Genomic DNA, 373,778 nt, shown 5'->3' with positions numbered 1-373,778 from the left:
ATTTAGTTTTATCTTGACTCGCTATTACCGTCCAGTTAAAGTTTGTTAATAGTACTTACACTACATCCCTCATGACTGATGCTAATAAAAAATCAGTCTATATTAGCTTTGTTTTATATACGTCGTATTTAGAAGGTATTCACTGCTCTTAAGTTTCAAGTCAAAACTGACATGGAAGTCAAAAACCGACATCGTTCACTCTGATATTAGACAAAAGATACAGAGCGAACCACAGTCTACAAACCTTTAGGTGATTTGAATGCGTATAGACATACCTATTTACTATGATCGGCTGCTGCAGAAACTTTCGAAACTGATCGTTTCACCTCGTTTATGCTTTACATATTTCCTGTTCCTCATCATTCTTACCTCTCTATTCATCACCGGTTGTACACAACGAGTCTGGAACAAGCCCATTGAAGACAAATCCACTGCTCGTTATGATTTCAATAACAACCTCCCAAAAAACTCAGACGAAGTCTTTGTCGTACTTGCCTTTTCCGGCGGTGGTACGCGGGCAGCAGCACTCAGCTATGGAGTGTTAGAAAAATTACGTGATACACCTGTGACTATCAATGGCGTAGAGCGCCGACTATTAGATGAGGTCGATGTCATCTCTTCGGTATCTGGAGGAAGCTACACAGCTGCTTATTACGGATTATTCGGTGATGATATTTTTGAGAAATTTGCACCACAATTCTTGTATGAAGACTGGCAGTCACGACTGATTAGACTTGCGTTACGTCCGCAAAGCCTGATAGCGATGAGCAGTTCTGAATATAATCGCGGAGATTTGGTGGCTAATAATTTAAACAACAGTCTATTTCAACAAAAGACCTTTGGTGACATGAGTCGTGGAAAGTTGCCTTACGTTATCTTAAATGCAAGTGATCTGAACAATGCCATGACTTTTTCATTTACTCAGCAGCAGTTCGATTTTTTATGTTCAGATTTATCGAGTTACCCAGTTGCCAATGCGGTAATGGCCTCTTCCTCAGTACCTGGTATCTTTGCCCCTATCGCCTTACATAATTTTTCTGATTGCCCGCAGCGATCTCAGCCTTGGGTTAATCAAGCCCTAAATCAAGACAGTCATTTACCGCGTAGTTACGCGATAGCGCGCGCGCTAGATAGGTACTCACAGCCAGAGCGTATGCCAGTAGTACGCTTGGTAGATGGCGGGGTGACTGATAATTTAGGCGTCCGCGGATCAATGATGAGTCCTGTGACCCAGTATGGTGATGTGCCTAATATGGCTGGTGCCTTCAGTCCTGCTAAATTGCGTAAAGTTAAGCAAGTACTAGTCGTTGTAGCCAATGCGCAGACTTACTCAGAACATGAGTGGTCGGTGGAAAATAAAGAGCCAAGTTTTCTTGATACCATTTCAGCGTCGAGCGAAGTCGCACTAGGTACACTAAATAACGAAACTGTCTCATTGGCCAAAAAAGAATTTATGCAATGGGGAGAGCATGTAAATGCTCAGCGGCCTGAAAATGCGCCTCAAGTTGAAGTACACTTTTCTGTATTGACCTTCGATCAAGTCAAAGATAAAACAGAGCGTGCAAAGTTCGATGCCATGCCCACCACCTTTCATTTACAACCTGATCAAGTAGATGATCTACGATACTTGGGTAACAACTTACTTGAACAATCTAAAGAATTTCAAAATTTCCGTCATGCTCTCCAGTGACCGCATATGCGTGACTGGTAGCATGCCAGCCTATACTTACCACATTTATCTATGCTCATCTCTGCCTATTATACCCACCCTATTTTTTCGAACTGAGTATTCGTAGCATGTTTATGGTTACAAGTAAAATTGAACGATTACTCAAAATTACTTGAATGACTGCTTCAGACGTTTTACTGTAGAAACAGTACATACTATAGTTTTAATACTTGGTAGGTAGTATACGATAATCTTAAAGATTACCTACGCCTTTTAATATCTTTAACATACATATAATCAGGTATCTGTCTCCAATGTATTACGACTGGATAATAAATAGAATCAAAAACGTTCAAAAAATAATGATAATTAAAACCTGAAAAAGGAATAACTACTATGAACAAATATATGGCTGGAATAATCGCTGCTTTTGTCGCGACCATCATTATGTCCCTACTCCTAATGCTAAAAAGTGTGGTAGGCCTGATGCCTGATTTGGACATTATCGCGATGCTGGCATCGATGATGGGCGGTAGTCATGTAGTAGCATGGATTGCTCACTTTATGGTGGGATCGATCGGCTATGGTATCGTCATGGCATTGATGGCAGGTACGGATAGAAGTAAGAACTTTACTCTGATTGGTGCGTTGGTAGGAGCACTTGGTTGGTTCATGATGATGATTGCTATTATGCCTATGATGGGCAATGGGTTATTTGGTTTATCAATGCCAAGCGGCATCATGATTCCGATCGCTACTCTTATGCTACATCTGGTATTTGGCGTAGTATTGGGTAAAGTTTATACTAAGCTTGTTGGCGCACACTAAAAACTTAGAAACCAACTATCTACAATAATAACTGATTAAAGATCGCTATTAAAAATCAACATTAAAAGTATAGATTCAAGTACATTTGGAATTATTTAAAATAAGCTGCTAACGATGACTTTTACAAAACAGGCCATCATTAGCAGTTTTTTATTTTCTGCAGCTTTTTTTATAGCTCTCTTAAATCATCTACGACAGCCAGCATTGCTATCAGTGACGCTTCTCCTAATTTGATAGAGCGCTCTGGCGACCACCCCATCTCTTCATCAGGCAGGTTGTCATTATCTTTAAATGGCATCTCTAACGTATTAGCGAGGCAATCAAAATGCTCTGCCACCCAATTGGTAGCAACGGTCATATTGGCAGTACCCGGTGCATCAACGTCATAGCCAATCTCAGACTGGAAGTCGGCGCTGGCTAATTTTAATACCTCTGAAAATCTATCACGTAGACCAGCCAGACGATCACTATAGCTTGGCGTCCCTTGTGAGCCAGCGAGGAAGACGTATGGCAATGCTTCATCACCATGCACATCATAAAATAGATCCACGCCTGTCGCTTTCATTTTATTAATCACATGAAATACTTCAGGGCTTTTTTCTAAGCTTGGGTTTTGCCATTCACGGTTTAAATTGGTTCCAGCAGCGTTAGTACGCAAGTGACCACGTACACTGCCATCTGGGTTCATATTAGGGACCACATAAAAATTGGCTTTGTCTAATAGCTGTCTGCCTGTCGCATTATCACTATCTAACAAGCTATACAACAAACCCTCGATGAGCCATTCAGCCATCGTTTCACCTGGGTGCTGACGGGCAGTAATCCATATATTACGCTTGTGGGCAGCTCCATCACCAATTTTGACTAAAGTTAGGTCACGTTTATCAAGCGTTTCGCCCAAATGCTCTAATGTCACTAGCGGATGCACTTGCACAGCGGCCAATAAATCTTGGTGACGCTCATAGCTATAAGGCGCAAAATAAGCAATTTGCATGGTTTCGCATTCTAACTCTGCCACGATGGTCAATTTTCCATCTTTATAAGACGTTGGTAGACGGAACCAATGCTGACGATCACAAGAACCTACTGCTTGGTAATCTTCCCAACCTTCCAGATAAGACGACTCACCTGCGTTCAGAATATTGAGAACATGCTGCTCTCCTATTTGACCTGATAGACGAAAATTAAACCATTGAAAAAACTCTCCGCCAACATCTGGACGAATCGCTAGTTGAATATCTTTTTGATCATCTGCATTGATAACGTCAATGTTGCCTGCATCAAAATTCGCCGTGATATACATAGTTATTCCCTAATTGATTTTTATGATTCTGTTTTAAATATTATGTCCATAATAGACTTACCATTTTACCTACTGTTTTTTTGATAACTTTTACTTTTATCTAATAGAACAGACATACGTTTACTTGGTCATTGCAGACTAATTTTCAAGGTATTCACTTTATAATCTCTGTATCGCATATATTTAAGAAAACTACTGGTTAAAGACTTAAATAAAATTGCTAATAGCTTGAAACATAGAGACATAAAAAAGCCACGACACATCATATATCGCAGCTTTTGGCTCAAGAAAACGTAAGCGATCTGATTTGACGATTAAATCCAACCTTCTTCTAGCAGATGCTCAGTATTACTGACTTTAAATTCATTGCATAAATCATAGAACGCCATTGGATCTTCTACATTGTCGAGCAACTCTCGTTTATGCAGTGCTACAAACAATGCTAACGCATACGCCGCACTATGAATAGATTTTTTAGGATTAAAAGTAATATCAGTAAACCCTTGATATTGTATTACTTCCTCATGCAGCTGAGGGTTTTGCTTGAGCGCATTAACATATAGCCAGTCATAAAACGTCGTCAAAGGCTCTACGCCCCACTCCATACCAAAATAATTGTAGCCAATAAGCTCCCCTGACGTCGTTAATCGTTCATCTTTTCTGGCTTGTCTTGGCGCTACAGTTAACAAATCAAGATAAGGACCACCATCTTCAAAGACCATACTGGCTTGAAAGACATTTTCGACACTATATGAGTTGCCATCATGCTCATCGGTAATCTTTAAGCTAAACGGACTTAGCGGAAAGCTCAGCTTATTACCAGATTTGCTAGACAGCTCTAACACTTGCTTAAACCCATACTTTTTACGTATAACTTGATGTAAGTCATTGATGGTTTTTTTCTTTTGTTTGCTAGAAAATCCCACATGCCGTTCAACTCTAACCATGTCTGTTTTTACTAGATTGTCACTGTTGACTTTGGGCATGAATACAGGTTTATGCTCTACAGCGTTCTGTTCTTGTTCCATAGTAATGTGCCTTGATATCAATAGTTTTGTATAAAAAATTTGTTGTAACTGTGCTGACTTCACATGATTTTGACGACGTACTCTGTCATTGTTAGCGTTATTTATTATTGGTTTTTGTTCGCTAGCAGTCAAACACGGTGATTTCATCAAGAGTTATCAAACCCTATCAGCGCTCGCGAGGAAGTTTATCTTATTATCCGTCATTTATCCTGCCCTATTTTAGAATTAATGCATTCATACATCCAACAATAAACCATAATCGAGCTATTTTAGACTTAACGACAAGTATCAGACGCTACTATAAATATGTTTGTAAATATTAAAGAAAACCGCTTGACCTTACCATGATGTCAACCTATATGCTGTCGCTATAGATTTGAAAATAGAATTAAAAACGACAGAGGTTGTTATGAAAACAAAAAATACCGAAACCCCTACCCATCAAGAAGTTCTGAGCATTGAAGGCATGAGTTGTGCCTCTTGTGTCGGGCGCATCGAAAAACAATTAAAAAAGATTGAACACGTGGAAAACGCTGAGGTAAACCTTGCCACTGAACAGGCGACGGTATACGCCTCTCAGCCTTTAGATGTTACCCAGTTAAACACAGCGGTAGAACGCGCAGGCTATAAAGTAACGCCAATTAAACCGATTGAGCTATCAATAGAAGGCATGAGCTGTGCTTCTTGTGTTGGACGCGTTGAAAAATCTCTAAAGAAAATATCAGGCGTACAACAAGCCAGCGTCAATCTTGCGACCGAACGAGCCTTGGTACAAGCGAACACCCAAATCAACACAGATGATCTGATTGAAGCCGTTAAAAAGGCGGGCTATGAGGCCAAACTGGTAAAACCAGATCAAGGTGAGCAACAGGAAAAGAAAACCTCGGAGCAAAAGCAGCTCAAACGAGATTTAGGTCTGTCTGTCCTGTTGTCATTGCCCGTATTCATTTTATCAATGGGATCGCATATGATTCCCGTCTTTCATACATGGGTGGTGAATAACCTCGGTACTCAGCAAAGTTGGCTGATACAATTTGTATTAACCACACTAGTATTACTCTTTCCAGGGCGCCGCTTTTATCAAAAAGGCATGCCAGCCTTATTGCGTTTTGCCCCCGATATGAACTCGCTAGTGGCAATTGGTACCATCGCGGCTTATGGGTTCTCTCTCATAGCAACCTTTATGCCGCAAGTCCTACCTGACGGTACGGTACATGTCTATTACGAAGCCGCTGCTATGATTGTGAGTTTAATTTTATTGGGCCGTTATTTTGAGGCAAAAGCCAAAGGCCGCACTTCTGAAGCCATTCAACACTTGGTAGGTATGCAGGCAAAAACAGCTCGTGTACAGCAAGATGGTAAAGTCGTCGAAATCCCTGTCGAAGACATCACCGCACAAATGACAGTTGAGATTCGTCCAGGTGAGCGTGTCCCTATCGATGGCGAGGTGATTGATGGTCACAGTTATATCGATGAGTCTATGATTACGGGCGAGCCGGTTCCGGTAAAAAAACAAGCTGGCGATCAAGTGGTCGGCGGTACTATCAACCAAAATGGTACTGTGAATATCCACGCAACAGCCATCGGTGAAGACTCTGTGCTGGCGCAAATCATTCGTATGGTAGAACAAGCCCAAGGCTCTAAACTACCGATTCAAGCATTGGTGGATAAAGTCACCATGTGGTTTGTACCAACGGTGATGTTCTTGTCCGCGCTGACTTTTATCGTTTGGTTGATTTTCGGCCCTGATCCTGCATTAACCTTTAGTTTAATTAATGCCGTTGCGGTACTTATTGTTGCTTGCCCTTGTGCAATGGGATTGGCCACCCCTACCTCTATTATGGTGGGTACAGGGCGCGGTGCAGAGCTGGGTGTGTTATTCCGTAAAGGTGAAGCACTACAGTCACTACAAGAAGTGAGCGTGGTTGCCGTTGATAAAACAGGGACGTTGACCGAAGGCAAACCTACATTGACAGACTTTCAAGTTCAGCAAGGGTTTGAAAAAGAACAAGTCTTACGTGTGCTAGCGTCAGTTGAAGCAAAGTCTGAGCATCCAATTGCACTGGCTATTGTGCAAGCCGCAGAGCAACAAGACATTCAATTACTCCCTGTTACTAACTTTGAGGCGATGACAGGCTTAGGGATTCAAGCAAGCGTATCAGGACAAGTGATTCACATTGGTGCAGATCGTTACATGCAGCAACTGGGGCTTAATGTCGCACCTTTTGAGCAGGATGCGCTACGTTTGGGGCAAGAAGGTAAAACCCCTATTTATATCGCGATAGATGAGCAGTTGGCCGCTATTGTTGCCGTTGCCGATCCTATTAAGGAAACGACTCATACTGCCATCGCAGCATTACATCAGCTGGGCTTAAAAGTAGCCATGATTACCGGCGACAATCGCCATACCGCACAGGCTATTGCCAACAAATTAAATATCGATCAAGTAGTAGCAGAAGTATTACCCGAAGGGAAAGTAGATGCGATACGTAAGCTACAAGAACAATATGGCCAAGTAGCATTTGTGGGCGACGGTATCAATGATGCTCCTGCACTTGCCCAATCTGATGTTGGTTTAGCGATTGGCACAGGTACAGACGTGGCCATTGAAGCTGCTGAAGTTGTACTCATGTCAGGTAGCCTACAAGGTGTACCTACCGCGATTGCCTTAAGTAAGGCGACTATCAGCAACATCAGACAAAATCTGGCTTGGGCGTTTGTCTATAATGTCGCTTTGATTCCGATTGCGGCAGGCGTGTTATATCCCGCGTTTGGTATATTGCTATCGCCCATTTTTGCGGCTGCCGCCATGGCACTGTCTTCTGTATTCGTACTAGGTAATGCGCTACGCTTGAAGTATTTCAAAGCACCTACTATTACAGAGTAAATATAGAATCGTAAAGCATATACATATAGGGTTTAGATACACAGATTATTTAAACCCTTTTGTTATTTAAGTCCCTTTTCAAGTTAGAAGGATAGTTATGAATATTGGTCAAGCATCAAAGCAGTCAGGCATCTCCTCAAAAATGATTCGCTACTATGAGCAGATTGGTTTGTTAGAAACGGTGCATCGCTCGGATGCAGGTTATCGTTTGTACTCTAAAGAAGATATAGACGACTTATGCTTTTTAAGACATTCTCGTGACTTGGGGTTCTCATCCAAGCAAATGAAAGAGCTACTGTATCTGCGCAAAAACACCAATCGTCAGAGCGCGGATGTGAAGCAGTTAACACAAGAGCATATAGAAACATTAAATCAAAAAATTGCTCAATTGCAGGAGATGGTTGACGCTCTACAGAACTCTTTTGATAACTGTGCAGGCGATGATAATGCAGATTGCGCTATTTTGGAGGATCTTGGGCAAGCTAGATAGAGGGAATATATCAGCTATACCTTTGTATATCGCATCTCCGTATAGTTTTGAGAACATGACACTTGTATAAAGTAAGTCAATTAACTTACAATAGTATTGTTAATAAGTTTTGTTAAGTTAACTTATCATAACGTATCAATATCTGTTCGATTCAGATCAATACTCCCTGTGCAAGACTTATGTAATGAATCTACCATGACCTCAAAACACACTCACATCGTACGACGCCGCACCGCACTGTCGGCGAGGGTGATGTGGACGGGCATGTTGCTTGCTTGTTTTGCATGGTTGATACATGCGTCGCCATTTTTAGCCACGCTATGGGATAGCAGTATTGATGAAGTTGATAATCAACATCACCCTCATTTAAATCATGATTTTCATGTTGAGCTGGCGACAATCATCTCTGCGGTTGAACAGTATGAGCGAATCAAAGCCGATATTGCTCAAACCAATCGCACATCACCTCATGACAGTGCTGCCCACCAGTTATATTTTTATGATACATCTACTTCTGAATCGCCATCCACAGTAGCTGACGCAGAGTCGAGGGCTATCGACGTCACTGTTTCACCAGCGACAGCACCAAACTTACAGCATCACGTTAGCACTCAAAGCTCCGAGTCCAATAATGGACATCACAGTCGCTGTAACCTCTGTACAGCAGTGGCGCCAGCGCTCCTTCCCTCTCTTATTAAGTTAAACAAACCTTCTCTGATTGAGCCTATCACTACCATAATGGCCATAATATCCGATGAGGCGAGTTCCTGTGTCGCTAGCTTCGTTCGGCCATTATCACGTGCACCGCCTCCTATCCTGCAAACATAATCAGTCAATACTATAGGCATTCAACTTTTGATGTTTGATTGTCAGCTTCGTGCTGTCGATACTTTACCTCAGATATCAGACGCAGAAGCATCGAACATAAAAATGTTGAATCACCGCTATGACTGATAACCGAAAATACAATCCCTTTTATCACGTGTTTTTCAAAGTTTTCAGGACAGAATACTATGCAACATCTATCAAAAAGTACGGCACCTGCATTAAGACTTAGCGTTTTGGCAGTGGCGGTGTTTCAAATCAGTAGCGCATACGCGCACAATGGCGAAGATCATTCTAATGATGATATGCCAATGGCTTACCTGCCAGCTATTACCGTGGAGGCAAGCGCGTCAGGCGCCAATAGTCTAGGTACTTCTGCGACGCTTAATCAACATGATATCGACAATAAACAAGTAGCGACCAGCGATACTGCAACCATATTAACCAAAATCCCTGGTATTAATGTGCAAAGCGCAGGTGGCATCTCAAACCTACCAGTGATTAGAGGGCTGGCTGATAACCGTCTGCGCATCTTAGTAGATGGTGTCGACTCAATTGCCTCTTGTCCAAACAGCATGAACTCACCCCTATCCTACATCTCACCGAGTGCGGTCGAAGAAACCACTGTCTATGCAGGCGTCCCACCCGTGAGTGTCGGTGGTAATAGTATCGGCGGCACCATTGTCGTAGAGTCAGCAGAGCCAACATTCTCAGAAGACAGTACCATTGTGACCTCAGGTGAAGTTGGTGCGTTCTATCGCAGTAACGGCAATGGCTACGGCGCCAACGTTGAAACCACCATCGCTAATGACGCATTAAGCCTGTCGTATAAAGGCAGCTATGCAAAATCAGACAATTACGATGCTGGTGGTGACTTTAAAACTTATACTGATGCAAGTGGCAGCGGTCAAAGTTTGGCAAAAGATGAAGTTGGCTCGACTGCTTTTGAGAGCCAAACTCAGTCTGTCGATGTGGCTTATAAAAATGGGGATCATCTGCTACAAGGTACCTACCTATGGCAACACGTGCCAGAAGAGCTGTACCCAAACCAGCGTATGGACATGCTAGACAACCAGCTCGACAGAGTGAACCTGCGCTATAAAGGTGAGTTAAACTGGGGTCAGTTAGAAGCACAGGCTTATCACGAAGACGTCGAACACTATATGAACTTTGGTGAGGACAAACAGTTCTTATATGGCACCGCTGCTGGCATGCCGATGTATACCGACAGTGAAACCATCGGTGCTAACCTTAAGGGTATCGTTGATTTAACTGACCAAGGTACGGTAACCCTAGGCGCTGAGTATCAAGACTATACACTCGATGACTTATGGCCCGCCTCTGGTACTGGCATGATGGGGCCTAATGAGTTTCAAAATATCAATAATGGCGAACGCGAACGTATCGGTGTTTATGCTGAGTGGGAAAAACAAATAGCCCCAAAATGGACCACACAGCTAGGCGCTCGTTACGAAAACGTACGCACCAGTGCTGATGAGGTCAGTGGCTACAACTCAATGGTGATGACCAACCAAGGCCGCGATAGCGCCATCTTTAATGCCAGTGACCGTAGCACCACTGACAATAATGTCGACGCCACTGCCATTGCACGCTACGATATGAGCGACAACAGCTCTATCGAATTTGGGGCTTCGCACAAAGAGCGCACCCCTAGCCTATACGAGCGGTATACATGGTCGACATGGGGCATGGCCTCTATCATGAATAACACTGTGGGTGATGGTAATGGATATTTCGGTGATCCTGATCTAAAACCTGAAAAATCTAATACGCTATCCATGACATTTGACTGGCGTGGTGCTGATGATAACTGGGGCATAAAAGCAACGCCTTATTACTCGCACATCGATGATTACGTTGATGCCGTACAGTGGGATTCAGCAAACAACACTGCCGCAACCACTCAGACAGCCAATCAATATAACGTGATGCGTTATACTAACCAAGATGCCAGGATATACGGCATCGATATCACAGCGGACCGCGACTTAGTATCCAACGCTTGGGGTGATTGGGGACTGGCTGGATCACTGAGCTACACCAATGGCAAAAACAAAGATACAGGTTCTCATCTTTACAATATCATGCCACTCAACGCCAGTATTGCCCTCAATCATGAAAACAATAACTGGAAAAACCAAGTTGAAGTGATTGCTGTAGCCGCTAAAAATAAAGTATCAACGCCACGTAACGAGATTAAAACCGCAGGTTACGGTTTATTGAATCTGAGCACTGGCTACCAATGGGATGCGGTTAGCGTTGAGGCAGGTATTGATAATGTGTTGGACAAAAACTACGCATTGCCACTGGGCGGGTCTTATATGGGTCAAGGCAGCACTATGGGCATCAATAACGAGCTAACTACCGGCTCCAATTGGGGCACTGCCGTACCTGGCGCGGGTCGTTCGTTTTACGTGGGCGTCAACTATAAATTTTAATTAGAAACTCGCGTTTTATCATCAAATCACTACCTCTATAAAGAAGCCAAAATATAATGGGTTTGGCTTCTTTTTTAATATTAAGCGTAAAAAAACCCTTCAAGCATCAGTTGTCGCTTAAAGGGTTTTCTATTTCAATTTAGCTAAAACTACATTAATTACCTTTAACTGCGGGCCAACTCGAAGATAGGCTGTCCGTATTCAACATTCTGACCACTTTCAACTAAGACTGCCGTGACAATACCTTCTTTATTGCTAATCACTGGCTGCAAACGTGTCAATTCAACAATAAAGCAGATGGTTTGACCTTTTTGAATATGGTCGCCTTCTTTGACTAGGTTGTCTGTTGTGTCATCTTCACTTAAGTAGATCTGCCCTACATAGGTTGCAGATACTTGTACGGCATCACTACTTTGCTGTTCTGGCTCATGAGTAGCTGTAGTGTATATAGGATTGGCGCTGACATTACTCTGCTCGCCTAAACTATTCACCACCTTGATAGATTGACCATTATCTGCAATCGTGACTTCGTGCAACTGACTACTCTCAACCATTTTGACCACACGTGCTATTTGCTCTATATCCATCATAAACTCCTTAAATTAATAGTTAACTCATACCTAGATATTTAGCAATGGTCATGGCACTCAGAATACTCATAACGATGGCGATTAACCAGCCAAATGCTGCAATCCAAATCGGATGCTTATAATTGCCAACGATATTTTTTCTGTAGGCGGCAATCAGGATGATTATCATGGCGATAGGCAATACCAAGCCATTTAGTGTACCAACCAATACCAATACTTGGGCAGGTTTACCGATAGTCGCAAACACCAGTGTCGAGACAACAATAAAGCCAATAATGAAGTAGCGTTTGTGCTTCTCAATAAACGGATGAAAGTTGGTCATAAAGGACACAGAGGTATAAGCAGCACCAATAACTGAGGTCACAGAAGCTGCCCAAATTACCATACCAAAAATAACCTTACCAGCGTTTCCTAAGATATACTCAAAAGGCGACATCGCTGGGTTAGCAGGATCCAATGCAAAGCCTTGAGACACTACACCTAATACCGCAAGGAATAAAAATACGCGGATTACAGAAGCAATTAAGATACCCGAAACTGAGCTTCTGGTGACTGAGCCTAAATTTTCTTCTCCGCTCACACCCGCTTCTAATAAGCGATGCGCACCCGAGAAGGTAATATAACCCCCAACCGTACCACCTACTAGTGTCACGATAGCGACGGCATCAATCTTGTCCGGCATGATGGTCTTACTGGCGGCTTCTGCTAGTGGCGGATCAGACTTAAAGACCACATAAATAATCAACACAATCAGGATAAAGCCCATTAACTGAGCAAATTTATCCATCATAGGGCCCGTTTCTCGGCCCAAAAAGATAGCAACGGCAATCACACCACTGATCAGCGCACCCGTGATAGGTGATATGTTGAACATGGACTGCATACCAAGTCCAGCCCCGCCAATATTACCAATATTGAAAGCAAGACCACCCGCAATAATCAGGAAAGCGAGCAAATAACCGACACCAGGAAACACCAAGTTGGCGATTTCCTGTGCACGTTTTTTGGAGACAGCAACGATGCGCCAAACGTTTAGCTGAACGCCAATGTCCATGATAATAGATATTAAGATAACAAAACCGAAACTTGCCATGAGACTTTCGGTGAATGTGGCGGTTTGGGTCAAAAATCCTGGCCCTACCGCTGATGTCGCCATCAGAAAAGCCGCGCCTAAAATGGCGGTATTGTGTTTTTTTAGAGTACTCATAAATATCCTTGATCTGTATGAGGTTGTTTAATTGTTAGGGGGCGGATATTTATTTAGCAGATATAGTGATACCTTTGAGCTCTAGTTGTTTTTTGATTTCTTGTGCAAATAAAATAGCATGTTCGCCATCACCATGTAGGCAGATACTTTGTGCTTCTACTGGTACGGTTTGGCCACAAACACTGGTGACCGTCCCTTCAGTAATCATCTGCAACACATGCTTAACCGCATCATCTGTGTCGGTTATCAGGGCGTTGTCTTTGCTACGAGAGACCAGCGAGCCGTCTTTTTCATAGTTTCTATCGGCAAACACTTCTGATATGGCTTCTAAACCATGCTTCTTAGCTGATTTAACCAAATAGCCGCCGGACAAACCCATGACCTTTAGGCTTGGATCAAATCGTTTGATTTCACTTACCAAGATGTCTGATAAATCTTCATCAATAGCGGCTTGGTTGTATAGCGCACCATGCGGCTTTACGTAGTCCAAAGTCACACCGATCAAATCACAAAGCGCTTTGGTTGCACCCAGCTGGTATGCTAACAAGGCACGATATTCAGATTCGCTTAATGGCTCATGAATACGGCCAAAGTTTTCTCTATCGTTTAGACCAGGATGCGCGCCTACGCTCACGTTGTTTTCTTTGGCCAATTGCAACGTGGCTAGCATTTCGCTATAGGAACCTGCGTGAAGACCACAGCAGACGTTGGCTGAACTGACTATCTTTAGTAACTTATCATCTTGCCCGCAGCCTTCTGCCACATCAGCATTTAAATCAATTTTCATTGGCATACTCCTTTATTTGATCGATATAGTGTTGTCTTTTTTGCTGTTCCTTTAACGCTTGCTCTAATGACACAACGACGAACTGGCAAGCTTTGCCAAACCTAATCTGCGCCATCAGACCTATGTCAGCATTGATAACGGTTGCAATTTTTGGATAGCCGCCCGTCGTTTGCCCATCTGCCATCAAAATAATCGGTTGCCCTTGCGGTGGCACCTGAATCATACCCATATCGACACCATGTGAGCTCATTTCTACGGGCTTACTAAATTCAAGCGCTGTTGCCCCTTCTAAACGATAGCCCATACGGTTACTACTGGTTTGTAGTTTCCAAGGCTGGGCCTCAAACGCTTGTTGCGATGACTCAGTGAAGCAATCATATTCGCTACTCTTTATCACTCTAATGGCATCGGTTGGGACAATGCGGGCAACACCAATCACAGGCAGGTTTGATCCGGTTTTTACCGTTAAGCTGTCATCAGCTTTTAGATATCGGCCGTCGAATCCGCCAAATTCGGCTTTTAGATTGGTACTGACTGACTGTAATACTGGCTCAACATCAAAGCCACCATGCACACATAAATAGGTATACATACCTTGTAACGGACGCAAAAGCTTGAGCGTCTGCCCAGCGGTCGCATTGATACGCCAATAGCAAGGAACACGCTTGTCGTCTAAATACGCTTCATATAAAGCGCCTGTTAAACAAAAACTGACGCTTTCCTCAAACTGTATGCTTAGCTCACCGAGGGCTATTTCAATAGCAGGTTCGTTTGCCTCGTTTTTCATCAAAGCGTTACCAGCTTGTAGCGCCCAGTTGTCCATCACGCCATTTCTACCCACACCCATGCTTCGGTAACCCAGTCGTCCCGAATCTTGAATACTGGCAAGAGCATTTGCGGTTAAAATTTTCATCGATACCACCTGTTTATTTGTCTCTTTGATTGATGCATCTTTTATTTATCGCTTATTGATGAATATCAATCGCTTTAAATGTCAAAGTATCGCCTGCGTTTAGCAAGGTCGGTGAGTTCTTGGCTAAATCAAATAAAGCAATATCAGTCTGACCTAGTAGCTGCCAACCGCCTGGAGAATCAAAAGGATAAACCCCTGTCTGCTCGCCGCCGATACCCACTGAGCCTGCTGGCACTTGGGTTCTAGGAATGGCATGCCTTGGGAAGTATAATGACTCAGACAAGCCGCCAAGATAAGGAAATCCTGGCTGAAAACCGATGAAGTAAACGGTATAAGTGGCTTTAGTATGTAGATCGACGACGGCTTCAACTGAGAGGTTTAAATCATTCGCCATGGCCGCTAGATCGGGGCCATATTTGCCACCGTAATGCACGGGTATCTCGACGTGCTTACCTTGGATGGTTTTTGAAGGGATGTCATTGAGCAGTTCTGTAAGCTTATCTCTAAAAGCAGTTAGCTCAGCCCAAGTCAATGGCACGGTAAATACACTGAGCGTATTCATACCAATCACCACTTCGATGACTTCTGGCATTTTTTGGATACTGTCTGATAAAGCCCAGCATTTTTGTTGTTTTTCTAAGGTGGTCGGTTTAGGGAAAAACAACGCTAGATTGGTTTCACTGCATATTTGCCATTGTAGTTCCATTAGCACGCACTCCATTACTTTTTAACTAAATTTGGCTTTTATTTCGGTATAGATTAAAGACATAAGAAAGAGATTATTTATATATTGTCTTGTATCCACTCTTCTAAATAATGAATGCTCATTTGACCCTGACAAAACACTTCATCTTTAAACAGACGTTGATGCAAACCAATATTGGTATCAATGCCCGTAATTTGCGCCTCCGATAGTGCCGCACGCATTTTTTCTATCGCTTTTTCTCTTGAGCGATCTTGTACACAGATCTTGGCAATCAGACTGTCATAAGATGGCGGCACGGTATAGTTTGACTCAGCATGGCTATCTACTCTGATACCAAATCCTGCTGGCATATGGCAGTAGTCTATGCGTCCAGCATTTGGCAAAAACGTCTGCGCGTTTTCAGCATTAATACGGCATTCAAAGGCATGTCCGGTAATGGCGATATCGCTTTGCTTATATGCCAGTGCGAGCCCTGCCGCTACTCTTATTTGCTCCTGCACGATATCGACACCCGTCACCATCTCAGTAATGGTGTGTTCAACCTGCACACGGGTATTCATTTCGATAAAGAAGAACTCGCCATTTTCGTATAAAAACTCAAACGTACCTGCGCCTCTATATTGCATTTGCTCGCAAGCGGTGACACAGGCTTGACCAATTGTGCGGCGCTGCTCTTCGGTAATACCGGGTGCTGGGGCTTCTTCAATGACTTTTTGATGACGGCGCTGCATCGAGCAATCACGCTCACCTAAATAAATCGCATTACCATGGGTATCGGACATGACTTGTACTTCGACATGGCGAGGTGCTTGTAGATATTTTTCAAGATACACGATGTCGCTACCAAAATTGGCTTTGGCCTCTGTTTGCGTCATAGAGATAGCAGAGAGTAAATCGGCTTCTTTTTCGACCACGCGCATACCACGCCCGCCGCCGCCACTCGCGGCCTTAATAATGACTGGATAACCAACGTCACTCGCCATTTTGATAACTTGCTCTGAATCAGCAGGCAAAGCGCCATCAGAACCCGGCACACAGGGCACGCCCGCCATAGTCATTTGCTTTTTGGCTTCAACCTTGTCACCCATATTTCTGATGTTGTCAGCCGTTGGGCCGATAAACACGAGACCTGAGTCTTCAACCAAAGCGGCAAAATCAGCGTTTTCAGACAAAAAACCATAGCCCGGATGGATGGCCTGCGCATTGGTAATTTTTGCCGCAGAAACCAGCGCTCTTTGATTCAGGTAGCTGTGGGTGGCGTTGGCAGGTCCGATGCATACTGCTTCATCGGCTAGGCGTACGGGTAACGAGTCTTTATCAGACTCAGAGTGAGCAATGACAGATTGAATACCTAGCTGCTTACAAGCTCGGATGATACGTAGCGCAATCTCGCCACGATTGGCAATTAAGATTTTTGTGAACATGTTTATTCCCTTAAATATATAGTGTCAAATACAGTTTTTGTGCAGCGTCCATACAATATTGAGCAGCTTTAACTGCCTGGCGCTATAATAAATAAGGGCTGTGCATATTCTACGACATCACCTTCATCGATCAGAATCTCTTGAATCGTACCATCAGCTTCTGCCTTTACCTCATGCATCATCTTCATGGCTTCAATGATACATAGCGTCTGCCCTGCTGTTACCTGATCACCTACCTTAAAGAACACTTCAGCTGACGGCTCAGGACGAAGATAAAAAGTACCAAGCATAGGCGCCAATACTTGTAATGAAGCGCTAGAGGAATTGGCGACCTCTGTGGTCATTGTTTCATTAATAGAGTGGTTGTCTGCACTGCTATTATTAGCAATGTTATTATGGGATTCTGCCGTTTGTGAATCTGATTGAGAAATTTTCGAGTGGGAAGTATTGCCAATATGATTACTGCTTTCATTGCCATTGGCCTGACAAACGATAGAGATACGAGCATCACCATCAGTCACTTCTAGCGTTTGTATATCAGCATTTTCTGCGATCTTGATCAGCTTTTCTAAATCCGTAAAATTAATATTCATATGATTGGCTGTTCCATTAGAGTGAATAATTATGTTTTATAAGAACTTGTGCGATGTAAAAATAGATACTTAGATACTTGCAATGTAATTTATATAGCTAGAGTCTTACTTTTGAGCATTTTTTATTTAACGGTATGGGCATTAAAGTTATAAAACTGCCAAATCTTCATCCTTTGGGTCACAGATAAACATATGTCCTGGAGCATGTGTGATCATAAGTTCTGGCCTACTGGTCATTGCAATACTTTGAGGCGTTACGCCGCAAGCCCAAAACACAGGTACTTCACCCTCCTCTAGGCGTGATTCATCACCAAAATCAGGCGTATGAACGTCTGTTATGCCAATGACGCTAGGGTCTCCGATATGGACAGGCGCGCCATGTACTTGAGGGAATCGAGAAGTGGCTTGAACGGCTCGGGTGATTAATGGATAAGGTATCGGCCGCATGCTGACCACCATTTTTCCATGAAACTGTCCTGCAGGCTCGGTTTCTATGTTTGTGATATACATTGGCACATTGTGATTGTCTTCGATGTGCCTGATAGGAATAGACGCATTTAGCATGGCAGACTCAAAGGAAAAACTGCATCCTAAAAGAAAGCAGACCAAATCCTCTCGCCAATAGTCTTTTAAATCTGATACCTCAGCCACTAACTCGCCGTATTTATATACTCGATACTTTGGGACATCAGATCTCAAGTCTGCGCCTTTTGCCATGAGACGTGGCTCTGCGCTACCGACATCAGTAACATCCAAAACAGGACAAGATTTTGGGTTTCTTTGTGCAAACAATAAAAAATCATAGGCCAAATTTTTGGGCACTATGACTAGGTTTGCTTGTATATGACCTTTACACATGCCAGACGTCGACTTGTTAAGTTCATTGTTACTGATTAACGCTCTGACCTCCATCGGGGACATATTTGCTAAATCTAACATGATTACAACCTCTTACGTTTTATTATTTTTAGCAGATAAAAGTTTATAATCTGTTTTATATTAGTATAGTTATTTATGATTTTATTTCATATATCGAGAACTATAATTATCGTTATGTAACTTATCAGAACAATTTCGATATGACAAGATATGAATACAGAAAAATGCGATGAACATGATGATTGATCTTATTGAACACACAGTTAAGGATACAAATTAAACTATGAATAATGTCAAAAAAAAGGGCTCAAGCGTCGAGCGAGTTTTACAAATCGTAGAAGTATTGGCCAGATCTCCTAAGCCTATGGGAGTTATTGATTTAGCAGAAACATTGGACATCCCTGTACCTAGTATGTACCGATTGTTAAATCAGCTACAACCGCTTCAATTTGTCCAGTTAGATTTGCATGGAAAAGTAACCTGCGGAAAAAGAACACATGACCTAGCTTTAGACTTATGGAAAAACAGTCCTTTTAAAGCGGAAAGATTGGCGATATTACAACAGCTTTCCGTTAAAATTGGTGAGTCGGTAGGGATTGCGGTGTTGCAAGATTTAGAAGTGGTATATATCGATCGTGTGATATTTGACTGGCCTGTCCAAATACAATTACCTACTGGAACCAATGTACCTATCTGGGCCTGTGCCAGTGGTAAATTATTATTGACGCAGTTGGCTGATAATAAATGCGAGCGTATTGTAGAAAAACTATCGATACAGGCGCTCACGACTCGTACTCAGACTGACAAAAAACAATTAATGACGTCCATTGCTGAAGTACGTAATACACAGATAGGGACAGATAATGAAGAGTTTATTCCTGGTATGGTCGCCTGTGCTGTCCCAATTCCGAATGGTGACCAGCCCGCATTCGCCACGGTATTTACTCATAGTCCTACCGTCAGAAAATCTTTGGATGAGCTACTGAGTTATGTGCCTGTCATGCAAGAGGCGGCCAACGAGTTATCTGTTGTTTTCAATCATAAATATGATGAGTAGCATGTCATAATATGCTATGACTCTTGTATCTCAAGCCTCTTAGGCCTTGATGTGAATATGAATGTAATGCGATTGTAGATAGCACACTTCCATTACATCAACGCTCACTTCCTACTTTTATTTTCTCAACCAAAAAGTCGATAGCTGCTTTTACTTTTGGCACGAGATAGCGCTGCTTTTGATACAGCAGATACACGGCCATATCAGCATGTTGCGTAATCGCTAACGGATGCTCAAATTTAATCTCCTGTAATGCGCCTGACTCAAGATACGATGACAATGCCCAGTAGGTAGACATTAAGATACCTTCACCATTACAGGCTTTTTTTGCCAGCCATGGTCCGTTGTTTGAGATCGCAACTGCTGGCCCCGAAATATCATGCCATTGGTCATCCACATGGCATAGCCAAGGCGTTGGCCCGTTTGGCGCTTTAAAATACAGTCCTTTATGTTCTTTTAATTCCATCACGTGACTGGGTACACCATATACTTTCAGGTAACTGGGCGACGCGACTGGTATAAACCCATTGTCCATGAGCCTAATAGCAATCACTCGCTCATTTGGTGCGTAACCACCGCGAATCGCAATATCGACATCGTCACGCCCTAGTGCAGACAGCTCATCACTGAGACTGACATCCAATACAATCTCTGGGTACAACTTACCAAACTCATCTAACAATGGCAGTAGTATCTTTTCACCAAAACCCACCATCGAGCTGATTCGCAAGCGACCCATGGGCGTAGTCTGGTAACTGCGCACCGTTTCTTTGCTTTGCTCTAGCTGGTTCAATATGTGCTGCATATCATTGTAATAAACCTGCCCTACTTCAGTCAGCTTTACGACTCGGGTCGAACGCTTCAATAATGTCGCGCCCAAACTTTTTTCCAAATCAGATACTCGTCTAGATAATGATGATGGTGGCACTTTGAACGCACTTGCTGCCTTAGTAAAACTGCCTGTTTCAGCAACTTTGCTAAAATACCGTATGGCACGTAATTGATCCAACTGACCTCTCCATTAAGTAAATAGTTTAGTATTTTCGCCTTATTATTGTCTTAAAAGCAATAGTGATTCACGTTATTCCTTATATATAACCACATTAAAACCAGTAATAATGTGGTTAACTTGAACGTCGCAATTAAAATACGATTAAAAATAACTTTTATGTCAACAATGGAAGAATGACTTATGATTACTTTGCACGGTTTTGCAGCAAGCAACTATTACAACATCGTTAAACACGCTCTTTTATATAAAGGCATTCCGTTTCAAGAAGACCTTTTATACGCCGGTAGTGACGACCTATTAACCGTCAGCCCAGTCGGTAAAGTGCCTGCTATCACAATGCCTGATGGATTTAACCTGTCAGAATCGAGCGTGATTTGTGACTTCCTTGAGGAAACATATCCAGAAAAGCCGCTCTACCCGAACAATGCAGCAGAACGCGCGGCTGTACGTCAAATTATGAAAATAGCAGAGCTGTATTTTGAGCTACCAAGCCGCCGCCTGATTCCTTATGTATTTTCTGGTACTCAAGCACCAGACGCAATCAAAGACGAAGTACGCCAAGTATTAAGCCGCGGTATTGTTGCTATGAATCGCTTATGTAAATTTTCTCCTTGGATTGCAGGCGAGCACTTCACCATGGCTGACATCTATGTGCATTACGTCAATACTATTGTCAACGCTTTTGGATCAACTCAGCTGGAGTGGGATGTACTAGCAGAAGTAGACGGCATGAAAGAATGGAACAAAGCCATGGGTGAAACCGACATTGCAAAAAGTGTTCAGGCAGATAGCCAAGCAAACATGCCTGAATTTATGCAACACGTGACTGCTCAAATTAAAGCCGCAAACGCTAAATAAAATGTGAGCTAATAAAAATTAGCCACATTAAGAGAACTACCAAAACTCAATAATCTAAAAAACGACCAATACCGTCAAGGAATTGGTCTAAAAAATCTAACTATTCGCAGGAGCAAACCTTATGACTGATAAAAATATCCAACTGACCTCAACCATCAGTGAAGACAACAAACTAACATTGGCTTTACAAGACATTGATATGCCGCAGCCAGGTGCTGACGAAGTCGTGGTTCGTATTGAAGCCGCACCGTTGAACCCATCTGATTTAGCGGTTCTGTTTAGTGTCGCTGACATGTCGACTGCGGCGCAATCTGGTACAGACGAGAATCCAGTTATCACCGCTGACGTGCCAGCTAAGTTCATGCCATCTGTCAAGACTCGCGTTGGCAAAGACACACCAGTCGGTAACGAAGGCGCTGGTACAGTCGTCGCAGCAGGATCATCTGATGCTGCCCAAGCATTGATGGGTAAAACGGTTGCGGTCATCGGTGGTGGTACGTATCGTCAATATCATTGCGTCAATGTACAGAGCTGCTTGGAACTAAAAGAAGGTACCACAGCCAAAGAAGGCGCCTCTTCTTTTGTGAACCCGCTGACTGCTCTAGCTATGGTCGAAACTATGCGCGCTGAAGGTCACAAAGCCATCGTACATGCCGCAGCCGCTTCTAGTCTTGGTCAAATGCTAAACCGTATCTGTATGGCTGATGGCGTAGACCTAGTAAATATCGTCCGTAGAGACGAGCAAGAGACGCTATTGCGTGATATGGGCGCAAAATATGTGGTCAACTCAAGCAGCGAGACGTTCCTTGCTGACTTAACAACAGCGATTGCTGAAACAGGCGCGACAATTTCGTTTGACCCTATCGGTGGTGGTCAGCTAAGCAGTGATATTCTTAACTGTATGGAAGCCGCTATCACTCGTGATGTAGAAGAATACAGCGTCTATGGCTCTAACACATTTAAGCAAGCCTACATCTACGGCGCACTAAACCGTGGCCCTATTACCCTAAACCGTAACTTTGGTTTTGCTTGGGGCGTAAATGGCTTCCTACTGTTCAATGCGCTAGGCAAACTGGGCACTAAAACCGTCGTTAAGATGCGCCAACGTGTGGCTGATGAAATCACTACCACGTTTGCAAGCAGCTATACGCATGAAGTGACATTGGCTGAAGTACTACATTTACAGTCAATCGCTGCTTATGGTAAGCAAGCAACTGGCGAGAAGTATTTGATTACGCCTCAGGTTTAATAACACCTAGAAAGTTGTTGTAATTTAGGATGTAGCAACTTCTTCATAGACTGATTTTCGATATAGAAAAGCAGATACTGTTAACGGTATCTGCTTTTTTTGTACTTAATTATTATTAAGCCGTGTTAGTAAAAGGCGGTAGCTCAGCTTTTTTGAATACTGACTCTGTGAATATTGATACTTTTAATATAGCCTCTTTGAATACTTCTTATTTGAAAATTAAAGCATTCTTGTAGTTACATGGCTTCTTTGTGATAATTAGCATTCATGTACCCTAACTTTTAAATAAAAATATTAGACAATTAAACTATCTACTTTTTGAGAGATTACTATGAAAAACACAACAAAAATAATGATGGCATCCACGCTTGTGATGAGCGCACTTGCGACTGGCTGCCAAACGACGACTAACACTACCAAGCCAGCCGTACAACCAATCACAACAGAGACATTAGAGGCGAATAACTGGCGTCTTATAGATGCCAAGCTTAATAACGGAGACTTGGTTGAGGCGTTATTTTTTGATCCATCAAGACCATTAACGCTGGACTTTATGACTGTTGAAGGCCGCAATATGGTGAGCCTTATGAATACTTGCAACAACATGAGCGCGGGATACAGTTTGGCGAATGGCGAGGTAGAACTAAGCGCAATCAGAAGTACTCGAATGGCCTGCCCTGAACACTTAGCAAAGTTTGATAGTGCTGCCGTTACAACAATACAAGGCAAATACAGCTTTGGTGAAAACAGCGATAACATGCCTGTGTTAATCGTCACGAATGACAACCAAACAGCTCACTTTAAAGCAGTCCCTAAAACGAATACACCTTGAGTACTGCATATATAGCTCTACCTTAAAATTATGAAAAATGCCTCACTATAAATTAGCGAGGCATTATTTATATCAACAAACTGCTAGCCTCAACATCAGTAATAAAAACTGCTTTAAGCCATTTCATGAAGCATTAAAAACAAGTATCTAAATCAATCATAACAAGGATATATCATGTCGTTTATTAAATTTTGCACTTTGGCACTCATTGCCACATCTTCTCTAACTGCGTGTAGCAGTCATAACCAAACCAACTCGAATGATAAAACAAGTATTAGCCAGATTGAAGACAACAACTCGTTCATAAACACTCTAAAACCAAGCAGTACTGAAGCGATAATCGGTCAAGTAACGGGTGTTATTTCACAAGACAGAAATCAGCAAAAAGTTACTATCGTAGACCAAGATGGAAAGTCCTATACCGCATCTATTAGCAAAGCCAATTTTGGTCAGCAGAATGCTTATCAAATGCAAAAATTGGCGATAGGTGACTATATAGAAGTTAAAGGTGACATAGAAGTAACAGGCGAGCAGTCAAAGCCAGATGGTGAGCGTCAGCTAACTGTACATGCCATGCCATATGTATTACGCAAAATCATCGTCGCTGACCATCAAGTAGACTGTGTAGGCGTCGCGCCACAATCATGCCTCCTAACCAAGCCAGCTGACCAAGTGGGTAGTCAAACAGATTGGCAGTATAGATATAGTGGTATAAAAGGTTTTGATTATGAGCCTGATTATGAGTATACCTTGCTTATAAAAAACACAGCCGTTGCTATGCCGCCTGCTGATGCGTCATCAGTGCAGAGCAAGCTGATAAAAGTCATCGAAAAGAAAAGAACCCAGCCTTAGTAACTGAGGCATAACTCTTCTAAACAGACAAGCAGCCACACGATTAATTGTTATCATTGTTCAACCTATGGTTGCATCTCACGCTTATTCCGCCTAGTATTTCGCTCCTTTACATAACACTATTTTTAAAAATAGCACCTCAACAGGTTTGTCTACTCACAATAAAGAAGGATTCGTTATGTCAATAAATACAACCACAATTATTGATGGTGGCATGGGACGAGAACTGGCGAAGCGCGGTGCACCGTTTCGTCAACCTGAATGGTCAGCACTGGCAATGATAGAAGCGCCAGAAATCGTTCGTGATGTACACCGTGCGTATATTAAGAGCGGCGCAGCAGTTATTACGACCAACAGTTACGCGCTAGTACCTTTTCATATTGGCGAGGAACTTTTTGTGGCACAAGCACAAGATTTGGCAGCAACCTCAGGTGAAATGGCACGTGCAGCAGTGACACTAGAAGATGCAGCAACCAAAATTGCAGGCTCTATACCGCCACTGTTTGGCTCCTACCGTGCAGACTTGTTTGATGCTGACCACGTAGAAGATATCGCTACCCCACTGATCAAAGGTCTAAATCCGTATGTAGATTTTTGGCTCGCTGAGACTCAGAGTCTAATCGCCGAATCTATCGCTGTCCGTGAGCTACTTAATACGCTAGATACGGACAATAAACCGCTATGGGTAGCTTTTACTTTAGAAGACAGTATGGATATCGATGTACCACGTCTGCGCTCAGGAGAAACCGTCGAGGAAGCCGTGTCGACAATGGCTGCTCTCGATGTCGAGGCAATACTCTTTAACTGCTGCCAACCTGATGTTATCGAGCAAGCATTAGATGTTGCGCAGACTGTCTTGCAAGCAAAACAAGCGCAGCATATCAAACTTGGCGCTTATGCCAATGCTTTCCCGCCACAACCGAAAAATGCTGCGGCAAATGATACATTGAATGAAGTTCGTGATGATTTGACCCCGCCCGCCTATCTGCTCTGGGCACAAAAGTGGCAAGCACAAGGGGCCTCATTGATCGGCGGCTGCTGCGGTATTGGCCCTGAACATATTCAGGAATTAAGCCAACACTTCTCCGCTGGCTAGACATAGGCTAGTTTGAATATAGAAAAATATAAAACAGTTAGAACGTTGAGTTCATCATGTTAACGACCATCAAATTCACTTGTTGGTCGTTACAGTGCTAGTGCTGTAGCGTATCAAAAAATCTAGTATAAGCAGACAATTCAGACTAAGACGGAGCACAACCACTAAAGCCATGGTAAAACTGAATCTTGATCAGATAGTCTCGCGGTATACTTAACGCTCCTTTCTTCCCGCTCATTACATCATTCGATACTCAACTACCTTCAAAAGATGCCATCTAGAACTGGTGTGTCACCATTTAATGCTGACTTGACTTAATCAACCCTAGCTAAGCATCAAGATAAATAATCTAGCTTCAGACGTTATTAATATAGTTAGCTTCTGAGACTAACTATGATTCTAGCCGTGCTTTTTCCCCGTCTTAGTCGTGCGTCAACGTACTGATACAAACTTGCCCGCCTGATGTTTTCTTCTCATCGTCTTCTTCTTGTGCTGACTACCCTTACCCAAAGACAATGTCTAACCACATGTTTACTCATGATCCAAAAGCGTCCTATTTGTCTGTAAGTGAACCATAAAACTTTATGTCACATTACGTACAACTTACATAGTTAATTTATCACAAACAATTATCGACTAAACCATTACTTAATTTTGTATTAGTATTCATTGGTATTCCCCAAATAACTGAAGATACAAGTACTTACATTATGTCTAAACATACTCTCCTTTATATAACTCTAACTTGTCGTACATGCCTAAGGACTAGACATGACTGCTAATACATCAGAAACTTTGACTGACGAAGCACTCAGTTTTCAATTGATGACGCGAGCTGAACCTCCAGAGTTGGTTATTGCCACAATCAAGTCGTTATTAGCAGTAAAAGAAGCGCGTGATGAGATATTGATTATCGATAATAACAATAAAGAGACGTCATTGTATGAGCCTTTAGCTGCGTTTTGCAAAAGCTTAGACGCTAATTTGAACGTCCATTTTTATCATATTGATCATGTCGAAGGATTTAAGGCTGGGGCTTTGAATTTGGCACTTGGGCTAATGAGTCCAGACTGTAGCCGCATTGTGGTTGTCGATAGTGATTACCAAGCATTACCACATGCTAGAGCCTCTATTATGCAAGCTATCGCCCAGTACCCTGAGCATACCTTACTTCAGTTTCCACAGTTTTACCGTAATGAAGGACAGCTCGATGCGCATAATGAACTGAATCACTATTTTAATCATCATTTGCATCGTCCTTTTAATCGTAATCGCGCCTTATCTACAGGTACTTACGCTGTTATTCGACGCTCGGATCTTTTGAACATAGGTGGCTGGTCAGGTGCGTCTATCACTGAAGATGCTCAGATGGGTGTGCTTATGCATCGACAAGGTTTTCGCAGTCAGTTCATACCAGAAGTTATTGCCACGGGTTTACTACCTAGCACGCTAGATGACCTAATATGTCAACGTCGGCGCTGGATCTACGGCAACATGCAGGTACTCAAGGATTACCTATCAGCTCCGTACAACGCTTCAGTCCAACATATCCCGCAATACGAAGGTATTGGTGAACGTCTGGCATACATACGTGCTCATCTGTCTCAACTGAGTGCTTGGGTAAACTTCACAGGGTTCTTTATCCTTTTGCATATCTGCTCCTTACTGGTGATGGTTGATATGCTCTTAGTAAACAACTCTGACGTGTCGATGCTTACCCCTTTATATGTGGTTTATGCAAGCTATGCGTTTTTTGTCTTTAGACGTTTGTGGGCATATTGCCGTGATCAATCTCCTCTCAACAAACAAATAGATGACAGCCATCAGCCACGTTTTAGTAGAAAAATACAAACATGGTTGATGCACTTAAACTTTTGGGAGATTGGTGCATTGTCATGGCTTCCAGTGCTGTGGGGACGAAAGAAACCTTTTGTCTGTACACCAAAACAAAACTATATCCAAAGTCGTCATTCGTTATTCCTTAAGAATATAGTGGCTCTCCCAAAGCTGTTATTGGTGCTAAATATCGTTACAGCTCTAGTTGTAGCGCCGTTTTCACCGCTCTATTCACCAGTATTATTTGTGTGTGCAGCGACCGTTTGTATTCTAAAACTAAGCGCAGCCAAGGTAGCAATGGACAATTTCTCTGATGCTAGAGCAGACAAACCTAGTATAAGTAAGGCTCTAAAACAAACTTTAAAAGTAGCCCATAAAAAGAAGAAAACTATAACAACATCTTATGCGACGTCTTTATTGAAAAATAAAAAACCATCGATTCGTAAAAGCCGATACCTATAAAACTAGCACTCATAAAGCTAATAATTCGTAAAAATTTGCGATCTGCACCAGCCAATTTTTAACTAAGGTCATTCTATTGTCTTTTATCGTTTCTATACTAAGTTCCCTATACACCGCCCTACTAACTATAACGCTTGTAGCCATGATGCTTATAACTACAAAGGTCTTAAAAACATGATCAGGTCTTCGAACTCACCGCTACGCATTGCCATTATCGCGCACTCACTGTATCCCATTGCCCAGCCTTACGCGGGTGGTTTGGAAATGATTACCCAATTGATTTGTGATGAATTAGTGGCGCAAGGTCACAAGGTATTGCTTTACGCTCATAAAGATAGCGAGACAAGCGCGACGTTGGTTCCGTTATTGACTCGTCATGAGTTTAACAAGATGGTCTATGATAATGAGCATGAAACGGTATCCATGGGCCGCGAGGAGATGTACCAATATCTGACTTATCAGACAGCCCTACGAGATATTATCGAACGCGATGAGCGCGGTGAGATCGACATTGTCCATAACCACAGTTTGCATCACATTCCAATGATGACAGGCCAAGCGTTAGGCGAAAGGTTTTTCACCACTTTTCATACGCCTATATTTCCGCAGTTACGTTTGGCGCTTTTAACACTGCGCGCTGGTACAACCACTCAATTTACGGCGATTAGTAAGCATCAACAGCAGTTGTTCGCTGAGTTTGTTCCCTCACAAGTGGTATACAATGGTATCGATGTCGAGTCCTTTACGGCCAATACTGAATCCATTTGCGATACTGATACTAGCGATGATGAGGTATATTTTTGGTATGGGCGCATCTGCCCTGAAAAAGGCACTCACTTAGCCATGCAGTACTGTATAGAAGCTGGGAAAAAACTTATCATAGCAGGGCCTAAAAGCAACGAAGACTACTTCAATCAAAAAGTAGCCCCTTTATTATTTAAAGACAGTAAAAGTGGCGGTAACAAACTATTCAGTTATGTGGGTCATGTCACCAAGACCGAGATTAATAATTACTTGTGCCAAGCAACTGCCATGTTGTTTACCAGCACTTGGGATGAGCCGTATGGATTGACCTTGGCTGAGAGTTTGGCATGTGGCACGCCAGTTATTGGTTTCGATGCTGGAGCCAGTGCTGAGATTATTACTCCAGAGACAGGGGTCATCGTACCTAAGAAAGACAAAGCAGCCTTTATCTGTGGCTTTAATACGATTAAAAATATATCACGCCAAGCTTGCCGTGACCGCGCCTTACAGTTTTGTTCAGTTTCAGCTATGGTAGACGGCTATCTGGCAATATATAAAGCAGCGTTAAAAAATAGAACGGCGTTGATAGAAGACAATCCAGAAAGTTACGTCAATAGTATCAACAGTTATGAGCTGTCTGATTTGACAAAAGATTCCCTTCAGTTTTTTAATCAGGCCATTCAAGCGCCAGTTGAAACCGACAATGATTTTGTTAGCTTTTCTGAGGAATCATAATAATGCGTATCGGCTACTATGCTCATCATCACGGCTCAGGACATTGCCGACAGGCAGAAAAACTGGCTGCATTGCTACCTAATGATGCAAGAGCGCAACTAACGGTATTTACGAGCTTAGATGCAGATAATTATCGTTTTACCGCTATTGATGAACAACAAATCGTACGTTTAAATGCAGAAGACGAACTACCCAATGACGTACTGGCAGGGCGTGCAGGAGAATATTGGCAACCAGCCAGCCTACACTACTCGCCTGTAGGCAATACTGACATTCAAAAACGCAGTCACCAAATACTAGACACTATCTTTCAACGTAAGATTGATCTAATGATTATCGATGTCAGTGTTGAGGTGGCAATGCTTTGCCGGGCGGCAAGTATCCCTTACCTTTACGTTAGGCTTCCAGGTATTCGAGATGACGAGCCACATCTTGGTGCATTTGCTGGCGCGCTTGCCTTACTGGCGCCTTATTCTAAAGCGTTGGAGGCTGCTCAGACATTTAAGTGGGTCTGTGATAAAACGCTTTATCTCGATTTTATTTACTCTCAAAAAACTGAGTCATGTACTTATAAGAGCTTTATAGATATCTTGGCAAAATTAAGAGTTGATAACGAAACTTCTGATCTTAAATCTATAAGCCTTCAATCTATTAGGGCTCAACTATCATATAAGTCCGAAGCTACAACACCTATTATCACCGTCATTAAAGGCTACGGTGGACACAAAGCAATTGATGAAAAACTATCTGAGTTGCACTCACTTCTACCCAATGCATTAATCATCTCTCTCGGCCCTATAGAGCAAGACAAGCGATGTTATATCGATATCTCAGCTGAGGTAGATGACGTCACACCATTTATTTGTCATAGCGATTATTTGGTCATGGCCTGTGGCTTAAATGCTGTCGCGCAAGCATATCATTATGATACGCCGCTCATAGTAGTGCCTGATGACAGGCCACATAATGAACAAGCCGTCATGGCTGAAGCGTTAGTCGCTCAAAATAAAGCGCTAAATTGGCAGCAGTTTAAAACCTTAATGAGCGTCAATAATGGTCAACCTGAATCTTTTGATCAAGGGGTTAATGCTCGAAGCACACAGCACCCCACTATATCGGTTGATAGCATTGAAAAAAATAATATTGAGGAAGATAACAGCGAGGAAACTAACGCAGTTACGCCAATAGCCGCTCAAGCGTTCATGCATAGCACCACTGCTTACCCTACTACCAAGCGTTGGTTTGAAAACTGGTTACTCCCTCGACTCAACTTAACACCCGAATCAACAATTGAATTCTGACTTATTAAAAACAAAAGGCAACCTGATAGCGAGGTAAAGACAAGCGATGACCATTCAGCCGACGAGTAACACTAGCACGACTTCTAATACTGTATCAATGACAGTCATTACGACTTGCTATGGTCGTAATCGCCATCTCTACAACCTACTCAGCAGTCTAGAAAATAGCAGTGTGAAGCCAGCCGAAGTCATTATCGTCAACGACGACGCTGACCCCAATCGGTTAGCTGAGTTTTCATTAAATATCGTGAAGTTACCGACTACGGTTAAATCGACTGTGAATGATGGTTGTGATACTAATACTGCAGAGTTTGATATCGGACATAACCGTAATCTTGGGGCACTGCAGGCAACTCACAATATGCTGGTTTTTTTGGATGTTGATTGTATCGTAGCACCTACGTTTATTGAGCAAATGTATGAGAAGCTTCTGCAATACCCTAGTGCGCTTTTGATGGGTCAACCCCGCTATCTGACGCGACCTTTAACAGTAGAAGAAAGTGAGAAATTAAAAATTAATCATCTGCCTTTCTCTGTTTTATACGAGCTGTCTGTCTATAACCCTTATCGTTATAATTTTGATGAAGCTGATTCAAACCAAGCTGGAACAGAGCAAACAGCCATCAAACAGACTGATGATTACGGTGCATTCTGGAGTCTGTGCTTCGCTATCAAGCGACAGACTTTTGATGAAATTGGCGGTTTCGACACCCAATATACAGGTTATGGTGCAGAGGATACCGATTTTGCTTTTACAGCACGCCGATTAGATATCGATTTTTACCTCACTGCTGATATCGCTTATCATCAGCAGCACAGTGTCTACCGGCCACCTCTTAATCATTTGGACAGTATCATTGTCAATGCCAATCGCTTCTATCAAAAATGGCACTGTTGGCCCATGGCAGGGTGGCTGTCTCAATTTTCTGATATAGGGCTAATTGATTGGACAGAAGAACAGTCATCACTGATAGCCATACGACGAGAGCCTAGCGACAATGAGATAAAACTCGCTCATTGCCTAGATGCTCCTTATGTTTAACTACTTCTAGCAATTTCTAGCTAACGATAACTTAGTTAATCAATATTTTAGTACCGATGAACAATCACGCCTTTAGGTGGTCGACTCATTTCCTGACGTTCAAACGCCCAGTTATGACCATGCCAAAAATGAGCTGTTTCATCATTGTCATTGAAACCGATCATTACTATCTCTAACGGTCGTTCCGTTTTTTGAATATGGTATAAGTATGCTCGAGCTGCCAGTATTAGCCGATACAATAGAAAACCTGACGAGGGTGCTGACGAATGAATATCGTTAAAATATGGATAATCAGCAACAACTTCGTGTCGCTCTGATAGCACAATGTGGTAGATAGGGCTTGATAATAGTTTTTGCATACTTGAAGGAACATTTAAGATGCGCTGAGCAGTGATAGGATCGTCATCAGGATTTGGATCATCTGCTAGTGACGGGAACTGGTAAGATTGATTGCTCGTCAATATGCCTAATGGTGCGTTCTCTGCCATTTGTTCCATCACTGATACATGGTTGCTTCTGGGCGGTAGGCCAAAATGTAGATCACTATCACCAATCTGCCTAAAAAACAGCAATTTAGGCAACAAACTAGCTAACTGATGTCCAGCAAAAAAATCAGCGTGAATAAAGTGATTAAATAACACTAATACATCATCGGGCTGTAATAGCACCTCAAGCTGCGTTGTAGTCACAGCAGGATTATTAGCAATTAGAACAACCCGTTTGGCTTGCTCTAAGGCAGTCTGTATAACAGCTGGTAACATTAAAAAAGCAGACGTGGCTATGCTTATGTTATCAAATACGTATTCGCTATTCTCCGATAGCGAGACATTCTGTTTAAGTATTGGCTTTTCTGTATTAGACATAGCGACCTTAGTTAGTTTAAGCCTTTGATTGTTACTTTATAATTATTAGCAATTTTTATAGATAAAGCTTTACCTTTGTTATGCGCAGATAAAGCCTTATTTTAATAAAAGTCTGCTACTTCCTCTTTCTTACTTATTCAACTCAAAAATCATATTTTGCCATTATTTCAATTTGCTGACCTGCTAGAATGCGATATTCGCAACATTTCATAGTAGACAAGTACTAGCTAATAATTTGCTTAAGTAACTTCTAGGTAACGATCTGTGTATTTAGTAAATGATATATCACCAGCTAGCTATCTCAGCTTATTGCCATAACAACATCTTCTATTAATCTCACCATTGACCAGTAATGCAGAATAAGTTAACCGTCAGTAAGCAACATCTCTAGAATGTTGCTTATCTACCTACCCTTAGCAGAAAACTCTTACGATTGTATCAATGGTCAAATATCTATTAGAAAAAGTCACCTTTCTTTAACTTTCATAAAAGTACGTAACGCTGTAACTCGCTATCATCTAGTTATCCAATAGAGCAACGTACTACTCATCTACCTCTAACCACTAAATGACTGCTCTTACTTATAATCAGCTTAAAAGGACCTTACTATGAAAAACTTAAACATGAAAAAAATTGCTATTAGCTCACTATTGGCTGTATCCACTTGCTTTGCGATGATCGGTCCAGCGAATGCTGCCCAACAAGTTGTAGTAGTCAAAGATAAACATCAAGCCAAAAAAGTAGTAGTTAAAGCTAAACCTCAAGCTAAGAAGGTGGTAGTTGCAAAAGATAAGTCTCCTGCGAAAAAGGTGGTCGTCGTGAAATCAAGATAGACTGATACCATATATAGCTTATATAGATATAGAGCCCACTATATTAAGCAGGAAAAACCACTACCTCATCGCCTTCCTGCCATGGCTGAAACTTAGTCATGGCTTGTACAAATAATGGATGCTCTAACCAATGCTGTAGCCACAGCTGTAGCTTTGGATAAGGCAGGCCATAAAAAACATCACGATCGACATGAGCAAATTGGCGAACGAAAGGCATGATACCGATATCTGCAATAGTCACGCTATTGCCTAGTAGGTACGTATTCTTATTCAATAATGCTTCCAAATCTTGTAAGAACACTTCACCCTGTTGCCGATACTCTGTCTGTGTCATCTCAGGGTGACGATCGGCGTATTTGTAGCGATCAAGCCACTGCTTAAACTCATTATCATTTCGGGCAATCAGAGTATTAGCCTGAGATAAAACGCTTTCATCAAACAGTCCTTTCGGATCGTTTTGTTTAAGCGCCCACGACATAATTTCGGCACTTTCTTCAATCACTGAACCATCTAAAAGCTGTAACACGGGCACCGTACCTTTTGGACTAATTGCTAGCATCTGTTCTGGCTTATTCTTTAGCGTGATTTCTCGTAGCTCTACTGATAGCTCAGCAAACAATAAACCGAGACGAGCACGCATAGCATAGGGACAGCGACGAAAAGAGTATAAGCAAGGCAATGAAGTGTTCATAGATTCCTCCATAGTTGAATAGGAATTAATCAATAGATAAATGATAGGTAAAGAGCAAATAAAGAAAAACCAGCAGACGCAAACCTACTAACATCGACATTTATTCAGGCGCTGTTGAATACGTGACAGACTTATAATTGGCCATAGTTTCTACCAATGACTGTGGCAGATAAGCGTCTTTAAGATGCGCGTGCGGATAATACTGCTCAATCCACAATTGATAGTTATAGACAGTTAGCGTACCACAATATAATAAATATAAAACTTGCACGCCAATGCTACGCGACAACCCCATCACGCAATGGAAGTTAATAAGCGTAATAACACTATCTTCTTGCTGGTTCTCATTGTCAGCGTTTATCGCCCGCGGCTTCACTGATTGCGTCAAAAACTCAATCCGCTTAAATAAATCGATATAGTCTTGGAGCAATACGTCATTTAATGGCTGCAAATCCAATAAAGGCAAATACAAATAATGAACTGTTGTACTCATGATACTGTTAGCAGCTATTTCAAGGTAATGAGTATGACTAGATATCTCAGCGGCCAAATCAACAACAATTATCTGATAGCGAACTGAGGGCCGATTGCTTTCTAACGAACTCGGCCATTCTAATGAAGTATGGCCAAATAACCAATATGTTAAATGACTACTTACATCTGCCTGGGTCAATCTAGGTGAAGCAACAACATTGACCTTATCGTTAATAGCATAGGGTGTGAGTGGATATTTTTGTTCTTTGGCGAAAACTCTAAAATACCACTGACCCAAAAATGACATACCATTGTAAACAATAATAATCGGTGCAAACTTCATCCAAGTATATAAGGTTAATCGACCGCTATTGGACTTTTGAAACCAACGTGCATCCCGTATTGGTGTGACTTGTTGATAGGTACAAGCCAACATCGTAAAACTAACCAACCAATATAGCGCAATTATAATAGCTAAGGTTTCTATAGATTCAAACGCTATTACAGTAATATTATCAAGGTAAAACCCTCCTATCGCTAACAATAAGAACCCTACCATCCCCAGTGTCAGATGCTTGATTACTAGTGTATTTCGGCTCCGATTTGACAGTATAAGCACTGCAACAGCCAACACTGCTCCGCCCAACATATCTAACAAATGATGCTGATACGTCAGCACCGTCGACAGGGCTATCAATGTACATATACCTGTCAGCAACAATCGATAAGTGACTGAACTCCATTTGTTTTTAGACGCTACCACATCCCATAATGACACCCCAAGCAAGATGGCGTAACTGACATGCAGTGATGGCAGCTGATTGAATGGCTTGTCCACCAACTGTAAAAACTGATAACCAAACTGTGTCCAATCATCCGGTACAACTCGATGAAAAGAGAAACGAGCAGGATAAAGATAGAAAATCAAACAGGCAAAAACGGTTGCCAAAATTAAGCGACAGGTTAATAGAAATACCTGCGTAGAGGTCCTCACTAAGAAAAAACTAGCAACAAATAAAATCAGCGACCAGCTATAAGGAATAATCATAGCGGGAATAAAAGGAATGGTATTATCAAACGGCGTGGCGAGATTGTGAATTTGCGATGGATAGAGTGTATATAGAGATACGCTATAAAAAGTCGTCAAATTATAAAGCAAATAAAATATCAATAACGCAAGACATAGGTGTTTAAAGCGGTTCAAATTTGATGGGGTTTGCAACACCTAGTACCTCGTTTGACTGGTGAATAAAAATTTCAAAAAACTTTGGAACTATAATCATAGTTAAAGTTGTCATAATAGCAACTTATTGTTGGCTAAAAACTGCCCAAACCCATTGGAAATACAGTAGTTTTGAACTTATACTTGACTATTTTTTAGGCTTAGTTAGAAGGATTTGAGAAATGCAGTTTTTAAGGATGATAAGTCAGCAGTTAAGTCGATTTACGGCATTGGTTATTGTTTTGGCGGCCGCAGTGACATTTATAGAGCCTGCTACTTTTTCTTGGGTAACAGGTGATACCCAAGTCATCGTTCTGGGTGTCATTATGCTCGCAATGGGTATGACACTAGGTAAAGAAGACTATAAAGTATTGGCCCAGCGCCCGCTTGATATCTTTATTGGCTCAATTATCCAATATACCATTATGCCGATTTTGGCGATTAGCGTGGCTAGCCTGTTTGATTTATCGTCTGGATTGACATTGGGTCTAGTATTGGTTGGTACTTGTCCTGGCGGTGTGTCTTCAAACATTATGAGCTATCTTGCCAAAGGTGATGTGGCATTTTCAGTAGGTATGACCACCGTATCAACCATCATTGCGCCGTTAGTGACTCCACTTTGGCTCAATTATTTGGTTGGTCAATCTGTAGAGATGGATGGATGGGGAATGTTCCGCTTCATGCTCTTAGTGACGTTGTTGCCAGTCGCTATCGGCTCTATGCTCAACATTGTATTTCAAAATAAACACTGGTTTAATGATGTACGTGCAGTAATGCCAGGCGTTGCTGTATTGGCGTTTGCCGCTATCGTCGGTGGCGTTGCCGCCGTATTTGGCGATCAGTTCTTACAATCAGGACTAGTCGTGATTTTAGCGATTGCGGTACACAATATCGTCGGCTATATATTGGGCTACTACTCAGGTGCCTTATTTGGTATGAGCAAGCCCAAAAAGCGCACCATATCTATTGAGGTTGGTGTACAAAATGCAGGGTTAGCGACGGGCCTAAGCACGAAGTTTTTCCCTGGAAATGCAGAATCCGCCATCGCTGCCGCGGTTGCTTGTATTTGGCACTCTGTTTCTGGCTCTATCTTAGCCAATATCTTCGCTTGGTGGGATAAGCGTCAAGAAGCAAAAAATCCTACCGTCATCGAGACTGAAGAGTCCATAGAGCTTGGTAAACCAATCAGAAACAGTTAATACTGAAAAAATAATGCACTCGACATACTATGTTAGATAGCTATTTCCTAGAAAAGGCGCTACTTTTAAGATAATGTTTTTAAAATTAGCGTTTTTCAATACAGTAACTTTTAACATACTAACTTTCAATATAGCGTCTTATAGCATAGCGCTATCCGATCATTTGAATTAATGACTAGCCTCTCTTCTAAAGTCCTCATTCGCGAAAGCTACTGTAACTCCCCTATAAAACGCTTACGCACTTGACGCAAATATATAGCGGGAGCAACGCGCCATAATATACTGCCAAAACGTGACACAGGTTCAGGCAATATCCAGCGTTCACGCCGCTGCAAACCTTGATCGATTCGTTCAGCCATCCACTCCGCACTGCGCATATTCCCTATCATCGAGCGTGGGTGCTTTGCGATACTGCCATCACGGCCTAACGCGTGGTTTTCAATAGGCGTGTCAAGAAAACTCGGATAAACCATAAGGATATGAATATCTTCAGACTCTAACTCCAAGCGTAACACTTCAAAGAATTGTGTGAGCGCCCCCTTGGCGGCACAATAAGCTGCCCGCCCTGGTACGGGCATCCATCCAGCCATCGAGCCAATGCAAATAATTTGTCCTTTGGACTCACGTAGCATAGGTAACGCAGCCATGGTCAGCTCCACTGCACCCTGCCAATCTACCGCCATGACCTTTCGGAATACATTAGGATCAGTTTGATACGCGGGTGATCGATGGGTAATGCCTGCATTATTCACCAATAAGTCAAGACGGCCAAAATGGCTTTGTACTTGTTCGATAAGGACGGCAATATCATCACGTTGAGCGATATCAGTGACGACTGTTATGACTCTATCAATGTCACCTAACTCAGTGGCACGCGCGTTTAACGCTTGCTCATCTATATCAGCGAGTACTAGATGATGACCAGCGGCATACCAGTGCCGAGCCATTGCCCAACCAAGTCCTGAGGCAGCACCAGTGATTAAAGTGACATTCATTGAATGAGTATTAACGTTAGTTGACTTGGCAGCAGTAGATAGTGACATTGATGATTTTCTCCATATCAGGGCTTACGTAGTCCATTGCACTCGATGAAATACTCAAAGGTTTCGGCAGAGGTTTTTGCCAAAGAATAACCAAATTCTTCTTTTAGCCGTCTGTTACTCAGCACGGGGCGATAACGCAAAAAATTAACTTGCTCTGGACCTGTTGGTTTACCGCGCCATTTTGCAACCTGCAAACCAGCTTTGACTAAACCTACTGGCAAGATCAATAGCGGTTTGTTCAGCCGGTTCGCGATATCTTTCATGGTCAGCGCACCATCGCCTGCCATATTATAGATACCTACCTTGTCTCCACGAATACCCATTTCCATAGCACCGATCACGTCTTGATCCCAGATAAACACAAAAGGTGAATCGCTACCTTTGAGTGCAAGAATACGCGGCGCCATAAACAGACCAGTGATTTGATTGCGCGTATCAGCACCTAATACTGTGCCTGGTCGAAAGATGAGCTGCTGTAGCTGTGGGTGCTGCTCGCGGAAGCCTGCCAGCAGCTCCTCTACCTGCCTTTTATGATCTGAGTAAGCAAACTCCTTATTGCCGCGTAGCTCATCTTGCTCATCAATCCATTCAGGGTTGTCAGCATGATAACCGTAGGCCGCGCCCGAGCTGGTCAGTGTTATATGCGTGACATCTGCTTTGATGCAGCAATCAAGGACATTATGCGTACCATTGACATCGATATCATAATCACGAGCACGATCTTTTGATGCTTGTAGAATAGACGCAAGATGCACAACATGGGTGATATTTTGTTCTATTAGTAGCGTTGCCAAGCCCCTATCACGCACATCTAGTACATGGATTGGGAAGTCTAGATCGTTACGTTGTCGAACGTCGGTGCCAACCACATGGTGATGAGCAGCCAGACGATTGCCCAATTGATGACCGATATAGCCCGCGGCACCAGTAATTAATATGCGTTTATTGTTCATAGGGAATCCGTGCCCAAATTTGTGAAAGTGTGAGTCCTGAGACTAGGTGCCATACACCCCAAAATGCCGTAATGAGCATCATGCTGCCCGCCTCTGGAAAGAACGTAAACAAAATAACCAATCCCAATCCTGAGTTTTGTATGCCGACTTCTAAAGTCACTGCGCGTCGATCTGCGACTGGTAACTTGAGCATCAGTCCCATGCCGTAACCTAGCGAGAGTGCCAATAAGTTATGTCCAACAACCAGCCAAAAAAAGCTGTGAAAACGCTCTAAAAAAAGTGCGAAGTTACTGGAAAAAGCGATTGCGACAAAAGCCATTAGCACCAGTAATGAGAAAATACGTAGGGGTTTTTGGACACGTACGACAAGATCGGGCAATCGTCGTCCTGTCAACATACCAAGCACTAAAGGCAACGCCAATACCAGAAGCACCAGTATCAAGATACTGCTAGGCTCAATGGTTATTTTTGTCAGATACTCGCGTGTGTATGGGTTTAGCCAACCATAAAAGGCAAAATTAACTGGTGTTAATATTGCTGCAGTGAGGCTTGACACAGCCGTCATGCTGACTGACACTGCGACATTACCGCGTGCCAGCCAAGTCATAATATTAGAGAAGCTCCCTCCTGGGCAGGATGCGACTAAAATCATTCCTAGCGCCAACTCCGGATCGATATTCAATACCCAAGTAAATAAACACGTAGCGAGCGGCAATAATAAAAACTGAGCGAACAAACCTGCTATCGGTGCAATTGGAAATGAAAAGATACGCTTAAAATCTTCGAGACGTAGGCTTAACGAAACGCCGAACATCATGAATCCCAAGATAAGATTAAGCAGAATCAAGCTTCGTGGCTCAAACGCTACAGCCGCCATCATACTTCTGATACCAGTGTAGACTCTGTTGTTTCAAGCTCAGCGATATGTTTGGATAGCGTGTCTAAGTAATCATCTTTATTCACATAATATGCCATGCGTGCAAGCTTGATATAGTTATAGCCACCATCGAGCGTCTTGCCAGCACGCTTACGTTTCACCTTGTTGAACTGTTCGACGGCTGCTGTATTTTTCTGACGCTGCTGAATATATAGAGCAACAAGCCTAGCCTGTTGATTGCGCCCCTCCCAGCCCAAACCCGCAGCCTCCACCATACCCATCATAAATAAATTATCGTGTTTGGGATGAAACACATTCATATATAGCTGCGGCGCGTCATGACTGGTAGGCCAGTTGAGCTGCTCGCGATCAATGAATGGATAGTCAAGCAAATAACCTGTCGCCATCAAAATCAGATCATACTCGTGACTGTTGCCATCACTGAAGGTTACTGTATGACCGTCAACACTGCGTATGTTACGACGAGCCTTGATATCGCCATGACCTAAATGGTGCAGTACCAATGAATTAACCACCGGATGCGACTCATACATACGATAGTTTGGATTTGGCAATCCGTAATCAGAAGGTTTGCCTATTACCATACGAATCATCGCAGCATCCATACGCTGTTTGACTGGACGCGGGAGTTTTAGTTTGCCGCCTAGCGTATCAACTGGCTTACCTTTGATAAATTTGGGTAGGAAGTAATAACCACGTCGTAGGCTGATATCTACCGACTTTGCATGATGCACTGCATCAACGGCAATATCGGCCCCAGAGTTACCACATCCGACGATTAATACACGCTTGTCATTAAACACAGAAGGACTGCGGTATTCAGAAGAATGCATCAACGTGCCCGAAAACCTCCCTGGTAAGCTTGGCATATTTGGTGTGTGTAATGTTCCATTTGCAATGAGGACACCATCGAATAGCCGTGATTGTTTCTGTCCATTGCACTCGCTGATCAAGCACCAGCCATCTCCTTCGGGCATCATGCTGATCACGCGCGTAGAGAACTCATAGTGTGATTTGAGGTTGAAAGTATCTGAAAAGTCTCGGAAGTATTGACGAAGCTGGGTATGATGAGGATAAGCCGCGACTGAGTCCTTCATAGGAAACTCCTCGAACTCTGTCATGCGCTTAGATGAAATCAGATGTGCACTCTCATACATCGTGCTGTGCGGATTGTCGATATCCCATAGACCGCCTACATCTGTATGTAGCTCAAAACCTATAAAAGAAATATCCAGTTTTTGTAAATTTCGTGCTGTAGCTAGCCCCATAGGACCTGCTCCGATCACTGCATACATAAGCGTCACCGTAAAATCCATTTCAATTGTATAAATCAGTCAATTCCATTTGACTGCACCTCTGGTAGGCGAGACCAGCGTCCTCTGTGCCCATGATAAAACAATAGCATATATCGATAGAGGAGCCAGCTCAAGTAAATAAAAATACTGGTTATTTTTCAGCTTATTTGTAGATTAGTTTTAAAGCGCCTTCTCTGATATATCTTCAAAATTGCATCACTAAAGCATTGTAATAGAAACGATTATCATTATAATAACGATTTAACTTACACGCTGGAAATATTCATGCAACTGTCCCGCCTCTCTGCTGCTTTGTTTCGCCTTAATTCTTTGAATGTATCTGGCTCCTCTTCGCAATTAACATCCATACTCTCACGTTCTAGACTAAGAAAATCGCTACCTTTAAAAACATTATATTCAACTTGTTTGTCCACCTCAGTCATTATGCTAACGACCAGTCAAGTAGCATGGGCGCAAGTAGATAACAATGTAGAGGCACAGTCAGAGACACCTAATGTGGTACTCGACACTATCGTCGTGACCAGTAGTGCTGATGCATCAGCGGATGGCTTACCTAGCGCCTATGAAGGTGGCCAAGTAGCAACCGGTAGCCGCGTTGGTCTCTTAGGCAATCAAGATATTATGGATACGCCGTTCTCTACTACGTCATATACCAACGAATACATTGCCAATCAGCAAGCACAAAGTGTCGGCGACCTACTCACAAAAGATCCCACAGTACGTGTGGCTAGAGGTTTCGGTAACTTCCAAGAAGCGTATTTTATGCGCGGCTTTGTGACTACCTCAGATGACACCATGTTCAACGGTCTATACGGCATACTCCCTAGACAATATATCGCAACAGAATTGTTCGAACGTGTCGAAGTACAGCGTGGTGCGTCAGCCATGCTAAATGGTGCAGCACCTAGTGGCGGAAACTCAGGCGGTACAATCAACCTATTATCTAAACGGGCTGATAATGATCCATTACGTCAGCTAACAGTTGGCTATGGTCAAGGCGATCAAGGTAAGGTTGCGGTAGATGTTAGTGATCGTTTCGGTACTGATGATGCGATTGGTGTACGTTTCAATGCAGCTTATCAAGACGGTGACAGCGCTATCGATGATGAGTCATCAACCTTGGGTTTGGCCGCCCTTGGTTTGGATTATAGAGGTGATCAGTACCGCTTATCAGCAGATCTGGGCTGGCAAGATAACAAGCTGACAGAGACGCGCCCTAGTGTGACGCTTGCCGGTGTTTCTCATGTACCAAAAGCACCTGACGGCTCAAAAAACTGGGCACAACCTTGGACGTATTCAAACGAAGAAGATGTGTTTGGTACCATTCGAGGAGAATATGATTTTAATGACAGCATTACTGGCTATGGTGCCTACGGCGTTAGACGTGGTGACGAAGAAAACTCTTTAGCCAACCTTACCGTCTCTGACGCAGATGGTACTGGCTCGACCTACCGCTTTGATAATACTCGCGAAGATTTGGTACAAAGTGCCCAGCTTGGACTACGTGGACAATGGCAAACTGGCAAGATCAATCATGACTGGGTACTAGCAACAGATCTTTATGATCAAGAAGAAAAAGGCGCTTACGGTTTTGATTTTGGCAACCAGCTTGCGACCAATCTGTATAGCCCGACAGATTATAGTAATGAGTGGTCAGATACTGCTTTCTTTGGTGGTCGTCTTGATGACCCTAAGCTGACGAGCGAGACTCAGCTACAAAGCTTTGCACTTGCAGACACCATATCACTGTTTGATGACAAGCTAAAAACCACACTAGGCGTACGTCATCAAAACATCGAAACAACCAGCTATGATTACAACACTCAAGAAAAAACAGCTGAATATGATGAAAGCGCGTGGACGCCAAGTATAGGTGTCGTCTACCAGCCAACGCTGGACTGGTCTGTTTATGGCAACTATATCGAGAGTCTCGCTAAAGGTGATACTGCGCCACTGGTTGATAACTCTGGCAATGCACTAACTAATGCAGGACAAAACCTAGACCCTTATGTAAGTAAGCAAACTGAGCTGGGTGTAAAGTACGACAATGGCTTTATCGGTAGTAGTTTTGCTATATTCTATACTGATGAGCCACGTGCTTATATCAATGATGACAAAACCTTTACTACTGCTGGTGAAAACCGCCATCAAGGCGCTGAGCTGACTGTCTTTGGTAGTCCAAGTGAAAACATGCGTCTAAATGCCGGCGTAAGCTATTTAAGTGCCAAGCAAAAAGACACAGGCGATGCCGCGTTAGATGGTAATCGTGTCATTGGCGTCCCGACGCTCCAGAGCAACGTCAACCTAGAATATGATTTAGCAGCAGTCCAAGGACTGACGTTGACGGGTGATATTATCCATACAGGCGCGCGCTATGCCGATGCCGCTAATACCTTAAAAGTAGATGGTTATACTACCTTAGACCTTGGTGCACGCTATCGCACGCTATTGGCTGGTCAAGATGTAACTTTAAAAGGGGTCGTAACCAATGTGACTGGTGAGGATTACTGGCAATCTGTAGGTGGACTACCAGGCTATGGTTATTTAAATGCGGGTGAGCCAACTGCATTAAAGGTATCAGCAACGTTCGATTTTTAGACAGTATTGGATTTAATAAAAGGGATTGGGCGCGACCTACTCCCTTTTATACCATCAAAAATTTATTTTACTACTGAGTTATTATGTCTTCTCGTACTACAGCGTCCTCTCGCACGACCACTTCTTTGTACCATATGATCTGGGCACATTATCGCCTACCTTTTCTAAAAGTCATTCTGCTGAACTTGGTCAATGCCGCTGTCAGCGTCGGTATTATCGCTTACATCAATCACACTTTTATTAGTCAGCCTGTGTTTGATACCTTGTCTTGGCTAAGTTTGGCGCAGTTCTCGCTGCTAGTGATATTGTTACTAGTGACGACTTTTTTATCGCAGTATGCATTGACACGACTGGGACATCGGTTTGTTTATGAGCTCAGAACAAAACTGGTCAAACAAATTATCGATACCACCGTGCCACAGATAGACCATTTAGGTAGTGCGCGATTACTGGCCAGCCTATCATCTGATATCCAATCTATTACCGTAGCCTTCGTTCGTATGCCAGAACTGGTACAGGGCATTATATTGTCTGTTGGCGTGGGATTATATTTGGGCTGGCTGTCATTGCCATTACTGTTTATTGTTATGTTTTGGATTGTAATGACTATTTGGATAAGCACTATCTTAGTCAAGCATGTCTATACGCATTTAACAGAATTGAGAGAGATTAATGACGATTTATATCAAGACTATCAATCGATTATAGAGGGTCGTAAAGAGCTGGCTCTTAACCAGCATCGAGCAAAAAAACTGTATACAGATGATTTTTTAACCCATGCCAAATCGTATGAAAAGACCGTAACCAAGTCTGATACCTTTCATTTATCAGCGGTGAACTGGTCCAATATTATGATGTTCGCATCAATTGGTATCGTGTTTGCTGTGGCCAATTATCTTGATATATCGATGGGAGTTGCTACTACTTTTTCTTTGACCATTTTGTTTATGCAGTCACCGCTTTTACATGCTGTAGGTGCATATCCAACATTGCAGACTGCTCAAGTTGCACTAGAAAAGATACAGTCTTTAGAATTGTCCGAGCATCAGCCGAATTTCGCGACCGATGCGGTTGCTAAGAACTGGCAATCCATCTCATTAAATGATATCAGTTATCGCTATGTAGGCAGTAGTAATGCATCGGACACAGCGATTAATGATAATGATCAAAATAGTGATAACAATCAGAATCCTGTCAATAATATCTTAAAGTCTGTCAATTTAACCCTACAACGAGGCGACGTGGTTTTCTTAATCGGTGCGAATGGTAGCGGCAAATCCACTCTTGCCAAAATAATAACTGGTATCTTCACCCCTACCATAGGGACGGTACAAGTCGATGGACAAGTCGTCAATTCAGAAAACAATACCGACTTTAGACAGCTGTTTTCTGCAATTTTTAGCGACCAGCATTTATTTAAGCAATTGATTGGAGATCAAGGCAATGAGCCTGATGCGGCCCTAGTCTCTGACTGGCTACATAAGCTCAATCTACAAGAAAAAGTTAGTGTGGCTGACCATAAGCTCTCTACAGATAAGTTGTCACAAGGTCAGCGAAAACGCTTGGCAATGCTAATCGCCGTCGCTGAACAGAAGGACATATTACTACTCGATGAGTGGGCAGCTGACCAGGACCCTGCCTTTCGCCGCGTGTTTTACCAGACGCTCATTCCTGAGTTAAAAGCCATGGGTAAGACACTGTTTATCATCAGTCATGATGATGGTTACTTTGAGCATGCCGATCGATTATTACTGATGAAAGAAGGCCGTCTCATTGAGCTAAATGCTGAAGAGCGACAGCGTGCTAGTAAAGATGCCATTGCTATGCTCAAGTAAATAAAGCTATAACTGTATGTATTACTGACCGCTCAGCTTTAAGCCCATAAAACGTTTGATCAACTTTGAGCTAAATAGCAGTTAATCTGAGCACTTTTTGAAATAATCCGTTCTTAAAATCAGCAGTTTTTAAGCAAAAAAAAAGCGCCTTACTATAAGGCGCTCTTTTACTATATCGAGAACAACGATATCTTACCATTCGCTTATTTTAGCCATTTCTGTAAAAACCCAACTCGAGAAATTACTAAAAATTCTAGTAACGCGATAGCCACAATCGCGATAATAGCAGTCGGGAATATGACAGCCACAACTAATAAAGGAATGGCAAGCGGCCACCAAACGGAAACATCTGAGCTGCGAGCTGGCGGGTTTAATCCTACGCTATCGCTTGCATGACGAGGGCGACGCTGCCACCACATAATATAACCACTGATACAGATAGCGATGACTGACAGACAAAACAAGACGTTGGCCAACACACTCCACCATCCGAGCGTCCCCATATGCAGCGCGATACCAGCCGCCATGAATTTACCAAACGCGTTGTAATCATCGAAATGAATATCAGCCAAAACGTTACCCGAATAGCGGTCGATATGTACCGTACGATCTGCTGTCGGACTGCTCATATCATAGCTCATTGAATCTTGGCTAATGGTCCAGACGCCTGTATTACCTTGTGGTAGGTTAAGCTGATAACGCCCTACAAAACCGATTTCACGAGCGTAGCGATCCACCGTATCAATCATAATAGGTATGTTGGCGGCGATACCATCTTTACCCATCGTTGTGCCTGACACAGGCATCGGCGTCGACTCAAGTACCCAAGGAACTTCCTTAGTGTCGCCCGAGTTTAGGACGCTGCCATGCGTGGGTGCTTCAGTATGCGCTTCAGACGCTGCCGCGCCATGCACATGCGGCTCTGGTGTGGACTCTTGCATAGCAGCATGTTGACTGTGATCAATGGATACTGGAACAGGTGCAACGCCCCACTTACCCGCAGGAAACTGGCTCCATGATTGCACCACTCTTTCGCCCCATATACCTGCCCATGCCATGCCTGATATGCAGAAAAACAGTAGCAGCACAGAGATCCAGCTGCCCAATGTCGCATGAATAGTACGCATAAAAGAGCGTTTTTTCTTGTTGGTTACCCGCTCGTTAGGTATCAACATGGCTTTAACTGACTGACGTTTTTGCCACCACAGATACCAACCAGACAAAATCATCAAAATAGTCAATGATGCGGCCGTCTCCAACAAATAATCACCGATTTTACCAATTAACAAATCACTATGAATATTATTAAACGTATTATAAAGACCGCTACTAGTAGGCTCACTTTGGACGATGTCAGCTGTGTAAGGATTAACTGCCACCATATTGCTTTGGACGTCTGATTTTATCTGAAACAAAGCCACTGTATCGGTATCACGAGGAGCGATATATTTAACCAGTGTGCTATCAGGCAAGGTGCTCAGCGCGTTCTTTGCTTGAGTAGAGACAGGTGCCTGAACCGTAGACTCTAGCACAGCAATCGTTAATCGGTCATTGTCACGTCCTGCTGTGTTAGACATAAACAGCATACCGAGGGCTGTGACAGCTAAAACAATTAAAAAGGGCGCTACAAACATACCTGAATAAAAATGCCAACGCCATACTGTGAAATAGCGCTGGTTGCTGGTGGATTGGTTGGATGGTGTGTCCATAAATGTGACCTTAAACAATCTTTGGTTGCTCAATGAGCAACGTAAACCTATCGATAATAGTGATATATCTGCTTGCCAGACCAGTCTTAAGTAGTCTTAAAGCGAGCTAGAATGAAGCCATACAATGACATCGATACAGTGATATAAAATGCTACTGTAAATAACTGTGTTTGGAATCCTGCTGCATAATACGAGAAAAATCTGACAAAAACCATCGTTTAAAACGCATTGTTTAAAACAGTAAGTCTGCGTGACACCATTCGCAACACTTTATCTCTAGCCTTTTTTGAGCCCTACAAATACTTCTAAAAACTGTCCCGTTGTAATTTTTTAATGATAGTAATTATCGTTAGTGTTATCATTAGCGACGTTATAATATACTTCAACTGTTACACATAATATTTAATTATTTTAGTCCAAAAGGAAATCTGATGCGGTCTCAGCTAACTACCAACGTCATTCGCAAAAAATATCTCACCACCGCAGTACAAATTGGCTTAATCATGGGTATGAGTCATGCCGTTTACGCTGCAGAGACAACAAACAATATTGAAAACGATGAGGTTGCTACACCGTCAGCGACCTTAGACGCTATTACCGTCTACTCAGATGGCTATCGTAGTACTGGCACCAAGACTGCATTGGATCCAAACGATGCACCAATGAGTTATACCAGAATCGATCAAGAGCTATTACAAAAGCGTCAGGCAGACAGCGTCGATGCTGCACTACGTTATGAGCCGGGCGTAAGCTCTGAGAGCCGTGGCACAGTATCTGTCTTTGATGAGTACAATATCCGCGGGTTTAAAACTTATTCAAACTTCTATGACGGGCTAAGACTACCTTATGATGGTGCATGGAATCTAATGCCTCAAGTAGATATCTATGCGACTGAAGCAGTAGAAGTCGTGAAAGGCTCTGCCTCTTCCCTGTATGGCTATGCCGCACCAGGTGGTATGGTCAACCAAATAGCCAAAGCGCCTAAAAGCACTCAAGAGAATGAAGTACAGCTACGACTCGGTAATCAAAACCTAAAAGAAGTGGCTGTCGATAGTACAGGCCCAATCACAGATAATTTAGATTATCGATTTGTTGCGCTAACGCGCCAAAAAGATGGTCAGATGGAAACCACGGAAGAAGAGCGTTTATTGGTAAACCCATCGCTCAAATGGCAAGCGACAGATGATGTGTCCGTGCTTGCTAATCTTTATTATCAAGACGATCCTGATATGGTTCCCTCTACCCCCTTACCTGCTGTCGGCACTGTCTACAATGCAAGCTATGGCAAGCTCGATAGCGATGCCTATGCAGGCGATGAATGGAATAAATTTAGCAAAGAAGTATTTATGCCAAGCGTCACCGTAAACTGGGATATCAATGACCAATTAACTTTTAAACATATCACGCGCTATACCGATTCTGAAGCAGAGCAGCGTAATATGTATAACAGTGAAGGTTTTGTAGAGGGTAGTGATACGATTCTCAATCGCGTGGCATATACCACGGATGAGAGCATGAATAACTGGACTACTGATAACCAGCTTGCCTATAAATTTGATACCGCTAACACTTCGCATAACTTATTGTTCGGTGTTGAGTATCAAGAGACAGATAGCACTGCTGATTACTATGATGCTGGTGCAGATGGCACACCAAATCTTGATCTATCTAATCCAGATTTCTCACAAATCAACGCTAATACTCTGCCATTAGATGCTTATCGTCAAGAGGAAGATATCGAGCAAAGCCAGCTTGGATTTTATGTGCAAGATGAGATGAAGTGGAAAGATCTAACAGTCGTAGCAGGTCTACGTCATGACAATTTTGACAGTAATACTGATCAAACCAAAGCTACTGAAGGCGTCATCTATAGCGACAAAACGATTGACAATGATGCGTCAGAAACCAGTGGTCGCTTCGCTGCCATTTATGATTTTGATAATGGTCTATCGCCGTTTGCAAGCTATTCTCAGTCGTTCCAGCCAGTGGTCGGTAGTAACTTTATTACTGATGAGCCGTTTGAGCCAACCACAGCCGATCAATTAGAAGCTGGTGTTAAATATTTGTCTCCAGATCGTGCCACTCAAGGAACGCTTGCGATATTTGATATCACACAGAAAAATGTTGTGGTATCAGATTACGTCAACTATAGAGATCAGACCCAAACTGGTGAAATTGAATCGAAAGGCTTTGAGATATCAGGTAGTCGCATGCTCAATGACTGGGTAGACGTGGCCGCAAGCTATAGCTACACCGATGCTGAAATTACAGAAGATGAATTCAATCCTGATGTGGTCGGCAATACTCCTGCTCAAACCGCCAAGCACAAAGCCACGCTATGGGCAGACTACTATGCGACAGACAAACTCACGCTCAACGCTGGTGTTCGCTATGAAGACGGTATGCAGATTGATAAACAAAATACAGGTGAGCTACCAAGTGTGACCTTGGTCGATATCGGCGGCAGTTATCAAATCAACCCTATGCTGGCGGTAGGAGCTAGTGTCAACAACCTGTTTGACAAAACCTATGTCGGTGCGTGTTACGACATCAATAACTGCTGGATGGGACCTGAGCGCCAAATGTCAGTCAGTCTAAAAGCAAGCTTCTAATAAATTTTACAAACAGTGGGTTGGTTATAGTATTAGCAGGCCAATCCGCTGTTCGAAGGAAAGCACAATATGGCAAAACCTACTCCAAGAGTACTAGAGGTTATCGACACTAAATACATTACGCCAAATATGTGCCGTATCACATTTGGTGGTGCTGGTATGGTTGATTTTCCGACTGATCAAGAAAGCGCTTATATCAAACTGATATTTCCTCAAGGTGACGATATCAAGCCATTGATGCGTACTTATACCATCATTGCCCAACGTGATACTGAGATTGATGTTGATTTTGCTTTACATGAGACAGAAGGACCTGCATCGGTATGGGCACGAAATGCGCAAGTCGGTGATCAGATTCTGATAGGTGGCCCAGGACCAAAGAAACTCATCAACAATGAAGCAGATTGGTTTTTGTTAGTCGGCGATATGACCGCGCTACCGGCAATCACCGTCAACTTAGCTCAGTTGCCTATGGATGCTCGCGGTTATGCAGTACTTGAAGTGACGACTGAGGCAGATCGTCAAACGCTCAAAAAACCAGAGAACGTCAAGGTACATTGGGTGATTAATGCTCACCCAAATGCAGACGATAGTCCTTTACTGAATTGCGTCAAATCATTGAGCTGGCTTGAAGGGCAACCTGCCGTTTGGGCGGCGTGCGAATTTCATAGTATGCGTGCACTGCGTCAGTACTTCAAAGTTGAGCGCGCAATACCAAAGACGCATTTATATGTGTCTAGCTACTGGAAAGTCGATAGCACAGAGGATCAACATAAAGTCGTCAAAAGTCAGGATGCGCAAACGGAAGAACAGTAAATACGTATTTCGCAACAAAAAAAGGTGGAGCGAATCTTAGCCCCACCTTTTTTATCAACCATCATCTATCATGCTTCGTTGACCTTCCCCTCTTTAACCCGACTAATTGTCAGTCCCGTAAACCCGAATAGCAGCGTCAGCAATAATGACAAATAACAGAAGAACGCATAAGGCAAGTAATCTAATACTGGCACCCCTAATGCCTGACTGATAAACACCCCGCACACACTCCACGGTACTAATGGATTAATCACCGTCCCTGCATCCTCAATCGTCCGTGACAAATTCTTTGGATGTAAGTGTAAACGCTCAAACGTTGAACGAAATGCCGTACCTGATAATAGAATACTCAAGTACTGTTCACCAATCAGCACGTTAATGCTTAGTGCCGACATCGCTGCGGCAAATATCGCTCTTCCTGATGTCGTGAGTGCATCCTTAATACCAGACAGCAGTGCTGGTAGAATCCCTAGTGCCGTTAATAGACCACCTAAGCTTAATGCCAGTATCACAATCGCCTGGGTAAAGAACATACTCTGTACACCGCCGCGTGACAGCATACCACCTACCTCACCCAGCTCTAATGACTCAGCAGGAGAATAGCCTGCAAACAGATAGCCGCCCAATTGTCCAAAGCTTGGTGAGCTATGTATATAAGTAATGACAAGTGCCGCGGCAATCGTACAGATAATCGTATAAATCGCATTAATTCGAAACAGTGCCAACCCTACCAACACGACAAAGGGTAATACCGAATACCCATGTACCAACCCACTGTCTATCAGCTGACCTTGTAGTATGGTTACTTGACCAAGATCAGAGCCTGACGTCTGTCCTGAGAACATCCAAAACAATATCACCGTCAGTATCCATGCAGGTACTGTCGTATACATCATATTGCGAATGTGTTCAAACAGATCAATACCGACTACAGAGGAAGCAATGGTACAAGTATCAGACAAGGGAGACATCTTATCGCCGAAGAACGCGCCTGATACTACTGCCCCAGCTGCGATTGCCACATTGGCATCAAAGGCATTACTCATCCCAATAAAGGCCACACCAAGCGTTGCAGCAGTGGTCAGACTACTGCCTAGGGCAATACCAATAATAGAGGTCAAGATAAAGGCGGAGATATAGTAGTACTCAGGTGAGATCAGCTGGAAGCCTACATACATAAGCGTAGGGATAGCGCCAGACATCATGAGAGCGGCTACCATAAGACCAATAAAGAAGAACAAATAGATAGCACCAATACCGCGCATGACACCTGATGCCATTTGCGATTGCATGTCATCAAAGCTAAGTCCTTTAACCATACCTATAGCGAGTAGCACACAGATAGCAAGAATAAGAGACAGATGCGGTACCCAGCCAAAGCCGATCATGGTGATACCCATGATACCGATGACGATGGTGGATATGATAAAGGCGAGCTTGGCGCTGATTATGGTAAGGGGGGTTGGTGGCATGACACATCCTTAAAATGCCAGTAGACACTGGCACTATATTGGGTTTAATTTTCATGTTGAAAGTATGAATAAATTGGTTTGCTAACCAAAAACCGACTACTTACCCAGTAAGTCATCGGTCTTAGCTGCCATGATAAAATCATTGCGATGCAAACCTTTGATACTATGCGACCACCAAGTGACCGTAGCCTTGCCCCACTCTACTAATATACCCGGATGATGCCCTTCTGCTTCAGCGATGTCTGCCAATTGATTAGCAAATGCCATCGCTGAGACGAAGTTTTTAAATTTATACTGACGCTGCAATTGTTGAATGCCATCTACCTCAATCAATGACCAATCAGGAATTTGCGATAAGAGTTCTTGTGCCTCGGCTTCATCAACTTTCGGTGCGCCAATGCGGCAGGCTTCACAGCTGTTTTGTGATAGTGCTGTCATAATAAGTTCCTTTTAAGTTGTTTGTTTTTGATAGCTGTTTTTTTAATACTCGTACATCCATGTTGAAATATCTGTACCGCTATTTTAATACTCCGTACTGAAGTGATTGTATTTACGTTTACATTTAAATTTTAACGGGTTTTTTCTGGATAGGTTGGCTCAAACAGTCCAAGCGACATAGCCTGCTTGACCGTCCCCATGATGTCACTATTGACGATATCAAATAAGGTATCTAGTTCATCTATAACATAGTAAATTGGTTGTATCTGATCGATACGATAAGGCGTACGCAATACATCGAGCAAATCAAACACTCGATGTTCTGGTTGGCGCTCTACTTGATGTGGGCTTTCACCTTGCTGATCAGAATGCTCTTTAAGCGCGTAGACCGTTTCAGAAGGTGAGCTTAATATACCGCCGCCATAGATTCTACGATCTTCCACGCGACTGCCGACCAATCCAAACTCGATGGTAAACCAATAAAGCCTTGCTAAAAACCAGCGCTCCTCTTTGGTTGCGCTAAGACCAAGCTTGCCATACGTTTCATTGAAAGCTGCAAACGCTGGATGAGTCAATAGTGGACAATGCCCAACGATTTCATGAAAAATATCGGGCTCTTCGATATAGTCCATGTCATCGAATCGACGAATAAAGGTCGCCACAGGAAAGGATTTATTGGCAAGCAATTTAAAAAACTTACCAAAACTGATGAGTGCAGGTACAGCTGCGGTCTGCCAACCTGTGGTCGCTTGTAATATCTCATCGATATCATACAACTGTGGAATATGCGTCGTCGGTAGGTTTAACTTGGTCAACCCTTCTAGATATGCTGGGCAAGCGCGATTGGGCGTTTGTGCCGCTTGGCGTGCCAGCAGCGCTTGCCACATCGCATGCTGATCCTCACTATAGTGAATATGACCATGACTATCTGGCTGGTGCGAGATATAGGGCTGTTTTTTATTTGTCGCGTTAGAATGACTGGACGCATCATCGCTTTGTTTATTAGTAGTAACGCTATTGGCACCGATGGCGGTATTGAGAGAATCTATCTGTGATAGGCGTTCCATGCCTGTATTCCTTTTATCGCAATGAGGGCATTACCTTGTATTCGTGCTTGTAGGTAATGCACTTATTAAGGACAACACAAACTCCTTTTGTCTTGTCCATTGATGAAACGTGGTCTAAGCGTTAGACAATATTATAGGGTTTCAGTCTCTGACTGCCCGACTGTACCGCGACGTACTTGGTCACGTTCTATCGACTCAAATAATGCCTTAAAGTTGCCTTCACCAAAGCCATCCGCATAATCGCCTTTACGCTGAATGAACTCAAAGAACACTGGGCTACCCAAAATAGTTTCAGAGAAAATCTGTAGTAGCAGACGCGGTGCACCGCCTTCTGTCGTACCATCTAACAAAATACCGCGCGTTTGCAAGTCGGCGACATTTTCACCATGATTTGGCAAACGCTCGCTGAGCATTTCATAATAGGCAGCATTTGGTGCAGTCATTAGCGGAATGCCAGCCGCTTTTAGCTTATCGATACTGGCAAACAAATCATCACTGGCTAGAGCAATATGCTGAATACCTTCACCATTGAAGTGCATTAGATACTCTTCGATTTGACCACCACCCTGCTTGGCTTCTTCATTTAACGGAATGCGGATTTTGCCATCAGGTGCGGTCATGGCTTTACTGGTCAATCCTGTGTACTCACCTTTGATATCAAAGTAACGAATCTCGCGGAAATTAAAGATACGCTCATAGAATTTTGCCCAGTACGCCATGCGTCCACGATAGACGTTGTGGGTTAAATGGTCGATCACTTTGAAACCATAGCCGACAGGGTTTCTGTCGATATCTGCAAAGAACTCGAAATCGACATCATAGATAGATTCGCCATCTTTATAACGGTCAATCAAATAGATCAATGAGCCACCGATACCTTTGATAGCGGGCAATCTAAGCTCCATTACACCAGTTGGTACATCTACTGGCTGCGCACCCATTTCCACGGCACGCTCGTACGCTTTTTTGGCATCTTTTACCCGAAAGCCCATGCTACAAGCACCAGCACCATGCTCTTCAACGAAGTAACTGGCTTGGCTTTTTGGCTCACGGTTTAGAATAAGGTTGATATCACCTTGGCGATATAGAGCAACATCTTTTGAGCGATGATTGGCGACATGAGCAAAACCAAGCTGCTTAAACAATGCGTCGACCGCATCAGGTTGTGGAGAGGCGAACTCGACAAAATCAAATCCATTTAGTCCCATTGGGTTGTCAAATAAATCTGCCATTGTAATTATCCTTAATTTCAATTGGTAATAGAAAGTCGATGAGTAGTAAAAGTCGATAAAACGATTGGTAATCAATCTTTATTGTTGACGTTGTATTTATATTAGATTAGCTTTATTTATAAGACTAATTGTTTTTTATGATTTATTTATCAGGTTTACTTATGAATATCAGCATTCGCCAATTGACCGCATTTATCAAAGTCGCTGACAACGGCAGCTTTACTCGTGCCAGCGAACAGATGTATTTGACCCAATCTGCTGTCAGTGGATTGATTAAGGAATTAGAGACTGGCCTAGGTATCGTGTTGTTTGATCGCACCACTCGCCAATTGTCATTATCCGCAGTGGGACGGCACCTGCTACCACAAGCGCGCCGCATCTTAAATGAGATGCAGCTGTTTGAAAATGAAGCAAGTAGCTTGACCAGTTTGGCGCAAGGTCAGGTGCGCTTGGCTGTGTCACAGTTCGCGGCGTCTTCCCTACCTGCTGTCATCGCCCAATTTTCTAAAGAATATCCAAATATCGGCGTCTCACTATTGGACTGCTCAGCAGAGAATTTGCTCAAGCATGTCCAAGATATCGAAGTTGATTTAGGCGTTGGTACCGAGCTTGGTATCTTCGAGGCAGAAGATGATATCGGTGCTGACTTGTTGTATCAGCTACCATTTTGCGTGGTTATGCCAGACAATCATGCACTGACACAAAGAGACGAAATTACTTGGCAAGATTTACTAGAGACGCCACTAATTACCTTACAAGGTCCATTCCTTGATCAAGTAACCGCAGAGCTTGATGACGCTATATCCGATCATGTCCAGCAGGCCCGCTACAAGGTGAATTTTATGTCCACCGCGCTTGAGATGACGCGACAAGGCTTTGGTATCACACTGTGCCTGCCCTATATGCCTGAAGTTATTGATTGGGTTAGTGCCAACGGCCTGTTGATGCGCCCGCTCACACAACCGGTCAAAATGCGTCAATTTTTTATCTATCAGCGTGCTTCAAGAGCGCTTTCTCCGGCGACGATTGCTTTTAAGCAGTTTTTGCAAACGTATTTTGCGACCCATTATAACGACCTGCATCACTCTGAATCATCGTCTACCGAATGACATATAGCATTTAAAATGTGTCTAATAGACAGATAAACAATCTATTTGGCTATTTATTTTATTAATTGCGTCATATAACCCACTCTCGTATTGAGTTCGGCCGCAATTTGCTCTATGATTTTCTGCTGCTCGATTTATATTTTTATAAGGAAATGGCATGTTTGAACGTATCGATTATTACGCTGGTGATCCAATCTTAGGTCTTATGGAAAAATACTCAGCAGATAGCAATCCTAACAAGGTCAATTTAGGCATTGGTATTTATTACGATGAGAATGGCGTATTGCCTGTACTTGACTGTGTAAAAACAGCCGAAGAGCGTATTGCGGATCCAGTCGCACCACGTCCGTACTTGCCAATGGCAGGTCTACCAGGTCACCGTAAAGGCTGTCAGGAATTATTATTCGGTAAAGACGCACAAGTTTTAAAAGATGGCTTAGTAGCCACTATCGCCACAATCGGCGGTTCTGGCGCTTTGAAAGTTGGTGCTGAATTTATCCATACATGGTTTCCACAAGCTAAGTGCTATGTGAGCGATCCTACGTGGGGCAACCATATTGCTATCTTTGAAGGCTCTGATGTAGAAGTGGGTAAATACCCGTACTACGACAAAGCCAACAGCAGCATCAAATTTGATGAAATGATTGCGTTTTTTGAGACATTGAACAAAAACGACGTCATCTTGCTACACCCATGCTGCCATAACCCAACTGGTATGGATTTAACCCAAGCGCAATGGGATACCGTACTCGATGTCGTTAAGGCTCGTGAGCTGATTCCATTCATGGACATCGCTTATCAAGGGTTTGGCGAAGACATGGACAGCGATGCTTACGCTATTCGTAAAGCGGTTGAGATGGGCTTGCCATTGTTTGTCAGCAACTCATTCTCTAAAAACTTGTCGTTATACGGCGAGCGTGTCGGTGGTCTATCAGTTGTCTGCCCAACCGTAGACGAAACCGAGCGCGTATTCGGTCAGCTCAATGCAATGGTACGCCGTATCTACTCAAGCCCGCCGTCGCACGGTGGTCGCGTGGTTGATATCGTCATGAACGACGGCCAACTACATGAGCAATGGGTCAGTGAGGTTTACGCCATGCGTGACCGTATCAAAGCCATGCGCTTAAAGCTAAAATCAGTACTAGAAGCTAAAATCCCTCACCGTAACTTTGACTACATCACTCGTCAAAACGGTATGTTTAGCTTTACTGGCTTGACGCCTGAGCAAGTCGAGCGTCTACAGACTGAGTTTGGTATCTATATGGTTTCTAACTCACGCATGTGTGTGGCTGGGCTAAACACCAGCAACATCGATTATGTGGCCAATGCAATGGCAGATGTCTTAAAAGACTGATTAAGCTAATTTGCTTAATATGTTGCTCAATATGTAATTTTATAAAAAATGAACGCGGATAAGAAAGGCTGAGCGATTGCTCGGCCTTTTTTTGTGCCTAGCATTTCGTCAACACCATTTAGTTATAACCATTCAATCACAACGCTAGCAATAAATTTTTAAAGAAAATTTTTGCGGAAGACATTGCACAAAAAACTTGCAATCTACATATCAATAAATTACATTATACGTAAGTAATTAACTATAACGTAATTAATAATTACATTAGCAAGGAGCAAATCATGTCAACGATTGACAGCACCCTCACCTCTTTTATTGATATCGCCACTGACTCTGACTTTTCTATTCACAATCTTCCTTATGGTATTTTCAGCGAGACCAAAGACGCTGCTAATGATAACCAGTGCCGTGCAGGCGTTGCCATCGGTGAGTATGTACTCGATTTGTCTGTATTAGAGACAGAAGGGTTATTAAATTTGGATGGTGGTCCTTACTTCGACCAGCCTACTCTAAATGCTTTTATTGACTCTGGTCGAGACAATTGGACCAAGGCACGCACTACCATTCAGACACTATTATCTAGCGATAATGACACCTTACGTGATAATGCAGACTTGCAAAAAAAGGCGTTGATTAAGCAAGCTGACGTCACCATGCATTTGCCAGTTCAGGTACCGGGATTTACCGATTTTTACTCCTCAAAAGAGCATGCAACCAACGTTGGTACCATGTTCCGTGACCCAAATAATGCTCTGCTACCTAACTGGACCGAAATGCCAGTTGGCTACAATGGACGCGCCAGCACCGTCGTCGTCAGTGGGACTGATATCGTACGTCCATCGGGTCAGCTAAAGCCTAGCCCTGATGAGCGTCCTATTTTTTCTGCCTGTAAGCGCTTAGATTTTGAGTTAGAGACAGCTTTTGTCGTTGGTAAAGGCAATCATATTGGTCAACCAATTGCCGTAGATGAGGCCACTGATCATATCTTTGGCATGGTGCTACTTAATGACTGGTCAGCCCGAGATATTCAAAAGTGGGAATATGTACCTTTAGGTCCATTTAATGCCAAGACTTTTGCTTCTGAGGTTTCTCCTTGGATTGTCACTATGGATGCATTGGCACCATTTAGCACGGCTTGCCCAACGCAAGAGCCAAAGCCACTGGCCTATCTAAATGAAAAATCGAGCGACAACAGCTTTGATATCAACCTATCAGTCGAACTACTACCCAAAAATGCGGAAACAGCGACGGTCATTTGCGAGACCAATTTTAAATATATGTACTGGTCAATGGCACAGCAGCTTACCCACCACACTATCACTGGCTGTAAAGTAGACGTTGGTGACATGATGGGCTCAGGCACGATTTCAGGACCAACGCCTGACTCTTATGGTTCGATGCTAGAAATCGCTTGGAACGCTACCAAACCAGTCACACTAGAAGGCGGCGAGACGCGCAGCTTTATCGAAGATGGTGATACGGTCATTATGAAAGGCTATAGCGAAAAAAATGGCATACGTGTTGGCTTTGGCGAAGTGCGTGGCAAAGTACTACCAGCGCTTAGCTTTGATTTTGATAAATAGTATTTCAGAAATAACACATACAGAGAAATAGTAAAATAGGCGTGAAAATTCTCATGCAGGCTGGTAGGAAGACAAACACATTCACCTACTCATCGTTATGTGAATAAAGCCAAATGAGTGACACGCCTTATCAAAAGGATATTGATATGAGCTTTCAAATTGAGAAAATCCATCATGTGGCTTATCGCTGCAAAGATGCCAAAGAAACCGTCGAATGGTACAAAAAAAATCTAAACATGGATTTTATTTTGGCTTTCGCAGAAGATCATGTACCTTCGACCAAAGCCTTTGACCCTTATATGCACGTCTTTTTGGACGCTGGTAATGGCAATGTCTTAGCATTTTTTGAAGTACCTAACCAACCTGAGATGGGCTTTGATCCTAATACTCCGAGCTGGGTACAGCATTTAGCACTAAAGGTTAAAGATCGTGACGAGCTAATCGTTGCCAAAGAGCACCTAGAAAATGCAGGCATCGATGTCATTGGCGTGACCAATCACGGTATATTCCACTCTATTTACTTCTTTGATCCCAATGGTCATCGTCTAGAGTTAACCTATGACGATCCAACCTCAGAAGATAAAGTCTCGATGATTACGGATACCATCAAACAAGACATGCTAGACGAATGGTCTCGTACCAAACGCGCCCCAGCACATACTCAGTTTTTGCATAGTGATGAGTTAGCCGAAGCACGCGAAGTTGCTCCTGTCGGTGAATAACTAATTTTTCACTTCGTTTACTATCTTTTTACCTAATAAGTCAACCAACGCTTTGTACCTAAGTGTACTGATTGACGACTCGACCTATGCCTTAGGTATCAATAAGTAGTAAACAATATCTCCCCATCATGAAAGGACTCTATGATGAAAATAAGAACCCCTTTAGGAATACTCTTAGCCGCCTCGATTGCGATAACTGGCTGTTCCAATAATGATCAAGCAGCAGGCGCCTCTACCGGTGCTGACGACGTGACTACTTTACGATTTTCTCATTTCATGACTGCTACTGATAATATAAATATCGAAGCACTAGAGCCTTGGGCAAAGAAAATTGAAACAGATTCAAACGGTCGCTTAAAGGTTGAGATTTACCCCTCTGCAACGCTCAGCAAGCCAGGGGCGACCTATGACGCTACGGCGAAAGGTAGCGTGGATATTGGTATGCAAGCGCAAGGTTATACAGCAGGAAGGTTTCCTTTGACTCAGATTGTAGAGTTGCCCGGCATTACGAATACTGCACAACAGCAGAGCTGTATACTTCATAAACTATATGATGAGGGTGTTATTACAGATGAGTACGAAGACACTCATTTGCTTGCACTAATAGGCACTGGCCAAGGCGCACTTCATACCGTTGATAAGCCTATTCGTACGCCAGCCGACATGAAAGGTTTACGTATTCGCCAGCCTTCTGCTGTTGCTAGCCACATTATCGAAGCAACTGGTGCTGCGCCTGTCGGCATGCCTGCCAGCGATACCTATACCTCTCTGCAGCGCGGTGTCATTGACGGGCTCAGCTTTACTTGGCAGCCCATTCAAGCCTTTCGCCTTGATGAGCTGATTAATACGCACACCGACATCCCTTTTTATAACTCCACCTTTGTGATCAGTATGAACAAAGAGAAGTATAATAGTTTGCCTGATGACCTTAAAAAAGTAATCGATGACAATTCTGGCGCAGAGCTGGCAGCACATATCTCTAAAGTATTTGACGTCAGCAATGCCAAAGCAATGGCGGCTGCCAAAGAGAAAGGCGATATTATGATTGATATTCCTGATCCACTCAATGACCCAGATTGGAAAGGCCCATTAATGGAAGGCTCTCAGCATTACCTTGATGAAGTGAATGCAACTGGTCTAGATGCTGATAACGTATACGAAAAAGCAAAAGCGGCCAGTAGCAACTGTATGGTCTAAAGAATAGATATCAGATGACTAGTGCGTGAATTGAAGCCACGCACTAGCTTAATACTGGCTAAGCAATTTGATAACGCTGCGCTATCGCCAGTATGTTCTCAACCACGTTATGTTGCTCACTCATAGGCAATTGCTCTGTCGTTCCAATGATAGTGATAGCGTATTCTAACGATAAATTTTCGCTAGTAGTTTTATCACTACTCATGGGTGGGTTAACAGCGCTACTGGCAAGCTGTGGCAATATCACAGGTATCGTAATGGCATTAATACCCATGAGCATATCGCCAGTCACTACTGCATAACCCTGAGTACGAATTTTTGCTTGTAATTGAGCAAAGTCTTGCCACTTCTCGGTCACATCTGCTGCATTGTTCGTATGCCATTCCGCTGTGACCAGTGGCTGAATGACAGCATCAGGTTGATAACTGGCAAATAACTGTCCTGTAGCCGACGTCGTCAGAGGCATACGCGAGCCAATGCGAGTAATAATACTAATCGGGCTGTCTGGCTCAACGGACTGAATAATAATGGGGCCTTCGCTAAACCATTTGGCTATTTGCACACCGCAGTTTAAGGTATCTTTGATTTCATTAGCCACCTGCGTGAGACGTGCCAACAGATTGTTTTGGTTGAGTTCAGTATGTCCTAGTGATGCCAATGCATTGACTCTATCGCCAAGCCCATAGCGACCATCATCGAGCTTACGTGCGTAGCTCTTACGGATGAGACTGACCAAGTAACGATGGGATTTTGCTGGATGCATTTGCATGGCTTCAGCGATATCTTTTAACATCATAGGCTCATTGCGGTCGATCAGCACATCGAGTATCGACAGCCCAATCTCAAGCGACTGAACCCCACTTTGGTTTTTATTGGTAATAGAACTGTCTACAAGGGTTTTATCTGCTGGCATGATTTGCTCGATTCTGATGTACTTGGTTATTTTTTAATGATGGTTTACTTGTTAATAGTTTTTCGATAGCGGCTTGCTCGATCAAATATCAATGAGACACAGACACTACTTCAGTAATATTTATCTTTATAAAAACACATCAACATAAGGACATGAATCATGATGACACTTTATGGCTACTTTCGTAGTAGCACGTCTTACCGTACTCGTATCGCTATGAATCTAAAAGGCTTAGATTACGACGATATCACAGTCAATTTAGCACAGGATGAACAGTTAGAATCTGCCTTTAAAGCGATTAATCCGCAAGGATTGGTGCCTGTCCTACAAGCTGATGATTTATTATTATATCAAAGTCCAGCTATCTTGGAGTGGTTAGAAGAGGTCTACCCTGAGCATGCACTGTTGCCTAACGATACTGCTGGCCGTATGCACGTACGTGCGCTGAGCGCCATGATTGGGTGTGACATTCACCCCATTAATAACCGCCGCATCCTACAGTACCTGCGTAATGAGCTGTCAGTAGACGAGGAAGATGTGATTGAATGGTGCAATCGCTGGATCAGTGAAGGTTTTGCCGCATTAGATACACGTTTGGCAGCGGATAAAAATCGCGGACAATTCTGCTATGGGGACAGCCCGACTCTCGCAGATTGTTATTTGATTCCACAAGTCTCTTCTGCTCGCCGCTTCAAAGTAGATTTGAGTGCGTACCCCAATATTGTCGCTATTGACACTCACTGCCGTACGCTAACAGCATTTGCAGATGCCGATCCTATGGTGCAGCCTGACGCACCAAAACGTGATGCCTAGTTTGAGATCATTTTGATAGAATACTTATCTTCTCGGTCAAATATTAAGTGACTTAGAATCAATACTCAAAATTGATATTTAATATTTGGCTGAGCTTTATTTTGTACCGAAACACGCATTTATAGTTATATAAATTACTTCTTCATTACTTATCTTTTTATCTGCTAGGTAGCACTATCTGGACTACTAACCCTTGAGTACTGTCTTTACGGTTATGAGCAATGATATACCCTTTGTGCGCCATAACTACCGCATGGACAATAGCCAATCCAAGACCATAGCCGCCAGTATCACGGTGCCGAGCAGTATCGAGCCGCACAAAAGGATGAAAAATACGTTCTAAGTCTTTGTTTGCAACACCGCCACCTTCGTCTGTTATATTAATTTGAACGGCTGGTGCCTTATTGTCCATCTGTATTGCCTTTATTTCAGCAATCACTGTCGAACCCGCTGCCGTGTGCATAAAGGCATTGCGAATGACGTTTTCAAGCGCGCTATATAACTGCTCTGCATTTCCTTGAACTGTCCAAAATCCTTCCGAACCATCTAGCGCTGAATCTACAGGCGGTTTCCATTGCCAATACACATCTTTATGTTGAAACTCGAAGCAGACATCCTCTCCGATATTACTAATAATCTCCGATATATCGACTACCTCACTCTCCAAATTATCAACGGTATATCGCTGCATTTGTAGAGACTGAATATGGATAATCTGCTCAATCAACTCACTCATCCTTGTAGACTCTTTGTCAATACGGTCTAAATAACGATTGGCATTGGGCGCAAAATCCCGAGTCAGTTCAGTCGCTACATCCAAACGAGCAAGTGGCGAACGCAGCTCATGTGAGATATCACTAAGCATTTGCTTGCGTGCCAGCTCGCTATCAACCAGCCTCGTCGATAGATGGGCAACGTCCTTTGCCAGTAGTCCTAGCTCATCCCCCCCCATCTTAGACAGTTCTGGGTTGGCTTGGTAATTACCATCAATCATACGATGTACTGTATTTTGTACATGGCCAATTCGCTTAGTCAGCGTACGACTGAGCCATATACAAACCAATACGCTAAAGATAACGATTAGTAGCAAACGTATCGGAAAATTACCTTGATGTAGCTCTACCACGTCTGAAAAACGCAATTGCGGACGCAACTGTATGATGATTGACTGACCATCAGGTAACTCAACAGACATATCGGCCAGTTCAGGACGAGTATTGATATCAACTTCTGCTGCACTACTTGCTGTTTTTGGCTTTAGGAACTCTCGCCAAAAAGACGGCTCATTTCTTGGTCTCTCATTGTCGTGTTCATGTAGTCTATTGTCAGCGTTGAGGCTTTCCGCCCCATAAGAATGATCATCAACGCTAAGCGATCTAGGCGACACTGGTCGCATCGGTTGTATCGCATGATCCATTATTTGTCGACCAGTTTGCAACGGTCTTTGCGCACGATCGTCTTTGTCACGATAACGCGGGAATATGATAGCGCCTCGCTCATCATAAACTCTGATTTGATTCATCAACTGGCGGTCTTGACGATACATCTGCCTTACAGACTCTATATCACCAGCCCGTAACAACACGACCATCTCTTCACGCTTGATCAATAGGCTATCGACCTGTATATCCATACGAGAAATCAGATCTTTTTCAACTAACCAGCGCTCTACCACAATAGACAATACAGAGGTAATTAAAATCGTCAATAGTAGGCTCAAAAACAGACGCCAAAATAGAGTAATTCTCACCTTAAACTTAGGTGCTTTTTTGAAGGTCTGCTCAGAATCTTTCATCGATATGTCCGTCATTACAGCACCAGTTGATAACCTTTTCCGCGTACCGCTTTTATCGGCTCATCGTGGAAAGGTTGAAGTTTTTTGCGTAAGCGAGATACGTGTACATCAAGGCTACGATCAAATGGCTGCAATTCGCGCTGCAAGACATTTTCTGACAGCCACGCCTTGCTTACCACCTCCCCTTTTTGTTTGAGCAAGGCCACAAGCAGATCAAACTCAGTACCAGTGACTTGTAACGGCACCCCGTCTATCTGACAAGCACGTTGGTTTTGATCGAGATACAAGCGACTCTCAGGCAATGGGGTATGCTCTGATGCGGTCGTATTAGTCCGTTTGATCACTGCATTGATACGCGCCAGCAGCTCTCTAGGGTTACAAGGTTTGGTGATATAGTCATCAGCACCAAGCTCTAGACCAATAATACGGTCAATTTCTTCCCCTTTTGCCGTCAGCATAATGACGGGGATATCGATGATGTTTGGTAATTGACGCAAGACACTCAGCCCATCTAGTTTCGGCATCATAATATCGAGCACAAGCAAATCATAGACCGTATCTTCGTGTGCCACCGCTTTGAGTCGTTGTATAACTGCTGCGCCATCATGCACGCAGTCGCAACGAATGCCATGATTGTCCAAATACTCTTGCAATAACTGGGTTAGTTCTTCATCGTCATCACCTATCAGAATGTTTGGCATGCTTTGCTCCTTTAATTTTTATTTATCTCTATTTAGTCCAATTGATTTATAGCAATTATAATATAAGAAAACCGTATACAAGTGACGCTGTGATGTGGTCAGCAGATCGACGTAGCAGTATTTTATTATCAGTAGACTGTAGTTAACCATATTATCAGGCAAGCACTTGCCAATTTACCGAAAACGTTACTTTTCTTAATACTTCATAAATGTTCGTAACCTTCAACTGTCGTAATATACTTCTATCAACTGCAAGTAGTGCATCTCTAAGATATTGACCATAACGAGCGATAACGTTTAGCAGATGATACTTGTGAGATAAAAATTCAGTGTTTATTAAATCAAACTCAACACAATCAAGGATATTATGATGAAAAAATTACTATTAGGCTCAGTATTAGCAGCTTCTAGCATATTTACAGTGACTGCTTGCACTAGTGTGAATGCGACCACTGATACAACGCCAACAGCGCAAATGCAAAAGAATCACAAAGATGGCGCGATGAAAGGCCCAATGTCCAAGCTAGATCTAACAGCGACACAGCAAGCGCAAATCAAAGCCATCATGCAAGACAAACGTAGCAATCGCACTGCTAATCGTGCAAAGCATCAAGCAGAACGCGCGCAAATGGGTCAGCAGATAAAAGCGCTAACCAATGCCAGCACTTTGAATACTGCTGCTTTGAACCGTTTAGCTGATCAACAAGCAGCAAAAGAAAAACAGCGCTTTATCGAGCGTGTACAGACACAACATGCCATCGCTCAAGTGTTGACCGCTGAGCAACGTGCGAAGATGGAACAGATGAAATCAGAGAAACAAGAAAAAGGTCGCAAGCATTCAAAAGATCGTAAAGGCCATGGCAAACAACATCAAGGTATGTAGATTGTCATCCATAGGCTGATTGGTCGTAACCTTTATTCATCAAGCCTATCGCTTTACTACCTATCACTTTAATTATAGAAAAAGCGCATCGTGTAAACGGTGCGCTTTTTTTTTGACTTAAACCTATGTGATTTAATAAGTATGTGACTCAATAGATTGGTCGGTTATTCAACCGAACCAAAACTCTCTCTAACCATCGGTAACATGTTAAACACCATTTTACCTACTCCCGTGCCATTTCCATTTTGGTAATATTGCAGCAGCTCTGGTGCATACTTTCGTAAATCAATACTATTGCTAGCGTTCGGCGTCTGCACATTACTTGGCAAATTAGGAAATGCCAAATCTTTAGTGCTAATAGCGGAATACTGCTGTAACACATCTATCCTCATACCTTCTTTGTTGTTCGCTTCGCTAGTATTATCTAGCTGACGACGTAAGTGCTCCCATTTAAGTTGACCGCGTTTATTAAACCCGTACATTTCCTGTACTTCTGTACTGGCAATGGGCTCGCCTGTCGTTGCTTCCTCGTTCATTTGACCTTTTATCATAGCCAGTATTTTTTGTACAACAGACTTACTGGTGAATGCTTCTGTATTTTGAATCGACTCAAACGCTGTCATCGGTTCGGGTTCTTGTACCAGCTCTGGATATTGTGCACTGATCCGACTGTAGAAAATCTGCATATATTTTTGTTGCGACGCTTGATGATCCTCAAAGCTTTGTACTCGGCGGATGATTTGAGCGCTTGGTAGCATAGCCGATAACTGGTGCGCGGGCAGTTTTGGAGACAATGACGCAAGTGCGCTTGGGGCAACATAATTAAACTGGCTAACAGGGGCCGCGTCATAAGTTGCATCTAACGCTGCAAAGTGACTTTTTATCACCTCACCACCAAACCCTTTAGGCAACGTACCATCGTCGATGGCTATTTTTAACCACTTGTTTTGCCATTTTGTACCGAGCTTATCGTCTAATAATTCTGAGTTTAGAATCGCAAAATTATCTGCCCAGAGATAAATATCGCCGTTTTTAAAATCTATATAAATAGGCTGATTGATACTGCTGTGATGGTTGCGTGCTTGATACTGCGCACTAGCGAGCATCGTAGCCTTACCTGCCATCGGTTGGTAGATACCTTGAGAATCGATAGAGAGCGGCTTTAATAGATACTCATCTAATAACTGTGCTTTCTTTTTATCTAGCGGTCTCTGCGTATCCTCATAATTATCGAATAGCGCCTGATAATCTGGTGCGACTTTTACATCGCTATCGTATTGATGGTCATCCCATGCTTGATAGGCATCTGCGCATTCAAGATACGACTGCTTTATACTGTCACGCTTAGTATCGTAATCTGCCGCTAGAATATCTTTGTTTTGCTGTTCGGCTTGCAGAACTAAAGCAGCATACGCTTGGTCATGTGCTTCTTCGCAGTGTTCGCCTACATAGTCTGCAGCCGCCATTTTCTCAGTACCAGCATCAGCATCTTGAAATTGTTGATTATTAACAATTTCAAGATTGCCATGGTAGCTAAGGGATTGACGACGCTGTTTTTGTAGTGCTGTCTCTAATGTTTTTTTAGCAACGCTAGGTGCTTGTTTGACAGCTACTGCGTTAGATTGGACTAAGTTGGTAGACTGGCAACCTGTTAACAACAGCGCCCCTGTCAAAAATCCGCTGGTTATGAGCAGATTGCTTTTATTCTTCAACGGCAGACGTTGTGCAATGGCATGATGTACTGTTTTCATTTTTTATCCTTAATAGGTATGAGCGTAAATGCAATGAGATGATGTCTTTCGATTTCTATTTTTCAGTCATATCATTTTGAGCATCGTCAACTTGGCTCTCATCGACAGCATCTGCGCTATTGTCATTATCGTTGCCATACTCATCACTGCCATAAGCGTCCTCGACACCGCTATCTTGATAGTCGTAGCGTGCATAACGAGCCGTCTGTAACCTGTCTTTTTGTGCGCGCTGCGTTGCTATCCATGCATTGCCATCAATAGGAGGCGTAGCGTCTGGACCAAAGGATTCTGTAAGCAATGGTGTCAAGGTATTATGATTGAAGCTGGCTTTGTCGTAACGTACTTGGTTTAGCACAGTTGTGGTCGACCCCATCAAATCACCACCGATATTGGCACGTTGCTGCTTGGCAAGCAGTCGATCTGAGCTGTCTAAGTAATAGTAGTTAATTTGATTAAATGAGATAGGACCGATAGCTTCGATAAGCTGTAATAGCGAACCGACATCCGCACTTTGATAGCCTTTATTGTATAACTGTACTTTAGCAAGTGCCTTCTTCAATGCAGCACCATCCGGATATTTTTCTGGATTGGCATCTACATATTCTTGCAGTGATTTCGTGACATACTTGAGCGTCTTGCCGATCATTTCACCGCTTTGTTGACTACCAAAATAAACTTTCACTGCTCGGGTCGCACCGACTTCTTTAGCAAATGCATCACCACTGATATCGACTGCGCTAAAATGCTCAGGCGCGAGCTCAGCCATGCTGCTCTGTATCGCGTTGATCACCGCATCGTAGAGTACAGCTGGTGGCAACTGTGCTGTGATGCTGTCAGGCAAACCAAAGCTCACCGTATGTGAAGCCATCTGTGATGGTAATGGCGTATTCTCAGGATAAACGAACGCAACGATCGGCATGATGGCCGATGGATCAACGACGACATTGCTGTTATTGAAATCAAATGCTAACGGTATCTGTATCGATGAGCTAATCGTTGGTGTGGCATAGTCGTAGCTATAGACACTTTGTATTTGGCGCTGCTTCGGACGGTATTGACTGACACTATTAAATGTTAAATGCTCATACTGATAAGCATTTTTTGCGGCTATCTGCTCAGGCGTACGGTGGAACATATCCAGTATATTGCTAACCATACCTTTAGGTGACATTGGTAGGCTGCCACGATTTACTGGCTCTGTCTTAGCTTGCTGTTTTGCCATTTGCATGGCTTCATATTTTTCGACCATTGTCTTTGGACTTAAATCCGACATCCCTGAGAGCATACCTTCAGTATTTCTGCTGTACTCATCATAGTCATCACTACTGTAATCATCACTACTATAGTCATCACTATCATAGTCTGCTATATCGTAAGCGTACTCGTTATCACTGGTGGCATCACTGCTCGTAGGCTGATTCTCTCCTGCTTCAGCCAATATAGCAGCAATAGCTCTTCTTTCTGCTTCAGATTCTGCTCTAGACTTATCATAGTCACTAGGATAGTCAGACTCTATCGAGTCCTCGTCATAATCGTTATAGTCATCATTGTATGGCTCATCATCACTTCTACTATATGCACTTTCAGGCTGATATGCATAGGTCTCTATAATCGTTCTAAGCAAACTACTCGAGCCTGCATCGATACTATCGGTATCGATAAATGGTGCTGATCGATAATTAGCTGTGGCAACTGCGACATGCTCGGTGGCTAAGTGCTGACGAACGGCGGCAAGCAGGTGTGATTTGGCTTGGTTTTCGGTATTTGGGTATTTTTCTTGATCAAACAATTTCTCATAACGCGCGGCCTGTGCGTTTTGACTGGCGGTAAAGGCTTGACCCTGTGCGTCATCTGCAACACTAAAGTCTATCATGGTACTAGAGTTTGAGGACGAGCTAGCTGGAGTCGATTGGCAACCTGCAAGTACAAGCGACGCACTACCAACCAGCAAAGCAATAGACGTCAATTTACCAGTTTGACATAGGTAACCATTGTTGTTTTTAATATTATTGTTTTTATGGTTATGATCAGAAAAATCAGCAAGCGTAGTCTCAGAGTGGCGCTGTCGATTGCAGTTATTAATATGGTGTGATGACATAGGAATCTCTTTGTATAAATAGACTGTCGGCAATGAGTGTACATTAGTACCGTTATTTATATCACAAGACGTTACTATTTAGTAATATTAGCGAATATTTTTAAAGACTCTCTTTATTCATAGATAATGCTATCTATACAAAAGCTATCTTATGATTCGCTTTGTGTATTTGAAATATAGCTGATACAGCTAAACTGTATCAAAGCGCACGCTATGAAATTTGATAAACAACTTTCTACTATTTCATATTTTCGTTACTATTTAGGCTTATCTACTTCTTAGCTCTATTCTTTCCACTCGCGTAAAAAGGACTTTGCGATGTCACAGTTATTATCCCGCCATCATCGAACCGCTCAGCAACGTAAACTAAAAATTAACACTCTATTCAAATCTAGTGTCTTACTCATTACCAGTACGCTGTTGCTATCTATATCCGCACACGCTGTAGAGCCATCAGGCTCAACAAGTAACGCGATGGTCAATAACACAGGCATCAATACCAGTGCGATAAATTTGGCCATCATGGCGGATAGTCCAACGGTACTGTCTGAAACCAAACGCATCACGCGAGCGAAGACCAACACACTCAATATCACCTCGAACAATGCTAATACCGCCAATACTGCTAATAGCGACCAAGCTATTTACTCTGAAGATGCTATTCATCATCCAGTGTGGGCAAAGAACGGCATGGTCGCTACCCAAGAAGCGCTTGCCTCTGATATCGGTCTACAGGTTTTAAAGGATGGCGGTAATGCAGTGGATGCTGGCGTTGCAGTGGGTTTTGCCTTAGCTGTAACTTTGCCGCGTGCAGGTAATATCGGTGGTGGCGGTTTTATGATGATTTATGATGCCAAGCAAGGAAAAACGGTGGCGCTTGATTACCGTGAAAAAGCGCCGAGTAGCGCCTCACGCGATATGTATCTTGATGAAGAAGGCAATGCTGTTAGCGATTTATCTCGTTATCATGGCTTAGCCGTTGGCGTGCCAGGTACAGTAGCAGGACTGTTAAAAGCACTAGAAGAGCATGGCACGATGAGCCGCGAGCAAGTCATGGCACCAGCGATAGCACTGGCTGAAGACGGTATAGAAGTCACCGCTGGCTTGTCCGAGTCGCTCACTGCGTTGAGCGATCGCTTGCAGAAATGGCCAAGTACCAAAAAAGTGTTTTTTAAGACTGATGGCAGTGCTTATCAGCCAGGTGAACGTTTAAAGCAGCCTGAGCTTGCGCGTTCGCTAAAGCGGATTGCAGTACAGGGTACCGATGGGTTCTATAAGGGTGAGACCGCTCAAAAACTGGTCAAAGCAGTCAACGAAGCGGGCGGTAGTATGAGCCTGCAAGATTTGGCCAATTATCAAGCCATTGCTCGCGAACCTGTCAAAGGCGACTACCGTGGCTATGAGATTGTCTCTATGCCGCCGCCCTCCTCCGGTGGTATTCACATTATTGAAATATTGAATATCTTAGAAGGCTATCCACTGGGTGACTATGGACAAAACAGCGCACAGACTATTCACTTAATGGCGGAAGCAATGCAGTTAGCGTATGCAGATCGAGCTGAGTATCTGGGAGATGCCGACTTTATCGATGTGCCTGCCAGCGGCTTAACCTCACAAGCCTATGCGGATAAACTGCGTACGTTGATTGATCCCAATAAAGCTACGCCAGCAGCCACTATCAAAGCAAACAATCCTCTGCCGTACGAGAGTGATCAGACCACGCATTTCTCTATCGTCGATAAAGATGGTAATGCGATAGCCAACACCTATACGTTGAACTTCTCTTATGGCACAGGCCTCATTGCGGATGGTACAGGCATTTTGCTTAATAACGAAATGGATGATTTCTCTGCCAAACCCGGCGTACCCAATGGCTATGGTTTGCTCGGTGGCGACGCCAATGCAGTGGAAGCCAATAAGCGCCCACTATCCTCTATGAGTCCGACACTGGTATTCAAAGACAGTAAACCTTACATCGTCACAGGCAGCCCAGGTGGTAGTCGAATCATCACAACCGTTACCCAGATTATCTCTAACGTCATCGACCATGATATGAATATCGCTGAGGCAACACATGCGCCGCGTATCCACGATCAATGGCTACCTGATGAAATTCGAGTGGAAAAAGCACTGAACATTGATACTGTTAAAAAGCTCGAATCGATGGGTCATACTGTCAGTCCAAAATCCGCGATGGGATCCACACAGTCGATCATGCTTACACCAAACGGTGTTTACGGATCGTCTGATCCACGTATTGTCGATGCAGCGGTGGTTGGTTACTAAATAAACTGACTTTAATTATCAATAACATAGCCCTCTATACTTTGTTGTATTGAGGGCTTTTTGATGTTATTTATCACCTAACTCGTATGACGTAATGACTCAACTCACTTAGATTAAACCCTTTGAACCAGTGGCTGTCTGCAGCAAATAATGCTATTATTGACGACCCCATTTAAAACGTATCAATATGGCTATCGAGGTCTTATCCGCCGCTAGATATCAGTATAATTGATTGATAATAATCAATTATTTTATCGGTAGCTTGTTCTTTTGATCGTACCAGTAAGAGTCTTCTATGGCATTTGTACACCTTGGCATTCACAGCGAATATTCCATCACCGATTCTATCGTACGTATCAAGCCGCTGGTAAAAGCGGCTGCAGCTGATAATCAGCGCGCGTTGGCATTGACCGATTTGTCCAACTTATATGCCACGGTGAAGTTTTATCGTGCCTGCTTAGGTGCTGGCATCAAACCTATTATTGGTAGTGACGTCATCATGGATGGTGAGGACACACGCCTCACCCTACTTGCAATGAATAACGAAGGGTATCAAAACATTACCCGTATCGTATCGCTTGGTTTTACCGAAGGTCGCGCTGATCCTGCCAATCATGGTACGCCAGTTATCAAGCGTCATCATATCTTAGAGCATGCGGCAGGTGTGATTGTGCTACTCATGGAGAAGTCAGACGTGGGTCAAGCATTGGTCGGCTCGATGCCAGAAAAAGCCGATGAACTACTCACAGAATGGCAAGCAAAGTTTGACGACCGCTTGTACTTTGCGATTAAGCGTACCAATCGTTCAGGCGAAGATGCTTTTATTAGAGCAGCTATTCATTCAGGTGCCAAACATAACATTCCTATCATTGCGCATAACGATGTGCGTTTCTTAGAGCAAGATGACTTTGATGCCCATGAAGCCCGTGTTTGTATTGCAGGCTCTTATGTCCTTGCTGACCCGAGCCGTCCGCAGACTTACTCAGATGAGCAATATCTAAAAACTCAAGAACAAATGGCACAGCTATTTTCTGATATCCCGCAAGTCATTGACAATACCTTGCGCTTGGCAACCCGCTGCAATGTGACTTTGACGCTCGGTATTAATGTTCTACCTGATTTTCCTGTGCCTGAAGGCGAAACGATTGAGACGTTCTTTCGCGCAGAGTCGCAGCGCGGTCTTGAACATCGCTTAGATAAGCTCTTTCCAGTGGAATCACGTACTGATAACTGGAGCGATTTTCGCCAAAGATACGATGAGCGCCTAGAGTATGAGTTGGATATTATTTTATCAATGGGCTTTCCGGGTTACTTCCTGATCGTCATGGACTTCATCCGCTGGGCAAAAGCCAACGGCGTGCCTGTTGGACCTGGACGTGGTTCTGGTGCGGGTTCATTGGTTGCATACGCGCTAAACATTACCGATCTTGATCCGATTCATTACGACCTGTTATTCGAGCGATTCTTGAACCCAGAGCGGGTATCCATGCCCGATTTCGATATCGACTTTTGTATTGAAGGTCGTGATCGTGTCATTGATTATGTCGCGCAAACCTATGGTCGTGATGCTGTATCACAGATTATCACCTTTGGTACCATGGCAGCGAAAGCGGTCGTGCGAGATGTAGCGCGCGTACAAAGCAAATCATATTTTTTGGCCAATAAAATATCCAAGTTAATTCCAAAAACCCCTGGTATTACCTTGAGCCAAGCGCTTGAGCAGGAACCTCAGCTCAAAGACTTGATCTCTAATCCTGATAATATGGATTATGAAGATGCCATTGAGATTTGGGAGATGGCAATTAAACTTGAAGGCGTTTGCCGAAATGTCGGCAAACATGCGGGCGGCGTATTGATTGCGCCGCACAAAATCACGGACTTTAGCGCCATTTATTGTGATGATGAAGGTCACCGTGTCAGCCAGTTTGACAAAGATGATGTCGAAGCTGTCGGTTTGGTAAAGTTTGACTTTTTGGGTCTACGTAACTTAACCGTCATTGATGCTGCTGTTGAAAACATCAATTTACGCCGTGCAAAAGAAAACGTACCTGCCTTAGTTTTAGAAGACTTGCCATTAGATGACAGCAAAGCCTATAAGCTACTACAAGACGCCAAAACCACTGCCGTTTTTCAGCTAGAAAGTATGGGTATGAAAAAGTATCTTGCCAAACTGCAACCGACCAATATCGAGGACGTCATCGCCATGTGTGCGCTATATCGTCCTGGCCCGCTCGATGCAGGCATGGTAGAGATGTATATTGACCGTAAGCATGGTCGCGAGGAAGTCATCTATGACCATCCCAACCTTGAGCCGATTTTAGAAAACACCAATGGCGTTATTGTCTATCAAGAACAGGTGATGCAGATATCACAGGTGATGGCAGGTTATAGTTTGGGCGGTGCTGACATGCTACGCCGCGCTATGGGTAAAAAGAAACCTGAAGAGATGGCAAAGCAGCGCGATATTTTTGTCACTGGCGCGACCTCACAAGGCATCGATGAAGTCACGTCAGGCGGCGTGTTTGACTTGATGGAAAAATTTGCAGGTTATGGTTTTAACCGATCGCATTCTGCAGCTTATGGCGTATTAGCTTATCAAACGGCTTATCTAAAACAGTACTACCCTGCTGAATTTATGGCAGCGGTCTTAACCTCAGATATGAACAACACCGACAACGTTGTATTTTTTATCAATGACTGCCGTGAAAACTTTGGGCTAACCGTCGTCAATCCTTCGGTCAATCGCAGTGAATGGCATTTCGTTGCCGATACTCCGACCAATATCATCTATGGTCTTGGCGCTATCAAGGGCGTGGGTGAAGGCGCGGTAGAGTCTATCGTCGATGCACGCCGACGCGAAGGGCCGTTTAAAGACTTATATGACTTCTGCCGCCGCGTCGATATCAAAAAAGTCAATAAGCGCACGCTTGAAGCGTTGGTTAGCGCGGGCTGTTTTGACGACTTTGCCGCCACCCTACGCCCTGACTTGCCAGCCGATGAGGCTTACGAGATTCGCGGCGCGTTAATGAGTCAGCTGCCAAGCGCGGTACAGGCCGCTGAACAAGACCGTCAAAATCGCGAAATCGGTATGATGGATTTGTTTGGTGAAATGGATGGTGTGGTCGCAGCACCGCCGTTGGTTATGACACCAGAGCTCATTTGGGGTGATAAACACCGCCTAAAAGCTGAAAAAAACACATTAGGGCTTTACTTAACGGGACATCCAATCAATGAGTATTTGGATGAATTGAAACGTTATACCTCTGGCGCGCGTCTCGACAAGTTAACTGATACTGGCTATAACGGCAGCTGCTATTTCTCAGGGCTTATCATAGATATTGCCAACTTTGGTAATCGCAACGTGATTACCTTGGATGATGGCACATCGAGGCTTGAGGTTAGCTGCTATGCTGAGCGTTTTAATCGTGTCAAAGAGCAGTTAAAAATCGATGAAGTCGTCATCATCAAAGGCAGTATACGAGAGCGTGATGGCCGTTTGTTCGCACGTCTTGATAGTGCTATGAGTATGGTAGATGCCAGATTACGTTGGCTCAAAAAAATCAGTATCAAAGTTCACGGTAGTGATATTAATTTGCTCACACGTCTACAGCCCCTACTCAAATCGGCCCAAGCTGACATCATTCCCGAGCCGCGTCTGGCCTATAACCAAGAGCAAGACGAGCAAGGTAGCAACGGTAACAATACCTACGATCCTGCAATGGGTGGTAGCTTATATGATGAAAACGGCAATGATTTACTAGCATTAGAGAGCGACATGGGCCATGACGCAGCCAATCAAAATGGCATGTCAGCCAGTTATGCTAATAATGCTCTAAGTAATACTGACGCTTCTATCAATGATAATTGTTTGCCACTTGGCATAAGCATTTATGAGGTCTACGGCATCGCAAATGTCGGACTATCTGAGCACTGGCGCGTTTACCCAAATGACGATAACTTGCAGGCATTAAAAACTTTGGTCAGTGAAGATAACTTACATTTCCATTACAGCTAAGACGTACATTACGTTTTAAAAATTCATTATAGTAATCTTATTGCTTTAACTTTTATAAATTGGACAACCACCATGGATAACACGACAAATAATAATACGCTCGGACAAACTGATGAAGAAATTATCAATCATGAACAGTTCGAGGACATGCGTGACCTTCTTGAAGAAGACTTTGTTGATTTGATACAAGTGTATTTTACTGATAGTAAGCAAAGAGTTGCAGCGCTACGAGTTGCCCATCAAAAAGACGATAATGCCAATGGCTTTGAAACTGCTCATGCTTTAAAAGGTGCTAGCGCCAACTTGGGTGCGACTCAATTAGTCCGCCTTAGCAGCCAGTTACAAGAGTATTGCCGTGAGCGCCGTATCGATGAGCAAGCCGTTCTTATCGAAGAGATTGCCATTGCATTACACCGTGCTGAACAAGAAATCAATCAAAGACTGGGACAATAATGAGTAACGACGCTTCATTAGCAGTATCATCACATGCCCACACCGTAAGCGACTACCTTGATTGCCTGCAAGTGGTCATGGTCAATACGACTTTGCCCGCCAATATTGGTTCAGCTGCCCGTGCGATGCATACGATGGGTTTATCTCGTTTGACAGTTGTCGACCCCAAACTACCGATTGATGAAACCAGCGTGTCTCATGCAGCAGGTGGCAATGATCTTTTGTCGTCCGCTTCAATTACACCTACTTTAGAGGCTGCTATCTCAGACTGTCAATTGGTATTTGCCGCTAGCAGTCGAAGCCGTCACTTACCTCGTCCTGTTGTGACACCTACGCAAGCCGCTAAGATTATGTTTGACTTTATCGATGCACAGACGGCTTTAAGTACAGGCGATGGTAATGTTGATAGCTCATCTGCCGTTACTTCTAGCAAACCAAATATCGCTATCTTATTTGGACGTGAAGATCGTGGATTGACCAATGAAGAATTGGCTTATGCCGATTATCATATTCAAATCGATGCCAATCCTGCTTACCCTGTATTAAATGTTGCATCAGCCGTGCAAGTCATCGCTAGCTTTATCTTCGCTTACGTTCAAACGCATACTCAGACAGTGGATAGTTTAGACTCGGATACAAGCACAGACGCCCAATCGACAATCAATGTGAATTTACGTCAGCAATGGGATGAACCTGCTATTAATCAACAGCAGCTACAACAGCTGACTCAGCGTACTACTGACCTTATGGTACAGCGAGGTTTAGCAAATAGTGAACATCTAAAGTCACTGCCATCACGCTTGTCTAGACTTGGGTCACGCCTACAGCTTGATCAAAAAGAATATCAGCTATTAAGCGCTTTGATTGCAAAACTATCAAAAGACTAAAATAAGTAATAGTTTGTTTGACAGCTTTTTACTATATTTTGCCGTATAAAGCTGTTATAACTTGCAGAAGCTTAGCGAAAATATATACTCCTGATTCTCTGAACTTTACGACCACAGATTATAGGTATCGCTGTTTTCACAAACGACACTCTACCGACGAATAAATAGGACGCTTTATGTCATTGCCATCCAAATTTTTCAAATCACTTATTACTATTAAGAACGATTTGAAAGAAGATATTGATGCAGTATTTACCCGAGATCCTGCGGCACGTAATAGTCTAGAAGTTGTCCTAACTTATCCAGGCATTCATGCGCTTGTTTTGCATCGCGGTGCGCACTTTCTTTGGAACAATGAACAAAAACTAGCCGCTCGCGTAGTCTCTTACGGCTCACGTATTATGACAGGTATCGAGATTCATCCTGCGGCTAAGATTGGTAAGCGCTTTTTTATCGATCATGGTGTCGGTGTCGTCATCGGTGAGACCGCTGAAATTGGTAACGATGTGACCTTATATCACGGTGTCACTTTAGGCGGTGTGTCTTGGAATAATGGCAAACGTCATCCAACGCTAGAAGACGGTGTGACAGTTGGTGCTGGTGCAAAAGTATTAGGGCCATTCACCGTCGGTAAAAATGCTAAAATCGGCTCAAATGCTGTAGTGGTCAAACCTGTACCAGCCGGTGCTACGATGGTCGGTAATGCGGCACGCATGATCTCAGATTATCACGATGAAAAAGGCAATCCAATCGCGACAAAAGTACAAGATACTAAGCAACAAGAGAAAGTTGACCACGCTGGCGAGAGTAAAGATCAGACCAAGGACACTAGCGCTACTACAAAACGCACCAATACTTTCCGTGCTTATGGGATCGACCCTCATTCACAAGATCCTGTCGCAGAAGCCTTTTCTAAGATGCTTGAGCATATTCAGCAATCAGAGAATCGCCTCGATCAATTGCAGTCAGCGATGTGCGATATTGATCCTAATTTTTGCAAAAAGGAATACGATAAACTTTGTCTAGAAGATTTGGATGTGATTGGTCGTGCTGATATGAATGAAGCAGATAGCGAGCAAAAGTGAGTACTAGAATTTTAGTAAAAAAAACAAAACTAAGGGAAGTACAATATATTGTACTTCCCTTAGTTTTATCTACCACAAAAACATCGGTTAAAATAAACAACTTTATTAACTATCTATCTATTACTTAACTTTCGCTTAAATATTATTCAAATGGTTAATAATTAGTTTCAGTCAGTTCTTCGATTCCTGCTTTCTCATGTTCTTTAAATGGATAACGATCTGCCATTACTACCCAATCAGACATTGGTTTAGATATAATATTATCGCTTAGGCTATTTTCTGTGTTGGCCAATCTAATCATCAAGATATCAATATCCATCGTCACTCGTCTCACCTGATTCGGCTCAGTCTGTCGACATCTATTACAGTCCCCTTCAAGGGTTTTAAAGGTTTGCTGTAGCTGCTGCAGGCTCATTGGAGTGTTCAATGTTAAATGGACACACTGATTGCTATAGTCGGGCTTTGGCTGTACCAAGGTTGCCGTAAAGTCAGGATTTTGAAACGCTGTAGACAATCGCATCTTACCTAACGCTGCCAAGCTCTTGCGAGCAAGCGGTAAATATTTTTCAGCTTGATAGTTGCTACCTAGCGCTAATACAACTTCTACCACAGGCTGCGTTTGCACAGTCTCAGGTACGCATTGTGTCAGTGTTCCCAAATCTGACTCAACTGATATTTTATGCATCATTAGCTTGGCTATCATCAACTTCTTTGGCAGCTAGCTCTTTGGTTGATGCTGGCGTATAGCGCGTTATTTGCACTCCTACTGCATCGGCCTGCGTAATGGCAGTGGGCTTAGCAACGCTCAGTGTTATTTTTTGACAGGCATATTTTGCAAATATCTTATCAGATATCTGACCAGCTAAATGCTCAAGCAGCTTTGCTTGTATTTCTTTGCACCACTTGCTCACATCATCGCAGACTTCTTTATAGCTCAGTGCATCGCTGACATCATCTGATATAGCAGCAGCGCTGATGTCCGTCTCCAGCGCGATGTCTATGAGTAACGGCTGAGTAATGGCTCGCTCCCAATCAAACACCCCTATCACGGCCTCAACTTTTAGACCTTTTATAAAAACCACGTCAGACTGAGTATGGAGCATGCCTTCTTCCTTGTTTGCTAATTTTTTATTCACATTTCTAATGTTTATTTAACCGACTATAGAGCTTCTTCACGTTGGCGCGCTGCCTTCAACACTTTACTCGGACGATGTCGCCATAAGTCAATACTGAATAATAGCAGACCTAGCCAAATCAGACCAAAGACTGCCAAACGACTTAAATCAAATGGTTCTTTATAATAAAATACTGCCAAGAAGAAAATAAATGTCGGCGTCAGATAGTTCATAAAGCTAAGGATACTATAAGCAACGAGCTTAGTAGACTTATTAAATAACAAAAGCGGTATTAGCGTAATTGGGCCTGCAATCATAAGCAGCCAAATATTTGAGCTAAACCAAAAGCTCAACTGGCTACTGACCACATCCGATTGCCAAAACCACCAAAGGAAGATAGGAACGAGCATGGTAGTTTCGACAAACATCGCATCAACAGGCGTGAGCGGCGTTTGACGCTGAATCGTACCATAGGTACTGAAACTAAAGGCTAGCACAAGCGATAACCATGGTAGACTACCTATCATCACCACTTGAATGACCACAGATAACAGTGCAAACCCGATTGCGACCCACTGCAAGCGTCGCAAGCGCTCTTTGAACAAAATCATCGATAGTGCAACACCAACGAGCGGGCCAATAAAGTAGCCCAAACTGGCTTCAAGGATACGGTCATGATTGACCGCCCATACGTAAGTAAGCCAGTTAGTTGCAATGATAATACCTGATATAAAAGTTAATGCGATCCATCTTGGATTCTGCTTCAGCGTATTTATCCATTGCCAGCGTTTGGTCGCGACTACTACAATTAGCAAACACGCAAACGTCCAAATAATACGATGACCAATAACTTCTGTCGCGTTATAAGCAGCCAATTGCTTGAAATAAAGAGGAAAAGCGCCCCAAATACAGAAAGCGATGAGTGCAGTAATAATACCGCTTCTCGTCGTTTTGATGGGAACTACGGGTTTTTTGACAACATTTTGGGTGGTCATAATACAATACAACGTGTTAGAGCAAAGCGCACTCTCACCTAATTCTGATTATTATTGTCGATTGAATAGTGAAAGCGCAGGGTTACTACAGTGAGATTATAAGGTAAAAAGCAATGTACTTATGCCAATAATGACACGAGTACATTGCTAACAATGTTAGATTAAATCTTTAATTAAGCGTTAATGGTGGTTTAGTGACTTACTCAGCACCAGTATCCACTTGGATAGACATACCGATTTGATTGGCAAGTTCAGCGAATCCTGGGAAGCTAGTATTAACCGTTTCAACCCCTTCGATAGTGATTTGCTTAGATGCACGCAGACTGGCTACAGAGAAGCTCATCGCAATACGATGATCATGATGCGAGATAATATGACCGCCACCAAACACAGGCTGACTATTATTTATGTCGCCATTTTCAGTAGCAGTGCCTTTGCCTTCAATAATCAAACCATCATCAGTAACAGTACAATCAATACCAAGCGTATGCAACCCTTCCGCCATCACAGCAATACGGTCTGATTCTTTAACACGCAACTCCTTGGCGCCAGTCAGCACTGTACGGCCTTGCGCACAACTAGCCGCGATGAATAGCACAGGAAACTCATCAATGGCCAGTGGTACGAGATGCTCTGGTATCTCAATACCGACTAGGTTTGAGCTGCGAATCGTAATATCAGCAACTGGTTCGCCGCCCACATGCGTCTCATTGCTTAGGCTAATATCCGCCTGCATAAGCTTTAAAATGTCAATAACACCAGTACGCGTAGGATTGATACCTACTTGCGTCAAGGTCAGCTCACTATTTTGACTGATGGCTGCTGCCACCATAAAAAACGCTGCAGATGAAATATCAGCAGGAACAGCGATATCGCCGCCTGTCAATGTACCACCACCAGTGACACTGATACGGTTGCCTTCTACGGTTACTGGATAACCAAAGGCCGATAACATACGCTCGGTGTGGTCACGGCTGACCTCAGGCTGTGTGACGGTTGTTGTACCCTCGCTCCACAGTCCTGCTAGTAACAAGCAAGATTTTACCTGAGCTGAAGCAACTGGCATATCATATTCATTACCTTGTAATGGCTTGCCAGCTGTATCACGACCAGTGATGCTAAGCGGTGCCGTACCACTATGACCAGTACTCTGTATAACCGCACCCATCGACCGTAGCGGTGCAGCAACACGCTCCATCGGGCGCTTATTTAAGCTCGTATCACCTGTCAATACGCTATCAAATGATTGTGCCGCCAAGATTCCAGATAGCAGACGCATACTGGTGCCAGAATTGCCCATATATAAAGGTGTTTTGCTAGGTTTTAAACCATTCATTCCGACACCATGAATGGTTAACTTACCATTATCAGGACCTTCGATAGTCACACCCATATCACGAAATGCTTGTAGCGTCGCTAGCGCATCCTCGCCTTCCAAAAACCCGGTCACGTTTGTCACGCCTGTGGCAAGACTGCCCAGCATAATGCTACGATGCGAGATAGATTTGTCACCAGGAATCGCGATGGTGCCAGAAACAGTATTGCTAGGGGTAATATTATAAGAAGCTGACATGGCAGAAGTATCCGTATAAGGGGTGCTGGCTAACATATGGCCGAAATGTCGCCGTGCGGCTTGCGCGCGGCCCAAAAGTCCCATCAGGGCAGTTGAATCTTTATCAATGATAAGCTGGCGCATCGTTTGTAAATAGACACCATACTCATCAAGGGCGCTGACAATCGCGCTTTGGTTGGCAAAAAATATATCATGCCACATTTTAGGATCACTGGCCGCGATACGCGTAAAATCACGAAACCCACCAGCGGCATAACGAAACATATCTAAATTGTCATCATGGCTTGCCAATTGCTCAACCAAATTAAAGGCCAGCAGATGTGGCAAGTGACTGGTATGCGCCAATATACGATCATGGTGCTCAGCATCCATTGACATGACATTTGCACCTACTGATTCCCATAACAATCGCAACTTCGCAATAGAAGTTGGACTGGTTGTCGGTAATTCACAGATAATAACGCTATGATTAACAAATAAACTGGCGCGGCGAGCATGATACCCTGAATTTTCAGCCCCAGCAATTGGATGTGCTGGCACTAATCCTGTCGGCAGCGAACCGAATACCGCTTTAGCAGCATCAATGATATTGACCTTAGTACTACAGACATCCGTCATGATGCAGTCACTGGCAAGCTGTCCGTTATCCATCGCCTGTTTGATATCTACAAACACCGCTTGGACCGCTTGTACTGGCACTGCTATGATAATTAAATCACTACCGTCGATGACGTCCTTTAAATTTGCACTACCTGCATCTAGTAGACCATGCTCAATAGCTTCTGTAATACTTGGCGCATGTCTATCGACTGCTACTAGTCGCTCACTTAAGCCATTATCTTTAATGGCTTGAGCAAAACTGGCACCAATCAGCCCAAGTCCAATCACACAAACTTGTTTAAATATAGGCGGCGTAGTATTTAGAGACGATTGAAGTTTATTATTTTTCTGACTACTCACGGCTTTTCTCGTTGGACACACTAAAACATGGATAGAGTCAGTCTTAGTGTTATAAATTTTAATGGCTAATTAAGAACAGTTTTTAAATCAAAAATCACTTATAGATGCGTTTAGTCTTCAGTCAAAATAGAGCGCAAGGTATCAATCAAACGCAGATTGTCTTCAGCCACACCTACTGTGATACGCAGCCAGTTAGGTAGTCCATAAGCATCCAGTGGACGGACGATCACGCCTTGTTCGAGTAGCGCTTGATGGATAGAAGTAGCGGTGATGTCTTCCATCTCAACCTGTACCTCGACCATAATAAAATTGGCATGCGACTTCACAAAGCCCAGTCCTAGCGCGTCAAACTGCTTTTCTAGCCAGCGCATTTGCTCGTTATTTATTAGGCGAGTTTTTTCGATAAAGTCTTGATCAGCCAGTGCAGCGGCAGCGGCGGCTAAACCAACACGGCTAACGTTAAATGGCTGACGGATGCGGTTTAGTAAATCCGCCACTGCCACCGAGCTTAAAGCATAACCTACGCGCAAACCTGCCAGACCATAGGCTTTAGAAAAAGTGCGCACAATAATGACATTGTCAAACTCGTCTAATAGCGCACGATTATTACTTTCAGGACTATACTCGATATAGGCTTCATCTAATACTACCAAAACTGAGCTTGGTACACTGGCAACGAACTGTCGCAGCTCTTTTTGCTCTAGCTGTGTACCCGTTGGATTGTTTGGATTGGCGATGAAGACAATTTTGGTGTTCGGATTGTCTTGCACCGCTTGGCTCATGGCTTTTAGATTGTGACCAAAGCGCTGAGCAGGCACTTCAATATCTATCGCACCTTGCATTTTCGCTAGCATCGAATATACCACAAAGGCATACTGACTATAGACGATAGCATCGCCCTTACCCACAAAACTACGCGCTAGAATGTCAAGCAAATCATCAGAGCCATTACCCAAGGTAATTTGATTAGCACTGACATCGTTAAAGTCAGCCAGCGCTTGCTTTAGATAGTAACCATTGCCATCAGGATAACGCGACAACTGCCCTAGCTGCTCAGTCACTGCTAATGTCACTCGTGGTGAGCATCCCATTGGATTTTCATTACTAGCCAGCTTCACCACATCTGAGACACCATACTCACGGGTCAGCTCCTCAATTGGCTTACCTGTTTGATAAGGTGCCAATGCCAAAATACTGTCGTACGCTGGTGTTAACGGCGATAGATCTGACGCGGTCAATTGAGTAGTCTGCATGGTTTATCCTTAGATGCTATCTGTAAATGCTTTTTTTGAGTGCTTTCTCCAAAAGCTAAGACCCATCTATTATGTATGAATACCTGTGAGTAAGCCTATAGTCGTCTATAGGACAGCTTTTGGATATGAGCCCAATATGCGTAAATCTTTGACTAATGGACGAATATCATTGATGGCGGCGCTAACGTTTGGATCATTAACATGACCATTCATGTCGATAAAGAATACGTAGGCCCATTTATTAGGACGCTCAGGACGCGTTTCAATGCTGGTCATTGAGACGCCGTGATATGACAAAGGTTTCAAGATTTCGATCAGTGCGCCTGCCTTATCATGAGCTGAAACGACGATTGAGGTTTTGTCTTGACCAGATGGCGCAATCGCCTCATGACCGATAATAAGGAAACGCGTGGTATTACTTGGATTGTCTTCGATATTTGAGTAAAGCTTGTGTAGATCGTATTCTGCAGCAGCAACGTCACCTGCAATCGCGGCTGAGTGCCATTCGTTTTTGAGACGGCGAGCAGCTTCACCATTGCTCGATACGGCAACACGTTCAACATTAGGGAAGTTTACATCTAGCCAATGGCGGCACTGAGCAAGCGACTGCTGATGCGAATAAATACGGCTTAAGCCGTCAATTTTGGTATGTTCAGCAACCAAGAAGTTTTGATGGATTGGCAGCTCAACTTCACCAATGATCTTTAAGGTAGAGGATAAGAAGCCATCTAGAGTATGGTTGACGACACCTTCTGAAGAGTTTTCAACAGGGACCACGCCATACATCGCTGTACCGGCTTCAACTTCGCGGAACACATCTGTAATGGTAGTCATTGGTACAGTATCAGCTGCTTTACCAAAGTGCTTTAGCGCAGCGGCATGCGTAAAGGTACCAATAGGTCCCAAAAAGGCAATACGCTGGGGCGCTTCTAAATCCAAGCATACTGACATGATTTCACGGAATAGGCGCGCCATTTTTTCATCAGCGATTGGACCTGCATTGCGTTCCATGACTGCTTTTAGTACCTGCGCCTCACGCTCAGGACGATAAAAGATAGGATTGCTACTGTCATCAGCGGCAATATGATTTTTTTTGACCATTGCCACTTGCTGAGCCAGCTTTGCACGGTTATTGATTAACGTTTGGATTTCACAGTCTACTGCGTCAATATTTTGGCGAATATTGTCTAAAAACTCTTTTTCAGTTGCGATATCGCTAGCGCCTGTAGTGGTTTTATTTAGATTATCCATTGTTTGCTCTGGTGACTGCTCGCTCATTACCGCCCATCCTTTTTAGATTTTATCGCTGATCGCTGTTAGATATTACTGTTATTCAAATATTGTTGTTACTTAAGTAGCATCATTACCAAATCTGACTGTTTTTCAGTTAAAGAGTGATGATAGAAACCCTATCCAAAATTGAGCTTAAAATAGTCTATCCAAAACACCTTATACTGCTAACGCTATTTGGCGTTAATGCTATATTTACTGCTAAATACAGCAGCTTGATACATAGTCGGCTCTACTATAGCAAAAACTAAGGTCAGTGCCCATTCGTAAATACGTATAAATATACTAATTGTTATTAATATTAGCAAAGTTAAGCCAAATAACAGCGACGTATAGCACAACTATGAAGCAACACTGGCTCAAAACTGTGTTACAGTCTCAGTTCAGCTCCCTACCCGTTATATATAAGAGGAGCATCATGTGATTAATAAGAAAAAGGATACCTGATGAGCGCATTACAACAGCTACGCACTATGACTACCATTGTTGCTGACACTGGTGACCTTGCCGCTATTGCCCGTTTAAAACCTATCGATGCGACCACCAACCCAAGCCTTATCACTAAGGCCATGACTCATCCTGATAATCAGGGCATGCTGTCAGAAGCGATGAGTCGTCACAATGGTGACGTCGATGCCGTGATCGATGCGCTGACCGTTCAAGTCGGCTGTGATATTTTGGCGCTGATCGAAGGCCGAGTTTCTACCGAAGTCGACGCTCGTCTATCTTACGATACTCAAGCGACGATAGATAAGGCACTGACCTTTATGGATGCTTACCAAAAAGCTGGCGTCGACTCAGAAAGAGTATTGATCAAAATGGCGGCGACTTGGCAAGGTATCGAGGCGGCGCGCTATCTTGAGACCCAAAACATTCACTGTAATCTAACCCTACTGTTCGGACAACATCAAGCGATTGCCTGTGCAGATGCTGGCGTAACCCTAATATCACCTTTTGTTGGACGTATTTTAGATTGGCAAAAACGCCAACAAAGCCGTCAACACGTGCCAGCCTCTGACGACATGGGCGTGCAGTCAGTCAAGCTCATTTATCAGTACTACAAGCAGCACGGTTACCAGACGCAAGTAATGGGCGCTAGTTTCCGCTCTACCGAGCAAATTCTGGCATTGGCAGGTTGTGATTTATTGACCATAGCTCCTAATCTCATTGACGAGCTAGCGGCTATGGACACTGAGGTAACTCGCCAACTGTCTCCAAGCATGTCAATGGATATGAGGGCGATGACTCAAGTGAGCTTAACGCACGAAGAGTTTAGCGCTGCGTATCAGCAAGATAAGGTTACGCAGGACTTATTACCTAAAGGCATCGATGGCTTTATCGGAGCGCGTGACGAGCTGGCTAAGACATTAGCAGCCATCCGCGGGTAATAATTCACACACAACGGATACTGGGCTGGCACAAAAGATATTTGCCTGCTAATAGTAAGTTGGCTATCATTACCTACTTCAAATGACAAGAAGCAAGGCTTAAGTATGAAACGGCTATCAATATTATTGGCAGGCAGTGCTTTAGCGATCAGCGCCCAGGCGGTCAACTGGGCAGAGGTGTCCGAGAGCAGCTCTGGATCAATTTTTAGTATAGATTTGGATTCTATTGAAAGCTCTGACATCCGTATCATAGATGAAAAAGACGTCGAAAATATCACAGTATCTGTTCTTAGAACCTATCCTAAAGACAAAGATACTAAAACCGATGACTCGAAGAAAGAAAAAAGCAGTATTGACCATAGTGAGCAACAACTACTAATTTCTTGTAAAGACGCCAGTTACTACAAACGAGCCTTTGTTAACTACGATGCTGAAGGCAAAGTAACCAAATCATGGCAGTCAGAAAAGCCAATATTGACCACAAAAGACTTTAAAACCACCACACCAAAGACAGTCGGTCGCACAGTGATAGAACAGTCTTGTACAGCCTATGAGCAGAGTGAAGAGCAATAAATATAGCCTACTCAACACACATTAAAAAAAGCGTCCTGATTATGTATCAGGGCGCTTTTTTATCGTAAGAAATATTTAAAGTAGCCAAAAAATACAGTGGTTCACTCTAAGCTTTTAATACCGTATAGACAGGTACTGGGAACTCGCCATGCAAATCGACCAAGTCCAATAGCACTAGCGCACCAACCACAGTATGATCAGCTGATTGACACAGCTCATAAGCAGTGGTCAACGTACCACCAGTCGCCAAAATATCATCAACTAATAATACACGTTCAGGCGGTAGGTTGTTTTGCATCTCAAGCGTGTCTTTACCATACTCCAATGCATAAGCCTTATTGGCAACAGGTGGTGGCAGCTTGCCTGGTTTACGTAGCAAGATCATACCTTTGCCCAAGCGACCTGCTAGCATACTGGCAGATACAAAGCCGCGCGCTTCTACCGCACCCAGACAATCCACCTCATCCATAAGACCTTCTGGCAAGGCAGCAAGCAGCGCATCGATAACAGCATCGACATGACTGCGCAGTAACGGGGTAATGTCATAAAAATCAATGCCAGCTTTCGGAAAGTCTGGTACTGTGCGAATAATCTGCCAAAACGGATGGTCAGTATTGAGCACATGAGACGTCTCATGGTTGGTGGCGGAAGTGGCGGCGGCATTGGTACTCATGATTACCCTTAGCTTATGTATTTAGATGGTTTAGATAAGACAACAACTGAATGATGTATCAGCGACAAATGCTGAGCATTACGGTGAATTTAGCGGCAATTATTATAGCATAATTGGTTTTCGTATGATGGGCTGGTGTCCGGGCTTGTTATTAGGCGCTAATGATGGAACGTATGTGATTGACTTGATAAAAGAAAAGTCATCTCAATATACAAGTGTAAACTTAACTATGAAAACTGCGGTTATATGCTAAACTACGTGCGTTTTTGCAGTCTAATATAATAGCTGTAAGATTAAAAATGAGCGTTTGTAGCACGCTACAACTGTAATGATCGATAGGACTATTTATGAAACGTTATGAATGTATTGTCTGCGGCTGGATATATGATGAAGCGCTTGGCTGCCCAGAAGAAGGCATCGCACCTGGTACTAAGTGGGAAGACATCCCTGATGACTGGACTTGCCCTGAGTGCGGCGTCGGTAAGCTTGATTTTGAGATGCTTGAGCTGTAGTAGATGACTCTCTAATTAGGACACTTCATGACAAAATCAAATGACATCAATAGTGCCAAATTGCCTGAAACGCTAGATAGCAATCTAGAAGAGCATCTGAATAACTACCCTACTCCTGAGTGGCGCAAACTTGGGGAGCATCAATGGCGCGACTCTGACTTGAGTAAGCATCTCTACCAAGCGATGATTGACATCGGCGATGGTATTGAATTGTGCGTCGAAGCTGGTGGCAACCCTAATAACCCGCCACTGCTGATGATTATGGGTCTAGGCTCACAGATGGTATTTTGGCCAGACAATTTTATTAAGCGCTTTATCGATGCTGGTTTTTTTGTGATTCGTTTTGATAATCGTGATATTGGCTTGTCCTCTAAAGTACAGATAGAAGGGCTGCCGCGTATTAGCCAGCTCAAGATGATGTTACGTCTGCAGACTGGATTATCTAATAAAAGCACACAGGTCGCTTATAACTTGACTGACATGGCTGAAGACACCGTACGTTTAATTAAAGCGCTCAAACTCGGTAAGACACATCTGCTTGGTGCCTCTATGGGCGGTATGATTGCTCAAATCGTAGCAGCACGTTATCCAAGTCTAGTGCAGCGAATGGCACTTATGTTTACCACGACCAATCGTGCGTTTCTAAAGCCACCTAAACCCAAACAGCTATACACCCTTATCAACCGTCCAGAGAGTCATTCTGAACGTGATATCGTGCGGCACAGTGTTTGGTTCATGAAAACGGTCGGCACACCAGGTCATGTCAATGTGCGTATGGTGCGTGAAATTGCTAAGATTCGCTATCAGCGCAATTTCCACCCGCTTGGTACAGTACAGCAGCTCAATGCTATCTTGGCATCAGGCTCTATCAGCCGATTTAGTAAACAAGTCAAAGCACCAACGATTGTATTACATGGTAGCGCTGATGGATTAATACCTGCCTCGCAAGGCCGAGTCGTTGCCAAAACTATTCCCAATGCTACCTTCCATCTCATCGAAGGTATGGCGCATGATATTCCAGAATATTATCAGCCCTATATGGTCGATTTGATTAGTAATCATTTATCAGGCAAATAGCTTTAAAAATTAGGTCCGTAAAATCTTAGCGTTGTAAAAAAGAGTGTAAAACCTATTGCTAACTTATAGGTTCTACACTCTTTTTGATTATTTCTTCAATCTGGGGAATTGCATCAATCACAAGCCACGCCAGCCCCTTCCTTATCAATACACATTTTATTTCCATTCTTCAGGTTACCAATCCACGCCTTACCATCTGTAAATACAAAGGATGGCTTACCTTGATAGCTATCCTTTGTATTTACACCGCTATTAGCAAAGCGAAAAGGAATCACCAGCTCACCGCCTAAATTGATAAAACCCCACTCTTCACCGATACGCACGCCAGCATATCCCTCAGAGAACGGACGTACTTCATCAAATGAGTACGTAATCATAATGACATCATTATCATCGACGAAACCCCATTTACCATCCTGCTGACGTGATTGAAGCGTCGTAAAACGTGCTGGTGTAGACTGTGATGCTGCGCTAGATTTATCGTTAGAAGAGCTAGGTTTATTCACTTGAGTGTCATTCTGTGCATTTGGATCACTCACTGCATTGCCATTTTTATCCACCCAACTGGTTGCACGGCCTTTGCGCACACGCGCCACCCCATTACGATAATTATCGATGTCATCAATCGCTGCCGAAAAAGAGACAACAGTACTGTTGGCTGTGTTGATCACACCATAGTTACCATCTTTTTTTACCACGATACGCCCATTCGATACAGGCCTTGCCCATCCTTGACTCTCTGTCAATATATCGTATATGGCTGGTACGACTTCACGCCCTTGCATATTAAGATAACCGACTCGATTATTACGCGTTACAGGTAACAGGCCGCCCGATAGTTTATCGGCATCGACCTTTTGATAACGTAATAAATCAACAGCTCGTTTCCCTTTTTTATCAATTAACGCCACTGGCGCACCATAGTCTTTGATCGCCAAAAAGTAACTACTACTGGATGTGCAGGACACGTTTTTGTAATAACTTTTTGGGATTTTACAACTAGCAGCTTGTGCATTGGGCATCAGAAACAATGCACTGGATAGAACCGTCATAATAAAACTGTATCGCGTTATTTTTGGTAGTAAACCAGACAATATATGTGGCTGTTTTTTTGATAGCAATCGTTGAAGCATAAATAAACCTAGACAAATAATATGTAGATTGTTTGGTATAACAAATGAGACGTTAAGTACATTGAATAAACGTTGCATTATATCGTCAATTCACTATACATGTGTTGCAACGTTAATATCGCTTAGAATGCTATACGCATACCATCTCTATAAAGAAGTCATTTGCATACTTTTTTCTTTTTTAAGCGCTCATACACTGATGCTCTGATACAAATACTTTGATATAACCGCCTTTATTTAACGACTATAAGTTAATTAAAAAAGTTAGCTATATCAATCACATTGGCTACCACATCCCTTCTAACATTCTCAGCAATTTCTTTCACAGCGATAGTTTCTTCATTCACCATAATAAATTATGATTTTGCCATTTCATTTCACGCTCAAAACCACGACAATATAGCTTTATGTCAACATAAGTTCTGACATAAGGCAATGATAATAAGAATGCTGTTATTCAAAATAATACTATAAGGACAAATTATGGCTATTGCTTCAACGCGATCTGCACCTATTGGCTTAGTCATTGGTTGTATCATTTTTGGATTGGGTAGTTTGATTGTCGCTCACGTCGATATTGGCGGATGGGCCATGTCATTTTGGCGATTGGCGGTTTCTGGTATTGTATTTGCTATATTGGCTAAGATAATGGGCCAACGTATGCCCAAATCAAGACGCGCCATTTGTTATGCGCTACTATCGGGGGCGTTTTTAGGATTAGATTTGGCGTTGTGGCATGAGAGTATTTATGCGGTTGGGCCTGGTATTTCGACGCTGCTTAACAGTCTGCAAATATTCTTCTTGGCCGCGATTGGATTTTTGTATTTCAATGAGCGTCAGTCTATCGTGCAGCTTATTAGTTTGTTTTTAGCCATGATAGGCGTGGCGATGATAGGCAGCCCTGAATTTGCACACAACACCGCTGCGACTTTGGGATTTGTCACTGGTATTGTATCAGGAGGGATGTTGGCTGCATCCATGACATTTATCCGTAAAACGCATGACACTGAACCGACGCCTATATTTATGCTAATGCAGCTGATCAGTGTTGGCGGCGTCTTAGCTATGATTATACCGATGTTTGTATTTGATACAGGCAATATCCTACCAAACACGTGGTCTGAGATTGGCTGGGTACTTATCTATGGTACGGTAATGCAGTGCTTAGCATGGGGGTTGATTGCCTACTCTATTCCTAAGCTATCTCTAGCACTGACTGGATTGCTATTGTTGACTGAACCTATTGCAGCCCTTGTCATTGATTATAGCTGGCTGGACAAGCCAATCAACACTTTACAGTGGAGTGGCGCACTATTAACGATGTTTGCTATTTACTTAGGCTCTTTAAAACCAAAACCACGTGCGCTTCGCCGCTATCGGTTTTTTTCCAGATTCTATAAGCGAGACTACAAATAATTCCGGCACTGTTATCCGTTACTATTGCTGTTCCAAACTGCTAATAAAAAGCGCCCATACTATTGATAGTATGGACGCTTTTTATTAGAGGAGATATATTTTGGCTGTTTTTACTCGATAGACTCAAGCTCCAATCTAATGAAATTTATTTAGCCTCAGAACTTTTATTGAATAACGCGTTCAACACGATAGCTGCTAAAGTAGCTGTACCAATACCGCCTAAATCAAAACCGCCTAAGTGCAAGCTAAAGTTACCAGTACCCATAATGACAGTAACTGCCGCGATGATTAGGTTGCTGTTTTTACTAAAATCAATATGGCTATCGATCCAGATTTTTATTCCAGCAACAGTGATAAGACCGAAGACGACGATAGAAGCACCGCCTAGTAGAGCTGCTGGTATGGTCTGAATGATAGCACCAAACTTTGGTGAAAGTCCCAATATGATAGCCACCAAACCTGCTACGACAAATATCGTCGTGCTATAGACTTTGGTAACCGCCATGACGCCAATATTTTCGGCATAAGTGGTAACACCTGTACCACCAAACCCTGCTGAAAAAGTCGTGGCTAAGCCATCGGCCAAAAATGCTCGACCCATATAAGGCGTCACACGAGACTTGGTCATACCCTCTACTGCTTTAAAATGCCCTAGGTTCTCAGCGACCAAAATAAAGGCTACAGGCGCAATTAGGATAATGGCGCTCATCTCAAAGCGCGGAGTATGGATGCTCGGTAGTCCAAACCATGAAGCGGCGGCTACCGTGCTAAAGTCAATCGCTGTACCAAAACCTAAAACATTGGTCATGACAAAATAAGCAACGTACGACAGCACTAGACCAACGAGTAACAATAAACGACGCAACATACCACGAGTAAATACCGCCACTCCACTAATGAGCAGTACAGTCAAAGTCGCCATCCAAGCATCAAACTGATTGGTAGACACACCTTGAATGGTTACTGGCGCCAAGTTAAGACCGATAATCATGACAATCGCACCTGTCACGATCGGCGGCATCAAACGCTCAATCCAACCTGTACCCGTCTTCATCACTAGCAGACCAATCAATGCATAAATAATTCCGCAGGCCATAATACCGCCTAGCGCAACATTTAGATTGTCATTGAAACCTGCACCTGCATAAGCGGTCACCGCGATGACTGGACCAATAAAAGCAAAGCTTGATCCCAAGTAGCTCGGCATGCGCCCACCGGTAATCATAAAGAACATTACTGTACAGATACCAGACATCAAGATGGCTAAGTTAGGATCGAACCCCATCAATAGAGGCGCAAGAACGGTTGCGCCAAACATCGCAAATGTATGCTGTATACCAAGCAATACACTCTTTGACGGAGGTAAGTAGTCATTGATACCGACTGGGTCACGGTCTAAGTCGCCCTTATAAGGACGCCATGTCGGAAACCAACGGCCATTTTCAAAGTCTGGATTGTGCGGATAATTGATAGCGGCTGAATCAATGCCTGCAGATTCCAAGGCATTTTGAGTCGATAGATCTTGAGCGCTATTGTCTGAAGCTGATGAAGGGTCTTTTTGAGATGCCATGCGCGCTTGTCCTATGTGAGCTAAGCTAAAGTAATAGGCTAGAATAACTGATAAAATAAGTACATCAATAAATAGCAGAGCCTTAAGTCTTTCTATCTATAATATGTCATCCCAATTCATTCATTTATGTTTTAATATGACAAACCAAAAGTATTATTTGGTATGATAACCATATCTCGCTAAATGTATGAACCCGAATACGTCTGACTAAAAAACTCAGTCTTTCTTAATTCGTCTTATTTTACGATGATAACCAACTTACAGGATGTTACATAGTTGTTGACTGCGAGCATGATAACGGAGTTTCAAAATAAATAAAAGTTATTATTCAACTGCTCTCTGTGCTCATTTACCTTACTACCTTTATAAATAGTGTCTCGCGCCCACCTGCTAACGGTGACTAGGCGTGATGGCTGTTTATTATATTTTTCACACAAGTGCCCAATGCAATAAATAAAATATGCTAAAGCGCTTAAATTTTTGGTGACTTATTATGATTAGTGTTTTTGACTTATTTAAAATCGGAGTCGGCCCATCCAGTTCGCATACAGTCGGACCGATGGTAGCTGCAAACTTGTTTTTGACCTCACTAACTGAGCAGATAGAACTAACTGCCGTTAAGACCATTGAAATTGAGTTGTATGGCTCGTTGGCAGCGACCGGAAAAGGTCATGCAACAGACACAGCTATACTATTAGGACTGCTTGGACATACGCCTAGCACGATAGACACACGCTTGACCAGTAGCTACCTGTCCCCTATTTTTTCTGACAAAATTCTCAATGTATCAGGTACGCATACGATTGATTTTGATACAGAGCAAGATATCTACTGGTATGACGATACGGTGCTGCCTTATCACCCTAATGCATTGACGTTACGCGCTATCTCGGCCGAAGGTGCTCGCTATCAGCAGACTTATTATTCAGTCGGTGGCGGCTTTGTCATTAATGAAGAAGATGCGACTAACCCTGACGAAGATCATGCTAGTCCAACCATCGATAGAGTTCCCTACCCGTTCAATAACGCAGCAGAGCTACTAGAGCAGTGTCGTGAACATGACTTGAGCATCAGCGAATTGGTATTAGCAAACGAATGTCATTTTCATACAAAAGAAGAAGTGTTTGCTTACCTAGATAGCATTTGGGAAGTAATGCAAGATTGCGTCAAACAAGGCTGTGAAAACGGTGGTATATTGCCAGGCGGTTTAGATGTAAAGCGCCGTGCTCAAGATTTGCATACGCAGCTGTGTGCTGAAAAAGATCAGCCTATCACCAAGGATGACAAATTAGCCGCTATGGACTGGGTCGATTTATACGCGCTTGCTGTCAATGAAGAAAACGCCAATGGTGGTAAAGTAGTCACGGCTCCAACCAACGGCGCAGCAGGTATCATTCCGGCAGTACTTCATTACTATCGTGACTTTTTGCCTAACTACAGCCAAGATGGTGTTCGTAAATTTTTGCTAAACGCTACTGCTATCGGTAGCCTTATCAAGCAAAATGCCTCAATTTCTGGTGCTGAAGTTGGTTGCCAAGGTGAGGTGGGTTCTGCATGCGCGATGGCAGGCTCTGCACTAGCAGAAATTATGAATGGTACACCAGCTAAATGCCTAAACGCGGCAGAGATTAGCATCGAACATAACTTAGGTCTTACTTGTGATCCTATTGGCGGTTTGGTTCAAGTACCGTGTATCGAACGTAATGCGATGGGCGCGGTCAAAGCCATTAATGCAGCACGCTTAGCCTGCAGAGGTAATGGTCAGCATTTCGTATCTCTAGACAAAGCGATAGAGACCATGAAGCAGACAGGTGCAGATATGTCTGATAAATATAAAGAAACAGCACGAGGCGGTCTGGCTGTCTATGCTGATAATAGAATCCCTACGGCAACGCGCGGTGTTAGTGTCAATTACAGTCAGTGTTAATTGCATTTTTAAAAAATAGCTTAGTAACAACAAAAAGGCCTCTAACGAATTAGAGGCCTTTTTGTAATATATAACTAATTTTGCTACATATTAATGTCAATATTATTCAGCAGTTTTTGATACCACCTCGTTTAGAATCCATACTGGCTGTACTACGTCAGAGCCTTCTGCTGTCATTGCTTCTTGGCGTACATCTAGAACATAGCGGTAGTTCGGCTCATAGGTGAAACCTTGAATATTACCATTTAACGTAGAGAAGTTTTTCTGATAGGTCTGACGGTATTGTAGGCACTGTGATTCAACCATGCTGCCATCAGTGGCAGTCAAGTCACATACTGCTTTGCGTGGTGCAACTTCTACTTCGAAACTTGGGATATTAACTACTTTGACGTTCATAGGTTGTCCTTCAACAACCATAGTGCGCTCGTTATCCATACCCATAGTAGAGCAACCAGAAAGTGCAAAAGTCGTCATCAGTGCTGCAAGTGCTAATTTTTTCATTATTCAATCCTCAGATAATTGTTATTGCTTATTTATTACTAGTTCGCTGTTGTCTAAACAAGCTTATTATTTTGAACACCTTATCTCACTTTGGTTAAAGCTAATAAGGCTGTTTGCTATTTACTGAAACCAGTATAGGTCGTAATTTGTCTTGCTCTCTATGACTGCTTTGTAAAGTAACGTCAGCTTTTGCAACTGATGTTAATAAAGCGTATTAAATAACAGAGTGATTTGCTACTGAGCAGATGTTTGACATTAAAAAGCCAGAACAATATTTGTTCTGGCTTTTCTATAACTACGTAAAATTTGTATTATTAAAAATTACTAGCTACGATAATCAGCGTTTATTTTAACGTAATCATATGATAAATCGCAGGTATAGACAGTATCGCTCGCATCACCACGTGCAAGGTCGATATGTATGGTAATTTCAGGTCGACTCATAACGGTCTTGCCCGCCTCTTCTGTATAATCAGGTGCGACACCGCCATTTTGGCAAATCATCACTTCATCCAAGTACACATCGACTCGCTCTGTGTCTAGGTCTTCGATACCAGCATAACCCACTGCTGCTAATATACGTCCCCAGTTAGCATCACTGGCAAAAAATGCCGTTTTTACTAAGGGCGAATGTGCGACTGCATAAGCCACATCGCAGCATTCTTGCGTGATTTGACCGCCAGTCACCTTGACCGACATGAATTTGGTCGCGCCTTCGCCATCACGTACAATCAATTGTGCTAAACGAACAAACACGTCGGCTAATGCATCAAATACTGGCTGATAATGTGGATGCTCTGGGCTGTCGATCATATCTGAGCTAGCTGCACCTGTTGCAATCAACACACAACAATCATTGGTTGAGGTGTCACCATCAACAGTAATACGGTTGAAAGACTGCTCGTTGATAGCGCTTAGCATCTCTTGCAGTAGATCAGCAGCGATATTAGCATCTGTCGCCACATAGCCCAGCATCGTCGCCATATTTGGGCGTATCATTCCTGAACCTTTAGACATACCAGTGATGTGATAGTTAGTACCTGCTACATCAATTTTTTGGCTGGATAATTTGGGAATAGTATCCGTCGTACGAATGCCATTAGCAGCAGCCAGCCAGCTATCAGTCGCTAGATTAGCCAATGCATCATCTAGACCTGCAATGACCGCATCACTATTTAATGGTTCACCAATCACGCCAGTGGAAAAAGGCAATATCGTATTGGTATCTACATCAGCCTTTTCAGCCAATGCTGTACAGATATCAATAGCACGGCGTTTGCCATCAGCACCCGTACCTGCATTTGCATTACCTGTATTAGTAATTAAATAGCGCGGACTGACCTTAGCAAAGTGCTCACGCAATACTCGAACTGGTGCGGCGCAAAAGGTGTTTTTAGTGGTGACAACCGCAGTAGTGGCTTTATCAGATATTTCGATGACGACTAGATCATCGCGGTCTTTATAACGAACACCTGCCGCTGTAGCACTGAGCTTAATGCCCTCGATAGGATAGATAACATCAGGTACTGATACATTTCCAACAGCCATAATAAAATCCTTATTTCTCAATTTTTATCGTTATTAACGGAATACGAAGTGATAAATAGTACAGTCCATTTCAAAACTATTCAGATACCAAAAGAACTGGCTTCAGCTCTATAACTAGTAAACTGAGCAAGCTGATTGTCGTACCTAGTTTACATAAGATTGACCATATAGGTATCACGGTATATGAGTATTACGCTTTATTTAAGTCAAATGCTGACCAAATCGGTGCATGATCAGACGGTTTTTCCATAGCACGAAGCTCATAACTGATACCAGCATCGATACATTTACCGATTAGGTCTGATGTACATAGAATATGGTCAATACGCAAACCGCGCTTAGGTTCATCATTGAAGCCGCGACTGCGATAATCAAACCAACTGTATAACTCGGCGCTCTCTGGATAGTGAAGTCGGTAAGTATCTGTCAGCTCACGTGACATCAATGCTGAGTACCATTCGCGCTCTTCTGGCAAAAATGAGGTTTTTCTATTTTTTAACCAGCGTTTGGCATTAACTTCTCCAATACCAATATCGATATCTTCTGGTGCAATATTCATATCACCCATGACAATAATCGAACGGCCTTCCGCTTTTAACGTATCAATATAAGCCATCAAATTGGCATAATAAGCGCGCTTCATCGGAAATTTGGTCGGGTGATCTTGGCTCTCTCCTTGCGGGAAATAACCATTGAGTACATCCACTTCACGACCTTCAAACTCATAGCGTGCATGAATAAAGCGCTTTTGGGCTTCTTCATCTTCGCCAGGGAAACCTTTTTGTACAAACACAGGTGCAGCTTTTGATAATAGTGCAACGCCGTAATGCCCTTTTTGTCCAAAATACTCTACGTGGTAGCCTAGGCTTTCGATATTGCCAAGCGGAAACTGATCATCATGAACCTTGGTTTCTTGTAGGCCCATGACATCAGGATCGATTACCTCGCGCACCGCCTCAAGCTGATGCTGACGTGCACGGATACCATTGATGTTAAAACTGACAAAACGGGTCATAAACTGTCCTATACTGATTGGTTAGAATATAGCGCTCATATAAGAAGGTGAAATATAAACGACTATGATAACAAATGTAAGCGGCTCTAGCGGTTGCGCGGCCTGATATCTTGAGCTAGAGTAACTCTTATTATAAGCACTATCTATTATTGGTCTATCTGAAACACTTTTATTCAACAAAATTTATCAAAAATATCGAGCATCGCTATGACAACAACTGAGCAAAAAAATAAAACATCAGCCCTAAATAATGATATCAAACCGTTATTTGCTAAAGACTACAACGTCTATATTAACCATACTGATGCTGGCGGTATAGTCTATCACGCCAATCATTTGGTATTTTTTGAAAACTGTCGACGCGACTGGTTTACTGAACTAGGTTTAAATGGGTATTTTTTGCAAACTGACAGCGGTGACGTGCAGCATTTTGTCGTGAGTCAGGCAGACTTACAATACAAAAGAGCGATTCTGTTAGATGAGGTGATTAGTGTACGTATTGATAAAGTTGAGCTAAAACCTGCCAGCATTATATTTTATCAAAGCATTCATCGCCACTTACCAAATCATGGATCTACCGAAACAGACAACAGTCAGCTACTAAGCAACACCAAAATCGTTATTGCTTGCGTGCAAAACCTTGTCAAACCAGAGCCAATGGCTGATGACAAAATAGACGGTGAATCAGACAATGCAATGACTACTATACCAATGCGTCCTATTCGTGTACCGAAAAAACTGCACGATAAGATCAAACAGGCCATCGATGAGCAAGTAAATGGTTAACAGTGAAACGCTATGAGTATGGATACGGATAGAGTGTTATTTAAATTTGATCATCTATGGGTACATAGCAGACGAACGATAAGTACTCATAGCATCAAGAATAGCAAAGAAGCCTCGAATAAAACTTCTATACCGTCTAGCATTTATCAAAAGTGGACAAATAAACTAGCCACAAACACATCACTGGATAAAGAACTACCAACTCATGATCGAGCGCTAATAAGAGGGGCAAGTGGCACACTATTGTCAGGACAAGTCACTGTTTTGACTGGAGCATCTGGTAGCGGTAAATCAGTATTGCTGCGAGCATTAGCAGGATTACTACCATTGAACAGCGGCACTGTTCGTTTGCACGGTGATGATAAGCCGAGTAATACTTATCGCGATATTCATGAGACTGCACCTGTACTGTGGCGCAAGCACGTTGCCCTACTCGCTCAGCATCCGCAGTTGTTGGACGGTAGTGTCCTTGAAAACTTAAAAATGCCTTATCAATTGCATGCTCATCAGTCGCAAACTTTTGATAGAGACTGGCATGTTGCTCAGCTTGAACATTTGGATAGAAGCACAGATTTTTTGCAACAAGACGCCAAGCATTTATCTGGTGGCGAGCGCCAACTGGTCAATACACTACGTCTATTGCAACTAAACCCGCAGGTTCTGTTGCTAGATGAACCAACGGCTGCTTTGGACATTGACACCTCAGCACAACTAGTCAACTTACTCATCAACTGGTTGCATACAGATGCACAGCGCACACTACTATGGGTGACTCACGATACAAAAGACATTATGCCTTTGGCCGATAGACACTGGCATATGCAAGCAGGTGTACTCACCGCAGATTCTTGAAGAACTTTTATACAAGAATATTTAATCAAATGATTAAGTCTTCGTATAGTTGCTAAAAAATTTGGCACATTAGCAACCTCATGCCTCCCCTTATATTATTACTATAACTACTTCCACAATAAGCTCATATGAGTGGTACGAATGATATGCAAATATTTCTCACTTATAGTGATATCGCTCTTGCCAGCAGTCTGATTATCATCGTACTCCTCATCTCTCGGCGATTACGCTTAAAGCTAAGCAAAACACTTCTGATAGCGGCACTTCGTACCATCATACAGCTTAGCTTTATCGGACTGATATTGGCGTGGATTTTTGCACGTGAACAATGGTATGAAGTATTGCTTATTTTGACAGTCATGACTTTAATTGCAGGAAGTGCCGCCAAAAATCGCGTTAAGCGCAGTTATAAAGGATTACTGACAGATACGCTATTGGCAGTCGGTATCTCAGCAATACTGGTAACGACGATTGCAATTATCACGATTTTGAATGTTCAGCCTTGGTATACACCGCAATTTATTATTCCTATATTGGGTCTAATACTAGGGAACTCTCTGACTGCCATCTCATTAACGAGCAATCAATTGATCGAATCCTTTCATGAGCAAGCTGGACGTATAGAGATGATGCTCAGTCTATCCGCTCAGCCATTCGAAGCCGTCCATGAGCAAATAAAAGCAGCAATCACTAATGGCATGACTCCAACTTTAAACTCTATGCTAGTCGTCGGTATCGTTAGCTTACCAGGTATGATGACTGGTCAAATACTAGCAGGTGCTGATCCTACTCAAGCCGTACGCTACCAAATAGTCACTATGTTCCTGATATGTGCCAGCAGCACACTGGGCTGCACTATTAGTGCGTTACTTATCTATCGACGGTTTTTTAATAATCGTGAGCAGTTTTCTCTTCCGCAATAATTTTGATATTCGTTCTCTATTAACCTACTTACATCGTTTGAATATTACTTTGTTTTTGGAGCTTTATAGATATTAAATTCTTTAATAAGAATATATGTACTGCTCAGTACTGCTTCCTAATATTTTTTTAAGCTTGATTCATGCTAATGTATTGCTCAAATGTATCGTTTTTTTTGGTACCTGAGTTGTCACAAACAAATGAATAGTTTTAGAACAAACACTACTGCTGTTACTAAAACTTCTGTTCTGTTTGATGCTTTGTCCAAATAATTATTGAATAAAGCACATATCAGCGATAAAAAATCGCGGTTAATCAATAGACAAGGATGCTATTGACTATGATACATACCGCTTAAAACAAGTAGTGGTTTGTACTACTGATAAGCTGACAACTACCCTCTTAAATTACTTTAGCCTATATCAAATCGCAAGGATGCTAACTATGATATCGAACAAACCTTGGCTCTCTCAATATCCAGCCGGCGTGCCAAAAACCATCAATCCTGATAGATATAGCAGTATTATGGAGCTGTACGAAGAGTGTTTCGATCGCTTCCGTGGGCATCCAATGAGCATTTGTATGGGAGTAACCCATACTTATGGTGACGTTGATAATGCTTCACTTGCAGTAGCAGCATGGTTACAAGCTCAAGGCTTGCCAAGAGGTAGTGTCGTCGCTCTAATGATGCCAAATGTACCTCAGTACCTACCTATTATGATTGGGATATTGCGTGCAGGCTATGTATGCACCCCTGTAAACCCACTATATACTGGCCGAGAACTACGTCATCAGCTCAATGACTCTGGTGCTCAAGCGATTTTTGTAGTCGATAACTTTGCTCAAGCACTTGAGCAAGTCATTGAAGAAACGGCTATCAAACGCGTCATCCTATCAAAGATGGGTGATATGATGGGTTTGAAAGGTATTTTGGTTAATACGATTATTCGTCAGGTCAAACGTCTGGTTCCGAAATATAACCTGAACGATCCTAAATACAATGTCACCAAATTCCCTGAAGTACTGAAAAAAGGAAAAAACTTACCTTTTCAGCAGCCAACCATGTCTTTGGATCACAAAGCATTTTTGCAATATACAGGTGGTACTACAGGACTCTCAAAAGGCGCCATTTTATCACAACGTAATATTGTGGCCGCAGCGATGCAATCAGAAGCTTGGACCCGCCCTATCACGTCTGAAATTAATGAAGTGTATATCAACATGGTGATGGCCTTACCGCTCTATCATATTTTCGCATTTATGCTCAGCCTACTTGGTATGCGCTCAGGCTATACTTTTATTTTGGTACCCAATCCACGCGATATTCCTGGATTTGTCAAAACTTTATCCAAGCAACCATTCCATATCTTCCCTGCAGTCAATACGCTCTTCAAAGGATTGCTTGATAATCCAAACTTTGAAAATTTAGACTTCAGCTCTCTACGTATCTCACAGGCTGGTGGGATGGCTGCAACTGAGCAGACTGCGAAACGCTGGTTAGAGGTGACTGGCTGTGCGATGATCGAAGGTTGGGGCATGACAGAAGGCGTCGCCGTCGGTACTGCCAACGTTATTACAAATCGTGAGTTTAACGGTACTATCGGAGTGCCAGCACCTGGTGTAGATGTCATCATTATTGATGAAGACGGCAGGCATGTAGAACTGAACGAGGGTGGCGAGCTGTGTATAAAAGGCCCTAACGTCACTTCTGGATACCTGAATAGAGACAGTAGTGCTGATTTTACTAGCGATGGTTATTTCCGTACGGGTGACATCGTCAGCATGGATGACAAGGGATACATTAAACTGCTAGACCGTAAAAAAGACATGATTCTAGTATCAGGTTTTAATGTTTTCCCGAACGAAATTGAATCTGTGATGCTTGACTGTGACGGCATTCTTGACTGTGCAGTAATTGGTATTCCTGATAGCCATCAAGGTGAAACCGTTAAAATATATGTGATCCCTAAAGATAATAATGTTACTAAAGAAGTGGTTACAGATTTTGCATTAGATAATTTAACTGGCTATAAATGCCCACGTCACATTGAGTTTGTGAGCGACCTGCCGAAAAGTAATGTTGGTAAAGTACTACGTCAAAAATTGCGTGAAAAACACAAAGCAGACTACCCTCAAATGTAAATACTCATCTACTGCTTAGGAAGCATAAATATATTTTCATTTAAGAGTATCTTACAATAATTATAAGATACTCTTTCCCTATACTCATATTTTGTTATTTATTTTTAGAGCTGTCTTATTACAACGAATATTTATATGGGATTTTCTGAATAAAACCTATACTAATTATTTGATAGTAAAGTAGATTACTTTTAGAGTCATTGTCTAATCATCCAACATATATTATTTTATTTATCAAATTTAACTGTAAACTATCAAGTTCTTGTATAAAAATAACTAGAATAGTTGTAGTTATGTTAATGTGTCGTCAAAATGTGTCACTATACTTTCTGCTATTTTAATCCTATATAATCATGGCTAATATCGATTGATTAGCAGTATTTGTTAGTAGCTATTTTCATCACCAAAAACATTGATTGATCTGTTTAATTTATTGAGCTATTTGTGCTCTATGGTTAAATAAAATTTTATAGAGGCCCCGTATCTTAGCAGTATGTGAATATATAGGATAGCACTCGACAATTTATCGCTAACGGAACAGTAATTTAAATTGTTGACATGGATGTGACTACTTTTTTATAGAGCCTTAAATGACGAATATTTAAGGACGCTAATCATGACAATAGATAAACCTTGGCTCGCTCAATACCCGGAAAACGTGCCTAAGACAATTAATCCTGATCAGTACGAAAGCCTTATAGAATTATATGAAGAGTGTTTCAACCGCTTCCGTATGCATCCAATGACTATCTGTATGGGTGTTACGCATACTTATGGTGATGTTGATAATGCTTCACTTGCAGTAGCAGCATGGTTGCAGGCTCAAGGTTTGCCTAAAGGTAGTGTCGTTGCTCTAATGATGCCAAATGTACCCCAGTACCTGCCGACTATGATTGGTATCCTACGAGCAGGTTACGTATGCACCCCTGTGAACCCACTATACACAGGCCGTGAGCTGCGTCACCAGTTAAATGACTCAGGTGCTCAGGTTATCTTTGTTGTTGATAACTTTGCCCAAGCCCTAGAGCAAGTCATTGAAGAGACCAATATCAAACGCATCGTGCTGTCAAAAATGGGCGATATGATGGGGCTAAAGGGTATTTTGGTCAATACGGTCATCCGTCAGGTCAAACGCTTAGTTCCGAAATACAACTTGAACGATCCTAAATATAATGTCACTAAATTCCCTGAAGTATTGAAAAAAGGGAAAAACCTACCCATTCAAGCACCAAAAACCACCCTACAACAAAAAGCTATTTTACAGTATACCGGTGGTACTACAGGACTGTCTAAAGGTGCCGTTTTGTCTCAGCGTAATGTCGTCGCTGCTGCTATGCAATCAGAAGCATGGTATCGACCTGTGACCTCAGGTATCAATGAGGTGTACATCAACATGGTAATGGCCTTACCGCTCTACCATATTTTTGCCTTTATGCTTAGCTTGCTCGGTATGCGTTCAGGTTATACCTTTATACTGGTACCCAATCCGCGTGATATGCCAGGGTTTGTCAAAACTTTATCAAAGCAACCGTTCCACATCTTCCCTGCGGTCAACACACTATTCAAGGGATTACTTGATCAGCCAAACTTTAAAAACTTAGACTTTAGTTCATTGCGTATCACTCAAGCTGGTGGTATGGCTGCAACCGAACAAACAGCAGCACGTTGGTTAGAAGTAACTGGTTGCCCTATGGTTGAAGGTTGGGGTATGACCGAGGGTGTCGCAGCAGGTACTGCTAACGTTATCACTGACCGCAAGTTTAACGGCACGATTGGTATACCTGTTCCTAGTGTTGATATTATTGTAGTAGATGATAACGGCGAACGTGTGGGTCTAAACCAAGCGGGCGAGATGTGCATTAAAGGCCCTAACATTACATCTGGGTACTTTAATAAAGATAATACTAATGATTTCACCAGCGATGGTTATTTCCGTACAGGTGATATTATTAGCATGGACGAAAAAGGTTATATTACCTTACTAGACCGTAAAAAAGACATGATCTTAGTATCAGGTTTTAATGTATTCCCGAATGAAATTGAATCAGTCATGCTCGACTGTAATGGTATCGTCGATTGCGCAGTGATTGGCATTCCTGATGCACATCAAGGTGAAGCCGTCAAAATTTACATTGTGCCTGCTGATAACAATGTCACTAAAGAAGTTATTAAAGATTTCGCACTAGACAACTTAACGGGTTACAAATGCCCACGCCATATTGAATTTGTCAGTGAATTGCCGAAAAGTAATGTTGGTAAAGTGCTGCGCCAAAAATTACGTGAACAGCATATGTCTGATAACCCTCAAACGCTCTGATCTTAAGCACTACATAACTAGGCACTACATAATTAAAAAATCAAAATATAAAAAAGCCCTCTACTTAGTAGGTAGAGGGCTTTTTTTGACTTCTACATAGCTACTTATTTGCTTTGTTGATCACTTGCAATGGCATATACTTCATTGCCTTACCTACAATAGACCATGGTAGACTAGGTACATAGGCCTCATCTACACCCACTTCAATCGCCGTAACGATAGCCTTAGTTCCTGTATCAGTATCTACTTCGAACGGTAATGGTTTGGCATTTTCATTGATTTCAGTACGAATATAGCCTGGATAAATGGTGGATACTTTAATCGGTAACTTGGTTAATAGCATATCAGCCCGAATACCTTCTGCCAAATGCGCCAAGCCAGCTTTACTAGCACCATAAGCTGTTAGATGTTTGGGCATACCACGAACGGCTGACATGCTTGATATCACCACTAGATGACCACTATTTTGCGTCCGAAAAATATTCATGGCGGCTTCACACTGTGCTAATGCTGAGATGAAGTTAATTTCAACAGTACGTCGGTTAGTCTCAAAGCGACCTTTGCCGATTCGACGACTTTCGCCAACACCAGCATTTACAATCACTCTATCGATATGACCAAAGTCAGTAGTAAATGCATCAAACACTTCAAAGATCGCATCATAGTCACTGACATCTAATGTTCGGCATTCGACTCGGATATCAGGATATTTGTCCATCAGTTCTGACTTTAGATGTTCCAAACGATCAATACGACGCGCACATATCGCTAAGTTATATCCTAGTTTGGCGAAAAGCTTCGCCATCCCCTCGCCTAGACCTGAACTAGCACCTGTAATAAGCACCGTTTTACCTTTGCCTATTTGCTGCTTGTTCAAATCTTTTAGATAACTTGAAGGCCGAACGGCGCTTACTATCTGATTTTTACGATGGCGAGCATTGTTAGCGACCAACTTTACTAGTTTGTTTTGCATGCACGGTCCTTTGTATGTCGATATTGCACAGAAACGAATTGGTATTTCTTTAGTATAAACGTGTATGGAGTTTATACAACACTATACTATTCACAAAATAATGCGCAGATTTATCGCCATGTGACGAACGGTTTTCCATCAGAGAACAAATGACTGTACTCATTCAAAGATAACAAGCGAGAACTTTGGTTCTTTAAAGTAATAGAAGTCACACCAGTATTGACCAAACTTTTATTCAGTTGATAAGCTGTCTGACTACCTTGTCGCAGTAACTGTGCAGTAATTGCTGCAATGACGCCGCCTGACGTAAATACAAGCACGGTACTGTTCTGATCCACGCTCATGCTTGCTACTTTTGTACGTACTTGTTCAAGTGCTTGCTGTGCACGATTATTAAACTGCGGCCAACTTTCAAGATAGTCTTGATCATTGTCACCACCATGCCAGCGTTGCATCGCTTTATCAAATAGCTCAGCCAATCGCGTGGCGGGCGATTCTGCTTTGGCGATTTCAGCTGAAATATCAGATCGACTACCCGATGCCTCTGCTGACTTAATAAACACGTCTTTGTGATTAAACTCATCAAACTGCGGTAAAATATAGCTATCAGGTTGATCAAAATTGATTGCGGACGCCTTAAGCGTGCCATCACTATCATGGCTATGTACAGACGACTGATAGCTCTCCCAAAAATGACGAGCTGAATCTTGCTGCCGTACCAACCTACCAGTAAATATGGCATCAATACGCCGCTGCGTGGCTGCATAGTGCTGACCCAGCATTTTCGCCTGTATAGTGCCTAGCTCTGAGAGCTGGTCATAGTTTTCTTGTCCAAAAGACGCTTGGCCATGACGTGCTAAAAGTATGGTTGTCATAAATTATTACCTTTTATCATATTTGCTAAAGTACGATTTGCTGAGTGCTTACACTTCAGGAGAGTCAGGTGCTTTTGCAAAATAGCCTTTTGGTAAAATACTTTTGACAACTGTTTGAACAGGGTTTGGCAACTGCTCAATAGCAGCAGCATCTACGCCTATGTCTGCTAAATGCGGCTGAACATGCGCATTGAATAGCGTCTCACCTTCGTATTGAGCAATAAGTTTTAGACACTTGGCATGCATGACATGGATAGCAAGCCATGCGTTTTTGAATGTTGGATTGGTGGTTTGCTTATGATAATAGCGATAGTAGATTTGCTGAATGATACCTGATAGGCGGAACAAGCCGAATACCTCATAAAAGGTCCAGTTATCTATCTCTAAACCAGACTTTTTTAGATAGTAATCAACCACTTCATCACGTGTCATCATGCCTTCTAAATGTGTTGGCTGGCGACGGAACTGCTGCATGATGATATTGTCATCTTCTTCGATCCAATAGGCCAATGCACTACCCAAGTCCATCAACGGATCGCCAAGCGTTGCCATCTCCCAGTCAAGCACACCAATAACTTTAGTCGGCTCGTCTGCATCGAGTATGACATTGTCAAAGCGCCAATCATTATGAATGATACAAGTTTTGCTATCCGCAGGCGTGTGTTTAGCAAGCCATTGTCTAACTAGTGCAAAGCTTGGTACGTTAGGCGTCTTAGCCTTAACATAACGTCTGTCCCAGCCACTAATTTGACGTTCGCAGTAGCCTTCACCGCGACCCAAACTAACCAAATCAGGATGCTCGGTATAATCTATCTGATGTAACTCTACCAAAGCGTCTAGTACGTTGGTACAAAGCAGACGCGTTTGCTTAGGATTTAGATCGATACCTTCCGGCAATTCTGCACGAGGGATAATACCTTCCATCCGCTCCATCACATAAAAATCAGCGCCGATAACAGTTTCATCCGTACATAGTGCAATCATTTCAGGCACATAAGGATAGGCATCTTTCAACGCCTTTTGGACAGTGTATTCGCGTACCATGTCATGTGCAGATTTTGCTTTCGTGCCCTTTGGTGGACGACGTAATATGAGATCTTGGTTTTTGTCTTCACCTTCATACTGTAATCGATACGTCCAGTTTGATGCACCGCCCGAAAACTGAGTAACAGTAGGCTCGCCTACTACGTCGACACCTTGAGCGCGAAGCCATTCACTAATTGCTTTGGCATCAAGCTCTTCGCCCTCTCGTACGGCACCGCCTTTGTCTAGTACTTTATTATCAGTTGCCATGAGACATTCCTTATCATGTGATTATTTATTTTTATAACAGATATGAGTGATAAAAATTCACTACTAAATTGATAATAGTGAATTTTCAATTGGTATTACAATTGGCATATTCTTAATAACAGTTGTGTGAGCAAATCAAAATCGACTCACACAACTGTTTATCAGAATTAAGCTTTATCAGATTTAGTAGGACGACTAAAACCTTGACGCTTTAACTCTAGCTTGGCAATCATTGTTTTATGTACTTCATCAGGACCATCTGCTAAACGTAACACACGTGCTTGGGCGTAAAACCCTGGCAACATCGTGTCTTGACATACACCCATTCCACCATGGATTTGGATAGCCATATCTACTACTTCTTGCAATACAGTTGGCGCCACTACTTTAATGGCTGAGATTTCAGTTAGTGCTTTTTTGGTGCCTTGAGCATCCATTTTTTGTGCTGCATACAGTGTTAGCAAGCGGGCTTGATCAATTTTGATACGGGCCTCGCTGATACGCTCAAAGTTACCACCCAATTGCAGTAGCGGCTTGCCAAATGCGGTACGTGACATCCCGCGATTTACTGCCAGCTCCATGGATTTTTCGGCAGCACCAATACAACGCATGCAATGATGAATACGTCCTGGCCCTAAGCGACCTTGCGCGATCTCAAAGCCCATACCAGGTCCACCAATAAAGTGACTAACTGGCACACGGACATTCTCAAAGCTAATTTCACCATGTCCATGCGGTGCATCATAATCACCAAAGACTTTGAGCATGCGCTTGATTTTCACCCCTGCGGTTTTAACTGGCACAAGTACCATAGAGTGCTGATGATGACGGTCTGCACTTTCATCTGCGGTATATGCCATCACAATCAAAACATCAACTGCTGGATCACCAAGACCAGATGACCACCACTTGCTACCATTGATTACAATCTCATCACCCTCGACGACAGCGGTTGCTTGCATGTTGGTCGCATCACTAGAGGCCACATCAGGCTCAGTCATACAAAACACAGAGCGTGTTTCGCCTGACAATAGCGGAGTCAGCCATTTTTCTTGCTGTTCTTGAGAGCCATAACGCCATAGCAGTTCCATATTGCCACTATCAGGTGCATTGCAGTTGAATACATGTGGTGCAAGTAAACTGCGACCAGTCAACTCTGCGATAGGCGCATAATCAGTAACTGACAGTCCTGCACCTAACGTGTCATCAGGTAAGAATAAATTCCACAGGCCCTCTTCACGAGCTTGCTTACGTAGATTTTCGTAGGCTTCTGGCCATTCCCAGTTTTCCCAGTTGCCATCAGGATTTTTTTTGTGACATTCTTCCCAAAACTGCGCTTCGATGGGTTCAATGTGCGTTTCGATGAATGCTTTGACTTTGGCATGCATGGCTTGACCATGTTCTGTTGCGGTAAACATTAAATTGTCGTTAGACATAAATGACTTCCTTTTCTTTATTAATTGATTGTCTAAATCATGTGTTAATAAAAGTTCCATGAGAACTTTAGTGCACGCACGTATACTGTTTTCCGTGTGCTTCATTTATAACACAGCAATTGTCAATAAACAGTAAAAAGGCGCGACCAGCTAGGCCACGCCTTTTACAAAATATAAACAATGTATCTAAAAAATATTGAGCCGTAAATTACTGCTATTTAACTATCATAATGATAACTAACACTATTTCAAAATATTTAAGCGGCTGTTTAGGTCGAAACGTGCCAGTGCATCAGGTAATTTATCTACAGCGATGCTCAATGTTGCTTCTGCTGCTTGAGCCAAACCTAACTTTTCTGCTAACGTCGGCTTCTGACGCGAATACAATGCATATACTTCATTATCTTCCATACGCTCCAAAATATAGCTGTCTGATGTCTGCAGGCTATCAATTAAGTTAAGCTTCAACGCATCTTCACCATACCAATGCTCACCCGTGGCTACTTTGGCAACATCGAGTTCTGGACGATAGGTATTAACGAAATGCTTGAATAGCTCATGCGTCTGCTCTAGCTCTTCTTGGTATTTGGCGCGGTCTTCGGTATCATTTTCACCAAATACAGTTACTGTGCGCTTATAGTCACCAGCAGTAAACATCTCATAATCGACGTCATGGTTTTTTAGCCATTTATGAAAATTTGGTAGTTGCGATACCACACCAATTGAACCAATGATAGCGAATGGCGCTGCTATTATATTATCTGCAACACAAGCCATCATATAGCCGCCGCTCGCCGCCACTTTATCGACACAAACAGTCAATTTTAGGCCAGCATCTTTTAAGCGAACCAGCTGTGCTGCCGCCAGACCATAGCCATGTACCAAACCACCGCCTGATTCAAGACGTACGATAACCTCGTCACCTTTGTTTGCTGTGCTAATTAGACTGCTGATTTCTTCACGCAAATGTTTGACCGCAGTTGCTTTGATGTCACCGTCGAAATCGAGCACAAAAACTTGTGCCTTTTCATCGGTATGTTTTTTCTTATTCTTAGTTTTTGCTTTCAGTGCTTGCTTGGCTTTTTTGGCCATGGATTTTTTGAACTGTTTGAGGGCAGCTTTGCCTTGAGTCGCCTCCATCAAATCTTCGCGGCGCTGCTTTTGAGCATCGTTTAGGTGACGTATTTTAAGCTCAACAGGGTTTTTAGGGGGATGAGATAGCATGTTTATAAATCCTCAAGTCATTAAATATATTAATATTGCTGTTTTTATTAGCGTGCGATTGATATGTGCACACTAGGCAGTGTTTTCAAGCATGATGACAATATTTAACCCAATACAAATATCCCTGAATAAATACGTCTAATACTTGTATATTCCCATTATTTGATTGAACTCAGCTGGTTGTATAACAAAGGGAGATTAGGCATAATATGCGTTTATATCAAATTTTCTGCAGCCAACGTGATGACCATATGTCTTAATCGCGTTGTTTGTGTGTTTTTTTTGCAAATAGCTTGAAACGCACCGCAATGGCTGCATTATTGTACTTTGAATTGGGCTGATAACTGGATAACCATATTATGACGCATAGCGAATACCGAGACGAATATTGCGGAGCTGTAACCGAAAGCTTAATTGATCAAACCATTAGTGTCGTAGGCTGGGTACATCGTCGTCGAGATCACGGTGGCGTGATTTTTTTAGACATGCGTGACCGTGCTGGTATCTTACAGGTCGTCGTTGATCCTGATACTCCAGAAGCTTTTGCGACTGCTGATGCAGTACGTCCAGAATACGTGCTAAAAATTACTGGTCGTGTACGTCGTCGTTATGAGGGTACTGAAAACGCTAATATGACCAGTGGTCAAATTGAGCTATTGGGCAAAGAGATTGAAGTATTAGCCAAATCTGAAACACCGCCATTCCCATTGAATGACGAAAAAAGCACAGTATCAGAAGACTTGCGCCTAAAATATCGTTATCTTGATATGCGTCGTCCGCAAATGCAAGAGCGTATGGTGTTCCGTGCTAAGGCAACCTCAGCGATTCGTCGTTATTTAGACGATCATGGTTTCTTAGACGTTGAGACACCGATTCTAACTCGTGCAACGCCTGAAGGTGCGCGTGATTATCTTGTACCATCACGTACTCGTCCAGGTAACTTCTTTGCCCTGCCGCAGTCACCACAGCTATTTAAGCAATTATTGATGGTTTCAGGTTTTGACCGTTATTATCAAATTGCTAAATGCTTCCGTGATGAAGATTTACGTGCCGATCGTCAGCCTGAATTTACTCAGGTGGATATCGAGACGTCTTTCTTGAACGAAGAAGAAATCATGAACATCAACGAAGGTCTGATCAAGCATTTATTCAAGACCATGATGGACGTTGAGTTCGAGCAGTTCCCACGCATGACTTACGCAGAAGCAATGCGCGACTATGCATCAGACAAGCCTGACCTACGTATTCCTCTAAAGTTAGTTGACGTTGCAGATTTGATGAAAGACGTTGACTTTAAGGTGTTTGCTGGTCCTGCTAACGATCCTAAAGGCCGCGTGGCTGCTCTACGTATCCCTGGTGGTGCGTCATTAAGCCGTAAGCAGATCGATGCTTATACCAAGTTCGTTGGTATTTATGGCGCACGTGGTTTGGCTTATATCAAAGTCAATGACGCTAGCAGCATTAATAACGGTGTGGACAAAGAGTCTGGCCTACAGTCTCCAATCATCAAAAACATGACTAACGATGTACTTGTTAGCTTGATCGAGCGTACTGCTGCAGAAGATGGCGACATTATCTTCTTTGGTGCGGACAAAGCCAGTGTCGTGAACGACGCGATCGGCGCATTACGTCAAAAAATCGGTCTAGACCTTGAAATGACGACTTGCGAGTGGGCACCACTTTGGGTCACTGACTTCCCAATGTTTGAAGAAACTGAAGATGGTCGTTGGACGTCCATGCATCATCCGTTCACTAAGCCTAAAGGCTCAGTTGAAGAATTGAAAAACAACCCAGAATCTGCCCTCTCTATCGCTTATGACATGGTATTGAACGGTACTGAGATTGGTGGTGGTAGCTTACGTATCAATACTTATGATATGCAGCAAGCTGTCCTTGAAGCTTTGGGTATCGGTGAGCAAGAAGCTGAAGACAAATTTGGTTTCTTACTTGATGCACTAAAATTTGGTGCGCCACCGCATGGCGGCCTAGCATTTGGTTTGGACCGTTTGATTATGCTCATGGTAGGCGCAAGCTCTATCCGTGACGTTATCGCCTTCCCAAAAACCAAAACTGCTGATTGTCCATTGACCCAAGCACCTGCTGGCGTTGATAGCAGACAACTACGTGAGCTTGGTATCCGTGTGCGTGAAAAAGCACAGGCTGATACCAACAAGCCTGCTGAATAAATCGCTTAATGATGCGCGGTTACTGTCTACAGTGCTTGTTACGTGATTCATTACCATGTGAGTGGTCATGAATCCGTATCATATTTTCAAATACGTGCCATTATCTGTATTGCAGATGCTGGCACGTATTGTTGCGTGGGTAATTATTCAGCTACCTCGTTTGAGCATCATGCGTACCATCGATATAAATATTTCATTGATTGCGCCGACACTCCCTAAAGCACAAAAACAAGCACTGACTAAAGACATTATCTATCATCAATGTTTGACCAGTATTGAATCTATGAAAAGCTGGGCGATGTCACCTGAATGGAGCATCGCTCAAATTTGTGATGTCCATAATAAAGACATTCTAATAGAAGGTCTTACCAATCCTAACGGCATGCTGGCTATCGTTCCTCATCTCGGTACTTGGGAGATGATGAATGCTTGGCTCAATCAATTTGGTGCGCCAACCATCATGTACAAACCTGTGAAGGGTAAGCTCACTAATGAGTTTGTCTTACAAGGTCGATCACGTCTCAACGCAACGTTGGTACCTACGGATGGTAGCGGGGTCAAAGCCGTATTCAAAACCCTCAAGCAAGGTGGGTTTAGTATTGTACTGCCAGATCACGTACCAGAACCCTCAGGCGGTGTTGTCGTTCCATTCTTTGGTATTGAAACATTAACCAGTACACTTGCCTCAAAATTAGCCAGTAAAACCAAATGTGCTTTGGTTGGCTTATCTTGTATCCGCCGTACCGATGGACGCGGTTTTGATATCTACTGCTACAAACTCGATAATCCTGCTTTATACGACCGTAATGCTGAAGTGGCGACTCATGCTCTCAATCAGGCCATGGAGCGTATGATTACAGACAATTACAGTCACTACATGTGGGGCTACCGACGTTTCAAGCGTATCCCAAACTTGGGCAATCCTTATAAAAAAGATAAAGAAACGTTAGCAGCCTTTATTCGGTCTCATCATTCTAACGGTTCTAATCAGCCTGATAGTAATGCCAACGATAGCGTTAAAAATGACAACATTAAAAGTGACAATGTGAAAAATGATAGCGCTGTTAGAAATAATAATACTAAGCTCGATAATCGTTAGACATCACTAACCTAGCGTTGCACTATTTGAACGTACCGACAGTTTAGACGTACCATCAGTTACAGCTATGCTAATATTGGCTGGGCTCTATATCCTTTTACTTTTATTAGTCCTTCATTTATCTGACTATTATCTCAATACGAGTGCATTATGACATCTGACGTAACTAAGACCTCATCTATAGACTCTAATAACATCAGCACAAATGCGGCTGAACAGCGCTATATCATCTGTATGAAATGGGGTGACAAATATGGTCCTGAATACGTCAATCGTCTCTACAATATGGTTAGCCGACATCTAACCTTAGATTTTCAAATGGTCTGCTTAACTGATGACAGCGCAGGTATTGACCCTGCAATTGCTTGTTATCCGATACCTGACATGGATTTACCAGCAGGACCTGAACGTGGTTGGAAAAAACTGACTACCTTCAAGCCTAAGCTGTATGATCTACAAGGTGTGGCCCTATTTTTAGATATTGATATCGTCATTGTCGATAATATTGATGCGTTTTTTACGTATCAGGCAGAGCATGAAGACAGTGTCGTCATTATCCGCGACTGGAAAAAACCTTGGCGCATGATTGGTAACAGCTCCGTCTATCGCTTCAATATTGGTATGAACACCTATCCTGACTTGCTGTCCAATTTTGAGCGAAACTTTGAGACCATTCGCACCCAAGTACGTCATGAGCAGGCTTACCTCTCTAACTATTTGCGTGAACATCACCACTTAGAATATTGGGATAAGACATGGTGTGTCAGCTTTAAGTACCAATGTATTGCGCCTATTCCTTTTAACTTTGTACGCACACCTACTCTGCCGGATGATGCAAAAATCGTTATCTTCCACGGTGAGATTAACCCGCCTGATGCAATTGCTGGTAGTGGCGGTAAATGGTATCGTCATGTGAAGCCAAGCCCATGGTTAAAAGACCATTGGCAATAGAGGCTTAGCAATTAACCATATGTAGACAATTTATCATTAGCGTAAAGGCAGTGTATTAAGATATAAAATAGGTGACATAAACGACTGGAAAATAGTATGGCGCTATATTTGAGATTACCTGCGACCGCTGGGTTCAATATTGATAATGAGCTCATCATTATCAAGGCTTTCAATGCCAATGAACCAACACAAAGCTTGCATGGAAAAGACGTCAATATTATCGCCTCAGGGCCATCTATACAGCAGCTGTCATTATCAGAGCTACTAGATACACCTACTATTTTTGTCAATGGTAGTATCAGCCTGACTGGGCAGCATCGCTTTACCGATATTGTTGGTTACGTTATCAGTGATGCACGCTTCATCAATCATCAGCCTGAGATTTTACAGCAGTATTATACGGGGCAACCTCTATATGCAACATTAGCTGTCTTCGAAGCAATGGCCACTACGCACCCTGATATTATGCGAACGTACCATCATGCCATGCAAGTGTTGTATCCAGTAGACAGGCCGTGGGGAGTCAAGTCAAACAAGCTATCTTTTAGTAAACTTATCTTTAAGAAGAAACGACTCAATAAAAAAATGCCGCTTTCGTACTTTATCAATAATCCAAACTTTATTATTGATGGCGATCATAAAGCGGCTGATATTGGCGTCTCTCTTAACATTACTCATGGGTTTGTGGAAGCAGGCACTGTCGCCTATGTAGCAGCGCAGTTAGCTTTTTCGCGTCAGGCAGCGAGTATTCATCTTTACGGTATTGATCTGCTCAACAGTGAGCAACCACGGTTTTATGAAAGCAAAAACAATAGTGCACCAAGTATGCTTAGCAAAGTCATGAAAGAACGCATTGTGCCCTCGTTTAACTTACTCGGCAAAATCTATCAATCGCATGGTGTCCCTGTCATCAATCATTCTCCTATTTCTAAATCGCTATTTGACACTTTATAGTTAATGACTCGCAATTGATAACTTCTACTTGATTGTATTTACTTGGAAACCATCAAGACTTATAAACTCTCATTTTTATCTGAATCTAGAACAGAACCAAAAGATAAATACTGTTGTGCAATGTGTTCAGGTAATAACTTTTGATTTAACGGCACGATGTAATCTGAAAGATTGTCTATGGCTTGGTCGATGAGCAAAGCCAAGCCATCAATATCACCTACCGCAATCAAGTTTTGCTCAGGTAATAGTTCTCTTGGCCCGAAAGGACAATCCGTACTAATTACTGGTACACTCAGCGCTTGCGCCTCTACAATGACATAGCCAAAGCCTTCAAACTTAGAAGTAAGCACCATCAGTGCAGCTGATCTAATTAATGGATAAGGGTTGGTTTGGAAGCCTAAAAACTTAATACAATTGCTAATATTTAGTTGGACAGCCAACTGTTTAATCTCTGCTTCAAGCCTACCTTTACCTACTAATACTAATGGTAGCTTTCGTTCTGTGTTGGCATACGCTTGTAGTAAGTCTCGATGACCTTTCATGCTATCAAATGAAGCTACATGTATAATGTATTCTTTATCTACTAAGCCGAAATGCTCAAGATGGCTAGACTCTGCTGCTTTGGTATTTATAGTGGTAGCATCACAAGGATTATAGATTGTTGTGGTTCTGGTAATATTTCCTATAAGATCAATCAAATCTTGGCGTGCACCCTTACTCACACAGCTACAAGTATGAGCACCATAGACCATTTTTAAGTGATTTATAGTCTGTACTGGTGCCTCTAATAATTGGTTTTGGAACTGTTTTGATAGCGCCGTATGCAATATATTTACGATATTTGGTAACTGGCTATATGCCATGATCCAGTTTATCTTATAGATATTGGCCAATACCAAATCTGGCACTCCTATTTGGCTACGTACGTAATTATCAATACGGTTAGCAACTGATTCGTAGGCTTGTGCTTGAGTAGACTCTGGGTCGAGATTCTGCTCAGAAAACACCTCATTATACGGCACTATGTGATATCGCACGCGAGCGTCTAGTAGCATCTCTTGCGTCGCTTCCAAGCATAAGATATGGACACGGTAGCCCATATCTACATAAGTACTTGCCAATGTCGTAACCATACGCTCAGCACCACGACCCTCAAGCGCCTTTAAAATAAACAAAATAATAGGTGGCATTAGTGTCTCAGCTTGATTTTTTGACAGTATAGGCATGATAAGTTGGCCAAATGAGTTAACTATAGTCATACTTATTGCAGCATTCTGACTTTATATGCTAGTCTCACCTACCGCTGGTGTTCGACATTTACTCAGTAAAATACTAGCACGACTTAACGGTATCTCTATAAAAAACAATAATTAGTCTAACTATCTAAATCGATTAAACCTTGTTAATAATTGCATCAGCAAATATCATAGCTAGTCTAGTATAGCTACTACAATAGATGTATATCCGAAAAGAGCAGGATCAGTTATGAAGCAGCCTGATGAGAAAACATTAGACATCGTCATTGCTTGGGTAGATGGCGCAGACCCTATACTCAAACAAAAGCGAGAACAGTATAAGCCAAGTAAAGAAGTGGCATCTGACGCCATAACTGACACGCGTTTCGCCAGTGACGATGAGATATACTATAATATTGCTTCTATCATCAAATATATGCCTTTTTGTCGCCATATATATATTGTCACAGATCAACAAAAGCCAGCGTTCATTGATGAGTTTGTTAAGCAAGGTATTTGCTCAGCAGATAAAATACGCATCGTTGATCATAAGGACATATTTTCCGGTTATGAGCAGTTTTTACCTACGTTCAATACCCGATCGATTGAATCGATGATATGGAATATTGATGAGCTATCTGATTACTTCGTTTATATGAACGATGATTTCTTTTTTAACCAACCAGTCAGAGTAGATGACTTTTTGGATGGTAGAAAGCTGAACATTCACGGCCACTGGCGTAAAAGTGCGGCATTAAGCGCTAAGCTTAATTTACGAAAATCTCGCTTTAAATTATTTGGAACACCGATTCAACCAAGGCATACTCTTGCCCAAATGCTAAGCGCCAAAATACTCGGTATGGATAAATTCTTTGAAATTCATCACTATCCTCATATCGTTGATCGGAACATATTGAAAGATTATTTGCTTAATCATCCTCAGCTGCTAACAGAACAAATTAGATATAAATTTAGAGACGTGGCTCAGGTGAATCCAATAACCCTGATGAATCATCTAAAAATTCAAAATAGTGAAGCAAATCTAAAACCCGATACCTCTGTCAACTATCTAAAAAATGAAAGTAGTGTCGATGATTTTATTACTGCTTTAGAAGATAAATCTATTAAGTACGGTTGTATCCAAAGCCTAGATCTTCTTGAACCAGACTCACACAAGAAAATCAGCCAAGCTATGAAGCATAAATTTTTCGCGTATCTCCCCACTTCTGTGACGGAGAACGCCAGCTATCTGAGCTGACACAGTATCGTAATTTTGAACCTTATTTAGCATAAACCAATTTTGGATTCGATCCATCAAAGCGTAAACATTACTTGGATATATTATGAAAATAGCAGTAGTAGGTACAGGCTACGTAGGCCTATCAAATGCAATGCTATTAGCACAGCACAACGAAGTCGTCGCTGTCGACATTGTTCCTGAAAAAATTAACTTATTGAATGCTAAGCAGTCGCCTATTGAAGATGAAGATATTGAAGATTTTTTCTCAAACAAAAATCTCAATTTTTCTGCGACACTTGATGCAGCGACAGCCTATGAAGGCGCTGATTTTATTATTGTGGCGACACCAACTGATTATGATGCCAAGACCAATTACTTCAATACATCAACGGTAGAGGCAGTAATTGAGCAAGTACTTTTGGTCAATCATCAAGCAACCATTATCATAAAGTCTACCGTACCAGTGGGATATACGGCAAGTATTAGAGAACGCTATACAACTGACCGTATCATCTTTTCACCCGAATTCTTGAGAGAAGGCAAGGCGCTGCATGATAACCTTTACCCTTCTCGAATCATTGTAGGTGAACAGTCAGAAAGAGCTCAATTGTTCGCTAACTTACTACTTGAAGGTGCCATCAAAAAGGACGTGCCGCTCCTGTTTGTAAAGCCTACTGAAGCTGAGGCGATTAAGTTGTTTTCTAATACTTATTTAGCGATGCGCGTGGCCTATTTTAATGAGCTTGATACTTACGCTCAAACATTTGGGCTCGAAACCAAACAGATCATAGAAGGTATTGGGTTAGACCCGCGTATTGGTGATCATTATAACAACCCCTCATTTGGCTATGGTGGCTACTGCTTGCCTAAAGATACCAAACAGCTATTGGCAAATTATGATGAGGTGCCAAGTAATCTAATAAAAGCCATTGTCGACTCTAATAGAACTCGTAAAGACTTTATCGCTGATAAGATTATTGAACGAAAACCAAAAATTGTAGGTATACACCGATTGGTTATGAAAAGCGGATCAGACAACTTTAGAGCATCTGCGATACAAGGCATCATGAAGCGCATCAAGGCAAAGGGGATTGAAGTCATTGTCTATGAACCTGTGTTGAAAGAAGACAATTTCTTTAACTCGCGGGTTATTCAGGATTTAGACACTTTCAAATCAATGAGTGATGTGATTGTCGCCAACCGCTTATCTGATGAGATAAAAGATATGGCGGACAAAGTATTTACTCGCGATTTATTTGGGAACGATTAATGAAAATTTTAGTCACTGGTGCGGCAGGCTTTATTGGTTTCCACTTAATCAAAGCATTATTGGAAACGGGCGTATCTGATAGCGAATATTCTATTGTTGGTATCGATAATATCAATGACTATTATGATGTGGATTTAAAAAAAGAGCGTTTAAGAATATTAGGTGAGATAGCATTGCCAGACAAATTTACGTTCATCAAGTTAGACCTTGCTGATCGCGAAGCCATGTCTGAGCTTTTTGCCACCCATCAATTCGATACCGTTGTTAATTTGGGCGCTCAAGCGGGCGTACGCTACTCTATCGAAAACCCAAATGCTTATATTGATTCAAACGTGGTTGGATTTGTTAATATCTTAGAAGGGTGTCGTCACCACGATATCAAGCACTTGATCTACGCTAGTTCGAGCTCCGTATATGGTATGAATATTAAGCAACCATTTACCACTGCGGATTGTGTTGATTTTCCTATCAGTTTATATGCAGCTACCAAGAAATCAAATGAGCTCATGGCACATAGCTATAGCCATTTATACAATATCCCTACCACAGGTCTGCGCTTTTTTACGGTTTACGGTCCTTATGGTCGACCAGATATGGCTTATTTTTCTTTTACTAAGAAAATTTTGGCGGGCGAACGCATCAACGTCTTCAATAATGGTGTTATGCAACGTGACTTTACGTATATTGATGATATCGTCAACGGCATTATTCGTATAATCAACAAAGCGCCCTCTCCTCAATACTCTACTATCACGACAGCAACCGCCCCCTACAAGATTTATAATATTGGTAACAATCAGCCAGTCACACTGCGCCGCTTCATTACTGCTATCGAAGACGCATGTGGCAAAAAAGCACAGGAAAACTTATTACCTATGCAAGCAGGTGATGTACCTATTACCTACGCAGATATAGATGAGTTGGTAGAGGATATTGGCTTCAAACCTGAAACCAGTATCGAAAAGGGTATCAAAAAATTTGTTGAATGGTACAAGCAATACTATTCAGTTTAAGCGAAAATATCTCATAAACTATTTTGGTATCAATTTTTTAGACAGACGTTTAAGCCCTAATTGCATCGTACTTGTTCAAAGGATTTTAGTGACATGGCTACACCTTCAAACTGGCAAAGAAAACTGCTATTGATATTTCTAAGTGAAAAAAGATTGAATGCGGGTAAGGTTGTCAAAAATTATTATGGTAAAAGCTTTGATGAGATGAAAACGACCATAATAACCGAGTCATTATGTGATACTGAAGCACTGACAAATGAGCGTAAAAGTACAGACTTAGAAACTCACTTAAACAACTTAAAGTATCAATCATTAGGAGAGTCTGAGCTCTGCTTTTATCACAATACGCTTATTATATTGATGCGGCGTAAATACAAAATAGACAAAACGTTTGCTGAATTTGAAAAACTTTGGGAGACAGAAAGCAACTATTTATTAGAGCATTTATCGCTACGCTGGATTGTTTCAGCTTGTGATACTTTTATCGACCATTCAAATGACCCTAGTAGAGCTGCAATTCTCATGAATGTCATTACTCTAATGAATACGTTGAGAGTGCATGAAACTAGACGTTTTTTACAGTTGAATACAGATTCTGAGTCATTGCCGCTAATAAAAGAAAAAACTGAAAAACTTTATGCTGGGGATCTGCCACTATATGAGGGGCTTACCTATTTTCGTATAGGTACAGACGATAGCTTAAGGAATATGCGTAAACGCTACAAAAAATTCATTAAAGTCGATAAATTAGCTACTACTATTCTACTAGCTGTATTTGAAAAGCTTCAAAACAATCAAAGTGCTTTTGCATTGATACGACAGCTACATAGAGATGACTGGTCTAAATGGTGGAGTGACTAAAAGTTATTTAGCTTTCCTTTATTCGTGTACAAAATCGATATACTTTTTGGCAACTGTAGTAGGGAGTAGTGCTTTATCAAATTTAGAAGAGAACCGCTCTGGATTGTTCATTGCTAAACTAAGTTTTTCAGCAATAGCATCTATATCTCTTATAGGCATCAAGTTATTTTTTGGTAAAAGCTCACTCGGGCCAGACTGACAATCAGTGCTAATGACGGGTGTACCAAGTGCTAATGACTCTGCAATCACTAAAGCAAATCCTTCTCTATCAGAAGTCAATACTTTAAATTTCGCATGTTTTATATAGGGGAAAGGATTGTCATGAAAACCTAAAAAGGTGACCTTTTCTTTCAAGCCCAGTTCTGTCACTAGCTCCTTCATACTATCTTTTAATTTACCTTTGCCCAAAAGAAGTAAGGGTAAAGACTGATCTGTCTTCGCATAAGCTCTTATGAGCACATCATGTCGTTTTGCTTCTTTAAAGCTACCAACATGGATAATATAGTTTTGAAATTCTGGAACAAATGCGTTAGCTAGTTTTTGAATGCTATCTCTGTCTATCGGATTATGAATGGTAGTTGTGGGCATTGTGCTGCCAAAAATCCCTATAAAATCTTCTTTCACACCGTTACTCACACATACACAACGATTTTTCGAATAAATACGAGCCAGTGCCGATTTTTTTTGATAGGCACTTACACTCTTATTTTTATGTAGTAGTGATAGCGTAGTATGGATAATATGAACAATGTTATCCATACGGCTATGACTTAACACACTATCTGCGCGATCTAGATTGGACAAAACAAGATCAGGCTTACCAATGTATTTTGAGACGTATCTATCCACCATGATTGAAAAGAATTTATCACGACGCTCTAGTTTTGGTATTAACTTATAACGCTTGAAATTAAGAAAATGATAGTTCAACTTTGGATTAATCTCGTACTATATTCTAGGCTTAAACCTTAGAATATGTACATCATAACCTAACTCATGAAAACCCTGACCCAATGTCAATACAACACGTTCAGCACCACCACCTTGCAGACAATTAATGACCAAAAGTACTATCTTTTTATCTTCTTTAGCTGCTTTTTTTCTTGTTTTAATCACACTATTAATCATTTTAAATTTTCTTAGCAACGAATATTTTGGTTATAAAAATAGCTGAGACTATTGAGTAGTCATACCGACTTGTTCAGTGAACTCTACATATTTTGCTGCTATTTTAACTGGTAGTAACGATTCATCGAATGGCGCATGAAACGCTTGCGGATTATTCATAGCCTGACGCATTTTTTTGGCAATGGCATCAACATCGTCCATTGGCATTAAATTATGTTCAGGCAATAACTCACTTGGACCTGATGGACATTTGGTACTGATAACAGGCGTACCTAGTACAAGAGCTTCAGCAATAACCAAGGCAAACCCTTCCCAATCAGAGGTCAATATTTTGAACTGCGCATGCTTGATATAAGGGAAAGGGTTATCTCGAAAACCTAAAAATATGACTTTGTCTGTTAGATTCAACTCTGTCACTAGCTCCTCTATCTCACTTTTGTGCTTGCCTTGACCTAAGAGTAATAACGGCATAGATTGATCTGTTTTTGCGTAGGCCTTTACCAATACATCATGGCGCTTGGCATCCTTAAAGCTACCGACATGAATGATATAGTTTTGATATTCAGGGACAAAAGCATCAGCCTGTTGTTGAATACTGTCTTTATCAATTGGATTATGAATGGCAGTGGTTGGCGTGATGTGACCAAAGCTCTTGATAAAATCTTTTTGAGCGCCCTCACTTACACAAACACACGGATGCTGAGCATATATCTCCACCATTCTTTGCTTCAGTTGCTCAGCATCATGATTTTTATTAAACTTGTAGAGTAGTGATACTGTGTTATGAATAATATAGGTGATATTAGGCAGTTTGCTGCTACTTAAGATACTATCCGCACGATCTAGATTGGACAGTATGATGTCAGGCTGGCCGATATGTTGCAAAACGTATTTATCAACAGCGCGTGCAAAAATGCTATCACGCCTTTGTGCGCCCGGTATCAGTTTGTAGGGCTTAAACTTTAGTACATGATAATTAAGGTTTTGGCTCAAATCGTACTGTACTAGTGGCTTGAATCTCAGAATATGCACTTCATACCCTAATTCATAAAACCCTTGCCCCAATGTCAATACAACACGTTCAGCACCGCCGCCTTGTAAACAATTAATAACGAGTAACGCTATTTTTTTATGCTGCTTCATAAATGATAACCTATGGAGTAGATCTTTGTATTCTTAAAAGAAATTATCACTGTTTCACTAAAAAACTAGCGTTTGAACAGCTTCGAAAAAAACGATTTGGAAGCCTTTGGACGAGTCACTTTATTGCCAATATATCCTTGTTGCGACTTCTTTGGAAAACTTCCAAAAGGCTCAATTCGATAGTTTTCTAGATCATATCCAGCAGCAAGTGCCTCATTATAATACTCATCAAAAAGGTCGACCAAGTCTTGTCTTGGATGTGGCATCACTTCGCCATCAAACCAATGCTCGATCCCCTCCTCGCTTACTCTAGGCAATGCATATTTATGACTGAATTGCGTACCCATATCTGAATAGTGCAATATTTTCATTTCTTCGACTGCTAAGCTTTCACCATCTATACAGTTATAACTGTTTTGATAAGGCTCAATGAGCTGTTTATTTTTTTTGAATACAGCCATCATCTCTTTATGGCTTTTGGGATCTTTCCTAAGCTTTTGTACTGGCAGAACAATGTTCTTTGCAGCGTCACAGTCCCATACGCACGTGCATAATCGTGTCATGTCAGCATTTGTCTTAGCCGCTACTATAGACTGCCCTTCGATAGGATGTTCCCACAGCTTCACTAAATCATCTAGAATAACAACATCAGCATCCATATAGATCGCGCGACCAGAGTAATTGCAATACTCCGGAATTGCCCATCTAAAACCAGAGAAAGGTGTTGACCATTTGGTAGTATCCCAGCCTTTACCTGTCTCAGGATTTGAATACCAGTAGCTATTAGGGTCGCGCGATAACTGCATCCACACTATTTCCACTGGTATGCTGGTGTGTTTATGAATACTATAATCTAGAACCATCATCTGCTCTAAATCACAGTTATTTGGATCGCAGCCAACAAAGACTCTGATGGTATCAGTTGTTTTCATAATTCTATCCATTCACTGGGTAATGTCTCTATCCTTATAAATATAAGGATAGAAAACATCAATACTAATATCTGCTAAGACAATAATAACTACAAAGTTAAACTTACTCTTTCCAGTATTTCTCAATCCAACCTACTGGCAAGATAAAATGGCGCAAATGGCGCAATGGGCGTTTCAAGTTTTTAGGCTCAGTGAGTTTTCTTAGATGGTCTTTAGCATTGTTGGCAGCGTTTTTATTGTATTTGCCTTCAATAGCATGCGTAGGATACAAATCACCTGGAAAAATGACAATACGAGCGCCTTTAGGAATCTTCGGTTCTTTAATGTAGTTAAGCGGAAATGGTTGGCGACATTTACGTCTAAAGTGTGCCACCCAAGCTTTTGGAAATAGTTTTACACCGCCTGGTGCATTGCGAGTGACAAAACGCTGCTCAAAACGATATTCATCAGCGATACCTTGTGGATCAGCTTTGAATTTCTCTTGGAGTGAAACAAGTGACCCTATCTGAAATCTAAAGCAAGAGGTCTGCCCTAAGCGCTCTAGTGGATTACTTGGATTGTAAGACAAGATGACGTCATCTGGCTCGCCATATTCGAAAAAAGGATCCAGACTATCAACTATAATCACATCCAAATCTACAAATAATACGGTCCCTGTCAAATCACCAAGCTTTTCACCCCACAAGCGAGATTTTGGCCATTTTCCCAATGTATTGGTTGGCATAGTGACATCTAACGGTGGTAACTCTTGACATTCAATTTCTGGACGTACGTCAGTCGTATCATCGGTAAAACATACGAAGCGAAACGGTGGCGTAATATTACGAGATACCATACCATATAGTTTATTGGCGTAATCAGCACCGTATTTCGTACCCCATTTGATACAAATAATTTGTTTGATATTTTTATTATCGGCTGCACTAGAATCTATTGGCATTGACTGCTCACTTTGATCGTATGAATAAATATGATGGCTATATTAGCATAAAAAAAAGACTGAACAATTATGTTCAGCCTTTTTGATCTTTAAAGTAACGGCATTGTTAATCAATAAAGCTTAACCAGTCCATATATTTCTCATTGCGACCGTGTACCACATCAAAGTATAAGGTCTGCAACTTTTCAGTGATTTCCCCGCGGCCACCATTACCGATGATACGATCATCATATTCACGGATAGGTGTAACTTCAGCAGCAGTACCTGTCATAAATATCTCGTCAGCTAAGTAGAACTCGTCACGAGTGATACGACGTTCGATGACATTGATACCTAGATCAGCCGCGAACTGCAAGATAGTACGACGAGTGATACCATCTAACGCGCCACCTGATAGGTCAGGCGTATGTAACTCACCATTTTTTACCAAGAATAAGTTCTCGCCTGCGCCCTGACATACAAACCCTTGTGGGTCCATCAAGATAGCTTCATCGTAGCCATTACGCGTTACTTCTTGGTTGGCCATGATAGACACAGGATAATTACTAGACGCTTTAGCCTTACACATAGTCACGTTTGGCATGTGATGCGTATAAGATGAAGTCTTTACACGAATACCATTTTTGATGCCCTCTTCGCCAAGATAAGCACCCCAATGCCAAGCAGCAACCATTGCATTGATACTGTTGTCACGTGAAGACAAGCCAAGTTTTTCTGCACCTACCCAAATGAGCGGACGAATATAGGCTTCTTCCAAATTGTTTTGCTTGACCACATCCTTATGTGCTTGCTCTAGAGTGGCAGCATCAAAAGGTACGTCCATTTGAAAAATTTTGGCTGAGCCAAGGAGACGCTCAGTATGTTCTTTTAAGCGGAAAATAGCAGTACGATTATCAGCTGTTTGGTAAGCGCGTACACCCTCAAAAACAGCCATACCGTAATGCAAGCTATGTGTAAGCACATGAACTTTAGCATCTGGCTGTTCGATCATCGTGCCATTCATCCAAAGCTTACCATCTTGTGTTGCCATATTCATTTTATTGTCCTTATGCTAGCACTGATGTCTAACTTTTTTAGGTAGGTTTTATTTAACAGTATTGATCAACATCGTATGATAACACCGCAGCGTCAATTTTTATTGCCTAAACAACAGCTTCATTATAACGAACGACTGACAGTATCATGATGATGTTTGATCGATTATATCACTGGCCGCATTAGCAAATGAAATCTTTTGGTTTGGCATTATATGGTTTTTCATTATATCGTGCCTAGCTACCGTTTCTGTCCATAGTTTTTATTCATCGCTTTTATGCATAGTAGCGCATTACAGTTTAAGCGTCTCTTGAACTATCGGCAAGACCTTAATCATACGAGTTTCGATATTACTCGTCGTCTGTCTCCACGCCCATGAGATGCTGCCACTGTGACTGTACCAAAGCTCGCGTCTCCTGCCATAGCGACTCATTAACGAGTAAAGACTGCTCTGATAGTGCCAACTGATGCGTAGCAGCACGTATCCTTAGATAGGCATCGGTCAAATCTTGACAAACCTGATTATCCCAAATACCAAGCAAAGCCACTTCTTCAAAAATTCGCACATTATCGCTCCATTTGGCCAAACTCGGATATTCGTGCGAGTAAGCCAATACAGCAAACTGTGCTAAAAACTCAATATCTACAATACCGCCTGCATCTTGCTTGAGATGAAATTTGGCGGCCTCCCTTTGCCACTGCTTCGTACCAAGATGCTTTTGCATTTTGATACGCATACTAGTGACTTCACTACGCACTTGATCCAGTGTCCGAGGTAGTGACAGTACGTCGCGGCGAATATCACAGAAGCGGGCGGTGACACGCTTATCTCCGCAGATTGCGCGAGCACGTACCAGCGCTTGATGCTCCCATGACCATGCTTTGTCAATTTGATAGGTTTCAAAAGCATGACAAGACACCACCATCATGCCAGCATTGCCTGAAGGCCGCAGACGCATGTCAATCTCATAGGCACGTCCATCACGTGTTTGAGTATTGAGATAGTTCATCAGCTTTTGTACCAGACGCGCGGCAAACTTCATACCACTGACTGACTTCTCACCAGTGGTCATGCCCTGCTCTTTTATTTTGTGTAAGAATACCAAGTCCAAATCTGAAGAATACGACAGTTCTAAGCCACCAAGCTTGCCATAACCGATAATCGCAAAGCCGCAGTCCGCTTCAGTTACCGGATCGCCATCTTGACCAATAGGATATCCATAACGGTTAACAATCTCTGCAAAAGCGCGCTCTAATGCTGCTTCTAGCACTACCTCAGCGATGTAAGTTAATGAGTCTGATACCTTCATGATTGGGCGTTCAGCCAATACATCACTAGCAGCGACAGCCAAAACTTGGTTCTTTTTGAATAGTCGCAGGACGGTCAACAGCTCTTCTTCATCATTTGGTTCAACGCGCAATAGCTGTTGGCGCAGGATATCACGCAGCTCAGGTTTTTCTGGCAGATGGCGATAACGCTGCTGTAAGAAAGTATCCAATAACACAGGATACTGAGCCAACTCTTTTGCAATCCACGGACTAGCAGATAGCATTGGAATCAGCTCAATCGTTGCGTTTGGGTTTTCAGCAATCATAACCAAGTAGATAGAACGACGACATATCGCTTCAAGCAGTGAAACCAATCGCGGTAAAGCAGCGTTGGCAAGTTGCTGTTGTTCTTGATGCGCTAACAATGCATGAACGATAACAGGATATGCGTCATCTAAACGCTCTCTCGCCTCCTCACTTAAGTTTGCCACCATTTTTGATTGCCAGAAGTTCTGTAGTAACTCGCGATTTTCTTCTGTTAATACCTCATTTAAACGGGCAATTTGCTCCTCTAAATGCTCTGGCTCCAAATCAGTATCTTCGTTGTCGGGTACTTGACGCTCAGTGACCATACGCTCAAACGGTACATTGACACTCTCACGATGACGATTAAGTTGGTCTAATAAGGCACTCCAACTTTCAAAATTCAGCGTCACTGCCAAATTGTCTTGCCACTGCTCATCATGTGGTAAGCGCTGGGTCTGCTGATCGTTAATTGCTTGAATAGCATGTTCAAGCCGGCGTAAGAACCGATATGCGGCCTGCAGCTGCTCATAAGTTGAATGCTCTAGGTAGCCGAGTTCGCACAATACTTGCATCGCTTGCAGGCAAGGTTTGATTTGTAGCTGTGGATGCCGCCCGCCATAGATCAGCTGAAAGGCTTGTACGATAAACTCAATATCTCTGATGCCGCCAGCACCAAGCTTGATATTATCTAAATCTTCACGTTGTGCAACTTGGTTTTGAATAAGAGACTTCATCTCTCTCAATGCCGAAAATGCACTATAGTCCACGTAATAACGAAAAACAAACGGCTTAATCAACGCTTGTATCTCATCATAAAATGGTTGGTCTATTTGTCCGACCACGCGCGCTTTTAACCATGCAAAACGCTCCCATGCACGCCCATGCATCGTAAAGTATTTTTGTAATGCGGACAGATGAATGGCCAAATCACTGCCATCACCCCAGGGTCGCAGTCGCATATCTACTCGAAAAACAAAACCATCAGCGGTCTTATTATCAAGTAGCTTAATGATGCCTTGACCCAACCTATTCATAAAACGTTTGTTGTCTACGCTGCGTGTGCCTTTTGCTTTGTTTCCATTGGTTTCGCCGCGTGCTTGATGCACGAAAATAAGATCAATATCACTTGATAAGTTCAGCTCTTGTGCACCGAGCTTACCCATGGCCATAATCGCCATATCATCAATCTGTACATTGCCTTGCGCATTGATAAAGGTTGGCTCACCATACTTAGCAGCCAAGTGTTGATAGGTATAGTCTTTAGCAAAGGAGATACAGCCATCTGCAAACTCAGACAACTCATCCGTCAGTTGTTCAAGACTGATCGTCTGCAAGGCATCTTGCCAAATCCAACGCATCATCAGTAGCGTCCGCAAGTGACGCAGACCACTCATGACCTTGGCCTCATCAGCGAGTTGATAGTTTTCATCTAGTGTATAATCTTGTATTAGATCATCGATTTGCTGGCGGGTTAACGTACTGTTCAATGGGTAACTACGCAAAAATGTCTGACATGAAACGGTCCGACTTTCCCAAATTTGATAAGCGAACTCACTCGCTATTTCTAGGACTTGCAGTTGTTCTACGGTAGGCTGATAATCTGTACCATTGTTAACACGTGAGGGCATAGCAGGTAACATATTGACAAAAACTCCTTACATAGAATGGTAAGATTACGTGAACCTAGCTCATAAGTTTATTGTTTTTTCTTACGAGGCAGTCACAGCATCAAGCAATAATACTCAGTGTGCCTACACTTGAGATAAAACCACGTTAAATAACAGTGATTCTATTTGGTTTGCGGCGCTTTATGTTAGCATAAACATCTTTGATAGAAACGACTCACCTCTCTTTTATGACATAACCATATTTGATGTGACAGTATGATCCGCTGTACGTCGTGTTATCAGTATAAATTCTGTTTTCTGCCACGAAAATCTACACACAAGCGCTATAATAATAACGACCAAATTACTTTATAAAAAGTATTTATAGCAATTTGGCCATAATTTTTAAATTCTTATTTACAATATGTGATACTGCGCCTTATGACAACCACTACCCCGTTACTACTGATTACTGCTGATCCTAGTCATCCATTGGCACATTTAGCGTTACGCTACGCACGCGCTTACTTAGAGAACGCAGCGAATAGTCATAATATTAATGACACTGACACTAATAGTACAGGCAGCAGTGATAACGCTACCACTGAACAGCCCCTACTCAATATCTTTTTTTATGGCGATTCGGCTCATATAGCCAATCGATTGCGTTGGCAGTCAGCCGATCAACTAGACCTGACCAAAGAGTGGCAGTCTTTGGCTGAACAGTATCAATTATCACTACCTGTCTGTGTCAGCACAGCACTTAGCCGCGGTGTGAGTGATGTAGACAACAGCACACGCCATCAGCTCGACGGTGCCAATCTTGCGACAGGGTTTACGTTAGTGGGACTCAGTGAGCTTGCAATGATGATGCAGGATAACTGTCGTTTGATACAGTTTTGATAGCGTGTCGTTTGATAGTTTGTCTATTGAGATCACTAGTAGTAGTAAATATTTTTAGGAAAAAATTATGAGATTATTAATTCAGCTGCACACGCCCACTGAAGCAGCAAGCTACGAAGGCTGTGCGCTGGCGCTAACGTTAGCGACATTTGGTCATGAGGTGCAACTGTTCTTAGATGCGCCAGTCTTTGGATTATTGATGCAATCTGACTCGCGGCTGCATGGTATGATTCAATCACTTGAGCTTTACGATATGCCCGCAGCTTGGCTACCCGATGACGTCTTTAGCGGCTGGGTCACTGGTATGTTGCCGACAGATCTGGCATCACAGCTCACATTCATACCAGAAGTCATTAACTCACAAGAGTTCGAACAGATACTCACCTTTTAAATTACTACATAGCTTAGACTTATAAAATAATAAAGCACGTAATCGGACACCTTTATGGCAACTTTATATCAATTGCATAGCACGATGGATTCCCTTAGACGTAGCACTGAAGAGATGTCTCGCACTTGGCGCACAGGCGACAGTATACTCTTGCTTGGCAGCACTCCTGCTTTTCTTGATTGGTTCAGTGCTTACTTAAATGATAGCGATATGGATGGTATTGCTGGTATTTACGCATTAGCCGATGACATCGCACAGCTCACACCAAATACAACTGGTAAACTTGATTTAGAGACTAAGTTGACTGCTATCTTAACAGACGCAGAATGGGTTAATCTGACTCAGAGCAGTCAGTTTAACAAAGTGGTGACAATTGCCTTATGAGTAATGACATGACCACTCACAACGCTGCATTATCGGCGGCTGATATCGAATTAGATCAAGACGGCCATCTATGTGACCATACGATTTGGACGCCTGTTATCGCGCAGCAATTGGCAGACACACTAGAGGTCAATCTGAGCGATGAGCATTTAGAAATCTTGCTACAAGTGCGCGCGTTTTTTGATAAATTCAATCACGCGCCAGCAACCCGTCCATTAATCAAATGGCTACAAAAGACTTTGCCAGAATTAGATATTAGCAATCAAAAACTGCAGCAGCTGTTTAATACAGGTTTGGTTGCACGTCATGTCAACCGTTTGGCAGGCTTACCCAAGCCCCCAAACTGTTTATAAGTGATTTATAAGCAATAAGACACACTAGATATCATGCTAAATAATCAGTATAAGTGAATGAGCAGTATCTAATACTTCACTGCTCATTGAGTACGCAAATACTTTTAAGTCCATCGCTACTGTCTTATTAAACGTCTATTTTGGGTCATAGACTGTCAATGTCTCGTATCCGACACTACGACCTTCATCGCCTGAAAATCCTTGCTGTCTCCATATCTCGTACAAACAGATAGCAACGCTATTTGATAAATTCAAACTACGTGAGTCAGCTAACATGGGTAGTCTGAGCCAATTGTCAGCACCAATATCTTCACGTATATCATCTGCCAAACCTGCTGTCTCAGAACCGAATACTAGCGCAATATTGGGCATAGCGGCCTTATCAGATGCTTCAGAGTCTAAGTGTTTACCAAAGTCATAATCGTAAAACGGTTTACTCAGCTTGGTCGTCAATGCCGTTACGACATTGCAGTCAGCGGCTTGTAATGCTTGCCTTGCGGCCGTCCAATCTTCATGCACTTGTAAATGAGCATATTCATGATAATCGAGACCTGCACGGCGTAGCTTTTTATCATCAAGCTCAAACCCCAATGGCCTGACCAAATGCAGCTGTGCGCCGCTATTGGCACACAGTCGAATAATATTACCAGTATTACTTGGCATCTTTGGTGCTACTAGCACGATATGAATGGTCATACTTACTCCACAAATATTCAACGCTCTATTATTTAAATTTATGAGCGGTAGGTAATCGAAAGTTACAGTTTACTGCCAATAATTACATTTTGATACTGTGCAGCGTTTTTAACTTTCACTATGATGTCTGTAACGGATAACGCGATAGCACTTACGTGTGACTGTCTTATCCAATACCCCTTCAGTGACGCTTGAGCACGATGCTTGGCATCACTGTTGTTACTTATAACCATTCACTTATTTTTGAGGATACTATTATGAAAAAAGTAATCATCGCATCTTTAACCGCTATGTTTGTTTTAACTGGTTGCAACACGTTTAAAGGCCTTGGTCAAGACGTATCAAGCGCTGGAAACGCTGTAACTGGCGGCGCACAAGACGTACAAGATAAAATCTAAGGTTTGATTTTTTTAGATTTTGAAAAGGGCTTATCATTTGTTTGATAAGCCTTTTTTATATTCTCAATTCGCTGCTATTCACCTATCATCCAAGTGCCGTTTTATAAAAATGCGCGTAATATTTGATTGAGATAACGCTGCCCTAATACAGTCGGTTGCAACTGCGTATCACTATCTACCAACAATCCTTGTTTGACTAAACTATTTACTTGTTCAATAACACTATCGAGCGCTAATCCAGTTCTCTTTTCAAACATCGACCAAGCGACGCCGCCATGTAAACGCAGCGCGTTTAGCATAAACTCGCTCACCAACTCTTCTTGATTAATCGCTTGCCAGCCAACCATTTTTGGCGTAGCTTGGTGTATATCAGACTTCTCTATGGTGTCTGTTCTCACCACTACATAATCTTTTGGCAAACGCGATTTGCTGAAACGATAGATACCTGATGCTACTAATAGGTCATCTTCATTTCTACCTTTTGATGCTAAAAAATCACTATCGATACCGTTGTTACGACCAATCGTTACTTTACCATGAGCTCCTGCGCCGATTGCTAGATAGTCGCCAAATTGCCAATAGTTGATATTATGACGGCATGGTTTGTCCAACGCACCAGCCCAAGCAGATACCTCATAGTTGCTATAACCTAGTTGCTGCAATAACGCTTGACCTGCTTTTTCAATATCCGCCAAATTGTCTTCATCGGGTAAAATTGGCTGACTGCGGTAAAATACGGTATTTGGCTCAATGGTCAGTTGATACCAAGAAATATGCGTTGCGCCTGCATCATGTGCCATTTGAATATCTGTTAGCGCTTCATTCATGGTTTGCTGCGGTAGACCATGCATCAAATCAACGTTAATCCGCTGAAAACCAGCCGCTTTGGCAGCTCGAATCGCTGATAACGCTTGCACAGGATCATGGATACGTCCAAGTACTTTAAGCTTATCAGCGGCAAAGCTCTGTACGCCAATAGACAGACGATTGATACCAACCTCTAAATATTGAGCGAATGGCGCATGCTCAAGCGTGCCGGGGTTCGCCTCCATCGTGACTTCGATGTCTGCTGCAAATTCAAAACATGTACGTAAACCAGTAAACAATCGCTGATACTGAGCAATAGGCAGCAACGACGGCGTGCCACCACCGATAAATATCGAACCTATCTTTCGGCCCTGAGTTAAAGGTTGCTGCATCGCGGCGTCTAACAGTAATGCATCGACGTATTCCTCATACATAGATAGCTCGCTATCCATCGGTAGCTCATGCGAATTAAAATCGCAATAAGGACACTTCTTTACACACCACGGAATGTGAATGTAAAGAGACAATGGAATGTCGGTTACATCTATCGCGATAGTATCTGTCTGTGGTTCAGTAAGACTTAACGTCTCAAGGTCATTTGGCATACTGTCTGTATTCACTTTGGGCATAAATAAACTTATTTTATAGTAAGCAATAATGGTCGGTATCAAAAATAACGCTAGGATAGCGATTAGATGAGATAAAGAAAAGCCTATCTATCATAAATCTATTAACAAAAACACGTATAAATGCCCTATTCACCATGGCAACTTAGGAGCAGTATATAGAGGCCTTCTTAAAACAGACACTATTAAAAATATGTTTGAGAGTAAATTAATAGGAACTAACCCTAGTAAATTTAAGAACGAATTGAAGAATAAATAAAGAATCAAAGGACAGATATATGGCGTATTGGTTAATGAAATCCAACCCTAAATTTTTTGGTATTGAAGATTTGCAGCGTTTGGGCACCGATGGTTGGGACGGCGTTCGTAACTATCGTGCGCGTAATTTTATGCGCGACGATATGAAAGTTGGTGATAAGGTATTCTTTTATCACTCTAGCGCCAAGCCATCTGGAGTCGCTGGTATCATGACAGTCACTACAGCAGGGTATCCTGATCCTACTCAGTTTCACCCTGAGCATCGTCATTATGATCCTATTGCGACGGAAGAGGAACCTCGCTGGTATATGGTAGATCTTACGTTTGAACAAGCTTTTACAGAAGTATTACCATTATCAGAGCTAAAGTTTTTACCCGCTTTGGAAGACTCATTACTGCTAAGAAAAGGTTGTCAGCAATTAACAGTGATTCCATTAGAACCCAAACATTGGCGAGCGATTATGAATATGGCAGAGACACTTGAGTTGTTGCCGGAGTAAACTTGTTAAGTCACCTATTGGCTATTGCTTATCGGCTATGAAATAGAGTACAAAAAACCTAAGATTAATACCTTTATAGCGGCGCTAAAACGTTGACATCATAGTGTGGCTTCTTTACCATCTTACTATGTATATGACCTGTCAATCCATTATTTGGATCGGCGGGTTATTTTTATTTTAGTGTCTTTACTTTTATTTTCATACTCTACCTATATAAGCTTGCTCATCTTGTTTATCGGAGTATTATCGTCGGCACTAACCTCTCCTTACTGCATCAATATTAATCGATTGATATCAGTGTTTGTTTATTAATAACAACTACTTTAATAACACTTACTGCAAAGAATAAAAAGTTGCTTACCATGGTTTTTCCATTGTCTTTCAAAGATTTTAAAAGCTACAGCTTGCGTTTAGGCGTACTTGCATTCCCTATTTTAATCACTCAGTTTTGCCAAGCAGCACTTGGGGTAGTCGATGCTATCATGGCAGGTCAAGTCTCGGCGCTTGATTTGGCTGCGGTAGCCGTTGGGTCTGGTATTTGGCTACCGCTGTTTTTATTGGCCACAGGTGTGCTTATCGCAACCACGCCTCTCATTGGTGAAGCGATTGGCCAAGACCAGCACGGTCAAGTGCCACACATTACGCAGCAGTCTTTATGGACTGCTGGTGTCATTGGTATCATCGGTTTTATCATCGTCAATTTGGCTCCCAATCTTCTTGGCATCATGGGTGTACCTGAGAATATTCAACCGATAGCAACGCAATATTTACATGGCGTCTCATTTGGTTTCCCAGCGCTTGCTGTGTATGCCGTGCTACGCAGTTATTGTGAGGCATTAGGCCGTCCTGAGCCTGTCACTGTCATCAGTGTTATTGGTCTACTCGCAGACATTCCTTTGAATTATATTTTTATTCACGGGCTCTTTGGTATGCCCGAAATGGGCGGAGCAGGCTGCGGTGTAGCGACAGCATTGGTATTATGGATAAATGTCCTATTGCTTGCTGCCTATACTAGCTTTACCAAGCGCCGCGAATTTATGAGTACGCGATTCTTTTATGGTTTTTCAAGCCCCAATCGCACACAGATTAAAAAGCTATTAAAACTTGGTATTCCTATTGGTGTCTCTATCTTTTTTGAAGCCAGTTTATTTAGCTTAGGTGCACTTGTTATTAGTCCATTAGGTGAGCTGGCAACAGCGTCGCATCAGGTGGCACTGTCAGTCACCTCTCAGCTATTTATGATACCGATATCTGTCGCCATGGCGCTCACTATCATGATATCCAATCGATTTGGTCAAAAAAATCTACTAGCACTCCGTCAAGTGCAAGCTACTGGGCTTATTTGGACGGTATTAATTGCTTTGACTTGTATGCTTGGAATATGGTTATTTAGACCAGAATTAGCAGCAGCATTCACTGACAATCCAGAAGTCAGGGCTCAGTCCATGCATTTGCTTATCTTTGCACTTGCCTATCAGTTATTTGATGGCTGGCAAGTCAATGTCGCTGGTATATTGCGCGGTATGCAAGATACAACTATCCCGATGTGGGTAACGCTTTTTTGCTATTGGTTAGTTGCTCTACCGCTGGGTGTCTATCTAGTGCGTTTCACTGACGTTGGTGCTCAAGGCTTTTGGATGGCATTGATTACAGGTTTATTCTTATCATCTATCTTACTTACTTTGCGCCTACGCTATCAGCAAAAACGTTTAACTGTGCTGTGGGGTTAGGCTAACTATTCATGGATTGTATTTTATAGCCATCATTAGTGTCATCTGATCATACAGACTATGAAAAATCGTAGATATTTTCTTGCTAAAAAGATGGCTTACGTCAAAATATGTAAAAATCTTCAGTTAACAACTGTACATTGATTGCTCATTGTCTTGAATCTAGGTATCATTAGCAATTAATTAGACAATATTTAGTTACACTATTTCTCGAATTTAGTACAAGGCCAGATAAAAACTATGGATATTGAAAAAATACGCACCCTCATCGCCCTTATGGAAGAAAGTGAACTGGTTAATTTAGAAATCAGTTCAGACGACGAGCATATTAGCTTAACTCGTCACTATGACGCACCTGCGCCAACTATGATGGCTGCTCCAGCTGCGAGCGCTGCTCCTGCTGCCGCTGTTGAAGGCAAACCTGCAGAAAAAGCAGGTAGCGTTGAGTCTTCACCAATGGTTGGTGTTTTCTATTCAGCACCAAGCCCTAATGATCCACCATTTGTGAAAGTTGGTCAAAAGGTTCAGGCAGGTGATACTTTAGGTATTATCGAAGCCATGAAAATCATGAACCCGCTTGAAGCGACTCAAAGTGGTATTGTTGACGAAATCTTGGTAGATAACTCTGAAGTCGTACAGTTCGGTCAACCTGTCATACGCTACAAAGCGTAACGATATTTGCCATACTTTATTTCATTATGGCTGACTTTTGATATATAACGCATCAAAGCCAAATAACATGATGCCATGTATCGAAACTCAGTCCATGACTGACGCTTCGACAAGGATGAACCCATGATAAAAAAATTGCTCATTGCCAACAGAGGTGAAATTGCTCTGCGCATCGTCCGCGCCTGTAAAGCGCTAGGTATCCAAACGGTAGGTGTATACTCTACTGCTGATGCCAATCTGATGCACTTGCGCTTTGTTGATGAGGCAATTTGTATTGGCAAGCCTAATGCTAACCAAAGCTACCTTGATATCAACACCATCTTAACCGCTGCTGAAATCACTGGTGCAGATGCTATCCATCCTGGCTATGGATTTTTGTCTGAGAACGCTGAATTTGCTGAACAAGTAGAAGAAGCAGGATTGACCTTCGTTGGTCCTAATGCTGATCATATTCGCCTCATGGGCAACAAAGTCTCTGCCATCAACGCCATGAAAAAAGCTGGCGTACCAACTGTACCTGGTTCAGTTGGCGCTGTAACCCTGCATAATGCTGAGGAGCAAGCACGCAATATTGGCTTCCCACTATTGATTAAAGCAGCTTCTGGTGGCGGTGGACGCGGTATGCGTGTGGTTGAACGCTTTGACGAGTTGATTGGTCAAGTGCAAGCTGCCAAACAAGAAGCTGAGCTATGGTTTGGTGATGATACTGTCTATATGGAGCGCTATCTACAAAACCCGCGCCACGTAGAAATACAGGTGCTAGGTGATGGTAACGGTAATGCTATTCATTTATATGATCGTGATTGCTCATTGCAGCGTCGCCATCAAAAAGTACTAGAAGAGGCACCTGCCCCAGACATTCCAGATGATGTACGTGAGCCAATTTTAAAAGCTTGTGTAAAAGCATGTGAGCTTGTTAAATACCGCGGTGCTGGCACGTTTGAGTTTTTATTTGAAAACAATGAGTTTTTCTTTATTGAAATGAACACTCGTGTACAGGTTGAGCATCCAGTGACTGAGATGATCACTGGTATTGATGTCGTCGTCGAACAGCTCAAAATTGCTGCTGGTTATGGCCTGTCTTATCGTCAAAGTGAGATTGAGATCCAAGGTCATGCAATTGAATGTCGTATCAATGCCGAAGATGCAGCGACTTTCGTGCCTTGTCCAGGTACTATTAGCCAACTGTTCACACCAAGTGGTTCTGGCATTCGCTTTGACTCTCATTTATACCCTGGCTATGAGATACCGACCTATTATGATTCATTGATTGGTAAACTGATCTGTCATGGTCAAACTCGTCAGCAAGCCGTTGCTAAGACTGTACATGCCCTTGATGAGCTAGTTATTGAAGGCATTAAAACAAATATACCTTTGCATCGCGATGTGATTTTGGCCGACGATAACTTTACCCGTGAAGCGCAAAACATTCACTATCTTGAAAGAGAACTGTTGAATACGAACAAAGATAAAGAAGAGTCGTAGACTGAAACGCCTATAGAGTCCGATAAGCTTAATAAGTTTCACTGCCACCCTCATTTGAAAAACACAAAAAAAGCCGCTATCAATATAGCGGCTTTTTTATGTCATCAATGAACTGTCGATTATACGTAAAATACAACGAGCATGCCTAATTACGGCAACACTCTGTGGAAGTTCATAAAGCATTCGTCACCATCAGGGTCAGCACACCATTGCATCTGATTGCCATCATGGTTGATAAATGCAATCAACGCTTCATCAGTCTGGTCAATCTGATTACCTGAACAATCTATTTCATTATTATCATAAACGGTCTTAATCGCAATAACTGGTAACCCTTCTTCACGGTGAGTGACTAGATAGCGGCCGTATGTCCATTCTTCGCCACTAACGGACCACATCTCATTATCTGCACTGAAATTATATAACTCACGGCATTGATTAGACTTGCCATTTGACGCCAGTAAGTCTTTGCTAATCACTGGTTTAGTGTTTAGAACCCGCTCTTCACTTTGAGTCAGTACGCCGCCGTCCATGCCTGTCATCACCTTAGGCTCTGCACTGCTGGTCTGTTGTTTACTACTTAACGACTGATTAGCTTCCGCTTCTTTAGCCATCGTGTCACGAGTAGAAGGACCGCTGCTATCCAAGTCTATTTCCCACTGTCCAGCAATAGCTGGACTAATATGGGTGGTAATGGTCGGCTTGGTAATAGCCTCACCATTTGCAGGTATTGAGGCCAAAATAGATGCCAGGGTGAATGAAGCAAATGAGATAGGTTCCATAATTAACCTTTTATTTATAATATTTTAATATATACATTAGCGTAAGTCTTAGACACTAAAAACACAAGTAACATTATGCTATTGCTCATATACATGTAGTCGAAATATCATAGGTCTTTACGAAAAAAATAACGCCAGCGCTCGACTTGTTAGAAACAAGAAGCGATGACGTTATTAGCATACAGAATTTTGCGTAATATCAGTTGCTACTTAATGCTAAGCAGCTTCTGTATTTAGTGCTTGAGCAAAGGCTGATAACGCCCCTTTGAGCATGGCTGATACCGTGCTACTACAAGTACCGATACCAGAATAGACCTCACCATCAACATTTAGTTGAATGTAAGCTGCCGCATTGGCATTGGTTTTGTTATCGCTATTGGTATCATCGTCGATACCATTGCCACTGTTATGATGCGGGTTAATCGCATGCTCTGCATAGTTAATGATATGCAAGGATTTGCCAGTATGCTGCGCAAGTCCATCGATAAATGATGATAATGGACCATTACCCGTACCATCAATATCAATGGTATCGCTATTCATCTGTACTTGCCCACTAAAGTAAACCTCACCGCCTTTATTATTGACACTATAATCTAGTAGTTCAAACTTACCTTGCTGCAAGTAAGTCTCTTCAAAGGTCTGCAAGATTTCATCGTTCTGCAACTCACGTGCAGCCGCTTCAGCTTGCTTTTGTACCACACGGCTAAAGTCAATCTGCATCCAGCGTGGTAAGTTAAAGCCATAGTTACGCTGCAAGATATATGCAACGCCGCCTTTGCCCGACTGACTATTGATACGTACCACATCTTGATAGCTACGACCGATATGCGCAGGATCAATTGGTAGATACGCCACGTCCCAAACATTGTCTGTTTCACTCTGATTGCTCTCATTGTAGTCGAGAGACTTCTTGATCGCATCTTGATGTGAGCCACTAAATGCTGTGAAGACCAACTCGCCTACGTAAGGATGACGTGGGTGCAATGGTAAGTTATTGCATTCGCTCACAACCTGTACAATTTCGCTCATGTTACTAAAATCAAGCTCAGGATCAATACCTTGGCTAAACAAGTTCATGGCCATAACCATGATATCCATGTTGCCTGTACGCTCGCCATTACCAAGCAATGTGCCTTCGATACGATCAGCACCTGCAAGCACACCTAATTCAGCGGCTGCTACGGCACAGCCACGGTCATTATGAGTATGCAAACTCACAATCACATGCTCACGCTGTTTTAGATTGCGGCAAAAATACTCTACTTGATCAGCAAAGACATTGGGCATAGAAGCCTCAACCGTCGCTGGCAAGTTAAAAATAACTTCCTGACCCTGCTGTGGTTGCCACACGTCACACACTGCATCACAAACCTCGACGGCATATTCAGTCTCTGTCTGACTAAAACTCTCTGGCGAGTACTGAAATACCCAATCCGTCTCAGGATACTTTGCCGCATACTCTTGTAGTAGCTTGGCACCAGCAATAGCAATATCTTTGATTTCAGCTTTATCTTTACCATAGACTTTTTCGCGTTGTACACGGCTGGTTGAGTTATAGACATGGACAACCGCACGCTTGACACCTTTTAATGATTCAAAGGTGCGAGCAATCAAATGCTCACGCGCTTGTACCAATACTTGAAGCGTTACATCTTCAGGTACGTGGTTTTCTTCGATAAGCTTACGTGCAAAGTCAAACTCTACCTGCGCCGCTGACGGAAAACCAATTTCAATCTCTTTAAAACCAACATCTACTAAGGTCTTAAAGAAGCGCATTTTTTGTTCGATATTCATCGGATCAATCAGCGCCTGATTACCATCACGCAGGTCCACACTTGCCCATATTGGTGACTTCTCAATCGTCTTGCTTGGCCAAGTACGATCTGGCAGCGATGGCGCAAATGCAAATGGACGGTATTTACGGAAGTCAAAATCGGCACTTTTTGGTGTGATCTTTGCAGTCCCTGTTGCTGCAGTATGCGTGGCTTGGTCAGACATAATCAATCCTTAGATGATATGGTTATTTGTATATTTAGCTAGGCGATTAGCTGTTAATTAGATCCGTATTTATCATACGAGATGACTATTAGTCATGTCTTAATAATATCAAAGTTTAATAGAGAGAAACCTGCTTTCTTTTACTTTATTTTCTATTATTTTAGTGGAAAAACACAATTTAGATATTATAATCGAATAAATCCACTATTAGAGCTTCAAAAATGCAAAATAATCATATTTATAGTACAGGGATAGCAGATATAGACGAGACAGATAGACAGTTGCTACGCTTATTGCAAACGCAAGCGCGTATGAGTATTACTGAACTTGCTGAGCGAGTCAATCTATCTGCTACCCCTTGCGCACGTCGTATCAAACGCTTGGAAGATGCGAATATTATCACCGGCTACCATACCAAAACTGATGCGCAAAAACTCGGCTATCCGCTGGCTGTGTTTATTGCTATTAGTATGGATCGACATACAGCAGAACGTTTTGAACAGTTTGAACGCAAGGTTCAGAGCTTTGAAGAGGTCATTAGCTGTAGTATTGTCACAGGACGTACAGAAGACTATCTTATCAAGGTAAGAGTTCGTGATATGGCACATTATGAAGAGTTTTTATTGCACCGCCTCAACCGTATTGAAGGTGTGGCTCAAGTTCATACCAGTTTTGAATTACGAGAAGTATTTAGCCGTAGCGTAGTTTAGACGATCTAGGCGGTCGTTAGCGACTGTCGACGGAACCATATCAATAGCACCAATCCAGCCAACAATCCGATAGCAGCGACAAGCAACCCAGCATTGAAATTACCCTCTTTCCCTGCCAGTGCCACCGTGACCAAAGGCCCCAAAAACTGTCCTAACGCATAAGCCAGTGTTGCCAAGGCAATCAGCAAATTAGAATAGGCAGGATTGATGTTTTTAAACAGCGTAAGTGTCATCGAAACCATACCGACAAAGGTCAGTCCTAAAATCGCAGCATTGCCATATAAGCCAAGCGCCCCATCAAACCATATAGGCAAGCACATACCCAACGCTTGCAATACCGTCAGCCCCATCAAGGTTTTTAGCTCACCGATACGTTTGGCAAGCGCGCCCCATAGTGGGTTTGACAACATCGCAAAAATACCAACGACCAACCAAATCATCAATCCAGCATACATCTGTGTTGTTAGACGCTGCGCTGCCATGACAGGTAAAAAAGTTGCTGAACTAATATAACCAAACCCTGCCAATACATAGCTAATAAAAAGCAAAGTAAGCGCTTTATGATGTCCAGAAACTGCTTCATATAAAGAACGTTTGAAGTTTAAGTAAGTCTGATGTACTGACACGTGCTGTTTGTCATCAATCTGTTGCGATCCCAGACTATGTACTTGTCTTGGTTTTACTGTATAAAGTAGCCATACAAGCGGTAAACTGGTGACACCTGCTACCAGCCAAATTATATCGAAGTGATAGCCCAACTTTAATAGCCACCATGTCACTATGGCAGAGGCACTAATACCAACACCAATACCTGCATAATGGACTGCTGATAATACAGAACGGCGCTTAGGGCTAAGGTTTTGAATCACAAACGATGAGCTCAGAATCATCGCTACACCACTTGCAATACCGGCAATTAAGCGAATGATATACCATAGCGTGAGCGACATATTTGGTATAACAAGCAATATCGTAGTGACAACACTTATAACCGCCCAAAGTGTCATCGCCTGCCATGTCGAGCGTTGAGGCACAAACATAGCGATGAGAGCGCCGATAAAGTAGCCAATATAATTGATTGATGCCAGCCAGCCTGCAATCGTCGTTGATAGCGACAACTGCACCATAATATCAGGTAAGGTGGCGGTAAAGAGAAAGCGTCCATAACCCATAACGACTGCCATGCAGTACATACCAATACAGGCAATGGCAGCTTCGTTGGTAATCGTCGGGACCATACGGCCTTTAAAAGCAGTCATCATGACAGAGCCATTTTTGTGGCAATTAGCACACAATCCTTTGTGTTAGACAGTCAAAAGCAGTAATAAAAAAACGCAGTAATAAAAAAGTTATTAGGTATATTAGGCCGGTATAAAATATTTGAGAAACTAAAATATTATAGAAACTAAAATATTATAGAAACTATGATACGTTTAACGTTGACGTCTCTACCGTATCTTGTCCTAGCATTTGCACACGCTGATCGCTAAACATGTCCATATCTGGAGCTAGCGTACGCATAAACCGATCAAAATACAACATCTGTTTGGTTAACAAAGCAAAGTCGCGTGGAAAATGGATACCATGACGTTTACCAACTTCAACAATCTCGAGCATCATTTGATTGAGCTCATCGGCTTGCTCTTTGCTATTGAAAGGTACACCGCTCGTAAAGGTTTTATCTTCTGCCATAATGGTGATCATCATACGCTGAAGGTCATTTCCTAATGCAGCCACATCGACCTTATTGCCACCATGCGTCATTTCCATATCAATCATATGGCGAGCCATGGCTTGATAGTCACTGTCTTGCATGGCTTGCATCATACCCATGCAAGCCCGCCAGCTCTCAGCTTTTAGTTTACCGACGATACCAAAATCTAAAAATCCAATACGGCCATCAGTCAATAGCATCAAGTTGCCCGCGTGCAAGTCAGCATGAAAGCTATTGCATAGCATCAGACTAGCAAACCATGTGTTTAAGGTGTCTGCCATTACTTGTGCAGGATCGGCGCAATACTGACGCATGAGCGATTCATCAACCATAGAGACGCCATATAGACGGCTCATCGTCAGAACACGTTTAGTCGTCAAGTCTTCATATACTGTTGGGGCAACCACGCGGGTATTACCTGATACCGCTAAGAACTGCTGAAAATCGCGGATATTTTGTGCTTCAGCAATAAAATCAGTCTCGGCGAGCATACGCAGACGAATCTCGTCAATAATCGGTGCAATGCTAGCAAACTTCATCGATGGCATAACTATCTCAAGTAGCTTAGTCACGCCATGTAATACACCCAAATCGGTCTGCATGATGGTTTCGACGCCAGGCTTTTGTACTTTTAATACCACCTCATCACCATTATGCAAACGTGCTGCATGCACTTGAGCGATAGAAGCTGATGCCAACGGTTCTGGGTCAATATGCGCAAACGTGTCATCAAGTGTCGTGCCATCTGTCGCTAGCTCTTCTTTCAGCACTTGCTCGATATAAGCATAAGACAATGGTGTGGTCTGATCCAAGCAGCTCTGGAAGGCCTTGACATAATCACGTGGAAACAGCGATGGCGTACTAGCGATAAACTGACCAATCTTGATATAAGTCGTGCCTAGCTGCTCAAAGGTTTCCTTAAGTAGCATCGCATCAGGTTTCTCACCTTTTGCCACTCTTAGCGCAGACAGGCCTGCCACGCTCGCTGTTTGGCGAACACGATTGACAACATTAAAAGTATGTTTTAATAAATGCGGACGATGAATTTTCATAAAAAACAACTATGATAATAAGAGGAAGGTTTAAAGACAGAGAATACAGTGCAGAAATGAGTTAAAAGCCTATTATTCAGTCAGTAATACTACAGACAGGACATTGTGGGTCTTTTCGATAGACCATCAATCGCTGCTGCATCTGACTACCATCCCATATAAGCAGTTTGTTTGTCAGTGGATTTTTGGTTAATCCCAAGTACTGCAACGCAGCATTGGCTTGTAGATTACCCATGACAGCAGTGGTACTCGCCAGTACTCCTGAATTGGCACACGTACGTTCGTCAGCGACTTCATCAGGTACTACTGAGCCAAATACGCAATGATAGCAACCAGTGTCGAGCTGAGGCTCAAACAATGCTAACTGTCCTTGCATCGCGATCGCTGAAGCAGATAATAGAGGAATCTGGTGGCGCACACTGATACGATTAATAATGTCACGAGTAGCAAAATTATCCGTACAGTCTAAAAGCAAGTCAGGCTTGCCTGCTACCATATCAAGCAATTCATAAGCATTGTCTTCATCTAACCGTGCCACTGTGCCGCGAGCCTCTATCAAAGGATTGATGTACTCTAACATGTGTGCTGCGGCCAGTGCTTTCGGCTGTCCGATATCTTTTGGCAAAAACAGCGTTTGCCGTTGTAAGTTACTTGCTTCAATTTTATCATCATCGATCAAATGGACATGACCCACTCCAGCACGTACTAATGTCTCAGAAGCAGGACAACCAAGGCCGCCTGCGCCTATTATGGCCACACGTGCTGACTTGAGTCGCAGCTGAGCGTCCATATCCCAACCGTCTAATAATACTTGCCGCGCATAACGGAGCAGCTCATCATCCGATAGCTGTACCATCTCTTTTGCCATATTCATTTGCAACCTGTAATCAAAGAAATCTACTAACAAAAACTATCTATTGAGTTTGCCCAAGCGTGACCCGATCATTACCACCGTAATCTTTTACCGTATGTACTGACTCAAAATTACTATCCAAAAACAACTTGCGAACAGCAGCACCTTGATCATAGCCATGTTCAATGGCTAACAACCCACCTGTACATAGGTATGACGTTGCTTGCTGGACGATATGCTCAATATCAGCCAAACCCTGATTAGGCGCACTTAGGGCGCTGATTGGTTCAGCTTTTAGACCTACTAGATGCTCGTCTGTCTCGTCAATATAAGGAGGGTTAGAAACAATCACGTCAAACCGCTGCTCATCACTAGCAGGTAGCGCTTGATACCAACTACTTTGAACAAACTCCACATTGGCAATGCTATTGCTAGCAGCATTGTACTGAGCAACTTTAAGCGCCTCTGACGATAAATCAACCGCCACGACTTGCCAGTTAGCATGTCTTAATTCATGGGCAAGACTGATAGCGATACAACCTGACCCTGTACCCAAGTCAAGCAATCGTTTACTACTAAAATATGTTGACCGGTCATTTATCCAATTTAACACCTGTTCAACCAGTACCTCTGTATCAGGCCTAGGAATCAAAGTATGCTCATTCACACTAAAGGTCAATGACCAAAATTCCTGCTGTCCAGTCAGATACGCAAGCGGTATACCCTGCTGCATTTTTACCACACCGTCATTGAAACGTGCGACCTCACTATCAGTGAGCTGATAATCTTCCTCAGTCATTAACGCTATCGCAGGCTGCTCAATGACATGTAGCAACCAATCAGTTAGCCAAAATGACGGTAGCTGATTATTTGACTCACCATTCGTCAGTTGTTGAATCTGCTGCTTGATTTGACGAATGGTCGATATGGTCATAGATAGCTCATAAAAAATGATGAATGAATAAAAGTAAAAATGCGACCAAACCTACTCTGACGCGCGTGGTGGTTCTTTGGTATCGGTCATATTTGGATTGGTTTTGCTCAGCTTGTCACCTGTACCATTGCCACCGCTTCCATCATCATTATCATCGCCATAGATATTATCGTTATCGCCAATGACAATATGTCTATCTACGAAGTAAATCAGCGCCAAAATCGGAATACCGATAGCGAAGGTAAAGATAAAGAAAAACGGGTAACCCATATTATCGACGACGGCGCCAGAATAGCCACCCATAACTTTAGGTATTAGCGTCATCAGTGAGGAAAAAATAGCATACTGTACCGCGGTAAAGCGAATCGACGTCAGTGCCGACAGAAAAGCAATAAATACAGCGCTTGCAAGACCCGCAGCCAAGTTATCAAATATCACTGCCATATACATAATTGGCAGGCTACCTGGGTTGTATGTCAATACTACAAATAGTAAGTTGGTCACACACGCCAAAATCGCGCCAATCATCATGGCATGCATGATACGGAAGCGCTGAGCCAAAATCCCGCCTAAGAAGCCACCTGCAATTGCCATAATCACACCGACCAGTTTTACGGCATTGGCGATGTCTGTTTTGCTAAAGCCCATGTCTTGATAAAAGACGTTTGAAATCACGCCTGCGACGATATCTGAGATACGGTATAGACCAATCAAGGCTAATAACAGTAGTGCCTTTTTGCCATAACGTCGGAAAAAGTCTAAGACAGGCTCGATCCATGTTGCCATGGCCACTTCTTTTTTCACCAGTCCTACTTGTACCAGTGCATAACCCGCCACCATCGCCGCGCCTAAGCTTACTAATAAATGCAAAGTTTCTACAAAGAAGCTAGAAAAAGCACCTTCAAACTCGGGTAGAACTTGCCCCATCAATATATAAGCGGCGATAAAAGCTATCACTGAAAATACAAACAACGCTACCAGTCTGACGTAGTCTTCACGAGTTTCAGCGACCGACGGGGCTTTGTTGATAATTTTTGGCTGGTTAATAATGAAATACAGCAACAATAATGGCGCGCACGCGACCAATGCTAAAAAGTAAAACTTAATTGCTGGCATGGCCATTAATGGTATTAAGACCACTGCGCTATCAAATACGGTATTAATCAAAATATTAATTAGATAAACAAAACCAAACAGTAGGCCTGGGATAAGTAATAACGCCGAATAAATCAGGAATACTTTTAAATTGCCCTTCTGTTTTTTACTTTGCAAAGTCTCAGCGGTTGGCTCATAGCTGGCAAAGGTCGTTAATACCCCTAACGTCATGACCCCTGCCATGATGTAATAGGTGTTGCGCCACGCTTCATAACTATAAAACGTCTCATTTGAGCCAAAAAAGTCAGCCAAATATAACGCGCCTGCCCCTGCGACAATCATACCGATACGGTAGCCTGATACATAGATAGAGGATAAAATAGACTGCATAGATGGCGGCGCAAGCTCAATACGGTACGCATCAATCACGATATCTTGCGTCGCAGAAGAGAACCCAAGCAACACGGCCGCGCATGCCATATAAACCAAGACGTCTTCGCTGACAGGATTCACCCTTGCCATCAAAAAGATAGCCAGCACAATGAGTAGCTGTGATACAACCATCCAACTACGACGGCGCCCTAGCCACTTGGTCAAAAACGGTACAGGAAGCGCATCAATCAACGGTGCCCAAATAAACTTGAACGAATATCCCAACGCCGCCCAACTGAACATAGTGACGACACTACGATCAATACCTGCTTCTCTAAGCCATAGCGACAGACTTGAGAAAATCAGCAGAATAGGTATACCCGCTGAAAACCCCAAAAACAGCATAATAATGACGCGAGGATCGAGATAAGCTTTTGTAGCCTCGCCCCATGACTTTTTGGCAACTGGTTGATTGGGCGGTACGGATTTGACAGCAGACATAATAACTCACCAACAATTCAGACAAAGAACACAACCGCGCACAATTTTTATCAATCTTTAGAATCAGTTATCAACAAAAGGATCGATAAAAATTGCTCTACGTTGCACTAATATTATCATTACAACAAAATCCAGTTATGGTACTTGAGAACCTTTATCTTGACTAGATGTTTTTGCATTAACTTAGCGATTGCAACTCCTTGGCGGTCGCTTATATTTCTTGATAGTGACGCAAGAAGACATCGTGTTTTACCAGAGTTATCTTAGCTCTCTTTTTTATTGCTACTTCTATTTTAAAAGATGTCTGGCAATAGCATCGTTTATAGGTAATATAAAGGTAGTAGTAAAATTGATGCTTACTTGATTGGTTGGGTGTAATTCATTGGTTTAATCCTAACTAACAATGACGAGTACAGGCGTTGATAAAGATTTAGTTAAACAAAACATCAAGATTTTTATGATTGGTAATTTAAAACTTATAATTCTTATATATTAGTTTTATAAATCTACTCAGCTTGGTTATGCTTTATACATAAACACCGACTACCAAGATTAACAGTTTGTTATTTCTATTATCATAGCCTAGGAGTTACACCATGTCCGAATCAACCAATAGTACCACTGACAAAAACACCACCCCAGATACTGCCCGCTGTCCTGTAGATCACGAAAGCAGCAATAGTACTGCGCCTACCAATACAACCTATGATCAAGGTGATGATAAAGGACCGACTATCCATAGTGAAAACGTCGATCATACGCATGCATCGCAGCGTCCTAGTATGGGTGGCTGCCCTGTTATGCATCAGGCGCATACTACCACTGCTTCTGCTGCGACAGATTGGTGGCCAAATGCGCTAAACTTAGACATATTGCATCAGCAAGATAAAAAGACTGACCCAATGGGTGAGGATTTTGACTACGCTGAAGCTTTCAAACAATTGGATCTAGAAGCGGTCAAAACTGACCTAAAAAACCTAATGACTGAATCGCAAGAATGGTGGCCAGCGGATTGGGGGCACTATGGTGGATTGATGATTCGTATGGCATGGCATTCAGCAGGTACGTATCGCGGTGCTGATGGTCGCGGCGGCTCTAATACTGGTAACCAACGCTTTGCACCATTGAACAGCTGGCCTGATAACGTCAACCTTGATAAGGCTCGTCGCCTATTATGGCCTGTTAAGAAAAAATACGGCAACAAATTGTCGTGGGCAGATTTGATGATTTTAGCTGGTAACATGGCATATGAATCTATGGGCTTCAAAACTCTAGGATTTGCTGGTGGCCGTGCTGATATTTGGCATCCAGAAAAAGACATCTACTGGGGTTCTGAACGTGAGTGGCTCGCCGCTACCAAAAACCGTTATGAAAATGATGAGGAGCGTGAATCATTAGAAAACCCTTTGGCTGCTGTGCAAATGGGCTTGATCTATGTCAATCCTGAAGGTGTCGACGGCAACCCTGACCCGTTGAAGACTGCTCAAGATATGCGTACTACCTTTGCTCGTATGTCAATGAACGATGAAGAGACTGTCGCCCTTACAGCTGGCGGGCACACCGTTGGTAAGTGTCATGGCAATGGTGATGCTACAATATTAGAAGACGAGCCAGAAGCTGCTGATGTCAAAGAGCAAGGTCTAGGTTGGCGCAATCCTAAAGGTCTTGGTAATGCAGGTGATACCGTTTCAAGTGGTATCGAAGGCGCATGGACCACCAATCCGACCCAGTGGGATCATGGGTATTTTGAACTTCTATTGAACCATGAATGGGCACTGACCAAAAGTCCAGCGGGCGCATGGCAATGGGAGCCGACTGATATTAAAGAAGAAGATCGTCCGTTAGATGCTCATGATTCAAGTGTCCGCCGTAATCCAATCATGACTGACGCAGATATGGCATTGAGCAAAGATCCTATCTATCGTGAGATTTCAGAGAAGTTTCATAACAACCCGGCGTACTTTGATGAAGTGTTTGCTAGAGCATGGTTCAAACTGACTCACCGCGATTTGGGACCTAAAACTCGTTACTTAGGTGCCGATGTACCAAGCGAAGATTTTGTATGGCAAGACCCTATTCCTAAAGGTAATGCAGAGTTGACTGCTGATGATATTGCCACGCTAAAATCACAAATATTAGACAGTGACATCGAACCTCGCGAGTTTATCATCACCGCATGGGACAGCGCTCGTACATTTCGTGCTTCGGACTATCGCGGCGGTGCAAATGGCGCACGTATCCGTTTAGCTCCACAAAAAGATTGGGCAGGCAATGAACCAGAACAATTACAGCGCGTGCTTGAGACATTGACAAGTATTCAGTCTGGCTTTGATAAAGACGTTAGCTTAGCAGACCTTATTGTATTGGCTGGTAACGCAGCTATCGAACAGGCAGCAAACGGTGCAGGCGTAGATATTACGGTACCGTTTAATCCAGGTCGCGGTGATGCTGACGCTGAAATGACTGACGCTGAATCTTTCGCTGATTTAGAGCCGCTACATGATGGTTATCGTAATTGGGTTCAGGGCGACTATGCGGTATCACCAGAAGAGATGCTACTTGATCGCACGCAGTTGATGGGATTGACAGCACCTGAGATGGTCGTATTACTTGGTGGTATGCGAGTGCTTGATACTAACCATGGTCAGAGTCAACATGGTGTCTTTACTGAACGTGCTGGCATGCTTACCAATGACTTCTTTGTCAACTTAACAGACATGAACTACACTTGGCATCCTATAAAAGCAGCTGACAATACTGCTAATAGCTACGAAGTACGTGAGCGTAGTACAGGAAATGTCAAATGGCAAGCAAGCCGTGTAGACTTAGTATTTGGCTCTAACTCTATATTGCGTGCTTATGCTGAACTATATGCACAGGACGACAACTTAGAAAAATTTGTTCGTGACTTCGTCCGCACTTGGAACAAGGTAATGAATGCAGATCGTTTTGATATTGCTAAATAGACTGAGTTTGAAATTGGCCAGTATCAGCTAATTAGCAGTAATAAATAACTTTATAACTAACAGCTACCTTTTAAAAGGTAGCTGTTTTTTTATGCTCAATAATGATCGTTCTTTATAAACTATTAGGTCAAATGGCTTCACTGACTAAACAGCGTTTGCTGAACAAATATTTTTTTAGCATTGCAAAATACAAACTCTATATTCATAATTATCATAAATTGATAGCTATTTATTATATACAAGAATAATAACTTTGTTTTACACTACTTTATTACTGTATGTTCAGACATTTTCACTTTCATATACAGACGAGGTTTGTATATTTATACGATAGGATTAAGTTATGGCAATCGACGTAGTGGTCAATCAGCGACATTTGCAGATTCAGCTCAAACAGCTAGAAACAGTATGGCATACGGTGATTAATGGTTATAACTTAAGTCAAGCGGCAACTGTACTACATACCAGTCAATCCAGCCTATCAAAGCATATTGCTGCGCTAGAAAACCAATTAAAGACGGAAGTTTTTGTGCGCCAAGGTAAACGCTTGACGGGACTCACCACGATGGGCACAGCGCTTATGCCACATATCGAGTCTATATTTGCTGAAATCCGTACTATTGAAAACCTTAGTCTAGACTTCAATAATCCAAATATTGGTACATTGACGATTGCCACCACTCACACACAAGCACGCTATGTACTGCCACAAGTGGTTAAAGAATTCAAAGATCGCTTCCCTAAAGTAAACTTGATTTTGCAACAGGCAGACCCTGAGACCATCGCTCAGATGGTCATACGTGGTCAAGCAGATATCGGTATCGCAACTGAGTCCTTACTGCATAATAATTATCTTAGATGTTATCGTTACTATGATTGGACGCACCGCGTCATCGTACCGAGTGATCATGAGCTTGCTAGCCAAGAGTCTATTGACCTGCCCACGCTCGCTAGCTATCCGATTGTGACCTATCATGGTGGCTTTACAGGGCGCGGCGCAATTGACAAGACATTTGATGAAGCAGGACTAGAGCCAGATATCGTGCTAGCGGCGCTCGATGCCGATGTAATCAGTACTTATGTCGGTTTAGGCTTAGGTATCGGTATTATCGCAGAAATGGCATTTGAGCCAAGTCATTATCAAAACTTGACGGCTATCCCCGTCGATCATTTTGGCCGCTTTACCAGTTGGATGGCAGTACGTGATGATGCAGAAATTCGTCAATATGGACGTGCTTTCATGGAGCTGTGCCAAAAGCAATTTGCAAATTAATGAGCATTTGTTAAATAAAGTATCTCATACTTGCTCACCCTTACTAGACTAAGTTGTGAATGATAAAATAAATTCTAGAATGTTATTCAATGTTTCTTTTATATATTATTCATACTTGTATTGGTTTTTAGTAGAATTAAGTTGACTATTAATCATAGATATCAATACATATCAATTTGCTCTTTTGTAAACAGGTGATACCGCTCATGGAAAAATTCGTAGCGATCATTATGGCAATTTTTGCCGCCCCTCTACTAATTGGTGGCGTCTATTTATTGTCCTTAGGCGGTAGTACTTACTACCTCATTGCTGGCGTTATTATACTAACGACAGCTTTTTTATTGTTCAAAAAACATTGGAGTGCTTACGGGTTATACGCGCTATTTATCGTAGCAACCATGGCGTGGGCACTTTGGGAGTCTGGCTTTTATTGGTGGGCGCTAGCACCCCGAGTTGGCTTCCCGCTCATCTTTGGTCTGCTCATGCTATTGCCGTGGGTATCTAACAAAATGTGTGGGCCTAAATCTCAAGCCGCTGCAAATGCTACCACTAGCACACCAACCACAGGCTCTACCAAGAAAAGTCCTCTATACTATTGGGGACTGCTCGTAAGCGTGGCCGTAGGTGCATTACTCTCTTTTGGTAGTCTAGCCAATAATGCCACTGACAAACTTGGTGAGCTGGACTTGACTGCTGCAAACGATGACGAACAAGACATCAGTTCAGATGAAGCATCAACCAACCTTGGTGATCCATTATCAAACGGTCAACAAACGCCAGATGGTGAATGGAGCGCATATGGTCGCACTGATTATGGCCAGCGCTACTCGCCTCTAGACAAAATAAATACCGATAACGTGAAGGATCTAGAGCTTGCATGGCAAATTCAAACAGGCGATGTCAAAGGACCTAACGATGTCGGCGAGACCACTTATCAGGCAACGCCATTAAAAATTGGCAATGGCTTATATCTATGTACCCCTCATAACTGGGTAATGGCACTAGATGCCGACTCTGGTGAGACACTGTGGAAGTTCGATCCTCAAGTAGGGGAAAACTTACAACGCCAACATCAAACGTGTCGCGGCGTGTCTTATTATGCTGGTCAAGCGATTAATCCTGACACTGTCTCTACAGCTGCTAATAATTCAGCAGAGAATAGCAATAGCACGGTCAGCCCTGTGCAAGTACAAAAAATTGCGGGCAATACCTTCGAAAACGCATCCAAGCAATGTGACGCCAAGATATTTATTCCATCCTCGGATGCGAAGTTATATGCACTCGATCCAAATACTGGGCAACGCTGCCAAGACTTTGGTGATGATGGTGCGTTAGACTTGATGCATAACATGCCATTCAATCAAGCAGGATACTACTATTCGACGTCGCCACCGGTAGTTACTGGTGATGTGATCATTGTGGCTGGTGCAGTCAATGACAATTATGACGTCAACTCGCCTTCTGGTGTGATACGTGCGTATGACGTCAATACGGGTGAGCTTATGTGGAATTGGGATTCAGGTGATCCTGACAATACAGCACCTTTCGATGTCAATGACCCGACCCAGACTTACAAAACCAGCTCACCGAACTCATGGTCAGTTGCTAGCGCGGATGAAGAGCTTGGATTGGCATACTTCCCTATGGGCAATCGCACCCCCGATCAGCTAGGTAGCTACCGTAATGCTGCTGAAGAGAAGTATGCAACGTCTGTTGTCGCATTAGATATCGAAACTGGTGAAGCGCGCTGGGTGCAGCAGTTTATTCACCATGACCTTTGGGATATGGACACACCTGCTCAGCCAACCTTACTAGACTTAGAAACCGCTGATGGTGTGCAGCCCGCGCTAGTTGTGCCAACCAAACAAGGCGATGTATATGTCTTGAACCGTGCAACAGGTGAGCCTATTGTCCCGATTAATGAGCGTCCTGCTCCGCAAGGCTATCTTGTAGCAGGAGAACACGCAGCACCGACTCAACCTTACTCTGGTTTGAGCTTTGAGCCTGAACCCTTAACCGAAAAAGACATGTGGGGCGCCAGTCTCGTTGATCAAATGATGTGCCGTATTGAGTTCAATCAACTTAATTACGATGGTCGCTATACACCGCCATCAACCAATGGTAGCTTGGTCTACCCTGGCAATTTCGGTACCTTTAATTGGGGTGGAATCGCTGTTGACCCTGAAAACGGCGTGATGTTCGGTATGCCGACATACTTGGCGTTCAAATCAAAACTTATTCCTAGAGACACGTTGGGCGATGCGGAAACTAACAAAGGAGAGCAAGGCGTCAATGCCAATGCAGGTGCGGATTACGCAGTGGAATTGGGACCCTTCTTATCTCCGCTAGGCGTACCTTGTCAGCAGCCACCATGGGGCACGATTGCTGGTGCTGATCTCGCTACAGGTGATATCGCTTATCAGCGCAAAAATGGTACGGTACAAGACTTATCTCCTGTTCCGATCAAACTAGAACTGGGTGTACCTGGTATTGGTGGACCTATCATCACCAAAGGTGGCGTCGCTTTCTTATCAGCAGCGACGGAAAACAACTTCCGAGCTTACGACTTGAAAAATGGCGACGTACTATGGAATGTTCGTATTCCAGCAGGTGGACAAGCCACGCCAATGACTTACTTGAACTCTAAAGGTGAGCAAATGGTCGTATTGGTCGCAGGTGGTCATGGTTCAGTTGGGACAACCATTGGTGATTATGTCTTAGCCTATAAGCTTAGTGACCAAGATAAATAGTGCTGTATTTGGTTGTTAGGACAAGGGTAATCTGATTTACCATGTCATTATAATTGACCAATTAGAAAAGCAGGTAACTTAAGTTGCCTGCTTTTTTTAATGCCATAACATGATATTGAGACATGCTTTTACGATATTGTTTATAGCTTATTCTGACAAAAGATAACCTTTGTCAATACATACTAATATTATTAAGTGCGCTTAAAAACAGAGTTAGCTGACTTTGTTAAGATTCACTAACAATGACTAGCGACACTTGAAACTACCACTGACTATAAGCATATCAGTAGAAAATAATTTACACGCTACTGGAACATTTATGAGTAAAAAAATTCCTTTATCTTTTCTAGATCTCGCACCTGTCCCTCAAGGTAAGACTATCGCCGAAGGTATTGCCCAAACTGTCAAAACCGCACAGCAGGCCGAAAAGTCAGGCTTAAACCGCTACTGGATGGCAGAACATCACAATATGCCAGGCATTGCCAGTGCAGCCACGTCAGTACTACTATCGCATATCGGTAGTCAAACCAATCGCATCCGTATCGGTGCTGGCGGCGTGATGCTACCAAATCATGCCCCTCTAGTCATTGCCGAGCAGTTTGGTACTTTGCAGGCGTTGTATGGTGATCGTGTAGATTTAGGTCTGGGCCGTGCACCTGGTACTGATGGTGCGACATTCCAAGCGTTACGTCGACAAATGAAAGATGCCGAGCGTTTCCCACAAGATGTCCAAGAGCTGATGTATTTTTTAGGTAATGATACAGATGGCAGCCCTGTACAGGCATTCCCTGGGGCAAAATCAGGTATTCCTATTTGGATATTGGGCTCTTCTCTATTTGGGGCGACCTTGGCCGCGCATTTGGGACTACCTTATGTGTTTGCCTCACACTTTGCCCCTCAGATGCTTAGGCAAGCAATTGAGGCTTACCGTGAACAGTTCAAACCATCTGTCTATCTAGATAAGCCCTATGTAATGCTGGCTGCAAACTTATTACTGGCTGATGATGATGCGACCGCTCAATATCATTTTACCTCAGCGCAGCAGAGCTTCGTACGTCTGCGTCGTGGTGAAACGGGTCAGATGCCTAAGCCCACTCACGATATGAACAGTATCTGGAGTCAAGCAGAAAAAATGATGGTAGACAACGCACTGTCAGTATCATTCATTGGTTCTGTTGAAACGGTCAAACCAAAACTCGCTGCATTTTTGGCAACGTATGAGCCAGACGAGCTGATTGTGACGGCTAATATCTATGACCAGGCCGCTCGTATTCGTTCACTTGAACTTACACCGGCGCTAAACTTATTTACTTTACAATGATAACGGACATTTGCATAATTATTGATACACCCTAATAAGAAGAAAACTATGGAAACTTCTACGTTTATTGGTTCGTCAATATTTTTGTACATTGTTGCATTTATCGTTGTAATGGTTATTGGTGGCTATCTAACCTATCGTACCAGTCCAAAGCGCAAGCAGCGCCGTGAAGACAAACGTAATAAAGACAATTTAAACTGATATAAAAATTCCCCTTCTCATATCCAAAAAGGGGAATTTTTAATTTTAACCAACTATAACGACATCATTTATTACTTTTCAACGACAAGCAACTCTACCAATCAACTAAAGAACCAAGATTCTGTTTTTGAGCTTGTTTTGCTACATGTAATGAAACTACCGCATCAAAACTAGCCGCACCGACCGATTTAAATAGTGTAATAGCTTTATCGTCTTTAGTATTTTTCTCTTCGTTAGTACTGCCCTCCTCTAATGACGCTGTGACTAATGCCTGCAAGTCACCACTCAAGTCATTCCATACCCACGTACAATCTTCGCTCTCATGCGCCTGAATCAAGTCACCTGCTTCGTGATGACTGCCAATTAAGTCGTCAACAATGACCATTTTACTGTTGGCAATAACATCATTGCTTATCTCTTTCATAGAAGGCTGATAAGCGCCGACTGCATTGATATGTACCTCAGATTTTATTTGATCAACACTAAATAAACCGTCAGTTGCACGTGTGGCTACGTTAATAATATCCACATTACAAATGGCATCGTTTAATACTTCACAGACCTTAATATCCACGTTCCATTGAGCATAATCACGGGTAAAACGTGTTTTAAATTGTTGTGCGCCTTCAGTATGTCTATTCCATAAATACACCGTCTTGATATCTGGACGTACCGTTAGTACCGCATGTAACTGCTCATAAGCCATACCGCCACAACCAACCACCGCCACACTCTGACAATCGGGCCTTGCCATATACTTGGTCGCAATACCTGAAAGCGCGGCAGTACGTACCTGCGTAATATAAATACCATCCATCATCGCTAGTATGGAGCCGTTATCATTATTTGAAACAGTAATAATAGCCGTGGTCGTTGGCAGATCGCGGCTAGGATTATCAGGACAAATAGTCACTAGCTTTACGACTGTATATTCGTTCTCACCATCATACATTGTGGCTGGCATAGATAGATGCGAGCCTGAACGATGACTATCAGAATCAGTAAAGGTGTTTATTACCAACCGTTCAGGTGATTTAGTCCAACTAGGGTGTGCTGCTTGCTGATGCAACAATGCCTCTATCACATCAATGGCTGCTTGCATATTGAGATGTTCTGTCACGACTGCTTTATTTAACAATTGCACGATTAGCGCTCCTATTTAGGGGTTTGTTATTCAAATCGTATTTCGTTTTAAAGAACCACGAGAGTGATTACATCATACCTAGCCCGCGTAAGGTTGCCGCGCCAATTGCCATGCCAAACATACCAACGACTGTGGTAAACGCTAAAATATTAGCGGCGAGTATGTCATTACCACCCATCGCTTTTGCCATGACATAACTGGCGGCGGCGGTTGGTGATGCTACCATCAGAAACAGTACACCCATATGCACACTAGATAGACCAAATGCTAAGCCAATGACGATAGCCACAATCGGCGCAACAATAATACGCCCTATACTGGCCTGCATAGATAGCCCTGACGGATGTAGCATTGACTTCATATCAATGCTCGCACCTGCACAAATAAGTGCTAATGGCAAAGCGACTGCTGCTAATAAATCGCCGGTCGTGTGAATGACACCAGTGATAGGCGGCAATGGCAGCGCTTTATAGACAAATGCCCCAACCAACGCCAAAATCAGTGGATTGGTTGATAATTTTTTCAAGATCATAGTGCCACGACTAATCCATGTATCCTCCACACTTTTGGATACACGGCTTAGGGTAATGACCGCTAAGACATTAAACAGTATCGTTACCACACCCATATAAACAGCACCGATACTTAGGCCTTGTGTACCGTAAGCATTAGCTACCGTTGCAAGGCCAATGATAGCCATGTTGCTACGGAATACGCCTTGTACAAAAACACCTTGGTCCTCAGGACGCTCAACAAAGCGTTTGGCATAAAACTCTGCGCCAATAAATAATATGAACGTCACCAAGATACCAACAAGGATAAGCGTGATTTGCTTAGCATAATCGACATCACTATCAACTACGCTAAAAAACAATAAACAGGGCAAACAATAGTTAAAGACGAAACTTGAAGCCTGATCGATAAAAGTTTTACTTGCTTCACCGCGTCGTTGCATAAAAAAACCCAACCACATTAAGGCAAGGTTGGGTAGGACAATGGTAATAGCAAAAACAATAGCATCAATCATAAGTAGACTCAATTCGGTGATAAGCCCATTACTAAATAGGCATCAGCGAGACAAAATAACAGGTAGTAAGAAAATTTTCTGACTTAGTATAGAGATAAAGTAGCAAGTAGAACAAGGCTACATGCCACTTTCTTTTAAAATTGACTGTATTTTGACAAACAAAAGCCCGTAATAAAATTTCATTACGGGCTTTCTATACTATAAGTAATTTATGATAAAAGGCTTTGCTACATTGTAGCTATGATTCTAATGCAGCTTTTGCTTTTTTGTGTTTTTTAACCGTCATTGCCAACAGCTGTATAGCTGCAGGGGTGACACCACTGACACGTCCCGCTTGGGCTAGCGTCGCAGGACGAACTTTCGTAAGTTTCTGTACAATCTCATTTGATAAACCTGACACGACGCTATAATCAAAATCTAGTGGCAACGCTGTATTTTCTAGACGTTTCATTTGATCGATATCTTCTTGCTGACGATCAATATAGCCTGCATATTTAACAGAAATCTCTATCTGTTCTCCTACTTGCGCATCAACGGTTGAATTAGTGATAGCAGCAATATCAGCAAAATGTATTTGCGGACGTTTGAGCAAATCAAAAGCAGTCGACTCTTTAGACAGTACCTCCCCTGTTTGCTCAGTCACTTGTTTACCTAAAGCATTAGCAGGCGTGGCCCACATATCTTTTAAGCGTGATGTTTCTGTGGCGATAGACTCCATCTTTTCTTGATAAGCTTGCCAGCGTACATCGTCCACTAGACCCAGCTTACGGCCAGTCTCTGTCAAACGTTGATCTGCATTGTCTTCACGTAAGAGCAAGCGATATTCTGCGCGGCTCGTAAACATACGATACGGCTCAGTAGTACCATGGGTAATCAAATCATCAACCAACACACCAAGATACGCTTCATCACGGCGCGGTGTCCACGTATCAAACTCACTATTATTGGTCGTTTCGAGTGCAGCATTGGTACCTGCGAGCAAACCTTGTACGCCGGCTTCTTCATAGCCCGTCGTACCATTGATCTGACCAGCAAAATACAGACCATCAATAGACTTCGTTTCAAGCGTTGGCTTTAAGTTTTGCGGATCAAAATAATCATACTCAATCGCATAACCTGGACGAGTAATATGTGCATTCTCTAAGCCTTTCATACTATGAATGAACTCTAACTGCACATCAAATGGCAAACTGGTTGAGATGCCGTTTGGATAGAGTTCATGCGTGGTCAAACCTTCTGGCTCGATGAAAATCTGATGGCTATCTTTATCCGCAAAACGATGGATTTTATCTTCGATAGACGGGCAATAACGTGGGCCTACGCCTTCGATTTTGCCAGAAAACATCGGTGAACGGTCAAGATTTTCACGAATGATGTCATGAGTACGCGCATTGGTATGCGTGATATAGCAGTTAACCTGTTCCGGATGCATAGAGACGTCACCCATATAGCTCATCACTGGCAATGGCGTATCACCCGGCTGCACCGTCATCACACTAAAGTCAACACTACGCGCATCGATACGTGCTGGCGTCCCTGTTTTTAAGCGCCCTACTGGTAGTTTCAACTCACGCAGACGGTCAGCAAGCTTAATAGAAGGCTGATCCCCTGCACGGCCACCTTTAGAGTTTTCCAGTCCAATATGAATGACACCGCCTAAAAAAGTCCCTGAAGTCAGAACTACAGTTTGCGTCTTAAAAATAATACCTGTAGAGGTAACAACTGCTGTGGCGCGACCGTTCTCTACCAAGATATCGTCCGCCCCTTGTTGAAACAAATCAAGGTTTGGCTGGTTTTCTAAGGTATGACGAATAGCGGCTTTATAAAGAATACGATCCGCTTGAGCACGTGTGGCTCGTACTGCTGCGCCTTTACGGCTATTTAGTACACGGAACTGGATACCCGCTTTGTCTGTCGCCAATGCCATTGCACCGCCTAGCGCATCAATTTCACGTACCAGATGCGACTTACCAATACCACCAATCGCAGGATTACAGCTCATCTGCCCGAGTGTTTCGATGTTATGCGTCAACAATAAGGTCTGTGCGCCCATACGTGCAGCCGCTAGAGCAGCTTCTGTACCAGCGTGACCACCGCCGATTACTATCACGTCATAATGTTTTGGGTATTGCATGTGTGCCTCACTTGACTCATAACGTTGCTGATTGTCGTATCCTATTGTTGGATAAGATAACAGACAGTGAGCGAATAAACGTCAGTCGTATTTATAAAAAAGATAACGACTCAGTTAAGTCGTTCACAATTGATTAGATAACCTGTCATTATAACAATTTTTTGATGCTTAAAAAACGTTGGAACAAAAACTATTATAATTAAGCGAAAAGATATCTACCTTAGCAATTATAGATCTAATCAACCACTAACTACTTTGGTTACTGCCTCTGTAGTTGTTATCTTATTATTCACTATTTTGATTATCATTTTGGCTGTTATTACCAGGGCTAAGCGGTACGATCTGATCTGATTGACCACTAGACAGCATATGATGGCTACCATACCCTTCTGGATTGATCTGTAAATAGGCGTTCATTTGACCAATTGCCTCACCATCGTCACTCGCCAATATCTGGTTTTTGATGAGATCGACTGGCGGTAATGGTAAGTTTTTAAGCAATGCCAAACGCTGATGGTTATCACCTTTGTTGACCACCAATTCGATAAGCTGACGAGCATCGATGGGCAAATCTGGTGTGTTTTGTGCTAATAATGCCAAATGATAAGCGCCTGTAGGGTCTTGGTCTACCACGACGCGCTGCTCGATGGCCACATAAGTCGCTTCAGTTGCACCACCTGCCACACTAAGCTGATGGATACATTTAAGTGCTGAATATGACTCATTATTAGCAATCTCAATAATGCGAGTAGACTCATTTTTTAAACACTCACGGCGTTTTTCAATCGCCGCTTGCTCAGCAGTTTCTCTTTGCTCGCTTGACTGGTCTGTGGTTTTGTTACTCATAAAGCTCTCTTACTCATCTGATAATTATTATTTATATAGCTGATATCTTGGACATTATATGGGGGTGTATCCTATAAAAACAATGAAGTCTAAAGACACTCAAATATAGAGCCAATAAAGACACCAGTGAACACAGTATCAGCGACAATAAAAAACCCAAATAGCCATCAAATGACTATCTGGGTTTGCTGTGCTCGTGTCTTGCAAAGGCTAGTTGAACACTAAAGACATCCAATTCGCACTTTCAAGTATTAAGCAGCAGGGCTGTTTGCTTCAACCAACGGCTTTAGCTCACCTGATTGATACATTTGCAAGATGATGTCTGATCCACCCATCAACTCGCCATCAATCCATAATTGTGGGAACGTTGGCCAGTTCGCAACTTTTGGCAACGTTGCACGGATTTCTGGGTTTTCTAAAATGTTTACAAACGCAAATGGACGACCAATCTGAGTCAACACTTCGATAGAGCGTGCTGAAAAGCCGCACTGTGGAAATTGTGGCGTACCTTTCATGTAAATAATAACTTTATTGTCACGGATTTGATCACGGATCAATTGTTCAACGTCGTTTGCAGCAGTGTTTGGGGTTTGCTCACTCATAAAAGCTCCTATTGATAAAGTGGTTCATTAAAATGATTATTTATATAAAATAATTGTATAAAGACGTGGCTGATACATGGGGCAACTGCCACTGTATTACAAGCACAAATTTCGATCTATATCGGTTCGACAGCATTAGGGACTAATAATACCACGGCGTTGGCCATGATACCCTCTTGTCGACCCGTAAATCCCAATTTTTCAGTCGTAGTGGCTTTCACACTGATATTGCTGCTATCTGTTTGTAAGTCGCTTGCGATATTAGTACGCATTGCTGAATTATGCGGTGCCAACTTTGGACGCTCACACATCACCGTGATATCAGCATTGCCTAGGCTATAACCAGCCTCTTGCACTTTGCTATAGACATAACGCAGTAGTACTCGCGAATCCAAACCAGCATGTGCCGCATCGGTATCAGGAAAATGCTGCCCGATATCACCAAGCGCCAATGCACCAAGTAGCGCGTCAGCGAGCGCATGTAACACCACATCCCCGTCAGAGTGTGCGAGCAAACTGTGAGTATGCTCAATGGTCACACCTGCTAGCACCACATATTGCTGCTGCTGACCATTGTTATGAAAAGCGTGAACGTCGATACCTTGACCAATTTTTATCATTATTATTCCAAGATGAGTTAAGGATGATTAAAATAATTCAAAACCATTATGTGAATTTTCAAAGTGGTTTTCCTAGTAGCCAGACAGCATCGGTCGCCACCCGTTTCAATTAACTGGTATAATATGACGTTTATTTTATCATAATACCAGATCCAAAAGACAAGCTGACGTTATGGTGCCGATGCTACCATATTGTAGTAATGACACAACTTGTGACGTCGACATGTACTTTGGACAACGTATAAATAGTTGAGCCGTTTTATGTCAGCCATACAAAATACCTCAAGCACAACCGTTTCTGAGTCTTTTAATACTCATCGCCCTTTAACACTTGCTGATGTCGAAAACCCTAGCACCAAGCATGTGATCGTTGGTATGTCAGGTGGGGTCGACTCTTCTGTATCAGCCGTATTACTTCAGCAGGCAGGCTTTAAGGTCGAAGGCTTGTTTATGAAGAACTGGGAAGAAGATGACGGCACCGAATATTGTACAGCGATGGATGATCTAGCAGACGCACAAGCCGTATGTGACAAAATCGGTATGAAGCTGCACACAGCCAACTTTGCTATGGAATATTGGGATCGTGTATTCGAGCATTTTTTAGCAGAATATAAAGCAGGACGTACCCCAAACCCTGATATCTTGTGCAACAAAGAAATCAAGTTTAAGGCGTTTTTAGACTATGCATTGACCCTTGGTGCTGATTATATCGCTACTGGTCACTATACGCGCCGCAGTGTGAACTACAAGAATGACGACGGTACTGAGGTTGCCCAGCTACTACGCGGGCTCGATAATAACAAAGACCAAAGTTACTTCTTGCATGCGGTTGGCGGCGATAAAATCGCTAAAACGCTATTCCCAGTCGGTGAGCTTGAAAAGCCAGTGGTACGTCAGATTGCTGAAGAACATGACCTAGCGACGGCTAAAAAGAAAGACTCTACGGGGATTTGCTTTATTGGTGAGCGCCGCTTTAAAGACTTCTTGCAGCAATACCTGCCTGCTCAAAAAGGCGAGATACTCACTGATGATAATAAAGTCATCGGTACTCATGACGGCCTCATGTATTACACACTGGGTCAACGCGGCGGCATCGGTATTGGCGGTGTCAAAGACCGTCCTGAAGAACCATGGTTTGTATTGGCAAAAGACTTAGAGAAAAATCGTTTAATCGTGGGTCAAGGTCATGAACATCCCATGCTAATGAGCAACGAGCTAAAAGCCTATAAGCTCGATTGGACAAATGGTCACGCCCCTGCAGATGTATTTAGTGATGAAGGTCTAGCCTGTGTGGCAAAGTCGCGCTATCGCCAGCCAGATCAAGCATGTCGTGTATTTGCGACCAATGCTGATGGCAGCGAAGTGCGCGTGGTATTTGATGAGCCACAGCGCGCTGTCACCCCAGGACAATCAGCGGTATTTTATATCGATGAAGTATGTCTGGGCGGCGGCGTGATTGAATCTATCGACGCACCTTGTGGATTTTAATTACTGCCTAAAACTACAACCTAAAGCATAGAGGTTAATGCAGTGAGTAATATAGTTTTAACGAGCTTTAACATCGCTTTATTTGCATAGACCGCTTTTTTAATATCATATTTCTGCTATATTACGCGCAACGATTTTGACGTCGTTTATTATATGGTAATTTTTTATCTCGACTCTTGCAGTTTTTTATTTCATAACTACTGAGGCATAACCATGACCCCACTTACCGCTCTCTCTCCAATTGATGGCCGTTACGCATCAAAGGCTGACAGCTTACGTCCTTATTTATCTGAATTTGGTCTAATCAAAGCCCGCGTCACGGTAGAGATTCGCTGGTTGCAGTCTTTAGCTGACAACAGCGCAATTGGTGAATTAGCAGCATTTGATGACCAGACCAACGCTTTTTTGAATGCAATCGTTGATAACTTTAGCGAAGTAGATGCTCAAGCTATCAAAGACATCGAAGCGACGACCAATCATGATGTAAAAGCGGTTGAGTACTTTATCAAAGACAAGTTCCGTGGTCAGGATGCCTTGATTGACTCACTTGAATTCATTCACTTTGCCTGTACCAGTGAAGACATCAATAACCTATCATATGCATTGATGCTAAAAGACAGCCGTGAGCTCGTCGTTGCCAAGATGCAGCAAGTGACTGACAGCATCGCTGAGTTGGCTATTGCTCATGCTGACCAATCAATGCTATCACGTACGCATGGTCAGACAGCCAGTCCAACAACGCTTGGTAAAGAGATGGCAAACGTGGCCTATCGCCTAGCTCGTCAAATCAAGCAAATCGGTCAAGTAGAGTTGTTAGGTAAGATTAATGGCGCCGTTGGTAACTACAATGCCCATTTTTCAGCATACCCTGACGTCGACTGGCAGACTCACGCTGAATCATTCATCAATCAGCGTTTAGAGCTAACATTTAATCCTTATACGACTCAGATTGAGCCGCACGATTATATCGCTGAGTTGTTTGATGCTGTTAAACGCTTCAATACAATCTTGATCGATTTCAACCGTGATATTTGGCAATATATTAGCTTAGGCTATTTCAAGCAGCGTCTAAAAGATGGTGAAGTTGGCTCTTCTACCATGCCACATAAAGTTAACCCCATTGATTTTGAAAACTCTGAAGGCAACTTAGGCGTTGCCAACGCTATGCTGGCACATTTGGGTGAAAAGCTACCAATTTCACGTATGCAGCGCGATTTATCAGACTCAACTGTATTACGTAATATCGGTGTCGGCCTAGCACAGAGCATGATTGCTTTTGATGCCTGTCTAAAAGGTGTTGGTAAACTTGAATTGAATGCACAACGTTTGAACGATGATTTGAATCAAGCGCAAGAAGTATTGGCAGAACCGATTCAAACCGTTATGCGTCGCTACCGTGTTGAAAATCCGTACGAGAAACTAAAAGCATTAACTCGTGGTAATGCCATGACTCGTGAAGCCATGCTAACGTTTGTCGAAAGCGATGAGCTATCGGCGGTTAGTGATGCGGATAAAGAACGCTTACGTGCTTTGACGCCTGCTACTTATATCGGTAATGCCGCTGAGCAAGCACGCGCTATTAAAGAATGGATTGCCAAGCTTTAATAACTGATAAGAGTATACTTGTAATAAGATCAGACTAGAGAGATAGAAGCGCATAGTATTATTTACTCGCTCCTATCTTGCTAGTAATTTTATCTTATTAAGGTGTTATCTCAATAAATAATAACCTTACTTTGAATACTATGACTGGTTTTGATTCAATTGCTTTTGATTCAAAACCCATAGTTGATAAGTAAGGTTTTATTTTTTATCATCATCGTCATCACTGTCGCCTGGTATGACTGCTTTACCCACAGCAACGGTTCCCTTGACCACGCCTTTAGTGGTTTTATAAGCGATTTTAGCAGGTACTGTGACGATTTTATGGACACAGGCTTGTAGTAAAAACACGCTAGCGATGATGACAACAAAATGTAGCTTTTTCATAATTTTCCTACGATTGAATGGATGCTCTGATGACAGCTATTATCTTGATAACCGTTATTGCTTAGATGCACCGTATAAACGTCACCAAAATAATAGACATCAAATAGATGACAATCTTAAACTATTAAAACCCTCCTATAAAGCATCCCTTATTATTAATCTTGTACGCAGCTAAAATATGGATTTATCAATGACTTCTATACCTCTTTGTTTGCCCGACTCTATGACACCTGAGCAATTTTTGACTGAATACTGGCAAAAAAAACCATTGCTTATTAAGCAAGGGTTGCCGCAGCTGGTTGATATGTTTGAGCCAGATGACATGATTGGCCTTGCGCTTGAAGAAGATGCGAGTGCACGACTACTGACTCAAGCAGCCAGTAAAAAAGAAGGTCAGGCGCAGTGGCAACTCAAAAAAAGTCCGCTAACTGAAACGGATTTTGAAAATCTACCAGAGCAATGGACCGTATTGGTACAAAACCTTGAGCAATGGTCTCCAGAGCTTGGTCAGTTGTGGCAAGCGTTTGACTTTATTCCGCAATGGCAGCGTGATGACATTATGGTATCTTACGCGCCAGCAGGTGGTTCGGTCGGTAAGCATTATGACGATTATGATGTGTTTTTGGCACAGGGATATGGTTCTAGACGTTGGCAGTTAGGAAAATTCTGTGACGAGCAGACAGAGTTTGTGGCTGATGAGCCTCTGCGCTTGTTTGACGATATGGGTGAGCTTATCTTTGATGAGATACTAGAAGCGGGTGACGTCCTTTATGTACCGCCTAAATTATCACATTTTGGTGTGGCGCAAGATGACTGTCTGACTTTTTCTTTTGGTTGCCGTCGCCCAAACCTCATGCAAATCATCGATAGTGTGGCCGATATTGCGACCAATGACAGCAAATTATTTATTCCGATGCTACTACCCCAAACGCTACAAGCATCAGGTAAATTACAAGCGGATAGTATTACGGCTATTAAAACTCAATTGCTAGAGATGCTACAATCTGATCGCGGTGACGATATGATTCGTCAAGCCGTCTCAGAAGTGGTGAGTAAACGCCAATATGATGCGCTAATGCCAGAAGAGACATTAGATACTGATGAACTCATGCAGGCGCTATCAGAAGGTGCTACATTGCAAGCCGACTATAGCAACCGCCTACTCTATAGTCAGACCGATAATAGCATCGTGCTATATGCCAATGGCCAACGTATTGATGGGCTTGATGAAGCTGCTATATCAGTATTAGTATGCTTGGCAAATGGTGAAACATTACAGCATAGTGACGTCACCGATGTCGATGTAGACGATTTGAGCGAATGGATAGAGAACGGTTGGGTATGGGTGGATATTGCTGAATAAAACTCTACAATCAAACTCCAGCTAGAGCCATAAATAAAAAAAACCGCTATCTGATAATTACTCAGATAGCGGTTTTTTCTTATACATTTTGTGCAATTACTAGATTGGTAATTATAGTATTACCAAACACCACTTAGCCTTTATAAAAGTTGATATAAAAGCCAAGCAGATTCGTAATTAATGTAACTCTTCTATTCTGTACCAAGCTCAAGCAAGCTCGCGTTACCACCAATTGCTGTGGTATTGATAGTCTTAACACGCTCAGTGACAAAACGGTGTAGATAATCAGGCGTTAGCATTTCTGACAAGCCTTCCATATCAGTGACACTAATAACTTGTGTCAAAATACCGTCAGTATTAGCAAGCTCTTGACTGATAGCTTGTACTTCGCTGCGGCTACCAGAAGCAGCCACTTGCGCTAGACGATCGATATACAATAGCGTGACCGTTTGCGAGTCGTTAGCCACACTCAATACATCTTCGCTGATACCTGTATCGTACAATATCTTGGCAGCTTCATTGCACATCTCATCTTGACTCGGGCAATGCAATATAACTTCATTACCTGTCAACAATGCCGCGATAAGCTGACCCAGTACTGCCATGGCTCTAGCAGATTCGCCACCGATGACCATCGTCTTACCACGACCAGTGACATACAAGTCATTAGACTCGCCCGTCGCACCCGTCAAACGATGCATCTCATCCAAGCTAGGCGCAGCGCTCAACAAATGGTTGAACAAACGCTTTGCTTTATTGGCATCACCAGTAAGCAGTGCCAGTTTTGGAATGGCTGCTTGTAAATACGTTGCGCGGTTGACTGCGCCAAGTAGTCGCCAAGATTCACAAACCTGGGCATGATTTTTTTTGAATTCAGTCGCCATGTTGCTACTCCTTATGCGAGTTCTGTTTGAGTGGTAGTTTGGGTTTCGGTCGCTGTCATGTGAGCCGCTGACTGTTCAGCGTTTACTGATTCTGAGCTAAGCTGCATTAAACGCGCGACATAGTGCGGGCCACCAGCTTTAGGGCCAGTACCAGATAGACCACAACCACCGAATGGCTGTACGTTTACAACCGCACCGATTTGGTTACGGTTGATATAAGTGTTACCGACAAAGGCACGGCGTTCGATATGCTCAACAGTATTCTCGATACGGCTATGAATACCTAACGTCAAACCAAAGCCTGTGTTGTTGATGGCGTCAATCAGCTTATTCAAATCACGCGCTTGATAACGCAGTACGTGTAGAATTGGGCCAAAATGCTCACCACCGATCACATCAATGCTATTCACTTCGATTGCTGTAGGCAATACAAAGGTAGATTTCTCTTGACTGACGACTGAGCTTGAGCTCATTGGCGTCTGTGCCAAAATAGTAGCGGTCGGCTCAGCACTCATACGTTCAATATGCGCCTCTAAACCCTGCTTGGCATCAGCATCGATGACTGGGCCTACATCTGTAGCAGCGTATAGCGGATTGCCGACAGATAGCTCAGCCATGTTACCTTGTAATAATTCGATTAAACCATCAGCCATCTCTTCTTGCACACACAATATGCGGCAAGCTGAACAACGCTGACCTGCTGAACCAAATGCTGAGAGTACTGCATCTTTAACAACTTGCTCTGGCAATGCCGTTGAATCAACGATCATCGCATTTTGACCGCCAGTCTCAGCGATAAAGACAGGCAGCTCACCACTGGTTTGTGCATGATCATTCAAGCTTTGGTTGATACGTTGTGCAGTTTGAGTAGAGCCTGTAAATATCACACCTGCAATATTGTCAGCAGCCGTCAAAGCCCCACCTACGTCGCCTGCACCAATCACTAACTGCAATGCTTCTGCTGGGATACCCGCTTGATACATTAACTGCGCACCAAAGTGTGCAACCAAACTGGTTTGTTCAGCAGGTTTGGCTACTACGGTATTACCTGCAGCAAGTGCAGCTACAATCTGTCCTGTATAGATTGCCAATGGGAAGTTCCATGGGCTGATACAAACGAAGGTGCCACGTGGTTTATATACTTGGCGAGACTGCTTGCCAGCCAAATCTGTAAACTCATGTACAACATCATCTAGACGCTCTGCCTCATCGGCATAAAAACGACAGAAATCAACAGCTTCCTTGATTTCATCGATACCGTCCTGCATGGTTTTACCCGCTTCAACTTGGCATAGTGCCATTAGCTCAGCGTAGTTTTCCTCATATAGTTCACCAATCTTGCGTAAGATTGCTGCACGCTCAGCAGCTGGCACATTTTGCCATACATCTTGACCAGCAACTGCAACGTCAATCGCTTGGCGAGCGACCTCAGCGTTAGCATAAGTTACTTCACCAGCACTAACTTCGTGATTCCAAGGCGCAAGTACAGTCTGCTTATCAAGTTGATGCGTTTGACCATCTACCTCATATGTATCAACAGCTTTACCATTAATGATAGAGGTTGCTGACCAAGTTTTGTTTAAATGACTGTCGATAGCTGCTTTGAAACGTAACCACTGCGACTCTACAAAGATATTTGGGCCAAAACTTGCACGACGCTCACCGTAAATCTCTAACGGCAACGGGATGTCTGTATTGTGCAATGTTTCATTACCAAGCAGCTTGTCATATGGATGCACCGTTAGCTTTTCAATTGGGTAAGACTTGTCTAGCAACTGATGAACAAATGAGCTATTAGCACCGTTTTCTAATAAGCGACGTACCAAGTACGGCAGCAAGTCTTTATGTGCACCCACCGGCGCATAGATACGTACAGGAATCTGATACGCTTGCAAAATATGATCATAAAGTGCATCACCCATACCATGCAGACGTTGGAACTCAAAGTCTCTATGCGCACTCATGGTAATGATTGACGCAAGTGTGTGCGCATTATGCGTCGCAAACTGTGGCCAGATTAGCCCGCGCAGATGGTCTGACAATAAGAAACGCGCACAAGCAAGATATGCCGTATCCGTACCTTCTTTGCGTGTCCAAACTGGATAGCCTGATAGACCTTTTTGCTGAGCAAGTTTGATCTCAGTATCCCAATAAGCGCCTTTTACTAGACGAAGTGGAATACGGTCACCGACTTCAGTAGACAAACGAGCAAGCCATCCTAATACAGCGATTGCGCGCTTAGAGTACCCTTGCACGACGATACCTAAACCATCCCAGCCCGCTGTCAAATTATCACGGTACAAAGACTCAAACAGTTTCAAAGAAACCTCAAGACGATCTGCTTCTTCAGCATCAATACTGATATCGACATTGACTTCACGTGCTGCCTCAATCAACAGCAGGCAGCGCTGACGCAATAGTCCCATTACCTGAGCTTCTTGCGTCGCTTCGTAGCGAGGATGCAGTGCTGATAATTTGATAGATACTGATGGCTTTGGCATGCCTTCTTTTACTTTGACGTTGGCAGTGGCTCTGATCGCATGTAGATAGTCGTTGAAATATTTTTCAGCGTCTTGGTGCGTAATAGCCGCCTCACCTAGCATATCAAATGAATAGGTATAGCCTCTATTACGATATGGCTGGCTGTTTTTATTAGCTTCCTCAATGGTCTCACCCAATACGAACTGATGGCCCATGATACGCATGGCTTTTTGCATCGCGCTACGAATGACAGGCTCGCCCATCTTTTTCGTCATACGATCCAAGAAACCTGATGCTGTCGTGCTACTGTCAATACTGACAACACGGCCAGTCATCATCATGCCCCAAGTAGAGGCATTAACCATAAAGCCATTGTCATTTTTAATGTGCTTTTTCCAGTCGGCTACACTCATTTTGTCATGAATCAGCGCATCAGCAGTATAATTGTCTGGTACACGAATCAGGGCTTCTGCTAAGCTCATCAGCAAGATACCTTCTTGGGTATCAAGGCTATATTCAAGCAATAATGAGTCAACCATCTTGACGGCTTTACCATCATTACGCACGTGCTCAACCAATTTGCGCGTTTGCTCAGCAGCAGCATCGCGTTCTTCTATACTAGGTTTGGCAAGTGGTAGCAACTCAGACAACCAGCGTTCTTCATCGACGCTATATAATGGCGAAACACGCTTATGTAACTCTTCTGCTGACTGGGCGAGATACTCAGGCGACAGCATGTCAACAGGATTAAACAAGATCGGCTCTTGCGGGGTAAACTGGTCTACTGGGTTCATAATAACTCCATAACTATCGTTTAAAAACCATAATAAATGGTGCTTTAGGAAGTCTGATCGTCCTGTATAACTGATCATAACCACTATCAAAAATAGTAGTTATTGACGGAGATTCACAGCAATAATCAAAAGACCAAACGGCGCCATCACAAAACTAGAAAATCCAGCATAAGCTGGAGACGGTTAAGTAGGTCGTTCGACTGTTAAACGGGCTACGTTAACAATACAAAGGCAACAACTGAAAGCTAAGCGGCATTAGTGCCTTCTTCTTGTTAGTAGTGAAAGGAGTGTGATGACCAAATATCGAATTATTGAACCGAAAATCACTCTAATAATCACAAATTTGTCATCTTTGATGATGCTAATTCACTGTAAGAAAAACCTCTACGGCGTTGATTGAGGTGATGCGCTTAACTTGGCTATAATATCATGAAAGTTTTTTTCCAACTAACGAAATTTATTATTTTCATAAATAAATATATATCTAAATAACAATAACTTACAACCATTTTATTCACGATAACACTTTGGTCACGTTTTTTTGTTTACTATTGTCGATTGTTTGTAATACCCATACCTATCACAACTGCTAAAAATACCAGCGCCAATATTAGAACTATCGGGCTACATCACTAACAAAAAAACCCTCTTTATCAATGAATGATAAAGAGGGTTTTTTATATACTAGTGCTTGTTTAAAATAACATCTCAGTCATTATCAGTTTTAGACACCATTAAACTAAGACAATTTTTGCCAATAGTACGAGGGTCAATAACCATACTGGAATGCTAATGTCAGAGAATTTACCTGTTAATGCCTTTGTTGCAGTATAAGTAATGAAGCCTAAAGCAATACCATCAGCGATAGAGTATGTCAGGGGCGTAAACAATAGTACAACCGCAACAGGTCCTGCCTGAGTCAAGTCAGACCACTCTACCTCTTTTAATGTACCCAACATCAGTACCGCAACGTAGAAAATCGCCCCTGCTGTGGCGTAAGCAGGAATCATGCTGGCTAAAGGAGCAAAGAAAATACTGAGTAAAAATAAAAGGCCAACAGTCACAGCGACCAATCCAGTACGACCACCTGCAGCAACCCCTGAAACACTTTCGATATAACTGGTCGTCGATGACGTACCAAAGAAAGTACCTGCTACTGTCGCCGTAGAATCAGCAAGCATGGCTTTACCCATATTTTTAACTTTACCGTCTTTATCAACCAACCCTGCCTGTTGAGTAGTTGCAATCAACGTACCTGCCGTATCGAACAAATCGACAAATAAGAAGGCGAAAATAATACTGATCATACTTACATCAAACGCGCCAGCAATATCAAGCTGCATAAGCGTAGGGGCTATAGATGGTGGCGCAGAGATAATACCTGTGAACTGAGTGTTGCCCGTTAATAAACTGACCAATGCCACAAATAAGATGCCAATGGTGACAGCACCTGGAATTTTCTTATAAGACAAAGCCATAATAACAATAAACCCTACCGCAGCCATCGCCGGAGAGAATGTTGTCATATCACCTAGACCAACCAAAGTGGCATCGTTATTAACGATAACCCCTGAACTTTGTAGTGCAATGAACGCTAGAAATGCGCCAATACCAGCAATCACACCTTGCTTGAGTGACACGGGAATAGAGTTGATGATCAACTCTCGAATCTTGAATAGGCTTAAAAGCACAAAGATACAACCAGACAAAAATACCGCACCAAGCGCTACTTGCCATGTGTAGCCCATACCAAGTACAACGCCATAAGTAAAGAAAGCGTTAAGACCCATACCAGGAGCCTGAGCAACAGGTAAACGAGCATAGAGGCCCATGATAAAGCACCCTATTGCCGCTGCTAGACAAGTCGCTACAAACACAGCTCCTTTGTCCATGCCTGCGTCGGCTAAGACGTTAGGGTTAACAAAGATAATATAGGCCATCGTCAAGAACGTGGTTATACCAGCGATGATTTCTGTTTTGATCGTGGTATTTTCACCATTAATCCCAAAATAGCGTTCAATTGCATTCATAAGTGTCGCCCCCGACTGGCTAATAAAAAGTCATCATTACCTAAAATTAAGCATGACCTCAGCAAAAAATAACGATGCCACAATAAGAATAATGCAGTAACAAAGCGTAACATATTAGACGAGTTATCTTACAAACTCAATCGTTGATAATGTCTATCTCGTACAAAGCTGAATTTTGAGAAGCTTTGAAACGACAGCATAGAAAAACGATATAAAGCCATATATAGTCGTATTGCTTTAGGCTATTCAAAAAACTACTTTCTACTCATTATTGAGATGGTATTCGGTTTGAGTCATAAATATTAGGCAATCACTGCTTGTTCTGTCATTATTCATGTTATTCAACTAACTACTGACTTAACCAATAGCAACCCAACTAAATAGTCATTTGACACATTAATAATGACCTTTTTCTCATTTAGAAGTAAACTAGGGGGCTATTATACCGATGCCTATATGACGATACTTATTGTTGAAGCTTTTTTCTCAGCACAGTTACAAATTTCTGGTGAAGAAAGCTACTACGTATTAAACAATAAAAAAATAAACAGTGTTTGTTTAAAGGTTGTCTGGTTTGGACGACACTATTCCAGCCAGCTGTTATCAATTATCCGTGAGTCCATTACATGCCTGAATCATTAAATATTGTCGATCTTATTACCCAAGCCAGTCTACTGGTGCAGATTGTAATGGCACTATTGTTATTAGCTTCTTTGCTCAGCTGGGTTATGATCTTTCGCATGAGTGCGCGACTTGGTACAGCCAAAAACTTTGATCAACAATTTGAGACTTGGTTTTGGTCAGGCGAAGACTTGGCTAAACTATATCAAGGCATCCAAGGCTCTCCTGATCGTCAGGGACTTGAGCAAATTTTTTATGTAGGCTTTTCAGAATACCTGAGAATGCATAAAAAGCGTCAACCTAAGGACGACATTATCGATGGTGTTGAACGCAAGTTACGCGTCGGTCTAGGACGCCAGCAGCAATTGCTAGAATCAGGGCTGACGACGCTAGCCAGTATCGGATCCGTTGCACCATATATTGGACTGTTCGGTACAGTGTGGGGCATCATGAATGCCTTTTTGGGACTGTCTCAAACTGAGCAAGCTACCCTCGCCTCGGTAGCGCCCGGTATCGCTGAAGCCCTGATTGCTACGGCTATGGGTTTGTTTGCGGCTATCCCTGCGGTATTGGCATACAATCATTTCACAGCAAAATCGAGCCAGTTATATGACTCACGTGCCTTATTTTGTGATGAAATGACAGGAATGCTACAACGTGAAACCAGCGTACAAGCGCCTATGAGTAAAGAAACCCAAGTTACTGCAGGTCAGGTGACAGGGCTATGAAACCAAACCCCTACGGTCGTGAAAAAAAAGCGCTCAATGCGGAAATGAACGTCGTTCCTTATATTGACGTCATGCTTGTACTATTGGTGATATTTATGGTGACAGCGCCGATGCTGATTACAGGTGTCGATGTCGATCTACCAAAAGAGCAAACCAATACCATGGGTCAAAGCCAATTACCTGTGATTGTTTCTTTGACTGACAGGGGTGATATCTTTATAAGCTATGAAAGCAATGTCGATGTGCCAGTAAGTGAGCCTGAGCTGATTAATACATTATCTAACCTACAGTCTCAAAACGACAATAATAACGCTGAGCCAGTACAGGTAATGATCAATGCGGATCAAAACAATCAGTACGGTGCCATTATGACGCTCATGGCAACCTTGCAACAAGCAGGTATTGAAAAAGTTGGGTTACTGACCGGTGCGCCTCTACCCACGCCTTCTTTATAGTGATGAGTGTCCCTTGATACACGCTTCAAATAATAATAGCTAATACTAGTAGTCAATCCGACAAACCACGTTCATGAGTATCCTTACCATGCATAATGCTCCTGCCGTCTATGTGCCTACCGAACCAGAAAGCAACGGGCTAACATTACCTACGTTGCTCAGCTTGCTGGCGCATGGTCTTATCATCGGCATATTGGTTTACAACTATCAAACCACTGAAGTTAAGACTGCTGGTAGTATTGAAACGGTCATGGTATCTCCTGAACAACTTGCTGAAATGCAAGAACAAATATTGGCCAACCGTGCAGCAGCCAATACGATGCCAATGAATAGTAGCACTAGCGACTCGTCTAGTAATGCCCAGCCACAGGTATCTAGTGTTAGTACGCAAACTACAAGCCAGACAACCTCTCAGCGTGTCCCTATATTTACACGATCTGAGGAGCCAGCTGGTCAACCCATACTGATGAGTGAAGACCATCAACAACATCTGCTTGAGCAAAATCAAGAATATGAGCGCAAAATGGCTGAGTGGGCAGCACAATTAGACGAGTCAGCTATGGAAGAGCTTGACCAAGTCGATCAAAGCAAACGTGATCAGCTCATAGAAGAACAAAAAAGGCTGGGAGAGTTTCGTCAAAAGCAAAACAATCCACCAAAAATAAAACGTCCCACTGCTAGCGATCGTAACATAGAGATTGATACCGACGGCTCTGGCAATGCAGGAAAAAACTTTAGCCTGTCAGATGGTCAGTCTACTGTGTCTGGTGACACATCAACCTCTAGTATATCCAAAGGTAGTAGTCGCTCTGCCTCAGGTGGTAGCCGCGGTGCCAGCAACAGTGAAATTATCAATTTAATCAAACGCAACTATACGCCGCCTACCGCCGCGCGAGGCTCTACCCAGCGCGCAACCTTGATTATCACTGTCAATGCCAATGGCGATGTAGTCAATGTGACAGTTTCCGGACCTGACAGTACGGTCAACGAAGCAGCAAAACAAGCAGTACTCAATATTGGTAGTCTCCCGATTGATGCTGATGACCCTAAATACCCAACTTTCACCATACAGTTTAAAGGCAGTAATTAATCAGTTGCTAGGTCTTTGTAAGATTGGTAACGTAACATTAGGCGGCTTGTCTCGCATAGGTCACTGCTCATCTAGATGCCTGTCTCATTAAGTACAAAAATGAATATCATACTAATTTTAGGAGCTCGATTTACTCATGCGTATCCATAACAAGTTACTAGTCTCATTACTAGCCAGCACTTCAGCATTAATAGCGTCGCAAAGCGTGCTTGCAGCACCTGTTGTATTAGAGTTGGACTATGAGATTCCTGTTCAACAAAACCAAGTCGCATTTGTATCGTTTGCAGGTGACTCTGTGTTATCACCGATTATATTAAATGACTTGAGTAAAACAGAGCTTAAAGTAACCAATCAAGATCTGCCGCAGCAGCCACATAGTAGTAAGGAGCTGACAGGTACCTTACCTGTTTGGCAAAGCATGGGTATACCGTATCTAGTCGTCGGCAGTACGCGTACCAATCGTGGCAAAATAGTCACTGATTATGAAGTCATCGATGTCAAATCTGGTCGTGTGATACAAGGTAAGCAAAGCCTAACCGCTGACAACAATAGAGAAAGTATGCGTTATGCTGGTCATGTTATCGCTGACAAAGTATACGAGCTGATTACTGGTACTCCAGGGGACTTCTCAGGGCGCATTGCTTACATTGAGGAAACAGGAACTGGCAAGCAAAAAATCTCTCGTCTTAAGGTGATGGATGCTGATGGCGAAAATGCGAGAACCATTACCGAAGTGGCGGGTTCTATTTTTTCACCAGCATGGTCACCTGATGGCAACCGTATCGCTTACTCAGTACAACGTGAAAAATCATATCCTGTTATCTACGTCCAAAACGTCAGTGGCGGCGGCGCAACTGCCCTGACACCTTTTTCAGGTAGCAACCTAAGTCCTTCATTTTCTCCTGATGGTAGCAAGATACTATTCTCTAGCAGCTTTGAAGGCAGTGCGGATATCTATGAGATGAGCGCTAGCGGCGGCACACCTAGAAGGCTCACCAATTTACCAAGCAGTGAAGTACAGCCAAGCTATGCACCAGACGGTAAATCTTTCGTGTTTGTCAGTGATAAAACTGGCTTTAACAAGCCGCAAGTTTATCGCTACGAGTTCGGCTTAGGACGCATCACTAAAGTATCAAACGGGGGTTATGCAACCAGTCCGCAATTTAGCAGTGACGGTACACAAATTGCATTTTTGAGTGGGCGCTCAGCGGCTATTATGAATAGTAATGGCGCTGTCACTACCAATCTTGGTAATACGGGTATCGACGAAGCACCAAGCTTCTCGCCAAATGGTAAACGCGTCGTCTACGCATCGACCCAAGGCGGCAAAGGCGTGCTGACCATCAAGTCTCTCAATGGTGGCGAGGCGTTTGGTAAGTCAGGACAAGGCGTTATTCGCTCACCAGTATGGTCATCAAGCCCTAAATAATCTGTCATCTATTAACGTAGCCATCTTGGGTGTCATGCAACAGGTATCAATTGTTAAACAAACGTTAGAAAGCCCCAATCATATTCATTATGATTGGGGCTTTTTTATGACAAAAAACAACGATTAAAGCAATAGTACAGCTTGACGCTGATTCACTTTCAATATGCGGCTCCTTTCGTTTTTGACCACTTAATGTTACTTAACCCTTCCTACTTCGTAACAAACCTGTAAACTCACTAGTACCAAAAAAAACATTGCAATGTCTTGTATTTTACCTATACCCTAAATAGACCTGACTAATTGGTCAGGTTGTACAAAAATTAGCCAACATATATTAGCTATTTTATTGTTCATCTTACAGACGGATGCTTACCCTCTATTGTCTACATCGATAAAACAGCAAGTCAAGGGTGGAGTTAAAACCTTTATCTCGTGATTTACCACATTGTCTGATATCTACAGTTAAGCGGGTGCTAAGCAGTTATTTTAGGAGGAAACCACCATGAGTGAAAACGTTCCAGAGAATACCGATTTACTGTATAGACTGCACGACCGTCCCGCCCCCATTAAAGCATTTTTAGGTGCTATACAGCACGTACTTGCAGCATTTGTAGGTATCATCACTCCTTCTCTTATCATAGGTGGCACATTAGGTTTAGGCGAGCATATTCCCTACCTGCTCAGTATGTCATTGATAGTATCTGGCGTTGCAACCTTTATTCAGACTCGTAAAGTAGGCCCTGTTGGCTCCGGTCTCATGGCGTTACAAGGCACCAGCTTTGGATTTTTGGCAGCAGTACTGACGGCAGGTTTTGTAGTAAAAAACCGCGGTGGTAGTCCTGAGGAGATCCTATCCGTTATCTTTGGCGTTTCATTTCTCGGAGCATTTGTTGAGATATTTTTAAGTCAGTTTATTACCAAACTCAAATCTTTTATGAGCCCAATTGTTACAGGCTGCGTGATTGTCACGATTGGTTTGTCATTAACTAAGGTAGGTTTGACTGACTTAGCTGGCGGATTTGGTGCTGAAGATTTTGGTAGTATTCCAAACTTATTGTTAGGCGGTAGTGTGCTGGTCAGCGTCATACTTATCAGTATTATCAATAATAAAGTTATCCGCTCAAGCGCTATCTTTATTGGTTTGATGTTTGGTCTTGTCGTTGCCGTACTTATGGGACGTATCGACTTTTCACTGGTTTCTGAAGCGGCTTTTTTTACGGTGCCGATCCCCTTTAAGTATGGCTTTGGTTTTGATTGGCAAGCTTTTATTCCTATTGCCTTTATGTACATCATTACCAGTATTGAAACCTCAGGCGATTTGACAGCTACCTCAATGATATCGGGTGAACCGATCAAAGGCCCTGTCTATGAAAAGCGGATCAAAGGCGGCGTACTAGGAGATGGTGTTAACTCTCTGATTGCTGCAGTATTTAACACCTTCCCTGTGACTACTTTTAGCCAAAACAACGGTGTGATCCAAATGACGGGGATTGCTAGTCGCTACGTGGGGTTTTATGTTGGTGGCCTTCTATGCCTAATGGGACTGTTCCCTGTCCTTGGTGCTGTTTTTACGCAACTACCTAAACCTGTCGTTGGAGGCGTAACGCTATTGATGTTTGCGACTGTAGCAACTGCTGGTATCCGTATCTTGTCTACCGTACAGTTTACTCATCGTAATGTCTTAATCATCGCCACCTCACTAGGTCTGGCAACGGGTATCGCCTTTGTTCCTGACGTGCTCTCTCAAACGCCGCAGTTTTTTCAGAATATCTTTGGCTCAGCGGTAACGATGGCAGGGATTGTGGCCATCACGCTTGATATGATTTTACCTAAAAATTACGGCGCTGAGTTCGATACCAAAGCGAAACATGCTGAAGACGGCTTAGAATCAACGCAAGAAGTAGCTTAAGACTAAACGCAAGCTAAGGCTGAGTATATCGAAGGATTTAGCCATAAATGAGGTGCGATAGATGCGCAGGTAGGAACAGTCTATGCACCTCGCTTATTAAATAGGCGCCTTGCCAACTAGGTACCTTGTCATCATTCAAGGCCACAACCTTTTAGAATAAAAGGCACTAGAAAGTCTGCCGCACGGGCTTCGTCTTCTGCATCATAAGCGGTCTTGTCCATTAGTCCAACGATTTCAATCTCAAATTCAGCATAACGCTGGGTAGTCGCCCAAATCAAAATCAGTAGCTGTAGAGGATCCGTAATCCCAATTTTGCCTTGCTTATACCACTCTTTCATTACCTTTGCTTTATCGTGTACCCACTCCTTCATCGTTGTGGACATAAATTCATGTAAATGTGGTGCACCGCCGATGACCTCAATGGCAAACAGTTTATGACGACTGGGATTGACAAAGGCTTGATGCAGCTTGGTACGGACAAATTTTTCGATAACTGTTTTTGGGTCGCTATCTACTGTCATGGTTACCAAGCCTTCGTTCCATTCTTGAATGATAGAGCGCAGCACTGCCATGTAGAGATTCTTTTTATTTTTAAAGTAATAGTGAACATTGGCTTTAGGTAAGCCTGCTCTGTCGGCAATGCCCTGCATCGTAGCACCGCGATAGCTTTGGAGCACGAACTCTTCTTCAGCTGCCGCTAAGATAAGCGCTTGATTCTGTGCGCGAATGGCTTGTTGGCTACGGTGCGAGGGTGTATCAGTCACTAGGGTATCTTCCTTTTGATGGTTTTGAGTCATAGCAGTGGTATCTTACTCTAAGGGGTAGGTTCGACAAAATAGTCACTATATTTCGCTGTGTATTCTTATATAAATACATAGGTTTGATCAGCATAACCTGTTAAATAAAAATATTTCGCACAAAACAGTTGACCAATTAGTCAGGTTTTAGCAAAATGGGAACTGCAAATCAAGCACGCCGTCATTAATCATTTCTTGTCAGACGTTTTGGACGGCTAAAATATCAGTGTTTCTTTAGCAAATCTGTTTCATATTGTCAGTTCACTATAATCTAGAGTTATGCAAAGCGTATACAAATACTAGTTCGGTCTGACTACGAACACATAGACTATCAGCTCTTAGTTTTAAGCAAATTAATAGCTGTTAGCTTAATCAAATAAGCCAAAGCACCGAAGCAACCTTTACTTATCAAGATTGCTGCCCATACTTAGAGGTTTATGCAAATAATCGTAAGGTATAAACCTCTATCAAATACTTATCGCCCAATGCAAATAATGGGCTGCCATATCAGAAAAGGATGTCATTGTGAGCTTAACCTTAGCGCAATTCAACACTCTATCTCAAGAAGAAGCCATCACCCAGCTGTTGACCTGCTGCACCAGTACCCAATGGGCACAAAATCTTGCTAACGCCCGCCCCTTTGCAGACTTGGATGCACTACTAAAAAGTAGCGACGCTATCTGGCACAAAGTACAAAATGACGAGGCTAACTTATTAGAAGCCTTTGATGGGCATCCACAAATCGGCAATGTGGCATCACTAAAAGAAAAGTATCGCAACACACAAAGTAGCGCTGCACATGAACAATCAGGCGCTAACGATGCAGCAGATGAGGTTCTCGAAGCACTTGCCAGAGGCAATCAAGATTATCTTGATAAATTTGGTTTTATTTTTATTGTCTTTGCGACAGGTAAAAGCGCACAGCAAATGCTCGACCTGCTATTAGCGCGCCTACCTAATGATCGTGTCACTGAACTAGCAAATGCAGCTACTGAGCAAAATAAAATCACGCGTTTGCGTTTAAACAAACTGCTAGGTAGTGCTTAGACGATTAAATAATAGTCGCAGAGTTAGACTAGTATTTTTACTCGATTTATATTTTTCACAAATTCAAAGGAAGCATTATGTCTGCCACCCTATCATCACATATCTTAGACACTCATCTTGGTAAACCTGCCGCTGATATCGCCGTTACCTTACACCGAGTACAAGACAACGGTGTTAGCAAGCTATTGGCACATGGGACAACCAATAGTGATGGCCGCGTCACACCAGACGCTTGGCAGTTTGATACAGCCATCGATAGCACAGAGCGTCAGCTAAATGTTGGTCGCTATACCGTGACGTTCGATACTCAATCTTATTTTGATGCGCAGCAGCTGACAGCATTTTATCCGCAAGTGGTTATCGACTTTGTGGTAAATGATGCCAGTCATTATCACGTGCCGCTCCTGCTTAGTGCACACGGTTATAGCACTTATCGCGGATCGTAAGTTTGGGGCTGTTTAGCTATCTGCTTTGTTATTAGTTTTCAAGAAATGCTATCAAAAGAAATTACCAAGACATTTTATTAAGACATTGTCATATTAAAGGACATATATTACATGGGCGCCTATCTTCTCGAATGGTTGAGTTTATTTTTCCGCTGGTTTCATGTTATCGCTGGGGTAGCATGGATTGGTGCATCATTTTATTTTGTGTGGCTGGATCTAAGTCTACGCAAGCCGCCACAGTGGAAAACAGACAAAGGTATCTCGGGTGATCTTTGGGCCGTACATGGTGGTGGGTTTTATGAAATTGCCAAATATAAACTCGAACCAGAGGAGATGCCAAAGACGCTACATTGGTTTAAGTGGGAAGCTTATACTACTTGGCTGACGGGTGCGGCGATGATGTCGATCGTCTATTATGCTAATGCAACTGCCTACCTGATAGACCCAAGCAAAGTGCCTTTTACCAGTATTGGTGCCATTGCCACTAGCTTGCTTTTCTTGTTCGGCAGTTACTTTATTTATGAAGTTATCGTACGCAGTCACTTGGGTAAAAATGCTTTTATCTTTAGTACGCTGATTTTTATCTTACTGGTCATCGCGAGCTGGGGCTCTTACCAGCTATTTAGTGATCGTGCTTCATTCATTCATATCGGTGCTATCTTAGGCACGGTGATGGTGGGTAATGTATTCTTCGGTATTATGCCAGCTCAGCGCGCACTCGTTGACTGTGTACGGCGCGGCGAAAAACCAGGCAAGGAAGTGGCTGAATTGGCATTACAAGCCAAGAACCGCTCATTAATGAATAACTATTTTACTCTTCCGCTCATCTTTACTATGATCAGCAACCATTACCCAATGATGTATGCTCATGAGAAAGGTTGGTTGGTATTGGTCTTCGTCGGTATTATCACTGCGACTGTACGTCATTACTTTAACCAAAAGCACTTAGGTCATAAAAAACCACGCTACTTGGTTATTCCAGCCGTATTAACTGTATTATTGATTATTTGGATGCGTCCTGAGCCAATTGAACCAGTGCCTGCAATGCCTGCTACTGCTTCAGTAGCAACTACCACGACTGAGAGCACACCACCAGCTACAAGCGCGTCTACCGACTCAAGTACTGACACCACTGCTAATGCTAATAGCAATTCTAATGATAGTGCTAATAACAGTGTTAGTAATAATGCGGCTACTACCGAAGCCTTACCTGTGAGCGCGTCAGCAGATGACGCCATGATGGATGTCGTGCATACGCGCTGTAGCACTTGCCATGCGGTTCAGCCAACACAACAAGGCTTTGCCGCGCCGCCAGCAGGTATCATTTTACAGACGCCAGAAGACCTAAAAATACATAAAGCTAAAATCGTCACTGCCGTACAGACTGGCTATATGCCGCTTGGTAATATTACTCAGTTGTCGGACGCAGAACGCCAACAGCTGGTAGCTTATGCATCAGCACTTTAATTGGCGATTAGAAAACAACTGTCATTTATGAGTAATATTCATATGAATATTTAAGGCTCTAAGCGATATAGGAACATAAATAATGAGTAAAAAAATTACCAGCGATTTTGATATCAGTACGTACCCGCGCGACCTAAAAGGCTATGCTGGCAACCCACCAAAAGCGAACTGGCCAGGTGGCGCAAAAATCGCTGTACAGTTTGTATTGAACATTGAAGAAGGTGCAGAAAATAGCGTCATTCATGGTGATGGACAATCAGAGCGTTTCTTATCTGATATTTTAGGCACACCAGAATTTAACAACCGTCACCAATCTATTGAGTCTGCTTTTGAGTACGGTAGCCGTGTTGGCGTGTGGCGTGTACTAGATATCTTTAAAGAGTACGGTGTTCCCATCACCACGTTTACTTGTGCTGCCGCTGCTGAAAAAACACCGCATATCATCGAACGTGTATTAGAAGACGGTCATGAGATTGCCAGTCATGGTCTACGCTGGATCACCTATCAGGATATGTACCGTGAGACGGAGCGCGAACATATTCGCTGTGCCACTCAAATATTTAAACGTATGCTAGGCGGACAACCTCTTGGTTGGTATACAGGACGTGATAGTCCAAATACTCGTGAACTGGTCGCTGAACAAGGTGGATATGCTTATGACTCTGACTCGTATGGTGATGAATTACCATATTGGCTCAATGTAAAAGTCCAAGATGGCAATATGATCACGCGCAAACCGCATTTAGTCATACCTTATAGTTTAGAGACCAATGACATGCGTTTTTCTTCTAGCCCGGGGTTCACCCATGCTGAACCGTTTTATCAATATCTCAAAGACAGTTTTGACACCTTATACGAAGAAGGCGCGCATACTCCTAAAATGCTGACCATCGGCTTGCATTGCCGCATTATCGGGCGCGCAGGACGTATCAAAGCGCTAAAGCAATTTTTGCAATATATCACCAGTAAGCCTGATGTATGGATATGCCGCCGTGACGATATCGCCAAGCACTGGTACGAAAACCACCCTGCTACGTTAGACAACACTGCTAACTGGATGTAAGATGATGTATCGTCTTTATACTCATTCTACTTAGCTGAGCGAATGCTAATTAGTATGGATTCATAAATAAAATAAGCCATACGTTATTAACAAACACTATCACTAAAAAAGGAATCATTGTGAGTCAAAATACTTCAGAAGTTGGGCAAATTATCTCAGCAAATAATCTACCTGATACCCTGCCAGCATTTACCAAAAAATCAAACGTCGCTGACAGTCGCTTGGGGGCAAAATCACTATTCGCTACCGATGATTTTTTTGCAGATAAAAGCCGTATTCTAAATCCTGATGCGCCTATCTTTGTCGTGGGTAAATTTGACAACAATGGTAAATGGATGGACGGTTGGGAAACACGTCGTAAGCGTCATTTGGGTTACGATTACTTGGTTATCCAACTTGCACGCCCAACCAAAATAGCCGGTCTCGATATTGATACCAGTCACTTTACGGGCAATTTCCCCTCTTCTGCCAGTGTCGACGCATTATACGCGCCCGAGCTGCTGCAGCAAAATGAAGCTGAGCTTTCTACTCTAAACAAAGAAGACTGGGATGGTAAAAACTGGCAGGCGCTAGTGGGTATGACTCCGCTACAGGGTCACAATCATGAGCTGATCGAAATTGATAATGAGCAAACGGTAACCCATATTCGTTTGAATATTTATCCAGATGGCGGCGTTGCCCGATTACGTGTCTATGGTGATATTCAACTTGATGCTAGTCTGAACAAACAGGGCGAGATGCTAGATTTAGCAGGCGCATTAAACGGTGGCCGTGCGATTGCTAGTAACGATGCGCATTTCGGTGCTGCTAGTAATTTACTGCTACCGACTAAAGCGCCTAATATGGGCGATGGTTGGGAGACTCGTCGTCGCCGTGAGCCAGGTAACGATTGGAGCATTATTGCGCTAGGCCAAGCAGGTATCGTTGATTCTATCGAGATAGATACTGCTCATTTCAAAGGCAATTATCCTGATAAAGTCTCTATTCAAGCCGTCTATTCACCAAATACGCCAGAGCAAACTTTAGTGACTCAGAGTATGTTTTGGGATACCTTACTTGAGCCGCAAAAGACCAATGCTGATGACATTCATCACTTTAGTAAAGACAAGCTTCAACTTGATAAACCCATTACTCATATTCGAGTCAATATCTTCCCAGATGGCGGTATCAGCCGTGTACGCGTGTATGGCAAAGTAGCTGAGGTTGATACTGACACTGAAGAGGCAAAATAATGAGTGTCATCCTAACGGCTACGCCCTTGACCAAGGCCAATTTTGCACCATATGGCTCGGTCATCGAGCGGTATGATGCCTCTGAGCAAACCGCTGACAATACTTATGAGATCAATAATGGCTACGCGGTTCGCCATCATGCACTTGCCGAAAGCAAGCTTGATGGTGGCTCAGTCGGTATGAGTATTTTTCGAGCCAAAAAACGTAATAATCCTATCGCCCTCTCCGTCATGGAGTACCATCCGCTTGGGACACAGGCGTTTGTGTCGATGGAAGGTCAGGACTATATCGTTGTCGTTGCGAAAGCTGGTACCCCCCCACAGTCTGCTGAAGATCTAGCCGTATTTTATGCTACGTCTCATCAAGGCGTACAGTATGATGCCAACGTTTGGCACCATCCACTGTTAGCACTTGGGTGCGATAGTGACTTTTTGGTGATTGATCGTATCAATGGCGAAGGAAATAATTGCCATGAGATAGATATCACAGCCTGGGATGTGTTTATTAAATTAGAAGAAGAAAGCAGCTAACCCGTTGCATTAAAGTCTATTATACGAACTTAAAGCCAGCTAATAAGAATTAGCTGGCTTTTTTATAATGACTGAACTTCTAAGCCCGATTTATATTGATTAAAAGATACTGTTATACAACCCAAGTTGGGGCATACAGATGTCTATTTTGGTGCTTTTACGACTCATTCGCTCATTTGTTAGCACTGTCTTTTGCATACCCTTAGAGTTAAGGAAATTAGGCGTAAGATTTGAGCAGATTTAGGGAGTATTTTGCCTATTTTATACATCAATCATAGTGAAAACCAGTAAATGCTAGAGAGCATAGCTTTTGTAGGTTCGTGGCACGATTATTGAATACTATTTAGTAGTAAGTACAAAAACGCTATTCGTCAATGTCTACTCAAAAAATAGAACTGACTAATGGCATGCTTATTACAAAGAGGCATTTAAGATAATTCAGATTCAATGGTATATGAAGGAGTCACATTTTGCATTTTGATTTACCAACCAGCCTACTCTCCAATTCATCTAGCCGAAAGCAAGCCTTCCTCAAACCGTTGTCAGTGATGACAGTTGCTATCGCCGCTTTCGGTAGCATGTCTAGTATCCATGCTGAGACGTCTTTTACTGACACAAGTATTTCCGTGCTTTATGGCAGTGATTATGAACTCGTAGAAGACGGAGAGCTGACGACCGCTACATTAGAACATGTGTCTGCGCACGACTGGGGCGGTGTGTTCTTCTTCGTCGATCGTAACCAAGGTGCTAATGATATTGAAAACAATAGATTTAGAGAAACTTACGGCGAGCTGTCTCCTACACTCAAAATGGCAACTTTTGACAACAGTTTTATTAAGCAAGTTAATTTAGCTGCTACTTATGAATTTGGCTCAAATAGTACTGGCTTTGACCAAGATAACTATCTGGTTGGTATTGGTGCAGATCTAAATGTACCTATTCCAGGAACGAAGTTTGCGTCGGCTACTTTATATCATGCCTTTAATGATAATACTGACGATGATCAACAAATCACCTTAACCTATGGTTGGGAGCGCAATAATTTCGTAGTAGATGGCTTTATTGACTATTCATTTAATAACGATGACATTGAAGATAATATCCATATCAATCCACAAATTAAATACAACTTACAAGAAGTTCTCGGTATTGATAATCGATTAGAAGTCGGTATGGAGTATAGTTATTGGAAAAATAAATACGGTGTTGATGGCGTAAATCAAAACTCTCCTAGTGCATTGGTAAAATTCCATTTTTAATATATAACAGAAACTAGCAATCAAAACCTCCGTTCCTATTGGATAGAAACAGAGGTTCATTTATATCTAAAAGAAGCGTCATTTGCTATTGAGGTAGTTAATGTGATTACAGCGCTGATAGATTTTCCTATTTATGCTGATAAAGTAGATTTGCAATATCGACTCACGCCTGCGATGACTGTTTGATTAATGACTCTATCATCGCCCAACATCATCAATACAAACAGCTGCTCTTCAAGCGTCTTAGTCTGTGCCATGCGTCGCTTAAGCAATTCAGTTGCCTCCATATCGATGACTACAAAATCTGCTTCTTTATTTGGCATAAAGTTACCAATTTTATTGTCCAATAATAGCGACTGTGCATTACCCAACGTAATTTGGTATAGCCCTTGATGAGCAGATAGCTGATTGTTTTGCAGTTGTTGGATTTTGTAGGCTTCTGACAGAGTCGTCAGCATTGATAGACTCGTCCCTGCCCCGACATCAGTCGCGATACTGACACCGGTATAACTCAACGTCTTGGGTAAATCGAACAATCCACTACCCAAAAACAGATTAGACGTTGGACAATGTGATATCTGTGTACCAGTCGCACGTAGGCGCTCGTACTCTGATGTCTCAAGATAGATTCCATGCGCCAAAGTGGTACGTCGACCTAGCAGTCCCATATCGTCATAGACATCCAAGTAGCCTTTATGATTGGGATAAAGCTGTTTTACAAAGGCAATCTCATCACGGTTTTCTGCTAAATGCGTCTGCAAATAAACGCTCTCATAACTGGCATACAGCTCACCTGCTAGCCGTAATTGCTTAGGTGTTGAAGTGATAGCAAAGCGCGGCGTGATAGCGACATGTTGACGTCCTCGCTCATGCCAGTTATCGATGATATTTTGGGTATCCCGAATACTTTGTTCAGCAGGCACGCACAGCTGCGCAGGCGCATTTTGATCCATTAGCACATTGCCCGTGATCATACGGGTATTTAGCTTATGACTTTCCGTAAAAAACGCGTCTGCCGATAACGGATGACTGGTAGAGAACACCATGGCACTTGTCGTACCATTAGCCAGCAGTTGGTTTAAAAAAAACTGTGCCGTATCATGCGCCACTTTTGGATCACTAAAATTGGCTTCAGTAACAAAGGTATAGTTATTAAGCCAATCAAGTAATTGCTCACCGTAAGCGGCGATCATATCTATCTGTGGATAATGCACGTGAGTGTCAATGAAACCTGGCATAATCAACTTATCGCGATAGTCATGTATCTTGACTGCTGGCTGGCCTACTTGCTCAGCCGTCTTAGCGTACTTTGCAAGTATGGTTTCGTTATGTCCATACTCTACGACGCACCCTGTTACGTCATCTACGACAAGCGCACCATCAGCGATATATTCAGGATAGACCCCTACACCTTCAATCACTGGTAGCAAACCTATATTTTGATCAATCGTCGACGTTTTTGAATGATTATAATGACTGGTATCAGATACGTTGGAGGTCGCGCGCTCAGTACGATCACTCTCAGTTAAATAATGTAGCAATCGAGCTTGATAGATATGTATGGTCATTCGTAGATTCCATAATGGTTTGATAGTACTGAGCGCTTTAATGATTTAATGAAAAGTATAAAATTTATATGAGGTGAGCCGTTCAAGAAGTAGCCTGATGATACTGTTGTAGGAGCTGTGCCACGATAGAAATCGCCACCGCCATCGGCTCTTTTCCGCCAATTTGCAATCCAATTGGCATGACCAACTGATTGACCAGTTGCCCACTGTAGCCACGCTGCATCAAACGATCTCTAAAACGCTTGGCTTTGGTTGCCGAGGCAATGCAACCTATGTAAGGTGTCAAAGTATCTGAGCATTTATCACGTGATGCGCTCATGTCAGAAATAGTATCTAATGCCGCCCGCACTAACTCGAAATCAACACTATGGTCATGAGTCATAACCAGAATAAAACGCTGACCACCCTGCTCGATAAATGGGCGTACAAAATCTACAGGCTCATCATCGATATGCGGTCGGATATGTGCCGGTAAGTTATACAGTGGTGATTGATTAGTAGTAGATTTATCCACTAAGTAACGCTTAAACATCTCTGGGCGACTGTCCACCCAATCTACCTGACAAGGTAGCTCAGATAGGATGGTCATTAGCGATGATGCCACATGCCCTGCTCCAAACACTAGTACTGACATCGGTGGCGTTACATTGAAGCATTCGAACATAACGGTGACGCTACCGCCGCAACACTGTGCCAACTTTGCACCTAGCGGGTAGTGCTTGGTGTAGACAGCATCACGGCGCACTGCTTTAGAAGGTATTAACGTGCTTTCACCGTCAGTTTCAGCGACTTTTGGTTTTACTTCTTTTGTTACCGTTGCCGCTATTTCACCATTCAATAGCTGCCGTGCCGTATTGACAACGTCGTGCTCTAGACCGCCGCCGCCTAGCGTATCCACGATACTATCTTGCGTGACAATCATTTTTGCCTGTAGCGCTCGAGGAGCAGATCCATTCACAGCCACGACCGTCGCCAACACGTGAGCAATGCCTTGCTGCTGATATTGCGCTAGACCTTCATACCAAACGACTGGCGGTGCTAACGACTCATTCACTGTGCGCAGGACCTCTTGCCCCTGCTACATTTGGATGCTCTATCGCGTTAGGCTGATCATCGGTTTGTTTACCTTCGACTTCTTTTGGATCGATGTCTTTAGCATGACGTACGTCTTGCGGCATTGCTTTTTCGTTGTAAAGGTCACTGTTCTCTTCTGCGCCTTTTACTAAACTATCAATCGTGTCTGTATCTGCTTTAGTTGTTAAATCCCACGACGTGCCTTGCATGCGCATCACTGCTTTTAGTACAGCTTCTGGCGTCGCAGGCATGGTCAGCTCTGGATTCTTTCTGTAATCGCCAAGGCTCGCGACCGCATTATTAAGGGCACACCAAACACTGGCTGCCAACATAAACGGCGGCTCGCCAACGGCTTTAGAGTTATAAATCGTTTGTTCTTCGTTTTTGCGATCGTACAATTTGACATTCCACTGCTTAGGTAAGTCATGCGCGGTTGGAATTTTATAATTAGCAGGACTATCAGATGCGAGCTTTCCTTTATCATTCCAGATCAGCTCTTCTGCCGTGAGCCAGCCCATACCTTGCACAAAACCCCCTTCAATCTGACCGATATCAATGGCAGGGTTGATCGATTGTCCTGCATCATGCAGCACATCACAGCGTAGTACTTGGTACTCACCTGTCAACGTATCAATCTCAACCTCAGCACAAGCTGCACCCAAAGCAAAGTAGAAGAACGGACGTCCCCATGCTTTAGAGCGATCATAAAATATCTTAGGCGTTTTATAGTAGCCAGTAGACGACAAGCTGATACGGTTCTGGTACGACAGTTGAATCATCTCAGCAAAAGTCAGTGTTTCTTTATCGCCAATATAGACATGGTTCTTTTCAAAGAGTATGTCTTCTTGCGCCACTTCGAAATGCTCAGCAGCAAATTCAAGTATGCGAGCTTTAATGCTTAGACAAGCGTTCTGTGCTGCCTTACCATTAATATCTGTCCCTGATGACGCGGCAGTTGGTGAAGTATTAGGCACTTTATCTGTGCGCGTCGCTGATACTTTCACCGTATCCAAATCCACATCAAATTCATTGGCAACAATTTGGGCGATTTTAATATATAAACCCTGCCCCATCTCCGTACCACCATGATTGAGATGGATACTGCCATCAGTATAAATATGTACCAATGCACCTGCCTGATTGAGCGTTTGCACTGTAAATGAAATACCGAATTTTACTGGCGTTAGAGCAAGACCCAAACGTTTATCACTGCCTTCAGCGGCAGCTTTTTGATTGGCTTCTAGGATTTGCTGACGGCGATTGTCATAATCGCAATCGTCTGCCAGTTTGGTCATGATGGTCGCCAAATCGAAATGCTCAATCGTCTGACCGTAATGGGTGCTTTGACCATCTTGATACAAGTTTGCCAAACGCACTTGTAATGGATCTTGCCCCAGCGTATAGGCAATATGGTCCATCATATATTCAGCAGTCATCAGACCTTGCGGACCACCAAATCCTCGATAGGCAGTATTAGATACCGTATGTGTCTTACAGCGATGACCCGCAACATGAGCAGCTGGATAATAATAGGCATTATCACAATGGAACATCGCTCTATCGACGATGGCGTCAGACAAATCTGGCGCGTAACCACACAAGCCAGCCAATTGCATATCAACACCTAATATACGACCAGACTCGTCTAAACCAACCTCATAGCGGTTGGCAAACTCATGACGCTTACCTGTCACGACCATATCGTCTTGCCGATCTAAGCGCATGCTGACAGGGACGTTATACTTTTTAGCGATAATACCGCACAGACATGCCCAAGCAGCAGCTTGTGTCTCTTTACCACCAAAACCGCCACCCATACGGCGTACGACTGTGTTTACCGCATGAAATGGTAAGTCGGTCACCTCAGCGACCAGTTGCTGTACTTCGCTTGGGTGCTGTGAAGAGGTATACACTTCTAGCCCGCCATCGTCACAAGGCACGACATAAGACACTTGGCCTTCGAGATAAAAGTGCTCCTGCCCGCGCATATGAATATGACCTTCAATGCGAATCGGTGCGTTCTCAAGCGCAGTCGCCGCGTCACCACGCTTCATAAAATGACTCGGACGCACAAACAACTCTTGCTCTAACGCTTTATCAATACTAAGTACTGCTGGCAATGGCTCATACTCTACCACTGCCTTGGTAGCCGCTTTTTTGGCAGCGCGATGACTGCTCGCTACTACTACAAATAGCGTCTGACCCACATACTCTGTGATGTCATCCACCATCAGTGGCTCACCGTCGAACACCGCACCGATATCCGTCTGCGCAGGTAAGTCTTTAAAACTTAAAACATCTACCACCCCATCCGCATCTCTAACAGCGCTTAAATCCATGTTCAATACACGTGCATGGGCGTGGCTACTTTTACCTACTGCCAGATGTAGCGTGCCTTGCGGTTTTGCAATATCATCCACATAAGTCGCCGTCCCCATGACATGGCTAATCGCACTATCATGCTTAGCCGAGGTACCAATTTTGTTTTTTGGCGGACGCACGCGGCGGATACTATAACTGTCAAATAAGGACGAATGATGGCTCATAATGGATCTCTTTAATTGATGCTTTTTTATTTTTGGCAAATATAAGAATTAGGCAGTATCAGCAAACAACGCTATTGGTTAAGTAGTCTCTATTTGACTATCTGCTACCAACTGTTTACCGCACTTCACCAGTAAACGTTGTACCACATGTGAGCGATATTCACGGCTGGCTCTGACATCGGTCATAGGCGTAACGTCTGCAGACAAGACTTGTGCTGCCTTTTCAAAACTTGCAACTTCAGCCGCTTGCCCAACGAGCGCTTGCTGACACCTTACAGCTAATAATGGTATGGCCGCCATGCCGCCAAGCCCAAGTTTTGCATCCTCTATTGTCATGCCATCTGCTGACACATCAATTCGCGCAGCCAATAGACACGCTGAAATATCATCCTCATAGCGCTTGCTAATTTTATGAATGAATAAGTGCTGATTGTCATGAATCAAAGGAATATGAATAGCGACAATATAGCTGCCTGCTTGCAGTTTGGTCTTTTTATAATCTAAGAAAAATTCCGATAATGGTATGATCTCATCTGTATAAATAGCGTCGCTATTATTTGAATCGCTACTTGATTTTTCACGATTAGGTACACAATGACGCAGATGAATTGACGCATCTAATGCCAATAGAATCGGTGGCAAGTCACCAATCGGCGAAGCGTTAGCGATATTGCCGCCGATGGTGCCCATATTACGAATTTGCGGAGAAGCAATACGCTCAAATACTTGCGCAAAGCTTGGAAAATACTGCTCAAGCACAGGCAACATCTGCTGATAGCTCATGCCAGCGCCCAGTATCAGTGACTGGCTAGAGACCTGATTGTTATCCGCCTCTGTATTGCTCGAGTCAGACTTTGTGTCAAATAGCGACCATGACTTTAGTGCCTCAACACCTGAAAGCTGGATAATAACCTCATGATCAACCAAATGCTGGGTTACGCTCAATCCCAAATCCGTACCGCCTGCCCAAATCGTTGCTTGTGGATTGGCTGCTAAGACTTGATTCAGCTCATCTAATGTTTTAGGCATATATAACTGTCGCCCAGCATCATTGAGTGCAGGTGCAATAGCTTTCGGCTTTTGATTTTGTAATTCGGTTGGCTCGTTGTTAGAAACTACTGACTTCCCTGTACTGCCCATTGCATCTGTCGCTAAACTGATAGTTAGGTCTTTCACCGCTGACTGCTCTGCTTCTCTCTGCTGACCGATATCACTCATCAGTAGGCCCGCCTCAATAATCGGACGATAACCTGTACAGCGACATAGGTTGCCGGATATTGACGAAACCACTTCATCATAGCTTAATTGCTTGGCATCGCTCCGACTCGCTGCATTTTTACTTGTCTGTATACGGTTATTTTCGTAAACGCAGGCAAGTGACATCACAAATCCAGGCGTGCAAAAACCGCACTGCGACCCATGACAGTCAACCATCGCTTGCTGCGCTGGATGAAGTAGTGCACGGTCTGGATGATTTTCAGGGTTATCTGCCAAGTAAGAGGCTGTCATCAGATGGTGACCATCCATGAGCGACACTAGCGTAATGCAGGAGTTGACTGTATAGAACGGTGGCGTCGTATTTTTTTCATCACCATTTTCAGTATTAAGCACTTGCTGGCTAGTATTAGGCAGGCGCTGAACCATCACGGTACAGGCACCGCAATCACCACTACCACAGCCTTCCTTCGTATCCGTTTGGCCTTCATGCAATCGTAGATACTCAAGCACCGTCGTATTAGGGTTAATCTGGGTTAGCTCGTGGCGTTTCCCATTTAAGTAAAAACTAATCATAGCAAGACTCGGCTAAAATAAAATAATGAAGATAAGCATAAGGCTTAAGGAATTTGGTGGCTTAAATGCTGAACGTAAGCGCTTGGTTAGTATCATATTGCAACCGTTTAAATACGGCTCTACTGTTTTATAATTTCTAAGGTATGTGCGGCTTTGCTTACTAGCACATTTTTATCATACGAGAGGATTGGATCGGGTAAAGCTCACTCTCTATACCAGATATAATTGGCTGCAAACATTAGCGTTCATCGAACAATTTTGTTAGAAAACTCGTACGTTAGGATACTTGACTATTTGGTCAGCTTTCAACATATTATCACTATTCTTATTTATAACACAACCCGTTAAAATGCCTATAGATACTATCTCACCGTTGGCGAATAATTGGTGGATAACTCAAACATAAGAAAATAGCTATACGTTTTGTAGACCTTATTCATAGTCAGGCTACTCAATATCAGATGCTGTTTTTATAAATACTTTAAATTTAATATATGGTAAATAAAATTATGTATTAGATAATTTATACGACAAACAACGAGATAACGTGCGTAAAAACAGCATCAAATACATATATCGTCTTTAAACTGCTATAGTCAGATGATTTTATATATAATGTCTAAAAATAAGCCTAACTTTTCACCGCTATGCTTCTGATGATGGCTAGTTGTGACAGGTCGCTGGGCCAAAATCGTTTTTGAGATATTACTATGAAGTCATTAGCGCTTACCTATTTGCTAGTAGCAACGATGCTATTAGGAGGCTGTCAATCGTTTCAATTTGTTGACAACCCTATCCCCGTGAACCCTGCTCCTACCAAGATTGTTGCTCAATAAAAAGAGCTGGGGGCTTAACTGACTGATCGCTCAATAAAAATTGCCACAAAAAAAGCAGACATCGATAATGTCTGCTTTTTCGTTTCATTACTCTGTTGGCTCTAGCTGTTTTTAGCGCTTAGTATCAGCTGGTTGATGCTTAATAATCGTTTTGGCCAGATGATCTCCAAACCAAATAGCAGTATCAATGTCACCAGAACCTGGTGTCTCTTCAGGTGGGCCATCAAGTGACTGAGTCATTAGACCTAAAAAGCTAGAGAGACGGTTCAAATCATGAGCCTCATGACCTGTCGGCATCAATGGCAGACCAATCCAGTTCATACCATGCTGCATCGCATATAGAGAAATCTGCTGCAATACAGCAAGTTTATCACCGCTCAGTCCACCCGAATTGGCAAACGCTGCTGCCCATTTACCTTCCCATTTACGATGATACCAACGCTTGGATGTCTCATCCATAAAGGTCTTAAACTCAGCCGTCACGCTACCCATATACACTGCGCTGCCAAAAACCAGCAAATCTGCCTGATCTAAATAATCCCAATCAACATCATAAACATCGACAGCTTTGGCTTGCGCTTCTGGCAATTGCTGATGCGCACCTTGTACTATCGCCTCAGCGACACGCTTGGTATGCCCATAATTACTATGGAAGATAACAGCGATTGAAACATTAGGCGTATTGTCAGTAGATATAGAGGTGTCAGACGATTTAGCAGGTGTATTCATACGTACTCTAATAATAAATAATTGGTTGAATATAAACTTACAAAATATTGGATACTTAGCCACAGTCTACAGCTAGTGACGCTATTTCCGTTGATAAGTACTTATCGATAGCTTAAATTCTCGAACTGTCAGGAACTATACTAGAACCGAGCAAAGTATTTCTAAGTCAATCTAATTGGCGAAGTATCAATGATGAGGGACCAAAAATATAATCTCTGTAGAACAGCGTATACATACCAGTATATATGCGATGACCTTCATTGAATTCAAGTCTATTGTATCAGACGTATTTTTCTTTTTAAGTTATTAATTAAAGTCTATCTAACAAAAGCATATATACTATTAAATTATTTTGTATAAATAGGTGTTTCCTATTAAACACTCAAGTAGCAAAAATTATTCTTAAATGATTTATAAATCTATAATTATCAGAATTATAAGTAGCTGTTAGTATCAGGTGACATACACAGTAGCTTATTTATTCCATATCATCATATACTAATTCTATTTTTTCTAACCCCCCTATGTTTACATTAATGACAATAGGATTATGATGTAGCGTTTCTTACTGCTTAACCATATTAGTCGAATTAGCAGAAGTATAGTTTTTACCTCTGCAAACCTGTGTGACCATACCCATATAAATTCTTATAAAAATGATATCTGGTAACATCATCGGATAAGGAAGCTATTACCTTGACTACTACTCTCGTTCAACCTGTAAACGATACAAAAGATCCTATCATCAGAGATGATCTGGCATTAGATGCGCCTCAAAAACCCTTGATTATGGGAGGCGTCATCGTAGGAGTAATAGTGCTCGCGTATCTATTAGCCACTCAACATATCTCTCAATCACTATTACTTGGCATAGGTCTATTGTTAGGCTATACCCTTTTTCATGCCCGCTTTGGCTTTACCTCTGCTTTTAGACGTATGATGGCAGTGGGCAACGGTCAAGCGATGCGCTCTCACATGCTAATGTTGGCGGTTGCTGTCACGCTGTTTGCGCCAATACTTGCTTATGGCACGACGCTATTTGGCGGTCCTGTCGCAGGTTATGTCGCGCCATTAGGGGTCAGTCTAGTTGTAGGTGCATTTGTATTCGGTATCGGCATGCAACTTGGTGGCGGCTGTGCCTCTGGTACGCTCTATGCGGTAGGCGGTGGACGCTCTGTTATGTTCATCACCTTTATTTTCTTCATAGTGGGCGCCACGATTGGTGCTTATCACTTGCCATTCTGGACAGAAGAGATGCCCGCTTATGCGCCTTTCTCTTTGGCAACCTCTACAGGTCTTGGTTATACAGGGGCATGGCTGGTGTCGCTGGCCATATTCGGCATTATCGCATGGGTGACGTTAGTCGTTGAGAAAAAAAGAAACGCACCAAAGATGGCGCCCGTACCTTCTGAGTCTGGTTGGAAACGAATCTTTCGTGGTTCTTGGCCGCTTTTTGCTGCCGCAATCGTTCTGGCTTTACTTAACGGTCTGACATTACTTACACGTGGTCAACCGTGGGGCATTACGTCAGCATTTACATTGTGGGGCTCTAAAATTGCAAGCGGCTTTGGCATGGATGTGGCTAGCTGGGGCTATTGGCAAGGCGCCAATGCAGCAGCGCTTGAAGCTTCTATATTTGCAGATTCGACCACTGTATTGAATATCGGCATCATCATTGGCGCGTTTATCGCTTCTGCTGCGGGTGGTTTGTTTAAGTTTACTAAGATTACTACTGGTAACTTTGCAGCATCGGTCATTGGCGGCTTGATGATGGGGTACGGTGCACGTCTAGCATTTGGTTGTAATATCGGCGCTTACTTCGGTGGTATCGCTTCTTTTAGCTTACATGGCTATATCTGGGGCATACTGGCAATGGCAGGTACGTTCTTGGCACTATATTTACGTCCTTTATTTGGCTTATCAGTACCAAAATCTAGCGACTCCGTTTGCTAATACATATGTTGTAATAATGCAGACCTTAGGTTAATAAAAATGTAGTACTTAAATAAAAAAACAGCAGAATAATCTGCTGTTTTTTTATTGTTTATCACTTTGTTTCTACTATTCATTATTATATAGTCAAAGAAATCTAAAACAGCTACAAGGCAGCCGACCGTAGATTGTACATATAGTACATATAGGGAGGGTAACACCGTAGCGGTTTAGTAGTTCGCTGACTATAAAGCTGCTAACGACGAACGATGACCAGTGCCATCCGACCCGTTGCAGGTTGCTGCATATGAGTCTGACGGCGATACGAGTAATAGTGAGTATCTGCATAGCTACAGTCGACAGGTAAACTATTCATCACTGTAACCCCAGTAGCTTCTAACTGCATGGCAGCAAGCTTCGGTAAATCCAACTTTATCTTGTCATCATAAGACGATATAGAAAATAGCGACACAAAGTTATCGATATGTGCCTGTGATAACGTCTGGTTAGCTATACACCCAGATAATAGTTTATCGCGAACGTCTGTATTTACTTCATAGTTTTCCTGACTGATACAAACGCCTATCCAAGCTTGAATAGGGCCTGAATCGGTAAAGCGATTAACAGTTTCTTGTATCACACCGCAGGCCAATCCTTGCCAGCCTGCATGAATCGCTGCGATTTTGCCACTGGTAGGTTGATATAACACGATAGGCACACAATCTGCCGTCATGATTGCCAGACCGCGACCATTTTGTTGACTGACCATCGCATCAGCAGACAGTGGCGCCATATTCAGTGTAGTAGCATCGACATCATGAATATGTTTACCATGAACCTGACTGACCCAATGTAAGCGATTAATAGCCTCATGCTGCTCATTTTGTGCAGACTTATCTGTCAGTTGCTCATTGATAGCAGCCAATAGACTCATGCGGTTATCTAATACTTGTAGTGCATTATCATTGACATGCAGACCTAGATTTAGCTCGCCATAATTTGACTGACCCTCATACCCTGTACGCTGGTTTTTAGCAGCAGAATCATCAATATCATCATACACAAAAGCAGCCGTCTGAAAAACAGCCACATCATCAATTTGCGCAATCATTGTCATCGGAAACGTATTCGTCATGGCTGCTCGATCTAACCTCTCATCTAGTAAACGTTAGCGTTTACTCTTCATAATAACCGTCGCTTAGCACTTCCATGAGTTTTTGCATATCTTCAGGTAGTGGCGTCGTGACTTCAATGTCCTCACCTGTCGTCGGATGCACGAATCCTAACGTATAGGCATGCAATGCTTGGCGCGGGAAATTATTAATAGCTTGGCGCTGGGCTTCTGTCAATCCGGAGCGCAACTGACGACGGCCGCCATAGACGCGGTCACCGACTAGTGGATAAGTAACGTGACTTAAATGCACGCGAATTTGATGCGTACGTCCAGTCTCAAGCCCAACATCTAGTAGACAGTAATTTTCGTTTAATGGTGTGACATTTAGCAGATGCGTTACTGCTTCGCGACCGGCAGTCATCACCGTCATCTTAGTACGCTGGTTACGATGGCGGCCAATCGGTGCGTCAATACGACGATGACGAGATAAGCTCGCCTGATCCCCTGCAACCACACACTTATAATGACGATAAACAGACTTGTCTTTTAGCTGTTCCATCAGTGCCATCTGAGCAGGTTTGGTTTTACCAATCAGTAGCAATCCAGAGGTGTCTTTATCAATACGGTGCACCAGACCTGCACGCGGTAAATGATGCTGCTGAGGATAATGATATAGCAATGCATTGACCAAAGTACCGTTTTGATTACCAGCGCCAGGATGAACCACCATACCGACAGGTTTATTGATTACCAATACATCATCATCTTCATAGACGACATCAATATCTATGTTTTCTGGTTGGTCTTCGCCATGTTGCTGTAACGTCGTTGATAGATGCAATACGTCATCTGCTTTGACACGGACTTTTGGTTTTTGGACACTACCGTTATATAGCAAACTGCCGTCAGTAATCCAGTTCTGAAGTTGTACACGCGAAAAGTCTGAAAACGCTTGTGAGGCGACCTTATCAATACGCAGACCAGCCTGATCTTCTGTGACCACATGCGTCATTTCTACAATCACTGGTACAGCTTGACCCGCTACTGGAGCTTCATCGTCGTCACCGTCCATGTCGCTGTCATCAATATCATTATCATCAATGTCGCTATCGTTCAGATCATTACCATCATCGATGAGTATCTCTTCATTATCAAGAGCATCATTATGCACTGGCTCATTTATTATTGTTTGACTATCAGGTAGCTCATTATTGTTCAAAACATCATTTGGCATTGGTGACTCTTGTGCTGATGAATCAGTATCTAGCGATTGATTCGGTGATAAATGGGTAGTCATGGCATCATTATTCATAGCGGATTGGTATATTGATACATGGCAAAGTCCCTGACAGTATTCTGTGAGGTGACTTCGAAAATAGTATGATAAATAGCAGTATAAAAAATTTTCGTTTTTTGATTATAGTTTTTTGCCTACAAATGGCAAATAACAACCTTCACGTTACAAAAAAGCGAAGACAATACCGCTCTAGTGTATCATGCCGCGCGCATAAGCCCTATAGAAGTGCGTGGTATCTGTTGATATTTGAGCATAACTTTGGGCAGTAAGGTGCATCAATTAACTCTCTAGAACATAACATTGCTGTAATTTACTGTATATTTACTCATGCTAGCGACATTCGATATCGCTCGTAACAGCCGCTCATGTTAAACTGCCTATACAATATAGATGGCGAAAAAATAGACGTAGCAAATGTTATTCTATAAAGTATAGCCATGTTTTGCTGTATGCTATGGCACTGTATACGAATGCCGTATTTAGATACAGCATGAAAATAGCACTGGGGTTTGTTGGCCGTGTTTACATTCAAACCGTTTGACTATGGTTAAATGCATGTGGTCTATGACTGGCTTATTATAAAGGCGCGATGTATCAAACCCAATCTATCAGTACAATACGTCATAACAAAAACTGCATTCGATAAAAAATTTTTGCTTGTGGATCGCTGACTATTTAGCGTCGTTTTTTATCACTAACCTTTTATATAGCATGATAGCGCTGCTGCTATTATGCGCCTTGTGTCGGAGAAGAAGTATGCAAGCTGTTGGCAATACGTTTATCAAACTGTCCTCAATAACTCTACTAGCGCTTAGCGTCAATCTAGTGGGTTGCCAGACTTTCAAAAACCTAACTGGCGCCAAAGATGGTGAGGCAATAGAAACAGCTGAAAAGTCAGAGCAAGGATATTATAACGAGGCTGTCGATCAGATTGACAAAGGTCATTATATCCAAGGTATTGAAGAGCTGACCAATCTACGTACATTCTACCCGACAGGACAATACGCTGAGCAAGCCTTGCTTGACATGATGTATGCGCAGTACGAAGGCGGCAAATATGAGATGGCGGCGTCAAGTGCTGAGCAGTTCATCCGTCTCTACCCGTCTAATCCACAAGTCAGTTACGCCTACTATGTGCGCGGCGTCGCCAATATGGAAGGTTCATCTGAGAGCCTAAAACTATTTAAGCTTAACCAAGCTGAGCGTGATACTGCATATTTGCGTATTGCCTTTGCCAATTTCCAAGAGCTTATCAATAAATATCCGAATAGCCCTTATGCACCAGATGCTGCTCAGCGTATGACGTTCATCTACAATCAGTTTGCTGAAAGTGAGATGGCTGCTGCCAATTGGTATATTGAACGTGAAGCGTATGTAGCAGCGGTTAACCGTGCCAAATGGGTATTCCAGTACTACCCGCTTAGTGAATCAACGCCAGATGCGCTTGCAGTATTGGCTTATAGCCACGAAAAACTTGGTCTAACCGACTTGGCAAATGAGTACAAAACGCTATTGCAGATCAACTACCCAGAAATGCTGACCAGCAATGGTAGTGTGAAATTAAGCACCAAACGTGACCGTACTTGGCTTAACAAAATCACCTTTGGCAAACTTGGTCGTTCGAACACGACTGACAAATCAGTAGCATCTGGCGAGTATAATGGTGCAACCAAGACACAGATGATTCGTAATGCGGCCCAGTTAAGACTAGCAGGGACAAACACTGCACCTGCCAATACTCCAGTCGCCAACGCCCCAGTAGCAAATAATGCTGCTACAGGGAATGGTGTTAGCTTAGGCTTAGGTCTACCTGAAGCTTCAGCTGAGCGTGTGACTAGTCAATCAAGCACTGGCTCAACTGCAAGAGAAGCCAACGTCGATCCACAAAACACCAATCCAGTCAGACGTACTACCCTTCCTAACGATGATGTAGATAGTGAATAATTAGACAGTACTAACTCAGTAAAACTACACAGTCTGCTCTATCAATAATAAGGTCAACATTATGTTGGCCTTATTTTTCTAGCAGTATATTATTAGCTTTGCCCCAACATAATCGACCTATGGTAAACTGTTTTTTGTATGAGCATTCCTAACCATATTCTTGACCAATTAAATAGCCAAGCTGACCTGATCAGCATCATTGGCAAACATACGACGCTCAAACGCGCTGGTAGCGAATATAAAGGCTGCTGCCCTTTTCACGGTGAAAAATCGCCTTCTTTTTATGTCAATCCACAAAAAAATATTTACCACTGCTTTGGTTGTAGCGTGGGTGGCAATGCCATCAGTTTTCTGCGTGACTATGAGAATTTAACGTTCATTGAGGCGGTCAATGAACTATCAAAACAAACGGGCATCGAAGTACCAAAAGAAGAACAACACAACGTTAGTTATCAACGTCGTGCACCCAAACCTATTACTCCACCTGTACAAAATGTGCCTAGCCCAACGCTAGAACATAGTAGAGTCAATCAAGGCAACATACATAAAGGCAACCATCAAGACAATGGCGCTCAAAGTGCCCAAAATTACATAGACCAGCCAAGTTATGATGATAATCAGGGCTACGAGAATTTTCCGCCATTAGAGGCATATGATTCAGCGGCCTACGCGATGGACGCTTACCCTTCAGAAGCCTATTCATCAGACCATTCAGCGATCCACGCAGATGACAGCGGCTACCCGCCAGCATGGCTAGCCGATACGGATACCAACGCTGGTATGCATGATGCTCATGGTATTGAGCAAAGCGATGATAAAGATGGCAATCTATATGAGCTACTAGAGCAAATTCAGCAGTTTTATCAGCATAACTTGACCACGCATCCTCATGCCAAACATTACTTTTTATCACGCGGTATCACTGAAGATATTTTTGAGACTTTTGGTCTTGGCTACGCACCATTTGGCTGGCAACATCTTGAGCATCAATTCCCACAGGATATTGAGGGACTAAAAGCATTAGGACTGGTGCGCCAATCAGAATCTGGACGCGATTACGATCTATTGCGAGACCGAGTCATCTTTCCAATTCGTGATAACCAAGGCCGCACTATTGGTTTTGGCGGTCGAGCCCTTGATGACGAAGTAAAGCCTAAATATATCAACTCCTCAGACTCACCTGTCTTTCATAAGCAGCATGTACTGTATGGCTATTATGAATCGCGTCAGCAGCGCGCCGACAGCTGGCTGGTGGTCGAAGGCTATATGGATGTGATCGCTCTTTATCAAGCAGGTATCTATGGAGCAATCGCCTCGATGGGTACAGCGATTAATGAAAGCCAAATATCACGGTTACTGACACTTAACCCGACACTTACTTTGAGCTTTGATGGGGATAGTGCGGGACAAAAAGCCGCTTGGCGTACGCTCGAAGTGGCTCTGCCTGTATTGGCCGATGACAAAGAGCTGCGGTTTTTAACGCTGCCTAACAATCATGATCCTGATACTTTTATTAAGAGTCAGGGCAGCGATGCCATGCGTGAGCAAATCGCTAATGCCATGCCGCTATCGCAGTATATCTTTGCGTATCTGAGTGAACGTTATGACTTGAGTCTGGCTGAAGGCAAAGCCAAGCTCATGTCCCAAGTACGCTCGTTGACGACGGCCTTACCCAAAGGCAGTAGCTTTCGTTATTTGCTCAACAATGACGTTTATCAAAAGCTGGGTGGCAGGCGCAGTCAAAATGTCGAGGCTAAAGACGCGCTGCTAGATTTTGATGGTGATATGACCATCAGTCAGCAATTGCAGCTTTGCTTTTTGTTTCAGCCTCGAACGTTAATCGATGACCCTATTGAGTCGATTTGGCAACAGTCAGGGATTAATGGCTTACACCTGCCTGCTCATATTAAACAAAAAGCATCGCCTGATACTCTTCGCCCTCTTGCCTGGGAAGACTTGCAAGATGCTGCGCTGCTAGACATCGTAAGTACCATCAAGCGCTGTCTTAATTACCTACCAAAAGATGTTAACGCAGCGGCACATTTCATCTTATCGAATGTGAAACCTGCGACCCAAGATATGCTCAGCCGTAATTGGGGCGGATTTTATAAAGCGTTAACCGCACGCAATATTTTGGGACTTGATGGCTTGATCGAAGAGTTAGTTAGTCAGTTACTTGAGCGTAATATGAAGAAAAAAATACAAGAGCTGGTACAGAACCCTGATCATATTAAACTTGCGATTGTTCGTAAACAAACTCAATTATTAAATGATTGGCTGCGCGCGCAGCAGGCAGAGCAGTCTGCACAAATGGTCACTGTGCAATCTTAATTTTTAATTTCAAATGTTGACCCTTTAAAAGTCTAGCAGCTGCCCCCACTATTAATGATTATGCCCAGTAGCATGAGTCGCTCTCAAACCATTTGACTGATGGCAGATAATCAGTAAAAAATGGTTGATAGCTATCACTAGCTCGTGCTTGACGACTGTGGTCTGTGTTAAACTGTGCCGCTGTATATTAACAGCACTGCTTGGTGAATGATTGTGAGCATGCATCGTTAAGCACAAATTTTAGGTATTATTTTTACGTATCAATTTTTAGATACTATTTTAAGTATTAAATTCTTTTAAGTACTATATTGAAATTGAAGTTTTTTAGCTTTTCTAATTTTTTAGCTGTTTTTCAGCATTGTTATTGTAGTGTTTTGAGCCTTTATTCATATCCACTCATTTTTGATATTATTGACAACCTCTACGCCATATTTTGATCAATCGACTGATAAGATCAACGCACCCAGCCAGCGATAGCGAGTCACAATATAAAAATGTCCGATGCAAGTAAGCGAGTATTTATGAACGATAAGTCAGTTTCTAAGTCCACATCTCAACTGGCCACCTTAATCCAAATGGGTAAAGAGCAAGGGTATCTTACCTATGCTGAGGTGAATGACCAGCTGCCCGACTCTATTACCGAAAGCGATCAGATCGAAGACATTGTGCAAATGCTGACCGATGTTGGTATCAAAATCTTTGAGGCAGCTCCTGATGCCGACGACATCTTGATGAACGATGACTCAAATGATGACGACATGGCAGCAGACGAAGCAGCGGCAGTACTTGCCTCTGTTGAAACTGAGCCTGGTCGTACTACTGACCCTGTACGTATGTATATGCGTGAAATGGGTACAGTTGATCTATTGACCCGCGAAGGTGAGATTTACATTGCTAAACGTATCGAAGAAGGTATTCGTGATGTGCAGCATGCTATGTCTTACTGGCCTGGTACTGTACAGTTCGTTCTTGATGAATATCAAAAAGTACAAGATGGCGAAAAAAAGCTGTCTGATGTCATCACTGGTTTCTTAGACCCTGAAACCGAAGAAGACAAAATTGCTGCCCAAGAAGCAAAAGAGGCAGCAAGAGAAGAACGTGAACGTCTTAAAGAAGAAAAAGAAAACCCTCCGGTTGTCAAAGCAAAAGTCAATGCTAAAGCAGCGCTTGAAGATGACGACGAAGATGACGACGCAGACGATGTTGAAGAAGAAGCTGAAGAAGAAACCAGCGGTCTCGATCCAGAAGAAGTTCGTTTACGTTTAGAAGAAATCGAACATCTATTTATTAAAGCTAAGCAAGCCTTGCTAGACTATGGTCGTGGTAGTGTACAAGCGGATACAGCGTATGCCTTACTTGCTGAACGCTTTATGATGCTAAAATTGAACAACCGCTTGTCAGACCAAGTTATGGCCATCATGCATGATGTCTATGACGACGTACGTAAGCAAGAGCGCCAAATCATGCGTTTGGTGATTCGCCGTGGTCGTATGCCGCGTGAAGAGTTCCGTAAGACCTTCCCAAGCAATGAAACCAACGTGGATTGGTTGATTGAACGCATCAAAGGTAAGCCTGCATTTGCTGGTACGCTAGAAAAAGTTACTGATGACGTTATCTTATTACAGCGTCGTATCCGTGATTATGAGCAGCAGCTCGACATGAAAATCCACGATATGAAAGACGTGGCACGCCGTATGGCTGTTGGTGAAGCAAAAGCTCGCCGCGCGAAAAAAGAAATGGTTGAAGCTAACCTACGTCTGGTTATCTCTATCGCCAAAAAATATACCAACCGTGGCCTACAGTTCTTGGATCTAATCCAAGAAGGTAACATCGGTCTAATGAAAGCGGTTGATAAGTTTGAATATCGCCGTGGTTATAAGTTTTCAACCTATGCAACATGGTGGATTCGTCAGGCGATTACCCGTTCTATCGCTGACCAAGCGCGTACCATTCGTATCCCTGTCCATATGATTGAGACAATCAATAAAATAAACCGTGTCTCACGTCAGTTGCTACAAGAAATGGGACGCGAACCAACGCCTGAGGAATTAGGCGAACGTTTAGAGATGGACGAAGTCAAGGTCCGTAAAGTGCTTAAGATTGCCAAAGAACCAATCTCTATGGAAACCCCTATCGGTGATGATGAAGACTCACACCTAGGTGATTTCATCGAAGATGGTACGATCTCAAGCCCTGTCGATGATGCAACGTCTGCTGGCCTTCAAGAAGCCACTCGCGACGTACTCGGCAACCTGACTGAGCGTGAAGCACGTGTACTGAAGATGCGTTTCGGTATCGATATGCCAACAGACCATACGTTGGAAGAAGTCGGTAAGCAGTTTGATGTGACGCGTGAGCGTATCCGTCAGATCGAAGCGAAAGCATTGCGTAAGTTGCGTCATCCATCACGTTCTGAGCACCTACGTTCTTTCCTTGAAAATGACTAAATCTTTAAGAAGCTATTGGGTCTAGAAATTAAGCTGCTAATAACTTCTAAAAATAAGAAAGCTGAGTCTATCTCAGCTTTTTTTGTGCTTGCTTCTTAATCCTAAAATTTATTAATCACACCTTTTTCTAATTACAAAGCTTCTTAAGCATAGAGCTTTCTAGCCATAGAATCCCTTGAACCAAAAGCTTCTTGTTCAATGTACTCCCTGTTTTTTTTACCTTCTCTCATTCAATACTATTTAACTATAGATAGAATCCTTTTCTCAAAAATAACTTTATAGTTGACACTATCAACATTATTCTATATAGTTGCTTAAATCAACTATATCTAAGAGTTTTTATGTCTAATAATTCATTGAGCGAAACACTACACCAATTAATGCATACCTATACCAATCTGCTGCTAGAAGGTATTCGCCAGCAAGGTGTCGAGTTGTCCGTGACCAATATCAGAACCTTAAAAGGCGTCTGCTATAACCCAAACAGTACTGCGCTATCTATCTCTAAACACATGCAGCGGGACAAAGCGCAAATCACCCGTGCCTTAAATGACCTTTTGGCGGCTGAGCTAATCTTGAAGACAGATAATCCACTTGATGGTCGCAGCCAATTACTACAGCTGACCCCTAAAGGTGAAGAAGTTATGACAAAGCTTGATGCAGCAGAAGAGTGGACAAGACAGCAATTAACAAAAGATTTGAGCCTCGTAGAGCTTGCGCTGTTTTTCCGTGTCAGTCGCACCATGATAGACAACGTTAGCAACAGCAAGACTACCGATAAATAAATAAGGACAGATCCATATGAATAACACAACAAATCAAAAACCAGTACGCGAAATTATGACTGTTGATCACAAACAAATGATTACTCCGCACTACATCCGTATATACCTCACAGGCCAAGCAGATACTATTGCCAATATTGCGACCATGACTGTTGGCGCAAACAACAAAGTGCTTATCCCTGTCGATAAAGCTCAGTCAATTGACCTAAATGACAATACTACTTTCGTTGTCCGCACTTATACTCATCGCGGCGCTGATGTAGCAAAGCAACAGATCTGGATTGATTTTGTCGCTCATGGTGACGAGGCACCCGCTTCAGGCTGGGCCACTCATGCTGAAGTTGGCGACGAGATTGGTATCTTAATGAAGCCTAAAACCAAAGCTCTTTGTCCTGATGCAGATAATTTTCTACTGATTGGCGATGCCACAGCGATACCAGTGCTCGGCTCAATACTAGAAACCTTGCCTGCCAGTTCGACTGGACAATGCATCATCGAAGTACACGGTGCAGAAGATGAACAAGAGTTGTCGACAGCAGCCAATATCACCATGACATGGTTACATAACCCAGATCCAACGCAAGGCAGCCAATTAATCGACACAGTAAAATCTCTCGATTTACCAACTGCAGAGCAGAGCCGTTTTGCTTATATCGCTAGCGAATTCTCATCTGTCAAAGCCCTTCGTCATTACCTAAAAGTCGAGCAACAGTGGTCTAAGGATGAGCTATATGCCTTTTCTTATTGGAAAGCAGGTGTTGCAGAAGACCAATCTGTAAGCGATCGACAGGCAGAAAAAAACACCGACTAACTAATCACTCCTTATGATGATAGGCAAATAACTATGACGGCAAATTCCGAAACTCTGCTCATTGATGACGTTAAGAATGATGGCACTAAAAAAACACCGTTGCTCTACAAAGTGTTATTAATACTTGCTTTAATGACTGTCATAGGTGGTTTCTTAACAGGTGTTATGACCTATATGAATGTTGGATACTCCGATACATTTTTTATAGACTGGTCTAGATCGCTACTGGCGGCGTATGCGATCATGCCGATTGGCTTCTTACTAATGGGTCTGGTCACAAAATTTATTAATCACAAGCTACCTAATACCAAAGCGTACAAGCGCAATCTCATCACAGGTATATTGATGGCTTGTATAATGGAGTCTATGTTGGCCTTTAGTACTGCCTCAAAGACGATTGGTTTTGCTAATCAAACGGCATTTTTAAACGGTTGGTTAGAAGGGTTTCTAGTTGCATTACCAGTAGGATTGGCGTTAATGGTCATTGTCTCTATGACTATTAAACCAAAGATTGAGGCCTTTCTAAAAAGCTGAAATATCACGACCATGTTTATTAAATTTTTAGCACTCTACCGCGACGCTAACCATATTAATAAAAAAGCTTAATAAAATTGAAGAACGTAAAACAGCAAGGGCGTGTTGAATATTCAACACGCCCTTGTCATATTAGAAGCTTTCTAATACTATCTTACTGCTCGGGATGTTGAGAATAACGTTTATTTAATAAGCAGGCCTTAACAACGTTTAATGTTAAATTCGACTTGAAACAGACTGCTTTACCAATCACATATTGATATTATTCGACAATATTCCGATGACTAGACAGTACAACTGCCATAATTAAGCTAATTTTGACTGTATAATCTACTGTCATATAAAAGTATAGTTCAGGAATAACCGATGTTTGCGCGCGGTGTCCTAACAGTAGTCATTTATTTTTATAAAATCAATGTATTAACACTATATAGACCTTACACTGCTTTCTTGTTTAGCACCATAATGAGCAAGCTAAGCACCTAGTGCTTATCTCTGACAGTTGTTGATTATTAACTAGGTATCGATATCAAATATTTTATGAATACAGAAAACATAATATCTGCACTTAACAACCCTATGCGTCGTCAAATAATAAAATGGTTGAAAGACAGATCAAATTTTCCAGCCTCATTACCAGAGCATGCTGATTTGGATGGTGTATGCGTCAGCTACATTCAAGAAAAGTCAGGATTGTCACAATCAACCATTTCAAACTATATGGGTGTGTTAAAAAAAGCAGGGTTGGTTACTTCTGAACGCCATGGACAATGGACGTTTTATCAGCGCCACGAAGCCAATATCAAAGCCTTTCTTAACGAAGTTGAAAAAGAGCTGCTAAAGCTTTAAAAATTTCTAATCATCTTTAGATTATTTCACTTCACTATTATACATCTAAATATTCCAATATTACGATTAACTTATTCGGTACTACGTCATCCAAACTAATGACATTCTTTCTATCTATCCCTTCCTTTTGACGACCTATTACTTTCTACTTTTTGCCAAGAATTTAACTATTTTGGCTATCCTTATTATCCAGCTTGAGTTATCACCCTACCTTTCTGTTTGAATAAATTTATAGACTTTTAGGCTTTACAGATTTTAATTCTATATTAGAATCATACCCTACAAATAATAGTGTATTTACACACTGCGTCGCTAGGGAACTCGCATGATTGTCCGGCAAACCCCAAACGCCCTTAAGATATTTCTTACCCTGCGCGGGTCAGTCATTCCAAAAGTCTATCCGCAAATTTTACTCATCGCTATTCTTAGTACAGTCATAACGGTTGTACAACATTGGCTCCCCGACTCTTTTCCTTATTATGGTATGGCGCCTTTTACCTTGCTAGGGATTGCACTGTCGTTGTTTTTGGGGTTTCGAAATAACGCTAGCTACCAACGTTGGTGGGAGGCGCGCGGACTATGGGGACAATTGGTTTATGATTCTCGTAGCTTTACTCGTCAAGTGCTGTCTTTTGTAGACGATGATACTGAAACTGGACGTGACGCTCAGCGCTCGATGATTCATCTGAACATTGCCTTTGCTCACGCTGTTCGCCACAGACTACGCGGTACCTCACCTTGGGAAGATGTCGAACCTTTTGTCGCAGCGGCCCATCATGACAGCATGCGTCAAGCGAGAAACCTACCTGACTATCTAATGCGTCTATTAGGTAAGCAGCTCGGTGATGTACGTCGTCAACAGTTATCGTCGGAGCTGATGGTACAAAATATGGACGAGCGCTTGACGTCTATGACGATTGTCTTGGCAGCTTGCGAACGTATTCATTATACGCCACTGCCGTTTGCTTACATGCTATTGGTGCATCGTACGACTTACCTGTATTGTATTACTTTGCCTTTTGGCTTGGTGGCCTCGCTCGGTTGGGCAACGCCCCTCATTTGCGCTGTCATTGCGTATACCTTTTTCGGTTTAGACGCCCTTAGTGAAGAGCTAGAAGAGCCATTTGGTTTTGCGTCTAATCAGCTGCCATTGATGGCACTATCGCGCACGATTGAAATCAACTTATTAGACGCTATGGGAGAGACGGACATCCCGCCTGAGATCGCACCTATCAACAGTTATTTGCAGTAGTTATTTGCGACAGAGAATGATAATAAGGGGCGAACCTTTTCGATCGAAGTCATTGCCGTATTCCAGCATTGCACTTGAATAATAAGGTCAGCACCACTATAAATAGCCAATAAATCTCTTAATTTAATAGCTAAATCTTAATAAAAGCGAGGCTCATATCATGAGTGATGATTCAAAAGACAACAACGATAACGTCGACAAAAGCGCAAATAGCCCAACCAACGATCAGCCATCAGTGAAAGTCACTGACCTGACGCCAAATAGAGGCGCATTGGTAGGTAAAAAGACCGATATTCAAAATCCAGAGCTTTGGGAGTTTCCGATGAACTACCCACTCAGCATCATCGGTCATGAAGGCGAGCGTGAGGGTCTGCTTAATGAGATAAAGCTCATCTTGGGTAGCCAATTCCCTGACTTTGATTTGGCATCTATCGAAGTTAAACCGTCTAAAACGGGTCGTTTTCACTCGGCACGGGTCAATTTATACCTAACGGCTGCTGAGCAAGTGAATACGCTTTATGCGTCACTGGATAATGCAAAAACGGTTCGTATCGTTTTATAAGTCGCATAGAAAACTTTAACGACTTTTTAGTCCAAATCGTCACTCATTAGTAGTAACATATGGGTGGCGATTTTTTGTGGTTTGATGTACAATCTGCGCCCGCATTATTGCCGCCATGACTCCCATTATCAGCCGACAATAACCGAGAGAATGAAAAGCAAATCGTCACGAAATTTTTACAAAAATTTTATTATTGACCTCATTTGCGTCTAACCCTTATCCCATCGTCCTTTGCCAAAATTTGGACTGCCTACAACCTTGTAGCAACATAGTTTTATTCTAAAATCAATATAGTATTTTCAAAATTTTCCCGCTATATTGTGCCTACCAATTAACAAACACGCTATATGTAGTACTCAGTGATTTTAACCGTCACTATGAGTAGTGGTAGCCTTTTGTCCAAAAAACGACCTATCACAACCCAGTATAATAGCGTTATAAAGAATGTCTGCCGCCCACTCGGCGCGTAGCATCACAATAAGCAATCAAAATAGAGGCCAGCATGACACATATTGACAAAATCCAAGTAACCAAACGTGATGGACGTTTAGAGCCTATTGATTTAGACAAAATTCACAAGGTGATAGCGTGGGCCGCAGATGGCTTGGAAAATGTGTCTGTGTCACAAGTCGAGCTAAAGTCGCACATCCAGTTTTATGAAGGTATCAAAACTCGCGACATTCACGAAACAATCATCAAGTCTGCTGCCGATCTAATCTCTGAAACCACGCCAGACTATCAATATCTGGCTGCGCGTTTGGCCATCTTCCATCTACGTAAGATTGCTTATAACAAATTCACGCCGCCGCATCTATATGACCATGTTCAGACTCTAACGGAAGCTGGCAAGTATGATGAGCATATCCTAGCGGACTATAGCCGTGCTGAATTCGATGAGTTAGAAGCGTATCTCGATCACTGGCGCGATATGAATCTTGCTTATGCGGCTGTTGAGCAAATGGCTGGTAAATACCTCGTACAAGATCGCGTAAGCAAAACTGTCTACGAGAGTCCGCAGTTCTTGTACATCCTGGTCGGTATGTGCTTGTTTAGCCAATATGACAAATCAGATCGTCTTGATTTCGTCAAACGCTTCTATGATGCGACCTCACAGTTCAAAATCTCACTACCAACGCCTATCATGGCAGGTGTGCGTACGCCATCGCGCCAGTTTAGCTCATGCGTACTCATCGAATGTGGTGATAGCCTAGACTCTATCAACGCGACCACCAGCGCCATCGTACGCTATGTATCACAGCGTGCTGGCATCGGTATCAACGCAGGTCGTATCCGTGCCCTTGGTAGCCCTATCCGTGGCGGTGAAGCGCAGCATACTGGTTGTATCCCATTCTATAAGCTATTCCAAACTGCGGTTAAATGCTGCTCACAAGGTGGCGTACGTGGCGGTGCTGCGACCCTATTCTACCCGCTATGGCATTTAGAAGTTGAGTCGTTACTGGTACTCAAAAACAACCGCGGCGTCGAAGACAACCGTGTGCGTCATATGGACTACGGCGTACAGTTGAACAAAACGATGTACACTCGCCTAATCAAAGGGCAGGACATCTCACTATTTTCACCAGGTGACACGCCAGGTTTGTATGATGCGTTCTTTGAAGATCAAGACAAATTCGAAGAGCTATATACCAAGTACGAAAACGATCCTAACGTACGTAGCCGTCAAATCCCAGCAGCAGACTTGTTCAGCCTAATGATGCAAGAGCGCGCCAGTACTGGTCGTATCTATATTCAAAACGTTGACCATTGCAACACCCATAGCCCATTTGATTCAACAGTTGCGCCGATTCGCCAGTCAAACCTATGTATGGAAATCGCCCTACCGACCAAACCACTTGATAACATCAATGACGAAGCAGGCGAAATCGCGCTTTGTACGCTATCAGCGGTCAACTTGGGTAAAGTTGAAGACGTTAGCGACATCGAAGAGCCAGCTGAGCTAATCGTCCGTGCGCTTGATGCCCTGCTCGATTATCAAGACTATCCAGTAAAAGCGGCTCAAAACGGCAGTATGCGTCGCCGTACGCTCGGTGTGGGCGTGATTAACTATGCTTACTACTTGGCTAAGAATGGTGCACGCTACTCAGACGACTCAGCATTGGGTCTGACGCATCAAACGTTTGAAGCACTACAGTACTATCTATTAAAAGCGTCAAACAAATTGGCAAAAGAGCAAGGCGCGTGCCCTGCGTTCAATGAAACTACGTACTCACAAGGTATCTTGCCGATTGATACGTACAAAGCTGATTTGGACAAAATCTGCCAAGAGCCGCTACATCTAGATTGGGAAACGCTACGCGGCGAGATCACTGAGCACGGTCTACGCAACTCTACCCTAACCGCCTTGATGCCGTCTGAAACCTCTAGTCAGATCGCCAACGCGACTAACGGTATCGAGCCACCACGTGGTCTGGTCTCTATCAAAGCGTCAAAAGATGGCATCTTAAAGCAGGTCGTGCCTGAGATTGACAAGCTAAAAGATCAGTACGAGCTACTATGGCAAATGCCAAACAATGATGGTTACCTAAAGCTGGTCGCTATCATGCAGAAGTTCGTCGACCAAAGTATCTCTGCCAACACCAACTATGATCCAGTTCGTTATGCTGGTGGCCGTGTACCGATGAAAATATTGCTAAAAGACCTGCTAAACGCTTATAAAATGGGTGTGAAGACGTTGTACTACCATAACACTCGTGATGGTGCGAACGACGCCCAAGCGGATATGGAAGATGATTGTGCTGGTGGTGCATGTAAGATTTAGAGTTTTAGTTATCACGTTCTCTGTTGAAGTACAGAGAGCGTGTTAACTACTTTTATGGCAAACAAAGGAGGTAAAATGGCAATATAAATAGCAGAAAATAACTAAAACTAGCCCATAGAGAGGTAAATTAATTATGGCTAAAAATACAGGCCGTAGTACTCGCAGAGGTTCGGTAACAGCTCGAACTCAAATGAAGCATCCTAGCAACCCTAAGCACTCGCTTAAGAGAGACGCTACTACAGGTCAATTTATGAGTGGTATGAAAGGTAGTTATAAAGGAGTCGCACAGGAGGTAGATAGTAGAAGATAAAAATGGCATTGATGATAAATCACCAATGCCATCGGAGATACTGAATACGCCAATATTCAATATCAGGAAGTTGAGACTATCGACATCCACAAGTGGTTTGGCAATAGAATAACCTCTAGAGAGACGTCATTCTAATTTAAACCATACCACTTGTCCAAGAAAATCGATGAAGTAATAGTCATCCTTTAAAACAAACTTAGACGAGAGGTGAAAGCATATGGAAACATATCGTGATTTAAATAACGATTCAGGTGTAGGTGCTTATGAAATCAGTAACGACTCAATTACTGTGCGTTTCAAAACAGGCGCAGCTTACTTATATAATTATGCATCAACTGGGGTCACTGATATCGAAGAGATGAAAAGACTCGCGAAATCTGGAGATGGCTTAAATAGTTATATTAGTAAAAAAGTCAAAGGCAACTACGCTAAAAGAATAATATAGGTATTCAAAATTATGACGAGTGTAGGTTGAGGCCAAGCAACAGCCTACACCTAATTTTATAGTTTCAACACGTACCTATTGAATTTCAAAGGAATATAGAATGAATATTAGAATTCAAGGAGAACCTCAAGATGATAAGGTTCTTATGCAAGTTTACATAGACAACGATAACACTCCAAACAATGCACAAATTGACCTTTGGGTTGACTATAATGATTCAATGACGATTCTGCGCCAAAACACACTTACTGAACTAGTCTCGTTTCTCGAACAGTCACTAAATTCTTCTAGTCGATTAAATCTTACTTGAGCACGTAGGTTGGGTTGACGAAGGAAACCCAACGGTTTGAGTCTTTGTTGGGTCTCGCACCTCGACACCAACCTACTCAAAATCATAGAAAGCGGATATTTTGTAGGGTGCGCGAGGCATACCCTACAAATTACGCACAAACAGAAGAATCGTTAAGAAAAAAGAAAGATGCTCCAACATGGTCGTTTAGCCCCGACTATAGCGATATCCTGCTGACAACGATGGCGATGCAGTCTGTGACTGAACGTAGTATCGAGACAACAGGAATGCGGTCAGACACGATAGACTGCACGCCAGCGGCTAAGCAGATATAAGCGGTAGGCGGGATTGGCTACCGCTATAATGAAAACCTACAGACAGAACTAAAACGACGGAGGTCATGTGCAATATACTGCAATCATCAAAGACGGTGGTTTGTTTATCCCAAACGTATTTTCAGACCTAAACGATGGTGGCTCGCATATCGTACAAGTCGAGGTTGATATTGCAGCGGTGCGTCAGCAGTTAGGTGCAGATGAAGCACCAAAGACAGCCGTCACCAAAAAATCCGTGGCGAAAGCAGCCAAAAAACCAGCATCGAGAGCAGCTAAAAAAGACGTAAAAATAGCAGCGGAAGAGTCTGATGTAAGCACCCTACGCAAAAGCGCACTTGATGAATTAGAAGCGCTTGATGATAGTGAACTGAGCGAAATATTCAAAGCCTATATGAACGATGGGCAAGAGTCGTCACAGATATCGCTAGAGAACCTCTAAGCTAAAAAACTAAAAACCAAAATGTGTCATAGCATCAAATTAAAACCAGTCAAACCCCTATAAATTAATAACCGTATCAATTATAAAGGCAGTCCCATGACTTACTCGATTTTTTCTCAAACGCCAAACAATGCGCTAAAAGAGCCGATGTTCTTTGGTCAGCCAGTCAACGTGGCACGCTATGACCAACAAAAGCACCCTATCTTTGAGCAACTGATTGAAAAGCAGCTATCGTTCTTTTGGCGTCCAGAAGAAGTCGATGTATCAAAGGATCGTATCGATTTTAGCAATCTGTCCTCGCATGAGCAGCATATATTTTTGAGCAACCTCAAGTACCAGACTCTACTCGACTCTATCCAAGGTCGTAGTCCAAACGTGGTGCTACTGCCGCTGGTGTCTATCCCTGAGCTTGAGACATGGATTGAGACATGGTCGTTCTCTGAGACTATTCACTCACGCAGCTATACGCATATCATTCGTAATATCGTCAATGACCCAAATATTATCTTTGATGACATTATGCAAAACGAGCACATCTTAGGCCGTGCCTCTGATATCGCCCAGTACTATGATGAACTGTACCGTAACTCACAGTTATATAGCCTGTATGGCCCAGGTACACACAACGTCAATGGCGAGCAAGTCACGGTTGATTTGAAATCACTGAAAAAGCAGATGTATCTGTGCATTATGGCGGTCAACGTCTTAGAAGCCATTCGTTTCTATGTGTCGTTTGCTTGCTCGTTTGCCTTTGCTGAGCGTAAACTGATGGAAGGCAATGCCAAAATCATTAAGCTAATCGCTCGTGATGAAGCACTGCATTTGACGGGTACACAGCACATGCTAAACCTTATGCGCAACGGTCGTGACGATCCTGAGATGGTCGAGATTGCCGAAGAGTGTTATGAAGAAAGCATCGAAATCTTCCGCAAGGCTGCTGAACAAGAAAAAGAATGGGCAGGTTATCTGTTCAAAGATGGCTCAATGATAGGTCTAAACAAAGACATTCTGTGCCAATATATTGAATACATCACCAACTTGCGTATGGAAACCGTCGGCTTGCCAGCGGCGTTCCCGAACTCAAAATCAAACCCAATCCCGTGGATCAACACGTGGTTATCGTCTGACAATGTGCAAGTCGCACCGCAAGAGACTGAGATTAGCTCGTACTTGGTTGGTCAGATTGACTCTGACCTATCAGACAGTGATTTTGATGACTTTGAGTTGTAATACTTTTAGATTTTAGTAGTAATAGCAAAGACATCTCCCAATAGGATGAATTATGACGTGGGTAATGACCAGTAAACAGCAATTTTACTTGCATGATGATGAAAGTCTGCTTGATGGTCTGCTGCGCACTGGACATGATGTCAATTATCAATGCCGCGAAGGTTACTGTGGTAGCTGCCGAGTCAAGCGTATCGCCAGCTCGCATACGGTCGATTATCCATTTGACCCACTGGCGATGATTGAAGACGATGAAATCTTGCCTTGCTGTTGCCGTGTGCAAGGGGTTATTCATATCAATCATGACCCAATTGAAAAGTCCTAGTGGAATGATAGAAGCAAAATACTAAGCTTACGACAATTAGCTTTACAGAAATCATCTTTGCTAAAACTTACGCCAATAAAAAGCGCGCTCCTTTAGATAAGGAGCGCGCTTTTCGTGCTATCGACTAAATCAATGTGCTAACAGATAGCACATATTATCAAGACACCCTACTGTGCTGTAGCATCCTGCTCAAACAGTTTCATCAGCTCTTCACGCATACGATCACGCTCTGCCTTTGACATCATTGGCGTTTCTTCATCGCTTTGAATATTTGGCTGATTCATTCCGCCCATGCTTTCATTTTGCAATACGACAGGACGTTCAATCGGCTCTTGTGCTGGACGCTCTTCTAAGGTGATTTTTACTTGGGCATTTTGACCTTGACGCAATATTTGCGCATCTAGCTCAGTGTTTGGCGGCTTACGAGCCACATACTGGATCAAGGTATTGGCGTCTGTCATTTCGACACCATCAATAGTCAGTACGATATCACCAACACGTAGGCCACTTTTTGCTGCTGGACTACCATCAATGACGTTTAGCACTTCCACGCCTGTTGAGGTCTCAAGTTGCGTTGGGTCACGTAGCTGTGACTGAATTTCGATACCTAACCAGCCACGACTTACACGGCCATCTTTGATAAGTGCATTCATCACTTGCTCAACCAGCGCTGTTGGAATCGCAAAACCAATACCCATCGAGCCACCAGAACGCGAGAATATGACAGTGTTGATACCGACCAGCTCACCACGAGCATCAACCAGTGCACCGCCTGAGTTACCTGGGTTAATCGCCGCATCCGTTTGGATAAAATCTTCAAACTTATTAACACCCAGTCCAGTACGACCAGTCGCTGAGATAATGCCTTGTGTCACTGTCTGACCCACACCGAATGGATTACCAATCGCTAGTGCCAAATCACCTACACGAATCGGATCTTCGCGGAAGCCAAGTGGCGTCAGTCCTGTCATATCAACCTTGATCACGGCTAAGTCACTATCAGGATCTGTACCGATGATTCTGGCACGGTTTTTACGACCATCATTGAACGCGACTGTGATTTCATCTGCTTTTTCGATGACATGGGCATTGGTCACGATATAGCCGTCTTCTGATACGATGACCCCTGAGCCTAAGTTGGTATTGCCCTGCTCTTGTGATGGGCCACCATGGAACTCAAAGAAACGACGCAGTACGGGGTCATCCATATAAGGATGCTCTGTCATCGTTTGGGTCGTGTAGATATTGACTACAGACTGCGATGCGCGTGCCACTGCATCATGATAAGAAGATATTGGCTCTGGCGTGTCCGATACTGTCTCAGACGCTTGCTGCTCCTCAGGCGGAGTTCTCGGCGGCTCCCATGTAGCCTCCGACGTCGACTTCATACTCGTGAACAACCAGATAAACGCTGCCAATACTATCAGCAATAAGACCCAAGGTAACCATTTTAATAAAGACGTCTTGTTATTGGTGTTCCGGGATGACGACATACACAACCTCTATAAATTTAATGCAAACGGACATTGAAGAACGACATGAGATAATGCTAGCGGCTTAGTTAGTATTGAGCCATTCATAGGATGGTCAAGTGCTCTATAGCTAGACATACTCACAAGTATAAATTATAACCGCAATACCATTAAATAGTAACGTATCGTGTACCATTTCAGTTATCCAGCTTGTCTGCTTGCTTACAACGGCATGTTAAAATAACTTTTATAAAGCTAGAATTTTAAAACCAGACACCCTCAAATATGATAGATAATACATAATTCTTGCTGACTCAATCCACAGCACTTTATTACGACATATATTTTATTGACGATAGGAAAACATAATGACTGCAAATAATATGGCAGCTGACTCTACCAATGAGAGCATCAGTGCTCAGACATTGACACAATTCTGTGACGACTATTTATCCGCCAGTGCTTTTAAAGACTATGCACCAAATGGCCTACAAGTCGATGGTGGGCGACCGATTCAACGTATTGTCACTGGCGTAACGGCTTGTGAAGCCCTAATCGATGCTGCCATCGCTGACAATGCCGATGCAATTATGGTGCATCATGGCTATTTTTGGAAAGGTGAACCTGCCACGCTCACTGGTATGAAAGGTCGACGCGTGCGAAAATTGATGCAACACGGTATCTCTATGATTGGCTATCACCTACCACTGGATGCCCACCCTCTCTCTGGTAATAACGCAAAACTTGCTGATGTATTAGATATGAAAATCATTGGTGCGCTCTATCCTACCGAGTCACACCCTGTAGGCAATATCGCCACTTGTACACCACAAAGTGCTGATGCCCTCATTGCCACCATTACTCAGGCATTAGGCCGCTCGCCATTACATATTGCAGCTGAGTATCATGCAGATGCCTCTGCCCAGACAGATGCTAGGCTGATAGAACGTGTGGGGATATGTACAGGCGGTGCGCAGGATATGATTGAGCAAGCTGCTGCTATGGGCTGTGATGCGTTTATCTCTGGTGAGATATCTGAGCGTACCACGCATAGCGCGCGTGAGCTTGGTGTTGACTATTTTGCTTGTGGTCACCATGCGACAGAGCGTGGCGGTATTCAAGCGTTGGGAGAGATAGTCGCTCAAAAATTTGGTTTACCAGTTACCTTTATTGATATCGAAAATCCAGCATAAATCATGCTGCTGATAACGTAGTTGTTTATGCAATGACGGGTTATAGAGCAATAGGTTATAGACAGGTTTTTGATAGAGTGGCTATTTGACATACAGTTACTCATAAAGTAGCTGCTAGAGTAGCTACCTTAAAAAGTAGTCTAAACAGCTACTAGTTGCACAGGAAAACAGTTCAAAAACCAAACTAAACTTAATAGCAGCTGTAATTATTTTATAAGTATAAAGTTTATTATTGCTTCTATTTAAGCTTGATTATTCTATTTCTGATTATTACGTACTAAATACCTGAAAAATTATCCGTTTATAGCTTAATTGTTAAGTTTTATCGTTTTTTTCTTAACTCCACTTGAATAATGCAAGAAGTAACCGCATATTACAACCCGTAAGACAGTAAGTTTTGTCATGAAACTTCCCATTATTACAGCTTCCGGTTGTGGCACTAAAATGACGCTGGTAGTTGTTTAAGATTTTATCATGCTATATCAGCGATAAGACTTTAGACCGCTACCCATTAAGATACTATGTTTGCACTATAAACGTTAGCAGCATGGTATTTTTTTATTTTTAGTGTCGCGATGACGGTATGACATGGTCATTTTGATAAGCAGCTATACGCTATCAATCTTGGTTATTCATTTATCCTCGTCGCTGGACAAACAACTTTAATAGCCAGCTACCCTATTACTAGTAATTTAATATTAGTGATTCAAAGGTTAGCCAGCCATCAAAGTTAGCATAGTTAAAATAGATGAATGTACTTGCCTCATTGGCAAAACTTTACATCAATGTTTCAAATTATGTCTTTGTCTCAATAACTTAATCATGACCTTACCTATGTTTGATATATAGTTGTTTGGCCACTAGCCATATTTAGTTATCGATGAAGGAATCATCTGATGTATATCCTTCGCGTTGTTATGCGTTTAGTATTTTAAACCAATACTTACGAATACTGTTTATAACGCTTTATGACATATCGATAGCTGGCTGACGACAAACTATCCCACTAACTCTTAGAGAGAGTACGCTAGTGGCGCTATAGTCAAACAAGATAGAGCGGCATTTATCCTATTAAAAATGCCACTCTATTTAAAATACAATATCGATATATATCAATATTATGCATATATATTTGTACGTGTTTTTGCGGTAAGAAGGATGGCTAAAATCAGGAGACATCCATGCAGCGTATTACTTATCGTGTAAAAGTATCTGCGCAAGGGGCCAAACGCCGTATTTCTTATTTACTGCGTCCATCTAAACGCTTACTAAACACCAAAAGTAACATCGTTTCATCCTTTACCCCTACTGCGTCTAATCGTTTTGCCAGAACCAAGAAGCTGGCACAAATCTCTAGCATCGCCCTACTCTCTTTACCCGCTGAGAGTTTGACGACCATAAACACATCAGTACCAGCCTATGACAATGTCATGCTGGAAAACACCTTGACCATTGCTGCGGTGCCAGGCGATAGCACTTACTTTGCGACCGATGGCTTCCAACACGGTTTTGGCTTTGATCTGGTGCGCACGTATGCCGACGAGCTTGGTGTCGATATCAATCTAAAAGCCTATGCCAGTGAAGAAGCGGCACTAAAAGCATTAAGAACAGGTAATGCTGATATGGCGCTGACTACTGCTAGCACTAAGTTAAAAAGTCAGCTAAACCTCTCGTCTATCAATGTCAGCTGTGGTTATGATTCTAGTCTGACTAAAAATGGTCTACATCCCAAGGTAAGTTGGTCATTTAGCTCGTCCAATGATCCACTATCAAGAAAGGCCAGTTACTTTTTGTGCGATAGCATCAAGCTGCAAAACACACAAAAGCTTGCCGCATTTTACAACCAAAACTTGCTAAAAGATGCCTATAGTCAGGATCATTTTCAGAGAACGTTGACAGAAAAACTACCTGACTATCAGTCTTCGTTTGAAGAGCAAGCACGCAATTACAATCACGACTGGGAACTACTGGTCGCGATGGGCTATCAAGAGTCACATCTTGATGCCAACGCTGTGTCGCCGACTGGTGTACGCGGATTGATGATGCTGACCAACAATACCGCAAAAGCGATGGGCGTCTCAGATCGCGTTGACCCCTATCAAAGTATTGGCGGTGGCGCACGTTATTTAGAGCAAGTGAAAGCAGATTTTGCTGATGTGCCAAAAACTGACCGTATCTGGTTTGCCCTTGCAGGTTATAACATGGGTCCCAATGCAGTAAAAAGAATCCAACGCGAATTACGAGATCAAGGTATTGATGATAAGAGCTGGGCAAACGTCTATGCTTATTTAGCAGACAATAGAGCATCGAATAGCCGCTATGGTCAAGCTATGCACTATGTCAGCAATATCAGAAGCTATCTTGAGACTATTAAAACTCAGACTGTCTAATTTACAGATAGTAATAGACGGCTTGTAAGCTGACTTCTTACAGTAAGTTATTCTTTTGCAATAAAAAAAGCTGCTCTTATAAAGAGCAGCTTTTTTGTGCGATACGATTGATTTAGTACTACCTACTTAAACATCATTCGATAATAAAATACTGATTAACGATTAGGTACGGTTAAACGCTGACCACGCTGTAACATAGTATTGGCTGCGATATTATTCATATCAGCTAGCTCTTGCGTTGAGACACCATATTTACGTGCTAGGCCAATCAAACTATCACCCGAGCCAACCGTATAGCTTACTGTCGCTTTTGGCACTTTTAGTGTTTGCCCGCGTTGTAGCTGAGCATTAGTCGCTAGATTGTTGGTTGTTGCCAAGTCTTCTACCGATACGCCAAACCGACGTGCTAAAGCAATGAGGCCATCACCAGATTTCACCTTATAACTTTCGGTGTTGCTCAGTTTTGTTCCGCTACTTGCTGAGCTGCTACTGCTACTAGCAGAACTGCTGCTTTGACTGCTAGTAGATGTACTTACGACGCTGCCACTAGCAGGGATAGTGATAGTACGACCCAGTATAAGATTAGAATTAGTGTTCAGATTATTTGCTGATGCCAAATCACTTAAGCCAATATTATAGCGTCTCGCGACACCCGTTAGCGTATCACCTGATTTTACCTTGTAACTGACCGCTTTATCATTTAACTGACGGTCAACCAACTCTTTAGAAGCAGGAACTTTAATCGTTTGGCCACGTTGCAGACGGGCTTTTGCATCAAAATTGCTGTTTACCGCAGCCAGTTCAGTTGCACTAATTCCGATGCTGTTAGCAATACCAATCAGTGTGTCACCTGATTTTACTTTATAACTGGTGGTAGCCACTGAGCTTGAGCTGTTGCTACTGCTAGCACCTGTAGTATTTACAGCATCAAAATCGACGCTGGCTGGTACTTTAAGCGTTTGACCAACATATAGCGAACTTTTAGTATTGATACCGTTGAGACTGGCTAAAGTATCTGTCGACACATTGAATTGACGTGCTAATGCAATCAGTCCATCCCCTGCTTTTACTCTATAGTTCTTAGTCGCGCTGTTTGACTGACTCGGCTTGGTAGAAGGTGCTGCTGGTGTAGTTTTAGGTGCAGTAACTTTACCTGGTATGAGCCATAGTTTTTGGCCCCTTAACAGATCAGCACGGCTACTAAGGTTGTTATAGCTGGCTAGCTGGGTAACTGACAAACCAAAACGATTTGCTGTACCGATAAGGGTATCACCACTTTTTACGACGTAGCTGTCAGGCTGACTAGCAGCTGCGTTGTTAGCAGTACTTAATGGCTCAATGGTCTTAGCATCGTATAAGTACAGCGTACTACCAGATAGCAGGTTGGCACTGGCATCTATTTGGTTCCATTCTGCAATTTCACGCCAGCTAACTCCTGCTCGACTCGCGATATTAGAAAGCGTATCGCCACGTTTTACTGTATAGGTAGTACGAGTACCTTGTGGTTTTGACTTACTTACCGTATTTTTGGCAAAACTAAGTTTTTTCTCTTCACCACTTGCTTCTAAGATAGACTGCTGCGTCTGTACGGCTGATAAATTGATGTTACCGTCAGCATTGATGACATTGGTCTCAGAAGTACTTCTACGGATCTGACTCGCAATGAAATCACGCTCTTCTTTGCTAAGTGGTGGTTCTTGGACAATCGTATTGTTCTGAGTAATCTGAGCGGACGTAGTCGGTAGACTGTTACTGCTCTTAAGCTCAGCATTGATTTTGTTAGTTTCTGCAGTCGTCAGTGGTGGCTCTGTACGAGCTGAGGAGTTACTACTACCTACAGAACTACTTGATGTGGCAGACGGTGAAATATAGCTTGTGGTCTGCTGAGGTACACTTGCGCTAGCTGCATAATCAGCTAATGCGCTACCAGTAGACGGTAGCGATGAAGCACTATATGGTTTGTTATTGTAGCTTGGCGTGGTCGCTGTCGTACTTGAGCTGTCTGTATTAGTCGATGCAAGCACATTGCCTGTGCCATTGCCTCTGAGCCCACTTAATTTAGCATCAGTATTGAGACTAACATCGTTTGGAATAATGACACGCTGCGGACCCGAAGAGTCAACACGGCCTGAAGTCAGTGCAGTGTTTAAACGCTCTAGCTCATCGTAGCTAACGCCAGTCAACTGTGACACTTCAGACAAGCTCACACCGTAATTAACAGGTACACTACGGAAATGCTGACGGTTAGCGATAGCGGGTAGATACACACCATACTGTTCAGGCTTGGCAACGATTTCGGCAACAGCTAAGAAACGCGGTACATAGTTCATCGTTTCAGTAGGTAGTTGAAGTGACCAATAATCTGTTGGTAGTCCGCGCGCTGCATTGGCATCAATTGCTTTTTGTACACGGCCAGGCCCAGCATTATAAGCAGCTAATGCTAGCTCCCAACTACCAAACTGGTTGTGCAACGCTGTCAAGAAGTCGTAGGCAGCACGTGTCGACTCGATAACATCACGGCGACCATCATAAGTGCTGCTTTGGTTCAAACCATAAATACGGCCCGTGCTTGGGATAAACTGCCATAAGCCTGCGGCTGCCGCACTACTAGTACCGCTAGGATCGTAAGAACTCTCGATAACTGGCAATAAGGCCAGCTCTGTCGGAATGTTGCGACGCTCCGCTTCCCTTACCGTATGATAGATATAGCGACTGGCACGCGCAGTTAGACGATTTAGATAATCCTGTCTACTGGTAAACCAGCTTTTTTGGCCTTCAATACGCTGATTATAGATTGGCTTGCCACCATTCATGCGATAGCCTGCGCGCAAACGGTTCCACAAATCACCATACTGCTGAATGGCAAGCTTGTTACCTTCTACCATTGTCATATCAGTGGCTTCCAACAGGTCAGCCAACTCATCTAAACTCTCTGCGTCCAAAAACGCCGTTGAGTAGTCTGCACTACCTGTATTTGTCCCTTGGTTGGTAGGGCTTTTGGTGATGACAGATGAGCTATTGGCCGCACCGTTGTTTTTTACTGCTGATGTATTGCTACACGCACTAATCAGTAAAGTGGATACCGCAAGCGTCAATGGCAACGCAATAAATGAGCGAGAATGTGATAGCACAGTAGACATGGTATTGGAAGCTTCCTAACGACAGAAATGAATAAAATAAAGTTGATGGATAGTATAGTACGCAATATAAAGCAAAAACTAGCCTAATATAAAAGATAATAATAGACGTTCGAGTAGCCTATAAAACTAAGTAATGACTGCTTAGCTAACTAAACATTTTTATGAGTCAAAGTCACAGCTAGCTTAATCAGCTATTGTCTATATTAACAATAGCGTTGCTTTGCCTTACATAGTCAATAATGACTCAGTTAATAGCCACCTGTGATACTGCTCGTAACAGCACTGCATTACCAGTAGACAAGGTCAAAGTCACATGAGATGTAGTGACAAACGATACCTGCTGACCATCTTTTACCCAGCTCTCATTGGTCGTCACATTAGCTTTGGCTTGTGAACCAGTAATCACCACGTTTTCTACAGAAATATCATAGCGATAATTAGACGTATCATTCCAGCTATTTTGAAGCAGCCTTAAATATGCGTCTTTATCTAAACTAGTAGACTTACCTTTTCTAGATAAAGAAATAAGCGCGTCATCCGATACTAGGCGTGATACCTGATTGATGCTTTGACTATTCGCTGATGCTTTCATTGCTGCAGCATAGTTCTGTACCAAATCCTCGGTCATGGTAGCCGCTTGTGCATTGATACTAATGGTGCTGGCTACTGCTACAATTGCAGTGATGCTGGCACTTTTCACCAATAAAGCTAATAACCCATTTCCCAATAATTTTTTCATGATAATCCTTAGCGATATTTTTTTTCGTTAGTGTCATATATTGACGATTAACGCTCTTTTATCATTTATTTTGGCAGTGTATCTGTATAGATATATCTATATTAGTGTACTCATATCATATGCCGAGCCTATCATCGAATTCTCACAGTCATGTGACACCCTGTGTAATTATTGCGAATGAAAAACAGGCTATCAAATCAAATAGTCTTGAGGACTTATGCTGAAAATCCTAGCTCAAATGATTATGTCTAAACTACCAATATCATCGTTTAACCCCAGTTTCGTTAGGGCTTAACATCGTTGTTGCTGTCTTCATACCGCTCATCATCGCTGAGTTTCATGCCTAAGCGCTCTACCCGTCTATCCATCATCTGGCGAGCTAATGCTTGCATATCCTCAACGCGATCTATTTCATCAACAATTTCAAGACCCAGTAGTGTCTCAAACACATCTTCTAAAGTTACAAGCCCTTTGACTTCACCATACTCACCAACTGTAATCGCAATATGAATGCGATTTTTTAGCATCAGCTCTAACAAATCAAATAGCTTCATTTTAGAGAAGACAAAAGTGATGTCTCGCTGAAATTGCGTCAACGGCTTATGCATAGCATGGTTGACTTTCGCCAGTAACATGTCCGTTTTTAGGACAAAACCTGTAATGTTATCCAAGTCACCATCATAGATTGGTAAGCGAGAAAACGTCAGTTTTGGACGATCAACCAATAGCTCGGCGACCGTTTTATTTTCTTCAAATGCGAGCATTACTGAACGCGGTGTCATGATATCTTCGACTTTAATAGCACCAAATGCAAGCAAGTTGCGAATGATACGCGACTCTAACGGGTCAATCTGTCCTGACTCTTCACCGATACTAGCAAGCGCCGCAAATTCGCGACGGCTAAACGTCTGCGGTTCTTTACCGCGTACCAACAGCTTCGTCAGACGCTCTGAGAACCAAATTAATGGGTACAGAATCATGATAATGCCACGAACAAAGTAAGCAACCAAGCCGCTTAACTGACGCCAGTACAATGTACCCAGTGTTTTTGGAATAATCTCAGACATGAACAATATAGCAAGCGTCATCAGAGCAGAAAACAGACCAAACCAAGCGCTACCAAATACGATCGTAGCCTGCGCACCAGCACCAATAGAGCCGAGTGTATGGGCAACCGTATTCAACGTTAAAATAGCAGCTAGTGACTGATCAATATTGTCTACTTTAAGGCTTTTAAGCATTTCTGCTTTTTTGGGATTACTTTCTTGCACATCCGCAATAAATGATGGGGTCATGCTCAGCAAAACAGATTCTGCTAATGAACAAACAAAAGAGACACCAATAGCGAGTAAGACAAAAAAGATTAATAGAGAAATGCTTAGCGCAGTTGGGGCTGCCGCAGCAGTGGTTGTTGATACAGCACCAGCTGCCCACACTGACTGCGGTAGCATGAAAATTGCTAATACAGAAAGTACCGAAAAAGAAGTATAACTAAATCGAGAACTAGTAGTCATTCTCGGGGGAGGCTCTGCAGATGCGTCTTTACGATGAGCGCGCGGACGACATAAACGAGGTACAAGCATAAAAGTGGTGAACAAGTTGGGTAACCTAAAAAGAGAAAAAGGAAGATAATATAATAAGCAATTCATATCGATTTGCAGAGTACTATTATTAAAGTAATAGAAGGCAACTGTCTACCGTACAAATCATTGATTAAAGCTGATTTAATAACTATTTCAAGGTCATACTATGCTTCAAAAAGCCGTATTACGCTTCAATATATAGCATATTAAATGCAGGTAATCGTTGCCATTTGATAGTAGCATTGATGATACCATTTCACAATAAGTCGTCATTTTTAAGTTTTTGTTTTTTGATGACTTTTATTGCCCTACTATTAATGGTTGTACGATTACACCTTTACTAGCTTATTCTTTATGGTTACCTGATCTGAACTTTTGCGTTAGGATTTGAATATAGTAAAAAAAATGTTGTCCTATCTGTTGGCTAATAGTATGTCTTACGCTAAGAAAAACATGCTCAGCCTATGATTAACAGTTACCAAGACTGGGATTTTTTGTTACTATGCGTCTAATTTTATTATTGTCCATGACTTACTGAGAGATATTATGAGCTTATTTATTCAAGCTGCCCATGCTGCGCCAGAGACTGCAGGTGCTGCAGGTCTATTCGGTCAGATTTTACTACCCGTTGCATTTTTTGCGATTTTTTACTTCTTGGTTATTCGCCCGCAGTCTAAGCGTACTAAGGAACATCGTGCCATGGTTAACGCATTAACTGTTGGCAGTGAAATAATTTTTGCTGGTGGCTTAATGGGCCGTATTAAAGCGATCGAAGGCGACTATGCCGTTGTGAGCCTAAACAACAATACTGACGTGAAAGTACAACGTGCTTCTGTTATTTCAGTGTTGCCTGCTGGCACGATCGAAAGCGTCTAATTAGAATATTCACTGGTTTTTACTAGTGACCATTCAATAGTTGTCGCATTACTGAATGTAATGACTAAAAAATGACTGTATATGATTTACGGTCATTTTTCGCTATTAACACAGTAAGGTATAATTACTATATAAATTAGGCTTACTGTTTAGGTGTTTTATCTTTATCTCATATAGACTGTAGTGACCAGATAAAGAGACATCTATATTATTTGCTTTACTTTTTATGCGTTACTATCATCGCGGATGATCGCAATGGTGCATGATGAAGGCTGCTGAACATAGCACTCGACCGTTGCTATCGCTAACTTCCCATCTGCTAACTTGTGGCCTATGTCGCCAGTCGTTTATCAACTTAAAGAAGTGATTATGCAATATCCCGCTTGGAAATACTTACTAATTGCCGTCGTGCTGCTCGTTGCCGGTTTATATGCTGCCCCCAACCTTTACCCTGACGAACCTGCTGTGCAGATTACGAGCGCAGCAGCAGGGACTCAGCTATCTGAAGGCATCTTAACCGAGTCTCAAAGCTTACTTGAAGAGGCAGGTCTAGATAACCACGATGGTACGTTTGAGGGCAACAGCGCGCTGGTACGTCTCAACAACCCAGTCGATCAGTTAAAGGCGCAGGAAGTGCTACGTCAAAACTTGGGCGAAGATTATGTCGTTGCCCTCAACCTAGCACAGACTACCCCGCAGTGGCTACGTGATATCGGTGCAAGACCGATGAAGCTTGGTCTTGATTTACGTGGTGGTGTACGTTTTGTACTCGAAGTCGATATGGACAAGGCGCTTGAACAGCGTTTGACCAGTGCTAGTCGCGATATGCGACGTGAGCTACGTGCTGAGCGAGTAGCAATCAAAGGCATCAAAACCGAAGATCGCGGCGTGGTATTGCATTTTGCCGATACTGATACTCGTAACCGTGCACAGAATGTATTACAAGGCTCAATGAGCAATACGTTTAACTTGCAGTCTTCTATTGATGATCAAGGTCCTGCATTGGTCTTATCGTATAACGACGCGACACTTGACGAAATCAATAGCTACGCGGTCAACCAGAACTTGACAACTTTACGTAACCGTATTGCTGAGCTGGGTGTGACTGAAGCTTTGGTACAGTCGCAAGGTGCTAGCCGTATCGTCGTTGAGCTACCTGGTGTGCAAGATACTGCTGAAGCAAAACGTGTACTTGGTCGTACTGCAAACCTTGAATTCCGTATGGTGGCAGAAGATGCCGATACCTATACAGGCGGCATACCTCCAGCGGGTACAGAGGCATTCCCATTTGAAACACTTGATGGCCCGCCTGTATTATTAGATCGTCAGGCGATCGTCACAGGGGACAAAGTAACCAATGCGCAAACTGGCTTAGATGAAAGCGGTCTACCAGAAGTAAGTATTACCTTGGATAGTGCTGGCGGCAAGCTCATGCAGAACGCCACTCGTACAGCTGTTGGTCAACAGATGGCTGTGTTGTTCATTGAGAACAAGCAAAGAATTACTTACGAAGAAGATCCAGCAACTGGTGAGACGACTGAAGTACGTACACCTTATGCTGAAACCAAAGTCATTAACCGTGCCAACATTCAAGCAGTATTGGGGTCATCATTCCGTATTACTGGTTTAGATAGTAGTGCTGAAGCAGCTGAGCTTGCGCTCTTGCTACGTTCAGGCGCTCTTGCTGCACCAATGTATTTCGTAGAAGAACGTACTATTGGTCCATCACTCGGTCAAGAAAACATCGATAAAGGATTGTTCTCTACGCAGGTTGGTTATCTATTAGTATTTGCATTTATGATTATCTTCTATCGCCTATTTGGTGTCATTGCCAACGTAGCGCTAGCCGTCAACGTTATTATTATCATTTCAATCATGTCAATTTTGGGTTCATCACTTACCCTACCTGGTATCGCAGGTATCGTTTTGACCATCGGTATGGCGGTTGATGCCAACGTACTGATCTTTGAGCGAATACGAGAGGAGATTGCAAATGGTGTACGGCCGAAGTCAGCCATCGTGGCAGGTTTCGATCGCGCATTTAGCAGTATTTTTGATGCCAACATTACTACCTTATTGGTCGCGTTTATCCTATTTGCGATTGGTACTGGTCCGATTAAAGGCTTCGCGATTACGCTAGCTATTGGTATTGTCAGCTCACTATTCACCGCAATTTTGGTGACACGTGCACTGGTACAAATTGCTTATGGTAAGCGTAAATCCATCAAAAGTCTGAGCATCGGTTAGGAGAACACTATGGCGATCGATAATAACAACCCTTTAGAACAGCAAAATAATCCTGATCGAAATGGCTCAAACGGTGAGACGAGCAATGCAAGTACGCGTCGCCGTAATAAACCGCGTCGTGATGGCAAAGGTAGCAATACCAAAAGCAACAACCCTACTAGCGCAAAGTCAGGAAAAAGCCCTAGTCGTCGCGGCGGTAAAGGTCAACATGCTAAAGACAATCAAGCGCTCTCTACAGCTGTCGATTCTAATCTAGTAACTGGCGATGCTGAAGATGATGCAGCGGCCGTCGCTGAAGGTGGCATTAAAGCTGTTGGTAGCCAACATATCATTCCATTTATGAAGATAGAAAAGCCAATGGCACTACTGTCTTTGTTTATGGTTATTGGTAGTATCATTGCTATCGCCGTAAATGGTCTGAACCTAGGTCTTGATTTTACTGGTGGTGTATCAGCTGATGTGCGTTACGAGCAGCCTGTTGAGCAAGTTGCTGTTGTGCAAGCACTGGCAGACAATGGCTTCGATGATGCGGTTGTACAGTACCTAGGTACGCGTGAAGAGCTATTGGTACGTCTACCCCCTCAGTCTGATAATGTTGATGGCTTAAGCGCGAACCTGACACAGGCTTTAGCATTACCAGACAATACAGCTGACATCAGTAACGTCAATATCATTGGTAGCCAAGTTGGTAATGAAGTTTATCTAAACTCAGTCATGGCATTGGCATTGGCATTGGCTTGTATGCTTGGTTATGTTGCTCTACGCTTCCAGTTCAAACTGTCTCTTGGTGCCGTGCTATCACTATTCCATGATGCCGTCGTAACCATCGGTGTTTTTGCATTATTCGGCTTCCCATTTGATTTAACAGTATTGGCTGCGGTATTGGCATTGATTGGTTATTCATTGAACGATACGATCGTTGTATATGACCGTATCCGTGAAAATTTCCGCCGTGTCCGTGGTATTACGCCTGAGCAAACGATTGATTTGTCATTGACCGAGACGCTACGCCGTACGATTATGACCATTTCGACTGTTTTATTGGTTGTATTGGCCATGCTATTCTTGGGCGGCGAAGGACTATACTGGTTCTCAGTGGCTCTATTTATTGGTTTACTTGCGGGTACTTATTCATCAACTTATATCGCCAGCTCGATTCCGCTACGTATGGGACTGTCGCGCGATGACTTTATCGTAAAAGTAAAACCAGAGTTTGAAGAAGAGATTGTTACTTTTAATGATCCAAAAATGTCTGAGCAAGACAACATTTAGTAAGATATAGTAGATAGTTCGATACGTTGAAAGAGCGTGTTATTAATCTTTATATAACTACTAAATGCACAGCTACACTGTTTGAATAAGAGCACCTGACTCATGAATAATGAGTCTAGGTGCTTTTATCTTTATAGCTGTTTTGTCTCTTATGTTAAATGTACTGTTTTACAAGTTTATTATCATTTAACGAACGTACCTCTTTATCGCCCACGTATAAATGAGCCACCCATGTCAGCTAACTCTACAACTTCTCACGCAATACCACCTATTGACACAAGTTATAAACGCATTGTGGCGATTGCATTGCCTGTGCTACTAGCCAATTTGGCCATGCCATTGCAAAGTGTCATTGATACGGCAATTGTAGGTAATATGAATGACACTGCTAAACTTGCCGGCATGGGTCTAGCTATACAACTGTTGTCGCTATTACTTGTTAGCTTTAACTTTTTGCAGTACGCGTCATCTGGGCTCGCCGCACAAGCACTGGGACAACTAGCGAATAATACTAGCAATGTATCAGTACCCACGCCTTTGCTATCTATCTTGCAACGCGCTTTGTTATTGGCGTTTGCTATTGGAGCAATATTGCTAATAGCAAAGCCATGGCTAATTGATTTTGGCTTACAAGCACTGTCAGCCAACCTTGAAAGTGGACGCGCTGCAAAAATCTATTTAGATGTGCGCTTTTGGGGCGTGATCGCAGAGCTGATGAACTTTGCATTTATTGGTTGGTTTGCAGGACAAGGTAAGACCCGTTATATGCTCTACCAGCAGGGTTTTATTGCTGTGCTTAATATCGTACTGACTCTGTTTTTCGTATTTGTTATGCAGATGGGATTGGCTGGTGTCGCATTGGGAACAACTATTGCATTTTGGTTTGGAATACTGATGGCATTATGGTTGAGCCGCCAACATCTAAAAATATCGTGGACTGTATTATTTAAAACGGATCGACAGTACTTTACAAAGGAGAAAATGCTTAGGCTATTCTCATTAAACAAAGATATCTTTGTACGTACTCTTATTTTAACGCTAAGCTTTGCTTGGATTACACGACTGTCAGCCCAAAGTGGTGACGTTATAATGGCAGCCAATGCTATTTTATTGCAAGTACTAAGTATTTCTGCCTTTGCTCTGGATGGTGTTGCTGTGTCCGCTGAGACATTGAGCGGACAAGTTGCAGGACGACGTGATTGGCCGCGTTTTCGTATTATTGTGAAGCGTACAGGCGTGGTCAGCTATGGTCTCGCTATCGTTTTGAGCGCCATTTGGTGGCTTGCAATGCCCACATATTTAGGATTCATGACCAATATTGAGCCAGTGTTTGCCCTCGCCTATGACTACCATTTGTACGCCGTATTACTACCCCTTGTTGGCGTTGGTGCATATTGGTTAGATGGTATATTTTTTGGCTTAACGGCTGGTAGCGTGATTCGTAATGCGGCGCTGATACTAGCAGCTGTTTTCTTCCCATTGAGCTGGTTGCTCTATCGGCAGTGGGATATGACTGGTATTTGGCTAAGTGTGTGGTGTTTATTACTATTGAGACTAATCATATTAGGTGGATTTTTGTACCGAGCCAATCAGACTGGCAGTTATGAAAAACTACAACCTGAAGCTTAGTTGATTTTATACTACGTCTATTCTATCGATTTTCGATAAATCACTTTTACTAAGGTCATTTTTTACTTTTGCAGCAATACAGTTTGAATCAATAATTTTTAAATCTATAGATTGATAACAATACCATAAGAAAAATTTAGGATGTCATGTGAATACTCATTCAAATGAATTAAGTCATCAGCGTGAAAACCGCTACCACTGGGCTGAAGGCTTTAAAAAAAGCTTACCAGTTGCTATGGGCTATTTACCTGCCGGCATTGCCTTTGGTGTACTCGCACAAGTAGCTGGTGTCCCTGTATGGGCAACGATTATGCTTAGCATTGTCCTCTATGCTGGTGCTGCTCAGTATGCTTGTCTGCCGATGCTAAGCGCTGGTCTACCGATTGGTAACATGGCCACCAACATTGCCGCGATTAATCTGCGCCATGTATTCTACGGTATGCCGTTATTGCAGTATCTACCAAAAAACAAACTGGCCAAGACCTATTGCCTGTTTGCATTAACTGACGAGACTTTTTCGATCATGACAAGCTTGCCTAATGAGTCGCGACGAGCGCTTATACTTCCTATCAGCCTATTTAACCAAAGCTGGTGGGTACTCGCGAGTACGGTTGGTGTGATGATTGGCAGTACGCTCAGTGACTTGGTGCCAAATTTAGATTTTGCGTTGGTTTGTCTGTTTGCGATTCTCGCTTATGAACAGTTTCAAAGTATCAAACGCTACTTCCCGATTGGTATTGCCGTGCTTGGTTTAATCATTGCTTCGCTATTTACCAGCGACTGGTTGCTACTAGTAGCCATCACTATCTGTATGTTCATGATTTTAGTACGTGGGTTTTGGATAGAACGTCAAAAGACGGGAGAATCTCATGAACAGTAGTTATCTTATTTTTGCTACGCTTGCCATGGCAGCAGTGACCTTTATCACTCGTGCCTTACCTGCACTGATACCTAGAAAGCTACTAGACACACCTTGGCTACATCGGTTAAATGAGAGCTTACCGTTGTCCGTGATGGTACTGCTTATTTTGACGAGCCTTTCCTATCAGGACGTATCGACGACTGTCACTTTGAATGACACCGAGTTGCACCTATTAATGGCACAAATTGGCGCACTTGTTTTGGTGTTATTCATCTACCATATTAGCCGTCAGCTTTTGGTGAGTATGGTTGTCGGTATCGCAGCAATCAACGGTCTATTTTGGTTATTTAACAATTTTTTGGGCTAGAAAACTTCGCCCACTTATATAAATATCAGCACTTTTAGCTATATTTCAAACATAAAAAAGCTAGATTCCATGCAGAATCTAGCTTTTTCTTATTTCAGAATAATGTCTTTAATACGACTTAAAGCTCTTCTACGCCCATCATATCAACTGGGGTATCAGCCACTATTTGTACGCCTTTCTTACCAGTTTTGGCGGTGTCGTTACGCTGCTCTTGCAGGTGATCAAGATACGCTTCATTGATTTGGCCAGTGATATAGCAGCCGTTAAATACCGCACAATCAAAACCTTCCACTCGGCTATGTTTGGTATCTTTTACTGCATCGATCAAATCATCCAAATCTTGGAAAATCAGACGATCTGCACCGATGATATCACGTACTTCCTCAACACTATTACCTGAAGCGATAAGCTCGCTACGTACTGGCATATCAATGCCGTATACATTTGGAAATTTCACTGGTGGCGCAGCACTGGCAAAAAATACTTTATTAGCACCGGCATCTCGCGCCATTTGAATGATTTCATGACAAGTTGTACCACGAACGATAGAATCATCAACCAATAGTACGTTTTTACCTTTGAATTCTAACGGCACAGCGCTGAGTTTCTGGCGAACTGATTTTTTGCGCTGCTGTTGACCTGGCATAATAAACGTACGACCGATGTAGCGGTTTTTCATAAACCCTTCACGGTATTTGACGTTCATTTTTAGCGCCAGCTCCATCGCTGAAGTACGCGACGTATCTGGAATTGGAATGACCACGTCGATATCATGATTCTCGCCCCACTCAGCAAGAATTTTGTCTGCCAGCTTTTCACCCATACGTAGGCGTGCTTTATAAACTGAGATGTTGTCTATGATCGAGTCTGGACGAGCAAAGTAAACATACTCAAAGATACAAGGCGTGTATTCTTTTGGCTCTACGCACTGATGCGTATGCAGTTTATGGTTCAAGTCGATAAAAATTGCTTCGCCTGGTTTTACATCACGAACGATAGTAAAGCCAGAACCTGTCAATGCAACTGATTCAGAGGCAACCATATATTCAGTACCGCCATTCGGTGCCATACGCTTACCGAAGATAAGTGGGCGAATACCGTTTGGATCGCGGAATGCCAGCAAGCCATGACCAGTAATTAGTGCGACTACGCCATAAGCACCTTCACAGCGTCTATAGACAGCTTTTACTGCTTCAAAGATATCATCAGCGGTTGGATGTGTTTTGCCTAGATTCTGCATCTCATGAGCTAGTACGTTCAAAAGCACTTCAGAATCTGAATCAGTATTAAGGTGGCGACGATCTTCGATATACAAAGATTTGGCCAGACTCTCAGCATTGGTCAAGTTACCATTATGTGCAAGGGTTATACCATAAGGTGAGTTGACATAAAATGGCTGAGCTTCAGCACTGCTAGACGTACCAGCTGTTGGATAACGCACATGACCGATACCGAACTTACCAACCAGTTTCATCATATGACGATTCATAAATACGTCACGTACCATGCCATTTTCTTTACGTAGATAGAGTCGCCCATCTTGCAAAGTAACAATACCTGCTGCATCTTGCCCGCGATGCTGTAGCATCGTCAAACCGTCATAAAGAATCTGATTGACTGGTTCGTGAGCTGCAACTCCAATGACTCCACACATAATAGCTATATCCTATTTTAACTCATACATTAGTACGACAATAACGGCAAACTTCACGACAGTATGTTGCTAAAACTACTCACTGCCGCCTGCCGCTAACCTGATGATGTTGTAAGAAACTTAACGAGATTTTTCGATAATCTGTTTGTGATTATCAGTGACACGTGCAAATATTTAGAAGTATAAAAAGAAGTAAAACAATAAACACTTAGATAGCATAACAAGCAACCATAAAATTACGACTAATTGACCTGATCCCACGCCATGCCCAACACTTCTGTTACTAAAGCCTTGCCCATCGGTGCATATGGCATCAGCTCAGGCGCCAACACTGAGGTCTGCCATTGCGGCATCTGTACCAGCAATGGCGCACTGACGCTCAGTACAACTAAGACCATCAGTACGTTTTTGGCAGCGCCCAGTACGCCGCCTGCCATTTTATCCAAGATGCCCAAGCGTAAGGTTTTAAGTATGCCTGATATCACGAAAGCCATCAGATGCATGATTGCCAGTATCACAATCACTACCAATAAAAAGGCCATCGCCATTTGCAGCACAGGGCTTTGTACGATGTCAGCTAATTGAGGCGACACTACTCCTGCGAGGCTAGTAGCAGCGATCAGGGCAATAAACCAACCTACCAAGCCTATTGCTGTTTTAATCAATCCCAGTTGAAAGCCGCGCCACAAACCAATTAAGACAACAATAGCAATCACAATGTCTAAACCACTCATGCTTTACGCCTTATTATCTTATTCATTGGATTAGCTTTCCATGGCATCGTAATAGCCACCGATTGCCTGAATGCAAGACTGTACCAGCCCAGGACCACGATAGATAAGCCCCGTATAGAGCTGTACCATATCTGCACCTGCTTCGACTTTTTTAACGGCTTTGGTACCACTATCGATACCGCCCACACCTATCAAAGCGACTTTACCATCTAACTGATCAGAGAACTGTTGCAAAACCTGGGTACTAATATGACTCACTGGACGACCTGACAGGCCACCCATTTGATCACCATCACGCAAATCTTCGACACCTACGCGGCTCAATGTCGTATTGGTCGCAATCAGACCATCAATTTCAAAATCTATTAATTGCTGCGAGATATAATCAACTTGTAATGGTTCTAAGTCTGGAGCCACTTTAAGCACTAATGGGACATAAAAACCATATTCGGTAGCTAACTGGCTGTGGCGGTTTTTAATCGTATCCATCAGTTGAGTCAGTGCTTCACCACTTTGTAGGTCACGTAGGTTTTTGGTATTTGGCGATGAGATGTTGACCGTGATGTACGAGGCATGCGGATACACACGTTCTAAACAATATACATAGTCATCAGCGGCTTGCTCTACCGGCGTGTCGGCATTTTTGCCAATATTGATACCGATATTGCCTTTGTACTTACAACGTTTGACATTCTCAATCAGATAATCGACGCCTTCATTGTTAAAACCCATACGATTAATAATCGCATCTGCTTGCTTGATTCTAAACAGTCTTGGCTTGTCATTGCCTACTTGCGGTCTTGGCGTGACTGTACCTACTTCTATAAAACCGAATCCCAGCTCAGCCAGCGCGTCAATATAATCGCCATTTTTGTCTAGACCTGCTGCCAGACCGACTGGATTAGAAAACTGCAGTCCCATACAGTCTGTCGGTTGCATTGACTGACCATACGCTAAGCCTAAAACACGTGCTTTATGCGCTTTATCCAATAAAGATAGCGTCATCTCATGGGCGTGTTCGGGATCCATATTAAATAAAAAAGGACGAAGTAAGGCATAAGACATAGTGATGGCAGACCCTGCTTGGAAGCAATAGTGAATAAAAAATGCGAATGAAATCGAGCGCAGCGATTATATCAGCTTAACAGAAATAAGAGCAAAGTTTCAGTCGCTAAATTTCTACATTTAAGCGGTAAACAATGCTGGTGAGTCTCTTCTGAATAACGATAAACGACCAGCGTTTAGACTAAAGCATTAACCTAAGAAATCCTGATAAGCACTTATGGCACTGGACGTCCGTCAGTCAATGCAATCCATCCACGTATGATGCGATACAAATGCCAAATAAAAGTAAAGGTCATAATGAGCAAACCAAGCCCAGCTAATAATATTGATCCAATAGCGATATTACTACTATCTGCTAATACGCTAACGCCAAAGCCGCCTAGTGCAAAGGTAATCAGTATAATGCCAATAACAAACCAAACAACACTGTACCAAAAAGTCTTAATTTGCCAATCAAAATGCGTGGCCAACCACGACCCACTAGCATCATGGCGCTTGGCATAGTTCATGACAATCGGCACAACCCATAATAGCCCAGCAGTAAAATAGCTGATCACATATAAAAAATAGGTAATGTGGTTATAAGTGATTAAAGAACGGCGCTTATCATTGCTCATACTGTCACGCATTATGTGAGGTTTTCCTTACTGGTAATATTTTTGTTCAATAGATATATGATTAACTGTTTAATGGAGCCAGATAAATCGCTTTTCAATGATACCAACGATCAAGCATTATTTTGCTGTCGAGTAATAAGCACACAGTGATATAAGTATTTGAAATTTCTATCACAATCTGAGGCATTTTAGGAAGTGACCGTTGCTTGCACCTGAATAGATTTGTTAGTCGTATCTTGTTGCATAGACAGCTGTGTGAATTGCCAGCCTTGCTGTTCAAGTTTCCCTAGTGCAGTACTGACAATCGCTTGACTAGGATGCGTAAAGCTTAATTGCACTGCATCGCCAGTCGCAACTACCTGGGCATCTGCTATACCTGAGTTATTGAGCAGCGCGTTAATACGACTAGCAGGCGGCATATCAGCCTCTCCAGTAGCGTTGTTACTAGTATTTAATGCACTACTATCAATGTTGCCTGCTTGAGCACGCAGCCAAAAATAATCCGCCACTTGCTCTTGATAGTCGTTTTTACTATCGGTCGCTGCTTGATGAACACTATAGCCACCATAACCACCGATAAACAACAGTAAAAATACAGACAATATAGCTAGCGCGAGCTGATCACGTGGAGGCAATGCTTGCCAGCGTGTCGTCAATACATCTTGATAACTGTTCATACGCTCTGAGAATACATGAGACTTAGTACTAGTTGCAGAGACAGCTGTATTACGTTTGGTACGGCGTTGTAATCGTTTCATGTTTTGACCTTTATTACCAATACCTTGATTAGTTACGACGCTGCCGCATTGTTTGCCATGTCGCTGCTTTCTGCAATATTATTCTCTACAACATTGACAGTAACTTGACCACTAAACTGACCTTGCTCATTACTATTGACTTGCGCAAGTTTGGCATTTAAGCCTTGTGCTACCAGTGTGCTTGTGAATTTATCAAGACTACCGCGATCTGGAGCAATCAAGGTAAAACTTAGTGCTGATGGTTGCATGACTAGTGACTGTGCATGCATTGAGGACTGTTTGATCAGCGGTGATATTCGTGACAATGCCGCCATATGTGATGCAGGCCCTTGGCTATCGCTACGCAGTTTTGGTTGCAGCTGTACTTGCAGTTTGGTGCGCGTACTCAGTGGTTCATCGGCGAACCAAGACTGATACTGTGCTGCAATTGCAGTTTTGGTTGCTGCGGTAGCCTCATTATATTTGTACCATTGCACACCGTCGGTTGCCATTTGCAGCACCAACGCCGATAGCGCAACCATCATCGCCACCCGTAGGTATGGTGATAATTGTGAATCAGTAGATTTAATAAAGAAATTAAGCGCTTGACGTTCGGGATTATCAATTGGCTTAGGTATTGTAGACAGAGTCGTCAGCAATAGCTGATGTTCGGCAGTTAATGCTTTAGTTTGCGCCATTAAATCCACTGACGATGAAGAATCTAGTGACTCAACCGATGTGTCAATAGGTGACTCAATAGACGGCTGCACCATTACCTCACTCAAATGCGGAAAGCGCTCAAACATTAACGGCAAATAACTGACGGCCATACCCTGACGCAATGATTGGCGCAGCAGGATAGTTTGCGAATCTTGATAAAGGGTCACTTGCTGACCTGCGCCCTCTTCTAGCGGTGGCAACAATAAAAAATCTGGCAGTAACGCCACTATATTCATACCGGCTAGCTGCGCGCTTTGTTGCCATGACTCAATATTATTTTGTGCCAGTGCATACAGTTGTGTCGTATCAGCATGGCTCAATTGGCGAATAGTCAATTGCTCAACAGGCGTTAGTGAGGTTTCTTCAAATAAGTATTGCTTGCCACTATTACCAAGCTGCTTAAGCTGAGCAGTGTTGAGCGCCGTGTCCACTTGCAATGCATGACCTGAGGGAAAATATAAACAAAGCGCTTTTTGGCTATTGGACTTATAGTTACTATAGATCGTTTGCAGCTGTTGCCAACCATCAACCATTTGCCATTGCTGTATGTCTTCGTGCCAGACAGCTAGCGGGCTATGCTGCGCTCGTAACCAAACATGTAACACTAAACGTGTCCTCAATTATTGCTGCGGTTATCAAAATATTAGAAATCTAGTAAGGCTGCTCAGGAACAAAACGATCAACTTCCGTTGCCATACCAGTCATCACAAACTCCATGTCAAATACTCTGGCTTCTGCTAAAGAGAAGGACTCAGGATAATCGCCTGTAAGCAATCCTGCGATATAAGCGACAATAGACATATGACAAACAACGACCAAACATTCAGCTTCAATACTGCCAATATCTATTAAAGCTTGGCGAGCATCATCAGAGGGCGTGATGTTATTCTGCACAGATGATAGTACTTGTGGCGCTCGTGACTGGAACGCAGATAGTGTCTGCTGCGCTCTAGTATAAGGGCTGACCAAAAAACGATCTGGGCTATAATGCGTAGTCACATACTCTGCTGTTTGTGCTGCTTGCTGCTGACCAAAGTCCGTCAGCTGACGTGCGCTATCTGGACGTGTCTCGTCTTCTGCTTGACCATGACGTACTAATATAATTTTCATAACCTTCCTTGGAGCGCTAAGTTCGACTCTCGCAATACTGATTTTTGTGATGTATCTTACTCATCAGTATCGTCATCTTTGCTACTGGTATTACTGCCAGAGGTTTTCATATGAGCGGTAAGTGCTGCATTGCTATGATCATGCGCCATGACAAACTCAACATCGCTACGGAATCCTGCTTCCATCAGATGTAGCGCAACGCCTAGAGCAGCCTTATCTTCATAAATAACTGCATAAAGCGCATGGGTAATTGGCATATAGATACCAGCTTTGGTCGCCTTTTCATGTACTTGCTGAATGGTATTCACCCCTTCAGCGGTTTGCCCAAGCTTTTTGACCGCTGTATCAATACTCATACCGCGACCGAGCATATTGCCGATACGGTAGTTACGACTCAACTCTGAGCTACAAGTAGCATATAAATCGCCTACCCCAGATAAGCCTAAGAAAGTAAGCGGATTGGCGCCTTCTTCAACGCCAAAACGACTCATTTCTGCCAAAGCACGAGTAAGTATCATCGCCTTGGTATTCTCACCTACTTCATAAGCGGCTGCCATACCCATGGCGATTGCATAGATGTTTTTTAGCGCCCCGCCAAGCTCAACGCCACGCACATCATCACTAGCAAATACTCTGAAAAAGGCACTGTGCAATGCTGCTTGTACGGCATGACGTAGTGGTTCTGACTCACTTGCGATAACCGTAGCAGATGGCATATTTTTCATGATTTCTATAGCAAGGTTCGGCCCAGACATGACACCAAAATTCACTTCTGGCAAGACTTCTTTGATAATGTCACTCATCATCGCAAAGGTGTCTTTTTCCATACCTTTGGTCAACGATACAATGGACTGACCACTGATAAAAGGCGCGATATTTTTTAGCGTTTCGCGAAAAGCCAAACCTGGCACAGCGATAAAAATAATGTCTTTATCTTTGACGCTAGCCGCCAAATCATGGCTATATTTCAGTCGATCATCAAGCTTATAGCCTGGTAGGTACTTTTTATTGGTCTGTGTTTTCGCCATTGCTTTTACGGTACGCTTGTTACGTACCCACAGCGTGGTATCACAGCCATTACGTGCGGCTAAATTCGCCATTGCCGTACCGAAACTACCACCACCTAAAAATGCCAAACGTAGCTTAGTCGGATTGCTATGAATGTCCGCCATATCTTTCGCTACAGCTGATTCAACAGGGTTAGGGTTTGACTTCTTACGGCCGAGACCTGACTTGGTTGCGCGCTCAAAGATACCTGCAAGCATACCACTCTGTTTTTCAGACGACTCTTTATCCGTCTCATTGTTAGCACTGCTGTTGTTTTTATTACTATTGTTAGGGCTTGTCATGTTCTTTTATCCGTGTTGACTGACGTATTATCAATAGAATCTATCGTGCTCAGCGACTGAACCTTATTATCTTTGAATTATAACTTTATAAAATTATAATTTTATAAATAGACAGTACTGAGCTACATTACGACTCGAAGCGAACTAGCGGTTCGATATCGATAGGTTTGCGTTTGGACTCATCCTTGGGACTTGTGCCAGTATAAACAAAAGCGGTCACATAATCATCTGCGCCTACACCAAAATATGCTTTTACCGCAGGCTCATTACATAGTAGCCCAGTGCGCCAAACCGTACTAAACCCTTGAGCCTTTAATGCCAAAATTAGATTTTGCACAGCAGCGCCCGCACTGAGCATCTGCTCAAAGGGTGGTACTTTTTTGTGTTCTTGCATTTGAGTCACAGCAGTTATGATTAGCGGCGCTCGCAGCGGCATATTTTGAGTTTTCATGATGGTTTTCTCAGACAGTTCTTCGCCGTCTTGTAACGCTTTTGTTTGGACAGCTTCGAGCAAGGCACGGCCTAACTCATGGCGCGCCTCACCTTGCGTGACGATAAAGCGCCATGGACGCAATTTTTTATGATCTGGTGCAGTTGCCGCACACTCAATAGCAGATTCAATCTGCGCACGTGTCGGTGCTGGCTCATCTAGATTGCCCATACTGCGTCTTGAATTTATCCAGCCTATCAACTCATCACTGGTAGAGGAGATATCATTCGCTGCTACGTTCTTCACAGACAGTTTGTTGTCTTCTATTTCTTGGCTTTCATTGTCGGCTGTGGTCATTGTTTTATCCTTATTTATTATTATCTGTCACTACTTATTATTTATAATATTATTTTCTTATTTTTCAACGGCTATAGAATAGTTGAGAGCTACACGTAGGTAGTCTCAACTCAGCAATAAACTAAACTACGCAACATCTTCGACGCGATGATCCATGCGTAGATAGTCTTCTGACTGCATCTCAAGCAGACGTGAGCGAGTACGTTCAATTTCAAACGCCAGCTTCTCTCCTTGATACAGTTCTAGAATCGGCTGCTCTGCTCGTACCAATAGTTTTACACGGCGATCATAAAATTCATCGACCAGATAAATAAAACGACGCGTTGGATCACGTAAGTCGTCATCTAGTGCTGGCACAGAGTCAACTAAAACGGTACTAAATCGTTTGGCAAGCTCAATGAAATCAGCGGCTGAGCGCGGCGCCATACAGAGATGACGGAAGTCACAGAATAAGATATCTTCGGTACAAGCGTTGATTTTTACTTCTCGTCCATTGATAGTAATGGGCTCTTTACTGATTTTCTGATTATTCGACAGGCTCGCAAAACGGTTGGCCAACCAATGATAGTTCGCCTTAGTAAGTGGCGCTTCGTATAGCTCAGCTTGTTGCAATACGCGCAGACGATAATCGATTCCAGAGTCGATATTCATTACCGTCGTATGACTTTCAACTTCCGCAATGGCAGGCATAAAACGGTCACGATGTAAGCCGTCTTTATACAGTCCAGCTGGCTCAATATTAGAGGTGGCAACCAAAGTAATACCACGGTTGAACAGCATAGTGAACAAATCGCCCAATATCATGGCATCAGAGACGTTCGAAACGAAAAACTCATCAAAACAGATGATGACCGCTTCTTTATAGATAATATCAGCAACTTTCTCTAACGGATCGCTCTCGCCTTGCAGCTTGTTGAGCTCTCTATGGACACGCTGCATAAAGTGATGAAAATGCAGGCGCATCTTGCGCTCGATGGTCAACGAGTCATAAAACATGTCCATCATCCATGTTTTACCACGGCCGACACCGCCCCACATATAAAGACCAGTAGGAGCGACAGGTTTTGATTTTAAAAAGCCAAAAAAGCCTTTCTTTTGCGGTGCGCTATTGATGAGCTGATGGTATATCTCATCAAGATAGCTCATGGCCTGAAATTGCTGCTCATCCCGAGTAAACTCATCTGTACTGACGGCTTTCTCGTAACGTTGCAATGGAGATAAACTCATAATACGACTCATCGTTGAATTAAATAAATATCAAAGTAATAGGGCAATTTAGCATAACGCTATCAAGCCATGCTAAACCATATCAAAGCAAAAGCTATTAAGCTGATCTAGGTAACAAATAAATTAGCTATCCTGCCCAAAGCTATGCTTGTCTAATAAACCTTTAAGCTCTGATAAGCGACCATGAAAAAAGTGACCAGCGCCGTCAACTACGCTGACTTCAATACCCAATCGGTCTGCAAATGCTTGCATATTGTGAGGTTCAATCACCTCGTCCGCATTACCATAAATCTCAAAGGTTCTATCCGCAGGCAGACTAATATCAGTACTGTCGTTTTTTTCAACCGATGGTGCAATCAGAGCTATTCTCGCTACTTCAAAGTCACCTAATCCCCATATATGTGAGGCTTCCAGCACTTGCTCAGCCACACGTGCCGTGACATAGCCACCAAAAGAAAAACCACCTAGCCATAGCTTTCGAGCATTGGTTTGTTCAGCAATCCATTGTAGCACGGTCATTGCATCGACCACTTCACCTTCCGCGTAATCATGCTCGCCTGTCGACTGACCAACGCCGCGAAAGTTGAAGCGCACCACATGCATACCATTGTCGCGAGCAAAGCGATACATGGTGGTAACCACTTTGTTATTCATCGTACCATCAAATAACGGATTGGGATGGCACAGCAGCGCCACAGTGTCTGTATTTGGATCATTAGGATTGTCATTTTGCCACAGTGCGTCAACCTCGAGCACGCCAGTAGGAGCAGGAATCAATTGCATAGTATTACTTATTAATAAAAAATGAATGGCTCAATTATCCTAGATACAATTTATATTTCAAGTGATTTGCTGTGTACGGATGCGACTTGTTTTATTTTTGGTCAATAAAGGTTGTCTGCATTTTTGAAATATTACTGTTATTAGGGTTTCAAACTGGTTTATATCTATTACAAGATTCATTGGCAATATACCCGTAATACAGCACACAATAACTGTCTAGACACTCAACAACTAGATAAGCTACTTTCATAAAGCTTTGCCTATTGCTAAGACGTTCTGTTTATATAAATCAGGAGTTATTTATGAATACTTTTAATAAAACTGCCAGTTTGACGGCAACGTTAGTGACTGCACTTGCTTTGAGCGCCTGTCAAAGTACGCCTTCTTCACCAGTGATCCAGCGTGCCAACTCTATCTACGAGACAACTGGTATCGCCGAGACCAAAGTCAAAGCACAGCAAAATGCGATCGATAGTGCTCAAAAGACTTGTCGAAGCAAGCAAGTGATCATCGTTGATGACAACACAAAGTATAATGGTATCTTGAACGAACGTACTGGCCGCATGGTTGGTCAAGTAGGTGCTGTCGTTGGCTCAATCTTCGGCACAGGTACGCCAGATTTGTCACGTAGCGACGATTATGAATACAACATTAACTTCCGTTGCCAATAACAACAACTGCCTGTAGATGAAACTAGGCTAACAATCTGTTCGCTAACAAACGACATACCATGCCCACTCATCAAGTAGCCAACAAACTGCGATATAGATAATATATCAATCAAAGCTTGTTGGCTTCGCTTTTTGTACTTTCCTTTTTGAGTTAAACTATCCGCTATCGGATTCAGCACATCCTCGTCAATTTTTATATTTTCATCATCTTTGGTCTAATATTATGCGCAAACCCAATCTTTCAAATATTAAACAGGCCAAAGTATTAGCACCTGCCAAAGATTTGGCCACTCTAGAGGCGGAACTCGCTGAGCAGGAAGACCATTTAGAGGATACGGTCCTACGCCTCAGTGATTATTTATCAGCGGTTGAAATGGTCATCAAACAAACTTTTGACCACCGTGTCTGGGTAAAAGCTGAAATCCGTAATCTGTCGAGCAAAGGTGGTCACTACTACTTTGAACTGGCAGAAAAAGATGACGATGGCAAAGTAGTCGCCAGTTGTCGTGGCAATCTCTGGCGCTTTAAAGCTGCTCGTGTATTAGCTAAGTTTGAACGTGCGACTGGTATGCCGCTTGAGCGTGACCTAACCGTACTCCTCAAAGTGTCGGCAGGCTTCCATGCCCAATATGGCTTTTCAATCACCATTGAAGATATCGACCCCAGCTATACGCTAGGTGATTTGGCACGGCAATATGCAGAAATGGTCGACCGCTTAACAGGTGAAGGGCTATTACATCTTAATCAACAGCTACCTGCCCCTTTTGATATCGAACATGTGCTGGTCATCGCCCCTGAAAAGGCAGCTGGATTGGGTGATTTTCAAGCAGATGCTGATCGCTTAGCCAGTACAGGTGCCTGTCACTTCCACTACCATAGTGCGACTTTTCAGGGTAATCATGCGCCCGCTGAAATCCGTCAAGCCATCGTTAATGCCCAGCAGCAGTTTTACGATACTTATCAACGCCTACCAGATTTATTAGTGATTATTCGTGGCGGCGGTGCGGTTGGTGATTTGGCTTATCTCAATGATTATGAGTTAGCAGCTTTGGTTGCTGAGCAGCCCGTCCCTGTCTGGGTGGGCATCGGTCATGAGCGTGACAAAGTCATCTTAGATGAAGTGGCACATACTAGCTTTGATACACCATCAAAGGTGATTGCTGCTATCCATAGCCATTTAGCCCAGCTCGTCACTCAGACGCTACAATATCAAGCGCAAATTAAGCAAGCGGCTCAGCGTCAATTGAATACTGCTGAGCAACAAACCGCACGCCAGTTGAGCCAAATACAGTCGCAAACGATTGGGCAACTCACCGCTCTACGAAAAGACAGTGACTATGCATGGCGCAGTATTCAACAAAGTGCCCAGCGCCAAGTAAAGCAAGCAGTCAGACTGACGGCTGAGCGATATACACAAACGCAAACCTTGGCGCGTCAACAGCTCGCAAAAGCCGCTACCAATAGCAAAAATTATCAAGAGTCAATCATGCAAAACGCGCAGCAGCAAATTGTGCAAGCACATCGTGATAGCGAACATCTACGTGATATTGTGCTATTACATCGTCCATCTCGTGTGCTCAAGCAGGGCTATACAATGCTCACAGATGCTCAAAACAAGCAGACACTCACCAGTAGCACTCAACTGTCTGCTGAACAAACCGTCAATATCATTTTAAAAGACGGCAACGCAAAAGCGCAGATTATCGATGTCAATATGGATAAAGAAGCGACTGAAACCTCAGACACTCCAACTTAACCACATAATAATATCTAAAGACTACTCATCAACTTATCTTACTTTTAAAAATTAGGAAGCTTCATGACTACCCCTACTCGCCGACGCAAAAAAGCCACCCCAAAAACCTTTAAGGCGGCTTATGATATCTTAAAAACCAATGCGGCTGAATTACAGCAACAAGATGAACCTGACATTGATAATTTAATGACAACGGTTGAAGAGTCGATTGCCGCTTATCGTGTTTGCGAGACTCGTATCAATGCTGTGCAACAAGCATTGGATGCGGCCTTTGCTGAAGAAAAATCTACCAGCAGTCTCGATAGTTAAATAGAAAACAGCCACTGGGTAGCAGCTGTTTGGTCAAATCAAGCGCATTAATCTCATTTGGCACATTTGGCACATTTGGCAACGCAACAGTTTGATATTCTGTTTACTCCGGTTCGTCAACTTCAAAGACTTGACGCAGGTAGGCAAGATACGTGTCGTTATTGATCATGGTCTTGCCTGGGCTATCAGATAACTTCGCGACTGGCTGACCATTGCACTCTACCAACTTGAGCACGATATTAATCGGCGTAATGCCCATATCATTGGTCAGATTGGTACCAATACCAAAACTGGTTCTGATGCGCCCTTTGAAATATTGATGCAGCTCCCATGCCTTCTCTAAATTTAACCCATCGCTAAAGGTCAAAATCTTAGTTTTTGGGTCTATTTTTAGCTTCTCATAATGGGCAATCGCCTTATCACCCCAGATATATGGGTCGCCGCTATCATGACGCAGACCGTCAAATAGCTTGGCAAAATACAAGTCAAAATCACGCAAAAAAGCATCCATGCCGACTACATCTGTCAAGGCAATACCCAAGTCGCCACGATACTCATGCACCCATGCTTCAAGCGCAGCCTTTTGTGAGTCACGCAAACGCACATCTAATGCCTGAAATGCCTGCATAAACTCATGCGCCATAGTGCCTATTGGCGTCATTCCTAATTGCTTGGCCAAATACACGTTTGATGTACCACCGACTATCTTTGGCTCGGCTTTATGTAGCGTTTCCACTACATGTGCTTGCCAGCGTCGACTAAAGCGCCTACGCGTACCAAAATCAGCGACGATAAATGGCGGCGTATCCTGACCGTGCTGAGCTTGCTTTTCGGCATACTGATGCAATAGCGTCACTTTTTCATTAAGGCGACGTTGTCCTTCTTCAATCACGCTATCATTAGAGAGCGCATTAAAATACAGCTCATTGACAATGGCTAGTACAAATACTTCAAAGAACATCGCTTGAATCATCGGCCCTTCGATATCGATAAATAAACGGCCTTTATCGTCTGTACTTACCGTAATAAAGCGACGTTTTAGCTTAAATAGTTCTAGATAATCAACGAAATCTGAGCGAATAAAGCGTAAGCTACGTAGGTATTCTAGCTCATCTGGCAAAAAGCGCAATTCGCATAAGCTATCTAGTTGCTGCTCTAAATCTTTTTGAATATCAGACAATGGATAGGCTGCATCTTTATTATTACGGCAGCGGAAACGGTAAACACCATGGGTTTGCGGAAACTGATGCAGCATGGCTTGTAACATCGTAAATTTGTACAAATCATTATCAAGCAATGAAGTAATAATAGGTGCATAAGAAACAGTCATGCTATGGCCTTAAAAGTGCAAAAATAAAAAATAAACGTCATTTGATAGACAAAGCGACATCATATATGAACGACAAACAATACACGCTTATTCATTATGAGCCATCGATAAATCGTTCAGTATAACGAAGTTTGGTATTTATTTCAGAGTTCACTTTTGATTGTAGCAAAACGACCGTAAGATGATGGCGATTGCTTAACCCATTCATAAAGATATCACCCAAGTTTATCCAAAAGATCTATTCATAGATGGTTGTCAAGGCTTACGCTTTTGCACTCATAAACTGCTCCACATAATCATCAGCAGGATTATGTCGCAACTCGCTCGGCGTCCCCGTCTGTATGAGTCGACCGCCATTTAGCATACTGATACGCTGACCTACTTTGACAGCTTCATTAATATCATGGGTAATAAACACAATGGTTTTGTTCAATCGATCTTGTAGTTCGAGTAGCTGGTCTTGCAACTGAGCACGAATGAGCGGATCAAGTGCAGAGAATGCTTCATCCATTAGCAGAATTGGATTGTCCGTCGCTAAGGCACGAGCTAGACCAACGCGCTGCTGCATACCGCCTGATAGCTCATCAGGGTAGCTGTTTTCCAAGTTAGATAGACCTACTTCATTAAGCCAATGTCTAGCTGTTTCATGTCGCTCGTTTACGCTCATTTTTCGGACACGCAGACCGTATGCGACATTTTGTATAACCGTCATATGTGGCACTAAGCCAAAGTGCTGAAAAACCATACTGACTGTCTGCTGACGATAATGCTGCAACTGCTTGTCATTGAGCGCTAAAATATTAGTAGCCGTAGCAGAGTTCTCTTCTACTACTACCGTACTTACATTATCTGTCGCTAATTGCCTATCAGTTGTAGTGTGAGTCGCACGGTCTCTATTCAGAGCAGTATCTACCCATATCTCGCCACTGGTTGGATCGATCAAGCGGTTAATATGGCGTATCAGCGTTGACTTGCCTGATCCTGACAACCCCATGATGCAATGCAGCTCACCTGCCTTGATATCTAGATTGATATCATAAAGACCAACTGAATAGCCCGTTTGCTCTTTTACCTTGATGCTATCCATACCCTCAGCCAGTAGACCCAATGCAGACTGTGCTTGCGTGCTATTGGCATTATAAATCTTACTGATATTTTTTAATTGGATATGATTCATCGTTGCTCTCATTATTCACGTGGTTTTTATTATTATGACGGTGGTCGATTACCATGGATTCAGTCGCATGCCATCAAAAAATAAACTTCTATCCAATCGGACGTCTACCTGCTTCGATGGTTTTTTGACGAGTACGCTTACCCTGACCAAATGCTTGCGTGATACGGTCGATGATAATGGCAATGATAACGATAGCCGTACCTGCTTGTAAGCCTTGACCGATATTGAGCGTTTGGATAGATTGCAATACGTCTTCCCCAAGCCCAGGAGCACCAATCATTGAAGCCAATACCACCATAGCCAGCGACATCATCACGGCCTGATTGATACCTGCCATAATACTGGGCAATGCTTGTGGTAGTTTAATCCAAAGAAGCAGCTGTAGATGGGTACTACCAAAAGAGCGTCCTGCTTCGACCATTTCATGGTTAACTTGCGCAATCCCTAATGCTGTCAAACGAATCAAGGGTGGCAACGCATAAATGACGGTTGCAAATAACGCAGGCACTTTACCAATACCAAACAGCATCAGCACCGGTATAAGATAGACGAAACTCGGCATCGTCTGCATGACATCTAGCACTGGCGTCACTAGCTTACGTAGTAGCTTGCTACCTGACATAGCGATACCAATAGGAATACCAATCACAACCGTAACCAGTACCGATACGATAAGCAGCGCTAAAGTATCGATCAGTGCGCCCCACAATCCAAAAGCACCTATCAAAAATAATCCTGCACCACATGCCAGCGCAAACCAAATTTTTCGGACACCAAACCAACCAAGCACGGTCACAAATGCAATAATAAGCCAAGGTGGAATAACGGTTAATAACCGCTCAATAGGTAGTAGCAGATAAGTAAGGGCTATCGTACTAATAGTACGGAATACATCGCCATAGTTTTGAACGACGCTTGCTAAAGCATTATTGAGTGGCGTCTCAAGCGACCATGAAGGAAAGCTTGATGATAACGCTGACTGATTGGTGTTTGATGCAGCTGTCTCTGTATCGATAGCACCCGTTGAGCTAAGCCCTAACTTAGTAGATAGATTAGTTGCTGCTTCATCGGATAACCACGCTTGCCAAACGTCTGGGTTTTCACGTAAAAACACCATGGCTTGCTCGTCGCCAGTGCGTTTACTTTCGCTCATCTCCAAGATAGCACCATTTAGCTCATCAGAGGTAAATTGCACCTTTTCAAAGACAGTTGCTAATTCAGGGTTGGATTCGATAAATGGCGTAGAAACGGCAATACCTAATGGTGAGACGGGAAACCCTGACACACAGTCCATCTTACCATCGGCGAGCAGTAAGTTTTGCCAACATTCATCCTCATGAGCTGGAAACTCTAGTGGCGCAAGGTCATATTTTGCCATTAGCCCAGTGGGTTGCCAGTAGTAGAACAGCAGTGGCTTATGCTGTTCAAAAGCGGAAGCGATTTCAGCATCGAGAGCAGCACCCGTACCAGGATGTGCGTTGTTAAAGAGACTGTCTAAACCGGTGGTTTTTAGCAAACGTGTGTTAAAAATCTCGCAGGTCCAACCAGAGGGACAGTTCATAAAGCGTGATTTACTAGGATCTTCAGGGTCTTTAAATAGCTCAGTATATTTAGGTAAATCTTGATAGCTGCGCAGTCCTGGGTTCTCTTCCAAAACATATCTTGGGACATACCAACCTTGAGTTGCACCGCCTTTTAGCGTATCGCCAATGACAGCCACTTTATTTTGCTCAATGGCTTTTTCCATGATTGGCGAGCGACCAACCCACTGCTCCCCGATGACCTGAATATCATTCTGTGATAGTGCTGTATCAAGTGCAGGCCCTGCTCCTGGTACTTCCTCTACTGTGCAGCCGTATCCATCTTCTACGATATATTTGAGCACACCGGAAGTAAATTGCCCACTCTCCCAAGTTAGTGCCCCAAATTTAATCGGCGACTCACACGCGGCAGAAGCTGATACAGGCATTAGTAATGCGCTCATACACAGTAAGCTTAAAGCAATCCATTGGCGCATGCGCTTTCCTATTATCATGTTGTATCGGTATAAAATTACTGTTGAAACAATAGAACTAAAGAAAAACGGCTAAATGTCGCTATATGATATTACCAATACTATCTATAAGCCATTCAGCTACTATCTACTGTTGTTTGGACTTACTACAAAGTGTAACGACTTCTAGAAGTGATGACAAATGCTTATTTGTCGACTAATACACTAGATAAATTTAAAACAATTTTGATACCACTCTTATAGTAAGTCGCTCTGAATTTTAGAAATCCATATTTAAGCAATCAATGTTTTAGACAAAAAAAATAGCACCCATTTGGATGGATGCTATTAGTTATAGTATCGATTAACAAAGGTCAATATTAATTTCTATAGCTACTATAAAACGTCTAATTCAAGACCGTTATTTCAAAAACGGTTATTTTAAAGATCATGATTTTAAAGACCTTTATTTCAAGAACAACGCCATCGCCTTTTTAAACAATCCACCATAAGGCGGCAACAATAAATTAAGGCCATTAAGTTTGGTTTGTACAAAAATAGGCTTCATATGGCTGAGGCGTTCAAATCCAGCCTTACCATGATAGGCACCGGTACCAGAGTCACCCACACCACCAAACGGCAAATCATGCTGAGCCACATGTATCAAAACTTCATTGATACAAAGACCACCCGAGACCGTGTTGTTGCGCACGTTTTCGATACTTCTATAGTTGTCACTAAACACATATAGCGCCAATGGCCGTGGGCGCGAGTTCACAAAGTAAATAGCATCATCAAGCGTCTCATAATGCATCAGCGGCAATATCGGGGCAAAAATCTCGTTTTGCATAATATCACTATCAGGCGCAGGCTCGCTGACGATGACTGGTGGCATGAGGCGGGTCTCTATATTAGCCTCGGCGGTGGTTAGCGCATGCATCTTACCACCTGTTAAAGCATCTAAATAGCCTTTTACCCGTTTAAACTGCTCACCATTAATGATGCGAGAATAGTCTGGATTTTCTTCAATATTAGGATAGTGTTTGGTCATCCACTCTTTTGCCAGCTGAATGAATTGGTCATGATACTGACGTTGAATCAAGACATAATCTGGCGCAATACATGTCTGTCCAGCATTTAGCGTCTTACCCATCATTACACGATTGACAACAGATTCTAGATTGGCGTCATCTAATACAATTACTGGTGATTTGCCGCCAAGTTCAAGCGTCACTGGTGTCAAATTAGGCGCTGCTGCTGCCATCACTTTTTTGCCTACCGCAGTCGATCCTGTATATAGCAGATGATCAAACGGTAACTCACTAAAGGCGGCGGCAATTTCAACTTCACCGAGCACCACACAAATCATATCTGGTGAGAAATAACGAGCAACGGCATCAGCGAATGCATGAGCAAATTGCGGTGCAGCTTCGCTCATCTTGACCATGATTCGGTTACCCGCAGTTAGAGCATCAATCATTGGCCCAATTGCCAGATACAGGGGATAGTTCCAAGGCACCATAATACCGACCACACCCAATGGCTGCGGTTGAATTTCATTATGGGCTGGCATATATAATGCTGAAATAGGCGCACGATGTGTTTTCATCCACTTTTTGCCGTGTTTCTTGGCGTGGCTAATACCAGTAAAGCTAGGAAACAGCTCAGCAAACTGAGTCTCTGACTGACTACGATAGCCAAAGTCTGCACTTATAGCTTTTGCAAAGCTTTCTTGATTATCACTCAGCATTACTTCTAAATTGTCTAGTTGCGTTGCACGAGTGCCCCAATCATTGATTGGTTGCGTACGACTTAATATCTGCAAGCGCAAAAACTGTGCTTTCATCTCATCGATAGTCGTTGCCGTACTTAGTGCTTCAGGCACACGCTGCAGCTCAAAACCTGTATCGGCTATTGCTTGCTCATGGGCGCTTTGGTTACTATCTGTCATTTGCCTTCCTTGTCATAGTCATAAGGTTTGTAGTCACTGCACTATATTTGGTTAGAAGCTCTATCTGTCTAGTCGGGTGCGCTCGTTGATAACCTGCTCTGACCGTACATTTCATCAGATTCCATTTACCATACTTTAATGTAGCGCATCGACTGAGCAATGAACAGTACCTTTGGTCAACTAGTGCGTTTGTACCAGTAGCACCGCTATGAGTCACTTGGCGCTGTTATATACCTGTTATTTCATCGCTCATTACCAATCTGTGTGTTATTAGCATTTACGCCTTTTGTAGACATTGGGATAGCATATAATTTTGGGTGATAGTCGCCAAAACTGCTACACTACCGATGAGCATTATTTATTTTCAACTTGATAATAATAAGACAGATACTCTCATGCAAAATGACATACAACCCCTTAATGATACGCTTATCAGCAAATCTCTATCAGCGGCCGATTATGTCCCTACTCTCGATGCAATGTTGGCACGCACCCTCGAACGCATCGATCTAAAAAAACAGCAAGGGCTGCGGACGCCTGATGAATTATGGATTGTCGATCATAACGACGTCTACACACTTGGACAGGCAGGCAAAGAAGAGCATATATTGCAGCGTACTGATACCCCTATTATCAAGACTGATCGCGGCGGTCAGGTGACATGGCATGGTCATGGACAGTTGGTTATCTATTGGTTATTTGACTTGGACAGTCTCAAATGGAGTGTGCGTAATCTCGTCTCACACGCTGAGCAAGCGATCGAAGACGTCATCAATGACTGTTTGTGTAGCTCACCATCTAACAGTGATAATATCAGTGCGCATGCGCGCCGTGATGCCCCTGGTGTCTATCTGTATGCCGATAATGCTGCAACAGACGACAGCACCACTATAGATAATAAATCTTTTGATAATAAGATTATGCTTGGAAAAATGGCCTCGCTAGGCTTCAAGATTAAGCATGGCTTCAGCTATCATGGCATTGCCATTAATCTAAATTGTGACTTATCTTCATTTAACGCCATCAATCCTTGTGGTTATGCAGGCATGCAAATGCTACGGCTGTCTGACTTTGTTAATATGCAAACGGAGTCAGAAGCGCAAACCGAACAGCACACAAGTAATTCATTCAGCTATGAGGTAGTCACTCAAAAACTTGTTGATAACATCGCCAAGCGCCATGCTGGACTGATTGAGTTGCGAGCAATCACACCTAAGTGAGTTTTGAGCCTACCTCTGCATAATCTTTTTTTGCATAATATCTTGCACGCTTAGACTTAAGCATTAAGAGAAAATTCAGTACAAACTTGCTATAATCGCATGCAGTACAAATCGGACACAGCAACTATCCTTACTGTATCCCTAGCTTGACCCCTTATTCAAACATTTAAAACAAAAGCAAATTGGAGCATTTTATGGCAGATTTTAATAAAATTTTGGACGCAGGCGACGTAGACGGCGGCATCATCAACGTAGTAGTAGAAATCCCAGCTGGTAGCAGCCATAAAATTGAGTGGAATCGCGAATTAGCCGTATTTGAGCTTGACCGTATTGACCCACAGATTTTTGCCAAACCTTGTAACTATGGTTTCATTCCACAAACACTTGACGAAGACGGCGATGAGCTTGACGTATTGCTATTGACTGAACAGCCACTACCGACTGGCATTTTCTTAAAAGCCAAAGTTATCGGTGTAATGAAGTTTGTTGATGATGGCGAAGTAGATGACAAAATCGTTGTTGTTCCTGCTGACGATCGCGACACAGGCAATGCTTACAACAGCTTAGAAGACCTACCAAAGCAGTTAATCAATCAACTAGAGTTCCATTTCAGCCATTACAAAGACCTGAAAAAAGCTGGTACTACAGTTGTTGAATCTTGGGGTGACGTGAGCGAAGCTAAAGAAGTTATCAAAGAGTCTATCCAACGTTGGAAAGATCTATAATTTATTAAACATTGGCAGAAATGCTGATAAAGATAAATAATAAAATACCGCCGTCACAATAGTGGCCGCGGTATTTTTTTGCTTGAACATTGCTTATCTAACATGGTTATAATGAGCATACTACTCATTCAAACTTATATGCCGCAATAAGGACAGTCATGTTTAACCCCGACCCTAGCGAAAAATCGGTCAATACAAAGTTGCCAAAAGACGTCATTATGATGATCGAAAAAAATAACCTCGTAATGGCTATTAAAACTTTGTCGGCAGACGAAAACATCAGCATGGATGAAGCCAAAAGCAGAATTGATGCTTATGAGACCCAGCTAAAGGTAAAGCAACAACAAAAACTCAATACGATCGCTAGTAAACAAGGTATTCCGAATGGCGCCATCAGTTTTGATAGAGAGCAAGAGGAAGATGAACCTGGGCCACTGGTAAAAAATCGCGTTAAAACTACTAAGAAAAACCAAGGTTTTAAGGGATTGCAAGATGGTGTCGACAATCAGCTAAATGACTTGGGCTATAAGAAATCTCTACTGCCCTATTGGCTAAAACGACTGCTCGTGATTGCTATCTTGATGATAGGGGTATTTTGGATATTGTGGCGAGTGTTTGGTTAAGCGAGTTAGCTAAATAAACGATTGGATAAACATATTTTTTATAGATTTGCATACCGACTAGCGACAACTTAAGAATATAGCCAGTCAGTATGCTGGTCGATATACTAATCCAACTTCCGCACCTGAAATCTTTGACAGCATCCATTAATCTCAAATTAATTACAGCAAGTCACTTATACCAATCCTTTATATAGGAAGTAGAACCCGACGACAGTTAACAACACCGCAAAACATTTTTTTAATAGCTGCGGTGATAATATATGAGCCACTTTCGCCCCTATCTTTGCAGTGAAAAAGCTCATGATACTAATGCCCAAAAAGGCATAGATGTGAACAAAACCAATCGTATTGGGCACATCTACTTGCTGCTTCATTCCAAAAAACATGAATCCTAACGCACCAGCAATCGCGATGGGTAGACCACACGCGGCCGACGTACCAACTGCTTTTTGCATCACTACACCGTAGCGCGTGAGATAAGGTACAGTTAAGCTACCACCACCGATGCCAAAAATGGCAGAAGCGATACCAATGACCCCGCCTGCCGTCAGTTGTTTAGGCTTTGATGGTAATGCTGCATGGGCATTACTGACGCTACTGGTTGTTTTCTTTTTGCCGCCCCTAAACATTTTAAAGGCCACCCAAAGCAAAAACACACCGACGATGAGCTGAAGGTATAACCCAGATATCTGCCCTGCTATCCCTGCCCCTAAGAAACACCCTATCGCTAAGCCAGGTGCTAGGTTTTTGAAGACAGGCCACATGACTGCGCCTTTTTTATTGTGTGCCATTAACGAGCTAATAGACGTCACAATAATGGTCGCAAGTGACGTACCTAACGCCAAATGCATGATATTGTCAGGACTATAACCCATCTGAGTAAAGACAATAAATAATAGTGGCACGATGATGGTTCCACCGCCCACACCAAAAAGCCCCGCAGCAAATCCTGCGAGGGCACCTATGACTAAAAAAATGATTAATTCCACGGGATAGTTACTTCTCAGATTGACGATGAATAGTTTGATGACCATTCGATAATGGCCGGATGATTGGCTTAGGCGATATCCACTTGACCCACTCGAGAGTAAGCACGATTAAAGTAAACCAAGCTTTCTTCTTGTCCATCTGGTTGCTCAGACTTTTTGATGGCGACTACTCGGCACATAAACACACTGTGCGTGCCTACTTTCTGAATTTGCTCAATCTCACAGTCGAAACTGACCAATGCATCTTCTAGAATAGGAGAGCCTGTTACTAGCTGAGACCAAGCGCCTTGTTTGAAGCGCTCTTCTGAATGTAGTTTTGAGGCAAAAGCGTTAGAGACGGGCTCATGATGAGCGCCCAACACATTGACACACAATGTTTTATTTTCAACAAAATACGCATGCGACCGAGAGGTCTGGTTCATACAGACGAGCAAAGTTGGCGGTGTATCTGTGACACTGCATACTGCCGATGCTGTAAACCCATGAACGCCAGATACACCTTCTGTAGTGACAACATTGACCGCAGTCGTTAACAAAGACATGGCATCTCTAAAATCGGTTGCTTCAATCATATCTTTAATCATTACTGAAATCCTGTGAAACGTTAAAAAATTGTGCTTCAATTTTAGTTTTGCAAAGGGAGACCCTGTAAATAGAACCTCCTCAACGACTGAACTTTAATAAGCATCATTCAAGCTAAAATCCTAGCCTACAAAATTTACCAAAGCCACCAATGCCAAATTTACATCAGCTTGTTTGATAAGCTCTACGCAGTCAGCTCTTGACGAACGATCTGTGCGCCTGCACTTAATGCCGCAAGCTTGCCACGAGCCACTTGGCGTGACAACGGGGCCATACCGCAATTGGTTGCAGGATACAGCTTGTCAGCATCGACAAATTGTAATACTTTACGTAGTGTGTTGGCCACTTCTTCTGGTGTCTCAATGGTATTGGTTGCCACATCAATGGCACCAACCATGACTTTTTTACCGCGAATCAATTCAATCAAATCCATTGGCACCTGTGAGTTTTGACACTCCAATGAGACAATATCAATCTTAGACTGTTGCAGCTGAGGAAAGGCCTTCTCATATTGACGCCATTCTGAACCCAGTGTCTTTTTCCAGTTATTATTGGCTTCGATACCATAACCGTAGCAAATATGTACTGCTGTTTCGCATTTTAGACCTTCAATAGCACGCTCTAAAGTGGCAATACCCCAGTCATTCACATCATCAAAGAACACATTAAATGCTGGTTCATCGAATTGGATAATATCAACGCCAGCAGCCTCTAGCTCTTTTGCTTCTTGATTCAGGATTTTAGCAAATTCCCAAGCCAGTTTCTCACGACTTTTATAATGATCGTCATACAGTGTATCAATCATCGTCATCGGCCCTGGCAAAGCCCATTTGATTGGCTGATTGGTCTGCTGACGTAAAAACTTGGCATCTTCTACAAATACTGGCTTTTGACGGCTCACCGCACCGACCACTGATGGCACACTCGCATCATAGCGATCACGGATTTTGACCGTCTCACGATTTTCAAAATCAACACCATCGAGATGTTCGATAAACGTGGTTACGAAATGCTGACGGGTCTGCTCGCCATCACTGACGATATCAATACCTGCATGTACTTGTTCTTGTAGTGACAGACGCAATGCATCTTGTTTGGCTTCAATCAACTGCTCGCCTTCTAAAGCCCAAGGTGACCAAATTTTTTCAGGTTCTGCCAGCCAAGACGGTTTCGGTAAGCTGCCAGCGGTTGAGGTTGGTAATAATAGTTTTGTCATGGTTGTTTATCTTCTCTCGTGTGCTCGGTTAAGCAGCATATTTATTATTGGTTTGTTTTTTATCTGCTTGACTATCAACGGTATAGCTTGCAGCCCACTCTTCAAGAATTTCTTGGTATGGCTTGATAAATGTTTCTTCCGTAAACTTACCTTGTGTCACTGCCATTTGGCTGCGTTCGGCGCGGTCATAGACAACTTGCGTCAGTGAATAATCTTGGTAGTTCAGGCTAGGTTGATACACTTGACCAGCATTTGAATTAGCATTGTAAATCTCAGGACGATAGATTTTCTGGAAGGTTTCCATCGTACTAATCGCACTGATAAGCTCAAGATCCGTGTAATCACTTAGCAAATCACCTGCAAAATAAAAGGCTAATGGCGCAGCACTACCTTCAGGCTTAAAATAGCGTACGACTAAGCCCATTTTATAAAAATAGTCATCAGTTAATGAATATTCGTCTTGCTTGTACTCAACACCTAATACAGGATGCTGGTTGGTAGTACGGTAGTAGGTTTTGCTGGTTGACACGCTCAGGCAAATCACTGGTTTTTTATTAAATTGCGCTTTGTATGCCTCTGAGTTCAATAAATATTGAAACAGTTTGCCGTGTAGCTCACCAAAGTTATCCGGTGTTATTGACGCTAAGTTTTTGTCACGATGCTCTGGTAATACAATGCTGAAATCATAATCACGCACGTAAGATGAGAAACTATTACCAATCATGCCGTCGATACGCTTGTTTTCTTTATGATCTACAATTGTGGTTTTTAGCGTTTCGATAATAGGAAACGTATGACCATTACCTTCAACATCCATATCGACAGAAACAATATCAACTTCAACAGAATAGCGGTCTGCTGTTGGGTTGTCCCAATGCGCCAATGCGTTAAAGCGGTTGTCTATCATTCTTAACGTTTTGCGCAAGTTCTCCTGACGGTGCTCACCGCGAGCCAAATTTGCGAAGTTAGTTGTCAAACGAGTGCTATCTGCAGGCTGATAGTTTTCATCAAAACGAATGTGCTTGATTGAACAATTGAATTCTTTACTCATGGTGATTCGCTACCTTAATTATCTGAGATAAAACCAAATTTGTGTATGAGGTGAATCATACCTAAATCTAAACATGAATAAAAACGATACAATTTAAACATAAGATGAATTACATTCATCTTAACAGAGATGCGGATAGAAACAGAATTGTAAGGCGGAAGTCTTGAAGATTTATTTATTGAATAACTAATCACGTTCACTATACGTAACGAAGCAGTCTCTTACGCTGCTTGATGATATTTTTAGAGCATAAAAAAAGGATACTGTAGTATCCTTATTATTCGAATTTGGTGCTGATAATAAACCTACTTTAGTGATGCTCACCAGGAAGAATTTTAGCAAAAACACGCTGGGCAAAATTAGGTTTGCTATCAGTCGTTTGCGCAGCAGTTGAACTTGGAAAAATGCGATAGCCAATGGACTGCACGCCAACGTTGAAGGCGGGTACCAGCGAGTAAGTCGCCGATGCAAATTTACCCATATTACTAGCAATGCTATTCGGCTTGTGAACGATGGCTTTCGCTACCATCATCGCTGCTTCATCAGGCATCAATGCTGGCATATATCGATATAGTTTGGTTGGCGCAATCATTGGGGTGCGTACGAGTGGCATAAAGATATTGGTCACTTTGATATTATCACCTTTGACTTCGGCAGCCAAACAGCGACTAAATGCATCCAAAGCTGCCTTTGATGCAACATATGCTGAAAATCGAGGGCTATTTGCCAACACCCCAATTGAAGATATATTCACAATTTGACCAGTTTGACGCCCAATCATAGTTGGCAAAAAACCAAGAACAATTTTGACCGCGCCAAAATAATTAATCTCCATGGTACGTTCAAAATCATGGAAACGGTTGACCGATTCATGTACTGAACGGCGAATCGAACGACCTGCATTGTTGACCAATACATCAACATGCTTAAAATCAGCCAGAATTTTTTCGCTGGTTTTTTCAATTTCATCCATGTTGGTAAGGTCACATGGATAATAACTGGCAGCGCCGCCAAGTGTTTCAATATTTTCTTTGACCATTTTTAACTTATCTGCAGTACGAGCCAGCAAAATAACATGTGCGCCACACTCACTGAGCAAAAAAGCCGTACGCTCGCCAATACCACTTGAAGCGCCTGTAATGATAATATTTTTGCCTTTGACCGCTTTAGTGATTACTTTTTTCGAGAGACTGGCCATAAAAAGTCCTTTTTGTTTATTCTATCGTTATTAGTATTTGGTTATAGCATAGCAAAAAAACGTAGTATGGAGTGAACAAAACCATGGTAGGCGTGAGTTAACGGGACCTTTGTGAAAGTTCCTAGTCGTCATAAAGGCTTATGAATACAGTTTTAGTTTATGGCCAAATGCTATACTTTTTTGGTCAATTACGAGGAGTACCTGCTTTGATAGACACACTAACTCACTATATCGACTTAATTGCCAAAATTATTGAAGTCAGTGGCGTCCTCATTATGTTTTTTGGGCTATTTCTTGCTCTATATAAAGCCTTGCGAGCATCGGGTCATTTCAACAATGACACCTATATTGAGATCAGACAGACCGTAGGCAAGTCTATCTTGTTGGGTTTAGAAGTGCTGATTGCCGCTGATATCGTGGCGACAGTCGTCACGGTGCCATCGCTACGCAGCGTATTAGTGCTAGGTTTTATCGTACTGATTCGAACCTTTTTGAGCTTATCGCTACAAGTTGAACTAGAAGGCCGACTCCCTTGGCAGAATAAAAAATCGGCACATGATGAATAGTCTGACACATAAGACTCAAGCGATTACTATTCATGTGCCTGCAAAAAAGTCTCGACTACTTTAAATTGTCCAGCGGTACTTTCTTCGCCATACATCGCCTGTCTAAAGGCGTTAGAGTTTGGAATACCTGTCGTATACCATGCAATATGTTTACGTGCGATACGGCAGCCTGAATACTCTCCATAAAAATCATAAAGCTCTTGTAAATGAGCAAGTACGATCTCTTTTATCTCACTAACACTTGGGGCCTCTAAGCACTCGCCAGTACGTAAAAAATGCTCAATATCGCGAAATATCCATGGTTGCCCTTGTGCAGCCCGTCCAATCATCACCGCATCACAGCCTGTCATTTCATAGACGTGTTGGGCTTTTTGTGCGCTATCGATATCACCGTTAGCAATGACAGGAATACTGATACTTTCTTTGACTTCACGTATTAGCTCATAACGCGCATTACCTGTATACATGTCCTCACGCGTACGTCCATGAATAGCAATCGCTGCAATACCTGCTTGCTCAGCACGGCGTGCCACACGCAAGATGTTTTCACGACCGTTTTCAAAACCTAAACGTGTCTTTAGCGTGACAGGAGCATCTACCGCATTGACCGTTGCATCTAGCAAACGCGCGACCAAGTCTTCATCTTGCAATAACGCAGAACCTGCCAGCTTACGACAGACTTTTTTGGCCGGACAGCCCATATTGATATCGATAATCTGTGCGCCATTATCAATTTGATAACGGGCCGCTTCAGCCAGTTTATCAGGCTCTGCTCCTGCTATTTGTGCAGAAATAGGCGCAATCTCATTATCAAAATTGGCGCGATACAAGGACTTTTTACGCGCATAAAGAGCCGTATCCGCGATGATCATTTCACTGACCGCATGACCCGCGCCAAACGACTTGCACAGTCGGCGAAAAGGGTTGTCTGTCACGCCTGCCATTGGTGCGACCATTAGACGGTTTTCAATCGTCAAGCCACCGATATTTAATGGCTGTAACAATGGATGGTCAGACACTGGCAAAGACGTAGATACAACAGAAAAATCATTAGACATAAAAAAACGGCTTGATTTGTAAGAAAAACAAGCCGTTATTCTAAGGAATCCTGTATTTATTGCAAGTTATTCATGTGAATAGCTTGCAATAATCATACTCGTTTTCGATACATTCAGTCCATTATTTATCAAGCACACTATCTTGCTCTAGCGTGATGTCATCATCATGCTCTTGCATGCGCCACGGTAAGCTATCAGGCGACACATTAAGGAAATGTAAATACTTCTCGAACTGATCAATAATGTCATTAATCACTGATTCTGATTTATAGCCATATAAATCATATGTCTGACCACCACGGCGTAAATACACCTCAGCTCGATGATGATGCTCTTGCGGCAAGGTATCTACGGTGTCTTCAGTATAATAGTCGGGCGCCTCATGCTCAGATAAGCGCACTTCATACCAAAACTCGACATCGTCACCACGTTGCAATTCAAGCACAGCACGGTTGTTGACCGCATCATAATTGACCTCAGTCGTCCAACCAGTTTCTGCAAATTTAGATGACACTTCCATCATCGATGGCATAACTACTTCTTTGATGTAGCTCAATACCTTTTCAGGTGTTGGCTTGTCAGTCATATAATCGATACGCTCACGCCATGCTGACGGTTTGAGCAGATGCGGAGGCAATTTGTTGTTCTGATCAAGGCTCTGATTACGATGTCCTTCGATACGCAGCGCACGCCACATGCCAAACATTGAAATAAGAATAATAATGGCAAAAGGTAACGCACTGACAATAGCTGCCGTTTGGAGCGCCGTTAGACCGCCTGCAATGAGTAGTACCGCAGCTACAGCCCCTTCGGTTACTACCCAAAAGCTACGCTGCCACCATGGCGTATCACTGCGACCGCCAGCCGCTAGCGAGTCGATCACCAATGAGCCAGAATCCGATGACGTCACAAAAAAGGTGATAATCAATAAAATGGTCAATGACGACACAAACTCAGTAAACGGTAGGTTTTCTAATAATTTAAATAGAGCAATCGCCTGGTTGTTTTGTACTTCGCTGATTAACGAGGTATAACCGTCGACCATAATCATATGTAGCGCAGTATCACCAAACACCGAAAACCAGAAGAACGTGAAGAAAGTTGGTACAAGCATCACACCCAGTACGAACTCACGAATGGTACGACCACGGCTAATCTTGGCAATAAATAGACCTACAAAAGGTGCCCACGCAATGGTCCATGCAAAAATAAACAAGGTCCAGCTACCGATCCAATTGCTATTTTCGTACGCCTGTAAGCTAAAGGTACGCTCAACGATATTACCCAAATAACTACCTGTATTTTCCATAAAGGCATTTAAGATAAAAATAGTCGGACCAACAACAAATACGAACACCATCAACGCAGTTGCCAATAGCATATTTAGAATAGACAAGCGTTTAACACCCTTATCCATACCTGCTAACACCGATACCAGAGCTGCGGCTGTTACCAATGCAATAGCAATCACCTGTACAGTCGTATTCATCGGAATGATATCTGGCAATAGGTAATTTAGTCCCGCGTTAATTTGCGACACTGATAAACCAAGACTGGTAGCGATACCAAACATCGTGCCCAATATTGCAAACACATCGACCGTATGACCTATAGGGCCATGAATCTTATCACCGATAATTGGATACAGCGTTGAGCGTATTGATAGTGGTAGACCATGTCGGAAAGCAAAATATGCCAATGATAAACCCACTACGCCATAAATCGCCCAAATATGAAAACCCCAGTGGAAATACGCAATTCGCATCGCCTCTTTTGCCGCGGCAATAGTTTGTGGTTCCGACATTGGCGGACTGGAAAAATGCATGACTGGTTCTGCTACACCATAAAACAGTAGCGCAATCCCGTAGCCTGCCGAAAATAACATAGCAAACCATTCGAGGAACTTATACTCCGCCTCGGCATGATCAGGGCCCAGCTTAATACTGCCATAAGACGAAAATGCCAGTACGATGATGAACATCAAAAACAATGCCACGGCCAGCATATAGAACCAGCCGAACGTCTCAGTTGTGAAAGCAAGCACATCATTGAATAGCGCACCAGCTGCTTCAGGATTTATTGCGGTACCAATAACCAACAGCATCATGATAATAGCTGCTGGTACAAATACCGGCAATAGAATAGTCGAACGAGGTAATTTACTCATGAAAGATAATATCCTCAAAAATTAACGATGCCTTTTTATAAAAAATTATCGATTGGGGCAAAGATTAGAAAATGTGTGTGAGCGATTATAATAATTATCACACTCTTTGCTAAAACCCTAGTTAAGCGTTAAATTGGTAACATGAATTTAAGCAATGTTACATAATTATTACCAAGCAAATAAAAAAGGCAGCTTGCTAGCTGCCTTTGGATTGTATATGTTTTATATTTTCATAATAAGAAAATAGTAAACAAACTAAAGTTTATAAATGTACTGTCGCTTCTAGATGTATCTCTCTCTGTTCAGTTAAAAAATACTCTATTTAGTTATTGAGCATCGATTGCTGCTACCAGTCGTTGTGCAATATCTGCAAGCTCACCTTGATCAGCTTGTGTGACGGCATGGCGGCCTAGCTCATGGATGCTTGAAGGGATCAGATGTATATGATAGTGAAACACAGTTTGCCCTGCTTGCGCCCCATTCAACTGCATTTGAATCACCCCTTCACGCTCAAATACTTTACGCTGTGCCTGCATGACTTTTTTAGACGTCATTAGTACCGCCGCAGCATATTCTGGTTCAAGGTCTTCCAAATCAAAGGCTTTTTGTTTAGGTATCACTAATACATGGCCTTCAGCCTGCGGCATGATGTCCATAAAGGCGAGCGTTTTATCATCTTCATATACCTTATGATATGGAATATCGCCCTCTAGCATTTTGGCAAAAATATTATTGTCATCATAAGTGGTTTGTTGATTAGCTTCAGTCATTATTTTTTCCTTTAAGAGTTTTATTATTAGCCAATTAATAGCTCAATAGCTATCCAAAATAGATAAAAGCGTCTGTCATATAGTGGACGAAATATAACCTGAGTACAAGTCAGTGTGACAATCGAATTTGAAAAATATCAAGCCATATTCCAACTATGCTAGCTCACTATTTTATTGGCGGGCCATACCCTTAAAATGTTATATTAACCCTCTATTTTAATAACGCTATGTTTATGGATTTGCCTACTTTGCCAACCAGTACATTAGATAACTCAAATAGCTTAAACAACTTAGATAGCTCAGATAACGACACTGACGCTGTACGCGATGACGCGACCCAAGTTTTTGGAGAAGGTACCTCTGTGTCTGACAGCATTGCTTCAGAACACTCCGACTCAGTACAATCTAATCTTGAGTCTGAAAATATGACTCAAACCATCGATCCAAACGCGATCATATTAGCAGAAGCATTGACTGATAAAACCATCAGCTGGCAGATACACAATTGTAAAATTATAAAGAAGACTGTCACCCAAGATTTACCGCTGCCTTTTCTGTATCACTATGACAGTTTAGATGATGCGATCAAACAAACGTACTCTCTCACTCCTGAACTGCTGCTTAAATTTAATACGCCTATGTCAGCTCACGAGGCTGCTACATTGATTGGTATTGATAAAGAGCTGTTGACCAGTCCTTGGCATGTAAAAATTATCGGCTCGTTAGTGGTATTTAGTGAGGCATTGCAATTGGCAGTCAGGCTGCATTGGACCAATACAGGTAAGGAGACGCAGCAGGTATATACCAAAGATACTGCGGATGCGATTACGACGGCGTTCAAAGACTGGCAGTTTTTTGGTCGCGTAGACGTCCTGTATAAAAATAATAAACAGACATTAATCAGCGTTGACGAACCAAACCCTAATACGCAAGCATTATCTGCCGAATCACTGTTGACGATCGAGGCTAGTAGCGACTATCAGCAACTACAGGCTACCCATGCGCTCGCAGCCATTGTGAAATTAGAAGCAGACAAGACCGATCTTCCTTGGTTTGAGAAAGCCATATTAGAACGTATCGAGTAGATGTTTTGAATACCTGCTTTTTGTTCATCGCTTACGATTATTAATTCATTATTATTAGCATATTGTTTTTAGTTATTCATATCTAATGGTATGGTAACGAATTAGTATTATTCACTAGTACTCACTCTCTATAAAAAGCACACTATCCCTATTAGAACTGAGGGTGCACATTTTAACAACCCCGCCTATTTGTAAGGAATATCACATGGATTATCGCTCAAAAACCTCTACCGGCGGTCGTAATATGGCAGGCGCGCGCGCATTATGGCGTGCAACCGGCATGACTGACGGCGACTTTGGTAAGCCAATCATTGCGATTGCTAACTCTTTTACCCAGTTTGTACCTGGTCATGTGCATCTAAAAGACCTTGGACAACTGGTCGCACGTGAGATTGAGCAAGCAGGCGGCGTTGCAAAAGAGTTCAATACTATTGCGGTCGACGATGGTATTGCGATGGGCCATAGCGGTATGTTGTACTCGCTACCAAGTCGTGATTTGATCGCTGACTCTGTCGAGTATATGGTGAATGCTCACTGTGCAGATGCGCTAGTATGTATTTCTAACTGTGACAAAATCACTCCAGGTATGTTGATGGCCGCAATGCGCCTTAATGTTCCAGTGGTATTTATCTCAGGTGGTCCAATGGAAGCGGGCAAAATTTTAGCCAGTACTGTTGGTAAGAGCCATAATAATGATGGTAGTGATAGTAGTGCTGTTCGCAAACTTGACCTTGTCGATGCGATGATGGACGCCGCGGATGATAGTATCAGTGATGAAGACGTCGCCGCTATCGAAGCCTCAGCCTGCCCTACTTGCGGATCGTGCTCCGGTATGTTTACTGCCAACTCAATGAACTGCTTGACCGAAGCTTTAGGCTTAGCCCTACCAGGTAATGGCTCACTATTAGCCACTCATTCATTGCGTCGCGAGCTATTCTTAGAAGCTGGTCGTACCATCGTATCACTTGCCAAGCGTCGCTATGAGCAAGATGATGATTCTGTATTACCACGTTCTATCGCTACCAAAGCCGCTTTTGAAAATGCCATGAGCTTAGATATCGCTATGGGCGGCTCAACCAATACCATCTTGCATCTACTTGCTGCTGCCAACGAAGCAGAGATTGACTTTAAGATGGCTGATATCGACCGTTTAAGTCGCGGTGTGCCTTGTCTTGCAAAAGTAGCGCCTGCTTCACAGAAGTATCATATGGAAGATGTGCATCGTGCTGGCGGTGTCTTTGCATTGTTGGCTGAGCTCAACCGTGCTGAATTACTAAAAACTGATGTGCCGACCATCCATAGTGCAACGATGAAAGAAGCGATTGAGAAATGGGATATCATGAACCCCGACAATCATGAGGCACGTGCGCGCTTCCTTGCAGCACCTGGTGGTATACGTACCACAGAAGCATTTTCACAGTCACAAGAGTGGGCCAATCTTGACGTCAACCGTGAATCAGGATGTATCCGTAGTGCGAAACACGCCTACTCTACAGACGGCGGCTTAGCCGTACTATATGGCAATATTGCCGAGCGTGGCTGTGTGGTCAAAACCGCAGGCGTCGACGAAAGCATCTTAACCTTTACTGGTCGCGCACGTCTATTTGAATCACAAGACGATGCTGTTGCTGCGATATTGGATGATCAGATCGTTGCAGGTGATGTTGTCATCATCCGTTACGAAGGCCCTAAAGGTGGCCCTGGTATGCAAGAAATGCTATATCCAACGACGTACCTTAAATCGAAAGGATTGGGTAAAGAATGCGCATTGCTCACCGATGGTCGTTTCTCTGGTGGTACATCAGGCCTATCAATCGGTCATGCTAGCCCAGAAGCTGCTGAAGGCGGTGCCATCGGCCTAGTTGAAGAAGGCGATACCATTCATATCGACATTCCTAATCGCACCATTAACATGCAAGTCAGTGATGCAGACTTAGCTGCTCGCCGCGAAGCTATGGAAGCGCGTGGTCGTGATGCATGGAAGCCTGTCAGCCGTGAGCGTTATGTCACGCCAGCATTGCGTGCCTATGCAGCGATGACTACCAGTGCCGATACTGGCGCTATACGTGATGTGAGTCAAGTTGAGCGCTAAGCCGTAATATCTAAATGTTCCAAAAATACTGATAAAAATATATAAAGCCTGCGCAATGCAGGCTTTTTTTCACTAAAAAACAACGCAGCTGTCATTTTGATAACTATTTTTTGCGGTAATTATTTTATTTTGGCGTCATGATAAAAGATATCGATGGCTAAATTTATCTACAATTATTAATTGTCATCAGTATCTAGAATCACCTTTTAAAAAACCCCTTAAAACATAATGACGTGCGTAACCTTATGATCGAAAAATATAATTTATTTTTACTAATCTGCGGGATTGCCTTTTTACTAGGGGCATTATTTCCTGTTATTTTTAAGCGCACCTCTATTTCATTACCGATGCTTCAGGTCAGCTTTGGCCTAATCATGGGCTACTGGTGGACGTCTTTGTCTTTTTTAGACCCACTTGATAACGGTTTACTCATCGAAAAGTTGACTGAGATTATCGTATTGGTCTCATTGGTTGGTGCTGGTATTAAAATTGACACGGACCTATCTTGGCGATTATGGCGACCGACCGTCAGACTGCTGCTTATCACCATGCCGATTGGTATTTTTGCGATGGCCGTCTTGGGTTATTACGCCTTTGGTTTGACATTGGGTGCTGCTATTTTGTTGGGTGCGGTACTGGCACCAACCGATCCTGTCTTGGCCTCTAGCATACAAGTCGGACCTCCCAATACAGGCGGTGAAGACACACCGCGCTTTACCTTAACGTCAGAGGCCGGATTGAATGATGGTCTGGCTTTTCCGTTTGTGTATCTAGCAATTAAGATCGCAGAAGCGTTCAGTGAAGGCAAAGCCTTTACCTATGAGATGCTATGGTCGTGGTTCACTCATGATGTCTTGTGGAAAATTGGCGCAGGCGTTGTGGTAGGTGTATTGGTTGGTAAAGTATTAGCTAAAGTGGTCTTTTCTAAACATATCCGTGAGACAACCATCTCGCAAGGTTATGTGGTTATTGCGTTGACGCTACTAGCGTATGGTCTTGCCGAATATGTACACAGTTATGGCTTTATCGCAGTGTTTGTGGCTGCATTTGCGTTCCGTCGCTCAGAGTGTGAGCATACTTATCACCAAAAACTGCATGATTTCGCTGAACAATCAGAAGGCTTGCTGATGTCGTTAGTACTGGTTATCTTTGGTATGTTCCTTGGTCAAGGGTTGCAGGCAGATGTCGAGCTGACATGGCGTGTCTATATCGTTAGCTTTACCTTTCTACTACTTATACGTCCGATCGGTGGATTTATTGCCTTATCAGGATTGAACCTGCCCCATACCGAAAAATATGCGATATCGGCTTTGGGTATTCGCGGTATTGGCACTTTATACTACTTGTCTTACGCTCTCAATCAAGGTTTTTTTGCTGATGAAGATGCGCTTAAACTATGGATTGTTTGTTCGATTGTCATTTTGACCTCTATCTTCATCCATGGTCTAAGCGCCTCAAGATTGCTTAAAATGACACCAAATAAGCAGCATTAAAACTAATGCTGCTTATATTTGAAAAAAATCAATTCGCGATTAAAACCAATATTATTAAAGTATCTCTTCTACCCAGCTTAAGACAGCCTCTGTCAATGCAAATTGACGAACGTCGTTGAGCATAGTGGTATCAAAATTATGGATAAAAGCAAATGATAGTTGGCGCTCAGGGTCGCACCAAGCGACCGAGCCGTTATATCCCATATGCCCAAATCCTGATAATGCTGGATTCACTCTCTTATTCGTATCGTCTTTTTTGGCATATAAGCTAAATAATCTATGGTAGCCCAATCGCCATTTCATAGCCGCTGGCATAACCGCATCTAAACCCTTAATTTGCGGAGTAGATAACTGCTCAAAAGTGGCACTATCAATCAGTGTTTTTCCTTGCCATACACCGCCATTAGCTAACATTGCGTAGATTGTTGCCAGTGCTTTAGCGGAAGCGACACCATTTGCCGCTGGAATGACAGCCTGTAATGTTTGACGGTTATGATAATCAAGCGCTTGCTTGCCAGTAGGTATCAGCGCCGCCTTATAATTTTTTAGATTAAGCTGACTGGTATTAAAATATAAACTATTAATACGTGCAGTATTTAAGGTAGGTCGTACGCTATCATTATCAGAGCTATCTAGCTTTCCATCAAGGCTGTCATCAAGGCTACTCTGTGTCTCAGCTGCGCGCTTATCATCTAGCATTTTCTGTTGCCAGCAATGGTAACTGGGTAAGCTTGCATAAGTACGTAAGGTTTCTTGAGAGTCCACTTTCAAGGTTGGTTTTTGACGTCTCGACTTTAATTGAGAGCTCGTATCTTCTGACTCTTCAAAATCTTTGGCCAATTTTGCCACCTGATCTACTTTGCTATTTGGCACACCAAAATAGCAGCTGTCAGCAATACCTAGAGGTTCCGTTAGATACTGGCGCAGTGCTTCAGCGAATGATAAATTCGTGACCGCCTCTACCACGCCGCCCAATACCCAGCCATAGACCAATGCACTATAAGCGCTGTCATATTTGGTAGCATCTTCAGGGGAGGTGATGGGCATCGCTGCAATATGGCGTAGCATCGTATCCCAATCGAGTACCGTTTCACTATCGACATCAATGCTTTGAATCGAAAATAAATTAGCCTGATGCGACATGATTTGTCGTAAAGTGATTCGATCTTTGCCGTTTGCAGCGAACTCTGGCCAGTAATGTGCAATAGGTTTGTCATATTCGATCAGCTGTTGCGAAACAAGCACATGAACCAACGTTGCCAACACTCCTTTACCAGTAGAAAAATTAATCGCCAACGTATCAGGCTGCCACAGTATATCAGGCCGCGCCATACCTGTACTGGCTTGTGCTATACACTGGCCTGCCTGATACACTACTACAGCCCCACCAGCGGGTGCGTCATCAAGCTGTAAATCTGTCAGTAATTGCTGTAAGTTTTTCTGAATATCCATATTCGTAGTTGTATTAGGATGTTCTGTATTATGATTCATTATTACCTTGCTCCAGTGATATAAATTATTCTATTTTTAGAATGAGTTGTTCTTAGGCTATATGAAATATTTGAACCAGTATAAATGAATTGTGAACCAATAAAAAAGGCCACCTATTGGTCGCCTTTTTATTATTTATTTCGACAATATTTTGAAAGATTGCTAGCGTCTAAGACAGTACTAACATTCAATACCAAAAACCTGATTAACGCGGTACCAGCAAACGGTTATGAACTTCTTGTTCAAGCTTAGTCAAACCATGACTGCGTCCACGTTCCATCGCTGTATCCATCTTACGTCCACGTAACCATCCTGCCCGCAGCGCAATTGCAGCGCCTACTCTGTTACCCGACCCACAGTGCATCGCGACTTTTTTGCCATGATGTTGACGTAACACATTATCAAACGCCAATATCTTAAGCTGCTTTAGCTCTTTAGCACCGCTGATAGGCAGGTGTTCATAATGCATACCTGCTTGCTCAACTGCTGACGCCTCATCAAAGCTTAACTCGTCATCAGGCTGCAAATTAATAACCAACTCGACGCCCGCTTTTGCTAAAGCAACGACCTTCTCGTCATTTAATGCGCCGCAAACAATAGTATTTGCGTCTGGACGAAAATAAGGCTCAAAGATAGCAGCCAAATCAACGCCATTATCGGCACTAATATGAGTATTAGCGCCGCTATCATTAGCAGCGACCGTATCGCTCGATACCAAGCTACCTGTCTTGTCTGTGTCTATCGCGTTTTCTTCTGAAGGCATGTTTTGTGAAGTCATAGTAATAAATATATACGTTAAATATGGCTGTTAGAGTAGAAATTTTATGATGCTATATACTACTTGCTGTTGCTCTTTAGTGTTACCACACCCGCTAGATGCGGTTTGTTATTTTTGGAGCTATACAGTCCGAACTCGCAGGTATCGTCTATGTTTGTAAGCTGGGCTACTGGCTCAGCAATCAATTCTACTTCAGCTGGCAAGAAGATAGGTAGCTTAAATGAGACGTCAATCGTGTAAGCATCAGGCAAGTCACCCATCAGGGCAAGGCACTTCGCTTTTGACCACATACCGTGTGCAATCGCTTTTGGGAAACCAAACGCACGTGCTGATAGCGGATGTAAATGAATTAAATTAAAGTCACCTGAAACAAAGGCATAACGACGACCGATATCTTCTGGCACTTCAAAAATACTATGAGTACCTTCTTCATTGACTTCTAGCTTAACCACTGCTGGACGCGGTGTACTTTTTTTATCTTTGCTGCTACTAGGCTTTTTGCTACGTGATAAATAAGTCGACGTACCTTCCCAGATAACCTCATCTTCTGATTTTACGATAGTCACAAAGTCAAACTGCTGACCTTGGGCATGATCGCGTAAATTATCAAAAGTGACCGACATTGCTACCGTCTCACGCTCACCGATCGGACGATACTGAGTTACGCTATTGTCGACGTGAACAAGACCTAACATGGCAAATGGAAATGGCTCTTTAACCATCATATTCATCTGCAACGTTTGTGACAATACCGAAAAGTAAGTCGCCGGCACTTTACCATCATCAGCAAAACCGCAAATGTTGCGATAGTCGTCTAGGTTTTCTTGATCGATATGCAAGTCATCTACATAGTAAGTAGATTGTGGTAGTTGGTCTCTACTGACCTTATCAGCATTTCCAATTGGCAATAGGCTTTTAACGATATTGGCGTAAGTGGTGTGCGCCTTTGGCAACGCATCATAATGTTTGTCTGACATAAGTACTTCCTAAGTGTGGCTTGAACAAGTTCTTTAACGTATATAAAGACAATCTACAGTCATTGACTAAAGCCTACTATTAAATCATCTAATAAGCATTAAATTTAATCAACCTCATGAGTATCCTTAACAGCAAAAAATAGTTTGGCTATTGGTTCTTGTGTTTTTACCATAAAAAAGCCACCCTTGGGCAGCTTTATTACACTATATAAGAGATTATTTCGTAAGCATATGTGATACAAACGAGAAATAATAGGTCATATCATACAACTAATTTTTTTATCTGAACCTGACTTCTCACACATGCCTACTCATTAATCAGCATTATGCACCAAGTAAACTTTGACCACAGACACGAACCGTGTTGCCATTTAGACCACCAGACGCAGGTGAGGCAAACCATGCGATAGTCTCAGCCACATCTACTGGCAAGCCGCCTTGGCTCATTGAGTTCATGCGGCGACCAGCTTCACGAATAGCAAATGGAATAGCTTCTGTCATTTGAGTTTCGATGAAACCAGGAGCGACTGCATTGATCGTCATGCCCTTAGCATTGTCTTCTAATTGCTTAGCAGTTGCATTAACCAAACCAATGACACCTGCTTTAGAAGTAGCATAGTTGGTCTGACCCATGTTGCCCGCAATACCTGAAATTGACGACACACATACGATACGTGCGTTTTCTTTTAATACTTCATTATCCAGCAAATAGCGATTCAATCTAGCGATACTACCTAAGTTAATATCGATAACCATGTTCCACTTTTTCTCATCCATCTTAGCCAACGTCTTATCACGAGTCACGCCAGCATTATGAATAATTGAATCTAGGCCGCCACGCTTTTGGGCAGCATCAGCAATTTCTGCACCAGCGTCTTCACTAGTAATATCTACGGTCAAAGCCGAACCGCTGATTTCGCTAGCAACTTTCTGTAGGTCAGCTTGCTGCTGCGGTACGTCAAGACAGATCACATGCGCCCCTTCACGAGCCAATACACGAGCAATAGCTTCACCAATACCGCGACTTGCGCCAGTCACCAGCATAGTCTTACCGCCCAAAGGCTGGTTCCAGTCAACATCAACTGAACTGCCTTTGCTGACACGTACTACTTGTCCTGATACATAAGCTGAACGAGCTGAGGTGAAAAAGCGTAGGGTTGAATCTAGGTTCTGCTCTGCGCCTTCTTCAACATAAACTAGCTGTGCTGTGATACCGCGCTTAAACTCTTTACCCACTGATTTCACAAAACCTTCAAGCGAGCGCTGAGCCATTGCTGCTTCGATATCAGTGATATTCTCTGGCGTACGACCAACCACAACCACACGGCCTGATTTTTCTACGCGGCGTGCAACCGTGTGGAAAAACTCATAAAGTTCGTTTAGCTGTTCAGCATTACTGATATTGCTGGCATCAAACAGTAGTACTTTGAATTGATCGTCGCCGCCCGTGTTGGCTTTTGCTTCTACGCCTGCATCAGCAAGTGCGTCTTTAATGTCATCGCTGCTATTTACATATACTTCAGCATGGACATCTGACAGAATGCGTGCAACAGACTCGCTGACACTTTTGTCATCGCCAGTAGCACGTCCAACCAATACACTACCGCGCACCAAACGCTCACCGCTTTCAAAACGATCAAGCGTCGTTGGCATTGGTAAGCCTAAGTTTTTTGCTACTTTTTTGCCAATAGAAGATTGAACAAAATCACCATAACGGTCTGACATAATATAGTCCTTATAATTAATGATTCGTATAATAATAAAAAATGCAATGAATCTATTATATAGAGACATTGACATCGTAATTATTTAAATTTAGTAAATCGCCTCAAAACTAGCCTAACTATACACTTCCCTTATAAACAAGTCCAAAAACAGACAATGTCTACAACAATCTGTAAACAAGTCAGTATACAAGCCAGTCGCTTTTAGCAGCGTTAGGCGCCACTATAACATGTTAAAATCTGACCTATAAGTTATGGCATACTTAATTATTAATAACAATATATTATCAAAAATACTGCTATGCAATGCTAACATTTCTTACTAGCCAGTCTATTAGAGCGACGCGTTATGGTCATTAATCTACTACTGACCTTATACAAGCGTCACATAGTTTGCTAAAGAGATACATTAAGTGCATAAAAACGCCTTATGAGAAACAGCTGTACTGCATAATAAATGATAATATTTGCTTGTATAAAAGAATTTAATCATTTTTTATTATTACCTCTCAATTTTTTCTACCCATACTTTTTAAGGATAATATTATGAGTAATAAAAACAATCATCCAGATAGCCCTGTTGTTGAAAGTACGGTTGTTAAAGCGACGGATACAAAGTCTGATATGGCAAAAAAAGAAACAGCTGTCGACGAAAAAGTAGAAACTACTGCTGCTAAAAAACCTGCTTCAAATAAAAAAACTAGCGCAACTAAGCCTGCTTCAAACCTGAATCGTGTTGCTATTTTGGGTGGTAACCGCATCCCATTCGCACGTTCAAACGGATCATACGCTGATGTTAGCAACACAGACATGCTAACGGCCGCTTTAGACGGTTTGGTTGAGCGTTATAACCTACAAGGCGAAACAGTAGGCGAAGTGGTATCTGGCGCAGTCATGAAACTTAGCCGTGATATCAACCTTACTCGTGAAGCCGCATTGAATACTGCGCTAAACCCACACACGCCAACGTATGATATCGCACAAGCTTGTGGTACTGGTCTGCAAGCAACATTTGCTTCTGCTAACAAGATTGCACTTGGTCTGATTGATTCAGCAATCACTGGTGGTGTAGATACTACATCTGACGCTCCTATCGCTGTCGGCGATGGCCTGCGCAAAGTACTGATCAAACTCGGTGCAGCAAAGGATAACAAACAACGCCTAAAAGCACTCATGGGTTTAAATCCAAAAGACTTAATCGATTCACCACAAAACGGTGAGCCACGTACTGGTCTATCAATGGGCGATCATCAGGCGATTACTACACTTGAATGGAACATCAGTCGCAAAGATCAAGATGAGCTTGCGTTTAACAGCCATCAAAATCTAGCACGCGCTTATGACGAAGGGTTCTTTGACGACTTGATCACACCATACAAAGGCTTGACTCGTGATAACAACTTGCGTCCAGATACTACATTAGAAAAACTGGGTAAATTAAAACCAGTATTTGGTAAAAAGAATGCCAACCCAACGATGACAGCAGCCAACTCTACGCCGCTTACTGACGGTGCTTCTTGTGTACTATTAGGTACTGATGAGTGGGCAAAAGAGCACGGTCTAAAGCCACTTGCTTATATTGTTCATCAAGAAACCGCAGCGGTAGACTTCATCGGTAAGTCTGGCACCACAGAAGGCTTACTAATGGCGCCAGCTTATGCGGTACCACGCATGCTTGAGCGCGCTGGTCTGACTCTACAAGATTTTGACTTCTATGAGATTCACGAAGCCTTTGCCTCACAAGTACTATCAACCCTAGCTGCTTGGGAAGATGAGAATTTCTGTGAAGAGCGCCTAGGCTTAGATGCACCGCTAGGTTCTATTGATCGTAGCAAGCTAAACGTAAACGGTTCATCACTAGCAGCAGGTCATCCATTTGCGGCAACTGGTGGTCGTATTTTAGCGACTGCTGCTAAATTATTAGATCAAAAAGGTTCAGGCCGTGCACTTATCTCTATCTGCGCAGCCGGTGGTCAAGGTGTAACTTGTATCCTAGAAAAATAATCTGATAGATTACATAACTAGCAATTAATCTTTTTAGACTCTTACGGCACTCTCTAATTACGCATTAGAGGGTGCTTTTTTATGACGCGACTGTGGCGATTTTACATTGATAACTAGTGTTTTGACCGTACTACACGCACTAAAAATACTCAAAAACACAATAATAAAACGTGACCAGTCGATAGCTTGAGAAATAGATATGCTAAAGTAAAGAGAGGTAATAATAAAACAATAACGATATTCATGAGGAGCTTCTATGAGTAAGATCCCGTCAGCCATCGAACCCACACCGTTAACACCGCAAGAACGACAAGAGCTTAGTTCAACTGAACAAACCAGCTTTGTAGCACGTATGGATAAAGAAATATTTAATGATGAATTGCATCGTAAGATGCGAGAAGACCTGATCGATACTTATGATGAAGAACTAGAGAACGAGATAGATGATTATGTACGCGATTTTCGTTTTGATGGACGCGAGATGAGCGAACAAGAAAGATTAAATCGGCGCACCTACTTTCAAGAGTTGGTAAGATTACAGCGCGAGCTTATCAAACTGCAAGACTGGGTAGTTGCACGTGGTGAACGTATCGTTGTGATATTTGAGGGTCGTGACTCTGCTGGTAAAGGCGGCGCTATTAAACGCATCACCCAACGATTAAACCCACGCGTTTGTAGAGTAGCTGCCCTACCTGCTCCCACCGAGCGCGAGCAAACGCAGTGGTACTTTCAACGTTACGTGGCGCACTTGCCAGCAGCAGGCGAAATCGTATTGTTTGACCGTAGCTGGTACAACCGCGGAGGCGTTGAACGAGTTATGGGCTTTTGCACTGACGCGCAATATGAGGAGTTTTTTCAGTCGGTACCAGAATTTGAGCGCATGCTAGTACGCTCAGGGATTCGTTTGGTGAAGTACTGGTTTTCTATTACTGATGATGAGCAACATTCGCGCTTTATGAGCCGTATTCACGATCCATTAAAACAGTGGAAGCTCTCACCGATGGACTTACAATCGCGGCGACGCTGGGAAGATTATACCAAGGCGAAAGAAACCATGTTTGAGCGTACCCATATACCTGAGGCACCATGGTGGGTCGTTGAAGGCAATAATAAAAAGCGGGCGCGACTAAATTGTATCGCTCACCTACTTGACCAAATCCCTTTTAAAGAAGTCCCTCGCGATGAAGTTGAACTGCCAGAGCGTAAACGCGACGATGAGTACTATCGCGAACCTATCCCCGATGATATGTATGTACCACCTCGCTATTAAAATACTAGCGCCTATTATTATAAAAAATTAAGTAAACTAGATCTAAAAAGCAGCCTTACTAATTAATAAGGCTGCTTTTTTATGTCTACAAATTAAAAACCACAATCAAAGTCATTAAAGATACAGGTGTGGTTTCTAGATACTACCTAGATATTACATAGTATAAGTCGATTGCAAGCTATCAATTTTCCCAGCTAATAAGCGCTCGACTTCACTCTTAATTCTCTGACCAGAAACATCACTACCAATTTGCACAGCAAACCCTGCAGGTCGACTGCCTTGAGTCTTAGAGTTAACCCAAACAACCTTGCCATTCATTGGTAGACGTTCACTAGAGTTGGGTAGCGTGATAGCAATAAACACTTCATTACCCAACTGCTGAGGTTTATCAGACGGTACAAATAAAGCACCATTACTGACGAATGACAAATAGCTGGCATACAATATTTCGATAGTTTCATAATGACAGGTTAAAATCCCGCCACGTCCTGGCATTGCCATAGTCAGCTTCCTTTATCAACTGGGTCTAATGTATTTGTATAAATAACTGATAGCATATAGATAAAAATTATGGCAGATTTTCGAACACTAATTAAGCGTTAAAGCACGGCTCTATAAGCTTGCTAACTCTTGCATTAGCTTATCATAGGCAAATTTTTCTTGCACATTTTGTTGCAATGCGATTTTGGTCTGCTGTACGCTATTGGCGAATGCCACTAACCCGCCATCAGTAGGTTGATAAGCAGCCAATATCGTCGATAGACTGACATCCTTTTGTAGCTCACTGAGCCCCAAACAGACACGGCGTATATCAAGGAGCATCAGCTCAGACAGTTGTATAAATTCTTTGATATCGAGCTGTCCCTGCCAGTAATCACTTGCCGCCACACCACTACGTTTACCACTACGTAGTGCCTGCCACGTGGTCAACCATAGGCTGCGCTTGCTATACCATGGTGCTTGCGCTAAGGCTATAGCAGCTAACGGCACACCATTGGCCAATTGTAGTAACTGCTTAATTTCAGCGGTGCCAACGGCTTCACGATTAATTGTATGACCTAACGTCTGCGTCACATAGTCAATAGCAACAGTTGGCTCAATTGTCTGTAATGGCAATTGTTGTACACGACTTTTAATGGTTGGTAGTAGCTGAGCAGGCGTATCACTAATCAAAAACAGATGCACCTGTGCTTGCGGCTCTTCTAATGTCTTGAGCAGTGCATTAGCAGCAGCTATCGTCATTTGCTCAGCGTGATCTAACACACAGATACGTACCCCATTCCCGCCTTGATAAATAAAAGGCTGCAAGGCACGAATATCATCTATTTTGATTTTAGAAGCACTATTACTAGTGGTCTTGGCACTTTTTTTATCTTTTGCGCTACTTGATTTGTTTTGAGACGTATCGCTATCCGCACTGGTCGGCATACTAACGAGTGGCAATACTTGCAAGCTCGGATGAGTTCCCGATTTAAGCCACTGACAGCTCTCACACACTCCGCAAGCACCTAGCGGATGTGCGCCACGCTCACGGCATAATAACCAAGCGACTAATCTCCATACAAAAGCGCGTTTGCCCATACCTTGCATACCAGCCGCGAGCAATGCATGCGGCAAAGACTGCTGCTTAAGTACTCGCTCGGTCAACTGCAACCACAATACTTTTTGCCATGGCAATAGTGGCGCAAAATACATACGGTCTGTGTTATCTAGTGCGTCCATATTTCCTGTCAGATTATTCATGGTTATGGCTTTATCACATTGATTAGGTATTTCAGGTATATCCACGACAACGATACTTTAGCATTGTAGGAAACTTAGAATCGTACGCAACTTTGCTCAGATTGTTACTTATTAGGATTTTGAAAGTTATCTAAGCTCATCGCGTTTAGACGGTCTAAATCTTCTTGTGTGTCGACACCAGTTGGTAACTGACAGGCAGCTTCTGCGATAGCGATATGCTGACCATTTTCTAAAACACGTAACTGCTCTAGGCTCTCGAGTATCTCAAGTGGCGTTTGTGGCCAGTTTACGAACTGCTGCAACAGACTGACACGATAAGCGTATAAACCCAAATGACGATAGGCGCTCTTTGGTGATTGCATCTGATTATTATCAGCCAATACCACATCGCGATCACAAGGAATTGGAGCGCGGCTGAAATACAGTGCACGCTGTAAGTTGTCAGCATATTGATTGACCACTTTTACTACCGATGGTCGCTGGAACGTATCATAATCATTGATAGGCTCACACAGTGTGGCCATCACGCTACCCTCATCCGCTACCAAAAGCGCCTGTACTTGCTCCAAAAGCAATGGCGGTACTAGGGGCTCATCACCTTGCATATTCACCACGATATCATGGTCAGCCCAGCCTTTAATAGCTGCTACTTCTGACAGGCGATCTGTACCTGAAACATGCTCGCTACTGGTCATAACGACATCAAAGCCTGCATCAGTACAAACTTTTGCAATTTGCTCATCATCGGTCGCTATACACATATCATCAGCAAAACTTGCGGTTTGTGCTTTCTCTGCTACCCAAAGTATCATCGGCTTGCCATGAATATTTAGCAATGGCTTACCAGGTAGTCGTGTACTCTTAAAACGTGCAGGAATCACGATATGAGTTTTGGCAGGTGTGGTAGCAAACGACATGGTATGTTCCTATCAAAATTATAAGGCGATTTAAAATATTAGCGGTTATCTATATTAGAGCTGACATATTCACATCATGGTCGATACAAATCCCTAACGCCTTTAATTGCTCATCTAGATTATTGTAACTATTCTCAGATAATACAGCCGTTACCGGTAATACCCATAGTCTACTGATAAGTTCTACATACTGTTCACTGAGTACTTGTGTCGCTGTATAGTCTGCCAATAATGCTCTAATTTTCACCGCGTCTTTACTGGTCACGATGATAGGATGATCACCATATTGCAAAAGCTCAGCTAAACTAAAATCATAATGGTCAGGGTATGGATGCCCTATTACCTCAAAACCAATAGATTCCAAGGTATCAAAAAACCGCTGCGGATAACCGATACCACTAACGGCATGGACGCGGCTATTATTAGCAGGTTTAATATTATTTGATTGAGTATCGTTCGATGTAGGGGTCCATAAACGTTGTAACTCATCAGCTTGTAAGTGCATGGTCAAACGATCAGCAGACTGTATCTTACTACCACTTCTAGAAGTCCGAGTTAAGTCTGTATCTGGTTTTTCATGATAAATAACATTTGCACCCTCTAATCGTGACAGTGGCTCACGTAAAAAACCTGTTGGTAGTAGTTGTTCATTACCAAACCCACGGGCGGCATCTATTACAATCCATTCGATATCCCGCTCAAGTGCATAGTGCTGCAAACCATCATCCGCGATGATCAGTTGCAAATCAGGCTCTGTATGTAACAGAGTAGCAATTGCTTGCTGGCGATTGGGGCACACTGCCATAGCTGCTCCTGTCATATGAGCTATCAAGCACGGCTCATCTCCTACTACATGGGGTAAACTGGTGGTACTAACCAATGCAGGCATTTGACTCGTATCACCACCATACCCGCGACTGATTACCCCTACCTTTACGCCATTTTTTTGTAGATAAGTAACCAGAGCAATAATCAGCGGCGTCTTACCGCTGCCGCCCACACTGATATTACCAATAACCATCACAGGAATAGGTGCTCGATAGCTCGATAACAGGTTGGTTTTATAAACTTGACGACGCAGCATAGTGATGAAACCGTACAACCAACTGATAGGCAACAACAACCACAACCAAACAGCTTGACGTTGCCATGCGCGTGTGATTGTCGTCTCAATACTCATTAATCAATATCGCTTATCTTATTGGTTCATCGCTGCGTAAAAATTGGCTGAAAACTTCTAAACTGACTACTCAAAATCTCTAGCATACATTTGCGCATAGTGACCTTGCAGCTGCATTAGCTCATCATGCGTTCCCAACTCAACAATCTGTCCGCCATCCATCACAGCAATACGGTCAGCTGATTCGATAGTTGTCAATCGATGGGCAATAACCAATGTGGTACGGTCTTTCATCACATTATCGAGCGCTTGCTGAATATAGTACTCTGATTCATTATCAAGCGCACTGGTAGCCTCATCTAAAATGAGAATCGGTGCATCTTTTAGTAGCGCACGAGCAATAGATAGTCGCTGTCGCTGACCGCCCGATAGTTGTAATCCTTCAGCACCAATTTCACTCTGATAGCCGTTTGGCATTTTCATAATAAAATCATGAGCGAAGGCATCTTTTGCGGCTTGCTCCACCTCAGCTTGAGTCTTGTCAGCTAAACCGCCGTAAGCAATATTATTAAATACAGTGGTGTTAAACAGTACGACTTGCTGGTTCACCATCGCAATCTGGGCACGTAGACTCTTTAACTTAATATCTTCAATCGGCATACCATCTAACGTGATTTGTCCTGAAGACGTCTCTAAAGTACGTGTTAATAAATTGACTAATGACGATTTTCCTGCGCCACTTCGCCCCACCAGTGCAACTGTCTCGCCTGCTTTAATATTCAAGGTAAAATCACGTAGAGCAACTGTAGAGTCTGGATATACCAAGCTAATATTATCTAACGACATTTGCCCTGATAATGCTTTACTAATCGTACCTGTATCTTCCTCTTCTGGCTCATCAAGTAGCGCAAAAATTGACTCGCCAGCAGCCAGACCTTTTTGCAGCTTCTGATTGATATCAGTCAGTGAACGTACTGGCTTACTCAATAAACCTGCTGCTGCAATATAAGAGATAAACTCACCTGCTGAAATATCATTTATCACTGCAGGTCTCAGTGCAAGCCAGATGACTACCGCCATCGCCATCGCCATTAATAGCTGTACGGCTGGGGTATTAATACTATTAGTAACAACTACCTTCATACCTTGGCGTAGGTTTTTCTTCGATGTTTTATCAAAACGTGCTGACTCGTATGATTGTCCACCGTAGTTTTTAACTACTTGATAGCCACCGATGACTTCATTGGTGATATGACTGACACTACCCATCGTCTCTTGAATATCTTTAGAAAGCTTAAGATAGCGCTTTGACGCAATGCGAATCAACCATAGTATCGGAGGCAATACAACAAATAGAATAAGCGTTAGCCGCCAATTGCTATAAAACAAAAAACCAACCAATGCAACAACGGTCAAGCCATCACGTAGCAAGGTTTTCATTGAGTCGGTGCTGGCAGCTGTGACCTGCTCAACATCAAATATCAATTTTGATGAAATCGTACCTGCTGGATTGGCCAAATAAAATGAGCTCGGTAAGCGCAGTAATTTGTTAAAAACTTCTACACGTAGCTCATAGACCAAATTGCGTGAGACCAATGCAGAATAGTAGTTACCCAAAAAGCTACCGACCCCGCGCACAAAGAATAGCAATATAATCAGTAGCGGAAACAGAGCTTGTTTGCTTTGATCATTCTGATTGATAGCATCTGTAATATATTGCAGAAGCTTGGCAGTCCAAATCTCTGTCCCTGCATTAATCGCAAAACCTAAAGCGGTCAATAGTAGCGCCCACCAATAAGGTTTCAAATACCTTAATAATCGTAGTAAGGTTTTACTCTTAGGCGTAACGGGCGGTACTGCTGACGCACTTTTAGCAGAAGATTTTTTAGAGTCAGGTAAATAAGCTTGGCTCATAAAAGCCTCAATTTGGGTATCATGGTATGAATGGACTGTATGTCACACAGTTTTATGGTGGTGAGACTGTATATTTTACTGCGGTAAAGTTTGGCCAAGTGGTACCACTGTACTGATGTTTAGGTTTAAAAATCCGAGCTTTCCGGCGATATCCATCACTCGTACCACAGACTGATGGGTCGCGTTGGCATCCGCTGCAATAACAAATAACATATCGCGATTGCTGCCCGCCTCTTGCTGCAACATACTGGTTAGTTCAGCCTCATTACTACTAGCAAGTGTAATACCATTGACCAAATAACTGCCATCCTCTTGCACAGCTACTTCGATACTATTGTTTTGTTCTGTCAGTGCGACACCTTCCGCTTCAGGAAGGATAATATTTAAACGACTAAAATGATTGAATGAGGTAGCAAGTAATAAAAATACAATCAAAAACAGTAAACAATCAATCATCGGTGTTAGATTAATTTCAAGCGGTTCAACCGTTGGTTTTCTAAAACGCATATCAATCTCTTTAATTCAGCTACCATTTATAGGCTCAAGACTTCTATCTTTAAAACCGCATTTACTATACTGCCGCTATTCTAGTCTTATCCGAATCCAACCCACCGAATGAACGTTCTTGCACAATACTATCTTCTATTGATATACGGCTAGAAGATGTAGATGGCTGCGTACTAGCAAGTAACTGATAATCGTACAATTCTTGGATCATAAGCCCTGCTTGAGTCTCAAACTGAGCATTAATATCAATAATACGGCGCTGAAAATAACGATAAGCAACCAACGCAGGGATAGCAACAATCATACCAGCAGCTGTGGTAATTAAGGCTTGTGACACACCAGCGGCCAGCATCGTTGGATCCTGCATTGCTCCATCGGTAATCGCCAGGAATGAAGAAATAATACCTAATACCGTACCTAATAAGCCAAGTAACGGAGCAATCGCACCGATAGTACCTAGCATATTGATATTCTTTTCTAGCTGATGAACTTGTACACTGGCACGATTTTGCATGTGCATCGTCATCGACTCTAGCCCATATTCACGATAGAGCAAACCCGTTGCCAAGATATCACCAAGCGCAGTCTTTTCTTTTACATTCATTAACTGCGTGCGGCCAATATCACCATTTTCACGTAAACGAGTTATTAGCTGTTCGCGCAACCTGTTAGGAGCGACTTTGTTAAATTGTAGCGTATGACTACGCTCGATAATGATGACTAATGCCAATATAGAACAGACAACGATAGGTGTCATCAGCCAGCCACCTGCTTTTACCAACTCCCACATACTCACTATCTTCCATATTTTTGCAAAAACAATCACTACAAATTAGTTACTACAGTGGCGATTTATCATCTGAATAGCTACAACTAACTCACTAACGTTATTAAGCCTGAGCTTCTATGTGTTTAATCAAAGCCGCTAGCTGATCTTGATTGTGGAAAAATATCTCAACACTACCTTGACCATCTTTTTTATGTTTTAGTTTAACTTCCGCACCAAGCATGTCTGTCAATCTTTGGGTCAAGCGCTCGGCATCACGAGACTGCGCTTGTTCAGCACGGTTGATTTTGGGCGCTGGCTGTAAGATTGACTTAACCAATTTCTCAGCTTCTCGCACGGTCATACCGCCATCGATAATCTTTTGCGCGATGATAGGTTGTTGTTCAGACGATAGTGCCAAAAGCGTACGAGCATGACCCATATCTAGCGCACTATTGGCCAAATGGTCTTTCACTGTATCATGCAGCTGATTCAAGCGAAGCAAATTTGATACCGTTGTACGCGCCTTGCCAACGACTTCGGCAATCATAGCATGACTCATACCAAACTCTGTATGAAAACGCTGCAATGCTGCTGCCTGCTCAATCACTGACAAGTCTTCGCGCTGAATATTTTCAATCAACGCCAATGCAATTGCTAGTTCGTCAGATAAGGCACGCTCAATCGCAGGGATAACCGCTTTTCCTGCCATTTTTGCTGCACGCCAGCGGCGTTCACCAGCAATAATTTCGTGAGTGACAAATGCTTCACTTTTGTCTTCGTTTGCCAGCAGTGGACGAATAACGATAGGCTGCATTACGCCATGCTGCTCGATAGAAGACGCTAACTCTGCAAGTGCCGTTTCGCTCATATCCCTGCGAGGTTGATATTTACCCGCTTGCAACAGTGTCACATCGATCTGTACAAGGCTAATCTGGTCTTCGGTAGCGCTCGTATCTGTACTATTGCCACGTGATTTATTGAGCGTCGCCTTGCTAGTAGCGCGAGATGAACGTGGCGCGCGAGCGCTATTTTCACTAGCAGCATCGTTATCAGAAGTCTTCGTTGTCGGTTTTTTACTGGCTTTTGTCGGAGAGATATCAAGCGCTGTATTTGTGGACACAGTATCTACAGGCACATTATTATCTGGCGCAGCATTTTCACGCGCCACCATATCATCTTGCAAAGCGGAGGCGGTAATTTGCTTTTCTTTTTTGATTGACCCTAATAAGGCATCTAAGCCCCGATTAGCAGCCAACCCTCTTTTCTTCGCCATGATTACCTATCCTCTAACGCTAAAATAAAAGCCAATTGATTACTTATACGGCTTACTAAATACAATATTAAGTGCTCTATATTTATACTGTTCATTCACTGTCGTGACCAGTGACGCTTTTTATCTAAAAATCCTTTGTGAGAGGTTTTGGATAAAAGCTAGCTACTTTGCTTCATCACTTCAGCAGCCAGCTTTTGATACGCGCGTGCACCTTTTGACCACCTCTCATACGCAATAACTGGCAAGCCATGCGCAGGTGCTTCTGCTAAACGAATGTTTCTTGGAATATGGGTCTTATACATGATATCGCCAAAATGTGCTTCTAGCTCAGCAGACACATCACGGGCAAGCGTGTTACGCGCATCAAATAGCGTTCTAACCACACCGCGAATATATAGTTTAGAATTTAATTCTGTTAGACGTTCAATCGTTTGTGATAAGTCAGCTAGCCCTTCTAGTGCATAGTACTCACACTGCATAGGGATGATCACACTATCCGTAGCAACCAACGCATTAATCGTCAGTAGATTCAAACTAGGCGCACAATCGATAACCACATAATCGTATGGCTGTTTTTGCGTAGAGACCTGATCGTTCACTAGTTCAGCCATCGCAGTTTTAAATAGCTCATGACTGTCCATCTTGCTCATCAATGTAATATCCATACCAGCCAAATCGCGATTGGCACCGATAACATCAAATCCTGCGGGACTAGTAACAATTACTTCAGACAACGCAACACCATCAAGCAAAACGTCCGCTATGGTAAGTTCTAGCTCGTTTTTGTCAACACCTGTACCACTGGTCGCATTACCTTGTGGGTCTAAGTCAATCAGCAGTACGTGCTTGCGTTTAGCAGCCAAGCTGGCGGTCAAATTTACTGCCGTTGTGGTTTTACCCACACCGCCTTTTTGATTCGCAATTGCTATGATTTCCATACACTCACTCAATTTTATTAGGGACTATTACTTTTGACTCGGTTGGTACGATTATTTTTATTTAATCTTGTACAGCTGCACTCACTCAGCATTTAAAAACAAGCAGGTTATGGTCTAAAATGCTCAGTTTGCAGTCGAGCATTTTAAATGCTTTTAAATACTATGTCATTTAGATACAGACGTAAACTGTGTTTCACAAAAAACAGCGACTGTTTCATGACTGCGAAGTATTCATGGCTTAACTATCTTTAGCAGACATTTCGATTAAGTGACGGCTGTCATGCAAACGTGGCACCGTCAGTTTAATGGTTTTGAGATGCCAATCGCTATCAAGTGCTTGCAGCTCTTCTTCACTCGGCGCTTTGCCTTTCATCGCACATAAGAAACCACTATCTACTAATCTTGGCTGCGCTACTTCTACAAAATCTATCAAACTGGCAAACGCTCTTGAAGTAACTACATCATAGCTTGCTTCATGCGCTTCAATACGCGACGCGATTGGCTGCATATTACTCAGGCCAAGCTCGCTACTGATTTGCTTAATAAAGCGAATTTTCTTCTGATTACTATCAAGCGCAGTACACTGGCGCTCAGGCTGGCAAATAGCAATAATAACTGCTGGCAACCCTGCTCCTGTGCCAATATCTAACAACGATCCAGCGGGTAAATGCGTTATAATAGACAGACAATCTATCACATGCTTGATCAGCGCTTCTTCTGGATCAGTGATGGCGGTCAGATTATACGCCTTATTCCATAATAAAAGCTGGTCTAAGTACAATAATAACGTGCGCTGCTGTGTTTCACTTAACGGTAGACTTAGCTCATTTATCGCTTGCGCTAAGATGTTAGCTAGCTTTGGCAATTGTGAACCAAGCTTTACGAAACCAGTCGGATCAATATTGATATTACCCATGCTAACAGACGATGAAGAGTTTTTAGCGGAAGCTGACATACAACGAGTTATCCAGTTTTGACTTGTGAACCGTTTATTTTATCATGCAGTCTGCCCATTGAATAGTTGCAGATTGCGCCAATGTGGGACATCTTATACTATCTACGCTTATTATGAGGCGTTATTCTGCTCTGATTACATCCCGTTCGCTGATTAAGTCATTTGTTTTTTACCAGTTTTACTCAATCATTTTTCTAAAAATGATACAAAACTGCGCTTAATGACTTCGCTAATAGATGGTTATATCTTGTAAGATGTCATGATTGATTATAAAAAATTCAGAATACGTATGACCATAAAGAACCGACCATCTCTTATATTCCTTTAATACTTTTTAACATGATTTTTCAAACGCCTATGACAGAACAACCCTATACACCTCTATCGCAAGTATCAAAAGACGCTAACAATATGGCACTCCCAACTACCGACTCAAAAAACACTAAGCAAACAGCACCTAATACGCCAAACCCTATCTTCAAAGAAGTTCAGCAAAATTGTCGCATTTCAGCTGAACAATTAAAGCGCTATAGCGACCCTGATGAGTTGCCTACAGACACACGTACTGCACCTGACTTAGATGTTAGCTTCGGTCAACAACGTGCGCTTAAAGCATTACATACAGCGCTGGATATTAAAGCCAGTGGCTATCATGTGTTTGCCGCTGGTGAAAACGGTTTGGGCAAGCGGACTGTCATTAGTCGTCTGTTAGCGCGTATTGCCGCCGATGCCCCGACGCCAGATGATTGGGTATACGTGCATAATTTCACTGATCCACGCACACCATTGGCGCTGCGTCTACCAGCTGGTCAAGCCTCGCTATTACAGCAGCAAGTTAATAATTTATGGCAGCAAGCAAAAAAGCGTTTAAGCCAACGCTTTCGTAGCGATCAATACCAAAGCAAAATCGAAACCATCAAAAACAGTACTCATCAAAAAGAAAGTCACGCCTATGACGCGCTTAATGCTGAAGGTAAACAGTATGACCTAGCATTAACGTTTCGCTCATTTGATAATAAGGCCGTATTTGTTCACCCTAGTCAGCTGCCTACAGAAAGCAATAGCGATGATAATAAGCAAATAAAAATACCTAGCAATCGTAAAGATTCAGAAAAGCTCGATGGTAGCGAAAAAGCCAACATTTTGAGCGATGAAAATAATAAGAGTAAGGAAAATAAAGATTCTACATATGGTAATAATGAATATGAAGCTGAGCTGAATAACTTTGTACAAAAGAACCATATGCAAAAGCGCCTGAGTCAATTGACCATCGCTTTAGAGCAACTAGAAGACGAGGCCAACGATGAGATAGAGTCACTACATCGTAGTATTGCGCAGCGTGCTCTACAGCCGTTATTTACCCCTATTTATGAGCAATTTGCGACTCATCCACTTGTCGTAGAATATCTTAAGGCTGTATTCGATGATATGGTCACTCACGTAGAGCGTATCGTCAATGGCGATGATGAAGAGTTTGTGACGGCAGTATTGGCTACGACACCTAGTCGTTATGCTGTCAATGTTATCGTCAGTCATGCACCTGACAGTGGTGCGCCCGTGGTCTTTGAGGATTTGCCTACCCATCTCAATTTGCTAGGTCATGTCGAGCAAATCACCCAATTAGGCACAGTAACTACTGACGTGAGTATGATTCGTGCAGGTGCTCTACACCGCGCCAATGGCGGCTATTTATTGTTAGAAGCCAGCCACGTACTTGAACACCCTTATGCATGGCAAGGCTTAAAGCGCGCATTACAATCACGAAAAATCAAACTATCAAGCCTTGAGCAAATGCTGACGCTAACTGGTAGCTTATCTCTCTCACCAGCGCCTATTGATTTAGATATCAAGGTTATCCTGTTAGGGGAAGCAGATTTATATTATGAGCTGCTAGAGCTTGAGCCTGAATTTGATGCAGTATTCAAAGTCCGTGCTGACTTTCATGACGATGTACCTCGCACCACTGAGCATGAATTGGCACTAGTCGCAAAAATGGCCGATATCATCGACTATGCCGACCTACATCCGTTTGATAGCAGTGCGCAAGCCACGCTACTTGAGCATTTAAGCCTGCAAGCTGAAGAACAAGATCGCTTGAGTCTACACAGTGATTTACTGATCAAGCTATTGCATGAATCAAATCGTCACGCTCATTTAAATAATGAGACTATGGTGACGGCAGATCATGTCACTCAAGCAATCGATGACATGGATGAGCGTTCAGGTTATTTGCGTGACCTATACTGGGATGAGCTTAAAAATGGCCAGCAGCTGATTCAAACACAGGGCGATGCTATCGGACAAGTCAATGCTTTGACCGTGGTTAGTTATGCCGATAGCGAGTTTGGCATGCCAGCACGGCTTACTGCGGTCATTCAGCCCAATATTGGCACAGGTGAAATTCTTGATATTGAGCGTGATGTAGACCTGGGCGGTAGCTTACACGCTAAAGGCATGCTAATTATGACCAGCTATTTGCGAGCGTTGTTCAGTCAACACCATGCGCTGAACTTTAGTGCTTCACTCGCATTCGAGCAAAGCTACGCGCAAATCGATGGTGATAGCGCCACTGTTAGCGAAGGCTGTGCGTTACTATCTGCGCTAGCAAACGTCCCAATCAATCAGTCTCTCGCGATTACTGGATCTATGAACCAGTTAGGCGAAGTACAGGCAGTTGGCGGCATCAATGCTAAAATCGCAGGTTTCTTCGACGCTTGCCGCGAGCAAGAGCTAACAGGTGAGCAAGGCGTTGTCATACCGATGGCCAATGTTAAACAACTAATGCTACGTGACGACATTATCGATGCGGTAAATAGAGGCAAATTTCATATCTATGGTGTCTATACTCTAAGTGAGGCCCTAACGCTGATGACTGGCTTACCGATCGACACCATGAATAAAAAAGGCCGTTATCGTAAAAATACTTTATTCGGCAAAGTATTAGACCGTCTGATGCTATGGGATGAAAACCAAGAAAGCAGTGATGGTATCGATGATGAGAATACCAAAAAGAAAGCGAAGAAAAAGCATAAAGAAAAACGTCAAAAGAAAGAAGGTAAGAGAATAAAAGAAAAGCGTAAAGGTGAGAAAAATAATGATAAAGACAGCGAGGAAAGCAGCAAGAAAAGCGATGCTGTGCCTATTGATGACAGCCTAAACGATAGTGAGACAAGTGCTATCGATAGTAATGACCATTAACGTTTAAACGGTACGACCGATACGCACGTATATTGCTGTTCGACTAGAACCATTACTATATCTCTGACTAGATCGAACAGCAACCATCAAATAAATATATGCATGTATGAACGTCGCTAGACGCTACGCTGCTTTTCTGCGATGATTAACGGTTCCTGATCGAACAATATCGTGCCAAAAACCGAATTGTAACTTCATAAAGGGTATCTCTTAATGACTGTACATCTTACTGATGCTAACAATATCCAAGCTCAGTCCAACCCTAGCGAGCAGGCAGGTGCGCTTGTAGCTGTAGACACTGATACCTCAAAAGAGGCCAATGTCAGTGATAATCGACACGGTGCGGCAACGACTGCACGGCAATGGCAGGTACTATCACAACTACAGCGCAATCGCTGGGTAGGCACCACGCATATTTATGAGCAGCTGATGATGGCTGGCTTCGATATCAGCCTACGTACTGTCCAACGTGATTTGAATGCACTCGCCAAACGCTTCCCTATCGAAAAAAACAATGCCAATCCTCAAGGTTGGCGCTGGAAAGAAGATGCACCATTACAAAGTTTGCCGCATATGAACTTATCACAAGCGGTCGCTTTTAACATGGTTGAGGCCAATCTGACCCAGTTACTGCCACCTGTCATCTTAGATGAATTGTTTCCTTGGTTTGATTTAGCACGGCGACAGCTCAAAAACAGCAAAGTAACTCACTCTTGGATAGACAGAGTTCGGATTGAACCTGCTACACAGCCACTTATCGCACCAGATATAGATTTGGATAGTAAAGACAATATTTACCACGCGCTATTTTATCAGCTGCAGATTCATGCTTGTTATACTCGTAGCAACAAATTACAAGCCAGTGAATACATCCTAAATCCAATCGCCATTATTCAGCGCGGCGTGATTATCTATTTACTGGCAACCCGTACTGATGACCCAGAAGCCACCATTCGCACCTTTGCCTTACATCGTTTTGATAGTGTTGATATTCTTGAGACCGCTGCAAAAACGCCAGAAAACTTTCAACTAGATACCTACTTAGATGAAGGCAGTATGGGCTTTAGTCATCCACTGTTTGGCGAGTTGGACGAGCGTGGCAAGAATACCGCTGTCGAACTGAGATTTACTAGGCAAGCAGGTAAGAGTCTGACCGAAAGTAAGCTTAATGACGATCAAACCGTGACACTTAATGAAGATAACACCCTTACTGTAAAAGCCACTGTTAACTTGACCTCACAGCTGGTCTGGTGGCTACGTGGATTTGGTAGTGGCTTATTAGATGCTAAGCCCGAGCTACTCTATCAAGCAGTGCTAGATAAATCTTCGACAGTAAGCAGCAAGTGATGTTACTAATATGAGATAGGCTTACATTAGCCATACTCATGTGAGTAGTCAATAATTTATGTAACGGTTAAAAATTAAGAATAAATAAGGAAAGTTATGTCGACCACTGCCACAACACCGCTGCTGTCAGATAGTTTACGAGGACTGGGACTAGACGCGGGAACTTTGTTTTTTGCGCTCAATTATGAATTTACCAAAATTGAACCCAAAGGTCTGTTTAAACGCTTCAAGAAGAATCAAAGTGCAATGGATATTGATTTGGCGTGCGTGCTATATGATGATAACTGCGTCATCAATGACATCGTTTGGTTTAAGCAATTGCGGGATAAAGCTGAGTCGGTCAAGCATCAAGGAGACAGCTTAAATGGTAAAGATCGCGGTGAACAAGCTATGTATCTTGCCCCACTTGATCAAGAGCAAATCAGATTAGAGCTTGAGAAAATACCCGCTCATATCAATCATATTGGCTTAATGGCCAACTCATATCATGGTCATTCGTTCTCTAGGGTTAAAAAAGGCGAAATTCATCTGAGTGACGATGAAGGAAATCGTTGTTTTGAGGTGAACCTAAAGCAGCTCCCACGCGACTGCACCACGCTATGGGTAGCGCACTTGCGTCGATCTGTTGATGACTGGCATTTGACATTGCAGAACTTACCTCTGTCTGCGGAAGAACTAGCAGGTGCAGCACAAGAAGTGGCTCATGAGTTAGCGCGTGCATTGCCTATCCCTCAGGGAATATAAAGTTCGCTAGTAACCGCACTTGAAAAAGGTCTTGTACCATGCAAATACAAGACCTCTTTTTGTGGTTGAAACGTTCACGTAATTAACTGCTAAAAACCTATCCGCTCTAAATTACCTGACTCTTACCTATAAAACTTCACCACAATTTGGACAGAACTTCTTTTTACGCGTCTCAACTTCTTTTTCACGCCGCTCAAGCTCTTGCTCTCGAAGTACCTGTAGGACGATATTTTGTGCCTGTTCCTTATCTAACCCAAGCTCTCGACGAATTTTATCGATCATCATCTGATTCTGTACCAGATCAAAGTCACTATCAATCAATTGCTCCCGAAAATGCTGTTCAAGCTCCTCACGCCGCTGAGCCAACTCATTCGCCAATCCCGTCGCTAGAATACCAGCCGGTAGTGCGGCGAGACCCACACCCAGTATCGTAATGATAGCACCCAATATTTTACCAGCATTCGTAATTGGCGTAACATCTCCATAGCCTACGGTTGTTAGTGTCACCACAGCCCACCACATCGCTTTAGGTATGGACTCAAACTCATCTGGCTGTGCGTGATTCTCCACTAGATAAATACCGCTAGAGGCGGTCACAATCATAATAATAAGAATAAAGATAACGGCCTGAAATGAGCCTCGCTCCTTGCTAATTACGACTAGCAAGATACGCATTGACGCAAAATAACGGGTTAATTTCAGGATTCGAAATAAGCGTAAAATACGCAAGAAACGCAAATCAATATTGACAAAGAAATTCAAAAAGGCTGGCACGATAGCCACTAAATCAATCAATGCTGATGGACTTCTGAGCCAATCCCAACGCTGTTTCCACGTTGTATTATCGGGCTTAGCTTCAGCCACACTCCATAGGCGCAGTAAATACTCAATAGAAAAGACAACGATGGAGAAATTTTCGAATAGTGTGAAGTAGTTTTGGTAAGGGTAATACCACTGATCGACAGACTCCGCTATTACAGCGGCTACATTAGTCATGATCAAAAATATGAGAAAATAATCGACGTAACGGCTAAATAATGTGTCATGTTCTTCATTTTGTAAAATATCATAAACAAAATGACGCAAGCGCCGTATAGATTGGAATAACATGCCAGCCCTATGCGGTGAAATACCGATTTAATATTAGTAGAATAAAACAACGGTCAAACAATAAAAATCAAACTTTCATCACAGAACATAGGATATATTTGCAGCAATCATTCGTGATTTTTATCAAAAGCGCCTTATTTCAGTACTGACTTGTCTATTACCGGCCAGGACTATCAGCTATGAAAGATACAGGTAATAAATATAGACCGATACCAGCAGTATAAACACAATGAGCAGGATAAAGAACCTTAAGAACTGTTCATCAGTACGAAGCTGCTGGCTAATATCTTGCGCAGGTATCAAAAATAAATCACATTCAGGGCAACAACCATCTGACTGATTCAGTATTTTCATAGTACACGCATTCTTACAGCGTAGAGGTGAGTTACTGCAATAGCCAAGCATAATATATTGCACCTCTTATTGAATCATAAATAAGAGATACCGACTCACGTCAATGACCCTTACTTAAGAAGCAGCTTTTGTTGTGTTCAATTATAGACTGTAGACAACTGAATTACATGTAAATGTAATTTATTGCAGAAATATTGCTAATTTATGCTTAAAACCTTACCAGTAATAATGATTTTCGTACTATAATAGAGAGCAAGTGTTACAGGTTAGATACTAATCATGACATTGTGTATCAGTAGCTAATGCCATCCCTCATTAGAGAACTGCTGATAATTTTTATTACGTTAAGGAATTAAATGATGAAACTACAATCCCTAGTTTTAGCAACTGCTGCTGCACTTACAATGACAACTGCTTTTGCTGTCCCTGCTGGTACTTGGTCTGTTGCTGCTGGCGCACACATGGTTGATCCAAAAAGTGATAATGGTCAATTAGCTAACGATACTTTATCTGTAAAAGTTGACGACGACATCCGTGCAACTATCAGCGGTGAGTATTTTATCGCTAACAACGTTGGTGTCGAATTACTAGCTGCTATTCCGTTTCATCATGACATTACCCTAACAGATAATACTGGTAACGAAATTGATGCAGAAACGCAGCATCTACCACCTACTCTATCTGTGCAGTATCACTTCGATGGCTATGACTTACCTATGAATGTGAAGCCTTTTGTTGGTGTTGGTGTGAACTACACAACTTTCTTCAAAGAAAGAATCTACCTTGGTAATGGTAATGATTTAGAGCTTGATGATAGCGTTGGCGTGGCTGGTCATGTTGGTCTTGATATTCCTTTTGCTCCTACCGAAGCGTTCCGTATCGATGCCCGTTATATGGACATCAAAACAGATGCAAGCCTAAACGGTGACGATATCGGTGAAGTTGATATCAGCCCTTGGGTATACGGTGTCGCATTCGTTAAACAGTTCTAAATCAGTAAAGATATTATGTGTAATAAAAGCCAGCTTGATAGCTGGCTTTTTTGTGCCTATTAACTACGGATATCAATGTTTACTCTAATTATTAAGTAATCATTTATAAAGCAGCTAATAACCTATAAAAACAAATAATCTCCATAAAAAAAGACCACCCGTGGGCAGTCTCTTTTTTAATTACTAGTTAGCTTTAGATCAGTATACGACGTGGATCTGCTAGTAGCGTTGCAATATAACGAGTAAATACAGCAGCATCTGCGCCATTGATTACACGGTGGTCATAAGACAAAGACAACGGTAGCATTAAACGTGGCTCAAAGCTTTGTGTCTTAGCATCCCAACGTGGCTGCATACTTGCTTCAGAAACACCTAGGATACCAACTTGTGGCCAGTTAACTAATGGCGTAAAGGCAGTACCACCCAAGTTACCTTGGCTCGATATAGTAAAGCTTGCCCCTTGCAAATCTTTGGTGCTGAGCTTCTTATCACGAGCTTTTACAGCAAGCTCACCGATCTCAATCGCGATTTGCTTCAGGCCTTTGTCTTGTACGTTTTTGATGACAGGTACGATAAGCCCATCATCTGTTGCCACAGCAATACCCATATTGACGCTTTTGCGTAATATAACCTGAGTATTATCATCGCTCAAATGACTGTTGAATCGTGGATGCTGAGTCAACGCATAAGCAGTTGCTTTAACTACAAATGCCAAGATAGTAAAGCCAATACCTTCAGCTTTCATACCACCTTTTAGCTCACCACGTAGTTTTTCAGTCTCAGTGATATCAGACAGATCGAACTGTGTTACTTGCGGTAGCAAAGTATTGTAGTTGAGCTGTGGTATCGAGACTTTCTGCAAGCGGCTGAGGTCTTGTGTTTCTGTTTCACCCCAGATATCAGCATTACTCATGTCAGGCAGTTTTGGTAAACCCGAGCTGGCAGCATTACTGCTCACAGGTGCCGCTTTCTGCTTGGTTAGACTGTTTTTGACATGTGCAAACAAGTCTTCTTTTAGAATGCGATCGTTTAGAGCTGAACCATTCACTTGTGTGATATCCACACCTAACTGACGTGCTAGTTTGCGAACGGCAGGACCTGCATACACATCAACCAATTTTTCATTGACCTGTGCTTCAGTTAATTTACCCTCTGCTTGGCTAGCAGCTGTATCAGTATTGGTCGGTTTGGCAGCTTGTTTCGGCTCACCAGTTGTTTTAGCCGCTGGTTTATCTTCTGTTTTGGCTGATGCTGACTCTTCTGGTTTAGGCGCTTCAGCTTCACTATCACTAGCATCGTCTGTACCATTCGCCATAATAACGATATAGTCCTGACCATTAGCAACCATATCACCTGCTTCGACCAAGATTTTCTCAATCTTACCAGCAACTGGTGCTGGTACTTCAACCGACGCCTTGTCTGATTCAATGAGCAAAATCGACTGCTCAGCGCTGACAGTATCACCAACGCTAACCATGATTTCAGAAACTTGTGCTTCATCAACACCTAAATCAGGTAGCGCATGAGTAGTTGCTTTGCCAGTATTAGCAGCTGGCTTAGCTGTAGACTCTGACTGTTTTGACTCAGTTGCAGCAGGGTCAGGTTTTGATTCTGGTTTGTCATCGGTATCGTCTGTGTCTTTCGCTTCTTGCTTTTCAGCAGCAGCATTATCACCACTGCTTTCTGTGCTATCGTCTGCGCTTTCAAGCTCAATCAGTACCATGCCTTCGCTGACTTGATCACCGATAGCAACACTTATTTTAGTCACTTTACCAGCAGCAGAGCTTGGTACTTCAACCGATGCTTTGTCAGATTCTAATAATACGATGTTGTCATCTTTTGCGATGACATCACCAATTTCTACCATAATCTCGCTGACTTCGGCGCTATCAACACCTAAATCGGGGGCTTTAATGTCCATGATTTATTTCCTCGTCTTATGGTTATTATTATTTGACATCTTTATCATCAAGTACATTTGCATCTGCTTGATCTTCATCACTAATCTCATCATCATCTTCAGCGATAAATTCAGGTACAGGATTTGGGTTTACGTTACCTGGTGCTGGTGCATCTGGAGACTGATCATAGTAAGCCTGCTGTTGCCATGCAGGTGGATGATCCACATCGATACCTAAGCTCGAAATCGCATCTTTAACCAAACGCATTTCAACTTCACCTTCATCAGCTAGGCGCTTAAGCGTTGCCACTACAATGTGTGCAGCATCAACGTTGAAGAAACTACGTAGGTTTTCTCGAGTATCAGAACGGCCATAACCATCAGTACCCAAAGTGGTATAAGGACGGTTGTCTGGTAACCAAGCACGGATTTGCTCAGAGTAGTTACGCATATAATCGGTCGCTGCAACCACGATACCTTCGTGCGGCGCTAACTGCTCAGTAACCCAAGGCACTTTCTCTTCATCCATTGGATGTAGGCGATTGTAGTCGTCACAATCCATACCATCACGAGTCAGCTCATTGAAGCTAGTCACGCTCCAGACATTAGAGGTGATGTTGAACTCATCTTTTAGTATCTGTGATGCTTTTTGCACTTCACGTAAGATAACACCAGAGCCTAATAGCTGCACTTGTGCTGAGCCATTATCTTCGAGCAAGTACATACCGCGCTTGATACCTTCCTCGGCACCTTCTGGCATGGCAGGTTGCTCGTAGTTTTCGTTCATCAAGGTCAAGTAATAATAAACGCGTTCGCCTTCACCATACATACGGCGTAGGCCATCATGCATGACAACAGCTAACTCATAACCAAAGCAAGGATCATAACTGACACAGTTTGGCACCACATTAAACAGAATCTGTGAATGACCATCTTGATGCTGTAAGCCTTCACCATTAAGTGTCGTACGACCAGCTGTCGCACCTAATAAGAAGCCTTGTGCCTGACAGTCGCCTGCCGCCCATGCCAAATCACCCACACGTTGGAAACCGAACATTGAGTAATAGATATACATCGGAATCATCGGCAACGCGTTTACAGAATAGCTAGTTGCCAACGCAATCCAAGTACTCATTGCGCCTGCTTCGTTGATACCTTCTTCCAACATGTGACCATCGAGAGCTTCTTTATAGCCCATCAATGCTTCACTATCTTCAGGCGTATACTTTTGACCAACAGCCGAGTAGATACCTAGCTGACGGAACATACCTTCTAGACCAAACGTACGTGCTTCGTCAGGTACGATTGGTACAACGCGATCTTGGATGTCTTTGTTTTTTAGCATTGCAGATAGCAAGCGTACAAACACCATTGTCGTAGATTGTTCTTTACCGTTGCTACCTTTTAATACCCGATCGAACATTGATAATTCAGGGATATTTAGTGGAATATGACCGCTGCGACGGTTAGGCAAATGACCACCTAACGACTCACGACGACCCTTCAGATACTTCATCTCCGCTGAGCCTTCTTCAGGGCGATAGAATGGTAGAGTCTCTAACTGCTCATCAGTAAATGGTAAATCAAAACGATCACGGAAATACATTAACGCTTCTTGATCAAGCTTTTTGACCTGATGCGATTTATTAACGGCTTGCGTTTGAGTAGACAAACCATAACCTTTAACGGTTTTGACTAAAATAACAGTTGGTTGGCCTTTGGTTTTCATTGCTTCACTAAAGGCGGCGTAAACTTTGACTGGATCATGGCCACCGCGGTTCAGACGTGAAATTTCTTCATCAGTCAACGCATCTGCCATTTCTTCTAACTCTGGATACTTACCAAAGAATTCTTTGCGAGTAAATTCAGGCGTACGCGCCTCATATAGCTGATATTCACCATCTACCACTTCTTCCATACGTTGTTTGAGCACACCCGTATGATCTTTACCAAGTAGTGAATCCCAGTTACCACCCCAGATGACTTTAATCACACGCCAGCCTGCGCCGCGGAATACTGACTCTAGTTCTTGGATGATCTTGCCGTTACCACGGACTGGGCCATCAAGACGCTGTAAGTTACAGTTAATTACCCATATTAGGTTGTCCAACTTCTCACGACCAGCAAGAGAAATTGCCCCTAAGCTTTCTGGCTCATCAGTTTCACCATCACCTAAGAAAGTCCAAATCTTACGACCTTCTTTTTCTAGCAATCCACGGTTTTCCATATAGCGATGTACATGGGCATGATAGATAGACATGATTGGGCCAAGTCCCATCGATACTGTTGGGAACTGCCAATAATCAGGCATTAGGTATGGATGCGGATAGCTTGATAACCCTTTACCACCCACTTCACGGCGGAAGTTATCAAGTTGGTCTTCGGTCAAACGACCTTCTAGATAAGAACGGGCGTAGATACCTGGCGCTGAGTGACCTTGATAATAGATCATGTCACCACCGAAGTGATCGCTAGCCGCGCGGAAAAAATGATTGAAACCCGTTTCATAAAGTGTCGCACTAGAAGCAAATGTCGCTAAGTGACCACCCAAATCATCATCGTTCTTATTGGCACGCATGACCATGGCAAGTGCGTTATAACGAATCAAAGCACGTATCTTACGCTCCATGCCCAAATCGCCTGGGTACATTGGCTCATCTTCAACCGCAATACTATTGACGTACGCGGTGTCTAGTCTGTTGAATGGTAACCCTTCTTGAACTGCCATATTGTATAACGCTTTCAGAAGAAACTGAGCACGGTCCTTGTCTGCGTGTTTGACCACAGATTCGAAGGCTGCCAGCCATTCCTGCGTTTCGGTGCTATCAGCATCCTTATAATAATTCATTCTTGTTAATCCTTTTATAACAGTCACACCTACCTAATGGCAGGGCTTCGTTTAATAATACGTGATGAGAGATTGGTTTACCTATGACATCCTTGCTACGTCTAAGCATTCCGTTGTTTTATGCGATGACATACAGCTCGATTATAAAAATAGTATTACTTCGTGTCAGCCAGTGCATCAAATCAACACACTTTCTAAACAATCCATAATGTTATAACTATCCGTTTAATCATTGATTGATTATGACATTTCATTATAAGTGTTTACAGCCCAGTTGTTTATGGCTGTAGAGAAATGAAAAAATAACAAGTATTTTTTAAATAAATAATGATTATTTTTTTAAAAATGACGATAGTAGACACCTGTTCCTTTACATGAGAGATAGTTGCTTGTAATTAAATGACTAGCTTATGCTCTCTGTCGTATTAAATCGACCATTGGTAACTTTGAACTGGATTTAAGATAAATTACTTATTAGTATCTCATACTGATATATTTGTATAAATATAGTTAGCTACCGTATTAATTGGGCAACTTTGATTCCTAGGAAGGTGACATGTATAAAGCTAAAAAAATCCCCAACGTCATGAATGCTTTTTCATTCAGTAAATATCAAACTCAAATACTGAGTTTAACAGGCTTTATAATACTGTCATCGTTAAGCGCCTCATCTCATGCGCTTGCAACGAATCCTGGCGCTGTCTGTTCTTCTGACTTTTCTCAAAGCAGCTTAACTAATGCTGATTATTCAAGCTTGGCATCTGCAGGCAATAACTATGTCACTGTTGCAGGCAATGCAGTAGGTAGTATTCCCTTACAGATTAGGATGACTACATCAGAGACTAATGGTCCTCCTACTAATGGTAGCTTTAATGCAGCAACCATAGGAAGTAATAGCGCATTTAATATTATTCGTGATTGGCCATCTGTAAACTCTGTTACCTCTGTCAATTTAGATTTTCGTAATAGCATTACAGAACAACCAATATTTTTGACTAATGTCGCGCTTAGTGCTTTTGATATTGACTACGCTAATAATGCCAATAATTCTTTTGATGACTATGTTTTATTTACAGGAGTTACTGCAAGTGGTAGCACCATAGATGGAGCTTTTCAATCAGTACAAGCGTCAGGATCAAATATCCGTGCGTTCAGAGATGCTAGGCCAAACACTACGGGGATTGGGCTATATACTGTTAATACTAATACTAGTACCGAATGCCCAGGTATTAACCTAGATACAGCGTGCCAAGGTTCTGTACAATTTTCAGAGCCCGTTAGTTCGGTTAAAATTCGTTACTCGAATGCCAACTATCGTACCAGTTACAACAACTCAACTAATCAGCAAATATTCTTCAGACTAGACAATTACTGCTATGTTCCTCAATACATATTCTCTGGTACAGTATTTGACGATAATGGTGGCATTCCTGCAAGCAGCGCTAACAAAGATAATGCAGATATCACTTCTTCTAGTAGTGTCTATACTAATAAACCTAAATTTTTTAATGGTATATATGATCCTACCGCACCCGAAGCTGGTATCGCAGGTAGTACAGTACGCCTAGCCAATTGTTCTAGTACATCTACGACTTATCCGACACAATCTGTTATTAGAGAAAAGGCTCCTATCGGCGAGTATCAAATTAGTATTCCTAAAACGACACTAGCTAATAATACAAACCTTTGCTTGGTAGAGAGTCGTACTGGCAGTACCTATCCTATTCGCACCAGTAACGAAAGTAGAAATGTAGGTTTTTCTGCAACAAAATATAATTATCCGAATAATGACTTTGGCAGGGTAATTGCAGAAAATGCAGCGTTAGTACTTAGAAAATCTCAATATGTGAATAATTGCCCATCAACAATCAACTACACTGCGACTGCTCTAAACACTACTGACAATTCAGATCCTACAAAAGGCTTTAGCGAAAGTAGTATCAATGGCAACCTCATACCTGGACAATGTATTGCCTATAGAATTACTGCTACTAACCGCTCTAACCTAAGTATAAACGATTTTACAATGCAAGATAAATTACAAGAAAAAGGGAAAGAAAATGCTGTCGTAAGTTCATTTTTAACATTACCAATTTCTACTACTAACGATTCTGATTACGCTGCAAATAGCGTAAAAATAGGTGATAACGGTATAGTTCGTACTAAGCCTCTTGTTTTACCTGCGAGATCTAAGCGTGATTTTTATTTCAATACAAGATACGGAACTATTACGAACTCTCAATAGCAGTTATTTCTTGCAACTCTAAATTAAGACTGATTTTTCTAACCTAATAAAAGCCCTGTCTAACCAGACAGGGCTTTTACCGTTTATATACGTCAAAATACCAGTTGTCGTTTTTATGATGAATAATTGTATTAATTACGTGACAATAAGAAAAAGAGGGAGAAACGTTAGCTGTGAGTACAGCTAATACTATATTACAAGCCACTCCATCGTAATATTTATATTGGTTATCATCGATAACCTTGATCTAAAAAAGGATTATATATGAAGCGTTTTAAACTTTTACACAATGCTCTATTAGCAGTTTTAGCATCTACTTGTTTACTAAACGTCGCTCATGCCGAAGATGCTCTAAAAATGGAGTTAACGTCTAATCAAGTCGTAAAAAACTCGGAAGGTAAAACGACTTACACACCAGTACGTACTGCACCCGCAGGTACAGTAATCCAATATAAAGCAACTTACACCAATACCATCAATAAAGATATTAATGACCTGATGGTAACTCTGCCTATTCCTACTAATATGACATTCACTGGTGAGTCAGCTCCTACAAGTGCACAAGCCAGCACGGATGGTAAAAACTACGCTGATATGCCATTAATGCGCAAGGTAGACGGTAAAATGGTCAAGGTTCCATATTCTGAATACCGTACGTTACGTTGGAATATTAAGCTACTACCAGCCAAGAAGTCTGCAGCCGTTGCTCTTAATACCACTGTTAATTAGTTCAGTAGCTATTAAGCCTCAACTCTTTCAAAACTCTACTTTTTAATCTAAGTCCTTATCATCTCTTTTGGAGCATTACATGAAATCAAATACTTTTAACTATAGTGTGCTTGCTGTCGGTGTTGCGGCTGTTATGGGTCTATCTACTGGCGCGAATGCTGCGACCCCTACTGGCGGCACTTCAGGCTCTTTCAATGTTACTAACAAAGCGACAGCTTCTTATAAAGTTGCAGGTAGTGATGCCTCACAGACTGCAGAGTCAAACGTAGTTACAGTAAATGTTACTGAAACAGGGTCATTTTCTCTAGTTTCAACCGTAGTGGATGATAAAAAAGATGATGATTTTGGTAAAGACCGTCCTATCAACGCACAAGCAAACTCAACAGTAGACTTCACTCATACACTAACTAACGGTGGTAACGTTAACGACACTTATAAAATAACGCTTGCTAATGCAGTTGGTGATAACTTTGATTACAACCTTAGTAATAGTGTCATAAAGTATCAAAAGGTTAATGCTGCTGGTACTAACGTTGGTAATGAAATCACTATTGCTAATAATGAATCAATTGCATTAGCGCCAGGTGAAAAAGCTCTAATCACAATTACTGCTCAATCTGACACTAAGCGTGTTGCTGATGCTAACGGTATCCTTACGGTTACTGCTGAAAGTACTTATTTAAAGTCTAAGCCTGCAAACACTGCTTCTACTACTTATACAGCTGTCAACACTGATAACGCATTAACGAAGACACCTATCTATGCGATTACCAAGTCAGCTACGACCAACCTTGGTAACAAAAACTTTGACTTAAATAATACCAGTGCTTTTGTTGACTACACTATTACTGTCAAAAACGAAGGTAATCTCGACGGTACTGCAATTAGCATCTCAGATGATCTACCATCAGGTTTGGTAGCGATAGCATCAGGAGAAACAAGCTATGAAGCGCCTACTGTTGCAACATCTAACGGTAGTGCGGCTGGTACGGCTGTTCTTTCAAACAGTAACAAAACAGTCACTGTAGCTGGTCAAGACATCAAAGTAGGCGAAACTATTACGGTTACTTTCCGTGCGAAAAAGGCAACTGATGCAACAACTAATAGCTTATTTACTAACTATGCAGTTGTTAGAGACAATACTAATAGTGATGTAAACGCTAATACTCCTGATATCATTGATAGATCTGATGATGGTGTGACGCCGGGTGGTCTAACAGATAGCACTTATGAAAATACAGCTACGCCTACAATAGGTAAAGATGACAATACGAACGCAACCGTGACAACGACTAATCAGACTCGTGCTATTGCCATTACTCCGGGTGTAAACAAAGAAGTGGCTTTAATCACTCCTGCAACTAATAACAAGGCTGCTAATACTTATACTTATACCATCACAAACAACGGTACTGATATCACAGAAGCAGCAGGAACAGGGGACAACGATAGTGCTGTCAAACTGTCTATAAAACCGACTGCAACTAAAAACAATGGCATTATCGATGATCCTAATATCAGTATCGCACGTGTATACGTAGATGCTAATAACAATGGTGTATTTGATACCGGTGAAACTGAACTTGTCGGTGTGAATGGTATTTACGAATTGAACGCTGCTACTCCTTTCGTAACAGGCAGTACTACCACTCGTAAAGGTCTGGCTCCTGGCGAAAGCGTCAAAATTGGTGTGCAAGTTGCCACATCAGGCGAAGGCAGCAATGATCCAAACTCGTCAACAGATAACGTAAACAACATAGGCGATTTTGAGACTCTAACTATCATTGTACAGCCTAAAGGTCCAGTTAACGGTACTGCTGCGCCTACTAGTACAGGCGACAACCCGTTGTCTACAACGTCTACTACGACTATGCAAGGTGTCAATCTAGCAAAATATCAAATAGTAGATAGTTGTAGTGCAAGTCCTGCTTTTAACTCGGCTGCATGGGTAACTGGAAATCTAACAGCAAGTGCTGCTCAATGTATCTTCTATAAATTAGAAGCTAAAAACACTTTTACTGATAGCACTAGAATTATTAATAATCTTGTCGTATCAGATACTCTAGCATCTACACTAACTTATCAAGCCAATAGTTTTTCAGCTTCTCCGACGGCAACTGACCAGTCACTTGGCCAGACAATACAGGTTACTTTTGCAACAGTAAATGCTGGTGCCACCGCTAACGTTGTATTCTCTGCAAAACCTTCACAAACTGGTACTAATCAATAAATAATTTAATCAATCTATGAATAGTAAATGCTATTCATAGAAAAACCCTCTAGTTTGACCTAATCGATTTTGATTAGCCAAGCTAGAGAGGTACTACCCTATTTTTCTATATTTTATTGGATAAGCGACATATGACTCTATCTATCATGACACCGTCTAATCGTACCACGTTGCATACAGCGAAGATCTCTGCGCTGACGGCTGCAATGTTGCTTATGCAATCAAATATGGCTTTTGCTGCGCCAAATACTCTTGTACAAACTATCAATAACATTGCTAACGTAGGTTATGATGTTGAGTCTCTCAAACAAAACGGCGTTTCAAATCAGGTAGAAGCCAAAGTATCAGATCTACCTGAATACGGTATCAGCTTGACTCAGCAAGCTCTACTTACGGTCATGCCAAATACACAAGTAAGCTGGGTCAACGTACTGAGCAATACGAGCTATAGTGATCAAACTGTCGAGTTAACACTTGCCATATCGCCAACTGTTTCTAATCTAACAGTCTATCAAGACCTTAATAACAATGGTGAAGTGGATTCAGAAGACAGACAAATCATGCTCGATAACCTGAGCGCTCAGATCAAGATTGGTCAGAGTGAAAGTATTCAGCTTATCGTACAAGCTCTATCAGATGCCAACGGTGCAGATGGCGATACCGCCGATGTAAAGATTGGTGCTATCATACTAGAAGACCCATCAATAGCAGCTGTTGAGGCAATTGATAGACTGGTTATTGTTGAGCCTGAAATCAACTTTACCACGCCTCAGTTTGACGGTACCAAAACCACCTCACAAATCGGCGATAACATCTATATAGATGCAAGCTATGCGCAATGTAATGTACAATCTGACAAGCCTGATCAAGTATGGATTACTGTTAAGTCTCCTGCAACAGGTGATACTTATTCTCTCAAAGGAATCGAAACCGGTAATAACACTGGTAAGTATCGTCTAACTGCACCGACACAAAACAACGCCAATGCTATTAATGACAAGTTTATTCAAACACTCGCCAATGATACTTTGACTGCCAGTTTAGAAGCGTGTATCGATCCTTCCGTTGGTACGGATGCTGATCAGCTACCAAGTAATAGCGATTTTACTGTACGTATTGATGATTTAAACACTCAAGTTAACATCATCGACGATAGTGCAAGCTTGGTTGTCACTAAAGAAAGCGATGTCAAGAGTGCAGAGCTTGGTGATTATGTTAGCTATACTATTAATATCACTAACAACGGTAACGCTACTGCTTACGACGTACAGCTAAAAGATGCATTACCACGTGGTTTTGATTACGTGGATGGTAGTGTGAGTGTTAGTCCAACAACGAATGTCGATATCAACCAAGCACAGACTACTGAGTTTAGATCTGATGGTAAATATCAGGTATTAGACTTGGGTATTATGGCCACTGGCGAAAGTAAAAAAATCACTTACCGCGTACTTCTAGGTGCCTCAGCACTAGGCGGCGATGGTATCAACCGCGCAACGGCCATTGCTAAAAACGACCAAGGTCAAAGCGTTGGTTCAAGAGAAGCACAGTGGAAGATTGATGTAGAACGCGGTGTGATGAATACTGATGGTATTATCATTGGTAAGGTTTATCATGATATCAACCGCGATGGCATCCAACAAAAAGAAGACGGCGAGCTTGGTGTTGCTGGTGTCCGTATCTATATGGAAAACGGTAATTTCGTTGTGACTGACCCTGAAGGTAAGTATAACTTCTATGGTATCAGCGCCAAAACACACGTACTGAAAGTCGACCGTACTACCATTCCTAGAGAAACAGAGCTAGTAACCCAAAGCAATCGCAATGCAGGTGACGCTGGCAGCCGTTTTGTTGATTTGAAATATGGCGAACTGCACCGTGCAGATTTTGCAATAGTTGCCGGTATGGCGGATAGTACTGAGCGTCTGAACGCGGAGCTAATCGCTCGTAGTAAATCAGTGAGTGCTAAAAACGATACCCTTGAGCAGGCTATCAAGACTGAGCTGACCCTTGAGCCAGATTATGACACTGACAATACTGATAATGTTGATGCGAGCGGCTGTAACATCAATGGTGATTTAGATCTTGGCAACAACTGTGACTCTGCTATCGTCAATGATATGGTAAATCCAGCAGATAACCGTGTTGATATGGCGGTTACCACTGTTGCACAGCCTGTAGAGAAAGAGCTCGAAGAGTACTTAAAGGAAGTAGCTAATAACGATGTTGCCTTTATTAACCTCAGTGAAGGCCAACAGCTTAGCACCTACAAACAAATAGTGCAGGTACAAGCACCACTTGGCTCTTTATTCACTCTATATGCCAATGGCAAAGCAGTATCAGAACAACAGATCGGTAAAACAGCCGAGCAAGAAAAACAAAATGTCACCGCTTTTGATTATTACGCTGTCGACTTGCAGCGTGGCAATAACACCTTACGTGGTGTCGCCAAAGATATAAATGGCAAGATCATTTCTGAACAAACCATTAAAGTATTAACACCAGATAGCTTGCAAGCTATTGACTATCGTACTCAGGCACAGTTAGTGCCAGCCGATGGTATTAGTGAGTACCAAGTCGTTATCAGCCTAAAAGATCGTGATGGCCGTCCGTATGTGGCATCAACGCCGATTACTATCGATACCAATATCGGTCGAGTTAACCTAAAAGATGGCAGTAAAGATCAAGCTGGTACTCAAGTCATCGTATCTGGTGGCGAGCTGTTAATACCTGTGACAGCGCCAAGTGCACCAGGTAAAGGTGAGCTAGTCATTGACACTGGTAGCAGCAAGCAAGTGATTCCGTTACAGTTCACAGCGCAATTACGTCCACTTATCGCTGTTGGTATTGTAGAAGGTGCTATCTCCCTAAAAGACTTCGATGGTGGCAGTATTACAGATGCTCAAGGGGCATTTGAGCAAGAGTTAAATGATTTTGCTGGTAATGACGACTACACAGCATCTGGTCGTGCTGCGATGTTCCTTAAAGGAAAAGTACGCGGCGATTATCTATTGACCCTTGCTTACGATAGCGATAAGAAAGGCGATCGATTGTTCCGTGATATCGATCCTGGCGAATACTATCCTGTATACGGTGATTCATCAGCCAAAGGCTTCGATGCACAGTCTACCAGCAAGCTTTATGTGCGCCTTGACAAAGGTCGCTCGTTTGCCATGTATGGTGACCTAAAAACACAGATTGATAACGATGAAGGTATCAAGCTTGGTCAATACAATCGTACTTTAACGGGTCTAAAAACCCAGTATGAAGACAGCAATACTCGTATTACTGCTTTCTTGGCGGAGACCAGTACTAGCCAGCGTGTTAATGAAACTCGTGGCCTAGGTATTTCAGGTCCATATCCATTGGCTGAAAACTTTGATGCGGTATTAGAAAACTCTGAAACCGTTGAAGTTATTACTCGTGACGCCAATAACCCTGGGCTTATTATCAATCGTGAGACGCTTACTCGCTTTACTGATTATGAGATTGACCCTATCAGCCGTAGCTTATTTTTGACTTCACCAATTGCTAGCCAAGACATTGAAGGCAACCCTATCTACATTCGCGTGACAGTAGAAGTTGATGAGGGCGGTGAAGAGTATTTGGTTGGTGGTATCGCTGCCAAACAACAGCTGACCAACAAAGTCGCTATTGGCGGTAGTTACATCAACAGTGACGACCCACTTAATAAAGAAGAGCTTGCTAGCGTCAATAGTGTTATTAAATTCAATGACCAGCTAAAATTGGTCGCCGAATACGCGATGAATAAAGCTGAAGACCCAAACTTTCAATCAAGCAATCAGATCAACACTACAGAGTTGGATGATAGCAATGTTGAAGGCAATGCACTGCGTCTTGAGATTGATTTTGACAATAAGAAAAACACGCGCGCCAAAGCTTATTATAATGATGCTGACGAAGGCTTTGTCACTGGTGCATCACCGCTCACGGCTGGACGTAGCGAATCTGGTATAGAAGTTACTCATAAGTTAGATAATAAGAAAACCGCGCTGAAGCTAGAAGGTGTACGCACAGAAGATCATACAACAGAAGCAACTATCGAGGGTATCCAAGCAAGTATAGAGCAGCGTTTGAGTGAAAACATTGTTGGCGAAATCGGTGTTCGTTATTACAAACAAGATGCGACTGCAGCTTCACGTAATACTCAAGCAGCAACAGATGTACTAGATATTACAGACGACACTCTCTTCAATGATGACATTATCAATCAATCAGCATTGAGTAGTGTTAGTAGCGCTGAAGAAGACATTGAAGGTACGACAGTTCGTGCTCGTATCACCTCTCGTCTGCCTAAGCTAAATAATAGCTTGGTATTTGCAGAGTATGAGCAAGATATCGAAAACAGCTCACGTAATGCAACCTCTATCGGTGGTGAAACAGCGCTCGGAGAATTGGGTCGACTATACGCACGTCATGATTTAATCAATAGCCTATCTGGTACTTATGGTCTTGATGATACGGATGAGCGTCAACGTACCGTATTTGGTTTTGATGCGAATTACATGAAAGACGGTAAAGTATATAGCGAATACCGCATGAGCGATGCCATTAGCGCTCGCGAAGCTGAAGCAGCGATTGGTCTAAAGAATAAATGGTATGTGCAAGAAGGCCTAACTTTAAATACCTTGTTTGAGCGTGTTGAGTCTCTTGAAGGTGAAGAAAACAACACTGCAACAGCTATCGGTGTAGGCGTTGAATATCTTGCTAAAGAGGACTACAAAACCTCAGGTCGCATCGAAAAACGTTGGGGCGAAACAAGTGATAGCTTACTTGGTAGTGCTGGTATTGCCTATCGCTATACTGATGAGGTTACTTTCTTAGCAAAAGATATCTACTCACGCACTGACTATAGTGATGGTGCTCGTACTATCAATCGTTTTCAGCTAGGTGCTGCTTATCGTGATTACGATAGTAACCAACTAGACATGCTTGCAAAGCTTGAATACAATTTGGATGATAATAATACTGGTGATGATGCATATCAAAAAGACACCATTGTATGGTCTTGGAATGGCAACTATCACCCTACACGTCCATTAACATTGTCTAGCCGTTATGCTGGTAAGTACACAGAATATGAAGCAGATGGCCTAACCAGTGACAATACGGCTCATGCTATCTATGGCCGCGGTCTTTATGACATCAGTGAGCGCTGGGATATCGGTTTGCAAGCCGGTACGTACTGGAACGATCAGGCGAATGACTTGACTTATATGCTTGGTGCAGAAGTGGGTTATAGCCCAATGACCAACCTTTGGTTATCACTTGGTTATAACTTCATGGGCTTTGAAGATGAAGATATTGCTTATGACGATAGCACTCAGCAAGGCGCTTACTTTAGATTGCGCTTTAAGTTCGATGAAGACTTATTCAAACGTGAAGATCCACGTAAGAACCAGCGTCTAAGCAGAAACTCTGCATTGTAATTGAATGATACTATCGCAAGTACAACCTCATGACAGTATGACGATTGTCTTATAATTAATTGGTCCATCATGCAATAAAAAATTAAGTCAGCCCTAGTAATGGTAAATAATACCAATATTTATTACCTAAACATAAGGTTTACACCATGTTTGATTCAGCCATCAAAGCAGCACATATCAAGCGCTCATTATGCGTTACATTGCCAGCCTTGTTTTCGTTAACCTTCATGCAGCCTGCTATAGCTGAGAGTGAGTCCATTCAAATAGCCAATTCTACTAGCATGGCTGAATACTGCCGCGATGATAGTCAGGCACAAGCACACTCCTATAGATATCAAAGCGAACAACAGCGCCTGTTAAATTGTATAGTAGCGCAGTTAAAGCCCTATCAACAAAAAGACAAGACAGCAGCTCAACAATATTTTGCCTATAAAGCGCAAGCATGGTTGAACTATGCCATTCATCAAGACAGTATGAATAGCCGTTCATCTGCTGGTCAAGTGGCGCTAGAGATGGCAGAGCCTATATTGCAAGCGCTAGATGGTGATACGGTAAAAGACTTGAGCTTGCATCAGGATATCCCTACTACCTCTGCCTTAATGCGCCCTGATCTGTGGGCAACTCTAAGTGCATTAAAAGACGATGATGGCATAAAATCAGCACCGCGCGAGATGGCATTTAGTGAAGTGGCTTTGATTTGGGCAGCCACCAATCAATGCGCGCGCGGCTGGCGTGAATCTAGTATGCATTTTCGCATGGCAGACCGTTGGCTTGAGCAGGCCCGCGAAGCTTATGTCAATACAAATGACTCACAGACCAATGTAGCATTAGAGAAGTCAATAGCCAACTACTATAAGCAGTACGCACCTTTAGATGCGAGCGACGATATTTGCCGTGGGCAGGTTTTGACATCTAACCGTTAGGTTATGGTTGTTTTACTAGAAGTATACATCTCTATTATTTCCAATCGTATGCTAAAAATTAGACACGAAAAAGCCGACATATTCGTCGGCTTTTTTATGTCTAAAGTAAGCTAAATTAGCGGTTTTTACGTGGTAATTTTTCTGGTAGATAACAACGTAAATAAGCGATAAACGCTGTATTTGCTTCTTGGATATACTCTTCAGTGATACTCTGATGACGGCGATACGACAACGTGAATATAGCATTTACGATGCTATAAGCAATCAGCAAAGTATCTTGGATATCATGAAAGTTTGGCATCTCATAACGCTCTGACAAACGCTTATACACGACATTAACGATTTGATGATCCATATCTTCACCAAAGCTATCACCTTCAAAATCAGGTGTATTGGTATCATAAATAAGCTTGGCTTTGGTTTTGTCGTTATGAAATATCGTAATACAATGATCGATAAGCGCCGTTAGATACCCTTGCCATCTGTCATAGTTGCCAATATCGACCGTTTCTACCATCTCTAATATTTCAATTGCATTCAAAAAACGCAATGCTAAAAATATTGCTTCGATATTAGGGAAAAAATGGTAAGCAGAAGCTCTTGGTATGCCTGCTTCTTCACACACAGCGGCTAACGTTATATCGTTAATAGCATGTGTTTCGCTCAATTTTTTGGCACCAGCCAATAGTTTTTGACGACGTGCACGACCTTGCTGGCTAGTAAACTTAAACTTATTAGGTACAAGCTTCTTTGCCAACTCCGAATCTACCAGCACATCTTCAATCTTTTCGTCTTTATTATCACTCATTGTGAATCTCTTAAATGTTGCGCCCTATTTTATAAATATAATCTTCATTGAATAGTACCTACCCTCAAATGAAGGACTATTAACCTTTGGCTAAAATATAAAGCCTGTACGGTCACTACTGTATTCAATGGAGAATTATCATAAACGCTTGCATATTATCAAGCAAGGGACATGAATAGGTTAAAAACAATACAACGATCAGCAATTTAATAGAGCTAACCGTCTAATTTTATAAAGTTAGTCATTGAGTTTTATTTTCGCCCTTATAATACCATGATCGGTCACTCTATCGTCATAGTCCCACTTCAAATGATCGTTAAAATAATCCACCCGCTCTACATGACCGAGCGAAAATTTACTATCAGGCAAAAACTCTTCTGAGACAAATAACTGATCGATAACTTCTGGCATGCCTTGATATATATGGGTATAGGCGACATCTTTCATCCAACCATACCGTGCCTGAATACGAGCAGCATCAAAAAGTGCGACATCACGCATACTTTTGTCGTAGTTGACCTCCCCAGTTTCTGTCATCAACTGAGTGGTTACGCTACCTGTGACATCATTCATATCGCCCAATAGAATCAATGGCTCACGAGTATGGTGCAATCGCTCTATGATAGACATACGGATAGAGGCCGCTTCTGCCGCGCGCATACATAGACTACGAAGTTTAGCGCGAACTCGAATATTTGGATCGTCCATATCCTCTAACAGGTTACCGTTTTCGTCACGTAAGAAAAAAGCACGTTTGCTTTTTAAATGTGCTGTAATGACAGTAATCGGCTGCCCGTATGCGTCAACACGCAACACTAGTGGAGGGCGATTAAAACGTTGATAAGGACCGATATCAGGTATATCAATAATGGCTTTTGGCGCTATATCTTCTAATAAACTGGTTTCTAATTGCTCAAATCGGCTGATGATACCAACCACAGGCGTATTTTGTGCACCTATGCCTTTAGTATAAGTATTGGTGCTATCGTTACTTGCGAGTGGAATGACGGCTTGCTCAGGCTTAAAACCTAACGAAACCGCTAACGCCTCTAGTGCATCACTATCCCAAACCTCTTGTACTGCGATAATATCAGCATGTGCTTTAGCCAACAAACCTGTAAGACCTCGCAGCTTATGTTCATAAGCTTCATTGTCATAGGCTGGGGTATTTTCATAGTAAGTTCGATTAGGGTTCGCGAAGTTCAATAAGTTTGCCGTCGCGATATAGAATTGTTTGCCACCCTCAGCACTATTACTCATATATTCCTCATCGTACCCATTATTATAATACATAATATTCACATATATGCATACTTTATAAACTTTAAGCATAAAAAAACTTCCAAAGTTAAACTTTGGAAGTTTTAAAATAGCATATATATTGATAAGTGAAACTACTAATAGAACTGAAAATACAATCAATCTATTTTGTGCAATAAAATAGCAATCTCATGTACCAATCAATTACTAATAGGCTTCGTTCACCAAAACACTTGGGGCAAAGTTTCATTAATTGTTTATTATGATACACGATGCCACGCATCACGTGATGCTTGACGTGCTTCATTCCATTCCAAGCGAGACTCGCCTTTCACTTCATGCCATGAACGCTCTAGATCTGCTTCATGGTCTTCAAAACGTGCGTCTACTGGATAACGAGCACGGTTCGCATAGCCAACTGCATATGCTGGATGCATATCACGGTCGAAGTCATACCCTTCTTTAAAATAATCAGCATTTGCATACTCCGCACGCCAGTATGCTTCTTCATGAGTCGGATCAATTGCTTCCGCTGCCGCATGTCCTGCACCGCCACCAACGACTGCACCAATCGCACCACCAATCAACGTACCCAACGGGCCTGCCATCGTACCGATAGCCGCGCCTGCTGCTGCACCGCCTACGCCGCCGATGCCCGTACCGACTGGATGTGATCCTGGTTCACCGGTAATGATATCTGCATTCAAGTCTTCTTTGGTCTCTTTTGACATGTGCTTTACTTCACTACGATCAATCGCATCATGACTACGGTTTATACCATCGTGGTCGTTCATATGTACATCGTGGTTATTCATATTATTATCCTTAAATTATTTTTATTTATTTAACTTCTCATTCACTAAGAACTTAGCGTTCTTGTTGAATTCAATTAAAGTATAGGAATTTTTGGATAACCTCAGATAGTCCGATTATGTAATCTATGTCCACATTGCGATTGCCTTAGGTTACAGCCTGTATCTTTATCACATTTATGTACAGCAGCATCATATTTTGAGTAATTTCAGATGTGTAATGACAGTAAATTTACCAAGTAAATCAATTTGATAGCGGCATCAAAGATCTATCTATAGCTCGTTGCCATTTAGCAAGATGTTGTTCACGAGCATCAATCGACATGCTCGGCTCAAAAACGCGATCTACCTGCCATGAGGCCTTCATTGTCGACTCATCGTACAGCCCAGTCTTTAAACCTGCGAGTAGTGCCGCACCTTTCGCCGTAATTTCTGTATCTCTAGGACGTAATACCGGAACCCCTAATAAATCGGCTTGGAATTGCATCAGTAAATCGTTGTTTGCAGCGCCGCCATCTACTCTGAGTTCGGTCAAAGGATGAGGGCTATCCTTTTGCATAGCGATAAGCACATCATAGGTTTGATAAGCAACAGCCTCTAATGCAGCGCGAGCAATATGAGCTTTGGTAGTGCCTCGGCTCATGCCAGTGATACTAGCACTGATATCAGAACGCCAATAAGGCGCGCCCAATCCTGTAAACGCAGGTAGCAATACCACATCTTTGCTACTGTCTACTTGGCGGGCTAGATCTTCGATATCGCTACTCTGTTTAATCATACCCAAATTGTCACGTAGCCATTGAACGATAGCGCCTGCCATAAAGATACTGCCCTCTAAGGCATAAGTGACTTCCTTTTTGGGTGGTTGTAGCATACGTTTGCCTGATTGTACAAGTTGGTCAAACGACAAATTATCCGGACGAGTTGGTGACGTTTTGCGCTGCCATGCAACGGTGGTTAGTAGCTTATGCTCACTCAACTTTGGCTGCTGGCCTATATTCATTAACATAAAACAGCCTGTACCATAAGTATTTTTGGCCATCCCTGCATCAAGGCAACCTTGCCCAAAAAGTGCGGCTTGTTGGTCACCTAGTACTGCTTGAATAGGTATTTGCTTTGCAAACAGGCCCTTTTTAGTTTTGCCAAAATCACCGTCGGACGGTAGTACTTTAGGCAATATATTCATAGGTATGGCAAAACGGTCACAAAGTGCCTCTGACCATGCCAGCTTATGGATATCGAATAATAACGTGCGAGAGGCGTTGGTCACATCAATAACATGCTCACCACCTGTGAGCTTATAGATTAGCCAACTATCAATGGTGCCGACTGCTATCTCACCTCGGCTGGCTCGCACACTAAGCTTTGGATTGTTTTCTAGTAACCAAGCAATCTTACTGGCGCTAAAATATGGGTCTAAACGCAGACCTGTAATACGCTGTACTTCATGTGCCATGTTAACGCTATCAGCGCTCTGATAGTCACTGTCATTCATACTATTGTTAACACTTTCAGTAGCGAGCGTTTTGCAGTAATCCGCGGTGCGCCTGTCCTGCCAAATGATGGCGGGAGCCAATGGCTTACCAGTTTGCTTATCCCACATCACAATCGACTCACGCTGATTGGTAATCGCGATACTGGTAACATCAGTAGCAAGCAATCCTGCCCGATTAATCACATCATGCGCACAGCTGATCTGAGTTTGCCAAATTTGCAGTGCATCTTGTTCAACGAATCCAGCTCTTGGCGTTTGCAAAGTCGTTGGCTGTTGTACCATTTTGATAGGACGCGCATGATCATCGTACAATATCGCTCGACTCGATGTGGTTCCTTGATCCAACGCTAAAATATACCCTGCCATGACACACCCTCTGCTAATGTTGTTTATTCTATTTGATAGCCATTTAGTGACTATTTATTAATTGCTATTTGTTGGTTACTACTTATTGACTGATACTTATTGAGCATTTTCTATTTGTTAATTACTGCCTAAATTTTTTCATAGTAAGATTAAAAAAAAAAACTATTTAAAAATAAATCACTTGAATCTAAAACGCTTAATTAGCTATGTTGTTACTTATAAACAGATATTTAAAAATTAAATTAAACCTCTATCATACTGCTACTAATCACACAATAGAAAACAACAAAATACTGAGCATTGACCCGTCACTATTGTGGCTCTACAGTGTACCTCTTATGACGAATGTCCGCTTTTTAGTGCTTTCAATCTAGACTTATTTTTATATTAGAATATGAATAACTTATTTGAGCATTATTTTTTGCGAGCTAACGAATAGTCTATAATAGTTCAGCGACTTTATATTCTGAGTAATGAAATCTATTGGTACTGTTCCTTATTTTATAATACCTTACATTCTAATTAATGGCTTATGTGACTTATGAAATTCATTTTATCAGCGCTACCGACTGCTATAATGACAGTTGCAGTCATGAGCGTGCCTGTCATGACTTATGCGAGCACTGACGCTGACAGTATAGAAGTGTCAGATGATGTTACACCAGTGGCGGTAACACAAATCATAGATACTGGTAGTCCGACTGATAATGATAAATCAGCTATAGCGCCTTTTGATACAGTACCAAACCCTCAAAACGCTGAATCGCAGACACTGTCTACGCTTGTTGACCCTATCACACATAAAGCTGTCGATAATAGCTATGCACTCGACGTCTCAAGCTTTTTGAGCTTAGAGCAAGCGCAAAAGCTTCTGGTACAAGTATCACCTAAAATTGCTGCCAATCAAGCAGCGATTGCCGCCAGCGAATACCAAACTGACGCACTCAGAACCATTGACAATCCGCTCGTATTTGCTCGAGTATCTGCCAGTGCCTATCATTTAGATGAGGACATAGACTTGTCTTCTCTCAGAAGCGGTATCGTCAACGAAGTAAACAATGGCGTAGATAACATAGTTCCTCCTACAGCAGACCTACCAGACTTCGGTGAACTGGTCGGTGAGCGTATTCCCGACTCTTACAATCTTAAGCGCTCAGGCTCTACGTCGGGCGCAGGTCTTGGTGTCGTTTGGCCTGTTTATACTGCTGGGCGTACAGATGCATTGACTGGCGCCTCAGACGCTCGTACTCAAGAAGCGATGGCTGATAGTGTGTTAGATAAAAATGAGCTCTATAATACGTTGATTGAACGTTATTTTAAGGCACAACTAGCGATTATCGCCGCTTACTTGCGAGAAGATGCTTACGATACGTTGCAGCAGACCGACCATATGGCCGAGCGTCTGTTCGAAGAAGGTTTTATCTCACGTGTCGATAGACTAGAGGCACAGTCGGCTCTTGCGGATGCCAAAAGCGAATCCGTCAATGCGAATAATGACGCGCGCCTAGCCATGATTGCGCTACAGCGCCTACTACGTACCGACTACCGTATTAAACCAACCACACCTTTATTTGTTTCAAGTCGCCCTCTACCAGATGTGAGCTACTTTCAGGACTTGGCGCTAAACAACCACCCTGGTCTGCAAAAAGTTGCAGCCAAGCGAGCACAGGCGCAACAATTACATGCGTTATCAGATACAGGCTACAAGCCTACGGTATTGCTATACGGTTATGGTCAGGTAGAGAATAATCCAAGCTGGGTCGCTGGTATCTCTGCCAGCTGGAAGCTATGGGGCGGACTCAATAAAACCGCATCGTTAGCATCAAGCAATGCCCAAATACGTCAGGCCGATCTCTCTGAAATTGAAGTCAGTGACAATCTACTACTACTGGTAGAAAAAAACTGGCACGATGTCAATAACGCCCAATCACGCTATCAAGCATTACAAAGTAATGTTGATTTGGCCGCAGAAGTATTACGATTGCGACGCTTAGGATTACAAGAAGGTGTAAATACCACCGTCGACGTGGTGCAAGCACAAACGCAATCGCTGAAGGCACGTACTGAACAAGCACAAGCTGCTAATGACTACGTACAGTCACTGGCTGCCCTTATGCAAAGCTGTGGTACGCCACTTGCTTTCAATGCTTATCTCAATGCTGCTGACATTCAACTGCCTACTTTATATACTGAACAATGATGTGACGTGAGAAGCCATGAGTCGTGTTGATAAACGCTTTGTATTATCATGAAGCCGACAACGAACATACTATTACTAACCCTATTGTGAATACCTGTTTTTATGAAAGAATTGACTGCTAAATCGACAAAAAACTGGCTGCAGACGTTACTAGAGACATGGAAAATTGCAAATAACTCTAACGTTTGGGCGCATTGCGCAAGCGTAGGTTTCTTTGGTTTCTTATCAATTTTTCCAGTAATGGCTGTGTTTGTCCTGCTTTATGGTCTGGCGTTTTCGCCTACTGAGATGCAAGAGCAAATCTCACTCTTGAGTCAGTTTATTCCTGATACGGTATATGAAGTGCTTAACTCACGTCTGAATGACTTGGTTTCTACAACCACGTCTACACTGACTTTTAGCCTGCTAATATCGTCCTTGCTCGCACTTTATGCTGGCTCTAAAGGTATCAAATCTTTAATTATTCTTATTAACCTTGCATTTCATATTACTCAAGAGCGCAGTTTTATACAGAGCACGATTCGCGCAGTTGGTTTGACCTTTGCAGCAGTAGTCGTATTGATTATAGCGGTCTCCTCTATCGCGATTATTCCTTTGGCGGCGGCCTATTTCCCTTTCCCCCAGATAGCGAAGACGATTGCGCTTTGGAGCAGGTGGCCAATATTGACAGGTATCATATTTTTAAGCTTTTTGGGCCTTTATCGCCTAGCCCCAAATCGTGATGCCGTCGCCCTCAAAAAATTAATGCCAGGTGCTGCACTAGCAACGGTTTTATGGATTGTACTGTCCATCTTGTTTTCAGTTTATGTGCAAAATTTTAATAACTATAGTGCTGAGTTTGGCGCGCTTTCAGCTGCTGTGGTCATTATGCTGTGGCTCTATTATTCAGCATTTATTGTCGCCTTTGGTGCTATTTTTAATTCTGAAACCATAGACAACGCCAAGCCTTATGCGGTTCGAGTGTACTAGTAATAAACCCTTTACTTTCAACTTTGTTGCTTTAGGAATCTCATTGTCATGACTGAATTACCACGCGAATCAGACGACTCAAATAAATCAACTGATGCAACCGAGTCAGTAACCTCTCAAGATGCACAAAATTCAGTCGATCCTTTAAAAGACATACCTGATATCGAACCAGAGCAACCGACACCTGCTTATAAGCGTAGTCATTCTAAAATTGACAAATCTGCACGTACAAAGAAAGCATTGTTTGCGCTATTTATATTAATTTTCCTTGGTATCATTGCGTATGGTTTATATAAAAGTAATGCGCATAGCGAGCCAGAAATGATTACGCTGCAAGGACAAATGCAGATGCAGCAAACGTCTATTGCTGCAAAAGTACCAGGGCGTATCGCCCAAATCATGGTAACAGAGGGTGATACAGTTACAGCAGGTCAACAACTAATTGAAATGGATTCGCCTGAGATTAATGCCAAGATTAATCAAGCACGTGCTGGTAAACGAATCGCACAAAGCCAATTAGACAAAGCAGAAAATGGTGCTCGCCCGCAAGAAATTGCGCAAGCAAAAGCCGCTTGGCAGGCCAATAAAGCCGCGTCTGACTTGGCAGAAAACACCTATCAGCGTGTGAATCGCCTTTATGAAGAAGGATTGATGGCGCGGCAAAAGCGCGATGAGGCATATGCGCAATATCTTGCCACTCAAGACCAAACTGAAGCGGCTCGCTTGCAGTATGATCTGGCGCTAGAAGGCACACGTACTGAAGATGTGTTCGCAGCTACAGCACAAGTCGCACAGGTCGATGCAAAGCTCGATGAAGCGTTAGTAGCAAAAGAGGAAGCGAATCTAAGAAGTCCTATCGCTGGTATCGTCGATAATGTCATTGTGAGTGCTGGAGAAGTCATCGGTCAAGGAGTTCCACTCCTGACGCTGGTAGATACTAACAACCAATGGGTAGTACTTAACGTCACTGAGTCATATTTAAACCAATTTGCTATTGGTCAGACATTTACGGGGACTATTCCAGCGTTGTCATCAGTGGACAAACCTTACACAAAACAGTTTACCGTTTATGCATCCTCATCCTTATCAGACTTTGCTACTTGGCGTCCGACTAATAACGATGATGGTTTTGATGTGCGTACTTTTGAGGTTAAGGCTCGACCATCTAAGCCCGATGCTCGTATCCGCTCAGGAATGAGTGTGGTGATACGTATCGATCCCATTCCTGTCAATCAGAACCAAGAGTAAGACATGCACTTGTCTAAGTTAAGTGGGGCTTTTTTACGCAGTGCCACCTACGAGCGCCGTTTTTTGGTAAAGAACCACTGGGACTTAAGCATGGTGGTATGGATACCATTGGTAACAGTACTGCTTATATGGTGGATATTTTCGCAGACTCAAATTACCGATCTGCCTATTGGGGTCATTGATCAAGACAATAGCGCTGTTGCCAATACTGCTATACGTTACTTAGAAGCCAGTCCTACTTTGACGGTCAGACAGCTTTATTATTCCCAAGCGGATGCAGAGGCTGCTATTTTACAGCGCGACATTTATGCTGTCGTCATTATTCCGGAAGACTTTTCTCGTAATATATTATCGAACCAGCCTGCACCGTTGACTCTACAAGTCAATGCACAGTACGGTACACACTCTGGTATTATTCAGACGGGTGTCCAAGCAGTCGCTAGTACATTATCCGCGGGTGTAGAGATTAAGCGATTGGTCAAACAAGGTGTGGCGCCATCACAAGCGATGACCGCTTACGCACCTATCAGTGTGCAGCGTATTAGCTTATTCAATGCTGCGACCAATTATCAGCAGTTTTTGGCATCGACCGTCATACCTGCCTTATTGCATATATTAGCGATGGTCATAGGTGCAACCACGATTGGCCGCGAGTTACGTGATAAGAATATCGGCCGCTGGTACCGTTTTATCGATGCAGGAAAGCCTAATCTAGCCTTACCTAAAACTGCAGAAGCGACATCTTCGCTCTCAACTGTACAAGGTAGCAGTAATAACACTGCACCATCGTCAAATGCAAAAAAGCCCAACTCAGTCAGCCTATCAGTTTTGGTATTTGGTTTATTAGGTAAATACTTTTGGCCAATACTGGCATATAGCTTGTGGTCAGCATTGATATTATGGTTGGCAACGTCTAATCAGAACATTAATATTGCGTCTCTTGCTGCCGTCTATGCTGGGTTTTTGTGCCTCATGATACTGTCGTTTTGGCTAGGTGCTATTTTTACTTTGAATTCCTTTTCATTACGTATGGGCCTATCGACCACGGGCTTTATTTCAGCACCTTCTTATGCCTTTGCTGGTGTTACTTTTCCTTATATTGCGATTAGTGATAGCGCGCAATATTGGTCAAATGCCCTACCGTTAACACATTATCTAAAGCTCCACATTGCACAGTTACAAATGCAAGCACCGATCGCCATATCTTTACCTATTGTCTATGGCCTCATGCTTGCTGCCACAATAGCACTACTACTTGCAGCACTATTAACCAAACGCGCATTGGCGCATCCTGAACGTTGGGGAGCTCGCTGATGTCTGCACCATCGAATAATATACACTCAAAAACTAAACCAACGGGCACTCCGGCTTCACAAAGTTTTTGGGCCAGCTTCATTCAAACCTTTAAAGACGTCTTTAGCGATAAAGGCGTACTTTTGATGTTGATTATCGCCCCTATTATCTATGGGTTTTTCTATCCTTGGCCCTACTCATCTGAGGTGGTCGATCATGTGCCCGTAGGTATCATCGATCATGACAACAGTAACTTATCACGTACTCTCGTGCGTTATACGAGCGCCAGTCCATACCTAGACACTGAGCTGTTTATCAATGAGCAGGCTGCTAAAGAAGCTATATGGTCAGATCAAATTGCAGGCTATATGGTGATCCCAACTGGTCTTGAAGAACAAGTTCAATCCGGAGAGCAAGCGCACGTCAGCGTACTGGGGAATGGTGGTTATTTTATTTTAAATAAGAACGTCCAATTGGGGTTCTCTCAAGCAGTGGGTACAGTATCTGCTGGTATCAAAGTCAAGAAAAGCATTGCACAAGGTGCCTATGCACCCACCGCTGCACAGAACACACAAGCTGTGCCACTACGAATTATGCCACTGTATAACCAAACCGAGGGTTATGGCGCTTACGTTGTACCAGCCGTTTCTGTCATTATCTTACAGCAGACACTTTTGATGGCGACAGCAATGCTAATTGGCACATGGTATGAGCAGCACCGTCACAGTACCAGTATACGTGGCTGGCTAGGACGTATCGGGGCTTTAAGCTCACTTAGCTTTATCATTGGCTGTTTTTACTATGGGTGGGCTTTTGAGCTACATCATTATCCACGCGGAAAAAATATGCTCGGTACGCTGCTGTTTTTGGCACTGTTCTGTCCGACAGTCGCAACGCTCGGCTGCGTGCTCGGATTATGGTTCAGGCAGCGTGAGCGTAGTATGCAGATATTAATCTTTATATCCCTACCAATATTTTTCCTAAGCGGCTATCCTTGGCCAGCAGACCAGCTACCTCAAATATTACAAATGATACGTTGGCTGGTACCGACTACGCCTGCCATTAATACCTCTGTGCAGCTCAACCAAATGGGCGCCAGTGTCTCTCAAGTCGCCATAGGGTTTTACACATTAGCTGGTTTATGGTTGCTTTACTTCACTTTATTGCTGTTCTTACGCAAGCGGATTCCGCAAAGAAAAGCCTACTTATAAACTTGGAAATTCACTAAATCTATGAGCATTAAAAAAGCGCCTACTATTCTTAGTAAGCGCTTTTTCATCTATATTGTATTGTTTTGGCTTTCAGAACTTAAAACACTCGGTTCAAGCCATTCAATGCCGCCACACGATACGCTTCTGCCATCGTTGGATAGTTAAAGGTGGTGTTCACAAAGTACTCAAGCGTATTATTGCTCTTACACTTCATCACGGCTTGTCCAATGTGGATAATCTCTGACGCGTGGTTACCGTAGCAATGGATACCTAGGATTTCGAGCGTGTCACGATGGAACAATATCTTTAGTACGCCCGAACGTTCACCAATGATTTGGGCACGTGCTAGATGTTTGAAAAATGCCTGACCCACTTCGTACGGGACTTTTTCATCTGTAAGCTCTTGCTCTGTCTTACCAATACAAGAGATTTCAGGAATCGTATAGATACCCGTCGGTACACTAGATACTGGCTCAGCATCGCTATCACCAACCATAAAGGCAGCAGCACAGCGCCCTTGGTCATAGGCGGCAGAAGCTAATGAGGGCCAACCGATTACGTCACCGGCAGCATAGATATTTTCGACGTCTGTACAGTAAGTATCATCTACTTTTAACTGGCCACGACCATTTGCTTTTAGCCCAATAGCTTCTAAATTTAAGCCTTCAGTGTTACCTGAGCGTCCATTTGACCAAAGAATGGCATCAGATTTGATGCGCTTGCCACTCTTTAAATGCAAGACCACGTAGTCATCATGAGTCTCAAGGTGGTCAATCTCTTCGTTACTACGGATAAGCACACCGAACTGTCTGAAGTCATGCGCGATGGCATCACTGATTTCGCTGTCTAAGTAATTAAGCAACTGATTTTGGTTGTTGATTAAATCAACCTTGTAACCAAGACCAGTAAAGATAGAGGCATACTCACAACCAATCACCCCTGCACCATAAATAATGATTTTTTTGACCACATAATCCATTTGCAAGATTTTATCAGAATCAAAAACGCGCGGATGGTCAAAGTCTAAAATCTCAGGACGATAAGGACGACTACCGACAGTGATGATGGCCTTATTGAAAGTGATGGTTTCATAAACATTTTCATCGACTTCAATACGCAGCGTGTGTGCGTCAACAAAACTTGCCCAACCTTGAATAACTTCGATACGATTGCGCTCATAAAAACGCGTGTGCGTACCGACTTGACGACGGATAACTTGACGCGCCTTGGCCAATACTTCATTTAGCGGTACTTGCTTATATTCCATTGCTTTGGTAAACATGGGATCGCGGCGAAAGTTAATCAGGTTAAAGACAGACTGGCGCAATGCCTTACTTGGAATCGTACCGACGTGAGTAGAGTTACCCCCTACTTGATCACGAGGATCGACGACCACCACTCTTTTACCCGACTTGGTCAACTTCATAGCAGCGGCTTCACCAGCAGGGCCCGCTCCTAAAACAACTGCATCGTACTCATACTCATGATCGTCACTTTTTACACGGCGAGAGTCTTTGGTAAATCCAGACTTAACATCGATTCGTGTGTCATCGAGTGGATTCACCAGATCAGGATGATGCATGACATCATCAGTCACTTGCTCATGAGTCTGCTCTATCTTTTCTTTTTTATTCTTACCTTCGGTATGTTCAGGGCTTGGCACGTGTCCGCTAGATTTGTTTGATACTTCGGTATGAATATCTTTCCCAGTATCATTGGTCTCGTCGCTTGCACTTTTACTTACCATGATGTCCTCTTTATATTTATCGAGTAAATGTTTGAGATGTAAATGAATCAATATGTAGATGAGTTGGTATCATGTAGATGAATGTCACCCTACTAAGGCATACCTACCATACGTTGTGACAGTATGTTTTGCAATGTCCAGTGGCCAGTAGCACTCTGCTGGCCTTCGTCAACCTGTGGGCGAACACTAATGATGTACTCAGTACCAAGGGCTGGTTTGAAGTCATCGATCCAATCATACGGAATCTGGAATACGCTACCGTCCTTAGACTTCGCAAGCAGGCACTGCATTGGCAATTCTGAAGCACAGGCCACACGGTTTGGCATGATTGTCAGAGTCTGCGCCTCTCCCAATACGATGCTTGGAATATAGCGTGGTTCAGGTACAGGCTCTTTTGCAAATGGCGACGTTTGACAAGCACTCAGTAAGGTCGCTGCGCTGAGCAAACCTGCCATCAACAACGACGGCTTTATAGATTGATAGGCTGAAATCATAGTATTCTCTATATGATAATTATCTAGGATAAAGTGAAGTATATTTATTAATGTTTTTTACGCATTCATTGCAGCTGTTTGAGCACTTATTAATGCGACTTCTCAAAACTGTTTGAACCGTTTTTTGAGCTGACACTTATCAACCAATACGACGTTTGAGGCCTGTCATCTGCAAGATACGAGTGGCAATCTCTTCAACAGACATCTCAGACACATCCAGGCTTGGAATACCATGCGTGATATAAATACCTTGAATCGCACGCTGCTCTTGCTGACATTGCTGATAGCTTGAGTAGCGACTACCTGCACGGCGTTCTTGACGAATTTTTACCAAACGATCAGTATCAATAAGCAAACCAAACAGTTTGTCTTTGTGCTCACGTAACGCTTTCGGTAACTGATTGTCGTATAAATCGTCTTCGGTCAAAGGATAGTTGGCCGCTCGAATACCGAATTGTAATGCTAAATACAGAGAAGTTGGCGTCTTACCAGAGCGCGAGACACCTACCAAAATAATATCAGCTGCGTTGTAGTGGCGAGTACGCGCGCCATCATCGTTATCTAAGGCAAAATGCACTGCATCAATACGTTCTTTATAGGTTTCAGAATCTACATCGTCATGTGCATGCCCCGAATGACCATCTGGCTCCACACCAGTCTCTTCTGCAACACGGCCGATTAGACCTTCATACATATCTAAATTGCAGCTTTGGGCTGAGTTGATTCTTTCGCGAATTTCAGGATTGACGATCGTATCAAACACGAGTGGCAACGATCCGTCTCGTTGATAGGCCATGTTGATTTGTTCAACCGCATCTTCGGCGCGCTCTAAGCTGTCTACGTAAGGTAACACTCTGGTCTCAAAAGGCACTGAAGCAAACTGACTCAAGATCGCACGCCCCAGTGTCTCAGCCGTAATCGCTGTACCATCTGAGATAAAAAATGCTGTTCTGATAGCGTGAGAGCTGTCGAAATTGAGCGCATCACGGTTTTGGATAGTGGACTTAACTTGTTCAGATGGATTGCTTGAGTACATATCGTTGACACCTCGGTTGAAAACTCAATAGTGACCTTCATATAGTTTTTGGTATAGCTCTTAGTAATAACTCAAACTTATTAAGCGATTATCAGTTATTGACTATTACTAGCATTGCTTTGGCTATTAAAAGCGCGATTTTTACTTGGCTTTTTATAGTTGCTTTTATCACTAGCTTTTATAGTTACTTTCTTAAAACGCGTTTTTATCAGTACCTATATTGCACATTCATCACGTAGTGTGCACCAACTATCTATGCGCTACATTATACGCATATTAGCTTCTTAATAGAAATCAATGTTACAGGCTTACACTTAGGACTAATATTGTTTTTCATCTTACCGATATAGTGAATTCACCTCTTATTGAGAAGATTTTTTATCGTATGTCCAATACAAGAACATGAGATAAGAATAATAAAAACATAAGTTATGGAAATACTCTAACTATAACCTATCTAAACGTGCTTATTTCATGTAGTAGTTGGCTCTTCTTAACCTGTACCACCCTTCCTAATATTGATATTTTTAATCTACGTAAATACGGAAATTAAGAGCGCTAGCTATAATTTATGTAGCAAACCCCACAATTTGTATATTTTTAACAAGTTTTTTGGTGAAAACCCTCGAAATTCTCCTAATATGACGGTATAATTCACCGTTATAATCTTTACTAAATAACCTTATTTTCTGGAGTTATCATGGCAGCGCAATCTACAGCACTTGTAATCAATCTTGATCAGCTAGGAAAAGACGACATCGAAATGGTTGGTGGTAAGAACGCTTCGCTTGGCGAAATGATCAGCCATTTATCTGACTTAGGCGTTAGTGTTCCAGGCGGCTTTGCCACCACTTCAAATGCATTTAACCGCTTTTTAACTGAAACGGGCTTGCTTGAAAAAATCAACAGCGAGCTAAAAACACTAGATGTAAACGATGTTAATAAGCTTGCGGCTACTGGTAAAAAGATTCGTACTTGGATTATCGAGCAAGAACTGCCAAAAGATCTTGAGCAAGAAGTACGTCAATCATTTGAAACCATGAGCGGCGGCGAAGACATCGCTGTTGCTGTACGTTCTTCTGCCACTGCTGAAGATTTGCCAGATGCTTCATTTGCCGGTCAACAAGAAACCTTCTTGAACATTCGCGGTATCGATAACGTCCTAATTGCTATCAAAGAAGTATTTGCCTCTCTATATAATGACCGTGCTATCTCTTACCGTGTTCATAAAGGTTTTGAGCATGAAGGCGTTGCATTGTCTGCTGCTGTACAGCGTATGGTACGTTCAGAGACTGGCGCTGCTGGTGTTATGTTCACGCTAGATACTGAAAGTGGTTTTGATCAAGTGGTATTCATCACGTCAAGCTACGGCCTAGGTGAAATGGTTGTACAGGGTGCGGTTAACCCAGATGAGTTCTACATCTCTAAGAAGTTGCTAGCCAATGGTAAGCCGTCGGTGATCCGTCGTAACCTAGGTAGCAAGCATAAGAAAATGGTTTATGGTGATGAAGGTAGCACTGCAAAATCAGTTAAAACCGTTGATGTTGAAAAACAAGATCGTATGCAGTTCTCTTTATCTACTGAAGAGCTAACCTCACTTGCCAAGCAAGCGGTAACGATCGAACAGCATTATGGCCACGCGATGGATATCGAATGGGCAAAAGACGGCGATAGCGGTGAAATCTTTATCGTTCAAGCGCGTCCTGAGACTGTTAAGAGCCGCCAAGACAGCAACGTCATGGAACGTTATGTCATCGACACGACTGGCGCCAAAGTATTGTGCGAAGGTCGCTCAATCGGTCAACGTATCGGTGCAGGTAAAGTGCGTATCGTTAGCAACCTAAACGAAATGGATAAAGTAGAAGAAGGCGATATCCTCGTATCAGACATGACTGATCCGGATTGGGAACCAGTGATGAAGCGCGCTTCTGCTATCATTACCAACCGTGGTGGTCGTACCTGTCACGCTGCTATTATCGCGCGTGAACTAGGTGTGCCAGCCATCGTTGGTTGTGGTAACGCCACTGAGTTATTGACTGATGGCCAAGATGTAACTGCTTCTTGTGCTGAAGGTGATACTGGTTTCATTTATGAAAGTCAGATTGATTTTGAAGTACAAACTAACTCTGTTGAATCTATGCCAGAGCTAGCATTCAAAGTTATGATGAACGTTGGTAACCCAGATCGCGCATTCTCATTCACCCAAATGCCAAACGAAGGTATCGGTCTTGCGCGTCTAGAATTCATCATCAACCGTATGATTGGTGTGCATCCAAAAGCCTTACTGAACATGAACAGCTTGCCACGTGAAATCTCACAAGCAATCCAAGAGCGTATCGCAGGCTATGCCTCACCTGTCGACTTCTATGTTGATAAATTGGTTGAAGGTATCTCAACGCTAGCAGTTGCCTTTATGGATCAGCCAGTTATCGTTCGCATGTCAGATTTTAAATCAAACGAATACGCTAACCTGCTTGGTGGTAAGTTATATGAACCATCAGAAGAGAACCCAATGCTTGGTTTCCGCGGAGCCAGTCGTTATGTATCTGATAACTTCCGTGACTGTTTTGAGCTTGAGTGTAAAGCACTAAAACGTGTCCGTGATGAGATGGGACTGACCAACGTTGAGATTATGATCCCGTTTGTCCGTACCACTGACGAAGCGGCGCAAGTAATCGAGTTACTTGAGAAAAACGGCTTAAAGCGCGGTGAGAATGGTTTACGTATCATCATGATGTGTGAGCTACCAACCAATGCTCTATTGGCAGATGAGTTCCTAGAATACTTCGATGGTTTCTCAATCGGTTCTAACGATTTGACTCAGTTGACCCTTGGTCTAGACCGTGATTCGGGTATCGTTTCACATCTATTTGATGAGCGTGACCCTGCGGTTAAGAAGCTGTTGACTATGGCGATTGAAGCTTGCCGTAAGCAAAACAAATATGTTGGTATCTGTGGTCAAGGTCCATCAGACCATCCAGATTTAGCATTCTGGCTCATGGAGCAAGGTATCAGCTCAGTGTCATTGAACCCTGATTCAGTGCTAGATACTTGGTTCTTCTTAGCTGGTGAAGAAGCAAAGTAAACCGCTACGGTCATTCACACAGTCATTAAAGATATCACTATTAGGGTCTATTTGATTTTTTCAAATAGACCCTAATATAATGTCCTAAGACATGACTAACTATGCAGGCAATTATGCAGATTTTCCTTGCTCGAAATAACGTACAAGCTGGTCCATACGATTTGGAACAGTTGAACATCATGCTCGCCTCTGGTGAAGTACTGCTGGATGACTTAATGTGGCATGAAGGCTTAGACCAATGGCAGCGCGTAGGTGTTCTCACCAACAACCAAACGGTTTATCGACCTACTAACGTTAATAGCCCTCAGGTCAATGACTCTATTATTAATAACGTTACTGTCTTTCCTGAAGATACTAATACTGAAGAAGACAAGTCTGTATCGTTAGATAGACTATATGGCAAGCCTGAACGTCCTAAAGACACTGGTAAAGATGCGAATATGACAACCAACCGTCATCACACACCGCATCATAATGTCTCACTGAATAAGTCTACTCTTAAAAAGACAGCAGCAGACAATGGCAAAGTCATTGGAGATGTGGTACTTGCTCCGATCATGTCACGTATCTTGGCCACTGCACTCAATGGCTTACTTTATGTATTGGCTATATTACCGTTAGTGATGGCATTGACCAAAATGGATGTGGATTATACCAAGTTCCAAAATATCCAAGATATGGACGCGGCTTACCAATATTCAATGACGCTGATGGAAAGCCTTCCTAGTAGCACGTTAATGATGTCGCAAGTGATGGTGTTTGGTTTGTTTGCTTTGCAATTGATATTTATTGCCATGCGCGGTCAATCACTAGGCAAACTAATCACTGGTATTCGTGTGGTGGATCAAACCACACATCGTCTACCCTCGTTTATCAAGCTTATCGGTACACGTACGTTATTGTTATTTATCATTTATAACTTACTGTTTTCATTTACTAGCTTTTTAGGCTTTGTGATTATTGCCATTCATTATTACATGGCGTCCAAAAGCCCAGAAAACATTGGTTGGCATGACAAACTTGCCAAAACCTTAGTGGTCAAAGCAGACAGTAGTCAATTAGTAAAAAAATCAAAGTCTGAATAATAGTATTTTTATTTGGTTATTTGCTACATACATAGCTGGTGATACTCAAAAAAGCTGCGTACTATCGCGGCTTTTTTGTTTATTAAAGACTGTTTGTTCTTCTTTTATATTTTATTAACAGCGGCACAGTGATTAACCTTTGTGTTAGTTGCTGAGTACTGTTATAATACGGCGCTTTATAAACTAAGCTTATTCCTGATTAATTTAATCGGAATTGAGCTTACCTTATAAATCTCCTTGCTATTAACATAGGGTTAATAGCTACTAATCCGTAAGGAGTCATAATGCGACATTACGAACTGGTGTTACTTGTACACCCAGACCAAAGCGACCAAGTGGTCGGCATGGTTGAGCGCTACATCAAGTTAGTTCAAGACAACAACGGTGTTATCCATCGTTTAGAAGATTGGGGCCGTCGTCAACTGGCTTATCCAATCAACAAGATTCACAAAGCTCATTACGTTCTTTTCAACATTGAAACTGACGGTGAAACTTTGGCTGAACTTGAAGAATTATTCCGCTATAACGACGCGATCATTCGTAGTCTAGTTATGCGCCGTGACGAAGCTGTCACTGAAGAGTCGCAGTTAGCCAAGAATGCCGATGAAAAACGCGCACGCAAAGCAACTACTCGTCGTCCAGACAATCGTGAAAACGGTAGTGACGACAACGACAACAGTGAAGACTAATTAAAGGAGAATACTCATGGCACGTTTCTATCGCCGTCGCAAATTCTGCCGTTTCACTGCTGAAGGCATCACTCACATCGATTATAAAGATGTTGAATTGCTAAAACAGTACATCAGTGATAATGGTAAAATCGTACCAAGCCGTATTACCGGTACGTCTACTAAATATCAGCGTCAACTAGCTACTGCTATCAAGCAAGCTCGTTATTTATCGCTACTTCCGTATACTGACAACCATCAGTAATTTAACCGTTAACTAGGAATGACTCATGCAAATTATTTTGTTACAGCGTATCGTCAACCTTGGTAAACTCGGTGAAACTGTCGATGTAAAACCAGGTTACGGACGTAACTTTCTTATCCCTCAGGGCAAAGCTCTACCTGCTACTAAAGCTAACATTGAAAAGTTCGAAGCACGTCGTGCTGAACTTGAAGCTGAAGAAGCAAAAGAGATCGCTGTTGCTCAAGAGCGTGCTGATGCACTAACTGACGTTAATGTTATCATGCGTGCTAAATCAGGTGACGAAGGCAAGCTATTCGGTTCTATCGGTACTCGCGATATCGCTGAAGCATTGACTAACTCAGGTCTAGAAGTAGACCGTGCTGAAATCAAGCTACCTGAAGGCACTCTACGTCAAGTTGGCGAATACAATGTTGATATTCAGCTACACCATGACGTTACTGCTAGCATCTTAGTTACTATTCTTTCTGAAGATGGTAACAACGAAGATTCAGCTGATGAAGAAGCTGCTGACGAAGACTATTCTGAAGAGTAATCTTTTATATAATTAGACTCAATCTATAAAAAGCCAGCAACCTTGAGTTGCTGGCTTTTTTATGTGCGTCATTTTTGAAATTGGGATTTCTATATTTAGACAATTTATATTGCTAACTTATACAGTTTTGTCTCTTCAAATGAAGGTTTTCCATGTTACTAAACAGCGTAGAGTTGTTAGAAAACCTGTTACTGTAATAGCGATGTTGCTACGCAATACTGTAGTAACTAAATGAAACAACTGTCGTAAAATTGCTATACCTAACAATAAGATGCTGTCTATATAATCGTCATTATTACTATTAGCAGAAATTGGTAATCTACTGCTATCTAATATAATGATTGGGCACAAGAATATGAAAGAAAATAGTATCCACACCGAGGACAAACTTATCTGTATCCAAGGCAATTCATATTACTCTGAGGGTGAGGTGTATACAGTTGGTAGAATAGTTAACGATAAATATTTTCAGTTGCTGACTAGTGGCAACGATGACCATTGGTATGTCACATCGGATGATCAAGGTATTTACGTCAGTTTTGATACTTCAACAGCCACAAATAATAAAGCTTTCTTTGATAAGATTGCCTAGCTGTAGGCTATAGCATGCCTTCAATTTGAACAGATAAACACTACTCCGTATAAGAGCTGGTTATCATAGATGGCCAGTTTTTTTAGTTAAGTACACTCGTAGTTGCGAGTTATACAAGTATTCCCACATAAATTTTTGACATCTTCTTACCATTAAAAGTTTTTGATGTTTCTCAATAGCGCCAACTATTTAACGAATCTATTTCCTAGCAGCATATATTTATTATAGAATATGTCCCTTTAAAATTTCATATCGTTACTGATGCAGACGGTTGGTTTGATATCGTTTAAGTTTATATATGGCAAAGCGCTTGAAAGCACTACAATTAGTAGACTTAACGAGCCAGATACCATATCTAATATCGATACAACTGACTACATTGGCATTGGTAATCAATTAAGATATAAACCATATTGAGACAGTGATGATTGTATTTTGGCTTGTGCTGACCATTCTTTTTATTATTTTCGCTACCGCAAGATTAAAGTGGCATCCTTTTCTAGTGTTGATTTTGTCCGCTTTCTTGGTCGCACTATTTTATCAAGTACCACTTAACACTGTCGCAAAAACGATCTCTGATGGGTTCGGTGGTATTTTAGGCTATATCGGTCTTGTTATTGTATTTGGTACCATTATTGGCTTAATCCTCGAAAAAACTGGAGCTGCTATCGTGATGGCAGAGTCAGTTATCAAAGTATTGGGGCCACGCTTCCCTACTTTGACCATGTCTATCGTCGGTGCAGTCGTCTCTATACCTGTGTTTTGTGACTCTGGCTATATTATCTTAAACTCTCTAAAAGAGTCTTTAGCTGAGCGCCTACATGTATCAAGTGTAGCGATGAGTATTGCCTTGGCCACTGGTTTATATGCCACTCATACCTTTGTTCCACCTACTCCAGGCCCAATCGCGGCGGCCGGTAACTTAGGTCTAGAGTCAAACCTAGGTTTGGTCATCATGGTTGGTGTGGTCGTAACTGCCGTTGCCGTACTAGCTGGCTGGTGGTGGTCTAATCGCTTTCTTAACGCTACTCCTGAAAATATCAATGCGGCAGATGCTCCAGCGGCAATGCCTGAAGGAATGAAGACGCGTGATGATTACAGCCACTTGCCTTCAGCGACAATGGCTTTCTTACCAATTATCGTTCCTATCATATTAATCTGCCTGTCCTCGGTTGCTAATTTTCCAAGCGCACCATTTGGCAGTAACATGGTAGCGGAAATTCTGATATTCATTGGTAACCCATTGACTGCGTTACTTATCGGTTTGTTCTTGTCGTTCTTCTTAATTAAATCAAGCCAAAAAACGCAGGAAATTAGCGATAGTATCTCGCAAGGTTTGGTAGTAGCAGCCCCTATCCTATTAATCACTGGTGCTGGTGGTGCATTTGGTGCCATGCTAAAAGTTACACCGATTGGCGATTATCTAGGTTCGACGCTATCTGCTTTAGGTTTAGGTATCTTCATGCCATTTATCGTCTCTGCTGCGCTAAAAACCGCACAAGGCTCAACCACCGTCGCATTGGTTACTACCTCTGCTATGGTTGCTCCTTTATTAAACCAAATCGGTTTAGACAGCGAACTTGGACGCGTGTTCTGCGTGATGGCAATTGGTGCAGGCGCTATGACCATCTCACACGCCAATGACAGCTTCTTTTGGATTGTAAGCCAGTTTAGTCGTATGAGCGTCGCACAAGCTTACAAAGCGCATTCCATGGCCACTGGTATCCAAGGTGTGACTAGCATCGTATTTATCTGGTTGCTAACGCTAGTATTTATCTAGTTTGTGGAATTAGGTGTTTCTACATACGTTTATTTGATGATTACTAAGTAAACGTTTTAAAACATGACACTATCGCAATGATCGTGTCATTAGATATTCAAAGAGAGCCGTATGAAAATTTTGATCGCCCCTGATTCGTTTAAAGAAAGTTTAGAAGCCTTGGATGTGTGCCATGCCATTCAGTCTGGTGTTCGCCAAGTGTTTCCAGACGCTGACTATAAGCTGTTGCCTATGGCGGATGGTGGTGAAGGCACATCAGCAGTGTTGTCTTATGTATTGGGTGGGCGATGGAAAGAAGTCAGAGTACAGGACCCATTGATGAGACCGATTACGGCAAAGTATCTGTTATTACCCGATGCAACTGCCGTTATCGAAGTGGCTCAAGCCTGCGGATTACACCTACTAACAGCCGATGAGCGTGATCCTGTGATTGCGAGCAGTTATGGTGTTGGGGAACTGATCAAAGATGCATTAGAAGAAGGTGCTAAGCGTATCGTTATCGGTTTAGGTGGTAGCGCAACCAATGACGCTGGTCTTGGTATGCTAATGGCGCTAGGCGTAACATTTCATGATATCAATGACAGCTTGCTTACTCATGGTGGCGGGGCACTTGCCAGCCTACACAAGCTCGATAATACAAACCTTCACGCAAAGATATCAGACACGGTATTTGAAGTGGCTTGTGATGTGACCAATCCATTATGCGGTCTGCTAGGTGCCAGCGCAGTGTTTGGTCCGCAAAAAGGCGCTTGTCCAGAGCAAGTCAATACTTTGGACAAGGCACTCGGTCACTTCGCTACCATTTGTGGACAGCATGGCTACGAGGATTGTCAACACGTTGAAGGCGCTGGCGCTGCTGGCGGTCTTGGCTATGCGATGATGACGTTCTTTCAAGCTCAACTAAAGTCAGGCTTTGATACCGTTGCCGAAGTGGCTCACCTGTCGCAACATATCGCAGAAGCTGATCTCGTCATCACTGGCGAAGGTAAGCTCGATGCGCAAACGGCCATGGGTAAAGTGGCAGGTGGTATCAGCCAAATCGCTAAGGCTAGCCGTACACCCGTCATCGCTATCTGCGGCAGTGTCGATGGACTAAAACCTGCTCAAACTAGTCAGTTCGATGTGGTCATGCCGAGTATCCAAAAAGTAGACACGATCGATAATGTGTTAGGCTCTGCTTATAACAATATTGAAACTACTGCTGCTAATATCGCTGCAAGTATCAAACTTGGGCAGACTTTAAAATAGACTCAATCTTTCATAGTCGCAATCTACAAATGAACCTCTTCTGTTAAACGCACAGCTATTGAACTTTCGATTAACCCTTCGTTAGCTGTGCATTTATCATTCTCAACATATCTATAGCCATTTTTTTACTTCATCAATGACCGTATGCATTCTATTAGAGAGTGCCTGCTGTCTTCTGACTGCCAGATATAGCGTTTCGCTAACAGCAACTGGCAGATAATGACTGTTAATCAGCTCAGGCTTTGGATAAGCAGCCACGGCATGTGCTGGCAAAACCGTAAAGCCTATTCCCCTGCTGACTGGCTCTAAAATTAACCCTATCTGATTAGAAAAGCCTTTTTTCTCAAAATCATTGATATGCTGGAACTGCTCGTAATTGGCAGTCAGCAACATGCCTGCATGATGGGCGCCATCTGGATGATCGATAAATCCAAGCTTAATAAGCTGCTCCCAGCTCGGCTCTACGGTAGACGCAGGTGTCACTAACATCAACGATTCTTGTGCCACAGGCTTACAGCTAATCGATTCATCATTTGAGATATCTGTCATAAAACCAATATCAATCTCATGGCTTGACAGTGCCCGCTCAATATCAGAATTGGGTGCAAAACGGTAATCAATCACTAGCTTTGGATGCTGCTGCTGTAATGTCAAAAGCTGCGGATACAGCTTGAGTCCCACACTACCCGGTGACATCAATCGTACCAACCCTTCATAATGCGGATCATTACCGATGCGCTGTTCTAGATTTGATAATCGCTGTAATATCTCGCCTGCTTCTCTATACAACTGCTCACCTGCATCGGTTAATGAAAACTGCTTACCTTGTCGAATAAGCAAATCAATACCCAACTGGTTCTCTAGCTTACTGATATGTTGACTGACACCTGACTGTGTCATGTGTAAGCGCTCAGCCGTACGTGTGAAATGTCCGATATCAACCAGCGTGCAAAAGGTACGTAGCCATATGATATTCATCATTACGTTTCATACTTATCTTTATAATAAATGATAATTTTACGTAATTATTCTCTGTTTGTATACTGGCTTCACATTAAACAAAGCCTATATCAAACAGGAGTATTACAAATGAATAATGTTTATCCAAGAAGCTTTTCACACATCGGTCTTTCAGTCCCTGACTTAGATGCCGCCGTAAAATTTTACACCGAAGTGATGGGTTGGTACACCATCATGGAGCCAACTGAGATTGTCGAAGATGACAGCCCGATTGGTGAGATGTGTACTGAAGTATTTGGTGCTGGTTGGGGCAGCTTCCGCATCGCTCATCTATCGACTGGTGACCGTATCGGTGTTGAGATATTTGAATTTAAAAATCAAGAAAACCCTGAAAACAACTTTGAATACTGGAAAACAGGTATCTTTCATTTCTGTGTTCAAGATCCCAACGTCGAAGAGCTAGCTGAACGTATCGTTACCGCGGGTGGTAGAAAACGTATGGAAAAACCACGCTACTACTATCCTGGCGAGAAACCCTACCGCATGATTTATATGGAAGATCCATTTGGCAACATCGTCGAGATATACAGCCACAGCTATGAGCTTATCTATAGCGAAGGCGCGTACTAATTTGATATAGCGTAAATTTAGTATAGATTCAGCTTATATCTGATTGAATAGCTAATAGCGTACTCATCACTTGAGTGCGCTATTTTTATTTTTGAGCTTTATATATTAGTCAGCTTTTGTATAGAATATAAGCCATGCTACTATTTGAATAGCTATAGATAGCATTTGCTAAACCAAACAACCATTATCAAGGATGATAAATGACACAATCTGACGTTACCCTAGACCTAGACAACCTTCTCGTTATTAGAGAAGACAATAAAGAAGGTGGCGTAGTCACGCTCACCTTAAACCAACCCAAACAGTTTAATACGTTATCCGTTGAAGTGCTGTCTGCCATACAGACGGAGCTGGATCAAATCGCTCAGGACGATAAGATCAGAGTGGTCGTGATTCAAGCGACGGGTAAGGCATTCTGTGCTGGTCACAATCTAAAGCAGATGCGCGCACACTCAGAGGAGGCATTCCACCGTACCCTATTTCAGCAATGTAGCAAAATGATGCTTACTATTAACCATATGCCTCAAGTCGTCATTGCAAAAGTACAAGGCATTGCCACTGCAGCAGGTTGTCAGCTAGTTGCCGCTTGTGATTTGGCTGTTGCCGCTGATAATGCGAAGTTTGCCACCTCTGGAATAAACGTTGGGCTTTTTTGCTCTACGCCTGCGGTAGCCGTCAGTCGTAACTTACCGCGTAAACAAGCATTTGAGATGCTCATCACAGGCGAATTTATCGATGCGCACACTGCCCTGCATTATGGATTGATCAATCGAGTCGCATCGGTAGAGCAACTAGATCAAGCATTACAATCATTGATATCTGCGATTACTGCCAAGTCTTCAATAGCGGTAAGGACTGGCAAAGATATGTTTTATAAGCAATTAAGCATGAATGTTGAAGACGCTTATAACTACGCTAGTAAAGTAATGACCTGTAATATGATGGCAGACGATGTGAGAGAAGGTATCGATGCTTTTATTGATAAACGCCAAGCGGTATGGAAAGAATGCTAATAGCTATATGATTAACTTTATCAGTGGCTATATGAATAATTACGCTAGCTTATAACAAAATATAAAAAAGGCCATAATATCACTATCATGGCCTTTTTTACTGGTTCTATTATCAACTACAAGCAGTCTTTACTCAGCAGCGATGGCGATCATCTCAACCAATAGCTCAGGGCGTGCTAACGCTGATTCGCCGCAAGCACGCGCTGGTGGCTCAATACCTTCAAACCATTTGTCATAGACTTCATTCATAGCCGCAAAGTCTGCCATATCTTTGATCCAAACCGTTACTGATAGTAGCTTTGATTTGTCACTACCTACCTCTTCTAACAACGTTTGGATTTTTTCTAAGCAAGTCAACGTTTGTGCTTTGATATCGTCTTCTGCATTACCTACCTGACCGCATAAATATACGGTTTGGTTATGAACGACGATTCTGCTCATACGCGGGGTGCTGTGTAGCTTCTTTATCATGTTGTATACCTTCAATCTATTGATTTAAATCTGCGATAACTCTATCAAACACGCTCTTATTTCGAAAAACGCTGAGCACTAAATGGTGCAAGGTCTACCAATAATGGCTTTTCATGAATCATTTCTTCAACCAAACGACCTGTCATAGGTCCTAAGGTAAAGCCTTGATGACTGTGACCAAAGGCGAACCATAATTTGTCATGCTTGTCTGCAGGACCAATAACTGGTTTCATATCAGGCATACAAGGACGTGATCCTGCCCATGCTTCACTCTCAACCGCATCTTCTAATGGCAGAATTTTACGAGCAAGCTTCAATACAGTTTGCAGTTGACCAAAGTTCTTTGGCGCATTCATGGTGGTCATCTCAGCACCGGTCGTGATACGGATACCCTGCTGCATCGGACCCATCACAAAGCCTTTATCCATATCAAACATACTGTGATTGATGGTATTTTTTTCTGTCACTTTGAAATGCTGATGGTAGCCACGCATTGGGAATAATGGCAAGTTGTAGCCAAGTGGTTTGATCAAGTCATTAGACCATGGGCCTGCTGCGATAACCAATTTATCACTATAATAAGTGTCGTTATCAGTGATAATTTTCCAGCCTTCACCATCTTTTACGATTTCTTTTACATCGCTTTCTTTGATCGTACCCTGCATATCTTGGAAGTTTTTCGCATAGGCTTTTACGAGCGAGCTTGGGTTTGATACTTGCCAAGAATTTTTCCAATGAATTGCACCAACGAAACCTTCAAAATCAGCACTAGGTTCCATTGCTTTTAATTCTTCAAGGTTTAGGACGTTGTGCTCAACACCTTGGTTGCGCGCATCGATGGCTGCTGCTTGCGCTTCTTTGAAGGTCTCTTCAGAGCGATGCAATTGCAACCAGCCATCGCGAGTAATTAATTCATCAGCACCAGATGCTTCAATCATCGTTTGATGTTCACTGGTACAATGCTCAATCAGCGTCTGCCACTCTGATTCGATTTTATTGACTGAAGCAGGTGTAGAGTATTTCCAGTACTGAAGTAGTGCTTGGTGATAACGTAAAATTGCCGGGATACGATAGCGAATATCGGTACCTTGGTTCGGCAACACTCTGATCATCTCAGTCAGCTGACGAGGAAAAGGATGTGTATGAATGGCTTCGCGCTGAATCAATCCTGCATTACCATACGAGGTCTCTGACCCTGGCAATTTTTTGTCTAACAATAATACATTTGAGTTATTTTTTTGTAGATGCCACGCGATTGACGTGCCAACCATACCTGCACCGATAACGATAACTTCGTAGCGCATAACCTATCCTTTTCTTAGGGTGTTAATACAGAGTATCAAATATAAGGGTCTAACAGAATTAGGTGGTAATAGTAACGCATTAGGATAAATTTTAAACCCTTATCTGAGAAATATTTTTGTGTTATATACTTTTAGTTATGGGGTTTTTGAGAAAGTATTTTCGATAGGAATAATACCAACCTTAAGCTATAACCTAGCAACGAATTTGATGAAAATAGCGTCAAATTATTCAATACTTTTGGTTATAAAATGCTCAACTATTGGTAAGTTAACTTATCTATATTGCTGAACAGTTTTATTAGTTTATATTTAATAAGTTAGACAGTTAACGAAACATAGAACACTACCACCACACTGGATCATCACTCTCCATACTAGGTCTTTTAACAGTCTCAACCGTCACCTCATTCGCAGATAGCTCTGCGATAAACCGTGACGGCTTGTCAAAATAACCTGAATAGCTGGAAAAGTAATCAGGCGCCGTAAGATACAGCTGAGACTTAGCACGACTACAGGCGACATAAAACAGCTTGCGCTCCTCTTCGAGCTCCTCAAAGTCATCCAACGAGCGATGATGCGGCGTCATACCATCGACCAAAGCGTTCACAAACACCACTGGCCACTCTAGTCCTTTGGCACTATGAATGGTCGAAATAGTGACTTTGTCCGTATCGTTTGCTTCAGGCTCACTGGTTTTCACCACTGAATCATTGGGAGGGTCAAGTGCCAAGTTTTCTAAGAAGTCATCAAGACTACTGTATTGTGTTGCCAAATTTTTGAGTACACGAAAGTCCTCGCTACGCTCTCGCCAATTCTCTTCGATCGTTTTTAAGACAGGAATATAAAACGCTAAAATATGCTCAAGGATATTTTCAATGGATTCAGCCTGAGTAGCATTAGTAAGCGTATGGTAAAGAGGCTCAAGCTGCTCGCTTTTTTTGGCAAACTTTGCGGTAGTTAATGGCTCAAACGAATTATTGTCAGCATTAATTGCTTGGGTCAAACGCGTCGCGGTGACTGACCCTACTCCCTTAAACAAGGTCAAAATACGGTGCCATGCGATCGTGTCATTGGGGTTATAAAGTATCTTTACGAATGCCAAAACGTCTTTTATATGACGCCTCTCTATAAACTTGATACCACCCACGACGATAAATGGAATATGACGATCCATAAATTCTAATTGGACATAGTTGGACTGAAATGACGTTCGGCACAATACAGCAAAGTCTTCATAATCAAACTCTGATTTTAGCTTGATGATCTTATCAGCAATATATTTGGCCTCACGGGTTTCATCACGCAGGCGACTAAATACCGGCTTGATTCCTATTATTAATGCGTCAGAGTACAGCTGTTTTTGATAGCCTAGCGTGATTTGTGCTGACAAGGCATTGATATAGTTTAAAACGGCAGGCGTACTGCGATAATTTTGCTCAAGCTTGATCAACTTGGCATCGGGGTAACTCTCACCAAACAACAAGATATTTTCATAATTGGCACCGCGAAAGGCATAAATACTCTGACTGTCATCACCAACGACCATGAGCGATACCGACTCAGGCTTACAAATCAAATCTATCAGCTCTTTTTGTGGAATATTGGTGTCTTGATATTCATCGACCATAACGTAACGGTACTGACGTTGTAGCAGTTGTCGAAATTTATCATTGGTCTTTAAATGGCGTACCACTTGGCTAATAATATCGTCAAAGTCATAAAGATGATTGGCCCGCTTGTACTCATGAAAGTCAACCGCCAGCTGCTCAATGATAGGAATATGTACAGCGATATCAGGGTAACTGCTTTCTATCAAATCGCGGATATGAATGCGTCTATTTCTAGAGGTTGAAAAGATGTTTTGTAAAGTCTTTTTACGAGGAAACGCTTGGTTTTTGGTTTGGGTGGGATACTTCTTTTCTTTATGAATTAGATCAATCGCATCTTCACTATCACCCGTGTCTAAAATCGTAAATCGAGGATTGATACCAAGCAGCCCTGAATACTGGCGCAGCAGCATATTACAAAATGAATGAAAAGTGCCGCTAGCAATATCGTTGAGCCACTTATCAGTTGGCAGCTTATCCTTGGCCAAATCCTCGTCAGACAAACGGCTTGTCAATAGCGTTTTTGCACGACTTTTAATTTCATTGGCCGCTTTTCGGGTAAAGGTGAGTAGCAAGATATCTTTAGGCGACACCCCATTCTCTAACAGATAACTGGTTCGATAAGTGAGCGTTTTGGTTTTACCAGAACCTGCACCAGCGATGACCAACACCTTGCCTTCGATAGTCGTTGCAGCCATTAGCTGGTCTGGATTTAATTCACTGGCATAATCGACCTTTAACCCCGCACCACTATCCAATCTTTGATCTAATAACTTGATATTTTCCGCCTCAGCAGTATCAATCAGATTGGCTTCTAGCTTTTTGATTGCCTGCTCAAGCTGAGCCAGCTTAAGTTTCATTTCAAGGAAGTTCTGCGGATAACTATAGCGGCGTGTATTAAAAATTGTGGTCGTCATTATAAGGAGTGGCCTTTCGTTTATGTTAATCGCCTTTACAAAGGATGAACCTTTGACATTGCTATCAGATCAGTTGCTCATTTTATAGTACAGCTTACCATAATAGATAAAATGGCAAAATTACTAGCAATAACAGATGCTAAATATCAGTCTACAACGCAACAACCTCACCCCTATTCAGGTAAATTTGCTACAATGTGCCCAATTTTGATTTATCATTTAACCAATCTTTATACCAACTGATTTTATTACTATATTGAGAGAATGCTATGGGTTTTAATTGCGGCATCGTTGGCCTACCAAACGTGGGTAAATCCACCTTGTTTAACGCCTTGACCAAAGCGGGTATCGCCGCTGAAAACTTCCCGTTTTGTACCAAAGATCCCAACACGGGTATCGTGCCAGTACCAGATCCACGTCTAAAGAAACTGGCTGACATCGTCATCCCCGAACGTGTACTGCCAACGACCATGGAGTTTGTCGATATCGCAGGCTTGGTCGCAGGCGCATCAAAAGGCGAAGGCATGGGCAACCAGTTCCTAGCCAATATCCGTGAGACTGATGCGATTGCTCACGTCGTACGCTGTTTTGATGATGACAATGTGGTACACGTTGATGGACGCGTCAGCCCAATTGATGACATCGAAACCATCAATACCGAACTGGCATTGGCAGATTTAGAAGCTGTAGAGCGTGCGGTATTTAACTTGACCAAAAAAGCCAAAGGCGGTGATAAAGACGCTGCAGCCATGCTAGATGTGTTCAAAAAAATTGAGCCATTATTAGCAGAAGGTAAAGCTGCTCGCGCTGCTGGCCTAGACGCTGATGAGAAAAAACTGATCAGAAGCTATGGTCTAATCACTCTAAAGCCAACCATGTATATCGCTAACGTCGCTGAAGATGGCTTTGAAAACAACCTATACCTTGATGCAGTACGCGACTATGCCACTGGTGAAGACTCTATCGTCATCGCACTATGCAACCAAATCGAAGCTGAAATCGCTCAGCTTGATGAAGAAGACAAAAAAGACTTTTTGGCTGAAATGGATATGGACGAAGCTGGTCTAGATCAAGTCATTCGTGGTGGTTACGATTTGCTTGATATGCAGACTTACTTTACCGCTGGTGTCAAAGAAGTGCGCGCATGGACGGTCGCTGTTGGCGCTACAGCCCCGCAAGCTGCTGGTGTGATTCATACTGATTTTGAGCGCGGTTTCATTCGTGCTGAGGTCATCGCTTATGATGACTTTATCGAATACAACGGTGAAAAAGGCGCTGCTGCTGCTGGTAAATCACGCCTAGAAGGTAAAACTTATATCGTGCAAGATGGCGACGTCATGCACTTCCGCTTTAACGTTTAATATTTAAGCGGTAAAGCGTATTTATAAAAAACGAGCCGATGTTGGATATTCTCTAGCATCGGCTTTATTTTACCTACCTATTGTTATATTATAACATACCTTCATTTTCACTTATTCGAGAACTTATACCATGACTGACTCTCTCTCATTCTCTAAACTTGCAGGCGCTGCATTAATCGGAAGTATCATGACAGGCTCATTATTGGGCTGTCAGCCTAGTACAGATACAGCAGTATCTGAAGAAGTAACGGCAGAGCATGATCACGAAGAACATGATCACGAAGGGCAAGATCACGAAGGGCACGATCACGAAGGGCACGATCACGAAGGGCACGATCACGAAGGGCACGATCACGAAGGACACGATCATGAAGGACACGATCATGAAGGACACGATCATGCCAGTGCAGGCACGCCATTTACCTGTGAGCCAACTGCTACCATTGGTGCTTCTTACCATAACGACGATACACCACACACCGCAAACTTAATCATCGATGGTCTAGATTACGATTTGGTCGCTACCTCAGATAGCAACACTGATACCAATACACAAGCGTATGTAGGTGAGATTGGACTGGATGACACTCACGGTATCATATGGCAAGTAAATGGCGACAAAGCAACATTGCGTAATAAAACACTAGATAGTGATGTAGCGATTGAAGAGGAAGAAGTGTTATTTAACTGCCAAAAATCTTAATGTAGTCAATTCAATATGATTCGGATACAAGCAAACCAAGTAAAAGCACTACAAGCAGTAGGCTAAGCGAAAATAACATCGTATCCACTTTATAGATGGTTGACTATAGCTGTACCAAGGGCGCTAATTTGCTATGCTAGAGGCTCCCTTGGTTTCGGATGTTTCAATATGCTAAGTACACCAACTTCCTTGTCATCTCCTACCACACAATGGTCGCAGCTCCTCAACTCACAGCGTCTTGGTGCTACCAAAAAATTCAACGCTAATACCAGTACTCGCTCTCAGTTTCACAAAGACTATGACAGGTTGGTATTTTCTCATTCTTTTCGTCAGCTCAATCAAAAGACCCAAGTTCATCCGTTGACCAATCAGCTCGGTATTCATACGCGCCTGACTCATTCGCTAGAAGTTTCTTCTATTGGACGCTCTTTGGGAATGATGGCTGCTGAAAAAATTCATGATGCGTTAAGTAGCGGCTTGCCAGCAGGAGTGTCACCAGCAGATGTCGGTGTCATTGTGCAAGCAGCTTGTCTCGCTCATGATATAGGCAATCCGCCTTTTGGCCACGCTGGAGAGTATGCGGTTCGTGATTGGTTTAGGCAGCCCGACCCTCAAGCGATTTTGCAAAACTTAAGCAGCAACGAGCGACTGGACTTACTGGCATACGAAGGCAATGCTCAAGGATTTCGCTTATTAGCACGTAATGAACATCACCCTGATAAAGGTGGTATGCGACTCACTTGTGCCACCTTAGGCGCATTTATGAAATATCCATGGTTGGCGACTCACAGCAACGACGTCAATGACAACCATTATAATGTGCAGAAATTTGGCTGCTTTTATAGCGAGGCTTCTCAGTTAGAAGAGTTAGCAGCCTGTTTGAACTTACCACGCTCAGAGCAGCACGATGGTTTTGCGCGTCATCCATTGGCTTACTTGCTAGAAGCGGCAGATGATATCTGTTACGCACTAATCGATTTAGAAGATGGCATCAATCTGAATATGCTAACCTATAGCGAAGTAGCCACGATATTTTATGAGCTAATTGGTGAGCGCCCGAGTAGTGTAAGCTTGCCAGCACATATGTCTGTTAGACAGAGTCTCGCTTCTCTGCGGGCACGAGCTATGATGCGTTTGGTCAATACTGTTACCGATGCTTTTGTCGCTAACAGCGATGCATTGCTGGCGGGCACGCTGCAAGGCAGTCTGTTTGATCATTGTGATACCAGCGTACAGAGGGGTATTAATCAAGCTAAGCAGTTGGCACGCGAAAAAATATTTAATCATCCTAGTAAAGTAAGGATGGAGCTGATGGCCAATCAGTGCTTACATAGCCTATTGAATGCCTTTATGCCACTCGCTTGGACAGGGTCTCAACCTGCTACTATGCAGCCGCCAATGTCCTTTGAACAGCAACGTTTATTAAGATTATTGCAGCCTCATCTTGACGAGCATCGCCGCGTATTGTCCGACGATACCTATCATAATGTCTTAAATATTTTGGATTTTATTACAGGTATGAATGACCATGAAGCCTATCGATTGGCGCAAGAATTGCAGGGACATTGGGGCACAGTGGTTTAAAAGACCAGTGCAGGTTTAGTAAATGAACACGAATGGCGTATTTCAGTCGTATTTATACGTTGAAATGAGTATGATAAACCTCTATTGGATAATTTTGAAATATTATGAGCAGTCGCGAACAAAAAAAACTTCAAACTCGGCACGCCTTTTTTAATGCTGTGCTTGATTTATGTATGACAGGGCAATCTTTTAGCTCTATCAGCCTCAGACAAGTAACACGCGAGGTTGGCGTTGTGCCGACTGCGTTTTATCGCCATTTCGATGATATGGAATCACTTGGACGTGCTTTGGTCATTGAGGAATTGGGCGGCACGTTAGCTACTTTAAGTGACAGTCTACAAATTGGACGCAAACGTAGCTTTGATCGCCAAATCGCAAAAAGCATTCAGCTGTTTTTGTATATGGTCAGCGATCAGCCTTATTACTGGCAATTCTTGGTCAGCGAGCGTTATGGTGGGTCAGAAGCAGTGCGAAAAGCTATCAATGAGTTAATTAAGATACACGCTCAAGGTTTAGCAGACGACTTAGCGTTACAGCCAGCATTTACTCACATCAATGCTTACGACCGTCGTTTATTGGCTGAGGCTGGCGTAAACATGTTCTTCTCTTGGATTATTGACTGGTTAGAGCTAACCTATACGGAAGATCATGATGATGAGATTGATCTAAACGAAATCGAAGAGAATAAACAGCTAATGCTACATAACTGTACTCGTCAAGCACAAATGCTTTTTTACGGGGCTTATAACTGGAAGTCTAGCGAAGAAACACGCCTTAAAGATTAAATACGATCCCAACACTATCCGCTAAAAACTCGGACGAAATGCCCATAGTCGCTGTGTCACTACTTGGACTTCCTTGGGCATTTTACCGTCTACCTCACCACCATTTGCCGCTTGATTACTATTAGCTGTCTGACTACTATTAACTGCTTGATTAGTATCAACGACAGTTTTACTAATCAAGACGGTGGCAAAACGCTGTCTAGCCTGACCGACAGCTGCATTATCAGTTGCTGTGATAAGCGCCATAAAAGCTTGGCTATCAACGGCCAGCATTGGTGTTAACGCTTTACGCTGTTCTTCATTTAAACTACTAAATATCGGTAATTGCCACATTGCATCAATAGATGTCAGCGCCTGCTGTACGCGCATATCAATCAGTGCTTGCATCTGTTGACTGTTGGCGCCATCAACCAGTGCTGCTAACAATACTGGACTGGCAGTATTGATATTAATCGGCACATAATACGGCACCGCAGTCAGATAAGGTCGCAATACCGCTAATGTCTCCGCACTCATCCCTTTGACTTCTTGTAGCTGATCGATACTGACAAACGGCTGATTTGGCAGAGCGTCTGAAGCTATAGCGTTTGACTGCTGCGCATATACCGCACTTTCATCACCGCCATCTTGATATACCTCGCCGCCTGCATCTTGCCAATCAAGTACGGCAGTAGCGATATCAGGCTCTAGATTTAGTTGCGTGAACAGTCGTTGGAATGTTTCTAAAGCACTGGTGTTGACCGTTCCATCTTGATACAAGTTATTAATGTTAAAACGACCAGACTCATCACGTAGCTCGATGCTGACACTATGATTGGCCAATGCATACGGTGGTATTGGCTGCGCCCAGATATCTTGCGCACTATCAGTATCATTAAAGTTGCTATCAGCATGAATCATCGTTACTGCCAATTGTTGACCTGCATCGATATCTTGCAGTAACTGATTTTGATCAAATAACAGACTACTACGTCTAATCGTAATTTTTTGGCTAGCAAGCATAGACCCTGCAACCACCGTGATGCTCACTACCAATAATAAGATAGTCAGTAATGCGACACCGCGCTGAGAGTTCGCAGTTATCGACATACACAGCCTTTGTTATTGAGCAGTTGATACATTTTAGCGACTACCTTCTCAATTATTCGTTGCTACATTGCTATTATCAGCACCGCTGCTGTCACTGTTAGCATTATCATTGCTACTACCGTCTGTGTTGTTGACTATGCTTTGATTATTGCTATGTGATATCGGTTGCGGAGCAAGTGCCCATTGCCAAGTGATTGGCATGTCTTGATAAGTAAAGTTAACCGCAATTCCTTTCGGTAATAAAATAGCTGTGGGTTTAGGACTCACTGTATTTGCTGCTTGTCCTCTTGCTGTATTTGTACTATTGCCACTGTTAGTATCGTCGCTCGGAAACTTGATGCTTAGCTCTGGTAGATAGGCTTGCCAGCGTCCTGCTGTAATACCTTCAAGTAACACGCTATCCAAGCTAACGCTATCACGTCCGCCTTCGATACTGGTATATTGACGACGTATCAAACGCTCATCTGCGAAAATGTATTCGATACGTTGGATGCTATTGCTACTCTGATATCTTGGATCAGGATCGGCGAAGCGTACAAAGCTGACACGTTCATCATCTAAGCTCATAAAGGGCTCAGGCGCTATTTCGTTTATTTGCTCGCTTGATTGAGTATTATTACCTGAACTAGTACTGTTGTTCGCTACACTGACATTCTGGGTAGTCGCCGCTTGATAAGGGATCATCTGACCCATGTCTTGCTGTAATTGCAAATAGGCGTACTGCAAGACAGCTAGATTGTCAGCATGGATTTGCGCGCGTTCACGAGCACGGTTTACACCATCAAATACTTGCCAACCTGCAACGGCTAGCATTGCAAATATTGCCATCGCAACCATTAGTTCAAGCAGTGTGAAACCACGCTGATGCCTCACAAACCGCCCCCTGCCTGCTCGCTATTACCTGTACTTAGACCACTTAAGTCCAAACTGCCCGTATCTTGCTCAGCATTACTTAGCATCATAGTGATATCAGTAACCGATGTGCGTGTCTGTCCATCTATAATGGGTGCCACTGCGATATTGACTTCTTTTAAGGCGGGTGTGATGGCGTCACCGACTGTCATTACTATTTGCCAATCACGCCCTTGAGCATTAACGGTTTGAGTGCGGTTGGCTGTCAGCCACGTCTCTTGAATTCGTAAATCAGCGGCGGCATTTTGAGCGACGAAGTGAGCAAGCGTACGAGTACGCAATATATCAACCGAGCTCAAATACGCACTACTAGCACGGCTCGCCGCGACTGCTACCACTGCTAAAATAGCCAGAGCAACCATCACTTCAATAAGGGTAAAGCCGCTCTCGCGTCCAGGCTTGGTTGATATAGACTTGAATGACATCGGCTGGCTAGTCATAAGAGGTTTATATAACTTCGTCACTAGACCCCCTGTCCGATTCGCATGCTACCATCTGGCATTATCGTAATCACCTCGCCCACTAAACGCGAATCGTGAAGTATTTCAATAGTGACAGGCGCTGCTTGTCCCGTACCAAACCACAATACCTGCGGTACATTTTGATCACTAAACCAAGGTTGTAACGTTTGGGTTCGCTCCATATTCTGTGAACCGCTAAAATCCAGACTTTGAACTCTAATACTCACGCCAGTAGGAAGCTCAGGCAAGCTAACACCTGACTCTACCTCCCAGCTTGGCGTTGGTTTTTTCTCATCGTTAGAGCCTGAAAGACCAGCAACTTCTGCCGACAGCTCCATGGCATTCTTAGGCTGACTGTCGGTGCTAGCTGACGTCACCTTCGTTGTTTGATACGCAACATATGGATTTGACAGAGCAACGATGACTGGTTCTACTTGACCTTGCTTATCTGCTTGCATACGCAAACCCATTGGTTGCATACGCTCAGCAGATAATAGGCGAACGTAGCTCAACGAATCGGTCAAATGCTCATAGAAAGCGCGGTTTTTGCGAGATTCACTACTACCAACAGACAAACTCATCATACCAGCAAATATAGATAGGATAACCACTACTACTACGATTTCTACCAACGTAAAACCAGTCTGTGCCCGATTTTTTATTGATGAAGCAGACGATAAGTGATGAGTATAAGTTAGTGTGGAGGGGCAACTATGACAATGGTTTATAGGACTGATGTGAAAACAACCTGACCGAGAATTTCGACTAATTAAAGTAAAAGAGCAAGTAGCCGCTGAATTGGACTGAGACTTGACAGTGACCAGCATATTGCACCTATAAGTCCAATTTTAATTGTCGCAGAATGAGAAAGGGGTTTTGAAGAATATTACAAGATATACAAATTCGTGCTGCAATAGTAACCATTACAACACGACTTATTAGAGCCAAAAAAGGTTCACAACCCAAAAACTAATTGTTCCTTTACTAAGAGCTACTTTATCAATAATTGCTTTAGTAGTTGGTATTGCGATGCTCTTCTGATTCAGTATCGATTTGTTCTACCAGCTCCTGCATATCCTCATCCATCACTTCGTCATCGTCAGCAGGATAATGGCTTGGCAACTCTAGCACCTGCTGAACAAAGGCGTAACGCAGCGTATCACGGCGACCTAAGTAGCGTTGATAAAAGCTTGAATTTAATAATCCTGCACCGCCCTGACCAATCGCCCAAATAGACGATAGATAATCACGAGTACTCAGGTTGCTGTGCTCGTCTTTTAGGTATACGCTGATGATATCAATCAAACGCTTCATGCGCTGACGACGGATATCATACAACTCACCAAACAAACGGTTAAGACCAGTCACTGATGCTGCCAGGCGCTCTTCGATTTGGTTCAATAGCATGGCTTTTTGCGGGTTGAATAACTGCTGGAAAATCATGCGGGCAACGCCTGCCGATGGGCAGTCATCAATGCGGTTAATCTCAAACAATTGCTCTTCGTAACGAATAATAATACGCAGATAAAGCTCATCTTTACTGGAGAAATGCTTGTATAAGGTACCTTTAGCCAAATCGAGCTGATCCGCCAAACTGTCTAAAGTGATATCACCATCGCCTGACTCAAGTAGCAATTGCTCTGCCATCGCTAAGATATTCTCTTCTCGTGCCTTGAACTGGTGCTGACGACTCATAATCTCTCCTAAAACATGACAAGATTAAGCATATGTCCATCAATTATGTACGTACATTTGGCAATGAGCGTATAAAGCTATACAAAAGCTGCTGAAATACCATAAAAGGGATATGCTTACATTTAAAATTAGTCATTTATAATCATGTAGTTGCGTTTAGCGAATCAAATACTAAATAGGATTGAACTATAAGACTATTGTACAAATGACTGACTGGTCATAGCATAACCATTTTAATGATACTGTGCCAGTAAATTTTCAAAGTTTTTTGCGGTTAATGCACCGACCTCGTTACTATCACAACCATACATATCTGCAATAAAGCTCGCGACATAGGGTACATAGGCAGGCTCATTGGGGCGACCGCGTTTAGGAACAGGCGCCAAATATGGACTGTCTGTCTCAATCAAGATTCTGTCTCTAGGCATATGTCGTGCAGCGTCTTGGATGTTTTGTGCGCTTTTAAAACTGACGATACCCGAAAAAGAAATATAGAACCCCAAATCCAAAGCACGTTTCGCAGTCTCCCAATCTTCAGTGAAGCAATGAATAATACCATGCTCAGCACCTTCACTTTTTAAGATATCGATCGTATCTTCTTTTGCATCACGCATATGTATGACAAGCGGTTTTTTGAGTTGCTGACTGGCATGGATATGACGTGCAAGACTGGCTTGCTGCTCTTTTTTGTTTTCTGTAGACCAGTAGTAATCTAGCCCTGTCTCACCTATTGCCCATACATGGTCTTTATCAGCAGTCTCTATTAAACGCTCAACAGTCGCTGATTTCAGTACATCGATATCTTCGCAAGGATGGATCCCTACACTCATCCCTAGATTTAGTGTCTCGTCACCATAGGTGCTCACAATGTTGGCAATCTCGTCATACTCTGCAAAATCACACATAATTGCCATCGCGCGGGTAACATTCGCAGCTTTCATGGCGTCAATCGCGCCAGATAATTTACCGTCGTATTTGGTCAAATCTAAACGGTTGAGGTGGCAATGAGTATCTGTAAACATAAATAATCTCGTTGTTGAAACTTTCTCAATTAAAAGTCTGGGAATTTAAATTTTCTTAATATTAATTGCTATGAAGGAAGCTGTTTTCAAGTATGGTTTAGCGGTACACTACGTTGATTGTTATAAAAAACACTCTAATCGTATATTTTAGCTAAGTGGAAGATGAGCACTTAGAAGATACCGTCAAAATACTTTAAGAGATGAAGCCTTGAAAATTTTATTATCTCTCATAAGCGCCATACTATGAACCATAAAAAAACCATCACTTTATCCCCTGTTTTCAAAACACTATTGCCCAAGCAACTGTACAAACAATGGTTTTTATTACAAGATAGAGGTCATAACAATCATATTGAAATTGCCAAAGACATACGTATCATTGGCAACTCTACAATCACTATTCGCAAGGGTGATAACAATCGCATCACCATCGGTAGTCATGGAAAATTTAACAAATTAAAAATAGACATCAATGGTAATCACAATCAAGTCACTATCGCAAAAAATGTTAAATTTTCTGGTCAGTTGTTAGTCGTTGGTAATCATTTACGTATTCATATTGGTGATCATACCACTGCCATCGACTGCTATATATTGGCACGTGATAAGAGCGTGACTATTGGTAATTCTTGTATGATATCGCGCGGTATTGAAATTCGTGCTACCGATGTGCACAAGGTATACGATATAGATACTAACGTACGAGTGAACAAAGCACATTCTGACGTCATTCTAGGAGATCACATTTGGATTGCGGCTAATGTGACTATTTCAAAAAACGTCTCTATCGCTGATGGGTGTATCATCGCAGCAGGTGCCTTCGTCAATAAACCCGTTACGATACCAAACTGTATGGTAGCAGGCACACCAGCAAAAATCATTCGCCAAAACGTACGTTGGGAACGCTAAACACGACTTCAAATACAACAGTTAATTAAGAGGCACCATTCGCATGACCTCTTCTATAGTGGTTACGCCTTCACTAATGCGCTTTGCCCCTGACAAACGTAATGGCTGTAGACCTTCACGATAGGCTTGTTGTTTGAGCATATCTAAATTCGTGTCGGCTGCGACCAGTTTTTTTAATTCGTTAGACAATGGCATAATCTCGTATAGGCCGACTCGTCCCTGATAACCAGTGTGTCGACAGTGCTCGCAGCCTTGAGCTATATAAATTTGTGCTGGGGCAGGTGCGCGCCAAGGTTGTACCAACTCCTGCCATTGAATGGCAACCTCGCTATCTGGCATAACGTCTACCGCTTTTTTACAATGTGGGCATAGCGTACGTAATAAGCGCTGTGCCATCACGCCTAAGATAGTTGCTGATGTCAAAAATGGTTGAATACCCAAATCATGCAAGCGAGTGATTGAGCTTGGCGCATCGTTAGTATGTAGTGTCGAGAGCACCAAATGCCCTGTCAATGAGGCTTGTACTGCCATATTGGCTGTTTCAGCATCACGAATCTCCCCCACCATAATAATATCCGGGTCTTGACGCATCAAAGAGCGAATGCCGTCAGCAAAGTTTAGATCAACACCTGGATTCACTTGCATTTGGTTAAATGCAGGTTCAATCATTTCAATAGGATCTTCAATGGTACAGACATTGACTTGTTCAGTCGCCAGTTGCTTGAGAGTACTATACAAGGTTGTAGTTTTACCTGAACCTGTAGGCCCAGTGACCAAAATAATTCCATTTGGATGGGCCGTCAATTCGTGCCACGTTTCAAGCTGCTTGCCTGATAAGCCAAGCTGACCGAAGGAACGTACTAGTACTTCAGGATCAAACACCCGCATGACCAACTTTTCACCAAAAGCGGTTGGCATAGTCGACAAACGTAGTTCTGTCTCTAACCCTTTCGGCGTTCGCGTCTTTAAACGACCATCTTGCGGCTTACGCTTTTCTGCAACGTTTAACCGCCCTAGAATTTTGATACGCGCGGTCACCGCGACGATGATTGCCAACGGCATCTCATACACCGTGTGAAGCACACCATCAATACGGAAGCGAACCTTACCCGTCTCACGACGTGGCTCTAAATGGATATCACTAGCTCGTTGCTCAAAGGCATATTGCAACAGCCAATCAACGACCCTGACAATATGCTGGTCATTGGCATCAGGGTTAGTATTGTCACCCAATTGCAGTAATGCTTCGACATTGGTCACATCGGCAGCTGCACGCTTATGGACACTATTTGCGCCTGCAATCGCTTGGGTGACTTGATAGAACTCTTGCCGGTAGCGTTTGATCTGCTCAGGATTAATATAGACTGTACGATAGCTTTTTGATTTGATCAGTTTTTCAATATTTGAGTGCCAGTCAGTATGAAAAGGCTGATCTGTTCCGATAATCACTTCATCTACAGCGACCTCAATCGGTAAAATATACTGTGAGCGTGCATATTCAAATGACATCAATTGAGTGACCGCAGGAACATCGACCTTTAGAGGATCAATACGAACGAGAGACATACCTGCTTTAGCCGCCAACCACTGGTTAAGCCAGTCCAATGTTAATTTATTTTCAGCGCTATTGTCCGTCGCGTGGCCATTAGGTAAGCCAAATTCACTAATCGTTAGTAGAGGATGCTGCGCCTTATCACGACGGCTAGTAATGACTAGATTATAGCCACGTTGATCAATCACTCTATCTGCCAATAGCTCATCTAGACACCAACGCAAATCAATTACTATCGAGTACTGTTGAGCAGACATATCTCTCTTCTTCTATTATTTTAAAAAATTTTGCCAAAAATAATATCAATGTAAGCCAGTTATATTGATATCACAGCGGTTATCTGTAGCTGTCCTGATTCCATCAACTGAAAACTTACATCGACTGACTTATAGCGCATAATAAATGGCCTGGCTATCTCTGTCTGACGATAAGCTGGACGCGGATCTTGGGCAATTAACTCTCTGATAATGCTCATATCTGAGGCTATCAATTGACTTTGTATACGATGAATCGTAGACGCAACTGTCGTATTACTCAATTCAAGGTTTGCGTCGTTGATACTTGTATCATCGTTATGAGTGCCGTTGTTTATCAGCATCATAAACTGCTCATTAGCAGCGTCGGTCACGGTCACATTTAGTAATTTTGGCGCAGTTGATGCAAATCCGCTCTCAGCCTGTATCAACGCATCGCTGTAAGCAACATATGGCTTTATATCAATGATTGGCGTGCCATCTATCATATCAGTGCCTTTGATAACCAGTAATACACGACCTTGGACTACTTTGATCTGTTCGAGCTTGACAACAGATAGGCCTAGCCCTGAAGGACGATACATACTACGACTGGCGAACACCCCTATCTTTTGATTACCACCCAACCTTGGTGGTCGTACTTGAGCGCGAAAGCCAGTACTCGTTTCATTATTATTTTTATATCGGTAATTATGATGAAACTGCCAACTGACCCATATATGACTAAACTTATCTAAACCATCAAATGCAGCTGGCGTATCATATGGCGTTAACATCTCAATAATACTGGTCAAAGCGACCAAATTTGGTTGGCGCGGCGCACCAAATTTTTGTGACAGCGGTGCGCGGTGATAGCCGATAAAAGGAGCTTGGTGGTAGTTATCTAACAGTGGCTTCTCATTAAGCATAGAATAATTCCAGTAATACAGAACTGCCTTTATAAAACAGTTTGGCCAAATGATACAAAATTACTCACTAACGATATTCCATTTTATCATGCTAGACAATCACTGCTAGACGGATTTTTATTTTAAAGTTTGGTATTATGAGCAAGAATTTGATGAGAGTCATTTACATTTGAGCGATATGACACATAATATTGTCATGGTTGACATAAATCTAATGTGTCTAATGACCTAATAGTTGGTTATATATAAATTAATGAACCAGCTCTAGTACGCCTGTTCATCATTTACTATTTCATAAAAATAGCAGTTTCGACGACGATTGAAAGACTGATACGTTTTTATAATGTTCAAACTACTATTGAAAATTCTGATTTAATACTTATTCAAACTTAACAAACCAATAACAACTTATTAACGAGGGCTTTATGTCAAAACTTCGCACCGAAACGGTCACAGAGGTTCATCACTGGAATGACTCTCTATTTAGTATCAAAACCACTCGTGATGATGGCTTGCGCTTTCGTAATGGCGAATTTGCGATGATTGGACTCGTTGTTGATGGCAAGCCACTACTACGCGCTTATTCAATTGCCAGCCCTAACTATGAAGATCACTTAGAATTCTTTTCTATTAAAGTTCAAGATGGTCCACTAACCTCGCGATTACAGCATATCAAAGTAGGTGACGAGCTGTTAGTCAGTAAAAAACCAACGGGCACACTAGTATTGGACGATCTACTACCAGGCAAAAACCTTTATATGCTCTCTACTGGTACTGGCCTTGCTCCTTTCTTATCACTAGCACGTGATCCTGAAGTGTATGAGCGTTTTGATAAAATTATTTTAGTCCATGGCGTACGTCATACTAAAGATTTGGCCTATCGTGAAATGTTTGAAAATGAGCTACCTAACGATGAAATTTTTGGTGAATGGTATCGCGAAAAATTCATCTATTATCCAACCGTTACGCGTGAAGAATTCAGAAACCAAGGACGTGTCACTGATTTGATGAAATCAGGTAAGCTGTTCGAAGACATTGGTTTACCGCCAATGAATAAAGATGATGACCGCGTCATGCTTTGTGGCAGCATGCCGTTTAATGCTGAGGTTTCCGCTATTTTAGATGACTTTGGCCTGACAGTTTCACCTCGTATGGGTGTGCAAGCAGATTACGCAGTTGAGCGTGCCTTTGTCGGTTAGAATGACACTATTTAGCATCAGTAGAATAAATGGAAAAATTGTATAAAATAATACTTGACGCATGTAAATAGGCTGCTATAATACGCAGCCTATACAGTCAACACTGTAGCCCAATTCGATAATATTTAGTCTTCGATAATATTTAGTCACTAACTATTATTACCTAACATGCCAGTGTGATGGAATTGGTAGACATGACGGATTCAAAATCCGTTGCCTTTAAAAGCGTGTCGGTTCGAGTCCGACCACTGGTACCAATATTTAGTACAAACTAGCCTCCTTTATCGGAGGTTTTTTTGTGCTTATTATTGTTGTTTTGATAAACCACTATCTCGTTTATATGGATACTTCAAATGGCATGACAGCACTTATCTTTATTGGTACCGCGTAACTCCATGGCGTACCCGTACTACAATAAAAATATCTTCCATCAAATGACACAATATAAGCTGTAAAATCATTACCATAATGATTCATCATCGCTCGTTCATCACTTTCGTCACAAACTGCACACCATACTTTTTTATCGCCGCGCGCCAGCATTGCTCGTGTCAAATCACTCCCTTTTAATTCATGACTCATCATCAGCTCCTTAATTACCTTGAACCTTCTAACTACTGATTTAAAAAAATTAATTTACCAGTATTCAATCTACAAGTTTGGTATGAGCTACAAACAACATCCTATTGGAAAAGTACAACGCCTACAGAAAGACGTTCAGTACTTTTATATCCACTCACTATCATAGTTAATATATTATAAAACGATAGCATTATAACTGTAACATAGAACAATAATATTCGCGACGGAAGGCAATAAATCCAGGACATGGAATATAGGAAGTGTTAAACAACTATTGTATGCGTATTACAGAATATATCATAAGAAACATATACTACTGGTATTGAATTCATTATTATCTTGATGCTGTATATTTATGATTGTTGAACTCATCATAAACTTTATCAATGACATATAAAGTATTCATGTATTGCCCTATTTTTATAGTCGTATATTCTAAAAACTCTTTTATAATTTAATAATCGATACTGAAATAAAAGTATTGATCGATGTAAAATACGAATTATGAACACTCTTACAGAAGCCAACACACGCAAAATCATTCACATAGATATGGATGCGTTTTATGCCAGTGTAGAACAACGTGACTTTCCAGAATTACAGGGTCAGCCATTAGTAGTTGGTGGAGATCCAAATGGTCGCGGTGTTGTAGCAGCGGCTAGCTATGAGGTTCGTCAGTTTGGGGTACGCTCAGCAATGTCTTGCTATGAGGCGCGCAAACGCTGCCCAAGTGTCATATTTGTAAGACCACGTTTTGAAGTATATCGAGCTGTTAGTAGAGATATTCGAAATCTCATGTATCGCTTAACGCCTCATGTTGAGCCATTATCCTTAGATGAAGCTTATCTTGATGTTACTGGAATTAGTGTACATAAAGGTTCAGCGACATTGATGGCCAATTGGTTAAGAGCACAAATATTACAACATACAGGACTGACCGCTTCTGCTGGTGTCTCCTTCAACAAGATGTTAGCCAAGATTGCTTCTGACATCAACAAACCCAATGGCACCGCTATTATTACACCCAAAGATGCTGATGCTTTTATCAGCACGTTACCTATTGAACGATTTCATGGTATCGGTAAAGCAACAGCAAAACGATTGCATACCATGGGTATAACCAATGGTGCTGATTTGCGACGTACATCAGCTGATGTACTGGTACAACAGTTTGGCAAGCGCGGACAGTTTTATCATGATATAGCTCATGGTCGGGATGAACGCGCTGTCCAATCTAAGCGTCTGCATAAATCTGTTGGTTCAGAGACAACTTTTAGAGAAAACCTAGATGATGATACAGCGCTACGCATCCAAATCTATGAACAGACTACGGATGCCTTTCAACAGTTACACAAAAAAAATCTGATTGCTCATACTATAACACTCAAGATTAAGTACGCTGACTTTACTCAAATTACTCGTACGCATACGCTAACTACCCCTTTTAGTAGCGCTGAATCTGCACACTACTGGTTAGATAAGCTATTCTTAAATATTCCACGCCAGCTTCCTATTCGATTAGTTGGCGTCACATTTTCTTCATTGGCATCTGCGGCCCAGTTATTGCCTCAATTGAATTTATTTGAATAAATCAAAAGCAAATTACTGTTGAAGTAGTTAGAACGTATAATTTATGCTTAGGCTATTTATATAAATTAAATATATTTTGTGCACGATGACTACTTAGTAAAGAAAGTTTTTATAGCAGCATTTCTGCTACAATTATGCCAAAATTTCTATTCATTTAAAGACTAACTATGACCAACTCTCACACTGCATCTTCCGACTCTAACGCCCCGATTAATAACAATGAGAACAGCGATGCCTTAGACTATCTGAGCGTGGAAGATTATGACTATGACCTACCAGACCGCTTGATTGCGCGATACCCATTGGCACAGCGATCTGCTTCAAAACTTTTGTATTTACCTGCCCAAACTGACCCAAATGCTACCTCTGTAAAGGACTGTTTGTTTTCTGAGCTACCTGAATTATTAGACGCTGGAGACCTGATTGTCTTTAATGATACAAAGGTGATGAAGGCACGTCTATTTGGTCAAAAAGATACCGGCGGTAAACTTGAGGTATTGATTGAGCGCTTGGTTAGTGTCTCAGACTTAGATATAACAACATTGCATTTAGAAGATTCAAACGATAAGTCAGTTAATCAAGAACATATTGCACTTTGCCATGTAAAAGCCAGCAAAGCGCTGAAACTTGGGCAGCGCTTTCAACTGGCTGATGGCCATATGAGTGGCTTGATGATTGGTCGTCAGGATAATTTGTTTGTTTTAGCATTTGATAAACACATCTTGCCTGATTTAGAACTTTATGGCGAGCTACCTATCCCGCCTTACTTTGAACGTCATGCTGATGACACTGATAATACCCGTTATCAGACTGTATTCCATGACCCAGCCAAGCTTGCAAGTGTTGCTGCCCCAACAGCAAGTTTGCACTTTGACGACTTGGTGCTTAATAAGTTGTCAGAAAAGGGCATCAATACTGCTTTTGTGACATTACATGTTGGCGCTGGTACCTTTGCGCCAGTTAAGACAGACAACTTGCTTAATCATACTATGCACAGTGAGTATGCACATCTACCGCAAGCAACTGCCGAACTGATTAATAAAACGCATGCAAATGGTAACAAAGTTATTGCTATTGGTACTACGGTGACTCGCGTCCTTGAAACGGCTTATCAAAAAACAGCTATCAATGGACAAGCACTCTCTAGCTGGTCAGGGGACACGGACATCTTCATTTATCCAGGGTTTAAATTCGGTGTCATTGATCGTTTGCTAACAAACTTTCATTTACCCAAATCGACGTTGCTGATGTTAGTATCAGCTTTTTCTGGAAAAACATCGATTGAATACGCCTATCAACATGCCATTGAAAAAGAGTATCGGTTTTTTAGTTATGGTGATGCCATGCTACTTGATAAGAAAATGAATTAGACATTAAGTAAACACTTATGCACTGGACGCAACAGTTGTGAAATAAACTGGTAAACTAAACCATACTTTGCTATAACAGCAAAGATAACTAAAATCCTAAAGGACTGCTCATGTCTTGTCATTTATCTCGTCGCTTGACTCCTGTACATCGCGCGGTATCGATGGCATTACTTTATTCTGTAGGTTTAGCCGCTATTATTCCAAGTGCGCAGGCTGCAACTATCGGCAATACAATCGTTAGCTCAGCTCAACATGAACCGTTGAATGCAAGTATCGCGGTTACTGATATACAAGCGTCTGATTTTTCAGCGAGCTTGGCCAATCCAGTCATATATCAACAGATGGGCTTGACTCCGACCGACTCAATGGAGGTACGTTTTCAAGCAACTTCAGCGACCAGTGGCAAGGTGTTAATTAGCACATCAAAGCCTGTATCCAATCCTTTCGCTGATTTGGTCTTATCGATCAATGATAGTGGGCAGCAAAATGTCGTACCAAAGACATTATTAATGCCGTTAAACGATAGTCTACCGATTAATAAAACTCCAAAAAACATTGTCAAAGCTACTCAAAAACTCAATCTGCCTAGTGTTTCTGCAAGCACAGCCAGACCGTTGACCGTAAGAAAAGGTGCGCCGCCGCCACTAATATCAGTATACAACACTGCTGAAAATCAGCCAGCTCTAGCAAACGTAGCAGCAGTTAATCCTTCTGTTTCTAGACCAGCATCTGACATACAAGCACCAACAGTAACAGCGGCTTCGCAGACTAGCAATCTTACTTACGCACCTAGTCGGCTTGATAACGGTCGCTTGAATAACAGCTCTGATATCAAGAACACTAGCAGTAATGTAAAGAAGACTGGCAACAGCTTTAGTTCATCAAATCGTTTAGATAGCAGTGCTTTGAGTGCAAATAATAGCACTGCAACTACAAAAGCTATTGCCAATGATAGTGCTAAATTAAGTATCAAAAACATTCCAATTTTAGATAAAGTATTGATTGATAAACCACTCGATACTCTAAATATTCAGGTCACACGACAAATACAGCCAAGTCGTAAAAAAACAGACGTTGACGCATTGTCCACACCTAATCCGACTACTAGTGTTATAGCAAGTAGTACTGAGAACAGTAATCCTAGCGTCATGGAAGCTTCTATTAATAATGCACCTTCTAATAATGCAGCTTTAAAAAATACTAATAGCGCTACAAACAATACGCCTTCAAATGATGTAACAATAGACAACTCAACAGTCAATCAATACCAGGTACAACGTAACGATAGTCTATGGATTATTGCTCAACAGATTGCGCAAGAAAACGACTTAGATACTTCAGTTGTGATGAAACAGATTCAATCACAAAATCCTGACGCTTTTATCAATAAAGACGCGGATCAATTGAAAGCAGACGCTAAGCTTATTTTACCCAGCTATGATGTCATACCATCGCAGAAAAAATTGGAAGCTGCTATCGATGCGCAAAGACAATATATTCGCAGAGCAAATACAGCCGCAATGCAAAAAACAGCTCAGAGAGCTTTTAAAAAACCTTCTATAAGTACGCAAGCGACTAAGCGCCCTAAAAAATCCACAACGACTAAAACACAGACCTTATCAAAAGCACAGTTTTCTGTACTTGCGCCTGGACGAAATGGGAATGCAGATGGCACTCAAGCAAAGTCGGCATCAAACACAGGAAATGGTTTGAATACAGATATATTGGAAACCCTCAAAGCATCTCGGCAGCAGACAGCATCACAGGCCCAACGTTTATCAAGTACGAGTAGCACTCTTAGTAGCTATACTAAAAAAATTCAACTACAAAACCAAAAATTAGCTGAGCTACAAGCTCGTCTCGAAAAATTACGCAATCAATAATTGCCTAACTGACTCATACATTATATTGTGATCACAGGCGTAGGAATAACTATGGACAATATGCTATATATCATTGCTGGATTAGCGCTTATCTTATTAGTGGCGGCTTTATTTTTGCGTAAAAATAAGGCACAGAAATCGTCAGCACCATCGCCTATTAACTCAAGAGAAGATGTGTCTACTCTATCGCCAAAAGTAGATTATGGTACTCCTGCCCATACTAGTGTCAGCAATAGCCATAAATTTGACCATATCACTATTGCTCAGCGTTTTATGGATCAACAGCGCTACGACAAGGCGATCGAAACCATTAAACGTGGTTTAAGTGAGAAACCTCACGACAGTGCATTGTCTCTTAAACTACTCAGCGTATACGCTACGATAAATCAGCCAGAAGATTTCAATAATGTTTATGAAACTATAAAAGTACATAGTGACGAGAGCACTATTGTTCGTGCCAATGAGCTAAAAAGCTTATATTTTGAAGAGCCAAATCCAGTTGCCGCACAGGCTCAAGAACTACCAGTAGAAAATACGACTAACTTTGAAAGTATAGACTTTGATTTGCCGACGAGTAACATTGATACCGATGTAGTGTCTAGTCATTCAGTTGTTGAAAACACCAACGATGTCATGAATGCACCTATCGAAAGCTCGGCCATCTCATCTGAGACTAGCCTTGATAATGAGGAAAACAGCTTTGATCTAACCCTCAGCGATTTAGAGAATGGTTTGGATACACCTAGTGCGACAAGTGAAATTTCTGTCACACCATTAGACGACGTAAACAACGACATTTTAGAAGCCTCTGTTAACAATAATATTAGCAATAGCGAAGATGACGATCTTAGTGACTTTGAATTTGACTTTGGTTCATTTGACGACAACACTTCGACTGAGGCTTCAGTAGATAATAATTCTTCACATAGTGATAGTAGCCAGGAAACAATACTAGAAGAAAATTTTGTCTTGGACTTCGATGATTTAGCAGCCAATGCAGACAAAGAAAACCTCACAACCAATGACGTATCTTTCAACTCGGAAGAACACTCTATTGATACTATTCAAAGCAATGAAGATGACTTTGCCTTATCTTTAGACAGCCTCGATACATCAGATGACATCGATACTGTCTCCAATGATGACCTATCTACGTCTGAAAACGATAGTGATTTCGATAGTTTCATTCTTGAAAACACTGATTTTGAGAACAATGCTTCTGAGAACATCACTCTTGAAGAAGACAGCTTTGCAGATATTAACCTTGAGGAACCATTACCTCATGACGAGATAGAGGTTTCTGATGTTGAAGAATCAAATATCGCACCTGCTGCATCACTGAGATTTGATGATAATACACTGATAGATGACGATTTTAATATTGATGACATTGACTCTTTATTTGACACTCCGTCGACTGATACCCCAGTTTCTATAGCTGCACCAGTTGAGAGTGACGCTCCTGTTATACCTCAAGAGACTGGGTCAGCAGAAGATTTCTCATCGCGTTTCGCAGCAGATTTTGATTTTGTAAAGTCGTTAGACAGTAATCAAGTAACGTTAAACCTAGCAGATCAATATCTACAACTGGGGGAATACGACAGTGCAAAACGCTTACTCAATGAAGTGATAGCTCAAGGTAATGACGAACAGAAACAGCAGGCACAGATATTGCTTGATCGTACTGCATAGTCAATAGCCTAGTCTTTCATCAGTAAGTACTTCCTAATCACGAGGTGCTTGCTGATTTTTTTTGCATTTAACTCCAATACTATCTATTATTAAACTCTTTAGCCATCGTTGCTCAAACTCTAGCACTTCTTTTCTTCCATACTTGCTTACTGTGTTGATACTATGCCATCTTCTGTTATGCTCAAGAATCTATCCGATCCTATTCAACTGATTTATGCTGGCGGCACTTTTGGTAGCTATGGTAGACCTTTAGCACCATTATCAGCAGAAGTATTTTTGCCTGCCTTACAAAAACTTTTATCTGAGCAAGACAATACGAATAACTTACCGACAGTCTCATGGTTAAAAAATACCCTGATTAAAGACAGTAGCCAACTTACCCCTAGCGATTTTACGCATTTCTATCAATTACTACTCAATGCTTATGCAAAAGGTGATAGACGTTTTGTACTCATCACTGGCACAGATACGCTAAGTTATTTAGGCGCATTTTTAGCAGAGGCTTTTGCAGGTAGTGATATTTGTATTGTTCTGACTGCAAGTATGCGTCCGTTATTAGACAGTGAGACATTGCATTCCTATAACATCGATGAACACAGCGATGCTTGGGGCAATCTCAACGACTCATTAAAATTAGCGGCTGCTGGTGAATCAGGCGTGAAGATTAGTTTCGGCGGCGAATCATGGCCTGCTCAAACGGTACAAAAGATTCACAGTCATGACCTGATGGCATTTACTGGTCATTCTCGCGCCGCTTATCCAGCCAATAGTTATATAAAAAATCTACCTGATACTCGTAGGCAACATTGGCTTGACGACCAACAAGACTTGCTATCCAGTATTAAGACACGTTCTGAAAACGCAAGTATCCATGCACTATATTGCTTACCTAACGATGTTTCTATCATAGACAATCAGCTACAAGCTTTATTGTCGCAGCCACCATGTGGCATTATCTTATTGGGATTTGGCGCAGGTAACATTCCTTACTCATCTGCATTAGCAGAGACACTGACCCTTGCTCATGAGCGTGGACACATGGTGATATCAGCCAGTCAATGTCCGTTCGGCGGCGTCAGCGACAGCTATGCAGCAGGTAGTTGGCAATATGATCATCATGTCATTGCTGGTGGTCGTTTAACCATACCTGCTATTTATGCCCGATTACTATGGTTACTACTTCGCTATGATAGTCCTGCGAGACGCAGACAGCGTTGGTTAAATAATATTAACCAAACTGGCACTAGCATCAAGAAACGTTAAGCGACTTTTAATTCATTCCAATTTTATAAGTTTAGAAACCCTAATGTCTGAAATTGAAACTATCGAAACTGAACCAACCTACACTTTAGCGATTGCTATTGAGTTCTTGGGTACCCATTATCATGGCTGGCAACGGCAACGAGAAGTTTTGGGCGTACAAGAAGCGTTAGAGACAGCTATTGGCAAAGTCGCCAATGAGCCAGTAGAAATTATCGCAGCTGGGCGTACTGATGCCAGCGTGCATGCTAGCAATATGATTGCCCATTTTACGACTCATGCGTATCGTCCTACTCATAACTGGTTGCGCGGTGTGAACAGCCTGCTCCCTGATGATATTGCTCTACGCTGGATACAACCCATGCCCGCTGATTTTCATGCGCGCTTTGGTGCTATTGCTCGTCGCTATCGTTATATTACGCTCAACCAAGCACAGCGCCCCGCAATACTAAATCATCAAGTAACGCATATTTATGAACCGCTTGATTTAGAAGCCATGCAGCAAGCAGCAGCCGATATTGTCGGCACGCACGATTTTAGCAGTTACCGTGCTGCTGCCTGTCAATCCAATCAGCCAGTACGCACGATTAGCCATGCAAACCTTTTTGCTCATGGTCAGTTTATCGTTTTTGATATACAAGCAGATGGATTTTTGCATCATATGGTGCGTAATTTGATGGGTACGTTGTATGCTATTGGTAGCCATGAGCTAGAACCAGCAGATTTTTTAAATATTTTGCATAAAAAGGATCGAACGATCGCACCGCCCACCGCTTCAGGTGATGGGCTGTATTTTATCAATGCTTATTATCCTGAACGTTTTCAAAACCTATTACCAGATGCACCACTAACACCTGTTTGGTTAAATTTGCCTGAATAAATCAATATAATTTAGCATACATATCACTTACATACTGTCAAGTCGAAAGCAGGTGCGTATTGCTTTAAGCCACTAACTTACGTATAATATGGGCTTATTTTTTAATTGATTGATACAAATTATGGCAAAAGACGATATTATTGAATTTGAAGGCGAAGTCATTGATACCCTTCCTAATACTTTGTTCAAAGTTCGTTTAGAAAACGGGCACGAAATTATTGCGCATATCTCTGGTAAGATGCGTAAGCATTATATTCGTATCTTGACAGGTGATAAGGTTAAAGTTGAAATGACGCCTTATGACTTATCTAAAGGCCGTATCACCTACCGTGGTAAAAACTAAATACTTACTAATCAATATGATTATAAAAGTATTAACATTGGTAAAATAGACAACCAATGACTGAATAGTTACGTTATCGCTGATAGCTAATATAGGCGCTTGGGTGGTTTAACTGATAATAATAATGAAAATATTAACCTACTCATTATTGTCTGTCACAGTTCTAGCTATTTAGTATTTGCTGTTTATTTTTACCCAAAAATACCGCTCAATGTCAGCGGTATTTTTTTGTCTGCGTTTTATGAATTAATTAAATTATGAATTAAGTGAACTCAACGGTAGCACCATCCTCGATAACACCCAATAGCGCCAATGCATCCCAATTGGTGAGGCGAACACAGCCTGCCGACGCCTGACGGCTAATACGCTCAGGATCTGGTGAACCATGAATGCCATATGAAGGCTTGCTTAGCCCAATCCATACTGAACCAACTGGATTATTGGGACCTGGCGGTATAATAGATTTTTCACCATTGTCACCAGTATAGGTATAATTGGGTTCATGAATTTTAACTTTAACCTGATGCGTTCCCGTTGGTGAAGGTGTTTCTGTGCTGCCTACTGTCGTCGGATAGCTAGCAATCAAGTTGTTGTTTTCATCATACGCATAGAGTGTTTCAGTGGCTTTGTCAGCGACTACACGGCTTACTGGCGTAGTATTAGGATTACCTGGGTTATAAACGGTAATAGTTTCACCACTTTCAAAGTTGGCATCGGGATTGAGTGATTTGAGATAATCACGACTGATATGGAACTTTTCACCCAAAGATTCTAGGACGCTT

304 protein-coding genes and 1 tRNA gene (1 of these 305 only partly in view) are annotated in these 373,778 nt (G+C 42.6%); 159 read left to right on the top strand and 146 right to left on the bottom strand.

All coding sequences use genetic code 11. The features are described 5' to 3' along the window. Positions 1–259 precede the first annotated feature (259 nt). Together ACT3QR_RS02630 and ACT3QR_RS02625 are read left to right on the top strand one after the other, a co-directional pair. Positions 260–1,690, top strand: coding sequence for a patatin-like phospholipase family protein (locus ACT3QR_RS02630; RefSeq protein WP_444519831.1), 1,431 nt, complete (start codon positions 260–262; stop codon positions 1,688–1,690). Between the two features lie 375 nt (positions 1,691–2,065). Beyond that, complete coding sequence (locus ACT3QR_RS02625) at positions 2,066–2,497, top strand: DUF6789 family protein (protein ID WP_444519830.1); 432 nt, start codon at positions 2,066–2,068, stop codon at positions 2,495–2,497. Between the two features lie 169 nt (positions 2,498–2,666). Here ACT3QR_RS02625 and ACT3QR_RS02620 read toward each other — a convergent pair whose 3' ends face one another. Further along, positions 2,667–3,800, bottom strand: coding sequence for a M14 family metallopeptidase (locus tag ACT3QR_RS02620; protein WP_444519829.1), 1,134 nt, complete (start codon positions 3,798–3,800; stop codon positions 2,667–2,669). Positions 3,801–4,114: 314 nt separating this feature from the next. Continuing rightward, the gene (locus ACT3QR_RS02615; RefSeq protein WP_444519828.1) at positions 4,115–4,828 is read right to left on the bottom strand and encodes a DarT1-associated NADAR antitoxin family protein; all 714 of its coding nucleotides are present in this window, start codon (positions 4,826–4,828) and stop codon (positions 4,115–4,117) included. 409 nt (positions 4,829–5,237) lie between these two features. On the opposite strand from ACT3QR_RS02615, the gene ACT3QR_RS02610 reads away from it, so the two are divergent. From ACT3QR_RS02610 to ACT3QR_RS02595, 4 genes are all read left to right on the top strand, one after another. Further along, positions 5,238–7,715, top strand: a complete 2,478-nt coding sequence (locus tag ACT3QR_RS02610; RefSeq protein WP_444519827.1) for a heavy metal translocating P-type ATPase — start codon at positions 5,238–5,240, stop codon at positions 7,713–7,715. A gap of 97 nt (positions 7,716–7,812) precedes the next feature. Beyond that, positions 7,813–8,205 (top strand): Cu(I)-responsive transcriptional regulator, encoded by a 393-nt coding sequence (gene cueR / locus ACT3QR_RS02605; protein ID WP_444519826.1) that lies wholly within the window; start codon positions 7,813–7,815, stop codon positions 8,203–8,205. Positions 8,206–8,400: 195 nt separating this feature from the next. Beyond that, positions 8,401–9,033 (top strand): hypothetical protein, encoded by a 633-nt coding sequence (locus tag ACT3QR_RS02600; protein ID WP_444519825.1) that lies wholly within the window; start codon positions 8,401–8,403, stop codon positions 9,031–9,033. A 185-nt stretch (positions 9,034–9,218) separates the two neighbouring features. After that, positions 9,219–11,489 carry a TonB-dependent receptor gene (locus tag ACT3QR_RS02595; protein WP_444519824.1) on the top strand — a complete coding sequence of 757 codons (2,271 nt, stop codon included), beginning with the start codon at positions 9,219–9,221 and terminating at the stop codon, positions 11,487–11,489. A gap of 164 nt (positions 11,490–11,653) precedes the next feature. Here the strand turns inward: ACT3QR_RS02595 and ACT3QR_RS02590 are convergent, their stop codons facing one another. The 8 genes from ACT3QR_RS02590 to ACT3QR_RS02555 form a co-directional block, all read right to left on the bottom strand. Further along, positions 11,654–12,079 carry an acetyl-CoA carboxylase biotin carboxyl carrier protein gene (locus tag ACT3QR_RS02590; protein ID WP_444519823.1) on the bottom strand — a complete coding sequence of 142 codons (426 nt, stop codon included), beginning with the start codon at positions 12,077–12,079 and terminating at the stop codon, positions 11,654–11,656. Positions 12,080–12,098: 19 nt separating this feature from the next. Then, complete coding sequence (locus tag ACT3QR_RS02585) at positions 12,099–13,286, bottom strand: NRAMP family divalent metal transporter (protein WP_444519822.1); 1,188 nt, start codon at positions 13,284–13,286, stop codon at positions 12,099–12,101. A 49-nt stretch (positions 13,287–13,335) separates the two neighbouring features. Further along, positions 13,336–14,073 (bottom strand): 5-oxoprolinase subunit PxpA, encoded by a 738-nt coding sequence (gene pxpA, locus ACT3QR_RS02580; RefSeq protein ID WP_444519821.1) that lies wholly within the window; start codon positions 14,071–14,073, stop codon positions 13,336–13,338. Continuing rightward, on the bottom strand, positions 14,063–14,986 hold the full coding sequence (locus ACT3QR_RS02575; RefSeq protein WP_444519820.1) for a biotin-dependent carboxyltransferase family protein: 924 nt from the start codon (positions 14,984–14,986) through the stop codon (positions 14,063–14,065). The genes pxpA and ACT3QR_RS02575 overlap by 11 nt, the downstream gene beginning before the upstream one ends. Before the next feature lie 52 nt (positions 14,987–15,038). After that, positions 15,039–15,692 carry a 5-oxoprolinase subunit PxpB gene (gene pxpB, locus ACT3QR_RS02570; protein ID WP_444519819.1) on the bottom strand — a complete coding sequence of 218 codons (654 nt, stop codon included), beginning with the start codon at positions 15,690–15,692 and terminating at the stop codon, positions 15,039–15,041. Between the two features lie 77 nt (positions 15,693–15,769). Further along, a complete protein-coding gene (gene accC / locus ACT3QR_RS02565) occupies positions 15,770–17,116 on the bottom strand; it encodes an acetyl-CoA carboxylase biotin carboxylase subunit (RefSeq protein ID WP_444519818.1) in 1,347 nt (448 codons plus the stop codon). A 68-nt stretch (positions 17,117–17,184) separates the two neighbouring features. After that, positions 17,185–17,709 (bottom strand): acetyl-CoA carboxylase biotin carboxyl carrier protein, encoded by a 525-nt coding sequence (accB, locus tag ACT3QR_RS02560; RefSeq protein WP_444519817.1) that lies wholly within the window; start codon positions 17,707–17,709, stop codon positions 17,185–17,187. 147 nt (positions 17,710–17,856) lie between these two features. Beyond that, positions 17,857–18,648 (bottom strand): putative hydro-lyase, encoded by a 792-nt coding sequence (locus ACT3QR_RS02555; protein WP_444519816.1) that lies wholly within the window; start codon positions 18,646–18,648, stop codon positions 17,857–17,859. Between the two features lie 223 nt (positions 18,649–18,871). Here ACT3QR_RS02555 and ACT3QR_RS02550 point away from each other — a divergent pair, with 223 nt between their 5' ends. Then, positions 18,872–19,645: an IclR family transcriptional regulator gene (locus tag ACT3QR_RS02550; RefSeq protein ID WP_444519815.1), complete on the top strand. Its 774-nt coding sequence runs from the start codon at positions 18,872–18,874 to the stop codon at positions 19,643–19,645. 97 nt (positions 19,646–19,742) lie between these two features. Here the strand turns inward: ACT3QR_RS02550 and ACT3QR_RS02545 are convergent, their stop codons facing one another. Then, positions 19,743–20,654, bottom strand: coding sequence for a LysR family transcriptional regulator (locus tag ACT3QR_RS02545; RefSeq protein WP_444519814.1), 912 nt, complete (start codon positions 20,652–20,654; stop codon positions 19,743–19,745). Between the two features lie 183 nt (positions 20,655–20,837). On the opposite strand from ACT3QR_RS02545, the gene ACT3QR_RS02540 reads away from it, so the two are divergent. The 9 genes from ACT3QR_RS02540 (at position 20,838) to ACT3QR_RS02500 (ending at position 31,664) form a co-directional block, all read left to right on the top strand. Next, complete coding sequence (locus ACT3QR_RS02540) at positions 20,838–21,515, top strand: glutathione S-transferase family protein (RefSeq protein WP_444519813.1); 678 nt, start codon at positions 20,838–20,840, stop codon at positions 21,513–21,515. Between the two features lie 121 nt (positions 21,516–21,636). After that, on the top strand, positions 21,637–22,764 hold the full coding sequence (locus ACT3QR_RS02535) for a zinc-binding dehydrogenase (RefSeq protein ID WP_444519812.1): 1,128 nt from the start codon (positions 21,637–21,639) through the stop codon (positions 22,762–22,764). 331 nt (positions 22,765–23,095) lie between these two features. Further along, the gene (locus ACT3QR_RS02530) at positions 23,096–23,596 is read left to right on the top strand and encodes an META domain-containing protein (protein WP_444519811.1); all 501 of its coding nucleotides are present in this window, start codon (positions 23,096–23,098) and stop codon (positions 23,594–23,596) included. Positions 23,597–23,770: 174 nt separating this feature from the next. After that, on the top strand, positions 23,771–24,448 hold the full coding sequence (locus tag ACT3QR_RS02525) for a DUF4377 domain-containing protein (RefSeq protein WP_444519810.1): 678 nt from the start codon (positions 23,771–23,773) through the stop codon (positions 24,446–24,448). A 178-nt stretch (positions 24,449–24,626) separates the two neighbouring features. Then, on the top strand, positions 24,627–25,544 hold the full coding sequence (locus ACT3QR_RS02520) for a homocysteine S-methyltransferase family protein (protein WP_444519809.1): 918 nt from the start codon (positions 24,627–24,629) through the stop codon (positions 25,542–25,544). A gap of 771 nt (positions 25,545–26,315) precedes the next feature. Continuing rightward, positions 26,316–27,842: a glycosyltransferase family 2 protein gene (locus ACT3QR_RS02515; protein WP_444519808.1), complete on the top strand. Its 1,527-nt coding sequence runs from the start codon at positions 26,316–26,318 to the stop codon at positions 27,840–27,842. 174 nt (positions 27,843–28,016) lie between these two features. Next, positions 28,017–29,321 carry a glycosyltransferase gene (locus tag ACT3QR_RS02510; RefSeq protein ID WP_444519807.1) on the top strand — a complete coding sequence of 435 codons (1,305 nt, stop codon included), beginning with the start codon at positions 28,017–28,019 and terminating at the stop codon, positions 29,319–29,321. 2 nt (positions 29,322–29,323) lie between these two features. Further along, positions 29,324–30,622 carry a hypothetical protein gene (locus tag ACT3QR_RS02505; protein ID WP_444519806.1) on the top strand — a complete coding sequence of 433 codons (1,299 nt, stop codon included), beginning with the start codon at positions 29,324–29,326 and terminating at the stop codon, positions 30,620–30,622. A gap of 46 nt (positions 30,623–30,668) precedes the next feature. Further along, positions 30,669–31,664: a glycosyltransferase family 2 protein gene (locus tag ACT3QR_RS02500; RefSeq protein WP_444519805.1), complete on the top strand. Its 996-nt coding sequence runs from the start codon at positions 30,669–30,671 to the stop codon at positions 31,662–31,664. A 47-nt stretch (positions 31,665–31,711) separates the two neighbouring features. Here ACT3QR_RS02500 and ACT3QR_RS02495 read toward each other — a convergent pair whose 3' ends face one another. Then, positions 31,712–32,527 (bottom strand): hypothetical protein, encoded by an 816-nt coding sequence (locus ACT3QR_RS02495; protein WP_444519804.1) that lies wholly within the window; start codon positions 32,525–32,527, stop codon positions 31,712–31,714. Between the two features lie 608 nt (positions 32,528–33,135). Between ACT3QR_RS02495 and ACT3QR_RS02490 the strand changes: the two genes are divergently transcribed. Continuing rightward, entirely contained in the window at positions 33,136–33,360 is a 225-nt protein-coding gene (locus ACT3QR_RS02490) for a hypothetical protein (RefSeq protein ID WP_444519803.1), read from the top strand. A 43-nt stretch (positions 33,361–33,403) separates the two neighbouring features. On the opposite strand, the gene ACT3QR_RS02485 is transcribed toward ACT3QR_RS02490, so the two are convergent. Together ACT3QR_RS02485 and ACT3QR_RS02480 are read right to left on the bottom strand one after the other, a co-directional pair. Continuing rightward, the gene (locus tag ACT3QR_RS02485) at positions 33,404–34,051 is read right to left on the bottom strand and encodes a glutathione S-transferase (RefSeq protein ID WP_444519802.1); all 648 of its coding nucleotides are present in this window, start codon (positions 34,049–34,051) and stop codon (positions 33,404–33,406) included. A gap of 100 nt (positions 34,052–34,151) precedes the next feature. Next, positions 34,152–35,750: a phosphatase PAP2 family protein gene (locus ACT3QR_RS02480; protein WP_444519801.1), complete on the bottom strand. Its 1,599-nt coding sequence runs from the start codon at positions 35,748–35,750 to the stop codon at positions 34,152–34,154. 179 nt (positions 35,751–35,929) lie between these two features. Between ACT3QR_RS02480 and ACT3QR_RS02475 the strand changes: the two genes are divergently transcribed. Further along, entirely contained in the window at positions 35,930–36,946 is a 1,017-nt protein-coding gene (locus ACT3QR_RS02475) for a bile acid:sodium symporter family protein (protein ID WP_444519800.1), read from the top strand. A 209-nt stretch (positions 36,947–37,155) separates the two neighbouring features. On the opposite strand, the gene ACT3QR_RS02470 is transcribed toward ACT3QR_RS02475, so the two are convergent. From ACT3QR_RS02470 to ACT3QR_RS02455, 4 genes are read right to left on the bottom strand one after another with little or no spacing between them, the layout of a single operon-like run. Continuing rightward, positions 37,156–37,989 carry an SDR family oxidoreductase gene (locus tag ACT3QR_RS02470; RefSeq protein ID WP_444519799.1) on the bottom strand — a complete coding sequence of 278 codons (834 nt, stop codon included), beginning with the start codon at positions 37,987–37,989 and terminating at the stop codon, positions 37,156–37,158. Positions 37,990–38,006: 17 nt separating this feature from the next. After that, positions 38,007–38,942, bottom strand: a complete 936-nt coding sequence (locus ACT3QR_RS02465; protein ID WP_444519798.1) for an SDR family oxidoreductase — start codon at positions 38,940–38,942, stop codon at positions 38,007–38,009. Next, positions 38,932–39,822 (bottom strand): bile acid:sodium symporter family protein, encoded by an 891-nt coding sequence (locus ACT3QR_RS02460; RefSeq protein WP_444519797.1) that lies wholly within the window; start codon positions 39,820–39,822, stop codon positions 38,932–38,934. Before ACT3QR_RS02460 ends, ACT3QR_RS02465 begins: the two co-directional genes overlap by 11 nt. After that, entirely contained in the window at positions 39,819–41,135 is a 1,317-nt protein-coding gene (locus ACT3QR_RS02455) for a flavin-containing monooxygenase (RefSeq protein ID WP_444519796.1), read from the bottom strand. Before ACT3QR_RS02455 ends, ACT3QR_RS02460 begins: the two co-directional genes overlap by 4 nt. Before the next feature lie 444 nt (positions 41,136–41,579). On the opposite strand from ACT3QR_RS02455, the gene ACT3QR_RS02450 reads away from it, so the two are divergent. Both ACT3QR_RS02450 and ACT3QR_RS02445 read left to right on the top strand, forming a co-directional pair. Further along, complete coding sequence (locus tag ACT3QR_RS02450) at positions 41,580–43,754, top strand: TonB-dependent receptor (RefSeq protein WP_444519795.1); 2,175 nt, start codon at positions 41,580–41,582, stop codon at positions 43,752–43,754. A gap of 83 nt (positions 43,755–43,837) precedes the next feature. Next, the gene (locus ACT3QR_RS02445; RefSeq protein ID WP_444519794.1) at positions 43,838–45,589 is read left to right on the top strand and encodes a multidrug ABC transporter permease/ATP-binding protein; all 1,752 of its coding nucleotides are present in this window, start codon (positions 43,838–43,840) and stop codon (positions 45,587–45,589) included. A 203-nt stretch (positions 45,590–45,792) separates the two neighbouring features. Here ACT3QR_RS02445 and ACT3QR_RS02440 read toward each other — a convergent pair whose 3' ends face one another. Next, positions 45,793–47,298: a PepSY-associated TM helix domain-containing protein gene (locus tag ACT3QR_RS02440; protein ID WP_444519793.1), complete on the bottom strand. Its 1,506-nt coding sequence runs from the start codon at positions 47,296–47,298 to the stop codon at positions 45,793–45,795. A 431-nt stretch (positions 47,299–47,729) separates the two neighbouring features. Here ACT3QR_RS02440 and ACT3QR_RS02435 point away from each other — a divergent pair, with 431 nt between their 5' ends. Then, positions 47,730–49,910 (top strand): TonB-dependent siderophore receptor, encoded by a 2,181-nt coding sequence (locus ACT3QR_RS02435; RefSeq protein WP_444519792.1) that lies wholly within the window; start codon positions 47,730–47,732, stop codon positions 49,908–49,910. A gap of 69 nt (positions 49,911–49,979) precedes the next feature. After that, positions 49,980–50,726 carry a siderophore-interacting protein gene (locus tag ACT3QR_RS02430; protein ID WP_444519791.1) on the top strand — a complete coding sequence of 249 codons (747 nt, stop codon included), beginning with the start codon at positions 49,980–49,982 and terminating at the stop codon, positions 50,724–50,726. Between the two features lie 68 nt (positions 50,727–50,794). On the opposite strand, the gene ACT3QR_RS02425 is transcribed toward ACT3QR_RS02430, so the two are convergent. The 4 genes from ACT3QR_RS02425 to hppD form a co-directional block, all read right to left on the bottom strand. Further along, entirely contained in the window at positions 50,795–52,198 is a 1,404-nt protein-coding gene (locus ACT3QR_RS02425) for a Na+/H+ antiporter NhaC family protein (RefSeq protein ID WP_444519790.1), read from the bottom strand. Between the two features lie 96 nt (positions 52,199–52,294). Further along, positions 52,295–52,636: a 4a-hydroxytetrahydrobiopterin dehydratase gene (locus ACT3QR_RS02420; protein WP_444519789.1), complete on the bottom strand. Its 342-nt coding sequence runs from the start codon at positions 52,634–52,636 to the stop codon at positions 52,295–52,297. 131 nt (positions 52,637–52,767) lie between these two features. Beyond that, a complete protein-coding gene (gene phhA, locus ACT3QR_RS02415; protein WP_444519788.1) occupies positions 52,768–53,703 on the bottom strand; it encodes a phenylalanine 4-monooxygenase in 936 nt (311 codons plus the stop codon). Positions 53,704–53,834: 131 nt separating this feature from the next. Beyond that, entirely contained in the window at positions 53,835–54,935 is a 1,101-nt protein-coding gene (gene hppD / locus ACT3QR_RS02410; RefSeq protein WP_444519787.1) for a 4-hydroxyphenylpyruvate dioxygenase, read from the bottom strand. A 161-nt stretch (positions 54,936–55,096) separates the two neighbouring features. Between hppD and ACT3QR_RS02405 the strand changes: the two genes are divergently transcribed. The 5 genes from ACT3QR_RS02405 to ACT3QR_RS02385 all read left to right on the top strand — a co-directional run bounded on the left by ACT3QR_RS02405 (position 55,097) and on the right by ACT3QR_RS02385 (position 60,900). Continuing rightward, a complete protein-coding gene (locus ACT3QR_RS02405; RefSeq protein ID WP_444519786.1) occupies positions 55,097–56,044 on the top strand; it encodes a LysR substrate-binding domain-containing protein in 948 nt (315 codons plus the stop codon). A 157-nt stretch (positions 56,045–56,201) separates the two neighbouring features. Next, positions 56,202–57,398: an amino acid aminotransferase gene (locus tag ACT3QR_RS02400; protein ID WP_444519785.1), complete on the top strand. Its 1,197-nt coding sequence runs from the start codon at positions 56,202–56,204 to the stop codon at positions 57,396–57,398. 281 nt (positions 57,399–57,679) lie between these two features. Further along, positions 57,680–58,981 (top strand): fumarylacetoacetase, encoded by a 1,302-nt coding sequence (gene fahA / locus ACT3QR_RS02395; protein WP_444519784.1) that lies wholly within the window; start codon positions 57,680–57,682, stop codon positions 58,979–58,981. 146 nt (positions 58,982–59,127) lie between these two features. Further along, positions 59,128–59,703 (top strand): VOC family protein, encoded by a 576-nt coding sequence (locus ACT3QR_RS02390; protein ID WP_444519783.1) that lies wholly within the window; start codon positions 59,128–59,130, stop codon positions 59,701–59,703. Between the two features lie 144 nt (positions 59,704–59,847). After that, a complete protein-coding gene (locus ACT3QR_RS02385; protein ID WP_444519853.1) occupies positions 59,848–60,900 on the top strand; it encodes a TRAP transporter substrate-binding protein in 1,053 nt (350 codons plus the stop codon). 58 nt (positions 60,901–60,958) lie between these two features. Here ACT3QR_RS02385 and ACT3QR_RS02380 read toward each other — a convergent pair whose 3' ends face one another. Next, complete coding sequence (locus ACT3QR_RS02380; protein WP_444519782.1) at positions 60,959–61,813, bottom strand: IclR family transcriptional regulator; 855 nt, start codon at positions 61,811–61,813, stop codon at positions 60,959–60,961. Between the two features lie 162 nt (positions 61,814–61,975). On the opposite strand from ACT3QR_RS02380, the gene maiA reads away from it, so the two are divergent. Further along, a complete protein-coding gene (gene maiA / locus ACT3QR_RS02375; protein WP_444519852.1) occupies positions 61,976–62,626 on the top strand; it encodes a maleylacetoacetate isomerase in 651 nt (216 codons plus the stop codon). Positions 62,627–62,783: 157 nt separating this feature from the next. Here the strand turns inward: maiA and ACT3QR_RS02370 are convergent, their stop codons facing one another. Beyond that, a complete protein-coding gene (locus ACT3QR_RS02370) occupies positions 62,784–64,421 on the bottom strand; it encodes a sensor histidine kinase (protein WP_444519781.1) in 1,638 nt (545 codons plus the stop codon). Between the two features lie 14 nt (positions 64,422–64,435). Next, positions 64,436–65,122, bottom strand: a complete 687-nt coding sequence (locus ACT3QR_RS02365) for a response regulator transcription factor (protein ID WP_444519780.1) — start codon at positions 65,120–65,122, stop codon at positions 64,436–64,438. 367 nt (positions 65,123–65,489) lie between these two features. Between ACT3QR_RS02365 and ACT3QR_RS02360 the strand changes: the two genes are divergently transcribed. Next, on the top strand, positions 65,490–66,005 hold the full coding sequence (locus ACT3QR_RS02360; protein WP_444519779.1) for a Spy/CpxP family protein refolding chaperone: 516 nt from the start codon (positions 65,490–65,492) through the stop codon (positions 66,003–66,005). A gap of 164 nt (positions 66,006–66,169) precedes the next feature. On the opposite strand, the gene ACT3QR_RS02355 is transcribed toward ACT3QR_RS02360, so the two are convergent. Beyond that, on the bottom strand, positions 66,170–67,756 hold the full coding sequence (locus ACT3QR_RS02355) for a hypothetical protein (RefSeq protein ID WP_444519778.1): 1,587 nt from the start codon (positions 67,754–67,756) through the stop codon (positions 66,170–66,172). Positions 67,757–67,811: 55 nt separating this feature from the next. Further along, positions 67,812–69,854, bottom strand: a complete 2,043-nt coding sequence (locus tag ACT3QR_RS02350; RefSeq protein ID WP_444519777.1) for a hypothetical protein — start codon at positions 69,852–69,854, stop codon at positions 67,812–67,814. Positions 69,855–70,172: 318 nt separating this feature from the next. Between ACT3QR_RS02350 and ggt the strand changes: the two genes are divergently transcribed. The 5 genes from ggt to cysE all read left to right on the top strand — a co-directional run bounded on the left by ggt (position 70,173) and on the right by cysE (position 78,580). Further along, entirely contained in the window at positions 70,173–72,140 is a 1,968-nt protein-coding gene (ggt, locus tag ACT3QR_RS02345) for a gamma-glutamyltransferase (protein WP_444519776.1), read from the top strand. Positions 72,141–72,435: 295 nt separating this feature from the next. Further along, positions 72,436–76,155 carry a DNA polymerase III subunit alpha gene (gene dnaE / locus ACT3QR_RS02340; RefSeq protein ID WP_444519775.1) on the top strand — a complete coding sequence of 1,240 codons (3,720 nt, stop codon included), beginning with the start codon at positions 72,436–72,438 and terminating at the stop codon, positions 76,153–76,155. A gap of 72 nt (positions 76,156–76,227) precedes the next feature. Further along, positions 76,228–76,608 (top strand): Hpt domain-containing protein, encoded by a 381-nt coding sequence (locus ACT3QR_RS02335; RefSeq protein ID WP_444519774.1) that lies wholly within the window; start codon positions 76,228–76,230, stop codon positions 76,606–76,608. Continuing rightward, positions 76,608–77,495: an RNA methyltransferase gene (locus ACT3QR_RS02330; RefSeq protein WP_444519773.1), complete on the top strand. Its 888-nt coding sequence runs from the start codon at positions 76,608–76,610 to the stop codon at positions 77,493–77,495. Before ACT3QR_RS02335 ends, ACT3QR_RS02330 begins: the two co-directional genes overlap by 1 nt. Positions 77,496–77,710: 215 nt before the next feature. Then, the gene (cysE, locus tag ACT3QR_RS02325) at positions 77,711–78,580 is read left to right on the top strand and encodes a serine O-acetyltransferase (protein ID WP_444519851.1); all 870 of its coding nucleotides are present in this window, start codon (positions 77,711–77,713) and stop codon (positions 78,578–78,580) included. A gap of 154 nt (positions 78,581–78,734) precedes the next feature. Here the strand turns inward: cysE and ACT3QR_RS02320 are convergent, their stop codons facing one another. From ACT3QR_RS02320 to pheA, 6 genes are all read right to left on the bottom strand, one after another. Then, entirely contained in the window at positions 78,735–79,283 is a 549-nt protein-coding gene (locus ACT3QR_RS02320) for a 2-amino-4-hydroxy-6-hydroxymethyldihydropteridine diphosphokinase (RefSeq protein WP_444519772.1), read from the bottom strand. Continuing rightward, positions 79,258–79,683 carry a dihydroneopterin aldolase gene (gene folB / locus ACT3QR_RS02315; RefSeq protein WP_444519771.1) on the bottom strand — a complete coding sequence of 142 codons (426 nt, stop codon included), beginning with the start codon at positions 79,681–79,683 and terminating at the stop codon, positions 79,258–79,260. The genes ACT3QR_RS02320 and folB overlap by 26 nt, the downstream gene beginning before the upstream one ends. 56 nt (positions 79,684–79,739) lie before the next feature. After that, positions 79,740–80,690, bottom strand: a complete 951-nt coding sequence (gene rarD, locus ACT3QR_RS02310; protein ID WP_444519770.1) for an EamA family transporter RarD — start codon at positions 80,688–80,690, stop codon at positions 79,740–79,742. A 199-nt stretch (positions 80,691–80,889) separates the two neighbouring features. Further along, on the bottom strand, positions 80,890–83,223 hold the full coding sequence (locus ACT3QR_RS02305) for a bifunctional prephenate dehydrogenase/3-phosphoshikimate 1-carboxyvinyltransferase (protein WP_444519769.1): 2,334 nt from the start codon (positions 83,221–83,223) through the stop codon (positions 80,890–80,892). A gap of 110 nt (positions 83,224–83,333) precedes the next feature. Then, positions 83,334–84,476: a histidinol-phosphate transaminase gene (gene hisC, locus ACT3QR_RS02300; RefSeq protein ID WP_444519768.1), complete on the bottom strand. Its 1,143-nt coding sequence runs from the start codon at positions 84,474–84,476 to the stop codon at positions 83,334–83,336. 105 nt (positions 84,477–84,581) lie between these two features. Further along, the gene (gene pheA, locus ACT3QR_RS02295) at positions 84,582–85,754 is read right to left on the bottom strand and encodes a prephenate dehydratase (RefSeq protein WP_444519767.1); all 1,173 of its coding nucleotides are present in this window, start codon (positions 85,752–85,754) and stop codon (positions 84,582–84,584) included. A 458-nt stretch (positions 85,755–86,212) separates the two neighbouring features. Between pheA and ACT3QR_RS02290 the strand changes: the two genes are divergently transcribed. Next, positions 86,213–87,154 carry a transaldolase gene (locus ACT3QR_RS02290; protein WP_444519766.1) on the top strand — a complete coding sequence of 314 codons (942 nt, stop codon included), beginning with the start codon at positions 86,213–86,215 and terminating at the stop codon, positions 87,152–87,154. A gap of 105 nt (positions 87,155–87,259) precedes the next feature. Beyond that, positions 87,260–87,727, top strand: coding sequence for a hypothetical protein (locus ACT3QR_RS02285; protein ID WP_444519765.1), 468 nt, complete (start codon positions 87,260–87,262; stop codon positions 87,725–87,727). Between the two features lie 106 nt (positions 87,728–87,833). On the opposite strand, the gene ACT3QR_RS02280 is transcribed toward ACT3QR_RS02285, so the two are convergent. Further along, positions 87,834–88,400 (bottom strand): adenine phosphoribosyltransferase, encoded by a 567-nt coding sequence (locus ACT3QR_RS02280; protein ID WP_444519764.1) that lies wholly within the window; start codon positions 88,398–88,400, stop codon positions 87,834–87,836. Positions 88,401–88,747: 347 nt separating this feature from the next. On the opposite strand from ACT3QR_RS02280, the gene ACT3QR_RS02275 reads away from it, so the two are divergent. Together ACT3QR_RS02275 and ACT3QR_RS02270 are read left to right on the top strand one after the other, a co-directional pair. Continuing rightward, complete coding sequence (locus ACT3QR_RS02275) at positions 88,748–88,912, top strand: rubredoxin (protein ID WP_057759803.1); 165 nt, start codon at positions 88,748–88,750, stop codon at positions 88,910–88,912. A 27-nt stretch (positions 88,913–88,939) separates the two neighbouring features. Further along, complete coding sequence (locus ACT3QR_RS02270) at positions 88,940–89,989, top strand: alpha/beta fold hydrolase (protein ID WP_444519763.1); 1,050 nt, start codon at positions 88,940–88,942, stop codon at positions 89,987–89,989. Positions 89,990–90,102: 113 nt separating this feature from the next. On the opposite strand, the gene ACT3QR_RS02265 is transcribed toward ACT3QR_RS02270, so the two are convergent. Then, positions 90,103–91,041: a WG repeat-containing protein gene (locus tag ACT3QR_RS02265; RefSeq protein WP_444519762.1), complete on the bottom strand. Its 939-nt coding sequence runs from the start codon at positions 91,039–91,041 to the stop codon at positions 90,103–90,105. A 564-nt stretch (positions 91,042–91,605) separates the two neighbouring features. Here ACT3QR_RS02265 and ACT3QR_RS02260 point away from each other — a divergent pair. Further along, a complete protein-coding gene (locus tag ACT3QR_RS02260) occupies positions 91,606–92,538 on the top strand; it encodes a DMT family transporter (RefSeq protein WP_444519761.1) in 933 nt (310 codons plus the stop codon). A 145-nt stretch (positions 92,539–92,683) separates the two neighbouring features. On the opposite strand, the gene ACT3QR_RS02255 is transcribed toward ACT3QR_RS02260, so the two are convergent. After that, positions 92,684–94,108, bottom strand: a complete 1,425-nt coding sequence (locus ACT3QR_RS02255) for a solute carrier family 23 protein (RefSeq protein ID WP_444519760.1) — start codon at positions 94,106–94,108, stop codon at positions 92,684–92,686. 493 nt (positions 94,109–94,601) lie between these two features. On the opposite strand from ACT3QR_RS02255, the gene ACT3QR_RS02250 reads away from it, so the two are divergent. Continuing rightward, on the top strand, positions 94,602–96,035 hold the full coding sequence (locus ACT3QR_RS02250) for an L-serine ammonia-lyase (protein ID WP_444519759.1): 1,434 nt from the start codon (positions 94,602–94,604) through the stop codon (positions 96,033–96,035). 102 nt (positions 96,036–96,137) lie between these two features. On the opposite strand, the gene ACT3QR_RS02245 is transcribed toward ACT3QR_RS02250, so the two are convergent. From ACT3QR_RS02245 to xthA, 3 genes are all read right to left on the bottom strand, one after another. Continuing rightward, positions 96,138–96,536, bottom strand: coding sequence for a DUF4377 domain-containing protein (locus ACT3QR_RS02245; protein ID WP_444519758.1), 399 nt, complete (start codon positions 96,534–96,536; stop codon positions 96,138–96,140). Between the two features lie 324 nt (positions 96,537–96,860). Further along, the gene (argJ, locus tag ACT3QR_RS02240) at positions 96,861–98,084 is read right to left on the bottom strand and encodes a bifunctional glutamate N-acetyltransferase/amino-acid acetyltransferase ArgJ (protein WP_444519757.1); all 1,224 of its coding nucleotides are present in this window, start codon (positions 98,082–98,084) and stop codon (positions 96,861–96,863) included. 190 nt (positions 98,085–98,274) lie between these two features. Then, positions 98,275–99,099, bottom strand: a complete 825-nt coding sequence (gene xthA / locus ACT3QR_RS02235) for an exodeoxyribonuclease III (RefSeq protein ID WP_444519756.1) — start codon at positions 99,097–99,099, stop codon at positions 98,275–98,277. 207 nt (positions 99,100–99,306) lie between these two features. Here xthA and ACT3QR_RS02230 point away from each other — a divergent pair, with 207 nt between their 5' ends. From ACT3QR_RS02230 to ACT3QR_RS02210, 5 genes are all read left to right on the top strand, one after another. After that, a complete protein-coding gene (locus tag ACT3QR_RS02230; protein ID WP_444519755.1) occupies positions 99,307–99,885 on the top strand; it encodes a hotdog domain-containing protein in 579 nt (192 codons plus the stop codon). Positions 99,886–99,897: 12 nt separating this feature from the next. Then, the gene (locus tag ACT3QR_RS02225) at positions 99,898–100,737 is read left to right on the top strand and encodes an ABC transporter ATP-binding protein (RefSeq protein WP_444519754.1); all 840 of its coding nucleotides are present in this window, start codon (positions 99,898–99,900) and stop codon (positions 100,735–100,737) included. Between the two features lie 146 nt (positions 100,738–100,883). Next, positions 100,884–101,660, top strand: coding sequence for an ABC transporter permease (locus ACT3QR_RS02220; protein WP_444519753.1), 777 nt, complete (start codon positions 100,884–100,886; stop codon positions 101,658–101,660). Between the two features lie 442 nt (positions 101,661–102,102). Beyond that, entirely contained in the window at positions 102,103–103,800 is a 1,698-nt protein-coding gene (locus ACT3QR_RS02215) for an AMP-binding protein (RefSeq protein ID WP_444519752.1), read from the top strand. A gap of 616 nt (positions 103,801–104,416) precedes the next feature. Continuing rightward, positions 104,417–106,117, top strand: a complete 1,701-nt coding sequence (locus ACT3QR_RS02210) for an AMP-binding protein (protein ID WP_444519751.1) — start codon at positions 104,417–104,419, stop codon at positions 106,115–106,117. A gap of 100 nt (positions 106,118–106,217) precedes the next feature. Here ACT3QR_RS02210 and ACT3QR_RS02205 read toward each other — a convergent pair whose 3' ends face one another. The 5 genes from ACT3QR_RS02205 to sohB form a co-directional block, all read right to left on the bottom strand. Continuing rightward, positions 106,218–107,090 (bottom strand): SDR family oxidoreductase, encoded by an 873-nt coding sequence (locus ACT3QR_RS02205; protein ID WP_444519750.1) that lies wholly within the window; start codon positions 107,088–107,090, stop codon positions 106,218–106,220. Between the two features lie 110 nt (positions 107,091–107,200). Beyond that, a complete protein-coding gene (locus ACT3QR_RS02200) occupies positions 107,201–107,965 on the bottom strand; it encodes a histidine phosphatase family protein (protein WP_444519749.1) in 765 nt (254 codons plus the stop codon). A gap of 48 nt (positions 107,966–108,013) precedes the next feature. Beyond that, on the bottom strand, positions 108,014–109,258 hold the full coding sequence (locus tag ACT3QR_RS02195) for a phosphotransferase family protein (RefSeq protein ID WP_444519748.1): 1,245 nt from the start codon (positions 109,256–109,258) through the stop codon (positions 108,014–108,016). Positions 109,259–109,425: 167 nt separating this feature from the next. Next, positions 109,426–110,676: an acyl-CoA dehydrogenase family protein gene (locus ACT3QR_RS02190; RefSeq protein WP_444519850.1), complete on the bottom strand. Its 1,251-nt coding sequence runs from the start codon at positions 110,674–110,676 to the stop codon at positions 109,426–109,428. A 261-nt stretch (positions 110,677–110,937) separates the two neighbouring features. Then, complete coding sequence (gene sohB / locus ACT3QR_RS02185) at positions 110,938–111,918, bottom strand: protease SohB (RefSeq protein WP_444519747.1); 981 nt, start codon at positions 111,916–111,918, stop codon at positions 110,938–110,940. A gap of 359 nt (positions 111,919–112,277) precedes the next feature. Between sohB and aspS the strand changes: the two genes are divergently transcribed. From aspS to ACT3QR_RS02165, 4 genes are all read left to right on the top strand, one after another. Next, positions 112,278–114,104, top strand: coding sequence for an aspartate--tRNA ligase (gene aspS / locus ACT3QR_RS02180; RefSeq protein ID WP_444519746.1), 1,827 nt, complete (start codon positions 112,278–112,280; stop codon positions 114,102–114,104). A 67-nt stretch (positions 114,105–114,171) separates the two neighbouring features. Then, a complete protein-coding gene (locus ACT3QR_RS02175; protein ID WP_444519745.1) occupies positions 114,172–115,203 on the top strand; it encodes a lysophospholipid acyltransferase family protein in 1,032 nt (343 codons plus the stop codon). Between the two features lie 150 nt (positions 115,204–115,353). Continuing rightward, positions 115,354–116,154: a glycosyltransferase gene (locus ACT3QR_RS02170; RefSeq protein WP_444519744.1), complete on the top strand. Its 801-nt coding sequence runs from the start codon at positions 115,354–115,356 to the stop codon at positions 116,152–116,154. 96 nt (positions 116,155–116,250) lie between these two features. Beyond that, positions 116,251–117,108 carry a hypothetical protein gene (locus ACT3QR_RS02165; protein WP_444519743.1) on the top strand — a complete coding sequence of 286 codons (858 nt, stop codon included), beginning with the start codon at positions 116,251–116,253 and terminating at the stop codon, positions 117,106–117,108. Between the two features lie 59 nt (positions 117,109–117,167). Here the strand turns inward: ACT3QR_RS02165 and ACT3QR_RS02160 are convergent, their stop codons facing one another. Further along, positions 117,168–118,334, bottom strand: a complete 1,167-nt coding sequence (locus tag ACT3QR_RS02160; protein WP_444519742.1) for a glycosyltransferase — start codon at positions 118,332–118,334, stop codon at positions 117,168–117,170. A gap of 259 nt (positions 118,335–118,593) precedes the next feature. Here ACT3QR_RS02160 and ACT3QR_RS02155 point away from each other — a divergent pair, with 259 nt between their 5' ends. From ACT3QR_RS02155 to ACT3QR_RS02140, 4 genes are all read left to right on the top strand, one after another. Next, positions 118,594–119,601 carry a capsular polysaccharide biosynthesis protein gene (locus tag ACT3QR_RS02155; RefSeq protein ID WP_444519741.1) on the top strand — a complete coding sequence of 336 codons (1,008 nt, stop codon included), beginning with the start codon at positions 118,594–118,596 and terminating at the stop codon, positions 119,599–119,601. An 85-nt stretch (positions 119,602–119,686) separates the two neighbouring features. Continuing rightward, positions 119,687–120,853, top strand: coding sequence for a nucleotide sugar dehydrogenase (locus ACT3QR_RS02150; protein ID WP_444519740.1), 1,167 nt, complete (start codon positions 119,687–119,689; stop codon positions 120,851–120,853). After that, positions 120,853–121,866, top strand: a complete 1,014-nt coding sequence (locus ACT3QR_RS02145; protein ID WP_444519739.1) for an NAD-dependent epimerase — start codon at positions 120,853–120,855, stop codon at positions 121,864–121,866. The genes ACT3QR_RS02150 and ACT3QR_RS02145 overlap by 1 nt, the downstream gene beginning before the upstream one ends. A gap of 93 nt (positions 121,867–121,959) precedes the next feature. Then, on the top strand, positions 121,960–122,727 hold the full coding sequence (locus ACT3QR_RS02140; RefSeq protein ID WP_444519738.1) for a hypothetical protein: 768 nt from the start codon (positions 121,960–121,962) through the stop codon (positions 122,725–122,727). Between the two features lie 18 nt (positions 122,728–122,745). Here the strand turns inward: ACT3QR_RS02140 and ACT3QR_RS02135 are convergent, their stop codons facing one another. From ACT3QR_RS02135 to glnE, 7 genes are all read right to left on the bottom strand, one after another. Next, positions 122,746–123,486 carry a glycosyltransferase gene (locus ACT3QR_RS02135; RefSeq protein ID WP_444519737.1) on the bottom strand — a complete coding sequence of 247 codons (741 nt, stop codon included), beginning with the start codon at positions 123,484–123,486 and terminating at the stop codon, positions 122,746–122,748. A 189-nt stretch (positions 123,487–123,675) separates the two neighbouring features. Further along, on the bottom strand, positions 123,676–123,855 hold the full coding sequence (locus ACT3QR_RS02130; protein ID WP_444519736.1) for a hypothetical protein: 180 nt from the start codon (positions 123,853–123,855) through the stop codon (positions 123,676–123,678). Between the two features lie 48 nt (positions 123,856–123,903). Next, entirely contained in the window at positions 123,904–124,998 is a 1,095-nt protein-coding gene (locus tag ACT3QR_RS02125; RefSeq protein ID WP_444519735.1) for a glycosyltransferase, read from the bottom strand. 65 nt (positions 124,999–125,063) lie between these two features. Continuing rightward, positions 125,064–125,930: a glycosyltransferase gene (locus ACT3QR_RS02120; RefSeq protein ID WP_444519734.1), complete on the bottom strand. Its 867-nt coding sequence runs from the start codon at positions 125,928–125,930 to the stop codon at positions 125,064–125,066. A gap of 103 nt (positions 125,931–126,033) precedes the next feature. Beyond that, the gene (locus ACT3QR_RS02115) at positions 126,034–126,870 is read right to left on the bottom strand and encodes a glycosyl transferase (RefSeq protein WP_444519733.1); all 837 of its coding nucleotides are present in this window, start codon (positions 126,868–126,870) and stop codon (positions 126,034–126,036) included. Positions 126,871–126,976: 106 nt separating this feature from the next. Next, entirely contained in the window at positions 126,977–127,906 is a 930-nt protein-coding gene (locus tag ACT3QR_RS02110) for a branched-chain amino acid transaminase (RefSeq protein WP_444519732.1), read from the bottom strand. A gap of 349 nt (positions 127,907–128,255) precedes the next feature. Further along, the gene (glnE, locus tag ACT3QR_RS02105; RefSeq protein WP_444519731.1) at positions 128,256–131,120 is read right to left on the bottom strand and encodes a bifunctional [glutamate--ammonia ligase]-adenylyl-L-tyrosine phosphorylase/[glutamate--ammonia-ligase] adenylyltransferase; all 2,865 of its coding nucleotides are present in this window, start codon (positions 131,118–131,120) and stop codon (positions 128,256–128,258) included. A gap of 408 nt (positions 131,121–131,528) precedes the next feature. Here glnE and tusD point away from each other — a divergent pair, with 408 nt between their 5' ends. From tusD to ACT3QR_RS02085, 4 genes are all read left to right on the top strand, one after another. Continuing rightward, positions 131,529–131,990 (top strand): sulfurtransferase complex subunit TusD, encoded by a 462-nt coding sequence (tusD, locus tag ACT3QR_RS02100; RefSeq protein WP_444519730.1) that lies wholly within the window; start codon positions 131,529–131,531, stop codon positions 131,988–131,990. Between the two features lie 67 nt (positions 131,991–132,057). After that, positions 132,058–132,381, top strand: coding sequence for a hypothetical protein (locus ACT3QR_RS02095; RefSeq protein ID WP_444519729.1), 324 nt, complete (start codon positions 132,058–132,060; stop codon positions 132,379–132,381). Positions 132,382–132,435: 54 nt separating this feature from the next. Then, positions 132,436–132,765 (top strand): hypothetical protein, encoded by a 330-nt coding sequence (locus ACT3QR_RS02090; RefSeq protein WP_444519728.1) that lies wholly within the window; start codon positions 132,436–132,438, stop codon positions 132,763–132,765. Between the two features lie 8 nt (positions 132,766–132,773). After that, a complete protein-coding gene (locus ACT3QR_RS02085) occupies positions 132,774–133,118 on the top strand; it encodes a TusE/DsrC/DsvC family sulfur relay protein (RefSeq protein WP_444519727.1) in 345 nt (114 codons plus the stop codon). A 135-nt stretch (positions 133,119–133,253) separates the two neighbouring features. On the opposite strand, the gene ACT3QR_RS02080 is transcribed toward ACT3QR_RS02085, so the two are convergent. Beyond that, positions 133,254–133,814, bottom strand: a complete 561-nt coding sequence (locus tag ACT3QR_RS02080) for a tRNA (cytidine(34)-2'-O)-methyltransferase (protein WP_444519726.1) — start codon at positions 133,812–133,814, stop codon at positions 133,254–133,256. Positions 133,815–134,071: 257 nt separating this feature from the next. Here ACT3QR_RS02080 and ACT3QR_RS02075 point away from each other — a divergent pair, with 257 nt between their 5' ends. Then, positions 134,072–134,212 (top strand): entericidin A/B family lipoprotein, encoded by a 141-nt coding sequence (locus ACT3QR_RS02075; protein WP_101204419.1) that lies wholly within the window; start codon positions 134,072–134,074, stop codon positions 134,210–134,212. A gap of 101 nt (positions 134,213–134,313) precedes the next feature. Here ACT3QR_RS02075 and hemW read toward each other — a convergent pair whose 3' ends face one another. Continuing rightward, positions 134,314–135,624 (bottom strand): radical SAM family heme chaperone HemW, encoded by a 1,311-nt coding sequence (gene hemW / locus ACT3QR_RS02070; protein ID WP_444519849.1) that lies wholly within the window; start codon positions 135,622–135,624, stop codon positions 134,314–134,316. Positions 135,625–135,923: 299 nt separating this feature from the next. Here hemW and ACT3QR_RS02065 point away from each other — a divergent pair, with 299 nt between their 5' ends. The 4 genes from ACT3QR_RS02065 (at position 135,924) to accC (ACT3QR_RS02050) (ending at position 140,290) form a co-directional block, all read left to right on the top strand. Continuing rightward, entirely contained in the window at positions 135,924–136,403 is a 480-nt protein-coding gene (locus ACT3QR_RS02065) for an EVE domain-containing protein (RefSeq protein ID WP_444519725.1), read from the top strand. A 362-nt stretch (positions 136,404–136,765) separates the two neighbouring features. Next, positions 136,766–138,133: an MATE family efflux transporter gene (locus ACT3QR_RS02060; protein ID WP_444519848.1), complete on the top strand. Its 1,368-nt coding sequence runs from the start codon at positions 136,766–136,768 to the stop codon at positions 138,131–138,133. A 240-nt stretch (positions 138,134–138,373) separates the two neighbouring features. After that, positions 138,374–138,805, top strand: a complete 432-nt coding sequence (gene accB / locus ACT3QR_RS02055) for an acetyl-CoA carboxylase biotin carboxyl carrier protein (RefSeq protein WP_102092842.1) — start codon at positions 138,374–138,376, stop codon at positions 138,803–138,805. Between the two features lie 123 nt (positions 138,806–138,928). After that, positions 138,929–140,290 carry an acetyl-CoA carboxylase biotin carboxylase subunit gene (gene accC, locus ACT3QR_RS02050; RefSeq protein WP_444519724.1) on the top strand — a complete coding sequence of 454 codons (1,362 nt, stop codon included), beginning with the start codon at positions 138,929–138,931 and terminating at the stop codon, positions 140,288–140,290. A gap of 149 nt (positions 140,291–140,439) precedes the next feature. Here accC (ACT3QR_RS02050) and ACT3QR_RS02045 read toward each other — a convergent pair whose 3' ends face one another. Further along, positions 140,440–141,072, bottom strand: coding sequence for a hypothetical protein (locus ACT3QR_RS02045; RefSeq protein ID WP_444519723.1), 633 nt, complete (start codon positions 141,070–141,072; stop codon positions 140,440–140,442). Between the two features lie 216 nt (positions 141,073–141,288). Beyond that, a complete protein-coding gene (gene leuA, locus ACT3QR_RS02040; protein WP_444519722.1) occupies positions 141,289–143,073 on the bottom strand; it encodes a 2-isopropylmalate synthase in 1,785 nt (594 codons plus the stop codon). A gap of 221 nt (positions 143,074–143,294) precedes the next feature. Between leuA and ACT3QR_RS02035 the strand changes: the two genes are divergently transcribed. Then, positions 143,295–143,783, top strand: coding sequence for an Lrp/AsnC family transcriptional regulator (locus ACT3QR_RS02035; protein ID WP_444519721.1), 489 nt, complete (start codon positions 143,295–143,297; stop codon positions 143,781–143,783). Positions 143,784–143,788: 5 nt separating this feature from the next. Here ACT3QR_RS02035 and ACT3QR_RS02030 read toward each other — a convergent pair whose 3' ends face one another. From ACT3QR_RS02030 to ACT3QR_RS02010, 5 genes are all read right to left on the bottom strand, one after another. Next, complete coding sequence (locus ACT3QR_RS02030) at positions 143,789–145,045, bottom strand: YbfB/YjiJ family MFS transporter (protein WP_444519720.1); 1,257 nt, start codon at positions 145,043–145,045, stop codon at positions 143,789–143,791. A 160-nt stretch (positions 145,046–145,205) separates the two neighbouring features. Further along, positions 145,206–146,549, bottom strand: a complete 1,344-nt coding sequence (locus tag ACT3QR_RS02025) for an ABC1 kinase family protein (RefSeq protein WP_444519719.1) — start codon at positions 146,547–146,549, stop codon at positions 145,206–145,208. Between the two features lie 76 nt (positions 146,550–146,625). Continuing rightward, positions 146,626–147,417 carry a HesA/MoeB/ThiF family protein gene (locus ACT3QR_RS02020; protein WP_444519847.1) on the bottom strand — a complete coding sequence of 264 codons (792 nt, stop codon included), beginning with the start codon at positions 147,415–147,417 and terminating at the stop codon, positions 146,626–146,628. Positions 147,418–147,463: 46 nt separating this feature from the next. Further along, positions 147,464–148,336 (bottom strand): peptide chain release factor N(5)-glutamine methyltransferase, encoded by an 873-nt coding sequence (prmC, locus tag ACT3QR_RS02015; protein WP_444519718.1) that lies wholly within the window; start codon positions 148,334–148,336, stop codon positions 147,464–147,466. A gap of 51 nt (positions 148,337–148,387) precedes the next feature. Then, complete coding sequence (locus ACT3QR_RS02010) at positions 148,388–150,304, bottom strand: AmpG family muropeptide MFS transporter (protein WP_444519717.1); 1,917 nt, start codon at positions 150,302–150,304, stop codon at positions 148,388–148,390. Positions 150,305–151,086: 782 nt separating this feature from the next. Here ACT3QR_RS02010 and katG point away from each other — a divergent pair. The 5 genes from katG (at position 151,087) to ACT3QR_RS01985 (ending at position 158,815) form a co-directional block, all read left to right on the top strand. Beyond that, positions 151,087–153,270 (top strand): catalase/peroxidase HPI, encoded by a 2,184-nt coding sequence (gene katG / locus ACT3QR_RS02005; protein WP_444519846.1) that lies wholly within the window; start codon positions 151,087–151,089, stop codon positions 153,268–153,270. Positions 153,271–153,613: 343 nt separating this feature from the next. Beyond that, a complete protein-coding gene (locus tag ACT3QR_RS02000; protein WP_057759664.1) occupies positions 153,614–154,543 on the top strand; it encodes a LysR substrate-binding domain-containing protein in 930 nt (309 codons plus the stop codon). Positions 154,544–154,749: 206 nt separating this feature from the next. Further along, positions 154,750–157,293, top strand: a complete 2,544-nt coding sequence (locus tag ACT3QR_RS01995) for a membrane-bound PQQ-dependent dehydrogenase, glucose/quinate/shikimate family (protein WP_444519716.1) — start codon at positions 154,750–154,752, stop codon at positions 157,291–157,293. Positions 157,294–157,612: 319 nt separating this feature from the next. Further along, positions 157,613–158,614 (top strand): LLM class flavin-dependent oxidoreductase, encoded by a 1,002-nt coding sequence (locus ACT3QR_RS01990; RefSeq protein WP_444519715.1) that lies wholly within the window; start codon positions 157,613–157,615, stop codon positions 158,612–158,614. Between the two features lie 48 nt (positions 158,615–158,662). Then, on the top strand, positions 158,663–158,815 hold the full coding sequence (locus ACT3QR_RS01985; RefSeq protein ID WP_444519714.1) for a hypothetical protein: 153 nt from the start codon (positions 158,663–158,665) through the stop codon (positions 158,813–158,815). A gap of 94 nt (positions 158,816–158,909) precedes the next feature. On the opposite strand, the gene ACT3QR_RS01980 is transcribed toward ACT3QR_RS01985, so the two are convergent. From ACT3QR_RS01980 to ispF, 6 genes are all read right to left on the bottom strand, one after another. Then, complete coding sequence (locus ACT3QR_RS01980) at positions 158,910–159,959, bottom strand: ornithine cyclodeaminase family protein (RefSeq protein WP_444519713.1); 1,050 nt, start codon at positions 159,957–159,959, stop codon at positions 158,910–158,912. Positions 159,960–160,026: 67 nt separating this feature from the next. Then, positions 160,027–160,986, bottom strand: coding sequence for an AEC family transporter (locus ACT3QR_RS01975; RefSeq protein ID WP_444519712.1), 960 nt, complete (start codon positions 160,984–160,986; stop codon positions 160,027–160,029). Positions 160,987–161,224: 238 nt separating this feature from the next. Next, positions 161,225–163,120 carry a tRNA uridine-5-carboxymethylaminomethyl(34) synthesis enzyme MnmG gene (gene mnmG / locus ACT3QR_RS01970; protein ID WP_444519711.1) on the bottom strand — a complete coding sequence of 632 codons (1,896 nt, stop codon included), beginning with the start codon at positions 163,118–163,120 and terminating at the stop codon, positions 161,225–161,227. A 285-nt stretch (positions 163,121–163,405) separates the two neighbouring features. Beyond that, entirely contained in the window at positions 163,406–163,966 is a 561-nt protein-coding gene (locus ACT3QR_RS01965; protein ID WP_444519710.1) for a hypothetical protein, read from the bottom strand. Between the two features lie 251 nt (positions 163,967–164,217). Further along, positions 164,218–164,568 (bottom strand): Grx4 family monothiol glutaredoxin, encoded by a 351-nt coding sequence (gene grxD, locus ACT3QR_RS01960; protein ID WP_193012410.1) that lies wholly within the window; start codon positions 164,566–164,568, stop codon positions 164,218–164,220. 116 nt (positions 164,569–164,684) lie between these two features. Beyond that, entirely contained in the window at positions 164,685–165,188 is a 504-nt protein-coding gene (gene ispF, locus ACT3QR_RS01955) for a 2-C-methyl-D-erythritol 2,4-cyclodiphosphate synthase (RefSeq protein ID WP_444519709.1), read from the bottom strand. A gap of 261 nt (positions 165,189–165,449) precedes the next feature. Here ispF and mnmA point away from each other — a divergent pair, with 261 nt between their 5' ends. Both mnmA and purB read left to right on the top strand, forming a co-directional pair. Beyond that, complete coding sequence (gene mnmA, locus ACT3QR_RS01950) at positions 165,450–166,676, top strand: tRNA 2-thiouridine(34) synthase MnmA (protein WP_444519708.1); 1,227 nt, start codon at positions 165,450–165,452, stop codon at positions 166,674–166,676. Between the two features lie 213 nt (positions 166,677–166,889). After that, on the top strand, positions 166,890–168,281 hold the full coding sequence (gene purB / locus ACT3QR_RS01945) for an adenylosuccinate lyase (protein WP_444519707.1): 1,392 nt from the start codon (positions 166,890–166,892) through the stop codon (positions 168,279–168,281). Between the two features lie 198 nt (positions 168,282–168,479). On the opposite strand, the gene ACT3QR_RS01940 is transcribed toward purB, so the two are convergent. Further along, complete coding sequence (locus ACT3QR_RS01940) at positions 168,480–168,665, bottom strand: NF038104 family lipoprotein (RefSeq protein WP_444519706.1); 186 nt, start codon at positions 168,663–168,665, stop codon at positions 168,480–168,482. Positions 168,666–168,855: 190 nt separating this feature from the next. Here ACT3QR_RS01940 and ACT3QR_RS01935 point away from each other — a divergent pair, with 190 nt between their 5' ends. Beyond that, positions 168,856–170,028: a JmjC domain-containing protein gene (locus ACT3QR_RS01935; RefSeq protein ID WP_444519705.1), complete on the top strand. Its 1,173-nt coding sequence runs from the start codon at positions 168,856–168,858 to the stop codon at positions 170,026–170,028. A 191-nt stretch (positions 170,029–170,219) separates the two neighbouring features. Here the strand turns inward: ACT3QR_RS01935 and ACT3QR_RS01930 are convergent, their stop codons facing one another. From ACT3QR_RS01930 to ACT3QR_RS01920, 3 genes are all read right to left on the bottom strand, one after another. Continuing rightward, positions 170,220–170,912, bottom strand: coding sequence for a 1-pyrroline-5-carboxylate dehydrogenase (locus tag ACT3QR_RS01930; protein ID WP_444519704.1), 693 nt, complete (start codon positions 170,910–170,912; stop codon positions 170,220–170,222). 11 nt (positions 170,913–170,923) lie between these two features. Next, a complete protein-coding gene (gene putA, locus ACT3QR_RS01925) occupies positions 170,924–174,187 on the bottom strand; it encodes a bifunctional proline dehydrogenase/L-glutamate gamma-semialdehyde dehydrogenase PutA (protein WP_444519703.1) in 3,264 nt (1,087 codons plus the stop codon). 734 nt (positions 174,188–174,921) lie between these two features. Further along, on the bottom strand, positions 174,922–176,217 hold the full coding sequence (locus ACT3QR_RS01920; protein WP_444519702.1) for an NCS2 family permease: 1,296 nt from the start codon (positions 176,215–176,217) through the stop codon (positions 174,922–174,924). Positions 176,218–176,843: 626 nt separating this feature from the next. Here ACT3QR_RS01920 and tolQ point away from each other — a divergent pair. The 5 genes from tolQ (at position 176,844) to ACT3QR_RS01895 (ending at position 182,449) form a co-directional block, all read left to right on the top strand. Next, the gene (tolQ, locus tag ACT3QR_RS01915; protein ID WP_444519701.1) at positions 176,844–177,566 is read left to right on the top strand and encodes a protein TolQ; all 723 of its coding nucleotides are present in this window, start codon (positions 176,844–176,846) and stop codon (positions 177,564–177,566) included. Beyond that, positions 177,563–178,021: a protein TolR gene (gene tolR, locus ACT3QR_RS01910; RefSeq protein WP_444519700.1), complete on the top strand. Its 459-nt coding sequence runs from the start codon at positions 177,563–177,565 to the stop codon at positions 178,019–178,021. Before tolQ ends, tolR begins: the two co-directional genes overlap by 4 nt. 73 nt (positions 178,022–178,094) lie before the next feature. Beyond that, positions 178,095–179,111 carry a cell envelope integrity protein TolA gene (locus ACT3QR_RS01905; RefSeq protein WP_444519699.1) on the top strand — a complete coding sequence of 339 codons (1,017 nt, stop codon included), beginning with the start codon at positions 178,095–178,097 and terminating at the stop codon, positions 179,109–179,111. Positions 179,112–179,247: 136 nt separating this feature from the next. Next, positions 179,248–180,540 (top strand): translocation protein TolB, encoded by a 1,293-nt coding sequence (locus tag ACT3QR_RS01900; RefSeq protein WP_444519698.1) that lies wholly within the window; start codon positions 179,248–179,250, stop codon positions 180,538–180,540. A gap of 502 nt (positions 180,541–181,042) precedes the next feature. Beyond that, a complete protein-coding gene (locus ACT3QR_RS01895; RefSeq protein ID WP_444519697.1) occupies positions 181,043–182,449 on the top strand; it encodes a nucleobase:cation symporter-2 family protein in 1,407 nt (468 codons plus the stop codon). 131 nt (positions 182,450–182,580) lie between these two features. On the opposite strand, the gene ACT3QR_RS01890 is transcribed toward ACT3QR_RS01895, so the two are convergent. Next, complete coding sequence (locus ACT3QR_RS01890; RefSeq protein WP_444519696.1) at positions 182,581–183,246, bottom strand: TetR/AcrR family transcriptional regulator; 666 nt, start codon at positions 183,244–183,246, stop codon at positions 182,581–182,583. A 525-nt stretch (positions 183,247–183,771) separates the two neighbouring features. Between ACT3QR_RS01890 and uraD the strand changes: the two genes are divergently transcribed. The 7 genes from uraD to ACT3QR_RS01855 all read left to right on the top strand — a co-directional run bounded on the left by uraD (position 183,772) and on the right by ACT3QR_RS01855 (position 190,290). Beyond that, positions 183,772–184,293, top strand: a complete 522-nt coding sequence (gene uraD / locus ACT3QR_RS01885) for a 2-oxo-4-hydroxy-4-carboxy-5-ureidoimidazoline decarboxylase (protein WP_444519695.1) — start codon at positions 183,772–183,774, stop codon at positions 184,291–184,293. 77 nt (positions 184,294–184,370) lie between these two features. After that, on the top strand, positions 184,371–184,739 hold the full coding sequence (gene uraH / locus ACT3QR_RS01880) for a hydroxyisourate hydrolase (RefSeq protein ID WP_444519694.1): 369 nt from the start codon (positions 184,371–184,373) through the stop codon (positions 184,737–184,739). Between the two features lie 111 nt (positions 184,740–184,850). Then, positions 184,851–186,206, top strand: coding sequence for a urate hydroxylase PuuD (locus ACT3QR_RS01875; RefSeq protein WP_444519693.1), 1,356 nt, complete (start codon positions 184,851–184,853; stop codon positions 186,204–186,206). Positions 186,207–186,288: 82 nt separating this feature from the next. Further along, positions 186,289–187,269: an allantoinase PuuE gene (puuE, locus tag ACT3QR_RS01870; RefSeq protein WP_444519692.1), complete on the top strand. Its 981-nt coding sequence runs from the start codon at positions 186,289–186,291 to the stop codon at positions 187,267–187,269. Positions 187,270–187,418: 149 nt separating this feature from the next. Continuing rightward, entirely contained in the window at positions 187,419–188,501 is a 1,083-nt protein-coding gene (gene alc / locus ACT3QR_RS01865) for an allantoicase (RefSeq protein ID WP_444519845.1), read from the top strand. Next, positions 188,501–189,031 (top strand): ureidoglycolate lyase, encoded by a 531-nt coding sequence (locus ACT3QR_RS01860; protein WP_444519691.1) that lies wholly within the window; start codon positions 188,501–188,503, stop codon positions 189,029–189,031. Before alc ends, ACT3QR_RS01860 begins: the two co-directional genes overlap by 1 nt. Positions 189,032–189,501: 470 nt before the next feature. Beyond that, complete coding sequence (locus tag ACT3QR_RS01855) at positions 189,502–190,290, top strand: DUF5020 family protein (RefSeq protein ID WP_444519690.1); 789 nt, start codon at positions 189,502–189,504, stop codon at positions 190,288–190,290. A gap of 131 nt (positions 190,291–190,421) precedes the next feature. On the opposite strand, the gene guaD is transcribed toward ACT3QR_RS01855, so the two are convergent. The 5 genes from guaD to ACT3QR_RS01830 all read right to left on the bottom strand — a co-directional run bounded on the left by guaD (position 190,422) and on the right by ACT3QR_RS01830 (position 198,834). Continuing rightward, entirely contained in the window at positions 190,422–191,858 is a 1,437-nt protein-coding gene (guaD, locus tag ACT3QR_RS01850; protein WP_444519689.1) for a guanine deaminase, read from the bottom strand. Positions 191,859–191,940: 82 nt separating this feature from the next. Continuing rightward, the gene (locus ACT3QR_RS01845) at positions 191,941–192,912 is read right to left on the bottom strand and encodes an XdhC family protein (RefSeq protein ID WP_444519688.1); all 972 of its coding nucleotides are present in this window, start codon (positions 192,910–192,912) and stop codon (positions 191,941–191,943) included. After that, positions 192,905–195,478 carry a xanthine dehydrogenase molybdopterin binding subunit gene (xdhB, locus tag ACT3QR_RS01840; protein WP_444519687.1) on the bottom strand — a complete coding sequence of 858 codons (2,574 nt, stop codon included), beginning with the start codon at positions 195,476–195,478 and terminating at the stop codon, positions 192,905–192,907. Before xdhB ends, ACT3QR_RS01845 begins: the two co-directional genes overlap by 8 nt. A 78-nt stretch (positions 195,479–195,556) precedes the next feature. Then, positions 195,557–197,269, bottom strand: coding sequence for a xanthine dehydrogenase small subunit (locus ACT3QR_RS01835; RefSeq protein WP_444519686.1), 1,713 nt, complete (start codon positions 197,267–197,269; stop codon positions 195,557–195,559). A gap of 947 nt (positions 197,270–198,216) precedes the next feature. Beyond that, positions 198,217–198,834 carry a flavodoxin family protein gene (locus ACT3QR_RS01830; RefSeq protein ID WP_444519685.1) on the bottom strand — a complete coding sequence of 206 codons (618 nt, stop codon included), beginning with the start codon at positions 198,832–198,834 and terminating at the stop codon, positions 198,217–198,219. Between the two features lie 696 nt (positions 198,835–199,530). Here ACT3QR_RS01830 and ACT3QR_RS01825 point away from each other — a divergent pair. Continuing rightward, positions 199,531–200,787 (top strand): YeeE/YedE family protein, encoded by a 1,257-nt coding sequence (locus tag ACT3QR_RS01825; RefSeq protein ID WP_444519684.1) that lies wholly within the window; start codon positions 199,531–199,533, stop codon positions 200,785–200,787. Positions 200,788–201,022: 235 nt separating this feature from the next. Here the strand turns inward: ACT3QR_RS01825 and ACT3QR_RS01820 are convergent, their stop codons facing one another. Next, entirely contained in the window at positions 201,023–201,901 is an 879-nt protein-coding gene (locus ACT3QR_RS01820; RefSeq protein ID WP_444519683.1) for a polyphenol oxidase family protein, read from the bottom strand. Between the two features lie 40 nt (positions 201,902–201,941). Further along, complete coding sequence (locus ACT3QR_RS01815) at positions 201,942–203,177, bottom strand: RluA family pseudouridine synthase (protein ID WP_444519682.1); 1,236 nt, start codon at positions 203,175–203,177, stop codon at positions 201,942–201,944. 756 nt (positions 203,178–203,933) lie between these two features. Here ACT3QR_RS01815 and ACT3QR_RS01810 point away from each other — a divergent pair. From ACT3QR_RS01810 to yfaE, 16 genes are all read left to right on the top strand, one after another. Then, positions 203,934–205,121: an outer membrane protein assembly factor BamD gene (locus tag ACT3QR_RS01810; protein ID WP_444519681.1), complete on the top strand. Its 1,188-nt coding sequence runs from the start codon at positions 203,934–203,936 to the stop codon at positions 205,119–205,121. Positions 205,122–205,259: 138 nt separating this feature from the next. Beyond that, complete coding sequence (locus tag ACT3QR_RS01805; RefSeq protein WP_444519680.1) at positions 205,260–207,452, top strand: DNA primase; 2,193 nt, start codon at positions 205,260–205,262, stop codon at positions 207,450–207,452. A gap of 521 nt (positions 207,453–207,973) precedes the next feature. Beyond that, positions 207,974–209,899, top strand: coding sequence for an RNA polymerase sigma factor RpoD (gene rpoD / locus ACT3QR_RS01800; RefSeq protein WP_444519679.1), 1,926 nt, complete (start codon positions 207,974–207,976; stop codon positions 209,897–209,899). A 341-nt stretch (positions 209,900–210,240) separates the two neighbouring features. Beyond that, positions 210,241–210,684, top strand: coding sequence for a MarR family winged helix-turn-helix transcriptional regulator (locus ACT3QR_RS01795; protein WP_444519678.1), 444 nt, complete (start codon positions 210,241–210,243; stop codon positions 210,682–210,684). Between the two features lie 16 nt (positions 210,685–210,700). Then, positions 210,701–211,495 (top strand): siderophore-interacting protein, encoded by a 795-nt coding sequence (locus ACT3QR_RS01790; protein ID WP_444519677.1) that lies wholly within the window; start codon positions 210,701–210,703, stop codon positions 211,493–211,495. Positions 211,496–211,528: 33 nt separating this feature from the next. Next, complete coding sequence (locus tag ACT3QR_RS01785) at positions 211,529–212,029, top strand: DUF2798 domain-containing protein (RefSeq protein ID WP_444519676.1); 501 nt, start codon at positions 211,529–211,531, stop codon at positions 212,027–212,029. Positions 212,030–212,569: 540 nt separating this feature from the next. Beyond that, the gene (locus ACT3QR_RS01780) at positions 212,570–212,878 is read left to right on the top strand and encodes an ArsR/SmtB family transcription factor (RefSeq protein WP_444519675.1); all 309 of its coding nucleotides are present in this window, start codon (positions 212,570–212,572) and stop codon (positions 212,876–212,878) included. 325 nt (positions 212,879–213,203) lie between these two features. Then, positions 213,204–214,130, top strand: coding sequence for a bestrophin family protein (locus ACT3QR_RS01775; RefSeq protein WP_444519674.1), 927 nt, complete (start codon positions 213,204–213,206; stop codon positions 214,128–214,130). 271 nt (positions 214,131–214,401) lie between these two features. Then, positions 214,402–214,692 carry a YbeD family protein gene (locus ACT3QR_RS01770; RefSeq protein ID WP_444519844.1) on the top strand — a complete coding sequence of 97 codons (291 nt, stop codon included), beginning with the start codon at positions 214,402–214,404 and terminating at the stop codon, positions 214,690–214,692. Positions 214,693–215,194: 502 nt separating this feature from the next. Then, positions 215,195–217,471 carry a class 1a ribonucleoside-diphosphate reductase subunit alpha gene (gene nrdA, locus ACT3QR_RS01765; protein ID WP_444519673.1) on the top strand — a complete coding sequence of 759 codons (2,277 nt, stop codon included), beginning with the start codon at positions 215,195–215,197 and terminating at the stop codon, positions 217,469–217,471. A 133-nt stretch (positions 217,472–217,604) separates the two neighbouring features. Continuing rightward, positions 217,605–217,781, top strand: coding sequence for a hypothetical protein (locus ACT3QR_RS01760; RefSeq protein ID WP_444519672.1), 177 nt, complete (start codon positions 217,605–217,607; stop codon positions 217,779–217,781). Positions 217,782–217,998: 217 nt separating this feature from the next. Beyond that, a complete protein-coding gene (locus ACT3QR_RS01755; protein WP_444519671.1) occupies positions 217,999–218,226 on the top strand; it encodes a hypothetical protein in 228 nt (75 codons plus the stop codon). A 417-nt stretch (positions 218,227–218,643) separates the two neighbouring features. Further along, positions 218,644–218,850: a hypothetical protein gene (locus tag ACT3QR_RS01750; protein WP_444519670.1), complete on the top strand. Its 207-nt coding sequence runs from the start codon at positions 218,644–218,646 to the stop codon at positions 218,848–218,850. Positions 218,851–218,917: 67 nt separating this feature from the next. Then, positions 218,918–219,289 carry a hypothetical protein gene (locus tag ACT3QR_RS01745; RefSeq protein WP_444519669.1) on the top strand — a complete coding sequence of 124 codons (372 nt, stop codon included), beginning with the start codon at positions 218,918–218,920 and terminating at the stop codon, positions 219,287–219,289. 96 nt (positions 219,290–219,385) lie between these two features. Next, positions 219,386–220,519, top strand: coding sequence for a class Ia ribonucleoside-diphosphate reductase subunit beta (gene nrdB / locus ACT3QR_RS01740; RefSeq protein WP_444519668.1), 1,134 nt, complete (start codon positions 219,386–219,388; stop codon positions 220,517–220,519). 52 nt (positions 220,520–220,571) lie between these two features. Then, positions 220,572–220,841: a class I ribonucleotide reductase maintenance protein YfaE gene (gene yfaE, locus ACT3QR_RS01735; protein ID WP_444519667.1), complete on the top strand. Its 270-nt coding sequence runs from the start codon at positions 220,572–220,574 to the stop codon at positions 220,839–220,841. A 167-nt stretch (positions 220,842–221,008) separates the two neighbouring features. On the opposite strand, the gene ACT3QR_RS01730 is transcribed toward yfaE, so the two are convergent. Next, positions 221,009–222,334, bottom strand: coding sequence for a S1C family serine protease (locus tag ACT3QR_RS01730; protein WP_444519666.1), 1,326 nt, complete (start codon positions 222,332–222,334; stop codon positions 221,009–221,011). 347 nt (positions 222,335–222,681) lie between these two features. Between ACT3QR_RS01730 and ACT3QR_RS01725 the strand changes: the two genes are divergently transcribed. Both ACT3QR_RS01725 and ACT3QR_RS01720 read left to right on the top strand, forming a co-directional pair. Beyond that, positions 222,682–223,506 carry a Nif3-like dinuclear metal center hexameric protein gene (locus tag ACT3QR_RS01725; protein ID WP_444519665.1) on the top strand — a complete coding sequence of 275 codons (825 nt, stop codon included), beginning with the start codon at positions 222,682–222,684 and terminating at the stop codon, positions 223,504–223,506. Between the two features lie 1,181 nt (positions 223,507–224,687). Further along, positions 224,688–225,896 (top strand): transglycosylase SLT domain-containing protein, encoded by a 1,209-nt coding sequence (locus tag ACT3QR_RS01720; RefSeq protein ID WP_444519664.1) that lies wholly within the window; start codon positions 224,688–224,690, stop codon positions 225,894–225,896. Between the two features lie 155 nt (positions 225,897–226,051). Here the strand turns inward: ACT3QR_RS01720 and ACT3QR_RS01715 are convergent, their stop codons facing one another. From ACT3QR_RS01715 to ACT3QR_RS01705, 3 genes are all read right to left on the bottom strand, one after another. Further along, positions 226,052–229,036 carry a LysM peptidoglycan-binding domain-containing protein gene (locus tag ACT3QR_RS01715; RefSeq protein ID WP_444519663.1) on the bottom strand — a complete coding sequence of 995 codons (2,985 nt, stop codon included), beginning with the start codon at positions 229,034–229,036 and terminating at the stop codon, positions 226,052–226,054. Between the two features lie 244 nt (positions 229,037–229,280). Beyond that, the gene (locus ACT3QR_RS01710) at positions 229,281–229,775 is read right to left on the bottom strand and encodes a hypothetical protein (RefSeq protein WP_444519662.1); all 495 of its coding nucleotides are present in this window, start codon (positions 229,773–229,775) and stop codon (positions 229,281–229,283) included. Between the two features lie 284 nt (positions 229,776–230,059). Continuing rightward, on the bottom strand, positions 230,060–231,070 hold the full coding sequence (locus ACT3QR_RS01705; RefSeq protein ID WP_444519661.1) for a CNNM domain-containing protein: 1,011 nt from the start codon (positions 231,068–231,070) through the stop codon (positions 230,060–230,062). On the opposite strand from ACT3QR_RS01705, the gene ACT3QR_RS01700 reads away from it, so the two are divergent. The 7 genes from ACT3QR_RS01700 (at position 231,069) to ACT3QR_RS01670 (ending at position 238,611) form a co-directional block, all read left to right on the top strand. Continuing rightward, complete coding sequence (locus ACT3QR_RS01700; RefSeq protein WP_444519660.1) at positions 231,069–231,266, top strand: hypothetical protein; 198 nt, start codon at positions 231,069–231,071, stop codon at positions 231,264–231,266. The two genes, ACT3QR_RS01705 and ACT3QR_RS01700, sit on opposite strands and share 2 nt — an antisense overlap. 638 nt (positions 231,267–231,904) lie before the next feature. After that, positions 231,905–232,234, top strand: a complete 330-nt coding sequence (gene yajC / locus ACT3QR_RS01695) for a preprotein translocase subunit YajC (RefSeq protein WP_057759529.1) — start codon at positions 231,905–231,907, stop codon at positions 232,232–232,234. A gap of 369 nt (positions 232,235–232,603) precedes the next feature. After that, a complete protein-coding gene (secD, locus tag ACT3QR_RS01690) occupies positions 232,604–234,481 on the top strand; it encodes a protein translocase subunit SecD (RefSeq protein WP_444519659.1) in 1,878 nt (625 codons plus the stop codon). A 9-nt stretch (positions 234,482–234,490) separates the two neighbouring features. After that, positions 234,491–235,753: a protein translocase subunit SecF gene (gene secF / locus ACT3QR_RS01685; protein WP_444519658.1), complete on the top strand. Its 1,263-nt coding sequence runs from the start codon at positions 234,491–234,493 to the stop codon at positions 235,751–235,753. 231 nt (positions 235,754–235,984) lie between these two features. Next, positions 235,985–237,382, top strand: coding sequence for an MATE family efflux transporter (locus ACT3QR_RS01680; protein WP_444519657.1), 1,398 nt, complete (start codon positions 235,985–235,987; stop codon positions 237,380–237,382). 148 nt (positions 237,383–237,530) lie between these two features. Next, complete coding sequence (locus ACT3QR_RS01675; protein WP_444519656.1) at positions 237,531–238,262, top strand: AzlC family ABC transporter permease; 732 nt, start codon at positions 237,531–237,533, stop codon at positions 238,260–238,262. Beyond that, the gene (locus ACT3QR_RS01670) at positions 238,252–238,611 is read left to right on the top strand and encodes an AzlD domain-containing protein (protein WP_444519655.1); all 360 of its coding nucleotides are present in this window, start codon (positions 238,252–238,254) and stop codon (positions 238,609–238,611) included. The genes ACT3QR_RS01675 and ACT3QR_RS01670 overlap by 11 nt, the downstream gene beginning before the upstream one ends. Before the next feature lie 118 nt (positions 238,612–238,729). Here ACT3QR_RS01670 and purF read toward each other — a convergent pair whose 3' ends face one another. The 11 genes from purF to ACT3QR_RS01615 all read right to left on the bottom strand — a co-directional run bounded on the left by purF (position 238,730) and on the right by ACT3QR_RS01615 (position 249,394). Next, complete coding sequence (gene purF, locus ACT3QR_RS01665) at positions 238,730–240,265, bottom strand: amidophosphoribosyltransferase (protein ID WP_444519654.1); 1,536 nt, start codon at positions 240,263–240,265, stop codon at positions 238,730–238,732. Positions 240,266–240,507: 242 nt separating this feature from the next. Next, positions 240,508–240,999, bottom strand: coding sequence for a CvpA family protein (locus tag ACT3QR_RS01660; RefSeq protein WP_444519653.1), 492 nt, complete (start codon positions 240,997–240,999; stop codon positions 240,508–240,510). A 30-nt stretch (positions 241,000–241,029) separates the two neighbouring features. After that, a complete protein-coding gene (locus ACT3QR_RS01655; protein WP_444519652.1) occupies positions 241,030–242,064 on the bottom strand; it encodes a quinone-dependent dihydroorotate dehydrogenase in 1,035 nt (344 codons plus the stop codon). A 215-nt stretch (positions 242,065–242,279) separates the two neighbouring features. Then, entirely contained in the window at positions 242,280–242,693 is a 414-nt protein-coding gene (locus ACT3QR_RS01650; RefSeq protein ID WP_444519651.1) for a DUF4870 family protein, read from the bottom strand. Between the two features lie 176 nt (positions 242,694–242,869). Continuing rightward, positions 242,870–243,439, bottom strand: coding sequence for a type II secretion system protein GspM (gspM, locus tag ACT3QR_RS01645; RefSeq protein ID WP_444519650.1), 570 nt, complete (start codon positions 243,437–243,439; stop codon positions 242,870–242,872). Between the two features lie 32 nt (positions 243,440–243,471). After that, on the bottom strand, positions 243,472–244,743 hold the full coding sequence (gene gspL / locus ACT3QR_RS01640; protein ID WP_444519649.1) for a type II secretion system protein GspL: 1,272 nt from the start codon (positions 244,741–244,743) through the stop codon (positions 243,472–243,474). A 46-nt stretch (positions 244,744–244,789) separates the two neighbouring features. After that, the gene (locus tag ACT3QR_RS01635) at positions 244,790–245,248 is read right to left on the bottom strand and encodes a SixA phosphatase family protein (RefSeq protein WP_444519648.1); all 459 of its coding nucleotides are present in this window, start codon (positions 245,246–245,248) and stop codon (positions 244,790–244,792) included. A gap of 56 nt (positions 245,249–245,304) precedes the next feature. Then, positions 245,305–246,597 carry an NAD(P)H-dependent glycerol-3-phosphate dehydrogenase gene (locus tag ACT3QR_RS01630; RefSeq protein WP_444519647.1) on the bottom strand — a complete coding sequence of 431 codons (1,293 nt, stop codon included), beginning with the start codon at positions 246,595–246,597 and terminating at the stop codon, positions 245,305–245,307. Between the two features lie 127 nt (positions 246,598–246,724). Next, the gene (locus ACT3QR_RS01625; RefSeq protein ID WP_444519646.1) at positions 246,725–247,384 is read right to left on the bottom strand and encodes a nitroreductase family protein; all 660 of its coding nucleotides are present in this window, start codon (positions 247,382–247,384) and stop codon (positions 246,725–246,727) included. A 126-nt stretch (positions 247,385–247,510) separates the two neighbouring features. Beyond that, the gene (gene zapE / locus ACT3QR_RS01620; protein WP_444519645.1) at positions 247,511–248,611 is read right to left on the bottom strand and encodes a cell division protein ZapE; all 1,101 of its coding nucleotides are present in this window, start codon (positions 248,609–248,611) and stop codon (positions 247,511–247,513) included. A 123-nt stretch (positions 248,612–248,734) separates the two neighbouring features. Further along, positions 248,735–249,394, bottom strand: a complete 660-nt coding sequence (locus tag ACT3QR_RS01615) for an alpha/beta hydrolase (protein ID WP_444519644.1) — start codon at positions 249,392–249,394, stop codon at positions 248,735–248,737. A gap of 302 nt (positions 249,395–249,696) precedes the next feature. Between ACT3QR_RS01615 and ACT3QR_RS01610 the strand changes: the two genes are divergently transcribed. From ACT3QR_RS01610 to xseB, 3 genes are all read left to right on the top strand, one after another. Beyond that, the gene (locus ACT3QR_RS01610; RefSeq protein WP_444519643.1) at positions 249,697–250,065 is read left to right on the top strand and encodes a hypothetical protein; all 369 of its coding nucleotides are present in this window, start codon (positions 249,697–249,699) and stop codon (positions 250,063–250,065) included. 223 nt (positions 250,066–250,288) lie between these two features. Then, entirely contained in the window at positions 250,289–251,821 is a 1,533-nt protein-coding gene (xseA, locus tag ACT3QR_RS01605; protein WP_444519642.1) for an exodeoxyribonuclease VII large subunit, read from the top strand. 63 nt (positions 251,822–251,884) lie between these two features. Continuing rightward, positions 251,885–252,130, top strand: a complete 246-nt coding sequence (gene xseB, locus ACT3QR_RS01600; protein WP_444519641.1) for an exodeoxyribonuclease VII small subunit — start codon at positions 251,885–251,887, stop codon at positions 252,128–252,130. Between the two features lie 103 nt (positions 252,131–252,233). Here the strand turns inward: xseB and pncB are convergent, their stop codons facing one another. The 4 genes from pncB to ACT3QR_RS01580 all read right to left on the bottom strand — a co-directional run bounded on the left by pncB (position 252,234) and on the right by ACT3QR_RS01580 (position 258,581). Next, positions 252,234–253,460, bottom strand: coding sequence for a nicotinate phosphoribosyltransferase (pncB, locus tag ACT3QR_RS01595; RefSeq protein ID WP_444519640.1), 1,227 nt, complete (start codon positions 253,458–253,460; stop codon positions 252,234–252,236). A gap of 262 nt (positions 253,461–253,722) precedes the next feature. Beyond that, positions 253,723–254,637: an ATP-binding cassette domain-containing protein gene (locus ACT3QR_RS01590; protein WP_444519639.1), complete on the bottom strand. Its 915-nt coding sequence runs from the start codon at positions 254,635–254,637 to the stop codon at positions 253,723–253,725. Between the two features lie 88 nt (positions 254,638–254,725). Beyond that, positions 254,726–256,654, bottom strand: a complete 1,929-nt coding sequence (locus ACT3QR_RS01585) for a glycine betaine ABC transporter substrate-binding protein (RefSeq protein WP_444519638.1) — start codon at positions 256,652–256,654, stop codon at positions 254,726–254,728. A 442-nt stretch (positions 256,655–257,096) separates the two neighbouring features. Beyond that, positions 257,097–258,581: a coniferyl aldehyde dehydrogenase gene (locus ACT3QR_RS01580; RefSeq protein WP_444519637.1), complete on the bottom strand. Its 1,485-nt coding sequence runs from the start codon at positions 258,579–258,581 to the stop codon at positions 257,097–257,099. Positions 258,582–258,976: 395 nt separating this feature from the next. On the opposite strand from ACT3QR_RS01580, the gene lipB reads away from it, so the two are divergent. From lipB to ACT3QR_RS01565, 3 genes are all read left to right on the top strand, one after another. Next, positions 258,977–259,801 carry a lipoyl(octanoyl) transferase LipB gene (gene lipB / locus ACT3QR_RS01575; RefSeq protein ID WP_444519636.1) on the top strand — a complete coding sequence of 275 codons (825 nt, stop codon included), beginning with the start codon at positions 258,977–258,979 and terminating at the stop codon, positions 259,799–259,801. Between the two features lie 194 nt (positions 259,802–259,995). Further along, positions 259,996–260,526 (top strand): inorganic diphosphatase, encoded by a 531-nt coding sequence (locus ACT3QR_RS01570; protein WP_290177799.1) that lies wholly within the window; start codon positions 259,996–259,998, stop codon positions 260,524–260,526. Between the two features lie 158 nt (positions 260,527–260,684). Beyond that, entirely contained in the window at positions 260,685–261,149 is a 465-nt protein-coding gene (locus ACT3QR_RS01565; protein WP_444519635.1) for a hypothetical protein, read from the top strand. A gap of 173 nt (positions 261,150–261,322) precedes the next feature. On the opposite strand, the gene ACT3QR_RS01560 is transcribed toward ACT3QR_RS01565, so the two are convergent. The 5 genes from ACT3QR_RS01560 to ACT3QR_RS01540 form a co-directional block, all read right to left on the bottom strand. After that, positions 261,323–262,138, bottom strand: coding sequence for a sulfite exporter TauE/SafE family protein (locus ACT3QR_RS01560; RefSeq protein ID WP_444519634.1), 816 nt, complete (start codon positions 262,136–262,138; stop codon positions 261,323–261,325). A gap of 68 nt (positions 262,139–262,206) precedes the next feature. Beyond that, entirely contained in the window at positions 262,207–262,710 is a 504-nt protein-coding gene (locus ACT3QR_RS01555) for a flavin reductase (RefSeq protein WP_444519633.1), read from the bottom strand. A gap of 194 nt (positions 262,711–262,904) precedes the next feature. Continuing rightward, positions 262,905–263,936 carry a methionine synthase gene (locus ACT3QR_RS01550; protein WP_444519632.1) on the bottom strand — a complete coding sequence of 344 codons (1,032 nt, stop codon included), beginning with the start codon at positions 263,934–263,936 and terminating at the stop codon, positions 262,905–262,907. 28 nt (positions 263,937–263,964) lie between these two features. After that, positions 263,965–264,987 carry a DUF1852 domain-containing protein gene (locus ACT3QR_RS01545; RefSeq protein WP_444519631.1) on the bottom strand — a complete coding sequence of 341 codons (1,023 nt, stop codon included), beginning with the start codon at positions 264,985–264,987 and terminating at the stop codon, positions 263,965–263,967. A gap of 310 nt (positions 264,988–265,297) precedes the next feature. After that, positions 265,298–266,185, bottom strand: a complete 888-nt coding sequence (locus ACT3QR_RS01540; protein WP_444519630.1) for an SDR family NAD(P)-dependent oxidoreductase — start codon at positions 266,183–266,185, stop codon at positions 265,298–265,300. Between the two features lie 206 nt (positions 266,186–266,391). Between ACT3QR_RS01540 and ACT3QR_RS01535 the strand changes: the two genes are divergently transcribed. Next, positions 266,392–266,751: a DUF1622 domain-containing protein gene (locus ACT3QR_RS01535; protein ID WP_444519629.1), complete on the top strand. Its 360-nt coding sequence runs from the start codon at positions 266,392–266,394 to the stop codon at positions 266,749–266,751. Positions 266,752–266,777: 26 nt separating this feature from the next. On the opposite strand, the gene dusB is transcribed toward ACT3QR_RS01535, so the two are convergent. The 3 genes from dusB to ACT3QR_RS01520 all read right to left on the bottom strand — a co-directional run bounded on the left by dusB (position 266,778) and on the right by ACT3QR_RS01520 (position 270,746). Beyond that, on the bottom strand, positions 266,778–267,809 hold the full coding sequence (gene dusB / locus ACT3QR_RS01530; RefSeq protein ID WP_444519628.1) for a tRNA dihydrouridine synthase DusB: 1,032 nt from the start codon (positions 267,807–267,809) through the stop codon (positions 266,778–266,780). Positions 267,810–267,930: 121 nt separating this feature from the next. Continuing rightward, positions 267,931–269,976, bottom strand: a complete 2,046-nt coding sequence (locus tag ACT3QR_RS01525) for a BCCT family transporter (protein WP_444519627.1) — start codon at positions 269,974–269,976, stop codon at positions 267,931–267,933. Between the two features lie 326 nt (positions 269,977–270,302). Then, positions 270,303–270,746, bottom strand: a complete 444-nt coding sequence (locus tag ACT3QR_RS01520; RefSeq protein WP_444519626.1) for an HIT family protein — start codon at positions 270,744–270,746, stop codon at positions 270,303–270,305. A gap of 233 nt (positions 270,747–270,979) precedes the next feature. Between ACT3QR_RS01520 and ACT3QR_RS01515 the strand changes: the two genes are divergently transcribed. The 3 genes from ACT3QR_RS01515 to ACT3QR_RS01505 all read left to right on the top strand — a co-directional run bounded on the left by ACT3QR_RS01515 (position 270,980) and on the right by ACT3QR_RS01505 (position 275,416). Next, on the top strand, positions 270,980–271,831 hold the full coding sequence (locus ACT3QR_RS01515; protein WP_444519625.1) for a hypothetical protein: 852 nt from the start codon (positions 270,980–270,982) through the stop codon (positions 271,829–271,831). A 205-nt stretch (positions 271,832–272,036) separates the two neighbouring features. Continuing rightward, on the top strand, positions 272,037–273,923 hold the full coding sequence (gene ilvD / locus ACT3QR_RS01510) for a dihydroxy-acid dehydratase (RefSeq protein ID WP_444519624.1): 1,887 nt from the start codon (positions 272,037–272,039) through the stop codon (positions 273,921–273,923). 245 nt (positions 273,924–274,168) lie between these two features. Further along, positions 274,169–275,416 (top strand): cation:proton antiporter, encoded by a 1,248-nt coding sequence (locus ACT3QR_RS01505; protein WP_444519623.1) that lies wholly within the window; start codon positions 274,169–274,171, stop codon positions 275,414–275,416. A gap of 54 nt (positions 275,417–275,470) precedes the next feature. Here ACT3QR_RS01505 and ACT3QR_RS01500 read toward each other — a convergent pair whose 3' ends face one another. The 4 genes from ACT3QR_RS01500 to ACT3QR_RS01485 all read right to left on the bottom strand — a co-directional run bounded on the left by ACT3QR_RS01500 (position 275,471) and on the right by ACT3QR_RS01485 (position 280,387). Next, the gene (locus ACT3QR_RS01500; protein ID WP_444519622.1) at positions 275,471–276,907 is read right to left on the bottom strand and encodes a serine hydrolase domain-containing protein; all 1,437 of its coding nucleotides are present in this window, start codon (positions 276,905–276,907) and stop codon (positions 275,471–275,473) included. Between the two features lie 205 nt (positions 276,908–277,112). Continuing rightward, positions 277,113–277,685, bottom strand: coding sequence for a beta-lactamase hydrolase domain-containing protein (locus ACT3QR_RS01495; RefSeq protein WP_444519621.1), 573 nt, complete (start codon positions 277,683–277,685; stop codon positions 277,113–277,115). Positions 277,686–277,744: 59 nt separating this feature from the next. After that, entirely contained in the window at positions 277,745–278,662 is a 918-nt protein-coding gene (locus tag ACT3QR_RS01490) for a MaoC family dehydratase (protein WP_444519620.1), read from the bottom strand. A gap of 324 nt (positions 278,663–278,986) precedes the next feature. After that, positions 278,987–280,387 (bottom strand): 3-oxoacyl-ACP reductase, encoded by a 1,401-nt coding sequence (locus ACT3QR_RS01485; RefSeq protein WP_444519619.1) that lies wholly within the window; start codon positions 280,385–280,387, stop codon positions 278,987–278,989. Positions 280,388–280,932: 545 nt separating this feature from the next. Between ACT3QR_RS01485 and ACT3QR_RS01480 the strand changes: the two genes are divergently transcribed. Further along, positions 280,933–282,390, top strand: a complete 1,458-nt coding sequence (locus ACT3QR_RS01480) for an acetyl-CoA C-acetyltransferase (RefSeq protein ID WP_444519618.1) — start codon at positions 280,933–280,935, stop codon at positions 282,388–282,390. 256 nt (positions 282,391–282,646) lie between these two features. Further along, positions 282,647–283,660, top strand: a complete 1,014-nt coding sequence (gene ppk2 / locus ACT3QR_RS01475; protein ID WP_444519617.1) for a polyphosphate kinase 2 — start codon at positions 282,647–282,649, stop codon at positions 283,658–283,660. Between the two features lie 153 nt (positions 283,661–283,813). Here the strand turns inward: ppk2 and ACT3QR_RS01470 are convergent, their stop codons facing one another. From ACT3QR_RS01470 to rsmG, 10 genes are all read right to left on the bottom strand, one after another. Next, positions 283,814–284,161, bottom strand: coding sequence for a PilZ domain-containing protein (locus ACT3QR_RS01470; RefSeq protein ID WP_444519616.1), 348 nt, complete (start codon positions 284,159–284,161; stop codon positions 283,814–283,816). A 111-nt stretch (positions 284,162–284,272) separates the two neighbouring features. Next, positions 284,273–285,403, bottom strand: coding sequence for a DNA polymerase III subunit delta' (locus ACT3QR_RS01465; protein WP_444519615.1), 1,131 nt, complete (start codon positions 285,401–285,403; stop codon positions 284,273–284,275). 104 nt (positions 285,404–285,507) lie between these two features. Continuing rightward, positions 285,508–286,320, bottom strand: a complete 813-nt coding sequence (kdsB, locus tag ACT3QR_RS01460) for a 3-deoxy-manno-octulosonate cytidylyltransferase (protein WP_444519614.1) — start codon at positions 286,318–286,320, stop codon at positions 285,508–285,510. 49 nt (positions 286,321–286,369) lie between these two features. After that, entirely contained in the window at positions 286,370–287,500 is a 1,131-nt protein-coding gene (lpxK, locus tag ACT3QR_RS01455; protein WP_444519613.1) for a tetraacyldisaccharide 4'-kinase, read from the bottom strand. Positions 287,501–287,566: 66 nt separating this feature from the next. Continuing rightward, the gene (gene msbA, locus ACT3QR_RS01450) at positions 287,567–289,354 is read right to left on the bottom strand and encodes a lipid A export permease/ATP-binding protein MsbA (protein WP_444519612.1); all 1,788 of its coding nucleotides are present in this window, start codon (positions 289,352–289,354) and stop codon (positions 287,567–287,569) included. A gap of 75 nt (positions 289,355–289,429) precedes the next feature. Next, on the bottom strand, positions 289,430–289,861 hold the full coding sequence (locus ACT3QR_RS01445) for an ExbD/TolR family protein (RefSeq protein WP_057759437.1): 432 nt from the start codon (positions 289,859–289,861) through the stop codon (positions 289,430–289,432). Positions 289,862–289,925: 64 nt separating this feature from the next. Further along, positions 289,926–290,651: a MotA/TolQ/ExbB proton channel family protein gene (locus tag ACT3QR_RS01440; RefSeq protein ID WP_444519611.1), complete on the bottom strand. Its 726-nt coding sequence runs from the start codon at positions 290,649–290,651 to the stop codon at positions 289,926–289,928. A 100-nt stretch (positions 290,652–290,751) separates the two neighbouring features. Then, the gene (locus ACT3QR_RS01435; RefSeq protein WP_444519610.1) at positions 290,752–291,903 is read right to left on the bottom strand and encodes a ParB/RepB/Spo0J family partition protein; all 1,152 of its coding nucleotides are present in this window, start codon (positions 291,901–291,903) and stop codon (positions 290,752–290,754) included. A 158-nt stretch (positions 291,904–292,061) separates the two neighbouring features. Further along, positions 292,062–292,841 carry a ParA family protein gene (locus ACT3QR_RS01430; protein ID WP_444519609.1) on the bottom strand — a complete coding sequence of 260 codons (780 nt, stop codon included), beginning with the start codon at positions 292,839–292,841 and terminating at the stop codon, positions 292,062–292,064. A gap of 238 nt (positions 292,842–293,079) precedes the next feature. Further along, a complete protein-coding gene (rsmG, locus tag ACT3QR_RS01425; RefSeq protein ID WP_444519608.1) occupies positions 293,080–293,796 on the bottom strand; it encodes a 16S rRNA (guanine(527)-N(7))-methyltransferase RsmG in 717 nt (238 codons plus the stop codon). 411 nt (positions 293,797–294,207) lie between these two features. Here rsmG and ACT3QR_RS01420 point away from each other — a divergent pair, with 411 nt between their 5' ends. The 3 genes from ACT3QR_RS01420 to ACT3QR_RS01410 all read left to right on the top strand — a co-directional run bounded on the left by ACT3QR_RS01420 (position 294,208) and on the right by ACT3QR_RS01410 (position 299,085). Then, complete coding sequence (locus tag ACT3QR_RS01420) at positions 294,208–296,994, top strand: AAA family ATPase (RefSeq protein WP_444519607.1); 2,787 nt, start codon at positions 294,208–294,210, stop codon at positions 296,992–296,994. A gap of 213 nt (positions 296,995–297,207) precedes the next feature. Beyond that, the gene (locus tag ACT3QR_RS01415) at positions 297,208–298,341 is read left to right on the top strand and encodes a helix-turn-helix transcriptional regulator (RefSeq protein WP_444519606.1); all 1,134 of its coding nucleotides are present in this window, start codon (positions 297,208–297,210) and stop codon (positions 298,339–298,341) included. 96 nt (positions 298,342–298,437) lie between these two features. Beyond that, entirely contained in the window at positions 298,438–299,085 is a 648-nt protein-coding gene (locus ACT3QR_RS01410) for a TerD family protein (protein ID WP_444519605.1), read from the top strand. A gap of 126 nt (positions 299,086–299,211) precedes the next feature. Here the strand turns inward: ACT3QR_RS01410 and ACT3QR_RS01405 are convergent, their stop codons facing one another. Both ACT3QR_RS01405 and ACT3QR_RS01400 read right to left on the bottom strand, forming a co-directional pair. After that, positions 299,212–300,195: an ion transporter gene (locus ACT3QR_RS01405; RefSeq protein ID WP_444519604.1), complete on the bottom strand. Its 984-nt coding sequence runs from the start codon at positions 300,193–300,195 to the stop codon at positions 299,212–299,214. Between the two features lie 177 nt (positions 300,196–300,372). After that, the gene (locus tag ACT3QR_RS01400) at positions 300,373–300,549 is read right to left on the bottom strand and encodes a hypothetical protein (protein WP_444519603.1); all 177 of its coding nucleotides are present in this window, start codon (positions 300,547–300,549) and stop codon (positions 300,373–300,375) included. Positions 300,550–300,908: 359 nt separating this feature from the next. On the opposite strand from ACT3QR_RS01400, the gene ACT3QR_RS01395 reads away from it, so the two are divergent. Continuing rightward, on the top strand, positions 300,909–301,541 hold the full coding sequence (locus ACT3QR_RS01395) for an OmpW/AlkL family protein (protein WP_444519843.1): 633 nt from the start codon (positions 300,909–300,911) through the stop codon (positions 301,539–301,541). Positions 301,542–301,734: 193 nt separating this feature from the next. On the opposite strand, the gene ACT3QR_RS01390 is transcribed toward ACT3QR_RS01395, so the two are convergent. After that, positions 301,735–303,462 (bottom strand): 2-oxo acid dehydrogenase subunit E2, encoded by a 1,728-nt coding sequence (locus tag ACT3QR_RS01390; RefSeq protein WP_444519602.1) that lies wholly within the window; start codon positions 303,460–303,462, stop codon positions 301,735–301,737. Between the two features lie 28 nt (positions 303,463–303,490). Beyond that, positions 303,491–306,289, bottom strand: coding sequence for a pyruvate dehydrogenase (acetyl-transferring), homodimeric type (aceE, locus tag ACT3QR_RS01385; RefSeq protein WP_444519601.1), 2,799 nt, complete (start codon positions 306,287–306,289; stop codon positions 303,491–303,493). Between the two features lie 556 nt (positions 306,290–306,845). On the opposite strand from aceE, the gene ACT3QR_RS01380 reads away from it, so the two are divergent. From ACT3QR_RS01380 to ACT3QR_RS01360, 5 genes are all read left to right on the top strand, one after another. Further along, positions 306,846–308,534 carry a hypothetical protein gene (locus tag ACT3QR_RS01380; RefSeq protein ID WP_444519600.1) on the top strand — a complete coding sequence of 563 codons (1,689 nt, stop codon included), beginning with the start codon at positions 306,846–306,848 and terminating at the stop codon, positions 308,532–308,534. Between the two features lie 264 nt (positions 308,535–308,798). After that, positions 308,799–309,263: a hypothetical protein gene (locus ACT3QR_RS01375; protein ID WP_444519599.1), complete on the top strand. Its 465-nt coding sequence runs from the start codon at positions 308,799–308,801 to the stop codon at positions 309,261–309,263. Positions 309,264–309,342: 79 nt separating this feature from the next. Further along, a complete protein-coding gene (locus ACT3QR_RS01370) occupies positions 309,343–311,493 on the top strand; it encodes a beta strand repeat-containing protein (RefSeq protein ID WP_444519598.1) in 2,151 nt (716 codons plus the stop codon). Positions 311,494–311,624: 131 nt separating this feature from the next. Further along, positions 311,625–316,943: an SdrD B-like domain-containing protein gene (locus ACT3QR_RS01365; RefSeq protein WP_444519597.1), complete on the top strand. Its 5,319-nt coding sequence runs from the start codon at positions 311,625–311,627 to the stop codon at positions 316,941–316,943. Between the two features lie 146 nt (positions 316,944–317,089). Continuing rightward, positions 317,090–317,866: a hypothetical protein gene (locus ACT3QR_RS01360; RefSeq protein ID WP_444519596.1), complete on the top strand. Its 777-nt coding sequence runs from the start codon at positions 317,090–317,092 to the stop codon at positions 317,864–317,866. 115 nt (positions 317,867–317,981) lie between these two features. Here the strand turns inward: ACT3QR_RS01360 and ACT3QR_RS01355 are convergent, their stop codons facing one another. From ACT3QR_RS01355 to glpK, 4 genes are all read right to left on the bottom strand, one after another. Then, positions 317,982–318,674, bottom strand: a complete 693-nt coding sequence (locus ACT3QR_RS01355) for a TetR/AcrR family transcriptional regulator (protein ID WP_444519595.1) — start codon at positions 318,672–318,674, stop codon at positions 317,982–317,984. A gap of 237 nt (positions 318,675–318,911) precedes the next feature. Next, positions 318,912–319,934, bottom strand: coding sequence for an endonuclease/exonuclease/phosphatase family protein (locus ACT3QR_RS01350; RefSeq protein ID WP_444519594.1), 1,023 nt, complete (start codon positions 319,932–319,934; stop codon positions 318,912–318,914). Positions 319,935–320,194: 260 nt separating this feature from the next. Then, positions 320,195–320,728 (bottom strand): hypothetical protein, encoded by a 534-nt coding sequence (locus tag ACT3QR_RS01345; protein WP_444519842.1) that lies wholly within the window; start codon positions 320,726–320,728, stop codon positions 320,195–320,197. 262 nt (positions 320,729–320,990) lie between these two features. Next, a complete protein-coding gene (gene glpK / locus ACT3QR_RS01340; protein ID WP_444519593.1) occupies positions 320,991–322,607 on the bottom strand; it encodes a glycerol kinase GlpK in 1,617 nt (538 codons plus the stop codon). A gap of 541 nt (positions 322,608–323,148) precedes the next feature. Between glpK and ACT3QR_RS01335 the strand changes: the two genes are divergently transcribed. The 5 genes from ACT3QR_RS01335 to ACT3QR_RS01315 all read left to right on the top strand — a co-directional run bounded on the left by ACT3QR_RS01335 (position 323,149) and on the right by ACT3QR_RS01315 (position 329,528). After that, on the top strand, positions 323,149–324,807 hold the full coding sequence (locus ACT3QR_RS01335; RefSeq protein ID WP_444519592.1) for a TolC family protein: 1,659 nt from the start codon (positions 323,149–323,151) through the stop codon (positions 324,805–324,807). Between the two features lie 102 nt (positions 324,808–324,909). Continuing rightward, positions 324,910–325,776 (top strand): YihY/virulence factor BrkB family protein, encoded by an 867-nt coding sequence (locus tag ACT3QR_RS01330; protein ID WP_444519591.1) that lies wholly within the window; start codon positions 324,910–324,912, stop codon positions 325,774–325,776. Between the two features lie 48 nt (positions 325,777–325,824). Next, entirely contained in the window at positions 325,825–327,024 is a 1,200-nt protein-coding gene (locus tag ACT3QR_RS01325; protein WP_444519590.1) for an HlyD family secretion protein, read from the top strand. Between the two features lie 3 nt (positions 327,025–327,027). After that, positions 327,028–328,338 carry an ABC transporter permease gene (locus ACT3QR_RS01320; RefSeq protein WP_444519589.1) on the top strand — a complete coding sequence of 437 codons (1,311 nt, stop codon included), beginning with the start codon at positions 327,028–327,030 and terminating at the stop codon, positions 328,336–328,338. Continuing rightward, positions 328,338–329,528, top strand: coding sequence for an ABC transporter permease (locus ACT3QR_RS01315; protein ID WP_444519588.1), 1,191 nt, complete (start codon positions 328,338–328,340; stop codon positions 329,526–329,528). Before ACT3QR_RS01320 ends, ACT3QR_RS01315 begins: the two co-directional genes overlap by 1 nt. Before the next feature lie 97 nt (positions 329,529–329,625). Here the strand turns inward: ACT3QR_RS01315 and sthA are convergent, their stop codons facing one another. From sthA to ppsR, 3 genes are all read right to left on the bottom strand, one after another. After that, the gene (sthA, locus tag ACT3QR_RS01310) at positions 329,626–331,275 is read right to left on the bottom strand and encodes a Si-specific NAD(P)(+) transhydrogenase (protein WP_444519587.1); all 1,650 of its coding nucleotides are present in this window, start codon (positions 331,273–331,275) and stop codon (positions 329,626–329,628) included. Positions 331,276–331,367: 92 nt separating this feature from the next. Beyond that, positions 331,368–331,769: a DUF4377 domain-containing protein gene (locus ACT3QR_RS01305; protein ID WP_444519586.1), complete on the bottom strand. Its 402-nt coding sequence runs from the start codon at positions 331,767–331,769 to the stop codon at positions 331,368–331,370. Positions 331,770–331,908: 139 nt separating this feature from the next. Beyond that, entirely contained in the window at positions 331,909–332,805 is an 897-nt protein-coding gene (gene ppsR, locus ACT3QR_RS01300) for a posphoenolpyruvate synthetase regulatory kinase/phosphorylase PpsR (RefSeq protein WP_444519585.1), read from the bottom strand. Positions 332,806–333,505: 700 nt separating this feature from the next. Between ppsR and ppsA the strand changes: the two genes are divergently transcribed. The 8 genes from ppsA (at position 333,506) to ACT3QR_RS01260 (ending at position 342,060) form a co-directional block, all read left to right on the top strand. Continuing rightward, positions 333,506–335,890: a phosphoenolpyruvate synthase gene (gene ppsA, locus ACT3QR_RS01295; RefSeq protein ID WP_444519584.1), complete on the top strand. Its 2,385-nt coding sequence runs from the start codon at positions 333,506–333,508 to the stop codon at positions 335,888–335,890. 101 nt (positions 335,891–335,991) lie between these two features. Further along, on the top strand, positions 335,992–336,975 hold the full coding sequence (locus ACT3QR_RS01290; RefSeq protein WP_444519583.1) for an RDD family protein: 984 nt from the start codon (positions 335,992–335,994) through the stop codon (positions 336,973–336,975). Positions 336,976–337,259: 284 nt separating this feature from the next. Beyond that, positions 337,260–337,664, top strand: a complete 405-nt coding sequence (gene rpsF, locus ACT3QR_RS01285; RefSeq protein WP_444519582.1) for a 30S ribosomal protein S6 — start codon at positions 337,260–337,262, stop codon at positions 337,662–337,664. Between the two features lie 16 nt (positions 337,665–337,680). Continuing rightward, positions 337,681–337,908, top strand: coding sequence for a 30S ribosomal protein S18 (gene rpsR / locus ACT3QR_RS01280; protein WP_058368567.1), 228 nt, complete (start codon positions 337,681–337,683; stop codon positions 337,906–337,908). 25 nt (positions 337,909–337,933) lie between these two features. Continuing rightward, on the top strand, positions 337,934–338,440 hold the full coding sequence (gene rplI / locus ACT3QR_RS01275) for a 50S ribosomal protein L9 (protein ID WP_114700926.1): 507 nt from the start codon (positions 337,934–337,936) through the stop codon (positions 338,438–338,440). Between the two features lie 355 nt (positions 338,441–338,795). Further along, a complete protein-coding gene (locus ACT3QR_RS01270; RefSeq protein WP_444519581.1) occupies positions 338,796–339,032 on the top strand; it encodes a hypothetical protein in 237 nt (78 codons plus the stop codon). Positions 339,033–339,456: 424 nt separating this feature from the next. Continuing rightward, positions 339,457–340,812: a GntP family permease gene (locus ACT3QR_RS01265; RefSeq protein ID WP_444519580.1), complete on the top strand. Its 1,356-nt coding sequence runs from the start codon at positions 339,457–339,459 to the stop codon at positions 340,810–340,812. Between the two features lie 111 nt (positions 340,813–340,923). Then, entirely contained in the window at positions 340,924–342,060 is a 1,137-nt protein-coding gene (locus tag ACT3QR_RS01260) for a glycerate kinase (protein ID WP_444519579.1), read from the top strand. 111 nt (positions 342,061–342,171) lie between these two features. Here the strand turns inward: ACT3QR_RS01260 and ACT3QR_RS01255 are convergent, their stop codons facing one another. Further along, positions 342,172–343,041: a LysR family transcriptional regulator gene (locus ACT3QR_RS01255; protein WP_444519578.1), complete on the bottom strand. Its 870-nt coding sequence runs from the start codon at positions 343,039–343,041 to the stop codon at positions 342,172–342,174. A 108-nt stretch (positions 343,042–343,149) separates the two neighbouring features. On the opposite strand from ACT3QR_RS01255, the gene ACT3QR_RS01250 reads away from it, so the two are divergent. After that, on the top strand, positions 343,150–343,650 hold the full coding sequence (locus ACT3QR_RS01250) for a lactoylglutathione lyase family protein (protein ID WP_444519577.1): 501 nt from the start codon (positions 343,150–343,152) through the stop codon (positions 343,648–343,650). A 200-nt stretch (positions 343,651–343,850) separates the two neighbouring features. After that, positions 343,851–344,663 (top strand): enoyl-CoA hydratase, encoded by an 813-nt coding sequence (locus ACT3QR_RS01245; RefSeq protein ID WP_444519576.1) that lies wholly within the window; start codon positions 343,851–343,853, stop codon positions 344,661–344,663. 129 nt (positions 344,664–344,792) lie between these two features. Here ACT3QR_RS01245 and ACT3QR_RS01240 read toward each other — a convergent pair whose 3' ends face one another. From ACT3QR_RS01240 to ACT3QR_RS01230, 3 genes are all read right to left on the bottom strand, one after another. Beyond that, positions 344,793–345,131 (bottom strand): RidA family protein, encoded by a 339-nt coding sequence (locus tag ACT3QR_RS01240; RefSeq protein WP_444519841.1) that lies wholly within the window; start codon positions 345,129–345,131, stop codon positions 344,793–344,795. Between the two features lie 59 nt (positions 345,132–345,190). After that, positions 345,191–346,438: an NAD(P)/FAD-dependent oxidoreductase gene (locus ACT3QR_RS01235; RefSeq protein ID WP_444519575.1), complete on the bottom strand. Its 1,248-nt coding sequence runs from the start codon at positions 346,436–346,438 to the stop codon at positions 345,191–345,193. Between the two features lie 343 nt (positions 346,439–346,781). Then, positions 346,782–348,962: an ATP-dependent helicase gene (locus tag ACT3QR_RS01230; RefSeq protein ID WP_444519574.1), complete on the bottom strand. Its 2,181-nt coding sequence runs from the start codon at positions 348,960–348,962 to the stop codon at positions 346,782–346,784. 269 nt (positions 348,963–349,231) lie between these two features. Here ACT3QR_RS01230 and ychF point away from each other — a divergent pair, with 269 nt between their 5' ends. The 4 genes from ychF (at position 349,232) to ACT3QR_RS01210 (ending at position 353,395) form a co-directional block, all read left to right on the top strand. After that, the gene (gene ychF, locus ACT3QR_RS01225; protein WP_444519573.1) at positions 349,232–350,323 is read left to right on the top strand and encodes a redox-regulated ATPase YchF; all 1,092 of its coding nucleotides are present in this window, start codon (positions 349,232–349,234) and stop codon (positions 350,321–350,323) included. 130 nt (positions 350,324–350,453) lie between these two features. Then, positions 350,454–351,026 (top strand): hypothetical protein, encoded by a 573-nt coding sequence (locus ACT3QR_RS01220; protein WP_444519572.1) that lies wholly within the window; start codon positions 350,454–350,456, stop codon positions 351,024–351,026. Between the two features lie 168 nt (positions 351,027–351,194). Continuing rightward, positions 351,195–352,610: a deoxyguanosinetriphosphate triphosphohydrolase gene (locus ACT3QR_RS01215; protein WP_444519571.1), complete on the top strand. Its 1,416-nt coding sequence runs from the start codon at positions 351,195–351,197 to the stop codon at positions 352,608–352,610. 104 nt (positions 352,611–352,714) lie between these two features. Beyond that, positions 352,715–353,395 (top strand): TetR family transcriptional regulator, encoded by a 681-nt coding sequence (locus ACT3QR_RS01210; protein ID WP_057759356.1) that lies wholly within the window; start codon positions 352,715–352,717, stop codon positions 353,393–353,395. A 21-nt stretch (positions 353,396–353,416) separates the two neighbouring features. On the opposite strand, the gene gspK is transcribed toward ACT3QR_RS01210, so the two are convergent. The 6 genes from gspK to ACT3QR_RS01180 form a co-directional block, all read right to left on the bottom strand. Continuing rightward, entirely contained in the window at positions 353,417–354,484 is a 1,068-nt protein-coding gene (gspK, locus tag ACT3QR_RS01205) for a type II secretion system minor pseudopilin GspK (protein ID WP_444519570.1), read from the bottom strand. A 48-nt stretch (positions 354,485–354,532) separates the two neighbouring features. Beyond that, positions 354,533–355,357, bottom strand: coding sequence for a type II secretion system minor pseudopilin GspJ (gene gspJ / locus ACT3QR_RS01200; protein ID WP_444519569.1), 825 nt, complete (start codon positions 355,355–355,357; stop codon positions 354,533–354,535). Next, positions 355,354–355,821 (bottom strand): type II secretion system minor pseudopilin GspI, encoded by a 468-nt coding sequence (gene gspI / locus ACT3QR_RS01195; RefSeq protein WP_444519568.1) that lies wholly within the window; start codon positions 355,819–355,821, stop codon positions 355,354–355,356. Before gspI ends, gspJ begins: the two co-directional genes overlap by 4 nt. A 38-nt stretch (positions 355,822–355,859) precedes the next feature. Beyond that, entirely contained in the window at positions 355,860–356,519 is a 660-nt protein-coding gene (locus tag ACT3QR_RS01190) for a prepilin-type N-terminal cleavage/methylation domain-containing protein (protein WP_444519840.1), read from the bottom strand. Between the two features lie 349 nt (positions 356,520–356,868). After that, positions 356,869–357,552 (bottom strand): TetR/AcrR family transcriptional regulator, encoded by a 684-nt coding sequence (locus ACT3QR_RS01185; protein ID WP_444519567.1) that lies wholly within the window; start codon positions 357,550–357,552, stop codon positions 356,869–356,871. 233 nt (positions 357,553–357,785) lie between these two features. Beyond that, a complete protein-coding gene (locus ACT3QR_RS01180; protein ID WP_444519566.1) occupies positions 357,786–358,574 on the bottom strand; it encodes a TatD family hydrolase in 789 nt (262 codons plus the stop codon). Between the two features lie 243 nt (positions 358,575–358,817). Here ACT3QR_RS01180 and ACT3QR_RS01175 point away from each other — a divergent pair, with 243 nt between their 5' ends. Then, positions 358,818–359,483 (top strand): acyltransferase, encoded by a 666-nt coding sequence (locus ACT3QR_RS01175; protein ID WP_444519565.1) that lies wholly within the window; start codon positions 358,818–358,820, stop codon positions 359,481–359,483. Between the two features lie 21 nt (positions 359,484–359,504). Here the strand turns inward: ACT3QR_RS01175 and ACT3QR_RS01170 are convergent, their stop codons facing one another. Both ACT3QR_RS01170 and tsaA read right to left on the bottom strand, forming a co-directional pair. Then, the gene (locus tag ACT3QR_RS01170; RefSeq protein WP_444519564.1) at positions 359,505–361,292 is read right to left on the bottom strand and encodes a GspE/PulE family protein; all 1,788 of its coding nucleotides are present in this window, start codon (positions 361,290–361,292) and stop codon (positions 359,505–359,507) included. Positions 361,293–361,351: 59 nt separating this feature from the next. Further along, positions 361,352–362,197, bottom strand: a complete 846-nt coding sequence (gene tsaA, locus ACT3QR_RS01165) for a tRNA (N6-threonylcarbamoyladenosine(37)-N6)-methyltransferase TrmO (protein WP_444519563.1) — start codon at positions 362,195–362,197, stop codon at positions 361,352–361,354. Between the two features lie 425 nt (positions 362,198–362,622). Here tsaA and ACT3QR_RS01160 point away from each other — a divergent pair, with 425 nt between their 5' ends. Then, entirely contained in the window at positions 362,623–363,396 is a 774-nt protein-coding gene (locus ACT3QR_RS01160) for a ferredoxin--NADP reductase (RefSeq protein ID WP_444519562.1), read from the top strand. A 170-nt stretch (positions 363,397–363,566) separates the two neighbouring features. Continuing rightward, positions 363,567–363,653, top strand: a tRNA-Leu gene (locus tag ACT3QR_RS01155). A 79-nt stretch (positions 363,654–363,732) separates the two neighbouring features. On the opposite strand, the gene ACT3QR_RS01150 is transcribed toward ACT3QR_RS01155, so the two are convergent. Beyond that, a complete protein-coding gene (locus ACT3QR_RS01150) occupies positions 363,733–363,981 on the bottom strand; it encodes a hypothetical protein (protein ID WP_444519561.1) in 249 nt (82 codons plus the stop codon). A gap of 501 nt (positions 363,982–364,482) precedes the next feature. Here ACT3QR_RS01150 and dinB point away from each other — a divergent pair. The 7 genes from dinB to infA all read left to right on the top strand — a co-directional run bounded on the left by dinB (position 364,483) and on the right by infA (position 372,996). After that, on the top strand, positions 364,483–365,568 hold the full coding sequence (gene dinB, locus ACT3QR_RS01145; RefSeq protein ID WP_444519560.1) for a DNA polymerase IV: 1,086 nt from the start codon (positions 364,483–364,485) through the stop codon (positions 365,566–365,568). Positions 365,569–365,735: 167 nt separating this feature from the next. Then, on the top strand, positions 365,736–366,938 hold the full coding sequence (queA, locus tag ACT3QR_RS01140) for a tRNA preQ1(34) S-adenosylmethionine ribosyltransferase-isomerase QueA (RefSeq protein ID WP_444519559.1): 1,203 nt from the start codon (positions 365,736–365,738) through the stop codon (positions 366,936–366,938). Positions 366,939–367,048: 110 nt separating this feature from the next. Further along, a complete protein-coding gene (locus ACT3QR_RS01135) occupies positions 367,049–368,821 on the top strand; it encodes a type IV pilus assembly protein FimV (RefSeq protein ID WP_444519558.1) in 1,773 nt (590 codons plus the stop codon). 51 nt (positions 368,822–368,872) lie between these two features. Beyond that, positions 368,873–370,513 (top strand): FimV/HubP family polar landmark protein, encoded by a 1,641-nt coding sequence (locus ACT3QR_RS01130; RefSeq protein WP_444519557.1) that lies wholly within the window; start codon positions 368,873–368,875, stop codon positions 370,511–370,513. A gap of 162 nt (positions 370,514–370,675) precedes the next feature. Beyond that, a complete protein-coding gene (locus ACT3QR_RS01125; protein WP_444519556.1) occupies positions 370,676–371,776 on the top strand; it encodes an asparaginase in 1,101 nt (366 codons plus the stop codon). Positions 371,777–371,819: 43 nt separating this feature from the next. Beyond that, positions 371,820–372,653 (top strand): tRNA pseudouridine(38-40) synthase TruA, encoded by an 834-nt coding sequence (gene truA / locus ACT3QR_RS01120; protein WP_444519555.1) that lies wholly within the window; start codon positions 371,820–371,822, stop codon positions 372,651–372,653. Between the two features lie 121 nt (positions 372,654–372,774). Continuing rightward, positions 372,775–372,996, top strand: coding sequence for a translation initiation factor IF-1 (infA, locus tag ACT3QR_RS01115; RefSeq protein WP_021814850.1), 222 nt, complete (start codon positions 372,775–372,777; stop codon positions 372,994–372,996). A gap of 262 nt (positions 372,997–373,258) precedes the next feature. Here the strand turns inward: infA and ACT3QR_RS01110 are convergent, their stop codons facing one another. Beyond that, positions 373,259–373,778, bottom strand: the end of a protein-coding gene (locus ACT3QR_RS01110) for a L,D-transpeptidase family protein (RefSeq protein WP_444519554.1). It continues 758 nt past the right edge of the window; only the last 520 of its 1,278 coding nucleotides appear in the window; its start codon lies off the right edge, out of view — the gene reads right to left on this strand; the stop codon is at positions 373,259–373,261.

The sequence above is a fragment of the Psychrobacter sp. AOP7-B1-25 genome, assembly GCF_052376195.1.
Taxonomy (GTDB): domain Bacteria; phylum Pseudomonadota; class Gammaproteobacteria; order Pseudomonadales; family Moraxellaceae; genus Psychrobacter.
This window is presented reverse-complemented; position numbering and strand designations above follow the sequence as displayed.

Coding starts and splice junctions, on each gene's coding strand:
- ACT3QR_RS01130 (WP_444519557.1), top strand. CDS start 368,873: ATGGACAATATGCTATATATCATTGCTGGATTAGCGCTTATCTTATTA.
- sthA (WP_444519587.1), bottom strand. CDS start 331,275: ATGGTAAGTAAAAGTGCAAGCGACGAGACCAATGATACTGGGAAAGAT.
- gspI (WP_444519568.1), bottom strand. CDS start 355,821: ATGTCATTCAAGTCTATATCAACCAAGCCTGGACGCGAGAGCGGCTTT.
- dinB (WP_444519560.1), top strand. CDS start 364,483: ATGAACACTCTTACAGAAGCCAACACACGCAAAATCATTCACATAGAT.
- ACT3QR_RS01125 (WP_444519556.1), top strand. CDS start 370,676: ATGCCATCTTCTGTTATGCTCAAGAATCTATCCGATCCTATTCAACTG.
- ACT3QR_RS02275 (WP_057759803.1), top strand. CDS start 88,748: ATGAAACGTTATGAATGTATTGTCTGCGGCTGGATATATGATGAAGCG.
- ACT3QR_RS02475 (WP_444519800.1), top strand. CDS start 35,930: ATGCAGTTTTTAAGGATGATAAGTCAGCAGTTAAGTCGATTTACGGCA.
- ACT3QR_RS02590 (WP_444519823.1), bottom strand. CDS start 12,079: ATGATGGATATAGAGCAAATAGCACGTGTGGTCAAAATGGTTGAGAGT.
- ACT3QR_RS02495 (WP_444519804.1), bottom strand. CDS start 32,527: ATGTCTAATACAGAAAAGCCAATACTTAAACAGAATGTCTCGCTATCG.
- ACT3QR_RS02550 (WP_444519815.1), top strand. CDS start 18,872: ATGAATAATGTCAAAAAAAAGGGCTCAAGCGTCGAGCGAGTTTTACAA.
- ACT3QR_RS02400 (WP_444519785.1), top strand. CDS start 56,202: ATGTTTGAACGTATCGATTATTACGCTGGTGATCCAATCTTAGGTCTT.
- ACT3QR_RS02010 (WP_444519717.1), bottom strand. CDS start 150,304: ATGTCTGCTGTCAAATCCGTACCGCCCAATCAACCAGTTGCCAAAAAG.
- mnmA (WP_444519708.1), top strand. CDS start 165,450: ATGTCAGCCATACAAAATACCTCAAGCACAACCGTTTCTGAGTCTTTT.
- ACT3QR_RS01830 (WP_444519685.1), bottom strand. CDS start 198,834: ATGAATACACCTGCTAAATCGTCTGACACCTCTATATCTACTGACAAT.
- grxD (WP_193012410.1), bottom strand. CDS start 164,568: ATGAGTGAGCAAACCCCAAACACTGCTGCAAACGACGTTGAACAATTG.
- ACT3QR_RS01215 (WP_444519571.1), top strand. CDS start 351,195: ATGCTAAGTACACCAACTTCCTTGTCATCTCCTACCACACAATGGTCG.
- ACT3QR_RS02135 (WP_444519737.1), bottom strand. CDS start 123,486: ATGGATAACATTGTTCATATTATCCATACTACGCTATCACTACTACAT.
- ACT3QR_RS02230 (WP_444519755.1), top strand. CDS start 99,307: ATGACAACAACTGAGCAAAAAAATAAAACATCAGCCCTAAATAATGAT.
- ACT3QR_RS01345 (WP_444519842.1), bottom strand. CDS start 320,728: ATGAACGACCACGATGGTATAAACCGTAGTCATGATGCGATTGATCGT.
- ACT3QR_RS02030 (WP_444519720.1), bottom strand. CDS start 145,045: ATGATGACTGCTTTTAAAGGCCGTATGGTCCCGACGATTACCAACGAA.
- ACT3QR_RS01180 (WP_444519566.1), bottom strand. CDS start 358,574: ATGTTTACAGATACTCATTGCCACCTCAACCGTTTAGATTTGACCAAA.
- ACT3QR_RS01245 (WP_444519576.1), top strand. CDS start 343,851: ATGACACAATCTGACGTTACCCTAGACCTAGACAACCTTCTCGTTATT.
- ACT3QR_RS01935 (WP_444519705.1), top strand. CDS start 168,856: ATGACTTCTATACCTCTTTGTTTGCCCGACTCTATGACACCTGAGCAA.
- ACT3QR_RS01465 (WP_444519615.1), bottom strand. CDS start 285,403: ATGAATAATCTGACAGGAAATATGGACGCACTAGATAACACAGACCGT.
- ppk2 (WP_444519617.1), top strand. CDS start 282,647: ATGAGTAAGATCCCGTCAGCCATCGAACCCACACCGTTAACACCGCAA.
- ACT3QR_RS02220 (WP_444519753.1), top strand. CDS start 100,884: ATGCAAATATTTCTCACTTATAGTGATATCGCTCTTGCCAGCAGTCTG.
- ACT3QR_RS02445 (WP_444519794.1), top strand. CDS start 43,838: ATGTCTTCTCGTACTACAGCGTCCTCTCGCACGACCACTTCTTTGTAC.
- putA (WP_444519703.1), bottom strand. CDS start 174,187: ATGAACCCAGTAGACCAGTTTACCCCGCAAGAGCCGATCTTGTTTAAT.
- ACT3QR_RS01495 (WP_444519621.1), bottom strand. CDS start 277,685: ATGACTTCACAAAACATGCCTTCAGAAGAAAACGCGATAGACACAGAC.
- ACT3QR_RS01965 (WP_444519710.1), bottom strand. CDS start 163,966: ATGAGTAACAAAACCACAGACCAGTCAAGCGAGCAAAGAGAAACTGCT.
- ACT3QR_RS01650 (WP_444519651.1), bottom strand. CDS start 242,693: ATGCGTGACAGTATGAGCAATGATAAGCGCCGTTCTTTAATCACTTAT.
- ACT3QR_RS01625 (WP_444519646.1), bottom strand. CDS start 247,384: ATGACCACAGCCGACAATGAAAGCCAAGAAATAGAAGACAACAAACTG.
- ACT3QR_RS02615 (WP_444519828.1), bottom strand. CDS start 4,828: ATGGAACAAGAACAGAACGCTGTAGAGCATAAACCTGTATTCATGCCC.
- ACT3QR_RS02215 (WP_444519752.1), top strand. CDS start 102,103: ATGATATCGAACAAACCTTGGCTCTCTCAATATCCAGCCGGCGTGCCA.
- xseA (WP_444519642.1), top strand. CDS start 250,289: ATGCGCAAACCCAATCTTTCAAATATTAAACAGGCCAAAGTATTAGCA.
- ACT3QR_RS02330 (WP_444519773.1), top strand. CDS start 76,608: ATGAGTAACGACGCTTCATTAGCAGTATCATCACATGCCCACACCGTA.
- argJ (WP_444519757.1), bottom strand. CDS start 98,084: ATGGCTGTTGGAAATGTATCAGTACCTGATGTTATCTATCCTATCGAG.
- ACT3QR_RS02175 (WP_444519745.1), top strand. CDS start 114,172: ATGAATCCGTATCATATTTTCAAATACGTGCCATTATCTGTATTGCAG.
- ACT3QR_RS01790 (WP_444519677.1), top strand. CDS start 210,701: ATGAATAACACAACAAATCAAAAACCAGTACGCGAAATTATGACTGTT.
- ACT3QR_RS01680 (WP_444519657.1), top strand. CDS start 235,985: ATGTCAGCTAACTCTACAACTTCTCACGCAATACCACCTATTGACACA.
- fahA (WP_444519784.1), top strand. CDS start 57,680: ATGTCAACGATTGACAGCACCCTCACCTCTTTTATTGATATCGCCACT.
- ACT3QR_RS01485 (WP_444519619.1), bottom strand. CDS start 280,387: ATGTCAGACCGTTATGGTGATTTTGTTCAATCTTCTATTGGCAAAAAA.
- ilvD (WP_444519624.1), top strand. CDS start 272,037: ATGGATTATCGCTCAAAAACCTCTACCGGCGGTCGTAATATGGCAGGC.
- ACT3QR_RS01895 (WP_444519697.1), top strand. CDS start 181,043: ATGAGTGAAAACGTTCCAGAGAATACCGATTTACTGTATAGACTGCAC.
- ACT3QR_RS01615 (WP_444519644.1), bottom strand. CDS start 249,394: ATGCAATTGATTCCTGCTCCTACTGGCGTGCTCGAGGTTGACGCACTG.
- ACT3QR_RS01900 (WP_444519698.1), top strand. CDS start 179,248: ATGCGTATCCATAACAAGTTACTAGTCTCATTACTAGCCAGCACTTCA.
- ACT3QR_RS01700 (WP_444519660.1), top strand. CDS start 231,069: ATGCTCAGCAAAACAGATTCTGCTAATGAACAAACAAAAGAGACACCA.
- ACT3QR_RS01440 (WP_444519611.1), bottom strand. CDS start 290,651: ATGTGGGAGTTGGTAAAAGCAGGTGGCTGGCTGATGACACCTATCGTT.
- ACT3QR_RS01720 (WP_444519664.1), top strand. CDS start 224,688: ATGCAGCGTATTACTTATCGTGTAAAAGTATCTGCGCAAGGGGCCAAA.
- ACT3QR_RS01175 (WP_444519565.1), top strand. CDS start 358,818: ATGAACCATAAAAAAACCATCACTTTATCCCCTGTTTTCAAAACACTA.
- purB (WP_444519707.1), top strand. CDS start 166,890: ATGACCCCACTTACCGCTCTCTCTCCAATTGATGGCCGTTACGCATCA.
- ACT3QR_RS02625 (WP_444519830.1), top strand. CDS start 2,066: ATGAACAAATATATGGCTGGAATAATCGCTGCTTTTGTCGCGACCATC.
- uraH (WP_444519694.1), top strand. CDS start 184,371: ATGTCTGCCACCCTATCATCACATATCTTAGACACTCATCTTGGTAAA.
- ACT3QR_RS02285 (WP_444519765.1), top strand. CDS start 87,260: ATGAAACGGCTATCAATATTATTGGCAGGCAGTGCTTTAGCGATCAGC.
- ACT3QR_RS01375 (WP_444519599.1), top strand. CDS start 308,799: ATGAAGCGTTTTAAACTTTTACACAATGCTCTATTAGCAGTTTTAGCA.
- ACT3QR_RS02610 (WP_444519827.1), top strand. CDS start 5,238: ATGAAAACAAAAAATACCGAAACCCCTACCCATCAAGAAGTTCTGAGC.
- sohB (WP_444519747.1), bottom strand. CDS start 111,918: ATGCTATCTCATCCCCCTAAAAACCCTGTTGAGCTTAAAATACGTCAC.
- aceE (WP_444519601.1), bottom strand. CDS start 306,289: ATGAATTATTATAAGGATGCTGATAGCACCGAAACGCAGGAATGGCTG.
- ACT3QR_RS02515 (WP_444519808.1), top strand. CDS start 26,316: ATGACTGCTAATACATCAGAAACTTTGACTGACGAAGCACTCAGTTTT.
- ACT3QR_RS01635 (WP_444519648.1), bottom strand. CDS start 245,248: ATGAAAATTATATTAGTACGTCATGGTCAAGCAGAAGACGAGACACGT.
- ACT3QR_RS01805 (WP_444519680.1), top strand. CDS start 205,260: ATGAGCATTCCTAACCATATTCTTGACCAATTAAATAGCCAAGCTGAC.
- ACT3QR_RS01610 (WP_444519643.1), top strand. CDS start 249,697: ATGAATACTTTTAATAAAACTGCCAGTTTGACGGCAACGTTAGTGACT.
- ACT3QR_RS01555 (WP_444519633.1), bottom strand. CDS start 262,710: ATGATTGAAGCAACCGATTTTAGAGATGCCATGTCTTTGTTAACGACT.
- hemW (WP_444519849.1), bottom strand. CDS start 135,624: ATGCCAAATGACCTTGAGACGTTAAGTCTTACTGAACCACAGACAGAT.
- ACT3QR_RS02075 (WP_101204419.1), top strand. CDS start 134,072: ATGAAAAAAGTAATCATCGCATCTTTAACCGCTATGTTTGTTTTAACT.
- ACT3QR_RS01260 (WP_444519579.1), top strand. CDS start 340,924: ATGAAAATTTTGATCGCCCCTGATTCGTTTAAAGAAAGTTTAGAAGCC.
- glnE (WP_444519731.1), bottom strand. CDS start 131,120: ATGTTACCTGCTATGCCCTCACGTGTTAACAATGGTACAGATTATCAG.
- xdhB (WP_444519687.1), bottom strand. CDS start 195,478: ATGAGCCATCATTCGTCCTTATTTGACAGTTATAGTATCCGCCGCGTG.
- secD (WP_444519659.1), top strand. CDS start 232,604: ATGCAATATCCCGCTTGGAAATACTTACTAATTGCCGTCGTGCTGCTC.
- ACT3QR_RS01590 (WP_444519639.1), bottom strand. CDS start 254,637: ATGAATCATATCCAATTAAAAAATATCAGTAAGATTTATAATGCCAAT.
- ACT3QR_RS02425 (WP_444519790.1), bottom strand. CDS start 52,198: ATGCCACCAACCCCCCTTACCATAATCAGCGCCAAGCTCGCCTTTATC.
- tolQ (WP_444519701.1), top strand. CDS start 176,844: ATGCCTGAATCATTAAATATTGTCGATCTTATTACCCAAGCCAGTCTA.
- ACT3QR_RS01355 (WP_444519595.1), bottom strand. CDS start 318,674: ATGAGTGATAATAAAGACGAAAAGATTGAAGATGTGCTGGTAGATTCG.
- ACT3QR_RS01405 (WP_444519604.1), bottom strand. CDS start 300,195: ATGTTATTCCAATCTATACGGCGCTTGCGTCATTTTGTTTATGATATT.
- ACT3QR_RS01715 (WP_444519663.1), bottom strand. CDS start 229,036: ATGTCTACTGTGCTATCACATTCTCGCTCATTTATTGCGTTGCCATTG.
- pncB (WP_444519640.1), bottom strand. CDS start 253,460: ATGACTGTTTCTTATGCACCTATTATTACTTCATTGCTTGATAATGAT.
- ACT3QR_RS02530 (WP_444519811.1), top strand. CDS start 23,096: ATGAAAAACACAACAAAAATAATGATGGCATCCACGCTTGTGATGAGC.
- nrdA (WP_444519673.1), top strand. CDS start 215,195: ATGACACATATTGACAAAATCCAAGTAACCAAACGTGATGGACGTTTA.
- folB (WP_444519771.1), bottom strand. CDS start 79,683: ATGCTCCATACTCAGTCTGACGTGGTTTTTATAAAAGGTCTAAAAGTT.
- rpsR (WP_058368567.1), top strand. CDS start 337,681: ATGGCACGTTTCTATCGCCGTCGCAAATTCTGCCGTTTCACTGCTGAA.
- ACT3QR_RS02110 (WP_444519732.1), bottom strand. CDS start 127,906: ATGAATATGGCAACACAAGATGGTAAGCTTTGGATGAATGGCACGATG.
- cueR (WP_444519826.1), top strand. CDS start 7,813: ATGAATATTGGTCAAGCATCAAAGCAGTCAGGCATCTCCTCAAAAATG.
- ACT3QR_RS01210 (WP_057759356.1), top strand. CDS start 352,715: ATGAGCAGTCGCGAACAAAAAAAACTTCAAACTCGGCACGCCTTTTTT.
- ACT3QR_RS01220 (WP_444519572.1), top strand. CDS start 350,454: ATGACTGACTCTCTCTCATTCTCTAAACTTGCAGGCGCTGCATTAATC.
- ACT3QR_RS01540 (WP_444519630.1), bottom strand. CDS start 266,185: ATGGCCAGTCTCTCGAAAAAAGTAATCACTAAAGCGGTCAAAGGCAAA.
- ACT3QR_RS01995 (WP_444519716.1), top strand. CDS start 154,750: ATGGAAAAATTCGTAGCGATCATTATGGCAATTTTTGCCGCCCCTCTA.
- ACT3QR_RS02360 (WP_444519779.1), top strand. CDS start 65,490: ATGATGAAAAAATTACTATTAGGCTCAGTATTAGCAGCTTCTAGCATA.
- ACT3QR_RS02155 (WP_444519741.1), top strand. CDS start 118,594: ATGAAGCAGCCTGATGAGAAAACATTAGACATCGTCATTGCTTGGGTA.
- ACT3QR_RS02355 (WP_444519778.1), bottom strand. CDS start 67,756: ATGAAAACAGTACATCATGCCATTGCACAACGTCTGCCGTTGAAGAAT.
- ACT3QR_RS02025 (WP_444519719.1), bottom strand. CDS start 146,549: ATGAAAATTCATCGTCCGCATTTATTAAAACATACTTTTAATGTTGTC.
- ACT3QR_RS01490 (WP_444519620.1), bottom strand. CDS start 278,662: ATGTCAGACAAACATTATGATGCGTTGCCAAAGGCGCACACCACTTAC.
- ACT3QR_RS02430 (WP_444519791.1), top strand. CDS start 49,980: ATGGCAAAACCTACTCCAAGAGTACTAGAGGTTATCGACACTAAATAC.
- msbA (WP_444519612.1), bottom strand. CDS start 289,354: ATGAGCCAAGCTTATTTACCTGACTCTAAAAAATCTTCTGCTAAAAGT.
- ACT3QR_RS01420 (WP_444519607.1), top strand. CDS start 294,208: ATGGCACTCCCAACTACCGACTCAAAAAACACTAAGCAAACAGCACCT.
- ACT3QR_RS02280 (WP_444519764.1), bottom strand. CDS start 88,400: ATGAGTACCAATGCCGCCGCCACTTCCGCCACCAACCATGAGACGTCT.
- ACT3QR_RS01525 (WP_444519627.1), bottom strand. CDS start 269,976: ATGAGTAAATTACCTCGTTCGACTATTCTATTGCCGGTATTTGTACCA.
- kdsB (WP_444519614.1), bottom strand. CDS start 286,320: ATGTCGTTTGCTACCACACCTGCCAAAACTCATATCGTGATTCCTGCA.
- ACT3QR_RS01630 (WP_444519647.1), bottom strand. CDS start 246,597: ATGACAAGCCCTAACAATAGTAATAAAAACAACAGCAGTGCTAACAAT.
- ppsR (WP_444519585.1), bottom strand. CDS start 332,805: ATGTACTCAAGCAATCCATCTGAACAAGTTAAGTCCACTATCCAAAAC.
- aspS (WP_444519746.1), top strand. CDS start 112,278: ATGACGCATAGCGAATACCGAGACGAATATTGCGGAGCTGTAACCGAA.
- pxpA (WP_444519821.1), bottom strand. CDS start 14,073: ATGAAAATTGATTTAAATGCTGATGTGGCAGAAGGCTGCGGGCAAGAT.
- truA (WP_444519555.1), top strand. CDS start 371,820: ATGTCTGAAATTGAAACTATCGAAACTGAACCAACCTACACTTTAGCG.
- ACT3QR_RS01350 (WP_444519594.1), bottom strand. CDS start 319,934: ATGAGTAATAGTGCTGAGGGTGGCAAACAATTCTATATCGCGACGGCA.
- secF (WP_444519658.1), top strand. CDS start 234,491: ATGGCGATCGATAATAACAACCCTTTAGAACAGCAAAATAATCCTGAT.
- ACT3QR_RS02210 (WP_444519751.1), top strand. CDS start 104,417: ATGACAATAGATAAACCTTGGCTCGCTCAATACCCGGAAAACGTGCCT.
- ACT3QR_RS02250 (WP_444519759.1), top strand. CDS start 94,602: ATGATTAGTGTTTTTGACTTATTTAAAATCGGAGTCGGCCCATCCAGT.
- ACT3QR_RS01705 (WP_444519661.1), bottom strand. CDS start 231,070: ATGACCCCATCATTTATTGCGGATGTGCAAGAAAGTAATCCCAAAAAA.
- ACT3QR_RS01810 (WP_444519681.1), top strand. CDS start 203,934: ATGCAAGCTGTTGGCAATACGTTTATCAAACTGTCCTCAATAACTCTA.
- ACT3QR_RS01390 (WP_444519602.1), bottom strand. CDS start 303,462: ATGGACATTAAAGCCCCCGATTTAGGTGTTGATAGCGCCGAAGTCAGC.
- ACT3QR_RS02085 (WP_444519727.1), top strand. CDS start 132,774: ATGACCACTCACAACGCTGCATTATCGGCGGCTGATATCGAATTAGAT.
- pheA (WP_444519767.1), bottom strand. CDS start 85,754: ATGAGCGAGCAGTCACCAGAGCAAACAATGGATAATCTAAATAAAACC.
- ACT3QR_RS01930 (WP_444519704.1), bottom strand. CDS start 170,912: ATGGCGACTGAATTCAAAAAAAATCATGCCCAGGTTTGTGAATCTTGG.
- infA (WP_021814850.1), top strand. CDS start 372,775: ATGGCAAAAGACGATATTATTGAATTTGAAGGCGAAGTCATTGATACC.
- ACT3QR_RS01940 (WP_444519706.1), bottom strand. CDS start 168,665: ATGAAAAAGCTACATTTTGTTGTCATCATCGCTAGCGTGTTTTTACTA.
- ACT3QR_RS02225 (WP_444519754.1), top strand. CDS start 99,898: ATGAGTATGGATACGGATAGAGTGTTATTTAAATTTGATCATCTATGG.
- hisC (WP_444519768.1), bottom strand. CDS start 84,476: ATGCAGACTACTCAATTGACCGCGTCAGATCTATCGCCGTTAACACCA.
- ACT3QR_RS01580 (WP_444519637.1), bottom strand. CDS start 258,581: ATGACAGATAGTAACCAAAGCGCCCATGAGCAAGCAATAGCCGATACA.
- ACT3QR_RS01655 (WP_444519652.1), bottom strand. CDS start 242,064: ATGTCTTATGCCTTACTTCGTCCTTTTTTATTTAATATGGATCCCGAA.
- maiA (WP_444519852.1), top strand. CDS start 61,976: ATGACACTTTATGGCTACTTTCGTAGTAGCACGTCTTACCGTACTCGT.
- ACT3QR_RS02095 (WP_444519729.1), top strand. CDS start 132,058: ATGAGATTATTAATTCAGCTGCACACGCCCACTGAAGCAGCAAGCTAC.
- ACT3QR_RS02435 (WP_444519792.1), top strand. CDS start 47,730: ATGCGGTCTCAGCTAACTACCAACGTCATTCGCAAAAAATATCTCACC.
- katG (WP_444519846.1), top strand. CDS start 151,087: ATGGGTGGCTGCCCTGTTATGCATCAGGCGCATACTACCACTGCTTCT.
- ACT3QR_RS02020 (WP_444519847.1), bottom strand. CDS start 147,417: ATGGCAAAAGAGATGGTACAGCTATCGGATGATGAGCTGCTCCGTTAT.
- xseB (WP_444519641.1), top strand. CDS start 251,885: ATGACTACCCCTACTCGCCGACGCAAAAAAGCCACCCCAAAAACCTTT.
- ACT3QR_RS02450 (WP_444519795.1), top strand. CDS start 41,580: ATGCTAACGACCAGTCAAGTAGCATGGGCGCAAGTAGATAACAATGTA.
- ACT3QR_RS01135 (WP_444519558.1), top strand. CDS start 367,049: ATGTCTTGTCATTTATCTCGTCGCTTGACTCCTGTACATCGCGCGGTA.
- ACT3QR_RS02420 (WP_444519789.1), bottom strand. CDS start 52,636: ATGACAGCACTATCACAAAACAGCTGTGAAGCCTGCCGCATTGGCGCA.
- accC (WP_444519818.1), bottom strand. CDS start 17,116: ATGTTCACAAAAATCTTAATTGCCAATCGTGGCGAGATTGCGCTACGT.
- ACT3QR_RS01585 (WP_444519638.1), bottom strand. CDS start 256,654: ATGCGCCAATGGATTGCTTTAAGCTTACTGTGTATGAGCGCATTACTA.
- ACT3QR_RS01875 (WP_444519693.1), top strand. CDS start 184,851: ATGGGCGCCTATCTTCTCGAATGGTTGAGTTTATTTTTCCGCTGGTTT.
- glpK (WP_444519593.1), bottom strand. CDS start 322,607: ATGGCAGGGTATATTTTAGCGTTGGATCAAGGAACCACATCGAGTCGA.
- ACT3QR_RS01365 (WP_444519597.1), top strand. CDS start 311,625: ATGACTCTATCTATCATGACACCGTCTAATCGTACCACGTTGCATACA.
- ACT3QR_RS01470 (WP_444519616.1), bottom strand. CDS start 284,161: ATGGCAATGCCAGGACGTGGCGGGATTTTAACCTGTCATTATGAAACT.
- ACT3QR_RS02585 (WP_444519822.1), bottom strand. CDS start 13,286: ATGAGTACTCTAAAAAAACACAATACCGCCATTTTAGGCGCGGCTTTT.
- ACT3QR_RS01415 (WP_444519606.1), top strand. CDS start 297,208: ATGACTGTACATCTTACTGATGCTAACAATATCCAAGCTCAGTCCAAC.
- ACT3QR_RS01890 (WP_444519696.1), bottom strand. CDS start 183,246: ATGACTCAAAACCATCAAAAGGAAGATACCCTAGTGACTGATACACCC.
- leuA (WP_444519722.1), bottom strand. CDS start 143,073: ATGTCTGACCAAGCCACGCATACTGCAGCAACAGGGACTGCAAAGATC.
- ACT3QR_RS01660 (WP_444519653.1), bottom strand. CDS start 240,999: ATGAGTGGTTTAGACATTGTGATTGCTATTGTTGTCTTAATTGGTTTG.
- ACT3QR_RS01755 (WP_444519671.1), top strand. CDS start 217,999: ATGGAAACATATCGTGATTTAAATAACGATTCAGGTGTAGGTGCTTAT.
- gspM (WP_444519650.1), bottom strand. CDS start 243,439: ATGAAACGATTACAACGCCGTACCAAACGTAATACAGCTGTCTCTGCA.
- ACT3QR_RS02470 (WP_444519799.1), bottom strand. CDS start 37,989: ATGTCACTATCTACTGCTGCCAAGTCAACTAACGTTAATACTCATTCA.
- ACT3QR_RS01150 (WP_444519561.1), bottom strand. CDS start 363,981: ATGATGAGTCATGAATTAAAAGGGAGTGATTTGACACGAGCAATGCTG.
- ACT3QR_RS01435 (WP_444519610.1), bottom strand. CDS start 291,903: ATGGCGAAGAAAAGAGGGTTGGCTGCTAATCGGGGCTTAGATGCCTTA.
- ACT3QR_RS01795 (WP_444519678.1), top strand. CDS start 210,241: ATGTCTAATAATTCATTGAGCGAAACACTACACCAATTAATGCATACC.
- tusD (WP_444519730.1), top strand. CDS start 131,529: ATGACAACCACTACCCCGTTACTACTGATTACTGCTGATCCTAGTCAT.
- ACT3QR_RS02045 (WP_444519723.1), bottom strand. CDS start 141,072: ATGGAACCTATCTCATTTGCTTCATTCACCCTGGCATCTATTTTGGCC.
- ACT3QR_RS02245 (WP_444519758.1), bottom strand. CDS start 96,536: ATGAAAAAATTAGCACTTGCAGCACTGATGACGACTTTTGCACTTTCT.
- ACT3QR_RS02165 (WP_444519743.1), top strand. CDS start 116,251: ATGGCGCTATATTTGAGATTACCTGCGACCGCTGGGTTCAATATTGAT.
- ACT3QR_RS02490 (WP_444519803.1), top strand. CDS start 33,136: ATGAAAAACTTAAACATGAAAAAAATTGCTATTAGCTCACTATTGGCT.
- ggt (WP_444519776.1), top strand. CDS start 70,173: ATGTCACAGTTATTATCCCGCCATCATCGAACCGCTCAGCAACGTAAA.
- ACT3QR_RS01410 (WP_444519605.1), top strand. CDS start 298,438: ATGTCGACCACTGCCACAACACCGCTGCTGTCAGATAGTTTACGAGGA.
- ACT3QR_RS01710 (WP_444519662.1), bottom strand. CDS start 229,775: ATGAAAAAATTATTGGGAAATGGGTTATTAGCTTTATTGGTGAAAAGT.
- ACT3QR_RS02150 (WP_444519740.1), top strand. CDS start 119,687: ATGAAAATAGCAGTAGTAGGTACAGGCTACGTAGGCCTATCAAATGCA.
- ACT3QR_RS01170 (WP_444519564.1), bottom strand. CDS start 361,292: ATGTCTGCTCAACAGTACTCGATAGTAATTGATTTGCGTTGGTGTCTA.
- ACT3QR_RS01835 (WP_444519686.1), bottom strand. CDS start 197,269: ATGATTAGTTTTTACTTAAATGGGAAACGCCACGAGCTAACCCAGATT.
- ACT3QR_RS01335 (WP_444519592.1), top strand. CDS start 323,149: ATGAAATTCATTTTATCAGCGCTACCGACTGCTATAATGACAGTTGCA.
- ACT3QR_RS02600 (WP_444519825.1), top strand. CDS start 8,401: ATGACCTCAAAACACACTCACATCGTACGACGCCGCACCGCACTGTCG.
- queA (WP_444519559.1), top strand. CDS start 365,736: ATGACCAACTCTCACACTGCATCTTCCGACTCTAACGCCCCGATTAAT.
- nrdB (WP_444519668.1), top strand. CDS start 219,386: ATGACTTACTCGATTTTTTCTCAAACGCCAAACAATGCGCTAAAAGAG.
- ACT3QR_RS01520 (WP_444519626.1), bottom strand. CDS start 270,746: ATGACTGAAGCTAATCAACAAACCACTTATGATGACAATAATATTTTT.
- ACT3QR_RS01230 (WP_444519574.1), bottom strand. CDS start 348,962: ATGACGACCACAATTTTTAATACACGCCGCTATAGTTATCCGCAGAAC.
- ACT3QR_RS02200 (WP_444519749.1), bottom strand. CDS start 107,965: ATGACAACCATACTTTTAGCACGTCATGGCCAAGCGTCTTTTGGACAA.
- ACT3QR_RS02255 (WP_444519760.1), bottom strand. CDS start 94,108: ATGGCATCTCAAAAAGACCCTTCATCAGCTTCAGACAATAGCGCTCAA.
- ACT3QR_RS02630 (WP_444519831.1), top strand. CDS start 260: ATGCGTATAGACATACCTATTTACTATGATCGGCTGCTGCAGAAACTT.
- ACT3QR_RS01330 (WP_444519591.1), top strand. CDS start 324,910: ATGAAAGAATTGACTGCTAAATCGACAAAAAACTGGCTGCAGACGTTA.
- ACT3QR_RS01905 (WP_444519699.1), top strand. CDS start 178,095: ATGAGTATCCTTACCATGCATAATGCTCCTGCCGTCTATGTGCCTACC.
- ACT3QR_RS01320 (WP_444519589.1), top strand. CDS start 327,028: ATGCACTTGTCTAAGTTAAGTGGGGCTTTTTTACGCAGTGCCACCTAC.
- ACT3QR_RS01235 (WP_444519575.1), bottom strand. CDS start 346,438: ATGCGCTACGAAGTTATCGTTATCGGTGCAGGTATGGTTGGCACGTCA.
- ACT3QR_RS02520 (WP_444519809.1), top strand. CDS start 24,627: ATGTCAATAAATACAACCACAATTATTGATGGTGGCATGGGACGAGAA.
- ACT3QR_RS01860 (WP_444519691.1), top strand. CDS start 188,501: ATGAGTGTCATCCTAACGGCTACGCCCTTGACCAAGGCCAATTTTGCA.
- ACT3QR_RS02385 (WP_444519853.1), top strand. CDS start 59,848: ATGAAAATAAGAACCCCTTTAGGAATACTCTTAGCCGCCTCGATTGCG.
- ACT3QR_RS02370 (WP_444519781.1), bottom strand. CDS start 64,421: ATGAAAGATTCTGAGCAGACCTTCAAAAAAGCACCTAAGTTTAAGGTG.
- ACT3QR_RS02510 (WP_444519807.1), top strand. CDS start 28,017: ATGATCAGGTCTTCGAACTCACCGCTACGCATTGCCATTATCGCGCAC.
- xthA (WP_444519756.1), bottom strand. CDS start 99,099: ATGACCCGTTTTGTCAGTTTTAACATCAATGGTATCCGTGCACGTCAG.
- ACT3QR_RS01185 (WP_444519567.1), bottom strand. CDS start 357,552: ATGAGTCGTCAGCACCAGTTCAAGGCACGAGAAGAGAATATCTTAGCG.
- ACT3QR_RS01505 (WP_444519623.1), top strand. CDS start 274,169: ATGATCGAAAAATATAATTTATTTTTACTAATCTGCGGGATTGCCTTT.
- ACT3QR_RS02405 (WP_444519786.1), top strand. CDS start 55,097: ATGAATATCAGCATTCGCCAATTGACCGCATTTATCAAAGTCGCTGAC.
- ACT3QR_RS01395 (WP_444519843.1), top strand. CDS start 300,909: ATGAAACTACAATCCCTAGTTTTAGCAACTGCTGCTGCACTTACAATG.
- ACT3QR_RS01820 (WP_444519683.1), bottom strand. CDS start 201,901: ATGACGAATACGTTTCCGATGACAATGATTGCGCAAATTGATGATGTG.
- rsmG (WP_444519608.1), bottom strand. CDS start 293,796: ATGTCAGCTTCCGCTAAAAACTCTTCATCGTCTGTTAGCATGGGTAAT.
- ACT3QR_RS01430 (WP_444519609.1), bottom strand. CDS start 292,841: ATGGAAATCATAGCAATTGCGAATCAAAAAGGCGGTGTGGGTAAAACC.
- ACT3QR_RS02380 (WP_444519782.1), bottom strand. CDS start 61,813: ATGCCAGCAGATAAAACCCTTGTAGACAGTTCTATTACCAATAAAAAC.
- ACT3QR_RS01760 (WP_444519672.1), top strand. CDS start 217,605: ATGGCTAAAAATACAGGCCGTAGTACTCGCAGAGGTTCGGTAACAGCT.
- ACT3QR_RS02365 (WP_444519780.1), bottom strand. CDS start 65,122: ATGCCAAACATTCTGATAGGTGATGACGATGAAGAACTAACCCAGTTA.
- ACT3QR_RS01730 (WP_444519666.1), bottom strand. CDS start 222,334: ATGTCGTCATCCCGGAACACCAATAACAAGACGTCTTTATTAAAATGG.
- ychF (WP_444519573.1), top strand. CDS start 349,232: ATGGGTTTTAATTGCGGCATCGTTGGCCTACCAAACGTGGGTAAATCC.
- ACT3QR_RS01975 (WP_444519712.1), bottom strand. CDS start 160,986: ATGATTGATGCTATTGTTTTTGCTATTACCATTGTCCTACCCAACCTT.
- dusB (WP_444519628.1), bottom strand. CDS start 267,809: ATGTCTAATGATTTTTCTGTTGTATCTACGTCTTTGCCAGTGTCTGAC.
- ACT3QR_RS01305 (WP_444519586.1), bottom strand. CDS start 331,769: ATGATTTCAGCCTATCAATCTATAAAGCCGTCGTTGTTGATGGCAGGT.
- ACT3QR_RS02335 (WP_444519774.1), top strand. CDS start 76,228: ATGGATAACACGACAAATAATAATACGCTCGGACAAACTGATGAAGAA.
- ACT3QR_RS01480 (WP_444519618.1), top strand. CDS start 280,933: ATGAGTAATAAAAACAATCATCCAGATAGCCCTGTTGTTGAAAGTACG.
- yfaE (WP_444519667.1), top strand. CDS start 220,572: ATGACGTGGGTAATGACCAGTAAACAGCAATTTTACTTGCATGATGAT.
- purF (WP_444519654.1), bottom strand. CDS start 240,265: ATGTGTGGAGTCATTGGAGTTGCAGCTCACGAACCAGTCAATCAGATT.
- ACT3QR_RS01780 (WP_444519675.1), top strand. CDS start 212,570: ATGAATACAGAAAACATAATATCTGCACTTAACAACCCTATGCGTCGT.
- rpsF (WP_444519582.1), top strand. CDS start 337,260: ATGCGACATTACGAACTGGTGTTACTTGTACACCCAGACCAAAGCGAC.
- tolR (WP_444519700.1), top strand. CDS start 177,563: ATGAAACCAAACCCCTACGGTCGTGAAAAAAAAGCGCTCAATGCGGAA.
- ACT3QR_RS02320 (WP_444519772.1), bottom strand. CDS start 79,283: ATGATAGCCAAGCTAATGATGCATAAAATATCAGTTGAGTCAGATTTG.
- ACT3QR_RS01360 (WP_444519596.1), top strand. CDS start 317,090: ATGTTTGATTCAGCCATCAAAGCAGCACATATCAAGCGCTCATTATGC.
- ACT3QR_RS02120 (WP_444519734.1), bottom strand. CDS start 125,930: ATGAAAACAACTGATACCATCAGAGTCTTTGTTGGCTGCGATCCAAAT.
- ACT3QR_RS02555 (WP_444519816.1), bottom strand. CDS start 18,648: ATGTTAGATTTAGCAAATATGTCCCCGATGGAGGTCAGAGCGTTAATC.
- ACT3QR_RS02060 (WP_444519848.1), top strand. CDS start 136,766: ATGGTTTTTCCATTGTCTTTCAAAGATTTTAAAAGCTACAGCTTGCGT.
- pxpB (WP_444519819.1), bottom strand. CDS start 15,692: ATGGAACTACAATGGCAAATATGCAGTGAAACCAATCTAGCGTTGTTT.
- ACT3QR_RS02205 (WP_444519750.1), bottom strand. CDS start 107,090: ATGCAAAACAAACTAGTAAAGTTGGTCGCTAACAATGCTCGCCATCGT.
- ACT3QR_RS02290 (WP_444519766.1), top strand. CDS start 86,213: ATGAGCGCATTACAACAGCTACGCACTATGACTACCATTGTTGCTGAC.
- ACT3QR_RS01565 (WP_444519635.1), top strand. CDS start 260,685: ATGTTTAACCCCGACCCTAGCGAAAAATCGGTCAATACAAAGTTGCCA.
- ACT3QR_RS02140 (WP_444519738.1), top strand. CDS start 121,960: ATGGCTACACCTTCAAACTGGCAAAGAAAACTGCTATTGATATTTCTA.
- ACT3QR_RS02090 (WP_444519728.1), top strand. CDS start 132,436: ATGGCAACTTTATATCAATTGCATAGCACGATGGATTCCCTTAGACGT.
- ACT3QR_RS01515 (WP_444519625.1), top strand. CDS start 270,980: ATGGATTTGCCTACTTTGCCAACCAGTACATTAGATAACTCAAATAGC.
- ACT3QR_RS01670 (WP_444519655.1), top strand. CDS start 238,252: ATGAACAGTAGTTATCTTATTTTTGCTACGCTTGCCATGGCAGCAGTG.
- lipB (WP_444519636.1), top strand. CDS start 258,977: ATGCAAAATGACATACAACCCCTTAATGATACGCTTATCAGCAAATCT.
- ACT3QR_RS01400 (WP_444519603.1), bottom strand. CDS start 300,549: ATGAAAATACTGAATCAGTCAGATGGTTGTTGCCCTGAATGTGATTTA.
- ACT3QR_RS02485 (WP_444519802.1), bottom strand. CDS start 34,051: ATGAACACTTCATTGCCTTGCTTATACTCTTTTCGTCGCTGTCCCTAT.
- ACT3QR_RS02145 (WP_444519739.1), top strand. CDS start 120,853: ATGAAAATTTTAGTCACTGGTGCGGCAGGCTTTATTGGTTTCCACTTA.
- accB (WP_444519817.1), bottom strand. CDS start 17,709: ATGAATATTAATTTTACGGATTTAGAAAAGCTGATCAAGATCGCAGAA.
- ACT3QR_RS01785 (WP_444519676.1), top strand. CDS start 211,529: ATGACGGCAAATTCCGAAACTCTGCTCATTGATGACGTTAAGAATGAT.
- ACT3QR_RS01270 (WP_444519581.1), top strand. CDS start 338,796: ATGAAAGAAAATAGTATCCACACCGAGGACAAACTTATCTGTATCCAA.
- ACT3QR_RS01290 (WP_444519583.1), top strand. CDS start 335,992: ATGCAGGCAATTATGCAGATTTTCCTTGCTCGAAATAACGTACAAGCT.
- ACT3QR_RS02595 (WP_444519824.1), top strand. CDS start 9,219: ATGCAACATCTATCAAAAAGTACGGCACCTGCATTAAGACTTAGCGTT.
- rpoD (WP_444519679.1), top strand. CDS start 207,974: ATGAACGATAAGTCAGTTTCTAAGTCCACATCTCAACTGGCCACCTTA.
- ACT3QR_RS02080 (WP_444519726.1), bottom strand. CDS start 133,814: ATGACCATTCATATCGTGCTAGTAGCACCAAAGATGCCAAGTAATACT.
- ACT3QR_RS01815 (WP_444519682.1), bottom strand. CDS start 203,177: ATGACTACCCATTTATCACCGAATCAATCGCTAGATACTGATTCATCA.
- ACT3QR_RS02455 (WP_444519796.1), bottom strand. CDS start 41,135: ATGTATGCAGTGATCGGAGCAGGTCCTATGGGGCTAGCTACAGCACGA.
- ACT3QR_RS02125 (WP_444519735.1), bottom strand. CDS start 124,998: ATGAAGCAGCATAAAAAAATAGCGTTACTCGTTATTAATTGTTTACAA.
- ACT3QR_RS02115 (WP_444519733.1), bottom strand. CDS start 126,870: ATGCCAATAGATTCTAGTGCAGCCGATAATAAAAATATCAAACAAATT.
- ACT3QR_RS02525 (WP_444519810.1), top strand. CDS start 23,771: ATGTCGTTTATTAAATTTTGCACTTTGGCACTCATTGCCACATCTTCT.
- zapE (WP_444519645.1), bottom strand. CDS start 248,611: ATGAGTTTATCTCCATTGCAACGTTACGAGAAAGCCGTCAGTACAGAT.
- ACT3QR_RS02440 (WP_444519793.1), bottom strand. CDS start 47,298: ATGGACACACCATCCAACCAATCCACCAGCAACCAGCGCTATTTCACA.
- ACT3QR_RS01545 (WP_444519631.1), bottom strand. CDS start 264,987: ATGAGTAAAGAATTCAATTGTTCAATCAAGCACATTCGTTTTGATGAA.
- ACT3QR_RS01250 (WP_444519577.1), top strand. CDS start 343,150: ATGAATAATGTTTATCCAAGAAGCTTTTCACACATCGGTCTTTCAGTC.
- accC (WP_444519724.1), top strand. CDS start 138,929: ATGATAAAAAAATTGCTCATTGCCAACAGAGGTGAAATTGCTCTGCGC.
- tsaA (WP_444519563.1), bottom strand. CDS start 362,197: ATGCTTAATGAGAAGCCACTGTTAGATAACTACCACCAAGCTCCTTTT.
- ACT3QR_RS01265 (WP_444519580.1), top strand. CDS start 339,457: ATGATTGTATTTTGGCTTGTGCTGACCATTCTTTTTATTATTTTCGCT.
- ACT3QR_RS02195 (WP_444519748.1), bottom strand. CDS start 109,258: ATGGCAACTGATAATAAAGTACTAGACAAAGGCGGTGCCGTACGAGAG.
- ACT3QR_RS01570 (WP_290177799.1), top strand. CDS start 259,996: ATGGCAGATTTTAATAAAATTTTGGACGCAGGCGACGTAGACGGCGGC.
- ACT3QR_RS01160 (WP_444519562.1), top strand. CDS start 362,623: ATGTCAAAACTTCGCACCGAAACGGTCACAGAGGTTCATCACTGGAAT.
- ACT3QR_RS02500 (WP_444519805.1), top strand. CDS start 30,669: ATGACCATTCAGCCGACGAGTAACACTAGCACGACTTCTAATACTGTA.
- ACT3QR_RS02190 (WP_444519850.1), bottom strand. CDS start 110,676: ATGTTTACCGCAACAGAACATGGTCAAGCCATGCATGCCAAAGTCAAA.
- ACT3QR_RS01775 (WP_444519674.1), top strand. CDS start 213,204: ATGATTGTCCGGCAAACCCCAAACGCCCTTAAGATATTTCTTACCCTG.
- hppD (WP_444519787.1), bottom strand. CDS start 54,935: ATGGCAGATTTATTTGACAACCCAATGGGACTAAATGGATTTGATTTT.
- ACT3QR_RS01325 (WP_444519590.1), top strand. CDS start 325,825: ATGACTGAATTACCACGCGAATCAGACGACTCAAATAAATCAACTGAT.
- ACT3QR_RS02160 (WP_444519742.1), bottom strand. CDS start 118,334: ATGCCTATACTGTCAAAAAATCAAGCTGAGACACTAATGCCACCTATT.
- ACT3QR_RS01370 (WP_444519598.1), top strand. CDS start 309,343: ATGAAATCAAATACTTTTAACTATAGTGTGCTTGCTGTCGGTGTTGCG.
- ACT3QR_RS01990 (WP_444519715.1), top strand. CDS start 157,613: ATGAGTAAAAAAATTCCTTTATCTTTTCTAGATCTCGCACCTGTCCCT.
- ACT3QR_RS02170 (WP_444519744.1), top strand. CDS start 115,354: ATGACATCTGACGTAACTAAGACCTCATCTATAGACTCTAATAACATC.
- rarD (WP_444519770.1), bottom strand. CDS start 80,690: ATGACCACCCAAAATGTTGTCAAAAAACCCGTAGTTCCCATCAAAACG.
- ACT3QR_RS02460 (WP_444519797.1), bottom strand. CDS start 39,822: ATGATGGCGGCTGTAGCGTTTGAGCCACGAAGCTTGATTCTGCTTAAT.
- ACT3QR_RS02535 (WP_444519812.1), top strand. CDS start 21,637: ATGACTGATAAAAATATCCAACTGACCTCAACCATCAGTGAAGACAAC.
- ACT3QR_RS02130 (WP_444519736.1), bottom strand. CDS start 123,855: ATGATTAATAGTGTGATTAAAACAAGAAAAAAAGCAGCTAAAGAAGAT.
- ACT3QR_RS02350 (WP_444519777.1), bottom strand. CDS start 69,854: ATGTCATCACACCATATTAATAACTGCAATCGACAGCGCCACTCTGAG.
- ACT3QR_RS02575 (WP_444519820.1), bottom strand. CDS start 14,986: ATGAAAATTTTAACCGCAAATGCTCTTGCCAGTATTCAAGATTCGGGA.
- ACT3QR_RS02065 (WP_444519725.1), top strand. CDS start 135,924: ATGGCGTATTGGTTAATGAAATCCAACCCTAAATTTTTTGGTATTGAA.
- ACT3QR_RS01445 (WP_057759437.1), bottom strand. CDS start 289,861: ATGCGTTTTAGAAAACCAACGGTTGAACCGCTTGAAATTAATCTAACA.
- accB (WP_102092842.1), top strand. CDS start 138,374: ATGGATATTGAAAAAATACGCACCCTCATCGCCCTTATGGAAGAAAGT.
- ACT3QR_RS02620 (WP_444519829.1), bottom strand. CDS start 3,800: ATGTATATCACGGCGAATTTTGATGCAGGCAACATTGACGTTATCAAT.
- ACT3QR_RS02265 (WP_444519762.1), bottom strand. CDS start 91,041: ATGACGGTTCTATCCAGTGCATTGTTTCTGATGCCCAATGCACAAGCT.
- ACT3QR_RS02465 (WP_444519798.1), bottom strand. CDS start 38,942: ATGAACAATAAACGCATATTAATTACTGGTGCCGCGGGCTATATCGGT.
- ACT3QR_RS01985 (WP_444519714.1), top strand. CDS start 158,663: ATGGAAACTTCTACGTTTATTGGTTCGTCAATATTTTTGTACATTGTT.
- prmC (WP_444519718.1), bottom strand. CDS start 148,336: ATGACCATATCGACCATTCGTCAAATCAAGCAGCAGATTCAACAACTG.
- ACT3QR_RS02270 (WP_444519763.1), top strand. CDS start 88,940: ATGACAAAATCAAATGACATCAATAGTGCCAAATTGCCTGAAACGCTA.
- ACT3QR_RS02505 (WP_444519806.1), top strand. CDS start 29,324: ATGCGTATCGGCTACTATGCTCATCATCACGGCTCAGGACATTGCCGA.
- ACT3QR_RS01920 (WP_444519702.1), bottom strand. CDS start 176,217: ATGAATGCAATTGAACGCTATTTTGGGATTAATGGTGAAAATACCACG.
- dnaE (WP_444519775.1), top strand. CDS start 72,436: ATGGCATTTGTACACCTTGGCATTCACAGCGAATATTCCATCACCGAT.
- ACT3QR_RS02000 (WP_057759664.1), top strand. CDS start 153,614: ATGGCAATCGACGTAGTGGTCAATCAGCGACATTTGCAGATTCAGCTC.
- ACT3QR_RS01550 (WP_444519632.1), bottom strand. CDS start 263,936: ATGACAAAACTATTATTACCAACCTCAACCGCTGGCAGCTTACCGAAA.
- ACT3QR_RS01255 (WP_444519578.1), bottom strand. CDS start 343,041: ATGATGAATATCATATGGCTACGTACCTTTTGCACGCTGGTTGATATC.
- puuE (WP_444519692.1), top strand. CDS start 186,289: ATGAGTAAAAAAATTACCAGCGATTTTGATATCAGTACGTACCCGCGC.
- gspK (WP_444519570.1), bottom strand. CDS start 354,484: ATGTCGATAACTGCGAACTCTCAGCGCGGTGTCGCATTACTGACTATC.
- ACT3QR_RS02035 (WP_444519721.1), top strand. CDS start 143,295: ATGCAAAATAATCATATTTATAGTACAGGGATAGCAGATATAGACGAG.
- ppsA (WP_444519584.1), top strand. CDS start 333,506: ATGGCAGCGCAATCTACAGCACTTGTAATCAATCTTGATCAGCTAGGA.
- ACT3QR_RS01315 (WP_444519588.1), top strand. CDS start 328,338: ATGTCTGCACCATCGAATAATATACACTCAAAAACTAAACCAACGGGC.
- ACT3QR_RS01500 (WP_444519622.1), bottom strand. CDS start 276,907: ATGAATCATAATACAGAACATCCTAATACAACTACGAATATGGATATT.
- ACT3QR_RS02540 (WP_444519813.1), top strand. CDS start 20,838: ATGATTACTTTGCACGGTTTTGCAGCAAGCAACTATTACAACATCGTT.
- ispF (WP_444519709.1), bottom strand. CDS start 165,188: ATGATAAAAATTGGTCAAGGTATCGACGTTCACGCTTTTCATAACAAT.
- ACT3QR_RS02260 (WP_444519761.1), top strand. CDS start 91,606: ATGGCTATTGCTTCAACGCGATCTGCACCTATTGGCTTAGTCATTGGT.
- rplI (WP_114700926.1), top strand. CDS start 337,934: ATGCAAATTATTTTGTTACAGCGTATCGTCAACCTTGGTAAACTCGGT.
- guaD (WP_444519689.1), bottom strand. CDS start 191,858: ATGACCATACATATCTATCAAGCTCGATTGCTACATTATTTAACTGAG.
- ACT3QR_RS01725 (WP_444519665.1), top strand. CDS start 222,682: ATGACTGCAAATAATATGGCAGCTGACTCTACCAATGAGAGCATCAGT.
- mnmG (WP_444519711.1), bottom strand. CDS start 163,120: ATGCAATACCCAAAACATTATGACGTGATAGTAATCGGCGGTGGTCAC.
- ACT3QR_RS02390 (WP_444519783.1), top strand. CDS start 59,128: ATGAGCTTTCAAATTGAGAAAATCCATCATGTGGCTTATCGCTGCAAA.
- lpxK (WP_444519613.1), bottom strand. CDS start 287,500: ATGAGTATTGAGACGACAATCACACGCGCATGGCAACGTCAAGCTGTT.
- phhA (WP_444519788.1), bottom strand. CDS start 53,703: ATGGAACGCCTATCACAGATAGATTCTCTCAATACCGCCATCGGTGCC.
- yajC (WP_057759529.1), top strand. CDS start 231,905: ATGAGCTTATTTATTCAAGCTGCCCATGCTGCGCCAGAGACTGCAGGT.
- ACT3QR_RS01380 (WP_444519600.1), top strand. CDS start 306,846: ATGTATAAAGCTAAAAAAATCCCCAACGTCATGAATGCTTTTTCATTC.